At 56.9% G+C, this 461,373-nt stretch carries 382 protein-coding genes, 6 tRNA genes, 1 other RNA gene and 2 pseudogenes (1 of these 391 cut by a window edge); 203 read left to right on the top strand and 188 right to left on the bottom strand.

Going from position 1 to position 461,373, the window contains the following annotated elements:
- Positions 1–249: 249 nt before the first annotated feature.
- The 5 genes from ACYVHC_RS05440 to ACYVHC_RS05420 all read right to left on the bottom strand — a co-directional run bounded on the left by ACYVHC_RS05440 (position 250) and on the right by ACYVHC_RS05420 (position 6,279).
- Entirely contained in the window at positions 250–2,076 is a 1,827-nt protein-coding gene (locus tag ACYVHC_RS05440; RefSeq protein WP_460612649.1) for an ABC transporter ATP-binding protein, read from the bottom strand.
- 116 nt (positions 2,077–2,192) lie between these two features.
- The gene (locus tag ACYVHC_RS05435) at positions 2,193–2,687 is read right to left on the bottom strand and encodes an energy transducer TonB (protein ID WP_460612648.1); all 495 of its coding nucleotides are present in this window, start codon (positions 2,685–2,687) and stop codon (positions 2,193–2,195) included.
- A 160-nt stretch (positions 2,688–2,847) separates the two neighbouring features.
- Positions 2,848–4,329 (bottom strand): sodium:solute symporter, encoded by a 1,482-nt coding sequence (locus tag ACYVHC_RS05430; RefSeq protein ID WP_460612647.1) that lies wholly within the window; start codon positions 4,327–4,329, stop codon positions 2,848–2,850.
- Between the two features lie 197 nt (positions 4,330–4,526).
- The gene (locus ACYVHC_RS05425) at positions 4,527–5,543 is read right to left on the bottom strand and encodes an MBL fold metallo-hydrolase (RefSeq protein ID WP_460612646.1); all 1,017 of its coding nucleotides are present in this window, start codon (positions 5,541–5,543) and stop codon (positions 4,527–4,529) included.
- A 166-nt stretch (positions 5,544–5,709) separates the two neighbouring features.
- On the bottom strand, positions 5,710–6,279 hold the full coding sequence (locus tag ACYVHC_RS05420) for a hypothetical protein (RefSeq protein ID WP_460612645.1): 570 nt from the start codon (positions 6,277–6,279) through the stop codon (positions 5,710–5,712).
- A gap of 121 nt (positions 6,280–6,400) precedes the next feature.
- Between ACYVHC_RS05420 and ACYVHC_RS05415 the strand changes: the two genes are divergently transcribed.
- Positions 6,401–7,054, top strand: coding sequence for a hypothetical protein (locus ACYVHC_RS05415; RefSeq protein WP_460612644.1), 654 nt, complete (start codon positions 6,401–6,403; stop codon positions 7,052–7,054).
- A gap of 100 nt (positions 7,055–7,154) precedes the next feature.
- Here ACYVHC_RS05415 and ACYVHC_RS05410 read toward each other — a convergent pair whose 3' ends face one another.
- Together ACYVHC_RS05410 and ACYVHC_RS05405 are read right to left on the bottom strand one after the other, a co-directional pair.
- Positions 7,155–9,002, bottom strand: a complete 1,848-nt coding sequence (locus ACYVHC_RS05410) for a M61 family metallopeptidase (protein WP_460612643.1) — start codon at positions 9,000–9,002, stop codon at positions 7,155–7,157.
- A gap of 108 nt (positions 9,003–9,110) precedes the next feature.
- Positions 9,111–9,797, bottom strand: a complete 687-nt coding sequence (locus tag ACYVHC_RS05405; protein WP_460612642.1) for a class I SAM-dependent methyltransferase — start codon at positions 9,795–9,797, stop codon at positions 9,111–9,113.
- Positions 9,798–9,920: 123 nt separating this feature from the next.
- Here ACYVHC_RS05405 and ACYVHC_RS05400 point away from each other — a divergent pair, with 123 nt between their 5' ends.
- From ACYVHC_RS05400 to ACYVHC_RS05390, 3 genes are all read left to right on the top strand, one after another.
- Positions 9,921–10,637, top strand: a complete 717-nt coding sequence (locus ACYVHC_RS05400) for a phosphatase PAP2 family protein (RefSeq protein ID WP_460612641.1) — start codon at positions 9,921–9,923, stop codon at positions 10,635–10,637.
- Between the two features lie 131 nt (positions 10,638–10,768).
- Positions 10,769–10,850 (top strand) — tRNA-Leu (locus ACYVHC_RS05395).
- Positions 10,851–11,086: 236 nt separating this feature from the next.
- Positions 11,087–11,764: a phosphatase PAP2 family protein gene (locus tag ACYVHC_RS05390; protein WP_460612640.1), complete on the top strand. Its 678-nt coding sequence runs from the start codon at positions 11,087–11,089 to the stop codon at positions 11,762–11,764.
- Between the two features lie 63 nt (positions 11,765–11,827).
- On the opposite strand, the gene ACYVHC_RS05385 is transcribed toward ACYVHC_RS05390, so the two are convergent.
- From ACYVHC_RS05385 to ACYVHC_RS05375, 3 genes are all read right to left on the bottom strand, one after another.
- Positions 11,828–14,152, bottom strand: a complete 2,325-nt coding sequence (locus tag ACYVHC_RS05385) for a GAF domain-containing protein (RefSeq protein ID WP_460612639.1) — start codon at positions 14,150–14,152, stop codon at positions 11,828–11,830.
- Between the two features lie 151 nt (positions 14,153–14,303).
- Positions 14,304–14,864, bottom strand: coding sequence for a hypothetical protein (locus tag ACYVHC_RS05380; RefSeq protein WP_460612638.1), 561 nt, complete (start codon positions 14,862–14,864; stop codon positions 14,304–14,306).
- Positions 14,865–15,009: 145 nt separating this feature from the next.
- Complete coding sequence (locus ACYVHC_RS05375; protein WP_460612637.1) at positions 15,010–15,885, bottom strand: T9SS type A sorting domain-containing protein; 876 nt, start codon at positions 15,883–15,885, stop codon at positions 15,010–15,012.
- A 244-nt stretch (positions 15,886–16,129) separates the two neighbouring features.
- On the opposite strand from ACYVHC_RS05375, the gene ACYVHC_RS05370 reads away from it, so the two are divergent.
- Positions 16,130–17,485, top strand: a complete 1,356-nt coding sequence (locus ACYVHC_RS05370; RefSeq protein WP_460612636.1) for a D-alanyl-D-alanine carboxypeptidase/D-alanyl-D-alanine-endopeptidase — start codon at positions 16,130–16,132, stop codon at positions 17,483–17,485.
- Positions 17,486–17,499: 14 nt separating this feature from the next.
- Here the strand turns inward: ACYVHC_RS05370 and ACYVHC_RS05365 are convergent, their stop codons facing one another.
- Together ACYVHC_RS05365 and serA are read right to left on the bottom strand one after the other, a co-directional pair.
- The gene (locus ACYVHC_RS05365) at positions 17,500–18,939 is read right to left on the bottom strand and encodes a DUF4932 domain-containing protein (RefSeq protein WP_460612635.1); all 1,440 of its coding nucleotides are present in this window, start codon (positions 18,937–18,939) and stop codon (positions 17,500–17,502) included.
- A gap of 74 nt (positions 18,940–19,013) precedes the next feature.
- Positions 19,014–20,915: a phosphoglycerate dehydrogenase gene (serA, locus tag ACYVHC_RS05360; RefSeq protein ID WP_460612634.1), complete on the bottom strand. Its 1,902-nt coding sequence runs from the start codon at positions 20,913–20,915 to the stop codon at positions 19,014–19,016.
- A 129-nt stretch (positions 20,916–21,044) separates the two neighbouring features.
- Between serA and ACYVHC_RS05355 the strand changes: the two genes are divergently transcribed.
- Complete coding sequence (locus ACYVHC_RS05355; RefSeq protein WP_460612633.1) at positions 21,045–21,695, top strand: hypothetical protein; 651 nt, start codon at positions 21,045–21,047, stop codon at positions 21,693–21,695.
- A 12-nt stretch (positions 21,696–21,707) separates the two neighbouring features.
- Here the strand turns inward: ACYVHC_RS05355 and gloA2 are convergent, their stop codons facing one another.
- The 4 genes from gloA2 to ACYVHC_RS05335 all read right to left on the bottom strand — a co-directional run bounded on the left by gloA2 (position 21,708) and on the right by ACYVHC_RS05335 (position 24,754).
- Entirely contained in the window at positions 21,708–22,097 is a 390-nt protein-coding gene (gene gloA2 / locus ACYVHC_RS05350; protein WP_460612632.1) for a VOC family protein, read from the bottom strand.
- Between the two features lie 181 nt (positions 22,098–22,278).
- Positions 22,279–22,992, bottom strand: coding sequence for a DUF421 domain-containing protein (locus tag ACYVHC_RS05345; protein ID WP_460612631.1), 714 nt, complete (start codon positions 22,990–22,992; stop codon positions 22,279–22,281).
- Positions 22,993–23,100: 108 nt separating this feature from the next.
- Positions 23,101–23,592 (bottom strand): GNAT family N-acetyltransferase, encoded by a 492-nt coding sequence (locus ACYVHC_RS05340; protein WP_460612630.1) that lies wholly within the window; start codon positions 23,590–23,592, stop codon positions 23,101–23,103.
- A gap of 211 nt (positions 23,593–23,803) precedes the next feature.
- The gene (locus ACYVHC_RS05335; protein ID WP_460612629.1) at positions 23,804–24,754 is read right to left on the bottom strand and encodes an aldo/keto reductase; all 951 of its coding nucleotides are present in this window, start codon (positions 24,752–24,754) and stop codon (positions 23,804–23,806) included.
- A gap of 126 nt (positions 24,755–24,880) precedes the next feature.
- On the opposite strand from ACYVHC_RS05335, the gene blaOXA reads away from it, so the two are divergent.
- Positions 24,881–25,699, top strand: coding sequence for a class D beta-lactamase (gene blaOXA / locus ACYVHC_RS05330; RefSeq protein ID WP_460612628.1), 819 nt, complete (start codon positions 24,881–24,883; stop codon positions 25,697–25,699).
- 29 nt (positions 25,700–25,728) lie between these two features.
- Here blaOXA and ACYVHC_RS05325 read toward each other — a convergent pair whose 3' ends face one another.
- The 5 genes from ACYVHC_RS05325 to ACYVHC_RS05305 form a co-directional block, all read right to left on the bottom strand.
- Positions 25,729–27,084 carry an alpha-amylase family glycosyl hydrolase gene (locus tag ACYVHC_RS05325; protein WP_460612627.1) on the bottom strand — a complete coding sequence of 452 codons (1,356 nt, stop codon included), beginning with the start codon at positions 27,082–27,084 and terminating at the stop codon, positions 25,729–25,731.
- Between the two features lie 192 nt (positions 27,085–27,276).
- A complete protein-coding gene (locus ACYVHC_RS05320) occupies positions 27,277–28,713 on the bottom strand; it encodes an alpha-amylase family glycosyl hydrolase (RefSeq protein ID WP_460612626.1) in 1,437 nt (478 codons plus the stop codon).
- 116 nt (positions 28,714–28,829) lie between these two features.
- Entirely contained in the window at positions 28,830–29,222 is a 393-nt protein-coding gene (locus ACYVHC_RS05315; RefSeq protein WP_460612625.1) for a DUF983 domain-containing protein, read from the bottom strand.
- Positions 29,223–29,356: 134 nt separating this feature from the next.
- Positions 29,357–30,226 (bottom strand): helix-turn-helix transcriptional regulator, encoded by an 870-nt coding sequence (locus tag ACYVHC_RS05310; RefSeq protein WP_460612624.1) that lies wholly within the window; start codon positions 30,224–30,226, stop codon positions 29,357–29,359.
- Positions 30,227–30,280: 54 nt separating this feature from the next.
- Positions 30,281–30,745: a hypothetical protein gene (locus ACYVHC_RS05305; protein WP_460612623.1), complete on the bottom strand. Its 465-nt coding sequence runs from the start codon at positions 30,743–30,745 to the stop codon at positions 30,281–30,283.
- An 86-nt stretch (positions 30,746–30,831) separates the two neighbouring features.
- Between ACYVHC_RS05305 and ACYVHC_RS05300 the strand changes: the two genes are divergently transcribed.
- From ACYVHC_RS05300 to ACYVHC_RS05290, 3 genes are all read left to right on the top strand, one after another.
- Positions 30,832–32,022, top strand: a complete 1,191-nt coding sequence (locus tag ACYVHC_RS05300) for a helix-turn-helix domain-containing protein (protein ID WP_460612622.1) — start codon at positions 30,832–30,834, stop codon at positions 32,020–32,022.
- Positions 32,023–32,148: 126 nt separating this feature from the next.
- Positions 32,149–32,664, top strand: a complete 516-nt coding sequence (locus ACYVHC_RS05295) for a hypothetical protein (RefSeq protein ID WP_460612621.1) — start codon at positions 32,149–32,151, stop codon at positions 32,662–32,664.
- Between the two features lie 16 nt (positions 32,665–32,680).
- Complete coding sequence (locus ACYVHC_RS05290; protein WP_460612620.1) at positions 32,681–33,241, top strand: YceI family protein; 561 nt, start codon at positions 32,681–32,683, stop codon at positions 33,239–33,241.
- Between the two features lie 114 nt (positions 33,242–33,355).
- Here the strand turns inward: ACYVHC_RS05290 and ACYVHC_RS05285 are convergent, their stop codons facing one another.
- Complete coding sequence (locus ACYVHC_RS05285; protein WP_460612619.1) at positions 33,356–36,406, bottom strand: TIM-barrel domain-containing protein; 3,051 nt, start codon at positions 36,404–36,406, stop codon at positions 33,356–33,358.
- Positions 36,407–36,666: 260 nt separating this feature from the next.
- Between ACYVHC_RS05285 and ACYVHC_RS05280 the strand changes: the two genes are divergently transcribed.
- The 3 genes from ACYVHC_RS05280 to ACYVHC_RS05270 all read left to right on the top strand — a co-directional run bounded on the left by ACYVHC_RS05280 (position 36,667) and on the right by ACYVHC_RS05270 (position 38,093).
- Entirely contained in the window at positions 36,667–37,008 is a 342-nt protein-coding gene (locus ACYVHC_RS05280; RefSeq protein ID WP_460612618.1) for a hypothetical protein, read from the top strand.
- 176 nt (positions 37,009–37,184) lie between these two features.
- On the top strand, positions 37,185–37,568 hold the full coding sequence (locus ACYVHC_RS05275) for a hypothetical protein (RefSeq protein WP_460612617.1): 384 nt from the start codon (positions 37,185–37,187) through the stop codon (positions 37,566–37,568).
- 159 nt (positions 37,569–37,727) lie between these two features.
- Positions 37,728–38,093 (top strand): hypothetical protein, encoded by a 366-nt coding sequence (locus ACYVHC_RS05270; protein ID WP_460612616.1) that lies wholly within the window; start codon positions 37,728–37,730, stop codon positions 38,091–38,093.
- 80 nt (positions 38,094–38,173) lie between these two features.
- On the opposite strand, the gene ggt is transcribed toward ACYVHC_RS05270, so the two are convergent.
- Positions 38,174–39,919, bottom strand: coding sequence for a gamma-glutamyltransferase (gene ggt / locus ACYVHC_RS05265; protein WP_460612615.1), 1,746 nt, complete (start codon positions 39,917–39,919; stop codon positions 38,174–38,176).
- Positions 39,920–40,087: 168 nt separating this feature from the next.
- Here ggt and ACYVHC_RS05260 point away from each other — a divergent pair, with 168 nt between their 5' ends.
- Positions 40,088–42,142 carry a 1,4-alpha-glucan-branching protein gene (locus ACYVHC_RS05260; RefSeq protein ID WP_460612614.1) on the top strand — a complete coding sequence of 685 codons (2,055 nt, stop codon included), beginning with the start codon at positions 40,088–40,090 and terminating at the stop codon, positions 42,140–42,142.
- 87 nt (positions 42,143–42,229) lie between these two features.
- Here the strand turns inward: ACYVHC_RS05260 and ACYVHC_RS05255 are convergent, their stop codons facing one another.
- Both ACYVHC_RS05255 and ACYVHC_RS05250 read right to left on the bottom strand, forming a co-directional pair.
- Positions 42,230–42,712, bottom strand: coding sequence for a YdeI/OmpD-associated family protein (locus ACYVHC_RS05255; RefSeq protein ID WP_460612613.1), 483 nt, complete (start codon positions 42,710–42,712; stop codon positions 42,230–42,232).
- Between the two features lie 26 nt (positions 42,713–42,738).
- Positions 42,739–43,851, bottom strand: a complete 1,113-nt coding sequence (locus tag ACYVHC_RS05250) for a glycosyltransferase family 4 protein (protein ID WP_460612612.1) — start codon at positions 43,849–43,851, stop codon at positions 42,739–42,741.
- 212 nt (positions 43,852–44,063) lie between these two features.
- Between ACYVHC_RS05250 and ACYVHC_RS05245 the strand changes: the two genes are divergently transcribed.
- Complete coding sequence (locus ACYVHC_RS05245) at positions 44,064–46,496, top strand: glycoside hydrolase family 31 protein (protein ID WP_460612611.1); 2,433 nt, start codon at positions 44,064–44,066, stop codon at positions 46,494–46,496.
- Between the two features lie 101 nt (positions 46,497–46,597).
- Here the strand turns inward: ACYVHC_RS05245 and ACYVHC_RS05240 are convergent, their stop codons facing one another.
- From ACYVHC_RS05240 to ACYVHC_RS05225, 4 genes are all read right to left on the bottom strand, one after another.
- On the bottom strand, positions 46,598–47,623 hold the full coding sequence (locus tag ACYVHC_RS05240) for a 2Fe-2S iron-sulfur cluster-binding protein (protein ID WP_460612610.1): 1,026 nt from the start codon (positions 47,621–47,623) through the stop codon (positions 46,598–46,600).
- Between the two features lie 52 nt (positions 47,624–47,675).
- A complete protein-coding gene (locus ACYVHC_RS05235; protein WP_460612609.1) occupies positions 47,676–48,836 on the bottom strand; it encodes an esterase/lipase family protein in 1,161 nt (386 codons plus the stop codon).
- A gap of 60 nt (positions 48,837–48,896) precedes the next feature.
- Positions 48,897–49,784 carry a rhomboid family intramembrane serine protease gene (locus tag ACYVHC_RS05230; protein WP_460612608.1) on the bottom strand — a complete coding sequence of 296 codons (888 nt, stop codon included), beginning with the start codon at positions 49,782–49,784 and terminating at the stop codon, positions 48,897–48,899.
- A 100-nt stretch (positions 49,785–49,884) separates the two neighbouring features.
- Positions 49,885–50,718 carry a hypothetical protein gene (locus tag ACYVHC_RS05225; RefSeq protein ID WP_460612607.1) on the bottom strand — a complete coding sequence of 278 codons (834 nt, stop codon included), beginning with the start codon at positions 50,716–50,718 and terminating at the stop codon, positions 49,885–49,887.
- Positions 50,719–50,874: 156 nt separating this feature from the next.
- On the opposite strand from ACYVHC_RS05225, the gene ACYVHC_RS05220 reads away from it, so the two are divergent.
- The 3 genes from ACYVHC_RS05220 (at position 50,875) to ACYVHC_RS05210 (ending at position 52,304) form a co-directional block, all read left to right on the top strand.
- The gene (locus ACYVHC_RS05220) at positions 50,875–51,180 is read left to right on the top strand and encodes a hypothetical protein (RefSeq protein ID WP_460612606.1); all 306 of its coding nucleotides are present in this window, start codon (positions 50,875–50,877) and stop codon (positions 51,178–51,180) included.
- Between the two features lie 27 nt (positions 51,181–51,207).
- The gene (locus ACYVHC_RS05215) at positions 51,208–51,411 is read left to right on the top strand and encodes a hypothetical protein (protein WP_460612605.1); all 204 of its coding nucleotides are present in this window, start codon (positions 51,208–51,210) and stop codon (positions 51,409–51,411) included.
- 260 nt (positions 51,412–51,671) lie between these two features.
- Positions 51,672–52,304 (top strand): M15 family metallopeptidase, encoded by a 633-nt coding sequence (locus ACYVHC_RS05210; RefSeq protein ID WP_460612604.1) that lies wholly within the window; start codon positions 51,672–51,674, stop codon positions 52,302–52,304.
- Positions 52,305–52,322: 18 nt separating this feature from the next.
- Here the strand turns inward: ACYVHC_RS05210 and ACYVHC_RS05205 are convergent, their stop codons facing one another.
- Complete coding sequence (locus ACYVHC_RS05205; RefSeq protein ID WP_460612603.1) at positions 52,323–54,395, bottom strand: VWA domain-containing protein; 2,073 nt, start codon at positions 54,393–54,395, stop codon at positions 52,323–52,325.
- Between the two features lie 181 nt (positions 54,396–54,576).
- On the opposite strand from ACYVHC_RS05205, the gene ACYVHC_RS05200 reads away from it, so the two are divergent.
- Positions 54,577–55,851, top strand: coding sequence for a TonB family protein (locus tag ACYVHC_RS05200; protein WP_460612602.1), 1,275 nt, complete (start codon positions 54,577–54,579; stop codon positions 55,849–55,851).
- 6 nt (positions 55,852–55,857) lie between these two features.
- Here ACYVHC_RS05200 and ACYVHC_RS05195 read toward each other — a convergent pair whose 3' ends face one another.
- A complete protein-coding gene (locus tag ACYVHC_RS05195) occupies positions 55,858–56,526 on the bottom strand; it encodes a C40 family peptidase (RefSeq protein ID WP_460612601.1) in 669 nt (222 codons plus the stop codon).
- 158 nt (positions 56,527–56,684) lie between these two features.
- A complete protein-coding gene (fabG, locus tag ACYVHC_RS05190) occupies positions 56,685–57,434 on the bottom strand; it encodes a beta-ketoacyl-ACP reductase (RefSeq protein WP_460612600.1) in 750 nt (249 codons plus the stop codon).
- A 135-nt stretch (positions 57,435–57,569) separates the two neighbouring features.
- Between fabG and ACYVHC_RS05185 the strand changes: the two genes are divergently transcribed.
- Positions 57,570–58,811, top strand: a complete 1,242-nt coding sequence (locus tag ACYVHC_RS05185; RefSeq protein WP_460612599.1) for an NAD(P)/FAD-dependent oxidoreductase — start codon at positions 57,570–57,572, stop codon at positions 58,809–58,811.
- A gap of 139 nt (positions 58,812–58,950) precedes the next feature.
- Here the strand turns inward: ACYVHC_RS05185 and ACYVHC_RS05180 are convergent, their stop codons facing one another.
- Complete coding sequence (locus ACYVHC_RS05180) at positions 58,951–59,691, bottom strand: tetratricopeptide repeat protein (RefSeq protein ID WP_460612598.1); 741 nt, start codon at positions 59,689–59,691, stop codon at positions 58,951–58,953.
- A 236-nt stretch (positions 59,692–59,927) separates the two neighbouring features.
- Here ACYVHC_RS05180 and lpdA point away from each other — a divergent pair, with 236 nt between their 5' ends.
- Both lpdA and ACYVHC_RS05170 read left to right on the top strand, forming a co-directional pair.
- Entirely contained in the window at positions 59,928–61,322 is a 1,395-nt protein-coding gene (gene lpdA, locus ACYVHC_RS05175) for a dihydrolipoyl dehydrogenase (protein WP_460612597.1), read from the top strand.
- A gap of 90 nt (positions 61,323–61,412) precedes the next feature.
- Positions 61,413–61,631 (top strand): hypothetical protein, encoded by a 219-nt coding sequence (locus ACYVHC_RS05170; RefSeq protein ID WP_460612596.1) that lies wholly within the window; start codon positions 61,413–61,415, stop codon positions 61,629–61,631.
- A 245-nt stretch (positions 61,632–61,876) separates the two neighbouring features.
- On the opposite strand, the gene ACYVHC_RS05165 is transcribed toward ACYVHC_RS05170, so the two are convergent.
- The 4 genes from ACYVHC_RS05165 to argB all read right to left on the bottom strand — a co-directional run bounded on the left by ACYVHC_RS05165 (position 61,877) and on the right by argB (position 66,282).
- Complete coding sequence (locus tag ACYVHC_RS05165) at positions 61,877–62,407, bottom strand: TetR/AcrR family transcriptional regulator (RefSeq protein WP_460612595.1); 531 nt, start codon at positions 62,405–62,407, stop codon at positions 61,877–61,879.
- Between the two features lie 549 nt (positions 62,408–62,956).
- Complete coding sequence (gene argH, locus ACYVHC_RS05160) at positions 62,957–64,264, bottom strand: argininosuccinate lyase (protein WP_460612594.1); 1,308 nt, start codon at positions 64,262–64,264, stop codon at positions 62,957–62,959.
- A 177-nt stretch (positions 64,265–64,441) separates the two neighbouring features.
- Positions 64,442–65,512, bottom strand: a complete 1,071-nt coding sequence (locus ACYVHC_RS05155) for a M20 family metallo-hydrolase (RefSeq protein WP_460612593.1) — start codon at positions 65,510–65,512, stop codon at positions 64,442–64,444.
- Positions 65,500–66,282 carry an acetylglutamate kinase gene (gene argB, locus ACYVHC_RS05150; protein WP_460612592.1) on the bottom strand — a complete coding sequence of 261 codons (783 nt, stop codon included), beginning with the start codon at positions 66,280–66,282 and terminating at the stop codon, positions 65,500–65,502. The genes ACYVHC_RS05155 and argB overlap by 13 nt, the downstream gene beginning before the upstream one ends.
- A gap of 621 nt (positions 66,283–66,903) precedes the next feature.
- On the opposite strand from argB, the gene ACYVHC_RS05145 reads away from it, so the two are divergent.
- From ACYVHC_RS05145 to ACYVHC_RS05100, 10 genes are all read left to right on the top strand, one after another.
- A complete protein-coding gene (locus ACYVHC_RS05145; protein WP_460612591.1) occupies positions 66,904–67,485 on the top strand; it encodes a GNAT family N-acetyltransferase in 582 nt (193 codons plus the stop codon).
- Positions 67,482–68,672 carry an argininosuccinate synthase gene (gene argG / locus ACYVHC_RS05140; RefSeq protein ID WP_460613133.1) on the top strand — a complete coding sequence of 397 codons (1,191 nt, stop codon included), beginning with the start codon at positions 67,482–67,484 and terminating at the stop codon, positions 68,670–68,672. Before ACYVHC_RS05145 ends, argG begins: the two co-directional genes overlap by 4 nt.
- The gene (argC, locus tag ACYVHC_RS05135) at positions 68,662–69,642 is read left to right on the top strand and encodes an N-acetyl-gamma-glutamyl-phosphate reductase (RefSeq protein ID WP_460612590.1); all 981 of its coding nucleotides are present in this window, start codon (positions 68,662–68,664) and stop codon (positions 69,640–69,642) included. The genes argG and argC overlap by 11 nt, the downstream gene beginning before the upstream one ends.
- On the top strand, positions 69,642–70,781 hold the full coding sequence (locus tag ACYVHC_RS05130) for an aspartate aminotransferase family protein (RefSeq protein WP_460612589.1): 1,140 nt from the start codon (positions 69,642–69,644) through the stop codon (positions 70,779–70,781). Before argC ends, ACYVHC_RS05130 begins: the two co-directional genes overlap by 1 nt.
- Before the next feature lie 536 nt (positions 70,782–71,317).
- A complete protein-coding gene (carA, locus tag ACYVHC_RS05125) occupies positions 71,318–72,403 on the top strand; it encodes a carbamoyl-phosphate synthase small subunit (RefSeq protein WP_460612588.1) in 1,086 nt (361 codons plus the stop codon).
- 127 nt (positions 72,404–72,530) lie between these two features.
- Positions 72,531–72,860, top strand: coding sequence for a hypothetical protein (locus ACYVHC_RS05120; protein WP_460612587.1), 330 nt, complete (start codon positions 72,531–72,533; stop codon positions 72,858–72,860).
- A 92-nt stretch (positions 72,861–72,952) separates the two neighbouring features.
- Positions 72,953–73,321: a hypothetical protein gene (locus ACYVHC_RS05115; protein ID WP_460612586.1), complete on the top strand. Its 369-nt coding sequence runs from the start codon at positions 72,953–72,955 to the stop codon at positions 73,319–73,321.
- Between the two features lie 90 nt (positions 73,322–73,411).
- Positions 73,412–76,642: a carbamoyl-phosphate synthase large subunit family protein gene (gene carB / locus ACYVHC_RS05110; protein WP_460612585.1), complete on the top strand. Its 3,231-nt coding sequence runs from the start codon at positions 73,412–73,414 to the stop codon at positions 76,640–76,642.
- A gap of 534 nt (positions 76,643–77,176) precedes the next feature.
- On the top strand, positions 77,177–78,121 hold the full coding sequence (locus tag ACYVHC_RS05105) for a Rossmann-fold NAD(P)-binding domain-containing protein (RefSeq protein ID WP_460612584.1): 945 nt from the start codon (positions 77,177–77,179) through the stop codon (positions 78,119–78,121).
- A 160-nt stretch (positions 78,122–78,281) separates the two neighbouring features.
- Entirely contained in the window at positions 78,282–78,599 is a 318-nt protein-coding gene (locus ACYVHC_RS05100) for a hypothetical protein (RefSeq protein ID WP_460612583.1), read from the top strand.
- Positions 78,600–78,691: 92 nt separating this feature from the next.
- Here the strand turns inward: ACYVHC_RS05100 and dinB are convergent, their stop codons facing one another.
- From dinB to ACYVHC_RS05085, 3 genes are all read right to left on the bottom strand, one after another.
- The gene (gene dinB, locus ACYVHC_RS05095; RefSeq protein WP_460612582.1) at positions 78,692–79,771 is read right to left on the bottom strand and encodes a DNA polymerase IV; all 1,080 of its coding nucleotides are present in this window, start codon (positions 79,769–79,771) and stop codon (positions 78,692–78,694) included.
- Between the two features lie 210 nt (positions 79,772–79,981).
- Positions 79,982–81,628: a carboxylesterase/lipase family protein gene (locus tag ACYVHC_RS05090; protein ID WP_460612581.1), complete on the bottom strand. Its 1,647-nt coding sequence runs from the start codon at positions 81,626–81,628 to the stop codon at positions 79,982–79,984.
- A gap of 129 nt (positions 81,629–81,757) precedes the next feature.
- Positions 81,758–82,690, bottom strand: coding sequence for a DMT family transporter (locus tag ACYVHC_RS05085; RefSeq protein ID WP_460612580.1), 933 nt, complete (start codon positions 82,688–82,690; stop codon positions 81,758–81,760).
- 242 nt (positions 82,691–82,932) lie between these two features.
- Here ACYVHC_RS05085 and ACYVHC_RS05080 point away from each other — a divergent pair, with 242 nt between their 5' ends.
- The 3 genes from ACYVHC_RS05080 to ACYVHC_RS05070 all read left to right on the top strand — a co-directional run bounded on the left by ACYVHC_RS05080 (position 82,933) and on the right by ACYVHC_RS05070 (position 87,111).
- Positions 82,933–84,180, top strand: a complete 1,248-nt coding sequence (locus ACYVHC_RS05080) for a replication-associated recombination protein A (protein ID WP_460613132.1) — start codon at positions 82,933–82,935, stop codon at positions 84,178–84,180.
- A 262-nt stretch (positions 84,181–84,442) separates the two neighbouring features.
- Positions 84,443–86,200 carry a signal peptide peptidase SppA gene (gene sppA / locus ACYVHC_RS05075; RefSeq protein ID WP_460612579.1) on the top strand — a complete coding sequence of 586 codons (1,758 nt, stop codon included), beginning with the start codon at positions 84,443–84,445 and terminating at the stop codon, positions 86,198–86,200.
- Positions 86,201–86,292: 92 nt separating this feature from the next.
- Positions 86,293–87,111 (top strand): purine-nucleoside phosphorylase, encoded by an 819-nt coding sequence (locus ACYVHC_RS05070; protein ID WP_460612578.1) that lies wholly within the window; start codon positions 86,293–86,295, stop codon positions 87,109–87,111.
- 86 nt (positions 87,112–87,197) lie between these two features.
- Here the strand turns inward: ACYVHC_RS05070 and ACYVHC_RS05065 are convergent, their stop codons facing one another.
- From ACYVHC_RS05065 to ACYVHC_RS05040, 6 genes are all read right to left on the bottom strand, one after another.
- Complete coding sequence (locus ACYVHC_RS05065; protein WP_460612577.1) at positions 87,198–87,647, bottom strand: hypothetical protein; 450 nt, start codon at positions 87,645–87,647, stop codon at positions 87,198–87,200.
- A 55-nt stretch (positions 87,648–87,702) separates the two neighbouring features.
- On the bottom strand, positions 87,703–88,134 hold the full coding sequence (locus ACYVHC_RS05060; protein ID WP_460612576.1) for a lipocalin family protein: 432 nt from the start codon (positions 88,132–88,134) through the stop codon (positions 87,703–87,705).
- A gap of 88 nt (positions 88,135–88,222) precedes the next feature.
- A complete protein-coding gene (locus ACYVHC_RS05055) occupies positions 88,223–89,065 on the bottom strand; it encodes a DUF4249 domain-containing protein (protein ID WP_460612575.1) in 843 nt (280 codons plus the stop codon).
- Between the two features lie 13 nt (positions 89,066–89,078).
- A complete protein-coding gene (locus ACYVHC_RS05050) occupies positions 89,079–91,424 on the bottom strand; it encodes a TonB-dependent receptor (RefSeq protein ID WP_460612574.1) in 2,346 nt (781 codons plus the stop codon).
- Between the two features lie 89 nt (positions 91,425–91,513).
- On the bottom strand, positions 91,514–91,822 hold the full coding sequence (trxA, locus tag ACYVHC_RS05045) for a thioredoxin family protein (protein ID WP_460612573.1): 309 nt from the start codon (positions 91,820–91,822) through the stop codon (positions 91,514–91,516).
- Between the two features lie 160 nt (positions 91,823–91,982).
- Entirely contained in the window at positions 91,983–92,423 is a 441-nt protein-coding gene (locus ACYVHC_RS05040) for a hypothetical protein (protein WP_460612572.1), read from the bottom strand.
- Positions 92,424–92,713: 290 nt separating this feature from the next.
- Between ACYVHC_RS05040 and ACYVHC_RS05035 the strand changes: the two genes are divergently transcribed.
- Positions 92,714–92,953: an HNH endonuclease gene (locus tag ACYVHC_RS05035; protein WP_460612571.1), complete on the top strand. Its 240-nt coding sequence runs from the start codon at positions 92,714–92,716 to the stop codon at positions 92,951–92,953.
- Between the two features lie 203 nt (positions 92,954–93,156).
- Entirely contained in the window at positions 93,157–94,230 is a 1,074-nt protein-coding gene (locus ACYVHC_RS05030; RefSeq protein WP_460612570.1) for a DUF6687 family protein, read from the top strand.
- A gap of 8 nt (positions 94,231–94,238) precedes the next feature.
- On the opposite strand, the gene ACYVHC_RS05025 is transcribed toward ACYVHC_RS05030, so the two are convergent.
- Positions 94,239–97,679 carry an AAA family ATPase gene (locus ACYVHC_RS05025; protein WP_460612569.1) on the bottom strand — a complete coding sequence of 1,147 codons (3,441 nt, stop codon included), beginning with the start codon at positions 97,677–97,679 and terminating at the stop codon, positions 94,239–94,241.
- A gap of 235 nt (positions 97,680–97,914) precedes the next feature.
- On the opposite strand from ACYVHC_RS05025, the gene ACYVHC_RS05020 reads away from it, so the two are divergent.
- From ACYVHC_RS05020 to ACYVHC_RS04995, 6 genes are all read left to right on the top strand, one after another.
- Positions 97,915–99,042 (top strand): tetratricopeptide repeat protein, encoded by a 1,128-nt coding sequence (locus ACYVHC_RS05020; protein WP_460612568.1) that lies wholly within the window; start codon positions 97,915–97,917, stop codon positions 99,040–99,042.
- Between the two features lie 155 nt (positions 99,043–99,197).
- Positions 99,198–101,483 (top strand): GH92 family glycosyl hydrolase, encoded by a 2,286-nt coding sequence (locus ACYVHC_RS05015; protein WP_460612567.1) that lies wholly within the window; start codon positions 99,198–99,200, stop codon positions 101,481–101,483.
- 167 nt (positions 101,484–101,650) lie between these two features.
- Entirely contained in the window at positions 101,651–102,142 is a 492-nt protein-coding gene (locus ACYVHC_RS05010) for a nuclear transport factor 2 family protein (protein WP_460612566.1), read from the top strand.
- A gap of 58 nt (positions 102,143–102,200) precedes the next feature.
- The gene (locus ACYVHC_RS05005; protein ID WP_460612565.1) at positions 102,201–102,599 is read left to right on the top strand and encodes a hypothetical protein; all 399 of its coding nucleotides are present in this window, start codon (positions 102,201–102,203) and stop codon (positions 102,597–102,599) included.
- Positions 102,600–102,676: 77 nt separating this feature from the next.
- On the top strand, positions 102,677–104,971 hold the full coding sequence (locus tag ACYVHC_RS05000; RefSeq protein ID WP_460612564.1) for a GH92 family glycosyl hydrolase: 2,295 nt from the start codon (positions 102,677–102,679) through the stop codon (positions 104,969–104,971).
- A gap of 49 nt (positions 104,972–105,020) precedes the next feature.
- Entirely contained in the window at positions 105,021–105,635 is a 615-nt protein-coding gene (locus ACYVHC_RS04995; protein WP_460612563.1) for a hypothetical protein, read from the top strand.
- Positions 105,636–105,712: 77 nt separating this feature from the next.
- Here the strand turns inward: ACYVHC_RS04995 and ACYVHC_RS04990 are convergent, their stop codons facing one another.
- Entirely contained in the window at positions 105,713–105,949 is a 237-nt protein-coding gene (locus ACYVHC_RS04990; RefSeq protein WP_460612562.1) for a hypothetical protein, read from the bottom strand.
- A gap of 144 nt (positions 105,950–106,093) precedes the next feature.
- On the opposite strand from ACYVHC_RS04990, the gene ACYVHC_RS04985 reads away from it, so the two are divergent.
- The 4 genes from ACYVHC_RS04985 to ACYVHC_RS04970 all read left to right on the top strand — a co-directional run bounded on the left by ACYVHC_RS04985 (position 106,094) and on the right by ACYVHC_RS04970 (position 109,008).
- Complete coding sequence (locus ACYVHC_RS04985) at positions 106,094–106,378, top strand: hypothetical protein (RefSeq protein ID WP_460612561.1); 285 nt, start codon at positions 106,094–106,096, stop codon at positions 106,376–106,378.
- Between the two features lie 119 nt (positions 106,379–106,497).
- On the top strand, positions 106,498–107,772 hold the full coding sequence (locus ACYVHC_RS04980) for a glycoside hydrolase 5 family protein (protein ID WP_460612560.1): 1,275 nt from the start codon (positions 106,498–106,500) through the stop codon (positions 107,770–107,772).
- A 224-nt stretch (positions 107,773–107,996) separates the two neighbouring features.
- The gene (locus ACYVHC_RS04975) at positions 107,997–108,500 is read left to right on the top strand and encodes a GNAT family N-acetyltransferase (RefSeq protein WP_460612559.1); all 504 of its coding nucleotides are present in this window, start codon (positions 107,997–107,999) and stop codon (positions 108,498–108,500) included.
- Positions 108,493–109,008, top strand: a complete 516-nt coding sequence (locus tag ACYVHC_RS04970) for a GNAT family N-acetyltransferase (protein ID WP_460612558.1) — start codon at positions 108,493–108,495, stop codon at positions 109,006–109,008. Before ACYVHC_RS04975 ends, ACYVHC_RS04970 begins: the two co-directional genes overlap by 8 nt.
- A gap of 59 nt (positions 109,009–109,067) precedes the next feature.
- Here ACYVHC_RS04970 and sbcD read toward each other — a convergent pair whose 3' ends face one another.
- The 3 genes from sbcD to ACYVHC_RS04955 form a co-directional block, all read right to left on the bottom strand.
- Positions 109,068–110,300: an exonuclease subunit SbcD gene (gene sbcD, locus ACYVHC_RS04965; RefSeq protein WP_460612557.1), complete on the bottom strand. Its 1,233-nt coding sequence runs from the start codon at positions 110,298–110,300 to the stop codon at positions 109,068–109,070.
- A 95-nt stretch (positions 110,301–110,395) separates the two neighbouring features.
- On the bottom strand, positions 110,396–110,737 hold the full coding sequence (locus ACYVHC_RS04960) for a DUF6970 domain-containing protein (protein WP_460612556.1): 342 nt from the start codon (positions 110,735–110,737) through the stop codon (positions 110,396–110,398).
- 115 nt (positions 110,738–110,852) lie between these two features.
- Positions 110,853–112,232, bottom strand: coding sequence for an MBL fold metallo-hydrolase (locus ACYVHC_RS04955; RefSeq protein ID WP_460612555.1), 1,380 nt, complete (start codon positions 112,230–112,232; stop codon positions 110,853–110,855).
- An 806-nt stretch (positions 112,233–113,038) separates the two neighbouring features.
- Here ACYVHC_RS04955 and ACYVHC_RS04950 point away from each other — a divergent pair.
- Positions 113,039–114,625: pseudogene (locus tag ACYVHC_RS04950) on the top strand (amino acid permease).
- A gap of 107 nt (positions 114,626–114,732) precedes the next feature.
- On the opposite strand, the gene ACYVHC_RS04945 reads toward ACYVHC_RS04950, so the two are convergent.
- Positions 114,733–114,942 carry a hypervirulence associated TUDOR domain-containing protein gene (locus ACYVHC_RS04945; RefSeq protein ID WP_460612554.1) on the bottom strand — a complete coding sequence of 70 codons (210 nt, stop codon included), beginning with the start codon at positions 114,940–114,942 and terminating at the stop codon, positions 114,733–114,735.
- Between the two features lie 154 nt (positions 114,943–115,096).
- Between ACYVHC_RS04945 and ACYVHC_RS04940 the strand changes: the two genes are divergently transcribed.
- From ACYVHC_RS04940 to ACYVHC_RS04905, 8 genes are all read left to right on the top strand, one after another.
- The gene (locus ACYVHC_RS04940) at positions 115,097–118,159 is read left to right on the top strand and encodes an amidohydrolase family protein (RefSeq protein ID WP_460612553.1); all 3,063 of its coding nucleotides are present in this window, start codon (positions 115,097–115,099) and stop codon (positions 118,157–118,159) included.
- A 60-nt stretch (positions 118,160–118,219) separates the two neighbouring features.
- Entirely contained in the window at positions 118,220–119,524 is a 1,305-nt protein-coding gene (locus tag ACYVHC_RS04935) for an amidohydrolase family protein (protein WP_460612552.1), read from the top strand.
- Positions 119,525–119,838: 314 nt separating this feature from the next.
- Complete coding sequence (locus ACYVHC_RS04930) at positions 119,839–120,510, top strand: response regulator transcription factor (RefSeq protein ID WP_460612551.1); 672 nt, start codon at positions 119,839–119,841, stop codon at positions 120,508–120,510.
- A gap of 480 nt (positions 120,511–120,990) precedes the next feature.
- Positions 120,991–121,224, top strand: coding sequence for a hypothetical protein (locus ACYVHC_RS04925; RefSeq protein ID WP_460612550.1), 234 nt, complete (start codon positions 120,991–120,993; stop codon positions 121,222–121,224).
- 152 nt (positions 121,225–121,376) lie between these two features.
- Positions 121,377–123,422: an RICIN domain-containing protein gene (locus tag ACYVHC_RS04920; protein ID WP_460612549.1), complete on the top strand. Its 2,046-nt coding sequence runs from the start codon at positions 121,377–121,379 to the stop codon at positions 123,420–123,422.
- A gap of 119 nt (positions 123,423–123,541) precedes the next feature.
- Positions 123,542–124,459 carry a DUF6929 family protein gene (locus ACYVHC_RS04915; protein WP_460612548.1) on the top strand — a complete coding sequence of 306 codons (918 nt, stop codon included), beginning with the start codon at positions 123,542–123,544 and terminating at the stop codon, positions 124,457–124,459.
- A 137-nt stretch (positions 124,460–124,596) separates the two neighbouring features.
- Positions 124,597–127,596, top strand: a complete 3,000-nt coding sequence (locus tag ACYVHC_RS04910) for a glycosyltransferase family 117 protein (protein WP_460612547.1) — start codon at positions 124,597–124,599, stop codon at positions 127,594–127,596.
- Positions 127,597–127,744: 148 nt separating this feature from the next.
- Entirely contained in the window at positions 127,745–128,023 is a 279-nt protein-coding gene (locus ACYVHC_RS04905) for a hypothetical protein (protein WP_460612546.1), read from the top strand.
- Positions 128,024–128,176: 153 nt separating this feature from the next.
- Here ACYVHC_RS04905 and ACYVHC_RS04900 read toward each other — a convergent pair whose 3' ends face one another.
- The gene (locus ACYVHC_RS04900; protein ID WP_460612545.1) at positions 128,177–129,787 is read right to left on the bottom strand and encodes an alpha/beta hydrolase; all 1,611 of its coding nucleotides are present in this window, start codon (positions 129,785–129,787) and stop codon (positions 128,177–128,179) included.
- 39 nt (positions 129,788–129,826) lie between these two features.
- A complete protein-coding gene (locus tag ACYVHC_RS04895; protein WP_460612544.1) occupies positions 129,827–130,801 on the bottom strand; it encodes a fasciclin domain-containing protein in 975 nt (324 codons plus the stop codon).
- Between the two features lie 233 nt (positions 130,802–131,034).
- On the opposite strand from ACYVHC_RS04895, the gene ACYVHC_RS04890 reads away from it, so the two are divergent.
- Together ACYVHC_RS04890 and aspA are read left to right on the top strand one after the other, a co-directional pair.
- The gene (locus tag ACYVHC_RS04890) at positions 131,035–131,919 is read left to right on the top strand and encodes a hypothetical protein (RefSeq protein WP_460612543.1); all 885 of its coding nucleotides are present in this window, start codon (positions 131,035–131,037) and stop codon (positions 131,917–131,919) included.
- A gap of 244 nt (positions 131,920–132,163) precedes the next feature.
- The gene (gene aspA, locus ACYVHC_RS04885; RefSeq protein ID WP_460612542.1) at positions 132,164–133,591 is read left to right on the top strand and encodes an aspartate ammonia-lyase; all 1,428 of its coding nucleotides are present in this window, start codon (positions 132,164–132,166) and stop codon (positions 133,589–133,591) included.
- Positions 133,592–133,728: 137 nt separating this feature from the next.
- Here the strand turns inward: aspA and ACYVHC_RS04880 are convergent, their stop codons facing one another.
- On the bottom strand, positions 133,729–136,170 hold the full coding sequence (locus ACYVHC_RS04880; RefSeq protein ID WP_460612541.1) for a TonB-dependent receptor: 2,442 nt from the start codon (positions 136,168–136,170) through the stop codon (positions 133,729–133,731).
- A 114-nt stretch (positions 136,171–136,284) separates the two neighbouring features.
- On the opposite strand from ACYVHC_RS04880, the gene ACYVHC_RS04875 reads away from it, so the two are divergent.
- Together ACYVHC_RS04875 and ACYVHC_RS04870 are read left to right on the top strand one after the other, a co-directional pair.
- The gene (locus ACYVHC_RS04875; protein WP_460612540.1) at positions 136,285–136,968 is read left to right on the top strand and encodes a MarR family winged helix-turn-helix transcriptional regulator; all 684 of its coding nucleotides are present in this window, start codon (positions 136,285–136,287) and stop codon (positions 136,966–136,968) included.
- A gap of 106 nt (positions 136,969–137,074) precedes the next feature.
- Positions 137,075–137,542 (top strand): hypothetical protein, encoded by a 468-nt coding sequence (locus ACYVHC_RS04870; RefSeq protein WP_460612539.1) that lies wholly within the window; start codon positions 137,075–137,077, stop codon positions 137,540–137,542.
- A gap of 69 nt (positions 137,543–137,611) precedes the next feature.
- On the opposite strand, the gene ACYVHC_RS04865 is transcribed toward ACYVHC_RS04870, so the two are convergent.
- The 4 genes from ACYVHC_RS04865 to ACYVHC_RS04850 form a co-directional block, all read right to left on the bottom strand.
- Positions 137,612–137,693, bottom strand: a tRNA-Leu gene (locus tag ACYVHC_RS04865).
- 25 nt (positions 137,694–137,718) lie between these two features.
- On the bottom strand, positions 137,719–138,255 hold the full coding sequence (hscB, locus tag ACYVHC_RS04860; protein WP_460612538.1) for a Fe-S protein assembly co-chaperone HscB: 537 nt from the start codon (positions 138,253–138,255) through the stop codon (positions 137,719–137,721).
- A 120-nt stretch (positions 138,256–138,375) separates the two neighbouring features.
- Complete coding sequence (locus tag ACYVHC_RS04855) at positions 138,376–138,690, bottom strand: putative quinol monooxygenase (RefSeq protein ID WP_460612537.1); 315 nt, start codon at positions 138,688–138,690, stop codon at positions 138,376–138,378.
- Positions 138,691–138,842: 152 nt separating this feature from the next.
- Positions 138,843–139,622, bottom strand: a complete 780-nt coding sequence (locus ACYVHC_RS04850; RefSeq protein ID WP_460612536.1) for an SAM hydrolase/SAM-dependent halogenase family protein — start codon at positions 139,620–139,622, stop codon at positions 138,843–138,845.
- Positions 139,623–139,808: 186 nt separating this feature from the next.
- Between ACYVHC_RS04850 and ACYVHC_RS04845 the strand changes: the two genes are divergently transcribed.
- The 14 genes from ACYVHC_RS04845 (at position 139,809) to ACYVHC_RS04780 (ending at position 156,415) form a co-directional block, all read left to right on the top strand.
- Positions 139,809–140,924, top strand: coding sequence for a PhoH family protein (locus ACYVHC_RS04845; protein WP_460612535.1), 1,116 nt, complete (start codon positions 139,809–139,811; stop codon positions 140,922–140,924).
- 52 nt (positions 140,925–140,976) lie between these two features.
- Positions 140,977–141,531, top strand: coding sequence for a GNAT family N-acetyltransferase (locus tag ACYVHC_RS04840; protein ID WP_460612534.1), 555 nt, complete (start codon positions 140,977–140,979; stop codon positions 141,529–141,531).
- 174 nt (positions 141,532–141,705) lie between these two features.
- Positions 141,706–143,943 carry a ComEC/Rec2 family competence protein gene (locus tag ACYVHC_RS04835; RefSeq protein WP_460612533.1) on the top strand — a complete coding sequence of 746 codons (2,238 nt, stop codon included), beginning with the start codon at positions 141,706–141,708 and terminating at the stop codon, positions 143,941–143,943.
- A gap of 170 nt (positions 143,944–144,113) precedes the next feature.
- Complete coding sequence (locus ACYVHC_RS04830; protein ID WP_460613131.1) at positions 144,114–144,926, top strand: enoyl-CoA hydratase/isomerase family protein; 813 nt, start codon at positions 144,114–144,116, stop codon at positions 144,924–144,926.
- Between the two features lie 175 nt (positions 144,927–145,101).
- A complete protein-coding gene (locus tag ACYVHC_RS04825) occupies positions 145,102–145,602 on the top strand; it encodes a sterol desaturase family protein (protein ID WP_460612532.1) in 501 nt (166 codons plus the stop codon).
- Between the two features lie 18 nt (positions 145,603–145,620).
- Complete coding sequence (locus ACYVHC_RS04820; RefSeq protein WP_460612531.1) at positions 145,621–146,535, top strand: MerR family transcriptional regulator; 915 nt, start codon at positions 145,621–145,623, stop codon at positions 146,533–146,535.
- A 281-nt stretch (positions 146,536–146,816) separates the two neighbouring features.
- Positions 146,817–147,332 carry a sigma-70 family RNA polymerase sigma factor gene (locus ACYVHC_RS04815; RefSeq protein ID WP_460612530.1) on the top strand — a complete coding sequence of 172 codons (516 nt, stop codon included), beginning with the start codon at positions 146,817–146,819 and terminating at the stop codon, positions 147,330–147,332.
- Positions 147,333–147,556: 224 nt separating this feature from the next.
- Complete coding sequence (locus ACYVHC_RS04810; protein WP_460612529.1) at positions 147,557–149,041, top strand: phytoene desaturase family protein; 1,485 nt, start codon at positions 147,557–147,559, stop codon at positions 149,039–149,041.
- 77 nt (positions 149,042–149,118) lie between these two features.
- Entirely contained in the window at positions 149,119–149,961 is an 843-nt protein-coding gene (locus tag ACYVHC_RS04805; RefSeq protein ID WP_460612528.1) for a phytoene/squalene synthase family protein, read from the top strand.
- A gap of 148 nt (positions 149,962–150,109) precedes the next feature.
- A complete protein-coding gene (locus tag ACYVHC_RS04800; RefSeq protein WP_460612527.1) occupies positions 150,110–150,628 on the top strand; it encodes a hypothetical protein in 519 nt (172 codons plus the stop codon).
- 278 nt (positions 150,629–150,906) lie between these two features.
- Positions 150,907–152,106, top strand: coding sequence for a peptidase associated/transthyretin-like domain-containing protein (locus ACYVHC_RS04795; protein WP_460612526.1), 1,200 nt, complete (start codon positions 150,907–150,909; stop codon positions 152,104–152,106).
- Between the two features lie 406 nt (positions 152,107–152,512).
- Positions 152,513–153,361 carry a 4-hydroxy-3-methylbut-2-enyl diphosphate reductase gene (locus tag ACYVHC_RS04790; RefSeq protein ID WP_460612525.1) on the top strand — a complete coding sequence of 283 codons (849 nt, stop codon included), beginning with the start codon at positions 152,513–152,515 and terminating at the stop codon, positions 153,359–153,361.
- A 60-nt stretch (positions 153,362–153,421) separates the two neighbouring features.
- Positions 153,422–154,168, top strand: coding sequence for a fatty acid desaturase family protein (locus ACYVHC_RS04785; RefSeq protein WP_460612524.1), 747 nt, complete (start codon positions 153,422–153,424; stop codon positions 154,166–154,168).
- A gap of 183 nt (positions 154,169–154,351) precedes the next feature.
- A complete protein-coding gene (locus tag ACYVHC_RS04780) occupies positions 154,352–156,415 on the top strand; it encodes a sensor histidine kinase (protein WP_460612523.1) in 2,064 nt (687 codons plus the stop codon).
- Here the strand turns inward: ACYVHC_RS04780 and ACYVHC_RS04775 are convergent.
- Positions 156,396–157,133: a LytR/AlgR family response regulator transcription factor gene (locus ACYVHC_RS04775; RefSeq protein ID WP_460612522.1), complete on the bottom strand. Its 738-nt coding sequence runs from the start codon at positions 157,131–157,133 to the stop codon at positions 156,396–156,398. The two genes, ACYVHC_RS04780 and ACYVHC_RS04775, sit on opposite strands and share 20 nt — an antisense overlap.
- Before the next feature lie 276 nt (positions 157,134–157,409).
- Here ACYVHC_RS04775 and ACYVHC_RS04770 point away from each other — a divergent pair, with 276 nt between their 5' ends.
- Complete coding sequence (locus ACYVHC_RS04770) at positions 157,410–157,976, top strand: hypothetical protein (protein ID WP_460612521.1); 567 nt, start codon at positions 157,410–157,412, stop codon at positions 157,974–157,976.
- Between the two features lie 82 nt (positions 157,977–158,058).
- Here ACYVHC_RS04770 and ACYVHC_RS04765 read toward each other — a convergent pair whose 3' ends face one another.
- The 3 genes from ACYVHC_RS04765 to ACYVHC_RS04755 form a co-directional block, all read right to left on the bottom strand.
- A complete protein-coding gene (locus ACYVHC_RS04765) occupies positions 158,059–158,430 on the bottom strand; it encodes a heavy-metal-associated domain-containing protein (RefSeq protein WP_460612520.1) in 372 nt (123 codons plus the stop codon).
- 96 nt (positions 158,431–158,526) lie between these two features.
- Positions 158,527–160,830, bottom strand: a complete 2,304-nt coding sequence (locus ACYVHC_RS04760; RefSeq protein WP_460612519.1) for a TonB-dependent receptor — start codon at positions 160,828–160,830, stop codon at positions 158,527–158,529.
- 91 nt (positions 160,831–160,921) lie between these two features.
- The gene (locus ACYVHC_RS04755; protein WP_460612518.1) at positions 160,922–161,362 is read right to left on the bottom strand and encodes an HYC_CC_PP family protein; all 441 of its coding nucleotides are present in this window, start codon (positions 161,360–161,362) and stop codon (positions 160,922–160,924) included.
- Between the two features lie 294 nt (positions 161,363–161,656).
- On the opposite strand from ACYVHC_RS04755, the gene mraZ reads away from it, so the two are divergent.
- The 13 genes from mraZ to ftsZ all read left to right on the top strand — a co-directional run bounded on the left by mraZ (position 161,657) and on the right by ftsZ (position 178,387).
- A complete protein-coding gene (mraZ, locus tag ACYVHC_RS04750) occupies positions 161,657–162,133 on the top strand; it encodes a division/cell wall cluster transcriptional repressor MraZ (RefSeq protein ID WP_460612517.1) in 477 nt (158 codons plus the stop codon).
- The gene (gene rsmH / locus ACYVHC_RS04745) at positions 162,130–163,074 is read left to right on the top strand and encodes a 16S rRNA (cytosine(1402)-N(4))-methyltransferase (protein WP_460612516.1); all 945 of its coding nucleotides are present in this window, start codon (positions 162,130–162,132) and stop codon (positions 163,072–163,074) included. Before mraZ ends, rsmH begins: the two co-directional genes overlap by 4 nt.
- 33 nt (positions 163,075–163,107) lie before the next feature.
- Positions 163,108–163,839 carry an FtsL-like putative cell division protein gene (locus tag ACYVHC_RS04740; protein ID WP_460612515.1) on the top strand — a complete coding sequence of 244 codons (732 nt, stop codon included), beginning with the start codon at positions 163,108–163,110 and terminating at the stop codon, positions 163,837–163,839.
- Positions 163,823–166,189, top strand: a complete 2,367-nt coding sequence (locus ACYVHC_RS04735; protein WP_460612514.1) for a penicillin-binding protein — start codon at positions 163,823–163,825, stop codon at positions 166,187–166,189. Before ACYVHC_RS04740 ends, ACYVHC_RS04735 begins: the two co-directional genes overlap by 17 nt.
- Positions 166,190–166,248: 59 nt before the next feature.
- Positions 166,249–167,724 carry a Mur ligase family protein gene (locus ACYVHC_RS04730; protein ID WP_460612513.1) on the top strand — a complete coding sequence of 492 codons (1,476 nt, stop codon included), beginning with the start codon at positions 166,249–166,251 and terminating at the stop codon, positions 167,722–167,724.
- 128 nt (positions 167,725–167,852) lie between these two features.
- Positions 167,853–169,073 carry a phospho-N-acetylmuramoyl-pentapeptide-transferase gene (gene mraY / locus ACYVHC_RS04725; protein WP_460612512.1) on the top strand — a complete coding sequence of 407 codons (1,221 nt, stop codon included), beginning with the start codon at positions 167,853–167,855 and terminating at the stop codon, positions 169,071–169,073.
- Between the two features lie 57 nt (positions 169,074–169,130).
- On the top strand, positions 169,131–170,507 hold the full coding sequence (gene murD / locus ACYVHC_RS04720) for a Mur ligase family protein (RefSeq protein ID WP_460612511.1): 1,377 nt from the start codon (positions 169,131–169,133) through the stop codon (positions 170,505–170,507).
- A gap of 79 nt (positions 170,508–170,586) precedes the next feature.
- Positions 170,587–171,765 (top strand): FtsW/RodA/SpoVE family cell cycle protein, encoded by a 1,179-nt coding sequence (locus tag ACYVHC_RS04715; protein WP_460612510.1) that lies wholly within the window; start codon positions 170,587–170,589, stop codon positions 171,763–171,765.
- 105 nt (positions 171,766–171,870) lie between these two features.
- Complete coding sequence (murG, locus tag ACYVHC_RS04710) at positions 171,871–172,965, top strand: UDP-N-acetylglucosamine--N-acetylmuramyl-(pentapeptide) pyrophosphoryl-undecaprenol N-acetylglucosamine transferase (RefSeq protein ID WP_460612509.1); 1,095 nt, start codon at positions 171,871–171,873, stop codon at positions 172,963–172,965.
- A gap of 88 nt (positions 172,966–173,053) precedes the next feature.
- Entirely contained in the window at positions 173,054–174,511 is a 1,458-nt protein-coding gene (gene murC, locus ACYVHC_RS04705; protein WP_460612508.1) for a UDP-N-acetylmuramate--L-alanine ligase, read from the top strand.
- Positions 174,495–175,259, top strand: coding sequence for a cell division protein FtsQ/DivIB (locus tag ACYVHC_RS04700; RefSeq protein ID WP_460612507.1), 765 nt, complete (start codon positions 174,495–174,497; stop codon positions 175,257–175,259). The genes murC and ACYVHC_RS04700 overlap by 17 nt, the downstream gene beginning before the upstream one ends.
- A gap of 85 nt (positions 175,260–175,344) precedes the next feature.
- Positions 175,345–176,748 (top strand): cell division protein FtsA, encoded by a 1,404-nt coding sequence (gene ftsA, locus ACYVHC_RS04695; RefSeq protein WP_460612506.1) that lies wholly within the window; start codon positions 175,345–175,347, stop codon positions 176,746–176,748.
- 115 nt (positions 176,749–176,863) lie between these two features.
- The gene (ftsZ, locus tag ACYVHC_RS04690; protein ID WP_460612505.1) at positions 176,864–178,387 is read left to right on the top strand and encodes a cell division protein FtsZ; all 1,524 of its coding nucleotides are present in this window, start codon (positions 176,864–176,866) and stop codon (positions 178,385–178,387) included.
- A gap of 515 nt (positions 178,388–178,902) precedes the next feature.
- Here ftsZ and ACYVHC_RS04685 read toward each other — a convergent pair.
- The 4 genes from ACYVHC_RS04685 to ACYVHC_RS04670 all read right to left on the bottom strand — a co-directional run bounded on the left by ACYVHC_RS04685 (position 178,903) and on the right by ACYVHC_RS04670 (position 183,083).
- A complete protein-coding gene (locus tag ACYVHC_RS04685) occupies positions 178,903–179,430 on the bottom strand; it encodes an NADPH-dependent FMN reductase (RefSeq protein WP_460612504.1) in 528 nt (175 codons plus the stop codon).
- 151 nt (positions 179,431–179,581) lie between these two features.
- A complete protein-coding gene (locus ACYVHC_RS04680; protein ID WP_460613130.1) occupies positions 179,582–180,337 on the bottom strand; it encodes a succinate dehydrogenase/fumarate reductase iron-sulfur subunit in 756 nt (251 codons plus the stop codon).
- Between the two features lie 117 nt (positions 180,338–180,454).
- A complete protein-coding gene (locus ACYVHC_RS04675; protein ID WP_460612503.1) occupies positions 180,455–182,389 on the bottom strand; it encodes a fumarate reductase/succinate dehydrogenase flavoprotein subunit in 1,935 nt (644 codons plus the stop codon).
- Positions 182,390–182,408: 19 nt separating this feature from the next.
- Positions 182,409–183,083 (bottom strand): succinate dehydrogenase cytochrome b subunit, encoded by a 675-nt coding sequence (locus ACYVHC_RS04670; RefSeq protein ID WP_460612502.1) that lies wholly within the window; start codon positions 183,081–183,083, stop codon positions 182,409–182,411.
- A 237-nt stretch (positions 183,084–183,320) separates the two neighbouring features.
- Here ACYVHC_RS04670 and ACYVHC_RS04665 point away from each other — a divergent pair, with 237 nt between their 5' ends.
- Both ACYVHC_RS04665 and fabD read left to right on the top strand, forming a co-directional pair.
- Positions 183,321–186,176: a T9SS type B sorting domain-containing protein gene (locus ACYVHC_RS04665; protein WP_460612501.1), complete on the top strand. Its 2,856-nt coding sequence runs from the start codon at positions 183,321–183,323 to the stop codon at positions 186,174–186,176.
- Positions 186,177–186,412: 236 nt separating this feature from the next.
- Positions 186,413–187,300, top strand: coding sequence for an ACP S-malonyltransferase (gene fabD / locus ACYVHC_RS04660; RefSeq protein WP_460612500.1), 888 nt, complete (start codon positions 186,413–186,415; stop codon positions 187,298–187,300).
- Positions 187,301–187,376: 76 nt separating this feature from the next.
- Here the strand turns inward: fabD and folK are convergent, their stop codons facing one another.
- Positions 187,377–187,862 (bottom strand): 2-amino-4-hydroxy-6-hydroxymethyldihydropteridine diphosphokinase, encoded by a 486-nt coding sequence (folK, locus tag ACYVHC_RS04655; protein ID WP_460612499.1) that lies wholly within the window; start codon positions 187,860–187,862, stop codon positions 187,377–187,379.
- Positions 187,863–187,866: 4 nt separating this feature from the next.
- Positions 187,867–188,739 carry an alpha/beta hydrolase family protein gene (locus ACYVHC_RS04650; RefSeq protein WP_460612498.1) on the bottom strand — a complete coding sequence of 291 codons (873 nt, stop codon included), beginning with the start codon at positions 188,737–188,739 and terminating at the stop codon, positions 187,867–187,869.
- Between the two features lie 168 nt (positions 188,740–188,907).
- On the opposite strand from ACYVHC_RS04650, the gene ACYVHC_RS04645 reads away from it, so the two are divergent.
- Positions 188,908–189,888, top strand: coding sequence for a polyprenyl synthetase family protein (locus ACYVHC_RS04645; protein ID WP_460612497.1), 981 nt, complete (start codon positions 188,908–188,910; stop codon positions 189,886–189,888).
- Positions 189,889–190,002: 114 nt separating this feature from the next.
- Here the strand turns inward: ACYVHC_RS04645 and ACYVHC_RS04640 are convergent, their stop codons facing one another.
- Positions 190,003–190,302 (bottom strand): hypothetical protein, encoded by a 300-nt coding sequence (locus ACYVHC_RS04640; RefSeq protein WP_460612496.1) that lies wholly within the window; start codon positions 190,300–190,302, stop codon positions 190,003–190,005.
- Between the two features lie 177 nt (positions 190,303–190,479).
- Between ACYVHC_RS04640 and ACYVHC_RS04635 the strand changes: the two genes are divergently transcribed.
- Positions 190,480–191,877, top strand: coding sequence for a cytochrome P450 (locus ACYVHC_RS04635; RefSeq protein WP_460612495.1), 1,398 nt, complete (start codon positions 190,480–190,482; stop codon positions 191,875–191,877).
- A gap of 29 nt (positions 191,878–191,906) precedes the next feature.
- On the opposite strand, the gene ACYVHC_RS04630 is transcribed toward ACYVHC_RS04635, so the two are convergent.
- Positions 191,907–193,031 carry an MBL fold metallo-hydrolase gene (locus tag ACYVHC_RS04630; protein WP_460612494.1) on the bottom strand — a complete coding sequence of 375 codons (1,125 nt, stop codon included), beginning with the start codon at positions 193,029–193,031 and terminating at the stop codon, positions 191,907–191,909.
- 214 nt (positions 193,032–193,245) lie between these two features.
- Entirely contained in the window at positions 193,246–193,725 is a 480-nt protein-coding gene (locus tag ACYVHC_RS04625; RefSeq protein ID WP_460612493.1) for a hypothetical protein, read from the bottom strand.
- A 358-nt stretch (positions 193,726–194,083) separates the two neighbouring features.
- On the opposite strand from ACYVHC_RS04625, the gene ACYVHC_RS04620 reads away from it, so the two are divergent.
- The gene (locus ACYVHC_RS04620) at positions 194,084–194,662 is read left to right on the top strand and encodes a GNAT family N-acetyltransferase (protein WP_460612492.1); all 579 of its coding nucleotides are present in this window, start codon (positions 194,084–194,086) and stop codon (positions 194,660–194,662) included.
- A gap of 94 nt (positions 194,663–194,756) precedes the next feature.
- Here the strand turns inward: ACYVHC_RS04620 and ACYVHC_RS04615 are convergent, their stop codons facing one another.
- Positions 194,757–196,094: a TlpA disulfide reductase family protein gene (locus ACYVHC_RS04615; protein WP_460612491.1), complete on the bottom strand. Its 1,338-nt coding sequence runs from the start codon at positions 196,092–196,094 to the stop codon at positions 194,757–194,759.
- 253 nt (positions 196,095–196,347) lie between these two features.
- On the opposite strand from ACYVHC_RS04615, the gene ACYVHC_RS04610 reads away from it, so the two are divergent.
- Both ACYVHC_RS04610 and ACYVHC_RS04605 read left to right on the top strand, forming a co-directional pair.
- Entirely contained in the window at positions 196,348–198,642 is a 2,295-nt protein-coding gene (locus tag ACYVHC_RS04610; protein ID WP_460612490.1) for an aconitate hydratase, read from the top strand.
- A 243-nt stretch (positions 198,643–198,885) separates the two neighbouring features.
- Positions 198,886–199,878 carry a DMT family transporter gene (locus ACYVHC_RS04605; RefSeq protein WP_460612489.1) on the top strand — a complete coding sequence of 331 codons (993 nt, stop codon included), beginning with the start codon at positions 198,886–198,888 and terminating at the stop codon, positions 199,876–199,878.
- 2 nt (positions 199,879–199,880) lie between these two features.
- Here the strand turns inward: ACYVHC_RS04605 and ACYVHC_RS04600 are convergent, their stop codons facing one another.
- Positions 199,881–200,291 carry a hypothetical protein gene (locus ACYVHC_RS04600; RefSeq protein ID WP_460612488.1) on the bottom strand — a complete coding sequence of 137 codons (411 nt, stop codon included), beginning with the start codon at positions 200,289–200,291 and terminating at the stop codon, positions 199,881–199,883.
- A 151-nt stretch (positions 200,292–200,442) separates the two neighbouring features.
- Here ACYVHC_RS04600 and ACYVHC_RS04595 point away from each other — a divergent pair, with 151 nt between their 5' ends.
- The gene (locus tag ACYVHC_RS04595; RefSeq protein WP_460612487.1) at positions 200,443–201,129 is read left to right on the top strand and encodes a DUF2459 domain-containing protein; all 687 of its coding nucleotides are present in this window, start codon (positions 200,443–200,445) and stop codon (positions 201,127–201,129) included.
- 73 nt (positions 201,130–201,202) lie between these two features.
- On the top strand, positions 201,203–201,916 hold the full coding sequence (locus ACYVHC_RS04590) for a carbonic anhydrase (RefSeq protein ID WP_460612486.1): 714 nt from the start codon (positions 201,203–201,205) through the stop codon (positions 201,914–201,916).
- A 108-nt stretch (positions 201,917–202,024) separates the two neighbouring features.
- On the opposite strand, the gene ACYVHC_RS04585 is transcribed toward ACYVHC_RS04590, so the two are convergent.
- From ACYVHC_RS04585 to ACYVHC_RS04550, 8 genes are all read right to left on the bottom strand, one after another.
- The gene (locus tag ACYVHC_RS04585; protein WP_460612485.1) at positions 202,025–202,273 is read right to left on the bottom strand and encodes a hypothetical protein; all 249 of its coding nucleotides are present in this window, start codon (positions 202,271–202,273) and stop codon (positions 202,025–202,027) included.
- Between the two features lie 290 nt (positions 202,274–202,563).
- Entirely contained in the window at positions 202,564–205,416 is a 2,853-nt protein-coding gene (locus ACYVHC_RS04580; protein ID WP_460612484.1) for a S8 family peptidase, read from the bottom strand.
- Positions 205,417–206,716: 1,300 nt separating this feature from the next.
- The gene (locus ACYVHC_RS04575; protein WP_460612483.1) at positions 206,717–206,977 is read right to left on the bottom strand and encodes a hypothetical protein; all 261 of its coding nucleotides are present in this window, start codon (positions 206,975–206,977) and stop codon (positions 206,717–206,719) included.
- 123 nt (positions 206,978–207,100) lie between these two features.
- Positions 207,101–207,853 carry a LytR/AlgR family response regulator transcription factor gene (locus ACYVHC_RS04570; protein WP_460612482.1) on the bottom strand — a complete coding sequence of 251 codons (753 nt, stop codon included), beginning with the start codon at positions 207,851–207,853 and terminating at the stop codon, positions 207,101–207,103.
- 70 nt (positions 207,854–207,923) lie between these two features.
- Complete coding sequence (locus tag ACYVHC_RS04565; RefSeq protein ID WP_460612481.1) at positions 207,924–209,033, bottom strand: sensor histidine kinase; 1,110 nt, start codon at positions 209,031–209,033, stop codon at positions 207,924–207,926.
- Positions 209,030–209,644 carry a DUF7010 family protein gene (locus tag ACYVHC_RS04560; RefSeq protein ID WP_460612480.1) on the bottom strand — a complete coding sequence of 205 codons (615 nt, stop codon included), beginning with the start codon at positions 209,642–209,644 and terminating at the stop codon, positions 209,030–209,032. The genes ACYVHC_RS04565 and ACYVHC_RS04560 overlap by 4 nt, the downstream gene beginning before the upstream one ends.
- A gap of 106 nt (positions 209,645–209,750) precedes the next feature.
- Positions 209,751–210,710, bottom strand: coding sequence for an alpha/beta fold hydrolase (locus ACYVHC_RS04555; protein ID WP_460612479.1), 960 nt, complete (start codon positions 210,708–210,710; stop codon positions 209,751–209,753).
- A 315-nt stretch (positions 210,711–211,025) separates the two neighbouring features.
- Positions 211,026–211,355, bottom strand: a complete 330-nt coding sequence (locus tag ACYVHC_RS04550; protein ID WP_460612478.1) for a hypothetical protein — start codon at positions 211,353–211,355, stop codon at positions 211,026–211,028.
- A gap of 186 nt (positions 211,356–211,541) precedes the next feature.
- Here ACYVHC_RS04550 and ACYVHC_RS04545 point away from each other — a divergent pair, with 186 nt between their 5' ends.
- Positions 211,542–211,991, top strand: a complete 450-nt coding sequence (locus tag ACYVHC_RS04545) for an energy transducer TonB (RefSeq protein ID WP_460612477.1) — start codon at positions 211,542–211,544, stop codon at positions 211,989–211,991.
- An 11-nt stretch (positions 211,992–212,002) separates the two neighbouring features.
- On the opposite strand, the gene ACYVHC_RS04540 is transcribed toward ACYVHC_RS04545, so the two are convergent.
- From ACYVHC_RS04540 to ACYVHC_RS04520, 5 genes are all read right to left on the bottom strand, one after another.
- A complete protein-coding gene (locus ACYVHC_RS04540) occupies positions 212,003–212,551 on the bottom strand; it encodes a hypothetical protein (RefSeq protein WP_460612476.1) in 549 nt (182 codons plus the stop codon).
- Between the two features lie 17 nt (positions 212,552–212,568).
- Positions 212,569–213,846 carry a cation:dicarboxylase symporter family transporter gene (gene dctA, locus ACYVHC_RS04535; protein WP_460612475.1) on the bottom strand — a complete coding sequence of 426 codons (1,278 nt, stop codon included), beginning with the start codon at positions 213,844–213,846 and terminating at the stop codon, positions 212,569–212,571.
- A 562-nt stretch (positions 213,847–214,408) separates the two neighbouring features.
- On the bottom strand, positions 214,409–215,638 hold the full coding sequence (locus ACYVHC_RS04530; RefSeq protein WP_460612474.1) for a PQQ-dependent sugar dehydrogenase: 1,230 nt from the start codon (positions 215,636–215,638) through the stop codon (positions 214,409–214,411).
- A gap of 71 nt (positions 215,639–215,709) precedes the next feature.
- Positions 215,710–216,249: a hypothetical protein gene (locus ACYVHC_RS04525; RefSeq protein ID WP_460612473.1), complete on the bottom strand. Its 540-nt coding sequence runs from the start codon at positions 216,247–216,249 to the stop codon at positions 215,710–215,712.
- A 146-nt stretch (positions 216,250–216,395) separates the two neighbouring features.
- The gene (locus ACYVHC_RS04520; protein ID WP_460612472.1) at positions 216,396–217,100 is read right to left on the bottom strand and encodes a hypothetical protein; all 705 of its coding nucleotides are present in this window, start codon (positions 217,098–217,100) and stop codon (positions 216,396–216,398) included.
- Between the two features lie 244 nt (positions 217,101–217,344).
- Between ACYVHC_RS04520 and ACYVHC_RS04515 the strand changes: the two genes are divergently transcribed.
- On the top strand, positions 217,345–219,462 hold the full coding sequence (locus ACYVHC_RS04515; RefSeq protein WP_460612471.1) for a TonB-dependent receptor: 2,118 nt from the start codon (positions 217,345–217,347) through the stop codon (positions 219,460–219,462).
- Positions 219,463–219,581: 119 nt separating this feature from the next.
- Here ACYVHC_RS04515 and ACYVHC_RS04510 read toward each other — a convergent pair whose 3' ends face one another.
- From ACYVHC_RS04510 to ACYVHC_RS04495, 4 genes are all read right to left on the bottom strand, one after another.
- Positions 219,582–220,739, bottom strand: a complete 1,158-nt coding sequence (locus ACYVHC_RS04510; protein ID WP_460612470.1) for a Gfo/Idh/MocA family oxidoreductase — start codon at positions 220,737–220,739, stop codon at positions 219,582–219,584.
- Positions 220,740–220,924: 185 nt separating this feature from the next.
- Positions 220,925–221,746 carry a universal stress protein gene (locus ACYVHC_RS04505; RefSeq protein ID WP_460612469.1) on the bottom strand — a complete coding sequence of 274 codons (822 nt, stop codon included), beginning with the start codon at positions 221,744–221,746 and terminating at the stop codon, positions 220,925–220,927.
- A gap of 466 nt (positions 221,747–222,212) precedes the next feature.
- Positions 222,213–222,485, bottom strand: coding sequence for a hypothetical protein (locus ACYVHC_RS04500; RefSeq protein ID WP_460612468.1), 273 nt, complete (start codon positions 222,483–222,485; stop codon positions 222,213–222,215).
- A 41-nt stretch (positions 222,486–222,526) separates the two neighbouring features.
- Positions 222,527–223,048: a hypothetical protein gene (locus ACYVHC_RS04495; protein WP_460612467.1), complete on the bottom strand. Its 522-nt coding sequence runs from the start codon at positions 223,046–223,048 to the stop codon at positions 222,527–222,529.
- A gap of 159 nt (positions 223,049–223,207) precedes the next feature.
- On the opposite strand from ACYVHC_RS04495, the gene ACYVHC_RS04490 reads away from it, so the two are divergent.
- Positions 223,208–223,504: a GNAT family N-acetyltransferase gene (locus ACYVHC_RS04490; RefSeq protein WP_460612466.1), complete on the top strand. Its 297-nt coding sequence runs from the start codon at positions 223,208–223,210 to the stop codon at positions 223,502–223,504.
- A 290-nt stretch (positions 223,505–223,794) separates the two neighbouring features.
- On the opposite strand, the gene ACYVHC_RS04485 is transcribed toward ACYVHC_RS04490, so the two are convergent.
- Positions 223,795–224,292, bottom strand: a complete 498-nt coding sequence (locus tag ACYVHC_RS04485) for a fasciclin domain-containing protein (protein ID WP_460613129.1) — start codon at positions 224,290–224,292, stop codon at positions 223,795–223,797.
- A 380-nt stretch (positions 224,293–224,672) separates the two neighbouring features.
- Entirely contained in the window at positions 224,673–226,187 is a 1,515-nt protein-coding gene (locus ACYVHC_RS04480) for a sensor histidine kinase (protein ID WP_460612465.1), read from the bottom strand.
- Between the two features lie 179 nt (positions 226,188–226,366).
- Here ACYVHC_RS04480 and ACYVHC_RS04475 point away from each other — a divergent pair, with 179 nt between their 5' ends.
- Genes ACYVHC_RS04475 through ACYVHC_RS04465 form a run of 3 tightly spaced genes read left to right on the top strand, consistent with a single transcriptional unit; the run spans position 226,367 to position 230,012 of the window.
- Entirely contained in the window at positions 226,367–228,565 is a 2,199-nt protein-coding gene (locus tag ACYVHC_RS04475) for an ATP-binding protein (protein ID WP_460612464.1), read from the top strand.
- Positions 228,565–228,951: a response regulator gene (locus ACYVHC_RS04470; protein WP_460613128.1), complete on the top strand. Its 387-nt coding sequence runs from the start codon at positions 228,565–228,567 to the stop codon at positions 228,949–228,951. Before ACYVHC_RS04475 ends, ACYVHC_RS04470 begins: the two co-directional genes overlap by 1 nt.
- Positions 228,952–228,965: 14 nt before the next feature.
- Positions 228,966–230,012, top strand: a complete 1,047-nt coding sequence (locus ACYVHC_RS04465) for an adenylate/guanylate cyclase domain-containing protein (RefSeq protein WP_460612463.1) — start codon at positions 228,966–228,968, stop codon at positions 230,010–230,012.
- Positions 230,013–230,183: 171 nt separating this feature from the next.
- On the opposite strand, the gene ACYVHC_RS04460 is transcribed toward ACYVHC_RS04465, so the two are convergent.
- The 6 genes from ACYVHC_RS04460 to ACYVHC_RS04435 form a co-directional block, all read right to left on the bottom strand.
- Positions 230,184–233,261, bottom strand: a complete 3,078-nt coding sequence (locus ACYVHC_RS04460; RefSeq protein ID WP_460612462.1) for a cyclic nucleotide-binding domain-containing protein — start codon at positions 233,259–233,261, stop codon at positions 230,184–230,186.
- Between the two features lie 64 nt (positions 233,262–233,325).
- On the bottom strand, positions 233,326–234,255 hold the full coding sequence (locus tag ACYVHC_RS04455; protein WP_460612461.1) for a YitT family protein: 930 nt from the start codon (positions 234,253–234,255) through the stop codon (positions 233,326–233,328).
- 463 nt (positions 234,256–234,718) lie between these two features.
- A complete protein-coding gene (locus ACYVHC_RS04450) occupies positions 234,719–235,732 on the bottom strand; it encodes a sensor histidine kinase (RefSeq protein ID WP_460612460.1) in 1,014 nt (337 codons plus the stop codon).
- An 88-nt stretch (positions 235,733–235,820) separates the two neighbouring features.
- Entirely contained in the window at positions 235,821–236,612 is a 792-nt protein-coding gene (locus ACYVHC_RS04445) for a hypothetical protein (RefSeq protein WP_460612459.1), read from the bottom strand.
- Positions 236,613–236,644: 32 nt separating this feature from the next.
- Positions 236,645–237,106, bottom strand: coding sequence for a hypothetical protein (locus ACYVHC_RS04440; protein WP_460612458.1), 462 nt, complete (start codon positions 237,104–237,106; stop codon positions 236,645–236,647).
- A gap of 261 nt (positions 237,107–237,367) precedes the next feature.
- A tRNA-Arg gene (locus tag ACYVHC_RS04435) sits at positions 237,368–237,439 on the bottom strand.
- A 149-nt stretch (positions 237,440–237,588) separates the two neighbouring features.
- Between ACYVHC_RS04435 and ACYVHC_RS04430 the strand changes: the two genes are divergently transcribed.
- Positions 237,589–238,080 carry an OsmC family protein gene (locus ACYVHC_RS04430; protein WP_460612457.1) on the top strand — a complete coding sequence of 164 codons (492 nt, stop codon included), beginning with the start codon at positions 237,589–237,591 and terminating at the stop codon, positions 238,078–238,080.
- A 125-nt stretch (positions 238,081–238,205) separates the two neighbouring features.
- On the opposite strand, the gene sucC is transcribed toward ACYVHC_RS04430, so the two are convergent.
- Both sucC and ACYVHC_RS04420 read right to left on the bottom strand, forming a co-directional pair.
- Positions 238,206–239,411, bottom strand: a complete 1,206-nt coding sequence (sucC, locus tag ACYVHC_RS04425) for a succinate--CoA ligase subunit beta (RefSeq protein ID WP_460612456.1) — start codon at positions 239,409–239,411, stop codon at positions 238,206–238,208.
- Positions 239,412–239,632: 221 nt separating this feature from the next.
- Positions 239,633–240,742, bottom strand: a complete 1,110-nt coding sequence (locus ACYVHC_RS04420) for a glycoside hydrolase family 113 (protein WP_460612455.1) — start codon at positions 240,740–240,742, stop codon at positions 239,633–239,635.
- Positions 240,743–240,922: 180 nt separating this feature from the next.
- Between ACYVHC_RS04420 and ACYVHC_RS04415 the strand changes: the two genes are divergently transcribed.
- The 8 genes from ACYVHC_RS04415 (at position 240,923) to ACYVHC_RS04380 (ending at position 252,061) form a co-directional block, all read left to right on the top strand.
- Positions 240,923–241,579 (top strand): ABC transporter ATP-binding protein, encoded by a 657-nt coding sequence (locus ACYVHC_RS04415; protein WP_460612454.1) that lies wholly within the window; start codon positions 240,923–240,925, stop codon positions 241,577–241,579.
- 392 nt (positions 241,580–241,971) lie between these two features.
- The gene (locus tag ACYVHC_RS04410; protein ID WP_460612453.1) at positions 241,972–242,766 is read left to right on the top strand and encodes a hypothetical protein; all 795 of its coding nucleotides are present in this window, start codon (positions 241,972–241,974) and stop codon (positions 242,764–242,766) included.
- A gap of 93 nt (positions 242,767–242,859) precedes the next feature.
- Positions 242,860–244,779, top strand: a complete 1,920-nt coding sequence (locus tag ACYVHC_RS04405) for a RecQ family ATP-dependent DNA helicase (protein ID WP_460612452.1) — start codon at positions 242,860–242,862, stop codon at positions 244,777–244,779.
- Between the two features lie 39 nt (positions 244,780–244,818).
- Positions 244,819–245,649 carry a glutamate racemase gene (gene murI / locus ACYVHC_RS04400; protein WP_460612451.1) on the top strand — a complete coding sequence of 277 codons (831 nt, stop codon included), beginning with the start codon at positions 244,819–244,821 and terminating at the stop codon, positions 245,647–245,649.
- A 114-nt stretch (positions 245,650–245,763) separates the two neighbouring features.
- Positions 245,764–246,456, top strand: coding sequence for a hypothetical protein (locus ACYVHC_RS04395; RefSeq protein ID WP_460612450.1), 693 nt, complete (start codon positions 245,764–245,766; stop codon positions 246,454–246,456).
- Between the two features lie 129 nt (positions 246,457–246,585).
- Positions 246,586–247,770 carry a glutathionylspermidine synthase family protein gene (locus ACYVHC_RS04390; RefSeq protein WP_460612449.1) on the top strand — a complete coding sequence of 395 codons (1,185 nt, stop codon included), beginning with the start codon at positions 246,586–246,588 and terminating at the stop codon, positions 247,768–247,770.
- A 565-nt stretch (positions 247,771–248,335) separates the two neighbouring features.
- Positions 248,336–251,491 (top strand): T9SS type A sorting domain-containing protein, encoded by a 3,156-nt coding sequence (locus ACYVHC_RS04385; RefSeq protein ID WP_460612448.1) that lies wholly within the window; start codon positions 248,336–248,338, stop codon positions 251,489–251,491.
- A 300-nt stretch (positions 251,492–251,791) separates the two neighbouring features.
- Positions 251,792–252,061, top strand: a complete 270-nt coding sequence (locus ACYVHC_RS04380; RefSeq protein WP_460612447.1) for a hypothetical protein — start codon at positions 251,792–251,794, stop codon at positions 252,059–252,061.
- Between the two features lie 118 nt (positions 252,062–252,179).
- Here ACYVHC_RS04380 and ACYVHC_RS04375 read toward each other — a convergent pair whose 3' ends face one another.
- The 3 genes from ACYVHC_RS04375 to ACYVHC_RS04365 form a co-directional block, all read right to left on the bottom strand.
- Positions 252,180–252,506 (bottom strand): HesB/IscA family protein, encoded by a 327-nt coding sequence (locus ACYVHC_RS04375; protein WP_460612446.1) that lies wholly within the window; start codon positions 252,504–252,506, stop codon positions 252,180–252,182.
- A gap of 390 nt (positions 252,507–252,896) precedes the next feature.
- Positions 252,897–253,313 (bottom strand): Fe-S cluster assembly scaffold IscU, encoded by a 417-nt coding sequence (iscU, locus tag ACYVHC_RS04370; protein WP_044001465.1) that lies wholly within the window; start codon positions 253,311–253,313, stop codon positions 252,897–252,899.
- 94 nt (positions 253,314–253,407) lie between these two features.
- Positions 253,408–254,622 (bottom strand): PLP-dependent aminotransferase family protein, encoded by a 1,215-nt coding sequence (locus ACYVHC_RS04365; RefSeq protein WP_460612445.1) that lies wholly within the window; start codon positions 254,620–254,622, stop codon positions 253,408–253,410.
- A 143-nt stretch (positions 254,623–254,765) separates the two neighbouring features.
- On the opposite strand from ACYVHC_RS04365, the gene mce reads away from it, so the two are divergent.
- The 3 genes from mce (at position 254,766) to ACYVHC_RS04350 (ending at position 257,270) form a co-directional block, all read left to right on the top strand.
- The gene (gene mce, locus ACYVHC_RS04360; protein ID WP_460612444.1) at positions 254,766–255,170 is read left to right on the top strand and encodes a VOC family protein; all 405 of its coding nucleotides are present in this window, start codon (positions 254,766–254,768) and stop codon (positions 255,168–255,170) included.
- 30 nt (positions 255,171–255,200) lie between these two features.
- On the top strand, positions 255,201–255,782 hold the full coding sequence (locus ACYVHC_RS04355; RefSeq protein ID WP_460612443.1) for an L-threonylcarbamoyladenylate synthase: 582 nt from the start codon (positions 255,201–255,203) through the stop codon (positions 255,780–255,782).
- A 66-nt stretch (positions 255,783–255,848) separates the two neighbouring features.
- Positions 255,849–257,270, top strand: a complete 1,422-nt coding sequence (locus ACYVHC_RS04350) for a CCA tRNA nucleotidyltransferase (RefSeq protein ID WP_460612442.1) — start codon at positions 255,849–255,851, stop codon at positions 257,268–257,270.
- Between the two features lie 397 nt (positions 257,271–257,667).
- Here ACYVHC_RS04350 and ACYVHC_RS04345 read toward each other — a convergent pair whose 3' ends face one another.
- Together ACYVHC_RS04345 and ACYVHC_RS04340 are read right to left on the bottom strand one after the other, a co-directional pair.
- Entirely contained in the window at positions 257,668–260,253 is a 2,586-nt protein-coding gene (locus ACYVHC_RS04345; protein WP_460612441.1) for a PspC domain-containing protein, read from the bottom strand.
- Between the two features lie 45 nt (positions 260,254–260,298).
- Positions 260,299–260,664 carry a PadR family transcriptional regulator gene (locus ACYVHC_RS04340; protein ID WP_460612440.1) on the bottom strand — a complete coding sequence of 122 codons (366 nt, stop codon included), beginning with the start codon at positions 260,662–260,664 and terminating at the stop codon, positions 260,299–260,301.
- Positions 260,665–261,016: 352 nt separating this feature from the next.
- Here ACYVHC_RS04340 and ACYVHC_RS04335 point away from each other — a divergent pair, with 352 nt between their 5' ends.
- Positions 261,017–262,120 carry a putative type IX sorting system protein PorV2 gene (locus ACYVHC_RS04335; protein WP_460612439.1) on the top strand — a complete coding sequence of 368 codons (1,104 nt, stop codon included), beginning with the start codon at positions 261,017–261,019 and terminating at the stop codon, positions 262,118–262,120.
- A 74-nt stretch (positions 262,121–262,194) separates the two neighbouring features.
- A complete protein-coding gene (gene porU2, locus ACYVHC_RS04330) occupies positions 262,195–266,769 on the top strand; it encodes a putative type IX secretion system sortase PorU2 (protein ID WP_460612438.1) in 4,575 nt (1,524 codons plus the stop codon).
- A 153-nt stretch (positions 266,770–266,922) separates the two neighbouring features.
- On the opposite strand, the gene ACYVHC_RS04325 is transcribed toward porU2, so the two are convergent.
- The 3 genes from ACYVHC_RS04325 to ACYVHC_RS04315 form a co-directional block, all read right to left on the bottom strand.
- Positions 266,923–267,408 carry a dihydrofolate reductase gene (locus ACYVHC_RS04325; RefSeq protein WP_460612437.1) on the bottom strand — a complete coding sequence of 162 codons (486 nt, stop codon included), beginning with the start codon at positions 267,406–267,408 and terminating at the stop codon, positions 266,923–266,925.
- 100 nt (positions 267,409–267,508) lie between these two features.
- Positions 267,509–268,471, bottom strand: a complete 963-nt coding sequence (fmt, locus tag ACYVHC_RS04320) for a methionyl-tRNA formyltransferase (protein ID WP_460612436.1) — start codon at positions 268,469–268,471, stop codon at positions 267,509–267,511.
- A gap of 51 nt (positions 268,472–268,522) precedes the next feature.
- Entirely contained in the window at positions 268,523–269,779 is a 1,257-nt protein-coding gene (locus ACYVHC_RS04315; RefSeq protein ID WP_460612435.1) for an exo-beta-N-acetylmuramidase NamZ family protein, read from the bottom strand.
- A gap of 51 nt (positions 269,780–269,830) precedes the next feature.
- On the opposite strand from ACYVHC_RS04315, the gene ACYVHC_RS04310 reads away from it, so the two are divergent.
- Positions 269,831–271,045 carry an ABC transporter permease gene (locus tag ACYVHC_RS04310; RefSeq protein WP_460612434.1) on the top strand — a complete coding sequence of 405 codons (1,215 nt, stop codon included), beginning with the start codon at positions 269,831–269,833 and terminating at the stop codon, positions 271,043–271,045.
- Positions 271,046–271,156: 111 nt separating this feature from the next.
- On the opposite strand, the gene ACYVHC_RS04305 is transcribed toward ACYVHC_RS04310, so the two are convergent.
- Positions 271,157–271,846 carry an aminotransferase class III-fold pyridoxal phosphate-dependent enzyme gene (locus ACYVHC_RS04305; RefSeq protein ID WP_460612433.1) on the bottom strand — a complete coding sequence of 230 codons (690 nt, stop codon included), beginning with the start codon at positions 271,844–271,846 and terminating at the stop codon, positions 271,157–271,159.
- Between the two features lie 171 nt (positions 271,847–272,017).
- On the opposite strand from ACYVHC_RS04305, the gene ACYVHC_RS04300 reads away from it, so the two are divergent.
- Both ACYVHC_RS04300 and ACYVHC_RS04295 read left to right on the top strand, forming a co-directional pair.
- Positions 272,018–273,175, top strand: coding sequence for a 2Fe-2S iron-sulfur cluster-binding protein (locus tag ACYVHC_RS04300; RefSeq protein WP_460612432.1), 1,158 nt, complete (start codon positions 272,018–272,020; stop codon positions 273,173–273,175).
- Positions 273,176–273,394: 219 nt separating this feature from the next.
- Complete coding sequence (locus ACYVHC_RS04295; RefSeq protein ID WP_460612431.1) at positions 273,395–275,134, top strand: M3 family oligoendopeptidase; 1,740 nt, start codon at positions 273,395–273,397, stop codon at positions 275,132–275,134.
- Positions 275,135–275,434: 300 nt separating this feature from the next.
- Here ACYVHC_RS04295 and ACYVHC_RS04290 read toward each other — a convergent pair whose 3' ends face one another.
- Positions 275,435–276,025 carry a hypothetical protein gene (locus tag ACYVHC_RS04290; RefSeq protein WP_460612430.1) on the bottom strand — a complete coding sequence of 197 codons (591 nt, stop codon included), beginning with the start codon at positions 276,023–276,025 and terminating at the stop codon, positions 275,435–275,437.
- Positions 276,026–276,377: 352 nt separating this feature from the next.
- Between ACYVHC_RS04290 and thiL the strand changes: the two genes are divergently transcribed.
- Positions 276,378–277,400, top strand: coding sequence for a thiamine-phosphate kinase (gene thiL / locus ACYVHC_RS04285; protein ID WP_460612429.1), 1,023 nt, complete (start codon positions 276,378–276,380; stop codon positions 277,398–277,400).
- Between the two features lie 161 nt (positions 277,401–277,561).
- On the opposite strand, the gene ACYVHC_RS04280 is transcribed toward thiL, so the two are convergent.
- Both ACYVHC_RS04280 and rlmD read right to left on the bottom strand, forming a co-directional pair.
- Complete coding sequence (locus ACYVHC_RS04280) at positions 277,562–277,936, bottom strand: hypothetical protein (RefSeq protein WP_044002587.1); 375 nt, start codon at positions 277,934–277,936, stop codon at positions 277,562–277,564.
- Positions 277,937–278,075: 139 nt separating this feature from the next.
- Positions 278,076–279,485: a 23S rRNA (uracil(1939)-C(5))-methyltransferase RlmD gene (rlmD, locus tag ACYVHC_RS04275; protein ID WP_460612428.1), complete on the bottom strand. Its 1,410-nt coding sequence runs from the start codon at positions 279,483–279,485 to the stop codon at positions 278,076–278,078.
- A 235-nt stretch (positions 279,486–279,720) separates the two neighbouring features.
- Between rlmD and ACYVHC_RS04270 the strand changes: the two genes are divergently transcribed.
- Positions 279,721–280,527 carry an SDR family oxidoreductase gene (locus tag ACYVHC_RS04270; RefSeq protein WP_460612427.1) on the top strand — a complete coding sequence of 269 codons (807 nt, stop codon included), beginning with the start codon at positions 279,721–279,723 and terminating at the stop codon, positions 280,525–280,527.
- A gap of 80 nt (positions 280,528–280,607) precedes the next feature.
- On the opposite strand, the gene ACYVHC_RS04265 is transcribed toward ACYVHC_RS04270, so the two are convergent.
- Entirely contained in the window at positions 280,608–281,324 is a 717-nt protein-coding gene (locus ACYVHC_RS04265; RefSeq protein WP_460612426.1) for an SH3 domain-containing protein, read from the bottom strand.
- Between the two features lie 77 nt (positions 281,325–281,401).
- Between ACYVHC_RS04265 and ACYVHC_RS04260 the strand changes: the two genes are divergently transcribed.
- The 5 genes from ACYVHC_RS04260 (at position 281,402) to asnA (ending at position 285,346) form a co-directional block, all read left to right on the top strand.
- Positions 281,402–281,477: transfer RNA gene (locus ACYVHC_RS04260), tRNA-Lys, on the top strand.
- Positions 281,478–281,788: 311 nt separating this feature from the next.
- A tRNA-Lys gene (locus tag ACYVHC_RS04255) sits at positions 281,789–281,864 on the top strand.
- A 171-nt stretch (positions 281,865–282,035) separates the two neighbouring features.
- Complete coding sequence (locus tag ACYVHC_RS04250; protein WP_460612425.1) at positions 282,036–282,857, top strand: SDR family oxidoreductase; 822 nt, start codon at positions 282,036–282,038, stop codon at positions 282,855–282,857.
- 340 nt (positions 282,858–283,197) lie between these two features.
- On the top strand, positions 283,198–283,914 hold the full coding sequence (locus ACYVHC_RS04245; protein ID WP_460612424.1) for a PD-(D/E)XK nuclease-like domain-containing protein: 717 nt from the start codon (positions 283,198–283,200) through the stop codon (positions 283,912–283,914).
- Positions 283,915–284,338: 424 nt separating this feature from the next.
- Positions 284,339–285,346: an aspartate--ammonia ligase gene (asnA, locus tag ACYVHC_RS04240; RefSeq protein WP_460612423.1), complete on the top strand. Its 1,008-nt coding sequence runs from the start codon at positions 284,339–284,341 to the stop codon at positions 285,344–285,346.
- A gap of 195 nt (positions 285,347–285,541) precedes the next feature.
- Here asnA and ACYVHC_RS04235 read toward each other — a convergent pair whose 3' ends face one another.
- Both ACYVHC_RS04235 and ACYVHC_RS04230 read right to left on the bottom strand, forming a co-directional pair.
- Positions 285,542–286,855: a flavin monoamine oxidase family protein gene (locus tag ACYVHC_RS04235; RefSeq protein ID WP_460612422.1), complete on the bottom strand. Its 1,314-nt coding sequence runs from the start codon at positions 286,853–286,855 to the stop codon at positions 285,542–285,544.
- A gap of 123 nt (positions 286,856–286,978) precedes the next feature.
- Entirely contained in the window at positions 286,979–289,339 is a 2,361-nt protein-coding gene (locus tag ACYVHC_RS04230) for a glycosyltransferase (RefSeq protein WP_460612421.1), read from the bottom strand.
- A gap of 244 nt (positions 289,340–289,583) precedes the next feature.
- Between ACYVHC_RS04230 and ACYVHC_RS04225 the strand changes: the two genes are divergently transcribed.
- Positions 289,584–290,900: a glycoside hydrolase family 2 TIM barrel-domain containing protein gene (locus tag ACYVHC_RS04225; RefSeq protein ID WP_460612420.1), complete on the top strand. Its 1,317-nt coding sequence runs from the start codon at positions 289,584–289,586 to the stop codon at positions 290,898–290,900.
- Between the two features lie 436 nt (positions 290,901–291,336).
- Entirely contained in the window at positions 291,337–293,481 is a 2,145-nt protein-coding gene (locus tag ACYVHC_RS04220) for a right-handed parallel beta-helix repeat-containing protein (protein ID WP_460612419.1), read from the top strand.
- A 976-nt stretch (positions 293,482–294,457) separates the two neighbouring features.
- Here ACYVHC_RS04220 and ACYVHC_RS04215 read toward each other — a convergent pair.
- Together ACYVHC_RS04215 and ACYVHC_RS04210 are read right to left on the bottom strand one after the other, a co-directional pair.
- The gene (locus tag ACYVHC_RS04215) at positions 294,458–297,190 is read right to left on the bottom strand and encodes a sensor histidine kinase (RefSeq protein WP_460612418.1); all 2,733 of its coding nucleotides are present in this window, start codon (positions 297,188–297,190) and stop codon (positions 294,458–294,460) included.
- A 133-nt stretch (positions 297,191–297,323) separates the two neighbouring features.
- Positions 297,324–300,362, bottom strand: coding sequence for a CheR family methyltransferase (locus ACYVHC_RS04210; protein ID WP_460612417.1), 3,039 nt, complete (start codon positions 300,360–300,362; stop codon positions 297,324–297,326).
- A 228-nt stretch (positions 300,363–300,590) separates the two neighbouring features.
- Between ACYVHC_RS04210 and ACYVHC_RS04205 the strand changes: the two genes are divergently transcribed.
- Positions 300,591–301,622, top strand: a complete 1,032-nt coding sequence (locus ACYVHC_RS04205) for a chemotaxis protein CheB (protein ID WP_460612416.1) — start codon at positions 300,591–300,593, stop codon at positions 301,620–301,622.
- Positions 301,623–301,778: 156 nt separating this feature from the next.
- Entirely contained in the window at positions 301,779–302,129 is a 351-nt protein-coding gene (locus ACYVHC_RS04200) for a DUF3140 domain-containing protein (RefSeq protein WP_460612415.1), read from the top strand.
- Positions 302,130–302,184: 55 nt separating this feature from the next.
- Here the strand turns inward: ACYVHC_RS04200 and ACYVHC_RS04195 are convergent, their stop codons facing one another.
- Together ACYVHC_RS04195 and ACYVHC_RS04190 are read right to left on the bottom strand one after the other, a co-directional pair.
- On the bottom strand, positions 302,185–304,806 hold the full coding sequence (locus ACYVHC_RS04195; RefSeq protein ID WP_460612414.1) for a PAS domain-containing sensor histidine kinase: 2,622 nt from the start codon (positions 304,804–304,806) through the stop codon (positions 302,185–302,187).
- Between the two features lie 175 nt (positions 304,807–304,981).
- Complete coding sequence (locus ACYVHC_RS04190) at positions 304,982–305,236, bottom strand: hypothetical protein (RefSeq protein ID WP_460612413.1); 255 nt, start codon at positions 305,234–305,236, stop codon at positions 304,982–304,984.
- 197 nt (positions 305,237–305,433) lie between these two features.
- Between ACYVHC_RS04190 and ACYVHC_RS04185 the strand changes: the two genes are divergently transcribed.
- Positions 305,434–307,233 carry a M61 metallopeptidase family protein gene (locus ACYVHC_RS04185; protein WP_460612412.1) on the top strand — a complete coding sequence of 600 codons (1,800 nt, stop codon included), beginning with the start codon at positions 305,434–305,436 and terminating at the stop codon, positions 307,231–307,233.
- A 100-nt stretch (positions 307,234–307,333) separates the two neighbouring features.
- On the opposite strand, the gene ACYVHC_RS04180 is transcribed toward ACYVHC_RS04185, so the two are convergent.
- The 4 genes from ACYVHC_RS04180 to ACYVHC_RS04165 all read right to left on the bottom strand — a co-directional run bounded on the left by ACYVHC_RS04180 (position 307,334) and on the right by ACYVHC_RS04165 (position 312,313).
- Entirely contained in the window at positions 307,334–307,642 is a 309-nt protein-coding gene (locus ACYVHC_RS04180; protein ID WP_460612411.1) for a hypothetical protein, read from the bottom strand.
- Between the two features lie 232 nt (positions 307,643–307,874).
- Positions 307,875–309,410, bottom strand: a complete 1,536-nt coding sequence (locus ACYVHC_RS04175) for a SulP family inorganic anion transporter (protein ID WP_460612410.1) — start codon at positions 309,408–309,410, stop codon at positions 307,875–307,877.
- Positions 309,411–309,695: 285 nt separating this feature from the next.
- On the bottom strand, positions 309,696–310,553 hold the full coding sequence (locus tag ACYVHC_RS04170; protein WP_460612409.1) for a universal stress protein: 858 nt from the start codon (positions 310,551–310,553) through the stop codon (positions 309,696–309,698).
- 329 nt (positions 310,554–310,882) lie between these two features.
- The gene (locus ACYVHC_RS04165; protein ID WP_460612408.1) at positions 310,883–312,313 is read right to left on the bottom strand and encodes an RtcB family protein; all 1,431 of its coding nucleotides are present in this window, start codon (positions 312,311–312,313) and stop codon (positions 310,883–310,885) included.
- Between the two features lie 251 nt (positions 312,314–312,564).
- Between ACYVHC_RS04165 and ACYVHC_RS04160 the strand changes: the two genes are divergently transcribed.
- Positions 312,565–314,160 carry a protein adenylyltransferase SelO gene (locus ACYVHC_RS04160; RefSeq protein ID WP_460612407.1) on the top strand — a complete coding sequence of 532 codons (1,596 nt, stop codon included), beginning with the start codon at positions 312,565–312,567 and terminating at the stop codon, positions 314,158–314,160.
- 74 nt (positions 314,161–314,234) lie between these two features.
- On the opposite strand, the gene ACYVHC_RS04155 is transcribed toward ACYVHC_RS04160, so the two are convergent.
- From ACYVHC_RS04155 to ACYVHC_RS04145, 3 genes are read right to left on the bottom strand one after another with little or no spacing between them, the layout of a single operon-like run.
- Positions 314,235–314,933, bottom strand: a complete 699-nt coding sequence (locus ACYVHC_RS04155; protein WP_460612406.1) for a pirin family protein — start codon at positions 314,931–314,933, stop codon at positions 314,235–314,237.
- Between the two features lie 4 nt (positions 314,934–314,937).
- Positions 314,938–315,438: a hypothetical protein gene (locus ACYVHC_RS04150; RefSeq protein WP_460612405.1), complete on the bottom strand. Its 501-nt coding sequence runs from the start codon at positions 315,436–315,438 to the stop codon at positions 314,938–314,940.
- A 45-nt stretch (positions 315,439–315,483) separates the two neighbouring features.
- Positions 315,484–316,209, bottom strand: coding sequence for a peptidase associated/transthyretin-like domain-containing protein (locus tag ACYVHC_RS04145; protein WP_460612404.1), 726 nt, complete (start codon positions 316,207–316,209; stop codon positions 315,484–315,486).
- Between the two features lie 218 nt (positions 316,210–316,427).
- Here ACYVHC_RS04145 and ACYVHC_RS04140 point away from each other — a divergent pair, with 218 nt between their 5' ends.
- The gene (locus ACYVHC_RS04140; protein WP_460612403.1) at positions 316,428–317,774 is read left to right on the top strand and encodes a leucine-rich repeat-containing protein kinase family protein; all 1,347 of its coding nucleotides are present in this window, start codon (positions 316,428–316,430) and stop codon (positions 317,772–317,774) included.
- On the opposite strand, the gene ACYVHC_RS04135 is transcribed toward ACYVHC_RS04140, so the two are convergent.
- On the bottom strand, positions 317,771–318,196 hold the full coding sequence (locus ACYVHC_RS04135; RefSeq protein WP_460612402.1) for a SpoIIAA family protein: 426 nt from the start codon (positions 318,194–318,196) through the stop codon (positions 317,771–317,773). The two genes, ACYVHC_RS04140 and ACYVHC_RS04135, sit on opposite strands and share 4 nt — an antisense overlap.
- 52 nt (positions 318,197–318,248) lie before the next feature.
- Here ACYVHC_RS04135 and msrB point away from each other — a divergent pair, with 52 nt between their 5' ends.
- The 9 genes from msrB to ACYVHC_RS04090 all read left to right on the top strand — a co-directional run bounded on the left by msrB (position 318,249) and on the right by ACYVHC_RS04090 (position 326,284).
- The gene (gene msrB / locus ACYVHC_RS04130) at positions 318,249–318,716 is read left to right on the top strand and encodes a peptide-methionine (R)-S-oxide reductase (protein ID WP_460612401.1); all 468 of its coding nucleotides are present in this window, start codon (positions 318,249–318,251) and stop codon (positions 318,714–318,716) included.
- A gap of 82 nt (positions 318,717–318,798) precedes the next feature.
- Positions 318,799–321,336 (top strand): excinuclease ABC subunit UvrA, encoded by a 2,538-nt coding sequence (uvrA, locus tag ACYVHC_RS04125; protein WP_460612400.1) that lies wholly within the window; start codon positions 318,799–318,801, stop codon positions 321,334–321,336.
- A gap of 25 nt (positions 321,337–321,361) precedes the next feature.
- Positions 321,362–321,994, top strand: coding sequence for a class I SAM-dependent methyltransferase (locus ACYVHC_RS04120; RefSeq protein ID WP_460612399.1), 633 nt, complete (start codon positions 321,362–321,364; stop codon positions 321,992–321,994).
- A 118-nt stretch (positions 321,995–322,112) separates the two neighbouring features.
- Positions 322,113–323,102, top strand: coding sequence for an ABC transporter ATP-binding protein (locus ACYVHC_RS04115; RefSeq protein WP_460612398.1), 990 nt, complete (start codon positions 322,113–322,115; stop codon positions 323,100–323,102).
- A 132-nt stretch (positions 323,103–323,234) separates the two neighbouring features.
- On the top strand, positions 323,235–324,662 hold the full coding sequence (locus ACYVHC_RS04110; protein ID WP_460612397.1) for a PAS domain-containing sensor histidine kinase: 1,428 nt from the start codon (positions 323,235–323,237) through the stop codon (positions 324,660–324,662).
- A gap of 9 nt (positions 324,663–324,671) precedes the next feature.
- Positions 324,672–325,067 (top strand): response regulator, encoded by a 396-nt coding sequence (locus ACYVHC_RS04105; protein ID WP_460612396.1) that lies wholly within the window; start codon positions 324,672–324,674, stop codon positions 325,065–325,067.
- A gap of 280 nt (positions 325,068–325,347) precedes the next feature.
- Positions 325,348–325,617, top strand: a complete 270-nt coding sequence (locus tag ACYVHC_RS04100; protein WP_460612395.1) for a hypothetical protein — start codon at positions 325,348–325,350, stop codon at positions 325,615–325,617.
- An 18-nt stretch (positions 325,618–325,635) separates the two neighbouring features.
- Positions 325,636–325,977, top strand: a complete 342-nt coding sequence (locus ACYVHC_RS04095; protein WP_460612394.1) for a hypothetical protein — start codon at positions 325,636–325,638, stop codon at positions 325,975–325,977.
- 31 nt (positions 325,978–326,008) lie between these two features.
- Positions 326,009–326,284 carry a hypothetical protein gene (locus ACYVHC_RS04090; RefSeq protein ID WP_460612393.1) on the top strand — a complete coding sequence of 92 codons (276 nt, stop codon included), beginning with the start codon at positions 326,009–326,011 and terminating at the stop codon, positions 326,282–326,284.
- A gap of 180 nt (positions 326,285–326,464) precedes the next feature.
- On the opposite strand, the gene ACYVHC_RS04085 is transcribed toward ACYVHC_RS04090, so the two are convergent.
- The 4 genes from ACYVHC_RS04085 to ACYVHC_RS04070 all read right to left on the bottom strand — a co-directional run bounded on the left by ACYVHC_RS04085 (position 326,465) and on the right by ACYVHC_RS04070 (position 329,810).
- Positions 326,465–327,055: a DUF1989 domain-containing protein gene (locus tag ACYVHC_RS04085; protein WP_460612392.1), complete on the bottom strand. Its 591-nt coding sequence runs from the start codon at positions 327,053–327,055 to the stop codon at positions 326,465–326,467.
- A complete protein-coding gene (gntA, locus tag ACYVHC_RS04080) occupies positions 327,024–327,716 on the bottom strand; it encodes a guanitoxin biosynthesis heme-dependent pre-guanitoxin N-hydroxylase GntA (RefSeq protein ID WP_460612391.1) in 693 nt (230 codons plus the stop codon). Before gntA ends, ACYVHC_RS04085 begins: the two co-directional genes overlap by 32 nt.
- A gap of 419 nt (positions 327,717–328,135) precedes the next feature.
- Positions 328,136–329,095, bottom strand: a complete 960-nt coding sequence (locus ACYVHC_RS04075) for an alpha/beta fold hydrolase (protein ID WP_460612390.1) — start codon at positions 329,093–329,095, stop codon at positions 328,136–328,138.
- Between the two features lie 232 nt (positions 329,096–329,327).
- Positions 329,328–329,810, bottom strand: a complete 483-nt coding sequence (locus tag ACYVHC_RS04070) for a DinB family protein (protein ID WP_460612389.1) — start codon at positions 329,808–329,810, stop codon at positions 329,328–329,330.
- Positions 329,811–330,233: 423 nt separating this feature from the next.
- Between ACYVHC_RS04070 and ACYVHC_RS04065 the strand changes: the two genes are divergently transcribed.
- From ACYVHC_RS04065 to ACYVHC_RS04050, 4 genes are all read left to right on the top strand, one after another.
- On the top strand, positions 330,234–330,548 hold the full coding sequence (locus ACYVHC_RS04065; RefSeq protein ID WP_460612388.1) for an LPXTG cell wall anchor domain-containing protein: 315 nt from the start codon (positions 330,234–330,236) through the stop codon (positions 330,546–330,548).
- A 276-nt stretch (positions 330,549–330,824) separates the two neighbouring features.
- Positions 330,825–330,986 carry a chryseobasin-related MNIO class RiPP peptide gene (locus tag ACYVHC_RS04060; protein ID WP_460612387.1) on the top strand — a complete coding sequence of 54 codons (162 nt, stop codon included), beginning with the start codon at positions 330,825–330,827 and terminating at the stop codon, positions 330,984–330,986.
- 8 nt (positions 330,987–330,994) lie between these two features.
- On the top strand, positions 330,995–332,146 hold the full coding sequence (locus ACYVHC_RS04055; RefSeq protein ID WP_460612386.1) for a multinuclear nonheme iron-dependent oxidase: 1,152 nt from the start codon (positions 330,995–330,997) through the stop codon (positions 332,144–332,146).
- 193 nt (positions 332,147–332,339) lie between these two features.
- A complete protein-coding gene (locus ACYVHC_RS04050; protein WP_460612385.1) occupies positions 332,340–333,926 on the top strand; it encodes a sensor histidine kinase in 1,587 nt (528 codons plus the stop codon).
- Positions 333,927–333,990: 64 nt separating this feature from the next.
- On the opposite strand, the gene ACYVHC_RS04045 is transcribed toward ACYVHC_RS04050, so the two are convergent.
- From ACYVHC_RS04045 to ACYVHC_RS03990, 12 genes and pseudogenes are all read right to left on the bottom strand, one after another.
- On the bottom strand, positions 333,991–334,362 hold the full coding sequence (locus ACYVHC_RS04045) for a DUF3592 domain-containing protein (RefSeq protein ID WP_460612384.1): 372 nt from the start codon (positions 334,360–334,362) through the stop codon (positions 333,991–333,993).
- A gap of 169 nt (positions 334,363–334,531) precedes the next feature.
- The gene (locus ACYVHC_RS04040) at positions 334,532–334,990 is read right to left on the bottom strand and encodes a hypothetical protein (protein ID WP_460612383.1); all 459 of its coding nucleotides are present in this window, start codon (positions 334,988–334,990) and stop codon (positions 334,532–334,534) included.
- Positions 334,991–335,378: 388 nt separating this feature from the next.
- Positions 335,379–335,774, bottom strand: a complete 396-nt coding sequence (locus tag ACYVHC_RS04035) for a DUF3592 domain-containing protein (protein WP_460612382.1) — start codon at positions 335,772–335,774, stop codon at positions 335,379–335,381.
- Positions 335,775–335,790: 16 nt separating this feature from the next.
- Positions 335,791–340,692, bottom strand: a complete 4,902-nt coding sequence (locus ACYVHC_RS04030; protein ID WP_460612381.1) for a DNA repair ATPase — start codon at positions 340,690–340,692, stop codon at positions 335,791–335,793.
- A 141-nt stretch (positions 340,693–340,833) separates the two neighbouring features.
- Positions 340,834–341,091 (bottom strand): annotated as a pseudogene (locus ACYVHC_RS04025) (endonuclease domain-containing protein); the annotation flags it as partial.
- A gap of 238 nt (positions 341,092–341,329) precedes the next feature.
- Positions 341,330–343,504, bottom strand: a complete 2,175-nt coding sequence (locus ACYVHC_RS04020; RefSeq protein ID WP_460612380.1) for a flotillin family protein — start codon at positions 343,502–343,504, stop codon at positions 341,330–341,332.
- A 276-nt stretch (positions 343,505–343,780) separates the two neighbouring features.
- The gene (locus ACYVHC_RS04015; RefSeq protein WP_460612379.1) at positions 343,781–344,182 is read right to left on the bottom strand and encodes a PH domain-containing protein; all 402 of its coding nucleotides are present in this window, start codon (positions 344,180–344,182) and stop codon (positions 343,781–343,783) included.
- 28 nt (positions 344,183–344,210) lie between these two features.
- Entirely contained in the window at positions 344,211–344,870 is a 660-nt protein-coding gene (locus ACYVHC_RS04010) for a hypothetical protein (RefSeq protein ID WP_460612378.1), read from the bottom strand.
- 68 nt (positions 344,871–344,938) lie between these two features.
- Positions 344,939–345,154, bottom strand: a complete 216-nt coding sequence (locus ACYVHC_RS04005; protein ID WP_460612377.1) for a hypothetical protein — start codon at positions 345,152–345,154, stop codon at positions 344,939–344,941.
- A gap of 32 nt (positions 345,155–345,186) precedes the next feature.
- The gene (locus ACYVHC_RS04000; protein WP_460612376.1) at positions 345,187–345,315 is read right to left on the bottom strand and encodes a hypothetical protein; all 129 of its coding nucleotides are present in this window, start codon (positions 345,313–345,315) and stop codon (positions 345,187–345,189) included.
- A gap of 126 nt (positions 345,316–345,441) precedes the next feature.
- Entirely contained in the window at positions 345,442–346,143 is a 702-nt protein-coding gene (locus ACYVHC_RS03995; RefSeq protein ID WP_460612375.1) for a PspA/IM30 family protein, read from the bottom strand.
- Between the two features lie 82 nt (positions 346,144–346,225).
- Positions 346,226–346,648, bottom strand: coding sequence for a type III secretion system chaperone family protein (locus tag ACYVHC_RS03990; protein ID WP_460612374.1), 423 nt, complete (start codon positions 346,646–346,648; stop codon positions 346,226–346,228).
- Positions 346,649–346,847: 199 nt separating this feature from the next.
- Between ACYVHC_RS03990 and ACYVHC_RS03985 the strand changes: the two genes are divergently transcribed.
- Positions 346,848–347,618, top strand: coding sequence for an XRE family transcriptional regulator (locus ACYVHC_RS03985; protein ID WP_460612373.1), 771 nt, complete (start codon positions 346,848–346,850; stop codon positions 347,616–347,618).
- 52 nt (positions 347,619–347,670) lie between these two features.
- Positions 347,671–348,747 (top strand): hypothetical protein, encoded by a 1,077-nt coding sequence (locus ACYVHC_RS03980; RefSeq protein WP_460612372.1) that lies wholly within the window; start codon positions 347,671–347,673, stop codon positions 348,745–348,747.
- A 797-nt stretch (positions 348,748–349,544) separates the two neighbouring features.
- On the opposite strand, the gene ACYVHC_RS03975 is transcribed toward ACYVHC_RS03980, so the two are convergent.
- Positions 349,545–349,910, bottom strand: coding sequence for a hypothetical protein (locus ACYVHC_RS03975; protein WP_460612371.1), 366 nt, complete (start codon positions 349,908–349,910; stop codon positions 349,545–349,547).
- A gap of 281 nt (positions 349,911–350,191) precedes the next feature.
- Positions 350,192–350,647: a hypothetical protein gene (locus tag ACYVHC_RS03970; protein ID WP_460612370.1), complete on the bottom strand. Its 456-nt coding sequence runs from the start codon at positions 350,645–350,647 to the stop codon at positions 350,192–350,194.
- A gap of 359 nt (positions 350,648–351,006) precedes the next feature.
- Here ACYVHC_RS03970 and hutU point away from each other — a divergent pair, with 359 nt between their 5' ends.
- The 6 genes from hutU (at position 351,007) to ACYVHC_RS03940 (ending at position 356,619) form a co-directional block, all read left to right on the top strand.
- Complete coding sequence (hutU, locus tag ACYVHC_RS03965) at positions 351,007–352,800, top strand: urocanate hydratase (protein ID WP_460612369.1); 1,794 nt, start codon at positions 351,007–351,009, stop codon at positions 352,798–352,800.
- A 392-nt stretch (positions 352,801–353,192) separates the two neighbouring features.
- Entirely contained in the window at positions 353,193–353,633 is a 441-nt protein-coding gene (locus ACYVHC_RS03960) for a cupin domain-containing protein (RefSeq protein ID WP_460612368.1), read from the top strand.
- Positions 353,634–353,999: 366 nt separating this feature from the next.
- The gene (locus ACYVHC_RS03955) at positions 354,000–354,743 is read left to right on the top strand and encodes an NADPH-dependent F420 reductase (protein WP_460613127.1); all 744 of its coding nucleotides are present in this window, start codon (positions 354,000–354,002) and stop codon (positions 354,741–354,743) included.
- 247 nt (positions 354,744–354,990) lie between these two features.
- On the top strand, positions 354,991–355,395 hold the full coding sequence (locus tag ACYVHC_RS03950) for a hypothetical protein (RefSeq protein ID WP_460612367.1): 405 nt from the start codon (positions 354,991–354,993) through the stop codon (positions 355,393–355,395).
- Between the two features lie 169 nt (positions 355,396–355,564).
- Complete coding sequence (locus ACYVHC_RS03945; protein ID WP_460612366.1) at positions 355,565–355,990, top strand: hypothetical protein; 426 nt, start codon at positions 355,565–355,567, stop codon at positions 355,988–355,990.
- 14 nt (positions 355,991–356,004) lie between these two features.
- Entirely contained in the window at positions 356,005–356,619 is a 615-nt protein-coding gene (locus ACYVHC_RS03940) for a hypothetical protein (RefSeq protein ID WP_460612365.1), read from the top strand.
- 139 nt (positions 356,620–356,758) lie between these two features.
- Here the strand turns inward: ACYVHC_RS03940 and ACYVHC_RS03935 are convergent, their stop codons facing one another.
- Positions 356,759–357,772 carry a glycoside hydrolase family 43 protein gene (locus ACYVHC_RS03935; protein ID WP_460612364.1) on the bottom strand — a complete coding sequence of 338 codons (1,014 nt, stop codon included), beginning with the start codon at positions 357,770–357,772 and terminating at the stop codon, positions 356,759–356,761.
- Between the two features lie 121 nt (positions 357,773–357,893).
- Here ACYVHC_RS03935 and ACYVHC_RS03930 point away from each other — a divergent pair, with 121 nt between their 5' ends.
- On the top strand, positions 357,894–359,096 hold the full coding sequence (locus tag ACYVHC_RS03930) for a DUF1624 domain-containing protein (protein ID WP_460612363.1): 1,203 nt from the start codon (positions 357,894–357,896) through the stop codon (positions 359,094–359,096).
- 60 nt (positions 359,097–359,156) lie between these two features.
- On the opposite strand, the gene ACYVHC_RS03925 is transcribed toward ACYVHC_RS03930, so the two are convergent.
- A complete protein-coding gene (locus tag ACYVHC_RS03925; protein ID WP_460612362.1) occupies positions 359,157–359,999 on the bottom strand; it encodes an ion transporter in 843 nt (280 codons plus the stop codon).
- A gap of 594 nt (positions 360,000–360,593) precedes the next feature.
- On the opposite strand from ACYVHC_RS03925, the gene ACYVHC_RS03920 reads away from it, so the two are divergent.
- On the top strand, positions 360,594–361,673 hold the full coding sequence (locus ACYVHC_RS03920) for a DUF5694 domain-containing protein (protein ID WP_460612361.1): 1,080 nt from the start codon (positions 360,594–360,596) through the stop codon (positions 361,671–361,673).
- A 98-nt stretch (positions 361,674–361,771) separates the two neighbouring features.
- Here ACYVHC_RS03920 and ACYVHC_RS03915 read toward each other — a convergent pair whose 3' ends face one another.
- Positions 361,772–362,713 (bottom strand): NmrA family NAD(P)-binding protein, encoded by a 942-nt coding sequence (locus ACYVHC_RS03915; RefSeq protein WP_460612360.1) that lies wholly within the window; start codon positions 362,711–362,713, stop codon positions 361,772–361,774.
- A 788-nt stretch (positions 362,714–363,501) separates the two neighbouring features.
- Here ACYVHC_RS03915 and ACYVHC_RS03910 point away from each other — a divergent pair.
- Both ACYVHC_RS03910 and ACYVHC_RS03905 read left to right on the top strand, forming a co-directional pair.
- Entirely contained in the window at positions 363,502–363,930 is a 429-nt protein-coding gene (locus ACYVHC_RS03910; protein ID WP_460612359.1) for a BLUF domain-containing protein, read from the top strand.
- A gap of 204 nt (positions 363,931–364,134) precedes the next feature.
- Positions 364,135–364,953 carry a hypothetical protein gene (locus ACYVHC_RS03905; RefSeq protein WP_460612358.1) on the top strand — a complete coding sequence of 273 codons (819 nt, stop codon included), beginning with the start codon at positions 364,135–364,137 and terminating at the stop codon, positions 364,951–364,953.
- A gap of 30 nt (positions 364,954–364,983) precedes the next feature.
- On the opposite strand, the gene ACYVHC_RS03900 is transcribed toward ACYVHC_RS03905, so the two are convergent.
- Positions 364,984–365,562, bottom strand: a complete 579-nt coding sequence (locus ACYVHC_RS03900; protein ID WP_460612357.1) for a hypothetical protein — start codon at positions 365,560–365,562, stop codon at positions 364,984–364,986.
- 616 nt (positions 365,563–366,178) lie between these two features.
- On the opposite strand from ACYVHC_RS03900, the gene ACYVHC_RS03895 reads away from it, so the two are divergent.
- The 4 genes from ACYVHC_RS03895 (at position 366,179) to ACYVHC_RS03880 (ending at position 369,800) form a co-directional block, all read left to right on the top strand.
- Positions 366,179–366,370 (top strand): cold-shock protein, encoded by a 192-nt coding sequence (locus ACYVHC_RS03895; RefSeq protein WP_460612356.1) that lies wholly within the window; start codon positions 366,179–366,181, stop codon positions 366,368–366,370.
- Between the two features lie 288 nt (positions 366,371–366,658).
- On the top strand, positions 366,659–367,303 hold the full coding sequence (locus tag ACYVHC_RS03890; protein WP_460612355.1) for a class I SAM-dependent methyltransferase: 645 nt from the start codon (positions 366,659–366,661) through the stop codon (positions 367,301–367,303).
- A 350-nt stretch (positions 367,304–367,653) separates the two neighbouring features.
- Positions 367,654–368,580, top strand: a complete 927-nt coding sequence (gene ctlX / locus ACYVHC_RS03885) for a citrulline utilization hydrolase CtlX (protein WP_460612354.1) — start codon at positions 367,654–367,656, stop codon at positions 368,578–368,580.
- Between the two features lie 116 nt (positions 368,581–368,696).
- Complete coding sequence (locus tag ACYVHC_RS03880) at positions 368,697–369,800, top strand: SPL family radical SAM protein (RefSeq protein ID WP_460612353.1); 1,104 nt, start codon at positions 368,697–368,699, stop codon at positions 369,798–369,800.
- 87 nt (positions 369,801–369,887) lie between these two features.
- Here ACYVHC_RS03880 and ACYVHC_RS03875 read toward each other — a convergent pair whose 3' ends face one another.
- Positions 369,888–371,411 carry a malate:quinone oxidoreductase gene (locus tag ACYVHC_RS03875; protein ID WP_460612352.1) on the bottom strand — a complete coding sequence of 508 codons (1,524 nt, stop codon included), beginning with the start codon at positions 371,409–371,411 and terminating at the stop codon, positions 369,888–369,890.
- A gap of 445 nt (positions 371,412–371,856) precedes the next feature.
- Positions 371,857–372,357 (bottom strand): hypothetical protein, encoded by a 501-nt coding sequence (locus ACYVHC_RS03870; RefSeq protein WP_460612351.1) that lies wholly within the window; start codon positions 372,355–372,357, stop codon positions 371,857–371,859.
- A gap of 347 nt (positions 372,358–372,704) precedes the next feature.
- Here ACYVHC_RS03870 and ACYVHC_RS03865 point away from each other — a divergent pair, with 347 nt between their 5' ends.
- Positions 372,705–373,439: an SDR family oxidoreductase gene (locus ACYVHC_RS03865; protein WP_460612350.1), complete on the top strand. Its 735-nt coding sequence runs from the start codon at positions 372,705–372,707 to the stop codon at positions 373,437–373,439.
- Positions 373,440–373,538: 99 nt separating this feature from the next.
- On the opposite strand, the gene ACYVHC_RS03860 is transcribed toward ACYVHC_RS03865, so the two are convergent.
- From ACYVHC_RS03860 to pncA, 3 genes are all read right to left on the bottom strand, one after another.
- Entirely contained in the window at positions 373,539–374,111 is a 573-nt protein-coding gene (locus tag ACYVHC_RS03860) for a GNAT family N-acetyltransferase (RefSeq protein ID WP_460612349.1), read from the bottom strand.
- 112 nt (positions 374,112–374,223) lie between these two features.
- The gene (locus ACYVHC_RS03855; protein ID WP_460612348.1) at positions 374,224–375,324 is read right to left on the bottom strand and encodes a mechanosensitive ion channel family protein; all 1,101 of its coding nucleotides are present in this window, start codon (positions 375,322–375,324) and stop codon (positions 374,224–374,226) included.
- A gap of 74 nt (positions 375,325–375,398) precedes the next feature.
- Positions 375,399–375,989 carry a nicotinamidase gene (gene pncA, locus ACYVHC_RS03850; protein ID WP_460612347.1) on the bottom strand — a complete coding sequence of 197 codons (591 nt, stop codon included), beginning with the start codon at positions 375,987–375,989 and terminating at the stop codon, positions 375,399–375,401.
- A 168-nt stretch (positions 375,990–376,157) separates the two neighbouring features.
- On the opposite strand from pncA, the gene ACYVHC_RS03845 reads away from it, so the two are divergent.
- Positions 376,158–377,090 carry a hypothetical protein gene (locus ACYVHC_RS03845; RefSeq protein ID WP_460612346.1) on the top strand — a complete coding sequence of 311 codons (933 nt, stop codon included), beginning with the start codon at positions 376,158–376,160 and terminating at the stop codon, positions 377,088–377,090.
- Positions 377,091–377,093: 3 nt separating this feature from the next.
- On the opposite strand, the gene ACYVHC_RS03840 is transcribed toward ACYVHC_RS03845, so the two are convergent.
- On the bottom strand, positions 377,094–377,624 hold the full coding sequence (locus ACYVHC_RS03840; RefSeq protein ID WP_460612345.1) for a 2'-5' RNA ligase family protein: 531 nt from the start codon (positions 377,622–377,624) through the stop codon (positions 377,094–377,096).
- A 79-nt stretch (positions 377,625–377,703) separates the two neighbouring features.
- Between ACYVHC_RS03840 and ACYVHC_RS03835 the strand changes: the two genes are divergently transcribed.
- On the top strand, positions 377,704–378,516 hold the full coding sequence (locus ACYVHC_RS03835; RefSeq protein WP_460612344.1) for a class I SAM-dependent methyltransferase: 813 nt from the start codon (positions 377,704–377,706) through the stop codon (positions 378,514–378,516).
- 72 nt (positions 378,517–378,588) lie between these two features.
- On the opposite strand, the gene ACYVHC_RS03830 is transcribed toward ACYVHC_RS03835, so the two are convergent.
- Positions 378,589–380,172 (bottom strand): T9SS type A sorting domain-containing protein, encoded by a 1,584-nt coding sequence (locus tag ACYVHC_RS03830; RefSeq protein WP_460612343.1) that lies wholly within the window; start codon positions 380,170–380,172, stop codon positions 378,589–378,591.
- 364 nt (positions 380,173–380,536) lie between these two features.
- Between ACYVHC_RS03830 and hutI the strand changes: the two genes are divergently transcribed.
- Entirely contained in the window at positions 380,537–381,802 is a 1,266-nt protein-coding gene (hutI, locus tag ACYVHC_RS03825) for an imidazolonepropionase (protein ID WP_460612342.1), read from the top strand.
- A gap of 97 nt (positions 381,803–381,899) precedes the next feature.
- On the opposite strand, the gene ACYVHC_RS03820 is transcribed toward hutI, so the two are convergent.
- The 3 genes from ACYVHC_RS03820 to ACYVHC_RS03810 are packed head-to-tail and all read right to left on the bottom strand — an operon-like array spanning position 381,900 to position 385,082.
- Positions 381,900–382,895, bottom strand: coding sequence for a hypothetical protein (locus tag ACYVHC_RS03820; protein ID WP_460612341.1), 996 nt, complete (start codon positions 382,893–382,895; stop codon positions 381,900–381,902).
- A 26-nt stretch (positions 382,896–382,921) separates the two neighbouring features.
- The gene (locus ACYVHC_RS03815) at positions 382,922–384,535 is read right to left on the bottom strand and encodes a porin family protein (RefSeq protein ID WP_460612340.1); all 1,614 of its coding nucleotides are present in this window, start codon (positions 384,533–384,535) and stop codon (positions 382,922–382,924) included.
- Positions 384,528–385,082 (bottom strand): RNA polymerase sigma factor, encoded by a 555-nt coding sequence (locus ACYVHC_RS03810; RefSeq protein ID WP_460612339.1) that lies wholly within the window; start codon positions 385,080–385,082, stop codon positions 384,528–384,530. Before ACYVHC_RS03810 ends, ACYVHC_RS03815 begins: the two co-directional genes overlap by 8 nt.
- 226 nt (positions 385,083–385,308) lie before the next feature.
- Here ACYVHC_RS03810 and ACYVHC_RS03805 point away from each other — a divergent pair, with 226 nt between their 5' ends.
- The 5 genes from ACYVHC_RS03805 to ACYVHC_RS03785 are packed head-to-tail and all read left to right on the top strand — an operon-like array spanning position 385,309 to position 388,362.
- Complete coding sequence (locus ACYVHC_RS03805; protein WP_460612338.1) at positions 385,309–386,103, top strand: PhzF family phenazine biosynthesis protein; 795 nt, start codon at positions 385,309–385,311, stop codon at positions 386,101–386,103.
- Position 386,104: 1 nt separating this feature from the next.
- Positions 386,105–386,494, top strand: a complete 390-nt coding sequence (locus ACYVHC_RS03800; protein ID WP_460612337.1) for a DoxX-like family protein — start codon at positions 386,105–386,107, stop codon at positions 386,492–386,494.
- Positions 386,495–386,526: 32 nt separating this feature from the next.
- Positions 386,527–387,234 (top strand): DUF2071 domain-containing protein, encoded by a 708-nt coding sequence (locus tag ACYVHC_RS03795; RefSeq protein WP_460612336.1) that lies wholly within the window; start codon positions 386,527–386,529, stop codon positions 387,232–387,234.
- The gene (locus ACYVHC_RS03790; protein WP_460612335.1) at positions 387,222–387,983 is read left to right on the top strand and encodes a class I SAM-dependent methyltransferase; all 762 of its coding nucleotides are present in this window, start codon (positions 387,222–387,224) and stop codon (positions 387,981–387,983) included. The genes ACYVHC_RS03795 and ACYVHC_RS03790 overlap by 13 nt, the downstream gene beginning before the upstream one ends.
- The gene (locus ACYVHC_RS03785; protein WP_460612334.1) at positions 387,967–388,362 is read left to right on the top strand and encodes a hypothetical protein; all 396 of its coding nucleotides are present in this window, start codon (positions 387,967–387,969) and stop codon (positions 388,360–388,362) included. The genes ACYVHC_RS03790 and ACYVHC_RS03785 overlap by 17 nt, the downstream gene beginning before the upstream one ends.
- Positions 388,363–388,449: 87 nt before the next feature.
- Here the strand turns inward: ACYVHC_RS03785 and ACYVHC_RS03780 are convergent, their stop codons facing one another.
- From ACYVHC_RS03780 to ruvC, 6 genes are all read right to left on the bottom strand, one after another.
- Positions 388,450–389,145 (bottom strand): hypothetical protein, encoded by a 696-nt coding sequence (locus ACYVHC_RS03780; RefSeq protein WP_460612333.1) that lies wholly within the window; start codon positions 389,143–389,145, stop codon positions 388,450–388,452.
- A complete protein-coding gene (locus tag ACYVHC_RS03775; RefSeq protein ID WP_460612332.1) occupies positions 389,142–390,419 on the bottom strand; it encodes an LVIVD repeat-containing protein in 1,278 nt (425 codons plus the stop codon). Before ACYVHC_RS03775 ends, ACYVHC_RS03780 begins: the two co-directional genes overlap by 4 nt.
- Positions 390,420–390,600: 181 nt before the next feature.
- Positions 390,601–390,819, bottom strand: coding sequence for a KTSC domain-containing protein (locus ACYVHC_RS03770; protein ID WP_460612331.1), 219 nt, complete (start codon positions 390,817–390,819; stop codon positions 390,601–390,603).
- A gap of 281 nt (positions 390,820–391,100) precedes the next feature.
- Positions 391,101–391,445, bottom strand: a complete 345-nt coding sequence (locus tag ACYVHC_RS03765; RefSeq protein WP_460612330.1) for a hypothetical protein — start codon at positions 391,443–391,445, stop codon at positions 391,101–391,103.
- Between the two features lie 131 nt (positions 391,446–391,576).
- Entirely contained in the window at positions 391,577–392,503 is a 927-nt protein-coding gene (locus ACYVHC_RS03760; RefSeq protein WP_460612329.1) for a peroxiredoxin family protein, read from the bottom strand.
- Between the two features lie 736 nt (positions 392,504–393,239).
- Positions 393,240–393,875, bottom strand: coding sequence for a crossover junction endodeoxyribonuclease RuvC (ruvC, locus tag ACYVHC_RS03755; protein ID WP_460612328.1), 636 nt, complete (start codon positions 393,873–393,875; stop codon positions 393,240–393,242).
- Positions 393,876–393,962: 87 nt separating this feature from the next.
- Between ruvC and ACYVHC_RS03750 the strand changes: the two genes are divergently transcribed.
- From ACYVHC_RS03750 to ACYVHC_RS03725, 6 genes are all read left to right on the top strand, one after another.
- Positions 393,963–395,012, top strand: coding sequence for a lysylphosphatidylglycerol synthase transmembrane domain-containing protein (locus ACYVHC_RS03750; RefSeq protein ID WP_460612327.1), 1,050 nt, complete (start codon positions 393,963–393,965; stop codon positions 395,010–395,012).
- Positions 395,009–396,172 carry a glycosyltransferase family protein gene (locus tag ACYVHC_RS03745; protein WP_460612326.1) on the top strand — a complete coding sequence of 388 codons (1,164 nt, stop codon included), beginning with the start codon at positions 395,009–395,011 and terminating at the stop codon, positions 396,170–396,172. The genes ACYVHC_RS03750 and ACYVHC_RS03745 overlap by 4 nt, the downstream gene beginning before the upstream one ends.
- Positions 396,173–396,290: 118 nt before the next feature.
- Entirely contained in the window at positions 396,291–396,800 is a 510-nt protein-coding gene (locus ACYVHC_RS03740; RefSeq protein ID WP_460612325.1) for a c-type cytochrome, read from the top strand.
- A 106-nt stretch (positions 396,801–396,906) separates the two neighbouring features.
- Positions 396,907–397,164: a MarR family transcriptional regulator gene (locus ACYVHC_RS03735; protein WP_460612324.1), complete on the top strand. Its 258-nt coding sequence runs from the start codon at positions 396,907–396,909 to the stop codon at positions 397,162–397,164.
- Positions 397,165–397,166: 2 nt separating this feature from the next.
- The gene (locus ACYVHC_RS03730; RefSeq protein ID WP_460612323.1) at positions 397,167–398,339 is read left to right on the top strand and encodes an ABC transporter permease; all 1,173 of its coding nucleotides are present in this window, start codon (positions 397,167–397,169) and stop codon (positions 398,337–398,339) included.
- A gap of 74 nt (positions 398,340–398,413) precedes the next feature.
- The gene (locus ACYVHC_RS03725) at positions 398,414–399,646 is read left to right on the top strand and encodes a PP2C family protein-serine/threonine phosphatase (protein WP_460612322.1); all 1,233 of its coding nucleotides are present in this window, start codon (positions 398,414–398,416) and stop codon (positions 399,644–399,646) included.
- Positions 399,647–399,838: 192 nt separating this feature from the next.
- Here the strand turns inward: ACYVHC_RS03725 and ACYVHC_RS03720 are convergent, their stop codons facing one another.
- Both ACYVHC_RS03720 and ACYVHC_RS03715 read right to left on the bottom strand, forming a co-directional pair.
- Positions 399,839–401,302, bottom strand: a complete 1,464-nt coding sequence (locus ACYVHC_RS03720) for an O-antigen ligase family protein (RefSeq protein ID WP_460612321.1) — start codon at positions 401,300–401,302, stop codon at positions 399,839–399,841.
- Entirely contained in the window at positions 401,299–402,495 is a 1,197-nt protein-coding gene (locus ACYVHC_RS03715) for a GumC domain-containing protein (protein WP_460612320.1), read from the bottom strand. The genes ACYVHC_RS03720 and ACYVHC_RS03715 overlap by 4 nt, the downstream gene beginning before the upstream one ends.
- Positions 402,496–402,725: 230 nt before the next feature.
- On the opposite strand from ACYVHC_RS03715, the gene ACYVHC_RS03710 reads away from it, so the two are divergent.
- From ACYVHC_RS03710 to ACYVHC_RS03660, 11 genes are all read left to right on the top strand, one after another.
- Positions 402,726–404,129: an MATE family efflux transporter gene (locus tag ACYVHC_RS03710; RefSeq protein WP_460612319.1), complete on the top strand. Its 1,404-nt coding sequence runs from the start codon at positions 402,726–402,728 to the stop codon at positions 404,127–404,129.
- 70 nt (positions 404,130–404,199) lie between these two features.
- A complete protein-coding gene (locus ACYVHC_RS03705) occupies positions 404,200–405,108 on the top strand; it encodes a class I SAM-dependent methyltransferase (protein ID WP_460612318.1) in 909 nt (302 codons plus the stop codon).
- 148 nt (positions 405,109–405,256) lie between these two features.
- Positions 405,257–406,408 carry a glycosyltransferase family 4 protein gene (locus ACYVHC_RS03700; protein WP_460612317.1) on the top strand — a complete coding sequence of 384 codons (1,152 nt, stop codon included), beginning with the start codon at positions 405,257–405,259 and terminating at the stop codon, positions 406,406–406,408.
- A gap of 142 nt (positions 406,409–406,550) precedes the next feature.
- Entirely contained in the window at positions 406,551–407,180 is a 630-nt protein-coding gene (locus ACYVHC_RS03695) for a polysaccharide deacetylase family protein (protein ID WP_460612316.1), read from the top strand.
- A gap of 57 nt (positions 407,181–407,237) precedes the next feature.
- The gene (locus ACYVHC_RS03690; RefSeq protein ID WP_460612315.1) at positions 407,238–408,338 is read left to right on the top strand and encodes a glycosyltransferase family protein; all 1,101 of its coding nucleotides are present in this window, start codon (positions 407,238–407,240) and stop codon (positions 408,336–408,338) included.
- A 290-nt stretch (positions 408,339–408,628) separates the two neighbouring features.
- Complete coding sequence (locus ACYVHC_RS03685; protein ID WP_460612314.1) at positions 408,629–410,917, top strand: glycoside hydrolase family 3 C-terminal domain-containing protein; 2,289 nt, start codon at positions 408,629–408,631, stop codon at positions 410,915–410,917.
- Positions 410,918–411,025: 108 nt separating this feature from the next.
- Complete coding sequence (locus ACYVHC_RS03680; RefSeq protein ID WP_460612313.1) at positions 411,026–411,802, top strand: TatD family hydrolase; 777 nt, start codon at positions 411,026–411,028, stop codon at positions 411,800–411,802.
- A 105-nt stretch (positions 411,803–411,907) separates the two neighbouring features.
- Positions 411,908–412,963 (top strand): asparaginase, encoded by a 1,056-nt coding sequence (locus ACYVHC_RS03675; protein ID WP_460612312.1) that lies wholly within the window; start codon positions 411,908–411,910, stop codon positions 412,961–412,963.
- Positions 412,964–413,032: 69 nt separating this feature from the next.
- A tRNA-Ser gene (locus ACYVHC_RS03670) sits at positions 413,033–413,120 on the top strand.
- Positions 413,121–413,589: 469 nt separating this feature from the next.
- Complete coding sequence (locus tag ACYVHC_RS03665; RefSeq protein ID WP_460612311.1) at positions 413,590–414,345, top strand: DUF4184 family protein; 756 nt, start codon at positions 413,590–413,592, stop codon at positions 414,343–414,345.
- 353 nt (positions 414,346–414,698) lie between these two features.
- Positions 414,699–416,717 carry a tetratricopeptide repeat-containing sensor histidine kinase gene (locus ACYVHC_RS03660; RefSeq protein WP_460612310.1) on the top strand — a complete coding sequence of 673 codons (2,019 nt, stop codon included), beginning with the start codon at positions 414,699–414,701 and terminating at the stop codon, positions 416,715–416,717.
- Between the two features lie 89 nt (positions 416,718–416,806).
- Here ACYVHC_RS03660 and ACYVHC_RS03655 read toward each other — a convergent pair whose 3' ends face one another.
- On the bottom strand, positions 416,807–418,000 hold the full coding sequence (locus tag ACYVHC_RS03655; RefSeq protein ID WP_460612309.1) for a PAS domain-containing sensor histidine kinase: 1,194 nt from the start codon (positions 417,998–418,000) through the stop codon (positions 416,807–416,809).
- Between the two features lie 53 nt (positions 418,001–418,053).
- Here ACYVHC_RS03655 and ACYVHC_RS03650 point away from each other — a divergent pair, with 53 nt between their 5' ends.
- Positions 418,054–418,182, top strand: a complete 129-nt coding sequence (locus ACYVHC_RS03650; RefSeq protein ID WP_460612308.1) for a hypothetical protein — start codon at positions 418,054–418,056, stop codon at positions 418,180–418,182.
- A gap of 68 nt (positions 418,183–418,250) precedes the next feature.
- On the opposite strand, the gene ACYVHC_RS03645 is transcribed toward ACYVHC_RS03650, so the two are convergent.
- Positions 418,251–418,400: a hypothetical protein gene (locus tag ACYVHC_RS03645; RefSeq protein WP_460612307.1), complete on the bottom strand. Its 150-nt coding sequence runs from the start codon at positions 418,398–418,400 to the stop codon at positions 418,251–418,253.
- A gap of 317 nt (positions 418,401–418,717) precedes the next feature.
- On the opposite strand from ACYVHC_RS03645, the gene ACYVHC_RS03640 reads away from it, so the two are divergent.
- The 4 genes from ACYVHC_RS03640 (at position 418,718) to ACYVHC_RS03625 (ending at position 424,148) form a co-directional block, all read left to right on the top strand.
- A complete protein-coding gene (locus ACYVHC_RS03640; RefSeq protein WP_460612306.1) occupies positions 418,718–419,131 on the top strand; it encodes a hypothetical protein in 414 nt (137 codons plus the stop codon).
- A gap of 944 nt (positions 419,132–420,075) precedes the next feature.
- Entirely contained in the window at positions 420,076–420,723 is a 648-nt protein-coding gene (locus ACYVHC_RS03635) for a (2Fe-2S)-binding protein (protein WP_460612305.1), read from the top strand.
- On the top strand, positions 420,724–421,707 hold the full coding sequence (locus ACYVHC_RS03630) for an FAD binding domain-containing protein (protein ID WP_460612304.1): 984 nt from the start codon (positions 420,724–420,726) through the stop codon (positions 421,705–421,707).
- A 98-nt stretch (positions 421,708–421,805) separates the two neighbouring features.
- Positions 421,806–424,148 (top strand): xanthine dehydrogenase family protein molybdopterin-binding subunit, encoded by a 2,343-nt coding sequence (locus tag ACYVHC_RS03625; RefSeq protein ID WP_460612303.1) that lies wholly within the window; start codon positions 421,806–421,808, stop codon positions 424,146–424,148.
- Between the two features lie 115 nt (positions 424,149–424,263).
- Here the strand turns inward: ACYVHC_RS03625 and ACYVHC_RS03620 are convergent, their stop codons facing one another.
- Positions 424,264–425,781 (bottom strand): S8 family peptidase, encoded by a 1,518-nt coding sequence (locus ACYVHC_RS03620; RefSeq protein ID WP_460612302.1) that lies wholly within the window; start codon positions 425,779–425,781, stop codon positions 424,264–424,266.
- A 351-nt stretch (positions 425,782–426,132) separates the two neighbouring features.
- Here ACYVHC_RS03620 and ACYVHC_RS03615 point away from each other — a divergent pair, with 351 nt between their 5' ends.
- From ACYVHC_RS03615 to ACYVHC_RS03600, 4 genes are all read left to right on the top strand, one after another.
- Positions 426,133–427,323, top strand: coding sequence for an XdhC family protein (locus tag ACYVHC_RS03615; RefSeq protein ID WP_460612301.1), 1,191 nt, complete (start codon positions 426,133–426,135; stop codon positions 427,321–427,323).
- Positions 427,323–427,919 carry a nucleotidyltransferase family protein gene (locus tag ACYVHC_RS03610; protein WP_460612300.1) on the top strand — a complete coding sequence of 199 codons (597 nt, stop codon included), beginning with the start codon at positions 427,323–427,325 and terminating at the stop codon, positions 427,917–427,919. The genes ACYVHC_RS03615 and ACYVHC_RS03610 overlap by 1 nt, the downstream gene beginning before the upstream one ends.
- A gap of 92 nt (positions 427,920–428,011) precedes the next feature.
- A complete protein-coding gene (locus tag ACYVHC_RS03605) occupies positions 428,012–429,433 on the top strand; it encodes an MFS transporter (protein ID WP_460612299.1) in 1,422 nt (473 codons plus the stop codon).
- Between the two features lie 134 nt (positions 429,434–429,567).
- On the top strand, positions 429,568–430,080 hold the full coding sequence (locus ACYVHC_RS03600; protein ID WP_460612298.1) for a DinB family protein: 513 nt from the start codon (positions 429,568–429,570) through the stop codon (positions 430,078–430,080).
- A 74-nt stretch (positions 430,081–430,154) separates the two neighbouring features.
- On the opposite strand, the gene ACYVHC_RS03595 is transcribed toward ACYVHC_RS03600, so the two are convergent.
- Together ACYVHC_RS03595 and ACYVHC_RS03590 are read right to left on the bottom strand one after the other, a co-directional pair.
- A complete protein-coding gene (locus tag ACYVHC_RS03595) occupies positions 430,155–431,813 on the bottom strand; it encodes an amidohydrolase (RefSeq protein ID WP_460612297.1) in 1,659 nt (552 codons plus the stop codon).
- Positions 431,814–432,323: 510 nt separating this feature from the next.
- Positions 432,324–433,097 carry an AMP nucleosidase gene (locus ACYVHC_RS03590; protein ID WP_460612296.1) on the bottom strand — a complete coding sequence of 258 codons (774 nt, stop codon included), beginning with the start codon at positions 433,095–433,097 and terminating at the stop codon, positions 432,324–432,326.
- A gap of 189 nt (positions 433,098–433,286) precedes the next feature.
- On the opposite strand from ACYVHC_RS03590, the gene ACYVHC_RS03585 reads away from it, so the two are divergent.
- The gene (locus tag ACYVHC_RS03585; protein ID WP_460612295.1) at positions 433,287–433,742 is read left to right on the top strand and encodes a type I restriction enzyme HsdR N-terminal domain-containing protein; all 456 of its coding nucleotides are present in this window, start codon (positions 433,287–433,289) and stop codon (positions 433,740–433,742) included.
- A 26-nt stretch (positions 433,743–433,768) separates the two neighbouring features.
- Here the strand turns inward: ACYVHC_RS03585 and ACYVHC_RS03580 are convergent, their stop codons facing one another.
- The 4 genes from ACYVHC_RS03580 to ACYVHC_RS03565 all read right to left on the bottom strand — a co-directional run bounded on the left by ACYVHC_RS03580 (position 433,769) and on the right by ACYVHC_RS03565 (position 438,604).
- Complete coding sequence (locus ACYVHC_RS03580; protein ID WP_460612294.1) at positions 433,769–435,664, bottom strand: LTA synthase family protein; 1,896 nt, start codon at positions 435,662–435,664, stop codon at positions 433,769–433,771.
- A gap of 60 nt (positions 435,665–435,724) precedes the next feature.
- Positions 435,725–436,318: an SMI1/KNR4 family protein gene (locus tag ACYVHC_RS03575; protein WP_460612293.1), complete on the bottom strand. Its 594-nt coding sequence runs from the start codon at positions 436,316–436,318 to the stop codon at positions 435,725–435,727.
- A 168-nt stretch (positions 436,319–436,486) separates the two neighbouring features.
- Positions 436,487–437,614, bottom strand: a complete 1,128-nt coding sequence (ald, locus tag ACYVHC_RS03570; RefSeq protein WP_460612292.1) for an alanine dehydrogenase — start codon at positions 437,612–437,614, stop codon at positions 436,487–436,489.
- 216 nt (positions 437,615–437,830) lie between these two features.
- A complete protein-coding gene (locus ACYVHC_RS03565) occupies positions 437,831–438,604 on the bottom strand; it encodes a DUF1573 domain-containing protein (RefSeq protein ID WP_460612291.1) in 774 nt (257 codons plus the stop codon).
- A gap of 245 nt (positions 438,605–438,849) precedes the next feature.
- Here ACYVHC_RS03565 and ACYVHC_RS03560 point away from each other — a divergent pair, with 245 nt between their 5' ends.
- Positions 438,850–441,273, top strand: coding sequence for an alpha-ketoacid dehydrogenase subunit alpha/beta (locus ACYVHC_RS03560; RefSeq protein WP_460612290.1), 2,424 nt, complete (start codon positions 438,850–438,852; stop codon positions 441,271–441,273).
- A gap of 80 nt (positions 441,274–441,353) precedes the next feature.
- Here ACYVHC_RS03560 and ACYVHC_RS03555 read toward each other — a convergent pair whose 3' ends face one another.
- On the bottom strand, positions 441,354–441,905 hold the full coding sequence (locus tag ACYVHC_RS03555; protein ID WP_460612289.1) for a hypothetical protein: 552 nt from the start codon (positions 441,903–441,905) through the stop codon (positions 441,354–441,356).
- A 117-nt stretch (positions 441,906–442,022) separates the two neighbouring features.
- Here ACYVHC_RS03555 and ACYVHC_RS03550 point away from each other — a divergent pair, with 117 nt between their 5' ends.
- Positions 442,023–443,024, top strand: a complete 1,002-nt coding sequence (locus ACYVHC_RS03550; RefSeq protein ID WP_460612288.1) for a long-chain-fatty-acid--protein ligase — start codon at positions 442,023–442,025, stop codon at positions 443,022–443,024.
- A 169-nt stretch (positions 443,025–443,193) separates the two neighbouring features.
- On the opposite strand, the gene ACYVHC_RS03545 is transcribed toward ACYVHC_RS03550, so the two are convergent.
- The 4 genes from ACYVHC_RS03545 to rnpB all read right to left on the bottom strand — a co-directional run bounded on the left by ACYVHC_RS03545 (position 443,194) and on the right by rnpB (position 450,085).
- Positions 443,194–444,372 carry a sigma-54-dependent transcriptional regulator gene (locus ACYVHC_RS03545; RefSeq protein ID WP_460612287.1) on the bottom strand — a complete coding sequence of 393 codons (1,179 nt, stop codon included), beginning with the start codon at positions 444,370–444,372 and terminating at the stop codon, positions 443,194–443,196.
- Between the two features lie 139 nt (positions 444,373–444,511).
- Complete coding sequence (locus tag ACYVHC_RS03540) at positions 444,512–446,932, bottom strand: glycoside hydrolase family 2 protein (RefSeq protein ID WP_460612286.1); 2,421 nt, start codon at positions 446,930–446,932, stop codon at positions 444,512–444,514.
- Positions 446,932–449,556 carry a cellulase family glycosylhydrolase gene (locus ACYVHC_RS03535; RefSeq protein WP_460612285.1) on the bottom strand — a complete coding sequence of 875 codons (2,625 nt, stop codon included), beginning with the start codon at positions 449,554–449,556 and terminating at the stop codon, positions 446,932–446,934. Before ACYVHC_RS03535 ends, ACYVHC_RS03540 begins: the two co-directional genes overlap by 1 nt.
- Before the next feature lie 79 nt (positions 449,557–449,635).
- An RNA gene (gene rnpB / locus ACYVHC_RS03530) (RNase P RNA component class A) lies at positions 449,636–450,085 on the bottom strand.
- Between the two features lie 440 nt (positions 450,086–450,525).
- On the opposite strand from rnpB, the gene ACYVHC_RS03525 reads away from it, so the two are divergent.
- Positions 450,526–451,746, top strand: a complete 1,221-nt coding sequence (locus tag ACYVHC_RS03525) for a S8 family serine peptidase (protein WP_460612284.1) — start codon at positions 450,526–450,528, stop codon at positions 451,744–451,746.
- Between the two features lie 101 nt (positions 451,747–451,847).
- Here the strand turns inward: ACYVHC_RS03525 and ACYVHC_RS03520 are convergent, their stop codons facing one another.
- The 4 genes from ACYVHC_RS03520 to ACYVHC_RS03505 form a co-directional block, all read right to left on the bottom strand.
- Positions 451,848–452,201: a hypothetical protein gene (locus tag ACYVHC_RS03520; protein WP_460612283.1), complete on the bottom strand. Its 354-nt coding sequence runs from the start codon at positions 452,199–452,201 to the stop codon at positions 451,848–451,850.
- 27 nt (positions 452,202–452,228) lie between these two features.
- Positions 452,229–454,091: a M1 family metallopeptidase gene (locus ACYVHC_RS03515; protein WP_460612282.1), complete on the bottom strand. Its 1,863-nt coding sequence runs from the start codon at positions 454,089–454,091 to the stop codon at positions 452,229–452,231.
- Between the two features lie 205 nt (positions 454,092–454,296).
- Positions 454,297–455,403 carry a Smr/MutS family protein gene (locus ACYVHC_RS03510; protein WP_460612281.1) on the bottom strand — a complete coding sequence of 369 codons (1,107 nt, stop codon included), beginning with the start codon at positions 455,401–455,403 and terminating at the stop codon, positions 454,297–454,299.
- Positions 455,404–455,532: 129 nt separating this feature from the next.
- The gene (locus tag ACYVHC_RS03505) at positions 455,533–456,564 is read right to left on the bottom strand and encodes a DUF2279 domain-containing protein (RefSeq protein ID WP_460612280.1); all 1,032 of its coding nucleotides are present in this window, start codon (positions 456,562–456,564) and stop codon (positions 455,533–455,535) included.
- Positions 456,565–456,759: 195 nt separating this feature from the next.
- On the opposite strand from ACYVHC_RS03505, the gene ACYVHC_RS03500 reads away from it, so the two are divergent.
- Positions 456,760–459,660: a DUF4961 domain-containing protein gene (locus tag ACYVHC_RS03500; RefSeq protein WP_460612279.1), complete on the top strand. Its 2,901-nt coding sequence runs from the start codon at positions 456,760–456,762 to the stop codon at positions 459,658–459,660.
- Positions 459,661–459,810: 150 nt separating this feature from the next.
- On the opposite strand, the gene ACYVHC_RS03495 is transcribed toward ACYVHC_RS03500, so the two are convergent.
- Complete coding sequence (locus ACYVHC_RS03495; RefSeq protein ID WP_460612278.1) at positions 459,811–460,665, bottom strand: N-acetylglucosamine kinase; 855 nt, start codon at positions 460,663–460,665, stop codon at positions 459,811–459,813.
- A gap of 257 nt (positions 460,666–460,922) precedes the next feature.
- Positions 460,923–461,373: the final stretch of a SusE domain-containing protein gene (locus ACYVHC_RS03490; protein WP_460612277.1), read on the bottom strand. 590 nt of this gene lie beyond the right edge of the window; only the last 451 of its 1,041 coding nucleotides appear in the window; its start codon lies off the right edge, out of view — the gene reads right to left on this strand; its stop codon occupies positions 460,923–460,925.

Here is a 461,373-nt window from a genome sequence, read left to right as displayed (position 1 = left end):
TGCACGCGGGGCAACGCGGGTGAAAACCTAGCGGAAGGCAGAAAAAAGGCAGTAAATAGCAGCAGTATACCGCCCCATACTCCTAGCTCCGGTCTGAGCAACTCAATTCGAGGTAACCTCGCTGTATATCGGTTGCGCATCATAATGATACGGATACTGATTGTTCAATATACATAGCTGAATATAAGAGAATAGAAAAAGGGCAAAGCACTGCTTCGCCCTTTCAAAGTACATAGAAAACGCTAGGTGTTAGCTCAGCTCAAACTGTAGCTTTAGCAGATTGGCGTACAGACCATTGTCGCTGTGGGCCAGTTCCTCGTGGGTGCCTTGCTCCACAATTCGGCCGCCGTCAATAACCAGAATCTTATCGACTTTGCGGATGGTGCTGAGGCGGTGGGCAATGATGATGCTGGTCCGGTCGAGCATGAGCTCATCCATGGCGCCCTGCACCAGCTTCTCGCTTTCACTATCCAGCGAAGACGTGGCCTCATCGAGGATGAGAATAGCCGGGTTTTTCAGGATGGCGCGGGCAATGGCAATACGTTGGCGCTGCCCGCCTGAGAGCTTGATGCCTCGCTCGCCCACCAACGTGTCAAGCCCTTCCGGAAACGACGAAATGAACTGCCAAGCGTTGGCCTTGCGGGCCGCCTGAATGATTTCCTCATCGGAGGCCGAGGTCTTGCCATAGGCAATGTTCTCCCGGATAGAGCCGCCGAATAGGATGGTTTCCTGGGGCACAATGCCAATGTGGCGGCGCAGCTCCGTGAGGTCATACTCGGTGATTTGGCGTCCGTCAATCGTAATCTGGCCGCTGCTCAGGGCATAAAACTGCATCAGCAGCTGCACAATCGTGGATTTGCCTGCGCCCGAGGGGCCCACCAGCGCAATCTTCTCGCCGGCCTGAATGATGAAGTTGATATCCTTCAGCACGGTTAGGTCGGGGCGGGTGGGGTAGCGGAATGCCACGTGCTGGTACTCGATGTCGCCGCGCACCTGAATGGGGGCCGCACCCGCTAGGTGCGTGGGCTCCGTTGGCTCATCCAGAATTTCCAGAATCCGCTCAGAAGCACCCAGCGTACTTTGGATCTTGCCAAACAGCTCGCCCAGGCCCGCCACGGAAGCGCCAATAAAGATGGTGTACAAGGCAAACTGCGTCAGGTCGCCGATGGTCATCTGGCCCGATTGTACCAACGTTGCGGCCCGCCATAACACCAGCACAATGCCACCAAACAAACCAATAATCACGAACGACACAAAGCCGCCCCGGTACAGGTTGCTTTTCAGCGCGGCCCGCACGGTTTTGGTAAGCGAGGTGGTATAGCGCTCCGTTTCAAATTGCTCGTTGGTAAATGCTTTTACCGTGTTGATGCCCTGCAGCGTTTCCTCTACGATGACGTTGGTTTTGGCCAGCTCGTCTTGGGTGGTTTTGGCCAGCACCCTGATTTTTTTGCCGAACACCATGGCCAACACCACAATAGGCGGGAAGGTGAGCAGCATGAACATCGAGAGTTTTACCGACACGATCATGATAAACACGATGCCGGCTACTAGGGTCATTACTTGCCGAAACAGCTCCGCCAGTGTCAGTGAAAACGAATCCTGAATAATGCCGACATCGGACGTGATGCGCGACGTGATAGCGCCGACCCGGTTTTTCTCGAAGTACGGAATCGGCAGCGAAACAAACTTCTGATACAGTGCCTGCCGAATGTCGCGCACCGTGAACTCGCTGACCTGCGTGAATAGCCAGATACGGCCAAAGGAAAGCAGACCCTGCGCCAGAATAACGGCAAAAAAGCCAGCCGCAATCTGGTTAATGGTCAGAATGGCGCCGTTGGGCAGTATCACCGGGTGGCCACTAGCCGTATCAGCCAGCTTGCCGATAATCCAGGGGAAGGCCATGGTGGTGGCGCTGGAAAGCGTGAGCAGCACCAGGCCAATAGTAAACTTGGTCCGATAGGGCAGCGTGAAGCGGAAAATCCGCAGACCCCGCCGAAAACTCTCTTTGGTAAGCTTCTTTTTTTCGGGCTCCGGCGCGCTGCCGTTACCACTTGTATTCAGTCCACTTCGGGCCATTAGGGAAATAGAAGTGAGAACTGAGCCGTAAGCTCTGAAACCTGCTCTGGCGCGTTGGAAACGCTCCCGATACAAGTTTCAGGACTTACGGCTCAGTTCTCATGTCTTAACGTATATTACTCAAATTTCGGCTTTCCCTGCTCTACTTTCAAATCCTGGGAATTGCCGAAGGGAATTGGAATGCGGACCTGGGTGGCAATGGGCTGGCCTTTGCGGGTAGCAGGCTTCCAGTTAGGCATCTGGCCAAGTACCCGCAGGGCTTCCGTATCGCACTCCGGGGAGAGGGGTTGCACGACCGAGGGGTTGGTCAGGTGGCCATCAGCCTCTACCGTAAACGTCATAACCACCGTGCCACTGATTTGCTTGACGCTGGCCGCCTCCGGATACTTTAAATTCTGCTCAAAAAAAGAATTCAACCCCTGAGCACCCCCCGGAAACTGCGGAGGCGCATCAGGGCGGTTGAGCGCGGGCTTGGCTTGCGCCTGCATGCGGCGGGGCTGCAGCTCAATAGGCTGCTTAGCCGTGCCAGCGGCCGTGGAGCCCGAGGTTGTCTGGGCCTGGGTTGCACCTGCCGCAGAAGCGAGCAGCAAAAGTAAGAAGACCTGTTTCATAGGAGATGGTGTTAGAGAGCGTGGGGCCAAGAAGCCTTCTAAACGGACATCTTGTAAGAAAGTAACCAGAAACTACTAGGCCCTGAGGCCGCTTAAAGCGGCGAGGCCTGCGCAACTGCTGGCACCGATACCGGCAAAGGTACGCCTCTCTAAACAACCCCTACGCCACAGGGTTCAATTCGAGGTTGCGCGGACGCGAAATTATCAGCAGGCCTAGGAAGGTAAGTAACCCATTCAGAATCAGAATCTCAAACCCAAACTTATAGCCCCACCAGCTTTCGGAGTTAGAGTTTATAAACCAGGTGAGCAGCGGCGTGACAATGCAGACGGGCAGCACCAGCTTATCGTGCAAGCCGCGGCTAGTGAAAATGCCGAACGAGTACAGCCCCAGCAGCGGCCCATACGTATAGCCCGCTGCCTTAAACACGGAGGTAATGACGCTTTGGTCGTTGATAGCTCTGAAAATCAGAATGATAACAATCAATACGATGGAGAACCCAAAGTGCGTGAGTTGGCGCAAACGCTTCTGCTGGGCTTCCGGGTACTGGCCAATCACGAGCATATCTACGCAAAAGGAGGTAGTAAGCGCCGTCAGGGCCGAGTCGGCGGAGGCGTAGGTAACAGCAATGATGCCCAGGATAAACACGATGCCCGCAAACAAGGTGAAGTGGTTGGTGGCCAGCAGCGGAAACACGTTGTCGCCGATGACGGCGCCGGTACTCGGGTTGGTGGGTAGGGTAATGCCCTTGGCAGCTGCAAACTGATACAGCAGCACCCCCAACGACAGGAAGAACACGTTGACCAGCACAATAGCAATGGTAAACCAGAACATGTTTTTCTGGGCATCCTGGAGGTTGCGGCAGCTCAGGTTCTTCTGCATCAAATCCTGATCGAGGCCCGTCATAACAATGGTGATGAAGGCGCCCGAGGCAAACTGCTTCCAAAAGAATTTGTCGTCTTTGGGGTCTGAGAAATAGATCTGCGACATGGTGCTTTCCTTCACCGTTTTCACCAGCCCGGCAAAGCCCAGGTTTAGCTCATCGGCCATCAGGTAAATGCTCACACCCACGCACACCAGCATGGCCATTGTCTGGAAAGTATCGGTCCAGAGAATGGTTTTGAGGCCGCCACGAAAGGTGTAGAGGTATATCAGGAAGATGCTGACCGTAACGGTTAGGGCAAACGGCACCCCTAGCTGATCGAACACGGCAAACTGCAACACGCCCGCCACCAGAAACAAGCGGAATGCTGCGCCTACTGCCCGGGAAATCAGAAAGAACAGGGCTCCGGTTTTGTAGCTCCAAAACCCGAACCGCTGCTCCAGATACGTGTAAATACTTACCAGCCGCATGCGGTAGTATAAGGGCATGAGCACAGTGCCAATTACCACATACCCCACCGTGTAGCCTAGTACCACAGCCATGTAGCTCCAGCTCTGGGAGGCTACCATGCCCGGAATGGAGATGAACGTGACGCCCGAAAGCGAGGTGCCAATCATGGCAAACGCCACCATGTACCACGGCGCATTGCGGTTGGCAATGAAAAACGATTCGCTGGTTGCCTTGCGCGAGGTGAGGTAGGCAATGATGATCAGCACGACAAAGTAGCCGGCAATCAGACTCAGAACGAGGGTAGGAGACATGGGGTGTTGCCAGGAATGTGTTGCCGGTTGCCAGACAAGTAGAGGCTAGCAGGCCGGGCGGCAGTCGGAAGTATAAAACACCAAAGCTACCAACTAGCCGCCAACAACCGGCATGTGACTATTAGAAACCCTTTGCCGATAACTAACGACCCACTTGGGCCGCCCGCCACTCACCACAACCGCTACCTGCGGATGGGTTATTCCCACTCGGGCCAGCGTAGCACCTCACCTACGGCCGGCATGTGCAGCTCGCCGCGTAGCATTTGGCCGTGTGCTACCATCTTGAGCTCGCGCAAAGGCTCCGAGGCTGGCTCATCAGACAAATCGAAGGTGCCGTAGTGCATGGGCACTATATGGCCGGCCCGCAGCAGGTTCACGGCTTTGGCCGCCTCATGCGGGTTCACGTGGCTCATCTGCATCATGTAGGGCGGCTTGTAGGCACCAATGGGCATCAGGGCAATATCTAGGGGGCCAAACTGCTTCTCAATTTCCTCGAAGTGGCTGTGCATAGAGGTGTCGCCGGCGAAGTAGATGGTGCGGCCATCAGTAGTCCGGATCAGGAAACTGCCCCACAATACCTGGTTCAGGTCAGCGAGGCCGCGACGGTGCCAATGAGAAGCGGGCAAGTAAAACAGCTCGAAGGCCGCGTCGGGACCCAAATCGAACTGCTGCCACCAGCCGGCCTCCTGCACCGGCAGCGCCGGGGCCATACCTCGTACCAGCCCAGCCATGCCCAGCGGCCCAAACGCACGCATCTGCGGATTCTGCTGGGCCAGTAGCTTCACCGATTTCTCATCCAGATGGTCGCGGTGGCCGTGGCTCAGTAGCAGCAGGTCCACGTTCTGGAGGTCATCGGGCCGGCAGGGTAGGGCATGGCGGCGGCGCAACCCAAAGGAGGAAAACAGCAAGGGGTCGAAGAGGAGGGTGGTGCCGGCCACGCGCAACAGAAAGGTGGCATGCCCCAGCCACACGAGGCCTTCTTCCTGGCTTTTCAGGAAGGCAGTGCAGTCTACTACCTCCGGCACCCACGTATCGGCCTTCTTTTCCTCCTTCTGCGGATTTTTGCTCAGCTGCCACTTGAGTACAGTGTTGAAGCTAGGCTCATATAATTCCTCGCCGTTGCAGTACTGGCGCCCAATCATCTTGTTGCCCGGATAGTTGGGCTTGATAGTGTTCAGCTGCGGGTTGCGAACGAAGCGGGGAGCAGAAGCCATGCGGCGCGGATCAGAAGTAAACAGGTACGAAACCAAAGAAACAATAAAACCTGCGCATTGGCTACGTCGCAAAACGCCCTCCGGCTGCAGCAACTGCACCGCAAAGGTGTTCGTTGCTGCGGCCGGAGGGCGTTTTGCTAGCTAGTGGTTTAACCCAAACTGTAGGCTAGTAGCCGAAGGGCATGCCGGGCCCATAGAGCGGCGTGTAGGCACCAGGGTAAGTGCTAGCCCCATTGCTGACCCGAACCCCGCCTGATACCGAGAAGTTTTCGGTGATGTGGTAGTCGGCGCGCAGGTTCACGCCGGAGCCCGTGTTACCGCCGAAGCCGGCGTAGGGGTTTACCTGCAAACCAGAGGTAGGCGTCAGGTCTTTCCAGGCAGAGCCCGTCAACAGTAAGCGCGGCGAAAGGGCATACTGGCCGCCGCCCTGAATGAGGTACCGGTTGGTGCCTGAGGTTGCCACGCGGCCTGCTTCACCGGCTGGCGCATAGCCAAGGCCGGGCATGGTACGCAGATACGTAACGCCGCCAAATACTGAAAAACGCTGTGTAAGCGGCACCGATACCGTAGGACTGAGGTAGCTAGCCGAACCATACCGGCCCGCAAACATGGCCCCCGCGTTGAGGCTATAAGACGGCCGGAACCCGAGGCGAGGCGTGGGCTGGGGCTCTACTTGAGCCTGGGCCGCTACGCCCATCAGCAGGCCGGAGGTAAGAAGAAAAACAAATCGAAGCATAGAGAAAACGGCCGCGGCAGTTAGTAAACCTGCCGCCTAAGGTACGAAACGCCCGGCAAGCCGCTTGCGTGCCCGACCCAGGAAAAACAGCCAACTTCACGGCAAGGTTATACCAGAGTCTATGTCCGAATTCCAAACGTATCAGCGCTTTCCGAATGTAGAGGTAGCGCAGCCGCTGCTGCAACTTTTGCACGAGCATGGTATCGAGTATGAAACCAAGCTCGATCAGCCCCGCATCGACCCCAGCTTTGCGTTTAACCCTACCAACTCTTATTTTCTAGTGAAGCTGCGGCCCGCCGACTTTGAGGCGGCGCGAGACCTAGAGCGCACCACCGACGAGCAACTCAGCGCCGCCGCCCCCACCGACCACTATCTGTTTAGCTTCTCAGATGATGAGCTGCTGGATATTCTGCTGAAAGCCGATGAGTGGAGCAGCTTTGATGTGGCCCTGGCACGCCGCATTTTGCGCCAGCGTGGTCAAGAGGTAAGCCCGGCCCTCACGGAGCGGCTCCACCACCAGCGCCTCACCGACTTAGCCCAACCCGAACCCAGCCAGAAGGCCTGGATTTTCTTTGGCTACGCCATGGCGTTGCTGGGTGGACTGGTGGCCGTGTTTATTGGGTGGCATCTGTATTCGCACAAAAAGCAGCTCCCCAATGGGCAGCAGGTGCAGGCCTTTCGGCCCCAGGATCGTGCCCACGGCCTGCGTATTTTGGTGCTGGGCGCTAGTTGCTTTGTGCTGCTATTGGTGCTTCGGTTTTACACAGGCGAGTAAGTACTAGCCCTAAAAACGCACTAAACCCGCCAAGCAGCTGTGCCAACGGTTCAGGGTTGGGAGCTACCTAGCGGGTTTGGTGCAGATAATAAAGGAGACGTTACTTGGCTTTGCTGCCTAGCCACTCAGCCCGGAATTTCTTCTGTGCTTTGGTTAGGGGGCGCTCGGCTTTTTCATACGGCACTACTTCTAAGTCTGAGTTTTCTTGGAGCGTAACGGGCACTGTCCGTACGCCGTCTCGGGCCTTCACTTCTACCTGAATTATGTCGCCGGGCTTGTGGGCTGCCAGAAATTTCTGCACTTCCTTGGCATTGATGGGCTTTTTGCCATCCATCTTCAGCACCACATCTTCCCGGTCGAGGCCGGCTTGGTAAAAGGGGCTTTCAAGCAAAGTGGAGCCTAGCGTGGCGGTGCTATCGGGGTTGAACTGCAGACGGGCCTCCAAGGTAGCCTGGCCGGCATGGGCCCGGCGTACTAGCAACCCAGCGGGTGCCAGCAGTTGCTCATAGTTGTGCACCTCATGGCCCGTGATGTGCTGGCGGAAGAACTGACCGGCAAAGGCTGTATCCTTGGCTACCTCGCCCAGCACGCGCTGCAGGTCCGGGAGCGTGTAGGGCTTGGCCGGAGCGTAGCCCTGCTGCTGGCCGTGCTGCTTCCAAAGTGTGCGCATGTAGGTATCGAGGTCGGTTTTATAGCGCTGCCGCAGCAGCAGATCAAGCGCCAACGCATTGCCCGCCCCGATATAGTAATAGCTCAAATACGTATTCGAGCGGTTGTTGGGGTCGATGGCGGCGGCGGCGTCTACAAAAGGGGCCTGTTGGCTCATGTGCACCGGTGAGTAGCGCTTGGGGCCGGGCATGGTGAGCATGGCATCTACAATGCCGCTTAGGGCTTCCTGGCAGTATTGCTCATCAGTGTAGGCGCCAGCGCGGCGTAGTAGCACCTCGCCGTAGTACTGCGTGAAGCCTTCCGCAAACCACAGGTTGCTGCTCATGTTGGCCCGCTGAAAATCAAATGGCTCGAGGTCCTGCGGGCGGAGGCGCTCCACATTCCAGCTGTGGAAAAACTCGTGCGACACGGTGCCCAGGTTATCGAGGGCGCCGGGGCCGCGTAGGGGGCGGTTGCTGGTGAGGCTGGTGGAATTGCGGTGCTCCATGCCGTCGCCGCTGGTTTGGGGCAGGTAGTTCGCCACGAAGGTGTAACGCCCGAAGTCGTAGTCGGGCAGTCCGCCGAAAATGGCGGCGGCTTCTTTTACTACTTTCTTGGTTTGCTCGGTGTAGGCATCTAGCTCAGCGGGCGTGCCATCGTGCAGCACCTGTAGCTCAATGGTTTTGCCTTGCTCTTTCCAGGTTCGGACCTGCTGCGGGCCTAGGGAAGTAGGCGAGTCCATAAGGTACTGCAGGTGCGGGGCGTGCCAGGTAGTGCCGCTGGCATCGGGGCGGAGCTGCGAGGCTACCGTCCAGCCCTGCGGCAGCGCAAACTGTACCTCAGCAGGGCGTTGCTCCAGGCCCTGGGCGTAGGCTAGGGTAGCAGGAATATTGAGGTGTGCGTGGCGACTATCAATACCAGCGTAGGTGCCATCAGTCCGGTCGCCGAACAGGGTGTACGTGAATATCACGGTGCCATCGTGGCCCGCCACGGCCCAGCCGTAGGGGTCGGGTTTAGTGACGGAGAGCTGCTTGCCTTTCGAGTCGGTGGCTTGCACGTCGTACACGTTCTTGGCAAACTCATGCAGGGCATAGCGGCCAGGCGAGGAGCGTGCCATGCGTACCTGCAGCGGGCCGGCCGGCAGCTCCCGGAACGTGGCGGTAATGCGCGCCTCATGGTGCAGGGCATTCGGGAAAGCGAGGCTGTATTGCACCGGTGCCTGGGCCTGCACCTGAGCCGGCCGGCTCAGTGCCAAAGGGAGTGCCAGCAGCAGGAGCGCAGCAGATTTTCGCATCATCATACGCAAAGAAATAGGGGAGAGAAGGAAAGGAACTGCTAACCTAACAGGAGTTGGCAGAGCAAACCAATAGTTGCGCTGGAATAAAGCCGGTTTAGGGCTCGAAAGCACCTAGTCTTGCGCTGAAGCGCTGGAGTAGCTTTCAGATGAAACCAGCCGCCATACCGTTGCCTCTACCATGTTCCGGAAGAAGGAGCCTGCGGGGTGCGGCTGCAGGCCGAGGCGCGCCAGTTCGATTTCAATAGGCGGCCGTTGGCGGGCACTAATGCCGGTAGTAAGGCCAAAAAAACCGTACATCAGCCCGAGCAAACCACGGTGCCACCAGGTGCGTGGCGCCGCAAAATCGGCTAGCAGCCAGGTGCCCTGAGAAGTTAAGGCTGCCCGGAGCCGAGTTGCCATACTACGCAACCGCACGGGCTCAAATAAGTCCAGAAAGAAAAAGGTCAGCACGGCATCAAACTGTTCATCAAAGGACAAAGCAGTTTCCGTTCCCAGCCGAAACTCTACCTGGGCTGCGTGCTGTGGCAAATGCTGCTGCAGCCACTGGCGGCTGCGGGCCAGCATTTGGGGGGAGGCTTCGAGGTACAGCACCGTGGCCGCCGGCTGGCGACTCAACACTTCGCCCAGCACCCAGCCCGTGCCGCCCCCAATAATAAGGATGTGCGGGTTGCCGGAAGGTAGGCCTGCGTCCAGGGCAGCCTGCTGCGCCTGCTGGAGTGCCCGGCCGTACACCAGGCGAGCCAGCGGATCGTAGAACGCTGCTACCACATCAAAGCCGGAATCAGGAAGGGCAGGCATGCAGCAACATACTAGGTCAGAAAAGGGGCCAAAAGTGCTGCGAAGAAGGGCGGTAAAGGTAGTGGGAAGGGAAGTTCAGGCCATTGCTGTGCCTTGCAGCCATTTCTGCCGTATAGATTCGTTATGACAAACCATCTGCGCCGGCTGCTGGCCGGGTTTCTGCTGTTTGCAACGGAGTTTGCCATCACCCTGTTTCTCGGGGCGCTGGGCGTTATTGCCTTTCTGGCGCTGGGACGCGAAGTGTTTGACCAGGATGCGGCCACCTTTGATGCCAACGCCTTTCGCTGGTCGAGGCAGCTGCTGGGGGCCGAGCGGCAACAGTGGGTGGAAATGGTCACGTTTCTGGCCTCGCGCAATTTCATTACGGCGGCGGGGCTACTGCTGGTCGGGTGGTTTTTGTTTATGCGCCGGCACCGGTGGTACTCCCTGCTGATACCAGTAGTGGCCCTGGGCAGCATCACTCTAAATGTAGCGCTCAAGCAGGTGTATAACCGGCCCCGGCCGCTGCTGCCGCTTACCTCCGCTACGGGCCTGAGCTTCCCGAGCGGGCACGCCATGATATCGGCCTCCTTCTACGGACTGCTTATGTACCTCGTCTGGACGCACGTGCGCCGGCCGGCTCTGCGCTACCCATTGGTAAGCGTGCTGGCACTTCTGATTCTGCTTATTGGCCTAACGCGGGTGTACCTGCGGGTGCACTACGCTACCGATGTGCTGGCCGGCTTTGCCGCGGGCGTTAGTTGGTTGCTGATTGCTATTCCGATGCTGAAACACATAGAAATACTGGTAAAAAAACGCTTTAAAAACGAGATGCAATCAGCTGAAAAACAGCCTACATAGCGCAGAATCGTACTATTTTCGAAATTATTTTATGACTTTTTTTTAAGTCAAAGCTTGACACAGGTCGAAAAAGCCTTCTATCTTTGCAGCATCAAACGGCCCCGCAAGGCAGCCCGCTGATAAAAAGTGCTGCGCTTGTGGCGAAATTGGTAGACGCGCTGTCTTCAGGCGGCAGTTCCGAAAGGTGTGAGAGTTCGAGTCTCTCCGAGCGCACGAAAGCCGATCCAGAAATGGATCGGCTTTTTTCGTTTATACTTGTTTCCCTAGGTCGTCTGAGAAAGCAAAGTCCTAGTGGTCAGCTATAGGCCGGGTTCTGGGTTTACGTGGATAACTAACCTAGTAGCTGTGGATAAGCAGACACTAATTTGAGGCAGCAGAACAGACTAGGTAAGCAAACCTAACGAACCCACGTAAAAACCGGCATATCCCTTCACTGATTGCGTGCTTCCATGAAGTCGTTCACCGCTCGTTTGCTGGCATTGCTGAGTTTGCTTACCGTAGAAGCCGCAGTAGCCGTGGGCGTGTTCCTGACCTCAGCGCTGCTATTTTTTTACCTCACGCGGGTAGTATTTGGGGCGCGCTCCGTGGAGTTTGATGCTTGGGCGTTCCAGCAGATGGATGGGATACGCACCTCATGGCCAACCCTAACTAGCTTCGTGCATGGCCTTACGTTTTTTGCGTCGTTCCCTTTTCTAGTCACCACAGGGCTAGTACTGCCGGTACTGCTGCGGTGGCGCGGATTGAAGCGTGAGGCGCTGGAGGTGTTGCTGGCCGTGGGCGGGGCCTCCTTGCTCAACCAAGTGCTCAAGGTGCATTTTCAGCGTGCCCGTCCTTCTACGGCCTTGGTTTTGCAATCGGGCCTAAGCTTTCCGAGCGGCCATGCCATGATTGGGGTGGCCTTATATGGGTGCCTGGCGTGGCTGCTGTGGCGTCACCGCCACCATCCGGTGTGGGCCGCGCTGCTCCTCTTGTTTGCCCTGCTCATTGGTCTCACGCGGGTTTACCTACACGTGCATTACATCACCGATGTGCTGGCCGGCTTCGCTATTGGGCTAGTTTGGCTGATTCTGGTGAGAGCAGGTTTGCACCTGTGGTGGCGGGAGAGAAAAGAACTGATAGAGGCCTAGAAGGCAGCTGTTCTGCTGTGTCTTCTAGGCCTCTATCAGGCGCAACTACATGCCTATAGTTGCTTACAATTTCACCTTCACGCGTAGCGCCAACAGACCTTTCACACCCTGTAGCTCTTCCAGCTCCAGCTCCTCAATGTCGGGCAGTAGTAGGCCGCGGTCCTGCAGGTAATCGATGTACTCGATGTACTCATCGGCTTCGCGCTGCTGCGAGTACACCAGGGCAATGTGGTCGGGTTGGGTTAGCCGCTCACCGGTGCCTAGTACCGTGGCCTTGTCAATGCGCTTTTTAATGATTTCGTAGCGAATGTTATAGGCGCCATCCACATCAAACTGGCGCTCATCCTGCCGAAACCGAATGCTCAGGGGTTGGCTATGAATCAGGATAAGCTGCGTGATTTCGAGCGGCACGGGCAGTGTAGGCTTCAGGGCTGCCGTGCGACGCGTGATTTCCACCATCACCAGCAATTGCCACAACCGCAGGTTTTTCAAGAAAACCAGGTCAAACGGCTTGTTTTCCACCAGCGAAGCACCCACGTAAATGTTGTGCTCTACGCCATCGGTCTTGAACCGCTGGAAGTAGTGCGGAAACATGTCCTGGGCCTTGGCATCTTCCTCATCTAGGTAGCTACTGACAGCATCATTAAGGATGGTGGTGGTTTCCTCGAAGGCCTTGCGACGCTTATACAGAATGCCCAGCTCCGGATCGATGTTGGCCCAGTACTGGCTGATGATGGGCCGCAGCTCCGGCGTGTTCTGGCTCAGGTACTCAAACAGCGGCTCCACTTCGGTCCGCAGCGACTCAAAAATGCTCACTTCATCGCCCGTCAGGATGCCCTGGCGCAGGCGGCGCAGGTTTTTGTTCACGTAGAACTTGAGCTCATCCAGAATGGGCAGCTGCTGAAACTCGGAGGCCCGGCGCAGCACTTTGCCTGCTAGGGTCAGGTGTTCAATCAAGTCGCCCTGAATGGCCTCATTGCGCGCCGTGCTGCTCGCCCGGATATCACTGGAGCCATGAAGCGGGTACACATCATGGAACACAATGTCTTCCATTTCAGCGCTTTTGTTGCCGTCTTCCAGCTTTTGCAGCAGGTTTTGGGCCGCATCCGTAAAGCGCCACTCCATGGTGGGGTGAATGGCCGTAAACTTCTCTTTAATAATAGCTTGCACCCGCGTCTGGATGTCCTCGGCGTTGCGCTTTACCGCTACCGCAAACAAAGGCACAAACTGATTTACGTTTTCAAGGCTGAACTCATTCAGGTCGCCCACATTCGGTGAGCCCAGCTCCAGAAGGCCCACAATATCGTCGCCGTACGGCAGCAGGGCCAGAATAGCAGAGCGGATGCCTAGGCTCAGAATTTGCTCGCGCAGGTCTTCCGGAATATCGGCTTTCTCCACGTCTTCCAGCACCAGCGGCTGCCGGTTATCCCACAGGCGGTTGTAAATCTGGCGGAAACCAGAGCTGGCATCGGGATTGTGCAGCTGTTTGGTCAGGAAACTGTGGTTGATTTTGCGGCCGAAGTCGACGAAGGCCTTCTTTTTTTCATCGAAGGCCGCAATGCCCAATTGCAAAAACGGCCGCCCAAACAGCACGCGCAGCTTTTCCTGAATCTGCTCCAGGCGGTCAGAAGCCTGCAGCACGTCGCGCTCCAACAAATCGTATTTCAGCTCCGACAGAATTTCCTGCTCCGTGACATCAACCAAGTGCAGAATGTTAAAGCCTTCGAGCTCAAAGTGATGCGGAGGCAGCAATTGCTGCCACAAATCGGCGCGGTGCGGATTGCGAGCCAGCAAGTCAAGCTGCTCGGGCGTAAGTTCGGGCTTGTCGCCGTGCACCTTTATTTCTACAAAAGTGGAGTTAAACTCCACGCCGTAGTGCCGGTACAGGCCAATGCTATAATCCGGAACGGTGAAAATGATATTGCCCTGCAGCGGCAGCCGCACGTCATAAATCTGCTCCAGAATCAGCTGGTACGCCATGCGGGTGGTGTACATATCCAACGTCCGCATGGTGATATTCAGGGGCTGCTTTATGGATTTAGACGCGTTGAGCAGCACCTCCGCAAAGCGAGGCGTATGATAAAAGCTGTGGCGCTCAAAAGGAGCAATGGCTCCGGAAATATCGGTGGGGAAGGAGGCCGGCGGGAATACGGCCAGCATCAGGGTTTCTACTAGGTCGCAGTGGCACTCCAGCAAGTTCAGGTCGGTGATGGGGCCGCGCACCCAGTCGGCGGCGGCAATCTGCTCGCCAACGGAGCGCGAAAGCAGCGCAATTCCGGCATTCAAGGATACTTCCCCCGCCTTCCAGTACGCAATTAGCGGCTCTAGGCTAAGCGTGGTTTTAAATGGAAACGTGGGCGAAACAAGGGGAGTAGGTTCTTTCAGCATAACATCAAAATACTACCCCCACACAACACACCAACCGTGCAGCAAGAGTAGGCAGACAACTACTATACGGCCATCAAGGGCATCCGGACGTACCCGGAAGCCATTGGCTGTTGTGTATAACAGCGGGGTGCTTGGCTTGCGTTCCGGCAGGTTATTTTCTGGTTAGTACAATAGGTACCAGTTTATTCGTTTGAGCCGGATCAGTGAGGTTAAGGACTTTGGACTGTAAGTTTTGCGTGATGAAGGCCTGCTTGTTGGTGTTGCGGAAACAGGAGCAGCAGCCGTCGCCTTCGTAGGTGGTAGCCAGCTGCACACTATCAATCTTGTAGGTGAACGTAGGGGTAGCGCTGCGTGTGGGAGCCAGGTACAGCACATAGCTGTATTGGGTAAGCTTATTGCCGGATGCCAGTGCAAAAGGCGTGGCATTGTTGATGATAACCGGCAGCTCAAACGCCTTGCTGCGGCTGCGCGTCACGAGTACCGTATCGGCCCTAGGAACCTGTAATGGGTCGCGGGGTATGCGTACCAAAAACACATTCTTTATATCATCTGAAGCAAATCCATTTGCAGTAGCCGAATCGGAGGGGCTGAACTTGAGCCCGATGGCATCGGCGTAGGCGTCGTCGCATTCACAGGCAACGGAACCGCAGCAGGCGGCCAGCAGCACGGTGGTAGTCAGAACAGAAAGCCAGGTCAGGAAGGAGCGTAGCATAGGGCGTAAAGATAACAAGCTGCCTACGGCCGGAAAGTAAAGTATGGTGCGGGCCACAAGCAAAAACGAAAAACCGGCCCGCCGAAGCAGACCGGTTTTTATAACGCCTTACTAGCCCTGTTTAGTAGCTAAACTGGCTAGGGGGCTATTCCTTCACAAAGCGCCGGGTTTCGGAGCCCGTGCGGCTCGTGATTTTGAAATAGTAGGTTCCGGCCGGCAGGTCGGCTACGTTTGCCGTGAGCGTGTGCGTGCCTTTCTCCTTTTTGGCCTCCTGCGCCACGGTGCGCAGCGTGTTGCCGCGACCGTCTAGCAGCTCCACCGTCACGGGGCCGGCCTTTTTCACCTCGTACTCCACCTGGTTGGTTGAGACGGAAGGGTTGGGGTACACGCCCGCTTTGGTTGCCTCGGTGGCGGCTCGTGGCGGCGCAGGCGCGTTGGGGTCGAGGAGCAGGAATGTGGCGGGCTGGAAATAGCGGCGGGGGCCGCCTATGTGCTTTTTGCCGTGCCGACGGCCGACTTTTTCGGGTTGGGCAGGGGTAGCAGTGCGGGCCAGAATAGCTTTCGTATCGGCCGTCCATTTCTCTTTCTGGGGCTGCACTTCTTGGGCAAGTTTGGCAATGTCGCCTTCGTATTTCTGCGCCAGCAAGCTCACGTTCTGCATGATGGCTTTGGTTTCGGAGCGTTGCTGCTGAAGCTGCTGCTTTTGTGCCTCCGTTAAAGGGGGGCGTTTGCCCTCGGTGGGGGTAGCGGCGGCCCGGAAGCTTTGGCGCAGAGCTTTCTCCTTCTGGCGACTTTCGCGCAGCTGCGCCCGATACAAGGCAAGCTGGGCTTTATCAGAAGTAGAAAGTTGGGCCTCCAGTTTCTGGCGCTGCTGGCGCACTACGGGCAGCACGTTTTGCTGGTAGTAAGTGCGCAGCTCGGTGCGGGCTGGCGAGTTGTGCCGGGCCTGCGTATTTTGGGCGTGCACGGCCGGGCCGGCCAGCAACAGGAAAAAGGCGAGGGTGAGCGTACTGGCTTTCATGAGCAAGGTAAGGCTAACAGAAAATGAGAAGGGATATCCGGATGTATTGGCATAGATGAGGCCAGCCGGCGCGGGTTTAATCAGGTCCCTGAAAAAAGCAGAAATCCGGCTCGTAGCCCATTAAAAACACTAGGCCAACTGGGCCCGCAAACCGTCCTGAATTAGTTTTTACCGGGCTGATTTCTATAGCTCCAGGCGCCGGTTATGGTTCAGATACGCCCGTAAATCCGCAACTTGCGCCAGTATGCTTCTGGTTTTTTTTCGGCGCTTCTGGGCGCTATTGTTCCTGCTCTTGCCTTTAGCGCTGCCCGCGCAAATTCCTGTTGCTACTAGCCCTACTCGCCTCCCAAACCCTGTTTGGCTGGAGAAGATGGTGCGGGAAGCGCCCGCCTTGCAACGGCACCACGTGGGCGTGTGCATTACCGATGTAGCCACCGGCCAGCAGCTATATGGCCTCAACGAGGATCGGTATTTCACGCCAGCCAGCACCATGAAGCTGTTTAGCCTGTACGCGGGCCTGCAATTATTGCCCGACTCCTTGCCCAGCCTGCGCTACGTAGTGCGCCCTGATACGCTGCTGTTCTGGGGTACCGGCGACCCGACGCTGCTTCACGGCGATGTGCCCTCGGGCCGAGCGCTGGCTTTCCTGGCTGGTCGGCCCGAAAAGCTACTGTATGCCGAAGTGCCTACCGTCACCACCTTCGGGCCGGGCTGGAGCTGGGATGACTACAACTATTATTTCCAGCCCGAGCGCAGCCCTTTGCCAGTGTATGGCAACACCGTGCGCTTCTACGCCAAAGCCGGCCAGCCCTGGCCGCGCCTATACCCGCGTTTCTTCCAGCCAATCACGGAGCTGGCTGCGTCCGGAGCTAGCAACCCAACCAACGACCATGTGCGGCGCGAGCAGCTTGAAAACCGCTTTGTGGTGTTTCCGAGCCCCAAAAATTGGGTTGATGAAACGCCCTTTCGCACCAGCCCGGCGCTGCTGCTCCAGCTGCTTCAGGACACACTACGGCGGCCCGTGCTGCAAACCCCGTTTCGGCTGCGGCCCCAGGATGCAGTATACACCCTGCGCGGCTTACCCGTCGACTCATTGTACCGCCGGATGATTCGGGTCAGCGACAACTTTCTGGCCGAGCAGCTGCTACTCATGTGCTCCTCCACACTAGGTCTCGATTCGCTGAATACCGCCCGTGTCATCCGCACCATGCAGCAGCGCTACCTCCACGATCTGCCCGACCCGGTAACCTGGGTTGATGGCTCTGGCCTGTCGCGCCTAAACCTAGCCACGCCCCGCACCCTAGTGGCCCTGATGCTGCGCCTGCACCAACAGGTAGAAGAGCCGCGCTTATTGAACTTACTAGCAGCTGGTGGAGGGCAGGGCACCTTGCGCCGCCGCTACCGTCCGGTAGCGGGCAAACCGTGGCTCTGGGGCAAAACCGGCACCCTCACCAACAACCACAACCTGGTCGGCTACCTGCGCACTAAATCGGGCCGACTGCTGGCCTTCAGCTTCCTCAACAACAACCTGCCCGGCGACGACGCGCCCGTCCGTACCGAAGTGGAGAAAATCCTGGCGCAGGTGCGAGACCAGCTATAGCCGCGAAGGCCACTTTATTCTGGCTTCGCGACTTTTACCTGGGTAGTGATGATGGATTTGTATACCAGCAAATCAACCCCTTTTTTGCTTCTGAGCGCTGTTTTTGTACGCCACGGAATATTGAACGCCACTTGGTTCTGGCAGTTGTTTTCTAGTGCTACCTCAAAATACAGCTTCTGACCATTGTCATGCCAGGCCAGTTTGTTGGCTTCGTGAGTTAAGGTCAGTACCTGCATTTTTCGGGGCTCAGTGGCTGCTACCTGCACCATATCAAGTGCCGCAAGCTCCTGCATGGGCTCTGAAAACGTGATTTCGTATGCGGCCTTTAGGCTGTTGGTGAGGTCAGCGTTTTGCAGAGGGCAGGCCGTAATGGTGGGTTGGCTGAGGTGCGGCTGAGTTTTCTTACACCACTTCAGTAGCGCCGGGTACAGGTCGCTGATCTTCTGGTTTTTGCCCTTGCTGTCATACAAGGCTTTCAATTTGGCATTGAACAAGGAGCTGGCAAAAAAGCCCCGGCTTTCGTTTTGCAAGGCCCAGTCCTGAGCAACTAGTGGCGCTATATGGGGAAAGTATTTGTACAGAAACAGATCGTACACAGCCCAGGTCATGTACTCATTAAACGTAGCTAGCATCAGGTTCTCGTAGCCGCTGCCCGTGTCCCATTGCTTGCTGCTGAAAGCCTGAGTTATCTGGGATGCGTGCTGGTCGCTTACAGGGTTTACAAAGCCATGATCCATCTCGGTAAAGAGCATATGGATTTCGGAGGCTTTCTCGGCTTCCGAGACCTGGGTGGGGGTAGTACCATCAATAACATAAGCTGGCAAGCTTACAAAATCAGTGGCCACGCCATTCACGGTGCGGTGGCAGTTCATGCGGTGTACCAGCGGCGAAATCACCACGGCATACTTCACCGGCGTCCAGGTGCCGCCCATCTCCACCTTCAGAAACGCCAGCATCTCGGGCAGCATCTGCGACTGTTGATACGCCACCGACACCGAGTCGTAGTAAGGTTTGTGGGCCTGATAAAACGCCCGGAAGCCCGAGGCCCGCACGAAATCATTTACTAGGCCCAGGTTATCCTCAAATGGCTTCATACCGTCTTGCGTCGCAAACGGGAAGCGCCGCTGCAACTGTCCATCGGCCCCGAAGTCGAAGGCATACGAGTCGGTGCGGAAGCTCAGATACTTGTCCCACTCCTTGCGCGAATAATTGACCTTAGCCAGCAGCGGATGCTGCATATACGGCCCAAAATGCGCCAGCACCTGCCGGTAGTACGTTGACTTTTTATACACCTCAAACTCATCCTCACGGCCGTACGGCGTGAGGGCTAGAATGATGTTGGTCAGCTCGTAGGGCTCGGAGCCAGTAATGGTAATGGGCGTTTCAGGCGCTGCCGCATAGCTGGCCGGCCCAAACCCAAGCAGCAGGCACAGAATGCCCAAAAGTCGCTTCATATAGTTGAGTAGCTATAATGGTAGTTTGATGCTGAAAGATGCCTAGTAGAAGTACGCGCCGCGCGTAGGAGCACTTAGTACAGCACCCGGAACTTAATAGTGTGCTCTACCTTGCGCAGCTCGCCAATTACCTCGGGCTCGTACTGCTTGTCGATGTCGGTAATCACGTAGCCGATGTGCTCGTTGGTTTTCAGGTACTGGCCCAGGATGTTGACGTGGTGCTCCGCCAGCACATTGTTGATGCGGGCCAATACGCCAGGCACGTTGTGGTGAATATGAATAAGGCGGTGAGCCTGCTGCTCGGGCAGCTGAATGTTGGGGAAATTGACGCTCTGCTGGGTGTTGCCGGTATTCACGTACTGCATAATGCGCTCGGGCACAAACTCGGCAATGTTGCGCTGGGCCTCGGCGGTACTACCCCCAATGTGGGGCGTAAGCAGCACGTTGGGCAGGCCGCGTAGCTCGCTCTCAAAGTTTTCGTGGTTGGTTTTGGGCTCGTACGGGAACACATCCACGGCGGCACCGCCTAGGTGGCCTGAGCGGAGCACGGCGGCCAGGGCCGGCACATCTACCACGTGGCCACGGCTGTTGTTGAGCAGCAGGGCGCCGGGCTTCATCATGGCCAGCTCCGCGGCTCCAATAAGGTTAGTGTTGGCGGGACGGCCATCTACGTGTAGGGTTACAATATCGGACTGGCGCAGCAGCTCCTCTAGGGTGCGGCACTTTACGGCGTTGCCTAGTTGCAGCTTCTCGGCTACATCGTAATACAGCACCTGCATGCCCACGGCCTCAGCCACCACTGAAAGCTGGGAGCCAATGTTGCCGTAGCCTACAATTCCCAGCTTTTTGCCCCGAATTTCAAACGAGCCCTTCGCCGACTTATCCCACTCGCCCTGGTGCATTTTAGGGCTTTTTTCCGGGATGCGGCGGGCTAGCATGATGATTTCGCCGAGGGCCAGCTCCACTACCGAGCGGGTGTTGCTGAAGGGCGCGTTGAATACGGGCACCCCTTTTTTCATGCAGCCGACCAAGTCAATTTGGTTGGTGCCAATGCAGAAGGCCCCGATGCCGATGAGGCGGTTGGCGGCTTCCAGCACCCTAGCGGTTACCTGCGTTTTGCTCCGGATGCCCAATATGCTCACGCCTTCAATCTGCTGCACCAACTCATCTTCGTCGAGGCCACCGGGCACGGTTTCTACCTGGTAGCCTTCCTGGCGGAACATTTCGGCAGCGCGCGGGTCGGGGTTTTCGAGCAGCAGGACTTTAATGCGGTTTTTGGGGTAGGAGAGCGTCATCGGAAGCTTATTCTGGTAGAGAAATTCGTCGAAAGAAGGCAGTACTTCATCGGCACGCGCTACCACGGCCTCGCGGTGCACGTTTTCGGTGAAGGCATAAAAGCGGTTGGCGAGGCCCGCTTCGCGGATCTGGTAGTCGGTGTAACCGTCACCAAGGGCGTACACGTCGCCGTCAAGGTCGAGTTGGCGGAGCTGCAGAATTTTGCCGCCGTCGCGGCTGAGCACGTTTTCAGCATCGAAGCCCGAAATGCGCCCCTCGGCATCGAAGGTAAAGGTGTTGGCCAGCACGTGGTCGGCGTCGATGCCAAACTCGGCTACCACGGGCTCAATAAACTCCCGGAAACCGCTGCTGACAATGTACACGCGCCCCTGAAATTTCTCGAAGAAGCCGCGGTTGCGCTGAATGCTCTCGGACACTTTGCCGCGCAGGCGCTCTACTAACAGAGGCAGGTGCTCGCGCCGGGCCGGCAGTAACGCCAGCCGCTGCTTTAACGACTCCGAGAAGTTCAGCTCGCCGCTCATGCCACGGTCGGTGAGGGCCCGGATGGCGCCTACTACTTCTTCGCGGTTGGGCTGACCCTGTAGGGCAATATCGGCTAGTTCATCAAGCCCTTCTACCTGGGTGAAGGTGCTGTCGAAATCAATAATAAGGTAGGGGAGCGGTTGGTACGTCTCGGGCATAGTAGGGGCAAGGTAGAACGGAATGCGCAATCAGCCGCAAGTCAGTTTTGGCGCGTTCTACGATTTCAAACGAAAAACAACCGATGTGCTTGGCAATGGAGTCTGTGGCTCTATCCTTACTTTTAGCCTATGTACCTGATAGCGATACTAGCCCCCTTATTACTCTCAACCGCGGCGCCGAAACCGGCTACTGTAACGTTTACGCGGATTACGGCAGCTACATATGCTGGTGCGCGCCAGAAAATGCGGCCAGTGGTACCACCAGTTACGTTTCCGGTGAAATCCCGCAATGGGCAGCTCATCATTCCTACCACGGCCGGGCCCCAGGTTTTTCGAGATGTTATAATAAACGAAGCCAGCCTCGCCCGCGGCATTTCCGAGGCCGAATCAACTATTTATACCTACCGCGGCTATTTAACAGGCTTCCGGCGGCATGTGGTGGAGGTTGGGTTCTATGAGTCAAGTGAGTGGTGGCTGGTTTCGCCGGAAGGCCGTCGCCTGACTTTATACGGCCCGCCTCAGTATTCGCCTGATCAGCAATGCATTGCTGCTGTTTGCCCAGGGATTGAGTACGAAGGTGCTCAGCCCAATGCGCTTCAGTTGTTTCAGCTGCAGGATGGGGTGTTGCGCAAGGTATGGGAGGTGCAGCCCGAGAAATGGGAGCCAGAGGAGCTGTTCTGGGTCAGCCCCCAAACCCTTTACCTGAAGCGCGATGAAACGGCCGGAACGGACAAAAGAACACTTACCTACTGGAAGCTCACTGTCGCGCCTACCCCCTAAACACCCGCCAACCTACACTTCATAAAACTCAATGGGCAGGCCATCGGGGTCCTGAATGAAGGTAAAGCGCCGGCTGGTAAACTCATCTACGCGCACCGGCTCTGAGGCTACGTTCTGCGCGTTCAGGTGCTGGATGGTCGCATCGAGGTCGTCGACGGCAAAGGCCACGTGGCGCAGGCCAGTAGCCTCGGGCCGACTCAGGCGAGACGGCGTTTCGGGAAACGAGAACAGCTCCAGCAGGTACTGCCCGTTCAAGGCCAGATCCAGCTTCCACGACTGGCGCTCCTCGCGGTACACTTCGCGCATCACCTCCAGGCCCAGTACGTCGGTGTAAAAGCGTTTCGAGGTGGCATAGTCGGAGCAGATTACGGCAATATGGTGGACCCGGAGTATGGAAAGCATGAGGCGAGGAGATGAACGAATGAACTCAAACAGATGAGTACTAGCTGCCCCCCTGATGTAAGCCGCCAGGAGCTAGCTAGGAAATGGCCCTAGAGTAAGCGCAAAAGGTAGTCACATTTCCGGGGCTGTACGGAGGACACTATCGGCTCTTGCGGGTGTCGAACCCTTATGGAGCTTACTGTTACTGCACACGCAGGGCCTCGCAGGACGGTACCCACTTGTCTTTCTTGCACACCTCACAGCGGGCAACACTGCCTTTGCTTACTTCCCGTAAGTGGCCACAGCAGGCACAAGCGTATAATCCAGCCTCTTCCACTCGTTGTTGGGTTTGCTGCACGCGCTCGGGCCAGATGGGCAAGCCGGGCTTAACTTCGTCATCTTCATAGAAATAGATGCTCACGTTGCCGGTAGCTTCCATGTAGGCGCGCCGGACTTGCCCCAGGTGCTCTATCTGATACTGGCGCAGCTCACCGAATAGCTCTTTTTGCGTGAGATTCTGCTTTTCCAGGGCTTGATGCTTGATTTCACCGTTCTCAACCAAGAGGATAGGAGCGCCCTCCAGCCAGTCAGAAAAGCGAGGAAAACGCTCGGTGAGGCGGTTGAAGAGCAGATACAGGGCCGATACCATCACGAACACCACCGTCACGTGCAGCATGGGCACATCGTCGTAGAACATGGCGTCGCCGGCGGCGGAGCCCAGCGCCAGAATAATGCTGAGCTCAAAAATAGACAGCTGCCGTACCCCGCGGCGCCCGGTTACCCGCAAAGCCCCCAGAATAAGTAGGTAGGTGACCACGCATCGTAGCGCAACCTCTAGTAGAAATAACGGTGGCGCATCTTCGGATAAAAAGAAACGCTGCCAATCGAAGGGCTTAATAGAAGCGGCAAGAAGCATACACAGGACGAATACTAACGGTAGATGAAGGTGTCTAACGCAAGTTTTAGCTGAACAGTTAGCTTCTTACAACCTCAACGGACGGTGCCCAGGTGGCGGAGTAGGAGGTTAGCGGGCTTGGTAGGGGGTAGCAGAATTGAGCGGAAGCACCAGGTGCTGCGTAGAAGCAGCAAAGCCCAGTGCCGCCCAAAACTGCATGGCACCAGGGTTGGCAACGGCCACCTGCAGCTCCAGGTGGTCGGCGCCGTGGCGGGTGAGCCATTCCTTGGCGGTTTCAAACAGCAGGCTGCCTAGGCCCGTGCGCCGGTACTGAGGGCGCACAATGGTTTCGGCAATGTAGCCGCGGCGGTTAAAGTGCATACCATTGTTGCCGATTTGGTACATGGCCACCAACAAGCCCGCAAGGCCGCCTTCTTTTTCAATCACGAAAAACCGAGTGTAGGGCTCTTGTAGGCGCTGGAGCAAAGAGCGCTTCAGCTCCGTTTCGGCCTGCCGGTGGTAGCCAAAAACGGGGTGGTAGGCTTCGTGCAGGTCCATCAGCTCACACCAGATGTGGTAGAGGCTATCAAGATCAGAGCGAGTGGCAGTACGAATAATCATCAACGAAACAAGGCAAGCGCAACAACGGACAGTAGCCGAAGTTAAGACGGAAAGCGCAGCATACACTACTACCTGAACAGTAACTTTTTGGGTTGGGGCGCTACACAGGTTGCTGCCTACCGTTGAGCTAGGGAATAATTGCCCAACAAAAGCCGGCCCCACCAGCTGGCTGCTAGCGGGGCCGGTTGGGGCCTTGCCTAAGCCTAGTGTTTTATGCGCTGGCTTGGTTCAGCTCCTGCACGTCGTCGGGGCTGAGCTGCAGTTCCGTGGCGTGCAGCAGTTCCGTTACCTGCTCAGGGCTGGTAGCGCTGGCAATAGGGGCCGTAAGGCCAGGCTGGGCGATAATCCAGGCTAGCGTAACCTGCGCCGGTGTGGCTTGCTGGCGGGCGGCTACGGCATCAAGCGCACCTAGTATTTTCAGGCCTTTCTCATTCAGGTATTTCTGGCCGACACCGCCGCCGCGGGCGCTTTTCTTGAGGTCGGCTTCGGTGCGGTACTTGCCCGTCAGGAAGCCCGCGGCCAGGCCGTAGTACGGAATCACGCCGATGTGGTGCTCCTGCACCAACGGCACTAACTGCTGCTCAAACTCGGCCCGATCGTAGAGGTTGTACAGCGGCTGCAACGACTCGTAGCGTGGGAAACCGTGCGCGGCGCTGGCTTCAATGGACTCCCGCAGGCGGGCCGCATCAAAGTTAGAGGCCCCAATGACGCGCACTTTGCCTTCTTTCACCAGCTGGGCATAGGCCTCCAGGGTTTCCTCAACGGGCGTCGTGGGGTCGTCCTTATGCGACTGGTACAAGTCAATATAATCGGTTTGCAGGCGCTTGAGGGAGCCTTCCACGGCGCGCAGGATGTAGTCTTTCTTAAGGCCTTTATTTTCGGGGTTTACTTCCCAACCTACTTTGGTGGCGATGATGACGTCGTTGCGGCGGCCGCGCTGCTTAAGCCACTTGCCAATGATAGTTTCCGACTCGCCGCCCACGTGGCCCGGCACCCACACCGAGTAGCCATCGGCGGTATCAATGGTGTTGCCACCGCCGGCCACAAACGCATCCAGAATCTGGAAAGAAGTAGCCTCGTCGGCGGTCCAGCCAAAAACGTTGCCGCCCAGCACCAGCGGGGCAATATGCAGGCCCGAGCGGCCCAGTTCACGATGTTGCATAAGGTAGTAGCTAATGAAAAGAGGATGCAATGAAACCGATTGGCATAAACTGCTTAGCGGCGCGTTAGGTTATCAGGGCCCGCTAAATGCGAAAGTGTGTTAGCTGGCCATGCTACCTTCACGGCCATGCTACGGACCCTTTTCTTACTGCTAAGCCTGAGTTGCCTGCTGCTGTTGGCAACTGCTCCGGCTACCCCTGTTACGGAGCGCAACTTCCGGCCGCATTTTGAGCGCTATGGCGTGCAGGGCTCTATGCTGCTATATGATGCCTCGGCGGGCCAATTCCTGGCCTATAATGCCAAGCGCTGCCGCCAGGGTTTTTTGCCGGCTTCTACGTTCAAGATTCCGAACACCCTGATTGCGCTGCAAACGGGCGCCCTGCCCGATACGGCCGATATCTGCCGCTGGGATGGCGTGACGCGCGATTTTCCGCAATGGAACCAGGACATGACATTTGCTCGGGCCTTGCGCGTTTCGTGTGTGCCGTGCTACCAGCAGCTGGCCCGCAAAGTAGGCGTGAAGCCGTACCAGGAGTGGCTGCGCAAGCTGCGCTACCCCGGTATTGTGGTCAAACCCAACACGCTGGATACGTTCTGGCTGGATGGCGAATCGCGCATAAGTCAGTTTGAGCAAATTGCTTTCCTGCGCCGCCTGCACGCCGAAGCGCTGCCGCTGGATGTGCGCCATCAGCGCGCTGTAAAGCAGCTCCTCGTCCTGAAAAAAACAGCCGCGTACACGCTAAGCGGCAAAACCGGGTGGCGCTTCCGCTCTGCTTCCAATGCTGATAATGGCTGGTTTGTGGGGTGGCTCCAGCGCGCAGATGGCCGCGTCATTTTCTTTGCGCTAAATCAAGAGCCACCAACTGGCCAACCCGCCAACAACCAGTTTCTGGTCAGCCGGCGGGCTATTGCCGAAGCGGTACTGCAAGAGCTAGGCTGGATGTAATGCCGCCTGGGTTTGCGGCCGACGATGACCTAGTGCGGTACGAGCTTTTCCAGTACGCGCCAGCCGTGGGCCGGCACTACTAGGGTCTCGCCGGCCTGAAACCGCAACTGCTCGCCGCTAAAAATGTCGGACCAGGTTCCGGCCGCATCCGAGGGTAGCGAAATGGTGCGAGAGGCGGCGGCACTATTGATAACGGTCAGAACGGCGGCATCATCCTTTTGGCGCAGGAAACCATACAGCTCCGGCGCACTAATTAGTCGCCGGAAACGACTGTTCAGGTCGCCGTTGCGCAGGGCAGGGTGGCGGCGCTTGAGCTGCAGCAGGCGGGTGTAAAAATCCTGCAACGGGTAGTTCTGCCAGTCAATGGGGTCTTTGTCGAAGAAGGCCAAACGCCGGTCTAGGGCCGCTTCCTGGCCTGAGTATACCAGCGGCATGCCCGGCAGCAGCACCGTAAGCACGGCAAACGGCAAGGCCAGCGGCCCCAGGCGCTCATACTCCGTGCCGTCCCAGCTGTTCACGTCGTGGTTGCTGGTAAAGTGCATCAGATACACCGAGGCAGGATATTTCGCCCGCTCCGCCGCCAGGTAGATGTCGATGTCGTGGAGCGGGTGCTTTTCTTCGGCAATGTGGTCGAGCAGATAATGTAGGCGCAAGCCAAAGCACATGTTGAAAGAGCGCTCCATCAGCTGGGTGTCGGAGTTGAACTCCGACCAGCTTAGGCCCCCAGATGGATACAGCTCGTCCCACTCGGCCAGCATAAACAAGGGCTTCACCTCATCCAGCTCTAGGCGCGCTTCGTCCCAGAAATCAGTAGGCACGAGGCCGGCCACGTCGCAACGAAACCCATCAATATCGGCTTCGCGCAGCCAATACAGCAGGGCATCAATCATGTAGCGGCGCATGGCCGGCTGCCCGTAATCAAACGTGACGACATCCGTCCAGTCGGGCACGGGCGGAACTAGGTTACCCTCAGCATCGTGCTGATACCACTCGGGGTGTTCGTGCACCAGCGGGTTGTCCCAGCTGGTGTGGTTGGCCACCCAGTCGAGCAGGACGCGCAGACCTAAGTTGTGCGCCGTTTTTACGAGGTGCTGCAGGTCTTCTAAGGTGCCAAACTCCGGGTTCACGCCAAAATAGTCGCGCACGGCGTACTGGCTGCCTAGGGTGCCTTTGCGCTCCAACTCCCCAATGGGGTGCACGGGCATCAGCCATACAATACTCACGCCCATGGCGGCTAGCCGCGGCAAGTGCGTCTCAAAGGCCCTGAATGTGCCCTCAGGGGTGTATTGGCGCAGGTTTACCTCATAGATGGTGGCGTTGGCGGCCCACTCCGGGTGACGAACCTGGAATAAGTGGGCATACGGATGCAGGGGAGTATCGGGCACGGCGAACGGACTTACGGATAGAGGAAAATCGGCTCCTGCCTACGCGAAACCTGCCATTGGGGCCGAACCATTTCAGAATTCTGGGCTAATTCTCTGCTCATCAGCAAGCAGACACAGAAACCAGAAAAGCGTGGTTGGGGGCAGGGGTAGTAGGGCGGAGTGCCGGACGAAGGGTAATGGTAGGTTTGACGCTTAAAACCAGCTAGTGTCGGGGTTGGGCAGCTGCTCGTACACCTCGTAGCTGTGGGGCGTGAGGAGCAGTTTGGATCCCGGCCCGAGCTTGATAACTTGCCCGGTGAATACCTCACGGTACACGCCTGGCAGCAACTCACGTAGCGGCAGCTCATGGGGCTGGGCGCCGGTATTCACGGCCACCAACACCGACGCCGCGTTCTTGCGCCGCACAAAGGCGTAGGTTTCAGGGCTGGCGGTGGGGGCAATGCGCGTAAACTCGCTGCACGCATCACCGTTGCGGAGGGCGGGGTGGCGCTTTTTAAGCTGAAGCAGGATAGTGTAGAACTCCTGCAGGGGGTAGTCGTTCCACGGAATGGTGTCCTTATCAAAGAAGCGCAGGCGTTTTTTCAGGGCTGCTTCCTGGCCGCTGTACACCATCGGGATGCCCGGCAGCAGCGCCGTCAGCACGGCTTGGGGCAGCGCATCTTTGCCCAGGCGCTCATACTCGGTGCCATCCCAGCTGTTGATGTCGTGGCTGGTGGTAAAGTACATGAGGTAGGCCGAGGCCGGATAGCGGGCGCGCTCTACCTCGCGGTAGGCATCGAGGGCGGCGAAGGACTGCTGGCGGCGGCTAATGCTGTCGAGCAGGTAGCGCATGCGCAGGGCATAGGTGGCATCAAAAGCCTGCTCTAGCATGTGGGTATTGGGCGTGAACTCACCTTTTTTCAGGAAGGGTGGGTTGTGCAGCTCGTCCCACTCGGCGAGCATAAACACGGGCTTTACTTTTTCCAGCATCGGGCGCGTCTGGTTCCAGAACTCCATGGGCACGAGGCCGGCTACGTCGCAGCGAAATCCATCAAAATCGGCCTCGCGCAGCCAATACACCATGCTTTCCTGCATATAGCGGCGCAACTCGGGCTTGCTGTAATCCAGGTCGATGACGTCCTGCCAATCGGCAACGGGCGGCATGAGCTGGCCTTTGGCGTTGCGCGTAAACCACTCGGGGTGCTCTTGCAGCAGCTTGCTGTCCCAGCTGGTGTGGTTGGCTACCCAGTCCAGAATCACGTGCATGCCTAAGGAGTGTGCCGTTTTTACTAGGTGCCGCAGGTCCTCTAAGGTGCCAAACTCCGGGTTCACGGCCCGATAATCCTGAATGGAATACTGGCTGCCGAGCGTGCCTTTGCGCTTTTCCTGGCCGATGGGCTGCACTGGCATCAGCCACAGAATGCCCACCCCCATTTTCTGCAGGCGCGGCAGGTGCGCTTCGAAAGCCCGAAACGTACCCTCCGGGGTGTATTGCCGAATATTCACTTCATAGATACTCGCCGAATCTGCCCACTGGGGGTGACGAATAGTGTAGGCTTCCGGGGCATCGGGGGCACAAGGGGTGGTGGGCTGCTGGTTACAGGCGCCAAGTAGCAACCCAGCCAGCAGCAATAGAAAAGCACGAGACATGGCGAAACTTACCGTTTTCCAGGCACTTAGCCGTTACCATCGGGCTACAAAAAAGTCGGGCCGCATACCATGCAGCCCGACCTTAGCCAAATCAAATGTGCTTTTGGCAGAATGTACTAGGTGGTTTTAACGCTGGAACCCTGATACGTGATACCGCCAAACCAGTACAGCATCAGCGTGCGGGAATAGCGCAGGCTCAGGGGAGTAAAGAGCACAGCCAGCACGGCCACGCTAGTCACGTACACCCACACTGCCGGGTCGTGGAGCAGGTAGTACACCAGAAAGCCCGTTACGAGCATAATGGCCGTAGAAAAAGCATAGCTGATAAACATAGCGCCCCAGTAAAAGCCGGGTTCTGGCTCGTACGCCTGCCCGCATACCAGGCAGTGCTCGGGCATCTCCGCAAACCGCACAGGATTCGCGGCCGAGTGAGTAAACAAAGCGCCTTCGTGGCAGCGCGGGCACCGCTGCTGCACCATTGCCAGGGCCGTAGAATCTATCTTCGTCATGATTTCCAGTAGGTAGGTTGAAATCGTATGACAAAGGTACGCTACCCCACACGCGGGCGTGAAGGCCACTTCCGGGTTTGTATGGTACAAATCAACGCGAGGGTGAAAAGCCGACTTTTGTTACCTACCGTTGCTTATGTTGCCTCCCGAAATGCCTCGGGCGTTTGGCCGGCGTGTTTGCGGAAGTAGCGGCTGAAGTAGGAGGCGTCATCGAAGCCTAATGTATCAGCAACTTGCGCAATAGTGGCGGGCGTGTGGCGGAGCAGGCGGCGGGCCTCAATTAGAACGCGCTCCTGAATCAGGGCGCTGGCCGTTTTGCCTAAGTGGCGGCGGCACAGGGCATTGAGGTGGTTCGGCGACACATGCAGCAAATCGGCGTAGAGCTGCACCTCGCGCTGGGTCCGGAAGTACTGGTTGATGAGCGTACCAAACGCGCGAAGCAGCTGTTGGGCGTGGCGTGGCTCCTCAGTGGCCGGTTTGGGCGCCGCGGCAGGGTAGTGACGCGCGGCTAGCTCCAGGCAAATATGCAGGTAAGAGCGAAAAACCTCATCCTGCTGCGGCGCCGGGGCAGCCTGTTCCTGCCACATGCGCTCAAACAGCGGTAGCAGCTCTGCATCGGGCGTGCTGAGACAGAGCACTGGCTGATACACGTGGTTGAAGAAGGGGTATTCAAACAGCCGTTCGCCGGGGTAGCGCGAAAGGTAGAAATCGGCCCCGAATAGCACTACATAACCCTGGGCGTCGTCGGACAAGTGCCAGTGGTGCACCTGCCCGGGTGTCATGAAGAATAGTGTGCCCGGCTGCAAGGGGTAACTGACTAGGTCAATGGTGTGGGTGCCGTGGCCGTGCGTAACATAGAGCAGCAGGTAAAAATCGTGGGAGTGGGGCTGGCTTACGCCCGGAAAGTTGGCCACGTGGCGTGCCAGACGCTCTAGGTACCATGGCCGGGGCCGCCCTTGCGGAAACGAGTCAAGCGTCAGGACCGGAAGGGTAGGAGACTGCATGGGTAGAGCAGAAAACGGTTGGGCGGCGAGTAAGGGCTAGCGAACGGTCGTAAGCTACTCGCCCCCGAAATTACGCAGGCGCTTTTTGCTGAGTTCGTAGCTGATAATGGCTGGTACGTAAAAAGTAACATCGGCCAGCAGCTTTGCCACGAGAATACCGCCGGCGCGGCTGCCCATCAGGCGCGGCAACCAGTACATCAGTGCCGGCCGAATCAGGAGGCTGTCCAGCACCTCGGCCGGGCCAAACTCCACGGCCAGTGCCCGCACATTTAGGGCAAAAGTGCGGCGCGTGTAGAGGCGGCCCAGTGCTTGCAGCTCCCGCCGGGCTTGCACCACATCCTGCCCTAGTAGCCAGCCAAAATACGCCACGTTGCCGGCCCACGTGCCCGCCAGCGCCGCTTTAAGCTCGTGCCCCGGCGCTAGGTGCCAGGCCACACTAGCCCCCGCCAGCGTGGCCACCACCGACAGCCCTTCGGCGGGCAGGTAGCGGCGCAGCCATTCCCGGATTTTAGGTTTCATGGGCAGAAAGAAAAGCAACTGGGCGGAATCGGTTATTTTGCTGAGGCCGGCCAAATATACCGGCCTGGTTTTCATTCTGCCGCTGCATGCACATCCCGTTTACTCCGTTGGTCGTTGGGTTGCTGGCCGTGGTGGCGCAGGCAATTTTTGCGGCGGGCCTGCTGTGGGTGGCCCCTGCTAACCGCCTGCCTAACCGGTTTCTGTCGTTGCTGATGCTGAGCCTGGCCCTGTGGCTGCTCGATGGATTTTTCAGGGTAGCGCAAGTGTACAGCCAGAATGCAGAATGGTATTTTTTGCCCATTTACTACTCGTTTGCGTTTGGCCCGCTGCTGTATTTTTATGTGCGCAGTCTCACCAACCACGCGTTTCAATGGCAGCCTCGTCATTGGTGGCATTTCGCTCCTGTAATGGTGCAGGCGGCCCTGTACGGGGGGCTCTGGATGCAGCCTTATAGCACGCGGCTCTGGTTCTGGCAGCACGTGCACCAACCCTATACGTACCGGGTAGAGTTTGTCGGGACATGGCTGTCCCTGGCAGTCTATCTGGTTCTGAGCCTGCGGTTGCTGCGCCAGTACCAGCGCTGGTTACCCAATAATTTCTCAGAGGTATCGGTGCTGCGCCTCCGGTGGTTACGCGTGTTGTTGGTAGCGGTGGGGGTAGTAAGTGTGCAATGGCTAGCAGAAGTAGTGCTGCGCGAATTCTTCGGGCTGTATTACCAATATGACTACTCCACGGAGATGCTGGGCGGTATGCTGTTCCTGATTGGAGTAGTAGGGCTGCGCCAGGCCGATATGCAAGCCGTCAACTTCGTGCCAGATGCTAGCGAGCTGCCTCTTCCCAACGGGGCTCCTGCACTTGCTTCTGACCAAGACCTGGAAGAAGATAGAAGTGCCCTGGGATTACCCGCACCACCCGCGGCCGATGCAGACGTGCTGGCGCGTATCCGGTATGCATTGGAGCAGGAGCGGCTTTACTTGAATCCTACCCTAACACTGGCTGAGCTTTCGGCGCACACGGGGCTGGCGCCGCGCCTGATTTCCTTTACCGTTAATGCCGGATTTGGACAGTCGTTCAATGAGGTGGTAAACAGGTACCGCGTGGAGGAAGTGAAGCGCCGGTTAGCCACGCCTGATGTGCAGCGCCTGACGTTGCTAGGTATTGCCTTCGAGAGTGGCTTCAACTCCAAAACCACCTTTAACCGCATCTTTAAGCAGTTTACGGGGGTAGCGCCGCGAGACTGGAACAGCCATGGGCAGGCTGCGGCAAGTGCTACGTAAGCCGGTAAAAGAGCGGGTAGGATACCGCCCACATCATGAAATGGGGCGTGCCAGCGGTTGATGTGGGGCGTTTGGGGTACCTGAAGCGGCCACCTTTGAGCCATTCACCAACCCTCCGAACCACGCATGAAACCTCTTCTGCTCCTAGCGGCCTTAGCACCTGCCTCCCTGGCGCTAGCCCAAACCAAACCCAGCCCTACTGCCTGGTCCGACCACGCCCGGCTGCTCCCTGATAAACTGCGGCAGGTGCCCGTGGGCCTCACTCTTTGGCACACCCCCAACCCCAATTACCCTGAGCCCAACCCCGACCAACCCGGGGGCTACGTCTGGAAGCACAGCACCATGGTTCGCTCCGAGGTAGGGGAGTTGCAAGTAGTAGAGTGCGGCAGCTTCATCTGGTATAGCGCGGCCGGCTGGCAAGCCAATATGCACGAAACGCCCGCTGAGTTTGCTGAGCTGTTCCATTGCCCCGGCGGGAAGTTGCAAGCAGGTCAAACCTACACCTTTGCCCGCAACTACCGCTTTGCCGATAACGCACAGCGCCTATATGGCGGCGATGCCCTGTGGTATATTCTGGCGAAAGACAAAACCGGAAAGCTCTATAAAGGCACTGGGCTCATCGAGACAGAAGCTGGTCAGTAAGCTACCTATCAATACTATGAAACAGATTTGCGTTCTGCTGCTACTAGCCTCGTTGCTTGCTTTCCGGTCTGCTGCCACCCCTTACTACGTGCTGCCTGCTGCCAGCCGCTTAGCCTGGACGGGTTATGCGGAAGTTGGTAGCTATAGCCAAACCGGTACCGTGCAGCTGAGAAGCGGCACCTTTGAGTACGATGGCCGCTCGTTGCGTCAGGGCCGGTTTGAGTTTGATATGCGCACCATTCAGCACCAAGATGCCAAGCTCACGGAGCATCTGCGCGCCGCTGACTTCTTTGATGTGGAGCAGTATCCTAGTGCCGTATTTGTGCTGAATCAAGTCCAGAATGGCGTTGCTGCCGGTCGGCTTACCTTGCATGGCATCACCAAGCCGGTTCAGTTTCCACTCACCATAACGCGCCTACCCGATGGCCGCTTGCGCATAATAGGCACTGCCACCCTCGACCGCACGCAGTATGGTGTGAACTACAACTCCAGCAGTTTCTTCCAGAATTTGGGCTCGTACGCTATTCGAAATGAGTTTAAGCTGGCTTTTGAGGTAGTAGCTCAAGTGAAAAAATAAGTGGGAGTACAAACCCCTACTTGGTTCCGGATCAGTAGCCATCCCTTTGCCGGAATGAGTGGTGATATGGCTCACTAACAGGGCCCGATGCGCCCCGTGGGCCGGAGCTGTTCTTTAGGGCATTACTACTAGCCGCTGGTGTTGGCCGGCCAGCTCCGCCCAGTATATGCCGCCGGGCACAGCCTGCTGCTGGTCGTCCTCGGAGTTCCAGCTGACGGTGTGCGCACCTGCCTCCGTAGCGATGGGTAGGGTGCGCACTAGCTCACCCTGGGCGTTAAAGATGCGCAGCACGCCTGCCTGAGCCGCCTGGTACAAGGTGTAGCGCAGCTCGGTGCTTCCTGTAAAGGTGCGGTTACTAGGGGCTTCCAGGGTTACAACTTCCGGTAGCAGGTTAGCGGCGGGCGTGGTATCCAGCTTGAGCCCGCCAATGCGTATCTGAACCGGCTTACCTAGCTCTAAAGGAAAGCGGAGCAATACCGTTTGGGTGGCCGAGTTATAGTCCCAACCGGTAGCTGGCAGCAAGGCGCCGTTGAGCTGAATGCTGGTAGGGTCGGTGGTTATGCGCGGAATGAGCAGCTCCACCACGCGCTGGCCGGGCGCTCCTTCGTAGGGGTTTCCGCTGGCGGCTACTTTTATATCGGCCCCATCCGTGGTGGTCTTGCCTGTAAAGGTGATTAGCTGGTACTGGCCGGTTTTGGCAGCTTGGGCTGAGTGGCCGTCGTCATCATACATCGTGAAGCTGGTGTTGCCGGCTGCGGCATCGGCGTAGTAGCGCACTTGGAGCGTATCGGGGCGGTAGTTGGCCGTGCTGGCCACGTAGCGCGTCATCGGCAAAAAGGCCCCTGCCCGCACCAACAGCGGAATAGTGGCCAGCGGGGCCGGGCGCCCCACAGTACGGTCTCCGGCAATGGTTTCGTGGGTGTAGAAATCAATCCAGTTGCCGGCCGAAAGCACCACATTGCGGCGCCGCTGGCCGGGCTGCAGCACCGGCGCTACCAACAAATTAGGACCCAGCAGAAACTGGTCGTTGACGTTGGCTAGGGCAGGCGCATATTTATCTATGGGCTGCCACTCACGCCAAGATTTCTGATCGGGAGAAAACCCCCACTCTCCATCATCATCCTTCGCATTTGGAGCAAAGCCCGCTTCCTTTTCCTCGGTAGTAAGTGTACTTGATGGAATTTTGGGCGGATAACTAGGAATCGGTGACGGAATAAAGTTAGCCGGGCCGTAACTGAGCGGGCGCGTCAGGGGCGTGCCGGTTTGGCTGTTTTCCCAGGCTAGTGAATAGAGGTAGGGCAGCAACTGGTAGCGCAGGTGAGTAGCCGAGCGCACAAAGCCTTGATAGGGCTCCGGAAACCAATACGGCTCGGGTGGGGTGCCGGCTCCGTGCGGGCGCAAAATGGGCCCGAGGCTAGCCATTTGCAGCCAGCGGGTGTACAACTCGGCATCGACGGTGTTGCCGGCAAAACCGCCCGCATCGGAGTGCATATAACCTACGCCGCCCAGGCCCATGCTAAGCATGATGGGCACCTGCGCTTGAAGTCCACTCCAAGAGCGGCTCACATCGCCCGACCACGGAAACACGCTGTTGCGCTGCATGCCAGCCCAGCCCGAGCGGGCCAGGTTAAACAGGCGCTGCTCGGGGTACTTTTGAGCGTATCCTTCCTGCAGAATACCCGCCCAGGCCTGCCCATACGCATTATGAATGCGGCGCGTGAGGCCTGCATCATATATCATGTCGGCGGGTTGATTTTCCGGCTCGCCCAGGTCGCTCCACCAGCCGGCTACGCCATCCTGCTTCAGGCGGTCGTACTGCTGCCACATCCACTGCCGGGCCTGGGGCTTGAACATGTCGAGGAGGGTAGCGGGCCCGGCCCAGAACGACTCTACGGTGTACGGCTGACCTTGGGCATCGCGCCCTACTAGCCCTTGGCGGCGCACCAACCCATCATTAAGCGAGGTGCGCATGATGTAAGGCTCCGAAATCAGGACGGTTTTGACGCCTGCAGAGTCGAGGCGGCGCATGAGGCCAGCGGGGTTGGGGAAGTTGGCCTTCAGCCACTGGAAGTCGCCTTGCTGCGCCGTGCCGCCAAACCAGTACAGGTCCAGCACCAGCGCATCAAGCGGAAAACCGGCCCGGCGCATCCGGCCCGCCACCTGGTACATTTCCTGCTCCGATTTATACCCAAAGCGGCTCTGGATAAGGCCCATGGCCCAGCGTGGCGGCAGCGGCTGCCGGCCCGTTAGCAGGGTATAGCGGTCCAGAATTTCGGCGTAGGAGCGGCCCGTGATGAGGTAGTAGGCCAGGTTGGTCAGCCCCTCGCCCTGGTACGTTAGCACGTTTTTATCGGTGGCGCCGAGGTCGAGGGTGCCAGCCGTGTGATTATCGAAGAACAGCATGTAGCCCCGGCTGCTGAGCACGGTGGGCAGGCTCACATTCAGCGTCGGTTCGCCGTTTTGGTAGCCGTAGTGGGCTTCGTTGTAGAGCGTGAGCCGGCGGCCGCGGCGGTCGAGGGGCAGGGCGCGGGAGCCGGTGCCATACAGGTGTTCCTCGGGAGTTAGCCGAAACGAGACGCCGGCGCTGTCTGGGGCTGTAGCCGTAGCGGGCCTCCGAAATACGCCCGCTGCCTCTGCGGTCAGTGTTTCACCGTTTTGGCGGTAGCTGACGCGTAGCGGGTTCTTATGGATGATGAGCGTACCGGGACAATCCAGATTCCATTCCAAATGGTCGGAGTACGAGAGCAGCCCAGAGCAGAAATCGGGCTGTTTGGCCAAAACGGCAGCCGGCGGCGGACCATCACACCCAGGATTGCAGGAGCGCACGAGCGAGGGGTTTTGCGGCTGCACCACGCTCACCGACGGAATATCCTGCACAGGCTGGCCGGCCGGGAAATACTCGATGCGCACCACGCCTTCATCCCAGGGCCGCACGCGCAGGGTGCTGCCATCGGTGCTTTTGATGGTGAGGGTATTCGTTTGGAAGTTAAACGCGTGGCTGCGGTAGTTGCCGATGGAAACCGGCAGAGCTTCCGGTGTTTTGGGTCGGGCAAATGGGTCCTTAGTGGGTGGGCCGCTCGCTGTCCGCTGCCCGTATCCAGGCGTAAGCAAACACAACAGCAGAAACGGCAGCAACTGCCAGGCACAGCGGAAAGGACGGAACATACTCGGGGAAGGAATCGGGAACGGTACGCCAAGATAGGGCCCAAAACGGCTTCTGGGCCCTTGCGGGCATGCCAAAATGCCCCAGATCAGCCGGGCGGCAAACAGCGCATTCAAACCAGCAAATCAGGCACCATAGCTGCCCACCTCAACCACTCGGTTGAATCGGCTGGCGAATCTAGTATCGGCACCAAGGCAACGCCTGAGCCAGTGGCGGCGTACAGTTCTACTACCTCTTTCAATCCTTCAAACTCCCTCGCGCCATGAACCATGCCGACCGCATCGAAGAAACCATTGAAGGCATTTACGCCGCTCTCGAACAACATAGCAACCACCCCGCCGACGCCGGCCTCTACCACATTGATAGCTGGATTGAGGCGCTGGAAGGCCTAGGCGGATCAGCGCTGGGCGGGCTACAAGCCGAGCTCCGGAACCTGCGCGCCCACGTGGAGCGCGACGACCGCGCCGCCATTGCCCACTCCTTGCAGCGCCTCGGCCAGGATACCTCCCTCGTAGCCCGCGACATGCACGATGGCGTAGGCGACCACCTCCGCCACTTGGGCCAAACCCTGATTACCGCGGCCGGTAACCTGAAAGTATCGTAGCAAAATGCCGCTTATCGGCGCCCTTCCGGCAGCCTTGCCCACTGGGCAAGGCTGTTTTATGACGCTAGGTTGTAGCAGCGGACTAGCACTTGCCCGCTGAAAGCGGCCTAGTGCTAGTCCGCTGCTTGTCCTCCTCCGGAAGCCGTTTTCTTTCACCTCGTTTATTGCTTGTACTTATGAGTTTTGACCCCACTGCCGCCGATAGCAATGCTGCTCCTGGCTCCTTTCTGGCGGGCAGCCAGCCCCACCTTGAAGCCACGCTGCATGCCCTCCAAAACGACCAACTGCCGCACCTACTCCCCGCCGCCGGCGACAACCTGTACCGCTGGATGAATCTGTTGCAAACCGTAGAAGGCGACCGGTTTGCACCTCTCATTGCCGAGCTCCAGAACCTGTACAACGCCATCGACCACGGGAACCCGAACGGCCCGCAGGTAAAGGAAAGCTTGCAGCGGCTGGCCCAACTCACTACTCAGGCGGCCAGCACCGCCGACGCCGGTTCGCAGAACAAGGTTGCACAGCTGGGCGAGGCCTTACAAGCCGCTGCCAACTCGCTTTAGCGCCAGCGCATTGGCTCGCAAGAGGGTGGCCGCAAGCTGAAGGGTAACAGATGCTTATCGAGGCCTGGCCAGAATCTTACACCAAGGTTAGGGCCAACCCTAGGTCTGGGTACGAAGTAAACCCAAGGGTTTCTGTTGTTTCACCCAACTTCTTCCAGTATGTCTGTTTCGAATTCTGCCAGTGCCGACCAACTAGATGCTTCTCTGCGCGTTCTTCGCGCCGACGACATAACGCAACACCTGGCTAAGGCCACCGAAAATATTGATGGCTGGATTCAGATGCTCCGCGCCTCGGGCCAGGATGCACACGCCACCATCGCCGCCGATTTGGTGAAACTGAAAGGCTACCTCAGCGGCTCCGACCCCAACCCCATCAGCGACTTACTCCAAACCCTGGCCGAGCACATTCACAGCTTTGTAGATGATGCCAACCCCCGCTTCATAAACTCGCTCGATGAACTATCGAAGGCCCTGTCGGATGTAGCCCGCAGCTTGCAAGCCACCACCGACCAGCAAGCACAATAGCAGTTGTTCCTCACTACCCGTATAAAAAGCCAAAGGCCTTGCACGATGCAAGGCCTTTGGCTTTTAAAGCAATTCGCAACCTAGTAACCCGCTGCCGTATCATCGCCGCGCGGGTCAGCGCCGCCTTCTAGCTTGCCCGTGGGCAGCACCCGGATTACCTCCACCCGGCCCCACGGGCTGCGTGGGTTGAGCTGGTAGCCGCGAGCCCGCAACGAGTCTTGGGCGGCGGGCAGCAGGGCGCCTTCTTCCACATCAATCTGATCGGGCAGCCACTGGTGGTGCAAGCGTGGTGCCGCTACGGCCTGCTGGGCGTTCAGGCCATAGTCGAGGGTAGCAAGAATAGCTTGTAGCACGCTAGTAATGATGGTGCTGCCGCCGGGCGTGCCCACCAGCAAGGCCAGCTTTTTATCCTTGGTCAGGATAGCCGGCGTCATGGAAGACAGCATGCGTTTGCCGGGCGCAATGGCATTGGCCGTGCCGCCAACCAGCCCATAGGCATTGGGCGTACCGGGCTTGCTGCTGAAATCATCCATTTCATTATTAAGCAGAAAACCTGCTCCGGCCACTACCACTTTGCTGCCGTAGGCGCCATTGAGGGTGGTAGTGCAGCTCACGGCATTGCCCTGGGCATCCACAATGTTGTAATGCGTAGTCTGGTCCGACTCGTAGCCGGGCAAGCCGGGGCCGGCCGTTACTTGGGCGCTGGCAGTAGCGCGGTGGGGTAGGGTAGTGGCCATGCGCTGCTTGTTGTAGGGCTTGCTCAGCAGCTGTGCTACGGGTACTTGCCCAAAGTCTGGGTCGCCGAGGTAGGTAGCGCGGTCGGCGTACACGCGGCGCTGGGCCTCGGTAATCCAGTGCGTGGCCTGGGGCGAATGCCAGCCGGCGCTGCCCAGGTTATAGGGCTCCAGCATTTGCAGCATCTGCAGCAGCGCTACCCCGCCGGAGCTGGGCGGCGGAAACGTAATGACCTCATAGCCCCGGTACTGCCCATGCAGCGGTGTGCGCCATTTGGGACGGTACAACAGTAAATCTTGCCTAGTAATAATGCCTTTGCCGCGCTGCATTTCAGCTACCACCATGCTGGCCACCTCGCCCTCGTAAAAGCCGGCGCGGCCCCGGTCGCGGATGGCCCCCAGCGTGCGAGTCAGGTCGCGGTACTGGATAATGTCGCCGGCCTTCCACTCCTGGCCCTGCGGGTGTACATAAGCCGGAGGGGTAGTAGGGTTGTATTTCAGAAACGCCTCGCGCTGGCGGTTCAGGCCGGCGGCTTCTTTTTCGGTGAGCTTCAGGCCCGTAGCGGCTAGGTTCACGGCGGGCTGCACCACATCTTTCCACGGCAGTTTGCCCAGCTTCCGATGGATTTCCACCATGCCGGCCACAGTGCCCGGTATCCCGGCTGCCAGGTGGCCCAGGGTGCTCAAGTCCGTTACCACGTTGCCGTCCTTGTCCAGGTACATATCGCGGGTGGCAGCGGCGGGGGCCGTTTCGCGGAAATCGAGGGCGCCTTCCTGGCCATCGGCGCTGCGGTAAAGCAGAAAGCCGCCGCCGCCTAGGTTGCCTGCGGTGGGTAAGGCTACGGCCAGCGCAAATTGCACGGCCACAGCGGCATCATAAGCATTGCCGCCTTTCTGCAGAATTTCTACGCCAATTCGGGTGGCCTCCGGGTGCGCCGAGGTAACCATGGCCTTGTCCGCCACCACGGGGGTAGCCGCGGGTACTGGGGCCGCCAGAAGTGCCGTAGTAGTAGTGGCAGGGGTAGTAGCGGGTTGCGTGGTAGTGCAGGCCACCAGCAGGGCTAGGGCTGCCGGAGTGAGGAAGCGTTTCATACAAACAAAGGTAACCCCGGTAGCAGACTTGCCACCGATTTCGCGCAACTCTGCTCTAAAACCGGCGCCGAAGCAAATTCTATCGTATCAGGGGCCGCCACCCAAGGCGTTGCCAACACGTCGGCTAATCCTGTAGCTTTGGGCCGGACCCGACTTGAGACTTGTGCTATGAACTCAGAACAGCCTACCTCCACTGCTACCCCCGAAACCACGGCCGAACTGCTCTTGGTGCAGCAAGATCCCTGGCTAGCACCGTATGAGCCAGTGTTGCTCCGTCGGCAAGAGCGCTTAAAAGAGCGGCTGGCCGAAATAGTGGCCCAGTACGGCTCCCTCACAAAATTCGCGTTAGCCCACCAGCGCCTCGGCCTCAACTACGACGCCCGGCGCCGTGGTTTTTGGTTTCGGGAGTGGGCCCCGGCGGCGGAAGCGCTGTTCCTGGTAGGCGACTTTAACGGCTGGGACCGGCAGGCCACCCCGCTGAGAAAGGGCCAGGATGGCGTGTGGGAAGTGTTCCTCTCCGACAAAGAGTACCAAAACCGGCTCACCCACCACTCACTCTATAAAGTGCACGTGGTAACCAGCAAAGGCGGCAAAGACCGCCTGCCCGCCACGTTGCGCCGGGCCGTGCAGAACCCTGAAACCAAAGATTTTGCCGGCCAGGTCTGGAAGCCAGAAACCCAGTTCGTATGGACTGATCAGAAATTTCGGGTGCCGAATTTTGTGCGCGAGCCGCTGATATATGAAGCGCATGTGGGCATGGCCCTGGAAGAAGGCAAGGTAGGCTCTTACCTGGAGTTTGCCGAGCAAATTCTGCCGCGCATTCAGGCCGGCGGTTACAACTGCCTGCAGCTGATGGCCGTGATGGAGCACCCGTATTATGGCTCCTTCGGCTACCACGTGGCCAATTTCTTTGCCGTATCGTCGCGGTTTGGCACGCCCGAGGAACTGAAGCATCTCATCAACGAGGCCCACCGCCGTGGCATTGCGGTACTGCTCGATGTGGTGCATTCGCACGCCGTAAAAAATGAGGCCGAGGGCTTGGCGGATTTCGATGGCTCGGGCGGCCAGTACTTCCACGAAGGCCCGCGCGGCAACCACCCGGGCTGGGACTCCAAGCTGTTTGACTACGGCAAGCCCGAAGTGCAACAGTTTCTGCTCAGCAACATCCGGTATTGGCTCGAGGAGTTTCACTTCGATGGATTCCGGTTTGATGGCATCACCAGCATGCTCTACCACCACCATGGCGAGGGAGTAGCGTTTGGCTCCTACGACCAGTATTTTGGCCCCGAGGCCGATGAGGATGCTATTCTGTACCTGCAGCTGGCCGCTAGCCTGGTGCGCGAGTGCAAGCGCAGCGCCCTGCTCATTGCCGAAGACATGAGCGGCATGCCCGGCCTGTGCCGGCCTATTAGTGAAGGCGGCATTGGCTTTGACTACCGGCTGGCCATGGGCATTCCGGACTACTGGATTAAGCTCCTGAAGCACACCCGCGACGAAGACTGGAACCTGCACGACCTGTGGTACACGCTCACGAACCGCCGCCAAGGCGAGAAAACCGTGGCCTACGCCGAAAGCCACGACCAAGCCCTAGTGGGCGACAAAACCCTGGCCCATTGGCTGCTGGATAAGGCCATCTACGAGCATATGCTCAAAGACGACCCCGACCCCGTAACGGCCCGCGGCATTGCTTTGCACAAACTCATTCGGCTGGCTACACTTAGCTTAGGCGGCGAGGCGTACCTCAACTTTATCGGCAACGAGTTTGGTCACCCCGAATGGGTTGATTTTCCGCGCCAGGGCAACGAATGGAGCCACCATTTCGCGCGCCGGCAGTGGAGCCTCGCCGACAACCCCGACCTGAAGTATCAGTTTCTGCTGAACTTTGACCGGGCCATGCTGAAGGTAGCAAAAACGGCGCGCGTGCTAACCGGCGGCCCGGCCCACGAGCTCAACATCGACACCAATAACCAGGTCCTCATTTTTGAGCGCAGCAACCTGATTTTTGTGTTCAGCTTCCACGTTGACCGCAGCGTGCCCGACTACCGCTTCTATGTGCCGCAACCCGGCCGCTACCGCATCCTGCTCAACACCGACGACACGGAATTTGGCGGCTTCAACCGCATTGATGCCGGCATGACCTACGATACGTTTGAGGAAGATGGCGTAAACAAGCTCAGCCTCTACGTCACGAGCCGCACAGCCCTAGTGCTGGCGCGGGTTTAGGCCCCCATCGGAACCCTAGCAAAAAGCGCAACGCCCGGCCACTTGTAGTGGCCGGGCGTTGCGCTTTTTGCTTGATTAGGCAAAGAATTAGTGTCTGGTTTTACGGCCTGAGGTGGCTTGCTCCAGCGCTTCTTCAATGCGCTGGGAGCGGGCATCGGGCTTTTTGGTGCGGGCTACGCGCTGGGCCAGCTGCTTGCGTTGCGTATAAGGCAGGGCGTCGAAGCCGGTCTGGAGGCCGGCCCGGTCTAGGGCGTATTGCAGATCCTCAGGAATATCAATGCCGCTGGAGTCTGTGTCGCGCTCTAGTATCACGTGCACTGTGTCGGTCCATGTTTTGTTGATGGCGTTGCGTACTTCTTTGCGCACGTTAATCATGTGGTTTCCGTCGCCCATGGGCACTAGGTTCAGCCGAATCGGAAAGCCATCAATAGTGCCGCGAACGGGCAACTGGCCCTGAATAGCATACAACTCGGGTACGCTGAAGGGAACTACCAGAAAAACGCCGCTGTCGGCGCCATCCATTTCCATGGGGGCATCAAACTCGTGGCGGATAGGGGTGTCGGAACTCATGGGGCAAGTAAAAAAAGAAGGGCGGGCTAGCGGCCGGTTCTGTCTCCCAGCTCACGTAGCGTGGCGTTTAAAGTGTCAGTGTCAGTAGCGGAAACTACCCGTAAGCGGCTGGCCGTGAAAAAGTAGCGCGTGCGCAGCAGCTCGGCAACCTCTTCTGTAGCGGCCAGCACTAGGTCGGCGCGGCGTAATGTGAGGCGTTCCAGCTCCAGGGCCCAGCTTCGGTCGGCGGCCGTAGCGCGTTCCTGGGCTAGGGTGTGTACGTGCAGCACCAGCGGGCGGCCCGTTTGCTGCCGAAGTTCCAGTGCCGCCAGCCACGTGGGCCAATCGGAGGCGTAAATGACGGCAAAATCCTCGAGCAAGGCGCGGCGCGTGGCAAAGCGGGCGTACTGTATTACCTGAAAGTTGAGGTCGGCGGTTGACGGCAACTCAGCCCCTAGTGCCGCCAGGGCCTCGGGCAGCGTAGCGCGCTGGGCTGGCACCACCGGCTGCGCCTCGGCGTCAGCGCTCAGGTTATCTTGGGGCTGGCTGAGGGCTGAGGCTTCGGCAGCATCCGGCTCGGAGGAGGTGCTGGCGTGTACATCCTGGTTCAGCAGCAACTCATGCTCTGTCATTTCCAGCAACCCAGAAACTAATGATGATGCTTCCGTTGCCAGCTCCTGCGTTGGAGCGCTAATTTCTGCGTCATCAAAATCAGCTGTTGGTACGGTTGAGGCCGCAGCAGGGGCTAACAAAGCGGTAGCCGGCTGAGTTAGGTACGCAGTGCTGTTTGCAGTAGCCGGGGTGGCACCCAGGTACGGCGCGGCCGGTGCCGTCCAGGCCTCGGCGGGCACGGCGGCAAGGGTAGGGGTTTCGGTGCTGCCAACGTAGGGCGCCGTGGGCTGCTGCCAGGCGCCGGGGCGCTGCTCGGGGTGGGGGCGCTGCGCGGTTACTTCCTCCAGCGTGAGGCTGGCCAGGGCTGTAATGCGCGTAGATGCCGGCACCGCAAACGGCGTACTAGGTGTGCGCGGCAGCATAACCGAGAGCTGCGTGAGCGGAGCCAGGGCCTGAATCAGGGGGCGCAAAGCCGGCACGGCCAGGGCGCCGGTACGTGGGGTCTCATTCCAACCAAGTAATAATACAGACGAGGGAGCAGATGGCATAAAGGCAGATAGATGAGCGGCTGGCACCAATGAGGTATGGCAAGGTAGAGAAAAAAGCCTCCCGAAGCGCCCTTAAATGGCCTTTCCTCTAAAACACCTAGCTAACGGGCTCCACAGTACCCAGAATCATTTTTACCTTTGTCAATTGCCTGAGGCAGCTCCGGTTCATCTGGTGTGTGGCTGCCTCTTTTCATTTCCGACCTCTACCCCGCATGGCTGATACTTTTCAGGAGAACAATTACATGGTCAATGACTTGGCCGCCCAATCTCGGCAGGAGTTCTATCCGGGCCGGGTTATAGCGGGTGAGCGGCAAGGCACTGATTTTATTTTCCGCTGCGACAATGGCGTGCAGCTCAGCTTACAGGTTATTTCCGATAAGGTGCTGCGCTTCCGCTACACCACAGAGGCCAATTTTCCGCCCGATTTCAGCTACGCCTTCCCCGAGGGTGTGCCCGCCCGACAGGAGCTGGAGTTTCTGGAGTTCCGCGAAAAGCCCGACCACTACCGCATCACCACCGACCGCCTCATTTGCGTGGTGGATAAGGAGAACCTACGGACTAGGGTGCTCAACCGCTCCGGCCTCGTGCTAAGCGAAGACGAAAAAGGCTTTCATTGGGAGTACGAGTATGAAACCGGCAACGACATCGTGAAGATGAGCAAGCTAGTGCAGAGCGGCGCCCACTACTATGGCCTCGGGGACAAGCCCGACAACATGAACCTGCGCGGCAAGCAGTTCACCAACTGGGGCACCGATACCTACGGCTACCAGAAAGGCTCCGATCCGCTCTATAAGAACATTCCGTTTTACCTGGCCCTGCACCAAAAGCTGGCCCACGGCATCTTCTTCGATAACACGTTTAAGGCTTCCTTTGACTTTGCGGCCGAGCGGGCCGATGTAGCCAGCTTCTGGGCGCAGGGCGGCGAGATGAACTACTACTTCATCTATGGCCCCAGCCTGATGGAAGTAACCCAGGAGTACACCCGCCTCACGTGCCCGCCGGAGCTGCCGCCGCTATGGGCCCTAGGCTACCACCAGTGCAAATGGAGCTACTACCCCGAAAGCAACGTGAAAGCCATTGCCCAGGGCTTCCGCGACCGGAAGATTCCTTGCGACGCGCTGTATCTGGATATTGACTACATGGATGGCTACCGGTGCTTTACCTGGAGCCCTACCCATTTTCCGGAGCCCAAGCGCATGGTGCAGGAGTTGGCCGAAGATGGCTTTAAAACCATCGTCATCATCGACCCCGGCATCAAGATTGACCCCGACTACAGCGTGTACCAGGAAGGGTTGAAAAACGACTATTTCTGCCGCCGCGCCGATGGCCCGCTGATGAAAGGCTCGGTATGGCCCGGCCTCTGCAACTTCCCCGACTACACCCGCCCTGAGGTGCGCGAGTGGTGGGCGGGCCTGTTCAAAGGCCTTATTGCGGAAACCGGCGTGAAAGGCGTCTGGAACGACATGAACGAGCCGGCCGTGTTCGAGAAAGGCACGTTCCCCGATGATGTGCGCTTCCACTACGAGGGGCATCATGGCTCGCACCGCAAGGCCCACAACATTTACGGCATGCAGATGGCCCGCGCCACAGCAGCCGGCGTGAAGCAGTTCAGCTACCCTAACCGGCCGTTCACCATCACGCGCAGCACCTACGCGGGCGGGCAGCGCTACTCTTCCGGCTGGACCGGCGACAACATTGCCTCCTGGGAGCATTTGTGGCTGGCCAACATCCAGTGCCAGCGCCTGAGCATTTCGGGCTTCAGCTTTATCGGCTCCGATATCGGGGGCTTTATTGATACGCCCGACGGTGAGCTGTATGTGCGCTGGGTAGCGCTGGGCGCCTTCCACCCGTTCTTCCGCACCCATAGTTCCGGAGACCATGGCGACCAAGAGCCCTGGTCATTTGGCGAAAACTACATGGAGCTGGCCCGTGGCTTTATTGAGCTGCGCTACCGCCTACTGCCCTACATGTACACCACGTTTTGGCAGTACACGGAGCAGGGTACGCCTATGCTGCGCCCACTGGCCTTCCTCGACCAAGCCGACACCGATACCTACCTGCGCATGGCCGAGTTCAGCCTCGGCGACCACCTACTGGTGTGCCCCATCACGCAGGCCGGCGCCGATGGCCGCTGGATGTACCTGCCCCGCGGCGACTGGTTCTACTACTGGACCGATGAAGCCAAAGCCGGGGGCGCCGAAGTATGGGCCGCCGCCGACCTGACGCGTATTCCGCTGTTCATAAAGGCGGGCGCCGTGGTGCCTATGTTCCCGGTGATGCAGTACGTAGGCGAAAAAACCGTGGAAGAAGTAACCCTGCACGTGTACCACAAAAACGGCACTGAGGCCAGCGTGCTGTATGAAGATGGTGGCGAAGGTTACGGCTACCAGAACGGCCAGAGCACTACCCGTCGTTTCACGGTAACCGGCACTGAAACCGGCTTAGTACTCCGGCAGGAAATTGAAGGCAGCTTCCAGCCCACCTGGACTGCTTACCGCGTGGTGCTGCACGGTCTACCCTTCACTAGCCCCGCTTTCAGCGTAGATAGCGTAGCAGCAGATGGCACCGACGTAACCACTGAAACCGGCCTCACGCTTCCTGGCGTGGTGGTAGGTGCTGACTTTACGGAGCTGGTTATCGGCTAAGGTTTGATAGAGAGTACTACCTAGTAAAAAGGCTTCCAGCACAGTGCTGGAAGCCTTTTTTATTGTCTTAATGGGTGCTGCGCTCAACTTACTAGCTCCAGCTAAAGCTGTAACCGCACGTTGCCGCCTAGTGGGTGCCCTACGCAGGTCAGGGTTAGGCCTTCAGCGAGGTCTCGGTCGGTGAGTACTTCGTTGTAGGAAAGCCAGACGCGGCCTTCTGTGCAACGCGCCAGGCAGTTACCGCACATACCGGCCTCGCAGCTGTAGGGCAACGTGATACCGTGCGCCCTAGCGGCCCGTAGGATGGTAGTAGGGTAGTGAACCGGAATAGTATGCGTGTGGCCATTGGCTTCAATAGTAACCAGGTGGCTAGCCGTATCAGGTGGCAAAGAGGGTTTTACGGGTGGGGGTAGCACAAAATTCTCGCGCCGAATCCGCTCGTGTGGTAGCCCGACGGTATGCAGGCCATAGCCACACATGCGCATATACTCGCCGGGACCGCACACATAGGCCAGCATCTGGCTGGGTGAGGTGGTGGCGTGGTGGCGCACTAGCTGCACGAGCAGCTCTTTGTAGAGGCGGGCCCGGGCCAGGTTGTGGTGGTCGCTGTACAGCAGCTCTAACTGAAACCGGCCGGCAAATTTCACTGCCAGCTGGCGCAGCTCCGCTCCAAAAATGGTAAGGGCCGGCGTACGGTTGCTATACACCAGCAGCACGTGCACCTGCGGATGAAAATACAGCAGCTCTTTCAGCAGTGAGTAAATGGGCGTGATGCCGCTACCTGCAGCAAACAGCAAAACCTGCTCAAAGGGCAAGTTAGTGGCATTGGGCAACGTAAATAGGCCGCCGGCGCCGGCACTCAGGAGCTGGTCGCCGGGGCGGGCTTCATCAATCAGCCACCGCGAAAAGAACCCGTTGGCCACGCGCTTTACCGTAACGGCCAGGCCCTCATCCAACCCCGGCGTCGAGGACATGGAGTACGAGCGGCGCAGCTCGGGGTGGCGGGGCTGCAGCAACGTGAGGTATTGCCCGGCCCGGTAGGGAAGGGGCTCTGCCGGATCCAGCCAGAACGTCTTGACTTCCGGTACTTCCTCCACAATGCGGCGAATAGTAAGAAGTTGGGTCACTAGGAGGGCAGGGTAGGGGACGTGAGCATACTACGCCGGGCCCAACTACAGGTTACCCGCGCAACTGGTCGAGTAGATACTGGTATACCTCCGGGCTGCTGAGCAAGGTGCCGTGGTGCAGCTGAGAGTAGATGTGCGTGGTCACGTGCAAGTCGGGCGGAGCGGCTGGGTCCTGGAACACGCGGCCCCGGGCACTGCCAGCTCCCACCAAACCGTCGCCGAAGTAGTCGTGAAGGGCCGAACTGGCCGATTTCAGCAGGGAGCCCACGAGCACATGGTACCGCACGCCCGCCAGCGGCGGAACCACCGTGCGGGGCGGAAACAAGTCGTCGGCACGCGCATGCTGCCAATCCTCATCTACCAAGCGGGCATGGCGTAAATCCTTAATGCCGTTGCTGCGCTTATCAATCAGCCCACTGATTGCGCGTGTGGGCCAGATGTTGATTTTGCGCAGAATTAGGGCCGTGAGGTGGCTGTTCTGTTCCAGAAACGAGCCATCGTTCGGTACGCCCAATAAAAACACGTCGCGCAGTAGTGGCAGCCACGGCGCGGGCTGCCCTAGTGGTTGGGGATTCTCATTAGGTAGAGGTTCTACCACACTTTCTGCGGGGTTGGGTTTGAGCTTCTGCGAGGCATAGTAACCGGCGCTCCGGATAATGAGCCCGCCCATGCTATGGCCTACCAGCACCAGTTCGCCAACCGCCTGCGGGAAAGTGTGCACCAATTCCGTCAGGAGCTGATGCAGGAGGCGGCCGTTCTCAGAAATGTGCAGGCCCGAGTTGTAGCGCACATACAAACAGCTAACGCCCAGCTCGCGCTGGAGTAGTGGGCCAAACCGGAGGTCATCAGAGCCAGCGCCGGTTTGCCAGATGATTTCGTCGCCCATCAGCCCGTGCAGGAACACTACTACTTTGCACGGCTTGCCATCGGGGCCAGGCGTGAGTCGGAGGTCCGGCACCGCCACGTCGGTTAAGTGGCGGCGGAAACTCATCCGGATAGTGCGTCGGTCGTTGCGAGCCGCTAGCTGGTCGCCGAACGCGCCATTGAGCACCGGCAGCGTAAAGTGCAGATTCTCCTGACTGACCCGGTAGAGCACGCCGGCCCCATCAAACGGAGCCCGGGCCGCCCGCCCCACCGCAGTGGCTACGCGCTTCCAGCGCGTTGGCTTGCCAGCGGAGGCAGCAGACTCAAGAGGTAGTTCGGGTTCAGTCACGGTACAAGTGGGTAGCTGCCAAAGGAATAGCGAATACAGCCAGGGAAAGGTAAAGTTTTACTAGGTAGTCGTTTCACGCGAAGTGCCGGTAGGCGCCGTTCCACCTTCTGGAGCAGGCGCTGCGGCCTTTCGCGGAAGCAAGGCCCCTAGTACTCCACCCGTCAGCAATCCGCCTACGTGGGCTGCGTTGTCAGTGGTATGATTTTCCAGGCCGCCGGCCAGACTGCCGGCCATCAGATAGAGCACAAACAGCAGCACCGTATACCGCTCTGCCCGGGTAAAGGCAATTGGCCGCCGAATCAGGGTTGTAAGCAGCAACCCGTACAGCCCAAAAATAGCTCCCGAAGCACCCACTGAGTTGATGCCCGCCGGGTGCCAGAGCAAACTAAGCAGGCTGCCGCCCACGCCACTTAACAGGTACACCAGCAGCAGCCGGCCCGAGCCCGTCAGGCGTTCCGTTAGCAGCCCCAGGAACACCAACGACGACATGTTCAGCAGCAAGTGGCCCACACCGCCATGCAGAAAGCAGCTGGTAAGCAGCCGCCAAGGCTGGTAGGGCAGCGTAAGCGGCGAGTAGTTGGAGCCCCACCGAATTAGGTCGGCGCCCGCGGGGTCTAGGGCATCGGCCCCGCTCAATACCAGCAGGCTGTACAACAGCAGGTTCAGCCACAGCAGAAGGGGCGTGACGAAGTACCCCGAACGGGGGCCGAAGATGCCGCGAATAGCCGCCCAACTCACCGAGCCCGCGCTAGGGTCCGGAGTGGCCGCAACTGCTGGCCGGCGGGTGGTGGAGGTGGGCAAATTGTCGGGTATCAGGCCGCGCCGCTGCAGCTCCTGCACTGCGGCTTGCCCAACTGCGGCCGGATATTGCGGGGCATGCTGCGCCAGATACAGCAGCTCGGCATCGGTTTTCTGGGCGAATAAGTTGGCAGGATCAGGGGCAGACATACGCAACAAGCGCTGGCAGGCACCGTGGCCCGCCAGCGCTTGTGGTGGTTCATAAACCCTGCCAGCCCCACCAACCTGACAAGGTTGCTGATGTGGTAGCCTAGATATCGGAAAGGCGGCCCTGTATCGGGACGCGCTGCCGGGGCATCCCGCGCAGCTCGTTGCCAATGTCAGTGGCCTCAAAATTAGCTTGGTTCATGTCGCGGTCCATCATAATGGTCTTGTTCTCAAACCGATACTTGAAATTATTCAGCATGGTTTTGCGCAGGACCAGACCTTGCTGCATCAACGTGAGGTTCTCTTCCATGTTGGGCGTTAGGCTCTGGTTGTAGGCTTTGGCTTGCATAAACCAGCTGATTTTCTCCAGCGCAATATCCACCTGTCCCGGAAAAACGTCTCCTACCGAGTCACTCTTGGCCTGTGCGGTAAGGTAGGCCGCCGCATTTTCGGCCAGCCAATAGCGCCGGGCCATGCGGGCGTAGCGGCCAGTAGCGGTGGTATCGGCCCGGTCAGCGGCCGAGAGTTGGCGGCGCGTGGCCGCTACCTGCGCGGCGGTTTCCGCCTCGAAGCTAGGTAGGCTTTTGGTTTGAACCGCTTCCAGCACAATGGGAGCCGTAGAGACCGGCTTAGGGGCTGTAGCTTCGGGAGTAGAAGCCGCCTGTAAGCCCCACCAGCTTAACCCAATTACCGCGACGCCCAATACACCTGCGGGCCACCAGCGGGCAGCCACCGAGCGTTCCGGCGCATCATAAATGGAAGTTGTTACAGCAATAGGGTCCGGAGTAAGGGCCGGAAGGGAGGTTCCGCGGCGACGCAGCTCACGGCTGGCCTCGGCTAATAGGGCCGGATGATACAGCGCCGGGTGTTGTACCAAATACAGCAGCTCCTCATCGGATTTCTGCAGAAAGGAATCGGGGGTAGAAGGGGCTGACATACCAGCAATAACAAAGGAATAGAGGCAGAAAATCTCACCAAATTGGTGAAAAACTGCCGGACTTCCAGCCCATTTCTACCACCTCAGCTACTAGGCCCACGTATAGCCTAAGCCGGGCCTACCCTGTCCGCATTGTTCACCTCAAGAAATCAGACTATGGATACTCCTCGCGAAGAACCCACCGATGGTCGCAACCTGCTGAACTCCACCGACTCGCAACCCGAGCAGCGCCAGCCCGAAGGCCGTCAGGCACCCGGCAGCCACGATACCGGCCTCAACGCCGACGATAACTCCGGCAGCGGCGGCACGGAAGGTGGGCAGGCCATCAGTGGTGCCCGCGTGCGCTCCGGAGCGCCCAACTACGATGCCCCCGGCAATGCCCAAGATGGCGACGTGGGTGGCAACACCACCAGCAGCGGCACCGGCGTATCGGGCGGCGAAACCGGCCAGGTAAACCTCTAACATTTCACTTCCTACCCCCCAGCAACTATGGCAACTCCCCATAATCCGTCTCAACCCACAACTCCAACTCCTACCCAACCCGCCACTACCCAGCACGAGCTGTCCAACGATACCGGCGAAGGCATCCGCGGCGGGTACGGCGACAGTGACCAAACCAACGGCCTGGAAGGTGGCAACCAGAAGCAAAGCGCCGACCAGGAAACTGAGCGCGAGCAGTCAGAAGAAGAATAAGCCCTGCTGCGTTCTATTACGGTAAGTAGTGCGCTGCCCTGCAGCGCCGCCCGGGCCTAGGTTCGGGGGCGCTGTAGGGCAGCCGCATGGTGGGGCTAGCTGTCTGAAGGGCAGGTGATTTTACCCTTTTTTGCTGCCAGCCGCCGTCCTCTAAGCCAAAACTACCGCGCCCTACGGTTGACATATTCGTATACAATAGAACATTTCCAAGCAAGCGTAAGTTAGAATACTGTTCAGTTACGGCCCCGGCCCGTTTTCTTATGTCTGCCAACTCATTTGAATTTACACCTATCACGTCACTGGAGTTGTATCAGCAGCAAGTGGCACAGGATGCAAAGCAGGAGCTGGTTGACCTGACCATAGCCATTCCGGATGTGGTGCTGGATGTGCGGTATGCCACCCAGCGCAACCTGCTAGGTAAACCATTATATCAACGAGCCTGCGCCTATCTGCGCCGCCCGGTGGCAGAGGCACTAAGCCGGGTGCAGCAGGTGCTGCAAAAGCGGGGCTTGGGATTGTGTGTGTACGATGCCTACCGCCCCTATAGCCTGGCCACCAGATTTTACGAGCAGTTGCGCAGAAAAGGCGCCGAGGAAATATCGGGTTGGCAAAGCTTTCGGCCCAACCGCGGGTGCTCCGTTGATGTGAGTCTGGTTGAGTATAGTACGGGTCGATGTGTTCCGCTTCCTACTGAGTATGAGGCTGCAACGCCAGCGGCGCATTCGCGATTCAGCAACTTACCGGCCCATATACTGCTGAATCGGTGCCTGCTGATGGCGGCCATGAAACAGCAGGGCTTTGTCAACTACCCCGGCAAGTGGTGGCGCTTCGACCACAAGTGCTGGTCGGAGTTCGACCTGATTGATTTGCCCTTCGAGGCGCTGGAACGCTAGGCAACCGCCACGCCACACCTACACGCCGCCCGAATACTTGCGGGTAGCCCATTCCACGGTCAAGAGCCCCAATAGCAGGAAAAACAGCCACTTCAGGTTAATTAGGTCTTTCAGGTCTTCCTGCTCGTAAATGACGGGCTTGTAATTGGCCTTCCGGATGTCTTGGGTGAGTTGGGCAAACTGCGAAGGGTAGTACAGGCGCTGCCCGCTGCGGCTAGCTACTTGGTAGAGCAGGTTATGGTCGGCGCGCGACTGAATAGCTTCTAGCTGCTGATCCTGTACCAATACTTCGCCCCGGTCTTGCTGCAACTGGCCCCCTAGGGTAGCGCGGGCCACATAGCGGTACACGCCCGCCGGCAAGGGCCCCAGGTGCAGCGGGGCACTGTCGTCGGTGTTCGTGAACGAGAACGTGCGCGTCTTCTGCTGCTCATCAGTGAGCGTGAGCGTGATTTGCTGGCCGAATATGCGCTCGAAGATGGCGTTGTAGGTTTCGGCCCCAAACGTTACGTCGTCCTGGGAGCTGAAAGCATCCTGCGTCGGATACACATCGAGGCGCTTTTTATTGGCGTTTTGGGTGAGCAGCTGCAGGGTACGCAGAATCAGGCGGTCGTACGCTTCCGGGCGGTCATCGTGCTCTACGGCTTCTTGCAAGCGCCACTGCCAGCTGCCATCGGTGAGCAAGGTGGCCTGGCGCTGCGCCGGTGTGCCCCCAAATACCAGCAGCGGCTTCTGGGTTTTCAGGCGGCCTACCTGCTGCCACAGGGCTGCTTCGGCGCCACCTCCCAGGCGTACATCCCCGAAAGGTACGGGCGCGGGCGGGTAAGCAGCAAAACGGCGCAGGGCATCTTCTTCAAACGAAAACCGCGTGAAAGTCCCGTTCGGAATAGGCGTTACGTCATCGGTTTGGGAGCCCCGGGGCGTTATCGTCAGGCCCGTGCCTAGGGCATTGAACGCCGGGAAGTTGGTTTGGGCGCCCAGCACGTAAAGCGCCGGCACGCGGCGGGCTTTCACCTGAGCCAGCACCTCGGCGCCTACCCCACTTTGGGCAGGCAACTGGTGCAGAATGGCTACATCAAAGTCTTGGCTTTTGAGGGGGCTGATGCCAGGTAGGTAGGTAGTAAGGTCGAAGTTGTCGTTCTGCAGAATGGCGGCGCGCAACGCTTTCAAATCGGGGTGCGGGGCCGCCCCGGCCAGCAGCACGCGCAGCTTGCCTTTCACAATGTCGAGGTAAGCAAACTTCTGGTTGTTGAGCAACGTGAACTCGCCGGGAAGCTGGCTTACTACTACTTCATAGCGCCGCTTGCCGGGCGCCGGTGCTGTAACCAGAAACGTAGTTTTCACGCGCCGTTGGCCGGCCGGCAGGTTCACGCGCTTGCTCTGCAGCACCCGTCCGTTTTCGCGCAGCACCACGGTAGCCGTAGTGCCGGCGTAGCCATCGTAGCCTAATTCGGCCTCAATTGGGAACTGGTTGCCGCTGAAAGCCACGCGGTTGTAGGTCAGCGCGGGCAAGCTTACATCTTTCTTGGGTACTGTGTCGCCAACGCCAATGGCATAAATCGGGAAACGATAGTCGGTGTACTGTGGGGCGCGACCCTGGTTTACGAGGCCATCGGAGAGCAGCACTACGCCCGCTAAGTTGCGCCCTTCATATCCTTCGCCGATGCCGGTGAGCAGCCCATCGAGGTCAGAGGCGGGGGCCTGAAACCGTAGCGAGTCTGGCCGTGGGGCCCGGCTAGTGGCCGAGAGCGTGCGAGTTTCTACCGTAAAGCCTTGGCCGCGCAGTGTTTCGGCTAGCTGCGTTAGTCCTTGCGTGGCTTGCCCCAGCACGGGTTTCGGCGTAAACAATCCCACTGACTGCGAATCATCAATGGCCAGTACTACGGTAGGCGCCTCGGTGGTAGTGGAAGTTGATTTCAGGAAGGGCGAGAGCAGCAAAAAGCACAGGAAGCTCACTACCGCAAAGCGCACAAAGGCTAGCGCGAAGTTCACGGTTCGGCTCCACGGCGACTTAGCCGAATAAAGCAGAGCCGCATAGCCCACCCCTACTAGCAGGCACAACAAGATAAACCAGGGAGAAGCAGATAGTAACAAAGGCAGAACGGTATAGCAACTGCACCAAGAACCCGGTTTCGCAGTACTAGGTTGCGCAGACAGGGAAGGCTAGGCAGCGAAGGTAGGAAGTTGTGAGGGAGGAAGCGGATATACAAAAAACTGATAGCTTCGCCGAGTTAGTAATCAGAACGCCCTAGCTGGCCTTTATCCCTTAGAAGTGATGCATAATTATTTTTACAAGGCACTGGCTGCCTTTACGCTGGCATGGGGTAGCCCAGCAGGGCATTTGGTTCAAGCACAGTCATCAAACGAACTGGTAACAGTTGCGAGCCAGCAACTGCAACGACAGGAGTATGCGGCCGCTAGCGCTACCTACCAGCAAGCCCTGAAGCTGCAGCCCGGTACCGCCCGCACCTATTATCAAGCCGCCCAAGCCGCTGCCCAAAATCAAGAGCCCAAAGTGGCGCTTCAGCTGCTAGGGCAGGCCGTTTCGAAAGGCTACTTCCGAGAGCAGGAAATACAAGCAGATGCGGCCTTCGCAGCCCTCAGCAACCAGCGCGGCTGGAAAGAAGTGCTGGCTAGTGCGCGCCGTAAACAACAACGGCACGAAGCAGGCTTTACGCAGACGCTAGTGGCACTGCTGGAGAGAATGCACTATCAGGATCAGCATTACCGCCAAATTGCCGCGGCCGCTGACCGCCAGTACGGGCCCAACTCAACAGCTGCTAAAGTGGCAATGCAGCAGCAAGATGCCCTTGACCTCCGTCTTATCCGTCAGGTAGATAGCCTTATTACACGCCATGGTTATCCGGGGAAAGCAATGGTCGGAGAGTATCAGAAAGAGGTAGCGTTCTTTGTCATTCAGCATAATCCTGATGAAAAGTATCTGCCCTTGCTGACGGCCGCCGCTGACCGTGGGGATATATCCTGGTCGGCACTTGGCCTTCTGATTGACCGAGTAAAGACGGAAAAAGGCGAAAAGCAAGTGTATGGCTCACAGCATAGAGTAACTGCTGATGGCCGAAAACAGCTGTATCCTATTGAGGACGAGCCCAACGTAAACCTGCGTCGGGCCAAAGTTGGTATGGCGCCTCTAGAACACTACTTGCAACAGTATGGTATCGTCTACCAAGTTCCTAGCCCTACACACAACCCAAACCCACCGGAGTTGTATCTGTCGCCACAGACTACTGAAGAGCATCAGTCGCCGGTAGAGTTGATTGGCGGCTACGACGCGCTGGTTGCTCAACTAAAGTACCCTGTCCAGGCGAGAAAAAGCAAAGTTTCCGGCGAAGTGGTCCTGCAAATGGTCATTGATCCACAAGGAATTCCGCGAAACGTGCTGGTAGTGAAAGGCATCGGGTCCGGCTGCGACGAAGAAGCGCAACGCGTCATGCGCATAGCCCGCTTTACCAATACGGCCGGCGAAGACCACGAAATTCGGATGAGCTTGCCCTTTTCGTTTGAAAAAGCTGCCGCAGGCGCGGGCAAATAAGTTGCCTTATTGCACCGTCACGAGTTCCTCACTTTCCAGCATCCGGACCGGCGAAATAACCTTTTCACCTAAGGGCATGTGCTTGCCGTAGCGTTCCTGCAATTTGGCTTGCACGGCGGGGTGGCTCAGGTCGAACTCGCGCAGCGTCTGGAGCTTCCCGATTTCGCGGCCAGTGGCTTGCTGGTACATCTTCCAGAGTAGCTCCGAGCAGTAGATTCGGTCATCTGACCATCCGAAGTACAGGTCGTAGTTCTTGCCGCGGTATTGCTCGCCGGCGGCTTGCAGGCGTTTTAGGACGGCGGGCGTAAGTACAGTTGCAGCGTCGCGGAGGCGCTTTACCACAAACTTACCCCCTAGACCGCGCGCTGTCCAGGCTTCCAGTGAGGTTTCACTTACGGGCTGCACGGCTTCAAACACGCGCCACTCGCCGTTCTTCTGAAACAGAATGCCGCAATGGCTGTACGGTGAGTTCGTGGCGAGTTGAATGGCCTTGCTTTGGGCCGATTGTGAGGTCTGGAAAATAAGGTCGCCGTTGTGGAGCTTTCCGGCAATGCCACTTACTGCCGCCTGTGCCGTTTGCCGCTGCTGGTACCGTGTCACATACCGTTGCAGACGCGGATACGCTACTAGTGAAACGGCGAGCAGCAGAAAAATAGCTAACAGATAGCGACGCATATAACTACAGGATTGGAAACATAAAAGAACGTCCTGCTGAGTGCAGTCGAAGCATCTTTACCTCTGGCTAACTTCTTTGATTAGCTCCGGTAGAGATGCTTCGGCTGCGCTCAGCAGAACGTTCTATTGTATCATAGTAGGCCAGCCTCGGCACTAGCCTAGGTCAGCATGCCGCCATCCACCTGCAGTACTTGGCCAGTGATGTAGGCTGAGTTTTCGGAGGCGAGGAAGGCAGTGGCTTTGGCTACGTCGTCGGGGGTGCCGCCGCGCTTGAGCGGAATGGCTTTGCGCCACTCGTCTACCTGCTTCGGGTCGAGGGCATCGGTCATTTCGGTTTCGATGAAGCCCGGTGCAATAGCGTTGCAGCGAATGTTGCGCGAGCCCAGCTCTAGGGCCACCGACTTCGTGAAGCCGATAATGCCCGATTTGGAAGCGGCGTAGTTGGTTTGGCCGGCGTTGCCTTTGATGCCTACCACCGACGTCATGTTGATAATGCTGCCCGCTTTGGCGCGCATCATGGGCTTGGTAGCGGCCTTAGTCAGGTTAAACACCGACTTCAGGTTCACGGCAATTACCTGGTCCCACTGCTGCTCGCTCATGCGCATCAGCAAGCCATCCTGCGTGATACCGGCGTTGTTTACTAGGATGTCGAGCTTGCCGAACTCCGCTACTACATCATCCACCAGCTTTTCCGCTTCGGCATAGATGGAAGCATCGGAGCGGAAGCCTTTTACCTTGGTGCCGTGGGCGGCCAGCTCCTGTTCCAGCTGCTGGCCTTTCTCCACGCTGGAGAGGTAGGTGAAGGCTACCTGAGCGCCCTGTTGGGCGAAATACACCGCAATGGCGCGGCCGATTCCTTTGGAAGCACCCGTAATGAGGGCCACTTTTCCGTCGAGCAGTTTCGTCATGAAGGCGAAGGTAGTAAGAAAGGGCACTCTCACTAGCCCTCTGGCGGGCGCAAACCCAAACTTGTTGGCGCGGTGCTAGGCCATATAGAGGAGCTATACCGCCAACCGTTTCTGGCTCGTATCTTCGTCGCGTCTATGCCCGACATTGCAATCTGTATTCTGGGTGCCGGCCCCGGCGGGGCCACGGCCGCCCTGCACCTGGCTAACGCCGGCCACTCTTGCCTGCTCCTCGACCGCGCTACCTTTCCCCGCGACAAAGTGTGTGGCGATGCCCTGAGCGGGAAAGTTATCAGTGAGCTGCGCCGCATTGGCGAAGAGCTGCCGGACCGCCTGGCCGCCGAACCCATTCAGCTCCCAAGCTGGGGAATCGACTTTTACGCTCCCAACGGTAGCCGCCTGGCTGTGCCCTTCAAACCAAAGTACAACCCCGCCTCTGACCGCTCCGCCGGCCACATCAGCAAGCGCCTGCACTTCGATAATTTCCTGATTGAAGAAGTGCGCCGCCGGCCCGAAATCGACTTCCGCGAAAACACCGACGTAGCCCGCCACGAGCAGTTGCCCGATGGCCGGTGGCGCCTACTAGGCCCTGATGGCGAGGAAATCGTGACGACTAGGTTGCTTTTAGTGGCCAACGGGGCTCAATCCAGCTTTGCTCGCCTTATTGGCGGCCACGAACTGGAGCCGGCCCACCACTGCGCCGGCCTGCGCGCCTACTACCGCGGCGTAACCGGGCTGCACCCTGATAATTTCATTGAGCTGCACTTCATCAAAGACTTTCTGCCGGGTTACCTCTGGGTGTTTCCGCTGCCCAACGGCGAGGCCAACGTGGGCGTGGGCATGCTCACGGAAGCCGTATCCAAAAAGAAAGTGAAGCTGCGGGAGCGGCTGGAGGAATTGCTACACACGCATCCGGCCCTGAAAGACCGGTTTGCTACTGCTGAGCGCCTAGGACCGGTGCGGGGTTTCGGGTTGCCGCTGGGCTCCCGTCGCCGTTCGTTATCGGGTGCGGGCTACTTGCTACTGGGTGACGCCGGCTCCCTTATCGACCCGTTTTCAGGAGAAGGAATCAGCCACGCCATGGTATCGGGCCGCCACGCCGCTGACTGGGCTGGCCGCGCTCTTACAGCACAGAACTTCACTCCCGAGTTTCTGAAAGGATATGATGGCGCTGTATACAACCGTTTGTGGCAGGAACTGCGCCTAAGCCGGGCCATGCAACGCCTACTCAGCTACCCATGGCTGTTCAATTTCGTGGCCAACCGCGCCGCCAACAACCCCACCCTGGCCGAAACCATCAGCAACATGTTTCTCGACCTGGATTTGCGCGAGCGGCTCCGGCAGCCCAGCTTCTACGTAAAGCTGCTTCTGGGTCGCTAAGGCGATGTAGCTGCCCCATATACTAGGTGCAGTTTGCTTCCAAACCGCTAGCCCCCGATTAAGCTCTAACTCCCGGTAGGGGTTTGGGCTTGATCGGGGGCTAGTACAATGAAGCAGAGCCTGTTTGCGGCGGTGCTCGTTACTTACCTGTGTACCGGCGCAGGCTTTTTTCGGCCTCAGGGTTCAATTGGGTGGCTTTCTCCAGGTCGGCTTTGGCTTCGTCGGGCTTGTTAATGGAGGCGTAGCTGATGCCGCGGTACTCGTACGCATCGGCATACGCGGGGTCGAGGGCTACGGCCTTGGTGAAATCGGGTATAGCTCCCTTAAAGTTGAAAAGCTGCATTTTGGCGGCGCCCCGGCCGAAATAGGCCTCCTTGTCCTCGGGGTTGTACTTGATAGCCTTGCCAAAATCGACGATGGCGGCGTTGTATTCTTTCAGCTTCAGGCGGTTAAGCCCCCGGTTGTAGTAGGCTTCAGGGCTAGTAGGTTTCAGGCGCAACGCTAGGTTATAGTCCGTTACGGCTTCCTTATATTCCTTTAAGTGGCTTTTGGCTTTTGCCCGGGCTAGTAGAGCATCAAAATCGCGCGGCTTGGCTTTAAGGGTGGCATCCGCCGTCCGGATTTCCGCCCGGTAGTCGGCGTTTGACTTACGGGCCGCTGGCTCAACGGGCGTGGGTAGGGTAGGGGTTTCCGTACCAGTTGGCACAATATCGGGGCTAGTAGCCCGGGCTATAGAATCGGCGGCGCGGGCTACAGCTGTTTCGCGGGCGCTATTCAGGCTAGAGGACGTAGGCCGTTCCACTTCGGTTGTGCTGCGGGCACAATCAGTAAGCAAGAAGAGGGCAGCACCGGCTAAAGCGGAAAGTATGGGTGTTCTCATGTAAAGCAAAGAGAGGAAAATGTGGCGGTACTTTTTACGCCAAATCAGGCAATGGCTCTTGTACGGGCAAGTTCTGGCAACGGCTGAGTGCGAAGCCATAATTTTGTCGGGGCCAGATGAGAAGCCAAGTGCGGGCACGGTGGCAGAGTAGCGCGGCCTGCCTATCTTTGCCCGCCCGCCGGTTAGCCCGATGCTGCCAGCGGCCCCTTCCTTCTTAACCTTCAACCGAACACAACATGGCATTGCAATACGACCTGGTCGTTATCGGCAGCGGCCCCGGCGGCTACGTAGCCGCCATCCGGGCTTCGCAGCTAGGCTTGAAAGTAGGCGTAGTAGAGCGTGAGTCGCTCGGTGGCATCTGCCTCAACTGGGGCTGTATTCCTACCAAAGCCCTGCTCAAAAGCGCCCAGGTATTTGAATACCTTAACCATGCCGCCGACTACGGTCTGAAGGCTGATGGTATTGGCTACGATTTTGGTGCCGTAATCCAGCGCAGCCGCGGCGTGGCCGATGGCATGAGCAAGGGCATCAACTTCCTGTTCAAAAAGAATAAAATCGATACCATTATGGGCACCGGCAAGCTGCTGGCGGCCGGTAAGATAGAGGTAACGAAAGCCGACGGTGGTAAAGAAACCGTTGAAGCTAAGTCCATCATTCTGGCCACTGGCGCCCGCTCGCGTGAGCTGCCGGCGTTGCCCATTGATGGCAAAAAAATCATCGGCTACCGTCAGGCCATGGTGCTGCCGGAGTTGCCGAAGCGTTTGGTGGTAGTAGGTTCTGGCGCCATTGGCGTTGAGTTTGCCTACTTCTACCGCACCATGGGCTCCGAGGTAACGGTAGTGGAATATCTGCCCCGCATTGTGCCCGTAGAGGACGAAGAAATATCGCGCCAGATGGAGAAATCCTTCAAGAAAATTGGCGTAAATGTGCTGACTAGCGCAGAAGTAACCAAAGTGGATACCACCGGCGCAGGCTGCAACGTAACCGTTAAAACGGCCAAAGGCGACCAGCAAATTGAATGTGACGTGGTGCTCTCGGCAGCGGGTGTGGTGACCAACCTCGAAAACCTCGGCCTCGAAGAGCTCGGCATCAAAGTAGAGAAAGGCCGCATCATCGTCGACGACTTCTACCAGACCAACGTGCCCGGCATCTATGCCATCGGCGACATTGTGCCCGGTCCCGCACTGGCGCACGTAGCCTCCGCCGAAGGCATTATTTGCGTTGAGAAAATTGCAGGCCACCACCCCGAGCCGCTCAACTACCAGAATATTCCCGGCTGCACCTACGCTTCGCCGGAAATTGCCTCGGTAGGCCTCACCGAAGCCGAAGCCAAAAAACAGGGCTACGATGTGCTGGTAGGTAAATTCCCCTTCTCGGCCTCCGGCAAAGCCTCCGCTGGCGGCGTAAAGGATGGCTTCGTTAAGGTTATCTTCGACAAGAAGTACGGCGAGTGGCTAGGTGCCCACATGATTGGCGCCAACGTAACGGAAATGATTGCCGAAGTGGTGGTAGCCCGCAAGCTGGAAACTACCGGCCACGAAATCATTAAGTCAGTGCACCCACACCCCACCATGTCGGAAGCCATTATGGAAGCCGCTGCCGCCGCGTACGGCGAGGTGATTCACCTGTAGGAAAACAGAAGTACATAGGTTTAAAAGCCCTTGACCACAGCTGTGGTCAAGGGCTTTTTGTATGTTTGGTGCTTACCTCGGCTTCGTTTTATGCCCCGACTCCCTTCTTACACGGTTCTGTTTATCTTAGGCACCCTAGGCTTCGCACTTTATACAGGCGCATCTTTTTGGGCCTTTAGTCACTTTGGTACTTTACCAGCGTGGTTTGCTTCCTTTCTAGGGGTAGCAAGATTGATTGGATTTGGCTTGGTAGTGCTTTCACCTTTCCTGATGCTACTCAAATTCTTCCGCCAGCAGGACAGTAAATAGAAGTGGCCTTTCTGATACAAAAAAGCAGAGCCTTAACTAGCATATAGTTGAGGCTCTGCTTTTTCATTAGTAGGCTGTGTCTCAGAATTCAAGACTGCTCTGTCGGCCTGGCGGCGCATCACAGGGGCAAGGCGTCTGCCTCGCATTGTTGGGTTAGCACTGCAACATCAACCCGCGAGATCCTGCCACAAGTTTACGCTAGACCAAGCATGCCGCCAGGAGAATCAAAAGCCTGGTCTTGGGGCTTATTGCGCCTGGTACTTGCCTTTGATGAAGTCCAGCATTTCGCGGCCGTGGTCTTCAGTTTTGGTGGCTTCCATTTTCCAGAGGGCCTCTACCAGCAGCAGCAGCAATTCCGTTTCCTTTTCTGGGTCCGCATAGTCAAGCTTCTGAAATGCCTGCCGCAGCAGAGAAGGTACAGGTTTCATGAACCGCTCATGTTGCTGTCGGGCCATTTCTGAGTCGGCCAAGCGGTATTGGAGCTTCCAGAAGTGCGGCTCCGCCTGTACTAGCTTAAAGGGAAGCTCAATTACACTATGGATGAAGGCCAACGGGTCCTGCTCTGCCAGTCCGCCCCGGTTATCCTCAATTATGCGCTTGTATCCATTGCGGATTACAAACTCCAGGAGTTGGTCTTTTGAGCCGAAGTGCTTGAAAATTAGTGCTTCTGAAACTCCAGCAGCTTTAGCTATCAGCTGCGTAGAGGTGTTCTCAAAGCCTTTATCCCCAAATAGCTGCAATGCTACTTCTGCAATGTGCTGTTTGCGGTTCGTCATGTCCAGACAAGTTCAATTTAACGGCCTAGGCCTAGTAGTACGCCTTCTTATTCGCAGAAGAAACACTGCAAGATCGGGTTCAGTGAGCGAATACACGCTATTTTTTACAAATTCCTTGCTGCCCACTGTTCACGGGCAGGGCCTCCTAAAACAGAAGCCGGCCGATTTGGGAGTACCAAATCGGCCGGCTACGTGGGATTCAAAAACCGGCATGCAACAGTACCGGGGGTAAGGTCGCGTAGTTTTTGAAGGGTTCCGAATGAGGGTGGGAATACATTCGGGTAAACAGGGCGTGGGAATTGTCTTTCAGATAACTAGTGGGAGTCGTTATCTGATAGCGAGAGCAAACTTACACAAGGATTTTATAAAACAGTAAGTATTGCCTCACTTTTCTTTGTAAGTAATCACTCACCAATGATGTAACTGCGTGCAATGGCTTGATTTATAGTGAGTCGCTTAATTGTTCAAAATTTTGGCATTGTATACAGTTGAGTAAAAAATATTTAGAAAACGTTGGCTAGTGGCAGTGAAATGCCTTCTTGAGGAAGGCTATCGGGCTTTAAACAACCCACTCTTCTCCCGCAAACGCTGCACCTTCTCTTGAATTTCCTCTAGGCCTAGGTTATGTACGCTGCCCAAGTGAGTGGTGTGGAATTCCTTGTGGGGCACGTAGCTGCCATCCTCCACAGCTAGGCCTACCTGCTTATAGGCGGTGCGAAAGGGGGTACCGCTTTGGATGAGCTGGTTAATGTTTTCCACCGTGAACACGGCGTCGTACTTCTCCTGGTTCAGCAGGTTAGGCTTAATCTTGAGTTGAGGCAGGGCAAACAGCACGATGTCGAGGATGTCCAGAAACTGGGTCATGGGCTCAAAGAGGAGCTCCTTCAGAATCTGGAAGTCGCGGTGGTAGCCGCTGGGCAGGTTGCTGGTGGCTAGCATGAGCGTGTTAGGCAGGGCCTGCAGGGCGTTGCAGCGCCCCCGAATAAGCTCAAACACATCGGGGTTCTTTTTGTGGGGCATGATACTGGAGCCGGTAGTAAACTCCTTGGGCAGCTCCACAAAGGCCATGTCCTGTGAGTTGTACATCACCAGGTCGTAGGCCATTTTGGCGAGGGTAGCGGCCATTCCAGCCAACGCAAACGCTACCGTTTTTTCCGTTTTGCCGCGCAGCATTTGGGCGCCCACGCTGCTTACGGCCAGGTTGCCAAAACCCATTTCCTGAGTCGTCATCTGGCGGTCGATAGGGAAGCTGCTGCCAAAGCCGGCGCCCGAGCCGAGCGGATTTTGATCGGCTACGGTGTGGGCCGCTTCAAACAGGGCTAGGTCCAGCAGTAGGTGCTCGGCATAGGCAGAAAACCACAGCCCAAAGGAGCTGGGCATAGCCGCCTGGAAGTGCGTGTAGCCGGGCATCAGGTCTTCTTTATGCGTCTCGGCTTTCTGCAGGAGCACCTGCACCAGCTCCAGCGTTTTGGCGGCGGCACGCTCCGTATAGTCCTTCAGAAACAGCTGGATAGCCGTCAGCACCTGGTCGTTGCGGGAGCGAGCAGTGTGGATTTTCTTACCCGCGTCGCCGAACTTCTCCGTCAGGTAGTACTCGATTTTGGAGTGCACATCCTCGAAGTCTTCCTCAATGGTGAAGGTACCGTCCTCGAGTTGCGCGGTCAGCTCTGAGAGGCCCTGCTGGAGCTGCTGGTTTTCCTCCTCCGAAAGCAATCCGGCCTTCGCCAGCATGTTGGCTTGGGCCTTAGAAGCCTGCACGTCGAACTGCGCCAAATACATATCCAGCTCCCGGTCGCGGCCTACAGTGAACTGTTCAATCTTCTTATCGACAGCAATGCCTTTATTCCAGATTTTCATGCGTTTGATGTTAAGCTAAAGTCTAGTTCCTCTCCTCAAATGAGGAGGGGCTAGGGGTGGTTGAACTGGCCTAGAATGGTTTTTAGAGCTAGTAAACTAGAAGTAGTTAATCGTTCATCGATTGTCAACTACCCCTAACCCCTCCTCATCTGAGGAGGGGAACTAGACATTGGAATCCTACAACTCCAGCCCGTCGAGCAAAGCTACGTAGCCTTGTACGCCTGCCCGGATTTCACTGAGCAGGATGTACTCATCGGGTGTGTGGGAGCGGGCCGAGTCGCCAGGACCAATCTTCACCGTTGTGAAGGGCATCATCGATTGGTCGGACAAGGTAACTGAACCAAACGTGCGGCGGCCCAGCGCTAGGCTTCTTTGCACGAGAGGGTGACTTAGGTCAATGCGGGAAGAGTTGAGGTGGGTGGAGCGCGGCGTAACCTCAGAGGTAACGTGCTGGCGCACTAGCTCCACTACTTCCGAGTTGGAGTAGCACTCGTTAGTACGCACATCTACTACGAAGGTGCAACGGTCAGGCACCACGTTGTGCTGGGAGCCGGCCTGAATCTGGGTTACAGTCATCTTCACGGGGCCCAGCAGCGGCGAGACATCCGGGAAGCGGAATTGCTCGAACCACCGGATGTCAGCCACGGCTTTGTAGAGGGCATTTTCGCCTTCCTCACGGGCGGCGTGGCCAGTGCGGCCGTGCGCTACGCAGTCGAGCACTACGAGGCCTTTTTCAGCCACCGCTAGATCCATTTGAGTGGGTTCACCCACAATGCCCAGGTCAATGTGACCTAGCTGGGGTAGCACGCTCCGGATACCATTCACGCCAGAAACTTCCTCCTCCGCTGTAATGGCGCAGATCAAGTTGTAGGCCAGGTCGGTGCGCTCATGGAAATACAGGAATGTAGCCAGCAGGCTCACCGCCGAAGCGCCGGCGTCGTTGCTGCCTAGGCCTATTAGCTTGTCGCCTTCCACTTCGGCACCCAGCGGGTCGTAAGTCCAGGTGTTGCCGGCCTTCACGGTGTCGTGGTGGGAGTTAAGCAGAATGGTGGGTTTGGCGGCATCAAAGTGCTTCGATACGGCCCAGACGTTGTTTTTATCGCGCCGCGGGTGGGCTCCGTGGAAGGTCAGAAACCGAAAGATTAGCTCCGCGGTCTGGTCTTCTTCCCGCGAGAGTGAGGGCGTCTGAATTAGCTCCTGCAGCAGCTCAATGGCATCCTCAGTCAGCTGCTCGATTAGCTCCGGCATAGTACAGTTTTCACGGGTTCGTTGATTTTGAGCGCGTTTTCAATCACCACGCGCTCTACCCCGGCTTCCAGCGCGGCAAAGGCATTATCCAGCTTGGGTACCATACCGGCGGCAATAATGCCCTCGGCTTTCAGCTGCTGGTACTGCGCCGGCACAATCTGCGGAATCACCGACTGCTCATCGTTGATGTCGGACAGTACACCGTCCTTCTCGAAGCAGAAGTGCAGTTCCACCTCGTAGGCCACTGCCAGGGCGCGGGCCAGGGTGCTGGCAATGGTGTCGGCGTTGGTGTTGAGCAACTGGCCTAGGCCATCGTGCGTGATGGCGCAGAACACGGGCGTGATGCCCGCTTGCAGCAACTGGCCTAGCAGCGTGGTGTTGATGCTGCCTTCGGGTAAGTCTCCTACAAAACCGTAGTCTATATCCTTTACCGGGCGCTTCACGGCCCGGATGGCGTTGCCATCGGCGCCGGACAGGCCTAGCGCATTCACGCCGGCCGCCTGCAGCAGCGCCACTACTTGCTTGTTGGTTTTGCCGGCGTAGAACATGGTCACAATGTCCAGGGTAGCGGCATCAGTGATGCGGCGGCCTTGTACCATTTGAGGTTCGATGCCCAAGTTCAGCAGCATCTGGCTGGCGCCTTTACCGCCCCCGTGCACCAGAATTTTTCGGCCGGGTAAGCGGGCCAGCTCCGTCAGGAAGTGGCCTAGCTGCGCTTCATCGTCGATGATGCCGCCGCCAATCTTAAAAATTTTTAGGCCTTCTCGCATGGTTTTCGGAAGAGGTAAAATGCGGCTTAGTAGGGCACGCAGCGCCAAAACGGACTTTCTGTTCGGCTACTATCTACCCAATGAATACATTAGGCAGCAACTATTTTTGCCCGCGGGCCGACAAAGTTTCCGAAAAAAAACATCTAGTTTTGCAACGATTTAGCGGTCCTATTCATTTTAAACCGCAGAAACACTTCCCTCGCCTTACGGCAGTCTTCATGATTCGTCTCTCTTCTATTGCGCTTCTGCGACGGCCCAATTTGGTCGTGCGAACAATGCCAGCTTAAGCGCTGGCATGCAATATCTCGTCTGGGTTTTTAGCACGTTAAAAACCGACGAAAGGGCCCACAACCTAAGCGCCCTACTGAAGAAAGTTTCTACGAACAACGAATTGACACGAGTGTAAGCCCTAGTGCGCCTTCCCCCGCCGATTTTTGCTTAACTGTTCCGCTTCGGCGGGTTGGTAAACCGGCTCCCTTTGCTTTTCTGGGCTCTTTTCGTCGCCAGCCGCCTCGCTGGTGGCAGCGCAGCGGCATAGCCGCACTCAGCGCTTCTAGCTCCTCCCTTACCGTCTTTCCGAGTCTGTTGCCGTATACCAAGGCAACCAACTGAGCTTCGACCATGATTTTACGAGTCGCCAATGCTGCCGACGCGCAGTATGTGGAAACCCTCTGTCAATGGTACGCCGAATCCGCCAAATCGCGCGGGGTCGGTATTGCCAAGCGCGACCCTAACTATCTGATTAAGAAGATGGATAAGGGCGACGCCATCATTGCTTTTATTGACGAGCAGCTGGCGGGTTTCTGCTACATCGAGACCTTCGAGGACAATAAGTTCGTGGTCAACTCGGGCTTGATTGTGAATACCGAACTGCGGAAAGAGGGCCTAGGCCGCGCCATCAAGCACCGCGTGTTTGAGCTCTCCCGCACGAAGTATCCGGAGGCCAAGATCTTCGGTATCACGACCAGTGCGGCCGTGATGAAGATCAACAATGAGCTGGGCTACCGCCCGGTTACCTTCCCCGAACTAACCCAGAGCGACGATTTCTGGAAGGGCTGCTCTAGCTGCAAAAACTATGGCATCCTGATGGAAAACGAGCGCAAAATGTGCCTGTGCACCGGCATGGTCTACGACAAGCTCGACGACCAATATAGCCAGCGCGTGCAGGAGACGATTGAGATTCTAACACCCCAAGGCCAATAATGAAAAAGGTAGTTTTAGCCTACAGCGGCGGCTTGGACACGTCCTACTGCGTTGTATATCTGACCCGCGAGCTGGGTCTGGAAGTTCACACCGTCATCGTCAACTCCGGTGGCTTTTCTGAGGAAGAGCTGGCCGCCATCGAGAAGCGAGCCTACGAGCTGGGCTCCTCGAAGCACGAGGTAATCGACGTGACCCAGCGTTTCTACCAGGACTGCCTGCGCTACCTCATTTTTGGCAACATCCTCAAGAACGACACCTACCCGCTGAGTGTCAGCGCGGAGCGGATGTTCCAGTCGCTGGCCCTGGCGGAGTACGCCCGGGAGCACAAGGCCGACTACATTGCCCACGGCAGCACCGGCGCCGGCAACGACCAAGTGCGTTTCGACGTGGCTTTCTCGGTTATCGCGCCCAACACGGAAATCATCACGCCCATCCGCGACCTGAAACTGTCGCGCCAAGCCGAGATTGACTTCCTGAACCAGCACGGCTTCGAGATGAGCTGGGAGAAAGCCAAATACTCCATCAACAAGGGTATTTGGGGCACCAGCGTGGGCGGCGTAGAGACGCTGACTTCCGACAAAGCACTGCCTGAGTCGGCTTACCCGACGCAGATCAGCGTCACCGAGCCTACTAGCGTTGAAATCACCTTCGAGAAAGGCGAGCCGGTGGCGTTGAATGGCAAGTCGATGAACCCTGTAGAGTTGATTCAAGAGCTCAACGACCTGGGTGGCCGCTACGCCATTGGCCGTGACACCCACGTAGGCGACACCATTCTGGGTATCAAAGGCCGTGTAGGCTTCGAGGCTCCCGCGCCGCTGATCTTGCTGAAGGCTCACCATTTGCTGGAGAAGCACACTTCCAGCCGCTGGCAGCTGCTGCACAAGGATTACATCGCCAACTGGTATGGCACGCTGCTGCACGAGGCCCAGTACCTCGACCCCGTAATGCGCGACATGGAGGCGTTCCTCACGTCGTCGCAGGAGCGGGTATCGGGCAAGGTGTTCGTGACTCTGAAGCCATATCAGTTCGAGCTGCAAGGCATTGAGTCGAAATATGATATGATGCGCTCCAAAGTGGCTACCTACGGCGAGGAAAACGACGCTTGGGATGGCCGCGACGCCAAGGGCTTCATCAAAATCTTCAGCAACCAGCTGCGGATTCATAGCTCGTTTAACGATGAAAATTAAGGTTGGCATCGTAGGCGGCGCCGGCTACACCGCGGGTGAGCTTGTCCGTATTCTACTGCACCACGAGTACGCAGAGCTAGGAGCCATCGTGAGTTCCTCTAACGCCGGCAACCCCGTTTACCAAGTTCACGACGACTTGGTGGGTGAAACGGACCTAGTGTTTGCCTCGGAGCTGGCCGGTGACGAAGACGTGGTATTCCTGTGCCTAGGCCACGGTAACTCCAAGGCATGGCTCGAGAAACATGAACTGCCCGAAACGACCCACATCATCGACCTCAGCAACGACTTCCGTTTGGAAGCTGACGCGGAATTTGAAGGCCGGGAGTTTGTGTACGGGTTGCCGGAGCTGAACCGAAGCCGCATCCAGCAGGCCCAGAGCATTGCCAACCCTGGTTGCTTTGCTACGGCCATCCAGCTGGCCTTGCTGCCGCTGGCGCAGGCGGGCAAGCTGACCGACGATGTGCACGTGTCGGCCATTACGGGCAGCACGGGTGCGGGCCAGAGCTTGTCGGAGACGGTGCACTTTTCGTGGCGCACCAACAACGTGTCCATCTACAAGCCCTTCACGCACCAGCACCTCGGCGAAATCGGGGAGAGCCTGGCGCAGCTGCAGCCACAGCTGGACAGCGCGATGCACTTCATCCCGTACCGTGGCAACTTCTCACGGGGCATTTTCGCCAGCGTTTATACGCCGTCGGATTTGACCCAGGAGGAAGCGCGGGAGCTGTACCAGAAATTCTATGCTGATGCACCGTTCACCACGGTATCGGACAAGGAAATTCACTTGAAGCAGGTAGTAAACACCAATAAGTGTCTGCTGCACGTGCAGAAATTCGGCAAGCAGCTGCTCATCACCTCGGTTATCGACAACCTGGTGAAAGGCGCCTCGGGCCAAGCTATCCAGAACATGAACCTGCTCTTCGGTTTGCCCGAAACGACAGGACTTCACCTCAAATCGGTGCTTTTCTAATGGAGCTTTTCAATGTATATCCGCTCGTCAACATCACGCCGGTAAAGGCGTTAGGAGCGAAACTTTGGGACGACAAAGGTCAGGAATACCTGGATTTCTACGGCGGTCATGCAGTTATCTCCATTGGCCACAGCCACCCGCACTACGTGCAGCGCCTCACGGAGCAGCTGCAGAATATCGGTTTCTACTCCAACTCGGTGCAGATTCCGATTCAGGCGCAGCTGGCTCACAAGCTAGGCCAGGTGTCGGGCTACGAGGACTACTCACTGTTCCTGTGCAACTCCGGCGCTGAAGCCAACGAAAATGCGCTGAAGCTAGCGTCCTTCCACACCGGCAAAAAGCGTGTGCTCGCCTTCAAAGGAGCTTTTCACGGTCGTACATCAGGGGCAGTAGCTGCTACCGATAACCCTAAAATTGTAGCGCCCTTCAACGCCGACCACGCTATTTCCTTTGTGGAGTATGACCTGGCGGCGGTGGAGCAAGTGCTGCAAGGCGGCGACGTATGCGCCGCCATCATCGAGCCCATCCAGGGTGTGGGCGGCATCATTATGCCATCCGATGAATTCCTGACTGGCCTAGCGGCGCTGTGCAAGCAGTACGGTGCCCTGCTGATTGCCGACGAGGTGCAGAGCGGCTACGGCCGCAGCGGCAAGTTCTTTGCGCACCAGCACGCCGGCATCCGCCCCGATGTCATTTCGGTAGCGAAAGGTATGGGCAATGGCTTCCCCATCGGCGGCATCCTGATTGCGCCGGAGCTAAAGGCGTCTTATGGATTGCTAGGCACCACCTTCGGTGGTAACCACTTGGCTTGCGCTGCGGCTCTAGCAGTGCTAGAGGTTATTGAGCAGGAAGAATTGCTAAACCACGCCACCGAACTAGGCCACTATCTCCGCTCGGAGCTAGAAGCCAATGCCGGTGCCGAGGAAATCCGCGGCCGCGGCCTGATGGTGGGCATCAAATACGACTTCCCTATTAAGGATGTACGCGACAAGTTGCTGACCGAGCATCACATCTTCGTAGGCAATGCCTCCGACCCCACGGTGCTCCGTCTGCTCCCCCCGCTCAACATCACCAAGGGCGAAGTTGACCGGTTCCTGCAGGCGCTGTACACACTTATTCCGGCCGAGGTGAAAAAGTAAGCAACTTGTGGCCTAACTTGCAGCCCCAATGAGTAGCACGATGAGGTTTACGAGCCAAGCTCCCCTTCTGATTAGCTGCACGCTGCCATTGGCCACAATTGCGCAGCAACCGGCTGGTTCTTTCCATGAAAGAACGGCCTCTCACTTTTTCTTTCAGCAGTCGTGCCCACCAAACTTCCCGATGCCTGACATCTGGGAACGGCAGGGCGCGGGACCGATTGATATACCTTCTCTCGCTCCCGTTTGGCTTAAGTCCTCGTTCGGCTGGAATAGACCTCTGTTGTTTGGTTCTGTTCCAGCCGAAATTGTATCCGGGCGGTTCCGAAAGCTGGCTGAGACAACGCCACATCCCCGCAAACCACCCCGCATAAGGGGCGCTGAATCGTTGCATTCCCTTACCACGACAAGGTTCCAATCAGCGTTGGTTGGAATGATGGGCATACCTGCCGCTTTCCCCATCTCAACGAGCAAGGAAGCTGCGTGCCTGACTACTGCAGAAAATCAACAACAGAGTAAACCTATTTTCGCATAACAGAGTGGAAAACGCTAAATCGGTAAAACTCATTCTCGAAGACGGCACCGAAATCGAGGGTACTTCTTTCGGCGCATTTACTTCCGCCGCGGGCGAGGTAGTGTTTAGCACGGCCATGACCGGCTACCCCGAAAACCTGACGGATCCGTCCTTCGCCGGCCAGATTCTGGTGCTGACCTACCCCATGGTGGGCAACTATGGTGTGCCCGGCGAGGAACTATACGAGTCGATTTCCAAGATCTTCGAGTCGGATAAGATTCACATTGCCGGCCTGGTGGTGAACTACTACTCCGAGGAGCACAGCCACTGGAATGCCGCCAAGAGCCTGGGCGACTGGCTCAAGGAGTACAACATCCCCGGCATCTTCGGCGTGGATACCCGTATGCTCACCAAAATCCTGCGGGAAAAAGGCGCTATGCTGGGTAAGATTGTGGCCGAGGAAGATGTGCCCCTGCACGACCCCAACCAGGACAACCTAGTAGCCCAGGTGAGCCCCACCGAGGTAAAGCACTATGGCCACGGCCAGCACAAAATCGTGCTTGTCGACTGCGGTACCAAGACCAACATCATCCGCTGCTTCCTGCAACGCGACGTGGAACTGATCCGCGTGCCCTGGGACTACGACTTCACGAAGCTCGACTACGACGGTCTGTTCCTCAGCAACGGCCCCGGCGACCCAAAAATGTGCACTGCTACTATCCAGCACCTGCAAACCGCGCTAGGCCAGGACAAGCCCATCTTCGGTATCTGCCTGGGTTCTCAGCTCATGGGCCTAGCAGCCGGCGGCGACACGTTCAAACTGAAGTATGGCCACCGCAGCCACAACCAGCCGGTGCTGCTTTCTGGCACCAAGCGTAGTTACATCACCAGCCAAAACCACGGCTTTGCGGTAGATACCGACACGCTACCCGCCGAGTGGGAAATGCTATTCGAAAACCTCAACGACGGCACCTGCGAAGGCATCAAGCATAAGACCAAGCCGTTCTTCTCCACCCAGTTTCACCCCGAAGCCGCTGGCGGCCCCGAGGATACGGAGTATCTGTTCGATGACTTCCTGAAGGCCGTGGCTGAGCACAAAGCCGCCAAGTAGACTGGCCTAGAATAACCCGACTCCCCCCGTCATGCTGAGCTTGCCGAAGCATCTCTACCGCTTCATCTGCCTAAATCAAAGCCGTAAGCTAACGTAAAGTCTGAATCTAACCACTTTAGAATAGACTATGGACGCGAGAAATATATTCATTTCTAGTCAGCACCGACTAAATGATTTAGATTGGTCGGATTTGATTCATGTCGGTTTGAATCATGAAAAAGCAAATGAATATAAAGCTGAAATGGTGGCTGACTATGCTCATAAGTTATTCGACGGACCAGAAGTATATGTAGTCACTGACCGCCATAATTCTCATGTGTCAAGCTTAGATGAAGCGCTGAGGAATGTAAGTACCCTTTTGAAAACGACCGATGTACTACTGTGCGATACATCGTTTACAAAGGCTATGAGTTTTGATATGATTGGCGTTATGTCTTGTGGGCAAAAACGCAATTGATCTGAGCAAAGCAGAATTGGTAAAGATGCTTCGACCTTACTCAGTAGAATGTTGTCTTTTTCTAACTAATTGCCTACCAACGCACCACTCTCATGCAAGAAAAAGGTAGAGGCTTTCCGAACTGGGGGTATGTGCTGCTGGGCGCTTTGGCTTTCGCTGGGTTCTATTTCGTCAAGAACATGGGCCAGCGGACGGTTTTGAAAGCTGTACTGGGCGGGCCAGGGGACTTAATAAGCAAGTCCATGAGTTCGGCCCGCGTTTCTCCCAGAATAACCAACAGAACAGGAAGAATAACGGCCAAGAACTTCAAGATGGAGAAGCTCGGCGCTAAAAAGGATTCTCTCTCCTTCCGCTTCTACTTGGATGGGGAGCGGGCCGACGCCACTATCAGGCTCTGGATGGCCAAACGCCCATCCGGCGACTGGGAAATAATTAAAAGCGACACCCTCTTTACCGAATAGAACATCTGCCTTGCTACGCGCAAGTAGCTTGCTGCAGGCGTTGCACGACTGCCTTTTAACATGACCGCACCAGCGGCCCCAACCCTTAGAATGGAAAAACCCAACAAAGTTCTCATCCTCGGTTCCGGCGCCCTCAAAATTGGCGAAGCCGGTGAGTTCGATTACTCCGGTTCTCAGGCCCTCAAGGCGCTGAAAGAGGAAGGCATCCGCACCATCCTCATCAACCCCAACATTGCCACCGTGCAGACGTCGGACAACATTGCCGACGACGTGTACTTCCTGCCCGTGACGCCCTACTTCGTGGAGGAGGTCATTAAGAAGGAGAAACCCGATGGCATTCTGGTAGCGTTTGGCGGCCAAACGGCCCTGAACTGCGCTGTGGCGTTGTTCCGTGGTGGTGTGTTTGAGAAGTACAACGTGAAGGTGCTGGGCACGCCCGTGCAGAGCATCATTGATACCGAGGACCGGGACATTTTCAAGGAAAAGCTCGACCAGATTGGGGTGCTTTCGGCCCGCAGCGTGGCCGTTACGAACATGGAGGATGCGCTGGCCGCGGCTGAGAAAATCGGTTTCCCGATCATCGTGCGGGCAGCGTTTGCGCTGGGTGGCCTAGGCAGCGGTTTCGCCAATAACATGGACGAGCTGCGGGCCCTAGCCCAGAAATCCTTCACCACCTCCGATCAGATTCTGGTGGAGGAGTCGTTGAAGGGTTGGAAGGAAGTGGAGTACGAAGTGGTGCGCGACCAGTATGATAACTGCATCACGGTCTGCAACATGGAGAACTTCGACCCCATCGGTATTCACACCGGGGAGAGCATCGTGGTGGCCCCATCGCAGACCTTAAGCAACCGCGAGTACCACAAGCTGCGCAGCATCGGCATCAAGACCATCCGCCACCTCGGCATTGTGGGAGAGTGCAACATTCAGTACGCCCTCGACCCCGTGTCGGAGGACTACCGCGTGATTGAGGTGAATGCCCGTTTGTCGCGCTCTTCGGCACTGGCCTCTAAGGCCACGGGCTACCCGCTGGCGTTTGTAGCGGCCAAGCTGAGCCTAGGCTACTCGTTATCGGAGTTGAAAAACAGCGTGACCCAGACAACATCGGCCTTTTTTGAGCCGGCCCTAGACTACGTGGTGGTAAAGCTGCCGCGCTGGGATTTGGCCAAGTTCGAGGGTGTGAACCGGCAGATTGGCTCGGCCATGAAGAGCGTGGGTGAGGTAATGGCCATCGGCAAATCCTTCGAGGAAGCCATTCAGAAGGGTCTGCGTATGCTGGATACCGGCAAGCGAGGTTTCGTGGCCAACAAGCCTGAGCAGGTGGATAACAAGACCATCGATCTGCTACTGAGCGAGCCGAACGAGGAACGCATCTTTGCTATCAACCTGGCGTTTGAGGCCGGATACACCCTAGACCAGGTGCACGATCTGACCAAGATTGACCACTGGTTCCTGCAGCGTCTGTTAACCATTTTCGAGTTGGGCAAAAAGCTGACAGAGAAGCGCGGCAGTGGCCTAGGCGCCCTGGAAACAGGCCTATTGCGCGACGTAAAGAAAGCTGGTTTCTCGGACCAGCAAATTGCCGTGAAGCTACTCGGGGAAGGCGACGTGAAAGCCGACGAGCTGCTGGTGCGTGCCCGCCGCAAGGCTCTGGGCGTATTGCCCGTCATCAAGCAGATTGACACACTGGCGGCTGAATTCCCGGCCAAAACCAACTACCTCTACAGCACCTACCACGGTACCGAAAACGACCTGGCCCAGGAAACTGACAAGTCTATTGTGGTGCTGGGCTCGGGCGTGTACCGCATCGGTAGCTCCGTGGAGTTCGACTGGTGCGGCGTAAATGCCGTGCAGACGGCTGCTGAAGAAGGTTACAAAACCATCATCATCAACTACAACCCCGAAACCGTTTCCACAGACTACGACGTTTCGGACCGACTGTATTTCGAGGAGCTGAGCTTCGAGCGGGTGATGGACATCTTGGAGTTCGAGCAGCCCCAAGGCGTAATCCTGAGCACGGGCGGCCAGATTCCGAACAACCTCGCTACCCGCCTAGCCGATGCTAAAGCGCCCATCCTGGGCACCGCACCTGCCCGCATTGATGAGGCTGAGAACCGCCATAAGTTCAGCAGCATCATGGACGAGCTGGGTATTGCCCAGCCCCGTTGGAAGGAGTTGACTTCTCTGGACGCCATGTTTGAGTTCGTGGGAGAGGTAGGCTACCCCGTGCTGATTCGTCCGAGCTACGTGCTGTCGGGGGCGGCTATGAACGTGGTTTCCAACGCCTTTGAGATGGAGGCGTTCTTACGGGCCGCTACCGAGGTAAGCGCCGAATACCCGGTGGTGGTGTCGGAGTTTATGCAGGAGGCCAAGGAAATTGAGCTGGACGCGGTGGCGGATAAGGGCGAAATTGTGAGCTACGCCATTTCCGAGCACGTGGAGTTTGCCGGCGTGCACTCCGGCGACGCCACTATGTACTACCCGCCCCAGCGCGTGTACGTGGGAACGGTGCGCAAGCTCAAAATCATTGCCGAGAAGATTGCCAAGCGCTTCCAGATTAGTGGGCCGTTCAACATCCAGTTCCTGGAGAAAAACCGCGAAATCCGGGTGATTGAGTGCAATATCCGCGCCTCCCGATCCTTTCCGTTCGTATCCAAGGTTTCAGGCAACAACCTGATCAAAAAGGCTACCCAGGTGCTGCTGGGCAAGGACGTAACGCGCGACGAGAGCGAGCGGGTATACGACCTGCCCTTTGTGGGCGTGAAGGCCCCGCAGTTCTCCTTCACCCGCCTGCCCGGCGCCGACCCAGTGCTGCGCGTGGACATGGTGAGCACCGGCGAAGTGGGCTGCCTGGGCGACACCGCCGAGGAAGCCCTGCTGAAGTCGATGCTGAGCGTGGGCTACAAGATTCCGCAGAAAACGGTGCTGATTTCCGGCGGCCCCATCAAGTCAAAAGTCACGCTGCTCTCGGCCGTGGAACTGCTCGTGAAGAAGGGCTACACCATCTATGCTACCCAGGGCACGCACCGCTTCTTCGCCGAAAACAGCGTGCCGTCGAGCCTGCTCTTCTGGCCCGATGAACACCAGGAGCCCAATGTGCTGACCTACCTGAAGGAGAAGAAAATTGACCTGGTCATTAACATTCCCAAGAACCTCTCGAAGGGCGAGTTGGACAACGACTACAAAATCCGCCGCACCGCCATCGACTTCGGGGTTGGTTTGCTGACGAATGCCCGCCTAGCCAAAGCCTTCATCCAAGCCTTTTGCACGCTGGAAATGAAGGACCTGAAGATCAAGAGCTGGAACGAGTATAAGGCGATGTAAACGTTGGAACGAGGAAATAAGACCGTCATACTGAGTCTGTCTCAGCGTGACGGTCTTTCTACTTTCTTATGCAATGGAATGGATAGTTAAAAAGACCAAAGCCGCGCAAGGCCAGAGCTATGTGTTTAAGACCTCAGAGCTACAGCAGGTCCTAGCTGATGCAGGTATACATTGTGCCATTCAGCTTACTTACCATTCATCTCATCAACCTCAGAGTATGACTCTGTTGGACTGTCATTATTGGTTACCCAATGCCAGAGTTCCGTACGAGCGTTTTTACATCTCTACTACCAGTGTTGCTTTCGAAAACAGAAAGTTGGTAAGCGAACTGTTGAGGATTCGGGTGTTTCCTGCACTAGTTAAATGGATGCAAGAGATAGTAAATCAACCTGAAAATTCAACATTCATTCGCCATGACATGGTGTTTAGGGCCTCGCTAGTTCACGACCAGCTGTCGATTACGCTTTTCTGAATCATTTGCTCGAAGTTCATAATAGATCTGCTACTTCAGGCATTTCACGCACCTCCCCAAGTATGAAAAACTTCACCTCCTTCGCCGATGCGGGCGACTATAAAGCGCTGTTGCAGCAAGCCTTAGAAATCAAGGCGAATCCGTTTGGCTACCAGCACATCGGGCGTAACAAAACCGTTGGGCTGATTTTCTTCAACCCCAGTTTGCGCACTCGGCTTAGCTCGGTGAAGGCGGCTTACAACCTGGGGGCGCAAGCTTGGGTGCTCAACGCTGGCGCCGACTCCTGGACCCTGGAAATGGCCGATGGCGCGGTGATGAACGGCGGCACGCAGGAACATATCAAGGAGGCTATTGCCGTGATGAGCCAGTACTGCGACGTACTGGGCGTGCGCACCTTCCCCACGCTCAAGGACCGCGAGGCCGATTACAGCGAGGAAGTCTTCAACAAGATTCTGAAGTACGCTACCGTGCCCGTGGTAAGCCTGGAAAGCGCCACTCTGCATCCGCTGCAGTCGTTTGCCGACTTGATTACGGTAGCAGAGCACAAGCAGAAGGAGCGCGTGAAAGTGGTGCTGACCTGGGCCCCGCACGTACGAGCCCTGCCACAGTGCGTACCCAACTCGTTCTGTGACTGGTTTTCGGAAGTAGACTGGGTAGACTTCGTGATAACCCACCCAGAGGGCTACGAACTGGACCCCAAATTCACGAAAGGCGCCCGCATCGAGTACGACCAAAAGAAGGCCCTGGAAGGCGCCGACTTCGTGCAGGCAAAGAACTGGAGCAGCTACCTCGACTACGGCCAGGTTATCAGCAACGACCCATCGTGGATGCTGACGCCTGAGCACATGGCCGGCACCCACGATGCTAAGTTCCTGCACTGCTTGCCCGTGCGCCGCAACGTGGAAGTATCGGATGCCATTCTGGATTTGCCGAATTCTCTGGTGATTCAGGAGGCGGGTAACCGGGTATTTTCCATGCAAACCGTGCTGCACGAGCTGCTGAAGTAGGTTTGGGGTGGGTTAGGGTCCGGACGGTTTGATGAGAAGAAGGAGGTAGTAGAAAATATTTTTGGGCAACAACACAACAACATCAGCAAAGGCTTCGTTGAAGGCTAGTCAAAAGGCAGCCGTGTGGTTGTCTGATTAGTTCACCCTGAAACCAACTGCTATGAAAAAGCTTCTTGCTCTAGCCGCTGTATTAGTTGCCGGTGTTTCTGCCGCTAACGCGCAGACCAACTCCAGCACTACCACCACGACCACGACGCAGCCAGCCCAGACTACAACGACGACTCAGCCAACCACTGAGCCGATGCAGGGTACTATCAACCAGACAACTACGGCGCCTGCTAGCACTACCACTACGGTAGAAACGCAGTCGAGCACCACCAGCGGTAGCATTGCGCCAACGGACACCAAGGCCACTGAGGCCGACGTGAAAGTGAAAAACAAGAAGAAAAAGTCTAAAATGAAGTCTGATCCTCAGTAGAGGATAGCTTCCTTTAGCATACGAAAAGCCCGAAGCGAAATTCGCTTCGGGCTTTTTTGTGTTTGAGTTTTGCGAGTTGCGAAACAGGTTGGCTACAAAAGCAGGGCTAGTTGCTTGCCAACAGCTTCCTCTGGAGTTTCTAGGCTGGACAGCGAAATGCCCAGCAGGCGGATGCCTTTGTCAACTGGCAAAAGGAGGGTAAGCAGCTCGCGGCTGATTTGCTCAAAGGCATCCTGGGTGCCGATGGGTCCGAAAAGCGTGCGGCTGCGCGTGATTTGCTGAAAGTCGGCGTACTTAACCTTTAGCGTGAGGGTGCGGCCCCGCAGTCCCGTGCGTTGGCAGTGGCTCCACACTGATTCCAGGCAAGGTTGCAGGCCAGCTACTAGCTCCTCGGGCGTACGCAAGTCTTGCTCAAAGGTGGTTTCGGAGCCGATAGATTTGCGCAGGCGGTCGGGTACGACAGGGCGGTGGTCTTGGGCGCGGGAAATGAGGTAGTAATGCGAGCCAGCCTTGCCAAAGTGCTGACGTAGGAACGTCTCGGTCTGCTGACGTAAATCGAGGCCCGAGAAGATGCCCAGTGCGTTGAGCCGGGCGGCTGTGGCGGGGCCAATGCCGTGAAACTCGCCAACCGCTAGCTTCTCTACAAAGGCCAACCCTTGGTGGGGCCGAATAACAAACTGGCCGTTGGGCTTGCGGTAATCAGAAGCCAGCTTGGCCAGAAACTTATTGTAGGAAATACCTGCCGACGCAGTAAGCTGCGTTTGTTGGAAAATAGCGGCTCTGATTTCGGCGGCTACTTGGGTAGCTAAGGCTATGCCTTTGAGGTTCTCCGTAACGTCGAGGTAGGCTTCATCGAGGGAGAGCGGCTCAATAAGCGGCGTGTACTCTGCGAAGATGGCCCGAATTTGCCGTGAAACCTCCTTATATACCTCAAAGCGGGGTTTTTCAAACACTAGCTCCGGGCATTTGCGCAGCGCCACCGCCGAGGACATGGCCGAGCGCACCCCAAACTTGCGGGCCTCATAGCTCGCGGCCGCTACCACGCCACGTTGCCGCGAGCCGCCCACGGCCACAGGCTTGCCGCGCAACATGGGGTTATCGCGCTGCTCCACCGAGGCATAGAACGCATCCATGTCGAGGTGAATGATTTTACGGGTTTCGGCGGCGTCCACTAGGTTGGGTTTAGGCTCAAACCGGGGGTAGGGAGTTGTTTGGCTTGGCCTTTAGCAAAGGTCTGAGTTGCTCGTGAGAGAGGAAAGAATATAGGAAAGCCAGTGTATAAGGCAAGCCTACTACTAGGTACCTAGCGGAGCCCAACCGACACCAAAAAAAGGAGCCCAGCTTACGCCAAGCTCCTTTGAAAAGGCACTGCACAAGCTCCGCTATTTGCCGACTTGCTTGTCTAGAAAGAGGTAGCGGGCGCGGTCGGTTTCAGGTTCGGGGCGGGTCCGCACGTCAATGCGGAGGAGTTGACTATTCTTGCCGGCGGTGGTCACGGGCCATACCGGAATGCCTTTGCTGTTCGGGTTGCCGGTTTTAATGAAGTTGGCAAAATAGGTTTGCATCGTCTCGGATACCTTGTAGTCATCGGGAGTCCAGGCATACACGTGGTTGGTGCCTAAGTTGCCCAGGGCATATTCAATTTCTGCTGAGTGCACAGCGCCGGTAGCAAGCGGAGCCCTAGGAGCTGAATCGGGCTGTTTTACTACGCCGCCCGCTAGGCCCGGCGTTGCGTTGCCCATTTCGGGCACCATGGCCGGGCGGGGGCGAGCATATACATAGCGGTACACCGGCTGGCCGCTTGTCTGGCTGTGGGCATCGGCCCATTTCCAGGTGCTGTACACAATAAACCGGTCGCTGGCCAACTCATTAGCCGAGTGGCGGGCCTGCTCTGGGGTATCGGCCGGGTAGTACTTCAGTACTTCCTCGGCCTGCTCGCCGTAAAGCCGTTGCACCGCCTGGCGAAAGGTGTCCGGCGTTGGTTGCTCTTGGCCCAGAATATAGGGATAGTTCATTTCCAGCGAGTTCCAGCCTACGAGCAAGGGCACGCGGGCCTGTTGGCCGGCCATGAAAATAGCTGTGGGCTTCTGGGGGAAGAAGTAGCCATCGAGGGTAGCAGCGAAGCGGGGCGTGCCGGGTTTGCCGGTGGCCTCTAGCAGCTGTTGGGCTGGTAGCGCCCGGAGCGCGGCCAATGACGAAGCCCCTAAACTGGTAGCGAAAGCAACACCGGCCTGTTCGCCCTCCGCCAGCGGAACCGGCCCGAAACCGGTATTCAGCATCGAGCCGCTTTCGCCAATGGCCCGGGCAAACAGCGCTTTGGACAGAGGTGATGCCATCTGGGCGCTCACAGACATAGAGCCCGCCGATTCGCCGGCAATGGTTACTTTACTTGGGTCGCCGCCAAAAGCAGCAATATTTTCTTGTACCCAGCGCAGCGCCGCGGTCTGGTCGAGGAAGCCATAATTGCCAGATGCTTTGTTCGGCGATTCCTGCGTTAGCTCGGGGTGAGCCAAGAACCCAAATACGCCCAGGCGGTAGTTTACCGTAACGGCTACCATGCCACGGCGGGCCATGCTTTCGCCATCGTAGCGCGGCTCGGAGCCGTCGCCGGCCACAAAGCCCCCCCCGTAGAAGTACACCAGCACTGGCAGCTTCTCCTTGTCTGATTTGGCCGGCGTCCAAACGTTCAGGTACAGGCAATCTTCACTGACGCCGTTGGAGCGGAAGTTCATGTCGCCAAACAAAGGCAACTGCATGGCGCGGGGCCCAAAGGCTTTGGCTTGCCGCACGCCCGTCCAGCTTAGGGGTGATTGGGGGGCTTTCCAGCGCAATGCACCCACGGGCGCCGCCGCAAAGGGCACCCCTTTGAACGTGCGGATGCCGCTAGCAGTAGTGACGCCCTCCAGTATGCCGTTTGCGGTTTTCGCTTGGGTAGCAACAGGGCTGGCCACTGCAGATTTTGAGGTTTGAGCCCACGCGGCCGGGGCTGACGGAGCCGTAAGGAGTGCAAGAAGGAGAAGTGCTTTCATAGCAGGAAATAGGGTAGTAGCTACAAGGTAGCAGATTCCGACTTTTCTACGGGCAACGGGTGCGGCTTCCACTTTTCCGAGTTTACCCAGCTAGTAGCCGCATCCGGGTAAGCCGAAAGCAGCAGAAAGTCAGTCCTGTACTGGCTCCAGAGGCACCGCTGCGGGTGCCGGCTGCTTTGCTCTGCGACTTACCAAAAACACTCCGCCAAAAATCAGTAGGGCTTGCAGAGCTTTGGTGAGGGTAAGGGAATCTTTACCGAGCGCCACGGCAATGCCAACAGCCAGGGCGGGCTGTAAGTAAATGTAGGCGCCCAGCAGGGAAGGAGAGGCGTACTTCAGGGCCCAATTATTGAGCAGATACGCCAGTATGGTCAGGCAGATAACCATGTAGGCAATGGCTGCCCAAATGCTGGCCGGAAAACTCGCGTAATCGGGCGCCTGAATTTGCTGCCAACCCGCAGGCACTGCCAGAAAAGCGCCCACCAAAAAAATGCGAGCCAGCACCGTAAACGCATGATACTTGCGCATCAAGGGCATCACGAGCACCAGGTATATGCCAAAAGCTGTGGCATTGAGCAGGATGTACACGTTGCCCAGCAGGCCGTCTTGCCCGCCTGCCGCTACCGGGCCCCGACTCAGAATAATACTAGCTGCCCCCACACCCGCAAGTCCAATACCCAGGAGCCGGGGCAGGGTCAGCCGCTCGCCCAACAATGCCGCCGAGGCCAGCACCGTAACTACTGGTGCAATCGTCTGGATAAGCGAGGCATTGATAGGAGAGGTAAGGTTAAGGCCCGAAAAGAACAGCAGCTGGTTGAGCCCAATGCCCAGTACCCCGCAAGCAATGGCGCGCAGCTGGTCGGGGCGGCCCGTAATGCGGTCTTGGGGTGCTACCAAGCGGCTCAGAATGCCAAAGAAGAGTGCAGCCCCCACAATACGCAGCAGCACCAGCCCAAACGGGCCCATATAGCGCGGCATCACATCTTTCGAGATGCTGTAGTTAGCCGCGTAAATGAGCGCCACCACAAAAAGCGCCGCGTGTACCTTCGCTGAGTTTTTCATTGCAAACGAAGGTAGGGCTGAATTGCAGGAAGGCAGCGCAAATCCCCTGTCTGACGTAGTTAACTTTGTTTGCTGCGTAAGTGAGCGGTCCGCCGGTGTGTATACGACGTCACCTGTTCAGCTTGCGTTCTTTCCATCCGCGCTTCCTTCCTATGGCCACTGGCTCCCTTTTCGATTCTGACCCCGCTCCCCAAGGCCCAACGCCCTACACGCCTAGGCCCGGCGCGCCGCTAGCCGAGCGCATGCGCCCCCGCACTCTCGATGAGTACGCCGGACAGCAGCACCTGATTGGGCCCGACGGGGTGTTGCGCCGCTACCTGCAAGCCGGCCGGCTACCTTCCCTGATTTTGTGGGGACCGCCCGGCGTAGGCAAAACCACCTTAGCCAATTTACTAGCCCAGGAATTGGGCAAACCCTTTGCCTCACTGAGCGCTGTGAATGCCGGCGTGAAAGATGTGCGCGAAGTAATTGAGCGCGCCAAAAAGCAGCGCGGCACAGTGCTGTTTATTGATGAAATTCACCGCTTCAGCAAAAGCCAGCAAGACGCCCTGCTAGGGGCCGTGGAGCAAGGAATCGTGACGCTGATTGGTGCCACCACCGAGAACCCGTCGTTTGAGGTGATTCCGGCCGTGCTGAGCCGGGCGCAGGTATATGTGCTGGAATCACTAGGCAAGCAGGTGCTCACAACCCTCGTGGATAACGCCCTGGCCCAAGATGAGATTCTGAAGCAGAAAAAGGTACGTGTGCAGGACTACAACGCCCTGCTTACCATTTCGGGTGGCGATGCGCGCAAGCTGCTGAACTTGCTGGAAATTGTGGTAGAGGCCGGCCGCCCCGACCCCAAAACCGGTGAAATCATTATCACCGATGAAGGCGTGCAGCAGCTAGCCCAACAGCACCTAGCACGCTACGACAAAGGCGGCGAAATGCACTACGATGTTATTTCGGCCTTCATTAAAAGCATTCGAGGCTCTGACCCCAACGCGGCGCTGTACTATTTGGCCGTGATGCTGGAAGGTGGCGAAGACGTGAAATTCATTGCCCGCCGACTGCTGATTCTGGCCAGTGAAGACGTAGGCCTGGCCAACCCCAACGCCCTGATTCTGGCCCAAAGCTGCTTTCAGGCGGTTACCGTTATCGGCATGCCGGAATCGGATATTATTCTGGGCCAAACGGTGGTATACCTGGCTTCGTCGCCAAAAAGTAACGCCAGCTACAAGGCTATTCGGGAGGCGCGGGCGCTGGTGCGGCAGCAAGGGGTGCAGTCGGTGCCCATTCCGTTGCGCAACGCCCCCACCAAGCTCATGGAAGAACTCGGCTACGGCAGCAAATACATGTACTCCCACGACTACGAAGGCAATTTCGCCTACCAGGAGTTTATGCCCGAACCGCTCAGCGGCACCGTGTTCTACCACCCCGGCCATAATCCCGCCGAAGCCAAAGCCCAGGAGCGCCTGCGCCAGTTGTGGGGCGAGAAGTACGGCTACTAGGTAGGTATAAGCTAGTAAACCCATCCGAAGAACGTATCCTGCTTGATCTGGCGTCCGCGCAGTCGAAGCAGCTCGCGTGCTGATGATGTGATGCTTGCTGTTGCGACATCACCGGGCACTTCAGGCAGTTTCTCGCTCCATAAAACAGGCGCGCTAGGGGCGTTCAGGCGCCAAACCGGCCCGTTGGTTGAATACCCAAAACCGGGGATTAAAAGCCGATACTTTTGTTACAGGAAGTAACCTGACTATTCATTTTCCGCTGATGAGACAGTTTTTTAAATACGTGCTGGCCACCATTACCGGCGTTATCATCCTGGGCCTGCTAGGTATGATTTTGCTGGTAGGCATTCTGGTGAGCGTAGCATCGTCTGACAAAGAAGTAACCGTAGCCAGCAACTCTGTGCTGGAATTGACCCTTGACAAACCTATTGGCGAGCGGGATTTCAACAACCCACTGTCGGCTTTCATGGGTGGGCAAAGCAGCACCATTGGGCTGGATGAGCTGAAAGATGCCATTCGGCGGGCCAAAGACGATGACGACATCAAGGGCATTTTCCTGAACCTAGAGCTGGTGCAAGGTGGCATGGCTTCGATGGAGGAAATCCGCAACGAGCTGGTGGCTTTCAAGAAGTCGGGCAAGTTTGTGGTGAGCTACACCGATGCGCAGTCGGAGAAAAGCTACTATCTGGCTTCCGTAGCCGACAAGATTTACCTGAACCCACAGGGCACACTGGAGTTCAACGGCCTCAGCTCCGAGACCATGTACTACAAAAACCTGTTCGACAAGCTAGGCGTGCAGGCCCAGATTTTCCGCGTTGGTTCGTTTAAGAGCGCCGTGGAGCCGTATTTCCGCACTAACATGTCGGATTCGGCCCGTATGCAAACCGCGTCGTTCCTGAACTCGATGAACAACTCGATGCTGGCCGAAGTAGCCGCCGCCCGCAAAATTGCGCCGGCTCGCCTCAAGGTTATCAGCGACTCGATGCTGGTGCACAACGCCGATGACGCTAAACGGTTGGGCCTGGTAACGGACCTAGGCTACTACGACCAAGCCACCGATTACATGAAAGGCAAGCTGGGCGTGGAGAAAGACAAGAAGCTGAGCCTGATTGACTACTCGGACTATAAAAAGACCAAGGACGAGGAAGGCAGCACCAGCGGCAACCGCATTGCGGTGATTTACGCCGAAGGCGACATCGTGACGGGCAAAGGCAGCAACGAAAGCATTGGCAGCACCAACTTTGCCGAGGCCATTCGCAAAGCCCGCCTCGACAAGAAAGTAAAAGCAGTGGTGTTGCGCATCAACTCGCCCGGTGGCTCGTCATTAGCTTCTGATATCATCTACCGCGAGGTAATGCTGACCAAGAAATCGAAACCGGTGATTGCCAGCATGTCGGATGTGGCGGCCAGTGGCGGCTACTTTATCGCCATGGGCTGCGACACCATTGTGGCGCACCCTACCACTATCACGGGCAGCATTGGGGTATTTGGTGTACTCCCGAACATTGAGCCCTTCCTGCGCGAGAAAATCGGCATCACCACGGACCGCGTTACCACCGGCAAGTTCTCCGATTTCCCGACCATCACGCGCGCCCTGACTCCCTTCGAGCAAAGCCAATTCCAGGCTGAAATCAACCGCATCTACGCCGATTTTACTACTAAAGCTGCCGCAGGTCGCAAAATGCCCGTGGAGCGGTTGCGCCGCCTGGCTTCGGGCCGCGTGTGGTCAGGCACGGAAGCCAAGGCGCGTGGCCTCGTGGATGTGCTCGGCTCGATGGATGATGCTCTGCGCATTGCCGCTCGCCGGGCTAACCTGAAGGAAGGTGACTACCGCATTCAGAAGCTGCCCCGTCAGAAATCATTCGCCGAAAACCTGTTCAGCTCTTTCTCCGAAGAAGCGCGTTTGCGGATGGTGAAAGACGAAATGGGCCCCATGTACCCCATGTACCTGCAATACAAAAAGCTCTCAGAAATGAAGGGCGTACAGGCTCGGATGCCGTTTGAGGTAAACGTGCAGTAGTCGTAATCGGCTTACTTTGTCAGCCTGAACCTAGCGCAGCTTTCTGTGTTAGGTTCAGGCTGATTTGTTTTCTACCCTAGCCTTCGCTTTTCATGCACCAACTTCACGAAGCCGCCGCCTATCTCCGCCAAACGTTGCAAGATTTTCAGCCCGAAGCCGGCATTATCCTCGGCACGGGGCTCGGGGCCTTGGCCAAGGAAATAGAGGTAGCGCACCGCTTTTCTTACGCCGATATTCCGCACTTCCCTGTCTCGACGGTGGAAAGCCACGCCGGAGAGCTGCTGGCGGGTACGCTGGCGGGTAAGCGGGTGCTGGTGATGCACGGCCGGTTTCACTACTACGAGGGCTATACCATGGACCAGGTAGTGTTTCCGGTGCGCGTGATGAAGCTGCTGGGCATTCGGCGCCTGTTCGTGAGCAATGCCAGCGGCGGTCTCAACCCCGATTACGACTACTCTGACCTAATGCTGCTCGAGGACCACATCAACCTGCAGCCTACCAACCCGCTTATTGGTAAAAACCTCGATGAGCTGGGCGCGCGCTTCCCCGATATGATGGAGCCCTACGACCTGCAGCTGCTGCAAGTGGCGGAACAGGCGGCTTTGGAACTCGGGCTAGGCCAGTATCTGCGCCGTGGGGTATACGCCTCCCTACCCGGTCCCATGCTCGAAACCCCCGCCGAGTACCGCTACCTGCGCACCATTGGGGCCGATGCCGTGGGCATGAGCACAGTGCCAGAAGTTATTGCTGCCGTGCATATGGGCCTACCAGTGCTGGCCATATCCGTCATTACGGACTTATGCGCGCCGGGCAAGCTGAAGAAGGTAGATATTGCCGACATCTTGCGCACGGCCGCCGTAGCAGAGCCGCGACTGACCGCGTTGCTCCGCCGGGTGCTGGAGAAGCTGTAAACGACGAGAACTTACTAGGCACAGCAAAGGCCGCAACCCCGGTTGCGGCCTTTGCTGTGCCTAGGGAAATCAAATAAGCCAGCAGCTTATTTGGTTGATTTAAAGGAGTAGTACTCCGTTTGGTTGTTTTTGTCTTGGCGGTAATACGCAAGCATCACGGTTCCGGCAGTGGCCATCATGAATTCCTGGGTGCTGCCTTTGTGGTCGGTGAGGTGTAGGGTGCGGTTGTCGGTGCCCATCAGCATCCAGGTGCCCTCGTAATCGGTGCCATCGCTCAGCATCGTTTGGGTGTAGGTACCATCGGCGCGGAACTGCATCGAGAACCGGTCCTTGATAGCATCCTCGCGGGCGAATTGGTCGCCTACCTTATGCTCATACAGCCACCACGTAGATACCTGACTCAGGGCGGCCGCTTTTATGGGCTCGGGGGGCGGTGGGGTGCAGCCACATTTGGGCTCTGAAAACACCTCACAGCTGCTCAGGCCAAACCCGGCCGAAAGCAGCAACATCACTAGCAGAGAAGAAATACGGATCATAGAAGTAGTGCTAAAGGGCCGGGATATTTCGAGAAGATAGACTAGGATTTGCGGCTTACAGCAGGCTAGTAAAACGCAGCTCCTCCGTTTCGGCTTTGCTGTTCACGCGGGCATAGCGCAGCACTTGGTTCGAGACGGCACCCACCACGTACTGCTGCAGGTCGCCTTTGTTGTCAGTCAGTTTGAGCGTAACCACGGTGCCTTCCTCCAGCTTCCAGGTGCCGGCATACGTGGTGTTATCCGCCAGCATCGTTTGCACATACGTGCCATCAGTACGAAACTGAATCGTGTACCGGTCTTTAATATTGGTGCCGCTGGCCGATAATTGGTTATCAATGTACACTTCATCGAGCTGCCATTTCTGCACGAGCTGGGCAGCCGTAACGGAGCTGGTAGGAGCTGGCGTTTCAGTGTCTTTCTGGCAACTGCTCAGGGCTGTTACCAGCATCAATAGAAAAACGGATACCAGAGAATGAAAGCAATACATACGTCTAATAGAAAAAATAGAAGGTGGGTAGATGCCTGTTAGAGTAGCAGAAGCAGGCCGGTGGTTGCACGCCTCGGTGTTACTTTTTCTACCGAACTATTATCTGTTTGCGGTCATAACTTAGCACTGTAAAAACGCCCACGCCGCCTTGCACCGTGCTCTTGATGGATGAGGGCTGCGAAAACGGATTGCCATTGGCGTTGCGCGCATCATCTACCGATTGCCGGAACAGGTAATACGGCTGATCCAGGTGGTAGAGCGTAACCAGCAGCGTATCGTTGGGGTCGAAGCGGTAGCTGCTGCCCAGCGTAAAGCGGGTGCCATCGTTCAGGCGGTCTTCCACATCATAGTCCAGCTCCGGCTCATCCGAAATACTGTCGCGGTGAATTTGCAGCCGATAGTAATTGCCCACACCCACCGGGTCTTGGAAGCTGGTGAGTACGTACGCCTCGCGCTGCTCCGGCGGTAGCTCGTTGAACTTAAACTCGAGCGAGTCGATGGGGACGAGGGCGGGCATGGTGGCCGTGCCCGTTACCCGGCGCCCCTTGGTGTCCGTTACCTCCAGCCGGAAGGTGTCGCCGGGGCGGGCTACAAGGGGCTGACTGCCGAGGTGGGTGTAGGCCTTGCTAGTACGGGGATTCAGGCCCGGCCCAAACCGCAGGGTTTCCGTGGTGCCATTGGCTAGCGTGAGCTGCACGGTTACATCGGTGGGCACCACCGGATTAGGATCCGAGAGGTACGGTACGGTTTCCGTCACGGTCATCTGCGGTACCTCGCCATTCTCTAGGTAGCATTCTACTACCAACTGCGCGGGCAGGGCTGGCAGCGCCACATCAATATCCTGCTCTAAGTCGCAGCCGGTAAGACCCGCCAGGGCGAGCAAGCAGGAGAGGCAACGCGTTACTAGGCTGTTTTTTACGTGAAGTGTCATGGAAGCGGCAGGCCTAGAATTTAAAGTTGTACGTCACGGCCGGAATAACCGGGAACAGGGAAACCTGCCGGGCGCGGTAGCTGGTCACCGGTCCATCTTCGCCATCCCGCACCTGGTCAAAGTACACGAAGTAGGGGTTGCGCCGGTTGTATGCGTTGTAGGCACTAAACGTCAGATCGGACTCCGGAAACCAGCGGTTCGGCTTTAATTTCCACACCACACCCAGGTCGAGGCGGTTGTAGGGGGCCAGCCGGAAGGTGTTGCGGTCGGGGTAAATGGGCACTGCCGAGGGGTCGTCGCCGTACACATCCTGCACTGCAAAGCGGCCGGCGGGCAGGGTAGTGGCGTTGCCGGAAGTGTACACAAAGGAGCCCGTCAGGTTAAGGCGCTCGTTGAGTTGGTGCAGCACTACCACCGTCAGGTTATGGCGCCGGTCGTAAGTAGGGTAGAAGGTGCGGCCTTCGTTAATGCCGCTGGTGCCGCGCTGGGGCGGAAACCGGCGTTTGCTCCAGGAAAGCGTGTAGCCAATCCAGCCGGTGGTGCGGCCGGTTTTCTTTTCCAGATACAGCTCCGTACCATAGGCCCAGCCCTTGCCAAACAGGAACTCTGAGTCCAGATCAGGATTGACAAACAACTGAGCGCCATCCTTAAAATCGACCTGGTTTTGGGCCCACTTATAGTACAGCTCGTTGCTGAGCAGGTATTTGCCGTCGCCGAGCAAGAAGCTTACGCCCGTGGCTACCTGTTGCGAGCGTTGCGGCTTCACGGAAAGGCGCGACGGATACCAGATATCGGTGGGAAGCGTGGCGCCGGAGTTGGTAACCAGATGCACATACTGGTACATCATGGCGTAGCTGACTTTAAGCGAGGTTTTGGGCGTGAGCGAGTACCTGGCCGCGCCCCGGGGCTCTAGGCTGCCGTACGCATTAGACCCGCTCTGGAAACCCGTGAGGCGCAAGCCATACTCCAGCTGCCATTTGTCGGAGGGTCGGAAGTTGTCGGAAGCATACACGGCGCCTTCCAGCCCGTTGTAAGCTACATCGGAACCGATATTCAGGCGGCCGTCGCCGGAGCCTGCCTGCAGCCGGCCTACCCCAAACCGGTGCCTCGTGCCCTGTACCCCAAACTTCAAGGTGTGTTGCTCATTGGGCGTGTAGTCCAGGTCGGAGCGTAGGGAATAGTCGCGGATGGTGGAGCCGAGGTTGAAGCTGAACTGGTCCAGCTTGTTGGTCACATCATACTGATAATTCGTGACGGAGGCTGTGGTGTTGAGGTAGAGGCGCTTGTTGAATACGTGGTTCCAGCGCGCCGCTGCTAGGGTGTTGCCCCAGGTAAAGCTGAAATTGAAGCCGCCCTGCGAGGCAAAGCCAAAGGCGTCGCGGCCGTAGTACCCACTCAGAAACACTTGGTCTTTGGGGCCGAGGGTGTAGTTGGCTTTGGCGTTGAAATCGTAGAAGTAGTAATCCGGAATCGGGTTGTAGTCGGGGTTGTCTTTTTGGAAGTTGTTGATCTGACGCGTAAAGACATCGAAATAGGTGCGCCTACCCGACAAAATGAAAGAGCCCTTTTTCTTGGCTAAGGGTCCTTCCAGCGTAAGCCGCGACGAAATCAGGCCGATGCCGCCGCTCACGCCCAGCTTTTCGCGGTTGCCCTCACGCAACTTCACATCTATCACCGAGGAAAGCCGCCCGCCATATTGCGCCGGAAAGCCACCCTTGTATAAGTCCACAGACTGCACCGCATCGGGGTTAAAAACCGAGAAGAGCCCAAACAAGTGACTGGGGTTGTATACCAGCGCATCATCCAGGAGCACCAGGTTCTGGTCGGAGGAACCGCCCCGCACAAATAGGCCGGAGGTGCCCTCGCCGCCGTTCTGCACACCCGGCTTCAGCTGCAGCGTTTTCAGAATATCCACTTCCCCAAATAGGGCCGGTAACAATTTGGCCTCGCGGGCCGTGAGGCGTTCCACGCTCATCTGGGGCGTTTGGAGCTTCTGCTCCAGGTTGCCGTAGCCCTCTACCACCACCTCACCCAACTGGTTACCGGCTTCCGCCAGCTGCCACGAAAGCCTCTGATTGCGGTTCACGTTTAGCTCGCGGGTCTGGGTGTCGTAGCCAATAAACGAGACCACCACCTGGTGGCGGCCCTCCGGCAGCGTGAGAGAATAAGCGCCAGTTTCATCGGCGGTGGTGCCTAGCCCGAGCACCGGTACTGCCACCGAGGCGCCGGGCAACGGCTCGGTGGTGTTGGCTGCGCGCACTACTCCCGAGATAGTATATCGGAGCTGGGCCTGAACCTGTACTGAAAATACTACCCGGATGCCGAGTAGGATACTTAAAATCGTAAGCCGTAGCGCCATTCCAACCAACCGTGTGCGTGAAGCCCAAAAGTAAGGGCATGCTTAGGAAACGCCTTTACCCGGTGGTTAGTTTAGAGCTACTCGCCACGCTAGCCCATCACGCCCTGCAAGGCCTGGCTGATTTGGGTAGCAGGCACCACGCCCGCCTGCCGCCATACGGGCTGGCCCTTATGAAATAAGATCAGGGTAGGAATGCTTTGCACCCGAAACTGCTGCGCTGCTGCCTGGTTCCGGTCTACGTCAATCTTAATGACTTTGAGCTTGCCTTGGTGCTGAGCAGCTACTTGCTCCAGAATAGGGGCCATCGTTTTGCAGGGGCCGCACCAGTCGGCATAAAAATCAACGAGCACTGGCATGCCCGGACTGTTGATAAGCTCTGAAAATGACTTCTTAGGCATGGCGCAGCTGGGTAACAAGTGAAGTATACGGGATGAAATATACTGTCTTGTGTACGGCGCCTAGGTTTGAAAGTGGCGCAAACAGCGAAATTTGGGCACAAAAAAGCCTGGTGCTGCAACACCAGGCTTTCGATTGTGGGTGAGTGGGTAAAAGGAGGGGTTAGTTCTTGCCCACCAAGGTAACATCATTTGCGACTTCAGAAAAGGTAAAGCGGCCACCAACCACTTTTTTTCCGCTTACTAGGCACTCCCAGGTGTAGCGGCCGGGAAGGGCACGAGCTGCTTCGCCGGTTTCAGTTTTGAAGTAATCGGCTTCGGAAGGCTCCGAGGGAAAAATTACGTCGGCGCCGTTCTGGCCCTTTTCTACCTGCTTCACCAGGATGTATTCTTTCCCGGTGCTTTGGTTGATAACCACAAACTTGGCAGTATAGCCGCCCAGCTGGCCAAACTTATCCAGTACGCCCAGCTTGACGTAGGCATCTGTAGAAACCAGCCACGTTTGGGCCTTGGAGGTAGTAGGGGCAAATACAATCAGCGCCAGTAGCAAACCCGCTACCCGTAAAAAGCGACCGAAAGAAAGTGCAGGAGTAGAAATTTGCATAGGTGTGCAATTAGTAGTGAAAGAAAACCCAGGATTTAAAAAGAAGCGACTACTACATCATTCGCTCGCTCAGTGGAGCGCATGTAGCTGTAGCGCAACCAAATATAGTCCTTATTCAAAATCGACAACAAAATATTGGCATTTATTTTATCATAATTCAAATAGCGAATCCTAGGCCGTTGGATCATGGTTAAGTAAAGAAACTAAACCCAATGCGTAGAAAACCACCCGTACCCCTTCAACCTGCTCCGGCACTGGCTGAATCCCGTTGTGGACTATGTGAGCGGGAAGTGCAACACACGTCTCGCCATCATTTGGTGCCGCGTGAAGAAGGCGGCCGCTTTGGCCCAACGGTAGAGTTATGTCAGCCCTGCCATAGCACAATTCACTTGCTGCTCAGCAACCGCGACCTGGCTCGCCGGTACAACTCAGTGGAGGCCTTGAGAGAAGCCGAGGAACTGCAGAAGTACCTGCACTGGGTGCGGCGCAGCCGAGTTGAGCGCATCAGCAACCGCCGAGTTAAAAGGTAACGGTGAGTTGCTCTCCGCAGGTGAAGGAAGTTGATTAGAAAGCTGGGGTAGCTTAGCATGATGAGCTACTAGTTCATTAGGGCTGTCCGCCTGCGCTTCTTTTAACGTTTCGCTTGCGACCTGCTAGGGCATGAAAGCCTCTGAACCGCAGGTGAGGCATCGGCGCTTACTTTTGTGGGAGCACCTTATTACTTGTTTCAGCTTTGCCCAAGCATTTCGTTCCATTTCAGCACCTGCGCCAGCAGCCAACTATTGTAGTGGATAGCACCGGACTAGGGGCGGCCCTCACGCTGGCGCACTGGCGCGGAGCCGCCACCCCTGAACTGCTGCGAGATGATACCAGCGCCGGTTCCGTATTGCGGGCCTTACACCACCCAGAAACGCCCGGAATGGAGGCCTCGGCCGTTACTGCCAATCATTTTGATATTGACGGTTTTGTGGGCGTGTGGGCGCTGCTGCACCCCGCCCGAGCCCTGGAACACGAGCACCTGTTGCGCTTGGTAGCGACCCTAGGGGATTTCCGGGAAACAAACTGGGCGGACCCAGTTGCTGACCACGCCCTGAAGCTGGTGTGCTGGCTAAATGCCGAAGAGAAAGACAGGTTTTACGTGCCCTTTGGTGCGCCCGCTCAGCGGCGCCGGGAAGACGAAGCATCGGCCGAGAAGTTCGCCTGGTTTCTGCCGCGCTTCGAGCAGGTAGTACTAGCCCCGGAAACAGCTCAAACCGTTTGGGAGCCGGAATATGAGCGCGTGAAAGCGGCGCTGGCCATCCTGCACAGTCCGGCCACCACGGTGCGGCGCTACCCCGAGCTAGGGCTGGTAGTGGTGCAAACCCCGGAGCCGTTGCCGTATTACGCCTTGTTCAGTGCCACCCTCGGAGCCGATATGGTGCTTAGCATCTATAGTGGGCAGCGCTATGAATTTGAGTACAAGTATACCACCTGGATTGACCTGGAAAGCCGCCCCACGCTGCCGCGCCTGCCGCTCGATGCCCTGGCCACCCAACTCAACGACGAGGAACTAACCCCGCGCCGCTGGACCTTCGATGGCATTACCGATACCGGCCCATTGCTGCGCCTGAGCGGCAAGGCTCTCACCAAAGTGCAGCGCTACGCCGACCCCGACCAGCGACCTATCTATGCGTCCTCTATCCCGGCGGAACGGCTGGAGCAACAGGTCGTTGGCTTTTTCCGGACGGGGTATGCTGGCGTTGTGCCGCGCCGCTATTGGAGCTGGGCCGAAATCAGGGCAGTAGGAGAGGGGTTGAGTGCGAGATAGGGGCCAGGCTACAGTTCTTCGCCGAACCCCAGCACGCGCAGAGTGCTAATGCCGCCGGCGCCCTTGCGCACATTAATTTGGGTAGTTACGCGTTCTTTCAGCGCCTCCACGTGCGAGATAATACCGATGGTTTTGCCCGTGCCCTGCAACAGCTCCAGCGCCGAAAGGGCCACATCCAGCGTGTCGGGGTCAAGCGTACCGAAGCCTTCATCAATAAATAAGGTATCAATTTGGGTACGGCGACCCGCTAGCTCCGAAAGGCCCAACGCCAGCGCCAGACTCACCAGAAAGCTTTCCCCACCCGAGAGTGAGTTCATGGAGCGCACGGAGCTAGCCTGATACTCATCCTGAATTAGCAGGTCGAGGTGCTGCTCGGGGTTGCGCATAATGCGGTACCGGTCCGTAAAGCGGTGCAAGTGGCGGTTAGCCAGGTCAACGAGGCGCGCTAGGGTCAGGCCTTGGGCAAACTCACTAAACTTCTTGCCATCAGCCGAGCCGATAAGCTCCGCCAGCTGCCGCCAGCGGCGGGCTTCCTGCTGCTGCTTTTCCAGCTCAGCGGCCAAGGCTGCGTGGCGCTCCTGCCCGGCGCGGTGGCTGCCCAACCGCTCCTGCCGCTGCCCTAGTTGCTGGTTGAATGAAGCTATTTGTTGATTTAAAAAAGTAAGCTGATGATCCAGTGCCTCCAGCGGCTCAGTTGTGAGGGCGCGCGCCTCTTGCTGCGCTAGTTGCTGGGTGGTTTCCTGCTGCACTTGCTCTGTGAGAGCCACTTCCTGCTCGTGGCGGCGCAGTTGGTTTTGCAGGGTTCCCAGCTCGGCATCAGCTAGCAGCAAGGCTGGCAATGCCGCGGGGTCCGGCGAAAGGTTGGCGGCGCTCAGGGCTGCAGTGAGGCTAGTGAAACGCTGCTCGCGGGCCTGCTGCTGCTCGTTGGTATCCTGCTCGTGCTGGCGTAGGCGGGCGGTAGCCACGGTAAGGGCAGTTTCCTGCTGCTGAAACTGCTGCTCGGTGTGCTGCCGGCGCTGCTCAGTGGTGCGCACGGCTTCCTCCAACTGCTGGCGAACCCGCGCTACGTTGGTTTCGGGCAGCAACTGTTGCCGCTGCTGGTGCATGCTCTGAATGCCGTGATGGCGCTCCACTAGCTCCTGCTTGCGCGCCCGAAGCCACACCTGCAGTTCTTCCTTCGCCGCATCCGATTTTTCCGCTTCCACGCTGACGCCGCTTAGCTCTAGCTTGGCGTTATTAAGCTTTTGCTGGTTCTGATCAAACTCCTGAATGCGCACGCGCGCCTGCTCCATCAGGGCCCGACCGTTTTCTTCGGTAAAGCTCAGCCCGAAGCTCTGGGCCTGGCTTTGAATCATGGTGCGGGCCGTGGGTAGCCGGTCTTCGGCATCGGCCAACTCTTTTTCCAACTGATTAACTACCTGCGCATATTCCTGCTGCTGCTGGGCGGCGGCTTCTTGCTGCGTGCGGGCCTGCTGCACCCGCTGCTCGGCGGCAGTGCGCTGCTCCTGTAGCTGCCGCAGCTCCTGCACCAAGGCTTTTACTTCTTCAGCAGCAGCTTTTTCGGCCCCTTCAGGCAGCAGCTGGATAGACTCACCGGAGTCGGTGGGAGGAGCAAGGTCGGGCCCGGTTTGCTCCAGCATCGTGACGTACGTATTGAGGCGGTTGAAGCGGGTGCCCAATGCCCGTACACGCTGGCTAAGCTCTTCTTCCCGCTGCCGGTCGCGCTGAAACGTATCCTCGCTCACACCCAGCACGCCGGCCACATACGGGTGCTCAGTGGCACCGCACACGGGGCAGGGCTGGCCGCTTTCCAGCAGTTGGCGCGTATCAGTATGTGAAAGGATGAGCTGCTGCATATGCAAGCTGCGGCGCAAATCGTCCCAGTGCTGCTGCTCGCGTTCCTGCTCCTGGTGTAAGCTGCTCACATGGTAGTGCAGCCGCCGCAGCCATCCGTCGCGCGAGGTACTGGCGGCCTCGTGCTGGGCGGTGAGGGCAGTGAGTTGCTGACGGGCGGCATCGGCGGTTTGGTGTTGCGAGGCAGCTAGGGCCGCTGCCTGCTGCTGGCGCTGCCGGGCTTCGTGCAGGCGCTGGCGCAACTGCCCCAACTCGGCTTTCAGGTGCTCCCAGTGCTGCAGGTTAGCCGAGAGCTCCGGCAACCCCGCCGACAGCTCACCCACTGTTGCGTTCAACGTAAGCCATTTATCCAGGTCCCGGACCTGCTCCCGTAAGGTGCGGGCACGTGCTCCGGCTTGCTCGGCCGTGGCTTTCAGGCGCTTGCACTGCTCATTTTTTTCCTCGTATTCGGCCTTGCCCTGGATGAGTACGCGTTGGGCCTCGGCTACCTGATGGTCTAGTAGCTCCGCCTCGCGTAGTTTGGGCTCTTGCTTCTCCCGTGTGGTAGTAGCTTGCTCATAAGCTGTGCGAGCCGTGAGGCGGGCTTCATCGGTTGCTGCGCGCTTCTCCTGTAACTGGGGCAGCTGCTGGCGTATTAGGTCCAGCTCCCGCCGCAATCGGGCTAGCTGCTCATCGGTTTGGCGGAGCAGGGCATACTCAGTGGCAAAGGGCGCTGCCTGCTGATGCAGGGCTAAGCGCTGACGCAAGGGGGCTAGGGTTTCGGCCTGAGCGGCAAGCTGGTGCTGGCGCTGCTGCGTAGCGGTTAACTTTTGCCGTAGCTCTTGCAGGCGCAGGTGCCATTGGCGGGCTTCGTGCAGGTGCTCCTGGGCCGCGGTGGCGTCTTTTAGCTGGGTCGTAAGCTGTTGCACTTCTTCCTCCAGAAACGCTACCTCCTCCGGCGTGAGCAACTGTACGCCCGCCAGCCCGGCCCGCAAGTGCTCTACTTGTTGGGTTTCCTGCTTGGCCCGCTCAAACGCCGCCCGCGAGATGTCGGAGTACTTTTTGGTGTCGGTTATTTTTTCCAGCAACTGGGCCCGCTCGCCAGCCGGGGCTTTCAGGAAGCGGGTGAAGTCGCCTTGAGCCAGCAGCACGGAGCGCAAAAACTGCTTGTACTCTAGGCCGCTGAGCTCGGCAATGCGCGTAGGTACTTTTGATTTATAGGTTTCCAGAAACTGCCAGCTTTCCTCACCGTTGTCGGCTACTTTTCGCTCACTTAGCTCCATGCGCGGGTCCTGGAGCTTGCCTTCGGGACGTTTGCGGGCGCGGTACTGGCCCCACTTCGAGCGGTACTGCTGGCCATTCACTTCAAACTCTACCTCTGCCCAACTCTCGCCGGTGCCGTGGCTCATGACGTGCTCGGGGCCGCTGGTTTCATGGCGCGGTACCTGGCCGTAGAGGGCCAGCGTAATGGCATCAAGAATGGTGGTTTTGCCCGCGCCAGTAGGGCCCGTAATGGCAAACAGGCCGGCATCTGCCAGCGGTGTCTGGCTGAAATCAATGGTGTGCTCTCCGCGCAGGGAGTTCAGGTTATAAAATCGGACGCGAAGAATTTTCATGCAGCAGTGGCCTTTCTATACCATTTCCACCTGCAGGGAAATTCCGCGGAATGAAATAGAAAGAAGCATCGTAAGAGAACCTGCAAGTTAAGACGGTTCGCCAGTACTTGCACCCTAGCACGGCGGCCTGAGCGCCAAGTTAAATCGGCCGGAGTATCCTTCCTGCTAGGCTGCTTTCGCAAAGAAAAGCCGGTATCATTGTAGCCTCCGATTACTTGCTATTTCTTGCCTAGTTATGCATCGTATTTTACTTGGATGGTTTCTTTTTATCGGTACGCTGGCGCAGGGGCAAAGTATTGAAAGCCTATACCGCCAGGGCAAGCACGCCGCCATTGTGCGGCAGGCAGCAGTTGCCAAGCAGTTAAGCGGCCCGGAAGCGTATATGGTTGGCCGCTCCTACTTTCAGATTGGGCAAGACGACCTAGCCGTGACCTACCTGGATATGGCACTGGCTAAAGGCTTGACGACTGGGCCGGTATACTTCCAGAAAGGCGTGGCCTTGCGGTTTGGGAAGCGGTACCCCGAAGCACTGCAGGCCTTTGAGGCTGCCATTCAGGCCGAGCCTACCAACACGGAGTATCAGGTAGAGAAAGGCCTAGTATATTATCATGCCGGGCAGTATGAAGTGGCCCTGCGTTATTTTGAGCAGCTGAAAGCACAGCCACATCCGTCGCCGGATGCGTTGTATATGGTGCCGCACCTATTGCATTTGCAGCAGCACTATCCGCTGGCATTAGCAGGATTGTATGCCGCTGCCGCCCTGATACCGCCCACGCACCCGCGCAATCTGGAAACGCTCCTGGATATCGGGAAGCTGGAGTACAGTTTTACCGGCGACTACCGCAAAGCTGCTGCCGCTTATACCCGCGCCCTGCGCCTGTTTCCGGAAGAAGCGCAACTGCCGGGCAAGCTGATGAAGGCGCATAATGCAGCAGGCCAGTACAGCCGCGCCAACAGTGTATTTAAGGAGCTGCAGCGCCTGTATAAACGCAACAAGCTGCCTCAGGCCTCCAAATCCGGCATGGTAGCGGTTGCTGAGTTGCACTGGAACAAGCAAACGCTAACCGTTCATCGGAATCTGAACGAGCCCGATAAGGTGATAGATGTGGCTTACCTGGTCTACCTGCTTACGCCAGATGGAAAGACGGTGGAGCGCAAATTCACCATCGAACGGACGTTACCGCTCAACAACGGACCTAGTTACCTACTGTGTGAAGCTGACCGGGCATCAGGCGCGCACCGTACCTACCCCTATGGGTGGAAGCCGACCGAGTTATCCGTTGGTGCCATCGGCGAAGGGGTACTGCTGGTGCTTGACGGAAAAATGACACCTAGTGCCAGCTCCAATTTCGGGAAGGAATAACTAATCCCTGAGGCTGCTCAGGTAGGTGGCAAGCCCGCTAGCATAGCATCAGAAAGGCGTCTGTAAGCTCCTGCAAGGGTGAAATGCAGCTACGGTTGATTGGCAATGATTCAGTAGCTTGGGCCATTCAAGTTTCAACCGGTAGTAAGCGCGCTATGCTCAGATATTTACAGTCGCTTCTTGTTGGCACGCTACTTCTGTCGGCGTCTGTTGTTCAGGCCCAGTCTGCTAGCCCTGCCGACCTAGTAAACCCGCTGATGGGCACCGATTCCAAGCCCAGCCTATCCAACGGCAACACCTATCCGGCCATTGCGCGGCCCTGGGGCATGAACTGCTGGTTGCCCCAAACGGGCAAAATGGGCAGCGGCTGGGCCTACCAATACTCCGCCGATAAGCTCAAGGGCTTTAAGCAAACGCACCAGCCTTCGCCCTGGATGAATGACTACGGGCAGTTTGCGCTTATGCCCATCACCGGCGCGCTGCATTTTGAGGAAGAGGAGCGGGCTAGCTGGTTTTCGCACAAAGCTGAGGTAGTAACTCCCTATTACTACAGCGTATACCTGGCCGACTACGACATCACCACCGAGCTGACGCCCACTGAGCGCGCCGCCCGTTTCCGCTTCACGTTCCCGAAAACCGACAGCGCCTACGTGGTGCTCGATGCGCTGGATAAGGGCTCCCATGTGCAGGTGCTGCCCCAGCAGCGGCGCATCATTGGCTATACTACCCGCAATAGCGGCGGTGTACCCCAAAATTTCAAAAACTACTTCATCATTGAGTTCGACCACGAGTTCAGCAGCACCACCATTTACCTGGATAAAGTGCTCTACGGGCAGCGGCTAGAAGCTACCGGCGGCCACACCGGGGCCGTGGTAGGCTTTAAAACCCGCAAGGGCGAGCAGGTGCAGGCGCGGGTGGCTTCCTCGTTCATCAGCCTTGAGCAGGCCGAACGTAACCTGCAGGAAATTGGCACCAACGACTTTGAAACCGTAAAGCAGCAAGGCAAAGCGGCCTGGAACGAGCAGCTGGGCCGGGTGCAGGTGGAAGGCGGCACTGATGCCCAGCAGCGCACCTTCTACTCGTGCTTATACCGTTCCCTGCTGTTTCCGCGCAAGTTTTATGAGCTGGATGCCGCCGGTAAGCCCGTGCATTACTCGCCCTACAACGGCCAGGTGCTGCCTGGCTACCTCTACACCGATACGGGCTTCTGGGACACATTCCGGGCCCTATTTCCCTTCCTGAACCTGCTCTACCCCGATGTGAACAGCCAAATTCAGGAGGGCCTCGTGAATACCTATAAGGAAGGCGGCTGGCTGCCCGAGTGGGCCAGCCCCGGCTACCGCGACATTATGGTGGGCAACAACTCGGCCTCGGTGGTGGCCGATGCCTACCTGAAAGGTGTGCGCGGCTACGACATCAACACACTCTACGAAGCCATGCTGAAAGGCGCCAACGCCCAGGGCCCGCTCGAAGCGGTGGGCCGCGCCGGTGCCAGCTATTACAACAAGCTCGGCTACGTGCCCTACGACGTCAAAATCAACGAAAGCGCCGCTCGCACGCTGGAATACGCCTACGATGACTTCGCCATAGCCCAGCTTGGTAAAGCACTAGGTCGGCCTAAAAAGGAAGTGGCACTTTATCAGAAACGCAGCCAGAATTACCGCAGCCTCTTCGATAAGCAAACCCGCCTGATGCGCGGCCGCAACCAAAATGGCACGTTTCAGTCGCCCTTTAACCCTTTCAAGTGGGGCGACGCCTTCACGGAGGGCAACAGCTGGCACTACACGTGGTCGGTTTTCCATGATGTGCAGGGGCTGATGACGCTGATGGGTGGCCCCAAACCCTTCGTGGAAGCCTTGGATACGGTATTCACCCTAGCACCCGTGTTCGATGCCTCATACTATGGCTCCGTGATTCACGAAATCCGGGAGATGCAGATTGCGGGCATGGGCAACTATGCCCACGGCAACCAGCCCATTCAGCACATGGTGTACCTCTACAACTACGCCGGCCAGCCCTGGAAAACCCAATATTGGGCCCGCGAAACCATGAACCGCCTGTATCTGCCGACGCCCGATGGCTACTGCGGCGACGAAGACAACGGCCAAACCTCGGCGTGGTACGTTTTCTCGGCCTTGGGTTTTTACCCCGTGTGCCCCGCCACCGACCAGTATGTGTTAGGTGCCCCGCTCTTCCCGAAAGCCACGCTGCACCTTGCCAACGGAAAGAAGGTAGTACTCAACGCCCCCACCAACAATGCCGCCAACCGTTACGTGCAGGCTGTGCGCCTCAACGGCCAGCCCTACACGCACAACTGGCTAAGCCACCCGACCCTGATGCAGGGCGCAACGGTGGATTTCGACATGGCCGATAAACCAAATATAACCCGCGGCACCAAGCCGGAGGACGCGCCGTACTCGTTTTCTCAAGAGAAGAAGTAGGGATATTCTATCCAACTTAATTGAACATCATTGCTGATTAATTGAACGTCATGCTGAGCGCAGCCGAAGCATCTCTACCGCTTCGTTGAGTCGGGGCTAGGCCTCTTGGTTAGCCATAGGTAGAGATGCTTCGGCTGCGCTCAGCATGACGCCAAAAGAACTGAGGTATGAAAAATTGGTATGTGCTTTTGAGTAGTGTGGTCATGCTGGGAGCCTGCGCCACGGGTAAACCCACCACGCCGGAGGCGGTAGGCGCCTATAAGCCCGTCGATGCGCAGTTGTACCGCACTATTGCTCAGCAGGACAGCTTGATGTTTGTTGCCTTCAATCAGCACGATGTAGAGAAGCTACAAACTTTCTTTGCCGAAGACCTGGAATTCTACCACGACAAAGGCGGCTTGGCCAACTTCGAGCAAACCATGCAGGGCTTCCGGAATATGTTTGCTCAGAATAAAACCACCGGCCTCAACCGCCAGTTGGTGCCCGGCACCCTAGAGGTGTTTCCTATCAACGGTTATGGCGCCGTGGAAACCTACCAGCACCGTTTCTGCCACGTGGAAAACGGCAAAGATGACTGCGGTACTTTCAAAAACATGATGGTGTGGCGCCTAAAAGACGGGCAGTGGAAAGTGACGCGCGTGGTGAGTTATGGGCATTAATAAGTTGGCAGCCGCGCTCTTAATAGATGTAGCGGAATAAATTCAATTTTAGTCGAAAGTGATAAAAGTCGTCATTACCACAATGCTTGCAGCTGATTTACTCAGCTTTTTTCCAAAAGGGTCATTGAAACATCAGAGGAAAAATTGCCAAGATGCATGGCAGTATACTGTTAGTAGCGAGGTGCTAAAAGGCAAGGTTATTTTTCACAAGAATACTGATGATTTGTGCGGGCTAATGCCAACTGCTTCCGTCACTTTAGTGAAAACAACAGTAGGCGATACTATAAGAGTGTTAGAACTATGCAATCTTAATAAGAAATTTACTGCCGGAGAAATGGTGGTGATATATCCAAACGCAACTTTTGAAGCTGTAAACGTTGATGTGCCTGCTGATCCACGAGCCTGTTCGCTCAAGCGAACATGCATTGGAACTATCGACTCTATTTCGAAACGTTGAAGCAGCTAGGAATTAGGTAACGAGAGAAAGCAACTGATTCCTACCTTCCCAGCTTCAACGCTACCCCCAAGAAGCTGATGAACCGCCTTCCCCTCGCCACTCTCTTCCTTACCTCGTTTACTAGCTTCGCTCAGAAGCCAAAGCCTACCCAAAACCTGGTGCAATACGCGCACCCGATAGTGGGCACACAGCGGATGGGGCACACGTTTCCGGGGGCCACGGTGCCATTTGGCATGGTGCAGCTCTCGCCCGATACCGATACCATCAGCTACGAGCTGGATGGCAAGTACAACCCCAAGGTGTACGAGTATTGCGCCGGCTACCAGTATGAGGACAAAACCATCGTCGGGTTTTCGCACACGCACTTCAGTGGCACCGGCCACTCCGACCTCGGCGACTTCCTGATTATGCCCACTACCGGGCCGCTGCAGCTTAACCCCGGTACCGCCGAGAAGCCAGAAAGCGGCTTCCGCTCGCAGTTTGCGCACCAGAACGAGGTAGCAGAACCCGCTTACTATAAGGTAAAACTCGACGACCACAACATTCTGGCTGAGCTGACGGCTACCAACCGAGTGGGCTTTCACCAGTACACCTTCCCGAAAGCCGATGAGGCCCACATCATCCTCGATCTGACGGCCGGCATCTACAACTACCCCGATAAAAACGTCTGGACGTTTGTGCGCGTGGAAAACGACTCGCTAGTGACGGGTTACCGCCAAACGAACGGCTGGGCCCGCACCCGCGTTGAGTATTTCGCGCTGCAGTTTTCCAAGCCCTTCCGGCAGTACGGCGCGCGCAACTACGCCAAAAAGCAGGCCTACCGTGGCTTCTGGGGGCGTTTTGACCAGGCGCATAATTTCCCGGAGCAGGCCGGCGAGCAGCTGCGCATGTACTTCGATTTTCAGACCCAGGCCGGGGAGAAGATCAAGCTGAAAATGGCCTTGTCGTCGGTTAGTACGGAAGGGGCGCTGCGCAACCTGCGGGCCGAACTGCCGAGCTGGGACTTTGAGCAGACGAAGCGCCTAGGGCAGGAGCAGTGGCAGCAGGAGCTAAGTAAAGTGACCATTGAGTCGCCGAAACGGGTAGACAAGGACAACTTCTATACGGCTCTGTACCACGCTTTCCTGAGCCCCACTACCTACCAGGACGTGGACGGGCAGTACCGCGGCCTCGATCAGAATATTCATAAGGCCGAGGGCTTCACCAACTATACCACCTTCTCGCTCTGGGATACCTACCGCGCTTTGCACCCGCTGTTCAACGTGGTGCAGCCCAAGCGCAACGCTGATATGATTCAGTCGATGCTGGCGCACTTTGGGCAGAGTGCGGAGCACATGCTCCCGGTGTGGAGTCACCACGCCAACGAGAACTGGTGCATGATTGGCTACCACGCAGTGCCCGTTATTGCCGATGCCATTGTGAAAGGCAACGCGCCCTTCGATGCCAACAAGGCCCTGGATGCCTGCGTGACCACCGCCCGCCAGCAGTGGTACGATGGCATCGGGGACTACCTGCGCCTAGGCTATGTGCCCGAAGATAAAAGTGGCTCGTCCGTTTCGAAAACCCTGGAATACGCCTACGACGACTGGTGCATTGCCCAGGCCGCTAAAAAACTGGGCCGCCAGGATATTGAGCAGGAGTTCAGCAAGCGCGCCCAGAACTGGCAGAACGTGTACGATCAGCGCATCGGGTTTATGCGTCCGCGCCTTACCGATGGCTCCTTCCGCAAGGAGTTTGATGTGCTGAGCACGCACAACCAGGGCTTTATTGAGGGCAACGCCTGGAACTACAGCCTTTACGTGCCCCAGGACCCTAGTGCGCTCATCGCCAAAATGGGGGGCAATGCGCGCTTCGTGCCCCACCTCGATTCGCTGTTCACCATGCACCTGCCCGACAAGTTCTTCGCCGAAACCGAGGATATCACGCGCGACGGTATCATTGGGAACTACGTGCACGGCAACGAGCCCGCCCACCACGCAGCCTACCTCTACAACTGGACCAACCAGCCCTGGAAAACCCAGGCTCGCGTGCGCATGATTCTGCCCAAGATGTACCGCCCCACGCCCGATGGCCTCGGCGGCAACGACGACTGCGGGCAGATGTCGGCCTGGTATGTTTTCTCGGCCCTGGGCTTTTACCCCGTAGCGCCCGGCTCCCCAGAGTATGCCCTCGGTAGCCCTGCCATTCACGGTGCCACGCTCCGCCTCGAAAACGGCAAAGCCTTCCGCATCACCGTCAAAAACCAGAGCGACAAGAACGTATACGTGAAAGAAGCTCGCTTAAACGGCCAGAAACTGACGCGTCCGTTCCTAAATCATCAGGATATTTTGAAAGGTGGGGAGTTGGTGTTTTTGATGGCAGGAAAGCCCTGATATAAGAATGAATGGGTTCTTAATATTAACATTTAGTAATATCTGAATTATGTCCGCTCTAGAGCTTCCAAGAACAACACGTTTTGCTGAAGAAGATGAGGTACCGCGTGGTTACTGGGATAAGATATCAGCACGTCGAGAAGCACAGTTTATAGAAGGCTTTGTGTTGTCAGAAGTAGAAGATCCCGAGCTCTTGTTTCGCTTCTACGCTGAAGTGAATGTGAATAATTCGCGTTTATGGGAACTCCTGCTGGATTTAGCAGCAATGTTACCCGATGTGTGTGCCTGCCTGTCCTGTCCGTACCAAGGAGAGGTAACGTACGGTGACTACCAGGACAAAGATCTTACACTAGCCATGTTAGGTTCCTTACAAAAGGAGCTAGTCGAGGACTGCCGCCTAGAGTTTGGCCTTATCTATAATGATGAAGAAGCCTTAATTGAAATCTATGTAGCCGAATCGAAGTTTATTAAAGTCTGGGGAGTAGATCGGCAGCATTTCGAGCAGTTAATGAATCAACATAGCATTCCTGAGTTTGAGGAAATGCGCTTTGTGGATGAGTTTCCGAAAGTAGTTGTTCCTTTGACAACGTTAAATGCAGAGGCTAAGTCCACAGAAGAAGTAATCGATTTGTTGACTAATGCCTTTGCTACACCCAGCGACTAGGTGAGTTAAAGACCAAAAGCCCCACCACTAGCCAAAACTGGCCAGAGATGGGGCTTTTAAATAGTAATGTAACTAGCTTACAAATTTGGGTTGAAGCTGGGGACGGAGGCGTTCTTCTTTTTGTTGCGGTTGTAAAGGTACGCAGCACCGGCTGCCAGCAACGCGCCACCTAGCAGCTTGCTGTTTCCGCCGGAGCGAGTGGGAGTATTATATGTTCCGGTGGTAGGGTTAACGGCAGTACGGCCACCAAACAAGCCCGAGAGCAGGCCGCCTAAAGTACCGCTGGGACGGTTGTTAGAACCAAATATGCTCATGATTGACAAGGGAAATGGTGAATGAAGCTATAACGCAGATTGTATCAGCAGGGTTGAGATGATCAGCTGTTCAGCTTCAACGTACAAGTGGCTTGCAGATACTGCTTCATACGCAGTGCTCATCATTTCCTAGGTCTAATTCTCATGCAAACCTCCCCTGACCCCAAACAGCCCAAGCCAGCCGATAACTCGCTGGCCTCGAAGGGTACTACCGATACCCAAAGCGCCGACTCGGACGCAGGCACCAACCTGCCGCGCCCCGAAAGCGCGCCGGCAGTGGCCCCCGATTCCGAAGAGAATACGCCTGCTTCGGAAACCGAAGCGGCCAGCGAAACGCCTACTGATGCTACCGCTTCGGATACTGACCTAGACACGGGCGGCGACTCAGACCCTAGTGCCAGCAACACCGGCCACGACGAACCACTTTAAGCAAAAGACGGGGGTAGAGCAGGTTTAGCGCGACAGAAGGGCTAGCAAAAGGATAGAAAATACCAGTTACTTTGAGTAATTCATTGCTCTTCTGAATTTGTCGCTATCCCTTTCTGCGTATGAAACCCCACCTCGTCCTTTCCCTGCTTGCCCTTACTACTGCCGCCTGCGCACAGTCAGTGCCGGTAAAAGTAGAAGTTAAACAGGCCAACGGCCGCTACGAGCTGCTGCGCGCAGGTAAGCCCTACTTCATTAATGGTGCTGGTGGCGGGCAGTTTCCGGAGCGCATCAAAGCCTACGGCGGCAACTCCATCCGGACCTGGAGCACGGACGGCGCAAGCAAGGTGCTGGCCGATGCCAACCAAAACGGCCTTACCGTGATGATGGGCCTTGACGTAGCCCGGGAGCGGCACGGCTTCGACTATAACAATCCGCAAGCCGTGGCCGAACAGTTGCAACGGCTGCGCGCCGACGTGCTCAAATACAAAGACGACCCCGCTTTGCTGTTTTGGGGCATCGGCAACGAGTTGAACCTGGAGTACACCAACCCCAAGGTGTGGGACGCCGTGCAGCAGATTGCCCAAATGATTCACGAGGTAGACCCCAACCACCCCACCAGCACCGTACTGGCGGGCCTCAACCAAAAGGAAGTCGATTACATTAAGGCCAAGTGCCCGGCCGTGGATATTCTGAGCATTAACACCTACGCCGGGCTGGCAGCTATTCCGGAGCAGGTGCGCTCTACAGGCTGGACGGGCCCGTACGTGGTGGCCGAGTGGGGCCCCACCGGCCACTGGGAAAGCCCCGTTACACCCTGGAAAGCTTCCGTAGAAGAAACCAGCAGCCAGAAAGCCGCCGTGTACCAAAGCCGCTACGAGGCCTCCGTAGCCAAAGACAAAACCCAATGCCTGGGCACCTACGTGTTTCTGTGGGGCCAAAAGCAGGAGCGCACACCAACCTGGTACGGCATTTTCACCGAAGATGGAAAGGAATCAGAGGTGGTAGATGTGATGCAGTACCTCTGGAGCGGCAAGTGGCCCCAGAACCGCGCGCCGCACCTCGCGTCCTTCCTGCTTGATGGCAAAAAAGCCACCGACAACGTGTACCTACAACCCGGCCAGAGCTACCCCGCCGTCGTGAGCGTATCGGACCCCGACAAAGATGCCCTGACGTATCGGTGGGAACTGCTGCCCGAAAGCACCGATCTGAAATCGGGCGGCGACCGGGAAAGCCGCCCCGTGGCCATTAAAGGGTTAATTCCGGCCGGCGCTACCGCTCAAACCAAACTAAAAGCACCTACTAAAGAAGGAGCGTACCGCCTCTTCGTGTACGCCTATGATGGCAAGGATAATGTGGCAACCGCCAATATTCCGTTTTATGTGAAGGGGAAATAGCCAACCGCGCTATGCGCACTACTGAGGAATTGTCTGAAGGCTCAAGCACGTCATGCTGAGCGGAGTCTAAGTATCTCTATCTCGGGCTAATCAATGAACCTAGCAGCCAGCGGAGGAAATGCGTTGCTCTGCTCAGCATGAGGCTCGAAAAGCGTAAAACGGCTTTTTAAACACCGCCTAGCCTATCGGTTCAGTGAAACCTGATTGTATTACCGTCGCGCCCTATGGAGTTCACTCTTCGTGCCTGGACTGAAGCTGACCTGCCCAGCTTGGTTCGTTATGCCGATAACCCCGCTATAGCAAGCTTCATGAACGACCAGTTTCCGCACCCTTACACCGAGGAAACCGGCCGCAACTTCATTGCCATGGCCAGCCAGCCCAGTCCGCTGCATATTTTCGCCATTGACGTTAACGGTCAGGCCGTAGGCGGCATCGGAATTCACCCGAGTAATAACATTGAGCGCAAAAATGCCGAGCTAGGCTATTGGCTGGCTGAGCCATTCTGGGGGCGCGGCATCATCACGGAAGCTGTAAAGCAGATGGTAGAGTATGGCTTCCGCACTTTCGATATCATACGCATCTTCGCGCGGCCCTTCGGGACTAACCTCGCCTCGCAACGCGTGCTGGAAAAGGCTGGTTTTATGTTGGAAGCGCGTTTTGAGAAGACGTTTTTCAAGAACGGCCAGTACCTGGACGAGCTAGTATACGCCGTGCGCCGCCATGAATAACCTGGAAACGCCGCGGCTGCTTTTGCGCGAAATGCGGCTGTCGGATGCCCCGGGCGTCCTAGCCCTCGACTCTGACCCAACTGTACTGCGCTACGTTCCCAATAAAGCTATCAGTACACTAGCTGAAGCCGAGGCTATCATCCGTTACATCCGGCAGCAATACGAGCGCAACGGCATTGGGCGCTGGGCTGTGGTGCACCAGGATACGCAGGAGTTTATCGGCTGGTGCGGCATCAAGCTCGTTAACGATAGTGAAGTGAACGGCCGCTCGAATTACTATGATATTGGCTACCGCTTGCTACCCCGGCACTGGGGGCAAGGCTATGCATCGGAAGCCGCGGCCGCCAGCATGCGCTACGCCCAAAGCGTACTGAAGCTGCCAGAGATAAACGCCACCGTGATGCAGGACAACCTAGCGTCTCGCCGGATTCTGGAGAAGTTAGGTATGCACTTGCAACAGAACTTTACCGAGCCCGATGGAAGCTTGTGGTGCTGGTATGGAATATGAGTTTCTCATGCTAAGCGCAGGCGAGGCATAACAAATATTTTGGCACCAGCGGCTACTTTCTACATACGTTCCAGCAGCTCATCGAAGGTGCGGAGCAGCTCGGCGCGGCTGGTTTCGGGCTCGGCTTCCAGGCGCTGCTCAAACACCTCGCGCTCCGTAAAGTCATGAAGGCTGCGGGTGAGTGGGGTGTCGTCGGTTTCTTCTTGTTCGCCGAGGGCGCGGAGCTTTACTAGCCGGAAGTGGCGGCGGGCCAATACTTCGAGTTGTTGGCGGTCAAGGGCCTGAATGACGTTGAGCAGCGCATCGGCCACTTCCAGTTGGGTAAGCTCAGAATGAATCTGTACATCGGCCCAGGCAGGAAGCAAGTAGCCCGCGTTATCATAGCTCGTGAGGCCTAGCGTCACTTCATCGAGGGTGCCGTGAAACCGCACCAAGCGGCGGGCGCCCGGAACCGGCAGGCTTTGCAACTCGGCAAGTTTGCCGCCCTGGAAATTCAGCAACAGTACTTCCTTGGGGTGGTCGATTTCAGAAAACGACAGCGGGATGGGAGAGCCGGAGTAGCGGATATGCTCACGGCCACCTACCCGTTGGGGGCGGTGCAAGTGCCCCAGGGCCACATAATCGAAGACAGTAGGGAAGTGGTCGGCAGTAATCTGACCCAGGTTGCCCACATGAATTGTGCGTTCCGAATCGGAGGGGGCGGCGCCGGCGGCGTAGAGGTGGCCGGTTGCGAGCACGGGGAGACCTAGGTCTTTGAGCTGCCACACCTGCTCGATGTCGGCGCACCGGGCGTAGTGGTCGGCAATGCCTTGCTTGATGCGGGCTTCGCGTTCTTCGGCTGTTTCGCCGGGCACGGAAAGGCGTACGTCCCGGTCGCGCAGGAAAGGCACGGCGCACACCACCAAGCCAGGTTGGCCGTGGGCGTCATCCAGCACCAGCACTTGGTCCTCGAAGCAGTCGGGCACGCAGCCTACCACGTGCACGCGCAAGTGGCGCAGCAGCCGGGCCGGCGCATTAAGCGTAGCAGGCGAGTCGTGGTTGCCGCCTACCACCACAATATCGCGGCAGCAGGTGCCGCGCATGTTTAGCAGAAAGGAGTAATACAGCTCCAGGGCTTGGTTAGAGGGCGAGCCGGTATCGAAAATGTCGCCGGCCACTACCAGCACTTCCACCTGCTGCTCGCGCACAACCTGAACCAGCCACTCCAGAAAGTGACGGTGCTCCTCGGTTCGTTCGTGGCCTTGTATGAACCGTTGGCCTAGGTGCCAGTCGGCGGTGTGTAGTACGCGCATGACTACGAAGATACTTCATCTGGCGGGCAGAAGAAAGCCCCGGCGGTTTGGGCCAGGGCAGGGGGTAGTAAAACGGTTGGCCAGCAGTACCGCCGCTATTGCTCCCAGATGGTGCGCTTAAACTCGGCTTTCGAGAAAGGCTCGCCATTGATAGTGCTTCCGCCGCTAAAACCGCCTAGGTACCCTAGGGTGTTGCACTGCTCATCGGCTACCTCAAAGCTGGCATCAGCAATGCAGCTGCCCGGGTTGAAAACATACACCGACTTACCCTGAAAGATGTATTCCTTCACGCTCGCGCCTTCTTCACAAGGCGTATCCCGCTCCAGATTGATGGTCTTCTGGCGAATACAGCTCGGGGTGTTTTTAGAAATATCGGTTTCATCGCAGGCCGTAAGCAGGAGGGCGGCGGCCAGAAAGGAGTAGAACGAGGTTTTCATGGAAAAGCAGGAGTACAAGAGCAAGCGCGAAAAGCAAAAATGACCAAGACTGGGTAGCCTTGGTCATTTGAAGAGTCAGAACACGTACGGAAGGTTGCACCCCTAGCAGCAAGGGCTACGCGTGTGCCGACTGAGGCTGAAAAGTAGAAATAGCTTCGCCTAAGTCATAAACGGTGGTGCCCGGAAGGGCGGCTTCCAGAATGCTGGCGCCGGCGGCGGAGCGGTACCCACCGGCACAATGCACTAGCACGGGCTTATCAGCGGGTACCTCGTGGGCCCGTTCGCGCAACTCGGGCAGCGGAATCAGCAGGGCGTTATCAAAGATAGGCTGCTGGGCCTCGGTACGATTGCGAATATCCACGATGGTGAAGTCGTGGGGCTGGTGACGCACATGGTCTACATCCGTAGCAGGGCTAGTAGCAGGTAGCTCGCGGGGCGTGAGTAAGGCACCTTTGATGCCGCCTTCGTAGCCGATTTTGGCCGTTTTCCGGATGATGCTATCCAGCGCGAGCTGCGAATCGGCAATGAGGTAAAACGGCTCCTGTGGGCCTACAATAGAGCCCAGCCACGTCTCAAACTTCCCGCCATCCATCAGGTTGATAGCGCCCGGCAGGTGGCCCGCCCGAAACTCGTTGGCGGGGCGGGTATCTATTATCACTACGCCGGGCTCCAGCGCAGTATCGGAGGCCAGGCGTGGCACGGCCCGTACACTATCCTCAAAGGGCAAGGCGCCCTGCTTGTTCAGCACCACATCGTGCCCGAAGTACTTGGGCATGAACGGCTGATCTTCCAAGAGCACTTTTATAAACTCCTCCTCCGACATGGGCTGCAGAGCATAGTTCGTACGGACTTCCTTGCCGATGGAGCTATCCAGGTCGGTGCTGGTGGTTTTGCCGCAGAGCGAGCCGGGGCCGTGGGCCGGATATACGCGGGTGGCGGCGGGCAGGGTCATCAGCTTTTGGCGGGTGCTGCGGTAGAGCTGCGCTGCCAGCTCCTCGCGGCTGTGGCCACCTACAATATCCGCTTCGCGCAGGTCGGGGCGGCCCACGTCGCCCACAAATAAGGTGTCGCCCGTGAATACAGCGCGGGTTTGGCCTAGCTCATCTATAAGCAGAATACTGATGGAATCAGGAGAGTGGCCAGGGGTGTTAAGGGCGTGCAGCTCCACAACACCCAGGGCGATGCGCTGACCATCGTCAAAAGGCTGGTGCGGATAGCTGGCCTTCACCAGCTTGCTGACATAAATAGTAGCGCCGGTTTCCTGGGCAATTTCCAGGTGGCTGCTCACGAAGTCGGCGTGGGGGTGGGTTTCAATTACGGCGATAACCCGGGCTTCGTGCTCGTCGGCGAAGTCGTAGTAGGGTTGCGGGTCGCGAGCCGGGTCGATGATGGCTACTTGCCGGCCGCTGCGGATGGCGTAGCTCGCGTGGGCCAGGCCTTTGTCGTAGAACTGCTGAATTTGTACCGAACTGGTACTACTGGGCAGAGGACTCATGGGGTGTTGGATGTGGTGGATGCTCCTCAGTAGGCTGAGCTGTTGCCGAGGCGCATATTTTCAAATATAAGCAAGTGTAGTTCCTTTTGCATGGCATCGGGCCTATCTGTGGCAAATTGGCAGTCCGCAGCCACAGGAAGGTGGCTGCAGCATGTCCCATATACTACACTGTTTCAGCACGGCACTGCCTGAGCTGTGAGGTTGCTGCCACAACGGGAGCTAGCAAACTACCGCATCATCCGAGGAAAGAGCTTCAGCGCTAATACAGTAAATGGGTACCTTACTAGCCCCACGTATGCACAAAAGCCCTAGAGATGCTGGGTTTCAGCTTACAGGGGACCTAGTACTTGCAACCAATGAGTTTTTGCCTTGAACTAGCAAGCCTTGCACCGCAGGTGGGGCCGGTAGTGCTTGCAATCATGCTCGGGAGCAGTGCCTTTTTAACAGGGTACGCTGAGTTTTAAGCCTAGTAATGTACTAGGTGATACGCGTACAGTAAGTTATGTGGGTTGGGGGAGTGGCTATGCGTTGGGCAGTAGTTGCAGCGGCTACCAAAATAAAAGGGGCTAGCCGAGCAAGCATCTTTTTCACGTGGCAAGAGTCTTTGGGCGAAGTTACCGTAGCGAGTAGGGGAGGAAGGCAGCGGAGAGTTTACTCCGGCGCCGAAAATCATCCACTCAGGATCCGTTTCAAGTTCAGCTGTCCGGAGAAAGGGCTATATTCGGCCCACGTAGCTGCTTGCAGGCGGCTTTTTTTGCAAATTTCATAATCCCCATCTCACCTTTTCTCTTCTCTCATTAACCTGTATGGCAAATATTTTCGCCAAAAAACCGCTGGCCCAGCTGCTGGGTGAAGCCAACTCCACCGGAGAGGGCTCGCTGAAGCGTACCTTGGGTGCAGGCAACTTAGTGGCGCTGGGCGTCGGGGCCATTATTGGTGCCGGCTTGTTCGTGCGGACGGCTGCGGCGGCAGCTCAGGCCTCGGGCCCGGGCGTAACGCTGGCCTTCATTGTGGCCGCTATTGGCTGCGCTTTCGCGGGCCTGTGCTACGCCGAATTCGCCGCCATGATTCCAATTGCCGGCTCGGCGTACACCTATGCCTACACCACCATGGGTGAGTTTGTAGCCTGGGTAATTGGATGGGCTTTGATTATGGAATATGCCCTAGGGGCCGCTACGGTAAGTATTGCCTGGAGCGAATACCTGAACAAGCTCTTAGAGGCGTTTCATATATCGCCGATATCCTACGAGCTCAGCCACTCACCCTTCGAAAGTGCGGCCGTTGATGGCGTTATGCACAGCGGCATCATCAACCTGCCTGCGCTGCTCATCATCATTGCCCTGTCGTTGCTGCTGATCAAAGGCACGCAGGAGTCGGCCATGTTCAACGCTGTGGTTGTGTTTCTGAAAGTGGCTATCGTGCTGGTGTTCATCGCGGTAGGCTGGCAGTTCATCAACCCTGCTAACCACGAGCCGTATCTGATTCCTGAAAACGCCGAGCCGGTTAAAAACGCGGCGGGCGCAGTAGTACGCGAGTACACGGGCTGGAACAAGCACGGCTGGGGTGGTATTCTGGGTGGCGCGGCCATTGTGTTCTTTGCCTTCATCGGCTTTGATGCAGTAAGCACCGCGGCACAGGAAGCCAAGAACCCGAAGCGCGACATGCCCATCGGTATCCTAGGCTCGCTGGCCGTGTGTACCGTTCTGTATATCCTGTTCGGGCACGTGCTGACGGGCGTTGCCAACTGGCGCGAATTCGCTGACCCTGCGAAGGGCGGCGAGGCTTCGGTAACCTACGCTATTAAGGCGCACATGCCCGGCTATGAGTGATTGGGTACGGCCGTAACCATGGCTATTCTGCTGGGCTTCTCCTCGGTAATTCTGGTAATGCTGATGGGCCAGAGCCGCGTGTTCTTCTCGATGGCGAAGGACGGCCTGATGCCGAAAGCGTTTTCTGAGCTGCACCCCAAGTTCCGCACTCCCTATAAGTCGAACTTGGCGCTGCTGGTATTTGTAGGTGCTTTTGCCGCCTTCGTACCCGGTTCATTGGCCGGCGACCTGACCTCGTTTGGTACGCTGCTGGCCTTCGTGTTGGTATCGGCCGGTGTTTGGATCATGCGCAAGTCTGACCCCGCACAGCCTCGTCCGTTCCGCGCGCCGCTATCTAATCCTTCGTTCCCCTTCGTACCGATTATGGGTATGGTGGTGTGCCTGGGCATGATTGCTGCCCTCGACGAATTCACGCTGAAGGTAGCTATGGGCTGGATGGTGCTCGGCTTTATTGTGTACTTCATCTATGGCAAGCGCAACTCCAAGTTGCAGCAAGGCATTGTGGTAGTGCCCACCGAAATGGAAGAGCAGGCCTTCATTGAGCCCGACCCCAAAAATGCATAATGTAGCCTCAGGCTACTAGGTCAAAGCCCCACTGAAACCTCGGTGGGGCTTTTTCTTTGCCTGTACAGGGAAGCGGTTGCTGGGATAAAACACCCTAGTACATAGTCCTATTTAGCGGCCTTCACCTCGCTCTGCAGCTTCAGAACTTTGTCTCCATTTTCCTGCACAATCAGGTACGCGGGGTTGTCGGCGGTGCCATGCCTAGTGATTTCGGCGCCCTGCAGCTTGCGCGTTACGGACTCCTTGTGCGTTTCTTCAATTTTGCCGGTAGCCGTGCCGGTACCATACTTCCAGGTTACTTGAGTGCCTTTGCGCATAATAAGGTGGGAGTTATCGGTTTTGGTGATAAGTTGAGTTTTCTTTTTAGCATACTGAGCTCGTGCAACTCCGGTTGCCAAAGTGCTTCTTTCCCCGCAGCAGCTTCATCTGCTGGTTCACGCAACTTTCTTTCTATTCCACAACTTCTACCACATGCACATTGATCTTCGCCGGCTGGGGCTGGCTGGCAGTTTGTTGGCCGGCAGCCTCACGGCGGCCCAGGCCCAGCAGCCGGCTACGTTCCCCCGCAACGGTGTCTACGACCAGCGGCCAGGCGTATACGCCTTCACCCACGCCACCATTTTTGTCGATTACAAAACCCGCCTGCAGGACGCCACGCTGCTGATTCGGGATGGCAAAGTAGAAGCCGTGGGTACCAAGGTGAAGATTCCGGCCGGCGCGGTGGTGCAGGACCTAAAAGGCCGCTTTATTTACCCAGGCTTCGTGGATTTGTATGCCAGCTACGGGGTGCCCGAGGTGAAAGCACCGGAGCGCTCAGGCCGCCGAGCCGGGCCGCAGATGGAAAGCCAGAAAGCCGGCGCCTACGACTGGAACCAGGCCATTCATCCGGAGGCCAGTGCCGCTGAGCTATTTAAGGTAAATGCCGAGCAGGCCGATGTGTACCGCAAGCTGGGCTTCGGGGCCGTACTCACGCACCAGCCCGATGGTATTGCCCGCGGCACGGCCGCGTTGGTGAGCCTGAACACCAGTCGCCGCGAAAGTGAAGTGCTGCTCCAAGACCGCGCTGCATCGGCTTACAGCTTCGAGAAGGGTAGCAGCACGCAGGATTATCCAGCTTCTCTGATGGGCAGCATTGCCCTACTTCGCCAGAGCTACCTCGATGCCGCTTGGAACCAGCGCAACCCCACCCGCGAGCAGAATTTGTCGCTCAGGGCTCTGAATCAGCAGCGCAGTCTGCCCGCTATTTTTGAAGTGCGCGACAAGCTGAACGCGCTGCGGGCCGATAAGCTCGGCGATGAGTTTGGGGTGCAGTACATCATCAAAGGCCAAGGCGACGAATACCAGCGCATAGCCGACATTCAGGCCACCAAAGCCCCGCTCATCCTGACCCTCAACTTCCCCGATGCCTACCAGGTAGACGACGTGTATGATGCCGCGCGCGTCTCGTTGCAGGAGCTGAAGCACTGGGAAATGGCGCCCGCCAATGCGGCCATGCTGGCCAAAGCCGGCATCCCGTTCGCGCTTTCCGCCGCCGACCTCAAAGACAAAAAGAAGTTTCTACCCAACCTGCGCAAAGCCGTACAGTACGGCCTCAGCGAGGAGCAGGCGTTGCAGGCCCTCACCGCTACCCCCGCCGCGCTGGTAAAGGTGCAGGACAGGGTAGGAGCGCTCAAGCCAGGCATGGAAGCCAACTTTCTGGTGTGCTCGGCCCGCCTCTTGGCCGAAGACAACGTGCTGCTTGATAACTGGGTGCAAGGCGAGCGGTACCAGCTCAGTACGCTGCCCGCTGATTACCGTGGGGTGTACACCTTGCAGGTAGCTAGCCAGCCTGAAATGAAGCTGTTGCTGGCCGGCAAGCCCGAAGCGCCAGAGCTGAAAATAGTAAAAGCTCCCGCCGATACGGTGAAAGGCACACTTACCGTGAACGGTGAGCTTGCTACCCTCGTGTTCAACCCAAACCCCAAAACTAAAGGCAGCGGCGCTATTCGGCTGAGCGGCTACTACACGCCCGAAACGCGCATCTTCCAGGGCGACGGCCAACTGCCCGATGCTACGGCCGTGAAGTGGAGCGCCCGCCGCCTCGAAGAAGCGAGCAAAGTTGCCCGCCGCGACTCCGCCAAAGCGCCGCAAGTACCGCAACTGGGCGCCGTGCAGTACCCGTTTGTAGCCTACGGCCGCACCGAGGTGCCCACGCAGCAAACCGTACTGATCAAAAACACTACCGTCTGGACCAGTGAGGCCGCCGGCAAGCTGGAGAATACCGATGTACTGCTGCAAAACGGCAAAATTGTGAAGGTGGGCCGCAACCTCTCGGTGCCCAGCGGCGGCCGCAGCATTGATGGTACCGGCAAGCACCTCACGCCCGGTATTATCGATGAGCACTCGCACATTGCCATTTCGGGCGGCGTAAATGAGGGCACGCAGTCTGTCACCTCAGAAGTAAGCATCAGTGATGTGGTAGACCCCGAGGATGTGGACGTGTACCGCGACCTGGCCGGTGGGGTAGTGGCTGCCCAATTGTTGCACGGTTCGGCTAACCCCATCGGGGGGCAGTCGGCGCTGGTGAAGCTGCGCTGGGGCATGACGCCGGAGCAAATGAAAATTCAGGGTGCGCCCGGCTTCATCAAGTTTGCGCTAGGTGAAAATGTGAAGCAAAGCAACTGGGGCGAGGCCAACGTGGTGCGTTTCCCGCAAACGCGTATGGGCACCGAGCAGGTGTTCGTGGATGCCTTCACGCGGGCAAAGGAATACGAGCAAGAGTGGAAATCCTGGAACAAACTCAGCAAGGCCAAGCAGAAGAAAGGGGAGGCCCCGCGCCGCGACCTGGAGCTGGAGGCGCTGGTGGAAATCCTGAACAAGCAGCGCTTTATTACCTGCCACAGCTACGTGCAGTCAGAAATCAACATGCTGATGAACGTAGCCGACCGCATGGGCTTCCAGATCAACACCTTCACGCACATTCTGGAAGGCTATAAAGTAGCCGACAAGATGAAGGAGCGCGGCATTAATGCCAGCACGTTCTCCGACTGGTGGGCGTATAAAAACGAGGTGCGCGACGCCATACCGTACAACGCCGGCATCATGCACGATGTAGGGCTGAATGTGGCCATCAACTCCGATGATGCCGAAATGAGCCGCCGCCTCAACCAGGAAGCGGCCAAAATGGTGAAGTACAGCAAGCTCTCCGAAGAAGAAGCCCTGAAGCTTGTCACCATTAATCCTGCTAAAATGCTGCACCTCGATAAAAACATGGGCAGCATTAAGGAAGGGAAAGATGCCGACGTAGTGCTCTGGACTGACCACCCCCTGAGCATTTACGCCCGCGCCGAGCGCACCTTCGTGGATGGCCGTGAAATGTTCAGCCTGGAAACCGATCAGCAGCTACGCCAGCAGATGGAAAAGGAGCGTCTGCGCATTGTGCAGAAAATGCTGGAAGCCAAAAAAGGCGGCGCCACTACGCAAATGCCTTCAGCGCGCCCCAACAAGCACTTCCACTGCGACACTGTGGGCCAGGAGAAAGAGCTGGATCAGTAACCGGTTCGGGTACCAGCTCAGGCTAGAGCGGCTTTCTATCAGTACAACGACATCAACTCCATGAAATATATTCTTTTTTCCCTGGCCTTGCTCGCGGCTACGCCCGCGCTGGCCCAGGTACCGGCGCCAGCTCCACCCCAGAGCAAGCCCGTGCTGCTGCTCGGGGGCACGCTGCATGTAGGCAACGGTACCGTAGTACCCAACGCCGCCGTAGCTTTTGATAAAGGCCGCATCACTTACGCCGGCGCGCAAAGCGGCTTCAGCCAGGACCGCGCTGGGTTTGAGGTGATTGACGTGAAGGGTCAGGAAATCTACCCCGGCCTGATTCTGCCCAACTCCACACTAGGCCTCACCGAGGTGGAATCCATCAGGGCAACCGTAGATGCGCGCGAAGTGGGCGATTTTAACCCCAACGTGCGCAGCATCATTGCCTACAACACCGATTCCGACATTATCCCGACGGTGCGCACCAACGGCGTGCTACTGACGCAGGTAACGCCTAGGGGCGGTATTCTGTCGGGGCAGAGCAGCGTGGTACAACTAGATGCCTGGAACTGGCAGGATGCGCAGGTAAAAGCCGATGATGGCCTGCACCTGAACTGGCCCGCCATGATTATCAAAACCAATCCCAACGAGGACGCACAGGTACTAGAGCGGCGCGAAAAAGCCCGCCAGGAACAGCTGCGCCAACTGGAAAGCTTGCTCACGGAGGCCAGTGCGTATCGTCAACAGCCCGCCAGCCGCAAAGAAAACCTGCGCCTGACTTCCTTGGCTGGCTTGTTTGATGGCAGCAAAACCTTGTTTATCCACGCCGACTACGGTAAGGAACTACTGGAATCGGTGCGCTTTGCCAAGCGCCTAGGCGTGCAAAAAGTAACGGTAGTAGGCGCCCGCGACGCCTGGATGATGCTGGATTTCCTGAAGCAAAACGATGTAGCAGTGGTGTTGTCGCGGATTCATGCGCTGCCCCGCCGCGAGGGCGACGACTACGACCAGCCCTACCGTCTGCCCAGCCTGCTTCAGCAAGCCGGGGTGCGCTTCTGCCTAGATTATGAAGGCTCGCAGGAAACCTCGGGTGCCCGCAATCTGGCCTTTATTGCCGGAACCGCTGCGGGCTACGGCCTTACCAAAGAGCAGGCCCTAGAGGCCATAACGCTAAGCCCCGCTCGCATCCTGGGGGTCGATAAAGACTATGGCTCCTTGGAAGCCGGCAAAAGCGCTACCCTGGTGGTAAGCCGTGGCGACCTGCTGGACATGCGCACCAACGACGTAACCCGCGCCTGGATTGATGGCCGTTCCTTTGGCCTCGATACCAAGCAAACCTACCTGCGCGACAAATTCCGGGGCAAGTTTGGGCTGAAATAACCCAAGTAGCTCTATCGGGAGCCTCTTCTGCTTTTTGTGGGCCTAGTAGGTTGCAGAAAGCAGAAGAGGCTTCTTTGCGTAGTGCCCGGCAGGTACTAGGTATGGTAATAGGCTAAACCTTTGGCGGAAAGATAGTTTGTAGTAAGAACTCAGGAAGGAGACTACTAGCCTTGAGAATTTGGGAAAGGGTGAATATTTGACTGTATATATGATATTTTTTATATTGATAATCCAAGCACATTAGACTACCTTTCTCGAGTAGGAATCAGCTGCCTTCCACCCGCTCGGCAGTTAGCGTAACGTTGTTCCATTGTATGGCTGCACCCACACCTGAAAAGCACGTGATTCCGCTTATGCTGGTTGATGATCATCCGGTGGTAGTGGAAGGGCTGAAGAATATGCTGCGCCCAGCCACCGATTTACGGGTAGTGGCCCAGGCGCACGGGGGAGCGGAGGCCTTACGCCTGCTTGCTGAGCATCCGGAAGTGCAGGTGGCCGTACTGGATTTGAACATGCCGGAAATGTCGGGGGTAGAGCTGGCCCGTGCCATCCGAACCTCCTGGCCCCACATCAGGGTGCTGATTCTGAGTATGTTTCATGACCACGCCACCGTTGCCGATGTACTGGAGGCTGGTGGCTCAGGCTACGTGCTCAAAACCGCTACCCAGGCTGAGCTAAGCGAGGCTATCCGGCAGGTTGCGGCTGGCCACAACTATTTTAGTCCGGAAGTGGCGGCCACGCTCCTGCAAAACATCCAGATACCCAACGCACTGGATGCAGCTACTAGGGCCGCCGAGCTCACCAGCCGGGAGCGGGAAATTCTGCGCCTTATTGCCCGTGAGTATTCCAACCAAGCCATTGCCAACGAACTGTTCATTAGTGAGCGGACGGTAGAAACCCACCGGCGTAACCTATTTACCAAAACCAACTCCAAGTCGGTGGTTGGCTTGATTCAGTATGCCATGCGCAATAAGCTTATTCCGTAAGGGGGTATCGGCTCAAAGAAGTACCAAAAAATAGCCATAGTTATAAGACGTAGCAGGTACATAGCGGGTAAGCCCTTGGGAGCAGGAAGGAAAGGACGCGTGCTACTCCCACAAGCAGGTAAGGCGTAAGAGCAGAGAAGAGTAGGCAAACCTAAAATCAGAGCGGTGCCCTGGCGCTACCTGAAAGCTGTTTATAGAAAAGAAAGTGCCTAAAAATCAAATTTAGGCACTTTTGCGCGTGCCCGCAATGTGCAACCAGGGAGCTTAAGGGCCTAGCAGGCAGCAGACAAGGATTACGTGGTTTATATCCGTACTGGTACGGATATAAAAATAAGGGCTGCTACTTATTTACATTTTAGAAAGAAAAAATATACCTTAGCATCGTTCAATGAAATGGCAATATCTTTATAGCACCGCCTTTTTATTGTGTAGTTGTCTTGCCTGAGTACAGATTTTTCCCTTCAAATCACACCGCAGCTCATGTCTAAATCTCTAAACACTAACGGGAAACACACCATGCCCTCCAAAATCCTCTCCTTCATCTGCCATGTCCCCGGGATGGCGCCCGGCGCGTATCCATCCGTACCTACGGCCCCTGTAGCACAGGCCAAGCCAGTTGAGCGCAAGCCGGAGCGCAAATCAGCGGGTGGACACTTTACCGCTATTTATGAAAACGACCGTTTTGTTCGCTTTAAGTATATAAACAATAACTAGTGGCTTTCCTTAACCGCTCTACTAGGACGCTATCTGCTACGTGTACTAAAAGGCGCTGTTCTCCCGTTGTGGAGGACGGCGCCTTTTTGATGCGCTAAGGCGCAGGCGCAGATTTCGGCTAACTTGCGGCCCCGTCTATCTGTTTCGCGTGCATGAGTATTCCGCTATTTCGATTGGTGCTGCTGTTGTTGGCACTTGTAGTATTTACCGCTGAACCCCTGCAGGCGCAGGGTACATTTATCCCCGATGAGAATGCCTGGTACGGGGTTATAGCCCGGGGCAGTGGCCGCTCGCTTGATATTACCAATGCCTCGGCCGAAGCCGGCGCTACTGCCATTCAGTGGGAGTTTACCCACGCTAATAGCCAGCAATGGCGGTTTGTGCCAGCTGCGAAGGGTAGTGATTTTTACCGCATTGAGGCCCGCCACAGCGGCAAGTGCCTTACCTTGGAAAAGCCTGATGAAAATGCCCCGCTGGTGCAGCGCCCCTGGACCGGCAGCTTCTACCAGCAGTGGAAACTGATTCCATCGGGCCCGATTGGCAGCTATACGTTGGTGAGCCGCGGCAACGATAAATGCATTTCCCTAGCCGCCGCTGATAAGTTTAACGGTACGCCCATCGTAGGCCAGCGGGTACAGAACCGGGCCAGCCAACAATGGAAGCTCTTCAAGCTGCGCCTGAACGTTGATGATACCCAACTGGGTTTTGGCTTGCCGGCTCCGCTATCCAACCACAACACCCCCATGGGCAATGAGCTGCAGCCCGTGGTAGCGCCCGATGGTCGCAACCTATACTTTGTGCGCACCCGCTATGCCGGCAACACCGAGGGCATCACTGAGTCGGGAGATATTTGGGTAGCCTCGTCAGCAGATGAAGGCCGTACCTGGGGCCCGGCTACCCGCCTCGATGCCCTAAACACCACCCAGCACAACGGCGTAATGGCCATCACGAATGAGGGCAAAACCCTGGTGGTGCGCGGACGCTATGAGCGGGACGGCTCTTTCCGCGACGAAGGAGTAAGCCGCGCCGCCCGCACGGGCAGCGCTAAAAACACGCACCCGGAGGCCCTGACAATTGCCAATTACTATTCAGCTGGCCCCGCCACGTCGTTCTTCATGACGCCCGATGAGCAGGTTCTGCTGCTTTCCCTGGAGCGCGGCGATTCGCAGGGCGGCAACGACTTGTACATCAGCCGACCCTTGGCCGACGGTACCTGGAGCGACCCAACTAGCCTCGGCGACGTCATCAACTCCCCGGGCTTCGACTTTGCCCCGTGGCTGGCGCCGGATGGCAAAACGTTGTACTTCAGCTCCTACGGTCATGCTGGTTTTGGTAGCGCCGACATCTTCGTGAGTCAGCGCCTTGATGATACCTGGACCCGCTGGACGGAACCGCGCAACCTGGGCGCCCCCATGAACGGGCCGGGCTTTGATGCTTACCTGAGCCTTACCGCCGATGGCAAGCAAGCCTACTATTCCTCGTCGCGCACGGCTAATGGCCCGGCTGACCTGTTCCGGACCGTGACGGGGGTAGCGGTGGTGCGGGATACCGCCACGCCTCCGCCAGTCGCCGTTGTGCTCCCTTCCGTCGCGCCCCGCACGCTGCTTACAGGGCGCACGCTCGATGCCAAAACCCGCCTACCGCTGGCTACTGAGGTGAAGGCCATCCGGCTAGGCAACGACCTGGCGTTCAATGCCACTGCGCGTACTGATGTGTCGGGAGGTAACTTCCAGATGACGCTACCGCCCGGCCGCTACCGCCTGCTGGCCAGTCGTGTAGGTTACCTAACGGCCACTGATACCATCACGATGAGTGGCTCTCGCACGCTGGAACTGACCCTGGTGCCCGCCGCCGTAGGCTCAAGCCTGGAGCTGCCGACGCTTATTTTTGCGCAGGGCAAATACACGCTGCTGCCCGCTTCGTACACCGAGCTGAACCGCTTGGCCCGTACCCTGCAGGATAACCCCACGGTAAACATCCGGTTGGAAGGACACACTGATAACCAAGGTCGCGCTGACCTGAACGTGAAGCTCTCGGAGGAACGGGTTGCAGAGGTAAAACGCTACCTCGTTACGCGTGGCGTACCGGCAACGCGCATCAGTACTGTGGGCTACGGTGGCAGCCGGCCGCGCGCTTCCAACGATAAAGAGGAAACCCGAAAGCTGAATCGGCGCGTAGAGTTTACGATTGTAAAGTAGCTATCCGAAGACTAGGTTGATTGAGCGCTGCAAGCGGTTTGCTAGGCTGTGAGACCTAGTAAGCCTGCTATGCAGGCCTGCCTACTTCGCCCAGGAACCTAAGCTAACGTCCTTAATCTATGCGCGCTCTTATTCGTCATGAAGCCGTGTTACCAAATTTGCCTTCGGCCTCCGGAGTAGAGGTCGTCGGAAATATTGCCTACGTCATCGGAGATGATGCGCCGTATCTGTATCAACTAAATGCGGCTACCTTGGCGGCAGGCCAGCATACGCAGCTTTTTGAGTCGGCGCATTTCAGCAGCGGCCGAATTCCGAAGGAGCTAAAGCTGGACCTGGAATGCCTTACCGCCCTAACGACACCCACAGGCGAAACCGGCTTGCTGGTGCTGGGCTCGGGCGCTACAGCGGCACGGGAGCAGGGCTTCTGGGTGCCACTGCCCAAGGCGGCGGGCAGTGCCGAAACAGTGTACCCTATAAGCTTGAGCGGGCTGTACGCCGCCCTGCGCACGCACCTGCCGCCCGATGTGGTGCTGAACCTGGAGGCCGTAGCGGCTACTGCTACCGAGTTGCTCATGTTTCAGCGCACAGTAGGCTCAGCGAAAGGCAACTTGCTGTTCCGGTTGCCCTTAGTCGCCACTTTTGAGTATCTCCAGCACCGCACAATCCAGGTGCCACCCATTCGGAAGCAGCTGTTTGAACTGCCCATGATTGATGGCAAGCCAGCCGGTTTCTCGGGAGCCACGTGGTTTGAGAATACGCTGTTTGTCACGGCTTCTGTAGAAGACACCCAGGATGCCGTGCTGGACGGTGCCGTGTTGGGCTCGTTTGTAGGGATCCTGCGCCTAACCGAATCAAGCAACAAAGTTCTGCCCGTTACGCTGGCCCAACTAGAGCTACCCGGCGGCAAACCGTATCGGGGCAAAGTAGAAAGCATAGCTGTGCGCCGTCGCGTAGGCACTAGCCGCTATGAATTGCTGCTGGTTACGGACGATGATGCCGGCGGCTCTACGGCCGTAACGGTGGAGCTGACCTTGTAGGTTTGAGTTGCCCAAGGACCTAGTGGCGTACAGGTTTCGGGCCTTGGGCAACGGCCGAGGTAAAAAATGCATCCGGCAGTCTGGAAGTTATTCCGGGCCGCCGGATGCGTTTTTTCTATTACCTCAAACCTGTGCTTATGTCGTATTCTCGCCTCAAACAACTGCTTAGCGGGGGGCTTTTTTTGCTCTCGTTGTGCGTGTATTGGCTCACGCTGGAGCCCACCGCTTCGTTCTGGGATTGTGGCGAGTTTACGGCCAGCGCCTACAAGTTGCTGGTACCGCATCCGCCGGGCGCGCCGCTGTATTTATTGCTGGGGCGGTTGGCCTCGTTGCTGGCCCTAGGCGAGCCCACGCAAGTAGCAGTGCTCGTGAATATGGTGTCGGCCGTGGCCAGCGCCGCTACGGTAGCCCTGCTGTTTGGTATCATCACGGACCTAGCTGAGCGACTGGTATTTACTAGCCCCTTTCACGCCTCAAACCCTCAGCCCGGTACCGCAACGGCTTTGGTGCTCAGCAGTGGGGTAGTGGGGGCGCTAGCGTTTGCTTTCTCCGATTCTTTCTGGTTTAATGCCGTGGAGGCGGAGGTGTATGCCTTATCAACTTTCGGAACGGCGCTGGTAGTTTGGCTGATGCTGCAGTGGGAAAAGCGGGCCGATGACGCGGGCGCCGACCGGTGGCTGCTGCTCATTGCCTACGTTATCGGGCTGGGCATTGGGGTGCATCTGCTGAATTTGCTGGCTATTCCAGTGCTGTGCCTGGTGTGGTATTTCCGGCGCGCCGCGCAGCCTAGCTGGCGTGGGGTTGTCATGTCGTTACTGGTCGGCAGCGCGCTAGTACTGGTGGTGCTGGAGGGCATTATTCCGGGGCTTCCGACGCTAGCGGGGGCTAGTGAAGTGTTCTTCGTGAACACCTTCGGGTTGCCGTATAACTCGGGGCTAGTACTGTTCCTGCTGCTGTTTGGCGGGTTGCTGGCAGTTGCATTTCGGGCGGCTTACCGGTTGGGGCGCGTGGGGTTGCACACGGCGTTGCTAGGCCTGGTGTTCGTGCTGATTGGCTATTCCTCATACCTGATTGTGCCTATCCGCAGCAGCTTCAATCCTACCATCAACGAAAATGCACCCAACGAAGTCCTGTCGTTCGTGAGCTATTTGCGGCGCGAGCAGTACGGCGACCGGCCCCTGCTCTACGGCCCTCATGTATTTGCCCAGCCCACGGCGCAGGAAGACGGCGCCCCGCGCTATACCCGCCAAAACGGCCGCTACGAAGCCACCGACCACCGCGCGGAACTGCGCTACGAAGCTTCCGATAAGATGCTGCTACCCCGGATTTATAGCGGTCCGGCGGGTACTACCCCGGACGCGGTGCGCAACTACCGTAAGTGGGTTGCTGATCTGGAAGAGGGCCGCAAGCCCACCATGGGGCAGAACCTGCGCTTTATGTGGCAGTACCAGTTTGGGCATATGTTCTGGCGTTACTTCGGCTGGAATTTCATTGGCCGCGAAAGCGACGTACAACACGCTGGCGTGCTCTGGCCCTGGAACTCTGACCAGGCGGTGCCGGCCAGCGTAGCCGAAAACCGCGGCCGCAATGCGCTATTGGGGTTGCCGTTTCTGCTGGGGGTAGTAGGGCTAGCGTGGCAGGCGCGCCGTAATAGCCGGCAGGCCCTGGTGGTGGCGTTGCTGTTTGCGCTTACCGGCCTAGCCATTGTATTTTACCTCAATCAGCCGCCACAGGAGCCCCGTGAGCGAGACTATACCTTTGCCGGGGCCACCATGGCCTTTTGCATCTGGATTGGCCTAGGCGTTCCGGCCCTGCACGCCGCATTCGGGCGGTTGGTGGCATCAGCGCGGCTGCGGTTGGTGCTGGTTTCGGTGCTAGGCCTAGCAGTACCCGCCCTGATGGCCCTGGAAGGCTGGGACGACCACGATCGGACCGGCCGCTTCAGCTCCATTGACTATGCCAAGAACGTGCTGAATACCTTGGCCCCCAACGCCATTCTCATCACTGAAGGCGACAACGACACGTTCCCGCTCTGGTACGCCCAGGAGGTTGAAGGCGTACGCCCCGACGTTCGGGTGATGGTATCGGGCTACCTCAATACCGACTGGTACGTGGAGCAGATGCGGCAGCGCAACTACCAATCGGCGCCACTGCCTTTGTCCATCAGCCCGGCCCAGTACCGGCAAGGCACCAACGACTACCTGCCTTTCGTGAAAAACCCTGCCGTAAAGGAGCTGAATGTGCGCGAGTTTGTGCAGCTCGTGTCCCAAAACAGCCCGCTACTGCAAGTGTCGTACGGCGACGGCTCGAAGACCCTGCTGTCGTACCCCTCCACTAAGCTAGTGCTGCCCATTGATACGGCTGCTGTGCGGCGCAGTGGCATTGTGCCGCCCGAGCGGCTGGGGCAGATAGTGCCTCGTATGGAGTGGCAGGTGAGCCAAGGCGCGCTGGAAAAGAAAAACCTGGCGCTGCTGGATGTGCTGGCCACCAACAACTGGCAGCGGCCGGTGTATTTTGCCAATACCGTGAGCCCCGCTAACTACCTTGGGTTAGAAGCCTACCTGCAGCTAGAGGGCCTGGCCTGCCGCCTGTTGCCGTGTCGGGCGCCGGCCGTACGCAGTACAGCAATACGGCTGCCGGAAGAAGGCGTAGTAGCGAAAGACCTGCTCTACGACTCCCTAATGCGCAAATACAGCTACCGCAACCTTGATAATCCCAAGGTGTATTACGATGAAAATCAGCGTTTCAGCCTAGCGCCTTACCGTCAGCAGTTTGCCCGCCTAGCCCGCGCCTACACCGATGCTGGCAACCTGCCCCGCGCCCGAGAGGTGCTGCACAAATGCCTCAGCGTGCTGCCCGACGCCGCGCTGCCCTACGATGCCTACACGCCCGATCTGGTCCCGTCGTTGGTAGCCGTAGGAGAAACGGAGCGAGCCAAGGAAATCATGGACACGCTTACTACCCGTACCACGCAGCACCTGGCCTACTATGCTTCCCGCCCCGATGCCGCGTTATTCGACCGGGAAATAGGGATGCAGCTTTTCACGCTGCAACACCTCTACGTTGCCGCCGCCGACACGGGTGATGTAGCGCGTGCCAACGAGTTAGCGGGCATTCTGCAGCAATATGGCGGTTGAATGCAGGAAGCAACCTAGGCGTTTTTTCAACGGTGTATCTTTTCGCTTTACTAAAGGCAAAAAGCACGGCAAATAGCAAGCAGTCAGGAATTAAGCGCCCGAGAAAGGTGTTGTCAGGCCAGCATAAACTGGCTTGAAATTCTACTTCATGATTCTCTTCAACACGCGTTTTCTTTACCCCGTCAGTGCCGTGAAACTGCAGGAGCAACACGGGCTACTACCCGCCGAATTCCTGCAAACCGTTCAAGCCCTGCAGCCCTTCCTGGAAAAGGAAAAAGCCTACGGCGACATCTGTACCACGCACGTAACCTCGCCCCGCGGCCGTCAGCTGGTGGTGCACTACCGCAAAACGTATTCTCCGCAGGATGGCTTTATTGTTGAAATTCTGGATGCCGAAGTGGTACGCCCACTGGCTCAGGTAGCGTAGGGTATCCTTCGTCTGTAACCGATTACTGGCACTCTGCACTTATGTGGGGTGCCAGCTTTTTTTAGCCCTGCTCTTATAGTAGCTTACATTCTCTCAGGCGCGGATAAAGAAGCAAAATATTACTACCGACTTACTAGCTAGCTTGACCTGCTTCTACTTAACTGGGGGCGCCAATTGCTGAATCCAGCTGCGGATAGCATCCAGCCCGGCAGCGGAGAAAACCGGCGAGGGTTGCCCATCAATGAGCGGCCACTCGGTAGGCGAGCCTTGGAACAAGTGGTTGATGCCCTCCAGACGCCTAGTCTGTACCTGGCGGTTGTTTTTAAGCCCTTTTTCCAGCAGCGGCAGGTTTTCATTTACGCTGATCTGTAGGTCATTGGTGCCGTGCAGCAGCAAAACGGGGCATTGCACGGCCTCTAGCTCGCGTTGGGGGTAGAAGCGCAGGTAGGAGCGGGCCCAGGTAGAGGTCAGCCACGTGGCCCCAGCCGCATATACAGAGTCGGGGAGGCTGGGTAGGTTTTGGCGCAGTGCCTTGGCCACTGCCGCGCGGGCGGCCTGGTCGTCGGGGTTTTGGCGGACTAGCTCTACCATGGCCCGTTGCTTCTTTTGCAGAGCATCGAGGCGCTTTTTCTCGTCTGCTTTCTGGCGCAGGCGCTGCTGATCTAGGTAAATCTGAATCTGGGCGGCATTGGCTCCATCGGCTCGCATTTTCTCCACCTGTTGCTGGGTGGCCGTTTGGTTTTGCTGATACCGCCGCGCCAACGTTTGGAGCGCGCTATCGGCCATGGCAGCAGGGAAGCCCAGGGCGGGTTGGGAGGCCAGCACCTCGGACCCCGATAGTCCGGCGGCGGCCAGCGCTACCACAAAAGCCGGTGGGTTGGGCCGGGCAGCTGCCAGCAGGGCCACGTTGCCGCCTTCGCCGTGCCCAATCAAGCCCAGGTGCTGGGCATCAAGCAGCGGTTGCGTGCGCATAAAGTCAAGAGCCGCCTGGGCATCATGCACCCGGTCATCGGGGCTGGCGGCGGCATCTTGCCCGCCTGATTTTTCCACGCCCCGATCATGAAAGCGCAGCACCGCTATGCCGCGGCGGGTAAGGTAGTCGGCTAGGCCCCCCAGCAGCTTGTAGTTGCCAACCTGCCCATCCTTGTTTTGTGGGCCCCAATCAGAAAGCAACGCTACGGCCGGAAACGGGCCTTGCCCCGCCGGAATGGTAAGTGTGCCGCTCAGGCTGAGCTTGTCTACTAGGTTCGGCACTATCACTTCCTCTACCCGGTAAGGCGGCGGAAACCGAAACGTTTTCGGCGGACTAGGTGGCGGCGCCACAAAGGCTAGGGTAAGCGAGGCCTTAAACCCCGGCTGGGTCCAGACACCTACTAGCTGCTTGCCATCGGCGGAGCGCTGGCCTTTAAATTGGCAGCCTACCTGCTCGGCGTAAAAAATAACCGTGTCGCCGTTCTGGGCTACCGCCGTAGGAATCCGGTCGATGCGCTGGAGCGGCACATTAAGCACGGCAAACCGGTTGCCGCTGGCCAGCTCCGTTACAATAAACTGAATGGGCAAGCTGCCGCCAGGCACCGTTAACGGGCCTTTCCACTCGCCTTCCAGCGAGTACTTGTTGATAGCCTGCGCCTGCACCACTCCGGGAAGCACCAGCCAGCACGCCAGCAGCCACAGTAGCCACCACGCCCGAAGACCGGTTTGAAACTGCTGAAATACCAACCCGAAGCTCAGGCCTGAAGTACGTGTGAAAGCGCCGGATATCATGAAAAAGCTAGCAGATAACGCTGAACGAAGAGGCTTGAGTTAAGGAAGCAACACCCGGTCGATGACGTGCACGATGCCATTGGTGCATTGCACATCCGGAATAAGCATGCGGGCAGGGGCCGCATTGCTCTTGCCCTGCACGGTTAGCACTCCGTTCGAAAAAGCACCTAAGGAAAGTGGTGTGCCACCCAACGGGGTAACGGCGGTATTTTCGGGTAGCTCGGGCGTGAACTTGCCGCCTACCAGCACGTGGTTGAGCAGCACGGCCGTAACGGTTTCCTTGGGCAGCTTGCGAATGTCGGCGGGCACCAGCAGTGGCACTTGCAGCAACGTGCCTAAATCACGGAAAGCCTGGTCACTAGGGGCAAAAACGGTGAAAGGCCCTGCACCCTTGAGGGCCCCGGCCAGTTCTGTGTACAGCACGGCTTCTACCAGGTAGCTTAGCTCCGGTGAGGTAAACACCTGCGCATCTTTCAGGGCTACCGCCGACTGCACAATATCGCCACCAGTAGCCAGCAACACTTTGTCAATGGGGTGGATGGTGCCGTTGGTGGCTTTTACATCGGTGGCCAGTATGCGCGAGCCATTCACGTAGCGCACGCCATTGCGTTCAAGTATGCGGCGGCTCACGCCAGCCGCTGAGCCCGAAGTTAGGCCCGGCGTAAGGGCAGCGCCGGGTAGCGTTCCGCCGCTTACGTGATAAAGCAGGGTATTCGTGAGGAAGGAGGGTTGTAGGCCGTTCAGGTCAGAAGCGGTGCGCAACCCCAGGCGGGCAAACGCCGCATTAGTAGGCGCAAAAACGGTGAAGTTACCTTCGGCATCATTTGGATTTTTATTGGACAGTGTCTCGACAACTCCACCCCGGACCGCGGCATCTTCCAACATCTGGAAGTCTGCGTTGGCTACGGCTACGCTGGCAATAGAAGCATCCGACTCCGTGTCCTTCGCGCAACCCGAGAAAAGCAGGGCACCGGAGATGAGGAAGTAAATAGAGGCAGTAGAGAGTTTTTTCATGCGCCAGCGGTACTTTTAGCGGAAAGTTTGACTAGGCCTCCGAGTAGAGGCAGAGTACAAACGAAAACAAATGTTCATTGGATTTGCCTCATAAACAAACCGATTCGCAATTTGCTTTCGTATGTGCGCAGCAAGTACCCACCGTATTTTCCTAAATTGAGAATAGAGCACAAATTGTGTTTTACGCCTGTGGGGCTATTGTTAATTTTTTTGAAATCGTCCTCTTTTATTCGATGAAGCACACTTACTCCTCGCCCATCGTGGCATTTCTTCTGTTGAGTTGTTTGGCGGGCCGGGCCCAAAGCCTGAGCAGCGGCTTTATGTCGGGCAAAAACCACGGCTCGGTTTCCGTTTCGGCAACCCAAGAGTGGTATGAAAGTGTGTATCTGGTGCCCGAGAAAATTGATGCCGTACCTATTTTCAAGCGCATTGAAGTGCGCTCCGTGAGTGTGTATGCCAACTACGGCATCACCGATAAAATAGAAGCGGTGCTGAGCCTGCCTTATATCCGTTCGGAAGGAAATGCGGACAGCAGAGTGGTGCAAGACCTGCGCTATACCAATGTGCGCCAGGGGGTGCAGGACATTTCGGGCCTGCTTAAGTTCAAAACGTTTTCTACGGAGCTGGGCAGCAGTATCCTGAACCTAATGGGGGTAGTGAGCGTGAGCACGCCGGTCAGCAACTATAAGTCGGAGCAGGGCCTAGAGTATATCATTGCCATCGGCAACAAGGCCACCAAGGTTTCTACGTCCGGTATTGCGCATTTACAAACTGTTTCGGGCGTATTTATCACGGGGCAGGCGGGCTACAGCGTGCGCTCGGGTAGGGTACCCAATGCCTTTGTGGCCGAAACTAAGGTAGGCTATGCCGGCCCCAAGTTTTATATCGATGGCTGGGCCGCTTTTCAGAAGTCAGGCAGCAACGGCACCGATATTCTGCAGCCCGGCTTCGATAATTTTTTTCCGGCTACCCGGGTCGATTTTACGCGAGTGGGGGTAAGCGCATTTCGGCCGCTGGCCCAGGGGCTTGGGCTCGTGGTAGGGGCTAGTACCTATGTGGCCGGCCGCAATGTGGGCAAGTCTACGGGCGTAACGGGCGGGCTGGCGTACAACTTCTAACCTGTTGAGCATCTGACTAGTAAAAGTGCCTTGCTTCTGTTTTGGAGCAGGGCTCTTTTGTTTTGGGAAGAGGCTAGGTGCAGCTAAAGCTTCAAGTGAGCGGCTCTTAGTTAAGTTTGCTGTAAGTGTAGTTAAGAGCTAGCGTTGTGCTCTTGGCCGGAGAGCCGCTGCATTCAAAGTTGAGCTTTTACCTTCGCAGCTGCGTACGTAGGCCTTGACCTCTCACTCCACCCAATTCCTCTTTATGGAAGCGACTACCCTTGAGCAAGCTCCCACTCGGCTTGAACACGACTTTCTTGGCGAGCGAGCCATTCCTGATAATGTGTACTATGGCATCCAGACGCTGCGGGCCATCGAAAACTTCACCATCACGGGCATTCCGCTGAAATCGGAGCCGCTGTTTGTGCAGGCGCTTGCTTATGTGAAGAAAGCCGCGGCCATGGCCAACCGCGACCTGGGCGTACTAGCTCCCGATATTGCCGAAGCCATCATTCAGGCCTGCGACCGGGTAGCCAGCGGGGCGCTGGACAATGAATTTCTGACCGATATGATTCAGGGCGGCGCGGGTACATCCGTGAATATGAACGCCAACGAAGTAATTGCCAACGTGGCCCTGGAGCTGATGGGCAAGCGCAAAGGCGACTACGAGTTCTGCCACCCCAACAACCACGTCAACTGCTCCCAGTCTACCAACGACGCATACCCCACCGCGTTCCGTATTGCGCTCAGCAACAAGCTGATTGGCTACAGCGAAGCCCTAGGTAAACTGGCCGACGCCTTTGCCGCGAAAGGGGAAGAGTTCCGAAATGTGCTGAAGATGGGCCGCACTCAACTCCAGGATGCCGTGCCTATGAGCATGGGCGACGAGTTTAAGGCCTTTGCTACCAACTTGCGTGAGGAGCTGCTGCGGATTGAAGACAGCCGCAACCTCATCAGCGAAATCAACATGGGGGCCACGGCCATTGGCACCGGCGTGAACGCACCCAGCGGCTACGCTGAACTGGTAACCAAGCATCTGCGCGAAGTAACTGGCCTCAACCTCAGCCTGGCCGGCGACCTGATTGAAGCTACCTACGACACCGGCGCCTACGTGCAGCTTTCCGGGGTGCTGAAGCGCACGGCCGTGAAGCTCTCCAAAATTTGCAACGACTTGCGCCTGCTTTCCTCGGGCCCACGCACGGGGTTGTTTGAAATTAATTTGCCGCCCCTGCAGCCCGGTTCCAGCATTATGCCTGGCAAAGTAAACCCCGTAGTGCCGGAGGTGGTCAACCAAACCGCGTTCTACGTTATCGGGGCCGACCTTACCGTGACGATGGCCGCCGAGGCTGGCCAGTTGCAGCTGAACGTAATGGAGCCAGTTATTTCCTTCGCCCTGTTCACGTCCATTTCCTACATGACCAACGCCTGCCATACCTTAACGGATAAGTGCGTGGTAGGCATCACGGCCAACGCGCAGCACGCCGAGAACATGGTGCGCAATAGCATTGGCATTGTGACGCAGCTTAACCCGGTGCTCGGTTATGAAGCTTCCGCCGAAATTGCGAAAGAGGCTCTGAAAACTGGTAAATCAGTGTACGATATTGCCGTGACAGAGCGCCAGCTGCTTACCCAGGCCAAGTGGGACGAAATTTTCACGTTTGAAAACCTGATTCGTCCGGGCTTTATTCAGTAAGAGCACCTAGTAAACACAGCAGCGCCCTAGCCTCCGAGTTATCGTGAAGCTAGGGCGCTGCTGTGTTTACTAGGTGCCTGGTAAGCTCAAACCTCTGAAAAGCGGCTCCTCCGCTCCAGATATTGCTCCTATGTTTTCTAGAATTCCAGAATAAAGCCGATGGTGGGCGTAACGGTGGGGTCGTCGTCTTGGAGAAGGGTAGGAACCGCATTGGAGCCATCGGGGCGGATAGGCTGGCCATCGGTGGTGATGAAGCCGGTATTGTCGTCGGTGCGCTGAAAGGTGTAGCTGGGCAGGCTGGGGTTTTTCAGCAAAAACGCGTTCTGCACATCCAGGAACAGGTCGATGCTGGTGCGGCGCCAGTTGAACTTCTTATCGAGGCGGAAATCAAACTGCTGGAAACTGCCCAAGCGTACGGTATTCAGCTGCGAGTAGTCGAGTACGCCGCGGCCCACGGCCAGGTAGCTGGCCTGCGAGGCTTCGAGGTCAAAAGGAGTGTAGGGCGAGCCGCCGGCAAACCGATACTTAAAGCCCATTTCCCAGCCTTTGTTGAATTTCCGACCTAGCAGCGCCGAGGCCAGAAACCGGGAATCCCAGGCGGAAGGACGGTACTGCCCCGTAGCGCCCGAAAACTCTGAGCGGAAAGCCGTGAGTGAGGTTACCGCAAAGATCTTTTTGGTGAGCTTCTGCTGGAAAAACAGCTCCGCGCCAAATGCTCGGCCCTTGCCGGTACTGCTCACAGCCTCGTTGCCGAGGGCCGCAAAGTCGCCGCCCAGGTTGGCCAGCGAGATACCATCACGCACGGAAATGGGGTAGTGGCTGTACTTCTTATAAAAGCCTTCGAGCGTGAAACGGGTAGCGGCCGTGGGCAGAAACTCCAATCCGGCTACGTAGTGGTCGGAACGGATGTAGCGGCTGCCTTTATTAACGGGGTTACCTGCCTCATCCCGGAACCCAAGAATGGTGGAAGGCGGAATTTTGTAGTAGCGGCCCACGGAGGCGTTCAGGTTCCAGCGCTGAGCCAGGGCATACGAAGCCGATACACGCGGAGACAGGGTGCGCAGCAGGTTGCCGCCGTCTTCCGTGAAGGAGTTGCCATCGGTGCGCAAACCTGCCGACAGCGTCAGCCGGTCGTCGGGGAGCAGGGTGCGGGTTACTTGCCCGAATGCTCCGAAGCGTGCAAAGTCAATGGCCGTCTGGAAGCGCACATCTACGCGCGGCGACACCAGGTTGCCCTGCGCGTCGCGCACCTCGTTGCGCACCCGGTTGAAGAAACGGCTGTCGTACTGCACGTACTGGCCCACTACCCCATAGGCATACTGCCAACGCCCTATGGCCTTGTTCACATCCACGCGCAGCTTATTTTCGGTTTCGCCGGAGCGCGTCAGCAGCACCCTTCTCGATTCGTCCGTTGTGGTGCGGTCCTCAAATTGATCGAGCTTGTTGTCGAGCTGGGTGCGGCTGAGGGCCACGTTCAGGTAGCCATTTTCCAGCAGCTGGCGCAAGGCTAGGCCCACCGTGTAGTTCCACTGATCAATGGTAGGCGTGGAGCGCAGCGTGTATTCTTTGTCGGGAGAAGTTTTCCGGGGCACGGCCAGCTCAAAATGGTCGATGGCACCCAGGCCCAACGAGGTAATGGTGGTTTTAGGCGAGAGTTTGGTAGTGACTTTGTACTGGAAATCCCAGTAGTTGGGCCGAATGGGCAGGTCGATGGCTTTGAACAGAAACTGGAGGTAGGAGCGCCGGGCCGAGGCCAGAAAGGTGGTGTTCTTCGCCAAGGGTCCTTCCAGCGTGGCTGCCACCTCGGTGCCGCTCAAGCGCACGTTGCCTTGCACGCGGTCGGGGTTGCCGTCGCGCTGCCGGAACTGCAGCACCGACGACAAGGCGTTATCGTAGCGCGCCTCAAAGGCCGAGGAGCTCAGGGTTACGTCTTCAATAAATGATACGTTCAGAATGCCCGTGGGCCCACCCGAGGAGCCCTGGGTCTGGAAGTGGTTGATAACCGGTACCTCAATACCATCGAGGTAGTACACGTTTTCGTTGGGCGCGCCACCCCGGATGATAATGTCGTTGCGGAAGCCCGAGGTGCCGCCCGTACCACCGCCGCCTACACCCGGCAGCGTCTGAATCACCTTGGAAATATCGAAGTTACCGCCGGGGTTGCTCTTGATTTCCTCGGTATTAATGCGCTGCACCGACAAGGGCGTTTCGGCCGTGGCCACCCGGATGGCACGGCTACCTACCACCTGTACCTCGCTCAACTGCTGGCTGCTGCTGTTCAGCTCCAGGTTAATGATGGACGCATTGCCGGAGGTAATGACCACATTGGCCCGCAGCAACGGCTCATATCCTACAAACGAAGCCCTTACATTGTAGCTGCCCGTTGGAATATTAGCCAATCGGTAGCGGCCCTCTGCATCGGAGGAGGTGCCCAGCTCCGTGCCTTCCAACACAACCGTAACGCCCGGCACTACTTCCTGCGTTTTTCGGTCGCGTACAATCCCCGTCAGGATGCCCGTTGATTGGGCCATAGCGCTGGATGCGCTGAGTAGCAAAAGCAGCAGGTAAAGTGCTCTCATGGTAAGTGCAAGTGATATGGCGGTATTTTATTATCGCAAACCTATAGCTGTTTAGTATGTTTTCGTATTACTGAAACTATTTTTGGTAGTATATCCTAAGTCAACCTTCGCGACATGAACTATGCCTTTTTCCGTCAGCTAGTTGATCTGGCCGAAGCTTTCGAGGCGCAGCATTTCACCAGTGGCTCGGCAGATGATATGGCAGCATTTGCCGCGTGGCTACACACGCGCACGGCCACCGGGCCCGATGCTACGGCCGTAACCCGCACCGCGGCCCACCAGGCTGAGTTTGACGAGTCGCGCATCAGTAAGCTGATCACCTTCATGTATCGGTATGCGCGCACCTATATGCGGTTGGCGCTGGAGGGCTCGCCCTTGCTGACCTATGATGATTTCTCGTACCTGGTTACGGTGTACGGGCAGCAGCCGCTCAGCAAAACCGAGGTGATAGTGCGCAACATTCATGAAAAACCCACCGGCACCGAGATACTAAAGCGGCTCCTGAAGCAAGGCCTGCTAGCCGAGAAGGCCCACGAAACCGACCGGCGCAGCAAGCTGCTTACCATCACGGAGAAAGGCCGGCAAGTGCTGTTTATGCTGTTTGGGCGCATGGGGCAAGTAGCCCACATGGTGGCCGGCACGCTGGAGCCCGCCGAGCGCAAGCAATTACTCTACCTGCTGCTCAAACTCGATACCTTCCACCACGACATTTTCCTGAACGACCGTTCCCAGACGTTTGAGCAGCTGCTGCAAAGCAGGTTTCCCAACTTGCCAAGCACCAACGCGCCGCGGGAATAATGCCCCGGATAGTTTTAGAAGCGCCAACAAGGCCTGAATTTTACACAGCTACTAGGTAATCAGGTCTCGGAATGCCTATTTTAGATAAGATTTTATAGCATATACCATGAGTGAGAATAGCCAACTGGTTACCACCGTTGAAGAGGATAAGTCAGCTAGCACCGGCCACGCGGGGTTGCGGGCTTCGGCTCGGAATAAGGTAAGAGCTATCAATTACAAGTACGCTCAGCCTACCATTGATGTGGCGCTGGTTTCCACGGCCTGTAAGCTGTTGCCGTTGGTGCACCTTATTGAAGCCATCAAGCCCCACATTGCCACCGAACCCGTGTTTGAGTCGCGGCGTGAGAAGATGCATGCGCAAATGGCGCTGGTACTGGAGCAGCTAAAATCAGAACGGCCGAAGCGCAAAGCCCTCACGCATGCCTTCAAAACGCTGGGCGATTTTACCCTTGAATCGGTAAGAGAGGTAAAGAAGGAGGAACTGAAGAACTCAGCTAAAGGATTTGTAGTGGCCACTATCAAGAATGCGCCTTCCCTAATCAGTGCGGCCAAGCAAGCTGGTCTGTTGTCATAGCCCCAGCAGCTTACTGAACGACCATACAATAAAAAGGCCTCTCTGCTAAGCAGAGAGGCCTTTTTATTGTACCCAGAGCCGGGGTCGAACCGGCACATCTTTCGATATCGGTGTTTGAGACCGACGCGTCTACCGATTCCGCCATCTGGGCATTTCGAGCCGTTCTTGTCGGTAGATCAGGAACGGGATGCAAACTTAGCCAGACTTTCGCGAATGCGCAACAGGTAACGTTTTTTCAAATAATAGGTGCGCACTTGTTCCAGGGCCTGAGGGCGGGCATCAACGGGTAATCCTTCATAGCCCGCCAGCACCGGCTCAATGCCAGCTTCCAGCGTGTCCGTCAGGGCGTTGACTTCATTTTCGAGGCGTTCAACTGCCGCCTCATCAGGCTCGAATTCCAGCTCCATGAGCTGTTCATTCAGGTCCATAACTTCCATCAAAAAATCTGCGGGAAGCTCCTGTTTTCCTTCTTCCAGCATGCCATGGCGACCTAAAATATAGGCCATTCGCTGGTCGGGGTGGGAGAGGGTGCGGTAGGCGTTGGTGTTGAGCGTGGCTAGGTGTAGAATTTCCTGCTGACGCTCGGGACTTTCCGTGGCATGAAAATCAGGGTGATATTCGCGGCTCAGGGCGTAGTAGCGGCGTTTAAGTGCGGCCTCGTCGGGGCGGAAAGTTTCGGAAAGTTCGTAGAATTCGAAGTAGTCGGGAGTCATCAGCAAAAAGGGAAGCTAGCCTGCGTGAGGCAAGTACTAGGGCACATACGGCCGCCAACCGGTAATGGCTGACGGGTATAAAGCCCTAAAGCCAGTAGAAGGTTTGGCAACTGGCAGGGCCTAGCCCAGATCAGCGGGCATGGTGGCGGGCTCCACTTTGTGCACCGAGAAAGCCACCGGCGCTGCCGCAAATAAGGTTTTGGTGGCGGGCCACACTTGCCCAAATAGCTCAGAGCGGCGGTAGGCATTTAAGGAATCAGCTGAGTCCCAGTGGCTGTGCGTGCAGAACACGTGGGGCATGTCCGCATCTTGCCACAGCTCTAGAAACTGGCACCCCGGCATCTGCCGAATTTGGTGTTCAGAATCTCGGAAAATCTGAAGAAATTCCGCCACCCTTTCGGGAGCAAACGTCATGCGCACAATCCGGATGAGCATAGGATGAATAGGTGTGGAAGTGGTGAGTAATACGAGTGGATAAAAGTAGCCTTAAGAGTGTGTCATCCTGTCAGGTTTTACTTAACATAATAAATAAACAGAATGAAAAATGCTTTTTTAAGCCTCTAATGAAGGTTTGAGCTATTGTTAGACTAGGCTTCCTCCAGCGGAAAGCGCACATCCACCTGCGAGTCGAAGTGCAGGCCTAGCAGCTCCGAAGCATTGCCTTGATTGATGCCAATGCACAGTTGGTCGCGGCTGTTGAAAATGCACACCGCCTCACCAGGCGAGGTAGACTGAAAATGCGGCAGAATTTCGCGCACCGTTTCGCGGGCAAAGTGAATGGTGCAGGGCCGGTTGCGGCCAATGACTTCCACTGCCGTGCGCGTGATGTCGGTAATGAGGTTGCCGTAATGATCCACGTGCACCACGTGGCCGGTGATGCGGTTATCCTGCAGGCGCAATTGGCGGTTCAGCAACTGATACACTTCCGTGGCAGCAGGGCCCAGTGAGGCTAGCTCTTCGCCGAGAGCCAGGCGCACGGCGGCGGGGGCCAGCAGGTCGCGGGTAGGAGAGGAGGTTGCGGTATGCTCAGTGCCTAGCTTCACAAATTCTTCGGGCGGACCATCACACAGCAAAGGTAGAATGCCGTTGTCGGCGGACACAAAATAGTGGCCTTTGAAACGGGCGGCATGCCAGGCGGCGCGTGGGGCGCCTAGGTCGTTGACGCCAATTAAGTGTACCGTGCCCTCGGGAAAATCATGATACACTGAGCCCAGCACGTGCACGGCATGCGCGATGTTAAACGGTTCAATGCCATGCGTAATATCGATTACGGGTACTTGCGGGCCTAGCTGCAGAATTTTGGCTTTCACGGCCGCCACGTAATGGTCGCGGTACCCAAAATCTGACAGAAACGTAATCAAGCCCATGACCGGAAATTCGGAGTTATTCGTACTATTGCCAAGACCCCTGCGGGGGTGGCAAAAGTAGGCGTTTTGCCGCGAAACAGGTACCGCAACGATAATCTGATTTTTGTTGTTGTATCCTGTAGAAGGCTCCACGGCTCCGGCCTTCCACTTCTTTTCTTCTCCTTCCGCTTTTTAATTCCCTCTAGTTTGGTCGAGAAAATCATCACGCTCGAAAACGTCTCCCTGGTTGAATTCCTGGGTCCTGACAATCAAAATATCCGCCAGTTGGCAGCTGCCTTTCCGGGCAGTAAAATCATTTCCCGCGGCAACGAAATCAAAATCCAGGGCCAAACGGCCGTGATTAGCCGCATCAACGAAATCTTGTCGGCCTTGCTGGAGCACTACCACCAGTATGGCCAAATCACCGATAAAACCGTGAGCCAGTACCTGACTTCGGCTGATGAAGATCAGCAGGATCGGATTCTGGCAGTTTCGCCCGACGTAATCTTGTTTGGGGCGAAGGGCGGCGTTATTAAAGCCAAAACGGTCAACCAGCAGCGCTTGGTAGATGCCGTACTGAAGCACGACCTAGTGTTTGCGCTGGGGCCGGCTGGTACGGGCAAAACCTACATTTCGGTGGCGTTGGCGGTGCGGGCGCTTAAAAACAAAGAGGTCAAGAAAATCATCATCTCGCGCCCCGTGGTAGAAGCCGGCGAAAGTCTCGGTTTCTTGCCCGGCGATATGAAGGAAAAGGTTGACCCGTATCTGCGCCCGATTTACGACGCCTTAGAGGACATGCTGCCGCCCGAGAAGTTCAAGTTCTACCTCGAGAACAAGACCATCGAAATTGCGCCCCTAGCCTACATGCGCGGCCGAACCCTCAACAATGCTTTCGTGCTGCTGGATGAGGCCCAGAATACCACGCCTAGCCAGCTGAAGATGTTTCTGACCCGGATGGGCCCGCACGCTAAAGTGATGGTGAACGGCGACCGAAGCCAGATTGACCTGCCCACCAAGCAAAAATCCGGTCTGATTCAGGCCCTGGATATTCTGCGCAATGTGCAGGATATCGGGTTTGTGGAAATGACCTCGGAGGACGTAGTGCGCCACCGCCTGGTGAAGCAGATTGTGCAGGCCTACGACCAGTTTGACGTGCAGCAGCAGAAGGAGCAGGCCAATCAAGGCAACCGCCCCGTGCGCGACTACCAGCCCAGCTACCGCCGTCGGCAGGACGAAGTAGCTAACCATGACCCCGGCAAGCACCCTGATGCCCGCCGCGAGAATGATGGCATGCAGGCCTTGCCCGTGAACGAGGAGCAATAGGCCCTCGGCGGTTTGCCGCTCTCTAGTACCTAGTAAAACAGCCACCCACCGGGTGGCTGTTTTTTTAGCCGTGGTGGAGCCGCCAGAAACAAGTGGATCTGCTACTTTCGCCCAAACCCAATCCGCAGAAAACCCTGCCCAACTCATCCCCCTGACGAAAGCTCCCATGCAGGTACATCGTATTTCTTCTCCACAAGCGCCGGAACTCGATGCGGCGCTGGCTATTCGTAAAACCGTATTTGTGCTTGGCCAAAACGTGCCCGCCGACCTGGAAAACGATGCCCATGATCGTACCGACGCTACGCACTACTTGGCACAGGCCACCGACGGCACACCTTGTGGCACGGCGCGGTGGCGCGTTACGGAAAAGGGCGTGAAGTTGGAGCGCTTTGCAGTGCTAGAAGGTTTCCGCAACCAACAGGTTGGCGCTGCGTTGCTGGCCGCCGTGCTTCAGGATGTAGACGCTGCTTACCCCCATGCCACCGTGTATCTGAATGCGCAACTGCCCGCCGTGCGCTTCTATGAGCGGCACAACTTTGAGAAAGTAGGCGAGCAGTTCACTGAAGCAGGCATCGAGCACTACACCATGGTTTGGAAGCGGCCCTAGGCTGGTTTAGAAGCTGAACCCTGCCGAGGCCCCGGCAAAAGCGCACAATATTACCGCCCTGTTTTCAGTGATGAGAGCAGGGTTTGCTTTTACTATTCAGCTTGTTTTACTCGCTTCGCCTCCCGATACTGCCGGCTTCTACGCAACTAGCCAGCCACGCTACATTATCGGTTTATGGTCATCAAATGGGCTCCTAACGCCTTTGTTCGGCTTACGCTGCCGCTCATGGCCGGCATCCTGACGTATCTGTATTTCGGAGAAAGCCTGCCCAACGTGTGGCCGGCAGTAGCAGGGCTGGCAGCACTATTTTTCGGGGTGCAACTGTGGGCAGCCAAGCAACCGGGCCCGGCACCTACCGATTTTGCCGGACTCGTGGCCGTTGTAGCGCTATACGTAGCCGGTGCGGCGCTAACCCAACAAGCCACCGAAAAGCGCGCCCCTGACCACTTATATCGTTTCGGGAGCCGTGTGGAATTCTATCGGGCGGTGGTTGATGACTACACCGTGACGCGGCCGGCAACGTATGCCACCACCGTGCGCGTGTCGGCAGTACGGGTGGCAGGCCAGTGGCAGCCGGCGCAGGGCGGTATTCGGGTAAGCATTCCGCGCGAGGAAGGAGTGGCAGCTCCGCAGTATGGAGAGGTATGGGTGGTTCGGGGTGCGCCGGCACCTAGCAAACCGCCCCTAAACCCAGGCGAGTTCGACTACCGCCGCTACCTGGAGTATCATCAGGTGTACCACCAGCAGTTTATTCACCCCGATCAATACCAGCAAATTGCCTTTGCCCCACCGAGCCGCCTGCGGGCCATGGCCATGCATGCGGCCCATGCGCTGGATGGCGTATTCCGGCAGTACGTGCACGCCAAGCGGGAATACGCACTGGCCTCGGCGCTTGTGTTGGGCATTAAGGATGAGGTAGATCAGGAAACCAAGCAGGCTTATGCCAGCACCGGCACCACGCACATCATGGCGGTATCGGGGTTGCAGGTGGGCTTATTGTTTGGGGCCGTTACATGGCTGCTAAGTTTGGTGCCGGGGCGACGTGGGGCCTGGTTCCGGTTAGTGGCTGCCGCGCTAGGGCTGGCTACCATCTGGAGCTATGCGTTTGTCACGGGGCTTTCCGCCTCAGTACTGCGAGCTGCCGTAATGTTCTCGTTCATCATTGTGGGGCGAGCCGGCAACCGCCAAACCTCCATGTTCAACCTGCTGGCCGTAGCAGCTTTCTGCCTGCTTTGCTACGACCCCTACCTGCTCTGCGACGTTGGGTTTCAGCTGTCGTTTCTGGCGGTGCTCAGCATCGTGTACCTGCAGCCCCGCATAGCGGCCTGGCTGCAGCCTCGGGAATATTTTCTGGATAAGCAGCGGCCCTGGCAGCCCAAGCCGGCGCAACAGGCCTGGCAGTGGCTGGGCACAGCCCTAGACTATCTATGGCAGGCTACGGCGTTGTCGTTGGCGGCGCAGGTGGCCACGTTTCCGCTGGGGCTATTTTATTTTCATCAGTTTCCACTCAGCTTTCTGTTTTCTAACCTGGTAGCGGTGCCCATCTCCAGCGGCGCCGTGTACGTGGGCTTGCTGTTGCTCGTGCTGAAAGGGGTAGTGGCCGTGCTAGGTCTGATTTCCGACCAAGCCGCTGCCGCGCTTGAGTGGCTGCCGCAGGCCGTGGCGTGGTTGTTTGAACAAATGATCTGGCTGTTCAATGAGTACATCTTTTCCATTGGCCGCTTTATGCCGGGTGCTCTGGTATCGGGGATTCAGGTGACGGCGCCGCAAGTCTGGCTTCTTTTTGCCGTAATTCTGGCGCTGCTGGTGTTTTTCCGGGTTCGGAAGCTGCCTTGGCTGGGCGTGGCGTGTGCGTTGCTAGGCGTATTTGCCGGTAGCCGGGTATGGGCCGCTCACCAGCTCGCTCCTGATAAGCGTGTGGTTATTTATAGCATTCCGCGCCGCTCAGTAGTAGGCTTTTGGCACGGAGCTGCGGCCGAAGTGGTTACCCTAGACTCCTTACCGCTTTCTGAAACCGAGCGCACTTACCGCATTGTGCCCGGCAGCATTCAGCGCGATGCGCAGCAGGTAAACTACCGGCCGGGGTGGCGCAGCAGCCCCATCCCAGCCCGGATAGCAGAGCCAGGCCTAACGCTAACTGCTTGGCGCGGCATGCGGATTGCCTTTGTGAACGGGCGCCTAAGCGGTGCCCGCCAGCCGCTGCCTGGTGTTCAAGCGGTTGTGCTGCGCCGCAATGCCCGCGTAAGCCCGCCGGAGCTGGCTGCCGTGTTCGGCAACTCGGCCCCTATTATTTTCGATTCTTCCTGCAAAAGTTGGTACGTGGCTCGGCAGGATTCTCTGTTGCAGAAGGCTGGTTTCCAGACGCATGACGTGACTATGCGAGGTGCTTTTACCGTTCAGGTGCAGCCCTAGGTAGGGCTACCCGGGGTGTTGGCCGAAACTTACCACGCATTCCCTACGCTATAGGCTTTATTAGTAGCATGTAATTTGTTACGTTTAGCTTTCGAGCTCCCGTTCAAGGCGGTTGGTGTACTCTGTTCGCCCGGCGCTTTTCTTTCACCGATTTGCAACGCTCCCTGACTATGGAAAACATGCCCACTCAGGAACTGGAAGATCTTCGCTTCATTCGCTATGAGGTGCAGGATTCTATCGGTTACATCACGCTCAATCGGCCCGAAAAGCGCAATGCGCTAAGCGCCGAGATGGTGACCGAGCTAAAGCACGCGTTCGAGTTTGCCGAGGATGATGAGGCCTGCAAGGTGATTGTGCTGCGTGCCGCCGGAGAAGTATTCTGTGCTGGAGCCGATTTGGCCTACATTCAGGAATTGCAGGGCTTTGGCTACAACGACAACCTAGCCGATTCCACTCACCTCATGCAGCTTTTCCACCAAATCTATACCCTCAAGAAGGTAGTTATTGGGGAGGTGCAAGGCCACGCGCTGGCCGGGGGCTGCGGCCTGGCTACCATCTGCGACTTCGCGTTTGCCGTGCCGGAGGCCAAGTTTGGCTACACAGAAGTGAAAATAGGGTTTCTGCCAGCTATTGTGAGCGTATTTCTGCTGCGCAAAATAGGGGAGGCCCGCACCAAGCAGCTGCTGCTCACCGGCGACGTGGTTTCGGCGCAGATGGCTCTGGACTTTGGCCTAGTAAATTTCCTGGTGCCCAAGGCTGAGCTGGCCAAAAACGTGTACGAGTTTGCTAGGCGCCTATGCACCGAAAACTCGGCGCAAAGCATGGAAACCACCAAGGAAATGTTGGCCCGTATTCCAGAAATGCCCTTGGAAGAAAGCCTGCGCTACGCCGCCCGCATGAACGCCGAAGCCCGTGGCTCCGATGACTGCCGCCGGGGCATTGCGGCCTTCCTAAGCAAAGAAAAAATTACCTGGGAAAACTAGGTCCCTTCTGTACACAAACCTGTTTCAACAGCTGCCACCAATGCCTGGTGGCAGCTGTTCTTGTGCCCAGCTTGTAACAGTCAGGGCAAACTGCATGTTCAGAGTCCGGGAAAGAGTAGTAACTTTCTCCCTTTTACACTTTCAAACTTCTCGGGAGCCCAACGGTTTAAGCCCTATGACGACATTGGCAGCCGTAGCCGTTACCACGGCTACCTTTCTTGGGATGGAATTCGTGGCCTGGTTCATGCACCGTTTTGTGCTACACGGGCCGTTGTGGTTTCTGCACCGCTCGCACCATGTGCGCCATCCGCACCGCTTTGAGCGCAACGATTTCTTTTTCCTTTTCTATGGGTCGCTCTCCATGCTGCTCATCGTTTACGGCTCCGCTGCCAAGGACTTCCGGTTCTGGATGGGGGTAGGGATTGCCAGCTACGGTACGCTCTATTTTTTCGTGCACGATGTGCTGATTCATGGGCGGCTGCGGTTCTGGCGTAAGTCGCGTAACTCGTATCTGCGGGCCTTGAACATGGCTCACAAAATTCATCATAAAACGACTGGCCGCGACGGCTCCGAAGAGTTCGGGCTGCTGTGGGTGTCGCCGAAATACTTTGCGTTGGCTCTCCGCAAGCCAGCTCCCACACGAGTACTTCGGCAGCGGTCAGGCGCATCCGTTTAAATAGTTAGTACAAGTATCGTGGGACAATTTTCTATCAGTGAACTGGAGCAGCTTTCGGGCATTAAGGCGCACACCATCCGCGTCTGGGAGCAGCGCTACGGCATTCTGCAGCCCGTGCGCACGGCTACCAACATCCGCACCTACTCCGAAGACGACCTGCGCCGGCTGCTGAACGTGGCCACTTTGTGCGGACGCGGCTACCGCATCTCGCAAGTGGCTAAACTCACGGAACAGGAGCTGTCCAAGGCCGTAATTTCCTGCGACGACGAAACTACCACCTACTGCCAGCACGTGAACGGACTGCTGGCCGCTATGCTGGAAATGGATGAGCTCAAGCTTACCCACATCTTTCAGCAGGCCACGGAGCGCAGCGGCTTCGAGCAGACGATGCTGCACATTATCTATCCGTTTTTACAGCGCATAGGCGTAATGTGGCAGGCCGGCACGGTAAATCCAGCTCAGGAGCACTTAGTCACGCACCTGATTCGGCAAAAGCTGATGGCCGCCACCGATGGACTGCCCCCCGTGCAGCCCGCTACTGCCAGGCGCTGGGTGATGTTTCTGCCGGAGGGCGAAATGCACGAGCTGGCTCTATTGTTTATGAACTATGCCTTGCGTTCCCGGGGGCACCACGTGCTGTACTTGGGCCAGAGCCTGCCCCTCGAGGATCTGAAAGCCGTGTACAATAGCTATCAGCCGTACGCGGTGCTGACGTGCATGACCGCCGTTCCGGAGCGCCACGAAGTACAGGATTTTGTGAATAGACTAAGTGGAATATGTCCTCGGCTGACCTTGTATTTGTATGGGCCGCTGGCTCAGGCCGAGAGCTTGCAATTGCCGGATAATACCGTTCGACTCCGCTTAATCACCGATTTTCTGACTATAGCCGACGAGCTTAAGGCCGCTCCCTTGCCAGTGGCGGAAGCCTGCTAGGTCCTGACCAAGCTCCAACCTCCCGGTTCAACAACACAAGCCCGGCCCAAAGGATAACATCCGGGGGCCGGGCTTTTGCGTACCTACAGTGGAGCATGCAAAGCCCGCTGTATAAGAAAAGTATCTGCTAGGTATTCGTTGACTAACAGCATGTTGTGCTGGTTTTTGAGGGTATGGTGTGGAGTTAATCAGAATAAAAAAAAATAAATCAGTATGTGTGCGTCGACTTTCAGAATCCCCCGTATATTTGTTTAACTTTTTGCCACGAAAAGCTAAACAGCATGACCTCTCTGGAATTCACAAATCAAGTACAGAAGATTTCTTACTCGCTAAAGCCCGTGGCGATGAACCTGACCCGCGACGCTGACGATGCCAAGGACCTTGTCCAGGAAACGTTAATGAAGGCGTTGCTGAACAAGGACAAGTTCAAGGCGGGCACTAACCTGAAGGCATGGTTGTATACCATCATGCGCAACACCTTCATTAACAACTACAATAAAATAACCAAGCGGAACAGCAATATTGATAGCACAGAGTATTTTCAATATTTTAATACCGACGAAAATTACATTACACACAACGGTGCTACCTCCGATTTCGTAGTAACAGACATCAACGAAGCAATAGCCGGTTTATCTGCCGATTATCGCACTCCGTTTATGATGTACTACATCGGTTACAAGTACCTGGAAATTGCGGAAAAGCTGCAAATCCCGATTGGAACCGTGAAAAACCGTATCCACATCGCTCGCAAAGAACTCAAGCAAGCGTTGAAGACATACGCCCCCGGCGTGTAGGGAATAGGGAGAGAGTACAGACCCGCCCCGGGCGTATAGCGGGCCGCGGACTACGTTTAGCTTCGGCTGCGTGGTTCGCGGCCCGTCTGTTTTGGGCGCTACCCCACTTTGGGGCGCCAACCCACCTAGTAAATTCAGGCTAGTAGCTTTCGGAAGCTAAACAATTAGGAGTGTCTGCTGGATTGTAGCTTGCATCGTTTTCACTCACCCAATCACACGCGCTATTGGCACCTTCCGCATCATCTAAGGATATTATCGTTATCGGAGCCGGCTTTGCGGGGCTAGCAGCGGCTACTTCATTGGCCCAGCGCGGCTACCGCGTTACCATTCTGGAAAAAAACGAAGGACCCGGCGGACGGGCCCGGGTGTTTAAGGCGGAAGGCTTCACGTTTGACATGGGGCCGAGCTGGTACTGGATGCCAGGCGTGTTTGAGCAATACTTTGCTCGGTTCGGCAAAAAGGTGGAGGACTATTACGACCTAGTGCGGCTGGACCCCTCATACCAAGTGATTTTCAAGGGCCCGGAGGCCGTTGATATTCCGGCTAAAATGAGTGAGCTGCGCGCCTTGTTTGAGCGCTACGAGCCCGGTAGTGCCGCCCGCCTCGATGAATTTCTGCGGCAGGCCGCCTACAAATACGAGGTAGGCATCAACAAATTCGTGCACATGCCCGGCCGCTCCTTGCTGGAGTTTGCCGATCCGCGCCTGCTAGTAGATGCAATGCGTCTGGACATCCTGAAAAGCATGCACAAGCACGTACGCAAGTTTTTCAAGGATCCGCGCCTGCTGGAGCTGGTGGAATTCCCGATTCTGTTTCTGGGCGCTACCTCCCAGAATACGCCGGCCTTGTACTCGCTCATGAACTACGCCGACCTGGCGCTGGGCACGTGGTACCCCATGGGCGGCATGCATAAAATTGTAGAAGGCATGGTGCAGCTGGCCCAGGAGCAGGGGGTGCAGATAGAATATAACGTGCCCGTGCAGCAGATTGTGGTGGAGAAAGGCCGCGCTACCGGCGTGCAAACGGCCACCGAGTTCCGGCCCGCCGATGTGGTAGTAGCCGGCGCCGACTACCACCACGCCGAGCAGCACTTATTAGCCCCCGAGTGGCGAAACTATGACGAAGCCTACTGGAATTCGCGCACCATGGCGCCGTCATCGTTGCTGTTTTACCTGGGCATAAACAAGCGGCTGCCTAACCTGCGCCATCACAACCTGTTCTTCGATGAAGATTTCAGCCTACACGCCGAGGAAATATATGAGAACCCGAAGTGGCCTAGCCGTCCGCTGTTCTATGTGTCGGCTCCTTCCCAAACTGACCCTAGTGTAGCGCCCGAAGGCAGTGAAAACCTGTTTCTGCTGATTCCGGTGGCCCCTGATTTGCCCGATCCGGAGGAAACGCGCGAGCACTATTACCACCTGATACTGGACCGGCTGGAGCGCCACTGCGGCACCAGCATCCGGGATGCGGTGGTGTACAAGCGCAGCTATGCCCACCAGGATTTTGTGCAGGACTACAACAGCTACAAGGGCAACGCCTACGGACTAGCTAACACCTTGCGCCAAACCGCCGTGCTCAAGCCCGCGCTCAAAAGCAAAAAGGTAAGTAATCTGTATTTTACAGGCCAGCTTACTGTACCTGGCCCCGGCGTGCCGCCTTCGCTCATCTCGGGGCAGGTAGTGGCAAAAGAAATCGAGAAAGAAAATTAAGCAGGAAGTAGCCAACCGAGTGGTGGCCCACCACCCCTCAGGCACCGGCAGCTATTCTTACTTAATCCCTCAGAAAAATGGACCACGTTGCCCTCTTCACCGAAACCAGCCGGGCGTGTAGCAAGCTGATTACCCAATGCTACAGCACCTCGTTCACGCTGGGCATTCGTACGCTCGACCAGCGGTTTCACTTACCTGTGTACTCCGTGTATGGCTTCGTGCGCTGGGCCGACGAAATTGTGGACACGTTTCATGCCCACGATAAAGCCGCTTTGTTCGCGGACTTTAAGCGCCAGACCTATGAGGCGCTAGATCTGAAGCTGAGCCTAAACCCCGTGCTGCACGCCTTTCAGGATGTAGTGCACCAGTACGGTATCGACCGGGAGTTTATTGATGCCTTCCTCTACAGCATGGAAATGGACCTCGACGACCGGAGCTACAACCAGTCGTTGTACGAGAAGTACATTTATGGCTCGGCGGAAGTGGTGGGCCTCATGTGTTTGCGCATTTTCTGCGAAGGAGATGATGCCCTGTTCAACCACCTGCGCGAGCCAGCCCGCCGCTTGGGTTCGGCTTTCCAGAAAATCAACTTCCTACGCGACATCCGCTCTGACTACGAGGAGCGGGGCCGCGTGTATTTCCCCGGCGTGCAGTACGAGCGGTTTACCGACGAGGTGAAGCGCACCATTGAAGCTGATATCCGGGCCGATTTTGAGGCCGGATACGCGGGTATTGTGCAGCTGCCGCGGGCGGCCCGGCTGGGCGTGTATCTGGCGTATGTGTACTATCTCAAGCTTTTTCACAAAATCAAAAACTTGCCAGCCAACCGCATTCTGGGCGAGCGGGTGCGCGTACCGAATAACACCAAACTGCTGCTGCTGCTGGGCTCTTACTTCCGCTACCGCCTAGCCCGCGTATAGGCGCAAACCTCCGCTAGCTCCTCCTGAGCCAAGGCATATAGTGCGCTGCTTAGCGCAACAGTAAAGATTCACGCCAAAATTTCGGTTTGAATTTTGCTCCCCGTCCGTTCTTTTTACCGTTAGCAATAGGTAGTAAAAGCGGGCACCCATGAAATTCCTGTTCCTTTCCTTCATTCTGTTTCTTATTACCCTCGTGTCGACCGAAGCAAACCCTTATTCTATAACGCATTTGCGCCGCCAATACCAGCAGGCGGCTGCCAGCAAAGAAGCCGGCGAGAAGTTCTACCAATTAATGGCTGCCTACACCAAACAGGACGCCGTGGTGCTAGCGTACAAAGCCGCTGCCGAAGCCATCCGGGCCCGCGACGCCTCAATGTTCAATAAATTGACCTACGTGCAGAATGCCACTAAGCAGTTTGATCAGGCCGTGAAGCTGGATGCCGATAACGCTGAAATCCGGTTTCTGCGCCTGAGCGTGGAAAGCAATTTGCCGAGCTTTTTGGGCCTTAGCCAGCACGTCGACGAAGACCGTCAGTTTCTAGTAGCTACCCTGCTCAAGCACCCCAACTCCGGCCTCGATACGGAGTCGTTTGGGCTGGTGCGCTCCTTTATGCTTGACCGGGGCCACGTCTCGGAGGCAGAAGCGGAGAAGCTGGCGCAGATATAAGGGCAACGGCCCGCTTTTTAAAAAGCTCCTTCTGGGAGCTTTTTTTATGCCCAGTGCGGCGGCAGTGGCAGCGGTAAGAACGCACAATAGCAGCAGGTTAGGTGCTTCACGGCTTTCGGGGGCTAGTCGGTATCCTTCTCGAAATAAGTAGGGGCTAAGCCTGTGGCACGGAACCTGTACTGGAGCTTAGCCAGCCTCGTCTGCAATCAAAATCGCAGTTTCGACGTTTCTTACACCTCCTATTTGGCTTCTGCTTCCCTGAATCTCCCTTCTACTACATGAAACAAGCTTTAATCCTGACAACGCTGGCTTTGGCCACTACTACGGCCATCCAGGCCCAGCAGATTACGGTAAAAGGCCGCGTGCTTGATGAGCAGCAGCGCCCCGTGCCGTATGCCAACGTGGGCCCACCCGGCAACGAGCCCGGTACGGCCACCAATGAGGCCGGCGAGTTCACGTTGCGCGTGGCCAAGCTGCCCCAGAAAATTGTGGTGGTCAGCCTGGGCTTTGCCCCCGTTACGCTTGAGGTCAGTTCTACCGCGCCGGTTACGGTTACTTTGAAGGCTAGTACCGTGGCGCTGCCCGAAGTACGCGTTCGGAACCCCGAGCAAGTAGCTATGGAACTAGTGCAGCGGGCCTACGCCAAGTTGGCCCGCCACGAGCGCCAGGAATACTATGGCAAGGCGTTTTACCGCCAGAAACAGCGCCACAACGGCAGCTACGCCGAGTTTTTGGACGCCTTTTATGATGTGCGCTTCACCAACCGGCAGGTAGGCGGCTGGAAGCTGGAGCAGGCTCGCTACGGCACGGCGGAGGATGACATGGGCGTTGATATGGCGAATTTCTCGTCTGCCGTGCGCCTCATTCCGGTGTTTGAGCCCAAACCCAGCCGCCGCACGCTGGCCGTGCCCCTAAGCCCAATGGCTGATAAGCAGTTCAAGTTTCATCTGCGCGAAGTTATTCAGGACAAAGGCCAGGAAACCGCCGTTATCGACTATACGCCGCGGCTGGATATGAATGAATCGGCGCCATTCGGAACGTTGTATATCGACTTTACTTCGGCCGCGGTGCGGCGCCTGGAAGCCAACGTGCCCATCGGAAACCTGATGAGCCTGCAGCTGCTGGAGGGCACTACGCTGGCATCCCAAACGTTTCGGATGACCACAGACTTCAGTCCCGTGGCCGATTCTCTGAGCCGGGTACAGGCGGTGCGGGCTGAGCATACTATTGTGCTAAATCGCGCCGGCAAGCCAGATACCACGGAAATCAGCGGCAACCTGTTCTTTTACCAGTACACCAATAAGCCAGCCGCAAAAGGCTACAAAACCACCAGCGTGAACTACAACGACCTGAAGCACGCCATGAAGCAGCGCTATGATGCCGCCTTCTGGCGCAACCGGGAAGTGCTGCGGGCCAGCCCTATGGAGGATAAGGTGATTAAGGACCTGGAAAAGCGCAAGGCTTTCGGCTCATTTTAGACCTAGTAAACCGGCAATCCAATAAAATACTGCGGTGCTCTAAGCTGTATGCGGCTGATAGTGGGCTTAGTAGCTAATACATAAGCTAGGCGGGCAGAAAGCTAACGGCTCCAGGAAATCTGGGAAGTAGGGCTGTGCCGTATGTTTTGCGCCATTCTATAACCGGGAGGCCAGTTTGGCTTCCCGGTTTTGCGTTTTAGCGGGGCTAGTAACTTCGTCCTCTGAAGCTCAACGCTAGTTAGAAACGCAGTGCTGCAAGTTTTGCATTGCCAATGCCTTAACTTTATAGCATTCCCTGTTGTTAAGTGCGCGAACGAACTTCTATACGGAGCCATGAACTGGCGCATTTTTCGTATTTTCTGCTTCTTATAACCTTCAGGCCACCTCGACAGTTACTCTGCTAGCTATGCCGTACCACCTGAGCGTCCGTATCGACCCCAATTCTGGCTTTTGCTTCGGCGTAATCTATGCTATTCAGATGGCCGAAGACCTGCTGGAGGAGCAGGGGTATTTGTATTGCCTCGGCGATATTGTGCACAACGATGAAGAAGTAGAGCGCTTGGAGCAGCGCGGTCTGCGCATCATCGACTACGACCAGCTGGCTCTGCTGCGCGACGAAGCCGTGCTCATTCGGGCCCACGGCGAGCCGCCTAGCACTTACCAGATGGCCATGGAAAACAACCTGACCCTGATTGATGCCTCCTGCCCCGTAGTGCTGAAGCTGCAGAATCGCATCAAAACCAGCTACGACCGCAAGGAGAAGATATTTATTTACGGCAAGCACGGCCACGCCGAGGTGCGCGGGTTACTAGGCCAAACCAGCGGCCAAGCCGTGGTATTTGAAAACCTGGATGAGCTGCTGCTCCATGAGCTGCCTTCCAACATCACGCTCTACAGCCAAACCACCAAAAGCACCAACTCCTTCTACCGCATTAAAGAGGAGTTGGAGCAGCGCGGCTACCTAGTAAATGCCAACGACACCATTTGCCGGCAAGTAAGCAACCGCGACAAGGATCTGCGGAAGTTTGCCGCTCAGTTTGATCAAGTGGTGTTTGTGTCGGGCACGAAAAGCTCCAACGGCAAGGTGCTGTACCAGGTGTGTAAGGAAACCAACCCCGCCACGCACTTTATATCCAAGGCAGATGAAATCTGCTCCTCGTGGTTTGAGCCGGGTCAGTCGGTAGGGATATGCGGCGCTACCAGCACGCCCATGTGGCAAATGGAGCAGGTGCGCGACTCGCTGCTGGCCCTGTAGAGCCGCCCCGGTTTTCGGCTATTTCTCCGCTATTTTTACGTTTTCGTCGTATTGAGCATCATGCCTTCCGTCAGTACTCAGCACCCTAGCAACGCAACCGTGCGCCGCGTGAAGCCGGCACCGCTGGGCCAGAAGGGAGTACTGATGGCCGCGCTGATTCTGGTGGCCTGGGCCGGACTACTGACGTTTTCACTGGCGTTCTACCAGCCCGACTGGCGCACGCCGTGGCCGTATCTGCTGGCGTTGCTGCAAACACACCTATACACGGGCCTTTTTATCACGGCGCACGATGCCATGCATGGGGTAGTAAGCTCCAATAAGCGGCTGAACAATTTCATTGGCCTCTTGACCGCAGGTTTGTTTGCCTTCAATTGGTTTCCCGGGATGCTACCCAAGCACCACGCCCACCACCGCCACGTGGGCACCGACGACGATCCTGATTTTCATGATGGCCGCCACCCGAGCTTTGTGCGCTGGTTTGTGCGCTTTGCTTGGAACTACGTGACGCTGGGGCAAGTCGTGCTCATGGCCGCGACCTACAACGTGCTAAAGCTGTTTTTTCCTCAGGCCAGCGTTATTGCCTTCTGGATGCTGCCCGCGGTGTTGGCTACGCTGCAGCTTTTCTACTTTGGTACCTACCTGCCGCATCGGGGCGAGCATGCTCCTGATAACCTGCACAAGTCGCGGAGTCAGTTCCGGCACCATATGTGGGCCTTTGTGAGCTGCTATTTTTTCGGCTACCACTATGAGCACCACGACCAGCCCTATCTGCCGTGGTGGCGGCTGTGGCAAGCCAAGGAAGCGTAGGGTTGTGTTTCAATAACAGGTAGTTACTAGGCCGCCGCTACTGGCCAATATAAATCCGAACCGGGAGAGTAGCTCGTACATGGCTTTTTGTATATTGCTAGGTAGCATGTTCTTAAAAGGCGTGTTGCTGGCAGTACAGTTGAGCTAAACGGCACACCCATGTGGCAGGTATTTCCGGAAAAGATGAAAGCACGAAGCTGGAGTGCCGGCTTAGTTGCGCTATTTCTTTTCCTGGTGGGGAACTGGCCGGGGCCGGTTATGGCGGTTGTTGCGCCCCAAACCTCGCAGGAGTTTCCGCTCGATTCGTTTTCGCCCCTAGAGGCGAAGGCCCTGCTGCGCCGTACACCTGAGCAACTTCGGCGGGCCATTGTGGCTAAGGATACGCTGCGTCAGCGCCAGCTCCACTGGACCGCGGGCCAGGCCTGCCACGTATTGCGCCGCTATGAGTCGGCCATTCGGCATTATCGGCGGGCGTTGGCCCTCAGCCAGCCTAGTGGCAAGTCGGCGGCCTGGTCGGGGTGGTTGCTGGGGCGCGCCCTCCATAGCCAGGGCGATACCGGAAAAGCCCGTCAAACGTATCAGCATGCCCTGCATAGCTTTCGGAAGCTGCGCGATGTGGCAGGGCAGGGGCAAGTACTGGAGCACCTTGGCGAGCTGTATGGGGCTAGTGGGCAATGGGCTCGCGCCCGCTTTCATTACGAGCATGCCCTAGCGGCCTGGCAGCTGGCGCATAACCAGCAGCGCGTGGCTCATGTGCTGAGCCAGATTGGGGTAGCGCATCAACAGCAGCGCAATTACAGCCGCGCCTTATACTATTTGCGCCAAAGCCTGACTAAAGCACAGGAAATCCAGGATAGCGTCCGGATGAGTGAGGCGTTGAGCAGTACGGGTCGGATTTATCAGGAGCTGAGCAACCACGAGGTGGCCATGGGCTATTTCGCCAAAGCACTGGCTTTTCTGCCTACCAACGCTACCCTGCTGGCCCGTACCAATACCCTGCAAAGCTTGGCCGCCACCGAGGATTCAGTGGGTAAACTTTCAATGGCTGAGCAGCACCTGCGGCTGGCTCTTGCACCCGCCGCGCAAACGGGCTCCAAAGAGGTGCTGAGCCGAGTTTATTATTCCCTGGCCAGCGTGTACCGGCGCATTGGGCAGCCGTGGAGGTCATTGGGGGCGCTTACCCGCTACACTGGGTTGCAGGACAGCGTATTTGCCGAGCAGCGCTCCATACAGGTGGCAGAACTGCAAACCCGCTACGAAACAGAGAAAAAGGAGCGGGAGATTCAGCTGCTCACCAAAGACAAGGAATTACAGGAAGCCAAACTCAACCGGCGACTTTTGCAGCGCAACTGGTTGGCTGCCGGCACCATTTTTCTGCTGCTGGCGGTAGTGGCTCTGTTTCGGGCCCAACGGCGGCAGCGCCATACCAATACGCTGCTCCAGCGAAAAAATGCGGCTATCAACCGGCAGAAGGAAGAACTAAACCGGCTTAATCGTACCAAGGATACACTTTTCTCTATCATCTCGCATGACCTACGCGGCCCCCTGAGCTCCTTGTATTCGTTGCTGGCGTTGCTCAAGCTGGGCCAGATGCCGGCAGAACGGCTGGCTATGCAGTCAGAGCGGGTTACGCGCATGCTCGACAGCACGCTGCATCTGCTCGATAACCTCTTGAACTGGTCGGCCTCGCAGCTAAAAGGGGAAGCGGGGGCCCGGGCCGAACGGCTGCGACTTGATTTTTTGGCCGATGAAACGGTGGCCCTGCTGCACGGTGATGCCGAGCGGAAAGGGATAGCGCTACTGAATGAAGTGCCGGAAGGCTGCCTGGTGCGGGCCGATGTGAACATGACGCGGCTGGTGCTGCGCAATCTGCTCAACAACGCCCTCAAATTCACGAATGCGGGGGGCCACATCACGCTGGGTGCCAGGCGGCAGAATCAGTGGTGGGAAATTCGCGTGGAGGATACTGGAATCGGTATTGACCCCGCCGATCACCACCGGGTGTTGGGGCAGGGAAGCCATTTTTCTACCACGGGCACGGCCAACGAAAAAGGAACCGGCCTGGGCCTACGCCTATGCCAAGAGTTTGTGGAGCGCAACGGCGGCACGTTGTCCTTCAGCAGCACGCCGGGCCAGGGCTCCGCGTTCTGGTTTACGCTTCCAGCCTTAGATGAAGAACAGCTGCTAGGCTACCAAGAAACTACCCGGGTTGAAGCGCAAACCGCGGCTAGTGCTGACGCCGGATAAGCGAGCGGTTTACAATGCGTTCCGTTACCCGGTCGCGGTAGGTTTGGCCCAGCGGCAGGGCGTGCCCGCCCACTTTTACCTCTAGGTTGCTCACGGAATCAATACGGGCGGCATTAACTAGGTAGGAGCGGTGCGTGCGAACAAACAGGCCGGGCGGCAATTGCTCCTCTAGGTTCTTCAGGTTAACTAGGGTAAGGTGGGTGCGGCCGTCAGAGGTGTTGATCTTGGTGAAATCTTTCAGCGCTTCGATGTACAGCACTTCGCGGTAGTGCAGGCGTACAAACTGCGCATCAGTCCGAATGAAAAAGGAGCCCCAGCCCGCCAGGGCGTCGGCCTGGGCATCCGGACTAGCCGTGTTCACGCGCAAAATGCCTGCCACCTTGTTTACGGCTTTCAGAAAGCGGTCGAGGGAAATAGGCTTTAACAGAAAATCAATTACATCCAGATTAAAGCCTTCCATGGCATACTGCGGGTAGGCCGTCATCAAGACCACCAGGGGCGGCTGCTGCAAGGACCGAATCAAGTCAATGCCACTTAAATGGGGCATGGTCACGTCTGAGAACAGCACGTGCACATGGTTTTCCATCAGGTAGCGGTGCGCGTCCAGAGGATCGGTAAAAGCCGCTTTTACATCCAGAATATCGGTCATGGCAACGTAGGCCTGAAGCAGGTCCAGAACCAGCGGATCGTCATCTAGAAGCAAGCAGGAAATTTTCATACAGCAGGAGCGGGAGGCGGGGTGTCTGGGGTCAATATAAATAGATAAAATCGAATCGTCTTATAAATTATTAAAAGAAAACAATTTTAGAAAGCTAAATTTTACCAGTTGGTCTACTTTTTAGCGAGGTTCCTATACTTTAAATAGGTAATAATTAACATGTTACGTATATTATACAAAAACCAGTTTTTCTAGTGCATTGCCCTGATTACGGGCTTTTAACAGCCTATTCGTTCTTACCAGCCATGGTAGCGCAAGCTGCTTCACCTATTGCGTATGAAACCTGCAACTGTTCCTTCGGCCTCACCGCCAGTAGTGCTCGGTGTTGCCCTTACAATAGCGCACAATGAAGGACTGCGGCGGTCATTGCAGTCGGCTTTTGGTTTGAGTACCAAAGCCATTAACCTACGCATTGACCCCGGAATGGACCTTATTTTTCTGTGCGAGGCTACGCTACCGAGCACCTTGCCCTGCCTTGCCTCCCTGATGCACCCTAGTATAACGGCCGTAACGCTGCGGAAAGCAACGCTCACCTGGATTCCGGAAGAAGGCCAAGCAATTGGGCGCGGCACGCCTACACTGGGGGCGCTGGAAAGCGGCAACTGTTTTCTGACGGCCAACAGCCGGAAAGTTTCCATTGCTACGTTCGGGCCGCACCAAGTCCACCCCACGCACATTGACATGGAGCTCCAGGGCCAACCTAACCTGATTGAGTTTCTGCGCTCTGATTGGTTTACCCTAGAAATTTCAGGCACCAACCGGCGCCGGCTTACCCGTCCGCTTGCGTTTCAGGTGAGCTTGCAGTTTGAAATCCAAACCATGACGCAAGCCATTGCCGCATAACTTCATATAGCAGTAGAACCCGATAAGAGCCAAAAAAGCCCAGGTAGCAGTACCTGGGCTTTTTTGTGAGTAAGATTAGTGGTTAGTGTACGCTGTTGGTTTTCTTGCAGCAATCGGGCAGCCGGTCATAAGCACGCGCGTCAGCCGTCTGATCGTCGGCATCGTAGCCGGTTTTCTGCACGGCGGTGCGCAGGGCCTCAGCAGTAGTTTTTTCGGGCCGATACGTCACGGTCAGGATCTGGCTTGGAACGTCGAGCTTAGCTTCCTGCACGCCTTTTTCATACGCCATGGCTTTTTCGAGACGAGCTTTGCACATGTCGCACACGGCGGAAGTTTTAAGCTGCACTGTTTCAGTGGCCGGTCCTTTTGCTTTGGCTTTACTAGCCTGAGCAAATGAAGTAACCGAGGCTAGCAGCAGGGAAAGGGTGAGCAGGAAGGATGAGAAGAGCTTCATAGTAAGAAGGAAAGCGAAAAAGTGGTACAAAAGTGCCGGTAAGGCAAGTAGAAATAATGATGCCAAACGCTTTGGCAGGTTTGGCTACCTAGTGACCTAGTTTAGCGTCAGGCGCAAGCCGGCGTAGGTCATACGGCCGTACACGGGGCCCCAAATCATAGCCGCATCGAAAGCTGGGCCAAACGGAGCAGTGGCCCCCTGAATAGGGTTAGGTTGCCGATAGTTGGTGAGGTTCTCTACCCCCGCGTACACCTCAAACCCCTTAAACGCCCGGGTGAGCTGCGTATTAAGTAAGGCATAGCGCGGGGCAGATGGTAGCGTCTGCTCACTGACTCCGCCGTGCTGGTGGCTTACGCTGCCCGGCTCATGAGCCAGGGGACGTTTGCCAAAGCCCTGCACCGTAAAATCGGCGCGCCATTTATCGTAGGCCGAGGCGTAGCCCAGGTTCAGGAACAGGCGGTGCCTAGGCGTAAGCACCTTCGGCAGCAATTGCCCGTTATAGGTGGTTTTTACGTCGAGGTATTTGTAGGCCGCTTTGGCCTGCAGGCCCTTGATGGGCTCTATCTGCACCTCCGTCTGGAAGCTGCGCGAGTAAGAGCGCCCGCCCGGCTCCAGGTTGGCAATGATAAGCCGGTCGGTGAGGGAGTAGGGGTCGGCTACTACCTGGTTCTGGAACTCCGTGTGGTAATAGTCGGTAATGAAAGTAGCCTGGCGCCCGAGCGCCGTAAAATACTGGGTGAAGGAGCCGCCTACGTTCCAGGCAGTTTCGGGCCGCAGCACCGGGCTAATCACAAACTCCCGTGAGCTAACCAGCATGCCTGAGTTTTCAGCAATGGGGTTGGCGGTCCGGAAACCGCGGCCGGTGGCCAGGCGCAGAACCGTGTTTTTGGCCGGGTCAAACTTCACATTCAACCGGGGCGTCAGGTACCAGCCGTACAAGTTGTGGCGGTCAAGGCGCAGGCCGCCCACCACGGTTAGGTTGCGGGCGTTCTGGTACGTGTACTCAGCAAAAGCCCCGGGCACCTGCTCCAGGCGGTTGCGGTGCTCCCGGGCGTAACGCTCATCCGGCGTTTCGGTGGGGTAGGTAAACCCGGTCCGGAAGATTTCCCGGTAGTCGTCGTGCAGAAAGCTGAGGCCGGTACGATAGGTGTGTGCCGTGGTTCCTAGCACGCTCTGGAACAGCAATGTGGCCAGGCCGGTGCGCTGCTTGCCAACATAGGTGCGCAGGCCATAGCGCGACTCGAAGGCATGATCGGTTCCGCTCAGTAAAAGGCCTAGGCTCTGATACGGGCGTCCGGGCCAGGTATAGCTGGTTTTAGCGAATGCAGTGTAGCGGTCCGTTTCCTGCGTGGTGCCATAAAAGCCACCCGGGTTTTCCGTGCGGAAGCCCATCTGGCCACCCTGGCGGGTTTCGCGCAAGGCGCCTAGGCCCACTTCCATCACCAACCCCTTGCCCGATAGATACTTCCACTTGTTGAACAGGTTGTACTGAGTGGCCAGTGGTAAATCCAGGAATCCATCCTTATTGCGGTCGACGCGTCGGCCCAGGTGGTCGGTGTGCAAGAGCAGGGCCGTGCTCACCTTTTTGCTCACGGGCGTGGCCAAGTTCAAGTTCAGGTCGAATTTGCCCAGGTCATTGACGTAGGCATTAAAGAGCAGGCGCTCGGCTTTGTCTGGCTCCTTGAGGCGCACATTCACCTGCCCCGAAATGCTTTCGTAGCCATTCACCACGGAGCCCATGCCCTTGATGATGTCGATGCTTTCAATCCAGGGGCCGGCTAGGTAGCCCAAGCGGTAAGGGGTAGCCAGTCCGCGCAGGGCCGGCAAGTTATCTACCGTCAGTAGGGAATATGCTCCATCAAGGCCTAGCAGCTGTATTTGCTTGGCGCCAGATACGGCATCCGTGGTCGAGACTTCTACTGAAGCGTTGGTTTCGAAGCTTTCCGCCAAGTTGCAGCACGCCGATTTGGTGAGGTCGCGGCTGCTGATGACCTGCGTATTCGTGGGCGTGAGGCCGGAGTAGGAGAGGGCGCGGCCCTCTACTTTTACCTCGGCTAGCTCAGCTGAGCGCTGCAACGGAATGCGCAGATAGCCTGTGCCGCCGGCTTGCACCGTATCGGCCTGGTACCCCAGAAAATTAATGATGAGGCGGTTACTACCCTTGCCCGCCGGCCGAACCAGGGAAAAAGCGCCCTGCTCATCGGTAGTAACTGCCTCGGCGGTTGTGCCCAGCCAGCGCACCACGGCGCCTGGCACCGGCGATTTAGTTGTGGCATCCAGTACCTGCCCTCGAATGGGGGCCACAGAGGCATCAGGGGTTTGGGCCCAGGCGGGCAGCACGCTGCCAAGCACAACGCCAGCGCTGGCCAGCAAGCGCCCAGTGCTATTAAAGGAACTCATATCGTCAGATTGTTAGGGTTTTACTCAGATACGGCTGGGACACAACGGACCCAACTAGGTAGCCAGTGGAGGCTACCATATCAGAGAAACCCTAGACGATAAGCACGCCCACAAATGTGAGCAAGTCTCGGCCGGCAAGAGGTGGCGGCGAGGTGTCAGAGGCATACCAACGCGCCGCCGCTACCAATAGAGGCACCGGTGGCAGGGTAGGCCAGGAAGTGGTTGCGTCAGTGAGAGGGGCTAGTACTGGCACCGGGGCTTTCACCCAGGAAAGCTTGGCCGAAGGAGTGTCGAGTTTGTGAAAGTGCGCCCCAAACTCACAGCAAGCCTTCTTGATCTGGGCGTTGTTGGTGGCGTGGTCAGTCGCTACGGAAGCGGGACAGCCATGCTCCGCCGGGCTGAAAATTACGGTGGCCGTATGCTTGCCGCTCTGCCGACACACGTGCTGCTGCACCGTAAGGCCCACCGAAGAGGTGAGTACGAGCAAGGCTAGCCAAAAGCTAAAAAGCCGATGTAGCAGAGGGCGTTTCATTTGGATGCAAATATACTGCTTCGGCAGGGAAAGCGCAGTGTAGAATACTGGAGCTGTCGGTATAGAATCTGGGTTTCAGTACTAGCCCATCCAAAAGCCCCAAGTGTTTCCGGATGTGCCTGACAATCTGTCAAGGCTATAACACCATATCCCGCTACTTCCTTAAAAACCCTTTAAAATCGCTAAAAACGCGTATTTTGGAAGTGGTAGAAAATGGTAAATCGTGGTTGTCTTTTACAGGGGGTTCCGTACTTTTGCTATATCCCGTTTCTGTGCCCTGCGGGAATACTGCCTATGACCCTGCTCCTCTCCGGCGAATATGAGTGCAAGCTCGACCCTAAAGGTCGGCTGGTACTACCGTCGAAGGTGAAGGCCAACTTGCCGGAAGCCTCGGGTAACCAGCTTGTGCTGGTGCGTGGGTTTGAGCCGTGCCTAGTGTTGTACCCAAGGGCGGCCTGGCGCGTGATTCATGAGAAGGTGATGGCCCTCGACGAGTTCAACGAGGAGTACCGCCAGTTTCAGCGCAACTTCTTTCGGGGCATGACGGAGGTGGAACTGGACTCAATTGGCCGCTTTATGCTACCCGGCTCGATGCGTCGGTATGCGGGCATCGAGAAGGAGGCTATTATTGTAGGACTGGGAAACCGGTGCGAAATTTGGGACACGGCCCGCTACGACGACTTCCTAATCAAAGATCAGCAAAGCTTCTCGAAGCTGGCTCAGAAATTTCTCACCACTGAAACTGGCCCCGGCGGCCCCCTGGCCGCATGAGCAACGCCTTGAACGATTACCAGAACGATACCGACTACCACCGCCCCGTGATGCTGCGCGAGTGCCTGGAAGGCCTTGACTTGCAGCCCGGTGGACGTTACGTGGATGTCACGTTTGGCGGCGGCGGGCACTCAGCGCGCATTCTGGAACGGCTGGGCCCGGAAGGCCACTTGTACAGCTTCGACCAGGATGCCGATGCCGAGAAGGAAGCCGAAAAGCTGGCCCGACCAGAGTTTACCTTCATCCGGAGCAACTTTCGGAACCTCTATAAAGAATTGGCTCGCCACGGCGCCCTGCCCGTCGATGGCCTGCTGGCTGACTTGGGCGTGTCGTCGCATCAGTTTGATACGCCGGAGCGCGGCTTCAGCACCCGCTTCGATGGCCCGCTCGATATGCGCATGGACCCGGATGGCGACGATGCCTCCGCTGCTGACATTATTAATGAGTACTCCGAAGCGGAGCTGCACCGCATTTTTGGTATGTACGGCGAGGTAACGAATGCCCGCACACTAGCCGCTACCGTAGTGGCAGCGCGACGCGGGCAGAGCATCACGACCATTGCGGCTCTGAAAAAGGCCATCGTGCCCTGCACGCCCCGCGGCAAAGAGAATAAGTACTTGGCCCAGGTGTTTCAGGCCCTGCGCATTGAAGCCAACGATGAAATGGCCGCATTGCAGCAAATGCTGGAGCAAACCGCCCAGGTGTTGCGCCCCGGCGGCAAGCTAGTGGTAATGAGCTATCACTCGTTGGAAGATCGGCTGGTGAAAAACTTCATTGCGAAAGGTAAATTCTTCGGCGAGGTGGAGAAGGACCTATTTGGGCGTACCAACGTGCCATTTGAGTCCCTAACACGCAAGCCAGTTGAAGCCTCGGCGGAAGAAATTGCCGTCAACAGCCGCGCCCGGAGCGCCAAGCTTCGCATCGCCATCCGAAAAGAGTAACCGCATCCATTCAGGAGTAATCCAGCAAGAACAGTGGCCGTCAACACCGTAAAACCCGCCAATACGCCCCGCGTGAATGCGCCGCGGGAAGTTGCGCCTATCGCGCCGGAGCCGGTGCGCCCACTTGAGCCCGAGCCTGAACCAGCGCCACGGCCCGCCAAAGCCCCGCGTATGCCGCGCCCGGCGGCCCAAAAGCGCAGCACCTGGAGCGTGTTCTCATTGCTGGAGCGCGTCACGCGGCTCGATGGGTTGTTTCGGGAAGGGTTGCCAGTGCGGTTTCTGCCGCATCTGCTCTTTGTCATGTTTCTGACCCTAGTGTACATCGGAAACACGCACTATGCTACCCGCATGAACCGCAGCATCCAGAAGCTGAAGCTGGAAACAGAAGACCTTCGGGCCGACTACACCACGCTGAAATCAGACTACATGGAGGCCAGCAAGCAAAGCGAGGTAGCCCGCAAAGTGGCCGCCTACGGCCTGATGGAAAGCTCCTCACCACCCTTCCGGATTTCAGTGCCAGCCGGCCGGCTTGATGAAGCGGAGCTGGACATGCTGCCGGTGCTAACCGCCGACTCCGTAGCGGCCATGACGGCCCGCGCCAAGGCCGATTCGTTGCGCCGGGCCAGCGGACCATCCGTCGGCGACTCGGTGGAGGTGGGCGCGCCGCCCGTGCCCATCGGCACCGACCTGAACGGCGAACCTGCTACCCTTTCATCTTCTTCCAATCGTTCTGCTACCCCACGCCGCAATGAAAGGAAACGTTAAAAAAAGCATTGTTACCCGCGTTCGGCTTGCCTTTTTGGGCGTGTGCCTGTTCTCGTGCGCCATTGTGTGGCGCATAACGCACGTGCAGTTTACGGAGGGCGCCAAGTGGAGTGCTTTGGAGCAGGAGCGCCGCATTGTGTACCAGCCGGTATTCGCTACGCGTGGCAATATTTACTCAGATAACGAAAGTATTATGGCTACCTCGCTGCCCTTCTATAGGGTGGCCTGGGACCCAAGCGTAGTGGATAGAGCGCTGTTCAATCAGAAAGTCGACTCGTTGGCGCTGCTGCTTTCCCGATTCTTTGGGGACCGGACGCCCGGCGAGTATGCCCGCAAGCTGCGCAACGCCAAAAACGCTAAGCCCTCCGTGCGCTACCTGCGCCTGAACTCGCGGCAAATCAACTTCCAGGAGAAAAAGGAGTTGACCCAGTGGCCGATTTTCCGGGAAGGCAAAAACAAGGGCGGCGCTATTTTCGAGAAAGTTGATAAGCGGTTTCGGCCTTTCGGAGGCCTAGCCCAGCGCACTATTGGGTTTATTAACGAAGACAAAAACGGAGCGGGCCTAGAGTTTACCTTCAACCGGCACCTAGCCGGCCGCGATGGTGAAGCGCTGTTTGAACGCCTACCCGGCGGCAACAAGCCTATTTACGATGGCACCGAGGTAAAGCCCCAGCCCGGCTACGACGTGAAAACTACGCTCGATATTAACCTGCAGGACGTAGCCGAGAATGCTCTGTACAAGTCGTTGGTGAACAACAACGCGCAGTACGGCACCGTGATTTTGATGGAGGTGAAAACCGGCGAAATCAAGGCGGTGGCCAACCTAGGTAAGGTAGCCGATGGCGTGTACCGCGAGGACTACAACTATGCCATTGCCGACCAAGGCCGGACCGAGCCGGGTTCTACCTTTAAGCTGGCCTCCATGATGGCGGCGTTTGAGGAGAACCCTGACTTGGAGCTGACCGATACGCTGAACACCGGCAACACGGGCTCTATGAAAATAGGAGGGGCCGTGAAAACGGACTCGCACCCCTATGGCCGCATTACGCTGCAGCAGGTATTTGAGAAGTCGTCGAACATTGGGGTGGCTAAGCTGACGGATCAGGTGTTCAACAAGAACCCCGAAAAGTATACCGACTACCTCAAGCGGTTTGGCCTCGATAAGCCCCTAGGGTTTCAGATGGCCGGTGAGGCACGGCCCTACATCAAAGATCCGCGCGACCGTAGCTGGAGCCGCACTTCGCTCACTACCATGAGTATTGGCTACGAGCTGAAGCTGGCGCCGCTGCAAACGCTGGCCTTCTACAATGCCGTTGCCAACGGCGGCGTGAAGGTGCAGCCCATGATCGTAAAAGAAATTAAGCAGGCCGACAAGGTGCTGGAGCGCTTCGAGACGCAGGTGCTCAACCCTAAAATCTGCTCCGATGAAACCTTGCAGAAGGTGCGAGCCATGATGGAAGGGGTTGTGGAGCATGGCACCGCCCGCGGCATCCGGACCACGGATTACCTGATTGCTGGCAAAACTGGTACGGCCTGGAAGTTTAAGAACGGCGCCTACACCCGCACCTATTCAACCAGCTTCTGTGGCTATTTCCCGGCCGATAACCCTAAGTATTCGTGCATAGTGGTGGTCGATTCGCCGAAGAACGGCCGCATTTACGGGGCCGATGTAGCGGCGCCAGTGTTCCGCGAGCTGGCCGATAAAGCCATGGCTCGCGACGCCGCCAGCCAGCGCCCCTTGCTGGCCCGGGCTCCCCTGCATAAGTCGCGGGTGCCGCTGGTGCAGGCGGGCATGCAGGATGAGCTTTCTATGGTGTTCACCAGGCTGGGCGTAACGCACAATGGTGCTACCGGCGCCGACGACTGGGTGCGACTAGCCCCTACCGATTCGGAAGCCGCTAGCCTGAGCCTAAAGCCTATGGCCGTGCGGCCTGGTCGGGTGCCGAACGTACTGGGCCTTACCCTGCGCGACGCGCTGTTCCTGCTCGAAAACCGTGGGCTGCGGGTTCGCACCTCAGGTACCGGGCGCGTTAAGTACCAATCAGTAGCAGCTGGTTCGGCGGCACGGCGCGGAAGTGTCATACAGCTACAACTAGAGCCCATTGGCGGCCGTGTGAGTGTGCCGGCCCCAGCTGCGCCGCCCACGCCGGGCTTAGCCACATTAGCTGAAACTAGGGTTTCGAAGCCCGGAACAGCTAGTAGCGCTTCCGCTTCTGTAGAAACATCGCCTCCTAACCGGAAGGCAAGCAAGCCGCAGGCTGCACTATCTACTACTAGGCAGAAAGAGAGCAGCAAACCCGCCAAAGCGGCCGCCGCCCTAACGAAAGCTAAGTCTAAATCAAAAGCATAAGTAAAACGGCTCTACTTCCTGCCGCCTAACGCTCCGGCTTTTACCACGACCACCTCGACTTGAATCACGATACTACCCTTTCTGCTCTACTCAATGCCATAACGGTGCGGGCACAGCATGGCCCCTCCGATGTAGTAGTTTCCAGCCTCACCCTGGACTCCCGGCAGGCTGGCCCCGGCACGGTGTTTTTTGCCTTGCGCGGTACCGCTACCGATGGCCATCAGTTCATCCCGAAAGCCGTGGAGTTGGGGGCGGCCGTGGTGGTAGCCGAAGAGTTGCCTACTGAGCTGAACCCCGCTACTACCTACGTGCAGGTGCCCGACAGCGCCGAAGCCATGGCACGCATGGCAGCTGGGTTCTACGGTCATCCGTCGCGCAAGCTCCAGCTGGTGGGCATCACGGGCACGAATGGTAAAACCACTTGCGCCACCATGCTGCACAAGCTCTTCCGGGAGCTGGGCTACCATTGCGGCCTGCTGAGTACGGTGCAAAATCAGATTGATGAGGAAGTAATTCCGGCTACGCACACCACGCCCGATGCTATTCGGCTGAACGAGCTGCTGGCTCGCATGCTGAAAGCCGGCTGCACCCATGTATTCATGGAGGTAAGCTCGCATTCGGTGGTACAGCACCGCGTTACGGGGCTGCACTTTGCCGGTGGCATCTTCACCAACCTCTCGCACGACCACCTCGACTACCATGGCACCTTTGATGCGTATCTGAAGGCCAAAAAAGGCTTTTTCGATATGATGCCGAAGTCGGCTTTTGCTCTTACCAATGCCGATGACAAGCGCGGACCGGTGATGCTGCAAAATGTGTTGGGCCGCCGCGAAACGTATTCCATGCGTGGTGCCGCTACGTTCCGGGGCCGCCTGATTGAAAACGCGGTGCATGGCCTGCACCTGGAAGTAGATGGCCGCGAGGTTCAGTTTCGCTTGATTGGGGTGTTTAATGCGTATAACCTGCTCGCTATTTATGGCGCGGCTGTGCTACTGGGCGAGGAGCCAACCGAGGTACTCACAGTGCTGTCGGGCCTGACTTCCGCGCCGGGCCGGTTTGAGCCGGTGGTATCGGAACGGGTGCGCATCACGGGTATTGTGGATTATGCCCACACGCCCGACGCGCTGGAAAACGTACTCCAGACGATTGCCGACATCCGGCAGCCTAGTCAGCAGGTGATTACGGTAGTGGGCTGCGGCGGCAACCGCGACGGCGCCAAGCGGCCCATTATGGCGCGCCTGGCCACCCAGCTTTCCGACCGCGCCGTGCTGACATCTGACAACCCCCGTTTTGAGGACCCCCAGGATATTCTCAGCCAGATGCAGGCCGGCGTTCCGGTTGAAAACCTCGGCAAAGTCCTGACCATTCCAGACCGCCGCGAGGCCATCAAAACGGCGGTAGCACTAGCCAACCCCGGCGACATTGTGCTGGTAGCAGGCAAAGGCCACGAAACGTACCAGGAAATCAAAGGTATCCGCTCGGACTTCGACGACAAGCAGGTGCTAGTAGAAATGTTCAGCTTACTAGGCAAGTAGTAAGCGAAAACCGGCTGACCGCTGAATAATCCAAAATCAGCAGAAACACAACGTTGGACCAACACACAAAAAACGAAACCTTTGCAGCTTGGACTACCTCTGAATCCTAACTGCTGACCCCCGCGCCCATGCTGTATTACCTCTTTGACTACCTTAATCGGCACTTTCACATTCCTGGCGCGGGTGTGATTCAGTATAGCTCATTCCGGGCCGCCCTGGCGGTAGTTACTTCGCTTATCATTGCCCAGTACTTTGGCGCCCCACTTATTCGGGTGTTGCAGCGCCAGCAAATCGGGGAGACCATCCGGGACCTGGGCTTGCAGGGCCAGGCTGAGAAGAAAGGCACCCCCACTATGGGCGGCCTGATTATTCTGCTGGCCATTCTGGTGCCCGTGCTGCTATTCGCCAAGCTTGATAACCTGTACATCGTTCTGATGCTGCTCAGCACCGTGTGGCTGGGCCTGATCGGCTTTATCGATGACTATATTAAGGTAGTTAAGAAGGATAAGGAAGGCCTAGCCGGTCGGTTCAAGATTCTGGGACAGGTAGGGCTGGGCATCACGGTGGGCTGGGTGCTGTTTTTCTCGAATGATGTAACCGTGCGCCAATACGCGCTGCCCAACGGCTCGTTTTCGGCCGTAGATGCCAGCGGCGTATATCAGGATGTGAAGCTGATGATTACCACGGTGCCCTTCCTGAAAAACAATGAGCTGAACTACGGCGACCTGTTTGCCACGGCCGGTTCGTTTTTCAACGAGTACTACGCCTTCTTCTACATCCCCATTGTCATTCTGATCATCACGGCAGTAAGCAACGGCGCCAACCTCACCGACGGCCTCGATGGCCTGGCCGCTGGTACTTCGGCCATCATCGGCCTCACGCTAGCCATCTTCTGCTTTGTAAGTGGTAACGCCCTGCTGGCCGACTACTTCGACGTGATGTTCATCCCGAACTCCGGCGAGCTGGTAATCTTCTGTGCGGCGTTTGTGGGGGCGTGCGTTGGGTTTTTGTGGTACAACTCGTATCCGGCCCAGGTTTTTATGGGCGACACCGGCTCTTTGGCCATTGGCGGCATCATTGCCGTGCTGGCCATCATTGTGCGCAAAGAGCTCCTGATTCCGGTGCTGTGCGGCGTGTTCCTGATTGAAAGCCTCTCGGTAATGGTACAGGTAAGCTACTTCAAATATACCAAGCGCAAATACGGCGAAGGCCGCCGTTTGCTGCGCATGTCGCCGCTGCACCACCACTACCAGAAACTAGGCTACCACGAGTCGAAAATCGTGTCGCGCTTCTGGATTGTCGCCATCATGCTAGCCGTGCTCACGCTCGTAACCCTGAAACTTCGCTAGGCTCCTTCCCGGTCTCAACCGTCGGCGCTCATCTGATACACAAGCACGTACCTTTCTATGTCTAAGAAAATAGTTGTTCTGGGAGCCGCGGAAAGTGGGGTAGGGGCCGCGTTGCTGGCGCAGGCCAAAGGCTACACCGTGTTTGTATCGGACCGCGGACCAATTCAGGACTCCTATAAGGAGAAGTTAACGCAGGCAGGTATTCCGTTCGAGGAAGGCCAGCACACCCTGGAAGAGATTCTGACGGCCGATGAGGTGGTGAAAAGCCCCGGCATTCCGGAGAAAGCGCCGGTTATTCAGGCGCTACGGGAAATGGGTACGCCCGTTATCTCGGAAATTGAGCTGGCCGGCCGTTACACCAAAGCCAAGTGCATCTGCATTACGGGCACCAATGGCAAAACCACTACCACGCTGCTCACTTATCACTTGCTGAAAGAAGCGGGGCTGAAAGTGGGCCTGGCCGGCAATGTGGGTTACTCACTGGCCGAGCAGGTTATTGCCGATGAAAACGATTACTACGTGGTGGAGCTGAGCTCTTTTCAGCTGGATGACACGTATCGTTTTCAAGCCTGGATTTCAGTGCTGCTCAACATCACCCCCGACCACCTCGACCGGTACGGGTACTCGATGGAAAATTACGCCAAAGCCAAGCTGCGCATCACCCAGAACCAGGATAGTAACGGCTACTTTATTTATAACGCCGACGACGAGTACATTCAGCGGTATTTTCCGGCGGCGCTGCGCTCTATGCAGCAGTTGCCCTTTAGCCTGCACAAACGCCCCGACTACCAGTTGGCCGGCTACTACTCAAGTGAAGACCGGCTCTGCGTGGATATGCAGCCCGGCTACTACAGCGAAACCGAGGAAATCAGTACGGCCCGCTCCGTGCTAATTGGCCAACACAACCGCCAGAACACGCTGGCCGCCGTACTGTGCGCCCGGGTGGTGGGCATCGAGAAGGAGCAGATCGAGGCTAGTCTCCAAACGTTCCGCAACGCCGACCATCGCCTGCAACTGGTAGGTGAACTAAACGGTGTACGCTTTATCAACGACAGCAAAGCCACCAACGTGGAAGCCGCCTGGTATGCTCTGGATGGCATAACGCAACCCATCGTCTGGATTGCGGGCGGCACCGACAAGGGCAACGACTACACCAGCCTACTACCTCTAGCCGACTCTAGCGTGAAAGCCCTAGTGTGCCTGGGTGTTGATAATGAAAAGCTGAAAACCAGCTTTGCCAGCGTAATTTCCCATATTGAAGAAACTCAGAGCATGGAAGCAGCCGTACAGCGGGCCGCCGCACTTGCCTCGCCCGGCGATGTGGTGCTGCTTTCTCCGGCCTGCGCTTCCTTCGACCTGTTCAAAAACTACGAAGACCGGGGCCGGCAGTTTGCCGACGCCGTAGCTGCCCTCCAGAACAAGCCAGCTTACTAGGTCCGGCAACGGACCAAACTGTTTTAGCCGCCGACCACGGCCCGCCCGATACCCTTTCATCCTCTCATCATTTCACCGTATGGATCCTGTTACCAATTGGCTGCGGCAAAATCTGAAGGGTGACCCCGTGCTGTGGGGCATCGTGCTGCTGTTTTCGTTTATTTCCATTGCGGTGGTGTACTCGGCTACGGGTACGCTGGCCTACAAGAAAATGGGCGGCAACACAGAGTACTTCCTGTTTAAGCACACCAGTCTGATTTTCGTGGGCCTGTTCTTTATGTGGCTGGCGCACCGCATCGACTACCGCTACTACTCGCGGCTTTCCCTGTATGCCCTCCTGATTTCGGTGCCCCTGCTGATTTTCACGTTCGTGATGGGCTCGAACATCAACGAGGCTTCGCGTTGGCTGACCATTCCGGTTATCAACCAAACCTTCCAGCCCTCTGACTTAGCCAAGCTGGCCCTGATTTCGCACCTAGCCTCCATGCTCAGCCGCCGCCAGCAGCACGTCGATGATTTCAAGACCACGCTGCTGCCGGTTATGCTGTGGGTGGGCGTTATATGCGGTCTGATTATTCTCTCGAACGCCTCTACAGCGCTGCTGCTGTTTGCTACGTGCCTGCTTTTGATGTTTATAGGGCGGGTGCCGCTGAAGCAGATGGTGGTGATGGTTATCATTGGCGTGGTGGTCGGCGGCGTGGGCCTGACGGCGGGCCAGCGCTACAAAACGGTTATTTCCCGCATCGAGAGCTTCACCGATAAAAGCAAACCCGTACCCTTCCAGCTGGAGCACGCTTACATTGCGGAGGCCACGGGCGGCTTGTTCGGGAAAGGCCCTGGCAAAAGCACCGAGCGCAACATCATGCCCCACCCATACTCCGACTTCATCTATGCCATCATTATAGAGGAGTATGGCCTGTTTGGAGGGGTAGTGGTGTTATTTCTTTATCTGGCCTTCCTCTATCGAGGTCTGAAAACGGTGATAAACAGTTATGGCGCCTTTGGCGGCCTGCTTTCGGCGGGACTGAGTTTCAGTTTGGTGTTGCAGGCCATGGTAAATATGGGTGTCGCCGTGGGCCTAGGTCCGATTACAGGTTTGCCGCTGCCGCTGCTGAGCATGGGTGGTACTTCCTTGATTTTCACTGGTATCAGCATCGGGATTATTCTGGCGGTAAGCCGGGGCGAACGGGAAATCCGTCCGATGGCCGGCGAGCCCGAAGACACCGCCCGAATTCCGCGGGTGTCGCAATACGCCTAACTGGAGCTGCAGCCTGTGGGTGATGGTTGCGGGCGTTGCTACCCCTAGCAAACGCCTACAGCCTAGCCACCAGAACCCAAACACACGAATCCACCACGTAAGTACATGAAGTTAATTATCAGCGGCGGCGGCACCGGCGGGCACATTTTTCCGGCAGTAGCCATTGCCAATGAAGTGCGTCGCCGTTACCCCGAGGCAGAAATCCTGTTTGTGGGTGCTAATGGCCGCATGGAAATGACCCGGGTTCCGGAGGCGGGCTACCGCATTGTCGGGCTCGATATTTCGGGCCTGCAGCGCAGCCTTTCCGCCCAGAACCTGCTGTTTCCGATCAGGGTGATGCGCGCTGTGCGCAAAGCCGGCAAAATCCTGGAAGAGTTTCGGCCTGATGCCGTGGTAGGGGTAGGGGGATATGCTTCCGCTCCGGTGCTTATGGCGGCCACCTCGCGCGGAATTCCGGCCCTGATTCAGGAGCAGAACTCTTACGCGGGCTTGGTGAACAAACTGCTGGCTAAGCGGGTGCAGCGCATTTGTGTGGCGTACCAAGGCATGGAGAAATTCTTTCCGCCGGAGCGGCTGGTGCTTACCGGTAACCCCGTCCGCGCAGAAATTGCCGACGGACAGCGCGCCGAGGCCCTGGCGTTTTTCGGATTGCAGCCCGACCGGCCCGTGTTGTTGGTAATAGGAGGGAGCCTAGGAGCCCGCACACTCAACCAGGCTACCGCCGCCGCCCTACCGCGACTACGCGAAGCGGGCGTGCAACTGCTCTGGCAAACCGGCAAAGCGTATTTCCCGGAAGCTGAAAAGCAGGCGGCTCCTTATGATCAGGATAATCTGCTGGCGCTGGAATTTGTGCGCCGCATGGACCTAGCATATGCGGCAGCTGATGTAGTGATTAGCCGGGCCGGTGCCTTGTCAGTATCGGAGCTTTGCCTTACGGGCAAGCCTAGTATTCTGGTGCCCTCGCCTAACGTAGCCGAAGATCATCAGACTAAGAATGCCCTAGCGCTTACTCAGCATAATGCCGCGTTACTGGTTCGGGACGCGGAGGCAGCTAGTAGCCTTTATACCGAAGCCCTGAACCTGCTGAACAACCCGACCCAACAACAACAGCTTACCGCTAACATCAGGCAGCTGGCCTACCCCAACGCCACCGCTACTATTGTAGATGAGCTGCTGAAACTAATGCAGCCGACGCGCTAGCTAGTGGTTAAAGAGGCTTTCTGACCTAGTAAATACTTCGCAACTGGCCCGCTGATTCCTGCTTTTAAATTTCTAACTTACCGTTGACTTGAACCCCGTAGCTGCTTTTCCCCACGTCTTCTTTCTTGGTATCGGTGGCATTGGCATGTCGGCGCTGGCGCGGTGGTTCCGGGCGAACGGTCACTCAGTGAGTGGCTACGACAAAACCCCCACGCCGCTCACCGAAGCCCTGGCCGCCGAAGGCATAGTCGTGCACTACGAGGATGCGGTAACCAACATTCCGGCCGAAGTACAGGCTAACCGTGCCCAAACGCTGGTTGTGCTGACCCCAGCCATTCCCAAAGACCATAAGGAGTGGGCTTGGCTGCGGGAGCAGGGCTACGATATTCGCAAGCGCAGCCAAGTGTTAGGCCTGCTTACGGCCGGCCGCCCCACCATTGCGGTAGCAGGTACTCACGGAAAAACCACCACCAGCAGTATGGTAGCGCACCTGCTGCACCATGCCGGCGTGCCTTCCGCCGCTTTCTTGGGCGGTATATCCGTTAACCTGGGCTCCAACCTGCTGCTACCCCCTGCGGCCACCGAAAGCCACCTGACGGCGCCCGAGCAAATACCCGTAGTGGTAGAGGCCGACGAGTACGACCGAAGCTTTCTGACCCTGTTTCCTGATGTGGCCATCGTCACAAGTACCGACGCCGACCACCTCGATATCTATGGTCACAAGGAGGCGTTGGTAGAGTCGTTCCGGCAGTTTGTAGGCCAGATCAAGCCCGGCGGTACCCTCATCATTAATCACACCGCCGACCCCAGCGTGGCGGCCGCTGTGCCGGCTGGCGTGCGCGTGATTCGTTACGGCCTTTCTCTGGAGCAAGGTCCTGAACTGTATGCTTCGGATATCACCGCCGTAGGCCACCAGTTTCAGTTTGCCTTGCACGGTCCGCAGGGGCTAGTAACTGGGCTGGAGCTAGCGGTGCCCGGCTATCATAACGTAGAGAATATGCTGGCAGCGGCCTGCGTAGCGCAGCTATATGGGCTCACGCCAGAGCAGCTTACCGCCGCCGTAGCAGCGTACCGGGGCGTGAAGCGTCGCTTTGAGTTTATCCTAACGGCTGGTACGCCGGAGCAACCCAAGGTATATGTGGATGATTACGCCCATCATCCACGCGAAATTGAGGCGTTTCTTCGTTCTCTGCGGGCGTTGTATCCGGGCCGCCAGCTGCGCGTCATTTTCCAGCCTCACTTGTTTAGCCGCACTCGCGATTTTGCTCCGGGATTCGCTGAAAGCCTGAGTCTTGCCGATGAAGTCGTGATGCTCGACATCTATCCGGCGCGGGAGCTGCCGATGCCTGGCGTAACCTCGGAGTTAATTTTATCCCAAATAACGGCACCCCAAAAATCACTGCAGACGAGAGAAGAAATTTTGCATTATGTCGAAACCAATGCGAATTTTGACGTATTAGCCACTGTCGGAGCCGGCGACATTGATCAACTAGTACCACGGTTAAGGAATATTTTGAATATTCGCTGGAATGGAGCTGAAGCGTAAAGCCAATAATTTGTTGTTTGCCACGAGCTGCTTGTTGCTGCTCGTGGGGCTAGGCGCATTCGCTGCCGTGCGGCAGGCCAATCGGCCTGTGGGCGGCGTCATTGTTTCCATCAGCAACGAGTTCAACAACTTCTTTATCAGCGAGCGGGAAGTAACTAGCCTGCTTACCCGGCAGGGCGAAGACCGCCTGGAAGGCACCGACCCTGCCGACGTGGACCTAAAGTCGTTGGAGGCCCGCTTGAAGGCGCACAGCTTTGTAAAAGATGCCCAAGTGTACCGCGACTTGGCCGGCAACCTCCATGCTGACGTACGCCAGAACCGCCCTATTGCGCGCCTCGTGCACCCGGATTCCCGCCAGGATAGCTACCTCGATGCTGATGGCTACCGCCTGCCGCTGTCGCCGCTGTTCACGGCGCGGGTAGTTCCTATCTCCCGCCTGAATGGTCAGCCGTTGTCGCAGGAGTTTTTCCGGGACAGCACCGGTCAGCGCTACCTCGAGTTTTTGCGCTACATCGACGAAAAACCTTTCTGGCGGGCCCAGGTAGCCGAAGTATTTGTAGGCGCTAACGGGAAGCTTTCTTTTACCCAACAAGTAGGCGACCAACGCATAGAATTTGGCTTTCCTGAGAATATTTCGGAAAAATTTGCGAAACTGATGGTATTTTACCGGCAGATTCCTCCTGTTCTCGGCTGGGATACCTACCACCGGGTTAATGTCGAGTTCAAGGATCAGATTATTTGCGAATAAAATTATCCGTCTAAAACGCTACCTTAAAGCGAATTAGCACCCTTTCTTCCTGCAATCAACCGCAACCCTCTCGCTTCCCCCTCCCATGCAACATGATAAAATTGTAGTCGGTCTCGACATTGGCACCACCAAAATCTGCGCCTTGGTAGGGCGTAAGAACGAGTTTGGCAAGCTCGAAATTTTGGGCATGGGTAAAGCTGTGTCGGAGGGGGTAGTGCGCGGCATTGTGTCGAATATCGACAAGACGGTGGACGCCATCAAGAAAGCCATCCGCCAGGCCGAGGAGCAGTCGGGTATCAACATTGGGGTAGTGAATGTGGGCATTGCTGGGCAGCACATCAAGAGCCTGCAGCACAATGGCAGCATCACGCGCGCTTCTGCCGAAACGGAAATTACCGTGGACGATGTGAACCGCCTGACCAACGATATGTATCGGCTGGTGACGCCGCCCGGCTCGGAAATTATCCATGTAATGCCGCAGGATTACAAGGTAGACTACGAGGAAGGTATTCTGGACCCAGTGGGGATGTCGGGTGTACGGTTGGAGGGCAATTTCCACATCATCACTGCCCAGAGCACGGCTATCAACAACATCAATAAGTGCGTAACAAAAGCCGGCCTGGAAATCGACAACCTGATTCTGGAGCCGCTGGCTTCGAGCATGTCGGTGCTGAGTGATGAGGAAAAGGAAGCTGGTGTGGCGCTGATTGATATCGGCGGCGGCACCACTGACCTGGCTATCTTCAAAGACGGCATCATCCGGCATGCCGCGGTGCTCCCGTTTGGCGGCAACATCATCACGTCAGATATCAAGCAAGGCTGCTTGGTAATGCAAAACCAAGCCGAGCAGCTCAAAGTGAAGTTCGGTAAAGCCATTGCTGAGGAAGCTTCGGAATATGAAATCGTAAGCATTCCGGGCTTGCGTGACCGGGCACCTAAGGAGATTTCTCTGAAAAACTTGGCCTACATCATTGAGGCCCGGATGGAGGAAATCATTGAGCTCGTGTACGCTGAGATTCAGCGCTTGGGCTTCCAGGATAAGCTAGCGGCCGGCATCGTGCTGACCGGTGGCGGCTCGCAGCTCCAGAACTTGGTGCAGTTAGCTGAGTATGTAACCGGTATGGATACCCGCATCGGCTACCCGAACGAGCACTTGGGCAAGAGCAAGATTGAGGCAGTTAAGTCGCCGATGTATGCTACTACTGTCGGCTTGGTGCTGGCGGGCTACCGCTCCATCGATGACCGTATTGCGCAGCGTGGCTATGAAGAGCCCGAGCAGAATTACTACCGTGCGGCAGCTCCCGAGGTTCGGGCCACGCCTGCGCCGGTAGCCGCTCAGCCGGTAGCCCCACAACCGCAAGCGCAGCCAGCACATCAGGCCGCAGCTGAGCAGCCCAAGAAATCGTCAGGGGCCGGCGACTTTTTCCAGAAGATCATCAGCCGTACGAAAGGGCTACTCATCGATGACTTCGACGACAAGCAATACTAGGTGATTGGGGTCTTTGGGGCTTCAAGCGGCGTTTTTCAAGCATCCTCTACGCTTACCCCGCCTGAAGCCCCTAGTACCCAGACTCCAGAATCCTAAGACCCCAAGAACCCAACTCATGAACTATACTTTCGATATTCCGGCGCAGTCCAAGTCAATCATTAAGGTGATTGGCGTGGGAGGAGGCGGCTCCAATGCCGTGAACCACATGTTCAGCCAGGGCATCAAGGACGTGGAATTCGTCATTTGCAACACCGATAAGCAGGCTTTGGCGTCTTCTACGGTGCCCAACCGACTGCAAATAGGCGCCGATCTGACCGAAGGGCTGGGTGCTGGTGCTAACCCTGAACGGGGTAAGCAAGCTGCCATTGAAAGCCGCGAGCAAATTCGGGAGCTGCTCAGCAATGGCACCAAAATGGTGTTCATTACGGCTGGTATGGGTGGCGGTACCGGTACCGGTGCTGCACCGGTTATTGCTAAGGTTGCCAAGGAGCTAGGTATCCTCACGGTTGGCATCGTGACGGCGCCCTTTATGTTTGAAGGCAAGAAGAAGCGCCAGCAGGCAGAGCAAGGCATCAAGGAGCTGAGCGACAACTGCGACACGGTGCTCGTGATTCTTAACGATAAGCTGCGCGAAATCTATGGCAACCTGCCTATTCGCTCGGCTTTCGCTAAGGCGGATAACGTGCTTAGTACGGCTGCCAAATCCATTGCCGAAATCATTACGGTAACGGCCGATGTAAACGTGGACTTTGAAGACGTGAAAACCGTCATGAAGGACTCGGGCGCAGCCGTTATGGGTAGCAGCATCACAGAAGGTGAAAACCGCGCTAAGCGCTCCGCTGAAGAGGCGCTGGCCTCGCCGTTGCTGAACAATACGGACATTCATGGGGCGCAGAAAATTCTGCTCAGCATCATGTCAGGCGACCAGGCCGAGCTGGAAATGGATGAACTCACTGAAATCACGGAGTACATCCAAGACAAAGCGGGTCAGAACGCGGAGGTTATCTTCGGTCACGGTATCGACCCAACCCTAGGTCAGAGCATTCGGGTAACTGTTATTGCCACTGGTTTCGCCCGCGACGCGCACAATATCACCAACGTTATTGCGCGTGGCTCAGAGCCTGAGTCGGCTCCATCACAGCCCGATCCTCAAATCAATATCTTTGACAAGGAGCGCCAGGATGCTCCGGCCATTCCAACATTCGGAACGCCTGTAGCAGCGCCTACTCCGGAGCCACAGCCGGTAAAGTTTGACCTGGAAACGTCGCCGGCTCCTATTGGTTACGTGCCGCCAGTAGTATCCGCGCCATCCGCGCCAGCCCCAGACCCGGTGCTTTATCAGCAGCAGCCCGTGGCAGCGCCCTCAGTGGCACCACAGCCGTCCGTAACGCATCATACTCTACCGCGCCCATCACTTGATGCTCGCGCAGAGGAGCGCCGTCAGCGGCTGCAGGCCCTAAGCAATGGCCTCACCAATGACGCTATGAAGGATCAGTTGGAAACTCCAGCCTATTTGCGTCGGCAGGTGAAGCTGGAGAATGTAGTGCCCTCTTCGGAGCAAAACATTAGCCGCTTCAACCTCTCGGATGACAATGAACTGCTAGGTGATAACCGCTTTTTGCACGACAACGTGGACTAGTCCAGCATCAAACAGAGTGTAACCTCCTACATAACCTAGTACAACAAAACGCCCCTTCAGCTAGCTGAAGGGGCGTTTTAAGTTCAAGGGCGTTTAGCCGGAATGGAGTCGGTGGGGGAGGCCTGTTCCGGAGGCAGCGTATCGGAGGGTAAAACTGCTGGTTCAGCCAATTCCCGATCAGGGTTCAGGCCACCACCTTTCGTTGAACGCCGGGGAGTAAGGGTACAGGCCGAAGCAAGGAGACCAAGGATAAGAAATAGGCTGAAGACGCGCATGATAACGAGCAGGAATGTCACAGTCTTCAGATACGCTGCACCTAGGGTGTCTAGTAAGCAAAAGATGGTGGTAAAGGAATCCGTTGTTCCAGTGGTTAACGAACAGGGATTCGTAACGTGAGTCTGGCAAAGCAACTACCTTCTAATATCGTGCTGGAAATATACTTTATTCTTCGCAACCTGAAATTTTCTCCCTCTGTAAGTTACCTAACGCTTAGGCACTACTAGGGTAGTAAACTGTTAGAAGGCCAGTAAATGCGTTACCTGTTCCCGAAGTACCTCCAAGTAAAGAGGCTCTGTAAGTTGCCCATCTGATGTCAGGTGTTTGTCAATAAAGGGTAACCGTACGCGCTGAGGCAGTACGGCAGTACCAAGGTACATCAGCACATCGGTGAGGTGGTTGAGCGGGAGCAAGCCACCTTGGCCTCCGCTGCTTAGGCCTACTAGGGCGGCCTTTTTGCCGCGTATACCGCCTGGGTAGGGTAGGCCGTCAATAAACGCCTTTAGCACGCCCGGAAACGAGCAGTTGTATTCCGGAACCACAAACACCAGCTTATCGGCGCTTTCGGCTAAGGCTACGAGGTGGTTGAACTGCGCATGCTGGCCGGTGTTGGCATACAGGGCAGAGGTAGTAAAATCAAGGGGCAATTCTTTCAGGTCCAGCATCTGCGACGCTACCCCATGCTCGGCGAGCAAACGGGTATACAAGTCAGCTACGCGCCGAGCGCGGGAGTTTGGCCGGTTGGTTCCGGCAATGACGGTTATCATCAGGAGGTGTGTGCGATTGGATATGAATACGATGCCAGCAGACAACTAATCAGCACGGCTCAGGTTTCGTTCTGCAACGCGAAAAACAAAAAAAGGCGAAACGGAAGTCCGTTTCGCCTTTTATAAAGTGTCAACAGGTTACTCCCTGTGACTATGCTAGGTTATTCGAGGTAGCCTTGGCCGACAGGAATTCGCGGTTCAGGATGGCAATGTTTTCCAGCGAAATGCCCACTGGGCATTCTGCGGCGCAGGAGCCGATGTTGGTGCAGGCGCCAAAACCTTCTTTGTCCATTTGCGCTACCATGTTTTCCACGCGCGACTTGCGCTCTACATGACCCTGGGGCAGCAGCGCCAGCTGGGAAACTTTCGCCGAAACGAACAGCATAGCAGAGGCATTTTTGCAGGAAGCAACGCAGGCACCACAGGCAATGCAGGTAGCCGCTTCAAATGCACGGTCTGCAATTTCCTTCGGAATTGGAATTTCGTTGGCGTCAGGAGTGCCACCGGTATTTACAGATATATAGCCACCTGCCTGAATAATCCGGTCAAAAGCAGAGCGGTCTACGCTCAGGTCTTTATTAACCGGGAAGGCAGTGGCACGCCAAGGCTCAATGGTGATGGTGTCACCGTCATTGAACTTGCGCATGTGAAGCTGGCAGGTAGTAGTGCCAGCCTCCGGGCCGTGCGCCCGGCCATTAATAAACAGGTTGCACGAGCCACAAATGCCCTCACGGCAGTCATGGTCGAAAGCTACCGGCTCTTCACCGCTACGCAACAAGTCTTCGTTCAGTACGTCCAGCATTTCCAGGAACGACATATCCGGAGAAATGTCCTTTACCTGGTAATCAACGATGCGCCCGGCCGTGGTGCGGTTTTTCTGCCGCCACACTTTCAGCGTGAGATCCATCGGTTTGGCATTGGGGTTACTTCCAGCCATTTTATTTCAAAGGTATTGAGTAGTGAGGGTTGGGTAGCGAGGTAGAGAGCAAAATCTAGGTGGCTGCTCCCTACTTTCTTTTCGCTACTACTTATAGCTGCGCTGGGTAAGCTTCACGTTTTCGAACCGAAGCTCTTCCTTGTTCAGGATTTCAGGCTGATTATCGCCTGTGTACTGCCAAGCAGCTACGTACGCAAAGTTCTCGTCATCACGAAGGGCTTCGCCTTCTGGCGTCTGATATTCCTCGCGGAAGTGACCACCGCAGCTTTCATTGCGGGCGTAGGCGTCGTCCACCATCAGTTCACCTAGCTCCAGGAAGTCGGCAACACGGCCAGCCTTCTCCAGTGCCTGGTTCATTTCGGTTTCGGTACCAACCAGCTTTAGGTCGCTCCAGAACTCACGACGAAGCTTCTGAATCTCCGCCTTGGCGAATTCCAGACCTGGGGCCGTACGCGCCATTCCGCAGTATTCCCACATGATGTGGCCCAAAGCCTTGTGGAAGTCATCGGGAGTACGCGTACCGTTGATGCTCAACAGCTTCTGTACCCGAGCATTCACTTCAGCCTCAGCTTCTTTGAAAGCAGGGTGTTCGGTCGTAACAGGCTTTGGCGGCGTCTGGGCCAAGTAATCACCAATGGTGTATGGGATTACAAAGTAGCCATCAGCCAGGCCCTGCATCAGAGCCGAGGCTCCTAGGCGGTTTGCACCGTGGTCAGAGAAGTTGCACTCACCGGTTGCATACAGACCTGGGATAGTAGTTTGCAGGTTGTAGTCAACCCACAGGCCTCCCATGGTATAGTGTACGGCTGGGTAAATGCGCATCGGCTGCTCGTATGGGTTTTCGCCAGTGATTTTGGCGTACATATCGAACAGGTTACCATACTTTTGCGCTACCGAATCAGCACCGGTTCGCTTAATGATATCGGCAAAATCGAGGTACACAGCTAGCCCCGAGGAGCCTACGCCCCGACCTTCGTCGCACATCTGCTTGGCATTGCGCGAGGCTACGTCGCGGGGTACTAGGTTGCCAAAAGCAGGATACTTGCGCTCCAGGAAGTAGTCGCGCTCTTCTTCTGGAATGTCCTGCACCCGAATCTGGCCGGCACGCAGGCGCTCAGCCATTTCTTTGGTGGCCGGCACCCATACGCGGCCGTCGTTACGCAGCGACTCCGACATCAACGTCAGTTTCGACTGGTAGTCGCCCGAAACCGGGATACAGGTAGGGTGAATCTGGGTAAAGCAGGGGTTAGCGAAGTAGGCGCCTTTCTTGTGGGCGCGCCACGGAGCCGTTACGTTGCAATATTTGGCGTTCGTGCTTAGGTAGAATACGTTGCCGTAGCCACCAGTAGCCAGTACCACGGCGTGAGCTGCGTGCTGCTCTATTTCACCTGTAATCAGGTTGCGCGTGATGATGCCGCGGGCTTGGCCATCTACAACCACCAAGTCCAACATTTCGGAGCGGGTGTAGAGCTTCACCTTGCCATATGCTACCTGACGGGATAGGGCAGAGTAAGCACCTAGCAAGAGCTGCTGTCCGGTCTGGCCGCGGGCATAGAACGTGCGGCTTACCTGTGCGCCACCAAACGAGCGGTTCGCCAGCAGTCCGCCATATTCCCGGGCAAAAGGAACACCTTGGGCTACGCACTGGTCAATGATATTTACTGATACCTGGGCCAGACGATACACGTTGGCTTCACGGGCGCGGTAGTCACCACCTTTAATGGTGTCATAAAACAAACGATGCACGGAGTCACCGTCGTTCTGGTAGTTTTTAGCGGCATTGATACCTCCCTGCGCGGCAATGGAGTGGGCGCGACGAGGAGAATCGTGATACGTGAAGGCTTTTACGTTGTAGCCCAACTCAGCCAATGAGGCAGCAGCCGAAGCCCCGGCCAAGCCAGTGCCTACCACGATAATGTCGTATTTCCGCTTGTTAGCAGGGTTTACGAGCTTAACGTTGAACTTGTGCTTGTCCCATTTTTCGGCTAGAGGGCCTTCGGGAATTTTGGAATCCGGAAACATCGGCGGTCGAGTTTAGGACTTATTTAAAGAAGTAGAAGTAGATCGGCATGGCGGCAAAAGCGGCGCACACGATGATCGAAAACCCGTAGCCTACTAGCTTAATAGCAGGCGTATACTTGCGGTGGGTGAGGCCCAGCGTTTGGAAGGCGCTGCTGAAGCCGTGTAGCAAGTGGTAGAGCAGGGCAACTTGGCCTACCACATACAGCGCCACATAGAATGGGTTTTTGAACGCCGACAGCACCAAGGCATAGGCATCTTCGTTACCGTTTGCATCGCGCGGAACGTCCGTGAAGCGCAGAGAGCCGAAGAAATTGTACAAGTGTACAATCAGGAAGAAAAGCACAATAGAACCAAGCATAGCCATGCTGCGCGAGTGCCAGGAACTGTTCTGCTCAATGTGGTCGGATACGTAGCCTTGAACACCACGAGCTGCGCGGTTTTTTGCAGCTAGTGCCAGGCCCTCGTAAATGTGAAAACCAAAGCCCAAGACCAGTACAATTTCCATTGTCCTGATAAGAGGGTTATGGCCCATAAACTCTGAGTAGGCATTGAATGCCGCCCCATTGTCTGCATTAAATAACTGCAAATTACCTACCAGGTGAACTACCAGGAAAGTGCAGAGAAATAGACCGGTAACGGCCATAATAATTTTACGGCCGATACTGCTGGAAAAGGTTTTTGTAATCCAACTCATAGAGAGCTACTAAAGGGTGTGGGTAGGTCGGTTGTACCAGCCAAAGGTAGGCCCCAACCTAGTAGGAAACAATCTGAATAAGCCTTTCGCGTTAGAGTGAATCTATAGCTGGCCAACTCCGTTAGTACCTTGTGCCAAATCCTAACCGAGAGGCCTTGCTTTTTGTTAGGTTCTCGTCCGGTTTTTGCTGAACTTCCTCTCCCTCGTTCTCCTTCCGCTTAGTAAGACATTGACTTTATGAATATTTCGCTACTTAATCGCCCATTCCGCCTTGTGCTGATTGGGCTTTTATTTCTAACAGCCTGGCTGGGCGTAACTCCCGAAGCGCAGGCTACGCACCTTCGGGCCGGCGACATCCAGGCCAAAACGGATACGACTGCAGCCCGTAATCCACGGCGGATATTCTTTAAGTTGGTGCTCTATATTGGGGTAGGACAAGGCATTGCAGATGCTCCCGAGGCAACGCTCTATTTTGGTGATAATACCTCCCAGACCACGAAAGTTGTCAAAAGCACGCCTGTAACCTTAAACTGCGGCCCAGGCACTACTACAGGTATTCTCAGAAACGTATATTACTTTGAACACACGTATAATGCACCTGGTTCTTACTTAGTAAGTTATCTGGATGTAAACCGGGTGGGAGGGGTAGTCAACCTCACCAACTCTATCAACGAGTCATTCTATATTTCAACCCGCATTACTATTGACCCACTGCTGGGGGTAAACCGCTCACCTGTGCTAAATGCGCCTGCAGTAGATAGAGCAGGCCGGCGCCAGGTGTTTTTGCACAATCCCGCGGCCTCTGATGCAGACGGCGACTCCCTAGCCTTCCGGCTCCGGACCAGCCAGCGGGCAATTGTAAACGGTAATAGCACTATAGCCTCTACTGCCACCGGCTTCCGGTACCCCGATGACCCTTCATTTCGGGCAGTGCAGGTGCCGTATGTTGGACCGCCCGTAGGTCAGCCGAACGCGGCCGCCATCTTCCAGCAAGACCCGATTACGGGGCAAATTGTGTGGAACTCTCCGGAACAGACAGGAGAGTACAATGTGGCCTTTATAGTGGAGGAATGGCGACGAATACCAGGGGCCCGACCGCGCCTTATTGGCGAGGTAGTGCGGGATATGCAGATTACGGTTACGCAGGCTACTAACCTGCGGCCTACCATTACGGTGCCGCCTGAGTTGTGCGTGATTGCCGGAACGCCTATTCCTCCTACTATTATAACGGCTACCGATCCGGATAATAACCCTGTGTTGCTGGAGGCCTTCGGCGGCATGTTTCCGCCGGCAACCTTTGTGCGTAACTCGTCCGGTCCGCCTACGGCCCAGGGCACCTTCAACTGGACCCCGACCTGCACCGATATTCGCTCGGAGCCGCATCAGGTACTCTTTAAGGCTACCGACCAGCCGGCGTGTACCACAACACCACTTATTGATCAGCGAACTTTAAGGATTCGGGTAATTGGACCGGCCCCGCAAAACCTACGGGTTACGCCCATAGGCAATACCGGCCGCCTCGACTGGGACAGTTATGCCTGCCAGAATCCGGGGGCTCAGATCCTGATTTACCGGCGCGAAGGACCTAGTGGCTGGACGCCGGACGTTTGCGAAACCGGGATACCAGCCTCCCGTGGCTATGTGCAAATTGGTACCGTTGGAGTTGGCAGTCGCACTTTCCTGGATGATAACAATGGCCGGGGACTTGATAGAGGAAAGAACTACTGCTACCGCATTTATGTGCAGTTTGCTCGCCCCGCTGGCGGCCAAAGCATTGCCTCCAACGAAGCGTGCTTGTCACTGACTGGCACTCCTGCCCGCCTGACCAACGTAACGGTCGACCGTACGGATGCAGCTAACGGTCAGATTACAGTGCGCTGGACGAAGCCCACGTCTACTTCTGGCTTTAATGCGCCTTCTGGCTACCGCCTGTTCCGCGCACTAGGTCAGAACCCGGCCACAACCGATTTCCAGCAGGTGTTTACTACCACCAATCTGGATCAGACTTCGTTTGTAAATACGGGCCTGAACACTACAGAAAATGCGTATTCCTACCGGCTAGAGTTTTACAGTGCCTCAGTGCCCGGTGGCGCCGAAATTGTAGAAACGGCAGGTCCGGCTTCTAGCGTGCGCGTTACCGCTACCCCCAATCCGCTGACCAACTCCATTGGTGTAACCTGGACGTACAACGTGCCGTGGGACAACTCGCAGCGGCCCACAACCATTTACCGGCGCGAGCCAGGTGGTACGTTTGTACCCGTTGCGAAAGTAACCGGCACCACCACGGCTGGCGAGTTTACTGACCGCGGAACCACGGCGCGCCCCTTGACCCTGGGCAAAACCTACTGCTATTACGTTAAAACGAATGGCACTTACGATATCAGCTTGCCCGACTCGCTGATTAACCTGAGCCAGGAGCAATGCGTGTCGTTGCAGCCAGTGCCTTGTACGCCCGTGCTTACACTGAAGCCTACCAACTGCGACAGTTTGGCCAGCCGCTTGTTTGAGCTGCCTGCTACACCTGCTGGCGGAGAGGTATTTACCAACTACCTCAGCTGGACCTTAAGCAGCCAGCCTACCGCCGACTGTAGCCGTGACATTACGTCCTATATCCTGTTCTACGCGCCCAACGACACCGAGCCACTGCGGGAGCTGACGCGCTTGCCGGGTACTCAAACCAGCTATGCCCATCAGGGGCTAACGAGCGCCGCGGGTTGCTATGCTGTGCAGGCCATTGATGTGAATGGAGCAGTTAGTGCCCTGAGCAACAAAGAATGCAAAGACAATTGCCTGCTATTCCTGCTTCCAAACGTTTTCACGCCTAACGGCGACGGCAAGAATGACACGTTCCGGCCCAAGGTGTTTAGCCCCATTCAGCGCACCACAGTGAAAATATTCAACCGGTGGGGTACTAAGGTGTACGAAAGCGACAAAGACCCGCTCATCAACTGGACCGGCGGTGGCACTGGTGATGATTCCGGCTCTAGCGGCAAAGTATCAGAGGGTATGTATTACTACCTGGCCGAAGTGGAGTTTGCTGACGTAAACCGCACCAAGCGCACCTTCAAAGGGTGGGTTCAGATTAACCGCTAGCCTAGTACTCAGGCCAAAGTCCTATCAGACTAGTAACAGGACGGTTCCGGAAGGAGCCGTCCTGTTGTGTTTTGGGGTCTTATATTTCGGGCCTGAAACAGTGCGCCAACCGGGCGGCTCTTTGGGCATCCAAAGCGTTTTATGCAGCTTGCAGCCTCGAGCATCCGGCTCGCTCCGCGCCACTTTCGGGGCGAAAAGTACCTAGTATCCCACCTTACGAGTTTAACCTCCAGAGAATGAAAGCAGTTGTTTTTCCTGGCCAAGGAAGCCAGTTCAGCGGCATGGGTCGCGAGTTGTATGAGCAGCACCCCGAGGCGAAACGCCTGATGGACCAAGCCAACGACATCCTGGGCTTCTCGCTTACCGACGTAATGTTTAGCGGCTCGGAAGAAGACCTGCGCCGTACCGACGTAACCCAGCCCGCTATCTTCCTGCATTCTGTTGCCCTAGCCGCTGTTGTACCTGACCTGAAGCCCGCTATGGTAGCTGGGCATTCGCTAGGCGAGTTTTCGGCGCTGGTGGCGGCCAAGGTCCTAAAGTTTGAAGATGCCCTACGGCTAGTAGCCCAGCGGGCGCAGGCTATGCAAGCGGCCTGCCTGGAGCAGCCTGGTACCATGGCTGCCATTTTGGGTCTCGATGATGCCACTACTGCCCGCATCTGCGAGGAAATTTCGGCCGGCGGCAACGCCGTAGTAGCGGCTAATTACAACTGCCCCGGCCAGCTAGTAGTATCCGGCTCACAGCGCGGCATTGAGTTGGCGTGTGAGCAGCTGAAAGCGGCCGGCGCCAAGCGGGCCTTGCCACTGCCAGTCGGTGGCGCTTTCCACTCGCCCCTGATGCAGTCGGCGGAGGCAGCCCTGGCGGCAGCCATTGCGGCTACCACTTTCTCGGCAGGCATTTGCCCCGTGTACCAGAATGTGGATGCCGCGCCGCACACTGACCCCGACGAAATCCGCGAAAACCTGGTGCGCCAGCTCACGGCTCCGGTTCGCTGGACGCAGATTGTGCAACGTATGGTGCAAGATGGCGCCACTGAGTTTGTGGAATGTGGACCCGGTAAAGTGCTGCAAGGCCTCGTCAAGAAAATTGCCCCCGAAGCGGCTGTAAGTTCAGCCACAGTGTAGGGCTAGTGTTTTTTTAGAGACCCAAAACGGGCCGTGCTGTAGTTGTAGCACGGCCCGTTTTGGTTTTACTAGGGTCTCAATTTCTCAGAAGCCGTACTGGCAACTTATCCTCACAGTCATTTAGCAACTGAGCCACAGTGCAGTTCAACACCGGATGCACAAGATCCGGTGCAATTTCCGCCAGGGGCACCAGTACGAAGCGCCGCTCGGGTAGCCGCGGGTGAGGCACCGTCAAGCGCTCGGTAGTGAGTACTTGGTCATCGTAAAAGAGGATGTCGACATCGAGCGTGCGGGCGCCCCACCGGATTAGCCGTTCGCGCCCGGCCAACTGCTCCGTGTGCAGGCACACGTGCAGCAGCGCTTCTGGCGGGAGGGAGGTGTGCAGAGCCAGTGCCTGGTTCAGGAAAGCCGGCTGATCTTCTAGGCCCCAAGCGGCGGTTTCATACAGACCGGAAGCTGCTACCAAGGGGCCCGCTTCTGCTGTCAAGTACTGCACGGCTTCCTGTAAAATAGCAATACGGTCGCCGAGGTTCGAGCCGAGTAAAAGGTAAGCTATAGGCATAGAGTTAAAGAACGCGGCGAAGGAAGGCTACCGTTTCTTCGGCGGCTAGCTTGGCTTCGGCGGGCAAGTCATCGGCTGGCCAGGGGTGGCCACCGCCGAAGTTGTGCGTTACTTCTGGCAGAATCACGAGCTCGGCATCAGGTTTCCACTGCTTCAGCTCCTGGGCGCGGGTGACGGGCACGGTTTCGTCCTGGTCGCCGTGGAGGATAAGCAGCGGGCGGCTCCGTAGTTTGCGGCGCACGTTGTGGGCAATATCGAGGCGCAGGCGGTTTTGGTGGTAATCTTCCACAATCTGGAAGTAGAGGGGCAACTGTTGTTTGGTACGCGTGTTTTCCACGTGGTACACGCCTCGTTGCTGCCACGCCTGCATTAGCTCATCGGTCCAGCCGGGGTTCACGTTGCTGATGGCGGCCCACGTTACCACGGCCTTTACCCGCGCATCTTCGGCTGCCTTGAGCAGCACTAGTCCGCCGCCGCGGCTATGGCCAATTAGGGCCAGGCAAGCAAGATCGGTTTCTTGGGCCGGAATGCCGGTTTTTTCAGGGTCGTGGAGGGCATCGAGCAAGGCGCCAATATCGTCGAGCTCTAAAGAGAAGTTGTTTTGGCCGAAAGCCTCCAGGTCTTCTAGGTCGCCGCTGCCGCCTACTACAAGGCCGTTATGCGAGAGGTTCAGCTTCACAAACACAAACCCCTGGTGGGCAAAATAATCGGCCAGCAAGTTGAAGTGGCCCCAGTCTTTAAACCCCTTGAAGCCATGCACAAATACCACCACCGGTTTTGGTTTTCCATCGGCTATAAAGCGCGCATCGGCCGTGAATGGGCGACTGTGACGGGAGCAGGAAAGTAGAAAATCGACGGAAGTAGGCTGGCTCGGCATACAGCTAAGATAAGCTGCAAAGCCAGGAAAACAGAAACTATTCCCTTGCTGGCAGGTTCAGTCTGACGTTTGGGCGTGCTGCTGGGCTAGCAAACTCAACATTTCGGGGCGGCTCTGCTTCACCACCTCACCTTTTACCCGTATCATTGCACCGCCCAAAACACCTGCATGAACGTAACGCTGGACCAGATACAGGCGCCTATTGCCGCCGAGATGGAGGAATTCGAGAAGAAATTCCGACAGTCCATGCAAACCAAGCAGTTGCTGCTGGATAAAATCATGGGCTACATCGTGAAGCGCAAGGGCAAGCAAATCCGGCCCATGTTCGTGTTCTTCACGGCTAAAATTAGCGGCGGCGACCCGTTGCCCGAAGCTTCGTTTCGGGGGGCGGCCCTGATTGAGTTGTTGCACACAGCCACCCTAGTGCACGACGACGTGGTGGATGAATCAAACTACCGCCGCGGCTTCTTTTCCATTAATGCGCTCTGGAAAAATAAGATTGCCGTGCTCGTGGGCGACTACCTGCTCAGCAAAGGCCTCTTGCTAAGCCTGGAAAACGACGACTACGAGTTGCTCAAGATTGTGAGCAACGCCGTGAAGGAGTTGAGCGAAGGTGAACTGCTGCAAATTGAAAAAGCGCGTCGCCTCGATATCACCGAGGACGTGTATTTTGATATCATCCGTCAGAAAACAGCTTCCCTAATTGCCTCCTGCTGCGCGGTAGGGGCAGCCTCGGCCGGCGCCGACAAGGAAGTAATTGAGCGCGCCCGCCTTTTCGGCGAGAAAGTGGGCATGGCTTTCCAGATCAAGGACGACTTGTTCGACTTCGGAACCGACGAAATCGGCAAGCCAGTGGGCATCGATATCAAAGAGAAGAAGATGACCCTGCCGCTTATTTATGCCCTGCAGCAGGCCGATTGGCTGACGAAGCGCCGCGTGATCTACAACGTGAAAAACAACGACGGTCGCAAAGACCGAGTGCAGGCCGTTATTGATTTCGTAAAGAAATCGGGTGGGTTGCAGTACGCCATTGGAGTAATGGAGCGCTACCGCGACGAGGCCCTGGATATTCTGCGCACCTTCCCTGAGTCAGCCTCGCGCACCTCACTGGAGCAACTAATTAACTACACCATCGAGCGGGAGAAGTAAGGGCTCCATACGCTGCCACTTAAGCCAAAGAGCCGCCCTAGTAAGGCGGCTCTTTTGGTTGTAGTAATATCAAAGCAGGTGATGCTTTGCGGGCAGTTTGGCTAACAAAATGGCCTAGGCTTGTACCTGGTACGAAACGCTATCAGGTTTCACTTCCGATACATCGAAATGTACGCCGTCGAAGGTGCTTTTTACAGTGATTTCGTGGGTCATTTCGCAGCCGGGACATTTTATTTCCTCGGTTTCATACTGCCCATCATCTTCCATCGAGTTGGCTAGGTGGTCGGCGGCCGGAACCCCAATCAGGTCAGTAAATACCTCGGTATCACACTGATTGCACTGAAATTTGAGGCCTACCGTACGACCCTGGAGCTCATCAAGCGGGGCAGGGGTGTTTTTTTGCTGAATCCACATAAGAAACCGGGGTTTAGGAGTTAAGGAAAGATCGGGAAGCCGCAGTGGGCTAGTGACCTGTACGGGCAGAAGGTAGCTTGGGGTTATACCAAGGCCTAGTAGGGAAGATGTAAAAGGCGGCGGCATCTGCCTTTTGCCGTATATTTCCTTGCTTAGAATTTGCTACCCACCACTCGTATGTCATCGCCTTTGCCTTCCGCTGCGGAGCCCCCCGTGTTGCCCTTTCCGTGGGTGCCGCGGTGGCGCACGTTGCTTTCGTCGCTAGCCATGGCCCGCGACCCAATCGGGAATCTTGACCGCTCGCACGCGGCGTACGGCGATACACTAGGGCTACATTTGGGCGGAATTCGGGCGTGCTATGTCACGCGCGACCCCGCACTGGTGCAGCACATTCTCCAGAAAAATCACCGGCGCTACCTGAAGTCGGACCTGACGCATGGGTTGGTGCGCTACATTGGCCGTGGTTTGCTCACCAATGAAGGCGCCGATTGGCTTCGGCAGCGCCGTCTGATTCAGCCGGGATTTCACCGGCAGCGCCTGGCCAGCCTCACCCGCCTGATGCAAGCCGCCACGGAGGAATGGACCCAGGAACTGCACACACGCACGGCTGCCGGACCCGCCGAGGTAGATATTCATGAGGCCATGACGCGGGTAGCGTTCCGGGTGATTGCGCAAGCTACGTTTGGCACCAGCATGAACGATGCGGAACGCAACCGGCTGTCGAAAATTCTGACCCAGATTCAGGCGTTTTACGTGCGCACCATTCGGCAGCCGTACCTTCGGCCGTGGCTGCAAGGCACGGGCAGCTACCGCCGCCACGATGCGCTAAGCCAAGAGCTACGCGAGCTAGTGCGCGGCTACATCCGGCAGCGACTAGGTACTGGTGCGCCCACAACCCCACCCGATGACCTCTTGCAGATGCTACTGGATGCGCGCTACGAGGATACGGGCGAGCCCATGACCGAAGACCGATTGGTGGATGAGGCAAACATTCTGTTGCTGGCTGGACACGAAACCTCGGCTAATGCCCTCAGCTGGCTGTTTTACCTGCTGGCCATGCACCCCGAGGCCGCGGCCAATGTGCGCCGGGAGCTGGACGAAGCCAGCCTAACTAATCGCCCGCCCGAGTTTGAAGAGCTGCCACGTTTGCCCTACTCTATGCAGGTGATTCAGGAAACCCTGCGCCTGTATCCACCGGCCTGGATTCTGGACCGCGTGGCGCTGGAAGACGACGAGTTTCAGGGGCACTCAATTCCAAAAGGCACGCTGTTTTCGTTGTACCTCTACGGCATGCACCGGCACCCGGGGTTGTGGCCTGAGCCAGACGTGTTTCGGCCGGAGCGGTTTGCTGCCGGCGCTGAGCCGCCCGTACCCGCGTATGGCTACCTGCCCTTTGGCGGTGGCCCGCGCCTATGCATCGGCAACCACTTCGCCCTCACCGAAATCCAGCTGGTTCTGCTCCAAACGCTGCGTCAGTTTACAGTAGCCCCGGTTTCAGATGCGCCCGTAACATCGGTGCCGCTCGTGACGTTGCGGCCGCAGGAGGGGGTAGTACTGCTGTTTCAGCGGCTCTGATAAATTATTGCAAAACCTGCCGCAGGGTCTTACTGCCACCACTGTTCCTGCGGCAATGGGCCCGCACCTAGGATGATGGATTGCCCCAACCGGGGTGTAGTAATGACTTGCCCGAGGCGGCTGGCTTCGGCTGAGGCGCGTTTCACTGGGTCGTTCCAGGCGTGGTGTGCTTCCGTGAAGGCAGCCCAATGTACCGGCATAAATACCCGGGCCTGAACATCACGGGCAGCCTGCACCGTTTGCTCAGGCAGCATATGAATCTGGGCCCAGTTGGCATCGTACTGGCCGCATTCCAGCAAAGCCAAGTCAAAGGGGCCATGTTGCTGGCCGATGGTCTGGAAGTGTGGTCCATAGCCCCCGTCGCCGCTGTAGAATAGGCGCTTGTCAGCTGATTTTATCACCCAGGAGCTCCAAGAGGTAGAGTTGCGGTTGGTGAGGCCCCGGCCCGAGAAATGGCGCGCCGGCGTGCTCACAATAGTAAGCCCCGGCAATTGTACTTCCTGATTCCAGTCCAGCTCCTGCACTCGCTCGGGGGCTACACCCCAGGCCAACAGATGGGCGCCTACCCCCAGCGGTACAAAAAAGTGCGCTGTTTTATCCTTGAGCTTCCGGATGGTCTGGTAGTCGAGGTGGTCATAATGGTCGTGGGAAATCAGGACGGCGTCAATGGCGGGCAATTGCTCGGCCCGAATAGGCACGTGTGGGTTGTAACGGTTGGGCGTTATCCACGAAATCGGACCCATCTCCATGCCTAGCATGGGGTCGAGCAGGATGTTCTTCCCCGCTATTTCTACTAGGCTCGCCGAGTGCCCAAACCACGTCACGCGCACCATGTCAGCGGGCTTTTGCGTGATGGTCAGCGAATCGAGCATCTGCATCGGCAAGGGAGCTGCCGGTTTAGAGTTGGGTGTTTTGCCAAAGACAAAGCGCCACAACGAGCCTAGGGTGCTGCCGCCCGTCATGAGGGTAGTGGGCACCAGGTTCTGAAATTCGCCGTCAAGGTAATGCCCGGTTTTGGCATAGGCTGCCCGTTGTGCTTTGGTAGGTTTGCCCCCGAATTGAGGACTCAGATTAGCAAAGGCCACGCCCACTACCAACAATAACACAAGTAGGCTGCCCAGTAGCCGGCCAATAATTTTCACGGGGTTGCGCATACGTTTTCTGGTGGTTATCCCGAAGTACGCTCGGAATACCTAGGTAGTCGGTAGCAGAGGGCAAATACTTTACGCGGCCTAAGCTAAACCACACCGTAAGCAACCTGCACGCCCGCGGCTTACTACCTTTGGCTGGAGCTAAACCGCACACAAAAAACCGCCCCACCCACTTATAATGGGTAGGGCGGTTTGGATTCGGGGGCAAGCTAGTAGTTTAGCTGCGGCCGTTGTAGCTGCTGCGGCGTTCTTGGCCCGGACGGTCGCCACCAGGGCGGCTCATCTGGCGCATGCGGTCCTGGCGCTTGGCCTCAAACTGAGCATACTGCTTTTTCGACAGCACATCCTTCAGCTTTTTGTCGGTGCTTTCACGAATGCGTTTGGCCTGGGCCATTTTCTGGCTGCGGTCCATAGAGGTAGAGCCGGAGTTGCTGCGCAGCGCTTGCATTTGTTGCTGCTGATCCTGGAAAATTTTCTCCACCTTGGATTTTTGCTTGCTGCTCAGGCCGAGCTCTTTAGCCAACTCATCGGAGCGGTGCTGGCGGTCTTGTGCGCTTTGCTCGCCTCTGCGGCGGTCTTTGTCGTGGCCCTGGCGTTCGTGGCCAGAGGCGGGGCGCAGGTCGGCGGCAATGGAAGAGGTAGCAAAAGGAGCGGCGAGACCGAGTACTAGGGCGAGGCTAAAAAGTTGCTTTTTCATGGTAATGGGTATGCTATGTCTGGGGTTGAAGGAAGAGCGCTGCGTTCTGTCAGACGTTATTCAAACCCAGTGCCCTATTTCCGCCAACTCCGGTCAGTTTCTAGCACCGACCCCAAAACGCCGACCAATCGCCTCGTTTTATCGCCCGACCTGAAACTGTCGGCAAAAGCTTGATGCCGTAACTCAAACCCCGTTTTACTGTATCAGCGGGACGTTCGATTTTCAACAATAGTACAGGCCAGCTCTTGAAGCCACTTTACTAGGCCTCAGTATAGCTTGAAGTGCGCCCGGAGCAGCGGGCCGCATCTTTATGAAGCGTGCTATGCAACGCGGTAGCGGGTTTTGCTACCTTGCCGGCATGCTGCAACTCCCCATCCAACTCACGGGCATCGATTTGCTGGTGCCGCAACTTGAAACCACCGACCTGCTCCTGCGCGGCCACCGCCTCACCGACCTAGCCCCGTGTGTGGCGATGGGTCAGCAACCCGAGTTCTATAAGTACCTGGGCGGCAAGCCTATGGAGGAGGAGGATGTGTGGCGGCGCATTTTGGCGCACCAGGGTCACTGGGCCATGATGGGCTACGGCTACTGGGCCGTTGAGGAAAAAGCTACCGGCGAATTTATCGGCTCGGTAGGCTTTTATGATATCATGCGCAACCTGTCTCCCGCCATCAATGGGTTTCCAGAAGCGGGCTGGGTGATGAATCCGCGCGTGCATGGCCGCGGTTACGCCAGCCAGGCCGTGCGGGCCATTCACGTGTGGGGCGACGCTCACTTCCCCAATCCGCGCACCGTCTGCATCATCGACCCTCACAACGAGCCCTCCCTGCGACTGGCCCACAAGCTAGGCTACCAAGAGTACGACCGGAGCACGTACCGGGATGAGCCCATTGTGCTGCTGGAACGGTTTAGGCCCACAGGTACCCTAGGAGAATAGCACAAACTAACAAGGCCCGCCTCTCATCAGAAGCGGGCCTTTTTAGTACTTAAGCAGCACAGATGCCTGCGACGCAAAATCTGGTTTGAAGGTTTTATTCGGCTAGTAGCTGGTCAATTGTCTTGTTGAATTCAGCTACTTCCTGCTCGTAGTACTTGCCGGTGCCAGGGCCCGAGAAGCCAGTATGAATCTTCCGTACTTCGCCTTTCTTATCGAGGAAGAGGGTAGTGGGGAAGGCCAGCACCTTCTGCACCTGCGGCAACGACTGGCTGGCCGCATCCTTGCTAGCCTCGCCGGCCACGGCTAGGTCGTACCCTACATTCATGCGCTCCTTCATCTTCAGCAGCTTCTGCGAAGCTACCTTCTGGTCGGCGGTGCGCTCATAGCCCAGGCCAATGATTTCAACACCGCGGCCTTTATTTTTCTCGTACCAGGGGGCCAGGAAGTTGGTTTCGTCCATGCAGTTGGGGCACCACGAGCCGAGCAGCTGTACTACCACTACCTTGCCTTTGTACTTGGGGTCGGAAGGGGAGATGCTGCCGCCTTCATAAATGCTCGGGAATTTGAAGTCGAGCTTTTTCTGGCCAGGCTTCATTCCAGTAAGGGCGTTGGCATCGGGCAGCTTTGCCTTCGGGTCGAGGGTAGCCGTCCAGGTCTCGTGGCCCGATTTGCCGCTGTAGAAGTCGCCTTTCATCTCAGAGAAACCGTTTTTAACATCAACAGCATCAAAGAGAAAGGCGTGGCTGCCATCGAATGTTGACAAGAGCATGTGCGGTCCGCCTTTTCTCTCAACAATGCTTCCTGCCAAATACCTGTAGTCGCCGGTCGTGGTGAGGAAGGTGCCTTTTGCTTGATTATCAGCGTATTCAAACACACCGACCGCAGGGTAAGATTTGCCTTCATCATCAGTGAAAGTAACCTTGTAAGTCGAGCCCTTTTCAAGTCCAGTTATCTGAGGAATAAACTTTTTCCCGTCACCGTCTTCATCATTGAATAAAGGCTGCTCCCCCTTAGTAGCCGAAAAGGCCACGCGGTACGGCTCTTTGCCATCGTACTTCACCCAGGTGCCTTTCAGCTTATCAGCGCCATCGGCGCGCACTACCAGGGCAGCATCAAACACGCCGAGGCGGATGGTTGTGGAGTCGCCGGCGGTGAATATTTCGTCGAGCTTCAGACGCTCCTCGCCGTTGCGCAGCGTTACGGTAGGCTTGCCGCCCTCGGTGGCAACATCAAACAGGAAGGGAATTTGCTGGCCTTGGGCCGCTAGTACGCCGCGCCAGGTTCCGGCCGTAAGGGCAGTAGCGCCCGTCGTGGCGCCCTCGGAGGTGGCGGCTTGATTTTCAGAAGAGGTCGAATTGGACTGACAGGCCACCGCGGCCAGCGCGAGTCCGGCCCCGGCTATGGCCTTGCGAAAAGAGAAGGCTACGGGCATTGGAAAAAAGTTAGAAGGTTAGTTCGCGGCTAAACTACGGAGGGCCGATGATAGTTTAATACACAGGGCCGCGAAGACAGACCTAGCCGGCTAATTGGCCCGCGCCTATCCACGCAGCACTTTTGGAATGATTCTAAATCAGGCCTGCAGGGCTGGTATAGGCCCGAAAATTTAGGCGGCGCAACGACCGACAACTATATTTGCGTACCTACTAATAATAGGTACGTTCTCTCCACTTTTTCCATTTCGCATTATGGCGTTTGACTTAGAAATGATCAAGGCCGTGTACGCTGGCATGGGCTCTCGCATTGAAGCCGCCCGTACCGCCGTTGGCCGCCCGCTTACCCTGACTGAAAAAATCCTGTACGCTCACTTGTACGGCGGCACTGTTTCGCAGGCGTTTGAGCGGGGCGTTTCCTACGTCGATTTCGCTCCCGACCGTGTAGCCATGCAGGATGCTACCGCCCAAATGGCGCTGCTCCAGTTTATGCAGGCTGGCAAACCTCAGGTTGCAGTACCAAGCACCGTGCATTGCGACCACCTGATTCAGGCCAAAGAAGGTGCCGATCAGGATTTGGCCATTGCTAACTCCGAAAACAAGGAGGTGTATGACTTCCTAGCTTCTGTTTCCAATAAATACGGCATCGGCTTCTGGAAGCCCGGTGCTGGTATCATTCACCAAGTAGTACTCGAGAACTACGCCTTCCCCGGCGGCATGATGATCGGTACAGACTCGCACACGCCGAACGCCGGCGGCCTTGGCATGATTGCCATTGGTGTGGGTGGCGCCGATGCCGTTGACGTAATGTCGGGCATGGCGTGGGAGCTGAAGTTTCCTAAAGTGATTGGTGTGAAGCTGACGGGTAAGCTCTCGGGCTGGACTTCGGCGAAAGACGTAATTCTGAAAGTAGCTGGTATCCTGACCGTAAAAGGCGGTACCGGTGCTATTGTTGAGTACTTCGGTGAAGGTGCTGAAAACCTGTCGGCTACCGGCAAAGGCACCATCTGCAACATGGGCGCTGAAATTGGGGCTACCACCTCGGTGTTCAGCTACGACGAGAAGATGGGCGACTATCTGCGCGGCACGGGCCGGGCCGAAATTGCCGACGCTGCTGCCGCCGTTGCGGCTAACCTGCGCGCCGACGACGAGGTGTACGCGAACCCTGCAAACTTCTACGACCAGCTCATCGAAATTGACCTGAGCACCCTGGAGCCTTACGTGAACGGTCCGTTCACGCCGGACGCTGCGTGGCCTATTTCGGAGTTTGCGGCTGCCGTACGGGAGCACAACTGGCCTGCTAAGCTGGAAGTTGGCCTCATTGGCTCGTGCACCAACTCTTCTTACGAAGACATTACCCGCGCTGCCTCCATTGCCAAGCAAGCGGCCGACAAAGGCCTGACGGTACAGGCGGAGTACACTGTAACGCCCGGCTCGGAACTGGTGCGCTACACTGTAGAGCGTGATGGTTTGCTCGACACCTTCGCTCAGATGGGTGGGGTAGTACTGGCAAACGCTTGCGGTCCGTGCATCGGGCAGTGGGCTCGCCACATGGACGATATGAAACGTCCGAACTCCATCATCACCTCGTTCAACCGTAACTTCGCTAAGCGTAACGACGGCAACCCGAACACGCATGCTTTCGTGGCCTCGCCCGAAATCGTGACGGCTTTCGCTATTGCTGGCGACCTAACTTTCAACCCTCTGGTTGACACGCTGACTACCAAAGACGGCCAGCAGGTGAAGTTCGATGAGCCTCAGGGTATTGAATTGCCTCCCCGCGGCTTTGCCGTAGAGGACGCTGGTTACCAGGCTCCCGCTGCCGATGGCTCGGGCGTGCAAGTACTGGTTGACGTAGCTTCGGACCGTCTGCAGCTGCTCGACCCCTTCAAGCCGTGGGAAGGCGTTGACCTGAAAGGGTTGCGTCTGCTCATCAAGGCGCAGGGCAAGTGCACCACCGACCATATCTCGATGGCCGGCCCGTGGTTGAAATACCGTGGCCACCTCGACAACATCTCGAACAACATGCTCATTGGGGCGACTAACGCCTTCAATGGCGAAGCCAATGCCGTGAAGGATGCCCTCACCCAGGGTACGCCGTACTCGCCGGTGCCGCAGGTTGCTCGTAACTACAAAGCTCAGGGCATTGGCTCGGTGGTAGTAGGTGATGAGAACTACGGAGAAGGTTCGTCGCGTGAGCACGCCGCTATGGAGCCCCGCCACTTGGGCGTGCGTGCCGTGCTAGTGAAGTCATTCGCTCGTATCCACGAAACCAACCTGAAGAAGCAGGGCATGCTTGCTCTCACCTTCGCCAACAAAGCCGACTACGATCTGATTGAGGAGGACGACACCATCGACATCCTCGGTCTGACCACGTTTGCTCCCGGCCAGCCCCTGCAGGTGCGCCTGCACCACGCCGATGGCGACACCGACCTCATCACGGTAAACCATACCTACAATGAAGGTCAGATTGAGTGGTTTAAAGCCGGCTCGGCCCTGAACCTGATTCGCTTGAAAGAGTCGGGCCAGGCGCAGCTGTCGCAGAAATAGTTTCGCTTTAGAAACTACCTAGTAAAACGGCCGCTTCCTTTGCAGGGAGCGGCCGTTGTGTTTTCTGATACTACTCAATTCAATACCATAAGCTGAGCCGTTTGCAGTTCCAGACTTATATGTACCAAAGGCAATCCAAACCTCTCTAGGAGTTGACGGTTTGTCGGCCTCCGGAATACTAGTTGCAGTGAGTTAAGCTGGTTGCGTCCTAGCTGCAAGAAGTTTCTTTATCTAGTGAAGTACATGTCCTCTCCCAAACACGCTGTTTCTGTTATTGGCTTCCTGATTACGTTACTAGGAGCCGTACTCTTCTCAACTAAAGCCATCATTGTAAAGCTGGCTTTCGGCCACACGCATGCTGATGCCGTGACGCTGCTGGCGCTGAGAATGGTGTTTTCATTGCCCTTTTATTTGGCGGCGGCGTTTCTGGTGAGCACACAGAAAGACAACGTTCGGATGACCGGCCGGGAGTGGCTGCTGGTGAGCGGTATTGGCTTGCTGGGATATTACGTAAGCAGCCTGTTTGACTTTATTGGCCTGCAGTATATCTCGGCAGGCTTGGAGCGCCTGATTCTGTTTCTGTACCCCAGCTTTGCCGTGTTTATCAATGCGTATTTCTTTAAGCAGCGCATTTCCAGAATTCAGCAACTAGCGTTGTTGCTTACCTATGTCGGTATTGGGTTGGCTTACGCAGGAGAGCTATCTATTGACTCCAGCAACCCTAACTTTTACTTGGGCAGCGTGCTTGTGTTTATGTGCGCCGTTACCTACTCCGTGTACATCGTGGGAAGTGGCCGGATAATTCCGCGCGTAGGGGCTAATAAATTCACGGCCTATGCCATGTTAGCGGCTACGTTCGGTGTCTTCATTCATTTCCTGCTAACCCATTCGCTGCAAAAGGTTGAGCTAGGGCAGGGTATGTGGGTGTATGGGCTGCTACTGGCTATTCTGGCTACCGTGCTGCCATCTTTCCTGATATCACAGGGAATGAAAAAGATTGGCTCGAATAACGTAGCCATTATCAGCGGCATTGGGCCAGTGTCCACTATTGTGCAGGCGCACTATATCCTTGGGGAGAAGATATTCGTGGCGCAGATTATTGGAACCGTACTGGTAGTGATAGGCGTGTTGCTGATTGGATGGAAACGGAAAAATACGGAGCAGTCACCGGCCGCAGCTGCTACTACTACTACTACTGCTGAAATTTCATCCTGCAATAGAAACCCGCTAGCCTGAAACTAGAGCGTGGCCACCTGCTCCGGTTGTGCCTCTTGCGGCTTTAGCACGAGGTAGTAATACAGCAGAATCACTAGGCCCGTGAGGAAGGGCAACAGGGCCAGGTGTTTGCCGGTCAGCTCACCCCAGATGCGCACTTCATCAAACCCTACAAACTCGCTGACCATCCAGTAGGAGTTAGCCGAAATCCAGAACACGATGGCCAGGTTGTGCGCCAGCTCTGCCTTGATGTCGCGCGTGCGCCAAGTGATGAGCACGGCAATGAGCAGCGTCGGGAAAATCATCAGGATGCCCAGTGGTTTCCAGACCATGCACCACCCAATATCTTTGAGCAGCCAGAACAAGATGTGCATGTTTTCCATGCGGCGGTATGGGGCCGGAATGCTGTATACTAGGTCGTTGGGCTGGCTCATGGGGCATCAAAGGTGAAGCTCAAAGATATTGCCTTGCTTGCGTCCCGGAAAATCTGCTCTACCAGCCCTAGGGTAGCGGCCGGCTCAAACCTCGGCTTTTTTCAATGGGCTGCGTAAGAGGAGCCTGATTTCAACTTCTGATTAAGCAGTAATGGCCGGAGTGCTTCGGAAAGTAGCAAAAGGAGCCGCCTGGGTGGGTGGCGGCGTGGTAGGCGCGGTGGCGTTGTATTTGGTGGGCTCCGTGGGGCTTTCGGCCATACCAGTGGGGCGCCAGAACTCGCCAGAAACCGGCACAATTGAAACCTACATCCTGTCCAACGGCGTGCACACCGATATTGTAGTGCCCGTGCGAACCGACCAGATGGACTGGACCCAGCTAGTTCCCTACACGGCTACCCCCGCCATGGACACCAGCCGCGACTACATCGGTTTTGGCTGGGGCGACAAGGGCTTTTACCTGAACACGCCTACCTGGGCCGAACTGAAGCCCAGCACGGCCGTGAAGGCTATGTTCTGGCTTAGCACCACGGCCATGCACGCCACTTTCCACCACCAGCCCCAGGAAGGCCCCGACTGCGTGCGGGTGCTGCTGACCCGCGCGGAGTATGCCCGCCTGATTGCGTTTATCAAAAACAGCTTCGATTACGATGCCCAGGGCAGCTCCCAGCACATTCAGGGTCATAGCTACGGGCAGCACGATGCGTTTTATGAAGCCAAGCGCACCTATAACCTCTTCTATACTTGCAATTCCTGGGCAAACGAAGGGTTGAAAGTGGCCGGGCAGAAAGCCGCCCTCTGGACGCCATTTGAATTCGGTATTTTCTGGCAGTATCGCTAGGGCAGAATAGGGGGTTGAAGTCAGAAAATGAGCTAGCACGCACCCTGAACGCAACTTGTGCGTATGGAGGAGCATGACGACATATGATGCCATCTTCGAAAACAACCGCCAGTGGGTAGCGCAGCACACCGCTACCAATGCCAACTTCTTCCAGCGCCTGGCCACCAATCAAAACCCCGATTACCTCTACATTGGCTGCAGCGACTCGCGCGTAACGGCTGAGGAGCTGATGGGCGTAGCACCGGGCGAGGTATTCGTGCACCGCAACATTGCCAACCTGGTTAATAACATTGACCTGAACGCCATGTCAGTAATTGAGTACGCCGTGCATCATTTGCAGGTAAAGCACATTGTAGTGTGCGGGCACTATGGCTGCGGGGGCGTGAAAGCGGCCATGCAAGCCAAAGACCTCGGGATTATGAACCCCTGGCTGCGCAACATCCGCGACGTGTACCGCTTGCACCATGCCGAACTGGACGCCATTGAGGACGTAGATGCGCGCTACGACCGGCTAGTGGAGCTGAACGTGCAAGAGCAATGCGTAAATGTTATCAAAACGGCTGTGGTGCAGCAGCACTACGTGAAAGGAGGCTTCCCAACAGTGCATGGCTGGGTTTTCGACCTCAAGACTGGCCTGTTAAAAGACCTGAAGCTGGACTTTGAGCACATCCTGCACGACATCCAGGAAATCTATAACCTCAGCGACCAGCCAATTTTTGGGGAGGCCATAACGCCCGCTCAAGAAATAGGGAAAGCCGCTGATGAAACTACCCGGGTTACCCGCTAGCCTCTAGGTAGCAGAGCACCTCAAACCCCAAAATCAGACAAAAAGAAACCCGGCCTGTTCTGCACATGCAGCAACAGCCGGGGTAGGGGGTGGAAAGAAGAAATGGTGCTAGTTAAGCCACACGCTGGCTACTGGCTCGAACCGATGGCGTGCGAAGGCACCGTAGGGCCGCTCGGCATAGAAACCCAGTACATGCACCTGCAACTCCCCAGTCTGGGCATTGCGGCGCATCTGAATGGGGTACACCTGCCCGGCAGCGGGCCAGTCTCCAATGTGGTCGGCGGGGCGACGGCTAGCATCAACGCAGCGGGCGAACTGCTGCACAGGAAGCGGAACAGGAAGCTTTACTTTCGACATATCCAAAGATAAGAATATAACTGAGGAAAAGCTAATCCTGTTAGATATTTCTGTGTCTTTGGCAATAGCAATAAATAAAGAACAAACCGCTGAAAAGTTTGTTCTAGTGGAACTAAATCCAAATAATGCTTACGCTTTGTATAACAACAGATTAGCGACTGATCCGCTTGATTGCTAAAAATGTTAGCAAAAAACAAGGGCTGATTTTAAACGAAAGTATAGCCAGAAACCCAGCAAAGCTCCTTACCTATTTTTAGAGGTTCACTCCGTTAAGCAGCCTAGAGAACTGCCTAATAGCGTACTATGCGTTGCGTGAAGTTGCCCTGAGCCGTGCGGATTTGTACCAGATACATACCCGCTGGGTAGGTGCTCAAATCTAGCGAGACATGGCCTTTGCCAGCGGCCGTGCGCGACACCAGCACTTGGCCTACAGCTGATAGAACCTGAACGGTAGCCGGCCCCATGGGCAGCTCCACCTGTAGGCGCCCGGTTGTAGGGTTAGGATACACAGCAACTCCGGCCAACTGCACTCCGCGTACTGGCAGCACCTGCTGGTAGCGGCCCGCGGCAGCATCAGCAGCGCGCTGCAACTCCGGCAGGCTAGGCGCGGCCAGCACAGCAAAAGCCACCACTACGGAGTCGGAGGGAGCAAGGAAAGGCAACGTGGCCCCAACAACCTGCGACACATCAGCGCCGGCAGGTAAGCCTGCTGTGCGCTGGCGGGTGCCGTTGCTGAGCGTGAGCAATTTTTCGGTGGTATTAAAGCCATCGGCCAGGCGCACCCCCGTGCCCGAGGAAGCACCGTTATTTATCGAATACACGGTAGCTTGTCCACCACTTAAGTGTCGCACACCAGTATAGAGCTGCCGGTCGAGTGGGCTATACACGTAGCCCAGGCGGCGTACCGAGTCCCAGTCTGCCACGTTGCGGCTGTACTCTTCGGGCAAGTCCCAATCCATGTACAGGCCGGCATGCAACGGCTTCAAGGTATCGGGCGTGAGGTTGGTGAGTTGGTATTCCAGAATCACGTAGTCGCGGTGCGGGTCAGCGGCCCAGGCATAGGCCCGCTGCCGTATCCGGACGCCAACGGAGCGGCCTTTGGTAAGTGCTGGCAGTGAGTCACGAAGTACGCCATACGCCTCCTGGTCGGCGCGCAGGGGCTGTGCCAGAAGGGCGGTGCGCGTCTGCGAATAGAAATCATGGTCAGCCCCTTGGTTGTCGTTGCGCACGTTGTCCGATACCCGGGGGCTAGGGGTAGGAGTTGCCACTAATAGGCCGCCTTCGGCTACCAGCGGCCCGCTTCCACGGTACGTCACACTTTCCCCAAACTCCGAGCCTAGCCCGTCGTAGCCAACATTGCCGCGACTAGTAAGCGTAAGGGCCAGGTCATTGGCATTGAGCAGTACGTAATCGGGGTTTATAGTCAGGGTTTCGTACTGGTCTTCTTGGTAACCTGTGGCGGCATCCTGCAGATGGTAGCGCACCACGGCGCGGGTGTTAAGAGGGGCATTGGCGGCTACTTTCAGCAAGAAAGGCACGGCCGAGTTAGTGCGCCGCTCTAGGGTAGCCAATGGGCCTACGCCAAACTCTGCTTGCCGAACCTCTAGGTAGGGCGAAAGCGAGGTAAGCGTTACAGTAAGGTTAGGAAGGGGCTCGAGCAGGTTTTGCACCGTTATGGCTAGGCGTATGGCGTCGCCGGCGGCATAGGCGTCGCGGGAGGGCAGGTAGGTGCGGCCTACTACCCTGGCCGAGTGCTGGGCCTCCGTTACGGCCCGCAGCACGTTCAGGCGTCCCGAGCCGATGCGGCCCACGTAGCCGGTGTTGCCCGGTAAGGCATCAATGTTATCGGTAGTGCGCCGCAGCTGGGCCGCCACCTGGGCCGCCGTGAAGCGGGGGAAGCGCGTGCGCACCAACGCAGCAGCACCAGCAACTAGGGGAGAGGCAAACGATGAGCCTCCTACCGCTACATAGTCCTTGTCGGTATCGCCATACACCGTCAGGATCTGGACACCGGGCGCCGACAAGTCAACGCGGCGGCTATAAGTAGCATTGGCGCTGCGCTCATCGGTGCGGGTAACGGTGGCCACGGACAGAACATGGTCGTAGCTGGCGGGGTAAAAGTCGAGGTCGGCGCCAGTATTGCCAGCCGCCGCTACTACCACGGCATCACGGTTTACGGCGGCGTAGGTAATAACGTCCTGCTCATACTGCGAGCGGGCGCCTACGCCACCCCAGGATAGGTTGATGATTTTGCAGCCATGATCAGCCGCGTACACAATGGCCTCGTAGCCGCCAAACGTACCGGAGGGCGTGCTGGGGTAAATCTTCAGTGGCATAAACCGGCACTTGTAGCCCACACCGGCCACGCCCTTACCGTTGTTGGTAGCGGCGGCGGCACACCCGGCCACCAGAATGCCATGCACGCTGCTGGGGTCGCGCGAGGGGTCATTGTCGTTATCAGCAAAATCCCAGCCGTAGTAGTTGTCTATGTAGCCGTCGTTGTCGTTGTCGATGCCGTCAATTGGGTCTTGGCGGTTCACCTGAATCTGAGAAGTCAGGTCTTCGTGTGTGACGCGCGTGCCGCCATCCACAATGCCGATGGTGATGCTGGTGTCGCCTTGCGTTACGTCCCAGGCCCGGTACGCCCGAATGTTTTTCAGATGGTACTGGCCATTGCTGCGGGTGGAGTCGGCCAATGGGTCGTTGGGCTGTTGCAGCGGCGGGTAGCTGTACAAGGGCTCGGCATACTCCACGAGGCCGGTTTTGCGTAGGGCCTGGCAAGCCGCCGCCACCGACTGAGTAGAGCTGGCAAGCTGCACCTGATATATCAACCCCAGGTCAACTGCTCCGGGCTTACTGGAGGAGCGACTATGCGCAAACTTGGGTTGAACAGCCTGCACTCCCAGGCGCCCTAGCACACCATCGAGCACGGCCACGCCAGTAAGGCTGGAGGCCGAGCGGCCGGCCGTAGGTGCCGCTTTCAGCTTGTACACCAGCCGACCGCCCACCACGGTTTTGGACGGCGCTGGGGGTAGTGGTTGCTGCTGCCCAAAACCAGAATGAGCGCCGGCCAGAAGCAGCACCAGGCACGCAAGCGCTAGCCCAGAAAAACGGCCAAAAGATACACGTAGAGGTAGCAGCATTCCAGAAAATAAAGCGGGTGGGGGGAGGGTGCGAAAGCAGAGCAACAGTCCGGCTAACAACCTGCTGACTAGCCTTTCAAGAAGACGAAACCAGCAGCGGTTAGCAGAAATATGGGGTAGGACCGTTTCTGTAAATCTAGCCATACTACAGCAGCCTACGAAGCGTTGTTCCGTGCTTTTTCACTAATTTTCTCAAGGCGCTACCACTATTTTTTGCGAGCTAAGCCATTCTCAGGCAGCGCCAACTACCCGGCTACTGGTGACGCAGCCGTGACGATGCAGCCCGACTAGACCCTTTGAGCCTCTTTCCCGAAAAATCATCACGACAGAATGCGGAGAAGAGGCTGATTTACTAGGCTTGGTGGAGGGCAAAACCGAGCCGTGAACACAAGGCAGGAAGGGTTTTTTGCTGGCCAGTAAGCACACTAGGCTGAGAAAGGATCTAAACCCACCCGACTTGGGCTGCCAGAGAAGCCAACGGTTTCAAGTTGCGAGGTCCCGATCCAGGTGATGTAGAGCTAGGAAGTCCTTTTTATGACGAGTAACTGCCTTATAGCAAAATGGATAGGTAGTAAACTATCTGCCTGAAAACTCGGAAAGGAGCGGATTTTGGAGTAGCGGTTGCCACAGTAAGAGTGTAAGCTTGTGGCCTGGCGCCTGTGGTGCTGTTTCCTTTCCGGCCATGAGAAACCTGTTGCTGCTGATTTCGTGGAGTGTGCTGGCCACTTTGTTTGGCTCGTGCAGCCGTCCGCACTACGCTTTCCTGGCAAAACCGACAGCGCTTACAGCGCCCGTGCCAACAGCAGCAGTAGCACCCGAAGTAGTTTCAATAAAGGCTGATACGCTAACTCAGGCAGCTAGAAGACAAGCGGTTATTGTAAAAAATAGGCCTAGGCCCCGGAGAACTGTCAAGCCGTTGGTAGCAGCCGTTTCTGGGCTAGCGCCTCGCTTTACTACCGCTCTGCAGCGGCTACCAACTTGCCGAAAAGCACCCGCGCCAGGCGTTACCGTGCGCGCCCGCCACTCCGACACTGCCCAGGTAAGCCGCCCAGCTACCAGAGCATCAGACGCAATTATTCGGGTGCTCATTGGGCTCGGAGCGGTTGCGTTAGGTATTGCAATACATGACCTTATTGGCCTTGGATTGGTAGTATTTGGGACTATACTTATCGTGGTTACGTTACTTCAATTACTTTTTGATCTGTTATTCTATAGGTAAATATTGGGTAATCGGGTCCATGTTATAAAAAAAGCCCGCACAGCTTACGCTGCGCGGGCTTTTTTTATAACATGGACCCGATTACCGGCCGCCTTTGCTGTACTTGTACTTTTTAGGCGAGGCCACCGTCCGGAACTTGTAGGGGTTGTTGGCATTCACATCAAGGCCCAGGCCAATGGGGCCGCGGGTTTGCTTGAACCTAGATTTGTCGTTCGTTCGCTTTTGGCGGTCCATCGAAACGTTGCCGTAGCGGTTGGTTTTTTCCATGGCCTTGTCGCCGCTCGAGCAGGAAGTGCCAACTAACAGGAAAGCCAGGGCTGAATAAAGTAGTATCGTTTTCATGGGAGAGAAAGCAAGAGGGAAAGAAAGACTCTGACTGAGAGCTCAGTATCTGCCCCATGTACTCTGGTTTGCTTAAAAAGGATACAGCAACCGGTCAATAATCTGGCCTTGCGCACAGGCTTGCTACAAGCTCAACATTTCCCGAAACCGCACCGATTGCTGACGCGAAACCTCTACCTCAGGCCCGCCGCGCAGCCGGATTTTAAGCGTATTGCTAAACCAGGGCTCAATGCTTTCTACCCATTTCAGGTTGATGATTTGCTGGCGGTTGGCCCGGAAAAATACCCTAGCGTCGAGGCGTTGCTCCAGGTGCTGCAAAGTGCGCGGAATAAGGGGGCGGTGCTGCTCGAAATAAATCTGGGTATAGCTGCCATTAATTTCAAACAGGCGAATGTCGGAGAGGCGCACAAACCAGCACCGCTCCCCGTCTTTCACAAACACCTGGTCGTGTTCCGTGAGCGGGGCCGGCGCGGGCTCTTCGGGCAGGGTTGGGACCAGGGCAGGGGCTAGGGCCGGTACGGCTGCCGCGTGCTTGGCGTAGGCTTTCTGCAGGGCGGGGGCCAGCCGGTTTTCCTGAATGGGCTTCAGCAGATAATCCAGGGCATTTACCTCAAATGCACGCAACGCATATTCATCGTAGGCAGTCGTGAAGATGACGTGCGGTGCATCTACTAGGGAGGCCAGCAGCTCAAACCCCGTTTCGCCGGGCATATGAATGTCCAGAAACAGCAGGTCGGGCTGCAACTCCCGAAGTTGGGTGCGGGCCTCGTCGGCGTGGCGCGCTTCGCCCACAATGGTTACCTCCGGAAACGCCTGCAGCAGGTGGCGCAACTCCGTGCGGGCCAATCGAGAATCATCAACAAGCAAGGCATTCATAGCGGAGCAGGGCAGAAGAAATAGCTAAAACGATACACTATGCGGGGTACGCGGTGGGTACATACTGCCCTCACGATACAACCGCCACGCCTGCATGGCGAGGTACCACGGGCGCCCCCACTATTGGCAGCTGCAAATGCGCCACCACCATGTCGGGCGTGTGTGGGTCGTTGGCGAGGTGCAAGTGGGCGGCTGGGCCAAACAGCAAGGCTAGTCGCTCGCGGGCGTTGCGCACCCCTACGCCCTCGTGGCCGGGGCGCGGTTCGTAGCGGCCAGTGTTGCGTACCGTCACGTGCAGCGTGTTCGAGTCGTTGAGCTGGGCGCACAGGCAGATGCTGCCTCCGGCGGGGCGGGGCGCCAGGCCGTGCTTGATGGCGTTTTCCACCAGCAGCTGCAGCGTCATGGGCGGAATGAGCACAGGTAGGGCGGCGGGGTCAATATCCAGGTGGTAGGAAAGGCGCTCTTCCAGCTGCATGGCTTCCAGGGCCAGATAATGCTCCACAATCTCCAGCTCGCGTTGCAAGGGCACTTGTTCCGTGCTATTAAGCTGAATAGAGTAGCGCAGCAGGTCCGAGAGGTGCGTAATCATGTCGCGGGCCCGGGCGGGGTCTTCCATCACGAGGGCCCGGATGTTGTTGAGTCCATTAAACATAAAGTGCGGATTAATCTGGGCCTTGAGCGTGCGCATTTCGGCCTCGTGCACGGCCGCCGTCAGCTTCCATTTGTCTACTTCTGCCTGCTTATAGCGGCGCAGGTAATGCCAACCAAAATAAAAGCCTTCCCAGAGCCACAGCACGAAGTTTACATTCAAGCAGTAGCCAATAAACTGCGGCCAGCCGTGCGGCTGCGCAGTAGGAGCCGGCCGCACCACCCAAATGATAAGCGCCCAGATAATCACCTGGCTCAGCACCGAGAGCAAGGCGTTGGTAATCAGCAGACGACCCAGCAGTGGCAGCGGCGAGAGGTTGTCCCAGCCCAGCGCCCGGATAGAATACCGCAGCGCGTGCGTAAGGGCTAGCAAGGGCAGTACAATGGCTAGCGTAACGGTAAACGAATCAGAAGTGAGCTGGGCAAACGAAGAAAACAGGGCCAGATTGAAAAGCCCGTACGCCGTCCAGCCCAACAGCTGGCAGCGCCAATACAAACGGCTTGGGGGCGGTACGGTAGCGTACGAAATCATGAGGGTATCAGGCTGGCCGCAAGGGCGGTAGGTTGCGCTGCCACCTGCTGGTATAGGTGCTGGTTGCGGCGGTAAGAAAGCAGGAGCAGCCCGGCAAGTACCAGCAGCGCGCACACAATGAAAACCGGAATCAGGTACAGCGTTTCGGCGGAGGTGCGCAGGCCCAGCACCAAGCATCCTATTGAAATCACACCCGCCATAACCGCGTAGGGTTTGGCGCTATAAAACCAAGCGTACGGGAAAAAATGAGCCCCCGTGATGATGCCGTAGGTCATGATAAAGTGCTGCGGATACCGGCTGTAGATGAAGATCAGGAAGGGGAAATAGAAGAGCTGGGCGAAGTTGAGCCACAGGCCCAGGGGCTGCAACGGGTTGTGCGGCAGCGCCCACGTAGTGCGGAAAACCTTGGAGAACACCCACGCCAGCGGCAGGGTAGCAGTGCCCACAAAAAACGTGATAAACCCCTTTTGCACTACTGAGAGTGGCGCTACCCACCACAGGATGGCTATAGCGGCCCACACCAGGCTGGCCGCCACTATGAAATCAAGTCCGTTTTTGGCCTTTACAGACAGCTCCAGTTTTAGCGCCGCAAATTCTTGTTCGAGAAGCATACCCCAAGGAAATGTATTTCTGCGAAATATATACTCGGCCAGATGTATATACCGCCCCTGTAGTTGCTTTCTGAGGCAGTATATACACTCTGATAGGTTAGTGGGCTTATCTTTTAGCCACCGCGTTTTGCTTCAGGAAAGCATCGGTCTGGGCGAAAAACCACTGCGTATCGTCATACATCAGGAAGTGCCGGCCCGCCTCCGACATCTCCACGTGGTGCTTCGGGAGCTTGGCGTACTGCTGCTCGAAAATGGCTTTGGTGCTTTCCTTGGTGGAGCCGTACTGCTTATACGCGGCCCAGGCTCCCAGCACCAGCACCGGCTGCTGAATGCGCGCAATATCCTGTCGCAGGTCCGTAGTCATCAGGTCGTAATAGGCCTGGGCTACCGTGGGCATATCCGAGGCCACGCTCCAGCGTGCTGTCTGGGTAATGCGGGCCGTGTCGGTCATCATGCTGGCCGACATCTGCCGGGCCATGGTCAGGTTGTTTTGGGCCCGGCTCATTTGCTGGCGCATCATTTCGGCGGCCGGTTTGGCTTCCTCCGCCGTTTGTGAGGGGTTTTGGATGGCCGCCATGAACGGCAGCGAATCAACGATGACTAGCGGGCCCACCGCGTCGGGCTGGGTGCTGCTCATCCAGAGGGCCATGAACCCCCCAAGGCTGTGGCCAATGATGGCGGGCTTCGAGAGCTTTTGAGTTTTGATGTAGGCCAGCAGCTGGTCGCGCACGTTCAGCAGCAGCTTATCGGTACTGGCGGGCGCGGCCTGGCCGCCAAAGCCTGCCAGCGAAATAACGTGGCACTGGTACTGCTTCTGGTAGCGGGCCACGGTTTCGTCCCACACCGTGCCGGGGCACGTCAGGCCCGGAATCAGCAGCACGGGCTGGCCTTTGCCTACCACCCGCACTGTAAAGTTGGGGTGAGCAGCTGGCGTATCGGTACTAGGTGCCAAAGCAGTGGCAACCGCAGGGGCGGCTTGGGCCTGGGAGGGGGCTAGCAGCAGCGCCGCAGCCGAAAGCAGCAGGGCAGAACCAAGGGGGCGGAGGATAGCGGGCAGGTGTAGCATAGCCAGAAGCAGGTAAATGGAGGTGAGGTAGGGTTAAGTGATGCCTCAAACCTAGCACCCGGAGCCGCTGCCCGAAACTACTTTTCCGCGAACGGTAAATCTGCCTCCCGAACTGCTGAAAACCACACCCAAACCGAAGTAGCGCTAAGCACGAATAGAATGGGTTGCGCTCAACGACAAGGGTAGTAAACACAAAAGGCGCCCTAATGAGGGCGCCTTCTGGCTAGTAATACATACGGTTTAAGCGGTAGTTGGGGCTAGCGTTCGGCCATGTGCCTACTCCTGAAACCCAATCCGGCAGTAGTTAAGCTGTAGTTAGATGATGTTGCGCAGATCCTGGCGCAGGTTTTCAATGCCGCGCCAAATTTCGTCCCAGGTGCTGCGCTCCTGATCAGGGCTGGCTGCCGAGCGTGCCGTGCCGGAGCCAGTGGCGTCGGAGCCGAGGCGCTCGGCCAGGCGGGCACGTTTGGCTTCCAGCGCATCGGCGTGCTGGTGGTAGGTGTTGTGGGAGCTGGCCGTAGTGGCGTGGGCCCGGTTGCGCAGGGTCTGAATTTTGGCATCGAGCTCCGTGAGGGCCTGGCGCAGGTCGTCAGAGGTCAGATGGTCGGGCACGCGCATGTGTTCGGGGGAAGGTGTGGTAGCCATAACAGCAGAACAAGAGGGATGAAAGGGAAAGACCGTGGGAGAGTCTGCTAGTTGTACTAAGCCACGCCTAAAAAGGATACACGATTGGGTCCTAACAAATCAACAATACAATGGCAATACAGGGGTTACGCGCCCACCAGAAGGCTCCGGTAGCTTTGGCGCATCATTCAATAACTCCTTTTGATTATGCTCCCACGTGTACTTCTGTTTGTCTGCTTCGTGTTTCTGGCGGTGCCAAGCTTTGCTCAAACAGTGGGCCTAGTAGCCAATGCCGACAGCGGCCTTAAATCGGCCGCCACGGCAGTTTCGGGGCCGGCTGCGGTATACCATGCCGTGGATGAAATGCCCGAGTTTCCGGGCGGCACGGCGGCCTTTCAGAAATTTCTGCGCAGTGAGCTGCGCTACCCGGAGGAAGCTTTAAAGCTCGGCATTTCGGGGAAGGTATTTGTGCGCTTCATCGTGACGGATGAGGGCCGCATCAGGGATGCCGAAATTGTGAAAGGACTAAGCGGCGGCCTCAATGAAGAAGCGCTGCATTTTGTCCGGATAATGCCCTGGTGGACGCCGGGCAAAAACGCCGGAATACCCGTGTGGGTTGAGTACACCTTACCCATCGAGTTTCGGGCCATGAAGTAGGCTAGCGCAGACTACACCTGTTGCGGAAGAGCGAGCTCCCGGGCCAGCGGTGCCGCCGCTGAGGCGTATAGCAGCGTAAGCAGCTCGTTGGCCGCCGGCGCCAGCTCCACCAAATAATCCTCGTGCAGCTTCTGAATGGCTTTTAGCACCTCGTGGGTGCGCTTGGCCAGGTGTTGCAGCAGTGGTTGCGTGGGGCCGTGTAGGCGGCCTACCGCGGCGGGTTGGTGGCGCAGCACGTTGGTAAGCAGACGCAGCGTTAGCTCAATTTCACCCATGGTGTCGCCCGTAATCTTGCAGTGGTAGCCAATGCGCTGCTGGAGCTGGCGTACAATGTGTAGCAGGTCGTTGGGGGTTTGATGGAAGCCCCGCACGGGGTCATCTACCTGCTGCTCGAGGCGCTGGCGGCGCGTTTCCAGGGCATCGTCGCCCTCCAGCAGCCGGAAGGTAAGCTGCTCAGTAAGCACCACATCTTGGGCCACGAGGCGGGCTAGTAGCTGGTCTTTTTCTTTTTGCGGCAGGCTAAACAGGGCTTTGCGCAGATCAGGAGATAACGTGGCCATAGATGCTCAGAACAAACTTAGGCGGCTTCTGATTCCGGCCGCACCAACCCCAGCAAGGCGGCTTGGTGCTTCTCTTCATCGAAGGCGTTTTCGCTTTTGGCAATGACCACGGTGGCCACCGCGTTGCCAATGATGTTGGTGATGGCGCGGGCCTCGGACATAAACCGATCTACGCCAATGAGCAAGGCCATACCCTCCACCGGAATAACTTTGGTGGCGGCCAACGTGGAAGCTAGCACAATAAAGCCTGAGCCCGTGACGCCTGCCGCGCCCTTGCTGGTCAGCATCAGAATGCCAATAATGGTGAGCTGCTGCCCTAGGGTAAGCGGCACGTTAAAGGCCTGCGCCAGAAAAATGCTGCACATAGAAAGGTAGATGGTAGTGCCATCGAGGTTGAAGGAGTAGCCCGTGGGCACCACCAGCCCCACCACTGGCCGGGCGCAGCCAAAGGCCGTGAGCTTGTCCATGAGCCGCGGCAACGCCGACTCCGACGAGGACGTGCCCAGCACAATCAGCAGTTCTTCCTTGATAAAGCCTAGCAGCTTCCAGAGGCTGAACCCGTACCAGCGCGCAATACCGCCCAGCACCCCAAAAATGAACAGCGCCATGGTCAGGTACACCGAGCCCATGAGCAACGCTAGGGGCCGTAGCGTGTCCAGCCCATACTTGCCAATGGTGTAGGCCATGCCCCCAAATGCACCAATGGGAGCCAGCTTCATGACCATGCTCAGAATGCTGAAAAACACGTGACTTAGCTTCTCGAAGGTGCCTAGCAGCGGCCCACTTATACCCGGCCCCACCTTAGCCAATGCCACCCCAAACAGCACCGCTACCAGCAACACCTGCAGTACGTCGCCGCCTGTGAAAGCACCCAGAAAGTTTTCGGGCACGATGTGAGTGAAAAAGCTCACCCAGTCCATGCCGGCGGCTTTCTCGGTGTACTGTTGCGTGCTGGCGGCTTGGGAGGCTACGCGGCTAGTATCTACACCCACGCCGGGCTTGATAAGGTTAGCGGCGGCTACCCCAATCACGAGGGCTAGGGTGGTTACGAGCTCAAAGTAGAGCAGGGCTTTGCCGCCCACACGCCCCACCTTCTTCATGTCGCCGATGCTGCCCATGCCCAGCACCACCGTCAGGAAGATGATGGGCGCAATCAGCATCTTGATCAGGCTGATAAATGTGTCGCCGAGGGGCTTGAGGGAGGCGCCCACCGCGGGGAATAGCCACCCGACCAGCACGCCCAGCACAATAGCAGTAAGAACCTGAAAGGTAAGGTTGCGAAAAAGTTTCGGCATAGGCCGGCAAGATAGATAGGAAGACAAGGATGCCCACTGCCTAGGCTGCGTTCGGCCGTAAACCGCTGGGCCAAGCCAGCCCACTTGCGTACCGACAACGGGCTAGTAAAGTCGTCCTGTTGAGCAGGTGGCGCATCAAGCTAGGTACCGAAGCATCGCGCGTGCTGATGTTGGCTAGTTAAGTTACCCTAGGGTGCGTGGACAATAAGCGAAAAGAACGTCCTGCTGAGCTTGTCGAAGCATCTCTACCGAACTATTCAAACCAGGCGAAGCGGTAGAGATGCTTCGACCAGCTCAGCAGGAAATGCTAGAAAGGCGCAAAAAAATAGCATTCTGTTACTGTCTATACACCCCAGTAAACAGCACGTCATGCAGAGCGCAGCGAAGCATCTCGCGTGCTGACGTTGCAATGATAACCCTAACGATTCGAGCGAGATGCTTCGCTGCGCTCTGCATGACGTGCTGTCCACTAGGGTAATTACGTATACCAGGGGCAGCTTTGCGTTGGCTTGATGCGCCACTACATGCTCTAGAAGATAGGAGAGTACGCCTGATGCTGGGGCTAGCTGCGTTTCTTGGCTGGCTTGGGGGCGGCTTTACTGTTGCTGGTGTAGGCCACGCGGTAGATAACGCCGTTGTCGTCATCGGATACCAGCAAGGAGCCGTCGGTGGCTTGCACAATGCTGCACGGGCGGCCAAATTCCGACTTATCGTTTTCAACCAACCAGCCCGTTACAAAGTCCTCGAACTGCTGGGGCTGGCCTTGCGCATTGAAGCGCACCCGCACGATTTTGTAGCCCGAGGGCTGGGCGCGGTTCCAGGAGCCATGCATGGTCACGAAGGCGTCGTGGCGGTACTCGGCCGGGAATTGGGCGGCTCGGTTAAAGACCATGCCTAGGGGCGCCGAGTGAGCTTTGTACAGCAACAGTGGGCGCACGGCTTTGGCGTCAAACTGCTCGTAGGTTTCGCCCGATTTGGGCTTGTTGGCGGGGTAGGGCTTGCCGTCGGCAATGATGGAGGGCCAGCCGTAATTGCCGCCTTCCTTGATCTGGTTAAACTCTTCTTGCTGGTCTTCGTCGCCGAGCCAATCGATGCCGTGGTCGAGGCCGTAGAGCTGCTTGGTGCTAGGGTGCCAGTCGAAGCCAATGGTGTTGCGCAGGCCGGTGGCGTACACCTTGCGCCCCGAGCCATCGGTGTTCACCTGCAGCAAGGTGGCGTTTTCGGGGTTGTCTTCGTCGCAGGCATTGCAGGTGCTGCCCACCGAGAGGTAGAGCTTGCCATCGGGCCCAAACTGCAAGGTGCGGTTGGCGTGCTGGCCCGCGTCGGGCAGGTCGGTGTACAGGGTTTTCAGCTCGCCTAGGGTGCCATCGGCCTTCACATCGGCCACGTACAGCTCCCGGATGGCGGCAATGTAGAGCTTTCCGTCTTTCAGGGCCAGGCCGTGCAGATGCGGTTTCTGGGCTACCTGCTGCATCACTTCGGCTTTGCCATCCTTGTTTGCGTCGCGAATTAGGGTGATGGTGCCTTTCACGCGGTTGGAAACGTACACGTCGCCGTTGGGCGCCACGGCTAGCATGCGGGGCATATCCAGCCCCTCGGCGTATTTGCTGATGGTGAAACCCGCCGGGGCTTTCAGGCTGGCCACGCGCTCGGGGGTAGCGGGCAGCTTTTTGGGCAGGTAGATGTTGCCCGTCATCTTGAACGGAGTTGCCTCCGGCGGCACATTCTGAGCCGTAACAGATATACTAGCCAGCAGCGCAGCCGCCAGCGGAAAAGTCAGTTTAGAAAGCATAGCACAAGCGAATAGTCGTGCTTAATTCAACTGCTTTTTCAGCGTTGGGGTTACGCCGCCAGGGTTGCCCGCTATTGCCGACCTAGGCGCCATATAGAAAGCAACGTGATGAGCAGTAGCAGGAGCGTGGTGTTGCGCCACTCCGGCGTCAACAAATCAGTGCTCCTGTCAATAAACCATTCCGCAACTTTATCACTAAAAGGCCGCCACGGTTTTAGGTCGGTTTGGGATTGGTAGTATCCATTGCCGCATACAAATGAATACCGCAGGTCGCGAGGTTCATTGCCCAGCAAATTGAAGGTGTAAGGCGGCCTTCTCAAATCCAGCCAATGCCTTCTAATATCCAATCGGTGGGCTATATCCAATAGTTGAATAAAGGTGTTGTAGGTGGTTGACTCGGCTACAAATACACGCAACGCCCTCCCTTGAGTCTGTTCTTTAGTAAGGGAAAGGCATGAACTTTCTACCATTCTTACATCAAAATAATCGCTCCACACATTCCCCATTACAGTTAAATCCTGCCAAGCGCCGAATGCCTCAAGTTGTTTAAGCGTAGGGAAAGCTTCTGCTGAGCCAGCAGAAGCTTTTGGATCAGGAAGCGCTATTTGCATAATAGCCTGCCGGGGGTGATTCACCCAAGGCATAGCCATACGCCCTAACAGCAGCAACCACGCTAGCGCCACTAGCCCCGGCGGGAGCAACAAGTGGCGATGGTGGCGGCGGGGTAGGGGATAGAATAGCATACAGGGTAAATATATCAATCGAACGCAGTACTAAGCCAAACTACACCACATACTGCTGCCACACCTAAGCAGGCCAGCAGTGCCGTGCCCCAGGCCGAATGATGAAGTGGCTGCACTACCCGGTCTGCCCACTGGCTGGTAGCGGAAGATGCCGAATCGGGGGCTGTCCGCTCAGGTGCTTGTATTGGGCTAGGTTCCAGCTCAGAGGCTAGCGCTGGGCGCTGCCAGGAGTCGGTGAGGGCATACACAGCTATAACAGGAGAGTAATGGTCGATAAAGTATTTCTTAACCTCAAGCTGGTTTAGTTCGTCTAGCACATCAATGAGGCGGCCGTAGGTAGCATACGGACCAAAGCGAATGGATACCCCGTTGGTGTTGTCAGGAAACTGCATCATGTGCTTTAGCTGGTCGCGGAATAGCAGCAGATTCAGGCTGTCGTTGTACGTCTCTCCGGTCAGGGCCGTAGTGTGCCACAGGCGCATTCGGCGCAGTGTAGCGGGTGGGGGCACCTCAAACCGGAGGGACAGTTTAGACTCCTGGAAAGAGCGTGGGCGGGGGCGCAACGGCATGGCAATTTCCATTACAGTTTGCTTTGGTCTGTCCTGAACACTGAGCAGCAGAATTAGGCTTACTACCACCAGAAACGCCAGGTCGAGCAGCAATGATGGTGCAAATACGACGTGCGGGGGCCGGCGTAGGAGGGGCAGAATCTTGACCATGATACCAGGCAAAACCGGGAATAATCGAAAGACAATAGCTGATTAACCTGATACGAAGCCAGTGGAGGGTTTCGTATAGGTGAGAGGGTAGTACAGCAATATTTCCGCATATCTGCGCAAGCAGAACCAAACGAAATTGGCTGGAAGCGGTATAGCACCTGTGACCAACAACGCCCTAGGGTGTAGGGCTAGGGCAAGCTGCTGCCCAATGCACCCGGTCTACCAGCTATTTACTGCTTTTCGAATGTCCTACCGTTACGCCGCGCCGCTGCTGTTGCTGCCGCTGCCTATGTTGGCCCAAAACCTCACGGCCACTCCTCCTGATACTACCTTGTTGCGCCCGCAAGTGCTACCCGAAGCCACGGTAACCGGCTACGGTCAGCAACTGCCCCTGCGCCGCACGGCGGCGGCCGTAGGCGTGCTGGATGCTGCCGTGCTGGAACGGTTTCCGCAAACGGCCCTCACGCAGGCGGTGAACACGCTGCCAGGCGTGCGGCTAGAGGAGCGCGCTTCGGGCAGCTACCGCCTGAGCGTGCGGGGCAGCACGCTTCGCTCGCCGTTTGGGGTGCGCAACACCAAGGTGTATTACCAGGGAATTCCGTTTACGGAGGCGAGCGGCAGCACCCCGCTTAACCTGCTTGACCCCGCGCTCTTGGGCGGAATAGAGGTAGTGAAAGGCCCGGCGGCCAGCGTGTACGGTGCCGGCACAGGCGGAGCCGTATTGCTGACTGGGCGTCGGCCCGCCGAGGGTAGCCGGGCCCAGGTGGGTTTCACGGCCGGTAGTTTTGGGCTGCGGCGCTACACGGCCGCCGTAGAAACCGGCACCGCCACCGGCTACCTGCGCGCCAGCTACGCGCGCCAAAACCTCGATGGCTACCGCGAGCAAAGTGCCCTTCGCCGCGATGTGCTGGCCTTAGATGGCCAGTGGCAACCTTCTGAAAAGCAAACCATCAGCCTCCACACACTCTATTCTGACCTGAACTACCAGCTCCCGGGTGGGCTTACTAGGGCGCAGTTTGAGGCAAACCCCCGGCAGGCGCGGCCCGGCACCGCCACCAGCCCCGGCACGGTGGCACAGCGCACCTACTACGCCTCACGCACGGCGTTGCTGGGCGGCACCCACGAGGCGCGGTTTACCGAGCGGTTCAGTTTACGCACGACTCTGTATCTGAGCGGCAGCAGCATCCAGACGCCGTACCTGATAGACTTTGAGCGTAATACGCTGCTAGGCGGCGGCGGCCGGGTAGTAGCCAATTACCGCACCACGCTGGCCGGACGTACGCTGCGGTTGCAGGCCGGCACCGAAGGCCAAACGGGTTTCGAAAGCTCCCGCAACTACCAGAACCGCGCCGGCACGCCTGGCCCGCTGCGCTACGACGACGAAATCCGGACCCTGACGGGCTTTGCCTTCGCGCAGGCCGATTATGAGCTGCCAGCTGGGTTTCTGCTGACGGCCGGGGCCAGCTACAACCGCCTGCGCTACCGCATCAGCCGCATTTCCGACGCGGCAACTGCTCCCGATGGCTACCAGCTTACCCGCGACTTTCGGCCGGAGGTGTCGCCGCGGGTGGCGCTGCTACGCGAGTTTGGGCCGCAGCTTTCCGTGTATGGCAGCGTAAGCACGGGCTTCTCACCGCCTACTGAGGAGGAAATTCGACCATCTGATGCCTCCATAAACCGGGCGTTGCAGGCCGAGCGCGGCACCAGCTACGAGGTGGGTGCCCGCGGCCAGCTCTGGAATGAGCGTTTCCGTTACGACGTGGCTCTCTACGATCTGCGCCTGCGCCAAACTATTACCACCCGCACCACTGACCTAGGCACGCAGCTCTTCGACAACGCCGGCAGCACCCGCCAGCGCGGAGCAGAGGTAGCGCTCAGCGGCTGGCTCTGGCGGCCTACGGTGGCTGCAACCGATGGACCAGCCGCCGTAACGGCCCAGTCTGGCCTTCGGGCGTTTGCGAGCTATGCCTACAACCACTACCGTTTCCGAAACTATGAAAGCGGCGGCAACAACTTCAGCGGTAACCGCCTCACGGGCACTGCGCCGCACACCCTCACCGCTGGCCTCGATTTCAACGAAACGCTAGGCTTCTACCTGAACCCAACCGTTAATCACCAGGCCCGCATTCCGCTCAACGATGCCAACACCCAATATGCCACCGGTTACTGGACCTTTGGTACCCGCGCCGGCTGGCGCCGCGAAGTAGGTGCGCTGGCACTGGATGTGTTTGGCGGCCTAGAAAACATAACCGACCGCAACTACAGTCTCGGCAACGACCTGAATGCTTTCGGGGGGCGCTACTTTCAGCCCGCACCCGGCCGCAACTGGTACAGCGGTGTGCAGCTAGCCTGGAAATGGTAATGCTGCCAGTTTGCTTGAAAAACGCTAGGCCCTAGAAAAGCGAAAACCCCTTAACGCCACGGTATGGTGTTAAGGGGTTTCGCTTTTCTAGGGCCTAGTGGAATGCCGTAGCAGGCAGGTTATACTTTCACCTTTTTGCCCGTGCGAGCAGCTTCGTAGATGGCCATGATCAGACGGATGTCCTTAATACCTTCTTCGCCCGGTGTTTTGGGCGTTTTGTTTTGCATCACACACTCGGCCATGTGGTCGAGCTCGGCAGCAAATTGGTTGCCTTCCTTGAGGCTAGGCTTCATCTCGCCGTCTTTGGTCCCGATGGTCATGTTGTGCTCGTAGTAATCGGTGGCCGGGTCGAGGTCGAGGAAGGCTTTGTCGCCGAAAGCACGGTAGCGCTTTACCTCCTGAATGCTGTAGGAGCTGGTGCACGAGGCCAGCACGCCGCTTGGGAAGCGCAGCGTGAAATGAATCGTGTCTTCTACCTCCTTGAAGCGCGGGTCAGACTTATCCGTGAATTCCTGGGCTGTTACTTCCACGGGCTCTTCGCCGGTGAGGTAGCGCGTGGCGTTCAACGAGTAAATCCCGATGTCCATGAGCGAGCCCCCGCCAGCTATTTTCTTAACCACGCGCCAGGCTTCGGCCTTTTCTTCGGTGGGTTTCACGGCTCGACCGTGGTCGGCGGTTATCTGGCGCAGCTTGCCTAGCTCGCCCTTCCGGATGCGCTCAATGGCATCGAGGTTAAAGGGCTCGTACTGGGCCCGGTAGGCAATCATGAGCTTTTTGCCAGCTTTCTTGCAGGCGTCAATCATCTTCTGGCAGTCTTCCACGGAGGTGGCCATGGGCTTCTCGCTGAGCACGTGCTTACCGGCTTTGGCAGCCCGCAGCGTGTACTCCATGTGCATAGACGGCGGCAGCACAATGTACACTACATCCACGGCCGGGTTGTCTTTAATCGAGTCGAAGGTGTCGTAGGTGTAAATGTTCTTCGGATCAACACCGTATTCGGCCGCCAACTGCTTGGCTTTGTCGGGCGAGCCGCTGACCAGGGCCGTGATTTGGGCATGCTTACATTCTTTGAACGCCGGCATCATTTGCTGAGTGGCAAATTTGCCCAGGCCCACAATGGCAAAGCCCAGCTTCTTCTGGTTATCGTTTTGCATAACGGATTCTGGTTGAATGAGGGGTAGCGCCGCGGCAGGCCCAGCTACGGCCACCAGGGCTGCGCCTAGGCCGGCTTGTCGCAGAAACTGCCGCCGCGAATCGGTGTCGGATGGTACAGGCATAGCGCTAAATTGAAATGCACGAGCTACACACAACGGCCAGATCCGGACAGGCGTTACGAAATGCCCAAGTCTTTTACCTGCTTGTCGTAACCTGGCAAGGGCTTTGGCTGCTTCAAGTGCCTAGTAAAAGCAACGGCCTGCTCGCAGGGTGCAAGCAGGCCGTTGCCTTATACCATAGCTGGGGCCTAGTCCAAAGCTGGCAGCAGCAGAACGGGCAGGTGGCTGTGCAGCACCACCTGAGGCGTAACGCTGCGGTTGAACAGCTGCCCCAGGAAGCTGCGGCGCCGCGCTATAAGCACCAGCATGTCGGCTTTGGTTTCGTGGGCCGCCTGTATGATGCCTTCCGGAATTCGCCGGTGCCGTACCCCGTGGGTCCGGACGCGCGACGGGAATGAGCCGAGCAGCCCGCTAGCTGCCACCGCATCCAGCGAGGCCGTGCAGGAGTCACTGTCTTCGGGCTCGGCCACGTGCGTAACCGTTACCTGGGGTTGTAGGCGCTCCAACAGTATTCTAACCCCCTCCGACTGGGTTTTGAGGCTGATAGCGGAGTTATCGGCGGCAATGGTTATGCATTTGGGTGGCACCGGCGCCGTGGTGCCCAGAGGAATAACCAGCAGCGGCGTGCGGGTGGCGCGCAGTACTTTTAGGGAAGTGCTGGTAACGAGCTCATCCGGAACGGTTTCGGTGTTGGGCTTGCCTAGTACTACCAGGGCAGGGGAGTGGCGGCGCACGGCATCGGCCACGGCGGCCTCCACGCCCTCCATCGCCGACTCAACGGTAGTGGGTACGCCCAGCGCCTGCACCCGCTCCGCCAACGACGCCGCTACCTCTCCCTCCGACATATGCCGGATGCTGCCATTAAAGGCATCGGGGTCGAGCAAGGATTCCCGCCGGATGTGGACGAGCACCAAAGGAGCCCCCAGCGGGCCTGCCAGCGCGGCGGCGTACCGAAGTGCTTGGTCGGCGGCAGGTGTAAAATCAGTCAGGACGAGGAAAGGAGCAGCCATATGCGGAAACAGGTTTGGAAGAGAGTTGCAGGCGAATGGTGAGTTAGTATACGCTAAAAGCGCCATTCCGTAAGTTTTTCAGCTATTTTTCTGGCCGCCTGGCAGCGTTGCACACGGTTTGAGGCCCCGCCAGGCCTAGTAAAGTATCAACCTTGAAAACTCCGGCTAACCCTACTCGCCTGGCTAAATATATTGAAAGCCATCTATTTCAGTTGGCGCTGGGCACAAGGCTAGTACCTAAGCCGAGCGTGTAAATGTAGTCCAGCGCCACTGCCCGCAGGCTTCTTGTAACTACTGCGCATCCAAGGCTCCAAGCCCGCATGTCACTCTGAGAGCTGTTCAGCATAAAGGGGTGTTCTGGAACCCCAGTGCGTACGGCTTGCTGAACAGCGTCTAAAACAAAAAAGCCTTTCTACGCAGCGTAGAAAGGCTTTTTAAAGGAGTTGCCTTGTAGCAACGCGTAGTCCTAGCGGTTGTTATCGTCGATGGGGTTGTTATAGCCCGGAATGTCCAGCTCGTCGCGACGGGTTTCGTTGTCGGGGTCGGGGCCGGTGGTGGAGCTCCCCATCGGAATGCCGGTGGTTTCCTCCTCTAGTCGGGCAGAGGTATCGAGCGTGCCTTCTTCATCGCGCTTGTAGCCATACAGCTCTTCGCGGTGCTTGCGTTGCTCGTCGGTCAGGTTAGCGCCCGATTTGGGGTCCAGCGCTGCCGCCGGATCTTGGTTGTTATCAGTGGCCATAGGAGTAGAGTAAAGAGGGAAAAGTAGGAAAGCCAGCGCCGTTATTTGCCAGAACCCGGAATGTCGCGGCCTTCATCGGGGCGCAGGGCGCTGAATTCATCGGGGTTGTCGTTGTTGCCAACGTTCGGGTTGTGGCCTTGGTCGTCGGTGTCCGGAGCGGGGCCGGTGCTGTGGTTGGCTGGCTCATTGGTGGCCCAGTTGCGAGTACCACCGCCGTAGCGTGGGTCGTCTTTAGCCCAGCCTTCGCGCTGCTCTTCATACTCGGCATTGGCTACGTGCCGAACTTCCGGCGTATCGAGGTTCTGTGGCACGCTGCCCCGCTGCTCCGGAAACGCAATGGGTGGCGCTACAGCACCGCCTTCGGTTACACTATCGCCTTCAACTGAGGCATTGGTGGTGCTAGTGGAAGCGTGGCCAAAATCACCGTACTGTGGCGACTTATGACCGTGGCCTACCGTGGGCTCCGGTGCCTGCGTAGGGGCATTGTTGGAGCGGTTTACTTGCTGCTCGTCGGAGGCATTGCTCTGATTAGAGGCCGGCGTATGTTCAGGGGTAGGTTGCATATCGGAAAGAAAGTAAGGGTAGAGGTGGGAAACGGGAGAATACAAACTGGGCTGTACCCGGTTTTGGTCGGTATACGTAGACCGACCTAAAAAAGCTACCACTCGCGCCTCGCAACCTATAGCCGGCGCTTCCCCCTCACACCCTATATACTTTTTCTTATGGCCGCAAACGTAGAACACAGTGCAGAAAATCAGGAATTTACTCTTGAAGAAAACGGGTTTGGCGGCGAGCTGGCCTACAGCCAGAATGGAAAGGACATCATCGACTTTACCCACACCTATGTAGACGAAGAGCTCCGGGGCAAAGGCATGGCCGATACGCTGGCCAAAGCCGGCCTCGACTATGCCCGCGAGCAGGGGCTGAAAGTGCGCACCAGCTGTGAGTTTATGCGGGGATTTGTGCAGCGGAATGCCCAGTACCAAGACCTGCTGGAAACGCCCGCCCAGAGTTCCTAGGTGCCAGATGCGGAGAAAGCACCTCTTGTATTTCCGCTGTTTTGCCCGCTACCCCAAGTTGTCTGCTTCTGAAAGTTTGTTCTGATTCTCCTGCCAGTCGTGCGAAGCAGAGCCGAAGCATCTCGCTCGCATCGTTGAATAGATACTCAACCTCAACACGCCAGATGCTTGGACAGTCGGACGTAAGACCAAGCATGCCCGTTCTTGCGTTCTCAGCCACAACCTAGCCTCATAAAAAAAGCCGACCCTAGCAGGTCGGCTTTTTTAGTATCTGCTTAGCAGATAGGAGGTTATTTAGTTGGCATCAGCACCGTGTCTACTACGTGCGTCACGCCGTTTTTCGATACCACGTTCGGGATGGTAACGTTAGCCATGCCGCCTTTGGCATCATGAATCATAACCGTATCGCCGCTGCGGTGCACCTTGAGCAGTTCGCCTTCCACCGTCGTGAGGGTTTGTCCGTCGCGCAGGTCGGCGGCCAGCAAGCGGCCCGGTACCACGTGGTAGGTCAGGATGGTAGTCAGCTTCTGCTTGTTTTCGGGTAGCATAAGCGAGGTAACTGTACCGGCCGGCAGCTTATCGAAGGCAGCATTGGTGGGGGCGAACACAGTAAATGGACCCGCGCCTTTCAGGGTTTCTACCAGCCCAGCGCCCTTTACGGCGGCTACCAGGGTAGTGTGGTCGGTAGAGTTGATGGCGTTATCCACGATGTCTTTGTCGGGTGTCATCATGGCCCCGCCTACCATTACGCCGGCGGCGGTGGTGCTGCTCATCTCCATCGATTTCATGTCGGCGCCTTTGCGGGGCTTGGTGGTAGCCTTCAGCTTGGCCCCGTTATCCGACTTGCCCTTAACCTTCACCTTACCGTCGTCGGCTACTTTGGTTTTGCTGCTCATGCCAGCTTCTTTGGTCTTGGTCTTCTCGTCATCCGACTTGGTCTTGACCTTGTCTTGGGCCATGGCGGAACCAGCGGATAAAGCAAACGAGAGCGTGAGGGCGGAAAGCAAATACTTGTTCATAGGAAGAAAATTGAGGTGGAGAGAGAAATATGCAGCCAACAAAAGCTGGGGTGCGGCCATATACGCAGAAGCTCAGCACTTAGATGTAAACCGGTGGCCGCGCGCCTTGTTACGACCGTCGTTTCTGCCTGCCACGTGGGCAGGGCGGTTCAGCTTTCATCGGGCGGGGCTTCTGGCGTAGTGGGGGTAGCTGCTAGGGGCAGGCACACCGTAAACTCGCTGTACTTGCCTTCTTCCGACTTTACCGTGAGGGTTCCGTTGTGGCCTTTCGTTACCATATCGTAGCTTAACGAAAGGCCCAGGCCGGTGCCTTCGCCCGGCGGCTTGGTAGTGAAGAAAGGATGGAAAATCTGGTCTAGCATGGTAGCCGGAATGCCGGTGCCATTGTCATACACGTTCAGCAACACCATGGAGCCTTCGCGGCGGGTAGAAACGGCCACCGTGGGCCGGTAAGAGCCGGCAGGCATCTGTTCGGCTTTCTTTTTCACGGCATAAAAGGCATTGTTGAACAGGTTCAGCAGCACGCGTCCAATATCTTCGGCTACCAGCTCAAGGGGTTGAAGCTGCAGCGAGAAATCAGTGGAGAGCGTGACGTTGAAGGAGGGGTCTTTGGCGCGTAGGCCGTGGTAAGCTAGGTGCAGATATTCGTTGCAGAGGGCATTAAGGTCAGTGGGGCGCCGCTCCCCACTGTTGGCGCGGGAGTGCAGCAGCATCGAGCGTACAATGCTACTGGCCCGGGCTGCGTGCTCGCTCACACGCTGCTGGCTTTGGGTTAAGTCGTCGAGGGTAGGTAGTACTGCTTTTTGGCTTTCCTCCGATAGCGGTTCCTTGGCCAGGGTTTCGCGCAGCTCCTGCACCAGCTCCTGGCCCACCTCCGAAAAGTTGGTTACAAAGTTGAGCGGGTTCTGAATTTCGTGGGCAATGCCGGCGGTTAGAGCCCCCAGCGAGGCTAACTTTTCCTGCTGCACTAGTTGGGCCTGGGTGGTGCGCAAATGGTGCAACGACTGCGCCAAGGACTCATTCTGGCTGGTAAGTAGCTTTTCCTGCTCCAGGTTCTCGCTACGGAAGTAGTACACCACCAGAAACAACGTCAGGAAGCACAAGGCCACGTTCACGTTGTAGAAATACGCACTGTTAGGCGCATACAGCGAGTACGTGACGATGGTCATGGCGTGGCGCACCGCAAAGTAGGCCACCACGTTCACCAGAAACAGAAACGCTAGCTTCCAGAACGTACGGAAGAACAGCATGGCCACAATGCTGTTGGTAATCAGGTAGAACTCCACGCCATCGTGGCGCCTGACGATGGCCGTAGCTCCGCAAATAACCGTTACGCTCAGGATGTTGTAGTACGCCGAGGCATCGAAGCGGTGGTAGTAATTCAGGAACAGCGGCGGAATGTGCAGCACCAGTCCGGCCACGCACACCCGGAACGTTACCCAATCCGGCGAGTTGAAGTACAGCACCACATAGCCAGCATAAATCAGAATAGTTATCCAGCAGATGCCATTGAGCAAGTGCACCCGCTTGAGTTGCCATACGGTAAGTGTAGGCAGCACCCCCAGGTTAATGGCCCGCAGCCACAGCTCCCTAGCCCACTGCTTTAGCCCAGCCCAAAAGGGTGGAGCGGTAGCTTGGGGTGGGGTAGGCACGGGAGCAAGCATAAGGTGAGTTGATAAGGGGATGGAAATAAAGAGCCATGCTAGCTCTGCGTGTGCACAAAATGACACATAATTTCCTGAAATAAATTCCTATTTAATAATACTATATTTATAATTAAAAACTACTTAAGCATTTGGCCCACTGAGTGCTGCTATCAAAAAGCCTTTATCCACCCCGCGCCATGAAAGCCTGTATCCTGCTGCTATTGGCCATTGCTATGCGGGTGATTTCGGTGCAGGCCGAAAGCATGGAGCCAACCCTTACGTTTACCACCATGCCGCCCGACGGGATTGTGCTGAACCGGGGCTGGAAGTACATGCCAGGGCACAACCCTGCATGGGCCCGCCCCGAGGCCGATGATCGTAACTGGAAGCCCATTAACCCCACAGAGCGCCCGCGCCTGCTTCCTCAGTTGGGCCAAACGGGGTGGTTGCGGCTGCGTTTCCGGATTGCGCCGGAGCTACGCCGCCATGCCCTAGCACTGCGGGTGTACCAGTTTGCGGCCACCGAGGTGTACTTTAATGGCAAGCTAGTACGGCGCTACGGCGTGCTTCATCCTGACCCCAGTGAGGTGCTGCCTTACTGGCCCGATGGAGAGCCGATTGAGCTGTCACTCAGCAATCAGCCGGAGCAGGTGCTGGCCATACGCTACGCCAAATGGCCCGGTTTCACCACTTTCAGCGACTTTTTCGTGCCGCTGTTTTTTAAGGCGCACTTGGATGGGTTGCGCCAGGTAGTGATGTACAATGAACGCGAGGCCACGTTCAAAACCTCCGACATGCTGCTGTTTGGCATCTTTTTGCTGCTGAGCATGCTGCATCTGGCCTTCTTTCTCTATAACCCTGCGCAGCGCGCCAATCTGTACTTTACGCTCTATACGCTGGCGGTATCCGTAAGCTTTTGCTGCACCGGCTTCCTGGATGAGGTGCACCGGCTAGATATGCGGCTGGTCCTCGATATCCTTTCCTATATCAGTCTGCAAACAGGTGGGGTGTTGGCCGTACATGCCCTGTACTGCCTCTTTGATGTGCCTCGGGGCAGGCTGTACTACGGGCTTTGGATTGCGAACGGTATAAGCCTTGCGCTGCTCACGTTTAGCCACCAGTTGAGTTGGTACCCCACGGTAGCGTTTATGGTGCTGGTTTCGGCGGAACAGTTGCGACTTACGCTGGCGGCCATGCGGCAACGGATACGGGCGGCAGGCATTATTGCTACGGGGTTTGCAATTGCGCTGGTCTTGCTGGTGGTATTCGCTACGCTGGCCCGCTTCAACTATGAGTGGCTGCAGGTGCAGGTGCTGTCGGTGCCGGTGCATACGCTGCTCACGTTTCCGGCATTTCTGAGCCCGGTGCTAGCCATTTCGCTGTTTCTGGCCCGGCAGTTTGCTCTGGATAGTCGGCTGCTGAAAATTAAGCTGAATCAGGTAAACAAGCTCTCGGAGCAAACGATGGCTCAGGAGCGCGAAAAGCAGGTGCTGCTGGCCCACCAGAACGAAACCCTGGAGCGGCAGGTGCAGCAGCGTACGGCCGCCTTGCAGCGCACGCTCAACTACCTGCAAACCACCCAGGACCAGCTGGTGCAAAGCGAGAAAATGGCGAGCCTGGGTGAGCTCACAGCCGGTATTGCCCACGAAATCCAGAACCCCCTCAACTTCGTCAATAACTTCGCTGATGTGGCCGTGGAGCTGTTACTAGAGCTCAAGGAAGGCCCGTTGCAGGCGCTGCCCGCCCGCGAGAAAGAGTATGCCAACGAACTGCTGGAGGAACTGACCCAGAACCTGGCGAAAATCCATACGCACGGGCACCGCGCCGATTCCATTGTGAAGAATATGCTGGAGCACAGCCGAGCCAACACCGGCGAGCGGCAACCCACCAACCTCAACGCCCTCTGCGACGAGTACCTGCACTTGGCCTACCATGGCCTGCGCGCCAAAGACCCCTCCTTCAACGCTACCCTTACTACCCACTTTGATGCCGAGCTGGGCCTAGTAGAAGTGGTGCCGCAGGATATGGGCCGGGTGCTGCTCAACCTGTTCAACAACGCCTTTTACGCCGTGCACAAGCGCCATCAGCTAGCAGAAGCCGGATACAAGCCCACCGTAACCGTGAAAACCTGGCGCACCGACGACGGCGTACAGATTGCGGTGCATGATAACGGTACGGGCATTCCGGCCTCAGTAGTAGAGAAAATCTACCAGCCGTTTTTCACTACTAAGCCTTCCGGCGAAGGCACCGGCCTGGGGCTTTCCCTGAGCTATGATATCGTCACGAAAATCCATCATGGCTCCTTGCGCGTTGAGACGGAAGAGGGCCAGTTCACGGAATTCACGGTGTGCCTGCCCGTTGGGCACGAGGTTCCCACCCAACATAGCGTGTCATGATAAAAATTCTGGTGGTTGATGATGAAGCCGATGTGCGCCTGCTGTTTGAGCAGCGGTTTCGCCGCGAAATCAGAAGCGGCGTGTTCTCATTTGCCTTTGCCTTTACCGGCGAAGAGGCCCTAGCGTATCTAAAGCAGGAAGGCCACTACTCAGAGGTGGTCCTGATTCTGTCCGACATCAATATGCCCGGCATGAGCGGCCTGGAGTTGCTGCGCTACATCAAGCGCGACCACCCCACACCGCCCCCGCAGGTGATGATGATTACGGCCTACGGCAACGAGGCCAGCTACCAGGAAGCTATGCGGCTGGGAGCCAACGATTTTCTGGTAAAGCCGCTCGACTTCAACATGCTGCGCCAGAAATTACTACCCCTCCACGAGCTCTGAATCTACTCTGGCCCATGAAAATCAAGATTCTGGTAGTAGACGATGAGGCCGATTTGGAGCTGCTCATCAAACAGAAATTCCGCCGCAAAATCAGGGAAGGAAACTATGAGTTTGCCTTTGCCCACAACGGCCAAGAGGCGCTGGACTGCCTAGCCCAGCGCCCCGACTTTGATATTGTGCTGAGCGATATCAAGATGCCGGTGATGGATGGCCTGACGTTGCTCACCAAGCTGCAGGAACTCAATCCGGTCCTGAAGACGGTGATAGTATCAGCCTACGCCGACATGCAGAATATCCGAACGGCCATGAACCGCGGCGCCTTCGATTTCGTGACCAAGCCCGTCGAGTTTCAGGACCTAGAAGTAACCATTGAGAAAACGGCTGCTCACGTTCAGCAGCTGCGCGAAACCCTGCGCGCTATTCAGGAAAACAACATCCTGAAAATGTACGTGGATGAAACCGTTATCAACTTTGTGGCCCGACCCGGGTTTGAAAACCAGCTGCTGGTCAGCGAAACCATTGAGGCCACGGTGGCTTTCATGAACCTGTGCCGCTTTACGGAGCTTGCTGAAAAGATGCCCGCCGCCGCCTTAATCGAGCTGCTGAACTCGTACTTCGACCAGATGGTGAAGGAGATTATTGCGCAAGGTGGCTACGTAGATAAGTTTATGGGCGACGCCGTGATGGCCGTGTTCCGCGGCCCCTACCACCTAGACAGGGCCATTGATGCCTCCCTGGCGGTGCGAACCCTGCTCCAAACCACCTGCAACATCTCCCTCAATGGCCTTGATTACCAACCAGAAATATCTATTGGGGTTAATGCCGGCGAAATGGTATCGGGCAATGTAGGCGCGGTTTCCCTAAAACGGCTCGACTACACCATTATTGGAGATGCCGTGAACGTGGGGCAGCGCCTGCAGTCCATTGCGCAACCCGGCCAGATTCTTATCACGGAGGCCACGTATCAGCGGGTTAAGGAGTCGTTTCAGTGCCAGCCCATGGGGGAAGTAAAGCTGAAAAATAAAGCTCACCCCGTTATGGTGTACGAGGTGGTTGCGTAAGCCGAATAGTCAAGTAGGTGTGCTGCTGATAAGTAAAGCTCGTCATGCGGAGCCTCGCCGACGCAGCTTCCGTGCTGAGGTTGGGCTAGTAAGTTGCCCAAGTAAATAGAACGGTCCTGCGGAGCAGGACCGTTAGTGAACGCGAAGAACCTTTGTGGCTTGCTGTGCACCCTAGGCCGGGTGCGGCTGCGAAAGGTTCTTGATCTTTTCGTTCTGCAGCCGTAGCCGCTGGCACAGCACCCGCAGAATGTTGTGTAGCACCTCGTCGCAATCTTCCATCACATCATAGAAGTCTTCCTGATCCAGGCGCAGGGTTATCACCTCGCTCTGGGCCGTAGCCGTAGCGGAACGGGGCTCGGTATCCAGCAGCGCCAGCTCCCCAAAAAAGTCGCCTTGGTGGAAAGTTGCTAGGTGCTGTTCCTCATTAAAGATGCCGACTTCGCCATCATAGATAATGAACAGGGAAGTGCCCAGGTCGCCTTTGGCAAAGATCTGTTGGCCCTCGTGAAACGGTACTTCCTTCATGATGGGCACAATGTTGCTGAGCACGTTCTCGGAAGTTTCAGCAAACAAGGTGGTGTGTTTCAACAGCAAAAGCCGGTCGATGGTGGGCACGCGTGGCGGGGCAAGCGGCAGTTTCGGCGGCGCATCGGCAGGCGGATATAGGGTAGTCCAGTGCTCGTGCACGGCCGGGTAGCGGGCGGGCAGCAGCTGCAGCACATCTTCGGCGCTTTCGCGCACGAGCGGGTTCGGGGCCTTCAGGTACTCGTGCAGTTGCGCCACGGTGGCAGGAGTAGGCTGCCACTGGCGCAAGGCCACACTGATGGTCCAGGGCGAGAATACCTCCTGCCCCCGTTCCAGAATAACATTGATGATAGGTTCCGGCGAAAGCGGACCTAGTAACCCATCCAGCGCCTGCACTTTTTTCGTGAGCCGTCCGACATCAACCAAGGCCTGTAAGCCGTGGTACAGGGGCCGCGGCAGCAGGTTTTCCAGCGCCTCCAGCGGGTTGCTGTGCCGCTCCTGAATAGCCCGGGCCAGGCCGCGCTTGGCTTCCAGAATGGGTTGCCGGTCGTAGAGTTGCAGCAGCAGGCTGAAGAGCCGTTGCTCCACTTTAGTCAGCTCGTATTTCAGGCAGCTACGCAGCTCAATGTTCGCGCCCAACATACCGTGCAGTAGCTGCTGGGCCAAGCGCATTTCCTTTTGCATCAGGTGCTGAAACAACGGCGCATCGGCCTGCACCGGCTCCACGCCAGACAAGGCATGTAAGGCCGCGGCCCGCCGCGTCAGATGGGCCTGCTGCGCCAGCGTAAGTAGCACGTGGCGACTGCCAGGAGTGCCCAAGCGGGCGCAAATACCGGCCAGCCGCCGCAGTAGGGGGTAGTCGGTTTCGCGGTGCAGCATAGACTCCAGCGTGGGCAGAGCTGCTGGGCCCATTTGCACCAGCGTAGTAGCGGCCAGTTTCCGCATGGTTTTCTCCTGGAGCAGCGCCGTGAGCAGGTGCACAACCTCTGCCGATGGAGCCCGCGTGGCTGCCTGACTGGCCGCCTGCATCAGCGCGTGGTCGGTGCTGCGCAGGCAGGAGTTCAGGAGCGCTGCCTGCTGGGCTGGCTCCAGAAACTGGATGAGTAGCAAGGCTGCCTGCCGGGCTTCGGGTGCATCGGAGACTACCAACTGCTGCAGGCTGTCGAGGGCCGGCGCATAGGTAGGCTCCAGAGTTAGGCGGTTCCAGATGGCCTGCTGCCGCACCTTCAGATCAGGATGGATCAGGTCGGCATCTGACAAGGGTTGCAGGTCGGTCATTTCTGGGTCCGGAGCGGTGGCCTCGGGGCTTGACGCCACGGTGTGCAGGCTGGCCTCATGGTGGTCCAGCGCTTCCCGCACCCGAATCAGGTCAGTAGTAAACCACACTGAAAGCGCTGCCCTATTGGGGGCCGGCTGGGGTAGCTCAGAGGGAAAGCGGCGGGCCAGAATAGCTTTAAGCTCGGTAAGGTAATACTGGTAGGTGCGGCGCAGCAGCAGCACGGCACCCAGCAGCATGGCGCCCATCCAGAGGAACGGCCCCCATTGCTGCAGTATCGGGGAGCCGCGCATAATCATCAGTAACAAACCGGTCAGGCCAAGGCCCAGGGGCTCGAAAAAGCTTTTAACCAGTGTGTGCGCCTGCAGCCGCTGTGCCGGCGGCAAAGGCTGCAGCAACACCAGAAACACCGGCGAAAACACGGCGCGCCGAAGCACTTCTAGCCCCAGATACAACCCACAGAAATACACTAGATAGCCACCAGGGCCGAAGTGAGCCGCCTGTATGCCACCAACCAGCAATAGCCCGCCCAGCGTGGCCAGCGGCAGCAGCAGCAAGGTGCGGTGCAAGCCCATCTTATCGAGGCCGTGGCGGGTGAGCAGCAGCTTCCCGAGCAGGGCTAGCCCGTAAGTGAGGGCTAGTACCGTGCCCAGGTAGCGTACTAGGGTAGTCTGCGCCGCAAACTGCTGCCGGGCAGACACCAGGAAAAAGTACTCAATGCCCGTAGCTACGGCCGCTACCGCCAGCATGCTCAGTCCCATGGTGATTACCATAGGGTTGCTACCTAGTAATTGCTGCCAGAACGAAACCCGAGGCTTGCCCAGCTTGGGTACGGGGTGCTTGGCTGCAGCTGCTGTGTGCGACTGAAGCGTGAGGTACTGGGTAAACAATGCGGCCAGATATGCCCCGAACGCCAGCAAGACTAACGAGGGTAAATCAACTTGGTTATGAATGAAAACCGCCAGTAAGGCCCCCAAGGCTTTGGCCGGAATATCGCCGGCGCTGATGGGGCTGAACAGTCGGCGCCCTTGCCGCACGTTAAACACCACCGCCGACACGCCCCAGAATTCCAGCGTCGTGAGCAGGTAAATCAGGTGATAAAGCGTCATCAGGGCAATGGCCACGCCCACGGTGGGGCCAGCCAGCAGCAATATGGCCAGCAGCCCGGCAAAGCCCGCCGCTACCAGCAAGGTTCTAGTAACCAGCTTTTTCAGGGCCAGTTTGCGCTCAAAGTAACTATATACCTGTCCGCCGGCCAGCGAGGCCAGCGCGCTCAGGGTATAGGCAAGTGGTAGATTGCGGGCGGGGTCGTGGTCGAGCAGAATAACCGTGACGGCCACATACAGGAAAATGGTGCCAATGCCCAGCAGGAAATTGTGCAGGAAAAACAGCCACACGGTTTTTGCCTCGCGTGAACGGACACCCAGAATGCGCTGCCAGTTTTCCATCAGAAATCAGATTGAGGAGGTGGCCAAAACCCATGCAGCGCATCGGTTTTGGACAGGAAGGAGGCTAGTGCAGGGGCCTTTTCTTTACCAATCCACCTCGGGTGTCACTCACGCTCTGCATCACAATAAAAGCGTGTGGATCTATCTTACGAACCTCATCGGTAATGGCCAGCACTTCCAGCCGCGTCACTACCGTGTAAATGGTTTCCATACGCATGTGCTGGTGCCCATGCGAGCCAAAGCCACGCGTGCATTCATACACGGTGGCGCCGCGCCGTAGCTTATCGGTAATAAGTTGCCGGATGGCCTCGCTGTGCGCTGAAATAATGGTCAGGCTGGTGTATTCCTCAATGCCCGATACCACGAAATCAACGGTTTTAGCGGCCGATAGATACACTAAAATTGAGTACAGCGCCGTCTCGACGGACAACAGCCAGGCGGCCACCCCAAAGATAAGGATGTTGATAACCAGGATGATGTCGCCGATGGAGCCGGGCAGCTTCCGGCTGATATACACGGCTAGTATCTCGGTGCCATCTAGCACGGCTCCGCCCCGCATGGCCAGCCCAATGCCGGCCCCCAGGAAAAATCCGCCAAACACGGCAATCAACAGCTTATCCTGCGTGAGCGAAGGAAACGACAACACCAGCAGTGCTAGTGCCAGCAACAGAATAGTAGCCAGCGTACGGAAGGCAAAGTTTCGCCCAATCTGGAAGTAGCCCAGGATAATGAACGGCAGGTTAATCAGAACGATAAGAATAGAGAGCGAGAAGCCCGTAACGTGGCTGACCAGCATGGAAATGCCAGTTACGCCACCATCAATAAAGCCATTGGGAAGCAGGAAGCCCTTGAGCCCCAGCGCCGCCGAAAAAATGCCGGCCAGTAGTAGGCCCCCGTTCACCACAAACTGCCGCGCCCACCGAAACGACATGCGGTAGAATAGGCGGTGGTCGGCGGCCTCGGCCGGCAGCGGCACCCCCATGGGCGGACTCACTACGCGCCGAGGAAACCTTCGGCTTCGTAGCCGCGGCGGAATTAGTTGCTCAATAAGCATCGTACTCAGCCTGAAATAGGTGTGTAACCGCCCAGGGTAGGGGACTCAGGAAGCTAAAGTTCTTTGGGTAAAGCTGCTAGCCCCCAGCCGTGGCGTAACCCACAGCCCTAAGCACAAGCAGTAAACTCACTTAAAACTCCGCGCTAATCAGTTCAGCCGCTTTTCACTTTCGTGTGCGCGCTACCTCCGGTGGAAGGGTGCCACCAGCTTCTATTCTGGGCAAAACCACTCACTAACTCAACACGAAAGCCAGTACTGGCCACGCCCAGGGTTCCTGCTTGCTTCCAAGCTTTATTCGCCGTAAAGTAAAAATATAAATAAAATTCATCATATAATAGTATTGTTGGGCTTTTATTTAAACAAGTATTTACAGCCAGCTTACTGCTCAGATAGGGGGTAGTACTTACCGGGGCAGACTAATGCAGAACTCCGTGCATTGGCCGTCGGGTGAGCTGACCGTAAGCGTGCCGCCATGACCCTTGGTGATGATGTCATAGCTAAGCGAGAGACCCAGGCCAGTGCCCTCGCCGGTGGGTTTGGTGGTGAAGAAGGGCTGAAATATCTTCTGTCGGATATCGGCAGATATTCCGGTGCCATTATCGCGCACCTCAATCACTACTTTTTCAGGAAAGGCATGGGTATTGACTTCGACTTCGGGCTGGTAGCCAGGCTCTGCCTGCTTTTGTCGCTGCCGCACGGCGTAAAAGGCATTGGTAAATAGATTCAGCAGCACCCGGCCCACTTCCTGGGGTACTACTTCTACTAGGCCCAACTCGGCATCAAAGTGGGTAGTGAGGGTGCAATTAAAGGCTTTGTCCTTGGCCCGGATGCTCTGGAAAGCCAGGCGCAAATATTCTTCTGCTAGCAGGTTAAGGTCGGTGAGAGCCCGCTCGCCGCTGCTGCTGCGCGAGTGCTCCAGCATGCCGCGCACAATGGCAGCGGCCCGCTGGCCATGCTGCGTGATTTTTAGCAGGTTCTGTTTCAGATCATCGACCAACTCCGTTTCAGTTTCAGAGCGTACGACAGACTTGTGCTGCTCTTCTTCCAACTCTGTAATCAGCTCACTAGACACCTCCGCGAAGTTATTGACAAAGTTGAGCGGATTCTGAATTTCGTGGGCAATGCCGGCTGTAAGCTCGCCCAGGCTCGCCATTTTCTCGCGCTGTACCAGCTGGGTTTGGGTGTTGCGCAGCTCCAGTAGCGCCTGCTCTAGGCTGTTGCGCTGGGCTACTACCTCCGCCGTGCGCGCCGAGACCTGCTGCTCTAGTAGCTCGTTCTGATGGGCCAGTAGCTGCTGCTTTTCCTTTTCCTGCAATAGCCGCCGCCGATGCTCCCGCACCAATACCCCCACCATCCCCAGCGCCAGCAGCAGCAGGATCGGGCCGATGAGTAGCAGAGGTAGTAAGGAATCGGGCATAGCAGCCACTCTTCAAGTTGGGCAACACTTTCAACCGCTTCATGACCTAGGACAACCGGCCACGGAGGGAACTAGGGCACTATCAGCTTCAGGCCGCTGACTTGCGCCGGCGCGAAAACATCAAAATGGAAATCGGGCGGCCCAGCAGCTTGTATGGGCGCCGGTGCCAGTTGCTGTAATGCAGCCAAGCCGGTAGGGCCCGCCGTGGCTGCACGCTCAACGGAAAAAAATGAAACATCCAGGCCAGCAAGCCCATTTGCACGGCCATCAGGAGCGTGTCGGGGCTGCTGATAAGCGTATCCAGACGCATAACAGTTTCCCGGTCATAACCTGAGTTGTACACGATGTTGAGGGCCACGTAACTGACAATAGAGCTGGAGCAGTACACCAGTGTAGCCACGCACAGAAAGAAATCGGGCTGGGCTTCCAGCTCCTGCGTAGCCGCGTTGCGCGTGAGGTCCACTACGTGCAGAATGGCCAGAATAATCAGGAACGCACAGCCAAATGCCTGCGAATAAGAATTCACGTCCTTGAACAACCCATTGAGAGCTACTGCATCAAGCACTGCCACCAGCGCGAAAAGCCAGATGCCGGCCGGTACCAGTTGCCGAAACCGCTGGGGTTCCAGCCGCAGGTAGGTACGCGCGAGTAGCACCACCATCACCACCGCGCTCAGGTGATAGAGATACACATTGTTGCGGAACACGATGCGGCTAAACGTATCCAGAAAATAGAAACTCGTTTTGATTGCCACGAAGTAATACACTGGCCGGAACGCATACGGAATCTGATGCCGGCGCACCCAAGCACAGGCAAATGGTACCAGAGGCGCAGCCTCCAGTGCCCGGTTAAGCGCGTGCAGGGCTGCTGAGGTATCCATTCACGGTAGGTACTGAGAAAGTAGTCAGGCCGCTACTTAAGTATGCTTTTGTAGTCGCAATTTTGGGGGCATTTCTCAACCGGATACGCCAGGAATTTGGTTTCAACCAGCGTTTCGGCTCCTACTGGCTGAAACGTGTCATCTCCGTTTTTATCCACCCCCACAATCACCAGCCGTTCAGTCCCCGAGCTGTCGATGGCCGGATAAATCCGAATGCCTTCCGTGTTATTCAGGATATCTTTGAGAGTCGATTTATCTACGTAATGCGAGCGGGTAAATACCTCGGCGTCTGGGTTTTTTAGTCGGTACCGCGACGTCCATTTTACTAGCGAGTCAATCCGTTGTGTCTCGGTTTTCTTTACCTTCTTGCTTTTTTTGAGCTTATGCTCCGGAGCCGCACCTGCTAAGAAGGTACTTGATTGCCACCCGATAATACCACTCAGGATAATCAGCAACAGCAGATAAACCCAGGCAAAGGAGAACAGCTTTTTCATTGCAGTAAGAGAACACAAGGACAAGAACGGTTTCCGGCAGGCAACAGGCTAGGACACAGAGAGAAAGCCAGCAACCGTGAGAATACTATAATAGTAATAAAATAACTTTAAATAGTAGTAAGTTAATTTTCAAACTAGGCTAAAAGCTACTGTTGAGGCTGATATTTCAGGGTTACTTGAAAAGTGAGCTAGCGAATAGATAAAAATCAGGAAGGCATAGAAACAAAAAGCCATTACCTGCACAGGTAATGGCTTTGAATGTGGTCGCGCTAGGAATCGAACCTAGATCTAGAGCTTCGGAGGCTCCCATACTATCCGTTGTACTACGCAACCCGGGATTGGGTGGCAAAACTAGAGAGAAAATGCGGCGCTGCCAAACCGTATACTGCATTTTCAGCAAAATCCTACACTGCCGAAGAGTAACCTTCGGCACGTCAGTACAGTTAACTAGCACTACCAACACACACTGAATCTATTCTTATATGGCAAGCACTGAAAAAAAGACCCTGTACACAGCCGATGCAACGGCAATTGGCGGCCGCAGCGGCCATGTCCGCTCCGCTACTGGCATTATTGATCTGGATATGTCGGTGCCAGAAGGCTTGGGTGGCAAAAAGGGTGCTACTAACCCTGAGGAGCTATTTGCGGCAGGCTACTCTTCCTGTTTTCAGCAGGCACTATTGGTGATTGCCCAACGCGCCGGTGATAAACTTGACCCGCAAACAGAAGTTAAATGCTCGGTGTCGTTGTTTCAGGAAGGGGAAGGCTACGGCCTGAGTGCCATACTGGACGTGGACCTGAAATCGTTTGACCACGACAAAACGGTGGAGATGGTTCGCCAGGCGCACAAAATTTGCCCGTACTCTGTAGGTACCCGCGGCAACATGGAAGTGGAATTGCGCGTGCAGGGTGAGCCTCTGCCGGTACAGGCCGAAGAAAATGCCGGCGTTGCTGAAAAAGGCGGCGTGCATTAAAGAAGGCTACGGCCTTATATAGAGGTCGCTACCCCGTTTCACACGGCAAAGCGATAAGGCAAGAAAAAAGCCCATCCGGTAACACCGGATGGGCTTTTTTACTAGGTAGTGAAGTTGCTTAAAGCCTAGGCAAGGCCTTGCTCAGCCAACACTTCTTTTACTTTCTGCGCAGCATCTTTCAGCAATACGGCAGAGTATACTTTCAGGCCGCTCTCATCAATGATGCGGGCGCCTTCCTCGGCGTTAGTGCCTTGCAGACGTACGATAATAGGTACTTTGATGTCGCCGATGTTCTTGTAGGCTTCTACTACCCCGTTAGCAACCCGGTCGCAGCGTACGATGCCACCGAAGATGTTGATGAGGATGGCTTTCACGTTCGGATCCTTCAGGATGATGCGGAAACCAGCTTCTACGGTCTGGGCATTGGCTCCACCCCCTACGTCGAGGAAGTTAGCAGGCTCGCCACCCGAAAGCTTGATAATGTCCATGGTTGCCATAGCCAGACCAGCACCGTTCACCATGCAGCCCACGTTGCCGTCAAGCTTCACATAGTTCAGGTTAGAGGCCGAGGCTTCTACCTCCAAGGGATCTTCCTCGTTGGTGTCGCGCAGCTCTACGAAGTCTTTGTGACGGTAGAGGGCGTTTTCGTCGAGGGTTACTTTGGCGTCAACGGCCAGAATCTTGTCGTCCGAAGTCTTCAACACAGGGTTGATTTCGAACATAGCCGAGTCGGTTTCATCGTAGGCTTTGTACAGCGCCATTACGAATTTCACCATCTCTTTTTGCGCTGCGCCGGTCAGGCCCAGGTTGAACGCAATTTTAGCGGCCTGGAAGGGACGCAGACCCACGCGGGGGTCTACATGCTCGCGGTGGATTTTCTCGGGATGCGCTTCTGCCACCTCCTCGATATCCATGCCGCCCTCGGTGGTGTAAATAATAACGTTCTGGCCCGTGGTACGGTCCAGCAGCACGCTCATGTAGAATTCCTTGGTTTCCGACTCGCCAGGGTAGTACACGTCCTGGGCAATCAGCACTTTATGTACTTTGCGGCCTTCGGCGCCGGTTTGCTTGGTAACGAGCTGCATGCCAATGATCTGGCCAGCAATTTCCTTCACCTGCTCCAGGTTTTTAGCGAGTTTCACCCCGCCCCCTTTGCCGCGTCCGCCAGCGTGAATTTGGGCTTTGATAACGTACCAGCTGGTGCCGGTCTGTTCGGTTAGCTTCTTGGCAGCTTCTACGGCTTCCTCAGCCGTATCGGCCACGATGCCTTCCTGCACGCGTACGCCGTAGCGCTTCAGAATGTCTTTGCCCTGATACTCGTGAATGTTCATAGAGGTCAGTTAAGAGGGGGTTTCGGGGTGGTTTACTAGGCGCGAAAGTAGGCAGAAATGAGTTGTGAGTTGCCAGGTACCTAGTAGCAGTTGGTAGTTTTTGCCTTTTCAAGCCGAAAACCACGCTCAGAACCGGGATATGAGTTGCCCACTGCCGGTTGCGCATGAGCAGTTGAGATGTTCTCGCGACACGCAACCGGCTCCTTATAAACGGCAACGGATTACTTGCTGTACCATTCAGTGAGTATCTGCTCGGCAGGCTTGTGCTGGGGCGTAAAATCAAGGTGGCGGCGGGCGGAGCCATCGGGTTGCAGACCTGGATACCATTTCCAGATAAACAGGCCGCCAAACCAAGGCTGGTGCCAGAAGGTCTCGAACATCGCCGCGTAGCAGGCAGCTTGGGTGGCTTCGTCGGGGGAAGTTAGCACGGCCATCCGGTCGGGCCAGGCCCAGGGTTCAATAGCCGCGTCGGGGGTAGTCTTGTATCCAATTTCGGTGAAGACTATCGGCTTTCGAAAACGCTTCTGGATGGCTTTTATGCGGCGCAGTGGTGCTTGCCAAGCGGTAAGCAGGGCTTCTTTACTAGGTCGTGTAGTGGTGCTAAGTGGGAAATACCCTTGAATGCCAATAAAGTCGAGCGCATCCCAAAACTTTACCTGCTCGAACTCTGCGTTCCAATTGGCGGCGTAGGTAAGCTGCCCGTGATATACACTCCGAATCTTGTTGATCAGGGCCCGCCACTCTTTTTCATGCGCTACGCTGTGTTGTAGCTCCGTGCCAATGCACAAGGCTTCCATCTGGTGTTGCTCGGCTAGTTCGGCGTAGTGCAGAATAAATACAGAGTAGCTGGCAAACCACTGCTGCCAATCGGCCTCCGAGGTCATCTTGATGTCGCCGGGCCAGGAGCCGCTACCGCCGCGCAGCCAGATGTGCGGCTTGAGCAGCGTCCGGATACCGCGTTGGCGGGCCCGCTGGCTGGTCATGATCAGGCCTTGGTCACTTTCCCCCCAATAGCCCCGGTTGCCGGTGCCGGTGTGCATCCGAATTTCTGGCGTGGCGGCCCCTGCTTGCCAGCCAAAGGGCGTTTGGGCTATCCAGGTGGCGTGGGCACGCACCAATGGCTCAAGGTCAAGCGCGGAAACTGAGTCGCCGGCCACCCAGCTTACCCCGCGCATGAGGTTGGGGTTGGCCGCAGGGCTAGCAACTGCGCTATACGCTTGGGAAGGGGGTAGCGGCTGCGGCCGTTGCCACCACAGTACAGCTGCCGCGCCAGCTAGGAACAGCAAAACCCAAGGCAACCAGTGGCGCACAGAGAGTTTGAAAAGGGGCATAGGTAGCAGCATACAGCCAGTAAAGTAGGGCTAGTTTAAGGAAAGCAACTGACAAACTGTGGCGGCTAACTGCGTGCTTGGCGGCGCAGGTTGACAGTTTCCGAAGGTGGGCACTACCGCAACCCGCTACATTCCGTAGATTTGTTGCCGTACCTTCGGCTCACTTTACTTAGTCCCGTTTTGCTGCAAGCCATCAACGTCCGTAAAAGCTACAACACGCTGGAAGTTCTCAAGGGCATTGATCTCACGATTGAGAAATCGGAAATCGTGTCCATCGTTGGTTCTTCAGGAGCCGGCAAAAGCACGCTGCTGCACATTTTGGGCACTCTTGATAACCCCGACTCAGGCGAAGTGCTGTTCGATGGGGAATCGGTGAGTTCTTTGGGCCGCTCTGATCTGGCACGCTTCCGGAACCGGCACATTGGCTTCATCTTTCAGTTTCATAACCTGCTCCCTGAGTTTACGGCCCTGGAAAATGTGTGCTTGCCAGCCTACTTGGCGGGGCGCTCAGAAAAGGAAACCCGCGTACGAGCCCGCGAATTACTTGGGATGCTGAACCTAGAGCGCCGCGCTGACCATAAGCCTTCTGAAATGAGCGGTGGCGAACAGCAGCGGACCGCTGTAGCGCGCGCCCTCATTAACTCGCCCGAAATCATTTTTGCCGACGAGCCCAGTGGTAACCTCGACTCGCAGAATGCCCAGGAACTGCACCAGATCTTCTTTCTGCTGCGCAAAGAGCTAGGCCAGACGTTCGTGATTGTGACCCACAACGACCAGCTAGCCGAAATGGCCGACCGCAAGATCACCATGAAGGATGGCGTTATTTGGGAGGGTTAACAGCCCAGGAACTTTCTTTATTTACTATTGATTTTCAGGGGAGTAGCTTAGTGTTGTGCTAGGCTACTCCTCTTTTTTGAACTAGGCCATGCGTCCGCTGTTGCCCCGGACCGTGAGGAGAAGCCTGCTGTTGCGTGACCGGAGCGCGGCGGCAGGCTAGCGTTTTACTAGGCATAAGAAGCGGCCAAAGCACCGAGGAAAGGATAGAGAGGAGTAGGCAAAGACTAAAAAAATCAGATAGCTAAACCGGTTAGAAATATTATTTGTAACTTATTGATAATCAGTAAGAAAAAATACATATAAAAACGCCGCTTTTTGCACCTTTTCGCGGGCCTGTTGGTTATATTCACGTAACACAATACGGTACTACAGGACATAAAAGGAAAGACGCCATGAGCGAAGCAACTAAGAACATCAAAGAGCCGGTTCGTAAGACTAAAGTGGAGAGCTTTGACATCTCGCGCTCCGACGAGACGCTGCACTTGGCGACGGACCTTGCTAAATTCATCAAGGACAACAAGCTCAGCACTACGGTGCAGGGTAAGGAGTTTGTGAACGTGGAAGGCTGGCAGTATGCCGGTTCGCGTCTGGGCATTGTGCCCATCGTGGACCACGTTATCAACGTCTCTACTGAGCAGGAAATTAAATATCAGGCCAAGGTGACGCTGTTCGACATGAAGTCGGGCCACACCGTGGGGGCGGGCTTTGCTATCTGCTCGAATAAAGAGCAGGGCAAGAAGTTCTACCAGGAGTTTGCCATCATGAGCATGGCTCAGACCCGAGCCATCGGCAAAGCTTACCGTAACATTCTGGCCTGGATTATTCGGGCGGCTGGTTATGAGCCTACCCCGGCTGAGGAAATGGAGTATGGCGGTAACACGCCCACTGTTCAGCCTGCCATGGTAGTAACGCCTGCTCCGGTAGCAGTTGTTGATGCTCCCGCTGCTATGAAGGCAGTACCTGCTGAGGCAGCCGTAGTAGCTGAGTCGCCGGCGCCTACGTATGCTTCGGCTGCACAGAAGGAAGAAATTATTCGTCTGCTGAATCATCCGGTGATTACTCGCCCTGAAAAGACCAAGATGCTGTTGAACATCAATCGTCTGGACGAGGAGCGTGCCACGCAAGCTATTGCCAAGCTGAAGAAGGCTATTGACGACCGTGAGAATGGTCAGTCGGCTGCTGCGTAAGCTGCGCACTATATATCGTTTCGAAAGCCCGACTTCTTCTGGAGTTGGGCTTTTTTGTGGACTGAGGCCTAGTACAGCGTTACCTTTGCCACCATGCTTCACCCTACCGATGATATTCTGCACGTGCTGCGCCAAACGTGGGGGCATACCCAGTTTCGGCCTTTGCAGGAAGATATTATCCGGTCGGTACTGGCGGGCCAAGATACTCTGGCACTGCTTCCTACGGGTGGGGGTAAAAGCATCTGTTTTCAAGTGCCCGCGCTGGCCCGCAACGGGTTGTGCTTGGTTGTTTCGCCGCTGATTGCGTTGATGAAGGACCAGGTGGAAAACCTACGGCAGCGCGGCATTAAAGCAGAAGCGGTGTACGCAGGCATGAGCCATCAGGAAATCGACCAGACTCTGGACAACTGCGTGTATGGTCCGGTGAAGTTCCTGTATGTGTCGCCAGAGCGTCTTCTGACAGATATGTTCCGGGCCCGGGTGAGTAAGATGAAAGTGAGCTTGCTTGCCATTGATGAGGCCCACTGTCTTTCCCAATGGGGCTATGATTTTCGGCCGCCATATCTGCGTATTCAGGAGCTGCGCGAGCTGCTTCCCGGAGTGCCTTGTATTGCCCTTACGGCCACAGCTACCGAGCAGGTGCGCGCCGATATTGTGGAGAAGCTAAAATTTGGGGCGAGCCACCGCGTATTTCAACAGAGCTTCGCGCGGCCTAACCTGTCGTACTCAGTGCTCAGTACCGAAGACAAGCTTAAGCGCCTCTTTGAAGTGATAAAGGGGGTAGGGGCCGAGAAAACCAGCATTGTGTATGCCCGCACCCGCCGCCAAACGGAGGAAGCCGCCACCTACCTGCGCCAGCAAGGAGTGGCCGCGGCACCTTATCACGCGGGCCTCCCTAGTGAGCAGCGCACCCGCACCCAACAAGACTGGATGCAGAACAAGACTAGGTGCATGGTGGCTACCAACGCCTTCGGGATGGGAATTGATAAGCCCGATGTACGCCTCGTAGTGCACTTGGAAGCCCCCGACACCCTAGAGGCATATTACCAGGAAGCCGGCCGCGCCGGCCGCGACGAGAAGTATGCCTTTGCTGTGCTGTTGCAAGGGCCCAATGATGCCGCAGAACTGCGCCGCCGCACGCAGCAGGCCTATCCGCCCCTCGATACTGTGCGCCGCGTGTACCAGGCCTTGGCCAACTTTTCGCGCACGGCAGTAGGAGGGGGCGAGCTGGTTGCCTTCGACTTTGATATGCAGCAGTTTGCTGAAACCTACCGCATCAAGGCCCTGGACGCGCATAATAGTTTGCGCACCTTGGGCCGCGAAGGATTCGTGCAACTGAATGAGGCCGTGAACAATCCGGCCCGCGTGCATATTCCCATCGACCACAATGACTTGTACCGCTTCCAGGTTTCCAACGTCCAGCATGATCAGCTGATCAAGAGCCTGCTGCGTTTTAATGGGGGCGAGCTGTTTGCCGGGTTTCAGCGGATTTCCGAGAACAGCCTAGCCCAGTACTTGCGCCTAAGTGTGGTAGATGTCCGCAAAATGCTGGTGTTTCTGCATCGTTCGGGTATCATTCAGTACCAGCCCAAGCATGAGTCGCCGCAGGCCTTGTTTACCACTCCTCGCTTCGATGCCGACAAGCTACCGCTGGATCAGAAGCGCCTTACTCAAGCTCGCGAACTAGCCCTACACAAGTCCGAGTCGGTAGTTCGGTATGCGGCTGGAGGGCGCTGTCGGCAGCAGTTGTTGCTGGAGTACTTCGGGGAGCTTAATGCCAGAGCCTGCCACGTCTGTGATTTCTGCCTGGCCAAAAAGAAGGCTAAACAGGCTGCTGCGCCACCGCAAGAGCTCCGTGAACAGTTGCTGCAGCTGGTGAAAGCCGCGCCGAAAACGCCGCGGGAAGTTCTCGCGCATTTTTCTCCGGCCCAGGCTACCATCGTTACCGAGCTACTGCGCAACCTAGTGGAGCTAGGAGAGCTGCACTATGCGCCCGACGGGAGGTTGGGGTAAGTACCATGCCTAGTGAACACCTCGTACATTTGAGCCGCAATGGCATCTTCTCTTCTTGATCTTACTACGCGTCCTATCGGTATTTTCGATAGCGGCATTGGAGGCCTTACCGTAGCGAGGGCCGTGAACCGCGTGCTGCCGCATGAACGGCTTGTGTACTTCGGCGACACCGCTCACCTGCCCTACGGTGATAAAAGCACGGCCGCTATTCAGGCATACTCAGTTAAAATCTGTGATCTGCTGCTCAAGCAGCAGTGTAAGGTTATTCTGATTGCCTGTAATTCAGCCTCGGCAGCGGCGTATGAACTGGTGCGCGAATACGTGGGGTCCAAAGCCCGTGTCCTGAATGTGATTGACCCTATTGTGGCCTATATCGGCAAGCAATATGCGGGCCGCACCGTGGGCCTGATTGGAACCAAGCAAACAGTAAACAGCAACGTATACCGCAAGAAGATTGACGATTTGGACGCCGGTGTGCAGCTGTGCAGCCTAGCCACCCCGCTACTAGCCCCCATGATTGAGGAAGGCTTCTTCGATAACTCCATTGCCGGCAATATCATTGAGGCCTACTTGTCCAATCCGGCGCTTCAGGATATCGAAGCGCTGGTACTGGCCTGTACGCACTACCCCCTCATTAAGCAGCAAATAGCCGCGTTTTACCAGGGCCGCACGGAAGTGCTGGATGCTTCGGATGTAGTAGCGGCTCACGTGAAGGAGTATCTGACCTCAACCAAGCTAGCAGCCAAGCCCAGCGGCAGCACCCCGGTACATCATTTTTACGTATCGGATTTCACTCGGTCCTTCGAGGAAAGTACCCGTATTTTCTTCGGGCAGGAAGTAAATTTGGAGCATTACCCTTTATGGGAGTAGTGCCACCTCTTTAATTCCGAATCAAGCCCAAAACATACTGGAACAGGCTGAACCGTCGTTAGCGTGTGCCTGTTCTATTCTTCGAGCCCCTTCCTCTTTCCTTCTATTTCTGCTATGAACAAGCCTTACTACCAACTCAGCGACTGGCGCCGTAACGTGCTGCTTGTGGCGGCAGCTACCAGTCTGGGACTGATGCTACCGGCCTGCTCCGGCAATTCATCGGAAGCCGACCGCACCGCTGCCGAAGGCGACTGGGGTAGTGGCGATTCGTATTCAGAAGGCGTTATCACGGAAATGACCGAGGTGAAGCCCGGCGAGTGGAAAATCACGGCAGAGCGGCCAGCTGGCAAGGAAGAAGTAGCGGCTATCATGCATCATTTCGATGGCAAAGTAGACACACTCCAGGGCCAAGCGCTGCAAAAGCAAATGCAGGACTACTCCCGCGTAAACCCAGAAAACCGCGCGGGCGGCACCGGCATGATGGACATCCTGATGTGGGGTGGCATTGGGTATATGGCCGGGCGCTTCCTTACGCCTAACGTGGGGGCATATGCCAACCCCGGAATTATTCAGCAGAACAACGGCTGGCGCGGGCGCGTTGCCAACGAGCGGGACCGGGGAAGAGGATTTTTCGGCCGTGGTTTCACTGGAAGCCGTAACTCAGCGGCTTCAACCGGAATCCGGCCTAGCACAACCGTTACGCGCAGCACGGGCTATGGCCGCAGCAACGTAAGAAGCACCGCGCCTAGTTCGGGCCGCAGCTCTGGTTTTGGTAGCCGCGGATATGGCGGTGGGTTTGGAGGCTAGCACTACCTAGTAAAAGCCCTGTTGCATCCGCGCTGTTTTCCGTATTACTAGGTGGCTTATGACTTGTAAGTGCCTAGTAGTTATTCGTGTGAAAATCACAAGCGTATTCCTTCTGATACTTTTCTTATTGTGGCTTTACCTATTAAACTTTTGCCGCTTTCCGGCGATGTTGCTCCCGCAGTGCGGGCTCTTGGTTGGGATTGGGCGGTAGAAGAAGCCTGTGCAAACTACGTAGCTCGCGAGGCAGTACAATTGCCGGAGGCTGAGGCCGATGCCTTGCTGCAAGCGGCGGATACTTTGTATGAAATGCTGGTAAACAGCATCCCAGATCCTATTCCTGATTCTTTGCTTCAGGAGCTAGCCATCCCGCAGCTATTATGGGAAGCCGTGCGCCACTCCTGGAACGATGACCGTCATTGGCATTTGTACGGCCGTTTCGACCTAGCGCAAACCCCCGAAGGGCCCAAGCTTATTGAGTTCAACGCCGATACGGCCACCTGCATTCCGGAAACGGCCGTAATGCAGTGGGCCAGCCTGGTAGCAGCCGGTTTGTCGGATGATGACCGCCAGGCCAATGGCCTTTTTGAAGGTCTACAAGAACAGCTAGGGCGCTGGCTGGAGTTAAACGACGACCTAGAGCCTACTTTATTGCTAGTGCATTTGCCCGACAGTGCCGAAGACGCTACCAACTGCGCCGTACTAGCCGAGGCAGCTCTAGGAGCCGGCTTCACCGATGTACACATATGCCCGGTTGATGCCATGCAGGTGGCTACAGTAGGGGAGGAGCGGGGTGTATGGGCCGAAGTAGTACCTGAACAGTGGCAGCGGTTTGGCTTTCTGTTCAAGCTAGTGCCGTGGGAGGTTCTAGCCGATGAAGAGCCGGAACTGACTAGCTCGTTAGTGAGCTTACTACAAAGCCGTGACGTGGTGATTGCTAATCCAGCCTACACGTTACTCTTTCAAAGCAAAGCAATTCTGACCTGGCTGTGGCTATGTTATCCGCATCACCCATTATTGCTTGAGGCATCTCGCTCAGAGCTTTCAGGGCATCAGGTTCGCAAGCCAGTGTTAGGCCGCGAAGGCCAGGATGTAACCGAGTTGAAAGGCACTAGAGCAGCACCCGCAGTACCCGGCGAGTACGCTTTGCAGCCAATGGTCTATCAGCGTTTCGCGGAGCTACCCCAAGATGCTAGTGGGCGGCAGTACCAAGCGGGTGTATTTTGGTGCGGTGAGGGTGCTGCCCTTGGGTTTCGCCGTGAGCAGGGAATAATTACTAATCTATCTGAATTCGTGCCCCACATAATTCAGCAGTAGGTTAGACAATTAATTTCCTAAATATAAAATATCACCAGACAAATATAGTTAAATATTAATAGTAGTGTAAATGCTGCTTCTTATTGATAGTAGTAAAGTGCTGATAATAAGGGTGCTGACATAATATGTGCAAAGTTGAATGTTAATGAAGAAAATTAGGACTATGAATATATAATTATATAATAATAAGTCTTTTACGAAAAAAGATAAAGCACTTAATCTCGAAAAGTGCAACTTTGTATTACGGACTTTGCTTTGGTAACTCCGGAATTCGTACCAATCAAAAAAAACAGCAGCTACAAATCGTTCAGGAAAAAAGAGGGAGTAGTTGGTTAGGAGCGCAATATATTATACGATCTAGCTTGCCCCTAAACTTAAGCTTGGCATGACTTATGTTAAAAGCTCCCAAATTTAATCCATTACGTTTTGTATAAAAAGTACTCTTGTATATAAGAAAAATTATAGTCTGAAAAGTAAGGCTTACGTATAGGTACCGGTACTGCTGATCAGGCTATAACATTTAAAAAGACTTCATTCCGCACACTTCTTCTTTCCATAATAGCATATGAAAAACAAATACTTGCCTAGCCATGGGCGTGGCCAGTTGAGTCGTCAATGGCTCTTTGCGTTGGTTGCCCTTTTACTGTTGCCTTTCTTTGGTAATGCACAAACGCTAACTGTTACTTCATCTGATCCAGGTAACCCGCAACGGTTTGGTGATATTGCTGTTGGTACTACCTCAGCAGCTAAATCTTACCGTGTAGAAGCTAGCAACCTGACTCGTGATGTTACTGTTGCAATCCCGAACGGTTTTCAAGGAAGCCTTAATTCTACTGACTACAGTGCTGATGGAGTTGATTTAACTATCTCAAGAAACGGTAACAGTGTTTCAACTACTATTTACGTGCGTTTTGCTCCAACCCAGCAACGTTCATATGACGAGGATTTGACCTTCACTTCAAGAGGTGCTACTACTGCGGAATTTGTCTTGTTAGGTACCGGCATTGCAGGAAATCCAACGATTGAGGTTAGTCCTATCGCGCTTGGTTTTCAGTCGCAGGTTATCAACACAAGTTCAGCTCCGCAAAGTGTAGTAGTAACAGGAAGCTCACTTACTAATCCCATTGTAGTAACTGCTCCAGCAGGTTTCTTGGTTAGCTATAATGGCAGCACTCCAAGTTCTACTGTTTCTCTGCCAGTTACTGGTGGAACGGTAAACGTTACTTTCCGCCCGACAGTAGTGAAGGCGTACATTGCTAATATTACGTTTAGCAGTGAGGGAGAGAGTGGTGCACCAGCTGCTGAAACTAAAAATGTTCAGGTCTCTGGTGAAGGGCTTGCAGTTCCTGCTTCTGTAACTGTTAGTGGGTATAACAGCCCCCTGTCTTTTCTAGATACGCAGGAAGGCACAGCTTCAGCCTCGCAGACGTTTACTGTTAATGCTAGCGGATTAGGCAATACTCCGCTTACGGTTACTGCTCCTACAAACTTTCAGGTTCGTATTGGAACTAATCCCTTTAGCTCAACTGCGACGATTGTGCCCGTTAATGGCTCAGTTACGAACGTTGTAGTGGATGTTCGCTTTACGCCTAGCTCTACTGGTAACAAGACAGATAACGTAACTATTACTTCGCCTAACTCTCCAACCCGGACCGTAGCAGTTGAGGGAAGAGGTACAAGTGCTCCAAATGGCGCTAACATCAATGTAACCCCAACAACTCTTGCCTTTGGTAATGTAACTCAGAGTGGTTCTTCAACTATTCTCCAATTAACAGTTAGCGGTACCAACCTAGGCTCAAACCCAATCACACTGACGCCTTCAGTATCTAATATTCAGATTCGGAATGCATCAGCTGGTAATACTGCTTTTTCAAGCGAACCGCTTGTGATTCCATCAGTAAGCGGAACTGTTACTCCGGTTACTATTGAAGTGAAATTGGTTGCTTCTATTACTAGTGGCGCGTTCATCCAGAACATCGTGGTTTCTAGCCCACAGGCTGCTAGTGCTGTACAGGTTACTGTAACTGCCAATTCAAATGGTAACGTATCCGATATTTCGATTACGAATCCAGCGAACAACACGTTCACGTTTGCCACTCGCCCAACAACTGTTTCAAAGTCGCAGTCGTTTTTAGTATCAGGAACCAACCTGTTGCAAGATTTGACTATTGCGCCAGTTGAAGGAACAAGCACTACTTACTTCCAGGTTTCGAAGGATAATGTGAACTTCTCTTCGTCGGTTACATTCCAGCGTGATGGAAACAACAACGTTATCCAGGCTCCGGTATATGTGCGTTTCGTGCCTGGCAATGATGCCATCACGATTAATGCCCTGATAAGAGCTACTAGTGCTCCGGCTCCTCAGCGTGACGTTTCTGTAACTGGTATCAGCCAGCCTACCGTTCGTTTGCTCCAGCCAATCGGCTATTTTGGAGATGATATTGTAAAAAACACCACTTCGGCCACGAAAAAGGTGCGGTTGGAATCGTTCCTGCTAACAGGACCGTTAAACCTGAATTTCCCAGCTGACTTAGAGGATCCAGGACGTAACAGCGCTGGTACTCCTCAGTATGAGTTCTCGACCGATGGTGGCTTGACGTATGTAAAGGCTGACACGTTACTAAACAACAACGACGGTAATCGTATCCTAGACCTGCTTGTGCGCTATGCACCTACTCGTGTTGGTGCATCTACGCAGTCTTTGACGTTCCAGAATGCTGCTATCAGCAACGGTGCACCAACTGTGCTTACGAGCGGTAACGGAACAGCTAACGGCTTTGCAATTGCAGAAGTGCCAGGTGCTCAGTCAACGGCTAGCATCGTGCGTGGAGCAAATTCCACCACGGCTGTAATCACTTTCAACCTGTCCAACCCTCCAGCCGGCCAGAGCTACGGGCAGAACCGACTGATTATCGCTTCTTCTAAGTATAGCCAGTTGCCTACTTCACTGTTCCCGCAGTTGAAGCAGAATTTCACTCCTGGTACTACTGTTAATGGTAACTACCAGTTTGGTTCAGGCTCTGTTATCGAGGCTGGTAATACCTACGTAGTGTTCAGTGGTGCTACCTCATCCTTCACGGTTGGTAACCTAGATCCTGCTACTAAGTATTATTTCTATGCTTTCGAGTTCAATGATGATGGCTTGCTGAATGCCGAGAACTACAAGGTTCCGAACAACCAGCCTCAAATACCTCTGCCCGTTACGTTGGTGTCCTTTGATGCTAAAGTGCGTGGTAAGCAGGTAGCACTTACTTGGGTAACAGCTACTGAACTCAACAACAAAGGGTTTGAAGTACAGCGCAGCCAGGATGGTAAGTCATTTGAAACCATTCTGACGCGTGCTGGCAAAGGCAACACCGCAACTGGTTCTACTTACGCTGGTGTTGATGAAAAGCCTCTGGCTGGACTTTCTTACTACCGCTTAAAGCAAACTGACTTGGATGGTACCATCAACTTCAGTGCGCCAGTTGTAGTAACGTTCCTCAGCTCGGGTGAAATCTCTATGTATCCGAACCCAGTTACTGACGTTCTGAATATTGAGGTTCCTGGTTCTGCTGCAGGCTTGCGAGCAACCATCACTGATATCAGCGGCCGCGTAATTCGCTCGCAGGTATTGGGTGCTGATGGCAAGCTTCAGATGAGCGACTTGCAATCGGGTACTTACCTAGTAACCGTTGGCGAAGGCACTACTAAAGTAACCCGCCGGATTGTTAGAAAGTAGCACTTCACTTGACCTACTAGCCCATTAAGAACAAAAAAGCCACTCCCAAATTTGGGAGTGGCTTTTTTGTTCTTAACACTGAGTTGCATTGCATGAGGTACTAAATACTAAGGAAAGAAGCCCAAGTTTTGTAGCCAGCTTCTCTGAAAAAGAACGCTCAATTCACACATTAGCACCCATGTTACCGCCACTCTTGCTGTAAGAGTATGCTTAGGTAAAGCTTTTTCTACTCGATTATTCAGCCGATTTTCTCTTAAAAGAGTATAAGTCCCATTGTTACCATTCTCCTAAGAAACTCCTATGAAAACCTCCTTCAAAACCCTCGCTATTCTGGCAGCTTTCACTGCCTTCGCTACTACCTCTTGTTCCGAAAAAACGCAGGACAACGCGGAAGCAACTGCTGAAAGTGCTGCCAATGATGTAGGCAACGCTACCGATGAGGCTGCCAACGCTACCAGCAACGCTGCCAATAATGTGGAGGCTGATATGGCTCCTGAAGCCGGTGATACTGCCGTAGTTCAGAATAAGGAAGCTGATAAACTAGTAGAAGAGGTGCCTAAGAAGCAATAAACACTGCCAACAACATCGCCTAACTACCCAAAAGCACAAGGGCTGTCGGATACAATCCGGCAGCCCTTGTGCTTTATCTACCCCACTTACTAGGGGCAGTGCTTATTCAAACTGTTGTCTATACTGAGAAGCTCTCGCCACAACCACAGGTGCGGGAGGCATTGGGGTTGTCGAAGTAGAAGCCTTTGCCATTCAAGCCATCGGAGAAGTCAAGCTCAGTGCCGGCCAGGTAAAGGAAGCTCTTCATGTCAACTACTACGCGCACACCTTTGTCTTCGAACTCCTGATCCATAGGTTTCACCTCATTGTCGAAGTCGAGCTTGTAGCTTAGGCCCGAACATCCGCCGCCAGCCACAGAAGCACGCAGACGGTAAGTCGCATCCAACTCTGCATCGCGCATCAGATGCTCGATTTTTGCTTTGGCTTTATCAGAAACGGTAATCATGAGAAATAGGCTTGAGGTTGAGTGCCAGCAACATCCAATACTAAGCTGCTAGCAAGTAATACAACACGAATTACCGCATTTGTGTTCAGCACGTGCCTATCGGATTATCGCCGTCAGGCTGCAGTTGGCACTTGGGAGTTTAGCTTAAGCCAACTCCGACGCGGGTTAACCGGTTTGAAAGAATCTGGAGGCTAGTGCAACGCGGAGGCTGACGCCTAAATCAATAACGCTAACAGCAAAGTGCCCGGGCCCAACATCAGATAGACTTCTATCGATGGCTGAATCCGGGCACCTTCTGTTAGCTACCTCAACAGATATCTTGTCAAGTATTGTCAGTTAGTACAGTTAAAGAGCAGCACACAAAAGGGGCCGACCTAAACTGCCAGTTGACTAGTGGTGCGACTTGGCCATTTCCAACTCAGGCAGGCCATTCTTCACGCGGTAGTCGTTGATGGCCGATTTAATGGCATCTTCAGCGAGTACCGAGCAGTGAATTTTAACGGGCGGCAAGGCCAGTTCCTCCACAATCTCCATGTTGTCGATAGCTAAAGCTTCGTCAACAGTTTTGCCTTTCAGCCATTCTGTAGCCAACGACGACGAGGCAATAGCCGAGCCGCAGCCGAAGGTTTTGAATTTAGCATCGGTGATGGTGTTGGTGGTTTCATCAACCTCAATTTGCAGGCGCATCACGTCGCCGCACTCAGGAGCGCCTACCAGGCCGGTACCAACGTTCTTTTTGCTTTTATCCAGCGTGCCCACGTTGCGGGGGTTGCTGTAATGGTCGATTACTTTATCGGAATAAGCCATGGCTTGTTTGAGAAGTTTAATATGAGAGTGTAAACCTTGATACGAGAGTCTAACCTATTCAAGTACAGGTTGCTCGCACTAAGTTCAACAATTCTTAGTGTTCAGCCCACTCAATGGAGTTGAGGTCGATGCCTTCCTTGAACATCTCCCATAGCGGCGACATTTCACGAAGCTTAGTAACAGCTTCTTTCACGTGATTGATGGCATAGTCGATCTGCTCATCGGTAGTGAAGCGCGACAGGCCAAAACGCAGGGAGCTGTGAGCTAGGTCGTCGCTGAGGCCTAGGGCCTTCAGTACATACGACGGCTCCAGTGAAGCAGAAGTACAAGCCGAACCCGAAGAAACAGCGAGGTCTTTCACACCCATCATCAGGCCTTCACCTTCTACATATTTGAAGGAAATGTTAGCAACGTGGGGGAGACGGTGCTCGCGAGAACCGTTCACATAGCTTTCTTCCAGCGTCAGCAGCTCGCGCTCCAGACGGTCGCGCATTTTGCTGAGGCGCTCGGTGTCGGCGGCCATTTCAAGGCGAGCCAGCTCACAGGCTTTACCCAGGCCCACAATGCCAGGAACATTGAGGGTACCAGAGCGCATGCCCCGCTCGTGTCCGCCACCGTCCATCTGGGCGGTAACCTTTACGCGTGGGTTTTTGCGGCGCACATACAGCGCACCCACCCCTTTAGGGCCATACATTTTGTGGGCCGTGAACGCCATCAAGTCAATGCCATCAGCAATGACGTCCACCGGAATTTTGCCAACTGCCTGGGTGCCGTCCGTCATGAACAAAGCGCCGTGCTTGTGTGCAATAGCAGCAATTTCGCGGATGGGTTGGATGGTACCGGTTTCGTTGTTGCCGTACATGATGGTCACCAGAATGGTTTCTGGGGTCATGGCAGCTTCCAGCTCTTCCAGGCTAATCAAACCTTCCGCGTTAACGGGCAGGTAGGTTACGCGGCCACCTAGCTTTTCAATGTGCTTGCAAGTGTCAAGCACGGCTTTGTGCTCGGTGGTAGCGGTGATGATGTGGTTGCCTTTCTGCGAGTACATCTCAAAAACACCCTTGATACCAAGGTTGTCGGACTCGGTCGCACCCGAGGTGAAGATGATTTCTTTGGGGTCGCAGTGAATCAGGCTGGCAATCTGCTCCCGGGCGTAGTCCACGGCTTCTTCGGCGGCCCAGCCGAAGGGGTGGTTACGGGAGGCAGCGTTGCCGAAAACCTCGGTCAGGTACGGCATCATGGCCTCCAGTACCCGAGGGTCTAGGGGCGTGGTAGCGTTGTTATCGAGGTAAATAGGTAGCTTGAGCATGGCTCGGGGGTTCTGGTTTCAGCGGAGAATCATTCGCAGGTAGAACACGAAAACCGGCGAACTGGTTTTACTTTGTCTCCACAAAAGTAGAACAAATCCAAAGAAGCCGCGCTATACGGCTACCCCGCATTTTCGACCAACCTATGCTCACCAACCTCGAACACCTAGGGCTTGCCGTTAAAGACCTGGAAGCAGCCACCGCACTCTACACCACACTGCTCGGCCAGGAGCCTTATAAGCGGGAGCATGTGGCCTCGGAGGCCGTTGATACGGTGTTTTTTCAGGTAGGTGGCTCCAAGATTGAGCTGCTAGCCGGCACCTCGCCCGAGAGTGCCATCACGCGCTACCTCGATAAGAAGCCTGAAGGTATTCATCACGTTGCGTTTGAAGTAGATGACATCCGGGCCGAAATGGCGCGGTTGCGGGAAGCTGGCTTCACGTTACTAAATGAGGAACCCAAGCCCGGCGCCGATAACAAGCTGGTGTGCTTTGTGCATCCGAAGTCAGCAAATGGCGTGCTGGTAGAACTGTGCCAGACCATTCGCTAGGTACCCTTCCTCAGTAAACCTCAAGTCAATATGAACCCGAAGTTCTTTCGCGAAGAAGTAGAAGCTGCCGTTGATGCGCTGCTGTTGCAGCAAGTAATTCTGTACCCAACTGATACTGTGTGGGGGCTGGGCTGTGATGCCGAGGTGCCACCGGCGGTGGATAAAGTATACCAGCTTAAGCAGCGCCCTGCTGAAAAGGCCTGCATTGTGCTTGTGGCCGATGCTGAAATGTTTGCCCGCTACGCCGAGGTAGTGCCCCCGAATCTGGCAGAGCTACTAGCTAGCCAAACGCGCCCAACCACCTATGTAGTACCGGGTAGCCGCCACTTGGCTGCCAATCTGCTTGCTCCAGATGGAACCATTGGGCTGCGCGTGGTGCAGGATGATGAGTTTTGCCAAAAAGTAGTGCGGCGCCTAGGGCATGGGTTGGTATCAACCTCAGCCAACCTGAGCGGGCAGCCCACGCCGGCTATTTATAAAGACATAGCGCCAGAACTGGTGCGCGGAGCCGACTACGTGGTGCGCTGGCGCCAGGAGGATGACGCGCCAGCCACGCCCTCCCGGGTAGTACGCGTGCTGCCCGATGGAGGCCTGGAAGTGCTGCGCGACTAGAAACGAGCAGGCCGCACTTCGCTCCCAAAGCCAGAGCCCGTACCTTTGCGGCTCAACGTACTGCGCATGAAGACCCCCCAACTGCCCGATTTGCCCCTGTTTCAAACCATTGCCAGCGCCGCCGGCGAGCTAGGTTACCCCGCCTACATAATTGGTGGCTTTGTGCGGGATTTGGCGCTAGAGCGGCCTAGTAAGGACGTGGACGTGGTATGCGTAGGTGATGGAATTAAGCTGGCGCAGGAAGTTGGCCGCAAGCTGCCGGGTCGCCCTAGGGTCACGGTGTTCAAGAACTTCGGGACGGCGATGCTGCCTACCCCCGAAATTGAGGTAGAGTTTGTAGGCGCTCGCAAGGAGAGTTACCGCGCCGAAAGCCGTAAGCCGGAAGTGGAAGCCGGTACGCTGGAAGAAGACCTCGCCCGCCGCGACTTTACCATCAACGCCTTGGGCCTGAGCTTGAACCCCGAAGATTTTGGTGCCTTAGTAGATCGGTTTGATGGCATGGGCGACCTAGGGCGCCGCATCATCCGTACGCCGCTGGACCCCGATATCACCTTCTCCGATGACCCATTGCGCATGATGCGCGCCATCCGGTTTGCCACGCAGCTGAACTTCGATATTGAGCCCGATACCTACGATGCCATTGCGCGCAACAAGGACCGGATCAAGATTGTGTCGCAGGAGCGCATTACCGTTGAGCTGAACAAGATTATCATGGCCCCTAAGCCTAGCTACGGCTTTAAGCTCTTGTTTCAGTGTGGGTTGCTGCACCTCATCTTCCCGAAAATGGCCCAACTGTATGGGGTAGAGAAGGTTGGTCAGCACGCGCACAAGGATAATTTCTACCACACGCTGCAAGTGCTCGACAACGTGGTGGCAACTGGCGGCGACTTGTGGTTGCGCTGGGCGGCCATTCTGCACGACATTGCCAAACCCGCCACTAAGCGCTACGACAAGCGCGTGGGTTGGACCTTTCACGGCCACGAAGACAAAGGCGCGCGCTGGGTACCCAACATCTTTACCGATCTGAAACTGCCGCTGGGCGAAGAAATGCGCCAAGTGCAAAAGCTCGTGCGTCTGCACCTGCGGCCCATTGCCTTGGTCAAGGAAATCGTGACGGACTCGGCGGTGCGGCGCTTGCTGTTTGAAGCCGGCGACGATATTGACCGCCTGATGCTGCTGTGCCGAGCCGATATTACCAGCAAAGACCACCAGCGCGTGGCTCGCTACCTGCGCAACTTTGATGTGGTGGAGCAAAAGCTCAAGGAAGTTGAGGAGAAGGACCACCTGCGCAATTTCAAACCCGTGATTACCGGCGAAATCATCATGGAAACCTTTGGTCTGAAGCCTTCCCGCGAGGTAGGTGAGCTAAAGGAAGCCGTGCTGGAAGCCATTCTGGATGGCAAAGTGCGCAATGAGTACTACGAGGCCTTTCCGCTGCTGCTGGAGTTGGGCCGCCACAAAGGGCTAGTAGTGCCAGTAAAAGAGTAGGTAGCGTCGTCGGGGAGGGGCCTAAAAATAGTGAAGGAAGCTCGGGCCTTCCTGTTGCAGCAGGAGGGTAGGCCAAAGCTTCCTTCGGGTCTCACCTTTTCACTCACTAGCTTGACCCACTATCGGTATCCGAAGTCGGAAGAATGATGCGATGGAAATAGAGACGGTTACCTAAAATGAGCTAGGAATATAGCACTATTTGCTTTGTCTAGTATACAACGGTGGAAGAATCAGATTGTTGCAACTGCACCTTGAATGTTGAGCTACTAAAAGCGAGGTTGCCCGCAGGTGTTGAGCTAGTATCCAAAGCTCAACCGTTAAGCTTTTTCTTGGGCCGATAGTACTCATCCCGCAAAGCGAAGCCCAGTAGAATCCGGGCTTCGCTTTGCGGGATGACCTAGTCCACGGAGCGTACCACGGCCGCTCCGATGGCCTCGCGCCGCACCGTTTTGGGGCTGCCGCTGTACTCAATTTCGCTGGCCCCAATGGCATCAGCTTCCAGTTCTTCCGTTACGCGCACCCGCACTTTGCTGGCCCCGATGGCATTGATATCGGCGCGGCGGGCAGTGAAGTTGGCGGCGGCTACCTCGCAGGCACCGGCGCCTTCAATACGCAGGCGGTCTGCGCTGCCTTTTAAGCTAGTCTGGCAGCCACCGGCCAGCTCCAGCCGCAGATCATTCAGGTTACCCTGAAACCGCAGCTGGCTACCGCCGGCCTGCTTTATTTGCAACGAGCCGGAGTTAAAACCGTCCACATCAGCGCGGGTGCCGCCCACCAACTCCAGCTCATTCAATTCGGGCGTTTCAATGGTGAGCAGAATCCGGTCGGAAGAGTCGTTGCGCGAGTCGAACAGGTCGCGGTTGCGGGGACGGATGGTGAGTTCATTGCCATTGCGCTCAACTTTGATGTCGCGCAGGGCCCGGCCATTGCCAGCCGCCTGCACACTATGGCTGCCGCCTTGGCGCACAATCACCCGGAACGGGCCCACGATGCTCACGTGGTCGAAGCCATCTTCATCGAAGCGCTGGCGATCGGGGCCATACGAGTTTTCGTCGGTGCTGAATGACTCGATGCTGCCAAAGTTCAGGTCAACATCTGAATCCTCGCGGCCGGCCTCGTAATCCTCGTTCTCCTCGTTGTCGGCATTAGGGCCGCCCTGTAGGTCCTCTTCCGTACAGCCGATGCACTCTACGCGGCTACCGCGCATCCGGTAAGTGTGCCGCTCGGGGTGGATGGGGGCGCGGCTATCTACGTAGTCTTCATCACTGAGCCAGTTAGCAAACTCCTCGCTCATCCGGAAAGTCCGGTCACGGGGCATCAGCAGGCGCAGGCTTACTTCCTGGTCGCGGAAGCGGGCTCCGGACTTGATGGTGAAGTGGTCATCAATGCTGAGCGTAGAGTCATTCGGCGTCCGGATGGCGTGAACCACGGAGGTGCTGGCCGTTTGGCGGGCTTGCTCATCCGTAGCGCCGCGGGCCGAGATAACGCGCTCTAGACGGGGCGTTTGGGCACTGTCAATACCAATCAGGTCCAGGTCCAGCCACTCGCCATCGTTTTGCTGGCGGCGCTCCAGCACCAGGCTGGGCTTGGTAAGCGGAGCTAGGTTAACTGTTTGGGTAATTTCCTCTTCGCGCTGAAACTCCCGGGCCAGCCGGGTGCCGGCAATGCTGCTGCCAATGATACCGAGCAGCCACAAGCCCAGCAGGGTGAGCGAGGTAGTACGATGCATCACCGTGCGGCGCAGCAACAATCCGATGCCAGCGAGCAGCAAGGATAGCGCCGGAATAGCCGTCAGCAGGAAGAAGCTCAGGATGGCCAGGGGCGAAATATCATTGAAGAGGATGAAGGGCTGTAGCGGGCCGAGTTCAATGTTGTCAGAGGCCGGAATCATGCCCAGGCCCACGCCCAGCAGAATGGTGCAGGCCAGCAGCAGCGAGAAGCCCAGCAGCACCAGCAAGCCGCCAGCAAACACCCGAATAGCCGAGCCCAGCAGATCAATCAGCGGGCGGATGTTCTGGAAGAAATTCTCCAGGAACGTACCTACCGGCCGGTTATTTACGGGGGTGCCGTCATCCTGCAACTCATTGTTTCGTAGGTTGCTATCTAGCGCCGATAAGGTTACCGCGTCGCCGCGCATGCGGAGTTTGTCGGAGGCGGTTTTCGCCTCCGGCAGAACTATCCACAGGATGATATAGAGCGGGATGGCAAAGCCTCCGGCAAAGAACCCGATGATGAACAGAATCCGAATCAGGACCACATCCACCTTAAAGTAGGCAGCTAGCCCGGACGATACGCCCCCTACTTTGCCGGTATCCGTGTCGCGGTACAGCTTGCGGAATACGGGGTCCTCGTCGGAGGGCGGCGTGTCGTAGCGCTTAGGCAGCGCAATCCAGAGCACCACATAGGTGATGAGCGTGACGGAGGCCAGCTTCTCGCTGAACTCATCCAGCCAGGCGTTGTCGAGCAGGATGGGCAGCAGGATAAAGCAGGCCAGGAAGCCCAGCCGGATCCAGAGCGGGTTGGTACCAAAGTAGCGGGCAATACCGGCGGCCACGCCCGCAATCTTGCGGTTGTTCATGTCGCGGTACAGGCGCTTGGTGCCGTCCTCGGGGGTAGCAGTGTACTCAGTGCCGGTGCTGGTGTAGCCAGTGTAGGCGCCCTGGGCGGTGCCATTGGCCACGGCCGAAGCGAGGATGTCTTCGTCGTCCTCGGCCTCATCGGCGGTCTGGAAGTCACTGACTCGACCCATTTTGGCGGTCATAGCCTGTACGTCTTCCAGCGTAATCACCTGTTTGAGAGGGGATAGGCGGGCGGCGAACAGCTCGGCAATACGGCCTTCGATATCCGCCACAATTTCCTCGTGGCCCCGGTACCCGCTGAAGTGGTTCTTCACTTCCGCCAGGTAGCGGCTGAGCACGTCGTAGCCATCTTCCTCAATATGGAAGATCATGCCCTGAAGGTTGATGCTGATGTTCTTTTTCATCTCGGTGCTGCAACAATTCAACAATAACTAGAAGCGGGCGGGCGGCTAAAGCAGCGGTTCCGCTGGGGCGCTGCCATTGGCGTGGGGCTTCTGGCGGATGATGCGGATGGAATCCTGGACCTCTTCCCACGTGAGCCGAAGCTGGTGTAGGAACTCTTGGCCTTCGGCCGTGAGGGTGTAGTACTTGCGGGGAGGGCCACTGGTAGATTCCTTCCAGGTGTAGTCCAGCAGGCCCGCGTTTTTGAGGCGCGTCAGGAGCGGGTAAAGCGTACCCTCGACCACAATCATGCGGGCTGCGGTAAGCTCTTCGAGCATGTCTGACGCATACACCTCTCCGCGGGCAATGATTTCCAGAATGCAGAACTCCAGGATGCCCTTCCGCATCTGCACTTGGGTGTTCTCGACTTTCATGGGCTGAGGCAGATATCGGTGAAGAATGAGTCAAAGATAATCAAAGGTACTATGTAACGCAAGGTACTAGTGAAAATATTTTTTTAGCGCATTCCGGCTGCCCTGAAATCTTTTCAGTTGAGGCCTCTTCCATACCTTCTATCAGAACTGGATATGCTTATATTGGAGGGGTTGCTACTCGCCTAGGTGCTTTGCGCCACACAAGAGGGTAGGCGGTGTGTTTGGGCCTGGTTATTTACCCGCTGATATTCAGCGTTTACCGAGAACCTGAATCCAAACCGCACTATAAATAAGTATCTTGCGTTGCTGCCGCGTTAATCTTTCTTTCCTGATTATCTGGTTCTACACTTCTATGCCTCACTTTTCCCGTTGTGCTGCCTTCGTGTTGGGCGTGGGCCTGAGCCTGGGCGCGTTTAGCTCCGCACTGGCCCAGACCAAAACGCCTAAATACAGCAATGAATTTTTGAATATCGGGGTAGGAGGGCGCGCGCTTGGCATGGGCAAAGTGCAAGTTGCACTGGCCGATGACGCTACCGCTGGCTATTGGAATCCGGCTGGTCTGGTCAACCAGAAAACCAAGTACGATGCCGTGCTGATGCACAACGAGCTGTTCTCGGGCATCGTGAAAAACGACTACGCGGCCTTCTCTATGCCGCTTGATGACAAAAGCGCCCTAGGGGCCAGCATCATCCGGTTAGGCGTAGATGACATTGCCGATACCCGCGACCTAGTAAATGAGTACGGCTACATTGATTACACCCGCATCCGCTACTTCTCCGTGGCCGACTATGCGCTGTTGCTATCCTATGCTCGCAAAATAGAGAGCATAGAGGGGCTTCAAGTGGGAGCCAATGCCAAAGTGATTTACCGCAATGTGGGCTCCTTCGCCAATGCCTGGGGCTTTGGTATTGATGCCGGCGTGCAGTACAACCGCAACAACTGGCGCCTGGGCCTGATGGCGCGCGACATTACCACTACCTACAATGCGTGGTCCATCAACAGCGACGAATTCAAGTTTACTAGCTCCCCGGAGGGCACCGACCCTATTCCTAAGAACAGCACTGAAATCACGCTTCCTCTCTTTGTGTTAGGCGTGGGCCGGCTGGTGCAGTTGCCCGGCGAGTTTACTGCCCTAGGTGCCTTCGACCTCGAAATCTCCACGGACGGCCAGCGTAACACGCTCGTATCGTCCAGCGCCGTTAGCCTCGACCCACGGGCGGGCCTGGAACTAGGCTATAAGCAGCTAGTGTATTTGCGCGGCGGTATCGGGAATCTGCAGCAGGTGCAGTCCTTTACTGGCTCCGAGGAGTGGAAAGCGCAGCCCAGCTTAGGCGTTGGGGTGGCATTAAGCGGCTTGCGGCTGGATATGGCACTTTCCCGACTGGCCGTAGAAAAGCTAGGCCAACGCTCTCAGCCAACCTCTATTATAGTATCACTAGGCTACGGTTTCAAGTAAACCCTGCCCTGTACCAATAGCTGCAGCTCTCTGCAGCCTTTACCTTCCTCATCGGAACCCTAACGCACTACTATATGAAACAGGCTTACCCGAAGTTACGGTGGCTGGCGTTTCTGCTCTGGATTTTCAGTATTTCGGTTGCGCAGGCCCAGTCCGGGCCGTTTGGCAACGAATGGATTGTGCCAGGCCAGCAATATTACAAAGTACAGGTAGCCCAGAATGGCATCTATCGGCTCGACTATCAGTACCTGCAGCAAGCGGGTATCAGCGGCGTAAGCCCCGACCGCCTGCAGCTGTGGCGCCGCGGAAAGGAAGTAGCCATTTATGTGGGCGGCAACCAAACCGCTCTCGATGCCACTACCTACATCGAGTTCTTTGGCCAGAAGAATGATGCGGCCTTGGACCGGGGCATGTACCGGCTGGCCGCCGACCAGCCGCAGCCGTTGTACAGCATGTTCACCGACACAGCCGCGTATTTCCTGACGTGGTCGAACGCCGCTACCGGAAAGCGTATGGCGCAGTCGAATCCGGCGGCCTCGGCTCCGCACCCACACCGCCTGAACCGCGCCTATCAAGCCTACACCAATGCCTTCAACGTTATCAGCGACGAAGACAATATTTACCATCCGTGGGCAGAGGAGGGTGAGGGCTTTCTGAGTGCAGATCAAGCACTGTTTTTCACCCAGAATGGCAGTTCTACTCCTACGGTTATCAAGCTGAATGTGCGGGCTGATTCTGTGTGGTCGGTATCTACGGATGCTACCCGCATGCTGCTGGACATTCAGTTGGTAGGTTCCAGCATGGGGCAGCACATATCGGAAGTTTCGGTGGTGGCCCCTGGTGGTACACGCGTGCTCGGAACCATCAACTTCTCCAACTTTGGGTCGGGCCGTGGCATGTTTCCGCTGCTACCCTCTGACCGCACGGGTAGCCGCATTCAACTGAGCATCACGCAGAAAGGCTCGGGCCTGCGCGCCGCTTGGGGCGACCGGTGTCGGGTGGCCTTCACCCGCGTCATTCATCCGCAAACAAACCGCTGGCTGTCCAAGCGCCGGCAGGTGTATTTCTCCAACGACTCTTCCCTAACCGGCCCGGCGTACTTCCAGCTCGATTCTATTCCGGCTACCGTCCGCGGCTTCGATATCACGGATGCCTATAATGTGCAGCGGGTTGAAGGCAATGAAGGACCTAGTGCTAACCAGCGGGGATTTGGCTTTGCCTCTGCTACTGATGGACGCACGCGTAATCTGCTGCTCTTCGATGTCAGCCAGCCTCTGCAGCCCCGGCCCGCCAAACGGGTCCGTTTCCGGTCGATTTCGCCCGGCGCCCATAACTTCCTAATCGTGTCGCACCCCGTGCTGATGAAGCCGGTAGGCAGCGTAGCTAATCCGGTGCGGGCGTATGCTGATTACCGGGCCTCCAGCCAGGGCGGCCGTTGGGATACGCTGGTGGTTACCTCCCAGCAGCTCTACGACCAGTTTCACTACGGTGAGATGTCGGCGCTGGCGGTGCGGCAGTTTGCTCAGTTTATGCTGACCGGCTCCAACCGGCCCCAGTCGTTGCTGTTGCTAGGCAAGGGCATTGGCGTAAGCGAAAACAACTGTGGCTTTATCCGAACCAGTCCTAATACATTCGGCTGTAACAGCGCTAACCCGGTGCGTAACCTGGTGCCCGCCAGCACCCGAGGCATTTCCGATGCCTTCTTCACGGCAAACTGGCAGACCAACGATTTTGTGGCCCGCATGAACACCGGCCGCCTTTCTACCCAGACGCCTACGCAGGTGCTCAACTACCTGAACAAGCTAAAGGAACATGAAGCGCTGGGCTACGAGCCGTGGCGCCGGAATGTATTGCATATGTCGGGCGGCCGAGGTGCCGAAGAAGATGGTGTGTTTACGAGCTACGTAAACACCTATGCAGCGTACGTGCAGAAACCGCCCTTCTCAGGAAAAGTGGTAAAAACCTACCGCCGCTCCGATTACCCCGGCACTGCTCCCGGCGATACGCCTCCGCTGAACCTAGCCGCCGACTTCAATGCCGGTTTGTCGTTCATCTCCTATTTTGGTCATGGTGGTCCGCATAACCTGATGTGGAATATTGCCAACATCAACGATCCTACCACCGGGTTTGCCAACAAAGGCAAGTATCCGGTGTGGTACATCAGTGGATGCTCGGCGGGTAACTCGTTCCGCGGGCCCACTTCATTTGGCGGCGAGGATTACCTGCTGGCTGATTCCAAAGGCCTGATTGGGTTCCTGAGCGATTCGGACCTAGGCTTTGAGACTGACCTGCATGTGATGCACACTGAAATGGCCAAACTGCTGTTTTCTGACGCTACGTGGTATGGCCGGCCGGTGGCCGAGGTGCAGCGCGAGGTAACTCGGCGTCTGCAGGGCAATAGCCCCCGCCCAACGGCCCGCACTGCCATGTTGATGAACACCATCTGGCAGGGTGACCCGGAGCTGAAATTGTTCTCGCCGGACAAGCCAGACTTCCAGACGGCTGACAACCAGTTGCAGGTTTCACCCTCACTAGTGCCCATCACGGCCCGCACGTTTGAGTTGAAAGTAGGCGTTAGCAACCCCGGCCGCAGCACGAAAGGCACGCTGGAAATTCGGGTGACGCGCACCTATACCAGCCGGCCGAACGAGATACTGCTGTTCTCGGTGCCTCAGGCCCGCCGCGATACTACGTACACTCTCACCATCACAAACCCAACCACGGGCAGTAGCATTGCGGGCCTGAACACGTTCACGGTGGAACTGGACCCAGCTAACAAGATTGACGAGCTGGACGAAACCAACAACCGCGCAACCCTGGAGTATTCGTTCCTGACGGGTGGCGTTACAGCGCTTAGCCCGCCGGAGTTTGGCATCATAGGCACCACCGTGGTGCGCTTGGTTGGCCAAAGCAACGTCATCACGACTACTGCCCGGGAATATGACATGGAAGTGGATACCGTTCAGACGTTCAACAGCCCCCTGATTCAGAAAACCAAGCTCTCGGCCGTGATGGTGCCGGAGTGGCAGGTAACGCTGCCTACGGTGGGCCGCGACAGTGTAGTGTGGTACTGGCGCTTGCGCCTGCATGCTGCCCAGGGCGATGAAATCCCCGAGTGGGCCACTAGCTCCTTCCGAGTGATAAATGGCCGCTCGGGCGGATGGTCGCAGAGCCACCCCGGCCAGTTCCGCCGCGATGAGCTGAACGGCATACAGGTGGCCGTGCCCGGTGGGCAATGGTCTTTTAATAATAATGGGCAGGAAGCTACTATCACCTCCACCCGCATTGGGCCGGCACGCGAGTGGCAGTCCCTCTTCCATACCATCCGGACAACTACCTCAAACAGCTACACGCTCCGTCTTATTGGCATTGATGAATCGGGAAATGAGGTAGTACTGAATCCGAATATCACCAACCGGACCGAGTCGTTGAGCAGCGTTTCCGCCGAGAAGTATCCGTATCTGCAGTTGCAGGCTGTATTGCGCACGAATGGTGGAGGCGCTACTCCGCAGCTGGAGCAGTGGCTAGTTACTTACCAGGGTGTGCCGGAAGGGGTTGTGCGCCGCGATGTGGTGTTAGCCACTTCACCTACTGCATACGATGCCGCTACCTTCGCCCAGCAGGCCCAAACGGGTACTATCACGGTACCGGTAAGCTTCCAGAACGTATCGGACTTCGACTTTACGGACCCCCTAGTAGCTTCCATTCTCATCCGCGACAATGCCAACCGCACCGTGGAGAAGAAGGTGGAGTTTAAGGGCAATCCGCTGCTAGCGCACACCCAGCGCACCTATGAGGTGAAGTTGAACATCATTGGGCTGGGCGGGACCCTGACCGGACAAGTAGTGATGAACCCACGGGTGCAGCCCGAGTTGTACTACTTCAACAACGAACTGGCACTGCCGCCGTTTGAGCTGAACAGCCGTGATACGCCACCCACGCTTGATGTGGCATTCGATGGCCGGCACTTACTCAACGGCGACATCGTATCGCCGACGCCTATTATTACCTTGCAGCTGCGCGATGTTGATAAGTTGCGCCCCATGCGCGATGCCTCGTCGTTTATCGTGGCCATCACACGACCGCTCAGTACCACCTCCGAACCCGTTGACCTAAATGCGGCGGGTATTACGTTCGTGGCCGACTCTGCCCAGGGAACTGCCCGACTGGAGTATCAGCCTGGCAAGAGCACGCCGCTGCCGGATGGGGTATATACCTTGGAAGTGCAGGGCCGTGACGGCTCGGGTAACCTAGCAGGCTCCGAGCCTTACCGCATCACGTTTGAGGTAATCAGCAATTCTACCATCACCAACGTATTCCCGTATCCAAACCCCGTCACGAGCAAAACCAAGTTCGTGTTCACGCTCACGGGCTCCACGTTGCCGCGCGACATGAAAATCCAGATTGTGACGCTAACGGGGCGGGTGGTGAAGGAAATCATGATGGCGGATCTGGGCCCGTTGCGCATCGGTAACAACATGACCGAATACGCCTGGGACGGCACCGACACCTACGGCGACCGGCTGGCCAACGGCACCTATCTGTACCGAGTAATTCTCGACGACCCAGAAGGCAAATTCAAGCAGCGTACCACCGCTGGCGATAAAGCCTTCAAAAAGGATTGGGGCAAGCTGGTATTGCTCCGCTAAGCCAACCCATCTGACAAAAGAGGCTACCGGATTCGGTAGCCTCTTTTTTATTGCATACAAGTCAGTCAGAAAGCCAGCTAGTGTGTCGTGTCAGCAGATAGTGCTGCTTTCAATCGGTTTGGGCTCTGGCAAGAGCTAGTAAAACCAGGATGCTTACCGGCGCCGCAGCGTCACGAAGCTGAACGGATAGGCGTGCTTTTCGTCGGGTTCGTGTCGCTCCCGGCTTTCCTCACGCCACTCCGTAGAGGTGAGTTCTGGGAAGGTGATGTCGCCATCGAAGGAGTGATGCACCTCGGTTAGGTACACGGTATCGGCGGCGGGCAAGGCCTGGCGGTAAACTTCGCCGCCCCCAATGATGAAGACATTCTCATCGAGCGTGAGGGCATGTTCTAAAGCCTGCAGCACTGAGTGCGCCGTAGTGCAGCCCTCGGTCTGCCAGTCTTGCTGCTTGGTGATGACAATGTTGGTTCGGTTAGGCAACGGCCGACCGATACTCTCATAGGTGCGTCGCCCCATAACCACAGGGTGACCCTGCGTGAGCTGCTTGAAATGTTTTAAATCCAGAGGCAAGTGCCAGAGTAGGCGGTTGTCGCCCCCAATTACACCGTTCTCGGCCACGGCTACTACTAGGGCAGTCATAGGGTTGAAGGGCTGATGCGTGATAAATTATGAATGAGTAAGCACAGTTGCTACCCCTGCGCGGCGCTCAAACCGGCAAACCGCTTAGGTAGGGGTTTAGTTAGCTGGCAAGGCTAGTAGCATTGAACCCGCGCAGAAACTCCTGGACCGGCATGCGCTTTTTGCCTTCCAACTGCAGATCTACCAGGTCGAGCAGGCCACTGGCCGTTTGCACGCGCAAGTAGGTGCGGCCATCCGTAAACCACTTGCCGGGCTGGTTCGCATCGGGGCCGCTGGCTTCCTCATCATCGAGGGGCAGTGCCTTGAATACTTTCAGGGTGCGGCCATCGGGTAGCTGCGTGAAAGCGGTAGGAACCGGCGACAGGCCCCGTACCAAGTTGGCCAGTGCCGGCGCCGACTGCTGAAAATCAAGGCGGCCGGTTTCCTTCTGGAGCTTAGGCGCCGGGCGCAGCTCAACTATTTCTGGCTGCGGAATGCTGGGTGCCGTGCCAGCGGCAATGGCCTGCACGGAGCGCAATGCTAGCGCAGCACCGGCTGCTTTCAGCTTTTCGTAGAGCGAGCCAAAGTCATCTTCAGGGGCAATGGCCACGGCATCCTGATAGATGAGGTTCCCCGTGTCAATTTCGTGGCGCAGGAAAAAGCTGGTTACGCCCGTCTGCGTATCACCATGAATCAGGGCCCAGTTGATAGGAGCGGCCCCACGGTATTGCGGTAGCAGGGAAGCATGGACGTTAATGGAGCCTAGCCGCGGCATATTCCAGACGGCTTCGGGCAGCATCCGGAAGGCCACTACTACCTGCAAATCGGCGGACAAGGCGCGTAGCTCCTGCTGAAACTCCGGATCCTTGAGGTTGGTGGGCTGGAGCACGGGCAGCCCGTGCTGCAAGGCCGCCTGCTTCACGGCAGACCCCTGTAGCTGCCGTCCGCGGCCGGCGGGCTTATCGGGCGCCGTAATGACGGCCACCACCGCAGCCCCAGACCACGAGAGCAAGGCTTCCAGGGTGGGCACGGCAAATTCCGGCGTACCCATGAAAATGATGCGAAGAGTAGATGTATCAGCCATGCAAAGAAAACAACACGCCCCGACCGGCGGGGCGTGTTACTAGGGTAGAGGTTAGTTGAAATCGGGGTAGAGCAGATATTTCTTCCGCAGCGCTTTGTACTGGCCCAGCGCCGGCTCCCAGGATTTTCGGATTTCCTGCTCTGTTTTGCCTGCAATAATCTGCTGGCGCAATGCTGCAGTACCCACCAAGCGCTCAAATCCTTTGTTAAAGAAGTTGGCCTTGTCGGTGCTTTGCTGGTAGAAATCGAGCAGGTAGCGTAGTGTGAAGCCTACGTCGTCGCCGGTTTGGCGCAGGTCTTGGCCGTAGCAGAGCTTGCCGTTTTGCGGAGGGGTAGGGGAGCCTGGGTTCGGCGTTGGGGTGAAGCTGAACGGCCGGGTTTTGGGCTGGGTGGGCGCTCCAATTACCTCAAACGGCATGGCAGTACCCCGGCCTACGCTTACATCGGTACCTTCAAACAAACACAGGCTAGCATACAGCGAGACGGAGTGCGCGGTAGGCAGGTTAGGCGAAGGCCGGTCGGGAAGATTATACCGGGTAGTGTGGGTGTAGCCCGCCACCGGAATAACCGTTAAGCGGCATTGGCGGCCACCGGCCAGCCACTTTTCGCCGTTTATCATCTGAGCCAGCTCGCCCACCGTCAGGCCGTGCACCACCGGAATAGGGTGCATGCCCACGAATGTTTTAAACTGCGGCTCCAGCACGGGGCCGTCCACATACCAGCCGTTGGGGTTGGGCCGGTCGAGGATAATAACCTCCTTATTTTGCTCGGCCGCGGCTTCCATCACGTAGTGCATGGTGCTGATAAAGGTATAGAAGCGGGCTCCTACGTCCTGAATATCAAACACCAGCACATCCACATCCTTCAGCATTTCGGGCGTAGGCTTTTTGGTGGCCCCGTAGAGGCTAAGGGCGGGCAGGCCGCTGCGGGCATCTTTGCCGTCTTTGATGGTTGCGCCATCGGCGGCTTCGCCCCGGAAGCCATGCTCGGGCCCGAAAATAACTTTCACGCCTACCCCTTTAGCCAGCAATGTGTCTACTAGGAAAGCCCGGCCTACCCGAGCGGTTTGGTTGACCACCAGGCCCACGCGCTTGCCTTTCAGTAATGGCAGATAAGTGTCAAACTGCTCGGCTCCCATGCGCAGCTCCGCGGCCGGCAGCACCACCTGGGGCGGCGAGGTGACCGTCTGGCGCAAGGGCGCTGGGTTGGGCGGCGTGGCTGCCTGCCCGGAAGCGGGCTGGGGTGGCCGGGTGCAGTCGGCGAGCAGAAGGGCGAGGCTCAGAAGGCCCGAAGAAAGGAAAGACGGCATGGAGGAAGCGAAGGACTGGAAAACTAACAGGATTCGTCTAGCTTTACGCCAGTGAACGTCTCAAAGTACATATCTAACAAGATTGACAGCGCCGACGCGGGTTCGTTTACCTCGTCGGTGACAAAGATAGCCATCATCAGCATTGCCATGGGTTTGGCGGTGATGGTGGTGTCGTTTGCTATACTGGAGGGCTTTCGCAACGAAATTCAGAACAAGATTTTCTCGTTTGGCTCTCACCTGCAAATCAGCAAGTACGATACCAACAATTCAGTGGAGGTAGAGCCCATCAGCTCTCCTAGGCTAGTGCAGGAACTGCGCCGCAACCCGCAGGTGCAAGGTATTCAGTCGTTTGCCCGTAAAACCGCCATCATCAAAACCAAGGATGAAGTGCTGGGCGTGGTGCTAAAAGGAATTGACGAAAAGGCCGGCCGCTCCACGATGCGCCAGAATATGGTGGCCGGGCAATTTATCACCTTCGCCGATTCTGCCGCCAGCAACGATATTCTGGTTTCGCGCAAAATTGCGGATAAGCTGAATCTGAAACCCGGCGACAAAGCACTGTTCTATTTTATTCAGAATCCGCCCCGGGTGCGGCAGTTTACCATCAAAGGCATTTACCAAACCGGGCTCGATGAGTTTGACGAAGCCTACGTTATCGGCGACATCGGGCAGATCAGGGACTTGAACGCCTGGCCCGACTCGTTGGTGGGCGGCATGGAAGTGACACTAAAAGACTTCACCAAGCTAGACCCCATTGCCGATAACCTGTACGAAAACCTGCGCTACGACCTGAAGCTGGACAAAATTACAGACCAGTACGCGCAGCTCTTCGACTGGCTGCAGCTGCTGAACCGCAACGTGGTTATCTTTCTGATTCTGATCATTTTCGTGGCAACCTTTAATATGGTAGCGACGATTTTCATCATGATTCTGGAGCGCACCAACATGATTGGGGTACTCAAGGCCATTGGCGCCACCGATAATCAAATCCGCAGCATGTTCTTCTTCCGGGGTCTGAGCCTCACGGTGCGGGGTATGCTCTATGGCAACCTCATCGGGCTGGGGTTTTGTGCCATCCAGTACTTTTTTCACCCGATTCCGCTGGACCCCGAGAACTACTACATGGACCGCGTGCCAATCCATTGGGACCCCTTTATCATTGTGGTGCTGAATGCCGCCACCTTTGCTACCTCGCTACTCGCGGTCCTGATTCCTACGTATCTGATTTCGCGCATCAAGCCAGTAGTAGCAATCAAGTTCGACTAATTGGGTTTGGGTTAGAAGCCTGGCTTTTACAAAATTTACTAGCCCTTCCAGAAGCAGAAAGCCCCGCACTAGCAGTAGTGCGGGGCTTTCTGCTTCTGGAAGGGCTAGTAGCTATGAGCTCAGCCAGCGGCTCTGCAGAATGAGGTTTGGGTCGGGGCAGAGGGCGGCCCATTTCTCGCGTTCTGCTGGCAAGGCTACGCCGGGGAAGTCGCCTGCCAAGCCCAGCGTATCTGAGAGCACCTGGAAATGAAGGTGTGGGGGCCAGTCGCCGTTTTCAGGGGCAGGGCCAACTTCCGTGAAGGTTTCGCCTTTGGCGATGGACATGCCGGGACGCAGCAGCAGGGTTTCGCGGCGGCTGAGGTGGCCGTACAGCGTATAGAAAACCGTGTCTTCGAGCTGGTGCTGCAGAATAACAGTGGGGCCGTAGTCGCCGAAGTTGTCGTTGTCCTGAACGCTATGCACTACTGCTTCCAGCGGGGCGAGTACGGGGGTGCCGGCGCGCAGCCACACATCCACCCCCAGGTGCAACGAGCGAGAGGGCAGGGCTTCATCACCAAAAAGCGGGCTGCGGCGGTAGATTACACGGTTTTCGAGGTAACCGCCTACTCCGATATGGGCGTCTTGGGCAGCTAGCAGCCTCCCCACCAATTCCTCAAACGCCGCGGTATCGCGCAGGTCGGCATTGGCAAGCAACGGGTTGGCGCTGGTAAAATCAAGCCGGGCCACGTCGGGCGCATTCAGGTCAACGGGTAATACGGGGCCGAATTCGTGCTGGTGTCGTTCGAGAAGTTGGGCAAGCATGCAGGAAGATAGGTTGGGTTGCGGGAGAGGGGTAGGGGCCGAACAGAGGACAGTGCCCAGCGGTTACTAGGCCAGCTAAGCAGGCAAGCCGGTGCGCGGTCAATATTTTATACGTGACTTCAACGCGGTGCAAGCTACGGCGTACGCCACATTATCCTGTATTTTTGCCCCTTGCCTGCTGCCACTCAGCAGTTCTTCCTGATTCCAAGTTTCGCCTCCATGAGCAGCCCGTACCTTACGCTTAACGTTGTTGAGCTCACCCAAGAAACACCTGATGCCGTTACTATTCACTTCGAACGCCCTGACCGTCAGGTTATAACCAGCCAGCCCGGCCAGTTCCTGACCCTGATTCTGCCCTGCGGAGCTGGGGGTAAGAAAGAGCGTCGGGCGTATTCACTGAGCAGCACACCCAGCGAAGCGCCCCGGCTGGCCGTAACGGTAAAGCGGGTGGCCGGTGGTCTCGTGAGCAATTATCTGCTAGATACTGTGCGGGTAGGGCAGCAAGTGGAAGTGATGGCGCCGCTCGGTAATTTTGTTCTTTCGCCGCAGCCAAACTCGGCGCGCTCCATTGTGTTGGTAGGTGCTGGCTCGGGCATTACGCCCCTGATGAGCATGCTGAAAGCGGTGCTGCGCGAAGAACCCCAGAGCCACGTGCTGCTGGTATACGGCAACCGCAACGAAGAATCGGTGATTTTTGCCAAGCAGCTGCAGCAGCTAGAGCAGCAATACGCCGGCCGTTTTCAGGTAGAGCACGTGTTTAGCCAACCGCTGAACCCCACTGCCGGCCACCGGCACACTGGCCGCCTAAACCGCACTATGCTGCTCCGTATTCTGGAGCAGCGCCACCAGTTTCCGGCCCCACAGGCCGAATATTACCTCTGCGGGCCCGATGGCATGATGCTGGAGGCGCAGGCAGCACTAGAGCTACTAGGGGTGCCAAGTGCCCGAATCCGCCGGGAAAGCTTTGTGGCAGCAGCCGATGCTACGGAAACTGCCGCAGCGCAGCCCAACGGGCACGGCGACGTATCAGTGGCCGACGACGACAGCCAAACCCAGGCCCGCACCGTTACCATCAACTACGAAGGCTCTGAGTACCAAATTGCGGTGGCACCGGAAGAAACAATTCTGGAAGCCGCGCTAAATCAGGATATCGACCTGCCGTATTCCTGCCAAGCCGGCTTATGCACTGCTTGCCGCGGCAAGTGCCTTTCCGGAAAAGTGCATCTTGATGAGCGCGAGGGCCTTTCCGATGCTGAACTGAAACAAGGCTACGTACTGATTTGCGTTGGGCATCCGCTCACCAACGACGTCGTTATTGAAATAGACTAGGAACCACTTTCTGAGGCAAGAGGGAAGTAGCCGTACCGGAAAGCGTATCATGCAAGTGGAACTACCGCAGGCAGGAAGCTGCTTTGCTGTCCCAACTGAACAGTTGGCGAAACCTTGTACCTTGTGTGTTACTACATAATTCTAACCCACGGAGCCTGTTTGTAGTACTAGTCTTTTTGGGCCGAAGCGTGCGCGGCCTCCCTTTTTGTTGATCTGATTATGACTTACTCTGCCCCTGCCGCCGAGCTGGCAACTGAAACGCAGCGCCCGCCCCGGTACTACCTACCTGAAACCTTTACAGTTACTGATTGGTCGGCCATTGAGCCGCACTTTATTGAACTCCGCGACCGGCCCATTCGCTCTGCCGAAGAGCTGGAGCAATGGCTGCTGAATCGGTCGGAGCTGGAGGCGGTGCTAAGCGAAGATTTGGCCTGGCGCTACATCCGCATGACGTGCGACACGCAGGACAACGCCCGCGCCGAGGCTTTTCAGTATTTTGTTAGCGAGATTGAGCCCAACGTAGCACCCTACGACCATGCGCTCAATGAGAAAATGATTGGCTCGGAGTTTCTCAGCGAGCTTGATCCGGCTCGTTACCGCGTATTCACGCGCTCCGTGCGGCAGGCTCTGGAAATCTATCGGGCCGAGAACATTCCGCTCAAAACCGAAATCAGCACCAAGCAGCAGCAGTACGCTGCCATTGCCGGCGGCATGACGGTTACCCTTGATGGGGAGGAAATGACGTTGCCGCGCGCTGCCGACCGCCTAAAAAGCCCCGACCGTACCGTGCGGGAAACCGCGTGGCACGCCATTCAGGAGCGTCGTTTGCAAGATGCGAAGCCCTTGGATGCCTTGTTTACTGAGCTCATTGGGCTGCGCCACCAAGTAGCGCTGAATGCTGGCTTCGCCAACTTCCGCGACTATATGTTCGCGGCGCTGGGCCGCTTCGATTATACTCCCCAGGACACCTTTGATTTTCATCGAGCCATTCGCGAAACGGTGGTGCCGCTCATCGATGACCTGGACTTGGAGCGCCGCCAGGACCTAGCCCTGCCCGAGCTGCGCCCCTGGGACCTCGACGTAGATGTATCTGGAAAGGCTCCGTTGCGTCCGTTTGAAACCGGCGAGGAGCTGCTGGAAAAGACCGTGACGGTCTTCGACCGCCTCGACCCCTTCCTGGGTCAGTGCCTGCGCACCATGCGCGAAATGGGCAACCTCGATCTGGAGTCGCGTAAAGGCAAGGCGCCGGGTGGTTATAACTACCCACTGGATGAAACGGGGGTTCCGTTCATTTTTATGAACGCCACCAGTTCCCTTCGCGATGTGGTGACCATGCTCCATGAAGGCGGCCACGCTGTGCACAGCTTCCTGACGCGCCGCTTGCCCCTCAGCGCCGATAAGCACCCGCCATCTGAGGTAGCTGAGCTGGCTTCCATGAGCATGGAGCTAATCAGCCTCGACCATTGGAACGTGTTTTTCACGGACGAGGATGAACTGCGGCGGGCAAAGAAAACTCACCTGGAAAGCGTGCTGGAAACCTTCCCCTGGGTGGCCACCATCGATAAATTCCAGCACTGGGTATATGAAAACCCAGAGCACACGGAGCAGGAGCGCCATGAGTGCTGGACTCAGATTTTTGATGATTTCAATCAACGTACCGTTAGCTGGAAAGGGCTAGAGCACATCAAGCCCTACATGTGGCAGAAGCAGCTGCACTTGTATGAGGTGCCCTTCTATTACATTGAGTATGCCATGGCGCAGCTAGGGGCCATTGCCGTATGGCGCAACTATCGCCAGAACCCCGAAGCCGCTCTGCAGGGCTATCAGCGGGCACTGGCGCTGGGCTACACCGCTCCAATTGGCGAAATCTACGCTGCTGCTGGTATCCGCTTCGATTTCAGCACAGAGTATCTGCGCACCCTCGCAGACTTTGTGCGTGATGAAATGGCCAAACTGTAAACGCACGTTGCTCCTGAACAAAAAATAGAAGAGGCGTCCGGAGTTGTCCGGACGCCTCTTCTTATATCATAACCTAGGCGTATAAGAACCGCTGACGAAAAATGAGTTGGAAGGAATAGGCAAATAAGGTGGTGGTAACACACGCATGATCAGAACAGGGCAGCTAAGGTTGCGTCAGTAGAAAATAAATATGCAACCATCTGATTTTGAGTAGGAAAATTTTCAGATTAGGTGAGCTCAAATAAAAAAGGCCAGGCCACAACATCGGGCCTAGCCTTTTCTAATCAGGAGCCAGTTCGGCTAGTTTTGAAGCGTGAAGAGGGGTAGCGGTTTGAGTTTGCGGTACTTGCTGCCCAACTGCTCTAGCTCAGCCGTGTGGAGCTGCAAGTAGTTGTTGAAGCGGTTGGCCGCCTGATCGTAGCGCACGCGAAAATTGACCAACTCGGCATCCGCCGTCTGAATCCGGTCGGTGAGAAGTTTGACTGGAGCAAGCGGTTCACGATCAGGGGGTAATGCCACAGCATATACAGCGCGCAGCAACGAGTCCTGGGCCGCATCATAGGCATCAATCAGGTTGGATGCTGCCATCGTTTGCTGATCGTAGCGGCGGCGGGGCAGCCGGTCGTTGGCATACTGGAGCTGAGCCAGCTGGGTGCGGTCGGTGCCGGGTTGGGTTGTCAGTTCCCGCAGTAGGTCCCGGGTATCGCGCATTTTAGCATCATCTGAGGCCTGCATTTCGCTCCAGCGAGCTTCCACAGTATCGCGCAGAATATCCAGCTGCACCTTCACGGCCTGCGCCGAAGCCGGATCAATAGCTTTGGGTGTTCTGTTGCAGCTCACTACGGTGGCCAGCATAACTAGTAGTAGAAAATAAGAGGCAATGCGCTTCATGCAACTAAGTAGGTAAAAGGAAGTGTAGGTACGCCAACGCATTTTCTTTAAAAAACGCTCAACATCCAAGCCCCAAAACGGCCAAAGTACTGCCACTTTCGGCCGCTAGGCATCCGAGAAACACAAAGGTCCGCTAAGGCAACTTTGTTTATTGGGCAGGTTTACTAGGGTGGCCTGCGCTTCAAACCTGCCTGGACACGTAGTGAATTCAGCTTGCCAACCGGTTTTGAGTTGAAAAGTGCCTAGCAGCCGTACTTTCCGCAGGCCCCTTACCTTTGCAAGCTGATTGGGCAGGCGTAGCGTAATGGCGCTGCCTGCTAATTAGGATACTCCCACAACTTTTTGTGATACCATGACGCCTCTCGATAAAGTAGGTGAGTTTGGACTAATCCGCCGGATTCAGGACACAATACAGCTCCGCCAACCCAGCACTATTCTCGGCATCGGCGATGATGCCGCTATTCTGGCCCCTGAGGCCGGGCAGGAGCTGGTCATCAGCACCGATTTGCTGGTAGAAGGCGTGCATTTCGACCTCACCTTTTGCCCCCTGAAGCACCTAGGCTACAAAGCTGTGGCCGTAAACGTGTCGGACATTGCGGCCATGAACGCTTTGCCCACGCAACTAGTGGTAGCGCTGAGTATTCCGGCCCGTTTCACGGTAGAGGCGGTAGAGGAGCTATACGAAGGCATGCGCTTGGCTTGTGAAGCGTACAATGTGGACATAGTGGGCGGCGACACGACCAACAGCCGGAGCGGCCTGACTATCGGCATCACGGCGCTGGGGCAAGTAGCGGCTGGCAAGGCCGTACGCCGCAGCGGTGCTGGCCCCAACGACCTGTTGTGCGTTACCGGCGACCTAGGCGGTGCCTTCCTCGGCCTGCAAATTCTGGAGCGCGAAAAGCAAACCTGGCAAGCCGACCCCGAAACCCAGCCTGAGTTAGGCAAATACCCTTATGTGCTCCAGCGCCAGCTGCGGCCCGAGGCTCGCATGGACGTAATTCATGAGCTGCGCGACCTGGGCGTAGTGCCCACCAGCATGATTGATATCTCCGATGGCCTAGCCTCTGAGGTGCTGCACTTGTGCCAGGCCAGCGGTACGGGCGCCCGCATCTTCTCCGAAAATTTGCCCATAGCCAACCCCACGCTGGAAGTAGCTGAGGAGTTTAACCTCGACCCCATTATGTGCATGCTCAACGGCGGCGAAGACTACGAGTTGTTGTTCACTGTGCCGCTCACCGACCACGCCAAACTCAAAAACCACCCCGATATCACCATCATCGGTCACATGGTAGAGAAAAGCGAAGGCGCCAACCTCATTTCCAAATCAGGCCAGCCTATTCCGCTGCGCGCCCAGGGCTTCAACCACTTTGGGTAAACAGTGGACCTAGTCCCGGTACCCACGTTGAGCCGTCTTTGAGTTTAGTCTAAAACCAGTCAAGCCCCTGATGCTCATGTGAGTATCCGGGGCTTGACTGGTTTTATGAGGCTAGTGAAGTATCAGATGCTGCCGGCACTAGCTCCCTTGCCGGGTTTAAGCTAATCCTCGGGGTAGGGGATGTACACGAAGTTCGTAAACTCCTCATCCAGCACAAACAGGCAGCAGTACTCATCGGCGTCGCGGTAGGTGCTCTGAAAGGCTTCGATGCCGTCCTGCCCCACAATGCCTTGCTGCACGAACAGCTCCAGGTAGCTGGCAAACACATGCCACTCCAGGTTCAATTCATCGGCATTGATCAGTAGGCCACCTAGCGGCACCTCCTGGCGGGCAAACACGAAAATGGGGTACTTGGAAATATCCCGCTTACGGATCTGGGAAGAAGCCTCGCTTAGCGTATCAGAAACGGTAGCAAAGTCCTTGGTGATGGTGCCAAGGTATTTGCCGTTCAGTTCGGGGTCGTTGGTGTAGTCCATATATGATGAGATGAGTCTGATTATTCGTCCTGTCATTCTGAGCGCAACGAAGGATCTTATTATGTTGCAGTGCTATAGTGTAGTGCCTTATCGCTCTGTCATGATAAGGTCCTTCGCTGCGCTCAGGATGACAGAAGAGTTATTTTAACTCCAACAACACCACATTCTCTACGTGGTGCGTGTGCGGGAACATATCCACGGGCTGGACTTTCACGACCTTATACGCCTCATCCAGCAGCTCCAGGTCGCGGGCCTGAGTGCCGGGGTTGCAGCTGACGTACACGATGCGGGAGGCACGCATTTCAAGCAAGCGGGCCACTACATCGGGGTGCATGCCGGCGCGGGGCGGGTCGGTGATGACCACGTCGGGGCGGCCGTGCTTGGCAATAAACTCGGCGTTGAGCACATCCTTCATGTCGCCGGCGTAGAACTCGGTGTTCGTGGTGCCGTTGATTTCAGAGTTGATGTACGCATCCTTCACCGCCGACTCCACATACTCTACGCCCACTACGTGCTTGGCCTGCCGGGCCACAAAATTGGCAATGGTGCCGGCCCCGGTGTAGAGGTCGTACACCAGTTCCGTGCCGGTTAGCTGAGCGAAGTCGCGGGTGATTTTATAGAGGTTGTAGGCGCCTTCGGAGTTCGTCTGGTAGAACGATTTCGGCCCAACGCGGAAGCGCAAGCCTTCCATTTCCTCGTGAATGTGCGGCTCGCCTTTATAGCACACCACCTCCAGGTCGTGGAAGGTTTCGTTGCCCTTATCGTTGAGCACGTAATTCAGGGACGTGATTTGTGGGAACCGCTCATTGATGAAGTCCAGGAGCGGGAACAGCGCGTCGTGGGCGTAGTAGCACTGCAAAATCACCATCAGGTCACCGGAGTTGGCCGTCCGGATGATGAGGTTGCGTAGAAAGCCTTCTTGGGTTACGAGGTTGTTGAAGGGCAGGTCGTGCTCGTGCGCATAGTCGCGGATGGCCAGCCGAATCTGGTTGCTCGGGTCTGGCTGCAGCCAGCAGTGGTTTACGTCCAGAATTTTATCGAAGCGGCCGGGCGTATGGAAGCCCAGCACACGGCGCTCGTAATCGTGGCCACTGTTGATCTGCTCGTTCGTCAGCCAGCCGTTGTGGCTGAAGGTGTACTCCAGCTTGTTGCGGTAGTAGGTTTGGTCGGGCGAGGCCTGAATGGGCAGGATTTCGGGCAGCGCTACCTTTCCAATGCGCTGCAACGTATCGGCCACTTGCTGGTGCTTGAACTGCAGCTGGGTTTCGTAGCCCAGATGCTGCCATTTGCAGCCGCCACAGGTGCCAAAATGCTCACAGAAAGGAGTTACGCGCAGGTCGGAATACTTATGGAAGCGCGTGGGCACGGCCTCCAGAAAGTTCTTCTTGGCTTTGGTCACGCGTAGGTCTACCACGTCGCCGGGGGCTACCTGCGTCACGAAGATTACTAGGTTCTCGCGGCGCACCAGGCACTTGCCCTCGGCCACCATGTCGGTGATTTCGACTTCGCGGAGCAGCTCCGCCGGAATGTTTTTTACTGATTTCCTCACAAGCGCAAAGGTAATCACGGATTCAGACGGATTTCTCGGATTTCACGGATTTGCTAGGGCAAGGCGGCGGATAAAGCCCAGACAGCATACTGTAGGCAAGGCGGCCCTGTGCAGATGATGTGTTGAGGGCTTTTTCACACATCTGAGGCTACTGCATGGGTGAGTAAAGTCTGGCTGAAATACCTGTAGTTTTGTGGGCTGCCGGCTGCGGCAGGATGGTAGTTAATCTTCTCTCATGAAAAATAAAGTAGTACTTATTACGGGTGGTACTTCTGGCATTGGCCGCGCTACGGCGCTAGCCTTCGGCCAAGCCGGTGCCCGCGTAGCCGTTACGGGCCGCGACGAAGCTCGCCTGCAGGAAACTGGTCAGGAACTGGCCCGGCTAGGAGTGCAGTACCTGACTATTCGGGCCGATGTGGGGGTAGAGGCCGATTCGGAGCGGGCCGTGCAGGAAACAGTGGCGGCTTTTGGCGGCCTCGATGTGCTCATCAACAACGCGGGCATTAGTATGCGCGCCTTATTTCGGGATGCTGACCTGGAGGTAATCCGGCGCCTGATGCAAACTAACTTCTTTGGTACAGTGTACGCCACCAAGTTTGCGCTGCCCTATATCACGCAGGCCAAAGGCTCCATTGTAGGCATCAGCAGTATTGCCGGCTACCGCGGCCTGCCCGGCCGCACGGGCTACTCAGCCTCTAAGTTTGCAATGCACGGCTTCCTGGAGGCCTTGCGCACAGAACTCTTGCCGCAGGGCGTGCACGTACTGCTGGCCTGCCCGGGCTTTACGGCTTCCAATATTCGGAATGTGGCCCTCGCCGCCGATGGCTCTGCCCAAGGTGAGTCGCCGCGTAATGAGCAGAAGATGATGAGCAGCGAGGAGGTAGCTCAACACCTGCTCAGCGCCATCCGGGAGCGCCGCCGCGACCTGGTGCTAACCAACCAGGGGAAATTGACGGTTTTCCTGAATAAGCTGCTGCCCGGCCTGGCCGATAAGCTGGTGTTGAATCATTTCCGGAAAGAGGAGCCTGATTTCAAGCTCTAATAGGGCAATAGCCCAAGCGGAAACTAAAAGAGCGGTTCCTAACCAGGGGCCGCTCTTTTGGGTTAAGAAGAATAGATAACCTAGTCAACCAGCATTAGGTCCGGGCGGCGGATATAGGCGTCGCGGCCTTGCCACTGCACTCGATACCAAATGTCCTGCTTGCCCCGGATTTCAAACCGGTCGCCGGCCGCAGCAGTAGTCAGCCAGGTTGCGCCCGCGCTCGGTCCGGCCATCAAGGGGACCCGTGGCCTGGCCACCAATCCCACCTTGCTAGGGCCCAGTAGGTTGACGAAAGCGGCTACACTTACTAAATAAACCCCATAGGCCGTCCACCAGGCGCGGTCGGCGGTGCGGCGGCGCACTAATAACAAGGTGCCTGCCGCTACTGCGGCTGCCAACATACCCTGCAGCAACCGATAATAGTACCGTTGCACCGTAATGGCCAGGTGTTGCCGCCACGTATCAGGGTAGCCTGTGAGCCGGTGCTCCTGAGCTAATACCACCATTTTGCGCCACGTATCCTGGCGTGGCTGCCACGCGTGGGCTACACTCAGGTAGTAAAGCGCCGCTGGGTAATGCCCTAGTCCTTCCTGTACGTAGGCCATGCGCAAGAGCTGTTGCACCGATTGAATTCCGGCCCTTTCGCGCACCTGGCGGTACAACGGGTAGGCTTCCTCTGCTTGTCCGGCAACAAACAAGGAATCGGCTTTCGCAAGCTGTGGAGTAACTTTTTGGGCCTGAATGGGTTGACCGACAACCAGCAGAAGCAGAAAAAAAAGGTGGGCTTTTTTTAACAAAACAGTTGCACGGTTAGATTTGGGCCTCTACTTTTGTGCCACAATCAGCGAAAAAAGTTCGCCGTTGCAAAGAAAACGATTCTGTAGCTCAGCTGGTAGAGCAATACACTTTTAATGTATGGGTCCTGGGTTCGAATCCCAGCGGGATCACCAAAGCCTCGCCTCACCGGCGGGGCTTTTTTGTTGCCCTACAGGCAGATACGTCATCTGGTTAAGTCAACACTTTTCTGCGGAAAGTAACTTGGCGCTAGCTTACTGGAGTATTGGGTACCAAGTTTAGTCCGAGACGGCTTATGATGCTAAAGAAGCTAGTAACTGTAAAAATATTGTCTTTGAAAGTGAGCGAGTTACCGTAAATAGATGAGCCAAACCGGGTAAAACCGTTGAAGTGAGTTGCAAGTATAGACTTCGCCTTCTACTTTTGCACTCCCTTCTGAAAAGCATCACGCTTCTGGTCGGGACCTGATTCTGTAGCTCAGCTGGTAGAGCAATACACTTTTAATGTATGGGTCCTGGGTTCGAATCCCAGCGGGATCACCAAAAGCCTCGCCTCACCGGCGAGGCTTTTTTGTTGCCCTATAAGCTAGGAGCGAGGGTAAGCAGCCGAATAGCGAGGGGGTAGGAGTAGATAGCAAGCAATGCTTTTGTAACCAAAGGGAGGGTTTACCAGTCTAGAAAGGCAGCGTCTTGTCCATTATACTTCCTGCTTCTATGGCTAACTCCCCAACTACTTCCCAACGTCTGTTAAACCAAATTGCCCTTATCACGGGTGGTAGCTCCGGAATTGGGGCCGGCGTAGCGAAAGCCATGGCGGCAGAAGGCGCCACGGTGGTAGTCAATTATGCTAGCAGCGCTGATGAAGCAGAAGCAGTAGTTGCCGAGATCAAACAGGCCGGAGGCAAGGCCATCCATATTCAGGCTGATGTAAGCAAGGAGCAGGATGTACTGCGCATGTTCGACCAGATTCGCCAGGAGTTCGGGACACTACACATTCTGGTCAATAACTCTGGCATTCAGCAGGACGCGGAGTTTCTGGATATGACCCTAGAGCAGTGGCAGCGGGTGATTGACGTTAACCTGACCGGGCAATTTCTCTGCGCCCGGGAGGCCGCGCGCGAGTTTGTGCGGCGCGGCCCACAGCCGGAAATTTCAAAGGCTACGGGTAAAATACTGTGCATGAGTTCTGTGCACGAAGTAATTCCGTGGGCTGGGCACGTTAATTACGCCACGAGTAAGGGCGGCATCATGCAGCTAATGAAGAGTATGGCTCAGGAACTGGCCCCGCATAAAATCCGGGTGAACAGCATCGGGCCAGGGGCCATCAAAACGCCCATTAACGAGGAAGCCTGGGCTACGCCAGACGCCGCCAAGAAGCTCCTGACATTGATTCCGTACAACCGCATCGGCGAGCCGTCGGATATTGGGCAGGTAGCCGTATGGCTGGCCTCCGATGAAGCCGATTATGTAACGGGTACCACCATTTTCGCTGATGGCGGCATGACCCTGTATCCGGGTTTTGCTGATAATGGTTAGGTTGAAAGCGGCTGACAACCTCATTTGTCCGGTATCGAAGCCAAGTAGTGGCACTTCTTACCAGTTTAGCCACTGATGCTACCTAGTAGCTGCAATTCTCAGAAGGCTGCTGGATTGTCGAGCGGAAGAATATGAGATGACCTGGGATTACCAGCAAAAACCGAACAGGGACCTGTCAGTCAGCGGTAAGCCGGGCTGCCGGTGCTGCCTTTTTGCTAGCTATTGCCTTCCAGCGAAACCGTGGGGTAGGAGCATTCTGTAAAAATGCGTATACTCCCTCATTCAAACTTCTGCTTTGTATTTTCCGGAGCTTTTTATCAAGCTCCGCTGTTCTTCCTTTGTGACTGATTCCATTGCTACTGCCCCGCGTCCTGATCTGCTGCGCATCCCGTACGACGATTACCGCGCCCTGCCCGCCATTGCCAATTCCGACCTTTCTCGCCTGCGCGATGCCTTGAATGGCCGCCCTCCGCGGCCGCATAACAGCATAGGTGGCGCCTTAGGCTTAGGCACTGCCTTCCATACTGCCTTGCTGGAGCCTGACCTCTACGAAGCCGGCCAGCCCGGCATCAACGACACCCTGATCTGGTGGATGGTGGATGGTGTGAAGCTTAACCCGGAGGTAAACGCGCTGCTGGAGCAGGGCACTCCGGAGCCTAGCTGTGTTTTCACGGAGCCTATTACCAATACGCTGTGCAAGCTGCGCGCCGATCTGGTCATTGACCAGCCTGGGCAACCTTATACCATTGTGGATTTCAAGACCACCATGGCCCGCGACCATAACCACTTTGTGGAGCAGTGCACCCAGTATGATTACGACCGCCAAGCTGCGTTTTATGCCGATGCGCTGCACGCTGACCGTTTCCTGCTGATTGGGGTACAGAAGACGGAGCCCTTCAAGGTGTTCGTGTACGAGGTGCCGCCGTTTATGCGCAATGAGGGCCGCGCCAAATATCTGCGCCTGCTCAAGCTGCTACAGCCAGAGTCGGCCGTACCGCATTCCGTATTGCAAGCCGTGCGCGAAGTGCGTGAGGCACTAAACGGTGGTGAAGAATGAAATTAGCCCTAGCACCCCTATACTGCCGATTGATAAATTAATTACCGATTTTAATTGGATAAATAATTTTCGTCGTTTATACTTGCATAAATCTGACGCACATCTGACTTCGCAAATGCGTATTTTCCGCAATAATCTTCTGAATAATAACTCGAATAATAATCTTATTCGTGGCAGGAAGGCTATTGCTCCTTAGGAGAAACGGAAAATCACTACTTGATATTCCTTTTGAAAGCCTTCCGTAGTTCGGAAGGCTTTTTTTGTGCCTACACAGCTGGGTTGCCCACTTCGAAACCCTAGCGACTTTGTAATTCTCACGGCACAAATTGATTTCCTAAAATTCAAAAACTCCCGACGGGGAGAGGGGAATTTGTGTGCCTTTTTGAAAATAAAATCTTTCTACAAACAGTAAATACTAATTGCCATGAGCGCGCAGGAATTATTAAAAACAGAGGAAGCAATCAGTTTTGTAAAAGAGGTTTTTACGAAAGAACTGACCATGGAATTGCACCTCAGCAAAGTCTCGTCGCCGATTGCCGTGCTAGATGGCACGGGTATCAACGACGACCTGAACGGCATTGAGCGTCCGGTTGCTTTTCCAATTAAATCCCTGGATGAGCGCCGGGCCGTGGTGGTTCACTCCCTGGCCAAATGGAAGCGGGTGCGCCTACAGGAGCTGGGCATTGAGGCCGGCCGCGGGCTGCTGACGGACATGCGCGCCCTGCGCCCCGATGAGGACTATTCACCCATTCACTCCATTTATGTAGATCAGTGGGATTGGGAAAAGCACATCAGTGCCGAACAGCGTACCACCGAGTTTCTGAAGGCCACCGTTGAGCGCATTTATGATGCTTTGCGCACCACAGAAGCCCGCGTAGTGGCGGAGTACCCGGAAATCACGCCGGTTTTGCCGGGTAAAATCACGTTTCTGCACGCTGAGGATTTGCTCCGACAATATCCCACGCTTACCGCCAAGGAGCGGGAGCACGAGGCTGTTAAGACTTATGGTGCCGTATTCCTGATCGGGATTGGGGGAGAGCTGAGCCATGGGGAGCCGCACGATGGCCGCGCCCCCGACTACGACGACTGGAGCACCGAAACGGCCCAGGGCTACCGCGGCCTCAACGGCGACATTCTGTTGTGGCATCCGGTGCTGCAAACTTCATTCGAGGTGTCCTCGATGGGTATTCGGGTAGATAAGCACGCACTGGTACGCCAGCTTGCCTTGCGGGGCTGCGAGGACCGGCAGGAGCTTTCATTTCATGCACGGTTGCTGAAAGATGAACTGCCCCAGAGCATTGGCGGTGGCATTGGGCAAAGCCGGGTGTGCATGTTTATGCTGCGCAAAGGGCATATTGGCGAGGTGCAGGTAAGCATCTGGCCTGAAGCAGTGCGCACAGACTTGGCTGAAAGTGGCGTAGCGTTGCTGTAAGCACTCAATTTGCTGCTGCAAACAGCACGGGCGGGGAGCAGGTTTGGCGGCCGTAGCTTCTCCGCCTGCTTTTATGGTGGTCCACTGGGATCCACCGCAGCGGAACAACCGGAACTGCCGCAAACTCGCCTAGGTCCCTAGTACAGACCAACCCTGGCATCGTAGTAGGTGCCGGGGTTGGTCTGTACTGAGGACCTAGGGAGAGGAAGTTAATGCTAGCAGCTGCCGGGCAACGTCGGCGCCGCTGGCTAGTGCGGCTTCTACGGTACCGGTATAGGGGCCGTCGTACACGCCTTCGCCCGCTATAAATAGGGTGTCGGCCACGGAAGTAGCCAAGGCCGCGCGGGCTCCAGCAGCCCCAACGGTTGAGTAAGCATAGGCACCCAGCGCCAGCGGATCGGCGGCCCAGTTCACGATGCGCTGTCCCCGTAAATGCTGTCTTAAATAAGCTGATGTTGAGCCCAATACGTACGCTAGAGACTCCAGCGCTTCCGTGAGTAGTTCGTCGTCAGAAGCGTGCTGGCGCTGCTGCGCATCGGGGCCGGCCAACCAGCCCGTCAGTACCGGCCGGCCGTCAGGCAGCTGACTCCACCAAGTAGGTATCGGCGCATCGGAAAACAGAAATGCCAGCTCCGGCAGCGGCTGCGCTACCTCTGCTGCTGCTTGCTCCCAAACGGGCGCATCAAATTCCAGCAACACCTTCAGCACAGGCCCGAACCCGAGGGCACGCGCCGCGGCCCGGTGGGCCGGAAGCTCAGGCACCAGATGTAGGTAGCCGGGTTGGTTGGGTTGGGCTTGCCAGATGCCTAGCGGCACGGTGAGCACCACGTGCGCCGCCTGATACGTGCTGCCATCGGTAGTGTGCACCGTAACCTGTCCTGGCTGCCACCGGATTTCGCGCACCACCGTGCCTAACTGAATGTCACCTCCAGCCGCCTGGGTTTCCTGGGACAGGCGCTCCATGAGGAGCCCGTAGCCGCCCTCAGGCCGCGGCGAGTCTTCGGCGCCACCCGCGCTCCACTCGTCGCGCAGGGCAAATGCGCTCACCCGATCTGAATCTGCGGCATCATAGCCTTCCGCAAAGCGGCGCACTTGCTCTCGTAAGGTCTGGTGTTGGTCGCCGGGCAAGTGCTGAGCTAAGAACTCCGTAAGTGGCTGGTCGTGCTCGAGGGCGTGCAGCTTCTCGAGTAACAGGGGCATGTCATCCAGGAAGCTTTCCGAAATACGCGCTTGGCCGCCCCTTGCCTCATAGTTGGTGCCCATGGTGTCATGCAGCTCGGTGTTGGCCTCCCGGAGCAGTTGCCGGGTCAGGGGCACTTCGCCGTGCAGAAACTCAGCCCCACTTTCCACGGGCTTTGAAAAGCCTCCCTCTGATGAAGTATGAATGCGGCCGCCAACACGGTTGCGGCCTTCCAGCACGCGTACGCGGCGCCCGGCGCGGGCTAGGGTGCGGGCTGCCAGTAACCCGGCGGCACCCGCGCCTATAATAAGAATGTCTGATTCGGGCATAAAAAAATTACTACCCCCGACTAACGCCTCAACCAGTAAAATGTTAGGCAAGCGGGCATCAGCAGAACCGATTTATCGGCTCTACTAGCGCCTAGGCATGAAACTGATTTAAACCGCCAACGCTTAATTTTTGCTCACCAAGTTTGCATTAAACCAGTTGCCCATGGTGAGAAGCGGACGACTTTTGTTCTGAGCGTCATCTGCAAACACAACTGCTTTTACCTCGGGGTATTGCTGGGTAAGCAGCTCCTGTTTTTGTGCGTTTGTACAACGGCTATCGGCTCCCAGCAGCATGACGGGCTTGTCGTGCAATGCTAAGTTCAGGGCAAACTCATGCCGGTACAGCTGGTAAGCAGCCAGAAAATTAGGGGCCAAAAGCGAAGACTTTTCATAGTCTACAGCTACCCAATCGGTATAGTCTTTACCGGGGTAATGAGTCTGCACGGCATCGGGGCGGGGCGGAGTCCACACCCACACCACTTTAGTGATTTTGGCGGCCCGAAACTGTTTCACCAACCTGTGCCACGCCCTGCGGTATGCTTCAGCGGGCATGTCGGGCAGAAGTGGGCGCACCATAACGGGGCGGTTTAGAGCACGAAGGGCTTGTGCTGTTTGCTGCCAGGCCAGCTTAGAGGCCGGAGTTACAGTCCAGTTGAGCAACGGCGTAATTTCCTGCTGTTGTAACGCGTCTATCTCTCTGGTCGGGAGTTGATCCGTCATAGTAAGCCCCACAACATCTGGGGCGGTTTCTGAAGCGGACGACCCTAGTAAACGCTCCACTGAAAACGACGAAACCTGAACCGGGAATGCGTTCTGTCCAACGCCAGTATGCAATTTGTCGCCGCCATGCAGAACCCAAGCCGCCGACCCCAGGCTATTTGCCCGCTGGTCAGCATAATGTGCGGCGTCGATGCCGCTTACTAATACCAGGCTACTTGCCGCCAAGGAAACACCTAGCGTTTGGGTGCGCTGCGTCAGGGTATGCGTGATGCGGTGGCCTAGCTGCACCAACCAGTTCAAGGGCTTGGTTTTGAAGTCGTCTAGCACGGTTTGTACCCAGGTATGCTGGCCCATGCCAACCGCGGCCAGCAGAATGCCAGCATTGCAGGTAGCCAAGAAGGCCATCAAGCGGGAGTAGGGGCTCCAGTCAACCCGCCCAGCATATTTAACTGCCACAGCGCACAGCACAATGGCCAGAATATTAGGCAAGGAAATACGCAGTTCATTGCGCGTGTTGCCTTCTTTGGGCGTTGGGATGTAGGGCACGCGTACCCGCAGAAAGGTGTATACCAGCCCCAGCAGATACACCCACCAGGTGCCTACGCGCAGAATGCCGCCGGCCAAGTGCAGACCAGCTTCCTGCGGCTCGCGCAACCAGCGTTGTGCTTTGTAGCGAATCAGCAGGCTAATCACCAGCAGTGGAGCCAGATGCAGGGCAAAAGCATCGAGGGCTATGTGCCAAGGATATACTGAGAAAGCCAACGAAGCAATCGGAACGCCTAGGTCAATAAGCGTAACCAAGCCCGATAGAAAGTACAGCGGGAGGGTGGCGTAATGTAGCCGCTGACGCCAGGAAAATCGGCCTATTAAGCGCGGGTACACCGTAAACAGCAGCTCAAAAGCACCACGTGCCCATTTCAGTTGCTGAGCATAAAACGCCCCCAACGTAGAGGGTACTAAGCCCCGGCTCAGCACCCGCGGCACGTACACCGATTGCCAGCCCTCAGCATGCAGCAGCATAGCCGTGTGCATATCTTCGGTCAGGCCGGCGGCGTGACCCCCAATGCTATCAAGGGCAGCCCGGCGGAAGGTACAGTTTGCCCCAATGGCCTGGGTGGTGTTATAGCTGTTCATCCCCATCATCAGAGGACCATAGAAATGGTAAGTCTGCTCGGCCGCACCCAACGCAACCAGGCTTTCGTCCTGATTACCGTAGGCTTGTACTACCTGCACGTAGCCCACTTTCGAGTTCGTGAAATAGGGTACCACATGATCCAGGAAATCTGGCGCCGGTACGTGGTCGGGGTCGAGGACCACGCACAACTCTCCGGTTGCCTGCTGCAAGGCATTATTGATATTACCGGCTTTGGCTTTGACCTTGTGCTGCCGTGTAACGTGTACCACGCCCAAGCGCTGGCAGACGGCCCGCAAATACGGGTCGTCGGCCTCGTCGCAGAGGTAACTGGTGTGCGGATAAGTAATGGCCTGCATGGCCTCCAGGGTCTCCACTATCATGGCATGAGGCTCCCCGGCGCAAAACGTAGTAAGCACATCTACCGAAAAAACAGGTAGTGGTCCGGCTGGCACTACGGGCTCCGTTACGTTCACATAGTGATACCATTCGTGCAACGTGCGCAGCAGCTTAAAGCCCAACGAAACGGCCAGCAGCCAAAACAAAGGAGCATACCCGATAGGGTTTGAGGTAGCGAACCACACCACAAAATACAGCAGGCTTGCCAGCCCTAGGCCTACCAAAACCCGCATCTGCCGTACACCCACAGCATCACGTACTACAACACCTGCTGCCGTACTCCGATTAGCTTCTTGTGTCAAATGAAGTTTATTTTCATAAGGCAAGCAGTGCTCGTTGCTCTCCAAAACATTTCTCCGCATACAACTTCAACTTGGCTTCTTGCCTAACGGGGACTATAAGGGATTGCGTACGCTCAAAGTTCTAAGTTTTAATAATTTCTATTAAAACTTATATTTTCAACTATTGCATACTCCAATGCAAAAACCAACACTACTGTTGTCAGGCATTTGCAAACGCCTAATACGGAATGCCTTACTTTCAGTTCTGACTATTTACCTGGCGGTAGGCTGCAACCCAAGAGAAGAACCTGAAAGCCAGTCGCCACCTGAAGGAGTTGTGCCTGTAAAACTGGTGCATACACCCCAGGGGTACCAACTCCTACGTGGAGGAAAGCCTTACTTTATTAAGGGAGGTGCCGGGTTGCAACGCTACGACCAGCTAAAAGCGGTCGGCGGAAACTCCGTCCGGTTATGGTCTGCTGACTATGCCGACGACCGAATGGCAGAAGCGCACCGCCAAGGTTTAACTGTTATGCTGGGACTTTGGATGGAGCACGAGTCGAAGCATTTCGACTACTATAACAAAGAGCAAGTAGCGCAGCAAAAAGAGAAACTACGGCAGCAGGTGCTCAAATATCGGTACCACCCCGCATTGCTCGCCTGGGATGTAGGCAATGAGATTGATTTAGAATCTACCAACCCAAGCATGTACAGGGCATTAAACGATTTGGCTCGAATGATCCATGAATTGGATCCTTATCACCCTGTAACAACAACACTAACAAGTACCGTTGGTAATCTTAAGTACATAAAAAGGCTGTGCCCGGACGTTGACTTTATTAGCATCAATGCCTTTGGAAACCTGACTGGCCTGCAACAAAGGCTACAGGCAAAGGCCTGGACCGGACCATATGCAGTAACGGAATTTGGCGCCAGAGGCTACTGGGAGTCGCGCAAAACGGGCTGGAAGGCGGCGTTCGAACAAAGCAGTACGGAAAAAGCATCGTTCACTCGTGAGCGGTATACTCAAGCCGTGCTGAGTAACCCAGCGACGTGTTTAGGTGCGTATGTCTTCTTTTGGGGTAATAAATATGAGTACACCTCAACCTGGTTTAGTTTATTTTCCCCTACTGGCGAAAAAACAGAAACTGTGGATGTGATGCAGGAACTGTGGTCTGAGAAGGCACCGGGTAACTTGGCTCCTCGGATATCGGGTTTGTTGTTTGCAGAGGCTAGTGTGCGCAATGGCCGGCGTCTGGTACGGAATTCAGAACATGAGGCTATGGTTTTGGTTTCTGACCCCGAAAATGACTCGCTCACAGTAGTTTGGGAAGTGTTTCCTGATATGAGGCAAAATACGGCTCCCGATGTGGTTCAGAATAGTGTGCAGGCTAGTGGTGTACAGGCCGTTATTAAGGCACCTCAGCAGCCAGGGCCGTACCGGTTGGCAGTAACTGTATCAGATGGGAAGGGAAGCATAGCTACTGCCAACGTGCCTTTTTATGTGCAATAGGCCTAGCCGCCCAAGGGCGGCCTATGTGCCCATGTGCGGCTGGCAAGTGTACGGGCCGAGACGTTATTGGCAGATTAACTAATCAAGTGCGGTAACAGGTTCTGCCTTTCTATTATATACAGTGCCTGAGGAAAACCTCATCGCTCTTGTTAAAAGCATACTTCCTTTCTACTGTCGTGTTATGTAGGAAGTGTAACTTTTCTGATGATTAAATATTAAAAATAGATACTTAATCTCTTGGTTATATTGTAATTACTTATTTGAATAATTTGACTCTAGTAAGCCTTAATTGCGTTATAAATCTTTGAAAAACATTCATATTTTTATACTTCATCTCTTTTCATAGTATTGCAGCTGTGTTCCAGACAGCTTCGTGATGCGTATGAGAATTGTACTTTTACTACTAGTATTTGTTTCTTGTTTAGTTAGTTCGTCCGTGGCACTGGCTACGACATATTACATTAGTCCGGTTGGAAATGATGCTGCCTCGGGAGTATCAGCTGCCACTGCTTGGCAAACAATTAGCCGGGTGAATGCAGCGCAGTTTCAGCCCGGCGACCGGATATTGTTTCAGGGGGGCGAAACCTTTACCGGGTCCCTTTGGCTCCAAAGCGGTGGTAGTGAAACAGCTCCCATTATCATTGGGTCATATGGCACCGGCTCGGCTACCATCAGCAGTGGCAACAGCCATGGCTTCTATGCTCCAGAAGTAGGTGGCATTGAGTTGCGTAGGTTGAAGTTTGTAGGATCCGGCCGCCTGACAAATGGTAATTCTGGGGTGATCTTTACTACTGACATAGCCGACAAGCGGTTGCGGCACATTGTGCTGGATAGCCTAGATGTGAGCGGCTACCTTCGGTCAGGCATTATTCTAGGCAGCTCCAAAGCCACCAGCGGCTACGATGAAGTGCTGATTACCAATTGCCAAGCCCATGCAAACGGGGAGGCTGGCATTTCCTCTTACAGCGCCTACCCCAAAATGAGCCACAAAGGCTGGTATGTGGGCAATTGCAAAGCCTATGACAATTCCGGCCGCAAAGACGTCACGGATACCCATACGGGAAGTGGAATTTTGCTGGCAGGTATCGATGGCGTATTGGTGGAGCGGTGTGAGGCATATAACAACGGCTGGCTCAACAGCAATCCAAGCGGTGGCCCGGTGGGTATCTGGGGCTGGCTGTGCAACAACCTCGTGATTCAGGACTGCGAATCGCACCACAACCGGTCGGGGCTGGCGCATGATGGCGGCGGATTTGACCTGGACGGTGGCTGCACCAACTCGGTGATGCAATACAACTACTCCCACGACAACGATGGCGCTGGGTATCTTTTGGCGCAATTCGGCGGGGCTCCGGCCATGCACGACCTCACCATCCGCTACAATATCAGCGAGAACGATGCCCGCCGCTATGGCCAAGGAGCCATTATGCTATGGTCATCAGGGGCAAACGGCGGTATCCAGCGGGCGTCCATTCACAACAACACGGTGTACCTGACGCCCGCCACCGATAACACGAAAGCCAAAGCGTTTTACCTTTCCAGCAGCGGCGTAAGTAACATTACTGTTCGCAACAACATTTTTCAAACCACCGGCGGTATTCCGCAGGTGCAAGCGTTGTCTACCAGCAACATTCAGTTCCAGGGTAATTGCTACTGGGGCACTGAGACGCCTTTAAACATTGAATGGGGCGGAACCATGTTTACTAGCCTGAGCGCTTGGCAAAGCGCTACCAGCCAGGAAAAAGTAGGCACGCGGGCAGTAGGAGTAAACCAAGACCCCGGCTTCATTAGCCCTGGTAGTGGCGGCACGCTCAGCGGTGCGCAAAACCGCTCCTTGCAAACCTCCTGGGATGCGTATAAGCTGCAGTCGGGCTCCACAGTTATTGGCAAGGGGCTAAACCTGCAGAGTGAGTTCAATACCTCGCCCGGACCGCGTGACTTCTTTGGGACTGCTACGCCGGCTTCGGGGGTACTAGGAAATATTGGGGCGGTAGAACTGAGCTCGAGCACGGCGCCGCTGCCTGTTGGGCTACTTAGCTTTACCGCTGCCGGTCACCAGAACGGTATTCTGCTGCGGTGGGCCACGGCCACGGAGTTTCAGAATGCCTACTTCGAGGTGCAGGTGAGCACTGACGGGCGCACGTTTCGGGCAGTGGGCAAGGTAGCGGGCCAGGGTAATGCAAATCAGCGCACTACCTACTCTTGGCTCGATAACCAGTCTGACTTTTCGGGCAACCTGCTATACTACCGCCTAAAGCAGGCAGACGCGGATGGAACGGCCCACTATTCCTCCGTGCTAGCCGTGAACACCACCGGAACAGCAGCAAAGCTAGCCGTGCAGGCGTGGCCCAATCCGTTTCTGGAGGAAGTAAATCTGCAAATCAATTCTCAGGAAGGCGGTGCTGCCATCATCACCTGCACCAATGGCCTGGGGCGGATTGTACTGAACCGCTCAGTACAGGTGGAAAAAGGCGTTTCGGTTGTCTCGCTGCCGGAAGTAAGCCAGCTGCCTCTCGGGGTATATGGCCTTTCGGTGCAGCAGGGTACGCAGCGCACCACCACCAAGCTAACTCGTCAGTAGAAAGTAGCAAGCCACCTAACAGACAACGGCCCCATTGCCGGCAACTACTAGGTAGCTGCTGTGAGCAATGGGGCCGTTGTCTGTTAGGTCGGGGGGCCTAGTGAACTTACGGGCGAGGTATGCAGGGTTAATGCAAGGTTACCCAATTCGGGCCGGCCGGCAGTCCCATCGGATGAGCCTGTACAACCCGAGATGAAATCGTGGACAGGTCTTGGCAGTTGCGGAAGCGCACCATGTACTCTGGGGCCGCATCCGTTGGGAGCCGTTCCTGATCTAGGAACGGGCTACGGGCATCCTGCGCCACACATTCCCAGCCCTGACGCTGGCAACGACGGTAAATGGAAGCGGAGCAACCCGGAACCAGCGCAAAATCCAAGCGACGGCCAGTAGGTACTAGAAGTAGGTGTAAAGGAGAAGTAGCCAGTGTTAGCATAGCAGGTGGTACAGGAGCGAGAGAAAAATTAGTTGCTGGTAGCTAACTAACTGGTGCTTAAACGCAAAGCCCGTTTCTTAGGATCCGGTATTTCTACTGATTTATGGCCCAGCTTCTACTGATTTACCTTATTATTTCTGGCTATTTATACTGAGTTGATTGTGTAATGCACTGTTAGATAAGTAACTAACAGGTTCACGATGAGGTAGTATAAAATCGTGCACAGCCCTACGCCAACCCAGGATAATGAAGAGGATAAAGCAATAGGGCATAGCTCCTGCAGTTTCGCCTGTTCTGCTGCCCTCGGTGCTGGCCAACTGGCGTGGGTACTAGGCCTTGGCTATGCTCTAAGTGCCAGAACGGTAGTTGCCCTCCTTCCATTTCCTGCCTCCAGGCCAGCCAGTTGCCGGAACTCTGGAACGTGGCCAGCAGCTTTCATCCAGCAGCACAACACCTGCAGCTACTAGGCCTCAGAAAGGCGCAAACCCACCTGATGGCCCGAATTGGGTACCGGTGGGTTTGCGCCTTTCAGAAGCCTAGTGGCTATACCTTTTCTGCTACCGGAAATGTGAGCAGAATAGCGGTTCCTTTGCCGGGGCGCGACGTAACCTCAATGGTGCCGCCCAGCAGATGTACGCGCGTACGGATGCCGGCCAGCCCAATGCCGTGTCCTTGGCTTTGGCGGTTGGTGGTATCGGGGTCAAACCCAATTCCATCGTCCTTTACCTGCACCTTCAGCGTGTCATCGGAGCGGGTTATCCTGATGTTAACTTTGTGGGCTTTAGCGTGCTTCATCACGTTGTTGAGCAGCTCCTGCACGGCCCGGTATACCACCGTTTCCATGGCCGGACTTAGACGCTCGCGCAGGCCCGGCATGCTCAGGGTAGTAGCCAAAACCTGCGGCGGTATCCGTTTTACCAGCTCCTGTAGCGCCGAGCTCAAGCCAAAGTCCTCCAGAATGCTGGGCGTCAGCTCAAAGGAGATTTTCCGGGTGGCCTGAATAGCTTCCTTGAGCAACTTTTTGCTGGTTTTTGCTTCCTCGGAAGGGGGCAGGCTGTCGAGGTGGAGGCTGGTGGCGTACAGCAGCTGCCCGACGCCGTTGTGCAAACCTTCCGCAATGCGGCGGCGCTCTTCTTCCTGCGTGGTCAGAATGGCTGAAAGTACTTCTTGCTGCCGCCGCAGCTTCAGGCTGGTGGCCTGGGCTTGCAGGGCATTGCGCTCTGTTACGTCCCGGGCCATCAGCAGCACACCGCTCAGGGCGCCCTGTGTGTACAGGGGCACAAAGTTTAGGTCCATGATCATGGGCCGGTGGCGGCCGGGCCAGTTGGGGTACTCCGTGGCTTGCCCCTGCAGGGCCAGCTGCAACAGCTCCATGGCCTTGGGGTCGTCGGCTATGCCGGGCAGCACTTCCGCAAACGGACGGCCGAGGGCATCGGCTTCGGTGCGGCTAAGGATATCGGCTACGGTAGTGTTCCAGGCCGTAGTCCGGAGGTTGGTGTCGAAGGCCGCTACGGCATCAATGGTGCTGTTGAGCAGGCTTTTCGTGAATTCCTTTTCTACCTCCAGCTGGGCCCGGCGCTGCTCAGCTTCCGTTACATCAATCGAGAAGATAACGCCCTGCTGGCGCTGCGTGTCAAAGAACCCGTATTTCTGGAACGATACCCGTTCTCCGTTGTACACCTGCTCATCCAGAAAGGAAATTTGCTGGCCGGAGAGCAGATGCCGAATGGGGTCCGCAATGGTAGGGAACACCTCAAAAATGTTTTTCCCTACCACGGCATTATCGGGCAGGCCAATACGGCGCAGGCCCTTGCCGGCCATTTCCAGGTACTTGCCTTGGGTAGTGAAACGCGAAAGAATAACGGGCAGGTTGGCCAGAATGTGCTCCAGCAATCGGTTTTTGTAGTGCAGCTCTTCTTCATCCTTCCGGCGGGCCGTGATGTCGCGCATCAGCCCCACAAAACGCTGCGCTTCCCCGCCCGGGCCGGTCTCTACCTTGCCAAAAGCCGAGATGTAGCGCACCGAGCCATCGGGCCACAGAATGCGGTACTTCAGGTCGAGGGGCAGGTGGTCGTCAGCCGACTGCTGCAGGGCCATGGTAACGTCGGCGGCGTCATCGGGGTGATAGGCAGCCTGCAATAGCTCATACGGCGCCGGATTGGGCCCCTCTGGGTGGCCAAAAATAGTTCGACTGCGGGCATCCCAATACACCGTACTCGTGGCGTATTCTATCGTCCAGACACCGGTTTCAGAAGCTGCTAAGGCCATCTGGAGCCGTTCTTCGCTTTCCTGAATGCGCCTAGCCGCTTCCTTTTCCTGGGTGATGTCGCGCCAGGCGGCGTGCACCAAAAAACCATCAGTTTCCGGAATGGCGGTCAGCAGCACGTCTTCCCAGAACTGCTCCCCGGAGCTCCGGTTGCGGCACCACTCAAAGCGGCAATGCCCGTTCCGGATGGCCTCATCCCAGTACTGCTGGGCCTGGGTAAAGGAAAGCCGGCCATTGGGCTGCCGCTCTGGCGAAAACGCCGATGCGTGCTGACCGAGCAGCTGGCTGCGGTCATAAATGCCCAGCATCCGCAGCACTGCGCCATTGCAATCTACAAACCGGTTGTCGCGCATGAGCAGCATGCCATCCTGGTTTTGGTTGAACAGCAACCGGAAGCGCCGCTCACTCATTTCCAGCTCCCGGCGTGCCTGGTACTGCTCCGTTATATCAATCAGGGCAAGGTTGCACACCTGCTGGCCCTCCCGGTTGGTGGCAGCGCTACCTTCCAGCCGGGCGTAAAACGTTGTGCCATCCTCGCGGTGCATTTCGGTGGCTAGCATCTGGCGCTCTTGCCGCTCCAGAATGGTGGCCAGAAAATCAGCAAAGGCGTTACGCTTGTTTGGGGCCACAAACACGGCCAGACGGCGGCCCAGCAGCTGTTGGCGTACCATCCCGAATAGCTGACTGGTGCGCAGGTTGAGCTGCAGAAGGGTGCCATCGGGGCCAATGGTGCAGTACCCTACCGGTGCAAAGTCGTAGAGCTCCATGTACTGGGTACTGGCGGCTTGGGCTTCCGACTGGGCTAGCAGCAGCTCCTCATACTGCATTTCCAGCTCAATCTGATGCACCTGCAAGTCCTGCACTAGCCGCTGAATATCCGGCGAGGCATCGGGTGGCAGGCTATGGGTAACCAACTGGCGTCGCTCGGCCCGGTTTCGCAGGTCGCGCAAGGCGGCCTGCAAGTCCAGGGGCTGATGCTGGTGGTATAACCCGGGTTCGAGTTCAGACATAGCGGTGGAAGGTGGAGAAGGAGTAAGGGCTAGGCTAGTACATAAGGATGCTACGCTAGCGTAGGTACGGCGTTACACATCAATCGGTCAGCTTCGGCTACTAGGGCAGAAAGTGAGCGTAATGCCGGCCAGGCTAAGGGAGGGTTTCCACCGATTCGATGCCTAGTAGCACCCGGTCGGTTTGGTGGCCGCCGCGCAGAATGGCGCGCCCGTACAGCAGCACCCGCCGGCGCCCCAGGTTAGGGAAGGTGGCCTCTATGGTCAGCTTCTCAATACGGGTGGTTTCGGAGGCTGGGTTGAGCAGGTCGGTTAGCTGCTGCCGTAGCGCTGGCGTATCCCAGGCGCCGTTGCACAGCGAGGTAAAGGGCTGGCCCTGCACTTTCTCTGGCGCTACCTGAAATGTATCGGCAAAGGCCTTGCTAACGGTAAGCACGCGCAGCTCCCGATCAAGGGCGAGCAGGGGCTCGCGCACGGTTTCCACTATGCTTTCCGCCGAGCGAGCCGCTTCCTGCAATTGGGCTTCCAGCTTCTTAAGCCCTGTTACATCTGTAAACGTAATGACGGCGCCACTGATGTAGTTATCGAGGGTGCGGTAGGGCAGAATGCGCATGGTGTACCACTCGCCGCTCGTCGTCTGAATATTGGTAGAAATGCTCGTGAGGCGGTCCAGCACCTGGCGTACATCGCGCAGCAAATGCTCGTAGCGCAGGTTGGAGGCAAAGTGCAGCAAGGGGCGGCCCACATCGGTGGGCATGAGGTGAATGATGCGCTCTACGGGCGGCGTAAACCGCTTAATGGCCATGTCATTGTCGAGAAAAATGATGGCAATTTCGGTGGCGTCCAACAGGTTTTTCATGTCGTTGGCCGTTTCCGAGAGCTCCTCCGTTTTGGAGAGGTACTGCATGTTCATGGTCATCAGCTCCTCATTAAGGCTCTGCATTTCCTCCTTGTTGGTCATGGCCTCCTCATTGGTGCTTTGCAGCTCCTCGTTGGCTGATTGCAGCTCCTCGTTGATGCTCTTCATTTCCTCCAGAGAGCTTTCCATTTCTTCCAGGGAGGTTTGCAGGCGGTACTTGGTGTAGTGCAGCTCTTTCTCCAGGGCGGCTACCACCTCGTCGCGGCTCAGGTCGGGGGTGTAGCGGCTGCCTGCGGCCTTGCGCAGCCGGCGGGGGGTAGGCTGGTCCTCGAAGACCACCATCAGGAGGCTGGAAAGGGCATTGGGCTCATCCAGAAACTTTACAGAGAGGCGCACCAGCTGCTGGCCGCTTTCCGTTTTCAGCCGCACATTCTCCACCATTACATCCTGGCGGGTTTCAGTGGCGCGGTGCACGGCTTCGCCCAGCTCAAAGGTGAGCTCTTCGCGGGCCATATCGAAGAGGTTCATGCCGCTGAGGCCAGGCGCCGGCTCCAGATACTTGCCTGTACGCCCATTTACGTACAGTATTTCGCCTTTGCTGTTGATAACCACGGCCGGTGGGGCATACGCGCGCAACAACGTCTTCTGCACTAACGCGGCGAATGCACCGCCCTCGGGGCGGCTTGATACGGATGATGACATAAGCGCACTAGGGGCCGAGGGCAAGCTGGGGTGCCGGGCCAGAGAAGATGGAAAATTGGCCAGCCTGGGCAAAGGCGTAGCGGAGTCGGAGCGGCGCGAAATCTTCCACTTCAAGTCCAAGGGCTGAAACAAGTCCTGGAAGCCGGTTATGTTTTCGCTGGGGCCAAGGAACAAGATGCCGCCAGGGTTAAGGGCATAGTGAAATACCGGCAGCAAATTGCGCTGCAGCTCAGCACTCAGGTAGATAAGCAGGTTGCGGCAGGTGAGTAAGTCCAGCTTCGTGAAAGGCGCATCCTTATGGATGTTGTGCAGGGCAAACACCACCATGTCGCGCACATCCTTCCGAATTTGGTAGCGTCCTTCCTGCTTCGTGAAAAAGCGCTGCAGCCGTTCGGGGCTTACATCGGCCGCAATGTTTTCGGGGTAGGAGCCTTGGCGGGCAAACTCAACTCCTTCGGGCGAAATGTCGGAGGCAAACAGCTGAATTTTTAGGTAGCGGTTGGCCGCCAGCTCATCCAGGCACTCTTGCAAGGTCATGACCAAGGAGTAGGCCTCTTCGCCGGTAGAGCAGCCGGGCGCCCACACCCGAATGGTGCTGCCGGTTTCCTTTTCGCGCAGCATGGGCAGCAGGTGGCGCTTCAGGCTGTCGAAGGCTTCCGGGTCGCGGAAAAACTTGGTTACGCCAATCAGCAGCTCCTTAAACAGGTGCTCTACCTCCTGGGGGCTTTCCTGCAGAAAGCGCACGTAGTGCGAAAACTCCTTGATTTGGTGCGATGCCATGCGGCGCTCAATGCGCCGAAACACGGTGTTGCGTTTATAAAAACTGAAGTCGTGGCCGGTTTGCGCCCGAATGAGCAAGAATATCTTTTGAAGGGCCTGAGCGGGCATGGTACCGTCTGCTAGGTTGCGGGCAGGGCGCAGGTGCAGCGGACTCTCGGCGTACTCCAGCAGCTTAGCTGGCATCAGTTCAGGAGGCAGTACAAAGTCTACGAACTCCGTGGCCATGGCCGAGCGCGGCATGGAGTCGAAGGCCGCCGTTTCGGGGTCCTGCACCATCACCATGCCGTAGTTTTCCATGATGAGCTTCAGGCCTAGGGTGCCATCAGAGCCCAACCCCGAAAAAATGATGCAGATGGCCCGGTCGCGGACATCTTTGGCCAGCGTTTGCAGAAAGAAGTCGATGGGCAAGTGGTGCCCTTGCGGCTCCGTGGGAGTCAGCAGCACAAATCGGCCCTGGAGCAGGCTCAGGTCGTAGTTCGGCGGAATGACGTACACATGGTTGGGCACCGGGCGGGTTCCTTCCTGTACCTCCTCCACGGGCATAGCAGTAAAGCGCTGCAGTACCTCTGGCAAGTGGCCGTTGGCAGTTGGCAGCAGATGCATCACTACCACAAAAGCCATTCCGTTGGTAGCCGGCAGATGTTTGAAAAACCGCTCCAGTGCCTCAATGCCACCCGCCGAGCCACCCAGCGCTACAATCGGAAATTTATCAATGGCAAGCGGTACCGCTTTGGGTTTGGCTAAAGCGCCGGCTGGCGCCGGGTTCGCCTCCTCAACGGAGCTAGTAGCAAGCAGCCCGTCTTCAGCCGGGCTCTGGGGAGCATCTGAGTTCATGTGCAAAGAAATTCGGCCCGACGAGCATGCTTCGGGTAGCTGACCAAAGAAGGGGGGCAGCCTTAGGTCAAAGCTATCTATTTACTGGTCGGACTTTGGTAAGTAGGCATTTTTTCCGTGGAAATAGAAGCTCAGCCGAAGCCTCAGCGGGCGAATACACGTAGTATATAGCTGACTTCCAGACCCCGGCTTCAGCGTAGTTTTTCATTCTCTCTAGCTCTGTTTTTTGTGTCCGGCACTCCTTCTTTCCTAATTGTCATTGGAACCTCGGCGGGCGGCATGCCAGCCCTGACGCGGTTAGTAGCTCAGCTTGATGCCTCCTTGCCCGCAGCGGTGTTGGTTGTACAGCACCTCTCGCCCGACTCTACCGGCGAACCGCTGGTGAACCGGCTTAATTTTCATACCTCTATGCCGTGCCAGCTGGCTAGGCACCACGTGCACATTAAGGCCGGGCATCTGTACTTAGGCCCTCCTGACCGGCACTTGCTCATCAAAGACAACCATCTGCTGGTTACGAAAGGTCCGCGCGAGAACAATTATCGCCCGGCCGCCGATGCCTTGTTCCGGTCCGCCGCCGTTGCCTACGGCCCCAACGCCATAGGAGTGGTCCTGACGGGTATGCTGCACGATGGCACTGCCGGGCTTGAGTTTATTAAGCGCTGCGGAGGTACGGCCGTGGTGCAAGACCCTGCCGATGCCGAGTTCCCGAGCATGCCGGAAACTGCGCTGCGCGGAGTAGCCGTTGACTTCGTAGAACCCCTGGACTCAATGGGAAGTTTGCTGGCTGAGTTGGTGACAAGGCCGGTAGCTGAGCAAGGTGCCGTATCGATACCGCAGGATTTGATAATTGAAGCCTCAATTGCCGAGCGTGTTATGGGAACTACGGAGGAAGTAACCAAAATCGGGCACCAGATTCCGCTTACCTGCCCTGATTGCGGCGGAGCGCTCTGGGAGCTGAACCAAGGCAAAATGCTGCGCTACCGCTGCCATACCGGCCACTCCTTTACGGCAGATAGCCTGCTGAAAGAGTCGCAGCAGTCATTGGAGGAAACCTTGTGGGTGGCGCTGCGCATGATGGAAGAGCGCAAAATCCGGCTAACCAGCATGGCAGTGCGCGGCGAAGGCTACTGGAGCGTGCAGCAGGAAGAAAAGCTGGAGGAAGTAAAGAAGCACATCAACCGCCTGCGCGAGTTCCTGGTGAACGGCCAGAAATACGAGAACCTGAACCGGACTGATGGTATGCGCGGGACAGTATCCTGAAGACTAGGTGGGTTGCTGGCGCCAACCGCCCAATTGGCGGGATGGTGCAGCTAGCCAAAGCGGCTTGGCAAGCAACCGTGCAGGGAAGGTTACCGTTGAGAAGCAAATGGCGCCCTTGTGGCGCGCTGCCTTTTCCTAGCCCTTACCTTTCCGCCAATGGCAACCAAACGCACCGCTTCCGATGACATCTACGCCGACTTCAAGCGCGATGTTAATATGACTACTGCTGAGCTGGAAAAGTGGCTGAAAACTCCCGATTCTAAGGCAGTGGGGCAGGACAGCGGCGACGGTACCAGCATTGGGCACCACTCAGGCGAGGAGATTGTGCGGATTCTGCGCAAGAAGAAAGCCGATTTCACGGAGGCCGACGAGCAGCACATGCACAAAGTACACAGCTACATCAGCCGCCACCTGGCCCAAGGTCCGCACGACAAATCTGACGTGGAAACGTCGCGCTGGCGCTATTCGCTTATGAACTGGGGCCACGACCCCATGAAAGACCGGTAGGTACTAGGTCGTTGCAGAGCCGAAACCGGTTGATGACAGCCAGGGCCCTAGTACCCTAGCTGGGCAGCAAGGCAGCCGGCAAATGAATCCGGAAAGTGGTGCCGCTGCCCAGAGTGCTGCTCACCTCAATGTGGCCGCCAGCCTGCTGGACAATGCGGTTTACGAGGTAAAGGCCAAGGCCAGAACCGGGCACATGGTCGTGGAAGCGCCGGAACATCTGGAACAGGTCAGGCCCGAATCGGCTTAAATCCAGGCCTAGGCCATTATCCTGCACCAGCAGCAAGGGGCTGCCAGCCGCAGTAAGGCGGGTGGTTACGCTCACTACCGGTGGCCGATCGGGGTGGCAATACTTGAGGGCATTGCTGATTAGGTTGTACAGAATGCTTTGCAGATTGAGGCGGGCAAATAACAAGGCGGGTACTACCTGAAAATCAAGCTTAAACTCAGCTTTTCGCTCCGTAGCCTGGGTGCCGATGCTCTGGATAATGCTTTCGGTGAGCTTTTGTAAATCAACGGCTTCAATGGGGAATTCCTGATTCTGGCGCTCGGCCTGTACTACCTGCGCCAGCCCCTGAATGGTGCCCTGAATCTGGTGCAACGCCTCCTCAAACATGGTCATCAACCGCTCCGCATCGGGGTCGTGGAAGGTAGCGGTGCGCTTGAGCTCCTCGAACACGCCGGCCATATTGTGCACCGGCTGCTGCAAATCGTGCGAGGCTGTGTACACAAAATTGTCCAGGTCTTGGTTGATGCGCGTCAGGTGCTCGTTGGTAAGGCCCAACTGGGCATTGGCGGCTTGGGCTTTGTCGTTGGCTAGGCGTAGCTCCTTGTTGGAGGTGGCCAGCTTCTGGCTTGCTAGCTGCAAGGCCTCCGTCAACTCTTTCTGCTGATGAATATCGGTGTTGGTGCCAAACCACTTCAGCGGGGTGCCTTGCTCATCGCGCAGGGGTAGGGCCCGTACCAGAAACCAGCGGTACCGGCCATCGGTGCGGCGTAGGCGGGCTTCCACTTGGTAAGGCTGCCCGGTTTGCAGAGACACGTTCCAGAGCCGACGCATAGTGGGCAAATCCTGCGGATGAAAGAAGTCCATCCAGCCCGTGCCAATACCTTGTTCTGGTTGGCTGCCCGTGAACGAGATCCACTGCTCGTTATGGTACTCTACTTCACCGGTAGAGCTGGCCGTCCAGACTTGGTTGGAAATGGCATTGGTGAGCGTGCGGAACTCCATTTCGCGCTGCTCCACCTGCCGGCGCGCCAGCACCAAGTCGGTTACCTCGTAGGCAAACACCAGCACCCCATCAATCCGCTCCTGCTCATCATAGCGGGCCTGAATGATGTAGTTGAAATACAGCTCTTCAATAGGGCCCTCTTCGTAGCGTGCTACCGGCACAAGTAGAGCTTGATCTTCGTGGGTTTCGCCCGTTTCGTACACGTGGCGCAGGTTCCGGTATATGGCCTGGTCTTTCAGCTCGGGCAGCGCTTCCAAAGTAGGCAACCCCGCCAGCCGCCGCCCCGGAAACAGCTGCTGGTAGCCCGGGTTTACCAGTTCAAACACGAAGTTCGGACCATCGAGCACGCAAATGGCCGCCGGTGCCTGCATGAAAAACCGCTCTAGCCGGGCCCGTTGCCGCTCGGCCTCGGCGTGGGCCGCCAGGCTTTCCTTGGTGCGGGCTGCTACCCGGTTTTCAAGCTCAACGTTGTTGTTCAGAATTTCGGAGTTGGCCGATAGTAGCTCCTCATTAGCAGCCGCCAGCTCCTCGTTGGTAGCGGCCAGTTGCTGCTCACTTTCCTCTACGCGGCGCCGGGACAATACCTGCACGGTTACCTCGTAGGCAAATACCAGAATGCCGTCAATGGCACCGTCCAGATTGCGCGTTGCCTGGTAAATAAAGTTGTAGTACCGCTTTTCCAGCTCCTGCACCCCGGAGTTGTTGTGGTCGAGCTGTACCAGCATTTCGGTAGCGAAGTACGTTTCGCCGGTGCGGTACACCTCATCCAGCAGCTCAAATATAGGCTGGCCGGCCAGCTCAGGCATGGCTTCTCGAATGGGCTTGCCTAGCAACGGCCGGGTACCCACCAGCTGCTGATACAGCGGATTAACAAGCGTGAAAACGTGCTCCGGGCCCTCGAAAATGGTAATCATGGCCGGGGCCTGCATAAACAGGTGGTGCAGGCGGTTGCGCTGCGCTTCGGCTTCGGCGCGGGCCGCTTTTTCGCGGCGCTGGCTTTCGCGCAGGGCCAGCTCCACGGAGGTGCGCGTCTGCTCGGCCGTATCGGTAAAGCTCACTACCAGCCCTTCGCCCACGCGCCGTGCGGCCAAATGAAAGTAGTTATCTAGGTTGTCGCCTTGGTAGTTAATCTGATAATACTCCGGCTTACCCGAGCGGAAGGCTTGGCAGTGAAACTCGAAAACGCCGGTAGGCTGGGTGTGCGGAAACAGCTCCAGATAGGTTTGGGCCGGCTGGGCCGGCAACTGCAGCATCTGCTGAGCTTTCGGGTTGAGGTGCACAATCCGGAAGTCCACAATCTCGCTGGTACCAGCCGCTGCATACAGCGGATGATAGAGGGCTATTCCGGTGAGGGAAATATCCAGAATGCCTTGTAACAGGTCGTTCGCCGCGAAAATATCCTCTGCATCCGGGATACTAAAGGCAGAAGCAGGAGTGGGTTCAGGCACAATAACACGCAGCAAAAAGCCAGAAGATCAACTCACTAAAGGTGGCTCTGAGCACAACTTAAGTACCAAATACTGCTCTTGTACTTTAAATGTTGTGTTGTAGCCTGCCTGGTCCCTGCCAGCACGAGGCTGGAGGGGCGCTTACGTAATGCGACGAGGCTAGTAACCTAAGCGCCTAGCTGCTTTCGGCGGTGATGTCCGCCACGGTAAATCCGGCGGCGGTAAGTGCCTTAACAATAGCTTCTTTGCCGGGGTCGGTGGTCGCCACGGCTACTTCCGCCTCGCCGGCTTCCAGCAGGTCAACCACTAGGCCCAGGCCAGTGAGTACCTGCCGAGCCTGGCCAATGTTTTCCTGGCTGGATAGGGGCGAAATCTGTAACCGGTACCGGATCAGTTGGGTAGGGTTCGAATCGGGAGGGGTGCTGTGCATGGCATGAGTAATGATAGGGGTGGAAAGCGAAACCAGGGCCAAGCCCACTTCTATGTACTCTAATGGGCGAGCGAAGTTATGTTGAGTCGGCTCTAGGGCGGTTGCCAGGCAATCCTGTAGCTTCGTGCTTTCCGGCGCAACCGGCCTTTGCTTTGCGCGTCAGTAGCCCATCCTCACTTTTCATGCTTCCCTCCCGAATGACTTCTTTTTTCCGCCCGGCCGCTGTGGCCGCGCTTCTGGCCCTGGCGGCCCCGGTACTGGCCAAGGCCCCGCGTGAGCTGACCTACACCGTGAGCATGGACCCGGCCACCAACAGCAACGCCTTTCAGGTGAAGCTGCAGCTGCCCAAGCTCAAGAAAAACCAGGCCGTGTATCAGTTTGCAGCTACCGCGCCCGGCACCTACCAGGTAATGGACATGGGCCGCTTCGTGAGCAACTTCCAAGCCTTCGACGACAAAGGCAAACCGCTGGAAGCCAAGCAAATTTCCACGAACCAGTGGCAGTTGAGCAAGCCCGAGAAAACCCGCGAAATCCGGTACACCATTGCCGAAACCTGGGATACGGAAGTAAAGGAGCACAACATCTACCGTATGTGCGGCTCTTCGCTGGAAACCGACCACGCCCTGCTCAACGGGCAAACCTTGTTGGGCTACCCCCAGGGCATGCAGGATAAGCCCCTGCGCCTGAAGCTGGAGTACCCCAGCGGCTGGAAAGCGGGCTCGGTGCTGGTAACTGATAAAGACGGCTACTACAACCTCAAGAACTACGACCACGCCGTTGACTCGCCGATTTTACTAGGCCGCCTGACGGAGGCAAGCACCAAGCTAGGCAACGCCGATGTGGCCCTGTACTGCTACTCCGCCACCGACAAGGTGCAGGCCGAGCCGCTGCTGGGCTACATGCAGAAAATGCTGAGCGCTGCCCAAAGCTTTTTTGGGGGCCAACTGCCCGTGCAGCGCTACGCCTTCCTGTACCACTTCGCCGACCGCTCGGCAGGAGCTTGGGAACACTCCTATAGCTCCGAGTATGTGCTGCGCGAAACGCCGCTTACGCCGGAGTCGGCGCAGGGGGTAGTGGATATTGCCGCCCACGAGTTTTTCCACGTGATGACGCCGCTCAACATCCACTCTGAGGTAATTGAGCGCTTCAATTTTGTGGAGCCCACGGGCTCGGAGCACCTCTGGCTGTATGAAGGCACCACGGAGTGGGCCTCGCACATGATGCAGCTGCGCGGCGGCTTGGTACCCCTGGATGATTACCTGGGCATGCTGCACGACAAAGTGCAGTACGACCGCACCCGCACCGATACCACCTACAGCCTGAGCCGCCTGGGCCTGAACTCCTTCAGCGACGAAGGCCAGCAGCAGTACGGCAACATCTACCAGCGTGGCGCTCTCACGGCCGGCCTCCTGGACCTACGCCTCCTGGAGCTAAGCGGTGGCAAGCGCGGCCTGCGCGACGTGCTGGTAGAGCTTGCCAAGCAATATGGCCCTAGCAAGCCCATCAGTGAGAAGAATTTCTTCCAGGATTTCACCAAAATGACCTACCCCGAAATCGGGGACTTCTTTAAGCGCTACATCCAGAATGCGGAGCCGCTGCCCTTACAGGAGTACTACGCCAAAGTGGGTATCCGTTACGAGCCCATTCAGCACACGGGCAAGCAGGTTGCCACGCTAGGGCCACTAGGCCTCGCGCCCCGCGAAACCAGTGTGTACTTCACCAAAGTAGGCGGGCCAACGCAAGCGGCCGGTATTCAGGTTGGCGACCAGCTAGTGGCAGTGGATGGCGTGCGCAACGACTTTACGGCCCTGCGCCGCGTTTCTAGCCGTCAGCCGGGCTCTGAGCTGCCTATCACCATCAGCCGTAACGGGCAAGAGCAAACCGTGCGCGTAAAGCTGGGCAGCACTGAGGAGGTGAAGCGCTACGTGTTTACGCAGGACGCTGCCGCTACGCCAGCCCAACTGGCCCTGCGGGAGGTGTGGCTTAAAAACCTGTAAGCTGCTGCCTAGGTAGCGCTAGGGCTTAAACCGCCTGAAATCAAAAAGCCCCGGCAAGAGTTGCCGGGGCTTTTTGCGTAGGGGCCTAGGGGCACAGAAGCTAGGTCAGTGCGGAGCGGCCAGGCACTTCAGAAAAGGCGGCTGAGGCAATGCGGGTAGCCGCCTTAATGTCGCCGGCGGCATCACAGTAGCAGACGACGTATTCGGGGATGGTGTACGATGGCAGGGGAGTGTGGTCGATGTGGGGACTGCAGGCGTTGCGGGCAATGCATTGCCAGGGTTGCTGGCCATAACGCCGGTAGAGGTAGGCAAACAAGCCGCGCGGCGTATCAAAATCCAGGCGCCGGCCGGCCGGAACCTCGTGGAGCTGCAACGCTACCGAAGGACGAATTGTGGACTGGGTACGCATTGGGGTTGATTGTTAGGAGAAAAATGCCGCCCAAGCCTGCTTACATCGTGGCGGCTTCATAACAATCAAGTTAGCATAATAAAGTTGTTAACTGCTAGGTAGTTAGCGGCGAAATAAAACTGATTTTGGGTGCGTGAAATACGGAAGCTGAACCGAGCGCACGGGGGCAATGCCGCAACCCACTAGGTAGTGCCACCCATACCCCTAGGTCCTTCAGAGAGCCCAACCCCGGCTACTGCTCAGCGGCCACCACATACAGCGGGTCTTCCACAATATTAACTTCAATGAGGGCGTCGGCATTGCGTAGCAGCTGGCGGCAATCGGGGCTGAGGTGGCGCAGGTGCAGCGTTTTGCCGGCCTTGTGGTAGCGCTCCGTGAGTTTGTGTAGGGCCTCGATGCCTGACATATCGGCCACCCGGCTTTCGCGAAAGTCAATTACTACCTCAGCCGGATCGGTGGCAACCTCGAACTTATCGGTGAAGGCCTGCACCGAGCCAAAGAAAAGCGGGCCGTAGATTTCATAGTATTTCACGCCGGCCTCATCCAGGTACTTGCGGGCCCGGATGCGTTTGGCGTTTTCCCAGGCAAAAGCCAGCGCCGAAATCACTACCCCCAGCAATACGGCCAAGGCCAGGTTCTGGGAAACGGCCGTCACGAGGGTAACCAGCACCATCACGAGCACATCGGTGAGCGGCATGCGGCGCAGAATCCGGAGGCTGGCCCACTCGAAGGTGCCAATCACCACCATAAACATGACGCCCACCAGCGCCGCCAGCGGCAGCCGCTCAATTAGCGAAGAGCCCACCACCACAAACAACGCCAGCGCCACGGCCGCCACTACCCCCGAGAGCCGACCTCGCCCTCTCGACTCCAGGTTTACCATGGTTTGCCCAATCATGGCGCAGCCGCCCATGCCGCCGCAAAAGCCCGATACGATATTGGCCACGCCTTGCGCTACGCAATCTTGGTTGCCGCGGCCGCGCGTGTCGGTTATTTCATCCACCACCGTTAGCGTCAGCAGACTTTCCGTAAGTCCCACCAGCGCCATGATGATGGAATAAGGAAAAATGATGCGCAGCGTTTCCCAGGTTAGTGGCACCAGGGGCAGATGAAACTGGGGCAAGCCGCCCGCAATGGACGCAATATCACCCACTGACTTGGTTTCCAGCCCGCCCAAAAGTACGAGAGCCGACACCACAATAATGGCCGTGAGGGAGGCCGGCACAGCCTTCGTGAGCTTGGGCAGAAAATACACAATAGCCATGGTAAGGGCTACTAGGCCCAGCATGAGCAGCAACGGGGTGCCCGTAAGCCAGTGCTCGGCGCCGGCCGCATCATGCGTTTTAAACTGCTCTAGCTGAGCCATGAAAATGATTATGGCCAGCCCGTTCACAAAGCCAAACACCACGGGCTGCGGCACTAGCCTGATAAACTTGCCAAACCGCAGCACGCCCACGCCAATCTGAATCAGGCCCATCAGGGCTACGGCGGCAAACAGGTACTCCGCGCCGTGCTGCGCTACTAGGCTCACAATCACTACCGCCACTGAGCCGGCGGCTCCGGAAATCATGCCCGGCCGTCCGCCCAGCAAGCTGGTAAGCAGGCAAATGATAAAGGCCGAGCCAATGCCCACCAATGGGCTGATATGCGCCAGCAAGGCAAAGGCCACCACCTCGGGTACTAGGGCTAAGGCCGTTGTGAGGCCGGCCAGGATTTCGTTTTTAGGATTGACCTTATACTGTGCCAGATAAGGCAGGAACGTGGGCATACGGAAGGGCAAGACAAGACAAAAGAAAAGCCGCACGCTCCCGGCTAGGAAGCGGCGGCGCAGGGCAAGCCAGCCAGCGCTCAGGGTGGTGTGAGCGGCAAGAAATGCAAAGAATAAGCTGACATGTGCAGCCGCAAAGATAGATGGCGGCAAGCGTCGGGCGGAACTACTAGGGTGGTATCGACTTAAAACCGGTTCATAAAAAAGCCCCACCTAGTACCTGTTCGGCAGAGGGGAGAGGCTCCGGCCGTTAGGTACCAAGTGAGGCAAGCGGTTTTAGCAGGCCTAGTGGGCGTGGAAGGTAAGTACCGGCTGCGCCGCGTTCAGGGCTACACTTTCCGAAACACTACCCTGCAGCAAGTGGCTAAGCCCCGTGCGGCCATGCGTCAGCATCACCACTAAGTCGGCGTGGGCCTGCTCCGCAAAGCGCGGAATGCCAGTGGTGGCGCGGGGCGCATCAAATACATCGGGTTCGTAGCGCTTGAGCTGGTGCCGCTGCGCAAAGGAGTGAATGCTTTCCAGGGCGGCTTCGTGGCGGTCGGCGGAGGGCACCACGTCCAGTAGGTGCAGCAGGGCGTCGGGGAATATCTCCTGCAGCTGCCGCAGGCTAGGAATGGCGCTATCGGCTTCAGGCGAGAAATCCGAGGCAAACACAATGTGCCGAACCTCGAAATGCGGCGCCGGATGTTTTACCGTGAGCACGGGGCAGGGTGCGCGTCGCACAATATGCTCGGTATCAGTGCCCAGGAAATACTCCTGCCAGGAATTGTGCTTCTGAGCGCCCATCACCACCAAATCGATATCCAGCTCCTGAATCGTGTCCAGTACCGCCGACTCGAACTCTGTAGTATGCGTGGTGTGCACCAACTCCTGCACTTTTACCCCGGGGGCCAAGTGGTGCGCTTCATCTATCAGCTCGTGCATGCGGTGCTTTACTACCTGCAGCATTTTCAGGGTGAATACATTGTTGAGGCCGCCGCCGCCCGCTAGCCCCCCGGTGGAGGCAAACCGGGCAGTTTCGGGCAGCTCCACTACGTGCAGAAGCGTAACCCGCCCGGCCGTCCGGTGCGCCAGCTGCATGGCTACTTCAAAGGCGTTGTGCGCTTCGGCAGAAAAATCGGTGGGGACCAGGATATTTTTCATGGGAGTAGCGGAAGGGTAGGGAGAACAAGAGAGCAGGCTAGGTACAGACGAGCTGTATATACTGCATAATTTAAATATAATTTTGTCTGGTGTCAAGGAAAGAGCCAGCTATATTTTACGGTGTCAAGGATATGTTCATGCAGGTAGCCAGAGAGTTATGAAGGAGTGTAGGCGTTTATCTGGGGTTTGCTGCTGTACAAGAGCTAGTACAGCAAGCTTGGGCTAAACCCACCAATGCCCAGACCCAAAGCATAACATCACTTCGGACCCGGGCATTGGTGGGGAACTGCTCACAAAGTCTTTTTCAGAGCAGCCTACCTGAAAAGCAGCTATTCGCCGCCGTAGCGGCTTTTGCCCCCGCCGCCGGCATCCATGCGCACGATGCGGGGCAGGAAGGACCCTAGTACATCTACCAGATCTTGCTGGTGGGCCATAACTTGGTGAATGTCTTTGTAGGCCATCGGGGCCTCGTCTAGTCCGCCCCCAATGAGCTCAATACCATGGTCGCGGAGGTGGCGGCGTACATCGCCTTCAGAAAGGTTTTTCTTGGCCTCCGTGCGCGACATACGGCGGCCCGCGCCGTGCGAGGCCGATTGGATGGAGTCTCGCTCGCCGCGGCCCCGTACAATAAATCCGGGCGCCGTCATGGATCCCGGAATGACGCCGAGTACCCCTTTGCCAGCGGGCGTTGCGCCCTTGCGGTGCACAATGGCTTCGCGGCCATCGGGCAGGGTTTCTTTCCAGGCAAAGTTGTGGTGGTTTTCCACTTTTGCCAGCGGCTTCTCACCCAGGGCCTGGCTAAGGCGGCGGTGAATGTCGCGGTGGCAGGCCGAGGCGTAGTCGCCGGCCAGGTTCATGGCGCGCCAGTACTCCTGGCCTTCCTGGGTGTCGAGGTCGAGCCAGGCGAGGTAGCGCGCTTCGGGCGGCAGCGGGCACTTGCTCATGGCCACCTTGGTGTAGTGCTGGGCAATGGCGGCGCCCAGCCCCCGCGAGCCGCTATGCGACAACAAACCCAGGTACTGCCCCACGGGCACGTCCAGCTCATTATCAGGGCTAGTAATATCTACAATGCCCCACTCCACAAAGTGGTTGCCGGAGCCCGAGGACCCGAGCTGGTTGATAGCAGCTTCACGCTTGCCCCGCACCACGGCAATTTCCTTGAACTCCGGCCGGTCCAGAATCGGGTCGTCGGTGGGATTCTTGAACACTTCTTTGCCGCCAAAACGGGTATGGTTGTGCAGCAGCTTCTTGAGTTCCTGAGTGCGCTGCTCCAAGTAGTGCGGGGGTAAGGGGAATACCGACAGCGCCATGCGGCAGCCAATATCCATGCCCACGCCGTACGGAATCACGGCGTTATCCACGGCCAGCACCCCGCCAATAGGCAGGCCGTAGCCTTGGTGGGCATCGGGCATCAGGGCCCCATCAAGCGTAACGGGTAGCTTCATAGCGGTGTCCATCTGCTTGCGGGCGCCATCCTCAATAAAGGCTTCGCCGTAGCGGCGGTAGTCCTTTATCTCAGGGTTGAGGCCTACGTCGCGCTTAGGGTCGGGCACGAATTCCTTGGCCAGTTCCCGCCACAAAGAGTCGCGGAGGTAGGCATAGGGGTCTTCCTTGATTTTTTGAAGTAGAGCTAGGGCGCTGCCTTTGTCCATTTTTTTTAGCTGCCGGTCTTCCAGAATATCAAGCGCCAGCGTGGTGGCGCGGCCTTCGGGGTAGCCTATTTTGCGCAGGTCGTTGCCGCGCAGTTTGTTGGTTGCCATAGTGTAGGAGAGAAGGGTGGTACCAGGTTGTAGCGGGCAGATGGCGTACTAGGTTATGGTTGAGCTTGAACCAAGAGCCGCCTTCCTGCTAGCCCGCCGTTAGGGCTCAACCCATGCTAGCTCGTCCGAAACATGGCCCGTGGTTTCGCGTTGGCGAACTTGCAGGCCGCGTGGCTCTCACTGGGGAACTACTCCGCGCGTTGTTGCTTTATACCTCTCTGGGAAGAAAATTTCCTAGCCCTCTTATGTCCATGAACCCACTCGAACTAGATAAAGCCACGTTTCAGAATTCCTTTGTGGAAGAGCTGCGCGGCGAAGACTCCGGCGACAACCGCCCCCGGCAAGTGCCCGGCTACACCTACTCCCGCGTAACGCCCACTCCCGTGCAAGACCCACGGTTGCTGGCCTGGTCCGAGGACCTGGCGGCTTACCTTGGCCTAGTGCGCCCACCCGAGCGCGGCCCGGCCGTAGATGCGCTAGCGGGCAACCTCGTGACCTCCAGCATGAAGCCCTTTGCGGCCCGCTACGGCGGCCACCAGTTTGGTAACTGGGCCGGGCAGCTCGGCGACGGCCGCGCCATTTCGCTGGGTGAGCTGACAGCTACTGATAACACCATCTGGGAAGTGCAACTGAAAGGCGCCGGCCCCACACCGTACTCTCGCCGCGCCGATGGCCGGGCGGTGCTGCGCTCCTCGGTGCGGGAGTTTCTGTGCTCCGAGGCCATGTACTACCTCGGCGTGCCCACCACCCGCGCCCTCAGCCTGGTAGCTACCGGCGACCAGGTAGTGCGCGACATGTTTTACAATGGCAACGCCCGCCCCGAGCCCGGTGCTATTGTGGCCCGCGTGGCGCCTACCTTCATTCGGTTCGGCAACTTCCAGATTATGCTGGCCCACGGCGAGATGGACAACCTACGCGCCCTCGCCGACTACGTCATTCGGCGCCACTATTCCGAGCTGGGCGAGCCCTCGCCGGCGGTGTATGTGCGCTGGTTTGAGGAAGTGTGCCGCCGTACGGCCGTCATGATTGCGCACTGGATGTCGGTGGGCTTTGTGCACGGCGTGATGAACACCGATAACATGTCCATCCTGGGCCTCACCATCGACTACGGCCCCTACGGCTGGCTGGAGCCCTACGACCCCGACTGGACGCCCAACACCACCGACTTTGGCGGGCGGCGCTACGCCTTCGGGCAGCAGCCGCGGGTAGCACTCTGGAACCTGATGCAGTTGGGGCAGGCCATTTCGCCGCTGGTAGAGGACGTGCAGCAATTGAATCCGGCCCTTGATGTGTACATCCAAACCCTGGAAAACACGCGCCACGACATGATGCTGCGCAAGCTGGGCCTTACCTCCCTAGCCCGCACCGAGGACCAAACCCTCTTCGATGACTTGCACGAAGTATTAGCCGCTTCGGAAGTGGATATGACGCGATTCTTCCGCCAGTTGTCTCACACGGCCCCAGCTGTACTGACGGCCCCGGAAACCGAGGATGCTGCCTTGCGCCTACTGCTACAAGATGCGGCGTACTCCATGGCTCCCGCCGAAGAGCAAGCCTTGCTGGCGTGGCTGCAACGCTACCTGCAACGCCTGCGGCAAGAGCAAGCTAGCCCGGAAGCCATTCGGGAAAGCATGCTGCAAGGCAACCCCAAGTATGTGCTGCGCAACTACCTGGCCCAGCAAGCCATTGAAGCCGCCGAAACCGGCGACCTATCCTTGCTTAACCGCCTGATGGAAGTGCTTAAAACCCCGTTCGCGGAGCAGCCCGAGCATGATGACCTGGCCGCCAAGCGCCCTGACTGGGCCCGCGAAAAACCAGGTTCCGCCACGCTCTCGTGCAGCTCGTAAGCCCAGCTTTGATTTAGTAAACACAGAAAGCCCTGGCAATTGTCGGGGCTTTCTGTGTTTACAGGGGCTAGCAGTTACATATCTAGCACCAGCACTAGGGCATTTTCACTGAGGGCTTCCAGCTCTATTTCGCTCGTTTCCCACAGCGCCAGGCCGTCTTTTTCATGTAGCAACCGGCCTGCTACCTCAAAGGCCCCGGCCAATACAAATACAAAGAGCTGCCGGTTGGCGCCTCGAAGCGTATGAATGGCCTCGTGCCGGCCGGCAAACCGGCCTAGGCTTAGTGAGAAGGGCAAGGCCGACCCCACCTCGGCAGCCACCACTTCCGTGAGCGTGTTAGCTATTTCCGGCGCCTCGAAGGTGTATATGTGGTCGGAGAAGGAGGCTTCGGGTTCGGCGGTTAGCCAAAGATGCAGAAAGCTGATCAGCTCTGTATCATAAGGGTTGGTGAACTGTACGGTGCTTTGGGCCGGCAGCGTCAGGAGCTGGATTTCCTCCACGTGCACCAAGGCGGCGTAGCCGGGCGAGGCCGTCACTTTCACGCCACCGGTGATGGGGATAACCAGCAGATGAGAAGCCTGCTCGGCCACCAATTCCAGGCTGTGCGAGGTGGCCAGTGTTTCTTCATTCAGCCCAAAAAGGCCACCGAATGCGCCCTTGTGCTCATGCTGAAAGCTACCGAAGCTAAAGGTGCTGTAGCGCCGGTGCTGTGCCGATTCTGCTAGCCCCCGTTGCTCGGCCAAGTACATCTTGCCGGGTGTGTGCCGCATCATGGTACTAGGCAGGTTGCAAGGAGTGGATAGACAGGTAAGGCTGCAGCTGAATCAGGTGCGTCAGGGTTTCAGCGCTAGGCTCTTGCGGCGCCGAAACCAACAGGTACGTCCCGATGGTGTCGTGCCACACGAGCGGTTCCGAGTAGAAGTTGATGGCTACCTGGTGCCGGGCTTTATCGAGTAGGTCGGAGTTGATGATTTCAAATTGAAACTGGCTGAACGGCAGGAAGTGCCGGCCCAGGTTGTTGAGCACTTCCGGCACCAGGCCGCCCAGCTGCTGCAAGTACCCGCGTACGGCCGCACTCACCAGAAAATGTAGCTGCCCGGCGCCGGGCGCGTGCTGCACTAGCTCCCCAAACGTCCGAAACCGCCGCTCCTGATTGAAGTACTGTGCCTGCAGGCGAAACTCCGCGTACGTATCCTCGAACACCAGCTTATCCCAGGGCTGAGCGGAGCTGGCATCCATAATTTTTCGATAGCACAACGTGATGCGGCGGTCGGCCATAATGCAAAAGGAAATTTAGGCGGGAGGTTGGGGGCCAAAAGAGGGCTAGGCGGCCACGGCAAAGGCAATGGAAAGCTCAAAACCGGCCGTGGTGCTGCCCGTTACGGTAGCCAGCTCTTGCGAAACCCCGTCGCTGAACACGTTGTCGTTGGCATTGGAAGTGTAGCCGCTCATGCCTTTGGTGTAGCCGTTCACAGCCGCCACTGCCGAGCCGGTGCCTTCCGGAAACGCAATCTGGGTTACTTTAAGCGAGGTGCCACTTGCTGAATAGATATGCACATGAATGTGGGTGGCGCGGCCCGAATACCAACCCGGAAAAATGGAGGTAAACGTGACCTGCCCGTTGGCGTTGGTGGTTTGGCGGCCGCGCAGAAAGTGCACCGCCTGGTAATTAGTTGACTGCATGCCTGAGCCACCGTACTCGGAGTAGTTGCCTTGCGCGTCGCAGTGCCAGATATCTACCAGGGCGCCGGCCAGTGCCGCGCAGCCTGCATTGCTGTTCGTAATCGTGATGGTAGCCGTCAGTTTATAGCCCGAACGGCCATCCGTGATGTCACTGCGCACATAAGAGGCCGGCACTTTGGTTGGGAAGGGCCCTTGGGTTTCGGTGGGAGCTACGGCACAATTGCTGGTGCTGCCTGTGCCGCCAGTTGCCCCGCCGGTGCTGGTGTCGGGCGCAACGGTTTCGGCGTCTTTGCTGCAAGCGGCCAGCAGGGCGGGCGTCGAGATGGCGCCTACCAACAGGCTTTTAAGGAAGTGCTTTCTTTCCATGGGGTAGTGAGAAGGATAGGTGAGGTAATGCAGCGAATTTGTGTCTCGAAGGTGGGCACCTGAGCCGCACTAGGTCGCCTGCAATCGACAACCCTGCCGGTATTCCCGACGAACTCCGACTTTCTTTCGCGTGGTAACTGACTTGTTTTCTGCGGCCAAAGCAGAAGCTGGTGGTCCGGTTGGTGCGCATCAGGCCCTCGTTCCCGACCTTTGCCCGCATGCACACCCTAGCACAGCTGCGCGCCGGAGAGCTGGCCGGCACCCAACGCCTCGACCTATCAGCCGGCCTCACCGAGTTTCCGCGCGAAATCTTTGACCTGGCCGACACGCTGGAAATCCTGAACTTCTCGGGCAACCAGCTCTCCTCACTGCCCGATGACCTGGGCCGGCTGCGGAAGCTGCGCATCCTGTTCTGCTCCGATAATTTGTTCACGGAAGTGCCCGCCGTGCTAGGGCAGCTGCCGGCGCTAAGCATGGTGGGCTTCAAAGCCAATCAGATTCAGACGCTGCCGGCAGCGGCCCTCTCACCCAACTTGCGCTGGCTGATTCTCACCGATAACCAACTCCGGGAGCTTCCCCCAGAAATTGGAAACTGCACGCGGTTGCAGAAGCTGATGCTGGCCGGTAACCAGCTGCGGGAGCTGCCCACTACCCTGGCCGCCTGCACCAACCTGGAGCTGCTGCGCATTGCCGCCAACCGCCTCACGGAGTTGCCCGCGTGGTTGCTTACCCTGCCGCGCCTCACGTGGCTGGCCTACGCCGGCAACCCATTCAGCGAGGCGCCCGAAGCCGCGGCCTTGGCTAAGCATCCTATTCAAGCAATTTACTGGCAGGAGTTAACGGTGCAGCAGCAGCTAGGCGAAGGTGCTTCGGGCAACATCTACCGCGCTCAGTGGATTGCCCCGGCCGCTGTGCCGCAGGACGTAGCCGTGAAAGTGTTTAAAGGCGCCGTAACCAGCGACGGACTGCCGCACAGCGAGATGGTGGCCTGCATTAGTGCCGGCACCCATCCACACCTGACCACAGTAGAAGGCAAGCTCACCGGGCACCCAACCGGCGCCGAAGGCCTCGTGCTCAAGCTCATTGACCCGGAGTTTCGTATTCTGGCCGGGCCGCCTAGCTGGAATTCCTGTACGCGCGATGTATACGGGCCGGAGGCTCAGTTCAGCCCCGCAACGGCCCTGCGCATTGCCCGCGGCATTGCCAGCGCCGCCCAGCACTTGCACGCCCAGGGCATTCTGCACGGCGACCTATACGCCCACAACATCCTCACCGATGCCCACGGCCACGCCCTGCTTAGCGACTTTGGTGCCGCCTGTTTTTTCAATCCTGCTGATGCCGAAACAGCCCAGGCCTTGCAGCGCTTAGAGGTGCGTGCCTTTGGCTGTCTGCTAGAGGAGTTGCTGGACCACTGCCACTTCTTACCCACGGACTTGAGCGCCCATCAAACCCTAGCAGAATTACAGCGCCGCTGCCTGTTGCCGGCGGTGGCAGAGCGCCCCTTGCTGACCGAGGTGGTGCAGGCACTTGCCGAGGTTGAGCTGGCGGAAGATCCTGGCCGCTAAATCTGCCGGCTCAGCCACGTATAGGCCGAAGCTACGTCATCAAATAGCACTACCATGGGGCGCGTTACAAACTGCATGGCCGTATCCATAGACTTGCGCGCCGACCAATGCGGTGGGTACACCCAGGCTACATAGCGCATGCCTTTATCGGCGAGTAGGCTGTAGTAGCTGCCGCCTACCCAGCGGGCGCCGCCCTCCCAGTCGCTGGTTACCTGGCTGTTGTCGTTAAGCATTTTGCGGCACGGGCGCTGCGCCAGCAACTGTAATATCAGCTCGCCACCGGTCTGGGCTGAGGTTGCATCGTGCGTGCCTTTCCATTCCACGTACAACCAGTGGTTGTTGAGGTCATAGCAGATAGAAAGGGAAGGGGTATCGTAGAGTTGCTCCATACGTACGGCCAGCGAAAAGACGGAAGCATCCAAGTCAGGTTCTGGAAGATAAGCGTTTCATTTCAACCTCGAGAGTAAATTATCAATGCTGCGTTGGATTGACATCCTGACCTTCGCCAAATACAGCAACCCCGAGCCGCCCCTCCGGGTGCAATGGTCGGAGGCGGTATGGCAAACCAAGCTCACGCCCGCGCAATTTCAGGTGCTGCGCCTGAAAGCCACCGAGCCGCCCTACCGCAACGCTTTCTGCCGCTCGTATGAGCCGGGCCTGTATGCCTGTGCCGGCTGCGGCAGCGCGCTGTTCAGTTCAGCGACCAAGTACCACGCCATTTCCGGCTGGCCGAGCTTCACGCAGCCGGCTGCTAAAAACGCTATCCGGTATGCCTTTGATGACAGCCACCACATGCAGCGAATAGAAGCGCTTTGCAATGTTTGTAGCGGGCACCTTGGGCATGTGTTCCCCGATGGGCCCGCGCCAGCAGGAGTGCGCTACTGCATTAATTCAGAAAGCCTGGTATGGTTGGAGCCTAACGAGGACCTAGCAAAACCCTGATCTGAAACATTCAGTATTGTCATTCCACCTGTGCGGCGCCACTACCGGCCTGCAGGAATCCTTCTAACTGCCGATAGTTTTTATGTCCAAGTCACCCGATCCGGCCTCCAGCCCTGCTTTTACTGGTTTTGTGCACGTGCGCGGCGCCCGGGAACACAACCTCAAAAACATCGACCTGGAAATTCCGCGCGATGCCCTGGTAGTATTTACGGGTGTGTCGGGTTCCGGCAAATCGAGCTTGGCGTTCGGCACGCTGTACGCCGAGGCCCAGCGGCGCTACCTGGAGTCGGTGTCGCCGTATGCGCGGCGCCTGTTCCACCAAATGGCCGTGCCTGAGGTTGATGCCATTGAAGGGCTGCCGCCTGCGGTGGCCTTGCAGCAGCAACGCGGCACGCCCACTACGCGCTCCTCGGTGGGCAGCGTTACTACGCTTTCCAATCTGGTGCGCATGCTTTACTCCCGGGCCGGCGACTACCCTGCTGGGCAGCCCATTGTGTACGCCGAAGGCTTTTCGCCGAATACGCCCGAAGGCGCTTGCCCCACCTGCCATGGACTAGGTCGCGTGTATGAGGTAACCGAACAAAGCATGGTGCCTGACCCCTCCTTGACCATACGGGAGCGGGCTATTGCGGCTTGGCCCCAGGCCTGGGGTGGCCAAAACCAGCGCGACATTCTGGTAACCATGGGCTTTGATGTAGACCGGCCCTGGCGTGAGTTGCCCCAGAAGGACCGGGACTGGATTCTGTTTACGGAAGAGCAGCCCGTGGTGCCCGTGTACCCCGGCTACTCGCCCCAGGAAACCCAGCGCGCGCTGCGGCGCAAGGAGCCACCAAACTATATGGGCACCTTCACGAGTGCCAAGCGGCATGTGTTGCACACCTTTGCCACCACGCACAGCCCCCTCATGAAACGGCGGGCCCTGCAGTACATGCTCAGCACGGAGTGCCCGCTCTGCCACGGCAAGCGCCTGCGGCCCGAATCATTAGCCGTAACATTTGCCGGGCTGGATATTGCTGAGCTGTCAGGGTTGCCGCTGAAGCGCGTGGCCAACCTGCTGCGGCCCTTTGCCGATGGCACAGCGCACGGCCGCAAAAAGCACGATGCTGCCCACCCTGAACAGGTGATTGTAGCCCAGCGCATTGCCGCCGACTTGGTGGCACGGTTGGCCGTGCTACTGGACCTAGGGCTGGGCTACCTTTCGCTGGAGCGCAGCACCCCTACGTTGTCGCCGGGGGAGCTGCAGCGGTTGCGGCTGGCTACTCAGTTGTATTCCAATCTGTTTGGGGTAGTGTATGTGCTCGATGAACCGTCGGCCGGACTTCATCCTTCTGACACGGAAGCCTTGCTCAACGCCCTGGCTGGCCTGAAAAGCGCGGGCAACTCGCTGTTCGTGGTCGAGCACAACCTCGACGTTATCCGGAAGGCGGATTGGCTGGTAGATGTCGGCCCAGCGGCCGGCGAGCAGGGGGGCGAAGTGCTCTACAGCGGTCCGCCCGCGGGGCTGGAAAACGTACTTGCCTCCCAAACCCGGCGCTACCTCTTCGGGGAAGGCAAACCTGCCAGCCAGTCGCCGCGCACACCCTCGGGCTGGCTGAAGCTGGCCGGCGTACGGCGCAACAACCTAGTAGGGCTGGAGGTGGCGTTTCCGCTAGGGGTATTTACCACCGTAACCGGCGTGTCAGGCTCGGGCAAATCCAGTTTGGTCAGCCAGGTGCTGGTAGAGCTGGTAGCTGCACATCTGGGCCATGAGCTAGCCCCCGAGGAAGAGGAAACCGACCCGTTGGAGCGCACCACCCCGCTTGAAACGGGCGGCCATATCGTGAGCGGTATGGAGCACATCAAGCGGCTGGTGCGCGTCGATCAGAAGCCTATTGGCCGTACGCCGCGCTCCAACATGGCTACCTACACGGGCCTCTTTGACCACGTGCGCAAGCTGTTTGCTGCCACACCCGCTGCCCGTAAGCGCCGCTACGATGCCGGCCGGTTTTCCTTTAACGTAGCCAAAGGCCGCTGCGAAAATTGCCAGGGCGAAGGCTTCGTGATGGTTGAGCTATTATTCTTGCCTAGTGTGTACGCGCCCTGCCCGGTGTGCCACGGCGCCCGCTACAACGCCAAAACCCTGGAAATAACCTACCGCGACAAGAACATTGCCGAAGTATTGGGCCTGACCGTGGATGCAGCCTGGGAGTTTTTTTCGGAAGAGCCCGCGGTGCAGCGCGCCCTCACGGTATTGCGCGAAGTAGGCCTGGGCTATCTGCGCTTGGGCCAACCGGCCACCGAGCTTTCGGGCGGGGAGGCGCAACGCATCAAGCTGGCTACGGAGCTGCAGCGCGCCCAGCGCGGCAACTCGTTGTACATCCTTGATGAACCAACCACCGGCCTGCACCCCTCAGACGTAGAAAAGCTGCTGGCCCAACTAAACGGCCTCGTGGAGGCTGGCAACACGGTACTGGTAGTAGAGCACGACATGCGCGTAGTAGCCAGCAGCGACTGGGTGCTGGACATTGGGCCCGGTGCCGGCGACGAAGGCGGCCGCGTGGTGGTGGCCGGTACGCCGGCGGAGGTGGCCCGCGCCAAGGAGAGCCGAACCGCGCCGTATCTAGCTCGTTTTCAGAAGTAATCAGTTCACTTTTACGCAGTAGGGTATGTCTTCTTTCCTGGAGGAATTTCTGCGCAATCCGGCGGTAGTAGGCTCCATGGTGCCTAGCTCGCGCGAACTCACCGATAAGGTGATGGAGCCTATTGACTTCGCCAGCGCCACGTGCATAGTAGAGTACGGGCCCGGAACCGGTGTTTTTACCGATGTGCTGCTGCAACGGCGGCGGGCCGAAACGGTACTTGTGCTGGTAGAGGTAAACCGCCGGTTTTGCAAGTTGCTGCAGGAGCGATACGCGGGCCAGCCCAACGTGCACGTGGTGCACGGCTCCGCCGATAAAACCAGCCAGTATCTGCAGCGCTTTGGCGTTGAGCAGGTTGATTATGTAGTGTGCGGGTTGCCGTTTTCCTCGTTGCCCCGGCGCCTGGGCTGGCGCATTCTGGAGCACACACGCAGTATTCTGCTGCCCAATGGCAAGCTGGTGTTGTTTCAATACTCCTTGCGCAATGAGCGGCTGTTCGGCAAATTCTTCCGCCAGGTCAACCAGGAGCATGTGCTCCTGAATCTGCCCCCTGCCTACGTCCTAACATATGTTCCGGAGCCAGCTACTGCGGAGCGCACGCCTGCGCCGGCTACTAGGCAGCAAGCACCTGCAACAGTGCCGGGAGAGGCGCACCCGTAGCAGCAAGGCCCCAGGGCGTACCTTCGTGCATCAGCGGAAGCTGGAGCGCAAACTCCAAGCGGCACGCCTGGGTCTTGGCTTCCAGGAGGAGGCCCGTTTTCTTTATTTTTTGGCTGGTATGAGTTTGTTACGCGTTGCGGGAATTGGGTTGCAGGAGAGAGAGAACCTAGTGTTGCACGACATCACGTTTACGCAACAAGAATTTCAGAAAGTAGCTATTGCGGGCGAAACCGGTTCCGGAAAAAGCACCTTGCTGCAAATCATATCCGGCCTAGTACAACCTACCATCGGCGACGTGTGGGTGGATGGCACGCGCGTAAAAGGCCCGCTCGATAGGCTGGTGCCCGGCACGCCCGGGGTGGCGTACCTTTCGCAGCAATTTGAGCTGCCCAAATTTTTGCGTGTAGAGCAGGTGTTGCGCTACGCCAACAAGCTCACGGCCCCGGCCCTTGATAATCTGTATGATGTGTGCCGCATCCGGCACTTGGCCCAGCGCCGTACCGATCAGCTTTCGGGCGGCGAGCGGCAGCGCATTGCCCTGGCCCGGCTGCTGCTTTCCTCGCCTCGCCTGCTGCTGCTCGATGAGCCCTTCTCCAACCTCGACCTGGGGCACAAGCAGATTCTGAAAGCCGTGATTCAGGATATTGGCGAGCAGCTGCATATTACGTGCACGCTCATTTCCCACGACCCCCTCGATACCCTTTCCTGGGCCGATGAGCTGCTGGTGATGCAAAGCGGCCAGATTATTCAGCGCGGCACGCCCCGCCACATCTACACGCAGCCCGTGAGCCCCTACGCTGCGGCCCTGTTCGGCGACTATAACCTGGTAGAGCCTGGTCCGCTGCTAGGTGCCCTTGCGGCCCAAGCCGGCCTGAAGCCCAAGCGTGGCAAGCGCCTACTCATCCGGCCCGAAATGCTAACACTAGCCCCCGCCGGAGCCGGAACCCTGACCGGTACGGTGGAGCGCATCCGGTTTTTCGGGAGCTACACTGAGGTGGAGGTGAGCCTGCCCGGCGGGAAACTGAAGCTACGAACCACTGCTGCTAGCCTGCACCCGGGGGCCGATGTTTCCCTGGCCGTGCCTGCCAACGGTATGTGGTATGTGTAGCTATCAGTAAGAGAGTAGACTAGGGTGCCACTTGCCGCCAACCCCACAGCACAAAAAAATAAACAACAGCTTAAACCAGCCACGCAGATTTTGTCGTACGGGGTAGTCTATCTATACCTATAAGCTGTTTTTATGAACGATGACGTTCGCTTACTGGAAGGTGACCGGCGTTTTAGGGCCCTGTTCGAGCACAACCCCGATTTCGTGCTGTTCCAGAATGATGCGGGAATTATTCTAGATGCCAATCCGGCATTTCTGGCGCTGGTGCATCAGGAGAAGGAGGCTGTGCTGAACCGCCCATTTGCCGATTTTTTGCCGCTCGAGGCGCGCCCCTTATTTCATGAGAAGCTGATGGAAGCTTTCCAGGGCCATCCGGTGCAGTTTGAAACGGGTGTGCAGCTGCTCGGGGCTGAATTCAAAGTGCTGAATGTGACGAAAGTGCCGCTCTGGATGGGAGGCAAGATTGTGGGCGTGCACGTGGTCAGCAAAGACATTACGTCTGCCGCCGTTGCCCAGCAAGTCATTCAGAATCAAGCAAAGAAGCTCAACACCATCTTCGAGAGCATTACCGACGCTTTCTTTCTGCTCGATACGCAGGGTACGTTCACCTACGTGAACGGGGAAGTAGAGCGCCTGTTGGGCATTGCGCGTGGGCAGCTGCTAGGCAAACGAATCAAAGAAACCTTCCCCGGCGACTTCATGATTCCGTTTTACAAGCACTTTGATCAGGCCATTGACACAGGCACTGCCGTGCACTTCGAGGAGTTTTTCGAGCCCCGGCAGCTGTGGCTAGAAGTGAAGGCGTTTCCCTCTGAGGAAGGCCTGTCGGTGTACTTTTCCAATGCCACGGAAAAGATAAAGGCGCATCAGCAGCTATACCGCCACAACCAAGACCTACAGCAGTTTGCCTACATCGTATCGCACAACCTGCGCGCGCCGCTTACCAACATGCTGGGGTTAGTTGATTTACTGATTGACTTGGCCAAAGACGCGCCCGAATACGATAACCTGCTGGCACACTTGCGCTCCAGCACCGAGCAGCTCGATACGGTGCTGCGCGATATGAACACCATTCTGACTATCCGCGACAAGCAAGAAACTACGGAGCCGGAGTTGGTGCCCCTGATGGAGGTAGTAGAGCAAGCCACGCAAAGTCTGCACGATGCCCTACAGGAGGCCGGGGCCGAAGTACACTGCACCATTCCGGATACCGTGAGGGTACGCGGCAACCGCGCTTACCTCTACAGCATCTTCTTCAACTTGCTTTCCAACTCCCTGAAGTACCGCATTAAAACGCGGCCGTTGCGCGTTGATATTTCGGCGGCCGACGCTCATCCGGAGCCCGGCGTGCAGGTAATTGTGGCAGATAACGGGTCTGGTTTTGATATGCAGCGCGCTGGCAATGAAGTGTTTAAGCTTTATAAACGGTTTCATGATCATCCGTCTGGCCGGGGTATGGGTCTCTATCTGGTAAAAAACCACGTAGAAGCTATGGGAGGCCATATTGAGGTGTACAGCGAAGTAAACCACGGCACCCGTTTCACAATACAACTAGCCTGATTTTACGATATGCGCATTGTTCTCATCGACGACGACTCCACCAGCATTTTCCTGATGCGCATGTTGCTGCAACTGGAAGAGCTTGCTGATAGCGTTACCTCGTTTCAGTCGGGACAGGAGGCGCTGGAGTATTTGCGCCAAAGCCCACCGGAGCAGCGCCCCGAAATTATCCTGCTCGATTTGAACATGCCCGTTATGAGTGGCTGGGATTTTCTGGAGGCCGTTTCAGATGAAGCTTCGGACCTGCTAAGCGGCTGCCGCATCTATATTTTAACGTCCTCACTGGCCCAAACCGATTCCTTGCGGGCGGCAGATAACCCCTTGGTTACGCGCCTGATACATAAACCCCTAGACAAGGCCGAGCTAAAGCTTATTAAGGCAGAAGTGGGCGTGAACAGCCACTAGCGCAGGCAAAAGCGTGAAGTGGCTAAGCCACAACGCAGTATTGAATACCGAAGAATAAACCGGAACTTGCCTACTGCCGCCAGCAGGCGCTAGCCGCCTTAGCTCAACAATGCGGTACGTTTGTTGTTAGGCTTATATGAACTTAACCTGGCTGCCCGCTCTTTACTGAAGCAGTGGCCGGAAGGAGTAGCCCGATCGAAAACGGTTCGGGCCTCCGCTGCACCTAGTAGCCTACCGCATAGCCAGCTGGTTGCGCGTCCCTTTCAGGGTTCCCCTTTCTATGTCTGCTACTTATCAACCCTCTGCCGAGCTTCTGCAGACATTTGGCTTTTCCCGCCATAACGCTCCGCCCGGGCAGATCCGCTTTAGTAGGCCCACCGACTGTGGCCAGGAAACCATTGTGCTGTATCCTGATGATGAGCTAACCCTGCTCGAGGCTATAAATGGCCAGATGCTGTACAGCTTCCAGGGTAGAGTGGCCTCCGAAGCCGAGTTTCGGGTGTTGCTGCGCCAGGTAAACTGGTCGGCCGAGTTGCCATCTTCCTCCTGATTTTTTTCTGCTGTATACATGACCGATACGTACCTGCAAAGCTTAGGCTTTAGCGCCACCGACCAAACTCAGAATGCCAACCGTCCGGCCTTCGGCCACGCCTGGCGCTACCAACACGAGTGCCCAGCTCAGGATGGGGCTACTCTTTTCATTGAGCATCCGCTCGGGATTGATAGCTGCCGCTTAAGCACACTGGCTGCCCCACTGGCTGCCCAGGATGTGTTTGCCACTGTGGCGCTTCATGACCTGCCTGGCCTGGAAACTGCCATTAGTGCCTTTTATGCTGCCCATGGCGGCAAGGGCCCGGTAGCGTCCCGCTTTACGCCCCACGTGTACCTGCCGTATCGCCGGTCGCGCTAACTTCAAACCCCGACTCTTTTTTATATTTTCCGTGGATCAAGATCTTCAACTTAGCCTGGCCAACAACGCCAAAGAATGGCTGGCCCTCTCGCTTACCATCTCCTCCGCTGAGAAGGTAGCCTTCAGCAAAATCCACGACGGTTTCTTTACTACCTACGGTGCCGATTTTATGGCCCATGTGTACCGGACAACCTTCGAGCACGTGCTGCAAAACATGCCCGACACCGAGCGTAGCAAGCTTATGGTAGCCTTCCAGCACGCCATGGATCAAGCCATCGACGAGCACTACTCCTCACGGCAGTCCTAGCGCACTTGGGTTGCGCCTGTAGCCTTGCTAGGGTGCATGCTGTAATTGCCGAAAACGAAGACGCCGCTGTTGCCATATGCAACAGCGGCGTCTTCGTTTTCGGGCGGGCAGCACGTACTAGGGTGCCGGTATTCTCAAACCTGCTTTGCTGTACTGCGGCGGTTAGGTTGTCCGCTTAGCCTAGTCCAGAATCTGATACCCGATGGGCTTGAATGAGTAGTTATTTGACATTTCGGCGGAGCAGGCCGTCATGCCAATCAGCAAGTCGGTTTTGGCTTCCAGTATCACGTAGTCGCCGGCTTTGCTTTTGGGCGGCAGCACGTCTACTTTGCCGGTGGTGCCATCTACCGTTACGTGCATAAAAATGTTGAAGCAGATGGGAATAGCATCGGGGCTGATACCGTACTGCTCTAGCGCTTCGCAGAGGTTGCCAAAGCAGCCCCGGTGCGGATGCTGATGCCCATAGATAATCCGGAACGTATCGGCGCTACACGGCGTCAGCAGGAAATCGTGGCGGCCTACGGTGTCCTCCACTAGCTCAAACATGATGTTGCTGCGGTTCGAGTAGAAGGGGTGGCCTTTCGTGAGGAAGATAGTTTCGGCGTAGTCGATGGTACGGCCCGAGGAAAGGTATTCAGCCCGGTCCTCGAGGTTGTAGCATATAAAATCCGAAACCTGCTCCCCCTCGATATCGACTACTTTGAGCTTTTGGCCTTTGCGCAAAACAAAGGCAGTACCACTACGCGGCGGAATGATGGTTAGCTGCGTCATGTTGACTTAAAAAAGGACATTTCCAGGCCTGATCATAGGCTTTGCCGCTGTACTGATACGCTTCGGAGGCTTCGCCGAAATCCTGCAGCATAGGGTTAATGGAACCTGCATAGGCTACGTCGCGGGTACGAATGGTGTTGCGGAGCTTGTCGTAGCTGCCGTTGCTCCGGATCTGCTCAAACTGGGCGTGGGCATTAAACACCAGGGTAGGGTAGGCAAAGCGCCGGGCCGGCCGCGAGCTGCCGGGGTGCAGTCCAATCACGAAAAAAGCTTCTTCCTTAAGGCTAAAGCTAAAGTCCGGCGACGTAGGGTCCGAGACTACACGCCGGTCGTAGCCGTAGCGCTGAGCGTCGAGGTTGGAAAGGGCCTGCAGGCGCTGCCAAAACAGCTCCTCAAACAACGCTTCATTCGGCGTTTCGGGGCCTTTAAAGATGACGGCCGCGCTGTGGTACAACTTATCTGACTGGCGGTACGTGTCCACAAAATCGTAGATAAACTCCAGAATGGCCGCATCATCTTTCGGGCAAGCCAAGTGGTCGACTACATGGCAATGGAGCTGCTGCCAGGTTAGCGCAGTCTTGGCAGCTACACAAGGGAATTCTTTCTTATTTATAAAAGAAAGATATTCATTAGTATATATATTGTGTTGTGAGTCAAGCATGTGTACTGTATAGTTTTGTCAGGAAAACTGGAATAGTCAAATTCCTCCTGCAAAACTTTACGCAACAAGTAGCTCCTGTGTTGATACAGAAAAATAGCGGCGCTTGCCAGTAAGCTGAACCATAAGCCAATTCCTACGCTTCAGCTTGGCGCTCCTAAGCTCATCAGCAAAAAAAGCCAACCGCTTAGCTGAGCGGTATTTACTCCGAAGCTGGACTCTAGCACACTTCCTATTTAAAGTGGTACTAGGTAAACAAGGCTGAGCTGTTTTGGGTGACAATTAGCTTAAAATCATGTACGAAATAAATGGATGTACTTTGAGCCTAGGTACCCAAAAGGCCCCAACTACTGCTGGGGCCTAAGGAAGATTTTATACTGAAAACCGTAGCCTGCCGGCGCGGTGTTAGGGCTGGCTGCGGTTTATGCCGCTTTGTGAGGTAGGCTTTTCACGAAGCTACGTACGGCTTTGCGGAAGGCTTCGGGTTCTTCCACGAAGGGTACATGGCCGGTTTGCAGCTGAACTACCCGCTGGTTGGGAAAACGAAACAGCTTGTAGTGTTCCGGGCCCACGCAATAATCCGTTTTGCCGGTTATTACAAGCACGGGTGCCTTGATCTGGGGCGTGAGCAGGGTGAAGTCTTTGCGGTAGTCGGGCAGGCGGAAGCCGTAGCCGCCAAACTCGCCGGTGCCGGGGTTGCCCTGGTCGGCGGCGGTTACTTTCTGGTGGCCCGCTTCGGTGGTGTATTGCAGCTTAAACCAAGCGTTCTGGGCGCTGAGCTCGGGCATCAGCAGTTGAAAGCGCTCATCCAAGGGCTTGCGCTCATCCAGGAACGGGGCTTTATCGGGCACGTTCACGAAGTTGAGGCCGTGGTGCAGGGTGCTTTCCATGGCCTCTGTTATGCTGAGTGTGCAGTTGAGCAGCACCAGTCCTCGCACGCGTTGGGGGTAGCGCGCGGCGTACTCCGTGGCGATGGTGCCCCCAAACGAGTGCGCCATCACTACCCACGTTTCGAGGCCCAACTGCTGGCGTAGTTCCTCCAGATCCTGCACCATGCGCGCCAGCGAGTAGTTCTGGTTGGGGTCGTTCTGGGAGCGGCCGCTTCCCCGCTGGTCGTACCAAATCATCTGCAGCTTGTCTTCCAGGCTGGGGCCGGCCAATGCCTCCGGCATGCCGCTCCAAGCGCCGGGCCCGCCGTGCACAAACACGCAAGGCAGTCCCTGCCCCGAAATTTTGGTGAAAAGCGTTACCCCATCAGAGGTAGTAATGCGCGGGGTGCCGTTAGAAAGCGGCTTGCGCCCGGGAGAAGCAACCAGAAGCGAGGGCAATAGCAACCCCAACAGCAGCGCGAGGGAGAAGCTGAGGTGAAGAAAGCGGAACATGATGGGGCAAATAGGGTGGGAGAACAGTAGCGTGGTTACTCTTCTCCAGACACCTGGCCAGCCTAGTTCCGTTGCCTGAACTCAAGCATTTGTTGCTGTTTTTACTAGGTGGTTCGGTGCCTTAAACCCTATCGGTTGCCTGTGTAAGGGCCTATTTTGCTGAATTACAGGTTTGAGTGGAGTTTTTTCAGGCTAGTGCAGGCTCGGTAGCAGGCTGGGGCCACAGCTGGCGCTATTCCCAGTCGTGCAGCAACCGCCTGACCAAAATAATCTGGCCGGTGTGGTACGCGGTGTGGTCGGCAATAAGTAGGGCCTCTCGCAGCAGGGTTTGGCCGGTGCCATGGGGTAGGGGCCTGAGCAAATCACGGGTGGGGTCTTCGAGCAACTCCAGAAACCGGTTGCGGTCGTGCTCAATCTGTGCGAGCGTGGCCTGCCAGCGGGCGGTATCTGCCTTGGCGGCGGGCGTAGGCCAGTACCCCTCGGGCCACGGCGGCGACACATGCTCGGCGCTAAGGCAGAACTCCACAATATCCCACTGCGCAATCCGGATATGCTCGGCCAGTTGCCACACCGTGTAGGGCAAGTCGGGCGCCGACTGGTTCAGCAGCGTTTCGGAAACATCGGCACAGGCTGCTTCCAACGTAACGTGGGCGTTACCTTGGGTTAGCAGTTCGGTTAGCTCTTGCACAAGGTCGTGGCGGGTGGTGAGGTCCATAGGGTACTCTTATAGATGAGAAGCGTAACCGGTTTAAGAACAATGAAGGGCTAGTAATTCAGGCCCCAACGGGCTGCTTGGCTATCCGCGTTGGTGAGGTACGCGAAAGGCTAAGGCTCCGAAAGGTAGCTAGTAGTCAACGTGTTTCGGTAAAGCGCTCTGGTATTCCCGCAACAGGCCCAGACGAGGAGCCGGCAATCTACATGACACCCAGAGCCTGCTGCATATGGCCCCGCTCTGGCCGCACCGCCTCAACATACTAGCCCTGGAAACAGGTCAAACCCTTACACGCACCACCAGCAAAAGCAACTGCCCGATACAGCAAACCTGAACGTCTTCGGTTGGGTGGCGTACAGCTATACGCAAGGCTTGCGGGCATTGCCGTACTGCTTCTTGCCCAACTACCTCTCCATACTACCCTCTATGAAAAAGCAAACCACTACTGCCGCCTGGCTGGGCGGACTGGCTGCCGCTGCGGCCGCTGTTTTCTTCTGGAAGAAGAAAGACAAATCGGCTTCCAAAGGCCGTAAGCAGCCAAAGCTAAAACTGCGCACCCCCCGGCCCGAGCTATTCCCTATTTACAAGCCTTCTCCCAACGCTGGCTCCACCACACCCACACCCGAAAACGGCCACGTTCGGGAGGTGCCCGCCACCAACCCACCCGCCGATGATGCCGGCAGCAACTTCAGCCTGCAGGGCGATGTACACCAGCCCAGCACTACCACCAACAACCGCTAGCCCCCGCCACGCATCAAACTGGCAGGGTTAGAGGACAACTAGCGTCATGCGTTTACTGCTAAACGATGCCTGGCGCTGAGTGAAATAAACCACCCTTTTCCCCGCAGGCTTCCCTGTAAAGGGTAGCCTGCCCGAGAAAGCCTCGCGCAATATTTAGTGCCCGCTCATGCAACCGCCGCACTACTTTCCGACTCTTCCAACCGGGGCCGCGTTCCACTACGTGGCCCCGGTTTGGTTACATCACAGCTGGTATTATCTAAAACTATTACATACGCCATGAAACTCTCACAAGCAGTACTCGGAGCCTTTCTGGTTGGGCTAACCGTACAAACCACGAGCTGTGTCAAAAAGGGTGACCCCACGCCCAAGGAGGAAAGCAAAACCGGCTCGAAAACGCCCAAAGTGCCCGATAACTGCCCGGCTTGCGGCATGGGCTAAGCCATAGTATGCCTGCTGCTCTTTCCCTCGAAGTCGTGCCGCCCGGCCCCTTTTCCGCTGTAGCCTGTAACCTCGATGCCGATATCCTGTCGGCGGCATTTCCGTTGCTGGCCGAAGGGCGGGTAGAGGCCCTGGAATGGTCGTTCGATACGCTGTTCTGGGCCGAGCAAGTGCCCGATTGGTTTACCGAATTACTGCAGGCTTATGCTTCCCAAAACCGGTTAGTAGGGCACGGCGTCTATTTTTCCTTGCTGTCAGGCCGCTGGACAGCCGAGCAGCAGCAGTGGCTACAGCACCTGCAGGAGCTATCCAAGCAGTTTGCCTTCGACCACATCACCGAGCACTTTGGCTTTTTCACGGGCCAGAACTTTCATTCCGGCGCTCCGCTGCCCATTCCGTACACTAGCACTGCCCTCCGCCTAGGTCAAGACCGCCTGCGCCGCCTGCAAGAGGCTTGCGCGTGCCCCGTAGGCATAGAGAACCTAGCCTTTGCCTACTCCCTAGAGGAAGTAAAGCGCCACGGCGAGTTTCTAGAAAAGCTGGTGGAGCCCGTGAATGGCTTCTTGATTCTGGACCTGCACAACCTATACTGTCAGATCCACAACTTCTCCGTTCCCTACGAAGACCTGATTGCGCTCTACCCTCTGGAGCGGGTGCGGGAAATCCATATTTCGGGTGGCAGCTGGGAAGCATCGGGGCTGATGCCGGGTCGGCAAATTCGGCGCGACACGCACGATGATTCCGTGCCGGAAGAAGTATTCCGGTTGCTGGAAATGACCTTGCCTCGGTGCCCAAACCTAAAATATGTGGTGCTGGAGCAACTAGGCAATGCCCTTAAAACTGAGCCCAGTCGCGCCCAATTCCGCACCGACTTTGGCCGCATGGAAACCCTAGTAACTCGCTTCCGCCGCCAAGGGAATAGGCAGGCCAGTACGTCGTTTTTGCCTTTGCAGTCTGGGGTGGCTAGTCAGGTAGTAGAAGATGAACAGCTCTACGCGCAACAGCAGCAGCTTTCCCGCATTCTAGAAACGGCTCCTTCCTATGAGGATGCTCGGCGCCAGCTCCACGCCTCATCCCTGGCCCATACCGATTGGCAGATAGAGGCTTGGGAGCCACACATGCTGGAAACGGCCCTCAGCATTGCTCAGAAGTGGAAGTAAGTGGCCTACGAAATGTCACACGCTTAGCCAGCAGTAGTTAAACAGATCAAGATTGCTAAGCTAAAGGGGTGGCCAGGAGGAGAAACGGAAGGCTCAACGGTAACGCAATGTGGGGCGACGAGGCGCGGAGCGCGATTAGCTACTTTTCCGCTGGCTACGTTAAACTTCCTTTTTGGTCTTCTATTCCGTTGTTATGGACCCTAGTGCGGCCCCGCCTCAGCACTTGCAGGCCCTGGAAACAGTGCCTGATTCTTACCTGGTTGTGTCGCCGGAGTTGTTCATTCTTACGGCCAGCAATGCCTATCTGGCCAACACCCTCACGCGCCGCGAGCAATTGGTAGGCCGGTACATTTTCGATGCCTTTCCCGACAACCCCGCCGTGCCCGAGGCGAATGCCGTGCGCAACCTGCGGGCCTCTTTGGAACACGTGCTGGCTACGGGCCAGCCGCATCAGATGCCCCTGCAGCACTACGATGTGCCCGACCGCGAGCAGCCTGGCCGCTTTGTAGAACGCTACTGGCAAGTGCTGAATACGCCCGTATTCACTGCCGACAACCGCCTACAGTACATCATCCATAGCATTGTCAACGTGACGGAGGCAGTGCACACGCGCAAGGCCCTCCACCTAAGCCAACATCGGGAACACGATGCGCTGGCCGAAGCCGAGCGGGAGCGGCAGCACCTCAGCCACTTGGTGCTGCAGGCCCCAGCCGCCATCTGCATTCTGCAGGGTCCCGACATGATGTTTGAGCTGGTAAACCCGGGGTATCAGCAGCTATTTCCCGACCGGAAGTTGCTAGGCAAGCCTCTGCTGGAAGCCGTGCCTGAGTTTCGGGATACGCGTGTGTGGGAGCAGCTGCAGGAGGTTTTCCGCACGGGCCAGACCCATGAGGAGCAAGGCGTGTGCATCCCGTTGGTGCGTACGGCCAAGGCGGGGCTGGAAGACTCGTATTTCAACTATACGTTTCAGGCCCGCTACAACGACTCCCGGCAGGTAGATGCCGTGTATGTATTTGCCTTCGAGGTGACGGAGCAAGTGCGCGACCGGCAGCAGGTGCTGGCGCTCAACCGGGAGCTAGACCAGGCCAACCAGCAGCTTACCCGCGTCAATGCCGACCTGGATAGCTTCGTGTACATGGCCGCCCACGATCTGAAAGGGCCCATCAACAACCTAGAGGGCCTAGTAGAAGCCTTGCGCGACACGCTGCCCGCCCAGCAGCCCGCCGAAACAGGAACGCTGCTGAACATGATGGAAGATGCCGTAAGGCGCTTTCAGCGGACGCTAGTCCAGCTCAATGATGTGCTGCAGCTACATCATGCCTACGACCCCACCGCTCCACCAGTAGAACTGGCCACTATAGTAGATGACCTCCGCCAGGATCTGTTGCCGGCCCTGCAGCAAACCGGTGGCACCTTGGAGGTAGATGCTGCTGCCTGCCCCTTGGTGGCTATGCCAGCGAAAAGCCTGCGCTCCTTGTTGTACAATTTGCTCAGCAATGCCATCAAGTACCGCCACCCCGACCGGCCGCCCCACGTGCGCCTCAATTGCCACACCCAGGATGGGTTTTGGCACCTCACCGTACAAGACAATGGCCTAGGCCTAACTGCCAGCCAACAGGCCTCCTTATTTGCATTGTTTCGCCGCTTCCACAACCACGTGGAGGGCTCTGGCCTAGGCCTCTACACCGTCAAGAAAATAGTGGAAAACCTGGGTGGCCGAGTGGAGGTACAAAGTGAGCTGGGAGTAGGCTCCACGTTCTCAGTATACGTTCCGAGCTAGAGGCATTCTCCAGAAGGCAGTAGCGCATACTTCTAGCGCCAGGAGCAAGTTGTTAGAAGAGAGATTAGGAGAAATAGACGTACGTACCACCGAGCACGAAACCAGCTCCGCCTATTAGGAAAATATACGGTATAAGCTGCTGCTGGAAGGTGTTCAAAACGAAGTCCTCAGGATCGGTCGGGTTGTAGTATAAACTAACCTGTTCTCCTGTTTTATTGAACTGACGGTAAGCACTGATTGGCGGCTTTACGATAACCGTAGTAGTATCCCGGGTTGTGTATTCCACAATAGGCCCATAGTCATGCCCCACTACCACGCCGGTGGTCAGCAACCCCGTTTTCTCCAGCCGCCGCCTTTGGCGCCACAAGTGCTGGCCCCACCAGAACAGCGCCACCCCTCCGACAAGCGTAATCAGGTATTCAACTGGTGATTTCATGGTAGAGTGATTTACCAATTACACCTTGTTATCTCAAACCATCTACCCGGATTAGACGACCAATATCTGGAAACGTCAACTGGTAAGTTTAGCTACCCTTATTCGCTTAGTCATAATACTAAGTAAAGGTTACTTCCGTAACGGGTCGGAGTCAGATACTAGTAAGTAGTTAGAGGAGCTTTTCCTGAATAGCGACGGGGAATGCCTGGTTTTTATCGTACTCTACGAAGGCTAGGTAGAGCTTCTCGTTACTGAACCGAGCCAGCTTACTGATACCTACGCCACCAAATAAGCCCAAGACCAATCCCCAGCCGAGTGGTGTCACTGTAACAGTTGTGGTGCCACCGTTGCCATCACTCTTTGAACCGGTTTGGGAGGCTATAAAACCAGTAACTAGAGCCCCGGTCCCAACCCAGAGGGCTCCGCCGGTTTGGTGCTTGGCAAAAAGGCGGATTACTTCGGTGGCTTGTTCGTTGCCGGCGTAACGCTTGTAGAGGTATTTCTTATAATTCTCGTTTACTTCCTTGGGTTTAAGCAGGGTCTCGGCAGGAGTAGTTTGGGCTTTACTGACAAGCGAAAAAGAAACAAGCAGTGAAAGTATAATAACACTGCGGCGTAAAAAGGACATGATGGGCTGAATGTGAAGATAAAGAGAAAAATAAAAAACGAAGGTATAACGAAATGCTCTTTTTTGAGGCTGTAAGACATGACTTTAAGTTTCTGAGGCCGGGCCGCTACATAACCTTACCAGGCATTTGGGAATGCGTAACAGGGTACCGATAGGGAGCTATTTGACGTAGCTTGAATGTAGAGTAAGGTCCCTTGGCTAAAGTAGTTGTTTCAGCATCAGCATGCTGCCTTTAAGTGATGCTCTGCTCAACATGAATGAAAGTATTTCTGAATCCTAAGACGACGCTATAGAACATCTATAAAGCTTGCTGCATCTGCAGGAGTTGGCCGACGCCGGAGTTGCTAATAGATTTGAAAGTGTGTCAAGCCTAGCCTGACTATAAGTGCTAGATGTTTATATAAATACCATAGCCTATCACTGCTAAAATTACGGCATATGGCCACCAGTCCGTTATACTAAAGGGCTTGGCCCCAATGATGAATTTCCTAGGGTTTGCTGGGTCGTAAAGTAGCTCAACTGGTTGGCCTACGTCATAAGCCGCTGGGTATTTTCCAACATCATAGCGTGCTTCTATCCATCCCTGTTGAGGAGTCAGGAATCTTACCACAGGGTATAGGCAGCGTGGCTCATCATCTTTCTCATCTGTCACCAATCTTACCACTATACCAGAAGCAAAAAGCCCATTTTTCTGAAACCACCGCTTCTTGCGGTAGATGTAGTATAGTATAGCTCCAGGTATTGCTAGAAGGAGGATGAAAAAAACAGCGTCGCCAGAGGACATTTTGTAGGTACTAGGTTTACTCCCGTTTCAGCACTTCCCGAATCCCGCTCAGGCCGCCAGCAATACTTTCTAGCTTATCGAGCATCTGCAGGAGCTGGCCGGCACCGGAGTTGCGCAGGTTGTCGAGGTAGGTTTGCTTGATTTGCTGCCAGCGGGCGGTTTGCTCTGGTGTGAGCCAGTCGAGTAGTTCGCGCAGCTTAAGTAGGTTGGCTTCGGTGGCGCTGGTTAGGGTTTGGGCTTCGCTTTCGTAGTGGGCGGCCAGGAGCTGTTCTATTTCCTGGTCGTTCATCACGGGGCGCACTTTCTCGGCCAGCTTGTTCATGTTGCGGTAGGAGCCCTGCAGCTTGAAAGGCGGCTCGGTGCGGTAGGCGTCGGCTTGGGCGGCGCTGGCAATGTAGGCCGCATTCACGCGGGCCACCACGTCGCGCAGGCGCAGCAGCTTCTGCAGCACGGCCACGTACTCGTTCAGTTCCTCGGGTGTGTGGTTTCCCTCGAAGCTGAGGCCGTCCTGCTGCCCGGTTTCGGCCAGGCGGATAAGGGCGGGCACATCCTGGGGGCTTTGGGTGGCGAGGCGGGCTAGGGCCGCGTTGCTGGTGAGGGCGTTTTCGAGGTAGGAGAGGCGGAAGGCGTCTTCGGAGCCGGCCGTGAGAATGTCACCCAGGTTGTAGATGTCGGCGCGGTTGGCCAGCATGTCGGGCAGCTGGAACACGTCGCCGCTTTCGGTGTAGGGGTTGCCGGCCATCACCACGCACACCTTGCGGCCGCGGAAGTCGTAGGTACGGGGGCGGCCCTGGTACACGCCTTCAATCTTGCGCTGGGCGTCGCAGAGCGAGATAAACTTCTGCAGAAACTCGGGGTTGCAGTGCTGAATATCATCTACGTAAATCATCACGTTGTCGCCCATCTCGAAGGCCAGGTTCAGCTTCTCCAGCTCCTGCCGCGCCCCGGCGTTGGGGGCCTGGGCGGGGTCGACGCTGGTGACGGCGTGCCCGATGGCCGGCCCGTTGATCTTCATGAAGATGAGGCCTAGCCGGTTGGCCACGTACTCCATGAGCGTGGTCTTGCCGTAGCCGGGCGGCGAGATGAGCAGGAGCAGGCCCATGAGGTCGGTGCGCTTGCCCTCACCCGCCGTCCCGATCTGCTTGGCCAGGTTGGCCCCAATGATGGGCAGGTACACCTGGTCGATGAGGCGGTTTCGCACGAAGGACGTGAGCACGCGGGGCCGGAAATCTTCCAGGCGCATGTCCGCGGCGGCCCGGGCCAGCAGCTGCTTCTTCACCTCCTGAAACGTCTCGTACTGGGCCACCGTGGCGCGGTCGTAGTGCAGCAGGCGGCGGCGGAAGTCGGGGAAATTGAGCTGGTAAGTCCGGTCGTCGGCCAGGCGCGAGTGAGTGCCCTGGAAGTCAGCCAGCGTTTCGCGTAAGGGAGTGTGTACCACGCGGGCAGAATCGTAGGAGCCCGTCAGCAACAGCACGGCGCACTCGTTGCAGAAATCGGAGAGAGTAGCGGCGGCCGGGGCCTGGCGCAGGTAGGCCTGCAGCCACTGCCGAATCAGGGGGAGCTGGGCAGCGGGCTGGTCCTGTAGGCCCGTCACCGACTGCTGAAACAGCTCCGTGGCTTGGCGCTCCTGCAGCTGCTTCTGGAACTGCTGGTACAGCTCGGCGGCTTCGGCAGCAATGATGAAGGTGCCGGTGTGGGTCAGCTCGTGGAAAAGGTAGTCGCCGGCTTCCGCTACCTGGCCTAGGGTGAACAAGCCGGTCTGCTCGGCGAAGCGGTCTACGGCTGTTTGCAGCTCGGTTTTGAGCTCGTCGAACTCCTGCGAATCGGGGAAGACCTGGAGCAACACGCCGATGCCCTGGAGCTGCCGTTCCCAGTGGGCGCGCTGGTTGGGGTCGGCGAAGCGCAGCCAGTAGAGGGCCGCGGCGGCGCGGGTGTCGGCGGGGTAGCGGAGCAGGTCGGCGGTGCGGGTGAGGCGCACCAGGGCCGTGAGCAGCAAGGCCGCGTCGTGGTCGTGCACGCCTTTTAGGTAGCCTTCCTGGTAGCGCGCGGCCATGAATTGCTGCACGTAGGCCAGTAGCTCGGCGGGGCTGAGGTGGCCTAGCTCAGTAACAGATAGCACGGCGGCGCGGCCCGCATCGGGGTTGGCCGGCGCGGGGTGCTGGGCGGCCTGCAGAATGCGCCAGGCCAGGAACTCGGCCCGGTACACGTCCTGGTTTTCCGACAGCACAGTTTGCTCCCAGACTGGCCTAGAAGCCAGCAGGGTGGGGTCGGTAATCTTCTGGAAGAAGTTGGTGCCAGTGAGGTGGTAGTGCAGGTCGCCGTCGCGCAGCACCACGGTCAGCTCCAGGGGCTGGGTGTTGACGGTGAAGGCGTGGGGCCCGAACTTGAGGGTCTGGCCACCGTCGGCGTAGAGGTCGGCCCGGTCGCGGAGCTGGCGCACGGCGTCTTCGCGCAGAGTTTTCAGCCGGCTTTGCACGTCATCCGACTTCACCGAGTCGCCGAGGTTGATGAGCTCCTGCGCCGTTTGGCGCACCTTTTCCACCATCACGTCGGCGGCAAAGTACCCGTTGATGTCGACCACCGATTCCAGGCGGGTGAGGCGACTTTGCACCGCTTTCAGCAGCCGCTCGGCGCTTTGCAGCAGGGCCGTGGCGCGCTGGTTGCGGGCGGCTACCAGGGCCGTCTTCTTCGACTCGAAAGCTTCTACTACCTGCTCGCGGCGGGTGGTGAGCTGCTTGATAAACTGGTCGAAGTCGGGAAACTTGCCTTCCAGCTCCTCCAGCTGCACCATGAGCTTGGTCAGGTACTCGTCGCACTTGGCGGGCGTGTCGGCCAGGTCGAGGTAGTTGGTCAGGGCCTGCTCCAGCAGCTTGAGCTGGGCCGTGAATTCAGCCTGGGCTTCGGTGCCGGCCAGCGCCTGCCGCCGCCGCTTCAGGGCCGCCCGAATCTGGTTGAAGCGGGCGTACACCGTCGAGATGTTGTCGATGATGGCCGTGGTCTGGGTGGGGTCGGGGATGGGCAGGTTGCTCACCACCTCAATCAGCAGCTCCAGTTCCTGGGCCACGGCGGCGGTTTCCTGCTCGCGCTGGTCGGCCTCAATAGTTTTCTGCACCAGCGCTACTGCGTCGTCAATGGCCTGCACGCGCTGGGAGTAGGGCGCTAGGGCATCGGGCTTAAGCAGGAAGTCCACGGTTTGCAGGGCCACTTCCTTGCTCAGCTCCTCTAGGCCAGTGGCATGCTGTTCTACCGCCGGCAGCTCCACGTAGCGCAACTCCTTGAGGGAAATCACCTCGCCTCGCACCCCGCGCAACTCACCCAGCAACTGCACAAACTCCGTGACGGAATCAGGAGCCGAGCGGCGGATGCGGCCGGTCAGCTCGTCGGCTTTCTGGAACACGGCTGCCGTTTGCTGAGCGGTGTTCTTACGGATGCTCTGCACTTTCTCAAACTCCTCCACGGCGGCGGTGGCCGTCTGCCGGATTTCGCCTAGGGGCTCGGCCAGGGCCTGGGCGGCGGGCTCGCGCAACCAGTGGTAGGCGTCGGTGAGGCTGGTCGTTTGGCGGATCAGGTCGAGGTAGAGGCCAGCGTAGGAGTCGTCCTTGCCAGTCAGCGTCAACACTTCCTGCACCTCACTCATGGCCCGCACAATCTCCTTGTTGCCCAGCTTGTAGAGGTAGGAATTGGAGGTGACGGGCAGCTGGAAATCCGGGGCCGTGTAGGGCGTCTGCCAGATTTGTACGGCGTGGTGCTTTTTGGGCTCGTCATCGGCGCGGAAGTAGCAAAGCTCCCCGTTCTCGAACAGTGCGTAGCCGTGGCACACAATGGGGTTATCGACGCGCTGGGCAATGCGGTTGTAGCTCAGCAGCAGGTAGGTACCGTGGTCCTTGTTGAAGAACACGTACAGGAAATCCTCCCCGTTCGGCGACACCACCCGCTTCTCAAACAGCATCTCGCGCAGGCCGTTGTCGAAGAGCTTGTTGTCGCCGGTTTGCAGGTAGAAGCCGTGCGGGAAAATCAGGCCCTGCCCGTCGGGCAGCAGCACGCAGGCATCAGCTAAAGCATCGAGGCGCTGGGCCGTTTTGAGCTTGTGGTTGAAGATGAAGTAGCGGTAGGTCTGCTCCTGGTAGGGCCGAATCTTGAGCAGAATCAGGTTGCCCACCACCGCGTAATAGATTTCCGAGTCGTCCAGGGTCTGGTCCTTGTCGTCGACCGGCTCGCTCAGAATACCCTGCCCGGTGCTGGTGTTGTCCTCAACCTTGATGGTCAAGTCGCCGCCCACGGTTTCCACGAACACCTTGTCCTCGATGCTGATGTGGGGGTGCTTGCCGCCGCGCTGCATGTCGCGAGTGGCGCGCTTCCACTGGAACTCGTGCTGGGGCGGAAAGGTGTACTCGTGGTCGGAGCGGTTGTCGATATAGGCCAGTGTCTCGCCCTGAATCAGCCACTTAAACGTCTTCACATCGGAAGCACTCTTGCCCACCCGAAACACCATGAACAGGTGCACGCCAATAACGGCGAACTTCACGAACTGAGTGTTCTTGTAGTAGCGGTACAGGTTGCGGAACTCCTCCAAAAACTGCGGGTGCTGCAGCAGCTCCAGCCCCAACGGCCGGAAGTCGTGCTCGGTATATTCGTACACGCCAAACACGTCGGTCAAATCCGGCTCCGCCTTTAGCCCCAGCACCACGTTGTACCCAAAAATAAACCGCTGCCCCACCGGCACCATGTCCCAGGCCACGCAGTTGTTTTCGGTGGTAATGCGGCCAGTGCCCAGCAAGCGGGTATCCACGGCCCCAAACACCTGCTTACGCTCAGTATTCAGCTTGTCGAGGCGCTGGCGCAAGTCAGTGCTGCTCTTGAGCAGGCGGTTGCGCAGGATTTCGTAGGTGCCGGTTTCGAGTTGGGTAATTTGCTCCATAAGAGTAGCGCTTGCCAGAGCTAGCGCTAAGGCTAGAAACTAGTTTCCCTACTCAGATGAGGAGGGGCTAGGGGTGGTTGATGATGATAGAACGGTACTCTGAAAAGCAGCTTCAATAGCAGCTAATACACTCCCGATATGCTACAAGACTAGCTTGTTCTCAAACCGTAGTACTTTCAGGCCTAGGTTGATTAGATAAGTATCCCGCTCCGCATCCTGTGCCTCACTACTAGCCGTGAAGTGCCCGGCTCCATCTAGTTCTACCACCAGGTTTTCAGCTGGGCAGTAGAAATCCACGATGTATGGGCCAATGCCATGCTGGCGGCGAAACTTGCGGCCGGCTAGCTGGCTACGCTGGAGGGTTTTCCAGAGGAGAGCTTCGGCAGGCGTGAGGTTGCTGCGTAAAGTGCGGCGGGCTTCTTATTGATAGCCTAGGTTGTGGATATGTTTCGTATCGGGCATAGTTTATAAAATGCTAGAGCTAGTTCCCCTCCTTAGATAAGGAGGGGCTAGGGGTGGTTGATTTTTAGAGCTAAAAACTAATTCTAGTTATCGTTCAATCGTTGTTCAACCACCCCCAACCCCTCCTCATCTGAGGAGGGGAGCTAGTATTTAACTCTATCTAGGGAGACCTACCTTACTTCAGCTCCAGCATCTTCGCGGGCTTATCCCCGATACCCAGGGCTGTGGCGGTGCTGGCCAGCTCCGTGATGGTGTTGCGGGTGGTGTCGTCGCCGGCTTTGTGCATCATTTTCAGCAGCAGGGCTGAGACGCTGAGGTTTTTCACTTCTTCAGCTGAAAAGCCGAACTGATCCACGAAGCGGCGCAGGTTGGTTTTGAAGTCACCACCGCCGTTGCCGTCTAGAGAGAAGAAGGCGTCTTTCACGGTGCCCAGCACTTCGCTGTTATGCACCGTGCGGTCTACCATTTTGCCTTTGGTGATAGAGCCAATGATCTGGTCGAAGAACATGGTTTCGCCGCCTACAATGTCGATTTTGGCGGCTTTGAGGGCCTCGCCGATAACCTCGGCTTGCGAGGCGGCAATGTCCTTCTGAATGTTGATCTGGGCTAGCTCCACCGACTTATCCTTGTCGAGACGCAGCTTGAACTCCTCGTGGTCTTTGCCCACGCCGTCGAGCTTTTTCATGGCGTCGGCCTTGGCTTCGATGCCCTTGGCTTCCACCGCGAACTTCTGCTCCGATACGGCGGCTTCGGCTAGGCCTTTCTTCTGGTCGGCGTCGGCGCGAGCCTCAATGATAGAAGCATCGACGAGGCCTTTTTCGCGGTTGATTTTGGCTGCTACCAGGCCTAGCTTCTCGTCGGCTTCGGCTTGGGCACCGGCTTTCGACTGGATGGCCTGGGCCTCGGCGGCAGCGGTGAGCTGCAGGACGTTGGCTTCGGTTTCGCCTTCTTTCTGGCGGGCGGTGGCTTTGGCTTGCATCACCTGGGCTTCGGCGAGGCCTACGGCTATGGCTTTGCTGGCTTCGGCTTCAGCCAAAATCCGGATGGCCTGACCTTTGAATTCGGCGCTGGCTTTTTCAGCTTCGGCATCAATGAGAGCCTGCTTGGCGCGGTATTCAGCCCCTTGTTTCTCCATTTCGGCGGTGCCTACGAAGTTGATAGTGGCTGTGTCGTTTTGCTGCTGAGCGGCCGTTACGGCTACTAACTTTTCACGATCGGCCTGGGCTTGGGCGCGGGTGTCTTTGATTTTCTCTTCTTCCTGAACGGTGGCTTTTTCTACCACAATTCGCTCGCGGATGATGGTCTGGATGTTCTTTTTCTCTTCTTCCAGGGCCTTTTCCTTCTCAATCTGGGCCAGGGCTACAATCCGCTCCCGCTCGTTGGCTTCCAGGGCTTTGGCCTGGGCCACGCGCTCGGTCTCCACAGCGTCGGTACGCTGCTTGTTGCGCTCGGCCACCAGTACCTGCCGGTCGCGGTTCTGCTCGGCAATGCCAACTTCTTCCTCGGTAGTAATGCGGGCTTTTTCACCTTTCAAACGCTCTTCCTGCAATACCTTCTCGGTTTCAGCTTGCTCGCGTGCCTTGATGTTGGCAATTTCGCGCTTCTGCTTTTCCTGGTTTTCGATGAGTTGCTTATCGAGCTGCAGAATGGTTTCCTGAGCTTCCACGTCCTGCTTCTTGATGGTTTTCTGCATCTCGCGGGCAATGGAGTTGGCCTGAATTTTCTGCTCTGAGGTCAGGGCCACAATCTTCTTGATGCCCTCGGCGTCGAGGATATTATCCTGGTTGAGTGAGGTGAGCGGAGTTTGCTCGAGGTAGTCAATGGCGCAGTCATCGAGAACGTAGCCGTTGAGGTCGGTGCCGATAATGCGCAGAATCTCCTGCTTGAACTGCTCGCGGGAGTTGTAGAGCTCAATGAAATCAAACTGCTTGCCTACGGTTTTCAGGGCTTCCGAGAACTTGGCGTCGAAGAGGTTTTCGAGAGCCGTAGGGTCGGAGGCGCGGCGGCAGCCAATGCTTTGGGCTACCTGTACCACGTCGTCGTGGGTTTTATTGACGCGCACAAAGAAGTTCACCTTCACATCGGCGCGCAGGTTGTCTTTGCAGACCAAGCCCTCGGAGCCAGCCCGCGAAATCACCATGTTCTTCAGGGTGATGTCCATGACCTCCAGCTTGTGCAGCACAGGCACCACAAAAATACCGCTGAACGACACCTTCGTGTCGCCGAGGCCGGTGCGCACGAGGGCTTCGCCTTGCACGGCTTTCTGGTACATTCTGACCACTATGGCAATAAAGCCCAGCAGCAGCACGGCAATGACGATAATCACCGCCAAGGAAAGTTGTTCCAACATGGAAGTAGGGAGTAGGAGTAGGGAAATAGTTTCAGGAGTAGGGCGCCCACTTGGGCGCCGGTTGATGCAATAGGGTATGCCGGGGCCGGTCTGCGCCGGGTTTCAGCCGCGGGCAGGGGTAGTAAGAGGGTAGCGAGTTAGATAGGGTAAGCAGGCCGCGGGCAGATTGCTCACGGAAACAGCCATTCGGCCAGCCAGGCGAAAAAGTCAGCCAGCAGGCCATCCATTAGTAGGCTGCCTAACCAGTGCCAGAAGGTTTTGAGGGTACCCAGCAAATCAATCATGACGAATAACAGGATTAAGCTGTAGCAGCGCGGCCAGGAACCCCGCTTTGTCGGCGGGCGACACTAGCACGGAATCAGAGGTGCCGTAGCGAATTTCCAGTCGGTCGAGCGACAGGGCCGGAGAACTGAGGGGGTTATGGGTTGGATGGATGCTAGTGATATGGTGCACTGGCAGGCGCTTGCGTAGCGGGCCAGAGGTAATCAGCAATTCATCGGCGGTAATAGTATAAGCGGTAGTCACCAGTAGATAGATAATAAAGCAGGCTGTTAGGAGCACCACTAGGCTTGCCGTCCAGCGCTGCTGAACCAAAGATAGAAGTAAAAAGAACCCGATGGTACCTAAAACTGGTCCAAACATCCACCAGCTGATTTTCGACTTAAATACCTGATTCATAACGGTAGGCTTGAGCGGGAAAGCGGGGCTAGGACGCGTCGTAAGGTTCAATTAAATAACAGCGGCGTTGCTCATCGTAATCAATCACGAGGGCCGAATCGCCTTTGCGCAGCTGCGTGGCAGCGGAGGCAGCCCGTACATTCAGGACCAGCGGCGAGCCACTACGCATGGGCACGCTGGCCTGGCCGAGGCGGTCTTGGGTGGTGGGCAGGAGCACGGTGCACACTTTGCCAACTGGTCGGCCGCCGGCATCGTGGTTTTTCTCCATGGCGGCAAACAGGTGCAGGAAGGGAGTGGTCAGGAGCTTGGCCAGCAGCAGGCTTGCCAGCAGCAGCGGGGCTAGTAACCCCAGGCCCAACAAAAAGCTTGCGTTGCCGAGGTAGTAGTTGAGCAGGATACTGGCCACCCAGAGGGGTAGTACTACCAGACTCAGAAACACCATCAGGGGCACGCGGCCCAGGTTGAAAAACGCCAGGGCATGGTTAAGCCAGCTTACGTTGAAGGCACTGGGCTCAGAGGCGAGGTGCCCGCCATGATGCCCGTCGGCGGGGTGGCTGGTGTCCAGATCAAGCGACTTAAAATCGAGGAGCCCAACAATTACGGTGAGCCAGTACAGCAGCACAAATACCAGCAGAGCCGTGGGCAGCAGATTGGGCGGCAGCAGCGCCGCGTGCAGCAATTCGGACATAGTGGTAATGGCAGGCAGAGCTTTGCTCCGGAAAGTTGAGAAAAAGTCAGGTAAGCTGCACTATACTCTTAGGCCTGAGGTACCAAAATTTGCTCCCGAAGTGCTTTGTTCTCAGCTTTCAGCCGCTGAGTGTAGCGGCTCAGGGCCACCGCATAAAAAGTGATGCCGGTGGTCATCATCCGAATCACAGAGGGCGCTTCCATCTGCTCGAAAGAGTGTAGCAGGATAGCCGTGATAAGCAGGGCCACGCCGCCCCAATGGAATAGTTTTTCAATGGTATTCATAGTTGGGCTTGTAACCAGGGGTAGGAAACAGACTAAACGGCCGGCGTAGTTGGCGTTGCTAACAAGGCTTCCAACTCCTCGTTGCGACGCTGTAGGCGCTTGGCGTATTGTTGGTAAGCGCGAACAATAATTACCCACGCGAACATGCTAATAGAACTCATATCCTTCAACTCAATGTAGCGCAGAACGTGTGCTATGAGCAGAACAATAAGAGCTGCGAAGCCTAGGTATAGGAGTGCTTTTTCGCTTGTATTCATCGTTAATCGATTCGACTTGTAGTGTAGCGGTTACAGTCCTAGCTTGGCCTTGAGGGCTTGTAGATCAGAGGAGGCTTGGCTGCTGCCATCTTGGCCTAAGGCCTTCTCAATTTCCTGATCCACGGACCTGCTCTCCTGCGCAATTTGACCGTACGATTCGGCTAGGGCTTCTTCGGTGGCAATCTTCTCCTTCATGCGCTCCAGCAGCGCCACCGTACCCGACGAGTCGAGCTGGGCCATTTGCTGGTTGATGGTTTTGGTAGCCGTGCTCACCGTTACGCGGGCCTTGAGCGTGCGCAACTCATTATCCCACTGTGAAATGGTTTGCTTGAGCTGCTGCACATTCTGGCTGAGCTGCTGCGCCGAGGCCTCAAACTTTTCCTGCTCCTGGGCAGCGCGGGCAGCGTGAGCTTCGTGCTGAGTTTTTTTGGTTAGGGCTTCGGTGGCAAGGCGGTCGGCTTCGGTGGTATCCAGCTCCTGGCGGCTGGCTTTCTGAAGCAAAAGCACGGCTTTGTTTTCGTAGTCGAGGGCGCGGCTGCGTTCTGTTTCGCTGTCGTTGCGGCTCCGGATGGCCAGGGCCTTCACTTCAGCCAGGGCGTGCAGGGCTTTATCTAGGTCCAGGCGCAGGTCGCGTAGGCCCTGCTCCGTCATCTTGATAGGGTCTTCGAACTGATTGACGGCCGAATGGGCTTCGGCCTGTCCGATTTTGAAAATGCGGTTGAAGAGGTTCATGGGTTCGAGGAGGCTAGGGGGCTAGTGGATAAATGGCCTTGAATACAGACAGGCGCTGGAAATGGAGCTGCTGGCGCATCAACTATGAACCGGATTTTGCAAGCTCCGGAGCTTTTGAAAACTCAATTAGCTCGTCGCTGAACTCGCTGAGCAGCAGCGCCAGGGAGTTAAACACGGCCTCTAGGTGGGCGCGCGTAAGGTTTTCAAGCTGGAGCGTATCGCGGAAGATGACTTTGCGGCCCGACTCATCGAGCACGAACGCGCCGTGGATAATGTCCCGGTTCTTTTGCAGCAGTTGCTGATATACCTCACAGCTGGGAGCAGGCAAATCCAGTAGGTATTGCTCCAGAATCAGGAGTGGGTCGCAGCAGCCCATCACTAGGTTGTCAATGCCCAGCTCCGGCTTACTGACTACCAGCAGGCTATTGGCCTGGTCCTGATGCTTGAGCTCGAAGCCCAGCTCCAGCAGGTAGGTTTGCACTAACGGAAAGTAATGATTGGCCATAGAAGGTAGTTGGAGGTGAGCAGGAGGGTAGTAAGGTAAGGTTGAGCTTTGAGAGTTTGCCTAGCCCTGAAAAGTAGCCATGCTCAAAAAAATAGAATGATGGGAGAGGTGGTTCAGATGTTTGTGGTAAGTTTACGATGCAATCATACTCAAAGTTTTAGATGTGCTCAAACTTTGAGCTAAATATATTTTTTGCTGCATGTCACAGGTAGGAAAGAACATTCGCAAAATAAGAACCGTTAAAAAGCTGAGTCAGGCGGCATTTGCTGAGCTTTTTGGCTTGGCAAGACCTAGTGTTGGTGCGTACGAAGAGGGGAGGTCGGAGCCAAAAATGGAGACGCTGATTCAGATTGCTCAGCATTTTGGCTTATCCGTCGACCTGCTACTTACGAAAGAGCTTACGGTAAATGAGCTTTACAATTTTGATATTTTTCAGCAGCAAGCTCAGTCAGAACCGGCTCCCGATCTGCAGGCAGCGGCTGATCAGCAAAACGACCTGACGCCGTACGTACCCACGGCGCGGCTGCTGGAGTACATTGTGCAGCACCACGATATCAGTTTCATCGATAGTCTGCAAACGCTCACGTTTCCACATAGCCTGGGGCCGTCTACGCGTGCCTTCGAAATTAACGGGGCCGACATGCAGCCAACCCTGCGCCACCAGGATATTGTGTTGTGCTGCCGCATTGATAAAGCAGCTCCGCGCCTGTACCCCGGCCGGGTGTATGCCCTGCTCACGCAAAGCCGCCTGCTGGTGCGCCGCCTCAGCGAGCAGCTGCCCAACAAAATGCTCAAGCTCCGAGCCGACAACTCCGACTATCCGCCGCAGGAGTTTTACTACCCCGATGCCCTGGAGCTGTGGGAGGTGCATGGCAGATTCAGCACCCACTTGCGCCCACCCGCTTTAGTAGAAGAGCGCCTGGCGCGCCTAGAGCAACAGGTAGAGGAATTACTAGGCCGGCAAGGGTAAGGAAGGCATGCGGGTTTCTACACGTGTTGCCGCAGGAATAGGCTTCGGGCTGATGGTAGTGGCTTTTGCCTTTGCCAGCAGACAGCCTTTCCGGTCACCGCAGCCCCAGGAAGTACGCCTCCGGCTCAACTACTTGGAGCGGGTACTACGGATGGGTGCAGGGCCTAACACGGAGCTGGGGAAGCTGACTGCCCAAAACCCCGAGTGGGGCCTGTTTACCCTGGCCTTCACTGGTTACGCCCTGCAAAACCTGGCCCAGCAGGATAGTAGCTGGCGAGAGGAAGCAGCCCACTACACAGAGCTGGCTATTGAGCAGGCACTAAGCCTGCCCATTCGGGGAGCTTTTGAACATGGAGAGTTCTCGACCCAAGCAACTGATACTACTGGGTCGGTATTGTACTTGGGCCACCTGAATCTGCTGCTGGGTTGCCACCGACAATTACGGCCGGCTTCTGCTTACATACCGCTGCATAACGGCATTTCCAGAGCCCTGGCCCGGCGGTATGCCCAGGACCCCAGCGGTTGTCTGGAGTCGTATACCGGTATGCGTTGGGTTCCAGACAATACGGTGGCCATTGCCTCACTGGCGCTGCACAGTCGCCTGACGGGAAGTAGCTACCAGCAGGTAGTGCAACGCTGGGTGGCTAGGGCCCGGCGCCAGTACGTACTAGCCCCTACCCAGCTGTTAGCCTCCAGAGTTGATTCGTTGGGCAAACCCGAGGAGGCCCCCCGAGGCTCAATGGTGGGTTGGAGCATCTGGTTTCTAACCCAGACCGATAGTACGTTTGCTCGCCAGCAGTATGAGCACTACCGGGACGCGCACAGCACCAACCTGGGGCTGATGCAGCCATTTCGGGAACAGGCCGGTCGCTGGGAAACCAGCATAGGGGATGTAGATAGTGGCCCTTTGTTACTAGGCTACGGTATACCGGCAACTACGTTTGCGTTGGCTGATGCCGTGGCGATGCGCGACTGGCGCACTGCCCGCCGAATACAGCGAATAATTGGGCTGGGCAGCCGCGAAGTGACAGGCAATAGCGAAACCCGCTACGGTGTGCGGTTAGTAGAGCTTGACGTAAGCCCGTTGGCGGAGTCGCTTTTGCTGTGGGCCGAAACCGCTCAGCCATAGCAACAGCCGGTTTGCTGCGTTTTCGGGCCTAGTATCTACCGCATAAAAATAGCGCTCAACATAACGTCGGCGCTATTACAACAACTCAGGAAAAACGCCATCCGGATGGCAGCAACAGGACTGGGTTACTAGCTGTTGTTTGAAGGCGAAACCCGCTGGAAGAAAGAGGAAATTTCTTCGGAAAGGGACAGCTGCGGAAGCGTACGTTGCCGATTAACAGCACCTAGCACAAGCAGCAAAAACAAAACTAGAAAACGGAAGAGGGTAGAAAAACGGTTCATAACAAAAGACTGTGTGCATACTGTCAATTCGGGACAGCGAGGGTACATACGGGAAAAGTTTCCGCTAGTCTATCAATCCCGGATTATTATTAGATGAACACCCCTTGTTGACAGGTCGAACACGAATATTTATATAATATTCGCTTTGATAAATATAGTTAAGTTAATTCTTGGGTCAAAGGAATATGATACTGATTGTCAATATTTTGTAAATGATGAAAATACATCCTACTACAAGCTGAACCGTAGTAATAAAGCATGTAACTCGAGGGTAGATAATTAAAAGTTTATTGAAAAATACAAGATTCAGGTAAGTGTACTACTTGATTTAGTGTGCCATGTACTAGGGCAGTTTTCTGCTTAAACCACCTCTAATGGTGAAAGGGGCTAGTAGCCACATCAGCTAGTCTGGATAGCCTAATAATTACCTCCAGAGAAGTCGGAAGGGAAGCTGTTAGAGCAAAAAAAGCTCCTCAACTAGTGAGGAGCTTTTGCCTTATCAGCACACGCCAGGGGTTACTGCCCGGTGGTAGTGCCTGTAGTGGTAGTGCCTGCCGTAGTGCCCGTGGTAGTAGCCCCCGATGTAGTGCTACCCGTGGTGGAAGCACCGGTAGTACCCGCCGTGGTGCCGGTGGTGCCCGTGCCGGCGGTGGTGCCAGTGCCGCTGGTCATGGAGCCGTCCGTAGAAGCTCCACCGGAAGTGGTGGTGGAGCCGGTAGTAGAAGCGGCGCCAGCGCCCGTATCCGTGATGGTGGAGTCAGTGGTAATGGTCGTCGTTTCGGAAGTGCTTGATTGGGTGCTGGTGCCTTCGCTACCCGAGCCGCCACACGAAGCCAACGAGAGGGAAGCGGCCGACAAGGCTAAAAACAGAACTTTTTTCATGGTGATGGTTGGTTAGAGTGATAAATAACTAGTTGAAAGACAAACAGCTGTGGCGTATAGCCCAGCATCTGAAGGTTAATACTACTGGCGGACGGAGGTAACCTTATCAGGCTAAAAAATCATGATTTTATTATAGTGCATCACATGGTCAGCCTTACTACCCATTTACTAGGTTAGCGTAGCGCTGAAACTGCTGCCTTCTCCTTGTAAAACTTAGTGCCTAACAACAAAAAAAAGCTCCTCAACCAGTGAGGAGCTTTTTGAGAGTTGGCTGAGTTGGATTAACGACCCGTGGTGGAACCGCTACCGCCCGTGGTAGTAGAGCCGCCAGCGGTGCTGCCACCAGTAGTGGAGCCAGTTGCGCCCGTGGTGCTGCCACTGGTAGTGCCGCTAGTGGTACCGCCCGTGCCGCTGGTAGAGCCGCCAGCCGTAGAGCCACCGCCTGTGGTTGTGCCACCCGTGGAGGTGCCACTGGTAGTAGAGCCCGCGCTTTGGTCGCCGTTGCTGGTAGTGCCACCACCACCCGAGCCAGTGCCCATGGCGCTGGTGTCGCTGCCCATACCCGCTTCACTGTTCATGCCAGCATCCGTAGAGGCATCGCCGGAGCCAGTGCTTCCGTCGCCGCTGCCTGTCGATTCAGTACCAGTGCCACCGGCACCGCCTTCGTTACCGGAGCCACCGCATGAGGCAAAGGAAAGTGAGGCTGCAGCAAGGGCTAAAAAAAGGACCTTCTTCATAAAAACTAGATGTTTGGTGATGGTATAATAGATTTCGACTACTGCTTGAATACTAGCGGGTAGTAGTCTTTATACTCTCAGGGAGAAATTAGTAACCCAATTACTATGAAAAAATTATGACCAATTTGTGTTAAGCTCATCTTTAACCATGTTTAATATAGTTTTTTCAATATTCAATTCAAGGTCATAAAACCTGCGCAGAAGCATCAAAAGATGCATTTTGCTGCCAGAAATTAAGTCAAAACCGTCAGAGGTTTTAGTGACGTTTTGCTACCACATGGTAGGGCGCTTACTACCTCGTCCCGCGCCGAAAACCTATATTCGCCCTTCTGCCTCCCACTCAACTTCTGCCATCCGCTATGTCCCGCTCTGCCCTCGATACCCCTGAGCTTAACCTTGAAGCTACTAGCCAGCCTAGCAGTCAGTTATTGGCTTCTGTCACTGCTTCTGCTGAAGGAGCAGGCCAGGCTCGCCCCATGTACTACGAGTTCAAGCCTACCGAAACGGTAAAAGCCCAGCACGGCACCACGTTGCGCTGCAAAACCTGGGAAGCCGAAGCGGCCCTGCGCATGCTCGAAAACAACCTGGACCCCGCCGTGAGCCTAGTATACGATGAGCTGATTGTGTACGGCGGCGCCGGCCGCGCTGCCCGCAACTGGAAAGAGTACCAGACCATTGTGCGCACGCTCAAAAACCTGGAACCCGATGAAACCATGCTCGTGCAGTCAGGCAAAGCAGTGGGTGTAATCCGAACCTGGGCCCACGCGCCGCGGGTGCTTATTGCTAATAGCAACCTAGTACCCGCCTGGAGCACCCAGGAGTACTTTGATGAGCTGGATAAGCTAGGGCTGATGATGTACGGGCAGATGACGGCCGGCTCCTGGATTTACATTGCCACGCAGGGAATCTTGCAGGGCACCTACGAAACCTTTGCGGCAGTAGGGGATAAGCACTTCTCAGGCACACTGGCTGGTACCGTTACGGTCACGGCGGGCCTGGGTGGTATGAGTGGTGCGCAGCCCCTGGCCGTAACCATGAACGACGGCGTGTGCCTCGTCATTGAGCCCATTGATGCCCGCGTGAAGCAGAAGGTGCAGGAAGGCTACCTCGATGAGCAGGCCCGCGACCTGAATCACGCCCTGGAGCTGTGCGAGCAGTATAAAGCGGCCCGCAAAGGCTGGAGCATTGGCCTTACCGGCAATGCTGCCACCGTGCTGCCCGAGTTGCTGCAACGCGGCTACCCCGTCGACATCGTGACAGACCAGACCTCAGCCCACGACCTGATGGACTACATTCCGGAAGGCGACATTGATGCCGTATTGCAGCTTCGCAAAGACCAGCCCGAAGAGTTCAAGCGCCAGGCGCTGCAATCCATTGTGAAGCACTGCCAGGCCATCATCGACATGCAGGCCGCTGGGGCCGTAGCTCTTGATTACGGCAACAACCTGCGCGGGCAGGCCGAGAAGGGTGGGTTGCGGGTGCGCGATGAAAACGGCCAGTTTCTCTACCCTGGCTTCGTGCCCGGCTATATTAGGCCCTTGTTCTGTGAGGGCAAAGGCCCGTTCCGCTGGGCGGCTCTCTCTGGCGACCCGCAGGACATCCTGCGCATCGACCGCGCCCTGCTGGAAACCTTCCCCGAGAACAAGATGCTGGCCCGCTGGATTGAAAAGGCCCAGGCCAAAGTGCCCTTCATTGGGTTGCCGGCCCGCGTGTGCTGGCTGGGCTATGGCGAGCGGGAGAAGTTCGGCCTGGTCATCAACGACCTCGTGGCCCGCGGCGAAGTATCGGCCCCCATCGTCATCGGTCGCGACCACCTCGACTGCGGCTCCGTGGCCTCGCCCAACCGCGAAACCGAAGGCATGAAGGACGGCTCCGACGCCGTAGCCGACTGGCCCCTGCTCAACGCACTGGCCAATACGGCCTCCGGCGCCGACTGGGTATCCATCCATAACGGCGGCGGCGTGGGCATCGGGAACAGCACCCACGCCGGTATGGTGATAGTAGCCACCGGCACCCCCGAAAAAGCCGAGCGCCTGCGCCGCGTGCTCACCACCGACCCCGGCATGGGCGTCTTCCGCCACGCCGATGCCGGCTACGAGCTAGCTCAGCAGGTAGCCGAGGAGCGCGGCGTGAAAATTCCGGGGCGGGAGTAAGGTGCAGAGGCAGCAACCTGGCCTTTCTGGCTGGTTGCCGCCCTAGTGTATCAAATAGTAGTGGTAGTTAGCCATGCAATACTTCTAAGTCCCGCCCCCGCACCTGGAGCCGGGTTGACAGCGTTTAGTTGCTGCCAGGCCCAGGCTAGCGCTTTTGCAACAATTGTTGCCTAGCCTGGGGTGGAGAGGGTCGCCAGATTAGCCAGCGTTTATACTGGTTGCAGTAAGCGTGATATAGGACGTGGTCTAGGTCAGCTATGCCGCATAATTTCGTTGCGTATCCTGTTGCGGTTGAAAGGTTCTCGCGCCAGCGGGTGCACAATTCTTGAGTTTTGTTTTGTTTATTATCTACTATAAAATGTAAATTAGGAAAGACATAAAACAGGAATCCTATGAATGCACGTGCCAAAATTCTGGAAGCGGAAGCAGGTGTTCAGCTGGTTGTAATCGGAGACCATCAACGCATTCTGCTCACTGGTAAGGACACCAACCAGCAGTTTACGCTGGTTGAGCAGCTGAATCAGCCCGGCACGGGCGTTCCGCGACATGTGCACTCGCGGGAAGACGAGGTATTTCATGTGCAGGAGGGGGAGGTGGAATTTGAAGTGGACGGCAACATACAAGTGTTGCAGGCCGGCGAACTGGCGTATGTGCCCAGAGGCGTGCCGCATAGCTTTAAAGTAGTGGGGCATGCCCCGGCCCGGGTGCTGCTCTCCATTTTTCCTGCCGGCATCGAGGACATGTTTCAAGAGTTGGCCAAGCTGCCGCCCGGCCCACCGGAATTTGCCCAGGTAGCTAACATCTGCGCCCGGTACGGCATTCATTTTCTGTGAAATCACGAGCCTGACTTTTTGAAAGGCATCCTGCCAACACCAACCGCTCCCGCTATACTACGCCCTCCTTCGTAGTTGTTACTGGCGATATGCTGCATGACTTTACCCACGCGCTGTACAGGCCAAACGCAGAACTGGCTCCGGCGTAGGCAATTGGGCAGTTGAGTTCGCCGCCGCCGCGCTTCAGTTATTTGAGGATATACCAGCCGCCGCGCCGGACCATGAACGGGTCTTCCGCACTTACCAACGCCGCTCGAGCCCAGCTCCGGCGGCGTTGATCATTCTAACGCTCGTTTCAAGAAAAAAAGCAAAACGCCTGCCTCCGTTGTTTACCTCCCTGCGGCAGCACTTCGCCACCGCGCAAACCTGCAAACTCTCTCAACTATGAACATTGGAATTATTGGCGCCGGTCACATCGGTAGCGCTCTTGCCGTGCGGCTCACCAGCCTCGGCCATACGGTGTACATTGCCAACTCGCGCGGACCCGAAACGCTGAAGGACGTGGCCCAGAAAACCGGCGCTACGCCCGTTACGGCTGAGGAAGCGGCCCAGCGCGGCACCGACCTAATCGTGGTGACTATCCCGCTGAAAAACATTCCGGACCTGCCCAAAGACCTGCTGGCGGGCGTACCGGCTGAGGTGCCTATCATCGACACGAGCAATTACTACCCCATGCTGCGCGACGGCAAGATGCCCGAGCTGGAAACCGGCGACCTAACCGAGAGCGAGTGGGTGCAGCAGCACCTGGGCCGCCCGGTAGTGAAGGTGTTCAATAACATCTATGCCCACCACATTGTGGAGAAGGGGCAGCCTGCCGGTACGCCGGGCCGTATTGCCCTGCCCGTAGCCTCCGATGATGCCGCTGCCAAGCAGAAGGTTATGGCCCTGGTAGAGGAGCTGGGCTTCGACGCCGTGGACGACGGCACCCTGCATGAGTCGTGGCGGCAGCAGCCGGGTACGCCCTCGTACGGCGCCGATATGCCGGCCGACAAGCTGCGTGAGCACCTAGCCAGCCTCGGCACCAAGCGCACTGAAGCGCAACACGCCGAGTTCCTGGCCAACCATGCCAAGCAGGAGCAGGCTATGGCTGCGCAAGGCATCAAGCTGTAATAGCCACCACTGCGCGTCCTGGGCGCACAGCACACGGGCTAATTCCAACGGCCCCTACCGTGTGTACTACCATCTAACAGCGCCGCTCCAGGGACCTGGGGCGGCGCTGTTTATTTGAGCTGGAGGAACTTCCATGTGAAGAAAGGCTGCTCAAAATTTCCTTCTAGGTATGCTTGCTGCCCACGGCTAACCCTGACAAGTTAGGCGCGTATTTTTAGGCATGCATCCGATTGTGCCCTGGTTACCTGTGTTATTTATTCCAGTGTTCGTGGCCTTTTTTGGCCTCATCAGCTTTGTGGTGGCTCAGATGGGTTGGAGCCGCCTAGCTACACTATATGCCGTGGCTGAAGTGCCAGCAACCCTGGAACGGACATTGCTGACGTACCTGCGCATTGGCATGGCCAACTACAAAAACTCCGTGCGGGCCGGTAGTACTCCGGAGGGCGTGTGGCTTACTACCTGGAAAATCTTGTACCTGGGCCACCCGCCGCTGTGTATTCCCTGGTCGGCGTTCGGGCCGGTGCAGGAGCAAAAGTTTCTCTGGGCCACTAGCTATGTTACGGTCGTCAACTGTGGCCAGGACTCTGTGAAGCTCACCTTCAGCAGCGAGCAGCTGCGGCAGGCACTATCGGCTAATAGGCCAGCGCACTAACCAAACGGGGTGGGGGAGCCCCAGCGGGTAAGGTTGCGCCGCTGCACTTGCTTCGGAAAACTACCCTAGTCGGCTGTAGCTTCAGTAAGCGGCCAAGAATGCTTTGTGGGTGCTCATGACGTGCGCTTTGCCTATCATTGTGCTGCTTACACGGCAATTTTTCCCCCTCATGAAACGGTTGCTGACCGAACGCTTTGCCGCCCGGGCCTTGCTCTGTATAATCGCGCTGACGTTGGGCTTCCACGCGCTTGTTATGAGCGGGGTGATTCCCTACGAAATTGTGTGGGGAGGCCGATTGCACAACCAGAACCAGATGCTGACTTTCGAGTTGGTATCCATAGCTATCAATTTGCTGATGTTGGGCGTAGTGGCCGCGCGTGCCGGCCTGCTGAAAGCCGTGCCCGTGCCCCCGGTCGTGCTAACGGGAGTGCTCTGGTTGATGGTCGCCCTGTTTGTGCTAAATACCCTAGGCAATCTGGCATCGGAAAGCACGGTTGAGAAAGTGATTTTTACTCCCGTTACGCTAGCGTTGGCCGTTTGTAGCCTGCGTTTGGCCCTCGGCAAGAGCCGCGCGCCCCATCAAGCCCGCGTATAATTTACCCCATTGATATGAAGCAATTTTTGCCCCTAGTACTTGGGCTATGCGGCCTGGCAGCCTGCCAACACAGCCCTTCTGCCCCCAATGCCGAGCCCGCCGCACCTGAGCTCGTACAGCAGCAGCAACCTGCCGTCGTGCCAGCTAAACAAGAGTTTGTTGAGGACGCTATGCTCACAGTGAACGGAAAGCCACACCAGGAGCTTTCGACTACGCTGTTGCAGAAGCAGTTGGGCCGCCCCGACAGCATTGCCAAAGGAGCTATAGAGTGCGGAGGCGTGCTGGAAAGCCTGAGCCAACCCGATAGCCCGAACGGCGACTGGTGGTACTATGGCAAATCGATGTATGAAGTAGATGGCAGCCAGGCCATTCTGCACAGCTTCGACGTGACGACGGGCAAGTTCCAGGGCAAAATAGGTGGGCTTGTACTCAACCAGCATACTACCCTCGAGGACGTGCGCCGCATCTACCCGGCAGCGGTTAAGGCCGCTGGCGCACCTAGCACCGTCACCCAGGAGCAGACGATGAGCTTACCCTTTTTCTATGAAGGCACGCCGACAGATGCTTCTTTGAGCTTGAAATTCAAAGAAGGACGCTTGCAGGAAGTGGAGTTTTTCTTTCCGTGCTAGCCCATTTTTAAGTTGAAACCTCCCTTCCCAAAACGCAAAACCGGATGTGTCCGGAAAGCTTTCGGGAAGGGAGGTTTTGCGTAAGCTACAGCTAAAATAGCACCTCTGGAGCTGTCAGATACGAAGGCTAGGGCAGATGTTAGAGCTTTTTTGCTGCCACGCCTTCGTTGGTGATTTTCACCGGTTGAATGCGACCCTGGCTATCAAAGTACATCCGCTCGATGCATGTGACGCGGTGGTTCTGGTCGGTTTCGGTGAGGGGGCGGCGGTGGTACACAATATACCACTCATCAGTGCCCGGCACCTGTAACACGGAGTGGTGGCCGGCGCCGGTAGCCACGGTAGGGTCTTGCTGCAGGATTTTGCCTACCCGCTGGAAAGGACCTAGCGGCGAATCGGCCACAGCGTACGCCACGGAGTAGTCGGGCCCGGTCCAGCCGCCCTCCGACCACATAAAGTAGTATTTGCCGGCGCGCCGGAACATAATCGGCCCTTCTACATAGCTCTGAGGCGTGATTTCCTTGTAAACAGAGCCATCGGGGAAGGGCAGGAAGCCAGTGAAATCGGGTTTGAGGCGCGTGATGTTGCAGTGCGACCAGCCGCCGTAAATCATGTAGTACTGCCCGTCTTGGTCCTGAAACACAAACTGGTCGATGGGTTGGGCGCCGTTGTGAATGTTGCCGACCAGGGGTTTGCCCAGGTAATCTTTAAACGGGCCTTCCGGCCGGTCGGCCACGGCTACCCCAATGCCGCCTACTTCGCCCTCGTGCACATCATTCGCCCCAAAAAACAGGAAGTACTTGCCGTCCTTCTGCACCACGGCAGGCGCCCACATGGCCCGCCGTGCCCACTTTACGCTGGTAGTGTCAATGATGCGCGGGTGCTTGGTCCAGTGCACTAAGTCAGACGACGAAAACGCATCCAGGAACACCTGCTGATTATAGGGCGCCGAGTAGGTAGGATATACCCAGTATTGCTTACCGAAAATGGTGGCTTCGGGGTCGGCGTACCAACCTGGGAACACGGGGTTTCCGCCTCGTGCGGGGGTAGTAGCCGGCTTGGCCGCGCGGGCCGCAGGCGCGGTCGATTGAGAAAACGCAGCTGAGGAGAGGAGCAGGCTGAGCCCCGCGCCCAGCAAGAGTTGTTTCTTCATGGGGCATAATACATTTAATATTCAGGAATGCCGCACGCAAGCGGTTGACGGGCGTGGCAGGGGTAGTGCCAGCACGCCATTGTTGGCTTTGAGCTTGCTAGCCAAGCGTTTATCTTCGCCCATGCTCGCTACCCCCGCCACCGCCCCAAACCCCTCCATGCCCGAGTCTGGCCTTATCCGCACGCCACGGGTGCAGGCGGTGGATATAGTGCGCGGCCTCGTGATGGTGATTATGGCCCTTGACCACGTGCGGGAGCTCTGGAGCCCTACGGCCATTCGGCCCGAAGATATGGCGCACACCACCGCGCTCTTATTCTTTTCGCGCTGGATTACGCATTTCTGCGCGCCCACTTTTGTGTTTCTTTCCGGCGTAAGCATTTGGCTGCAACAGCAGAAAAAGGCGAGCAAGGGTGCTACCAGTCGGTTTCTACTTACGCGTGGGCTATGGTTGCTGCTGATGGAAGTAGGACTCATTACCTGGCTGTTGCAGTGGAGCTATGATCTGATTCTGCTACAGGTGATTTGGGTAATTGGGGGTGGAATGGTGGTGTTGGCCGGGTTGCTCTGGCTGCCTCGTTCTGTGCTGATAGGGCTGGCCGCGCTTATTCTGCTGGGCCACGATACGCTGCCATTTACGCAGCCTGTAACCCCGGCAAATGCTGGCTGGGCCATGGTGTATAATAGTCCGTTTGTGCTGACGCTGGAGCCCTTGCCGCCGCTATTGGTGGCCTACTCCATAGGCCCTTGGCTAGGAGTACTGTTGGCCGGATACGCCCTAGGGCCGTGGTTTGCGCAACCGCTGCCCGAACGAAGAAAACTGCTACGCCGGGCTGGCGCGGGCCTACTGGGGCTATTTGTGGTATTGCGCTTCACTAATTGGTACGGCGACCCCTCGCCCTGGAGCGTGCAGCCTCGGGGCTGGGGTTACACAGTGCTGTCGTTTCTGAATGTGAGCAAATACCCGCCATCCTTGCTGTTTGTGTCATTGATGCTGGGCGTATCGTTGCTACTGCTGAGCCAACTGGAAACAGCAGACAACCGCGTGGCCCGCTGGCTCCGAACCTTTGGGCAAGTGCCGTTTTTCTACTACCTGCTGCATCTGGTGCTCATCAGTGGCGGAGCCTGGCTCTGGACGCGCTGGGCGTTTGGGCACCCCATCAACCTAGGGTTTACGCCATCGGCTTCCTGGCCCAAGGAGTACGAGCCCAGCTTGCTGCGCGCCTACGTGGTGTGGGCGGTTGTGGTGGCCTTGTTGTATGGGCCCTGCAGCTGGTACCGGCGCTTCAAGCAGCAGCACACGTATTGGTGGCTTTCTTACCTGTAAGCAAGGTTTGCGGCCAAACAGGGGCTAGTGTATGACGCGTGTTTTTAAGTGCACTCTGAATCAGAGCTTCTCGCCGCAGCGCCAGCAGAACTCGGCATCGGGGCGGTGGTTTTGGGCCTGACAGACGTGGCACACTACCTGTTTGAAAGCGGGCGGTTCGGTGGACCGGCCACCAACGGGTTGCGCCATCTGGGCTGAGACGATGCCAGTGGGCACGGCAATGATGGCGTAGCCCATAATCATCAGCACCGAGGCCAGGCTTTGGCCCAGCACAGTAGCAGGCGAAATATCGCCGTAGCCCACGGTGGTCATCGTCACGATGGCCCAGTAAATGCTTTTTGGGATGCTGGTGAAGCCGTTTTGGCCGCCTTCCACCACATACATAAGCGTGCCCACTACCACCGCCAGTGTTACTACGGAGCTCAGAAATACCAGAATCTTGAAGCGGCTGGCCCGCAGCGCCGACAGGATAAACTCGCCCTCGCCAATAAACTGCCCCAGCTTAAAAATGCGGAACACCCGCAGTAGTCGTAGCGTCCGAATCACGAGCAGGTAGCGGCTGCCCGTCAGGGCTAGTGCCGCCAGCGCAGGAATGGTGGAAAGAAAGTCGATAATGCCCAGCAAACTAAAGGCATACGCCAGAGGCCGCCGCACCACCACCAGTCGCATCACATATTCTATCAGAAACAGGCCCGTAAATATCCACTCCACCATCCGCAGCAACGCACCATACCGGGCATTAATGCTCTGGACGCTTTCCAGCATCACGGCCAGCACGCTTAGCACAATGGCCACCAGCAGCACAATATCAAACAGCTGGCCCGCCCGGGTGTCCGACTCAAAGATGATACTGTAAGCCCTTTGTTTCCAGGGAGAAGCGGTGGCGCGGGGGCGTATATCCATAAAGAAGCAGATGCCGGCCGCACCTTGCCGCGGCCGGTTGTGTATGTCGGGCTTACGCAAACAGGGCGTGGCAAGACGAATTTTGGTGTGTATACTACCTTGATAGAGCCAAGGTATTATCGTTCTGGACCTGGCAAGCGGCGGCCCCTACCTGTGTTGTACTGGAACGGCGCTATCCTACCGAGATGGCGCTTCTGTAGGGCACTAACTGCGGGCCAATACTTTAATCAGGGGTGGTCTGCTAAACTGCTTATTTATGGCTGAGGGAGTAATTTATGCAGACCTTCCCTTCTGAGAGTTTAAAAAGCCTCTCAACCATATCCAGCTGCTGCACAATCTGATTAAGGAATCCGAGCTTCTGCCCCTGCCACTTATGGTGCTAAGTTCAGGCACACTGTATGGCAAAAAACAACACCTTAGTTCCGGAGCGGCTGTTTGTTTTCCTTTAATGGGAATTAGAGCTATAATCAACAGCTACTGGCAGTAGCTTATACCACGGTAAATGTAGCGAGGCTTTTGTAGCATGTGCTACCATTCTGCCCCTATATTGCTGTAGTAATAGTACAATCATGTTCTTTTTTATCAGCGGTTTTTATGCGTAACATTATTACTCTGTGGAGCCTTCTATTGGGTGGGCTTTTCCGCCCGGCCGTAGCCCAAAAGCCTTTGGAAGTGGTCATCGTGGGCACCTCTCACTACAACGGTGACCCTGATGCTAGTTACCGCCCTATTATCAATAAGCTTAAAGCCTACCGGCCGGAGCTGGTTTTTGGCGAATATCTTGCTCCCCAGGATGCCCGGCAACTGCCAGCCAGCCAGTATGAGGCCACGCCCTACCAGCGGCGTTTGCTATATCTGAAGCGCCGCGAGCTGCAAACCCCACCTCTAAATGACAAGGCGGCTACGACCGTGCGCCGCCAGCTGCGCAAAAATCCGCAGTTGCACCAACAGCGCGTAAATTTGGCCCGTTACTACGCCTTCAACTACGACCGGGGCAATGCCGAGTATCAGCTTTATCAGCTGGAGCAAAACTCTAAAAGCAACTTGAGCCCCGCTGATAAAGCGTATTACACTCAGGCGTTCGGGTCTGCCGATTCCTTGTATAAAGCGGCCAAGCTGGTGCGCCCGCTCACAGAGTACCACCGCATTTTCTTCCCGCTGCTGCAGGAGCTAGGCCAGGACCAGATTTACAGCATGGACTGCCAGCGGTACGGTGAGGCTTTCAATGAGGCTTCCGGGGAAGCGTACGGCCAATTCTTAACCCTGCAAGCTGCCTTCAAGGTCGATTCCACGACGCCGCAGGCGGCCACTTTTCGGCAGATAGCCAAAGCCAAGCCCGCCTATTTTGATTACCTAAACGCGCCCACAACCACGGAGGGAGTATACAAGGTCATGAACGACCCCGCTTTTGGTAAATTCAACGACGATCTGAACTTCTTCGGCGATGCCCCACTGTATGGGGCTCCGGGCTTCCCAACCGAAGCCGTGAAAAAGATGAAAGCCCAGTGGGCGCTCCGCAACCAAGGTATGTGCGAAAACATCGTGCGACGGGCCCGGGAGCAGGGAGCCCGCCGGGTAATGGTAGCTGTTGGCTCGGCTCATGGTCTGGTGATGCAGCGCATGCTTGAAGCCATGCCCAACGTGCGGGTGCTAACCTACAATGACCTTCCTTAAGCTGGGGTAGCTACCTGATCTGGAAACGCCAGCCCCGTACAACAGCGCAGGACGCCCGAATATTCTGGGCGGCTGCTACACGGACCGCATGTGCCCGGTTACCGCGACTTCGTCAGTACCTCGCGCACCCCTGTCCATCGGATGTCGGGGTAGCGGGCATTATCCAGTGGGTCTAGTTTGGGCAGGCCGCTAAACATATTGTGCAGGTACTGCATGCCCTGCCACGGCGGAAATACGTCGTCGGAGGCGGGCATCAGGGCTTTCGTGACCTTGATAACGGTAGCGAAGGCACCTAGGCTTCCAACCCGAAACAGCTTAAATGGCTGCCCGGTAGCGGCCGTAGCAGCTGCCTGCAGCCCACGGATGCTGGCCACTTCGCCGGCTACGCGCAGGTAGCGGGGGGTAGTGGCATCGAGGGCGGCGGCGGCCGTGAATTCGGCGGTGTTTACCATAGTCGTGAAATCGAGCGGCTGATCGGCGTCGCCCCAGTATACTACCCGCCGTGGGCCCTGCAACACTACCGGCGCCTGCCCAGTCAGCAAATCTGTGAACATGCCATTGAGGATGGAGGTGGCCTGAATAGGGGTCTGGTCGAGGTGGCGCTGAAACTCCCGGCGCAAATCCAGGTTGCGGTTTGAGCCCTCGGGTAGCCTAGTAAAATCGATGGAGAAGTCGGAGGGGATGAAGCGGGGCACGCCCGCCGCTACGGCCGCCGCCAGTAGGCGCGTTTGCAGGTCCACAATCACCTCGCGCAGCCCCGATACGGCCGAAACCACGCAGCTTGCACCGGTGCAGGCCGTGGTAAGCGCCGTTACATCGGAGTAGTTCACTTCCACCACCGTTACGCCCTGCAGCCGCAATGAGGTGGCCTCGGCTTTGGTGCTGGCGCCGGGCCGCACCAAAGCCCGCACCGTGGCGCCGCGCTGGCGCAGGTGGTGGGCAATAAGTAACCCGAGGGCTCCGGTAGCGCCCGCCAGGACCACGGTGGCTGGCTCGCTAGGGGTGTTGGGGGAGGAAACAGGCGTATGGGCTGCCATCATCAGGAGTGGGTTGTAAGGCGTCAAGCTATGTAACGGGTCGGGCGACTTGGCAGCACAACGGGCCCTAGGGGCCTGGCCAAGCTCAACCGAGAGCTGGTAATACCGTGGGCCCGGCCGGAAGGTTGTGGGGGTAGCGCTGACCGGAAGGCTAGCGGGAGTAGTAAAACTCCCGGATAAGCGAATCCTGGAGGGCTATGCCGCTGCGCTGCGCCGTACGTAGCATCAGGGTGTGGTCGGTAAGCTCTTCTACCGTCTCAATTCGGCTGTTTAGGATACCGGCGGCAATAAATAACTTTTTGCCCTGGCGCGTGTACGGCTGAATGAGCGGCCCCGAGAGCCGGGGGCTACGATAGGCAATGTCCTGCGCTGAAATCTCAATGGAGTTGCCAGGCTCCGATTGATAGGAGGTGGGTTGTGTAGGGCCGAGATACGAGGTTTGCAGGATGGTGTAGGATTTCTGGACCCAGCGGCCTTCCAGCTACGCCGGTTCATCCTTCTGACAGCCAACGCAAAAACCCGATAGCACCACTACTGCTGCAACGAAAGCCTGTTTCATACGCGAAAGGTAGGCTATTTGGCAGGCGGAAAGAGTCTGGTTTTCTGTTGCTGCAAACTTTATTCGCTGGCCTCGCAAGCGCTAGGATAGCTGCGAAGCCGAACCGTTGGTACCGCCTTATGGTGGAGCTTGATAGTTCGCTTCTGAATCGTTAGCTTACTTAGGAAGATGTATTCTTAGCGCCGCGGCTTGTTAAGTTGGGGCATGCATATCCGGATATATCGTGTTGGCTGTGCACCATATTGTCTACCAGAGCAATGCCGTGGGCCTGCCCACCCCTGCAGAACTGAAGTTTCTGCTGCAACAGTCACGCGCTAACAACAGCCAGTTGGGCATTTCTGGTGTGCTGCTGTACGGCAATGGCGACTTCCTGCAGGTGTTGGAAGGGGAGAAGGAGGTGGTACATGAGATGTACACCACCATTCAGGCCGATTACCGCCATACTAATGTCCTGACCCTTTCCGACGGGCCCATCACGAAGCGGGTTTTTCAGGAGTGGTCCATGGGGTTTCAGATGTTAACGGATGAAGATTTCAGTCGGCTCAAGGGCTACTTCAACCCCTACCGGTCCAACTTTCTGAATGCCCTGCTACCCGATATTGGAGAAGGAATGCTGATTCTGCTCAAGTCGTTTGTGGTCAACGCCGAGTCGCAGTACTAGCGCTGCCCAGACGGCAGGCGCACGGGTGGCACGCATCGGCCGCATTCCATAGCAGTTAAAGGGAGCCTGAGCGCGGGCTTTTCGTTGTAGCGCCAGGCGGAGTGTTGGGCTTGGGGGTATTATGAAGCGCCACAGTAAGCTACCCGGGGCCTGAACCTACGTACGCTAAGGAAAGTAACCGCTGCTACCCAACCCCACGCGCCCATGAGCCAGCTTCCCTTCGCTGCAGACCACCCCTTCGGGTTTGGCTACCTCCCTTCAGAGGCCAAACCCACTGCCCGCACACTGGTACGCGGCCTTCTGCTGGGGGCTGCGCTGCTGGCTTCCTGCTCCGATGAGAAATCCAGCCGCAGCTCCGAGCTTCGGACCGATGCAGCCACTACCCCTCGAGAAGACCAGAACGCTACTACTGCCCCTGCCCCAAACCCCGATGATAGAACCGAAGTAGACCACCCAATGCGTGCGGAAAACCGCTACCGCGTGGTAGTGGAAACGGCCTACTTCTACGACTCGCCAAAGCATACCAAGCCCAACGGCAGATACCTACTCCGGGGCGACGTGCTGTATGGTGAGGAGCAGCAAGACGGCTTCGTCAGGACGCGATTCAAAACACCGAACGGCGCTACGGTTACGGGGTGGCTGAAGGCTGCTGAGCTTGGACGCCTGGCCGCCAGCCCCAGCACCATGGAAGCGCAAAACCGCACCCGCCCAGTTGACCGCAAGCCCGCTGCAAGCACTGAGCCCACTGAGTTTAGCTATGAAATGGAACCGCCCAAAGAAGCACCTGCTCCAGCCCCCAGAGCTAGCATAGCCAATGCCAAAACAGCGGTAGTGCAGGCGGCCAAATCATACTTCTACAATTCCGCTGATCTAAGTCAGCCCCGCAAAGCCCATTGCGTGCGCGGCGATAAAGTAAGGTTGGGAGAGGAGCGCGGCGAGGCGGTATACGTGACGTTCACGAACTGGGAGAACGTGACCAGCACCGGCTGGATGCGCAAAGACGCCCTGCGCCCGGTTCGGTAAGTGCGCAGGGGTAGCAATGATGCCGGCCTGCTACTTTGGGTCAGCCTGGGCCAGCCGCGCCACCCAGTCTGCTTCCGTGGTCAGCTTGGGCCCCTTTAGGGCGGGGGCTAGTGCAGGAGCGGCGGCCGTAAGGCTTTTCATGTTCAGCTTCACCGGAACCACCTCGGCATTCGGCCGGCGCACATAGTACACCGATACGTCCTCTACCTGCGCCGACTGGACATCAACTCCGTAGCCGGAACGTACGGGAGCCTTGCGCACGGCCTTCAGGTGTTGCTTAAGCAGTACGTACTTGCCCTCGTGCAGCACTTCCACAAACTGGGTGCGGTGCTGCTGCACGGGGGCCTCAGTAAAGCGCCGAAATACTCTGCTGCGCACCGGGCTGGTAGCCGTGGCGGGCTCCTGCAGCACAAAGCTGAGCAGCAGCCTATCATCCAGTTGAATGGAATCTGTAGAAGTGCCCACCTTGCGCATGATGAGGCGCTGATTCAGCACATCGTACTTAAGTGGTACCGGCGCCAGTGGCACCTGGTTGCTCATCGTCAGGTTGGCCTGGAGCCAGCGCTTATCTGCGTACGGCGAGCCCTCAACGCCATCGGTACGCCCCATATAGATAGGGGCTGCCGCACCGGTACCCAATGCGTTAAGGTTCGATTGCCCTGCAGCTCCTACCTGCTCAATATTAGCCTGTTGTGCCTGCGCAACCGCGCCTGATAAAATCAAAGGAAGTAGGATAAACCACCGCATAGTACTTGATAAAAAAGGCGCGTTTTGATAGAGTGCCCAGCTAATTTAGTACTATTTGCGCACTGTAGAACTGCTTTTTGCTAGGCCACTGGCGCACCTGAACCCCAATCAACCCACCTTCACTCTCCAGTTGATAGGTTTAAGGCAACCTCTTGGCTAGTAGACCGGGAATTGCCAGGGTGAGAGCAGGCCGGGTAAATTACTTGCTACGCCACATCAACTGCAATGCAAGGACGGTGAACTGATTGATAATGAAGTGAATGTAATGCGGGCGATGCCTATTTGGCTACGTGCTTACACTAGTGGAAGCAGTGGGGTAGAGCGGCCATACTGAGAGTAGGGGAGGGGGTTTGAAAAATAAAGCCTATCTTTACATCGTTAAAGGCAAATCGCCTCGTGTCACTATCATTAATTCGCGTGTTGAATTAACAATAGGGTTTCGCTGCTGGTTGCTTCATCATCATTCACTCCTAGCATCATGCAGACAGGAACCGTAAAATTTTTCAATGAAACCAAAGGCTTTGGTTTCATCAACAACGCCGCAACTGGCGAAGACATTTTTGTACACGTAACCGGCCTCGTTGACGAAATTCGCGACAACGACAAGGTTGAGTTCGAAGTAGAGCAAGGCCGTAAAGGGCTGAACGCTGTTAAAGTGCGTCGCGCTTAACTGACCTTCTCCTTCGTAGAAGATAAGAAGCATGCCTTAGGGCATGCTTCTTTTTTTATGCCTATATCTGGTGCGCGAAGCAGCCTGTGAGCCTTTCACTAGGCCTAAACTAGAGTAAAAGTGGCTTTGGTAGCAGCCTTACGCAGCAGATGCTAGCCCGCCAAAACCTTTTTAACGCGTGATGCTTGGTAACATCATGGCTGGTTGTGTGATGCCAGGTAGTGCGGAGCAACAAACAAGCAGTCAAGTATAAGGAAATGGTTTTTCAGGCTTTGTAAACGCTTTTTCATGCACGACGAGCACCAATCTGCTTTTCCCGCTCATACCTTCCGCCGGGCCGATGAAACGCCGGACGCTCTGTTTTACCAGCAGCCGCGCTTCGTAACGCACCTTGATGCTGCCGCAATTGAGGCCGTGACCCAACTGTACCGCGAATATTTCCCGGCGGGTAGCGAGCTACTAGACTTGATGAGCAGCTGGGTCAGCCATTTGCCAGCTGAGGTACCCTTTAAGCAAGTAGTAGGGCTAGGCATGAACGCCGAAGAGCTGGCCGCCAATCCAAGGCTGACTTCTGCCGTTGTGCAAGACCTCAACCAGCAGCCTGCTTTGCCCTTCAGCACTAATAGCTTTGACGGGGCAGCCATTTGCGTTTCCATTGACTACCTCACGCAGCCGGTGCAAGTGCTGCAGGAGCTGGCGCGAGTGCTGCGCCCACAAGCGCCGCTGGTCATTACGTTTTCCAACCGCTGCTTTCCCACCAAAGCAATTGCCGCCTGGCACACCCTCGATAGCCAAGGCCACCTGGCACTAGTGCGGCGATACCTGGAAGCGGCCGGAAATTGGAACCCCATCAAGCTACTCGACCGCAGCCCCAGACCACATGGCGCCTCCAACCCGTTGTATGCCGTAATAGGCAGGGTTGCCAAGCCCTGAGGCCCTAGTGTAAAAACCACTATCTCATAGAGAATAATATTTTAATAAATACTGGTATAGTTCAAAAATTATAAAAAGGCTTGTTTAGTCAAAATCAGGTTTCTTCACCCATAAGCCCTGTGTTTGGGTAAATAGAGTTAATAGTTGATTAAGTGCGATATAAAGCATGAATGAAGATTTGGCTTCCATACTATTTTGCTTAAAACGGCATTAGCAAACATTAACACAAAACCAATGAATGGTGTGTTTTAAGGCCATATTTGTAAAATAGTATTCGTAAAAATATTATACTTAAAGGAAACGTGGGGTAAATGCTAGATATTTGAGCTTCTATACCGCGCACCCACCTCATGCAATCTACCAATACGGTCTTTCTGGTTCGGCCCACTCGCTTTGCGTTCAACGTTGAAACAGCCTGGTCCAACCATTTTCAGCGGTTTTTGGCTGGCTTGGATGATGAAGCAATACAGACGCGGGCTTTTGCCGAGTTTGATGCGGTAGTGGCTACGTTGCGGGGGCGGGGCATCCAGACCCTCGTGTTCGATGATACGCCGGAGCCGCACACCCCGGATGCTGTGTTCCCTAATAATTGGGGTACCTTTCATCCCGATGGCCGGGTGCTGCTGTACCCTATGTGTGCCCCCAACCGCCGTCCCGAGCGCCGCCCCGATATTTTGGAGGCACTGGGCGAGCAGTTTGCTATCCGAGAGGTGCTTGATTTATCCGATTTCGAGCAGCAAGGCAAGTTTCTGGAAGGCACAGGCAGCATCATTTTCGACCATGTGCACCGCGTTGCGTACGCTGGGTTGTCGGCCCGGACGGAGCTAGGCTTGTTTGAGCAGGTGTGTGAAACGCTAGGATATCGGCCGGTCCCTTTTCGCTCTTGCGATGCACTGGGTCAGGAAATCTACCACACTAATGTTATGATGTGCGTAGGAGCCCAGTTTGCAGTTATTTGCCTGGAGAGCATCCGGGATGCGAAAGAGCGCGCCGCTGTAGAAGCCTCCCTCACCGAAACCGGCCACCACATTATTGATATTACGCTGCAACAGGTGCGGGCTTTTGCGGGCAATATGCTCACGCTGCAGCCCTCTACCGGCCCCGAGCTGCTGGCTATGTCGCAGAGCGCCTATAACGCCTTAACCTATAAGCAGCGCCAGCAACTCTCCCGCTACGCCGAGCTACTGCCGTTGTCTATCCCAACCATTGAGAGCATCGGAGGCGGTAGTGCGCGGTGCATGCTGGCCGAGATTTTTCTGCCGGCGCGGGCCTCGTAGCGCATCGGGCGTGAGCTGGCAAAAGGCAACTGTGCTACCCAATAAAAGCACGGTAATCCTGCCGGAATTTAGGGTTTACGGGAGCTATAAGGGCGGTTTGGGTGTTGTAACTAGCTATGACCGAACCCCAGCTGTTTCCTTCTCTTGACCTGCTTCCGGCGGCGCCTCAGCCGCGTACGCACTCCGCCAAAGTGTGGCTGCCCAAACGCGTGGTGTTCACTCCCGATGCCCTGGAGCAGCCGTTTGGCCAACAGATTTTAGAGCGCGTTACGGCCCACGGGCTGGAAGTAGAGCTGCTGAAAAGCAACCGCCTGACCGGCGTGCGCGGCGACGATGCCCGGGATACGTACCGCCGCGCCAAAAGTACCTTGGCGGTGGTGTGCGCCCCACCCGGCGCCCTGCGGCTGCAGCCCACGCCACCTTCCGCCGACTGGCAGATGAACTTGGCGGAAGGCTGCCCGGCTCACTGCCAGTACTGCTACTTGGCAGGCAGCTTATCGGGGGCGCCGGTGGTGAAGGTATTCGCTAACCTGCCCCAGCTTTTGCAGAACACGGCCGCCTATGAGCAGCCCAACCGACTGACCAGCTTTGAAGTGAGCTGCTATACCGATGTGCTTGGCATTGAGCACCTGACAGGCAGCTTGGCCGAGTGCATCCGATATTATGGCGAGCGGGAAGGGGCTAGGCTTCGTTTTGTAAGCAAGTTCGATCAGGTAGATTCCCTGCTGCAGTTGCCGCACCACGGGCATACTAGGGCCCGCATCAGCCTGAACGCCGAGTCGGCGGTGCGGCGGCTGGAAGGAGGAACGGCCTCGGTGGCAGCGCGACTGAAGGCGTTGCGCCAGCTGGCCCTTCCTGCAGAGCAGGGTGGTGGGGGCTATCCGGTGGGCGTGGTGCTGGCTCCTATTATGCCGATGCCGGGCTGGCAGCAGGAGTACCGCGACCTGCTTGACCGCTTAGCCGAAATCCTGGACTTTCCCTGCGACCTTACCGCCGAATGCATAACCCACCGCTTTACGCCCGGCTCCAAAGAGGTGCTGATGCAGTGGTACCCGAACACTACCCTCGATTTGGAGGAGGCCTCGCGCGCCGTAAAGCGTAACAAGTTTGGTGGTACCAAATTCGTGTATCAGCCTGATGAGATGCGCACGCTCAAGCAATTTTTTGCTGAGGAATGGCAACTGCGCTTTCCCAGTGCTCCCCTGCTGTACTGGACGTAAAGCGCGGTTGAGGCCTGTTTCGTGAAAAGTAAGAAAGCCCGCCAGAACTACATCTGGCGGGCTTTTTTTGGTGGCGGTACTGATTTACTAGGCCTGCGTTGGGGTTGGAACCTCCGTTAGACCTAGTACCACATTAGTTCGGGCACGAAGCTCTTCTACCAGCTGTGGCTCCTGGTTCAGGTCTTTGCCAAAGGAAGGAATCATTTCCTGGAACTTGGCTTGCCACTCGGGAGTGCGGGCGCGCTCCGGGAAGCACCGCTGAATTAGGCCCACCATAATGCTAACCGCCGTAGAAGCACCCGGCGAGGCGCCCAGCAGCGCCGCAATGGAGCCATCAGATGCGGCTACTACCTCCGTGCCGAACTCCAACACGCCGCCTTCCTTCGCATCTTTCTTGATGACCTGCACGCGCTGGCCGGCGGTTTCTAGCTGCCAGTCTTCGCCGCGGGCTTCGGGCAGATACTCGCGCAAAGCCGCCAGCCGGTCTTCCGGCGACTGCCGCACTTGGTTGATGAGGTATTTGGTGAGCGGCATGTTTTTCAGGCCCGCAATAATCATGGGGCGCATGTTGCTCAGCTTCACCGAAAGGGGCAAATCTAAGTACGAGCCTTTCTTGAGGAATTTGGTGCTGAAACCCGCATAGGGACCAAACAGCAGTTCCTGCTTGCCGTTAATCACGCGGGTATCGAGATGAGGCACCGACATGGGCGGCGAACCCACGGAGGCCTTGCCGTACACTTTCGTGTGGTGGCGGGCAATAACTTCAGGATTAATACACTTCAGCCACTGTCCGCTCACGGGGAAACCGCCAAAGCCACTGCCTTCCGGAATACCCGACTTGATGAGCAGGGGGAGGGAGCCGCCGCCCGCCCCGATAAATACGAACGGCGCCCGGATTTTGACGGTGGTATCATCGGTGAGGCTTTGGGCTTTCACGCGCCAGAGGCCGTCGTCCTTGCGGCGGAGCTTATCCACGTCGTGGTGGAAGTAGAACGATACGCCGGGCTTCTGCTGGAGCAGGTTGAACATGCCGCGGGTCAGGGAGCCAAAGTTGACGTCGGTACCCAGGTCCATGCGGGTGGCGGCCACGGTTTGCTGCGGGTCGCGGCCTTCCATTACCAGCGGCATCCAGTCGCAGAGTTCGGCACGGTCCTGGCTGAACTTCATGCCCTCAAACAGCGGCGACTGCGTAAGCGCGGTGTGGCGCTTGCGCAGGAATTCCACGTTTTTCGGGCCCCACACAAAGCTCAGGTGCGGAATGTGGTTGATAAAGCGCGTTACGCCCGTCACCTGGTATTTCTCTACCAGATACGACCAGAACTGCTTGGACTGCTCAAACTGCTCGGCAATTTTAATGGCCTTGCTGATATCAATGCTGCCATCGGCCTTTTCAGGCGTGTAGTTTAGCTCGCAAAAAGCCGAGTGGCCGGTGCCAGCGTTGTTCCAGGCATCGGAGCTTTCAGCGGCGGCTACATCGAGCCGCTCAAAAATGGCAATAGTGAGGTCGGGTTGCAACTCCTTGAGCATCAGGCCCAGGGTTGCACTCATGATTCCGGCTCCAATCAGCACCACATCGGCGGTGAGAGGAGCAGCGCTATCGGTAGTGCTCATGCGTATTTCAGAAATAGGACTTACGAAGTACGGGTAAAGTCAGAAAAAGTAGCCTTTGTTTGAAAAGAAACTACTGCTGACTTTCCATCAACCACCTTGGTAGTGCTGATTGATTGGCGGTTACAACAGCCAGCCGAGCAACTCTGTTCCGTGGTATTTCACTAGCGCTGGCTGTACTGTTCTGCTGTCATGCCACCTTATTGGCCAAAATGCCACAAACAAAAACGCCTGGCGTGACGCCAGGCGAAGTAATGAGGTTGCAAGGTGAGCAGGGGCTAGGGATGGAGTGCCCGGAGCCATAGGGCAAACCCAAGTGCGGCTGCAGCTATAACCACCATGAAAGTATAAATCACCCGGTTTTGCCGGTCTTCAAGTTCATCGTGTTTCATGTTCTGAGGGAAAAATGTGCAACGCTCCCAGAACAAATACCCGGCACACTAGTATGCTAGGCGGCTTCGTTGATGGCAGCCTGGCGTTCGGCCTGATACTGGGCTACCAGCGGTGTGCTGGCTACTACAATCGTAGCAAAGCCCTTCGGCATTTCAGTGTATACCAGCCGTACTTGCGGGTTAACCCACTGCTGGCTAGGAGTGGCGGCCAGTTGGCTTGGCCCGTAGGTGCGGGCAAGCAGCGTCTGGATGCCCTGGCAATTGGTAGCGCCCAGCACCCGCAGCTCAATGCAGCACAGCAGCCCTTTGTAAAAGCCATAGCTGATGCCCGTTACCTGAAAACCACCCACGTTCAGGGCTTCATCGGGGCGGGAATAGTACGTGATGGAGGAGGGGGTAGCGCGCCGTTCAGGCACTAGGTGCTGAAAACGCCGCAGGGGCGTGCCCAGCCATGCCGAGCGCAAATCCATAGCCAACTCCTTTTCCCGCTCCAGCGCCGCCGCCGATTTAGGAGGTACGCCCGTACCAGCCAGCACCGTAGCCGGAGCAGCACTCAACAGGAGCAAAAGAAAGACAAGGCAGTGCTTCATGCGCGGACACCTAAGCCAAAGCAGGTCAGTGACCTGAATTAGAAAGTGGGAAGGTACAGAAAAGCACGGGGCAATACGAGTAAAATATTGGCTTTTGTGCCCCACTACCCTCCGCCAGCGGCTGAACCGTAGTAAAAAGCGTTCCTGCGGCGTTATTAGCAGTAGCAACATTTAGGCATCAGGGGCGGAAGGGTGTGCTACCCCGGTAGCTCAACCAAAATGACTACGCCCCGTTTGCCATTCGATTACTGTGCTCCTAAGTGGCATTGCATTGCCTGCAGGGCGCTGCAACGGTTTTACAAACGGTTTGAGGTATGAATCTGGCAGGAAATACGGTTTTGATTACAGGCGGCGCCTCCGGTATTGGGCTGGCCTTGGCGGAGCGGTTTATGCGAGCGGGCAGCACCGTGCTGGCGGTGGGCCGGCGCGAGGACAAGCTACAGGAAGCCCGGCAGCAGCTCCCGGGCCTGCACACGCGGGTCTGTGATGTGGCGGTGGCTGCCGAACGGGTGGCCTTGCTGGCGTGGGTGCAGCAGGAGTTTCCGCGCCTGAACGTGCTAATAAATAACGCCGGCATTCAGCGTCGCTTTCAACTTACTGAGGAGGAAGAGTGGGAAACCCGCCGGCAGGAGCTGGTGATAAACGTGGAGGCGCCCATTCACCTGAGCACGCTGTTTATTCCGCATTTGCTACAGCAGGAGCGCCCGGTACTTATCAACGTCACCTCGGGGCTGGCCTTTGCCCCCATGGCTTCGGCCCCGATTTACAGCGCCACCAAGGCGGCCCTGCATTCCTTCACACTGTCACTGCGCCACCAACTGGCTGCTACACCCATTAAGGTGCTGGAAATAGTGCCGCCCGCCGTGAACACCGACCTGGGTGGGGCCGGGCTGCACACCTTTGGCGTGCCCGTACATGACTTTGCTGACTCCGTGATGCAACGCCTGGCCGCCGGCGAGGAGGAAGTGGGCTACGGAACCTCGGAAGAAATCCGGCAGGCTTCCCGCCAGCAACTTGATGCCCGCTTTCAGCTGATTAATAACCGCTAACAGCTACCAGGGCAACAGAAAGGCCGACCCAGCATGCGCTTCGTCGGCCTTTTCGTGTTGTGGCAACCTAGTAAAAAGTAACCGGGTGCTTCTAATTTACTAGGTGGTTACTGGTGCTGAACCTACCGGCGTTTGGCTGGTGGGATGCAGGGCGCGCCACTCGTGCTGCAGCATGCTCATCTCAATCAGGCTCCAATATTCGCCTTCGTACTTAAGAATGTCGCGCGAGCGGCCTTCAGCGTGCATGCCGGCCCGGGTATAGGCCCGAATGGCGGCTTCGTTGAAGTCATACACCCCCAGGTCGATGCGGTGCAGGCTGAGCTGCTCAAAGCCGAAGCGTAGGGTTTCGGTGAACATGCGGCTGGCCAGGCCGCGGCCGCGCTCCGAGGGGGCAATAAACACCCGGCTGATGCGCGCCGAGGAGTTTTTCTGGCTGATGCTGCCCAGAGAAATATGGCCCACTACGCGGCTGGTGGTACTGTCGATGGCCTTAAAAATAAATACATCGGAAGCGGCCACATCGTTGGTGTCCTGAATGTACCACTCCAGTTTGTCCGCCGTGAGGGGGTAGTTGAACATCGGGCCCGACCAGTTCATGAGCAGGTGCGGGGAGTCAATCCAAGAAATGAGTTGGGAGAAATCGGCAGGGGTGAAGTATTCGAGCTGAATCATGAAGCAAAAAACGAAGAGCCATCAAACCAAAAGCGGCGTATGCACCGCTCCTTGATGGGCTCCCAATCTGCTAAGGTAGAGCTTAACGGATGAGTTCCCGCATCCGAATTTCCTATTCCATGGTTGAGCTGCTGGCGGCGGTAAACGGCTGGTCGGTGGCCTCGGTGAGGGCCCGGGTTTTGGGCAGCGCGTGGGGGTAGTGCTGCTGAATAAAGTGCACCATTTTCTCGCGCACATCACAGCGCAAATCAAAGGCGCGGCTGGAGTTGGAGGCGCTTACCAGGCACCGCAGCTCCAGGGTCCGCTCCTTGGAATCCGTGACCTGCAGCACGCACACCCGCTGGTCCCAAAGCGGATTTTCGGCCACAATTCGTTTCAGCTCCTCGCGCAGGGCGTCCACCGGAACGGTGTAATCGGTATACAGAAACACGGTGCCTAGTAGCTGCGAGGCCGTGCGCGTCCAGTTCTGGAATGGCTTCTCAATGAAGTAGTTAAGCGGCAATACCAGCCGCCGCTCGTCCCAGATGCGCAACACCACATAGGTAAACGTAATTTCCTCGACCCGGCCCCACTCGCCCTCTACCACCAGCACATCATCCAGCCGAATGGGCTGGGTAAAGGCAATCTGGAAGCCGGCCAGCAGGTTGCTGATGGAGCGCTGGGCCGCAAAACCCACGATAACCGACGCAATACCCGCCGAGGTGAGCAGTCCCGTCCCGATTTTGCGCACTGTGGCAAAGCTCATCAGTACCAGCGCAACGGCCACAAAGATGATAAGTGAAACCACCAGCTTCCGGACAAACTGCAACTGCGTAAACAGCTTGCGAACCTGCAGGTTATCGTCGTCGGCGAGGCGGTAGTGGTGCAGCACCAGGTCTTCTACCACATCCACGGTTTTCACCAGGCCCCAGGCAAAGGTGGTCAGCAGGCCCGTTTCTACCAGGCGCCGGGCCACTTCCAGGGGGCGCGCATTCAGGGCCGTAAGCGGCAGCATAAACGAAAGCACCAGCACCGGAAAAAACCAATTGCTAGGCTGGCTCAGGTGCCGAAGTACGGAGGTAGCCAGCGGCGTTGGCTCGCGCCGGTTATAGGCCGCCAGTAGCCAGAAACACACTTTTTTCAGAAACCAGCCCGCAAGTAAACTGCCTACCACTACGCCTCCGGTGTGCAGAATCCGGCGTAGGGTTTCCAGGTCAGTAAAGAATTCAGTCATAGGTGCAACAGCGCCGCGCAGAAGTGGCCGCGGCGGCCAACGAAGCCTTTTCTACCGGAAAGCTACTGGAAAGGTTAGCGCACCTGCGCGCCCCGCGTCAGCAGCTCCTGCCGGGCGCGGGCATATCCTTCAACGGAAATAGCGCGGGTGGCAGCCTCCAGAACCGTAACCTCGAAGCCTTCGCGCAGCGCATCCAAGGCCGAGAAATTCACGCAAAAGTCGGCGGCGAGGCCACAGAGGTGCACTTCGCGCACGCCTCGGCCGCGGAGGTAGTCGGCCAGGCCGGTGCTTTTGCGATGGCCGTTGTCGAAGAAGCCGCTGTACGAGTCGATTTCCGGTGAAGTGCCTTTGCGAAATATGGCCTCAATCCGGTTCTGCTCTAGCCGGGTGCTAAATTCCGCCCCGGCGGTGCCCTGCACGCAGTGGTCAGGCCACAGAGTTTGGGGCAGGCCGTGCAAGTCAATCTGGTCGAAGGGCTGGTGGCCCGGATGCTGGCTGGCAAAGCTTTCATGCCCAGCGGGGTGCCAGTCCTGAGTGGCTACTACTAGGTCATAAGTGGGCTGCAACTGGTTAACCAGCGGCAGAATGGCGTCGCCGTCGGGAACAGCCAGCGAGCCGCCGGGCACAAAATCGTTCTGGATATCAATCAGCAGTAGCGCTTTCATAGGCAACAGGTACGAAACAGGGATTAGGGCTTCAATATTAAGAAAGCCACCGCTTATACGAGCCCAGGCGCTAACGTTGGCTGCCCATGTAGGGCTTCCCCCTGATTCCTGCCTACCTTGCAGCCGCTGAGCGGCAGCAGGGCCGCTATAATTGGTTTTGCATTTCTGATGGCAGGTTACATTACTCCGCGGGTTTTTGGGTTGATTGGGTTGCTGGCATTGCCCTTCGGCACCTTGGCACAGGCGCCAGCAGAGGCCCGCGCCGTGGCCGGTACGCAGGTGTGGCTGGTGCCGCCCGCCGGATTCAGTGCCACGCCCGGCCTTACCGGGTTCCGGAAGGGCGAAGCTGCCGTGCAGGTGTTCGACCTGAAAGGCGGCAACTACCACCGGCAGGCGGCAGGCTTCAACCAGGCTCGGTTCGAGGCGAGGGGTAGTAAAGTGCTTGACTTTAAAGAGATAAACGGCGCAGCCTACCCGGCCCGGATGGCGCGGGTGCGGCTTTCGCCCACGCAGGAGTCCATGCAGCTCCTGTTCGGCGACTCCACCTTTGCCGTGCTGCTCGATGCCCGCTACCCCGCCGCCGATACGGCCACGGCCACCGCTTTGCGCCGCAGCCTGCTTTCAGCTACCTACCAGAAGGCAGGAGCTGGAGAAGTGGCTTCGGCGGCTACGGCCGTGTTTGCGCTGGAAGAGAAAAAGTCGCCGTTTGCGTTGGCCGAGGCCAGCTATGGCACCTATACTTACACCCTGGGCGGGCAGCGCAAGCCGGATTACGGTACGGAGCCCGTGGTGGTAGTAACCACCCACGCCTACAATCCGTCGCTTACGGCCGCCTATATCAGCCAGCAGGCCATGAGCCGCCGCGCCGGCCTGACGGGCTATACGGCGCGCAAAATGTCGTCGTCGAAAGTAAACGACTTGGTAACCTACGAAACCGAAGGCTATGCCCAGTTGCAGGGGCAGCGGGTGCTGGTGTATCAGCAGGTGAGCATTATTGGCAGCACGGCCGTGGCTTTGCAGGGAATTGCCCGCCAGGATTTCGAGACGGCGCTTACCAACTTCAAAAGCCTGACGCACACCATCACGCCCCGCAAGAAGTAAGCGCTACGCAGGCCCCGTAAACGCAAATTGCCGCAGCAATTCCCAGGGCCCGCCCCGGTAGGCCCACAGCCCAAGCCCCGTTCCTAGCCCCGCAAACGGCGCAAACCGACCGGAGAGCTCTTGGTGCAAAGCGCGGGCTACTTCTGGTAATACTTTGTTCTGCACCGTAATGTGGGGCCGCAGTGGCTGCTTATCCTGGGGTGTAAGCCAGCTAGCCCATTCCTGCTGCAGCTGCTTGTGCAGGGGGCGCAGCCGTGGGTTTTCCAGATCATAGGCCACGCCCCTGCCCAGAAACCGCAGGCCCGTAACGGCAAGCGGCAGCGGTGGCGTGTGGGCAGCAACCTCTTCCAGATGAGCTTCAATGACCGTTTGCTCCATCCCGGGCAAGTGGTGAAACAGCGTCACGTGGGCTTGCAAGTAGTTGCGCTCCGGCGGGAAATGCTGCTGCCGCAAGGCATTGAACAGCTGTTGCGTGGGTTCGTCGAGCGTAAGCGTCAGGATCAGGGGCGCGTCAGTAGGGGCAGGCAGGGGCATACGGCAATGAATAAGACTCCAGACACGTACGGGAAACCTGGGTATTAGGCTTGTATGCGCCAGGTTGATATCTTTCGGAATGCCCGATGAGCCCGACTACCTCGACCTGAACCGTACCCTGTGGAACGCCAAAACCGAATACCATCTGAACTCTGCCTTCTATGATGTGGCCAGCTTTCGGGCGGGCCGTTCTTCACTAAATCCCATTGAGTTAGAGCTGCTGGGAGATGTCAGGGGGCAGCGCATCCTGCATCTGCAGTGTCATTTCGGGCAGGACTCGCTTTCCCTGGCGCGGCTGGGCGCGGCCGTAACCGGCGTCGATTTAGCAGACCAGGCCATTGCCGCCGCCCGGCAGCTGGCTACGGAACTGCATCTACCGGCGGAGTTTTTCTGCTCCGATGTGTACGAGCTACCCCAGGTGCTGCCCGCTGAACCCGGCTTTGATGTGGTATTTACCACGTACGGTGTGTTGGGCTGGCTGCCCGAGCTGGATAAATGGGCCTCCGTGGTGAAACACTACCTCCGCCCCGGCGGCAAACTGGTGCTGGTGGAGTTTCACCCTGTCGTCTGGATGTTTGATGAGCAGTTCAGCCGCGTGCAGTACAGCTACTTCAACCGCGAAACTATTGAGGAAGAAACCACCGGAACCTACGCCGACCATGCGGCGCCCATTACCAACCGTTCCGTCTCCTGGAACCACGACCTGGGCGAAGTACTAGGCAGCCTGTTGCGGCAAGGCCTGCTGCTACGCGACTTTCAGGAGTACGATTACTCGCCCTACAATTGCTTTGCGGGGCTGGAGAAGGTAGCGCCCGGCCGCTTTCAACTACCACAGCACGCCAGCCGCCTCCCAATGGTCTACTCCGTGGTGATGGAAATGCCGCTGCATTAGCCCCTCTATAACGCCAAACCGGCCGCCACTCGCGAGGAGTAGCGGCCGGTTTGGTTTGAGGCCGGTGGCGGGCTAGTGACCGGCCAGCACCACCCGGCTGGTGTGCGTGGCGCCGGATTGCCGCACGCGCAACAGGTAAAAACCCGCGGGGAACCCAGTGGTACGGAGCTGCGCCGCGCCGGCCTCACTTTGGCCCTGCCACACCTGTTGTCCTTGCGCATTCAGCAGCTCCAGCTGGGCCGTGGCGTTGGGGTCTGGGAGTTGCACGGTAAGTTGCTCATGGGCAGGGTTGGGGTACGCCACCACCCTAGCGGCTTGGGTCCGGGTTATCGTTTGAATCTGGGAGTACGCAACCCGCCCATCGAGGTCATGCATGGCGAGGCGGTAGTACGATTGACCCGGCAGGGGCGTGAGGTCCTGGGTTTGGTAGGTGCTGCCATCCCGACGGTTGCTGGCGGCTACGCTGGCGGCGGGCTCCCAGGTATGGCCGTCGGCGCTCCGTTCCACTTCAAAGTATGCTGCGGCCTGCTCCGTAGCCGTGGCCCAAGTCAGGCGCACGGTTTCGCCGGTGGCGGTGGCCGCAAAACGGGTTAGGGTTACGGGCAGGGGTAGGGCATCGGCAAAGCTCACAGCATCGCCGCGGTTGCACCCCAGGGCCGCCCCAAACGACTTGTTTACATAATTACCGGTGGTAGCATCAATCTTATGAATTTCGCCGGTGGCGGCGCGCACCACATATACCTGGTTGAAAACATCCGAGAACATGGAGCCGATGTTTTTGTCGGCGCTGCCGTTCGAGACGGCCGGCAGTGGAATTGTGGGCGTGGTAGTGACCCCAACCGGTGCCGATGCCGGGTTGCTGATGGTCAGGTACTGGCCGCTCTGCCCCAGGTAGCTGACCAGCTTGCCGCTTGCTTTTTCATATACCCAATCCTGAATACCGCCATCGGGCACAGTGCCGGTAAAGCCATTGCGGATATATGCCTGCGTACGGACCCGAAAATCCTCGACAATTGCGGCTGTGGCAGGGTCAGAGGTATCGAGGCGGTTCCAGGTGGGAGGAGCGATGCTAGACAGATTTAAGGAGCCTACATACAGGCGCACATCCGTTACACGGGCCGTATTGAAGAGTGGAAACCCGAAAATGCTCTGCGCCAGCACCCGAAACGTAACCCCGCCAACATAATACCGGGAGCTCGGGTCGCTGTCGGCCACAAAGGTCAGGGTCTGGCGCAGATCTAGGGACGTTTCGCCCGAGGCCCGGGGGGTAAGTTCGCTTTCGGGAGGAGTATCGGGCGAGGTGAGCGGCGTTTCGAAGGTAGCCTGCGCCGTGCTCAGGTTGATGCGGTACAGGTCGGGCGGAGTGTTGCTAAGGATAGAGGTAACGGTAGGCGTTACCACCCGAATGCCATACAACACGCTCCGGTCGGCTGCATTATAGCCCAGGCCGTTGATTACCAGCTCTGTGCCAGCTGCCGTCCGGATGGTGCCCACGCGGGTCATGCTTCCATCCGTATTGATTTTCTGCAAAGACGATGCAGTTGCAGTGCTTCCCGGGCAGGGTGAGGTTACGGCAAAGCTGTTCGTTTCTTTCGGAAACTGCGCCCACAGCGCCCGGCTACCCAGTAAGAGAACAAAAAGTAAGGTCTTTTTCATAGCGGCAGGTAAAGGCGGAACGGCAAATTGACTTAAGCGTGTTTCATTACGGATAAATCCTAAAACAATATACAAAACTTGAGCAGTAAACCCTGCTTACTTCTAAATAGATAGAAGAATATGGATGTTAGCTTTGTTTTTTATAATTGCTTAATGGTCTGGTAATTATTTCCTTAAGTCTGATAAAGCAGGTAGCAGCGAAATCCGCCACTACAAGGCTTGGCGGGTGCATCGAGGCTACTTGGTGCAAGAAGATAAACGGTCGGCTTGGGCTTGGGCCCTAGGGTGCCAACGGTCCCAAACCGGCGGCTACTTTCCAGCTTCTGCGCATATTTGAGGGCACTTCTTTTTCATTTGCCTGCGCATGGCCTACTCGCTACTAATCCAAAATTGCGGACAGCTCCTGACCTTAGCCGGAACGGCACTACGCCGGCCATTGGCGGGCCCGGCTCAGCGCAGCTGGGCCATCATTTCCAACGGCTACATTGCGTGCCAGCAAGACCGCATTGTGGCCCTAGGAACTATGCAAGAGCTGGATGCCACCCAGATTTCGGCCACCACTACCGTGTTGGATGCCGGGGGCAGGGTAGTGATGCCAGGCCTAGTGGAGTGCCATACGCACCTGGTGTTTGGCGGCAACCGGGCCCACGAGTTTCAACGCAAGCTTCAGGGTGAGTCATACCTCGATATTCTGGCTAGCGGCGGTGGTATTCTGAGCACGGTGCGCGCCACCCGCGCCGCCTCCGATGCGGAGCTGCTTGAGAATGCGCTGCACCACCTGACCGGCTTCCGGCGCTACGGCATCACTACCTTGGAAGCGAAAAGTGGCTACGGCCTCGACCGGGAAACGGAACTGCGGTTGCTGCACATAAGCCAGGAAGCGGGCCGCCGCCAGCCGGTGCGGGTAGTGCCTACCTTCCTGGGTGCCCACGTGCCCGGTCCTGAGTACAAAGGCCGCCCCGCCGACTACCTCACAATGCTGGCCGAAGAGGTGCTGCCGGCCCTCGACCCAGCGGCCGTGCCCTTCGTGGATATCTTCTGCGAGGAAGGTGCGTTTTCAGTGGCCGAGGCGCGGCAGTACCTGATGCGGGCTCGGGAGCTGGGCTTTAGGCTGAAAATTCATGCCGAGCAGCTCCACGGCCTAGGCGGCTGCGAAATGGCCGCCGAGCTGGGTGCCATCAGCATCGACCACGCCGACTACCTCACGCCGGAAGCCGCCGCCCGCATTGCTCACGTTACCGAAGGCCAAACGGTGGGCGTGCTACTGCCCTTAGTGCCGCTTTTTCTGCGGCAGGAGCGCTATGCTCCAGGCCGCGCTTTTGTTGATGCTGGATTGCCCGTTGCCATCAGCACCGACTTTAACCCTGGTTCCTGCCCTAGTAAAAACCTGTGGCTGGCCTTATCCATGGCGTGCCTGAAAATGGGCCTGACGCCGATGGAAGCCGTTGCGGGCGTAACGCTCAATGCTGCCTGGGCCATCGGGCAGCAGCAGGAATGCGGTAGCCTAGAAGTAGGAAAGCGCGCGGATATCCTGATGCTGCAGGTGCCCACTCTGGAAGAAATCCCGTACTGGCTCGGCGAAAATCCTGTGCAAGAAGTAATCATAGGAGGCCAGCTGCAAGCGAAGTAGTTAGGTTCGGGTCGGCGCGCTATTCCTTTGCGTTACTACGCACAAACGCCCGGCTACTGCAGTAGTAGCCGGGCGTTCGGGTTAGGGCGGTTTGAGGTTATAGGGTAGCTAGTACCGTTTGCAGATCCGCTTTGGTGATTTCGCTGAGGGCGGGGGAGAAGCGGAAGCCGGCGGCAATGGTGCCATCTTGGCGGCCGTAGTACAACTTCCCGTTCAGGGTCTGGATGACGATTATGCTGATGGCAGTGCCACCCGGTGCCCGTTTGGCTTCGAAGGTGCCGGGAGCCGTGAAGTCGCAGATGCGAAGCGTACCATTCATGTTTTTAAATACCGCAAACACCATAGTGTTCTTCACCGGATCCACGCCGGTGCCGGGCACATCTACCAGAATAGGCTGCGGATCAGCAATATCATAGAACCGGTCGCAGTTAAACCAGCCGTAGCCAGCGTCGTAGAGCGAGCTGCTTACGTTCACCACATAGCCCGTGCTGGTAGGCTGCAGGCTGGAAGCGGGGTCAAAATTAATCTGCCAGTTGAAGCACGAAGGGGAGCTAGGGCCCGTGGGCGGCGCCACAAAAAGCCGCATGCTGTCTAGGCTAGCAACGTTGGGCGGGTTTTGGGTGCGGAGCTGAATCACGGCGCCGGGTACCAACCGGATACTATCAAGGCGCTGGTTTTGGGCCGGCCGCAGAAATACCTCACCCGCCGACTCCAACAGACGGCCATTAGACACGGTAGGCATATTGCTCAGCACCATATCGGCTTTGCCGAAAATCTCCCGCAGCTCCATCTTAAAAGGCGTGGTAATGGGCACACCATTAGCCCTTATAAATGCGTTGGCCGGAATGGTTACTACCGTGCCTTTTGCGCCCGCGAATTGGTTTTGGAGAGTTGGGTCGTAGCTGAACGTCTGGACCGGGGCGCCCAGCTGGGTTTGCAGCTCGGCTATAGAATACACCGGCGCATCGGGGGGCGTAGGAGTGGGCGTGCTGCCATCCTCACAGATAACCAAATCGGAGCCCTGCTGGCACCCAGGCAACAGCGGCAAGGCGAGCAGGCTGGCAATGAAAAAGGAACGTTTCAGAAAAAACATAGGGGTAGCGCTAAGAATAGAAAGGATTAGTGTTTGCGTGGGTCAAGGTCCCAGGAGTAGCCGGCCTGAAAGCCCAGACTCCAAGGGCGGCGCGGCGCCTTACCTGAGGCTTGCGTGGTCAGGGAGTTGAGGAAAATCTGGCCTTGCGGGCGCAGCGTAATCCACTGGCCCGGCGCAAACTGGTAGTTCGCAAAAGCCCCCACATTCAGCAGCACATTGGTGGCTTGGAACGGAATGTTGGTGCCGCTGCTGGGCTGCCACTGGCGCTGTGAGCAGTTGCAGGCATTGCCTTCGGTGGTGCGGGCACTGGTCAGAAAGGCCACGGTGGCCCCGCCCAACACCCCAGTGCGCCAGCGGTGGTTGCCTTGCAGCGTGTACTGTAGCTGCAGGGGCACCGTCAGGAAGCGGTACACGTCGCGGAACTCTACTTGGAGCGTTTTATCCAAGGAGTCCTTTTTCAGCCGATAGTTCAGGTTGCTGGCATACTCGGCGTAGCCTAGGCCTGCCGAAACGGTAAGCTGCTTGGTGAGAGCATAGGCGCCGCTGACTTGCCCGGAAAAGCCCACGCCGGGCCGCTCCAGCTGTTGGAGTTGGGTAGGCGTACCGCCCAGGGCCCGATACGTGAGGCCCGAGCCAATAAGGGCCTGAGCGCTCCAGCCACGCAACCGCAACTCGCGTTTGGTGGGCCGGGTGCGGGAGCGGCGCTTGGCGCGCACTTCGGGCTCTTCGGTTTCCAGCACCGGGGGCTTCACGACAAGCAGCGCCAACGGGGCGTTACTAAACCGAGTGCGGCCTGCTTTCTTATTGCCACCTGAAATAGATGGGTTCTGAGCATCCGAGAGGCTAGTAGCTTCACTTGTGCCTATACCCGTAGCCGTCTTCGCTCCGGAGGCTGCGCTGTGCCGGACCGTGCCCAGCCGGCGGGAAACATAGCGGGAGGCTGTTGTGCTGGCTGAACTAGTGGCGGCAGTTTCTGAGAGGCCCGCCACGCTACGCTGCCCGAGGCGGCGGGAGGTGCGCGTTGGGGCTATGGCGGCAGCTCCGAGCAGCAGTGTATTTTTGTTTCTCCGCGTTCGACTGGCGGTTGCGGAACCTGAAGCAGCTAGTGCGTTGGAAGCGTCACTGGTTTCCGTCAAGTCCCTTTCCGGCTGGCGCGTCGGGCTGATGGCGACCCCACCGGGTAGGGTTGGGCGCGATGCAGCGGTGGGAGACGTGACGGAAATAGCATTACCTGCCTTAGGAAGTGGGTTTGCCTTCGCGGCAGGGGTAGTGTTTTCAGCAGATGTCGCCGAGCCAGCCTCCGCCAGTGCGTCAGGGTTTGAGGCCAAAGAGGGGCTAGTAAAGCGGGAGCCGGAGCGTGCGGCATCGGCCGCTGATAGCCGGGCTGCTGTGGTTTCCGCAGAGCCAGCTGCCAGGCTACCAGGGGTAGCTTGCTGCCGCCACGGACGGGTGCCAATGGTCAGACAGGTGAGGGCCGTGCCAATCAGCAAGAACAGCAAAAGTGGCCGCCAGCGGCGTTTGGGCTCAGCGGGCACCTGCTCCCGAATGCCAGCCCACACCGACTCGGGCGGCGCGCTGCCGTAGCCTTCCAGTTTGCGCTGCAGGTCGTGGTAGAATTGTTCCGATTCGCGTTCAGTCATTGTAGTGAGGAGTGTGAGCCTGAAGTAGGAGCCGCTCTTCCAGCAGCCGACGGGCCCGGGAAAGCTGCGACTTGCTGGTGCTTTCCGAGATGCCTAGTAATTCGCCAATCTCGGCGTGTGAGTACCCTTCAATGGCGTAGAGGTTGAGCACAGTGCGGTAGCCCGGAGGCAGTTTGTTCATCAGCCCCACTACATCATCGGCGGAAAGCTGATCGAAGGGCGTACCATCAGGATGGTGCAGGTCTGTGGCTTCTTCGCAGTCTACTTGCGGGCCTCGCTGCTGGTGTTGGTGCCACAGATTGAGCGAGGTAGTGACGGCAATGCGCCGCGCCCACGCCTCGAAAGGTCCCTGCCCCCGAAACTGATCGAGGCGGGTGAAGATCTTGACGAAGGTGAGCTGCAGGGCATCCTCCGCTTCGGCCTGCGAGGGGCAGTAGCGCAGGCAAACGCCCATCAGCTGGTAACTAAGTCGTTCGTAGAGCGCCCGTTGCGCCGCCGGGCGTCCTCGTCGGCAACCATCCAGAAGGTCAGTAAGTGAATCGGGCATAAGTAGCCGCAGATAAGGGTATAGGATGTCGTACGCTAGCGTTCTGCACCCATGACCGGAGCCAGGTTGAGCAGGTTGCGTGGGGTAGTAACTATTTTTATATTCCGATACTAAGATGAGGTAATGGTGCTGATAAGGCCGCAAATGGCCACCTACATTTGCGCCGAAGTTGTAGCTTCGCCACACCACCCAGCCCCGGTGGTTTTCCACCGCCTTCTTCCTCGTTATGCTGCTACCCCTTTATCAGGTTGACGCCTTTACTAGCCGGCCATTTGCCGGCAACCCTGCCGCCGTATGCCCGCTCACGGAGTGGCTCCCCGCCGAAACCATGCAGGCCATTGCCGCCGAAAATAACCTGGCCGAAACGGCATTTTTCGTGCCTCGTGGCGGCCATGAGTTTGATATCCGGTGGTTTACGCCGGCCGTTGAGGTAGAGCTGTGTGGCCATGCCACGCTGGCCTCCGCGCACGTGCTGTACCGCCACCTGAATTTTAAGGAGCCGGAAATCGTATTTCATTCCCAGAGTGGCCCGCTGCGCGTAAGTCAGGGCTCCGAAGGCCTCCTGACGCTTGATTTTCCGGCGCGCCCGCCTAAGCCCATCAGCATTCATCCCGATGGCTTGCTAGATGGCCTGCGTGCCACTCCACTCAGCATTCTGGCCGGCCCCGACCTGGTGTGCTTGTTTGCCACGGAAGCCGAAGTGCGTGCCCTGCACCCCGACATGGGCCACCTAAGCAAAGTAGAGTACCGCGCCGTAATTGCCACCGCCCCAGGCACCAATGGCGTCGACTTTGTTTCGCGGTTTTTCGGACCTAGGGTAGGAGTCCCGGAGGATCCGGTAACCGGCTCGGCGCACACCACGCTGGTACCCTATTGGGCCGAGCGCCTAGGCAAAAACACCCTGCATGCCCGCCAGGTGTCGGCCCGCGGCGGCGACCTGTGGTGCGAGCTGCGCGGCGACCGGGTATTGATGAGTGGCCACGCCGTCACGTACCTGAAAGGCGAAATTGAGCTAGGATAACGTGACGCGTGTTCCTCTGCAGAGGGTGCTGCGCTACAGCATAGCGGCAGTGTGGCTAGCTAATGGGCTCCTGTGCAAATTGCTGCACCTTGTGCCGCGGCACGAGGCCATTGTGGCCCGCATTCTGGGTCCAACGTATGCTGCCCCGCTTACCCATTTCATTGGCCTGGCAGAAATTGGAGTAGCGCTATGGGTACTAAGCAGGCGCTGGGTACGGCTCAATGCCGGGCTGCAGATTGCAGTGGTGGCTACCATGAACATCATGGAGTTTTTCCTGGCTCCTGAATTATTGCTTTGGCATCAGTTTAATAGTGTATTTGCGGGGTTGTTTATGCTAGTGGTGTACTACTACGGGTTCGTGCTGACGCCAGCTGGTGGCCAGACTGTGTAATGGCGGCCCGGCTTGCTTCACATCCGTTTGCCGTGGAGGCAGTTTTGGCCCGCACCACGGTGCTCACCTTTGCTGCGCCCGTTGCCAGCCTGCAACCACTCATTCCGGAAAGCCTAACCCTCGACACTCTGGATAGTACCTGGGGGTTTGTGGCCGTGGCGCTCGTCCAGACGAATTCACTTCGTCCTCAGGGCCTACCCACCTGGATGGGCCGTAATTTCTTTCTAATTGGTTACCGCGTATTTGTTCGTTACACCACCCAGCGGGGCAAGCGGCTCAGGGGGCTGTATATCCTGAAATCGGAAACCGATAAGCCGCAAATGCAATGGCTTGGTAACCTGTTCACCAGCTACCATTACGTTACTGTGGACATTCAGCAAACATCAACTGAGAAGGACTGGGCAATCAATTCCCAAAAAGCAAAGCTGGCTATTGAGGTGAGCAGCGTGATGCCGGAGCCACTGTTGCCCGCCGGCTCACCCTTCAGTAGCTGGCAACAGGCGCGCCGTTTTGCCGGTCCGCTGCCGTTTACTTTTTCCTATGATGCCGCAAGCCAGTACGTAACTATTGTGGAAGGCACCCGCGAAGATTGGCACCCTCGGCCGTTGCAGGTGCAGCAAGCGCAGGTAGGATTTCTGGATGAGTTGAACCTAGCAGGCCTGCAGCTTGCCAGTGCTTTTGCTACGGAGAATGTGCCCTATTGCTGGAAGAAAGGCCGCGCCGAACGATGGATCAGGTAAGAAAGCCATTCCAGGGTGTCTGGAATATTGTGCGGTTTAACTGGCATTTTTATGTGGCCGCCGCCTGCGCCATGCTAGGACTTTGGGCGTTGGCAAGGGCTAGCGAGGCCCCACTGGCAAACGGGGCGCAGGCACTCGCGCTGCTGATTGGGGGCACCACGGTGGTTTCGCTATTTGTTTCCTGGTATGTGTATGATGTGTCGGGGTTGTACTCGCTGGAGTGGCTAGGAAACCAACCGCTATCCGGAAGCAAGCGAGTAGTAAACATTCATGCCGGATTTGATGAGACTAGTGCGTTACTCAGTCGCCACTTTCCGGGTGCTGAGCTGGCCGTCTTCGACTTTTACAATCCAGTGCAACACACCGAGGTATCTATCCGGCGGGCACGGGCCGCTTACCCTGCGTTCCTAGGTACACAATCTGTGCAAACCCACCACCTGCCGCTGCCAGATAACAGCGCCGACTGGGTGTTCATCAGCCTGGCGGCGCATGAGGTGCGGCAGCCAGCAGAGCGAGTTGCGTTTTTCCAGGAAGTGCGCCGCATAGTGCAGCCTTACGGCCGCGTAGTGGTAGTGGAGCACCTGCGCGACGCGGCTAATTTCATGGCGTACACCATTGGCTTTTTTCACTTTTATTCCCGCCGCAGCTGGCTGAAAGTATTCAATGCAGCTGACCTGCATCTTGCTCAGGAAAAAAAGATAACACCTTTTGTTTCAGCCTTTATTCTTCGCCGTGGAAGCGCAGCTTGAGTTCATAGGCGCTCTGTTGATACTGCTGGCGCTGCTGCACATTGGCTTTCCGCGCTATTTCAACTGGGCCACGGAGCTGACACCGCTACGCCTGATAAACCGGCAGATGGTGTACGTGCACACCCTTTTTGTTGCGCTGGTGGTGTTGCTAATGGGCATACTGTGCCTGACGTCCGCTCCTGAGTTGGTTGGCACCGGCCTCGGCCGAAAAGTATCCTTAGGGCTGGGTGTATTCTGGCTGCTGCGGCTGTTGGTGCAGTTCTTCGGCTACTCAGCTGAGCTGTGGCGCGGTAAGCGCTTTGAAACGTCCGTGCACATCGTTTTTTCAGTGCTCTGGAGTTATTTGAGCTACGTTTTTCTGACTGTGTACTGGCACTAACACTCAGCCATGCCATAAGCTCCATGACGTGGCGGCGCTATAGCCTGCGCCTGGTTGAAGATGCAATGCCTTCGGGTGCCCTAGCCCTCACCGCAGGGCAAAGCCCAGCTTAACTCCGGCCGGAAAGTACAGCCCTCCATGACCGTAGTCGGAGGAGCCGGCCTGGTAACGACTCCTGACACGGGCGCCCTCAGCACGGCTTTGGCTTTCCCGCCACCCTAGCCCCACATACAGATCCAGAAAGAACCTGCCAGGGGCCAGCGGTGCCTGGTACCCAAGTTGGGCACTGGCGCCGTAACGACTGATGGTTTCGGTATGGCGGCCCTGCCGATACTCGTAACGGGGTAGGCCCGTGGGATCGATAATTTTCACCCATTCTTGTCCTTGGCGCGAGACGGAAAAATGCTGAAAATGCGGTCCGTAGCTAGCATACAGGCCCGCGGGGTAACTGGCTTTCGATTCGCCGAGGTACCAACGGTGCATGGCTTGCAGCCCGCCCCCGCGTACTTTCTCGTCTGATTCGAGCAGGGTAGCGGTTGAGCGGGCCGCGTCGGGGCGGCCAGTGGGGCCAGCGTAGAGTTGTGGCGTCAGGCTGAAGCTGTGGCGCGGGTGCTTGCGCCATAGCTGCTCCAACTCCAGCCAGTAGCCACCAACCACCACGTATTGCGGCGTTGCTTTCACAAGCAGGGTGCGGCTCGGCGTCTGGGCCTGCGCTGATGCGCTCAGGCCTAGTGTCAGCAACGGTAGCCACCCCAAACCATACAGGCCAAGGGAAGCACTCATTGGGCCGCCGGCGTGATGGGCAAAAAGCTCAGCTGCTCCAGCTGGGTGCCGGTATAGCTGTACTGATACAACCCATTGGCGCCAATGGCCAGCAGCGTACCGCCGTTCGGAATCACATCAACCACCTTCACCGGAAACGCCTGGATTTGGGTTAGCTGAGGAGCCTGGCTGGTGTCGAACACCTTCAGGCCGTCGTTGTCGCAGACGAAGAGCTGGGTGCCATCAACGCCTAGGCCCTGCGGCCCCGTCATGGCGTACGTTTGGGCCAGGCGCGGCTGGCTTAGGGTGGTCAGGTCAATAACCTGGAGCTGGTTGGGCTCGCCGCCGCACGTACGGCCGCTCCGCAGCGTCACGTACGCATATCGGTCATCCACTACCACGGGGTCGCAGCTCATCACGTGCTGGTAGTAAGCTACCTGCTGGGGGGCTTGTGGCACGGCCACATCAAAGATGTACATGCCGCGTTGCGTGCCCAGGAAGAGGTAGTGGTCTTTGGGGAAGATGGTTTCAATGCCGAACTGCAGGGGCAGTTGCGGACCCGGAACGGGGGTAGTAGCGTTGGTCAGGTCAAATAACTTTAAGCTCTGCTCATCCACGGTATACAGCGTCTGATCCAGGATGGCAAACCGTGCCAGCGAGCCACCTTTGCCTACCAAGCCCGGCGCTGGGGCCGACGCTCCTCCACTCGTTGACCAAAAAACGACTCCTCCGTTGTTCCAAGTTCGGTTATAGGTATAGGCGATTTTGGTTTTGTTCCAGCCGACCACCACCGTGTTGGCCGGGCGATGGTCGGGGGCACATTCCTGGGGCATACCGGCCATTTCGGGCATAGGCAACTCGCGCAAGGCATTGCGCACCCGGCTTTTTACCTGCACGGCGGCGGGGTTGCTGATATCGATGGTTACCAGGTCAGGGCCGTTGTCGGCGTAGAGCAGGTCGCCTTTTACGGCTATATCAACGTTGCCTGGAATGCGCAGGAAGCTGATAGGGCGCGGGTGTTTCGGGTCCTGATTATCGATGATGTGCAGGCCTTCGTAGCGCTCATTAATAAAGAGGTAGCGCCCCTGCAGGTAAATCTTGCCCGTCGTGCGCATGGGGCGAGCGGGTAGGGCTTCCACCGATTTTTCCAGCACGGCCCGCTCCATGAGCTGCGGGCAATAGCCATCGTAGTAGCCCACCAAAGGCTGCGGGTTATCGTCATCGGTGGGGGCTGCGCAGGAAATCATTCCTAGCAGCAAAATCCAGCTAAACAGATACGTAGCAATTCGGGTCATAACACACAACCATACTAGGTGGGAGGAAACACTAAAGCGAGCTAGCCCAGGGAAATTCTCTGGCCTGTTCACTTCAGAGCCCATCACCCGACAAAAAGTTGCATGCCAATTGTTCTATATAGCAACTATATAGAAGCTGCGGTGGCAGCTGCCTGTCGCGCCGTTTACTGAATGTGTGCCGCTACCCGCGTACCTGCTCGCGCTGGTAGTCATTGCGCTCGATCACCTGCTCAATAAACATCGCCTTGCCCGGCACGTTCAGCAGCGCCTCATACATGGTGGCAGGCACGCCGGTATAGCGTACCAACCCGCCATGGCGGTACTCAATTTCCAGCGTGAAGGTAGCGGCATCATAGCCGACAGCCTTGACAGAAGAGGATCGAATGGGACGGCGTAGCATAGAAATGTATAATCGAGTTTACTATCCTAGCTACGAGAAGAAATATGCGCATGTTGATGGGTAATAAGTGGGCTAGGAAACGAAAGAGTTCCTGCCCTTTTCTATGAAGGGCGTTCTTAGGTAATTATCAATCCGTATGAAAACGATTGCCCTCCTTGGATTTTGTCTATTCGCCTCAGGGCGAGATTATCTGATTACGAATTTGTACAACCCCTTTAGTAAGGATTGCGGTTAACTACTCATGCCTGCTTTTCTGCCTGTTTTGCCTAATGCTATTGCCGTTATACTTCTGCTTGGCTGCCGAAGATCGAAATTGTGAAAAGTAAACTTCCAACAAGAGCACACAGCACTTGTACGAGTAGGGCGCGTTGAAAAACCTGTTTTGGTTCAGACCACTGCTGCTCACGACGCAAAGCAGTAAGGATGATACTAATGGTAGCCATACTTACTGCGATAAGTCCGCCTAGCAACGAAAAACCAAGAAAACGCTTTAAAAAGAGGATAAACAAGCCCTGCTCCACAATCAGATGGTGAGCGGTGTGCTCTGACCCAAGAAAGAATACGCTGGCCCAAAACAAGGTAAAGGCTCCACTCGCCACATATAGAACAAGGTATAGAAGGCGCACAGCGAAGAGTAAATGGCTCGTGTCAAACATCTATCCTACAGATCTAATTGGCTAAAACACATAGTCACTTGTTAGGAAGACGTAATTTCTTGCTAGTATCTTATGCAGCGGGTTTCTTCTTAGCAGGCATCCTATTTCACCAGCTGTGCCAGTGCCTTTGGTAGTTCCTCCCCGCGCAGGTTCAGGGCAATGATTTTACCTGTCGGGTCGACCAGAAAATTTTGCGGAATAAACGTAATCGAATAGGTAGTGGCTGCCTGGCCCCGCCAGCCTTTCAGATCCGAAATCTGCGTCCAGGGCAGCTGATCCTGCTGAATGGCTTTCACCCATTTAGCACGGTCCCGGGCCTCGTCGAGCGACACGCTCAGCACGTCGAAGTTCTTGTCCTTGTAGGCGTGGTAAGCTTTCGTCAGGTTTGGGTTTTCCTGGCGGCACGGACCGCACCAGCTGGCCCAGAAGTCGACGAGCACGTACTTGCCGCGGTAGTCCGTGAGCGATACGGACCGTCCCTCCGGCGTGGTTTGGGTGAAGTTGGGGGCTAGTTGGCCTACCTGCAGGGTTGTACTAGCTTTCGGCTCAGGCTTGGTTTCCAGTATGTTTTGCTGGATGGCCGTCCGGAGTTCTTCGGCGCGCGTGCCGTTGAACACCACAGGCGACAGGGTCGGGAGCAAGGCCCGCACCAGTGTGGCGTTATTAGGGTCCTTGCTCATGGTGTTCAGTACATACAGGCTGATGGGCGACGTAGGGTGTGCGCGGACGAAAACAGAATCCAAGTGGCTTTCTTCCCGCAACAAAGCTGCGCGCCGTGCCTGCAGGCCCTGCCGGAACGCTAGTGACTGCTGCTGCTTGGGAGTAGCAGCCTGCAACTCCTTTTTCAGAACGTTCAGTTGCCGGCGAATAGGTTCTTTTGCCATCCATATCTCCCGCCAGGCGTCGGTAAGCGGCGTACCACCCACCTGCGCGTTCTTAAGCGAATCGGGGCTGGTGAAGACGAGCGTGCCTTGTTCAAGGTAAAATACGGCCTTATAATCCGACATGTCCCCACCATACCGTTTCATAGAGAGGAATCCCTTCGTGGGTGCATACACGGTACCCTTCAGCTCGAAGCGCCCGCGTTCTTGACCCGCGCCGAATCTACGGCGCTCAAGTAGCGTAAATAGACGTAGATCGGCTCACTGTGGTATGTATCCGAACCCAGGCGGCCCTTCAGAACGAAGGGGATAGGTACTTGCGCAGCGGCCAAGCCCGGTATTAACAGCATCAGCAGCAATAGGTAGATCTTCATAGGGTAATATATTGTAGTAGTGTTAGCGTTTGTACATCGGGAGAAGATGGCGAAACGAGGTGGGCTCACCAAACGAAGAGTACACTTTACTGCCTTCCTGCCTGCTTACCCCAGCGCTGCGGCTGTGCAGCGACTCGGCTTGGCGCAGGCTACGGGGCCACCAGGCGCTGGGCTTCCTACTCCAGCGGCGGGTTGAGTGCCTTAAGTAAATTATAAGAGAACTCTACTTCCTGGAGCTGAGCCTGGCGGCCTTTCGCCCCGTATTACAGCCTCAGATTAGGAACGATACGCCGACGTGTTATCGGATGTGGCTGTTGCAAAACACTGTCTGTAGTCTGAAAACAGGTTATTCGAGCCTCAGTCGCGGCTCCCTAGGTGCCTGTTTACCTCTGCTTATCGTCAATGCAACCTAATAAATTCACTGGCGGGAGTTTTGAAATAACCACAGGTATTACGTTGACTAGCTACTTCAAATACCTGTAGCTAGTCAGCGAGAATACAGATTTGCCTTACGCAGCCGGCTTTTTCTTGGCGGCGGTAGCTTTTTTGCCAGCTACGGGCGCGGCCAGCTTGCTGGGGTTATCGGCCAGAAACTTGCCCCAACTTTTGCTGCCGGCCTTTACGTTATTACCTTTCTGATAATGGTGGCAGAGGGCCACGGCCAGTGCATCGGTAGCGTCGAGGAACTTTGGGGCTTCCTCAATGGGGGGGAGTTGTAGCGTCTGGCGCAGCATGTGGGCCACCTGCTCTTTGGTTGCGTTGCCGGAGCCCGTTACCGATTGCTTTACTTTGGTGGGCGCGTACTCCACGTACGGAATCTGGCGGGAGAGGCAGGCGGCAATGGCTACCCCCTGGGCGCGGCCCAACTTCAGCATACTCTGCACGTTCACCCCGAAGAACGGCGCTTCAATGGCCAGCTCATCGGGCAGAAATTCGTCAATCAGCTCCAGCATCCGCTCGAAAATGCGCTTCAGCTTCAGGGCGTGGTTGGTGCCCAGCTTCTTCATGTCGATGACGTCGTACTGCAGCACCGTTACCCGCTGTCCCTGCACCTCAATCACGGCGTAGCCCATAATCTGGGTGCCCGGGTCGACGCCCATGATGATTTTGGGAAGCAGATCGGTAGAGGTTAGAGGCAAAATCATGGCTAGTACTGGCGAAGAGAATAAGGTAGGTAGAGTTCCGTTGATTTTCGTCGGTAACTTGCCAAGGCAAATCAACACGCCCGCATCTTGCCCCCGCACCATTTACAAAACTACGCCCAAAAGCCCGAAGAAACCGCACCGCGGCGGCGTGGCCTGGTAGTAGCGGGCAAGCTGCTCATTACGCTGCTCACGCTAGGGCTGCTCTGGAACTCGGTGGTAGCCGATGACGCCACAGCGGCGGCTTGGCGCGGCTTGCTCACGCGCAGCCTCGGGGGCGAAGGACGAGTACCGGTGCTGCTGGCTCTGGCTCTGATGCCTCTGAACTGGGGCCTAGAAGCCTGGAAGTGGTGGCGTTTGGCCCGGCACCTGGAGCCGGTTTCGTTTCGGCGCAGCTTTCGGGCGGTGCTGGTGGGCCTCACGCTGGGGTTTGTAACGCCGAACAGGGTAGGCGACTATGCCGGCCGCATCATTGAGCTGAAAAGCCGCCGGCTTGATGCGCTGGGGGCCGTGTTTTTGGGGCGTTATTGCCAGCTGGTAGCTACTGTTATGGCTGGCACGGCAGGCCTGCTGTATTTTCTGCTGCAGTTTTACTTAATAGGCTACCCGGCCACTAGCATCGGCCTGGTCATCGGGACAGTGCTAGTAAATGGGGCCGTGCTGCTGCCGCTTTACTATTCGCAGGTGCTGGTGTCGGCGGTGCAGGCGGTGCCGCCGCTACGGCGCTTTAGCCGGTTTCTGGCCGTCATGCCTACGTATCGGGCCCGGGCGCTTACGGCGGTGCTACTCATTTCCAGTCTGCGTTACCTGGTGTTCTGCGCGCAATTTGGGCTGCTGCTGTGGGCGTATGGCGTAGATGCACCCGTTGGGCCGGCAGCGGCGGCTATTGCTGGTACATTTCTGCTGAAGTCATTGGTGCCCTCCCTGAATGCGTTAGCTGATGTGGGGGTGCGGGAGCTTTCGGCCACACACTTGTTCGGGCTGCTGGGTCAACCGGTGCTGCCGGTACTAAGTGCTAGCCTGAGTTTATGGGTTCTCAACATTGCGGTGCCTAGTGCCATCGGACTCATTTTTGTGCTCCGCATGAAAGTGTTGCGCAAGCGGAAGAAGGGCCAAACGCAGCCTCACGCAACGGTATGAGCAGCATGTGGCTTGCAGCAGCTTTAGCCGGCCTGAACGCAGCCTACTTGGGGCAAATGCTGCGGTACCGCCGCAGCTGGCAGCAACTGGTTTCAGGGCAGCAAAGGCCTAGTGCGGCAAGTTCATCAGAAGCAGCCGTACGGTTTACCGTCATAATTGCAGCCCGCAACGAAGCCGAAAACCTGCCGCATTTGTTACAGGACCTTGCAAACCAAGACACAGTTCCCGGCGGTTTCGAGCTACTACTTGTAGATGACCACTCCACAGATGCAACGGCGGCGGTGGTGCAGGAGGCAGCAGGCCGAATGCCGTTTCCCGTACAGTTGGTTCAACTCGCGCAGCAACCTAGTACGCTAACCGGCAAAAAAGCTGCGGTGCAGGTTGCGCTTGCGCATGCTACTACGCCCTGGGTCTTGCTTACGGATGCTGATTGCCGAGTGCCGAACGGGTGGTTGCGGGCGTATGCTGAGTTGGTTGCACAAGATGCCGATGCACGGTTTATCAGCGGGCCCGTGTTGCTTACCGGGCGCGGCTGGCTGGCCACGCTGCAAGGCCTGGAGTTGGCCGGGCTGGTGGGGGTAGGGGCGGCTTCCATCGGGCGGCAGGCGCCTACCATGTGCAATGGTGCTAACCTGGCCTACCGCCGCGCCGATTTTTATGCTGTTGATGGGTTCCGAGGCAACGAGAATGTACCTAGCGGCGACGACGAATTCCTGTTGCATAAGCTGCACGCTGCCTTTCCGGGTAGCATTCGGTTTCTGGCAGATGCTGCGGCCCTTGTGCGCACGGAAGCTCAGCCCACCGTGCGCCTGCTGCTGCGCCAGCGAGTACGGTGGGCTAGCAAGTGGCGGCATTACCAGGCTGCAGCCCCGCGCCGCTTGGCGGTGTTGGTGCTGCTGAGCAACCTCACCTTTCCGATAGGACTAGGGCTGTGGCTGGCCGGAGCCGTGCCAGGCTGGGCAGTACTAAGCGCCTGGAGTCTCAAATTACTTGCCGATGCCCTGTTTCTACGGCCGGTACTGCGCTTTCTGGGGCGGCCGCGGTGGCTGTGGTGGGTGCCAGTGCTGCAGGTCGCCTATGGCCCCTATGCCTTGGCAACCGGATTGCTGGGCCTGCGCGGCGGCTACGAGTGGAAAGGCCGAAAGACTGGACGAGGGTAACTTCAAGGGTATCAGAGGGCTAGTAAACTGCGCCATAAAAAGCGTGATTTTGCTTGTTTTTGCGGCCTTTAGGGGTGTACTTATTCTATCATTTCAGCTCACTATAATATAGCGTACTATGAACAAGACGTGGTTAGAAATAGTGATGCCAGCGAGCCTGTTACTTGTGTTTTGCACTATGATGGTATTCGGCCTGACAATGAGTGGATTGCTATATACGTCTGCTTCAGAGATAATGCCATTAGCAGGAGGGCCTGGTGAGCCAACGGCGGAGTATGCTTCCATGTCATCTTATGCGCTTCCTGCTGATATTACAGCCCCTGATGTAGCTGCCGGCGATGCCCTTTTCCAAAGCAACTGTGCTCAATGCCATGCGGTGCAGGATGTGGTGATAGGACCAGCATTAGCAAGCATCCGGAAGCGACGTCCAGAAGCCTGGATTCGTGCTTGGGTAAAGAATTCAGGGAAGCTGGTTGCCAGCGGTGATGCCTACGCCGTAAAAGTTTTCAATCAATACCAGAAGCAGGAAATGCCTAGCTTCCAGCTCTCGAATAAGGAAATCAGCCAGATCTTAGATTACATAGAAGCATACGAAGCTTCCAGAGGTACTCAAGCCTACTGCAGGTAGTAGCAGCCGTCAACTAAGCAGCTTACCTTATGCAGAATCTTCCGCCCATATGGTAGCATCCTGACAACGCGCTAGTGTGCTACCTTTGCCAAAACCTCTTCTCTCCGTGACCGACGCCGAATTTGACATCCTAGACGAACTGTACTTCGTTACGCCTTTCGCCGAGCTAGCCCAAAAAACCCGCCAAACCCCCGCCGAGCTGGAGCGCCACTTACGCGGCATGCTGGAGCAGGGCTTGGTGCGCAGCTTCTGGCCTGACCCCGATACGGAGCAGGCCTTCGAGGAAAGCTCTTTTGGAGCCATCGTGCGCGACTGTTTTTTTCTGGCCTCGAAAGAAGGGCTGCTCCAACATAACACCCGCTAGCGTTGGCCGCAACTGCTACCCAAGCTGCCCCGGCGGCCCGGCCGCCGGGCTATTACGTTCGTCAGCGCCTGTTGCGCAACACGCCGGCCATGCTGGGGCTGGGCTTTATTGTGTTATGTACCCTAGTGGCGGTGCTGGGCTATTGGGTGCTGCCCGATAACTCGCCGTATGCCAACAACGGCCTGGTGCAGCTGCAAAAAGAAGCGCCCGGCTTCCGGGCCACCGTGCTGCGGCTGGCCCGGCCCGACTCGGCCCGCGCTACCTCCGACAATGTGTTCCGGACGTGGTGGCAGGGGCGCGAGCCACGCTACTCTGAAGTGCCCATCGGGAGTTACCGCTTTCAAGGCGACTCGCTATTTACGGCGCCTTACCAGAATCACTCGGCCCTAGCCGATAAGCCCCAACGCTACGCCCTAACTGCCATTACTGGCCACCCTGGCACGGCTGCGGAGCTTCGGCAGGAAGTGGAAAATACCCACCTGCTCACGCGCACCTACTGGCTAGGAACTGATAAATCGGGCCGCGACGAACTGAGCCGGCTGTTGCTGGGCACGCGCATCAGCCTCGGCATTGGCCTCGTGGCCGTCCTGATTTCCGTGGCACTGGGTATGCTGATTGGGGCCGTAGCCGGCTACGTGGGTGGCTGGGTTGATAGCCTCCTGTTGGGTTTGATGACGGTGGTGTGGAGCATTCCGGGCATCATGCTGGTAATTGCCATTTCCCTGGCCCTCGATAGCAAAGGCGTTTGGACATCTTTTGTGGCCGTGGGCCTCACCATGTGGGTTGACGTGGCGCGTGTTGTGCGCGGCCAGATGCTGAGCCTGCGCGAAAAAACGTTTGTCGAAGCCGGGCGTGTATTGGGTTTGCCCCAGAGCCGCCTGATCTGGCGCCATTTGCTGCCCAACATGACCGGCCCCCTGATTGTGCTGGCGACTAGTAACTTTGCGGCTGCCATTCTGCTGGAAGCGGGTCTGAGCTTTCTGGGCCTGGGCGTGCAGCCCCCCGCGCCTTCGTGGGGCCTTATGGTGAATGAAGGCTTTCAGCTGCTGGGCACCGAGGCCGGCCTGTGGCTTACGTTGCTGCCGGGCCTAGCCATTAGCTTACTGGTGCTAAGTTTTAACTTGCTGGGCAACGGCCTGCGCGACGCATACGACCCCAAAACTCCGCTGGGCTAACGGCAGGCGGCAACGGCATAATGTCGCTGCGGCCCTGCTTTTTTCCCTAATTTCTACTTCCCGAACTTCTGAGTATGAATACTATTACTTCCGAAAAGCGTTTGTTTCTGAAAGAGCGGGAACTAGGCGCGCTGCTGGAGATTACGCAGGCCATCAACCAAGACCCCACGGAGGCTTCACTCTACAAGATCTTCCAGTTCACATTGCTCGGCCAACTCAACATCCGGCGGTTGGTGCTGTATGTGAAGGAGGAAGGCGAGTGGGAGTGTATGGTATCCTTTGGACAAGGGTTGGTGGATTTTCGGAAGGTAGCGCTGCCCGAAGTTATCCGCGAAAACTGCACTCAGCTGCCGTGCCCGCTTAGTAGTTTTGAGGGCTTGAGTGCAGAGTGGGAGTACTTGGAAATTGTGATTCCGGTAGTGCAGAACGGCAACGTTCTCGCCTACGTGATGGTGGGCAACGTGCACGACGACTATGCCAGCGAGGAAGCCACCAAGTTTCTGCAAACGCTTAGCAACATCCTGATTGGGGCCATCGAAAACCGGCGCTTAGCCCGGCAACGGGTAGCTGCCGCCGCCATGCGCAAGGAAATTGAAATTGCGCAGGAAGTGCAAACCATGCTGTTTCCGCGCACCTTGCCCAATGATGCCGCCGTGGCCGTGCACGCCAGCTACGTGCCCCACAGCGCCGTAGGCGGCGACTACTACGATGTGGTGCCCCTAGATGCGGACCGGTTTCTGTTCTGCGTGGCTGATGTGTCGGGGAAAGGCGTAGCGGCTTCATTGCTCATGTCAAACTTCCAGGCCGGGCTGCGTACCCTGCTGCGCCAAAAAGTTGATTTAGCCACGGTAGTGCAGGAGCTTAATAACCTAATTTTCCGTAACGCCGGCGGCGACAAGTTTATCACTGTGTTCTTCGGCCTCTACAATAAGCGCACCCGCGTGCTGCAATACGTAAATGCCGGCCACAACGACCCCTTGCTGATTCCGGATTCCGGCCCCGTACAGCTGCTCAAGTCTGGCTCCATTATGTTGGGCGTGATGGATGAACTGCCCGTGCTGCAGGTAGGAGAGGTGGTAGTGGAACCCCGAACGACGCTGCTCACCTACACCGATGGCCTCACGGAAGTGTTTGATAGCAACCATGATGAGTTTGGCGAAGAAGGCGTGCTGCGCGTGATGTACCACAACCGCTACGCCCCCCTCACCACCGTGCACAAAGAGCTGCTTCGCGAAATCAACACCTTCAACCAGAGCGGTTCCGGCTTCGCCGATGATATTACCATTCTGAGCTGCCGGTTTAAGTAAGCCACAGGCCTAGTAAAGTTGCTGGCCTCCGGGTTAGTTACTAGGCCCTTATTGCGCTTGAACTCCCCCGCGTACTACAGCGTAAGCGCCGTGGTATGCGGGGGAGTTCAAGCGTAATAAGGGCCTAGGGATTGACGTCTGCACGACAAGGCTCAGGGTGATTACGTGCAGCTCAGGCCTCGCTTATCAGTGTTAGGAGGTTACCAGCGTAGTCTGCTCATGGCGTATCCAGGTGCCTATCCGGATAAACATGGCCAGGTTCAGGAAGAAAAACGAGCCTATTTTGTCTACCTCAACCAGCTCGTTTAGCAGCAGGTGAAACACGATGATGATAAAGCTCAGACTGCAGGCTAGTAGCAAATTGCGCAGGGCGGTGCCACGCACCGTTCGGACGTACAGCTGCTGAATGGTAAGCAGGGCCGTAGTCAGTAAGCCAATAAACAGAATAACGCCCGGAAACCCCTGCTCAGCCATCAGGAGCAGAAAGTAATTGTGCGTTGTCGATTTCTCGGGGTTGTCGCTGACGTAGGTGCGGAAGCTGCGGACGGTGTAGCGCTTATACTCGGGGTAAAACGTGTTGGGTCCGCTGCCTGTCATCGGCTTATCGGCTACCATGCGTGCGGCTGCTACCCAGCGGTACACCCGCTCCATCCCCGACATATCCTGAAGCTTGTAGGTAGCTTCTAAGTGCTTGCCGAAATTGTCGCCATTGAACACGGTTTTCTCGAAATCAGGCGCGTACAACATGTAGTTGTTGGCGCTCAGAAAGTATCCGGCCCCAGCCAGCACCGCCGCTAGGCTCCCAATGAGCAGCAACCGGGTTTGACGCAACCGCAAAACCAGATAATAGATACCGGCCACCGGCACGGCCAGCAACGAGGCGCGCGTATACGCCGTGAGCAACCCAAACAGCATCAGGCCAGTAGCAATACGCCAGCCCAGCCGGGGTAGGCCCCTTGAGTCGCGGGCACCATACCAGGCGAAGGGCAGTAGCATAGCCAGCACCGTAGCATACGTCACGTGGTTGCGGTAAAACAAACTTACCGCCGGGTTAATGGCATCGAAGGCAAAGCCATCGGCGGCGTGCCGCACAATTACTACCAGCACGGTAAAGCAAGTGGCCCCAGTGTACAGGCCCGCCACTTTCCAGGCTTCCTTCGGGTCCTGAACCAGCAGCAACGTACCCAGGATAAACGGCACTAGGTACCACACCTTGGCCAACAGGTACTTTACTGATTTGGTGGTATCAACGGAAAAGAATGTGGAGATAAACGACCAAAACAGCAACAGGCACACCATCACAATGATGGGGTGGAGCACCTCCCGCGCTGAGAGCTGCACGCGGCGCATGAGCAAGGTGGCGGCCACGCAGCCGGTTAGCACCAGCATTAGCGGCTCCGAGGGCATATCCATGCTCAGGCCGCCGGGCAACTGAATTTCGCGGGCAAACGCCAGCGTCAGGAACAGCAGGTAGTAGAACAGCGTCCAGTCAGTGAATACAACCAGCAAGCCCAGGCCAATGCCAACGGGGAGTAATGCCAGCGGCGTTTGCAGCAAAACCGCCGTTGCCCCACCCAGGATCAGCAGGAGCATGAGCCCCACAAACAAGCGCTGGATGGGGTCGGCGGGACGAAGCCGGTTCAGCAGCTCACTCACAGCGCAGGGGCCGATGGGCGCTGGCTGCGCCGATACAGCTCCAGCAGCGTAATCAGCACAATAGAGAAAGCCAGCGTGAGGAATACCGAGCCTACCACAATCAGCCAACGTACGGGCTTGCTTTTCTTGGTAGCAGGGTAGGCTTTCTGCACGACATATAAGGACGAAATCCGGGCCTTAATAGACAATTCCGCCGTTTCGTACTCGCCTTGGGCTTTCACCAAGCGGTCCTGCAAATCGGTAACACGGGCCGTTAATAAGCTCAGCGAGTCGATGCCGTTGATGTAGTTTTCCATGTTGATGGCACTGCCGCCGTCAGCGCGGGTAAGGGCCCGGAGGGCACGCTTGAGGCTGGCGGTTTTGGGTCCATCGTTTCTGTTGGCTTGCTGCAGCGCGCTTTCTGTTTCAATGATTTCGCGCGACAGGTAGCTTTCGGCATTGGTGGTGTGCTCCAGCTCATCTTGCTTGATACCCTGCAGGGCGCGCCGCAGGCCTCGGGTTTCAGTGGTATAGCCCAGGTTTTTCTCCAGTTGAATAATCTCGCGGGCGAGGTAGCGCGACTGTTGCTCTGGCCCGAAAATGCCGTACTGCCGACGTGCACGCACTACCTGCCGCCGGGAGTGCTCGTACTCTTTGTTCAGAAACTCATAGCGCTGCTTGTACAGGCCCAGTACGTTGCGGCGGTTTTCCAGGGTCAGCTGCTGGTTGATGGAGTCGATGACGGCCACCATAGCATTGGTAATACGCGCGGCCAGCACTTTGTCTTCATCCTCGAACGTGAGCTCAATAACGTCGCGCTCATTGCGCACAATGCTCAGATTATCCGCGAATAGCCGGAGCGCTTCGCTTTCCGCCTTGTCATCGCCGGGGCTACCTACTTTGTAGTGCTCAAACAAGTTGAAGCGCTTCAGCATCAACTCGGCCACTGGCTGCGATTCGCCTACGGTAATTACGCGGTCCAAGTCTTCGGTACGGCCGCCCAGCTCCAGCTTGCCGCCTTCCACAATGCGGTCGGGGTCAGAGTTTTGTGGGTTGGTAGGAAAGAAGATAGCTGTGGATTTGTAAATATTAGGCAGCAGCAGTGCCACCCCCAAACTGATAACGAAGGCCAGTACCAGCGCGGCCAGTACCAGGTTTTTCCAACGGTTAATAATAGGCCACAGGCCTAACAATGAATAGGAACGCTCAGACATACGGTAGGATAACCACGGGCCCCGGAATGGAAAGGTGCTGAGGCCGTGGAACGCAAAGATATTGGAAAAATGCCCTCAGCCGCGCCAAAACCCGTTATCCGGCCCGGCTGGTTTTTATGTAGTTTTGCCCGTCGCCTACCCCCAGCTGCTGGCTGAACCGGGCTCAGGCAAGGCAGAAACACAGGTAAAGCACGCACGGCATCAAACGATTTTTTGGAAATATTAGTCTGGTGGTGCTGCTTAACCTGCTGGTGAAGCCGGGCTGGGTGGTGCTTGAAAACGTGGTGCAGGACCGCCTGGGCCACGCGGCTTTCGGGCTTTTCACGGCTCTTTCAGCCCTCACTATGGTGCTCACCACGGTTTCCGACCTGGGCCTGACGCACTACAGTGTGAAGCGGGTGGCCGCCGAGCCCACATTTCTTACGGAATACTTCCCCACCATACTACCCCTGCGCGGTGCCCTAACCGTGGTGGCGCTGGGCGCTATGCTGATCGTGGGCTGGATTATCGGGTACAGGGGGTACGAGCTGGCGTTGCTGGGGGCCATTGGGTGTAGCCTGTTGCTGGTGCAGTACGGGCAGTTTCTGCGAGGCACCCTGCAGGCCCATCAGCATTTCAACACCGATGCGGTACTGTCTGTATTTGAAAAGTTTCTGCTGCTGGGCCTGGTGCTGGTATTGCTCCCGATTGGCCTGACGCTAGAGCGCTACGTGAGCGTGCGGATAGTAGCGGCCGTATTCAGTACGGTAGTGCTGTACGGCCTGATGACGCGCCTGTTTGGCCGTGTGCGCTACCGCTGGCAGTGGGCGCAGGCCCGCACCATCCTGCGCGAAACGGCTCCTTTTGCCGTCATCACCTTGCTGTACGGCATCAATGAGCGGGTAGATATGGTGATGCTGGAGCGCTTGGCTTCCCCCACAGAGGCTGGCTACTACGCCGGTGCCTACCGCTGGGTTGATGCCGTGATGATGTATATCTGGACGGTGCTGCCGCTGTTTTTTGCTAAGTTTTCGGGTGCTGTGCACAACCGCCAGGAGCAGCGCGACTTGCTATGGTTTGGCCAGCGTGTGGTAACGGCGCCCATGCTGCTGCTCTGCGCCTTCGTGTTGTTTCGGGGAGAAGTACTGTTCTGGCAATTCACGCACAGCTCTGCGGCCGAGCTAACCCGCATGACCTGGTGTCTGAAAGTGCTGTTTATCAATGTGCTGGTGCATTCCTTTTTTGCGCTGTATGCCTCGCTGCTCAATAGTACTAGGCTGGTGAACAGCGTCAGCTGGCTGGTGGCGGTAAGCGTAACGCTAAATATCGGCCTGAATATCATTTTCCTGCCTCGTTTCGGAGCCATTGCCGCGGCCTGGAATACACTGTTCTGCGCCGTGCTGGTGTCGGGGGTATATCTGTGGCTGGTGCAGCACCGGGCCGGCGTGCCCGTGCCGTGGGCCCTGCTGGCGCGGTTGGGAGCTGTATTTGGGCTCTTGTGCGCGGGTTGGTATGGCATGCAGCAGCTCTGGCAACTACCGTGGCTGCTGGAATCGGTTATAGCTGGCGTTCTGTTTGTTGGCCTTATGTTCGGGCTGGGGGTAGTCCGGGTAGCTGAACTTAAACAGCTGCTCAATCGCCGAACGGAAGCGTAATCTCCGATATTTGCCCGCTCGGTTGCCTTTCTGGCTCCTGAGACTGTTTTGCTGAATCTATTATTAGTGCATGAAGTATCTCCTGAAGCAGCTTGATAAAGTAGAAGCCCTGGCCCAGGCCACCAAATGGCACCGCTTATTGCATGCTCCGGGAAAATATCTGTACGCCATCGGGTTTCGGCGGCTGGTATACGCCCGCTCCAAAAAGGGCCTTGTAAAGCAGGTAGACACGTTTTTTGGGGTGCCCATGCAAGTGGTGCTGCCTGCTGGTACCGATATCTACCTGACCGGTGGTAAATCGCACAGCTCCGAAATCCGCCTAGCCCGTTTCCTGATCCAAACCCTTCAGCCCGGCGACGCCTTCCTAGATGTGGGCGGACACTTCGGGTATTTTTCGCTGCTAGCCTCGCAGTTAGTAGGCCCCACGGGCAAGGTGCTGGCCTATGAGGCGTCGCGGAGTACGTACGCGGTGCTGACCGAAAATGTCAAGAGCCAAGCCAACATTAAGGCGGTAAATCAGGCCGTTTCCGACAAGCAGGAAACCATATCCTTTTATGAGTTTCCGGTGCTCTATAATGAGTTCAACTCCATGGATGTGTCGCAGTTCGCCGACGAGAAGTGGTATCAGGAGTTTACACCCACCCGTATTGATGTTCCTGCTGAGCGGCTGGATGATACCCTAACTACTCTCGACTATCAGCCGGCTGTTATTAAAATTGACGTGGAAGGGGCGGAGCTCAAGGTAATTGCGGGTGCCAAAGAAAGCCTGCGCCGCCTGCGCCCCTACGTGGTGATGGAGTACCTGGAGCCCAAGCGCCATAACACGGAGCATCAAAAGGCTGCGGCGCTGCTGCGGGAGCTAGGCTATAGTTCCTTTTCCCTGAACGCTGCCGGCCAGCCCGTGCCATGCCCCAATCTGGACGCGTTTCTGGAGGAGCATGGCTACGACTCCGATAATTTCGTATTCATCAAGCAATAGTTGCCGCGCGGGTTGGAAAGCAATTGAGGCCTAGTAACTTATAGTCGCGGCTCTGCTTATGCAGTATAGTTTACAGTAACTCAGATACAGTAGAGCTGAAGCAGCTGCAACTGCTGTTGCCAGCTCGCTGAGTTTGCCCCGGATTTTTTTGCTTCTTCGAATAGCTACTCCCTTGAACATTGCGGTAAACGTGCGCTTTCTGCTGCCCGGCGACAAGCTCGAAGGGATTGGGCGTTTCACGTTCGAGACGCTCAGTCACCTAGTGCGGCAGCATCCGGAGCACACGTTTCATTTTCTGTTTGATCGGAAGTTTGATGAGCGGTACGTATTCGGGCCGAACGTGGTGCCACATGTGCTTTCCCCGCCGGCGCGCCATCCGTTGCTGTGGCTGGCGTGGTTTGAAGGGGCCGTGGCGCGCTGGTTGCGTCGGCAGCGGCCCGATGTATTCCTCAGCACCGACGGCTACACTACCCTGCGCACCCGCGTTCCCCGCGTAACGGTGCTGCATGATCTGGCTTTTGAGCATTTCCCGCAGGATATTGACCGCCTCACGCTGCGGTATTATAAGTACTTCACGCCGCGCTTTGCCCGAGCGTCGCGGCGTATAATTGCAGTTTCAGAGGCCACCAAGCAGGATATAGTGCATACGTATGGCGTGCCAGCCTCCAAAGTGAGCGTGGTATACAACGCCGCCGACGCGCATTTTCGGCCCCAGCCGGCCGAGGCCCAGCAGGAAACCCGCGACCGGTACAGCGCTGGCAAACCCTACTTTCTGTTTGTGGGAGCCTTGCAGCCGCGCAAGAACCTAGTGAACCTGCTGCGGGCCTTTGATGCGTTTAAGCAGCAAACCGGCACCAACTGCAAGCTGCTGGTAGTGGGCCGCACCGCCTGGAAAGCGGGCCCCATTTTCGATGTGTACCAGCACATGCAGTACCGCCAAGATGTGCATTTAACCGGCCGCGTGACGGAAAACGAGCTGGCCGACTTGTATGCGGCGGCCCTGGCCACGTGCTATGTTCCTTACTTCGAGGGATTCGGGATTCCTATTATTGAAGCCCAGGCATGCGCCTCACCAGTTATTACCTCCAACTGCAGCTCCATGCCCGAGGTGGCCGGCAATGCCGCTCGGCTCGTAGATCCGCTTTCCGTAGAATCTATTGCCGAAGGACTGGCGCACGTATATGCCTCAGAACCTTACCGCAGTGAGCTGATGATGCGGGGTTTGCACAACGTGAAGCGGTTTTCGTGGGCCGAAAGCGCCCAGCGCCTGTGGCAGGAAATTGAAGCATGTGTGCGCTAAGCTGTAGCTTGCAGTCGGGGTTGATGCAGACAACCGCCGCCAGGGGGCTAGGTGCTGTGGGCACACAAACCGGGTAACCGCCACTGTCCAGAGGCCGCAAGCAACTGCTAACCTGTACCTTTTCACTCGCAATTAACACCGCATGCATCTGTTCCGAATGCCGGCTTTGGTACAACGCCTGCTGCCTGACTGCCTCTGGCAGATGCCTGCTACCAATCCGCCTACGCTCTACCTCACCTTCGACGACGGACCCATTCCGGAGGAAACACCCTTCGTGCTGGAAACGCTGGCTCACTATCACGCCAAAGGCACGTTCTTCTGCGTGGGCGACAACCTTCGCCGATACCCGGAGGTGGCCCAGAAAGTACTAGCGCAGGGCCACCGGCTGGCTAACCATACCTACCATCATATCAGCGGCTGGAGCCACTCGCGCCGCCACTACCTGCAAGATGTAGCCGAATGCCAGCAACTGTTGCAGCAGTTGCAGCCCGAGTCGCGGCCCCTGCTTCGGCCCCCGTATGGCCGCATTACCATTCCGCTTTCCCGGGCGTTGCAGGCTACGCATCAAGTGGTCATGTGGGACGTACTTACCTGCGACTACGATCGGGACTTTGCGCCCGAAGCGTGCCTAGCGGCGGCCATTGCACACTCACGGCCAGGCTCCATTGTGGTATTTCATGACAGCCTAAAGGCCAGCCCCAACCTACGCTACGTGCTGCCGCGGTATCTGGCGCATTTTGCGGCGCGTGGGTATCAATTCGCTAGCCTCTAACCTGGCGGAAAGTGCGTACTTGCAGCCAATAGCCTCTCTGGTATTTATTTGTGCGGTATGCTGTTGCTGATTCTCTACTTCACGGCGTGGTTCCTGTTGCTGACGGCCTCAACGGTGCTGTTTTACCAGCGGGAGGGAAGTAAGCCGGGGCCGCTGCCCGAGCCGTTGCCCCGCGTTAGTATTCTTATTGCTGCTCGCAACGAAGCCCAGGCCATCACGCGCTGCCTCCAATCCATCCGGGCCCTCGACTACCCCCCGAACCTAGTGGAAGTGCTGCTCGGCGACGACGGCTCCGTGGATGCTACCGCGGCCGTGGCGCACGCTGCCATGCACGGGTACGCTGGCTCATTTCAGGTGGTGCCTATTCACGATACGCTGGGTACGGCTCACGGGAAAGCCAACGTGCTGGCCCACCTGGCTTGTGCTGCTACCACTGAGTACTTCTTCATCACCGACGCTGATATTGCCGTGCCCCCCACTTGGCTGCAGGGGCTTTTAGCGCACGCTCAGGCCGACGTGGGTATTGTAACGGGCCTGACCCTCGTGACGGGGCCGCGCCTGTTTCACCGGTTACAAGGTCTCGATTGGCTGATGTCGCTAGGCTTGGTGCAGGTGGTAACCGACCTGGGGCGGCCCGTGACGGCCATGGGCAACAACATGCTGGTGACCCGCGCTGCCTATGAGGCAACGGGTGGTTATGAACAGCTGCCATTTTCCGTCACCGAAGATTTTGAGCTGTTCAAGGCTGTACTGCGGAAGGACTTCAGCTCTCGCAACCTGTTCTGCCCCGAAATTCTGGCTGAGTCGTTGCCGATGTACACGTGGAGCGGTTTGCTGCACCAGCGGCGGCGGTGGCTGCGCGGCGTGGAGGCACTACCTACGTGGCTGAAAGTGTGTCTGGCGTTGTACGGCTCTTTTTATCTGGCGCTGTTCCTATTGGCCTTCGTGGGAGGGCTCGGCGCAGTTCTGCGCATTTGGCTGGTGAAGATGCTCCTGCAAGGGGGCCTAGCATGGGTGTGCTTCCGAAGGGTAGGACGTCGGCCCCCGTTGGAGTTGCTACCCCTGTTTGAAGGGTACACCGTAGCCCTTACCGTAGGCCTGGTAATCTTCCGGCTCCTGCCGGTTGCGTTTTCCTGGAAGGGTAGGCAATACCGATAAAAACTGGTTGTTTTTTATCTGATTTCGTAGAGTTGCCAAATGCCGTTCAGGGGCGGTTGATGCCCGTTGCTACGTGTGTAGTAAGTGTATTGGGAAAATAAAAAACGCCCTGTAGCAGCATTAGCAGGCGTTTTTTAGGTGTGTTTTCCTCTCTCCAGAGAATATCTTTGGCTTAGCCAGCGGCTGTTTGCTAGCCCTCTGTTGCCGCAATAAGCTCCGCTGTCCGCCCCGATGCACAATCGGTTGTTGCCCCTTGCTTTACTATCTCCCCGCCCATTCTGCTACGCTGTATGCTCTTGTTCCCACCCTCTAGCCGCGCCCTTTTGCTGGCGGCGTTATTCTGTGCCAGCACCCAGCTGGCCTCGGCCCAAACCAAACCCGCGCCTGCTCGCCCCCAAACCACTAGGTCGGCCACGGGCACCAACCGGCAGCAAGAGCTGCTGAAGAACGAAGCCAAAATCGACCAGTTGCTGAAAAAGCTCACGCTGGAAGAAAAGATTGCCATGATCCACGCCAACTCCTCTTTCACCTCGGGCGGAGTGAAACGGCTGGGCATCCCGGAAATAACCACTTCCGACGGCCCGCACGGGGTGCGCCCTGAACACGGCCGCGACTGGACTCTGGACGAAGGCGTGAACGACTCGGGCACCTACCTGCCCACCGGCAATACCCTAGCTTCTACCTGGAACCCAGCCCTAGGCTATGCCTTTGGTTCGGTGCTAGGCTCCGAGGCTAACTTTCGGGGCAAAGACATTATTCTGGGTCCTGGCATTAACATCATCCGCACGCCCCTGAACGGCCGCAACTTCGAATACCTGAGCGAAGACCCGTATCTGGTATCGAAGATGGTGGTAGGCTACATTCGGGGCGTGCAGGACCAAGGCGTATCGGCCTGCGTAAAGCACTACGCGGCCAACAACCAGGAAGAGCACCGCAACGACGTTGATGTAAACATGAGCGAGCGGGCCCTGCGCGAGATTTACCTGCCGGGCTTTCAGGCCGCCGTGCAGGAAGGCGGCGTGAATACACTCATGGGCTCCTACAACAAATTCCGGGGCCAGTACGCTACCCACAACGCCTACCTGATGAACGACGTCCTGAAAGGGGAGTGGGGTTTTAAAGGCTTGGTAATTAGCGACTGGGGCTCGGTGCACAACACCATGGAAGGCTTGCGCAACGGCACCGACCTAGAAATGGGTACCGACCTGTCCTTGATGTATAACAGCGTCGACCAGACGGCCAGCGCCGGAATGCCCAAGCTTACCCCCGCGCTTTACGACAAATTCTTCTTCGGTACGGCGGCGCTGGATGCGGTGAAAAAAGACAAGTCGCTGGAGCCACTGCTGGATGATAAAGTGCGCCGCATTCTGCGCGTAATGTACCGCACTAACATGCTGGACGGCGCCAAGCGCAAGGCCGGCGCTTACAACACCCCCGAGCACCAAGCCACGGCCCTGAAGGTGGCCGAAGAGGGGATAGTGTTGCTTAAGAACGAAGGTGGCCTGCTGCCCCTCAAGAAAACGGCCAAAACCTACGCGGTAATTGGGGCCAACGCTACCCGCGAAAATTCCATGGGTGGTGGTAGCTCGCAGGTAAAAGCCAAGTACGAAATCACGCCGCTGCAGGGGCTGCAGAAAGCACTAGGTGCCCAGGCCAAGGTAACCTATGCTCAGGGCTACACCATTGCCCGCGACCAGAAAGCCGACCCCAAACTGATTGCCGAAGCCGTAGCTGCCGCTAAAGCCGCCGAGGTAGCCATTATTGTGGGCGGTGCTACTCACGGCTACGACTACAAAGTGTGGAGCGACAATGCCTACGATGCCGAGGGCTACGACAAGCCGGACATGAAGCTGCCGTTTGGGCAGGATGAGCTGATCAAGGCCGTGCTAGCTGCCAACCCCAATACCGTAGTGGTGCTCATGAATGGCGGCATGCTCGATGTGTCGGAATGGGCAGGGCAGGCCAAGGGCATTGTGGAGGCCTGGTACCCCGGCATGGAAGGCGGCAACGCTCTGGCGCACGTGCTGTTCGGCGATGTGAACCCCTCCGGCAAACTACCGATGACCTGGCCCGTGAAGCTCGAAGACTCACCCGCCCACAAGCTAGGCGAGTACCCCAGCACTCCTGGCGACCCCCTGAAACAGACCTACAAAGAAGACGTCTTCGTGGGCTACCGCTACTTCGATACATATAAGGTGGCCCCCCAATTTGCCTTCGGCCACGGCCTGAGCTACACCTCTTTCGACTACGGCAAGCTGACGGTGAAGCCTGGTGCTCAAAGCGCCACCGTTACCCTCACGGTGCGCAACTCCGGCAAAGTAGCCGGCGCCGAGGTAGTACAGCTGTATGTGCAGGATGAGCAAGCCAGCGTGAAGCGCCCGGAAAAAGAGCTGAAAGCCTTCGAGAAAGTGTTCCTGAAGCCGGGAGAGTCGAAAACCGTAACCCTGAACCTCGGAGCCGATGCCTTCCGCTTCTACGATGAAGGTAAAAAGCAGTGGGTGCTGGAGCCTGGCCAGTTCAAGGTGCTGGTAGGTAGTTCCTCCCGCGATATTCGCCAAACCGGCGACTTGAAGCTGTAAGCACCTTTTCTCTTACAAAAGGCCCCTGCCATGGCAAAAGCGCCGCGGCAGGGGCCTTTTGTTTTCACCGGTTTCCCCACTTCCGCACCCTAGGCGTACCTTCGCGGTATGCAACTCTCTGATTCGCACGCTCACGTTTACTCCGAGCAATTCAAACCCGACCAGGACGACATGCTGCGCCGTGCTTTCGAGGCCGGGGTCCGCACCATCTTCATGCCCAACATCGACCACACCAGCATTGATGCTATGCTGGAGGTGGAAGCCAAGTTCCCGAGCCATTGCTTTGCCCAGATGGGCCTGCATCCCTGCCACGTTACCCGTCATTTCGAGAAGGAACTGTACGAGGTAGAAACCTGGCTGAACCGTCGGCCTTTTGCGGCAGTGGGGGAGTGCGGCATTGATTTGTACTGGGACAAAACGCACCTGCCGGAGCAGCAGGAAGCCCTCCGGATTCAGGTAGAGTTGGCCCGCAAGTTCAACCTGCCCTTGGTGCTGCACACCCGCGACGCCTTCCGCGAAACCGCCGACATCATAACCAATGCGCAGGACGGCACGCTGCGCGGGGTGTTCCACTGCTTTTCCGGCACCCGCGACGAAGCCGACGAAGCCATCCGGCTAGGCTTTAAGCTAGGCATCGGGGGCGTGGCAACCTTCAAAAACGGTGGCCTTGATAAAGTACTGCCGGGTATCGAGCTAGAGCATTTGCTGCTGGAAACCGACTGCCCGTATCTGGCGCCGGCCCCGCACCGCGGCAAGCGCAATGAGCCTGCGTATTTGCCGCTGGTAGCCCGCCGCGTGGCCGAAATACTAGGCAAGGAAGTAGAGGAAGTGGCAGCAGCTACTACCCGCAACACCCTGGCCCTGTTCGGCGAAACGGTAGCCTAGGGTACCTTATGGGGCTAAGTGTTGCTGCACGGTTGAGTGCGTTTGCCTTTCCCAGATTACCGATACCTTCGCTACCCCTTCCTTCCCACCCAACCTCCCTGCCTGTTGGCTACCGAAATCCTTTCTCCCAAGGCCGATTCGGCCATTTTGGTTATTTATACCGGCGGCACGGCCGGCATGGCCTACAATAAGCGCGGCGAGTTGGTGCCGATGGATTTTGAGCAGATACGCCGCAAAATCCCCGAGCTGCGCCAGCTGAAAATGCAGGTCCACGTTATAAACCTGGGCGAGCCCATCGACTCCAGCAACGTAACCGTGGATGACTGGCTGCGGCTGGCGGCGTTGATTCAGGAAAACTACGACCTCTACGACGGCTTCGTGGTGCTCCACGGCACCGATACCATGGCCTACTCAGCGGCGGCGCTCAGCTTTTTGCTCGAAAATCTGGGCAAGACGGTGGTGTTTACCGGAGCACAGGTGCCCGTAGGCCGCATCCGGACGGATGCACGTCGTAACCTAGTTACGGCGCTAGAAATGGCGGCCGCCCGCCTCCCCGTGGCTGGTACCGTGCGTGTGCCCGAGGTGTGCCTGTTTTTCAATGAGCAATTGATTCGGGGCAACCGGGCCAAAAAGGTGGAAAGCCAGCAGTACAACGCCTTCCGCAGCGAAAACTACCCGCCGCTGGCCCGCGCTGGCATCGAGCTGGAATTCAACGACAAGCAGATTCGGATGCTGCCCGCGGCCCCGTTGCATGTTCACCAGCGCCTTGATGACCGCGTTACTATCATGCGCCTGTTTCCGGGTATTTCCGAGCCAATGATGCGGGCGCAGCTGGAGGCCGATGGCCTACGCGGCTGCGTACTCGAAACCTACGGCTCTGGCAACGCGCCTACCGCCCCCTGGTTTCTCAAGTGCCTGCGCGACGCGGCTGATAGGGGCGTGTTTCTGCTGAATGTAAGCCAGTGCGAGGAAGGCCGCGTGATGCAGGGCCGCTACGAAACCAGCGCTTACCTCACCGAGTTGGGCATTATCGGCGGCGACGACATTACGGTGGAGGCCGCTATTACCAAGCTCATGTTCGTACTAGGCCTACAGCAGGACCAAGCCACCACGCGCCGCCTCCTGGCCCAGGACTTGCGCGGCGAAATCACGCTAATGTGAGCCGAAGCGGGCTCGGGGCTTGCGTATCCCGAAAATAGGGTGTTATTTTGCGCCACTTCCCCGCATCCTAGAGAGGTGTCCGAGTGGTTGAAGGAGCACGCCTGGAAAGTGTGTATGGGTCTAAAGCTCATCGTGGGTTCGAATCCCATCCTCTCTGCACAAAACCTGAAAGCCCGCTGGTGTCCTCGCCAGCGGGCTTTTGCTTGCCCGGTACCCTAGTAGGTCGGGGGTGTTGTAGCCCTCATTATAAGTAAAAGCCCGTTCTGCTGAAAAAACATCAGTCATGCTGAGCTAGTCGAAGCGTCGCGCGTGATGAGTCTGCCAACGTGACTGTCATGCTGCGCGGAGCCGAAGCATCCCTACCGCTTCGTCATCACGACAGGAATTAGCCAGCGGTAGAGATGCTTCGGCTCCGCGCAGCATGATGGGGTATAGCATTTCTATGGCAGCCAGACCAGGTGCTTCGGCCCCGGGCTTGATGCGCCACCTGCTCAGCAGGATAGTTCTTTTTCAGTACGCCAGTTTCTCTGGCAACTCAGCCTAATATTCTGATGAGTAGCCGACAGGCGGCGGTACGAACACCATATTCTGGTGTTTGCCGTTAACAGGGCTCGACTATACTTATTATGCCCTTTACGTTTTCGCATCCGGCGGCTGTATTACCGCTTATGGCCCTGCCCAAACACTGGCGCTCCGCAACGGGCCTGATTATCGGGAGCATGGCTCCGGACTTCGAGAAATTTCTGCGCATGAGTGCCCATGACCCCTACAGTCATACGTGGCGCAGTATTTTTTACTTTAACCTACCCCTAGGTATTCTGCTGGCCCTGGCGTTTCATCTGCTCCTGCGCAATGCCCTGATTCTGCATTTGCCCCGGTTTCTGCGGGAGCGGTTTGCCGGTTTTATGGGGCTAGACTGGCTGGGCTACCTGCGCAAAAACTACTTTACGTTCCTGGTTTCTCTGCTAATCGGCATTGTGTCGCATCTGGCCTGGGACAGCTTCACGCATGTGGAAGGGCGTGGGGTGCAGCTGTTTCCGTTGCTGAAGGCCCACGTGCTGGAAGGCCCGTTCCGCACGCGGCTGTATTCGCTGCTGCAGAAGCTGACTTCGGTAGTAGGCGCGGCCGCTATGGTGGTGCATATCTGGCGCCTACCCACTACCAAGCTGGCTCCGCCCAAAACCAGCCTCCGGCTATTCTGGGGGTTGGTGCTGCTTCTGAGCCTAGTGGTTATCGGGGTGAGGTCGGTGGTGGGGTGTGGAATAGAGCTCCACAATATCTACTTGCTCTCCATCGTCCTCATTTCTGCCGGCCTTACCAGCCTGCTGCTTGCGCCCATGCTGCTTCCGTCCTTGACTAGGCTGCTCACGCGGCCCAAGTAGCGCCAGCTACAGGCGGCAACGGACTCTGCTGTTTCCCTAGGCCTAGTAAACCGCTAAGCCGGCACGAACATGGGGGCCTGTTCAAACGGCGTGATTTTACTAGCTTCCGGGCCGCTGCCAACCTGAGCAATTGCCGTTTAAATTTACTATATTAGAGTATAGCATTGCCGCTATAGTTGATGCATGCGGGCATGTGCTCGGTTGGCTGGGGTTGGGCCTGAGGAAAGATACACTTGCTGTCCGGAGCAGGAGAATCGGGTTCTTATGCGTCACAGTGCTCAGGCAATACCGGGCAAGTGAGGCTACCCAGTGAGAGGCTCTTTCTCAGCCGGATGTACTTTCAGTTTTCTGCCATGAAAACGGTGTGTGTGCTCATATTGTGGTGGCTGAGCCCGGTACTCAATACGCCCGCCACTGCCCAGGCCGAGGCCCGCATCGACAGCCTGAAGCACCTGCTGGCCCAAACTCACCCCGATACCACCCGTGCCCTGCTGTTGTCGCAGCTGGCGTACGAGCACACCCAGAGCAATCCGCTGGCTACTATTGCCTATGGTAAGCAGGCCCTGCAACTGGCCCAGCAAATCAACTTCCCGAAAGGGGCAACGTGGGCCCTCATCCGGATGGGGTCAGGGTTTCGGGAGGCCGGCAATTACCCGGCCGCGCTACAAGTAGGCCTGCAGGGGTTGCACCGCGCCGAGGACCTAGGCGACCCCGAGCTGATTGGGCGGGCCTACAACGCGCTGGGCTACCTGTACTGGGAGCAGCAAAATAGCCGGCCGGCTCTAGCGTATCTGTTCAAAGCCAAGGCCGTAGCCGAAACCATTAGCAACCACAAGCTGCTCACGCGCGTGCTGGGCAACATCGGCAACGTGTATCAGCAGCTCAACCGCCTCGACTCAGCTTTGCTGTACCTCAAGCAAGGCTACGCCCTTGACTTGATTCATAAAGACCTGATTAGTGAGGTAGGCGACGCGGCTATGCTGGGCAACGTGTACGCTAAGCTTGGCAACCCCCGGCTGGCCCAGTACTACTACCGGCGCAGCATTCGGCGGGCGCGGCCCCAGCGCATTACGTTTGCTTTGTGCCGGGCGTACTTGGGGCGGGCACGGCTATTTGAGCAGGCCGGCAGCCAGTACGCCGACTCGGCCATTTACAATGGAAAGCAGGCCCTGCTGGCCGGCCAGCAGGGCCACTACCCCAAAGGCGTGCTCGAAGCCAGCCAGTTTCTGGCCGCGGCCTGGGCAGCCCGCCAGGATAGTGCCCTGGCATTCCGCTACCTGATGCTGGCCAGCGCCACCCGCGACAACCTGTTTAGCCTCAGTAAAATGGCGCAGGTACAGGCGCTCGATGTAAGTGAGCGGCTGCGCCAGCAGGAGCAAACCGACCGGGAAGAGCAGGCCGCCGCCGAGCGCCGACAGCTGTGGCTGATTACGGCGCTGGCTGGGGCCTTACCCGCCCTCTGGCTGCTGTGGCGCAACAACCGCCTGAAACAGTACACTAACCTTCAGCTCAACCGCCGTAATGCCCAGATTGGTGCCCAGCGCGACCGGCTGCGCGAAGCCCTGGCCGAGCTGAAAGCAACCCAAAACCAGTTAATGCAGCGCGAGAAAATGGCCTTCCTGGGCGAGCTCACGGCCGGTATTGCCCACGAGCTGCAAAACCCGCTAAACTTCGTGAAAAACTTTGCCGATGTCAGTACTGAGCTGGTGGAGGAAATGACGGGCCCGGAGCGCGACCTGGCCCGTACCAATGGTGTAGATCAGGAGTTTCTGGCCGGGCTGAAGGTGAATCTGCAGAAAATCAGTCTGCACGGGCAACGGGCGTCCTCCATAATCCGGGATATGCTGGAGCACTCCCGCTCCGGTCCTGGCCAGCGCGAGCCCACCGACCTGAACGCCCTCGCCGATGAAGCCCTGACCCTGGCGTACCAGAGTTTCTGCGTCAGCAACCCCGCGTTTCAGGCCACCATCACCCGCGACTTCGATGCGCAGCTGTGCTTGGTGCCGGTTATCCGCTCCGATATGGTTCGGGTGCTGCTAAACCTGTGTGCCAACGCGTTTTATGCTGTGTACCAGCGCCAGCAGCAAACTCCTGCCGGCACGCACTATGAGCCCACCGTAACGATAAGCACCCGCCGTACCAACGGCCAGGACGTGGAAATCCGGGTGCTCGATAACGGAACCGGCATGCCCGAGAAAATCCGCTCGAAGGTGTTTCAACCCTTTTTTACTACCAAGCCGCCCGGCGAAGGCACCGGCCTAGGCCTTTCGCTGTGCTTTGATATTGTGGTGCAAAGCCACGGCGGCACGCTAGGGGTGAAATCGAGGGAAGGCGAGTTCACGGAGTTCACCATTCGCCTACCGTATCGCTGATGCACTTTTCCCTGACGGGGCCAGATCAAGCAAGACTGTGGCTGGGCTCTTAAGCTACAGTGTAGTAGCACACCGGTGTGCGTAACTGGCTAGGTCAGGTCGATAAAGAAGGTGGTGCCTTCTTGCTCTTTGCTTTCCAGCCAGATTTTTCCTTCGTGCATTTCCACAATCTGCTTCGTGATGAACAGGCCCAGGCCGGTGGTGGTGTCGCCGTAGAGGCCGGGCCGGGAGGCCGCCGTAAACTTATCGAACACGTGGGGTTGCAGCTCCTCCGGAATGCCCAGGCCCGTGTCCTGCACCATCAGGCGCACATTGCCCTCGTGCTTTTGCAGTCGCACATAAATCTGGCCGCCTGCGGGCGTAAACTTAAACGCGTTGGTGAGCAGGTTATCGAGAATGCGGCCAAACCTGTCGGCGTGGATGTTGGCGTGAATAGCATTTTGGGGCAGATCCAGCAACAGTTTGATGTTTTTTTCCTGCGCTGCCTTGCGGTAAACAACCAACCGTTCATCCAGGAAAGCCCCCAAGTCGGTGCGGTGCATTTCTAAGTGGCTGGCTTCCAGCTGGCCCAAATAGAGCACATCTTTCAGGATGACGCTGGCCTCCTGGCAGGCGCGCTCCATTAGAGTATACAGCTCCTCAACACTCACTAGCTCCGGGGTGGGAATAGCCTTAATAGCGGGCTCCAACCGCAGCAGCTCCACCAGCATTTGCAGGTTGTTGATGGGGTTTTGCAGATCGTGGGCGGCCAGGTGCAGAATAGTTTCCTGGGCGTCGTAGAGGCGCTTGTGGGAAATTTCCAGCTTTTTGCGCTCCGCTATATCCTCTAGGGTAGTGTAGCCCAGCTCGCCGCCATCGTCGGGGAAAAGGACGGACGTTACGCGGCACCAAAATGAGGTGCCATCTTGGCGCTTCAGGCACGTTTCCAGCTGAAAGCTACTCTTGCGGTGGGCCCAGAGGCTTTCCTGTAGTTTAGTCCAGTCGGCTAGGTGGTCGGGGTGCGCGAACTCCAGAATGCGCCGCCCCACTAGGTCTTCGGCCGTGCTGAACCCCAACATGTCGGCCAGCGCCTGGTTGGCTTGGCAAATGGTCAGATCGGGGTCAATAATTTTTTGGCCCAGCGGTGAGTTTTCGAACACCGTGCGGAAGCGTTCCTGACTTTGATCAAAAGCAGAGGCCAGCAGAACCTGCTCTTTGAGCTGCCTGATTTCCTCCCGCAACAAGTGGTTTTCGGCTTCCAGCAAGCTAGAAGCAGGGGTAACAGGGGTAGGGGCTGATGACATGATGAAACGTGGCGTGAGAGCTGGCTTGTTTATCCGGACTGCCCAACGGCAAGATGCAAAAAAGCAAACGGTTGGGCCCCGTTAATGCCAAAGCCCGCCCTCGCATGATGTGGGCAGCGCGGCGGGCAGGGGCGCGCGTAACCGAGGGCTTGCTAGCGGGCGTGTGTCCTCCTTTCGATTAATCTGGCGGAGCCCCGCACGGAGTGGCCCTTGCGGCACTTCTTACTGGTAAGGCCCAACTCGATGCGGTTCAGCTTCCGCTATGGTCGGGTGAGTCGGTAGTAGGGTCAGGGCGCGGTACGCCGAGTAGGTCGCAGAGGTCTTGTAGAAACAGGCCATTATTGGCCCGCTTCACGCCGCCGGTCGGGTGCCAGTGGGCTTCAAATTTGGGGTATTTCACACAAACAGTGAGAAGAAGTATAAATCGGGTCGGGAGGATACTAGGCCGTGGCAGCAATCTGGTAAACAAAGGCGGCTAAAATGCGTCTGGCGGGGCTTATGGGCGGCTAAGGCCAGGGTATAGTATCTAGCCGAGGGGAAGCAAGCAGAGGCGGTTTAAGCAGGACACTAGGCTAGTAAAAACCGGAACTGACTAAGCATCAGTCTAGTATTTCTCGAAAAAGGCCAACCGCTCACCCCATATCTGCGTATGGCTAAGTCCTGCCAGCGGTAAGGTTACTGCTTGTTATGTACTCTTCACCCTTCACTATCAACTTTATGAAACTGATTCAAAAAGCAACCTGGTCTGTTCGGGTACTGGCTGTGCTGTTCAGCGCTGGCGCTGCCCTCTCATCGTGCTCTTCTACTAGCACCACTCCTTCGGGCTCCGGTACCACCAGCGGCACCGATATGAGCACTACTAGCGGCTCTACTACTTCGGGCACTACCAGCGGCTCCACCACGTATGGTACCACCAGCGGCTCTACTACGGGCACTACCACCAGCGGCACTACCTCGGGTAGCACCACAATGGGTACCAGCACCTCGGGTAGCACTACCATGGGGTCCACTACCGGTACCACCACTGGTACCACTACCGGCACTACCACGGGTACCACCAGCGGTACTACTTCGGGTAGCACCACCAGCGGCACCACCACTTCCGGCAGCACCACGGGTACCACCCGCTAGGCTCTGCTAGGTAAGTAAGCCACCCCGGGGCTATGCAGGCAGTTTGCAGGCCTTCGGCGTTGGTTACTCATTCGTCATGCTGAGTTGAGTTCACGAAACTCTACCATAGGCTACCTCTTCTGAGGGGCTGTGTGGTAGCGTCGCTGGAGCTTAACTCAGCATGACGCGTTTTTGTGGGCTTGGTGCAGTAGCTGCTGCTATGATTGAAAGAATGTCCTGCTCAGCAACATGCTCTTCAAACCACGATGTCATTCGAACAAATCGTCACGTTAGACATAGCCTGCGAACCAGAAGGTTATACAAACCAGAACGTCTTACCCTGCAGAACGTCATGCTAAGCTTGTCGAAGCATCTCTACCGCTGGCTAATCAACTGATTTAGTGACGTCTCAACGAAGCGGTAGAGATGCTTCGACAAGCTCAGCATGACGGTTAGTTTGGCAACATCAGTATGAGTCCCTGGCTTGATGCGTCATATGCTCAGCGTGACCGTTTTTTCTCACAACATCAGCTAAGCGAGATGCTTCGGTTCCTGGCTTAATTCGACACCTGTTCAGCATCAAAAGCTGCTATAAATGAGGTTCTTGTGTCTGAGTTTCGGTCGATAGCCTTCAGACCTGCTAGCCTAGGTACAGCTGCAAACCTTTAGCCCTACTAGCCTAGGTAGAACCCCAAACCCAACACTGCCACCGTGTTGGGTTTGGGGTTTTATTGACCTAGGAAGATGCACACAGGCCGGCCCGGTGGCGGCGTAGGTAGGGCAGGGGGTGCTGCCCACCGGCAGCTGAACAATAGACTGCCGCCCGCCGTAGTACATAGCACGGGCGCTGGCTGGCGACGAACCCCAAATTTTATAGACTGCACCAGGCAACCACTTCGGGTTGTGCGAGTTTTTCAGGGTGTGGTTGGTACGCGCCGGGGCAGGTTTTTTCATTTCGATATACAATGGCAACATTTCCTACTGATACTCCGGACGGCGAGCAGCCGCTGGAGCCGCGTCCCGAGGACGGCACGCGCCGCTCGTTTATGAAGCAGGCCGGCGGCATCCTGGGCTTGGCGTTGGCTCCACCTTTCGTGAGTCAAGCCGAGCGCCTGGGCGCTTTCTCCAAGACGGTAGAAGGGGTGTCGGCCATGCAGCTGAAGGTAAATGGCACCGTGCGCACCATCCAGGCCGAACCCCGCGTAAGCCTGCTCGATGCCCTGCGCGAATACCTAGACCTGACCGGCACCAAAAAAGGCTGCGACCATGGCCAGTGCGGCGCCTGCACCGTGCACGTAGATGGCCGGCGCGTGAATAGCTGCCTTACCCTGGCCGTGATGAACCAGGGCAAGGAAATTACCACCATCGAAGGGCTGGCCCAGGGCGAGCAGCTGCACCCCATGCAGGAAGCCTTTATTAAGCACGACGGCTTCCAATGCGGGTACTGCACGCCGGGCCAGATTATGAGCGGCATTGCGTGTGTGCGCGAAGGCAAGGCCGGTACCGATGCCGAAATTCGGGAGTATATGAGCGGCAACCTATGCCGCTGCGGGGCTTATCCCAACATTGTAGCCGCCGTGCGCGAGGTGCAGCAAAAAGGAGGAAAAGTTTAGATGAACAACTTCAGCTACACCCAGGCCAATTCGGCTAAGGAAGCCACCGGCCTCCGCAAAGACACACCCCAGGCCGCCTACATTGCCGGCGGCACTACCCTCCTGGATCTGATGAAGGCCCACCTGGAGGAGCACCCGCAGCTCATCGATATTAACCTGCTGCCCTTCAAAGGTATTGAGCAAACCAAGGACGGACTGCGCATTGGGGCCATGGAGCGCATGAGTGACGTGGGAGAGCATCCGCTGGTGAAGGAGCAGTACCCGGCCGTGTCGGAGTCGTTGCTGCTGGCGGCCTCGCCGCAGTTGCGCAACATGGCCAGCATTGGAGGCAACATTCTGCAGCGCACCCGCTGCGGCTACTTCCGCGACGCCGCGTTTCCGTGCAATAAGCGCGTACCGGGCTCGGGATGCCCCGCCTTGCAAGGCGACAACCACAACCTGGCTATACTAGGCACCTCCGAAGCCTGCATTGCCACCAGCTACCCCGGCGATTTATCAGTAGCCTTGGCCGCGCTGGATGCGGTGCTCACCCTGGAAAACCAGAAGGGCAAGCAACGCCGCGTACCCGTTACGGAATTTTACTTGCTGCCCGGCACCACGCCCCAGAGGGAAACAGTACTGGAGCCCGGCGAGCTGATTGTAGCCGTCACCATCCCCACCACTGTTCACGCCCGGCGCTCTACCTACCTAAAAGTGCGCGAGCGGGCTAGCTACGCCTACGCCCTGGCCTCAGCCGCGGTGGGCCTCGATGTGCAAGGTGGCACTATCCGCTCGGCGCGCGTGGCCTTGGGCGGGGTAGGAACTCAACCCTGGCGCTCCCGCGAAGCCGAGAAAGTGCTAACCGGCGCCCCCGCTACCGAAGCCACATTCCGGGCCGCGGCGGCGGCAGCCCTGCAAGGTGCCCAGCCTCGGGAGCACAACCGCTTCAAGGTAGAGCTGGCCCAAAACACGCTGGTGCAGGCCCTGATGAAAGTAGCCGGGTAGCAGCCTATTAATCTGGTGCACGCCAGACAGTTGTTTGCCCGGCGCTTTGCCCTTTGTTGACTGCCTACCAGGCAGCTAGAATTTAGCTCTACTACCCTATGGATACCGCAGAACCAACCTTTTTTGAAACGAACCCCAAAGCCGGCTCGGTGGGTCAGCCTATGGACCGAGTAGATGGCCGGGCCAAGGTGATGGGCCAAGCCAAGTATTCGGCGGAGTTCAACGGCCTGCCGGGGCTAGTGCATGCGGTGCTCAAAACCAGCGACGTGGCCAAGGGACGCATCCAGAGCATCGACGCCAGCGCCGCCCTCAAACAGCCGGGGGTATTAGCCATTCTTACCCACCAAAACCTGCCCAAGCTGGCCAAAACTCCCAACGACCCTGATGGCAAAAAAGCCATTGGTGCCCCCATGGGTTTCCTACCCCTCACTTCTGACCAAATTCATTATGCCGGGCAGGCGGTAGTAGTGGTAGTGGCCGATACGCTGGAGCGCGCTCAATATGCGGCCGCCCTGGTGCGGGTAAATATAGTAGCCGAAAAGCCGCTGGCTTCCTATGAAGACCCGCGTGCCGAGCTCTTCGACCCCCAGAAAGTGCAGGATGGCAAAACGCCCGGCCACACCGTGCGCGGCAACCCTAAAGAGGCGTTTGCGGCGGCTCCGGTGCAGCTCAGGCACACCTACGTGCATGCCATTAACCACCACAACCCCATGGAGCCCGGCGCCACCACCGCACACTGGGAAGCCCCCGACCGCCTGACCGTGTACGAGTCGACGCAGGGGGTAACCCGCACCCAGAAAGCGCTGAGTACCATGCTGGGCTTGCCCACGGAACAGGTGCGCGTGGTAACGAAATACCTAGGCGGCGGTTTTGGCTGCAAAGGCTCCTGCTGGCCCCATACCATCCTGACGGTGCAGGCGGCTAAAGCGGTAGGTAGGCCAGTAAAACTTTCCCTGAGCCGCCCGCAGATGTTTACCAGCATGGGCCACCGCGAAGACCAGACCCAGACGCTGAAGGTAGGAGCCACCAAGGAAGGCAAATTACTAGCCCTCATTCACGAGAAAACCTCCACTACCTCGCCCTGGGACAACTACGCCGAGCCCAACAGCCGCATCATTAACCTGCTGTATGCCTGCCCCAACTTCGAGGCTACGTATCAACTGGCTCGGGCCAACGTGATGACCTCTACCTTTACGCGTGCCCCTGGTGAGGCGCCCGGTTCATTCGCTATAGAGTGCTCCCTGGACGATCTGGCGTATCAGCTGGGTATTGACCCCCTGGAAATCCGGCTGCGCAACTACGCTGAAAAGGACCACAGCACCGGCAAGCCCTGGAGCAGCAAAAGCCTGAAGCAATGCTACGCCCGCGGTGCCGAGCTTTTTGGCTGGAGCAAGCGCAACCCCAAAGCCGGCGCCACCCGCGACGGCCGCCTGCTGGTGGGCTGGGGCATGGCCACGGCCAGCTACCCCGTACACAACAACCAAGGCACCGCCCGCGTCCGCCTCTATGCCGATGGCCACGCCCTGGTGCAAACCGGCGCCACCGACCTGGGCACCGGCACCTACACCGTCATGACACAGGTAGCTGCCGATGCCTTGTTTATAGCCCCCGACAAAGTGCGATTCGAACTGGGGGATACCAAGCTGCCAACCGCCCCTAACTCGGGTGGCTCGGTGGCGGCGGGCACGGTGTCATCATCTATCTATATGGCGGCGCAGGAGGTATGGCAAAAGCTGATTAAGCTGGCGACCCAAGATAAAAAGTCGCCGCTGTACCGGGCGAAGGCAGCTGATGTAGTTGTGGAAAATGGCCGCATGGTGCTGAAAGCTAACAAAAGCAAGGGCGAGGACTTCATGGCGCTCATGAAGCGCAACGAAACCGCCGACATAGAGGGCACCGGCAACGGAAAGTACGGCGCCGGCTACGAGTCGGGCCTGGCGGCTGGCCCCGCTGATTCGGGCCATCAGGATGACATGGCGGGCCACTCCATGCATTCGTTCGGTGCGCATTTCTGCGAGGTGAAAGTCGACCCTGATTTGGGCACGGTGCGCGTAACGCGCTGGGTTAGTGTGCACGGAGCCGGCCGCATTCTGAACGCCAAAACCGCCCGCTCCCAAATCATTGGGGGCAGCATCTTCGGCATCGGCTCAGCCCTGATGGAAAGCACCCACCGCGACCAGAATTTCTCACGTTACACCAACGCCAGCCTCGCCGACTACCACATCCCAGTCAACGCTGATATTCCGGACATGACGGTGGAGTTTGTAGAAGAGCACGACCCCTACATCAACGCCATGGGCGTGAAGGGCATCGGTGAAATATCGATGGTAGGTGTGGCGGCGGCCGTGGCCAATGCCGTGTTCCATGCCACCGGCAAGCGCATCCGCAGCCTACCCATCACGCCCGATAAAGTACTAGAAACAAAGATGGTACAAGCCTAGCGGTTTGCACCCAGAATGAGCCTAGTAGATTTTACTAGGTGACGTACAAGCACAAAGCCCGTCTCCACTGTGGAGACGGGCTTTGTGCTTGCCAAAGGCTAGTAACTACCAGTTGCTATTGCGCCTGGAAGCCGGAGGTTACGGCTCGGTAGGCATTCACGCGGCCATAGCCATAGAATGCGTCGCGGCCGGCTTTGCCCAGGTCGTCGGCGGAAGCGCGCATGATGGCTTGCACGCGAGATGGCGCCATCTGGCCGCCGTTTTTACCGATGATAAGTGCAGCTACGCCAGCGGCATGCGGGCCGGCCATGCTGGTGCCTGCTGACCAGGTATAGCCGTTTTTAGTGGTGCTGAACACCATATCGAATACCCACGCTGGGCGTGCTATGCCGGCTACAGTGGCCACGTCATTGCCGGGCAGGGCAGCATCGCCACCCGGAGCGGCAAAGGTTACATCTGAAATACCGTAGTTGGTGTAAGATGCTACCCCGTCGAGGTTAGTGCCCTGTGGGTTCAGCGCCCAGCCGGTAGGAGCCGTAGCCGAAATTGAAATAACGTTGGTTGCTCCGGACGGGAGGTGCACCAAGTCTTGGTCGCGTTGGCCGTTGTTGGCGTCGTTGCCGGAGGAGGCAATGACCGTTACACCTTGCTGTGTGGCGTAGGTAGTGGCCTTACTGATGGCCACCAGCAACTCCTGAATTTCCTTGGTTTCGTTTACCACCTTGTCATCGGAAGTATCGTTGGGCGTGCCGTTGTCATCGAGGTACTTGCTGTTGCGCGGAATAGCAGCGCCCAAGCTCATATTGATAACATTGGCCTTCTGCTGCACGGCGTAGTAAATGCCGTTAATCATCCAGGAGAAGGAGCCGGAGCCGCCATCAGCCAGTACTTTCACTAGCAGCAGTTTTGCCTCCGGTGCTACCCCAATAACGCCCACATTATTATCAACGGCGGCAATGGTACCGGCCGTGTGGGTGCCGTGGCTGAAGGAGGCGAGCCCAAACTCGGCGGGCTCATTTGGTACAAATGACTTGCTGCCGATAATGTTGGCTTTCAAGTCAGGATGCGAAAGATCGAAGCCGCCATCCAGCACGGCTACTAGTGCGCCTTTACCGCGGGCACCGGCCTGCCAGGCCTGCGGGGCCTGAATAGCGGTGTGGCCCCACTGCATCGGGAAGAATCGGTTGCTATTGACGGCGGTGGCTGCGCTAGTGGTGACTTCTTCCGTAAGAACCGGCGTTTGGCGGGCCGTTACGGGGTTATAGCCCTGGTAGCTGAAGTCATGAATTACGGAGCGTACGCCACTGATTTTAGCGGCCTTGGCGGCAAAATCAGGGTCAGAGGAAGTGGCCATGGCTAGGCCCGCGCCGGGCAGCTGATCGGTGAGGGTGCCGTTGGCAGTTTTGGTTTGGCCAGCCAAATCGGCGGGCAACTCATCCGTAGAGGAAAGGATAATGTAGTGCTGGCTGCGCCGCAGAACTGAGCTAGTAGAGGCGGCCGTTGCGTTGCTGCTGGCACTGGCCTGAGGTGCAGAATCTGCTACCTGAATATCCTCTTTGCTGCAACCGGCCAGCAGGGCAAGGCCCAATGTCAATAAGGAAAACGAACGACGAGTAAAAGATCCTTTTATCATGAAATAATGGGTAAAAATGGTGTCGGATGAAGGTGTAAGTTCTTTAAGTTGATTGGATAAAGCATTGAGCTAATTGACAATGCATAAATTATGCACATAGAATATCCAGTATTCTTTACATATTTAAAATAGGACATAAATAATGTTGAACTGGTAGTAACAGCTAAATGGTTGAGACGTAATAGGATGCTGCCACAGCTCTACCGTAGTGTACAGTTCAGCTAACCTCCTGTGGAGCTACTGCGTACCAAGTGTTAGCTGTAGCAAACATTTTAGCCTCCGAGCGAGAATTCCTCGCATTAGATGAGGCATGTTACAGGTGTGAAAAAGATGCTTCGCTAGCTTTGTATTATGACTGAACTTCACCGACTTCTGCGCGCCTACGATGAGCACCGAGCCGCGGGCCGGGCCTGTGCATTGGCATCTGTGGTTGATGTGGCGGGCTCCGCGTATCGGCGCCCCGGTGCGCGCATGCTCGTGACGGATGAGGGTCAGCTTACGGGTGCCATTAGTGGCGGCTGCCTGGAAGGGGACGCGCGGCAGCGGGCCCGGCGTACAATTCAGCAAGGCAAGCCCAGCCTCGTTACCTACGACTCCACGGACCCGGACGACGACCTGCAATTTGGGGCCGCCCTAGGCTGCCAAGGCGTCGTGCAGATTCTGCTGGAGCCTCTGAATTTTCAGGACCCCAACAACCCGGTAGAGCTACTGCGCCGCTGGTCTGACGGCAAAGAGGAGGTAGCGGTAGTAGCCACCATATTTAGTGTGCCCGGCCCCAGTGCCGAAGTGCGGGTAGGAGAGCGGCTGTTGCTCACTGGAAATGATACCTCCCTAGGTACGCTTCCGGTCCAAACCGCCTTGTATCCATTGATTTTGGCCGATGCTCGTGCCGCTCTTGCCGCCCGCCAGCCCGCTACCCGGCGCTATGCCACGGCCACCGGCACGGTGCACGTAAGCCTTGAAATATTACGGCCACCTGTGCGCCTGACGGTGTATGGAGCCGGCAACGATGTACAGCCGCTGGTGCGAGCAGCAGCAGGGTTGGGCTGGCGCGTGCAGGTAGTAGATGGCCGGCCCGCCCAGGCCCAGTCCGCTCGCTTTCCGGAGGCAGATGTTGTGCGTGTGCTACCCCTGGCTCAAGTTCCCGATGAACCCTATGACGGCAGCTTTGCGCTGCTCATGACACATAATTATTACTACGACCTGGCGGTGCTGCGCCACTTGTTGCCAGATGCCACTACTACCTATATAGGTCTGCTCGGCCCGCGCAAAAAGTATGAACGCCTCCTCGACGACCTGCACCAGCACACGCCCAATGCGGCCGATCAACTGAAAGGCCGGATTCATAGCCCGGTGGGCCTGAACCTGGGTGCCGAAACGCCCGAAGAAATTGCGCTGTCCATCGTAGCCGAAATCCAGGCCGTGCTCACAGGCCGCCCCGCCGGCTTCCTGCGCGATTCTCCTCATCCCATTCATCCGCCGCTACACGCTGATGGCCCGTTGGCCCCGGAAGGCCGGGTAGATGCCGTCTGCGGGTTGTAATGCCTGCGCTATTGCTTCTGGCTGCCGGGGCTTCTAGCCGCCTAGGCCGGCCCAAACAGCTGTTGCCATACCAAGGAAAAACGCTGCTGCGCCGGGCTGCTGAAACCGCCGTGGCGGCCGCTGCCGGCGGGCCGGTGGTAGTTGTAACGGGGGCCTTACATGAGGAATTGCTGCCGGAGCTACAGAGCCTACAGGTTCAGGTAATACGGTGCCCTAGTTGGCAGGCCGGCATGGGAGCCTCGCTGAAAACGGGGCTGCGCCACCTACAGGAAATAATGCCCGGGCTGGCAGCCGTAACGGTGCTACTCTGCGACCAGCCCCACGTAACTCCTGCGCTGCTACGGCAGCTTGCCGAAACGCACACGGCTACTCAACTCCCTATTGTAGCCAGCGAATATGGCAGCGTGCGCGGCGTGCCGGTACTTTTTGGTTCCGCTGCTCTGCCGCTACTCCGCCAATTGCCCGATGCTGCTGGCGCGGCCCAACTCCTAAAGCAGCACCCTGAGTTAGTAGCCACGGTAGCGTTTCCGGAAGGTGCCATTGATGTGGATACAGAAGCGCAGTACGCCGCTTTACTAGCCCGCCAGCAAGCCTGAACTGCCCCGAAACCAAGCGTCAAGGCTGAGCTGGCAACTGCAACCGGTAATTCCCGTTATCTTGGCTGGTGCCATAATATCATCCTGTTTGTATGACAACTACTCAGGCCGCTGTAGCGGCCCCTTCCTTCGAGGACATTCCCAAAGATGATAAGCGCATCACCCGCGCCTGGACGTTCTATGACTGGGCCAACTCGGTGTACCCGCTCGTAATCACGAGCTCCATCTTTCCTATTTATTGGGGCGCCATCACCAAACAACTCAGTCCTCAAACGGATATAGTTAACTTCTTAGGCTTCAAGGTGCCAGGGTCTTCGTTGCTGACGTATGCCATTTCAGCAGCGTTTCTGCTGATTGCCATTGTAAGTCCGTTTCTGACATCACTAGCTGACTTTTCGGGGCGGAAGAAGCTGTTCATGCAGATTTTCTGCTACCTGGGCGCGGCCTCTTGTGCCGCGCTGTTCTTCTTCACCCCCGATACGCTGACGGCCAGCACCTTCATCTTCATTTCAGCTACGGTGGGCTTTTCCGGCTCCATTGTGTTCTATAACTCGTATTTGCCCCTGATTTCCAGCGAGGAAAAATACGATTCGCTGTCGGCGCGTGGGTTTTCCATGGGCTACATTGGCTCAGTGCTGCTCCTCGTTATCTGCCTAGGCCTGATTATGGGGCATGAGAAGCTCGGGCTGGAAGAAGGATTCGCTACCCGACTCGCCTTTCTGCTCACGGGCGTCTGGTGGGCTGGTTTTGCCCAGATTCCCTTTTTCACCCTGCCCGCCGACCCTGGCCGGCCAGCCGGGGCAGTCTCTGATTCGGGATGGCTCCTGAATGGGTTTCATGAGCTAGGCAAGGTAGTAGACCAACTGAAGCATCTGCCCAACCTAAAGCGGTTTCTGTTGGCTTATTTCACCTACAACATGGGCGTACAGACGGTGATGTACGTGGCGACCATCTTTGGCGACAAAGAGCTACATCTGGAAAGTACCGCCCTGATTGTAACGATTCTGTTGCTCCAGATTGTGGGCATTTTGGGGGCTTACCTGTTTGCCAAGCTCTCTGAGCGCATCGGTAACACCCGGGCCCTAAGCTGGTCGGTGTTTATCTGGATGTGCATTTGCGTGGCCGGCTATTTCGTGCAGGCGGGCTGGTCATTCTATGCGTTGGCGGCTGTAATCGGCCTGACGATGGGAGCTATTCAAAGCCTTTCGCGCAGCACGTACTCGAAGATAATTCCGGAAAACACCCCCAATACGGCGGCCTTCTTCAGCTTTTTTGACGTAACTGAAAAGCTGAGTATTGTTATCGGAACGGCCGTTTTTGGTGTCATTGCCCAGCTAACTGGCTCTATGCGCAACAGCATCCTGTCCCTGATTGTCTTCTTCGTACTAGGGCTGGTATTTCTGCTAACCCTGCGCGGCAAGAAGCTGCGCGACGAGCCCGCTGCTTCTGATGCTACCGTCACGGGTCCGCCACCGGCTACGCCCAATGTAGGCATGCCAGCTTCGGTCCGCTAAAGAGTGTATTTCGTAAGGTAAAAGCCCCGCTAGGTTGCCTGGCGGGGCTTTCTGTTTTATCCGGACCTAGTAACCGTCCGAGCCGTTAGTGGTTACCTTGGCACTGTTTCTCTCACCCTTCATAGTACATACGCATGACCGATACCCAACCCACCCTACAAGCCGCCCTTAGCCAGGAGTTACGGCACGAGCTGAAGCTTACCCGCCGCCTGCTGGAGCGCGTACCTACGGAGCAGTTCGGCTGGAAACCCCACGCCAAATCCATGTCGATTGGGGCGCTAGCTTCGCATATGGCCAATCTGGTAGGCTTCCTGGAACTGTCCTTGACGGGCCCCGATACGGACGTGACCACCGTGCAAATGCCCCAAGCTGAGGATACCGATGCCGTACTGCGCCGCTTTGATGTGAACGGTGAAAACATTCACAAAGCCTTGGAGCAGGTAGATGATGCTACTTTCCACGGACTGTGGTCGTTGCGCCGGGGTGAGCAGGCGCTCATGACGCTGCCGCGCGCCGCCGTGGCCCGGACCATGGTCCTCAACCACCTCATTCATCACCGTGGACAGCTTTCGGTGTACTTGCGCCTACTCGATATTCCGGTGCCCGCCATCTATGGCGGATCCGCCGACGAGGCCCCGCAACGCTAGGCTTGGTTTCTGCTCAAACCGCCATAAAAAAGCGCGGCATCCTGCTGAAAGGATGCCGCGCTTTTTTATGGCGGTTACTTCCCGCCGAATACTTTTTCGCCGGCAATCCAGGTTTGCTGCACTTTGGCCCCGCGCAGCTTTTCCTTAGGCGCTTCCAGCAAGTCGGTGTTGAGGATAACAAAGTCGGCGGCTAGGCCGGGCTTAATGCTGCCTTTCTGCTTGTCCTCGAAGGCGGCGTGGGCGGCCCAGGTGGTCATGCCGCGTAGGGCATCGGGGCGGCTCAGGGCGTTTTCCATCTGGAAGCCGCCCGCCGGGTAGTTCTTGGCATCCTGGCGCGCCACGGCCGAGTGAAAGCCGAACAGCGGGTTAATGTCCTCCACCGGAAAGTCGGAGCCGAGGGCTACCTGGCCGTATTGTTTGCGCAAATCGTTGAAGGCATAGGCGGTTTTGAGGCGCTCGGCACCTAGTCGCTCACCAGCCCAATACATATCGGAGGTGGCGTGGGTAGGCTGCACCGAGGGCACAATGCCGTACTGCCCAAACTTGGCCACATCGGCCTTACTTACCACCTGCGCGTGCTCAATGCGCCAGCGCCGGTCTTTCTGGCCCTTCAGGGCTTCGCCGTAAATATCCAGCAGCAACCGATTAGAGGAGTCGCCGATGGCATGGGTATTCATCTGGAATTTGCTGGCGGCCAGCTCCTTTGCCAGGTTGCGGAAATCAGCCACTGAGGAAAGCAGGAAACCCGTCTCCTTGGGCCGGTCGGAGTAGGGGTGTATCAGGCAGGCACCGCGGGAGCCCAGGGCGCCATCGGCGTACACTTTAAACGAGCATACCGTGAGGCGGTCCTTAAACACCGGGCCGTTTTTGAGGTAGTAGTCTTTGTTTTCCTTAGTGGGAGCCAGCATGGCGTAGAGGCGCACCTTGAGTTTGCCTTGTTGCTGCAGGGCATCTAGGCGCTCTATGTTAGCTTTTTCAAGACCCGCGTCGGCCATGCTGGTAAGGCCAACGGCCACGCAGCGCTGCTGCGCATCCAGCAAGGCAGCATCTGCTTCGGCGGCAGTCGGCTCCGGAATTTTGGCGCTTACCAACCGCACGGCGTTATCAACCAAAAGCCCGGTTAGCTTGCCACTGGCGTCTTTGGTGATGGTGCCGCCACTGATGGGGGTTCGCGCCGTAACGCTGGCCAGGTCCAGGGCCTTTTGGTTTACTAGGGCCGCGTGACCGTCAACCCGCGTGATGAACACCGGCGTGTTGGGAAACAGGGCATCGAGGGTGTCTTTGGTGGGGAACTGCTTGTTGGGCCAGTCGTTTTGGTCCCAGCCGCGGCCGGTAAGCCACGCCGCCTGTGGGTATTGCTGGCGCTGCTGCTGCAGCTTCTGGATAACCGCCTGCCACGACTCGGTACCTACCAAATCGGCATCGCGCAGGCCCAAGGCGTAGCGGTAGAAGTGGCAGTGCGCATCATAAAAACCGGGGTAGATGAATTGGCCCTGGGCATCCACCTCCTGCGTGGCCTGAAACTTTCCGCGTAGCTCTTCTGCCGTGCCTACGGCCACAAACTTGCCATCTTTTACGGCAAACGCCTGCGCCTTGCTAAACGCCGAATCGACAGTGTATACGGTGGCATTATACACGAGCAAGTCGGCGGCTTGGCGGGAGGTGGTCTGGCAGGCCGTGAACCCTGAGAGCAGCAGAGGCAGCGCAAGTAGCGAGCGGAAACGTTGGGTCATAGAGTTGGGAGTGGTTGTAATGAGGCAGAGTCGGAGTTTGCTGCCTGCAGGCTGCAAGTTGAGGTAGAAAATCGAAAGGATGATGAATAGCGGTGGTTGCTAGGTGCGTTTGGTGTTTAAGACTGCAATGTTAGACAGATAACTCATCACGCCCGGATCCCACGCATTTGGCGTGCTGAGGTCGGGCGAGTACGTTTCCTAAGTATTCACACTAGAACGTCATGCTGAGCGCAGTCGAAGCATCTCGCGTGCTGACGTTGCCATGCTATTCAACGATTCGAGCGAGATGCTTCGGCAAGCTCAGCATGACGTTCTTTTGGCATACTGTTCGCACACCCTAGGGTAGTTTACCAAGGCAACCTCAGCACGCGAGAAACTTCAAATTCTCTTAAAATGACGACCTTTTAAAAGCATCTACCGCTCTACCACACCTTAGCTCGTATCTAAAAGACACAAAAAAGCCCCAACACCAGAGCAGGGGTTGGGGCTTTCTGTGGGGGTAGCAATGGGCTACTCGAAGCGCATGTGCTTTACCGATTCACCGGAGTTTTTCAGCTCCAGCAACGAATCAATGCCGATTTGCAGGTGCGAGGTCACGAAGTCGGCGGTGACTTTCTTGTCGCTTTCCGAGGTTTTCACGCCTTCCGGCGTCATGGGGTTATCAGATACCAGCAGCAGAGCGCCGTGCGGAATCTCATTCACAAACCCTACGGTGAAGATGGTAGCCGTTTCCATATCCACGGCCATAGCCCGGATCTGGCGCAAGTACTCCTTGAAGTTCTCGTCGTGCTCCCATACGCGGCGGTTGGTGGTGTATACGGTGCCGGTCCAGTAGTCCTTCTCGTGCTTCTTGATCATCGAAGACACGGCGCGCTGCAACCGGAAGGAGGGAAGGGCCGGAATTTCGGCGGGCAGGTAGTCATCGGATGTACCCTCGCCGCGAATAGCCGCGATGGGCAGAATCAGGTCGCCGAGCTTGGTTTTGTTTTTCAGGCCCCCGCATTTGCCTAGAAATAGCGCTGCTTTCGGCTTCACGGCCGAAATCAGGTCCATAACGGTGGCTGCCATCGGGGAGCCCATGCCGAAGTTGATGATGGTGATGCCGTTGGCCGTAGCCGTTTGCATGGGCTTGTCCAGGCCACGTACCTCCACGCCAAACTGCTCGGCGAACATGTGTACGTAGTTAATAAAGTTGGTCAGCAGAATGTACTGGCCAAAGTCATTGAGGGGCACGCCGGTGTAGCGGGGCAACCAGTTTTCAACAATGTCGGCTTTCGTCTTCATAGAGTATGGAAATGATGAGTTACTTGGCAAACGGCTGCGTCGGTATCGGCCGCGGCTGTTTGCCGCCACCAGCTACGTACAGCCGGAAAATTTAGGTACAAAAAAACCGTCGGAACCCAAGGGAAGCGGGTGCGACGGTACGGGAAGAAAAGCGGGAGTTGCGTGCCCTGGGCCGTACCTTTGGAGGTGATGCAAGAGTTGAACCTGCCGCCTTTCGAGTACAAAGTTACACAATCCAGCGAAAATTTGCTAATCTGGGACGTTCTGCGCCGCCGCAATGTGGTGCTCACGCCCGAGGAATGGGTGCGCCAACACGTAGTGCATTACCTCATGAATCATCGGGGCTACCCCAAAGGCCTGCTGAGCCTGGAGCGCGGACACCGCTATAACCAGCGCCAAAAACGCACCGACCTAGTGGCCATGGATGCGACCGGTAAACCCCTATTGCTGGTAGAATGTAAAGCCCATACGGTGCCCATTACGGCTGCCGTGGCCCTGCAAGCCGCTACCTATAACCAAACCATTGGGGCCCCGCTGCTTTTGCTCACCAATGGCCTCAGCCACTTCTGCTGGCGCGTTGACTTCGAGCAGCGTACCAATGAGCGCCTGCTAGAAGTGCCCGCATTCGGCGACCTAGTGCGCTAGACTAGGTCCTGAAGGCCGGTAAAGCCTTATTTGTAAAAACTGTTATCGGCCAGCCCGTTCAGCATAAACTGCACGCAGGCTTTGAGCTCATCGCCGTATTGGCGCAGCTTTTCGGGGTTGGGGTTGGCCAGTGGGGTAGCAGCCAGCTGGTGCCGGCGGTAGGGGTACAGCTTCACCTGGTTGTCCACGGTCAGCTCCGTTACGAAGTCAGTGTGCACGAGAAAGTAGCTGCCGCCGCTCAGAAACAAGGCGCGCCCGGTGTTCGTGGAATCGAAAACAGAATAGCCAAAGGGCAGAAGCTGCCGCTGGGCTGGCACGCCAAGGTAGTCGAGGACAGTGGTGGGTACGTCGGCGTGCTGCGTGATGCGCTCCACGTTGGCTGCAGGTAGCTTCCGGGTAGGGTGAAACAGCAGCAAGGGCGTTTTGTAGCTGCCTAATGTGTTTTGGTAGTCGGCCCTCAGGGTTTGTGAGGTGTGGTCGGCTAGCAGGATAAACAGAGTATTCGGGTACCAGGGCTGGGTAGCGGCGGTTTTAAAGAACTGCCGCAGGGCAAAATCGGTATAGCGGATGGAGGCATGAATGGGCAGCCGACCGGGCGCAAACTGGCCTTTGTACTGGGCCGGCACCGGAAATGGCTCGTGCGACGTGAGGGTGAACACCGTGGAGAAAAAAGGGGGCTTTTGCTGCGTGAGCTGCCTAGCAAAATACTGCAGATACGGCTCGTCGTAAATGCCCCAGTTGCCATCGTAGTCGGGGCTGCGGGCGCCCTGGGGGTATTCGTTCAGGCCGTAGTACTGCTGCATGCCCGTGATGCCGGCAAACGTGTTGAAGCCCATGGTGCCGTTTTCGGCGCCGTGGAAAACGGAGGTTGCGTAGCCGGCTCGGCCTAGCAATTCACCTAGTCCGTGCAGCTCGTTAGTCTGGAAATTGGAGGTGATAAACGCACTTTCCGTCAGGGCCGGCAGGCCCGCCAGCACGGCCGGTAAGGCCTCTATGGAGCGGCGGCCATTGGCATAGTGGTGTCGGAAAAACAGACCCTGCGCCGCCAGCGAGTCAAAAAACGGCGTGTACCCTTTACCCCCGTTTTCGATGCCGTTGTATTCGGAGGCGAAACTTTCTACCAGCAGCACCACCACATTATCGCGCGGCGGGTTGGGACGCGGAGCTGGGAAATGCGCGGCCAGCGCGGGCTGCAAGGCCGCCATCGAAGGGAAATACTCGCGCCGCTCCGGGGGCTGGTAGCCTAGGCTTTTAAGGAAGGTAAAGGTGCTGTTGAGCGTAACGTGGCCCAAGATGGGTGGCGTCTGGACAAAGGCGTGGCCGGTGCGCAAGGGCTTCAGCTGCAACCCGCCCCGGATGCCGAGCACCGTAAGCCCCGCCACCAGTACAAACTCCAGCCCCGGCCGCAGCCAACGCCGGGGTGACGTAGTAGTGGGGGGCGCTTCCACCAGTTCAGGCTTCGGCAGGGGGTAGTAATACCACAGCAGCCCGAACAGCAGCGCGAACGGAATCAGTAAAAACCAGTAGTGCCCCGCTAACTGGCCGGCTTGCCGTTGAATATCGTCGGTAATGGTGAACAGCTCATTGCTGGTGCGCCGTCCGATAAACTTGAAATACTGTGTGTCAATCAGATTAACGGCTATGCCTGTGGCGTTCAGGGTCAGGTACACGCCCCGCACCGTCCCTTGCCACCGTTGCCCCCGCGAAGGAACCAGGGAAAGCAACAAAAAGGGCACATTCAGGAGTAGCAGCCCCGCTATATCAAACCGGAACCCGTGCCAAAACGCCAGTACTACTTGGGCTGCGGTGGCCTCGCGGAACACATCGTGGTTGGCCCAGTAAAAGCCTAGGCGCAACAGCACATAAATGCCCAGCAGTAAAGCAAACCGCCGAATCAGCAGGCGCAGGAATTCAGATGGCATAGCAGAGAACAGCAAAGTCGGCTTCGGGGCTTTCGGGGCCTAGTAAGCCGGCCACAAGCACTACAATGGTTTCAGGCGAACCTGCTGCCCATCGGGCAGGTTTTTGATTTGGCGGTAGAAATCGGCCAGCCAGGTGAGGCGCGCGGCCGCGGGCACGGCCTTTGAGCTGGACTTCGTGGTGGTAGTAATGCAAACAGGAGGGTGCAAGCTCAGCAGCTCGCCGGGGCGCAACACACCGCCACCTTGCTGGAAGGTTCGGAGCGGTTGCATGCCTAGGGCGTCGAGCGGAAACTTCTCAGCCCCAAACAGAAAGTGCTTGAAATCAACTTCTAGGTCGGCTAGCTCACCCGTTTCGGTGTCCAAGAACAGCACCGCGTCGCCACGAAGCAAGAACTGGTTGCCCACGCAATCCTGCGCAAACGGGATGTCGGTTTCAACTACAGTATCATAGGTGCGCCAGAACGCGTTTTCGCCTTGCCAAGCCTCGGCCAGCGAGTGCCACGTGGGCTCGGTTACGCAGCCTCGAATGTGCAGTCCGCCAAAGTAAGCCACTACGCCGTTTTGCTCGCGCAGAAAAGCCTGCAGGTAGGAGGGAAGGCGCGCAAAGCTGACCAAGTCCGTCAGCTCGCCGCCTGAGTATAAAATGCCTTTCATAGGAATAGCAGCGTGAAGCTCCAGCTTCGGGTTTAAGTGAACCATGGCCCTAGGGAGCCAGTTCAACAGCAGAAAGCAAGCACAAAGCTGGAGCTGCGTGCTACAGAAAAAGCCTTTCCGACCACGCGGCCGGAAAGGCTTTTCCGTTAAGCTTAAGAGGGCCAGAAGTTACGCTACGGCCTCTTCCATTACCGACTCCACCGACTCCAGGGGCAGGCCCCATGCATCAGCAACGCCTTTGTACACCACTTTGCCGTGCACCACGTTCAGGCCGAGGCGCAGGGCCTCGTCGCGGCGGCACGCCTCTTGCCAGCCCAGGTTCGCCAGCTTCACGGCGTAGGGCAAGGTAGCGTTGGTGAGCGCCAGCGTAGAGGTGTACGGTACGGCACCCGGCATGTTGGCCACGCAGTAGTGCACAATATCGTCGATGATGAAGGTAGGGTCTTCGTGGGTAGTGGGGCGGCAGGTTTCGATGCATCCACCCTGGTCCACGGCCACGTCAACGAGTACAGTGCCGGGGCGCATGGTCTTCAGCATGTCGCGCGTGATGAGGTGAGGAGCCTTCGCGCCAGGAATCAGAACGGCGCCAATGATGAGGTCGGCGGTTTTGATGGCTTCGCGGATGTTATACTCGTTGGAGTACTGCGTTACCACGTTCTTGGGCATGAAGTCGTCGAGCTCGCGCAGGCGGTTCAGGCTGATATCCATCACGGTTACTTTGGCGCCCAGGCCGGCGGCAATTTTAGCGGCTTGGGTTCCTACAATACCAGCACCTAGTACCAGCACTTCGGCAGGCTTAACGCCGGGTACGCCACCTAGCAGAATGCCCCGGCCCTTCAGGGGTTTCTCCAGGTACTTAGCGCCTTCCTGCGGAGCCATGCGGCCAGCTACTTCGCTCATAGGGATGAGCAGGGGCAGCGCACGCGAAGGCAGTTCTACGGTTTCGTAGGCCAGGCACACGGCTTTGCGCTCAATCATGGCGTGGGTCAGTTCCTCGCCCGAGGCAAAGTGGAAATACGTGAACAGCAGCTGGTTTTCCTTGATGAGAGGATATTCCGAAGCAATCGGCTCCTTCACCTTCACAATCATTTCAGCCTTTCCATACACATCGGCAATGGTAGGCAGAATGGTAGCGCCTGCCTGCTCGTACTCAGCATCAGAGAAGCCGCTGCCGTTGCCGGCGGTTGACTGCACGTACACATCGTGGCCATGCTTACGGAATTCAGCTACGCCGGCGGGGGTCAGGCCCACGCGGTTTTCGTTGTTCTTAATTTCTTTCGGTACGCCGATAATCATGGCTCGAAGCAAAGAGTGAAGGTGGGGTGGATGAGGATTGCCGGGAAAGGCGGGGCAAAGATAAGGCATACCGCTGGCATTGCGAGGGTACGCTGGTTCAATCCTTAGGCCAGAAGTACTACCCCCTAAAACGCAACAAGCCTCCGCTAGCAGCAGAGGCTTGTTGGGAAGTGCGCAGGCCCAAAAGTTGAACAACTTTCCGCCTAGGCTTACTTTTTACTTAAACGGTACTGAGGAGCCACTTTCCTTTACCATGCTGCCCGAGTTCAGGTCCTGCACTACGTTAGCCTTGAGCGTCAGCTTGGCGTCGCCGGTGAGGTCGTTGCTGGTGATAACCACGGGCTCATTTTGCACGCCTAACTTGCGCTGGCCATACACGAGTTCAATAACTGCGCTCTGGCCGGGCTTGATGGGCGAAGGCACATTCTTGTAGCCCACGCAGTAGCATTGCGAGGTAATGGCACCTAGTATCAGATCTTGCTTGCCGGTATTTTTCACGGTGAAGCGCGCTACGGGAGCCTGACCAGCCTCCATTTTGCCAAAGTCATGCGTGGTGCGGTCCAGCGTCAGGCGCGGCGACTGGGCCAGCTGGGCCGGCGTCAGCGTCGATTTTATCTGCTCTTTGTTCAGCACATTGCCTTTAATGGTCAGCACCGAGCTAGGCGTGCTGGCATTACTGGTAACCGTTACCGTTTTGTTGAAAATGCCAGGCCGACCCGAGCTGTTGTACACCGCTTTCACCATACCGGTTTTGCCGGGCAGTACGGGTGTTTTGGTCCAGTCGGGGGTGGTGCAGCCGCAGCTGGCCTGCACATTGGCAATGATAACGGGTTGGTTGCCGGTATTCTTGAACCGGAACTCGTGGGTGGCCATGGTGCCTTCCGGTACATTGCCAAAATCGTGAAGCTCCTTATCAAAGGTGAGCACGCCCTGAGCCTGGGCAGCAACGGACCCCAACAAGGCCAGCAGCAACGTGAAAACGTGTTTCATTGTGCTTAGAAGCTAAAGTGAAAAGCTAAGAAGTTAGAAAGAAAACAGCTGCCGTGCGCAAAAAGAGCAAAAACCGGGTTGGCTGCCCGCCCACGTTGTGCTGTTCGCTCCCTAATCCAAAGATAACAGCAAAAACGCCTATCACCGCATCTAGCGTAAATCCGTACTTTTGGGGGCCTGCTTTCCGGGAAGCAGAATCCCACCCGCCTTAGTTCCCGGTTCCCCACCACCCGCCTGCCTCCCTTATGTCCACTGCCGAAACCGCCGCCGACGTGCAGATTAGCATCGCCTCCCTCACCAAAGAAGACCTGCTCCATGATTACCGCCTAGGCTGGGAAAGCCGTCAAGCCTCCCTGGCCGGCCGTAAGGAAGTATTCATGGGCAAAGCCAAGTTCGGAATTTTCGGCGACGGCAAGGAAGTGCCCCAACTGGCCATGGCCCGCGCTTTCCGGGCCGGCGACTGGCGCTCGGGCTACTACCGCGACCAGACGTTTATGCTCGCCATCGGGGAGCTGACTTTGCAGCAGTACTTCGCCCAGCTCTATGCCCACGCCGATGTAGAGGCCGAGCCTTCCACCGCTGGCCGGGCCATGAACGGCCACTTCGGCACCCGCCACCTCGACGAGGACGGCAACTTCAAAAACCTGGCGGAAAGCAAAAACTCTTCCGCTGATATTTCGCCCACCGGTGGCCAAATGCCCCGCTTGGTGGGTCTCGCGTACGCCTCCAAACTCTACCGCCAAAACCCCGAGCTGCATCAGTTTTCGCAGTTTTCGGTGAATGGCAACGAGGTAGCGTTTGGTACCATCGGCAATGCTAGTACGTCCGAGGGTATGTTCTTCGAGGCCATTAACGCGGCCGGCGTGCTGCAAATCCCGATGCTGGTAAGCGTGTGGGACGACCATTACGGCATTTCAGTGCCCGCCGAGTATCAGACGACCAAGCAGAACATCAGCGAGATTCTAAAAGGATTCCAGCGCGAAGGTGAAGGCCAGGAAGGCTTCGAAATTTTCCGGGTGAAAGGCTGGGATTACGCCGGCCTCGTGGACACGTATCAGCGTGCCGCCGAGGTGTGCCGCACCCAGCACGTACCCGTGCTCATCCACGTGCAGGAAGTAACCCAACCGCAAGGCCACAGCACCTCGGGCTCACATGAGCGCTACAAAAGCAAAACGCGCCTGTCGTGGGAAGAGGAGCACGATTGCCTGCGCAAAATGCGCGAGTGGATGTTATCCGAAGGCCACGCCTCGGAGCAGGAGCTGGACCAGATTGAAAACGACGCCAAGGAAACCGTAAAAGTAGCCCGCACGGCCGCCTGGAGCGAGTTCTTTAACCCCATTAAGCAAGAGCGCGACGAAGTAGTGGTGCTGCTGAACAAGCTGGTGGCTGAAACTGGTACCGAAAACAAGTTGCATGAGCTTGTAGAAGGCCTCGAGCACAACTCCGCACCCATCCGTGCCGATCTAGTGCGCACGGTGCGCCGGGCTTTGCGGCAGGTACGCGGCCAGCGCAGCGGTGCCCGCCGCGAGTTGCAGAACTGGCTGGAGCAAGCCCTGGCCGAAAACGCCGACCGCTACAACTCCTACCTGTTCAGCCAGAGCGAAGAAGCCGTGCTAAACATGGAGGAAGTGAAAGCCGAGTTTGCAGCCGATGCTCACCTAGTAGATGCTCGTGAAGTGCTACAGGCCTGCTTCGATGCCAACTTCCAGCGCGACCCGCGCATCTTCGCCATTGGCGAGGACGTAGGCCGCATCGGCGACGTAAACCAGGCTTTTGCAGGCTTGCAGGAGAAATTCGGGGAGCTGCGCGTAACCGATACAGGCATTCGGGAGTGCACCATTGTGGGCCAGGGCATTGGCGCGGCCATGCGTGGCCTGCGCCCCATCACCGAAATTCAGTACCTCGACTATCTGCTCTACGCCATCCAGATCCTGAGTGATGATGTAGCGTGCCTTCAGTACCGTACCAAAGGCGGCCAGAAAGCTCCGCTGATTGTGCGTACCCGCGGCCACCGCTTGGAGGGCATCTGGCACAGCGGCTCGCCTATTCAGATGATTTTGGGCGCCATCCGGGGCATGCACTTGTGCGTACCGCGCAACATGACGCAGGCCGCCGGCTTCTACAACACGTTACTGCGCTCCGATGAGCCAGCTATTGTAATTGAGTGCCTCAACGGCTACCGCCTCAAGGAGCGCATACCCTCCAATGTGGGCGAGTTCACGCTACCCCTCGGTCAGCCCGAAACCCTGCTGAAAGGTGACGACTTGACCATTGTGACCTACGGCTCCATGTGCCGCATTGTACTAGATGCCGCCAAGCAGCTGGCCGAAGAAGGTATTTCGGTGGAGGTAATTGACGTGCAAACGCTGCTGCCCTTCGACGTTGACCACGTTATTGCCGACAGCATCCGGCGCACCAACCGCGTGCTGTTTGCCGATGAAGACGTGCCCGGCGGCGCCACAGCCTACATGATGCAGCAGGTGCTGGATGAGCAGCAGGTATTCCGCTTCTTGGATTCGCAGCCGCGCTGCCTTTCGGCACAGGCACACCGCCCTCCCTACGGCTCCGATGGCGACTACTTCAGCAAGCCCAATGTGGAAGATGTATTTGACGCCGTGTATGAGCTGATGCAAGAAGCCGACCCCAAGCGCTTCCCCCAGATTTACTAGCTAGTAAAACACCAGCGGGCTCCCGCGCTGCCTGAGGTGTTCAGGCAAGCGCGGGAGCCCGCTGGTGTAAGCTCAACTGCTTATGGAAGAATAACCGGACTAGTGGTTATCTCGTTGCTTTCGTGCAGGGCACGGTCGGCGATGTACACTTTAAACCGAACGGCGGTATTAGGGGCAAAGCTACCTTGGCCGAAGATTAAGCCGAAGGTCAGGTCGCCACGGAGCGGCGCTTTGCGGTCGCCTTGGGTATCCGGCTCCAGCCGTGGGTAACGGCTGTTGTAATTGAACCCGCCCAGGTCAAGGTCGCTGAAGTTGCCGTTTTCGTCCCGGATCTGGGGGGTTATGAAGTAGTTGTTATAGTACTTGTTGGGCTGGCCATTTGCATCCACCTCATTAAAAGGCGGATCGGTGTCTTCGTTGCTGAGCCCCAGGTCGCCGTCGCCGTCCTTAAACGAGACGGTTATTGAAATGGTATCGTAGGTGCCTTCCCGTTTTTCGATGCGGCGGCTCTCAATTTTGCTGAAGCTGATTTCCGGCGTATCGGAATACTCGGGGGCATTCAGGCAGGAGGCAACGCCTAAACCGGTGAAGGCCAATAAGGCTGTATAGCTGAGAGTACGAAGTATGGCCATAGCAAGTAGAAATGACTGCCGGGAGGCGCGGCCTCCATCGGCTGGAAGGTACAACATCTAAACGAACGAAGTACCGCCCGCATTGTTCTGTAATTTCGCTAACCCTATCACCCGCGAATGAGTTTCCGCGAAGACTACCTGGCCGCCTTACCCTTGCTTACCTACCAAACGGCGGAAGCCGCTGCGCTTCAGCTGTTCCGCTACCAGGCCCAGCACTGCCCACCCTACGCCGCCTATCTGGCAGCGCTGGGCCGCGACCTGAGCCACGTGAGTAGGGTAGAAGATATTCCGTTCCTACCAATCGAGTTCTTTAAAACCCATGAGGTGCGCACCGATGCCGCCGGCTGGGAACCGCAGGAAACTTTCTTGAGCAGTGGTACCACCCAGCAGCAGCGCAGCCACCACTACGTCCGAAACCCGCAGCTGTACCGCCAGCACGCGGCCCGTATTTTTGAGCACTACTACGGCCCGCTGTCTGGCTGGACGGTGCTGGCCCTGCTACCCTCGTATTTGGAGCAAGGCAATTCCTCGTTGGTGGCCATGGTGGAGTATTTCGCCCAGCAAACAGGCCAGCAGCAACCCGCCTTTTTCCTGCACGATCATGCGGCGCTGGTTCAGGCCTTGGGTGAGTCTAAGCAAGATGCTTCGCGTAAAGTGCTGCTGATTGGCGTGAGCTATGCCTTGCTGGATTTTGCCGATGCTTACTCCGGACGCTCCGAGCTACTAGGCCTTACGGTGCTCGAAACCGGTGGTATGAAAGGTCGTCGCCGCGAAATGATACGTGAAGAGCTGCACGCCGAACTTAAGCAGGCTTTCGGGCCCGACGGAATTCACTCCGAGTATGGCATGACGGAACTGCTGGGGCAGGCCTACAGCTTCGGTGATGGCCGCTTTCACGCGCCACCCCAGCTACGGGTGCTGCTGCGTGAGCCCTCCGACCCGTTCTCTGTTTCGGCCACTAGGTCGTCGGGGGCCATCAACGTCATCGACTTGGCCAACGTCGATTCCTGTGCCTTTATCGAAACCAAAGATCTAGCCCACATGCACCCCGATGGCTCGTTTGAAGTCCTCGGTCGCCTCGATAACTCGGATATCCGCGGGTGTAATCAGATGGTGTAAGTAAGATGAGTGAGTAGGTTCATCTAGGTGAGCTGCCTTACCAAAAACACGTCATCCTGAGCCGTGCGAAAGACCTTTTCACCCCAGAACGATTGTCGTCGGTACGTGAAAGTGTCCTTCGCACGGCTCAGGATGACGTGCTTAAGGGGGCTAGTGAAATGGCTAGGCCTTACTTCCCGGCAAAGGCCCGGGCGTCGGCTTCCGAGATGGTGTCGTCGCTCATGATGACGAGGCGCTCCACCACGTTGCGCAGCTCCCGGATATTGCCGCGCCAGTCGAGGCCTTGCAGGTAGGCTAGGGCGGCGTCTTCGATTCGCTTGGGCTTGGTGCCGTAATCAGCGGCAATATCTTTCAGGAACTTCTCAATGAGAGCCGGAATATCGTCGCGACGGTCGTTGAGGGAAGGAACCTGGATGAGGATAACGGACAAGCGGTGGTAGAGGTCTTCGCGGAAGTTGCGGTCGGCAATTTCCTGGAGCAGGTCCTTGTTGGTAGCGGCCAGCACGCGCACATTTACCGAAATTTCTTTCTCGCCGCCTACCCGCGTGATTTTGCTTTCCTGCAAAGCGCGCAGCACTTTAGCTTGAGCCGAAAGGCTCATGTCGCCGATTTCGTCCAGGAACAGCGTGCCACCATCGGCCTGCTCAAACTTACCAATGCGCTGCTTTACGGCCGAGGTAAACGAGCCTTTTTCGTGCCCAAATAGCTCGGATTCAATCAGCTCCGAGGGAATAGCGGCGCAGTTTACCTCAATCATAGGGCCGCTGCTGCGGTTGCTGAGCTCGTGCAGTTGGCGCGCTACCATTTCCTTGCCGGCGCCGTTCGGGCCCGTAATGAGCACGCGGGCATCGGTGGGAGCTACCTTCTCAATGGCTTTGCGCACGGCCGTGAGGGCTGCCGAGTCGCCAATCATTTCAGAGTTCTTGGCCAGCTTCTTCTTAAGTGTCTTGTTTTCAGAAGCCAGCTTGGTGGTTTCGGCCGTGAGCTTGGTGCGGTCGAGGGCGTTGCGCACGGTTACCAGCAGTCGGTTCAGGTCTGGTGGCTTCTGCAGGAAATCGAACGCGCCTTTCTTGGTAGCGTCCACGGCCATTTCCACGTTGCCGTGGGCTGATACCATGATGAAGGCCGCGTTGGGCGCCAGAATACTAGCCCGTTCCAGCACCTCAATGCCATCCATCTTGGGCATTTTCACGTCGCAGAGCACCACGTCATACTTGTCGCGGATGAGCATGTCGAGGCCGGTAGGGCCATCTTCGGCTTGGTCAACCTGATAACTTTCGTATTCGAGAATTTCTTTCAGCGTGTGCCGAATGGCTTTTTCGTCGTCAATTATTAAAATCCGGGGCATGGGCTAGGAAAGGCAAATGAAGGAAACCAAAGTAACGAAAACCCGACCGTAAAAGGATTCATCGAGCCGGAAACCTTACCAATGGGTACGTGCGCACTAGATACGTACGTGCCCGACAAGGTTTGCTGCCGGTTCGGGGCTAGCGGGGTTTCACACTAGGTATCGTGAGAGTGGCAACCGGCAGGCCATCGGCGGTGGCCGTGAGGCGCACCGTGCCGGGCGTACTGCCAGCCCGCAACAGCATGGTGGCGATGCCCGCTTCGGCTGGCACAGGGTTGTCACCTAGTAGCTCCGCGTCGCCGGTTGCGGTGAAACGGATGGAGGTAGTGGCATCAGGAACCGGCGTGCCCTGGGCATCAACTACGCTAGCGTACACAAACACCGCATCCTGCCTTCCAGTGGTCAGGTCGCGCCCGCTCTTGTCGAAAGTAAGCTGAATGTGGTGGGCAGCACCCGGCGTGCGGCGCGTGTGCTCCGCGGCGGCTTTGCCGTTCTGGTAGGCCACGGCTTTTAAGGTGCCGCTCGTGAAGCTAGGTAGCGTGAACGTGAACGACGGATGCGCCAGGTGGTTGGAATACGGGTCTTGGTCGGGCTTCTGGCGGGCCAGCGGGCGCCCATCAAGTTGCAGCTCTACTTCCTGGCAGTTGCTGTACACGCGCACCTGCCGCGCGGAGGTGGGCTGGGCGTAGCTGGCAATGAACACCATCGGCTTGCCAAACCCCAGGGCATCGGGCGCGGGGCCGTACTGGCTTTGGTAGAAGTAGAACGCAAATTTCGGAAGGCGGTAGATATCCATCACGCCCGACGACTCAATATCGGGAGCATAGCCGCGCTTGTAGTCAAACATCAGCCAATTGGCGTCACCGATGGCGGGCCCCACGAAGTTGTCGTTGTGGGCTTCCTGGAAATTGAGCGCCTGCTGCACCAGCGCCCGCTCGCCCTGGCCGCGCAGCTGGCGCGAGGTACGTTCCGACTCTTTCAGGCCCGCGTAGGCAGTTTGGTTAAAGCCGGCGTTCTGGGCGTAATACTCCCAGTCGCCGTACTCGCAGAGCAGGATGGGCTTTTGCTTATTGTATTTGTGCCAATAGTCGGGGGCTTTGGCGTGCTGGCGGGCCGGTATGAACACGTCGTAGGCGTAATCCAGCCAACCGCAGGTGTACACGTCGGATGGGAAGGGCAACTCCTCATGCACGGCCTGGTGGGCTTGGTCCATAAACGATTTGCTCATGTCCGTTTCATTGAGGGCTGCTTCCCAGAGCACAATGCTGGGGTGGTTTCGGTCGCGGCGCACCATGTCGCGCACGTTCTGGAGGCTGTTGCGCTGGAAGGCCGCGTCGCCAAAGAACTGCCAGCCCGGAATAGAGTTCATCACCAACAGCCCCAGTTCGTCACAGGCCTGCAGGAAAGCTGGCGAAGGCGGGTAGTGAGAGCAGCGCACGAAGTTGAAGCCCGCCTCCTTGATTTTCCAGGCGTCGCGGTACTGCATCTCATCCGATAGCGCGTAGCCCAGATACGGGTATTCCTGGTGGCGGTTAGTGCCGCGCAATCGGGTTCTTTGGCCGTTGAGGTAGAAGCCATCGGGCGCGAAGCGGATGGTGCGCACGCCGGTAGTCAGCTCCTGCTGGTCCACGGGTTTGCCCTTCTCATCCAGCACCTCCACTTTCAGGCGGTAGAGGTAGGGCTGGGTTGGGGTCCAGAGGGTGGGCGAGGAGAGGGAAAAAGTTTGCTTAACGGAGGTAGCACCGCCTGGTGTCAGCAGCGGCGCATCAGTTAGGGTACTGGCCACTTCCTTGCCTTCGGCGTTCAGCACCGTGGTGCGCAGCTTGGCAGGGCGCGCGGCCTTATAATCGTTGCGGATTTCCGTCTGGACGTGGAGGGTGGCCTGCTGCGGGCTCACGTTTTCGTAGTGCACCAAAATGCCGCCACCAGCTGGGCGGGCCGCTTCTACGGCGTCTGTAATGCGCAACCGGTTCTGAACGACTAGGTGCACGGGGCGGTACAAGCCGCCGTAGAAGTTAAAGTCGAGGTCTTTAAGGGGCTTGCCCGGCGGAATGGCCTGGTTGTCCTGGTTATTAAGCTTGACCAGCAGGCAGTTTTCAGCATCGACTTTCAGGTACGGCGTCAGGTCGACGGTGAAGGGCAGGTAGCCGCCTTGGTGGCGCGTGAGGCGGCGGCCATTCAGGAACACATCGGCCTCACTCATGGCGCCCTCAAACTGCACTGCTACCCGCCGGCTGGTATCTGCAGCGGAAACCCGGAAAAAGCGGCGGTAGAAGCTGGTGCCTTGCCACTGCTTGTTCGGCGTCACGACGGGCTCCAGGCGCGGCGTGTGGGGCAGCTTTACCGTGGCCCACGGCTTGGCATTATCAGCCCGCACAAAGAACGTAGGGCCCACGGCGGTGTCCACGTCCCGCACAAATTCCCAGTCGGCAGTAAAGGTGCTTTGGAGTGAGGTGACTTCCGGACTAGTGGTGCTGCCCGTGCGGGTGCAGGCGCCTAGGCCCAGCAGGGCGGCCAACAGCATGAGCTGGCTCTGGGATAATAAACGGCGATACAGCATTAGCGCAGGTATATCGATTCAATATCAAGGAAGGGGCGGGCTTCAGCGGTTGCCGTGGCGGCCGGGCCTAGCAATACTTGCAGTACTTCGGCCTGGGCCAGCGGTAAGGTGGCGGGGCCGTTGGTCTGGAAGGTGAGGGGCAAGAAGCTGGGGTAGGGGCGCGGCAGCAACAGTTGAGCACCCGGGCGGAAGGCCGACAGGGGCACGCGTACTTCCTGCATGTCGGCTCCTAGTTCAACGTCGGCTACGTAAGCTGCCGCGTCGCGGGTAGTAAGTACCAGCCGAACGAAGCCAGCACCCGCACCCCGGCGGCCACGCACCACAACCTCCTTAAAATTGCCGGCATCAGCAGCACGCGTGGCTAGTCGGTCGCCGAAATAAGCACGCAAGAACGCTACCGGAGCCGTGGGGTCGGAGAAGGGAATGGGGCTAGTAGGCGGTGGGCTTTGTAACAGTCGTAGGGCTAGTAAGCCGTTGCTGGTGGTAACGTAATCAGACCAGCCACCGCCGTTGATGCCGCCGGTTTCGGTGCGCTGTTGGTCCTGGCTGGCTACATACAGCGGCAAGGCCGTGCCCGGCGCTACAATAGACGCTTCCCAGTACTCTCGTGCCGTGTAGTCCCAGTCGCGCGGAGTGCCGGGGTGGTTGCCGGGGAAGGTGGTGGATGTGTTGCCTTTTTTTACGGCCACCCAGTAGCGGAGCAAGCCCGGATACAGCAGATCCGCCGGCACGGTAGCCTCGGCAGTAGTGAGCGTAACGCGGCGCATAGGCAGCGTGCGCGTGCGGCCATAATAATGTTGCGCTACCAGAAATACTGAGTCGGTGGCTGCGGCGCCGGCTACGGTAGCCTGCAAGGTAGCAGGCTGGCCGGCGGGTAGTTGAGTAGGAGCCGTATGGAATACCTGCGTGGGCAAGTTGGTAGCGGCCGGCGCCACAAACTCGCCAAGCCGTATAGCGCCTAGCTTCGATTGCGCCGTAAAGCCCACTGCATTTTTGCCTTTCGCCGACACTAGGTACACTCCAGGCTGCAGCCGCACGGTGCCGTTGCTGGCCTGCCCCTGAAATGTGTTGCCCTCATTCAGGCCGCGCACTGAGAAATCGGAGCCAACGCCTGGCAGCGCGAGGCGCATGGGCTGGGTATTCCAGACAATGCGCGTAACAGGCTGGCGCAAGGATGTAGTAGCAAACGGGTCACTGACCTGCACGGCATCGGGCATTACCTCCAGCCGCCACACGCCATTCGCCAGCTTATCCAGAAAATAGGCGCCGGTACCTTCGTAGGTAACTATTGAGGAGGAGCCAGTTCCGGCTAGGTGGCGCAAGGAAGCCGGCTTGCGGGGCTGCGTGGAAGTAGTGCTGGTGTAGTAGAACTCCTCGGGTGTATTCAGCTCGCTCACGCCGGAGCGGTAGCTAATCCGGAAGTTGTTGAACGTAGAGTCGGCGGGGTAGGAGGAAAACTGCTGGCCGAGCTTGGTCTGGCGGAACACTTTGCCCGCAATCAGCAAACTCACCGCTTTGGCCGGGGTGTAGGCTAGGTTCAGGTAATGGGTCTGGTATTCGGTATTGGCAAAGGCAATGTTGAGCGGATCATAGGCAAACTGCGTGGCCCACTGCATGCCGGCGCTCCGGAAGCTGCGTGCCATCATCGGGTACATAACCGGCTGCAAAATATCCGCCGACTCAAACTCATACACCATCCGGGGCTTGCTCGCGAAGCGCGGGTCTTTGGCGTACGGAATCGGGTACTGGTTCACGAGGGGCAACATATTGCCGCGCAACGTATGCCCGCCCACTAGCGCCGAGGGGTACCACTGAAACGTGAAGCCCTGCACCGGGCTGCTCAGGATGGCGTTCGATACCGTAGGGCTTTCAGCAATGTTATAGAAGATAGGCTTTTTGTAGCCGGTGGCGCGCATGGCCTGCACCATGCGCTGTACAAAGCTTGTTACCTCCGCCTCCGGCTGGCGGTAGTGCGGCTCGTTACACACCTCGTAGGCAATGATGTCGGGGTCTTCGCGGTTGAGCTGGCCGGTGTACTGGTTGCGGTGGTTTAGGAACTGCGTGAGGTAATTTTCCTGGGCCTTCACGGCGCGCTCGGTATTGTAGGCGCGGCCCTTGGGGTAGATGCTGGAAAAGCCGGTTTGCGCAGTGTCCTTCTCGGGGTAGCCGTTGCCCCAATACGCAATCGGCGTCAGGATAATCTTGATCTGGCGGGCTTTGAGCTGCTGCACTAGGTAGTCAAGCAGGCGCAAGTGCTCGTTCTGGAGGAGGTTGCCCACTGTGTCCGTCACTTCTACATCCCATACGTGCACCCGAAAGGCGTCAACCCCCAGGCGCGAAAGATGATAGACATCCTGGTCAATGGCCTTTTCCAGATTTACACCCAGCTTCTGGTGGGCGCGGTAGGAATAGGCAAAGGGAGTAGTATAGTTCACCCCAAACAGGGCTACTTCCTGCTTGCTGCCCTGCCAGCGCATAATGCCTTTGCCATCAATGTACACATCGGCCTTACCGGGCGGCGCACTTTGGGCTAGGGTTGAGGTATGTCCGAGACCTAGTAAAAGCAATAGAGCGCCGGTGCGAAGGCCGGTTCGGGCTGAAAAGGAGGGTAGCAAAGCAGGCATAGAAAAAACGTATACGCGAAATAACACTACGCAGAATCAAAAACGGCCGCTGCACCGGAAGTTGCAGCGGCCGTCTGATGGCGGTGATGAGTCTGTAAGCCGGGTTTTGTCCGCCCTTGCAAGCAAAAGCGGCCCCACCATTTATCTAGGCCAGTCCTCGCGGAAAGGCTCCATCAACCTACCCGCTGGTGCCGGACGAGCCGCCCGGTGCCGGCCCCGAAAGGCCTGCATGCCAGCTTATTTGGTCTTTCAACCCCTGAGGTTTACCCAGCCGACACGGTTGCCCGGCCGCTGGTGCGCTCTTACCGCACCTTTTCACCCTTACCAGAAGTGAAATTGTGAAGTGGTGAGTTTGTGAATTTCACACCTTCACCTTTCTCAACTTCACTGCCTGGCGGTAATTTTCTGTGGCACTGGCTGTCCTGAGAAGCTTTACGCCGCCCAGTCCTTCCCGTTAGGAAGCAGGGTGCTCTGTGTTGCCCGGACTTTCCTCGTTGCCTTGCAGCACCGCGGTGGGGCGACCCATCACTAGGGCAAAGGTACGGCCTAATCGGGCAGAAAGCAGCAGATAGAGCTTACGTGCCTGCACTAAGTGCTTTGTATATGGCAAGGAACTGAATGATAATATATAATGTATTTAAGATATGTGTGCCGAGAAAGTCTTTGTTTGGTTCAATTAAAACATATGATTTATATAATTAACAAAATTATATTAATAACAAATTAAACCGTTGTTAATCACTAATAAAAGCGGTTTTTAATGAAGAATTTGTTAATAATTAGGCTCATCAGTAATGAAATTTTCAATCGATTTGTCGGTTTGTTGAAATGAGTTTCTACTTTGCATCCAACAAAAGCGCTACAAACCGACGATGGCTCAAAGTTGAACTTCCCTGAGAAGGCATCTTTTTAGCTTCTTCCGGATGTGTACTGTTCGCTCTCTTTCTTTCCACTTTTTACCCTAGTAGAATGCAGAAGAAACAACGCAATGCTCGCCTCGCTTGGCTCCTGAGTGCCTCGGCTATTGCCGCCAGTGCTTCGTTTACCGCTTGCTCGCAGGAAGATGCCGTAGCACCTTCGCAAGCCAGTGCATCGCAAAGCAGCGACGCCAAAAGCGAGGGCGACGTTATACCAGGTCAGTACATTGTGGTACTGAAAGATGGTGCAGTTGAAGTGAGCGGAAGTGACTCGTACACGCAGAAAGTAAACAAAGTAAAAGCAGTAGGTCAGGGCATCCTGAAAGCCCGCGGCGCCAGCGCCGATGCGCTGGGGTTTGCCTACGGCCACGCCCTGAAAGGTTTCTCGGCCCGCCTGAGTGCTCAGGAAGCTAAAGCCCTCCGCGAAGACGCTCGGGTAGCCTACGTAGAGGCCGACCGCGTTATTTCGCTGGGTAAGCCGGCTGGTGGCGGCACTACGCAGCCAGCACAGGTTACGCCTTACGGCATTGCCCGCGTGGGTACGGCCGATGGCACCGGCAAAACCGCTTGGGTTATTGACACCGGTATCGACCTAACCCACCCCGACCTGAACGTAGATGCTAGTCGTAGCAAGTCGTTCCTGACCAGCGGCGCCAACTATGCATCTCCTAACGATGGCAATGGCCACGGCACGCACGTAGCCGGTACCATAGGAGCCAAAAACAACACGATTGGTGTAGTTGGTGTAGCCGCCAACGCTACGGTAGTGGCAGTTCGTGTGCTTGATTCGCGCGGTAGCGGCTCCAACTCCGGCGTTATTGCCGGCGTTGATTATGTAGGCGCCAACGGCAAAGCCGGTGATGTAGCGAACATGAGCCTCGGCGGCGGCGTTTCGCAAGCCCTTGATGATGCAGTTCTGCGTGCTTCGGCCGGTGGCGTACTGTTCGCCCTGGCTGCTGGCAACGAAACGGATGATGCCAACAACCACTCGCCAGCGCGTGTGAATGGTGCTAACATCTTCACCATCTCGGCCATGAACAACACCGATAGCTGGGCCTCGTTCTCCAACTACGGTACCCCCGTTGACTACTGCATGCCCGGCGTAAGCATCCAGTCGACGTGGCTGAGCGGTGGCTACAACACCATCAGCGGTACCTCCATGGCTACTCCGCACATGGCTGGCGTTCTGCTGCTCAAAGGCAAGAGCTTCACCCTGAGCGGTACTGTGAAAAACGACCCCGACGGCAACGCCGACCCAATCGCTCACCTGTAAGCTGAGAAGCTTCTTACCATAGAAAAGGCCAGCCTGTAATGGGCTGGCCTTTTTTTATTGATGATTTAACTCACTAGCTACTTCAAATGCTATACTGGGGTTTACTTTCTAGCTGGTTCGTTGATATTAGGATCTGGAATATAATAGCGGACAGCAAGTGTGTCACCTGGCTTCTTACTAGGATCACGACTGTCGCCAAAGTATTTAATACCATCTATTTTGAAGTAGTAACGATAATAATATTGCCAGCTAACAGGGCTATTACCAAAGAACTCTTTGTCATTATTAATATGCCCAACAATGATAGATGTTCGCTCGCTATCAAGCCGTTTACTCATCTGAGACCCTATGATGAGTCGACTGACAAATAAATACAGAACACCTACCATGACGGCTAAACCGATGTAATCAGTTAAACCAAATCCATTACGGTTATGAGCAGTCGTCTTTCTCATATACTGCTTTTCGCTACAAGCAATACATTACTTCGCTTCCCACATATTATCCTTCGGGTAACTGTCAGGGACTAGGGTGGCGCCGAGCTTCAACTGTTTCACCGCTTTGGTGGAGGTAACAGGTACCATGACGGTGCGGGCGCCAGACTCCCAGACGGCAATGGTGCGGTGAATTTTCTCGGTGGAATTATCGGCGTACGTAACGGTTAGGTCAACGGGAACGGGCTTGGTGCCTTTGGATTCTACTACCACATCGTAGCCAGCGCCGGTTTTCGTGACGGTTTGGATGGCCAGATCGGGGTAGCCGCTATCGAAAAACCAGCGCTGCCAGAACCAGTTGAGGTTGCGTCCCGCCCCGGCGTTCATCGAGTTGAAGAAGTCGTAGGGCATGGGGTGCTTGCCATTCCAGTTGCGGATGTAGGTGTGCAGTGCCTTCGTGAACAGCTCATCGCCGAGCATATCCTTCACGTAGAGGTAGCCCAAGCCCGGTTTAGGATAGGAGTTGAGGAAGAAGGCGGTTCCGGTTTGCTGGGTGCTGAGCGTGGTAATGGGCACATCTACCTCCGTAGCCGCAGCAGCAGCGTAAGGTGCTATGCCGTAGTCGTCGTCCAACTTAGGGTCGATGATGCCGGAAATAAGCCACTCGCCGATGGTGGCCCAGCCCTCGTCCATCCAGCCGTACTTGGTTTCGTTGATGCCCATATAGAACGGGAACATCGTATGGAAAATCTCGTGGTCGGTGAGCGTAATAGCGTCTTCGCGGGTGCTGGTGGGGTTATCGTTCACCATCATCGGGTACTCCATCTGGTCGAGGCCATCGAAGATGGTTTCGTGGGAGTAGGGGAAGGGCCACTTGGGGAAGGTATACGACATAGCCTCCACCGTTTTGCGGGCGAAGTGAATCACTTCCTCGTAGTCTTTGTGCTTGGTGTTGTACACGGCATCTACGCGGGTGCGGCGCTTGGTTGCGGGGTCCACCACAAGGCTGCTGGCCTGCCACACGTAGTGGTCGGTGGTAGCAAACACAAAGTCTGTAACGTTCTTGGCTTCGAAGTGCCAGGTGTTTTGGGCATTTGGGGCGGTAATGCCGCCCGCCTTTAGGTCGGCTTCCGTAATGATGCTGGTAATGCCGTCCTTTTTCTCGGCTTCCTGCAGCCTTTGGGCGAATTTCTTACCTAGTACTTTGTCGGCGTTGGTGAGGTCGCCGGTGGCCCACACCACAAAGTTCTTGGGCACGGTGATGTCGGCCGAGAAGTTGGCGAAGTCGTTGTAGAACTCCTGGGAGCCGTTGTAGGGGTTCCGGTTCCAACCGTCAATGTCATCGTACACCGCAATGCGCGGAAAGAAGTAGGCTATAAAATTCGCATTGGGTTCTACCTCGCCGGTGCGCGTGTGGGAGCCTTTGTTGAGAATGTAGGAGTAGGTGATGGAAACTTGCGCAGTTTGCTTGGGGCCAATGGCCTGCCGTACCGGTACCGTCAGGTTGGTAAAGTCGGCGCGAAGTTGTGCCACATCTACGGGCTGGCCGTTGATAGTCAGTTTGGTAATCTTCACGCCCTCGCTCACATCTGCCGCACTGATGCCCGAAGCCCTAGGTGCTCCTTTCTGGTACAGGTTGGGGTAGAGCTTCAGCAAAAGCTGGCGCAACGAGTCGGGGCTTTGGTTATGATAGGCAATCGTTACGGTGCCCGCCACTTGCCGCGAAGTTGGGTTAAAGCTGACGTTGAGCTTATAGTCGGCGGAGTTCTGCCAATAGTTGGGGCCCGGTAGGCCCGATTCGGCGCGGGTACCTTTGGCGTAGGTAGCCTGCAGATTGCGCGGAACCGGCAGTTGCTGAGCCGCAGCAGTGAAAGCGAGGAGAGAGGCAGCGAGAAGCGCGGGAAGTTTCATGCGGGAAAAATAGGTTTGCCGCAAAGTAACCAGATGCCGCCCACGGTTGCGCAGGTTTCAGGCTAGGCAAGATGGATTGAAATAAAAAAGAACGTCATTCTGAGAGAAGCGAAGAATCTTGCCTGCTCCGTTGAGAATAGCTCTGCAACGATTCAAGCGAGGTTCTTCGCTTCTCTCAGAATGACGTTTTAAGTAAGTTAACTGGTTACTTCAACCGCACTAGGGTAGCGCCGTAGCCGAACTTCTCCTTCTGCGAGTCCTCGAAGAACTTGATGTCGCGGTTGCGGCTCAGTAGCTTGTGCAGCTCTTTGCGCAGCGTGCCATTACCGGAGCCGTGGATAAACACGATTTCGTGCATATTGGTGGCTAGGGCGCGGCTGAGCGTATCCTCAAAGGCTTCGAGCTGGAGCTTCAGGATGGCGGTATTGCTCATGCCTTCTGTGCCGCCTTCTGGCATGAGAGCTTCCAAGTGCAGGTCTACCTCGTGGGGTGGTGCTACCAGGGCTTTAGCAGGCTCGGGAGCTGGTGCCACGGCAGCCGGCTTAGCGGGCGCGTTGCCACTGAGTTGGGCCTTAAGGGTTTCGGCCAGCTTTTCGGGCGCAATGGCTACCGGCGCAGCCGGCTTCTCATCCAGCTGGAAGATGTAGGCCTCGCGCTGCAGTACGGGCACGTTGGGCTGACGGCTGGTATAGAAGCTGGACGCCTTGAACTGCAAGCGCTTGGTGAGTAGCTCGTAGGCCGTGGTTCCGTTCAGCTGGTAGGGTAGTAATTGCACTACGGCGGCGGGCCATTGGTCGAAGTCCTTCAGGTGCCAGTGCCCCAGCGGCTTGCTCGCCGACTTAGCTGCCAGCTTCTCGGCCGATAACGCGCGGTACTGGCCGTTGCGCTCCTCCCCGAAAGTGTACAGCACTTCCCGGTCAGTATGGTTCACGATTTGTAGGGCCAGCAGCTCCGGCGACTGGTGTGTCAGGGCCAGATACAAGCCTTTCTGAACGGGTGGGGCCAGGTCTTTATCGGCCTTGATGGGGGCCGGGCCTTCCGTTTTACTAGGTGCCGGCGCGGCCGGAACCCCGGCGGCTTTGGCAGCACGGTTGGCGCCGGTGGTGGCGGCTTTCTTTTCAGCAGCGACGGAGGCAGCGCTCTGGCCAAACGCTTTGGTTTCTTCAGCAGCTACTACCACCACTTCGCGGCGCAGCACCGGAATAGTGAAATCATTATCAATGGCTACCTCAACCAGCTCGTCGCTGAGCAGGCGGGTGATGATGCCTTCTTCGCGGCCGGTAAGCAGGCGGACTCTGTCTCCTACGTTCATATCAACTAAAACAAAAAAATCGGGTGGAATGGAGTAAACAAAGGTAACGGGCAAATCGGCCCGCATCGTTTGGCTTAGTACGGCGCGGACCGGCTAATCGGTTTGATAGGGTTGCAGTCGGTGCGAGGCCTAGTAATACAGCCCGTGCATGACCAGGCCCCGCCGCGAGTTCCACTCCAGCGCTGGCGCGGGCAGGTGGAAGATGCTGGCCACGTAAAACACGCGCTTCAGAAGCTTGGAGCGGGTAGGAATGTGGCGCAAATCAACATCCAGCGAGAGGTAGTACTGGCGGTAGGGGTAGAGGCCAAGGGCCGCGTTGGCATCAGGGTCGTTATAGACCATTTGTTGCGCGCCGTAGCCCACGGCCGGCTGCAGCCAGCGGGGCCAGCGTGAGGCAGCCGGCATCCAGGCACCTACATCCACACACAGCCAGTAGGTTTGGCCATTGTAATCTTTCAGGTGCTTTTCGGCCAGGCTTCGGCCTAGTACGTTGGGGCGCAGGCCGGAGTAGCGGGTAGTATGAAACGAGTATTTGGGCATGATGCGGACCTCGTTCCAGGCCAGCTGCTGCCCAATTAGGCCCACCGAGCCCAGCAAGTTGGCTCCCAAATCAGTAGCTGAAGCCCCATAGAGTGGGTCACGGCCATCCAGCAGTTCAATGGGGCTTTGCAGCATAAAACCTACGAAACCACCATACCAGAGCGCCCGCCGGTCGGGCACGCCGGCCCACCGGAGCATATCCACGGCGCCACGGCTCTCATGAAAAGCCCCCCAGAAGTGGCCGGCCTTGTCCATCTGCTTCCATTCGGGCCAATCGTTAAACCAATGCAGGGGGCTCCGCTCGCTGGTGTACCAGCCCTTGCTTAGTAAATAGAGGGTAGCAGAGTACGACACCACCAACCCGCCCGCCAGCACTGGCAGCCGGCGGCTCAAAAGGTTTGGGTTGGAAGCAGGGCTAGTAGAGGCGAGGGTTGAGTCAGGGAAAGCATGGTTACTAGGCAACTGGCCGGCCTCAACCGGTTGGGCTGCTGTCAGTGCCATAGCTCTGGCTACGGTTGGCGCCTGCCCGTGGGCGGCTCCCGTAACTAGCAGGCTGGCTGCCAGTAACCTCCACCGTAGCAGGCTCTGGGCTAGCCAGAAACGAAGGTGAGCAGTAGGCATGAATCTGCAGGAAGCACAAAAAGATTAAAAGGTGCTTAAAGCTACGATAAAACCCACTAGCGCCTTGGTTGAATAGCCTGCTTTCGCCTATCTTTAATGCCCCCTTGCGCTAAGTTGCCGGGTGTATACCGCTGGCAAGTCAATACAGCATTGTACTCAAGCTGCACTTTCTAAAATTCCCAACCTTACTTTTTCATGAAAACACTTCGACTTTTATTCACCCTAGTCGCTCTATTGGCCGGAATTCCGGTTTCCTGGGCTCAGGTGGTAACGGCCCAGCCCACGTTCTTCCGCGATACGGATGCCGTCACGCTGACGTACGATACCAAGCAGGGCAATAAAGCATTAGCCAATTACACCGGCGACGTGTTTATCTGGACGGGTGTCATCACCAACCAGAGCACTTCCAACTCCGACTGGAAACACGTAAAAGGCACCAGCTTTTCGGCTCCTACGGCCGCCGAAAAAATGACCCCGCTAGGCAATGGTAAGTATAGCATCACGTTTACACCGCGCACGTACTACCCCGGCCTGACTAGCGCCGAAACCATCCTGAAGCTGGCCATGGTATTCCGTGGCACCGGCGGGACTCCAGAAGGCAAAGGCGAAGGCAACACCGATATTCTGATTGATGTTGCCCAGGGAACTTTCTCGGTTGGGTTCACCAGCCCGGTGGCTCAGAATGGCAACCCTATCTTTAGAAACAGCGGCGAAACCGTGGCGGTAACCGGTGTGGCTTCCACTGCCTCTACGCTTACGCTCACACTGAACGGCACCCAGGTAGCTCAGCAAACCAACGCTACCACACTCACGGCCAACGTGCCCGTTACGCAAGCCGGTACCAACGTACTACGCCTAACGGCTACAAGCGGCGCCAACACGGTATCCAGTACCCTCAACGTACTGGTGCGCGTAGCCACCGCAACCGCTGAGCTACCAACCGGCGCTCGTAAAAACGGCGTGACGTATCTGAACAACGGTACCTCGGCCGTTATTGCGCTTACTGCTCCCGGCAAACAGTCGGTGTATGTAATCGGTGATTTCAACGATTGGCAGCCTTCCGCCACGTATCAGCTCAAGAAAACCAGTGCTACCGATGCCGCTAACGGCCGTTGGTGGGTGCAGATTGATGGTCTCACCGCCGGTCAGGAATACGCCTATCAGTTTCTGGTAGATGAGAATTTGCGCGTAGCCGACCCGTACACCGAAAAGGTACTCGACCCCAATAACGACCAATACATCAATACGACTGCGTATACGGTGTACCCCAACCTGAAGCCTTACCCGACTGGCAAAACCACCGGCATCGTGTCGGTGCTGCAAAGCAATGCTCCTGCCTATACCTGGCAAACCACCAGCTTCCAACGCCCAAAGCGTGAGGATATGATTGTGTATGAGTTGCTACCCCGCGACTTTGTGGCCCGTCATGACTATAAAACCCTGACCGATACGCTGAACTACATGAAGCGCCTAGGGGTAAACGTTATTGAGCTGATGCCCGTGAATGAGTTTGAGGGCAATGAAAGCTGGGGCTACAACGTCTCCTTCTATTTCGCCCCCGACAAATACTACGGCACCAAAAACGAGCTGAAGCGCTTCATCGATGAGTGCCACAAGCGCGGCATTGCCGTGGTGCTGGATATGGTACTCAACCAGTCGTTTGGTCAGAGCCCCATGGTGCAGATGTACTTCGAAGATGGCAACCCTGCTACCAACAACCCGTGGTTTAACCGCACGGCCACGCACCCATTCAACGTAGGCTACGACTTCAACCACGAAAGTGCTTTCACGCGCTACTTCTCGAAGCAGGTAATGGAGTACTGGCTCAAGGAGTACAAGATTGACGGCTACCGCTTCGACCTCAGTAAGGGGTTCACCCAAAAGGTTTCGACTGACGTCAACAGCTGGAACGCACTGGACCAGTCGCGCATCAACATCTGGAAAGACTACCATGATTTCTTGGTGAGCATTGATGCCACGGCGTATCCCATTCTGGAGCACCTAGGCAGTAACGAGGAGGAGAAAGTGCTTTCCGACATGGGCCTGATGATGTGGGGTAAAATGACCGATGCGTATAACGAAGGTGCCATGGGCTACAACGAAGGCGGTAAGTCGAACTTCAGCTACGGCTACTTCGGCAGCACCACACAAGGGGGGCGCGGCTGGACCAAGCCCAACCTGATTACGTTTATGGAAAGCCACGATGAGGAGCGGCTGATGTACAAAACCCTCACGTTTGGTGCTGTAAATGGTGCGTATAGCACCAAACAGCTGGCTACCGCGCTGGCACGTCAGGAGCTGGCCGCTGCTTTCTTCTTTCCGGTTCCCGGCCCGAAAATGATCTGGCAATTCCAGGAGGTGGGCTACGACAAGTCTATCTTCCAGTGTCCCGACGGCACCGTGCCAGCTCCGTATGGCACCGACAACTGCAAGCTGAGCAACAAGCCTCCGCTCTGGAACTACTACCAGGATGCCAACCGTCGTCGTTTGTATGATGTGTATCGTAGCCTGATTGCCCTGAAGACGCAAGAGCCCGTATTCGAGAATCCGGCGAGCTTCACTCAAAACCTGAGTGGCGCCGTGAAAACAATGCAAATCACGGACCCGCGCCTGAACGTGACCATCGTTGGCAACTTCGATGTGCAGACGGCTACCGTAGTGCCAAACTTCCAGGCGGCCGGTACGTGGTACAACTACCTCACCGGCGAGGCAGTAACGGTAACTAATACAGCTGCTCCGCTTACCTTGGCTCCTGGCCAGTACACGGTGTATACCTCGCGTCGTATTACCAAGCCGTTAGGCACGGTGCTTTCCACCAAGAGCCAGCGCGATGCTGCTGTGCTGCAACTGGTAGCTTTGCCTAACCCGGCTGGTGCCGTTGCACAGCTGCGCTACGAACTGCCCCGCACGGCTAACGTCAAGATTACGGTAACCAACCTACTGGGCGCCACCGTCCAGACGTTGCCCGCTACCCGGCAGCCGGCCGGCGCGCATGAGGTAGAGCTGCCCACGAGTACGCTGGCCAATGGCGTGTACCTAGTGCGCCTGACCACCGGCGAGCAGCAGCAATCCATCCGGTTGGTAGTGCAGAAGTAACTGTTGTTGACCAGCCGGCAACTGGTTTGCCGGCTGGTAAGCACCTAGCAAACAGAAGAGGCCTCCCTGCTTGTGCAGGGAGGCCTCTTCTGTTTGCTAGGTGCTTACGCAACACAAAGTGCACCAACTGCCGAAGCAGATGCTTCAACCTTATCTGTTGCGAAGCTCTTCTTCGTGGAAGGCAACCAGATCATCGATAGGGGAGCGGATGATTTTACCGACTTCCATGCCATGGTCACGGGCCACTTGGCTGAGTGCATCGCGGAAGTTATACCCCACCGAGCCGATGCAGTTGAAGGTATACTCCTGGTAGCGAGGGTAGTGGCGCACGATGTTAGCAAAGAAGGTTTCGAAACCTTGCAGCACAATTTCGCGGCAGTAGCTAATGTTGTTGTGGTCGTAGGTGAACTTGGCAAAGCTGGCTAGGAAACGGTTGGGCAGCGGCTGGTTGTATAGCCGGTCCAGAATGTCCTCGCGGGTAAGCTTGAACTCCTCCTGAAAAATATCCTGCAACCCATCGGGTAGCAACCCGCGCAGGTAGTCGCGGAGCAGCCGTTTCCCGATAAACGAGCCACTTCCCTCATCCCCCAGGAAGTAGCCTAGCGAATCCACGTTGTACGTGATTTTGGTGCCGTCGTAGAGGCAAGAGTTGGTACCAGTGCCCAAGATGGCTGCAAAGCCGGCCTTGCGGCCCAGCAGGGCCCTAGCAGATGCCAGCAGGTCATGGTCAACTACAACGTTAGCATTCGGGAACACCTGACGCATAGCTTTGGCTAGCACTTCGGCCTTCTTGGCTGAAGATACTCCTGCTCCGTAGTAAAACACTTCCGTTACTTCCGGGCGCGGCAGTGTATCCGGCAGATTCTTCTCGAGTGAAGTCACCACATCGGCTGTACTCACAAAATCAGGGTTGTAGCCCTCCGTATTGAAGTATACACGGTTGCCAGCTTCGCTAAGCTGACACCAACTGCTCTTGGTCGAGCCACCGTCGGCAATAAGAATCATATCCGGTTGGAAAGGTGAAGGAAAATGGAAAGCTAGCTAAGGTAGCTCTAAACCCATAATTCGCGTATCAAAACGACGAAACACGGAAAAGATTCTGGTAGAAAAAAATGCTAAGCCTATTCCGAATGCCCATTTCACCCAACAGTTATATCCAACGCTGTACTCAAGTACGCTCTTTACTACCTCAGCAAAAGCTATAAACACAAAAGAGCTGTCTCTCGACAGCTCTTTTGTTACGCATATGAAGTGTGTTAAGCTTACTTCTCGATGGAGTAGCTGTAGTTACCAGCTCCTTTGCTCAAGTCGAGGGTAACGGTGTACGTACCAGCAGCAGCTACCTTGATGTTGTCGCCATCGTAATCAGGCATGCCATCAGCACCCTTATCTCCCATGTTGATAGCCCAGTCGTTGTTGGCACGGAATTTCAACTCATCCGCTTTCAGCGGCAGTGTTACGGTCCAAACCTTCTTAGTAGCATCATAGGTCATTTTGGTTTCAGAATCCCAGCCACCTGGGGTTGCAGCCCCAATAACGGCCCAGGATGTCTTAACCGCTGTGTACTTTAGCGTGTTCAGGTCTACGTTCAGACGATAATAGCCTGGGGTCGTCGCCTTAATGTTGTCGCCGTTCTCCTTGAGCGCTGTGGTTGCAGTAGCTCCATCGAGGCCATAGTTCAGCGCCCAGCTGCGAGCAGCTGTAAACTTAAAT

It is taken from the genome of Hymenobacter seoulensis (assembly GCF_054780535.1).
The sequence above is the reverse complement of the archived record's forward strand: the minus strand, read 5'-3'. Positions and strand labels throughout refer to the sequence as shown.

What these genes read in the sequence shown, in the direction of transcription:
- ACYVHC_RS05440 (WP_460612649.1), bottom strand. Translation starts at nt 2,076, where the DNA reads ATGGCCCGAAGTGGACTGAATACAAGTGGTAACGGCAGCGCGCCGGAG.
- ACYVHC_RS05435 (WP_460612648.1), bottom strand. Translation starts at nt 2,687, where the DNA reads ATGAAACAGGTCTTCTTACTTTTGCTGCTCGCTTCTGCGGCAGGTGCA.
- ACYVHC_RS05430 (WP_460612647.1), bottom strand. Translation starts at nt 4,329, where the DNA reads ATGTCTCCTACCCTCGTTCTGAGTCTGATTGCCGGCTACTTTGTCGTG.
- ACYVHC_RS05425 (WP_460612646.1), bottom strand. Translation starts at nt 5,543, where the DNA reads ATGGCTTCTGCTCCCCGCTTCGTTCGCAACCCGCAGCTGAACACTATC.
- ACYVHC_RS05420 (WP_460612645.1), bottom strand. Translation starts at nt 6,279, where the DNA reads ATGCTTCGATTTGTTTTTCTTCTTACCTCCGGCCTGCTGATGGGCGTA.
- ACYVHC_RS05415 (WP_460612644.1), top strand. Translation starts at nt 6,401, where the DNA reads ATGTCCGAATTCCAAACGTATCAGCGCTTTCCGAATGTAGAGGTAGCG.
- ACYVHC_RS05410 (WP_460612643.1), bottom strand. Translation starts at nt 9,002, where the DNA reads ATGATGATGCGAAAATCTGCTGCGCTCCTGCTGCTGGCACTCCCTTTG.
- ACYVHC_RS05405 (WP_460612642.1), bottom strand. Translation starts at nt 9,797, where the DNA reads ATGCCTGCCCTTCCTGATTCCGGCTTTGATGTGGTAGCAGCGTTCTAC.
- ACYVHC_RS05400 (WP_460612641.1), top strand. Translation starts at nt 9,921, where the DNA reads ATGACAAACCATCTGCGCCGGCTGCTGGCCGGGTTTCTGCTGTTTGCA.
- ACYVHC_RS05390 (WP_460612640.1), top strand. Translation starts at nt 11,087, where the DNA reads ATGAAGTCGTTCACCGCTCGTTTGCTGGCATTGCTGAGTTTGCTTACC.
- ACYVHC_RS05385 (WP_460612639.1), bottom strand. Translation starts at nt 14,152, where the DNA reads ATGCTGAAAGAACCTACTCCCCTTGTTTCGCCCACGTTTCCATTTAAA.
- ACYVHC_RS05380 (WP_460612638.1), bottom strand. Translation starts at nt 14,864, where the DNA reads ATGCTACGCTCCTTCCTGACCTGGCTTTCTGTTCTGACTACCACCGTG.
- ACYVHC_RS05375 (WP_460612637.1), bottom strand. Translation starts at nt 15,885, where the DNA reads ATGAAAGCCAGTACGCTCACCCTCGCCTTTTTCCTGTTGCTGGCCGGC.
- ACYVHC_RS05370 (WP_460612636.1), top strand. Translation starts at nt 16,130, where the DNA reads ATGCTTCTGGTTTTTTTTCGGCGCTTCTGGGCGCTATTGTTCCTGCTC.
- ACYVHC_RS05365 (WP_460612635.1), bottom strand. Translation starts at nt 18,939, where the DNA reads ATGAAGCGACTTTTGGGCATTCTGTGCCTGCTGCTTGGGTTTGGGCCG.
- serA (WP_460612634.1), bottom strand. Translation starts at nt 20,915, where the DNA reads ATGCCCGAGACGTACCAACCGCTCCCCTACCTTATTATTGATTTCGAC.
- ACYVHC_RS05355 (WP_460612633.1), top strand. Translation starts at nt 21,045, where the DNA reads ATGTACCTGATAGCGATACTAGCCCCCTTATTACTCTCAACCGCGGCG.
- gloA2 (WP_460612632.1), bottom strand. Translation starts at nt 22,097, where the DNA reads ATGCTTTCCATACTCCGGGTCCACCATATTGCCGTAATCTGCTCCGAC.
- ACYVHC_RS05345 (WP_460612631.1), bottom strand. Translation starts at nt 22,992, where the DNA reads ATGCTTCTTGCCGCTTCTATTAAGCCCTTCGATTGGCAGCGTTTCTTT.
- ACYVHC_RS05340 (WP_460612630.1), bottom strand. Translation starts at nt 23,592, where the DNA reads ATGATTATTCGTACTGCCACTCGCTCTGATCTTGATAGCCTCTACCAC.
- ACYVHC_RS05335 (WP_460612629.1), bottom strand. Translation starts at nt 24,754, where the DNA reads ATGCAACATCGTGAACTGGGCCGCTCGGGCCTGCATATTGCCCCGCTG.
- blaOXA (WP_460612628.1), top strand. Translation starts at nt 24,881, where the DNA reads ATGCTACGGACCCTTTTCTTACTGCTAAGCCTGAGTTGCCTGCTGCTG.
- ACYVHC_RS05320 (WP_460612626.1), bottom strand. Translation starts at nt 28,713, where the DNA reads ATGTCTCGTGCTTTTCTATTGCTGCTGGCTGGGTTGCTACTTGGCGCC.
- ACYVHC_RS05315 (WP_460612625.1), bottom strand. Translation starts at nt 29,222, where the DNA reads ATGACGAAGATAGATTCTACGGCCCTGGCAATGGTGCAGCAGCGGTGC.
- ACYVHC_RS05310 (WP_460612624.1), bottom strand. Translation starts at nt 30,226, where the DNA reads ATGCAGTCTCCTACCCTTCCGGTCCTGACGCTTGACTCGTTTCCGCAA.
- ACYVHC_RS05305 (WP_460612623.1), bottom strand. Translation starts at nt 30,745, where the DNA reads ATGAAACCTAAAATCCGGGAATGGCTGCGCCGCTACCTGCCCGCCGAA.
- ACYVHC_RS05300 (WP_460612622.1), top strand. Translation starts at nt 30,832, where the DNA reads ATGCACATCCCGTTTACTCCGTTGGTCGTTGGGTTGCTGGCCGTGGTG.
- ACYVHC_RS05295 (WP_460612621.1), top strand. Translation starts at nt 32,149, where the DNA reads ATGAAACCTCTTCTGCTCCTAGCGGCCTTAGCACCTGCCTCCCTGGCG.
- ACYVHC_RS05290 (WP_460612620.1), top strand. Translation starts at nt 32,681, where the DNA reads ATGAAACAGATTTGCGTTCTGCTGCTACTAGCCTCGTTGCTTGCTTTC.
- ACYVHC_RS05285 (WP_460612619.1), bottom strand. Translation starts at nt 36,406, where the DNA reads ATGTTCCGTCCTTTCCGCTGTGCCTGGCAGTTGCTGCCGTTTCTGCTG.
- ACYVHC_RS05280 (WP_460612618.1), top strand. Translation starts at nt 36,667, where the DNA reads ATGAACCATGCCGACCGCATCGAAGAAACCATTGAAGGCATTTACGCC.
- ACYVHC_RS05275 (WP_460612617.1), top strand. Translation starts at nt 37,185, where the DNA reads ATGAGTTTTGACCCCACTGCCGCCGATAGCAATGCTGCTCCTGGCTCC.
- ACYVHC_RS05270 (WP_460612616.1), top strand. Translation starts at nt 37,728, where the DNA reads ATGTCTGTTTCGAATTCTGCCAGTGCCGACCAACTAGATGCTTCTCTG.
- ggt (WP_460612615.1), bottom strand. Translation starts at nt 39,919, where the DNA reads ATGAAACGCTTCCTCACTCCGGCAGCCCTAGCCCTGCTGGTGGCCTGC.
- ACYVHC_RS05260 (WP_460612614.1), top strand. Translation starts at nt 40,088, where the DNA reads ATGAACTCAGAACAGCCTACCTCCACTGCTACCCCCGAAACCACGGCC.
- ACYVHC_RS05255 (WP_460612613.1), bottom strand. Translation starts at nt 42,712, where the DNA reads ATGAGTTCCGACACCCCTATCCGCCACGAGTTTGATGCCCCCATGGAA.
- ACYVHC_RS05250 (WP_460612612.1), bottom strand. Translation starts at nt 43,851, where the DNA reads ATGCCATCTGCTCCCTCGTCTGTATTATTACTTGGTTGGAATGAGACC.
- ACYVHC_RS05245 (WP_460612611.1), top strand. Translation starts at nt 44,064, where the DNA reads ATGGCTGATACTTTTCAGGAGAACAATTACATGGTCAATGACTTGGCC.
- ACYVHC_RS05230 (WP_460612608.1), bottom strand. Translation starts at nt 49,784, where the DNA reads ATGTCTGCCCCTGATCCTGCCAACTTATTCGCCCAGAAAACCGATGCC.
- ACYVHC_RS05225 (WP_460612607.1), bottom strand. Translation starts at nt 50,718, where the DNA reads ATGTCAGCCCCTTCTACCCCCGATTCCTTTCTGCAGAAATCCGATGAG.
- ACYVHC_RS05220 (WP_460612606.1), top strand. Translation starts at nt 50,875, where the DNA reads ATGGATACTCCTCGCGAAGAACCCACCGATGGTCGCAACCTGCTGAAC.
- ACYVHC_RS05215 (WP_460612605.1), top strand. Translation starts at nt 51,208, where the DNA reads ATGGCAACTCCCCATAATCCGTCTCAACCCACAACTCCAACTCCTACC.
- ACYVHC_RS05210 (WP_460612604.1), top strand. Translation starts at nt 51,672, where the DNA reads ATGTCTGCCAACTCATTTGAATTTACACCTATCACGTCACTGGAGTTG.
- ACYVHC_RS05200 (WP_460612602.1), top strand. Translation starts at nt 54,577, where the DNA reads ATGCATAATTATTTTTACAAGGCACTGGCTGCCTTTACGCTGGCATGG.
- ACYVHC_RS05195 (WP_460612601.1), bottom strand. Translation starts at nt 56,526, where the DNA reads ATGCGTCGCTATCTGTTAGCTATTTTTCTGCTGCTCGCCGTTTCACTA.
- fabG (WP_460612600.1), bottom strand. Translation starts at nt 57,434, where the DNA reads ATGACGAAACTGCTCGACGGAAAAGTGGCCCTCATTACGGGTGCTTCC.
- ACYVHC_RS05185 (WP_460612599.1), top strand. Translation starts at nt 57,570, where the DNA reads ATGCCCGACATTGCAATCTGTATTCTGGGTGCCGGCCCCGGCGGGGCC.
- ACYVHC_RS05180 (WP_460612598.1), bottom strand. Translation starts at nt 59,691, where the DNA reads ATGAGAACACCCATACTTTCCGCTTTAGCCGGTGCTGCCCTCTTCTTG.
- lpdA (WP_460612597.1), top strand. Translation starts at nt 59,928, where the DNA reads ATGGCATTGCAATACGACCTGGTCGTTATCGGCAGCGGCCCCGGCGGC.
- ACYVHC_RS05170 (WP_460612596.1), top strand. Translation starts at nt 61,413, where the DNA reads ATGCCCCGACTCCCTTCTTACACGGTTCTGTTTATCTTAGGCACCCTA.
- ACYVHC_RS05165 (WP_460612595.1), bottom strand. Translation starts at nt 62,407, where the DNA reads ATGACGAACCGCAAACAGCACATTGCAGAAGTAGCATTGCAGCTATTT.
- argH (WP_460612594.1), bottom strand. Translation starts at nt 64,264, where the DNA reads ATGAAAATCTGGAATAAAGGCATTGCTGTCGATAAGAAGATTGAACAG.
- ACYVHC_RS05155 (WP_460612593.1), bottom strand. Translation starts at nt 65,512, where the DNA reads ATGCCGGAGCTAATCGAGCAGCTGACTGAGGATGCCATTGAGCTGCTG.
- argB (WP_460612592.1), bottom strand. Translation starts at nt 66,282, where the DNA reads ATGCGAGAAGGCCTAAAAATTTTTAAGATTGGCGGCGGCATCATCGAC.
- ACYVHC_RS05145 (WP_460612591.1), top strand. Translation starts at nt 66,904, where the DNA reads ATGATTTTACGAGTCGCCAATGCTGCCGACGCGCAGTATGTGGAAACC.
- argC (WP_460612590.1), top strand. Translation starts at nt 68,662, where the DNA reads ATGAAAATTAAGGTTGGCATCGTAGGCGGCGCCGGCTACACCGCGGGT.
- ACYVHC_RS05130 (WP_460612589.1), top strand. Translation starts at nt 69,642, where the DNA reads ATGGAGCTTTTCAATGTATATCCGCTCGTCAACATCACGCCGGTAAAG.
- ACYVHC_RS05120 (WP_460612587.1), top strand. Translation starts at nt 72,531, where the DNA reads ATGGACGCGAGAAATATATTCATTTCTAGTCAGCACCGACTAAATGAT.
- ACYVHC_RS05115 (WP_460612586.1), top strand. Translation starts at nt 72,953, where the DNA reads ATGCAAGAAAAAGGTAGAGGCTTTCCGAACTGGGGGTATGTGCTGCTG.
- carB (WP_460612585.1), top strand. Translation starts at nt 73,412, where the DNA reads ATGGAAAAACCCAACAAAGTTCTCATCCTCGGTTCCGGCGCCCTCAAA.
- ACYVHC_RS05105 (WP_460612584.1), top strand. Translation starts at nt 77,177, where the DNA reads ATGAAAAACTTCACCTCCTTCGCCGATGCGGGCGACTATAAAGCGCTG.
- ACYVHC_RS05100 (WP_460612583.1), top strand. Translation starts at nt 78,282, where the DNA reads ATGAAAAAGCTTCTTGCTCTAGCCGCTGTATTAGTTGCCGGTGTTTCT.
- ACYVHC_RS05090 (WP_460612581.1), bottom strand. Translation starts at nt 81,628, where the DNA reads ATGAAAGCACTTCTCCTTCTTGCACTCCTTACGGCTCCGTCAGCCCCG.
- ACYVHC_RS05085 (WP_460612580.1), bottom strand. Translation starts at nt 82,690, where the DNA reads ATGAAAAACTCAGCGAAGGTACACGCGGCGCTTTTTGTGGTGGCGCTC.
- ACYVHC_RS05080 (WP_460613132.1), top strand. Translation starts at nt 82,933, where the DNA reads ATGCGCCCCCGCACTCTCGATGAGTACGCCGGACAGCAGCACCTGATT.
- sppA (WP_460612579.1), top strand. Translation starts at nt 84,443, where the DNA reads ATGAGACAGTTTTTTAAATACGTGCTGGCCACCATTACCGGCGTTATC.
- ACYVHC_RS05070 (WP_460612578.1), top strand. Translation starts at nt 86,293, where the DNA reads ATGCACCAACTTCACGAAGCCGCCGCCTATCTCCGCCAAACGTTGCAA.
- ACYVHC_RS05065 (WP_460612577.1), bottom strand. Translation starts at nt 87,647, where the DNA reads ATGATCCGTATTTCTTCTCTGCTAGTGATGTTGCTGCTTTCGGCCGGG.
- ACYVHC_RS05060 (WP_460612576.1), bottom strand. Translation starts at nt 88,134, where the DNA reads ATGTATTGCTTTCATTCTCTGGTATCCGTTTTTCTATTGATGCTGGTA.
- ACYVHC_RS05055 (WP_460612575.1), bottom strand. Translation starts at nt 89,065, where the DNA reads ATGACACTTCACGTAAAAAACAGCCTAGTAACGCGTTGCCTCTCCTGC.
- ACYVHC_RS05050 (WP_460612574.1), bottom strand. Translation starts at nt 91,424, where the DNA reads ATGGCGCTACGGCTTACGATTTTAAGTATCCTACTCGGCATCCGGGTA.
- trxA (WP_460612573.1), bottom strand. Translation starts at nt 91,822, where the DNA reads ATGCCTAAGAAGTCATTTTCAGAGCTTATCAACAGTCCGGGCATGCCA.
- ACYVHC_RS05040 (WP_460612572.1), bottom strand. Translation starts at nt 92,423, where the DNA reads ATGCAAATTTCTACTCCTGCACTTTCTTTCGGTCGCTTTTTACGGGTA.
- ACYVHC_RS05025 (WP_460612569.1), bottom strand. Translation starts at nt 97,679, where the DNA reads ATGAAAATTCTTCGCGTCCGATTTTATAACCTGAACTCCCTGCGCGGA.
- ACYVHC_RS05020 (WP_460612568.1), top strand. Translation starts at nt 97,915, where the DNA reads ATGCATCGTATTTTACTTGGATGGTTTCTTTTTATCGGTACGCTGGCG.
- ACYVHC_RS05015 (WP_460612567.1), top strand. Translation starts at nt 99,198, where the DNA reads ATGCTCAGATATTTACAGTCGCTTCTTGTTGGCACGCTACTTCTGTCG.
- ACYVHC_RS05010 (WP_460612566.1), top strand. Translation starts at nt 101,651, where the DNA reads ATGAAAAATTGGTATGTGCTTTTGAGTAGTGTGGTCATGCTGGGAGCC.
- ACYVHC_RS05000 (WP_460612564.1), top strand. Translation starts at nt 102,677, where the DNA reads ATGAACCGCCTTCCCCTCGCCACTCTCTTCCTTACCTCGTTTACTAGC.
- ACYVHC_RS04995 (WP_460612563.1), top strand. Translation starts at nt 105,021, where the DNA reads ATGTCCGCTCTAGAGCTTCCAAGAACAACACGTTTTGCTGAAGAAGAT.
- ACYVHC_RS04990 (WP_460612562.1), bottom strand. Translation starts at nt 105,949, where the DNA reads ATGAGCATATTTGGTTCTAACAACCGTCCCAGCGGTACTTTAGGCGGC.
- ACYVHC_RS04985 (WP_460612561.1), top strand. Translation starts at nt 106,094, where the DNA reads ATGCAAACCTCCCCTGACCCCAAACAGCCCAAGCCAGCCGATAACTCG.
- ACYVHC_RS04980 (WP_460612560.1), top strand. Translation starts at nt 106,498, where the DNA reads ATGAAACCCCACCTCGTCCTTTCCCTGCTTGCCCTTACTACTGCCGCC.
- ACYVHC_RS04975 (WP_460612559.1), top strand. Translation starts at nt 107,997, where the DNA reads ATGGAGTTCACTCTTCGTGCCTGGACTGAAGCTGACCTGCCCAGCTTG.
- ACYVHC_RS04970 (WP_460612558.1), top strand. Translation starts at nt 108,493, where the DNA reads ATGAATAACCTGGAAACGCCGCGGCTGCTTTTGCGCGAAATGCGGCTG.
- sbcD (WP_460612557.1), bottom strand. Translation starts at nt 110,300, where the DNA reads ATGCGCGTACTACACACCGCCGACTGGCACCTAGGCCAACGGTTCATA.
- ACYVHC_RS04960 (WP_460612556.1), bottom strand. Translation starts at nt 110,737, where the DNA reads ATGAAAACCTCGTTCTACTCCTTTCTGGCCGCCGCCCTCCTGCTTACG.
- ACYVHC_RS04955 (WP_460612555.1), bottom strand. Translation starts at nt 112,232, where the DNA reads ATGAGTCCTCTGCCCAGTAGTACCAGTTCGGTACAAATTCAGCAGTTC.
- ACYVHC_RS04945 (WP_460612554.1), bottom strand. Translation starts at nt 114,942, where the DNA reads ATGCGCAAAGGCACTCAAGTAACCTGGAAGTATGGTACCGGCACGGCT.
- ACYVHC_RS04940 (WP_460612553.1), top strand. Translation starts at nt 115,097, where the DNA reads ATGCACATTGATCTTCGCCGGCTGGGGCTGGCTGGCAGTTTGTTGGCC.
- ACYVHC_RS04935 (WP_460612552.1), top strand. Translation starts at nt 118,220, where the DNA reads ATGAAATATATTCTTTTTTCCCTGGCCTTGCTCGCGGCTACGCCCGCG.
- ACYVHC_RS04930 (WP_460612551.1), top strand. Translation starts at nt 119,839, where the DNA reads ATGGCTGCACCCACACCTGAAAAGCACGTGATTCCGCTTATGCTGGTT.
- ACYVHC_RS04925 (WP_460612550.1), top strand. Translation starts at nt 120,991, where the DNA reads ATGTCTAAATCTCTAAACACTAACGGGAAACACACCATGCCCTCCAAA.
- ACYVHC_RS04920 (WP_460612549.1), top strand. Translation starts at nt 121,377, where the DNA reads ATGAGTATTCCGCTATTTCGATTGGTGCTGCTGTTGTTGGCACTTGTA.
- ACYVHC_RS04915 (WP_460612548.1), top strand. Translation starts at nt 123,542, where the DNA reads ATGCGCGCTCTTATTCGTCATGAAGCCGTGTTACCAAATTTGCCTTCG.
- ACYVHC_RS04910 (WP_460612547.1), top strand. Translation starts at nt 124,597, where the DNA reads ATGTCGTATTCTCGCCTCAAACAACTGCTTAGCGGGGGGCTTTTTTTG.
- ACYVHC_RS04905 (WP_460612546.1), top strand. Translation starts at nt 127,745, where the DNA reads ATGATTCTCTTCAACACGCGTTTTCTTTACCCCGTCAGTGCCGTGAAA.
- ACYVHC_RS04900 (WP_460612545.1), bottom strand. Translation starts at nt 129,787, where the DNA reads ATGATATCCGGCGCTTTCACACGTACTTCAGGCCTGAGCTTCGGGTTG.
- ACYVHC_RS04895 (WP_460612544.1), bottom strand. Translation starts at nt 130,801, where the DNA reads ATGAAAAAACTCTCTACTGCCTCTATTTACTTCCTCATCTCCGGTGCC.
- ACYVHC_RS04890 (WP_460612543.1), top strand. Translation starts at nt 131,035, where the DNA reads ATGAAGCACACTTACTCCTCGCCCATCGTGGCATTTCTTCTGTTGAGT.
- aspA (WP_460612542.1), top strand. Translation starts at nt 132,164, where the DNA reads ATGGAAGCGACTACCCTTGAGCAAGCTCCCACTCGGCTTGAACACGAC.
- ACYVHC_RS04880 (WP_460612541.1), bottom strand. Translation starts at nt 136,170, where the DNA reads ATGAGAGCACTTTACCTGCTGCTTTTGCTACTCAGCGCATCCAGCGCT.
- ACYVHC_RS04875 (WP_460612540.1), top strand. Translation starts at nt 136,285, where the DNA reads ATGAACTATGCCTTTTTCCGTCAGCTAGTTGATCTGGCCGAAGCTTTC.
- ACYVHC_RS04870 (WP_460612539.1), top strand. Translation starts at nt 137,075, where the DNA reads ATGAGTGAGAATAGCCAACTGGTTACCACCGTTGAAGAGGATAAGTCA.
- hscB (WP_460612538.1), bottom strand. Translation starts at nt 138,255, where the DNA reads ATGACTCCCGACTACTTCGAATTCTACGAACTTTCCGAAACTTTCCGC.
- ACYVHC_RS04855 (WP_460612537.1), bottom strand. Translation starts at nt 138,690, where the DNA reads ATGCTCATCCGGATTGTGCGCATGACGTTTGCTCCCGAAAGGGTGGCG.
- ACYVHC_RS04850 (WP_460612536.1), bottom strand. Translation starts at nt 139,622, where the DNA reads ATGGGCTTGATTACGTTTCTGTCAGATTTTGGGTACCGCGACCATTAC.
- ACYVHC_RS04835 (WP_460612533.1), top strand. Translation starts at nt 141,706, where the DNA reads ATGGTCATCAAATGGGCTCCTAACGCCTTTGTTCGGCTTACGCTGCCG.
- ACYVHC_RS04830 (WP_460613131.1), top strand. Translation starts at nt 144,114, where the DNA reads ATGGAAAACATGCCCACTCAGGAACTGGAAGATCTTCGCTTCATTCGC.
- ACYVHC_RS04825 (WP_460612532.1), top strand. Translation starts at nt 145,102, where the DNA reads ATGACGACATTGGCAGCCGTAGCCGTTACCACGGCTACCTTTCTTGGG.
- ACYVHC_RS04815 (WP_460612530.1), top strand. Translation starts at nt 146,817, where the DNA reads ATGACCTCTCTGGAATTCACAAATCAAGTACAGAAGATTTCTTACTCG.
- ACYVHC_RS04805 (WP_460612528.1), top strand. Translation starts at nt 149,119, where the DNA reads ATGGACCACGTTGCCCTCTTCACCGAAACCAGCCGGGCGTGTAGCAAG.
- ACYVHC_RS04800 (WP_460612527.1), top strand. Translation starts at nt 150,110, where the DNA reads ATGAAATTCCTGTTCCTTTCCTTCATTCTGTTTCTTATTACCCTCGTG.
- ACYVHC_RS04795 (WP_460612526.1), top strand. Translation starts at nt 150,907, where the DNA reads ATGAAACAAGCTTTAATCCTGACAACGCTGGCTTTGGCCACTACTACG.
- ACYVHC_RS04790 (WP_460612525.1), top strand. Translation starts at nt 152,513, where the DNA reads ATGCCGTACCACCTGAGCGTCCGTATCGACCCCAATTCTGGCTTTTGC.
- ACYVHC_RS04785 (WP_460612524.1), top strand. Translation starts at nt 153,422, where the DNA reads ATGCCTTCCGTCAGTACTCAGCACCCTAGCAACGCAACCGTGCGCCGC.
- ACYVHC_RS04780 (WP_460612523.1), top strand. Translation starts at nt 154,352, where the DNA reads ATGAAAGCACGAAGCTGGAGTGCCGGCTTAGTTGCGCTATTTCTTTTC.
- ACYVHC_RS04775 (WP_460612522.1), bottom strand. Translation starts at nt 157,133, where the DNA reads ATGAAAATTTCCTGCTTGCTTCTAGATGACGATCCGCTGGTTCTGGAC.
- ACYVHC_RS04770 (WP_460612521.1), top strand. Translation starts at nt 157,410, where the DNA reads ATGAAACCTGCAACTGTTCCTTCGGCCTCACCGCCAGTAGTGCTCGGT.
- ACYVHC_RS04765 (WP_460612520.1), bottom strand. Translation starts at nt 158,430, where the DNA reads ATGAAGCTCTTCTCATCCTTCCTGCTCACCCTTTCCCTGCTGCTAGCC.
- ACYVHC_RS04760 (WP_460612519.1), bottom strand. Translation starts at nt 160,830, where the DNA reads ATGAGTTCCTTTAATAGCACTGGGCGCTTGCTGGCCAGCGCTGGCGTT.
- ACYVHC_RS04755 (WP_460612518.1), bottom strand. Translation starts at nt 161,362, where the DNA reads ATGAAACGCCCTCTGCTACATCGGCTTTTTAGCTTTTGGCTAGCCTTG.
- mraZ (WP_460612517.1), top strand. Translation starts at nt 161,657, where the DNA reads ATGACCCTGCTCCTCTCCGGCGAATATGAGTGCAAGCTCGACCCTAAA.
- rsmH (WP_460612516.1), top strand. Translation starts at nt 162,130, where the DNA reads ATGAGCAACGCCTTGAACGATTACCAGAACGATACCGACTACCACCGC.
- ACYVHC_RS04735 (WP_460612514.1), top strand. Translation starts at nt 163,823, where the DNA reads ATGAAAGGAAACGTTAAAAAAAGCATTGTTACCCGCGTTCGGCTTGCC.
- mraY (WP_460612512.1), top strand. Translation starts at nt 167,853, where the DNA reads ATGCTGTATTACCTCTTTGACTACCTTAATCGGCACTTTCACATTCCT.
- murD (WP_460612511.1), top strand. Translation starts at nt 169,131, where the DNA reads ATGTCTAAGAAAATAGTTGTTCTGGGAGCCGCGGAAAGTGGGGTAGGG.
- ACYVHC_RS04715 (WP_460612510.1), top strand. Translation starts at nt 170,587, where the DNA reads ATGGATCCTGTTACCAATTGGCTGCGGCAAAATCTGAAGGGTGACCCC.
- murG (WP_460612509.1), top strand. Translation starts at nt 171,871, where the DNA reads ATGAAGTTAATTATCAGCGGCGGCGGCACCGGCGGGCACATTTTTCCG.
- ACYVHC_RS04700 (WP_460612507.1), top strand. Translation starts at nt 174,495, where the DNA reads ATGGAGCTGAAGCGTAAAGCCAATAATTTGTTGTTTGCCACGAGCTGC.
- ftsA (WP_460612506.1), top strand. Translation starts at nt 175,345, where the DNA reads ATGCAACATGATAAAATTGTAGTCGGTCTCGACATTGGCACCACCAAA.
- ftsZ (WP_460612505.1), top strand. Translation starts at nt 176,864, where the DNA reads ATGAACTATACTTTCGATATTCCGGCGCAGTCCAAGTCAATCATTAAG.
- ACYVHC_RS04685 (WP_460612504.1), bottom strand. Translation starts at nt 179,430, where the DNA reads ATGATAACCGTCATTGCCGGAACCAACCGGCCAAACTCCCGCGCTCGG.
- ACYVHC_RS04680 (WP_460613130.1), bottom strand. Translation starts at nt 180,337, where the DNA reads ATGGATCTCACGCTGAAAGTGTGGCGGCAGAAAAACCGCACCACGGCC.
- ACYVHC_RS04675 (WP_460612503.1), bottom strand. Translation starts at nt 182,389, where the DNA reads ATGTTTCCGGATTCCAAAATTCCCGAAGGCCCTCTAGCCGAAAAATGG.
- ACYVHC_RS04670 (WP_460612502.1), bottom strand. Translation starts at nt 183,083, where the DNA reads ATGAGTTGGATTACAAAAACCTTTTCCAGCAGTATCGGCCGTAAAATT.
- ACYVHC_RS04665 (WP_460612501.1), top strand. Translation starts at nt 183,321, where the DNA reads ATGAATATTTCGCTACTTAATCGCCCATTCCGCCTTGTGCTGATTGGG.
- fabD (WP_460612500.1), top strand. Translation starts at nt 186,413, where the DNA reads ATGAAAGCAGTTGTTTTTCCTGGCCAAGGAAGCCAGTTCAGCGGCATG.
- folK (WP_460612499.1), bottom strand. Translation starts at nt 187,862, where the DNA reads ATGCCTATAGCTTACCTTTTACTCGGCTCGAACCTCGGCGACCGTATT.
- ACYVHC_RS04650 (WP_460612498.1), bottom strand. Translation starts at nt 188,739, where the DNA reads ATGCCGAGCCAGCCTACTTCCGTCGATTTTCTACTTTCCTGCTCCCGT.
- ACYVHC_RS04645 (WP_460612497.1), top strand. Translation starts at nt 188,908, where the DNA reads ATGAACGTAACGCTGGACCAGATACAGGCGCCTATTGCCGCCGAGATG.
- ACYVHC_RS04640 (WP_460612496.1), bottom strand. Translation starts at nt 190,302, where the DNA reads ATGTGGATTCAGCAAAAAAACACCCCTGCCCCGCTTGATGAGCTCCAG.
- ACYVHC_RS04635 (WP_460612495.1), top strand. Translation starts at nt 190,480, where the DNA reads ATGTCATCGCCTTTGCCTTCCGCTGCGGAGCCCCCCGTGTTGCCCTTT.
- ACYVHC_RS04630 (WP_460612494.1), bottom strand. Translation starts at nt 193,031, where the DNA reads ATGCGCAACCCCGTGAAAATTATTGGCCGGCTACTGGGCAGCCTACTT.
- ACYVHC_RS04625 (WP_460612493.1), bottom strand. Translation starts at nt 193,725, where the DNA reads ATGAAAAAGCAACTTTTTAGCCTCGCCCTAGTACTCGGTCTCGCCGCT.
- ACYVHC_RS04620 (WP_460612492.1), top strand. Translation starts at nt 194,084, where the DNA reads ATGCTGCAACTCCCCATCCAACTCACGGGCATCGATTTGCTGGTGCCG.
- ACYVHC_RS04615 (WP_460612491.1), bottom strand. Translation starts at nt 196,094, where the DNA reads ATGCCCGTAGCCTTCTCTTTTCGCAAGGCCATAGCCGGGGCCGGACTC.
- ACYVHC_RS04610 (WP_460612490.1), top strand. Translation starts at nt 196,348, where the DNA reads ATGGCGTTTGACTTAGAAATGATCAAGGCCGTGTACGCTGGCATGGGC.
- ACYVHC_RS04605 (WP_460612489.1), top strand. Translation starts at nt 198,886, where the DNA reads ATGTCCTCTCCCAAACACGCTGTTTCTGTTATTGGCTTCCTGATTACG.
- ACYVHC_RS04600 (WP_460612488.1), bottom strand. Translation starts at nt 200,291, where the DNA reads ATGAGCCAGCCCAACGACCTAGTATACAGCATTCCGGCCCCATACCGC.
- ACYVHC_RS04595 (WP_460612487.1), top strand. Translation starts at nt 200,443, where the DNA reads ATGGCCGGAGTGCTTCGGAAAGTAGCAAAAGGAGCCGCCTGGGTGGGT.
- ACYVHC_RS04590 (WP_460612486.1), top strand. Translation starts at nt 201,203, where the DNA reads ATGACGACATATGATGCCATCTTCGAAAACAACCGCCAGTGGGTAGCG.
- ACYVHC_RS04585 (WP_460612485.1), bottom strand. Translation starts at nt 202,273, where the DNA reads ATGTCGAAAGTAAAGCTTCCTGTTCCGCTTCCTGTGCAGCAGTTCGCC.
- ACYVHC_RS04580 (WP_460612484.1), bottom strand. Translation starts at nt 205,416, where the DNA reads ATGCTGCTACCTCTACGTGTATCTTTTGGCCGTTTTTCTGGGCTAGCG.
- ACYVHC_RS04575 (WP_460612483.1), bottom strand. Translation starts at nt 206,977, where the DNA reads ATGAAAACGATACTACTTTATTCAGCCCTGGCTTTCCTGTTAGTTGGC.
- ACYVHC_RS04570 (WP_460612482.1), bottom strand. Translation starts at nt 207,853, where the DNA reads ATGAATGCCTTGCTTGTTGATGATTCTCGATTGGCCCGCACGGAGTTG.
- ACYVHC_RS04565 (WP_460612481.1), bottom strand. Translation starts at nt 209,033, where the DNA reads ATGATTTCGTACGCTACCGTACCGCCCCCAAGCCGTTTGTATTGGCGC.
- ACYVHC_RS04560 (WP_460612480.1), bottom strand. Translation starts at nt 209,644, where the DNA reads ATGCTTCTCGAACAAGAATTTGCGGCGCTAAAACTGGAGCTGTCTGTA.
- ACYVHC_RS04555 (WP_460612479.1), bottom strand. Translation starts at nt 210,710, where the DNA reads ATGCTACACCTGCCCGCTATCCTCCGCCCCCTTGGTTCTGCCCTGCTG.
- ACYVHC_RS04550 (WP_460612478.1), bottom strand. Translation starts at nt 211,355, where the DNA reads ATGGCTACCACACCTTCCCCCGAACACATGCGCGTGCCCGACCATCTG.
- ACYVHC_RS04545 (WP_460612477.1), top strand. Translation starts at nt 211,542, where the DNA reads ATGCTCCCACGTGTACTTCTGTTTGTCTGCTTCGTGTTTCTGGCGGTG.
- ACYVHC_RS04540 (WP_460612476.1), bottom strand. Translation starts at nt 212,551, where the DNA reads ATGGCCACGTTATCTCCTGATCTGCGCAAAGCCCTGTTTAGCCTGCCG.
- dctA (WP_460612475.1), bottom strand. Translation starts at nt 213,846, where the DNA reads ATGCCGAAACTTTTTCGCAACCTTACCTTTCAGGTTCTTACTGCTATT.
- ACYVHC_RS04530 (WP_460612474.1), bottom strand. Translation starts at nt 215,638, where the DNA reads ATGCTTTCTAAACTGACTTTTCCGCTGGCGGCTGCGCTGCTGGCTAGT.
- ACYVHC_RS04525 (WP_460612473.1), bottom strand. Translation starts at nt 216,249, where the DNA reads ATGCAAATAGCGCTTCCTGATCCAAAAGCTTCTGCTGGCTCAGCAGAA.
- ACYVHC_RS04520 (WP_460612472.1), bottom strand. Translation starts at nt 217,100, where the DNA reads ATGGTCAAGATTCTGCCCCTCCTACGCCGGCCCCCGCACGTCGTATTT.
- ACYVHC_RS04515 (WP_460612471.1), top strand. Translation starts at nt 217,345, where the DNA reads ATGTCCTACCGTTACGCCGCGCCGCTGCTGTTGCTGCCGCTGCCTATG.
- ACYVHC_RS04510 (WP_460612470.1), bottom strand. Translation starts at nt 220,739, where the DNA reads ATGCCTGTACCATCCGACACCGATTCGCGGCGGCAGTTTCTGCGACAA.
- ACYVHC_RS04505 (WP_460612469.1), bottom strand. Translation starts at nt 221,746, where the DNA reads ATGGCTGCTCCTTTCCTCGTCCTGACTGATTTTACACCTGCCGCCGAC.
- ACYVHC_RS04500 (WP_460612468.1), bottom strand. Translation starts at nt 222,485, where the DNA reads ATGGCCACTGATAACAACCAAGATCCGGCGGCAGCGCTGGACCCCAAA.
- ACYVHC_RS04495 (WP_460612467.1), bottom strand. Translation starts at nt 223,048, where the DNA reads ATGCAACCTACCCCTGAACATACGCCGGCCTCTAATCAGAGCAATGCC.
- ACYVHC_RS04490 (WP_460612466.1), top strand. Translation starts at nt 223,208, where the DNA reads ATGGCCGCAAACGTAGAACACAGTGCAGAAAATCAGGAATTTACTCTT.
- ACYVHC_RS04485 (WP_460613129.1), bottom strand. Translation starts at nt 224,292, where the DNA reads ATGAAATCGATGGAGATGAGCAGCACCACCGCCGCCGGCGTAATGGTA.
- ACYVHC_RS04480 (WP_460612465.1), bottom strand. Translation starts at nt 226,187, where the DNA reads ATGCTTGCTCCCGTGCCTACCCCACCCCAAGCTACCGCTCCACCCTTT.
- ACYVHC_RS04475 (WP_460612464.1), top strand. Translation starts at nt 226,367, where the DNA reads ATGAAAGCCTGTATCCTGCTGCTATTGGCCATTGCTATGCGGGTGATT.
- ACYVHC_RS04465 (WP_460612463.1), top strand. Translation starts at nt 228,966, where the DNA reads ATGAAAATCAAGATTCTGGTAGTAGACGATGAGGCCGATTTGGAGCTG.
- ACYVHC_RS04460 (WP_460612462.1), bottom strand. Translation starts at nt 233,261, where the DNA reads ATGGAAAACTGGCAGCGCATTCTGGGTGTCCGTTCACGCGAGGCAAAA.
- ACYVHC_RS04450 (WP_460612460.1), bottom strand. Translation starts at nt 235,732, where the DNA reads ATGCCCGATTCCTTACTACCTCTGCTACTCATCGGCCCGATCCTGCTG.
- ACYVHC_RS04445 (WP_460612459.1), bottom strand. Translation starts at nt 236,612, where the DNA reads ATGGATACCTCAGCAGCCCTGCACGCGCTTAACCGGGCACTGGAGGCT.
- ACYVHC_RS04440 (WP_460612458.1), bottom strand. Translation starts at nt 237,106, where the DNA reads ATGAAAAAGCTGTTCTCCTTTGCCTGGGTTTATCTGCTGTTGCTGATT.
- ACYVHC_RS04430 (WP_460612457.1), top strand. Translation starts at nt 237,589, where the DNA reads ATGGCAAGCACTGAAAAAAAGACCCTGTACACAGCCGATGCAACGGCA.
- sucC (WP_460612456.1), bottom strand. Translation starts at nt 239,411, where the DNA reads ATGAACATTCACGAGTATCAGGGCAAAGACATTCTGAAGCGCTACGGC.
- ACYVHC_RS04420 (WP_460612455.1), bottom strand. Translation starts at nt 240,742, where the DNA reads ATGCCCCTTTTCAAACTCTCTGTGCGCCACTGGTTGCCTTGGGTTTTG.
- ACYVHC_RS04410 (WP_460612453.1), top strand. Translation starts at nt 241,972, where the DNA reads ATGAGCGAAGCAACTAAGAACATCAAAGAGCCGGTTCGTAAGACTAAA.
- ACYVHC_RS04405 (WP_460612452.1), top strand. Translation starts at nt 242,860, where the DNA reads ATGCTTCACCCTACCGATGATATTCTGCACGTGCTGCGCCAAACGTGG.
- murI (WP_460612451.1), top strand. Translation starts at nt 244,819, where the DNA reads ATGGCATCTTCTCTTCTTGATCTTACTACGCGTCCTATCGGTATTTTC.
- ACYVHC_RS04395 (WP_460612450.1), top strand. Translation starts at nt 245,764, where the DNA reads ATGAACAAGCCTTACTACCAACTCAGCGACTGGCGCCGTAACGTGCTG.
- ACYVHC_RS04385 (WP_460612448.1), top strand. Translation starts at nt 248,336, where the DNA reads ATGAAAAACAAATACTTGCCTAGCCATGGGCGTGGCCAGTTGAGTCGT.
- ACYVHC_RS04380 (WP_460612447.1), top strand. Translation starts at nt 251,792, where the DNA reads ATGAAAACCTCCTTCAAAACCCTCGCTATTCTGGCAGCTTTCACTGCC.
- ACYVHC_RS04375 (WP_460612446.1), bottom strand. Translation starts at nt 252,506, where the DNA reads ATGATTACCGTTTCTGATAAAGCCAAAGCAAAAATCGAGCATCTGATG.
- iscU (WP_044001465.1), bottom strand. Translation starts at nt 253,313, where the DNA reads ATGGCTTATTCCGATAAAGTAATCGACCATTACAGCAACCCCCGCAAC.
- ACYVHC_RS04365 (WP_460612445.1), bottom strand. Translation starts at nt 254,622, where the DNA reads ATGCTCAAGCTACCTATTTACCTCGATAACAACGCTACCACGCCCCTA.
- mce (WP_460612444.1), top strand. Translation starts at nt 254,766, where the DNA reads ATGCTCACCAACCTCGAACACCTAGGGCTTGCCGTTAAAGACCTGGAA.
- ACYVHC_RS04355 (WP_460612443.1), top strand. Translation starts at nt 255,201, where the DNA reads ATGAACCCGAAGTTCTTTCGCGAAGAAGTAGAAGCTGCCGTTGATGCG.
- ACYVHC_RS04350 (WP_460612442.1), top strand. Translation starts at nt 255,849, where the DNA reads ATGAAGACCCCCCAACTGCCCGATTTGCCCCTGTTTCAAACCATTGCC.
- ACYVHC_RS04345 (WP_460612441.1), bottom strand. Translation starts at nt 260,253, where the DNA reads ATGAAAAAGAACATCAGCATCAACCTTCAGGGCATGATCTTCCATATT.
- ACYVHC_RS04340 (WP_460612440.1), bottom strand. Translation starts at nt 260,664, where the DNA reads ATGAAAGTCGAGAACACCCAAGTGCAGATGCGGAAGGGCATCCTGGAG.
- ACYVHC_RS04335 (WP_460612439.1), top strand. Translation starts at nt 261,017, where the DNA reads ATGCCTCACTTTTCCCGTTGTGCTGCCTTCGTGTTGGGCGTGGGCCTG.
- porU2 (WP_460612438.1), top strand. Translation starts at nt 262,195, where the DNA reads ATGAAACAGGCTTACCCGAAGTTACGGTGGCTGGCGTTTCTGCTCTGG.
- ACYVHC_RS04325 (WP_460612437.1), bottom strand. Translation starts at nt 267,408, where the DNA reads ATGACTGCCCTAGTAGTAGCCGTGGCCGAGAACGGTGTAATTGGGGGC.
- fmt (WP_460612436.1), bottom strand. Translation starts at nt 268,471, where the DNA reads ATGGCTGATACATCTACTCTTCGCATCATTTTCATGGGTACGCCGGAA.
- ACYVHC_RS04315 (WP_460612435.1), bottom strand. Translation starts at nt 269,779, where the DNA reads ATGCCGTCTTTCCTTTCTTCGGGCCTTCTGAGCCTCGCCCTTCTGCTC.
- ACYVHC_RS04305 (WP_460612433.1), bottom strand. Translation starts at nt 271,846, where the DNA reads ATGCTTGCCCAACTTCTCGAACGACACCAGCACGAATTCGGCCCCGTA.
- ACYVHC_RS04295 (WP_460612431.1), top strand. Translation starts at nt 273,395, where the DNA reads ATGACTTACTCTGCCCCTGCCGCCGAGCTGGCAACTGAAACGCAGCGC.
- ACYVHC_RS04290 (WP_460612430.1), bottom strand. Translation starts at nt 276,025, where the DNA reads ATGAAGCGCATTGCCTCTTATTTTCTACTACTAGTTATGCTGGCCACC.
- thiL (WP_460612429.1), top strand. Translation starts at nt 276,378, where the DNA reads ATGACGCCTCTCGATAAAGTAGGTGAGTTTGGACTAATCCGCCGGATT.
- ACYVHC_RS04280 (WP_044002587.1), bottom strand. Translation starts at nt 277,936, where the DNA reads ATGGACTACACCAACGACCCCGAACTGAACGGCAAATACCTTGGCACC.
- ACYVHC_RS04270 (WP_460612427.1), top strand. Translation starts at nt 279,721, where the DNA reads ATGAAAAATAAAGTAGTACTTATTACGGGTGGTACTTCTGGCATTGGC.
- ACYVHC_RS04250 (WP_460612425.1), top strand. Translation starts at nt 282,036, where the DNA reads ATGGCTAACTCCCCAACTACTTCCCAACGTCTGTTAAACCAAATTGCC.
- asnA (WP_460612423.1), top strand. Translation starts at nt 284,339, where the DNA reads ATGAGCGCGCAGGAATTATTAAAAACAGAGGAAGCAATCAGTTTTGTA.
- ACYVHC_RS04235 (WP_460612422.1), bottom strand. Translation starts at nt 286,855, where the DNA reads ATGCCCGAATCAGACATTCTTATTATAGGCGCGGGTGCCGCCGGGTTA.
- ACYVHC_RS04230 (WP_460612421.1), bottom strand. Translation starts at nt 289,339, where the DNA reads ATGCGGGTTTTGGTAGGCCTAGGGCTGGCAAGCCTGCTGTATTTTGTG.
- ACYVHC_RS04225 (WP_460612420.1), top strand. Translation starts at nt 289,584, where the DNA reads ATGCAAAAACCAACACTACTGTTGTCAGGCATTTGCAAACGCCTAATA.
- ACYVHC_RS04215 (WP_460612418.1), bottom strand. Translation starts at nt 297,190, where the DNA reads ATGTCTGAACTCGAACCCGGGTTATACCACCAGCATCAGCCCCTGGAC.
- ACYVHC_RS04210 (WP_460612417.1), bottom strand. Translation starts at nt 300,362, where the DNA reads ATGAACTCAGATGCTCCCCAGAGCCCGGCTGAAGACGGGCTGCTTGCT.
- ACYVHC_RS04200 (WP_460612415.1), top strand. Translation starts at nt 301,779, where the DNA reads ATGGCAACCAAACGCACCGCTTCCGATGACATCTACGCCGACTTCAAG.
- ACYVHC_RS04190 (WP_460612413.1), bottom strand. Translation starts at nt 305,236, where the DNA reads ATGCACAGCACCCCTCCCGATTCGAACCCTACCCAACTGATCCGGTAC.
- ACYVHC_RS04185 (WP_460612412.1), top strand. Translation starts at nt 305,434, where the DNA reads ATGACTTCTTTTTTCCGCCCGGCCGCTGTGGCCGCGCTTCTGGCCCTG.
- ACYVHC_RS04180 (WP_460612411.1), bottom strand. Translation starts at nt 307,642, where the DNA reads ATGCGTACCCAGTCCACAATTCGTCCTTCGGTAGCGTTGCAGCTCCAC.
- ACYVHC_RS04175 (WP_460612410.1), bottom strand. Translation starts at nt 309,410, where the DNA reads ATGCCCACGTTCCTGCCTTATCTGGCACAGTATAAGGTCAATCCTAAA.
- ACYVHC_RS04170 (WP_460612409.1), bottom strand. Translation starts at nt 310,553, where the DNA reads ATGAAAAATATCCTGGTCCCCACCGATTTTTCTGCCGAAGCGCACAAC.
- ACYVHC_RS04165 (WP_460612408.1), bottom strand. Translation starts at nt 312,313, where the DNA reads ATGGCAACCAACAAACTGCGCGGCAACGACCTGCGCAAAATAGGCTAC.
- ACYVHC_RS04160 (WP_460612407.1), top strand. Translation starts at nt 312,565, where the DNA reads ATGAACCCACTCGAACTAGATAAAGCCACGTTTCAGAATTCCTTTGTG.
- ACYVHC_RS04155 (WP_460612406.1), bottom strand. Translation starts at nt 314,933, where the DNA reads ATGATGCGGCACACACCCGGCAAGATGTACTTGGCCGAGCAACGGGGG.
- ACYVHC_RS04150 (WP_460612405.1), bottom strand. Translation starts at nt 315,438, where the DNA reads ATGGCCGACCGCCGCATCACGTTGTGCTATCGAAAAATTATGGATGCC.
- ACYVHC_RS04145 (WP_460612404.1), bottom strand. Translation starts at nt 316,209, where the DNA reads ATGGAAAGAAAGCACTTCCTTAAAAGCCTGTTGGTAGGCGCCATCTCG.
- ACYVHC_RS04140 (WP_460612403.1), top strand. Translation starts at nt 316,428, where the DNA reads ATGCACACCCTAGCACAGCTGCGCGCCGGAGAGCTGGCCGGCACCCAA.
- msrB (WP_460612401.1), top strand. Translation starts at nt 318,249, where the DNA reads ATGCTGCGTTGGATTGACATCCTGACCTTCGCCAAATACAGCAACCCC.
- uvrA (WP_460612400.1), top strand. Translation starts at nt 318,799, where the DNA reads ATGTCCAAGTCACCCGATCCGGCCTCCAGCCCTGCTTTTACTGGTTTT.
- ACYVHC_RS04120 (WP_460612399.1), top strand. Translation starts at nt 321,362, where the DNA reads ATGTCTTCTTTCCTGGAGGAATTTCTGCGCAATCCGGCGGTAGTAGGC.
- ACYVHC_RS04115 (WP_460612398.1), top strand. Translation starts at nt 322,113, where the DNA reads ATGAGTTTGTTACGCGTTGCGGGAATTGGGTTGCAGGAGAGAGAGAAC.
- ACYVHC_RS04110 (WP_460612397.1), top strand. Translation starts at nt 323,235, where the DNA reads ATGAACGATGACGTTCGCTTACTGGAAGGTGACCGGCGTTTTAGGGCC.
- ACYVHC_RS04105 (WP_460612396.1), top strand. Translation starts at nt 324,672, where the DNA reads ATGCGCATTGTTCTCATCGACGACGACTCCACCAGCATTTTCCTGATG.
- ACYVHC_RS04100 (WP_460612395.1), top strand. Translation starts at nt 325,348, where the DNA reads ATGTCTGCTACTTATCAACCCTCTGCCGAGCTTCTGCAGACATTTGGC.
- ACYVHC_RS04095 (WP_460612394.1), top strand. Translation starts at nt 325,636, where the DNA reads ATGACCGATACGTACCTGCAAAGCTTAGGCTTTAGCGCCACCGACCAA.
- ACYVHC_RS04085 (WP_460612392.1), bottom strand. Translation starts at nt 327,055, where the DNA reads ATGACGCAGCTAACCATCATTCCGCCGCGTAGTGGTACTGCCTTTGTT.
- gntA (WP_460612391.1), bottom strand. Translation starts at nt 327,716, where the DNA reads ATGCTTGACTCACAACACAATATATATACTAATGAATATCTTTCTTTT.
- ACYVHC_RS04075 (WP_460612390.1), bottom strand. Translation starts at nt 329,095, where the DNA reads ATGTTCCGCTTTCTTCACCTCAGCTTCTCCCTCGCGCTGCTGTTGGGG.
- ACYVHC_RS04070 (WP_460612389.1), bottom strand. Translation starts at nt 329,810, where the DNA reads ATGGACCTCACCACCCGCCACGACCTTGTGCAAGAGCTAACCGAACTG.
- ACYVHC_RS04065 (WP_460612388.1), top strand. Translation starts at nt 330,234, where the DNA reads ATGAAAAAGCAAACCACTACTGCCGCCTGGCTGGGCGGACTGGCTGCC.
- ACYVHC_RS04060 (WP_460612387.1), top strand. Translation starts at nt 330,825, where the DNA reads ATGAAACTCTCACAAGCAGTACTCGGAGCCTTTCTGGTTGGGCTAACC.
- ACYVHC_RS04055 (WP_460612386.1), top strand. Translation starts at nt 330,995, where the DNA reads ATGCCTGCTGCTCTTTCCCTCGAAGTCGTGCCGCCCGGCCCCTTTTCC.
- ACYVHC_RS04050 (WP_460612385.1), top strand. Translation starts at nt 332,340, where the DNA reads ATGGACCCTAGTGCGGCCCCGCCTCAGCACTTGCAGGCCCTGGAAACA.
- ACYVHC_RS04045 (WP_460612384.1), bottom strand. Translation starts at nt 334,362, where the DNA reads ATGAAATCACCAGTTGAATACCTGATTACGCTTGTCGGAGGGGTGGCG.
- ACYVHC_RS04040 (WP_460612383.1), bottom strand. Translation starts at nt 334,990, where the DNA reads ATGTCCTTTTTACGCCGCAGTGTTATTATACTTTCACTGCTTGTTTCT.
- ACYVHC_RS04035 (WP_460612382.1), bottom strand. Translation starts at nt 335,774, where the DNA reads ATGTCCTCTGGCGACGCTGTTTTTTTCATCCTCCTTCTAGCAATACCT.
- ACYVHC_RS04030 (WP_460612381.1), bottom strand. Translation starts at nt 340,692, where the DNA reads ATGGAGCAAATTACCCAACTCGAAACCGGCACCTACGAAATCCTGCGC.
- ACYVHC_RS04020 (WP_460612380.1), bottom strand. Translation starts at nt 343,504, where the DNA reads ATGTTGGAACAACTTTCCTTGGCGGTGATTATCGTCATTGCCGTGCTG.
- ACYVHC_RS04015 (WP_460612379.1), bottom strand. Translation starts at nt 344,182, where the DNA reads ATGAATCAGGTATTTAAGTCGAAAATCAGCTGGTGGATGTTTGGACCA.
- ACYVHC_RS04010 (WP_460612378.1), bottom strand. Translation starts at nt 344,870, where the DNA reads ATGTCCGAATTGCTGCACGCGGCGCTGCTGCCGCCCAATCTGCTGCCC.
- ACYVHC_RS04005 (WP_460612377.1), bottom strand. Translation starts at nt 345,154, where the DNA reads ATGAATACCATTGAAAAACTATTCCATTGGGGCGGCGTGGCCCTGCTT.
- ACYVHC_RS04000 (WP_460612376.1), bottom strand. Translation starts at nt 345,315, where the DNA reads ATGAGTTCTATTAGCATGTTCGCGTGGGTAATTATTGTTCGCGCTTAC.
- ACYVHC_RS03995 (WP_460612375.1), bottom strand. Translation starts at nt 346,143, where the DNA reads ATGAACCTCTTCAACCGCATTTTCAAAATCGGACAGGCCGAAGCCCAT.
- ACYVHC_RS03990 (WP_460612374.1), bottom strand. Translation starts at nt 346,648, where the DNA reads ATGGCCAATCATTACTTTCCGTTAGTGCAAACCTACCTGCTGGAGCTG.
- ACYVHC_RS03985 (WP_460612373.1), top strand. Translation starts at nt 346,848, where the DNA reads ATGTCACAGGTAGGAAAGAACATTCGCAAAATAAGAACCGTTAAAAAG.
- ACYVHC_RS03980 (WP_460612372.1), top strand. Translation starts at nt 347,671, where the DNA reads ATGGTAGTGGCTTTTGCCTTTGCCAGCAGACAGCCTTTCCGGTCACCG.
- ACYVHC_RS03975 (WP_460612371.1), bottom strand. Translation starts at nt 349,910, where the DNA reads ATGAAAAAAGTTCTGTTTTTAGCCTTGTCGGCCGCTTCCCTCTCGTTG.
- ACYVHC_RS03970 (WP_460612370.1), bottom strand. Translation starts at nt 350,647, where the DNA reads ATGAAGAAGGTCCTTTTTTTAGCCCTTGCTGCAGCCTCACTTTCCTTT.
- hutU (WP_460612369.1), top strand. Translation starts at nt 351,007, where the DNA reads ATGTCCCGCTCTGCCCTCGATACCCCTGAGCTTAACCTTGAAGCTACT.
- ACYVHC_RS03960 (WP_460612368.1), top strand. Translation starts at nt 353,193, where the DNA reads ATGAATGCACGTGCCAAAATTCTGGAAGCGGAAGCAGGTGTTCAGCTG.
- ACYVHC_RS03945 (WP_460612366.1), top strand. Translation starts at nt 355,565, where the DNA reads ATGAAACGGTTGCTGACCGAACGCTTTGCCGCCCGGGCCTTGCTCTGT.
- ACYVHC_RS03940 (WP_460612365.1), top strand. Translation starts at nt 356,005, where the DNA reads ATGAAGCAATTTTTGCCCCTAGTACTTGGGCTATGCGGCCTGGCAGCC.
- ACYVHC_RS03935 (WP_460612364.1), bottom strand. Translation starts at nt 357,772, where the DNA reads ATGAAGAAACAACTCTTGCTGGGCGCGGGGCTCAGCCTGCTCCTCTCC.
- ACYVHC_RS03930 (WP_460612363.1), top strand. Translation starts at nt 357,894, where the DNA reads ATGCTCGCTACCCCCGCCACCGCCCCAAACCCCTCCATGCCCGAGTCT.
- ACYVHC_RS03925 (WP_460612362.1), bottom strand. Translation starts at nt 359,999, where the DNA reads ATGGATATACGCCCCCGCGCCACCGCTTCTCCCTGGAAACAAAGGGCT.
- ACYVHC_RS03920 (WP_460612361.1), top strand. Translation starts at nt 360,594, where the DNA reads ATGCGTAACATTATTACTCTGTGGAGCCTTCTATTGGGTGGGCTTTTC.
- ACYVHC_RS03915 (WP_460612360.1), bottom strand. Translation starts at nt 362,713, where the DNA reads ATGATGGCAGCCCATACGCCTGTTTCCTCCCCCAACACCCCTAGCGAG.
- ACYVHC_RS03905 (WP_460612358.1), top strand. Translation starts at nt 364,135, where the DNA reads ATGAGCCAGCTTCCCTTCGCTGCAGACCACCCCTTCGGGTTTGGCTAC.
- ACYVHC_RS03900 (WP_460612357.1), bottom strand. Translation starts at nt 365,562, where the DNA reads ATGGGGCGTACCGATGGCGTTGAGGGCTCGCCGTACGCAGATAAGCGC.
- ACYVHC_RS03895 (WP_460612356.1), top strand. Translation starts at nt 366,179, where the DNA reads ATGCAGACAGGAACCGTAAAATTTTTCAATGAAACCAAAGGCTTTGGT.
- ACYVHC_RS03890 (WP_460612355.1), top strand. Translation starts at nt 366,659, where the DNA reads ATGCACGACGAGCACCAATCTGCTTTTCCCGCTCATACCTTCCGCCGG.
- ctlX (WP_460612354.1), top strand. Translation starts at nt 367,654, where the DNA reads ATGCAATCTACCAATACGGTCTTTCTGGTTCGGCCCACTCGCTTTGCG.
- ACYVHC_RS03880 (WP_460612353.1), top strand. Translation starts at nt 368,697, where the DNA reads ATGACCGAACCCCAGCTGTTTCCTTCTCTTGACCTGCTTCCGGCGGCG.
- ACYVHC_RS03875 (WP_460612352.1), bottom strand. Translation starts at nt 371,411, where the DNA reads ATGAGCACTACCGATAGCGCTGCTCCTCTCACCGCCGATGTGGTGCTG.
- ACYVHC_RS03865 (WP_460612350.1), top strand. Translation starts at nt 372,705, where the DNA reads ATGAATCTGGCAGGAAATACGGTTTTGATTACAGGCGGCGCCTCCGGT.
- ACYVHC_RS03860 (WP_460612349.1), bottom strand. Translation starts at nt 374,111, where the DNA reads ATGATTCAGCTCGAATACTTCACCCCTGCCGATTTCTCCCAACTCATT.
- ACYVHC_RS03855 (WP_460612348.1), bottom strand. Translation starts at nt 375,324, where the DNA reads ATGACTGAATTCTTTACTGACCTGGAAACCCTACGCCGGATTCTGCAC.
- pncA (WP_460612347.1), bottom strand. Translation starts at nt 375,989, where the DNA reads ATGAAAGCGCTACTGCTGATTGATATCCAGAACGATTTTGTGCCCGGC.
- ACYVHC_RS03845 (WP_460612346.1), top strand. Translation starts at nt 376,158, where the DNA reads ATGGCAGGTTACATTACTCCGCGGGTTTTTGGGTTGATTGGGTTGCTG.
- ACYVHC_RS03840 (WP_460612345.1), bottom strand. Translation starts at nt 377,624, where the DNA reads ATGCCCCTGCCTGCCCCTACTGACGCGCCCCTGATCCTGACGCTTACG.
- ACYVHC_RS03835 (WP_460612344.1), top strand. Translation starts at nt 377,704, where the DNA reads ATGCCCGATGAGCCCGACTACCTCGACCTGAACCGTACCCTGTGGAAC.
- ACYVHC_RS03830 (WP_460612343.1), bottom strand. Translation starts at nt 380,172, where the DNA reads ATGAAAAAGACCTTACTTTTTGTTCTCTTACTGGGTAGCCGGGCGCTG.
- hutI (WP_460612342.1), top strand. Translation starts at nt 380,537, where the DNA reads ATGGCCTACTCGCTACTAATCCAAAATTGCGGACAGCTCCTGACCTTA.
- ACYVHC_RS03820 (WP_460612341.1), bottom strand. Translation starts at nt 382,895, where the DNA reads ATGTTTTTTCTGAAACGTTCCTTTTTCATTGCCAGCCTGCTCGCCTTG.
- ACYVHC_RS03815 (WP_460612340.1), bottom strand. Translation starts at nt 384,535, where the DNA reads ATGACTGAACGCGAATCGGAACAATTCTACCACGACCTGCAGCGCAAA.
- ACYVHC_RS03810 (WP_460612339.1), bottom strand. Translation starts at nt 385,082, where the DNA reads ATGCCCGATTCACTTACTGACCTTCTGGATGGTTGCCGACGAGGACGC.
- ACYVHC_RS03805 (WP_460612338.1), top strand. Translation starts at nt 385,309, where the DNA reads ATGCTGCTACCCCTTTATCAGGTTGACGCCTTTACTAGCCGGCCATTT.
- ACYVHC_RS03790 (WP_460612335.1), top strand. Translation starts at nt 387,222, where the DNA reads ATGGATCAGGTAAGAAAGCCATTCCAGGGTGTCTGGAATATTGTGCGG.
- ACYVHC_RS03780 (WP_460612333.1), bottom strand. Translation starts at nt 389,145, where the DNA reads ATGAGTGCTTCCCTTGGCCTGTATGGTTTGGGGTGGCTACCGTTGCTG.
- ACYVHC_RS03775 (WP_460612332.1), bottom strand. Translation starts at nt 390,419, where the DNA reads ATGACCCGAATTGCTACGTATCTGTTTAGCTGGATTTTGCTGCTAGGA.
- ACYVHC_RS03770 (WP_460612331.1), bottom strand. Translation starts at nt 390,819, where the DNA reads ATGCTACGCCGTCCCATTCGATCCTCTTCTGTCAAGGCTGTCGGCTAT.
- ACYVHC_RS03760 (WP_460612329.1), bottom strand. Translation starts at nt 392,503, where the DNA reads ATGAAACGGTATGGTGGGGACATGTCGGATTATAAGGCCGTATTTTAC.
- ruvC (WP_460612328.1), bottom strand. Translation starts at nt 393,875, where the DNA reads ATGATTTTGCCTCTAACCTCTACCGATCTGCTTCCCAAAATCATCATG.
- ACYVHC_RS03745 (WP_460612326.1), top strand. Translation starts at nt 395,009, where the DNA reads ATGAGCAGCATGTGGCTTGCAGCAGCTTTAGCCGGCCTGAACGCAGCC.
- ACYVHC_RS03740 (WP_460612325.1), top strand. Translation starts at nt 396,291, where the DNA reads ATGAACAAGACGTGGTTAGAAATAGTGATGCCAGCGAGCCTGTTACTT.
- ACYVHC_RS03725 (WP_460612322.1), top strand. Translation starts at nt 398,414, where the DNA reads ATGAATACTATTACTTCCGAAAAGCGTTTGTTTCTGAAAGAGCGGGAA.
- ACYVHC_RS03715 (WP_460612320.1), bottom strand. Translation starts at nt 402,495, where the DNA reads ATGTCTGAGCGTTCCTATTCATTGTTAGGCCTGTGGCCTATTATTAAC.
- ACYVHC_RS03705 (WP_460612318.1), top strand. Translation starts at nt 404,200, where the DNA reads ATGAAGTATCTCCTGAAGCAGCTTGATAAAGTAGAAGCCCTGGCCCAG.
- ACYVHC_RS03695 (WP_460612316.1), top strand. Translation starts at nt 406,551, where the DNA reads ATGCATCTGTTCCGAATGCCGGCTTTGGTACAACGCCTGCTGCCTGAC.
- ACYVHC_RS03690 (WP_460612315.1), top strand. Translation starts at nt 407,238, where the DNA reads ATGCTGTTGCTGATTCTCTACTTCACGGCGTGGTTCCTGTTGCTGACG.
- ACYVHC_RS03685 (WP_460612314.1), top strand. Translation starts at nt 408,629, where the DNA reads ATGCTCTTGTTCCCACCCTCTAGCCGCGCCCTTTTGCTGGCGGCGTTA.
- ACYVHC_RS03680 (WP_460612313.1), top strand. Translation starts at nt 411,026, where the DNA reads ATGCAACTCTCTGATTCGCACGCTCACGTTTACTCCGAGCAATTCAAA.
- ACYVHC_RS03665 (WP_460612311.1), top strand. Translation starts at nt 413,590, where the DNA reads ATGCCCTTTACGTTTTCGCATCCGGCGGCTGTATTACCGCTTATGGCC.
- ACYVHC_RS03660 (WP_460612310.1), top strand. Translation starts at nt 414,699, where the DNA reads ATGAAAACGGTGTGTGTGCTCATATTGTGGTGGCTGAGCCCGGTACTC.
- ACYVHC_RS03655 (WP_460612309.1), bottom strand. Translation starts at nt 418,000, where the DNA reads ATGTCATCAGCCCCTACCCCTGTTACCCCTGCTTCTAGCTTGCTGGAA.
- ACYVHC_RS03650 (WP_460612308.1), top strand. Translation starts at nt 418,054, where the DNA reads ATGCAAAAAAGCAAACGGTTGGGCCCCGTTAATGCCAAAGCCCGCCCT.
- ACYVHC_RS03640 (WP_460612306.1), top strand. Translation starts at nt 418,718, where the DNA reads ATGAAACTGATTCAAAAAGCAACCTGGTCTGTTCGGGTACTGGCTGTG.
- ACYVHC_RS03635 (WP_460612305.1), top strand. Translation starts at nt 420,076, where the DNA reads ATGGCAACATTTCCTACTGATACTCCGGACGGCGAGCAGCCGCTGGAG.
- ACYVHC_RS03630 (WP_460612304.1), top strand. Translation starts at nt 420,724, where the DNA reads ATGAACAACTTCAGCTACACCCAGGCCAATTCGGCTAAGGAAGCCACC.
- ACYVHC_RS03625 (WP_460612303.1), top strand. Translation starts at nt 421,806, where the DNA reads ATGGATACCGCAGAACCAACCTTTTTTGAAACGAACCCCAAAGCCGGC.
- ACYVHC_RS03620 (WP_460612302.1), bottom strand. Translation starts at nt 425,781, where the DNA reads ATGATAAAAGGATCTTTTACTCGTCGTTCGTTTTCCTTATTGACATTG.
- ACYVHC_RS03615 (WP_460612301.1), top strand. Translation starts at nt 426,133, where the DNA reads ATGACTGAACTTCACCGACTTCTGCGCGCCTACGATGAGCACCGAGCC.
- ACYVHC_RS03610 (WP_460612300.1), top strand. Translation starts at nt 427,323, where the DNA reads ATGCCTGCGCTATTGCTTCTGGCTGCCGGGGCTTCTAGCCGCCTAGGC.
- ACYVHC_RS03605 (WP_460612299.1), top strand. Translation starts at nt 428,012, where the DNA reads ATGACAACTACTCAGGCCGCTGTAGCGGCCCCTTCCTTCGAGGACATT.
- ACYVHC_RS03600 (WP_460612298.1), top strand. Translation starts at nt 429,568, where the DNA reads ATGACCGATACCCAACCCACCCTACAAGCCGCCCTTAGCCAGGAGTTA.
- ACYVHC_RS03595 (WP_460612297.1), bottom strand. Translation starts at nt 431,813, where the DNA reads ATGACCCAACGTTTCCGCTCGCTACTTGCGCTGCCTCTGCTGCTCTCA.
- ACYVHC_RS03590 (WP_460612296.1), bottom strand. Translation starts at nt 433,097, where the DNA reads ATGAAGACGAAAGCCGACATTGTTGAAAACTGGTTGCCCCGCTACACC.
- ACYVHC_RS03585 (WP_460612295.1), top strand. Translation starts at nt 433,287, where the DNA reads ATGCAAGAGTTGAACCTGCCGCCTTTCGAGTACAAAGTTACACAATCC.
- ACYVHC_RS03580 (WP_460612294.1), bottom strand. Translation starts at nt 435,664, where the DNA reads ATGCCATCTGAATTCCTGCGCCTGCTGATTCGGCGGTTTGCTTTACTG.
- ACYVHC_RS03575 (WP_460612293.1), bottom strand. Translation starts at nt 436,318, where the DNA reads ATGAAAGGCATTTTATACTCAGGCGGCGAGCTGACGGACTTGGTCAGC.
- ald (WP_460612292.1), bottom strand. Translation starts at nt 437,614, where the DNA reads ATGATTATCGGCGTACCGAAAGAAATTAAGAACAACGAAAACCGCGTG.
- ACYVHC_RS03565 (WP_460612291.1), bottom strand. Translation starts at nt 438,604, where the DNA reads ATGAAACACGTTTTCACGTTGCTGCTGGCCTTGTTGGGGTCCGTTGCT.
- ACYVHC_RS03560 (WP_460612290.1), top strand. Translation starts at nt 438,850, where the DNA reads ATGTCCACTGCCGAAACCGCCGCCGACGTGCAGATTAGCATCGCCTCC.
- ACYVHC_RS03555 (WP_460612289.1), bottom strand. Translation starts at nt 441,905, where the DNA reads ATGGCCATACTTCGTACTCTCAGCTATACAGCCTTATTGGCCTTCACC.
- ACYVHC_RS03550 (WP_460612288.1), top strand. Translation starts at nt 442,023, where the DNA reads ATGAGTTTCCGCGAAGACTACCTGGCCGCCTTACCCTTGCTTACCTAC.
- ACYVHC_RS03545 (WP_460612287.1), bottom strand. Translation starts at nt 444,372, where the DNA reads ATGCCCCGGATTTTAATAATTGACGACGAAAAAGCCATTCGGCACACG.
- ACYVHC_RS03540 (WP_460612286.1), bottom strand. Translation starts at nt 446,932, where the DNA reads ATGCTGTATCGCCGTTTATTATCCCAGAGCCAGCTCATGCTGTTGGCC.
- ACYVHC_RS03535 (WP_460612285.1), bottom strand. Translation starts at nt 449,556, where the DNA reads ATGCCTGCTTTGCTACCCTCCTTTTCAGCCCGAACCGGCCTTCGCACC.
- ACYVHC_RS03525 (WP_460612284.1), top strand. Translation starts at nt 450,526, where the DNA reads ATGCAGAAGAAACAACGCAATGCTCGCCTCGCTTGGCTCCTGAGTGCC.
- ACYVHC_RS03520 (WP_460612283.1), bottom strand. Translation starts at nt 452,201, where the DNA reads ATGAGAAAGACGACTGCTCATAACCGTAATGGATTTGGTTTAACTGAT.
- ACYVHC_RS03515 (WP_460612282.1), bottom strand. Translation starts at nt 454,091, where the DNA reads ATGAAACTTCCCGCGCTTCTCGCTGCCTCTCTCCTCGCTTTCACTGCT.
- ACYVHC_RS03510 (WP_460612281.1), bottom strand. Translation starts at nt 455,403, where the DNA reads ATGAACGTAGGAGACAGAGTCCGCCTGCTTACCGGCCGCGAAGAAGGC.
- ACYVHC_RS03505 (WP_460612280.1), bottom strand. Translation starts at nt 456,564, where the DNA reads ATGCCTACTGCTCACCTTCGTTTCTGGCTAGCCCAGAGCCTGCTACGG.
- ACYVHC_RS03500 (WP_460612279.1), top strand. Translation starts at nt 456,760, where the DNA reads ATGAAAACACTTCGACTTTTATTCACCCTAGTCGCTCTATTGGCCGGA.
- ACYVHC_RS03495 (WP_460612278.1), bottom strand. Translation starts at nt 460,665, where the DNA reads ATGATTCTTATTGCCGACGGTGGCTCGACCAAGAGCAGTTGGTGTCAG.